A 443,006-nucleotide genomic window follows, 5' to 3' on the forward strand; every position below is an offset into this window, starting at 1 on the left:
ACCTCTCGATCGAGGAGAAAGACGCGCTGGTGGCGGATGTCGAACAGGCGGTGCTAAACACCCCCGGCGTGATGAACGCCTTCGCCTTCGCCGGTGAGGGCGGGCTGAACCAGAACACCGCCGGGGCTTCCGGCCCGCGCGACCAGATCGGCCAGGTCCAGATCGAGTTGGCCACCTGGGAAGACCGGCCGGTGACGGCAACCGAGGGCCGGCTCCTCGGCTTCATCCCCTATGAGAAGCGCGACGTCGACCCGACATGGTCGGGCGGCTACGTGCTCGACGAGATCGAGCGCCGGCTGGAAAATGTCCCCGGCGTGCGCTTCGAGATCCTGCCGGTGGCAATGGGTCCGGCCTCGGCCAAGCCGGTGCACCTGCGCCTGAAAGGCAACGACTGGGATAGTCTGATGGACGCCACCGAGGCGGCACGGGCGCGCTTCGAGAGCACCGAAGGGCTCACCGCGATCGAGGATACCCGCCCGCTGCCCGGGGTCGACTGGCAACTCGATGTCGATGTCGCCGCCGCCGGGCGCTACGGCACCAACGTCGCCACCGTGGGCGGCATGGTGCAACTCGTCACCAACGGCCTCCTGCTCGACACCATGCGCGTCGATACCTCCGACGAGGAAATCGAGATCCGGGTTCGCCTGCCCGAGGAATCCCGCGTGCTCTCGACCCTCGACAGCCTCAAGCTGCGCACCAACGAGGGCCTTGTGCCCCTGTCGAACTTCGTCACCCGCAGCGCCGTGCCGACGCTGGCGCAGATCGACCGGGTCGACCAGCAACGCTACTTCGACGTCAAGGCTGGCGTGGCGAGCGATCTCGTCGTGCTGCGCGAGGGCGAGAACGGCACGGCCCGGGTGATGACCGCCGCCGAGGCCGACGCGCTGGTCGCCGAGGCCGACCCCGACACCTACAGCCGCACACCGCTGACCCCGACCGAACGCATCGACACGATCACCGAATGGCTCGACACCGCCCCCCTGCCCGCCGGGATCACCTGGGAATGGACCGGCGACCAGCAGGAACAGGCCGAGAGCTCGGCCTTCCTCGGGCAAGCCTTTGCCGGGGCGCTGTTCTTGATGTTCATCATCCTGCTGGCGCAGTTCAACAGCTTCTACAACGCTGTGCTGGTGCTGCTCGCGGTTGTGCTCTCCACCACCGGAGTGCTGATCGGCATGCTGGTGATGGGGCAATCCTTCTCGATCGTGATGACCGGCACCGGCATCGTCGCGCTCGCCGGGATCGTGGTGAACAACAACATCGTGCTGATCGACACCTACCAGGAATACGCGAAGTTCATGCCCCGCGCCGAGGCCATCGCGCGCACCGCGCAAGACCGGATCCGCCCGGTGCTGCTGACCACGATCACCACCATGGCCGGCCTCGCGCCGATGATGTTCGGCCTGTCGCTCGATTTCATCGGCGGCGGCTACTCGATCGACGCCCCCGCCGCGCTGTGGTGGAAACAGCTTGCCACCGCCGTGGTCTTCGGCCTCGGCATCGCCACCGTGCTGACCCTGGTGTTCACCCCCTCGATGCTGGCGGTGCGGGTCTGGGCCGCGGCCGGGGCCTATGCCTCGCTGCGCCATCTCGCGGCGCTCACGCTCGGCAAAGACAGCCAGTCCGCGCGCGACATCGCGCTCGGGCGCAGCCTGCGCAAGACCAGCGTCGACGAGCTGGTCTGGGATTTCGACACCGTGGCCGAAGCCGATGAAGGCGAAGCCCCGCCGGATCTGACGGAAATGCGGGCCGTGCTGCGTGAGAGCGGCATCGCGGTCGAGGACGATGCGGCGGAGCGCCCGGCCGAAGGGCTCGATGCCGAAGGCAAGCCGCTCAGGGCGGCGGAGTAACAGCGACACACCGGCTCACGAAGCTTTGGTAACGAGCCCGGAACAAGGATCCGGCGGGCTCTTGCCGAACCCGGTCGAAGCCGCGAGCCTGCCGGCATTCGCTTGGCGCTGGCGGCGCAAGGTTGCGCCCGCGGCCGCACGGATGGCCGCTGCCGGTCATGCCGAGGAACGGCGATGCAGGCCGAGCGCGATGCCCTCATCGAGACCGCCACAAGCGCAACCACCACCGGGGAGATCGACGCGCTGGACGCGGATCACACCGCTGCCACCAGCCGACCGGACCCGCACCGACGTCAGGGCCTGCATCGCGCGGGCAAACCGGGCCGCCGCCGATCCCAGGCCCGGTCCGCCGCCGGAAGGGATCGCAGCTTGAACGGCTGGCCGCCGAACCGGCTCCCGATTCGGTTGCAACGATGTCCACGGCAATGCCTGAACCGGCGGGGCGGTCGCCTCACGCCGCCGCCTCGTCTTCCTCCGCTGCCTGCCGCGCCCACATCGCGGCATATTTGCCACCGCGCGCGAGCAGGTCGTCGTGGCTGCCTTCCTCGGTCACCACGCCGTTCTCCAGCACCACGATCCGGTCGGCGTCGGCAATGGTCGAGAGCCGGTGCGCGATGGTGATCACGGTGCGGCCCCGGCCCATCGCCTTCAGGCTTTCCTGGATGTCGCGCTCGGTTTCGGTGTCGAGCGCGCTGGTGGCCTCGTCGAGCAACAGGATCGGCGGGTCCTTCAGCACCGTGCGGGCAATCCCGACGCGCTGTTTCTCGCCGCCCGACAGCTTCAGCCCGCGCTCGCCCACCGTGGTATCATAGCCGTCGGGCAGGCTGACGATGAAATCGTGGATCTTTGCCGCCCTCGCCGCCGCCTCGATCTCGGCAAAGCTCGCATCCGGCTTGCCGTAGGCGATGTTGTAGCGGATCGTATCGTTGAACAGCACGGTATCCTGCGGCACCACGCCGATGGCATCGTGCACGCTGGCCTGGGTCACGTCGCGCAGGTCCTGCCCGTCGATCCGGATCGCCCCGCCGGTCACGTCGTAGAACCGGAACAGCAGCCGCCCGATGGTCGACTTGCCCGAACCCGACGGGCCGACCAGCGCCACCGTCTGCCCGGCGGCCACATTCACCGAGACCCCATGCAGGATCGGCCGCGCGGATTCGTAGCCGAAGCTCACCGCGTCGAATTCCACGTGGCCCCCGCGCACCTTGAGACCCGGCGCACCCGGCTTGTCGGTCACCTCGGCGGGTTGCTCAAGCAGGAGGAACATCTCGCCCATGTCGACCAGCGCCTGCCGGATCTCGCGATAGACCGAGCCGAGAAAATTGAGCGGCATGGTGATCTGCACCATGTAGGCGTTGACCATGACGAAATCGCCCACCGTCAGCGCGCCTTGCTGCACCCCCCAGGCGGCCAGGATCATCACCGCCACCAGCCCCGCGGTGATGATGAAGCTTTGCCCGGCGTTGAGAAAGGCGAGCGATTGCGAGGTCTTGATCGCCGCGTGCTCGTAACCCTCCATCGAGGCATCGTAGCGCGCCGCCTCCCGCGCCTCGGCACCGAAATACTTCACCGTCTCGAAATTGAGCAGCGAATCCACAGCCTTCTGGTTCGCATCGGTATCTTGATCGTTCATCTGCTTGCGGATCTTCACCCGCCACTCGGTGACCTGGAAGGTGAACCAGACGTAGAGCGCAATGGTGCCGACGACGACGGCCAGGTACCACACGTCAAACAGCACGAAGAAGATCGCCGCCACCATGAACAATTCGAGAAACAGCGGCCCGATGTTGAACAGCAGGAAGCGCAGCAGGAATTCGACCCCCTTGACGCCGCGTTCCATGATCCGGCTGAGGCCGCCGGTCTTGCGGGTGATGTGGTAGCGCATCGACAGCGCGTGGATGTGCTGGAAGGTTTCCAGCGCCAGCGCCCGAAGCGCGCGTTGTGCCACCCGGGCAAAGACCGCATCGCGCAACTGCTGGAAACCGACCGCGAGAAACCGCGCCATGCCGTAGGCCACGGTGAGCCCGATCGCCCCCATGCCCAGCATCCAGGCCACGTCCACCTCGCCCTCGCCGGTCAGCTTGTCGACGGCGGCCTTGTAGACCAGCGGGGTGCCGACAGCGACGAGCTTGGCGGCAAACAGGAAGGCCATTGCGATGACCACCCGCGCCTTGATCGCGGGCTCGCCCTTCGGCCAGAGGTAGGGCACGGCGCGCCGGATCGTGCGCATCCCCTGTCCCCGGCCAGCGCCCGACACCATCGCCTCGGTCACCGTCGTTCTGCCCCCGCCGCGTTGTCGCATGCCTGCCCCTCGTTAGCCTGATCCGTTCCAGATAGGACCGAAGGCACGAAAAGGCCAGAGCCCGCCCGGCCATGCGGCCTCATGCCGGCGTGCCGACGCCCCGGGGCTTCCGGGGGGATGCGCCTCATCGCGGGAGCCTTCGCGAGGGCGCGAGAGCGATTTATTCGGCGTCGGGCAGCGTGAACACCTGGCCGGGATAGATCCAGTCGGGATCGCGGATCAGATCGCGGTTGGCGCGGAAAATCCGGAAATACTGGATGCCCTCGCCGTAGCGGTCCTCGGCGATGGCCCAGAGCGTATGACCGGGCTGGATCGTGACCGCCGAGATCGTGCGGCCCGCGGCCACCGCCTCGGCGGCCCGTTGCTCCGCCGCGGCCAGAACCTCGGGTTCCTCGCGTTTGAACGGGGTCTCGACCCGCGAGGACACCGCGCCATCGGGGGCGATGCTGTCGATTCGCAAGGTATAGATGCCGGTATCCACCCCCGGCAGCGGCACCCGCCATTGCCCGTCCGGGCCGACGCGCGCGCTGCGCACCGGCGCGTTGTCGAGGTAGATCCGCAAGGTCTCCTCGCCCGCCCCGCGCCCGGCGAGCGCGACCTCGCCGCCGGCGTCATAGGAGATCGTGTCGATCGAGAGCGGCGGTTCGGGCCCCGGGTCCTGCAACACGGTGATGCCCTCGGGACCCGCGAGCAACACCCGCGGCGCGCGCGGTTGCTCGGGCGCAGAGTCCGGTGCGGGTTCCGGCGCGGGCGTCGGTGCAGGTGTCGGCGCAGGTGTCGGGGCCTCCGGTGCCGGTGTCGGGGCTACGGGCGCAGGCTCCGGCGTGGCGTCTTGCGTGGAGTCCGGCACCTCGGTCGCAGGCTCCCGCGCCGTCTCGGGCGCAGGCGCGGGCTCTTGCGCGGGCGTCGGCGCAGGCTCGGGCGCAGGCGCCGGCTCTTGCGCGGGCGTCGGCACATCGGGCGCAAGGGGGGGCTCCGCGGTGACCACCGGCGCGGGCGGCAAGGCTGGCCGGGATTCATCGAGATCCTCGTCCGGGGTCGCGGCGGTCGGCGGCGCCACCGCGTCGCCATCGGCGGGCGCGGGCAAGGTGGGCTGCGCAGGAGGCACCTGCACCGCCGGTTCGGCCGGGGCTGCGGCCATCACCTCGGGCAGCACCACGCCCTCGATGATCACGCTGCGCGACGAGACCAGCGTCTTGCCGTCCTCCAGCGTCGATTCCAGAAGCATCACCCGGTCGCTCTCGGACGGCGGCAACGAGAACATGGCGACGAAGCTGGCACCCCTGTCGGCCACCGCCTCGGCCACTGCCTCGCCCTCGACCAAAACGGCGATCCGCGCGCCCGGCTCGCCCCGCCCGGCCACCAGCGCATCGCCGTCGGGACGGATCCGCACGACGTCGAAATCCGGCTCCAGCGGCGCGGGTGCCTCGGCCCCGGGCACCGGGTCGGCAGTCGGCTCCGGCGCAGGCGCTTCGGCCTCGGGGTCCGGCTCGGCCCCTGCTTCGGGCGCGGCCGACACCTCGGGTGCGGGCGCAGGCGGCTCGGCAGGCACCGCCTCGGGCGGGACCTGCGGCTGGGGCGACGGGTCGGGTGCGACGGTCTCCGCCTCGGGGGGCTCGGTCGTCGCAATTTCCGGCTGAGCCGGTGGATTCAACAAGAAAAGCCCCACCAGCACGACCGCGATCGCGGCCAGACCGCCCAGGATCCAGCCCCGCAATCCCGAAAAGAAACCGCCCATGTGATTTTCCCCCTACCCTCCGCTCTGGTGGCGGACGCTTGTGACAGCTTATCAACCGGTCTACATCCGGTCAAAAGCTTCTGTGAAAGGTGCGCCATGGCTGTGTCGAAATTCTCCGTCTGTGTCTACTGTGGCTCTCGTTTCGGCACCGATCCGGCCTTTCGCGCCGAGGCCACGGCGCTCGGCCAGGTGTTGGCGGACGAAGGCTGGCAATTGGTCTACGGGGCGGGCGATGTCGGCCTGATGGGGGCCGTCGCCAACGCGGCGCAGGCCGCAGGCGGCGAAACCTTCGGCGTGATCCCGGTCCACCTGCTCAGCCGCGAGGTCGGCAAGCGCGATCTCACCGCCTTCGTCGTCACCGAGACGATGCACGAACGCAAGAAGGTGATGTTCATGAACGCCCACGCCATCGTGGTTCTGCCCGGCGGCGCGGGCAGCCTCGACGAGCTATTCGAGGCGCTCACCTGGCGTCAGCTCGGCCTGCACGAAAAGCCGGTGTTCCTGCTCAACACCAACGGCTACTGGGACCCGCTGATCGCGCTTCTCGACCACGTCATCGCGCAAGGCTTCGCGGATGCCTCGCTGCGCGACTACGTTTCGGTCGTGGCGGACGTGCCCGAGTTGCGGGCGAGCCTGCGCGATGCCCTGTCCTGACGGAAGGTTTCGGCCGAATAGAGCGCCAGCGCGGTCCAGATCAGCGGCAGCGCGATCCAGTGCCAACGGGTGACCACCTCGCCGAAGGCGATCGCGGCAACGGCGAATTGCAGCGAGGGGTTGATGTATTGCAACACGCCGACGCTGCCCATCGGCAGACTGCGCGAGGCCTTGGCAAAGAGCACCAGCGGCGTGCCGGTGAGCACCCCCGAGAACGCCAGCAGCAGCGAGGTTGACAGATCGTGCCCGAAAGCCCCGAGGTTGCGCCCGACCAGCCCTTCCCAGCCGAGATTGTGCACGCCGAGGAGCCAAACCAGCGCAAGCGGTGCCAACAGCGTCACCTCCGCCGTCACCGAGGCGATCGGCCCGGCGGCAAGCCCTTTCTTGACAAGGCCGTAGAGCCCGAAGGTAAAGGCCAGCGCCAGCGAGATCCAAGGCCCGACGCCAAGCCCCCAGGCCAGCACCACCACGGCCACGGCGGCGAGCGTCACCGCCAGCCACTTCGGCCGCGTGAGCCCTTCACGGTAGAACACCATGCCAAGCAGCACGGCGACCAGCGGGAAGATGTAGTAGCCAAGGCTCGCCTCGACCGCGTGGCCGACCTGGATCGAGTAGATGAACAAGAACCAGTTGGTCGAGATCATCACCGCCGCGAAACCCACCAGCGCAAGGTCGCGCGGGCGGCGCAGGAGCCGGACGATGTCGCCCGCCCGGCGCTGCGCGAGGATGATTCCGCCAAAGAACAGCAGCGACCACAGCGTGCGGTGCGCCAGCACTTCGAGCGGCGGCACATGCGCGAGCAGCTTGTAATACAGCCCCGATAGCCCCCAGATCACGGTGGCCGCGATCATCGCGATCATGCCCTTGCCGGTTTCGCTCATGGTTCTGCCTCGTTCGCGCTGACCCGGCCACAGGACAGAGCCACGCGGCGAGGTCAAGCCGTTTTCCGCCCGGACGGTGTCGCAAACGGCGCGGATTTCGCCCCCGCCCGGCGACACCCTTGGGTGCAACCGCAACCAGCCGAGCGAAAGGGCCGCGCGATGACAGATCCCTATCACCTCGGGGCCGCGCCGGATCTCACCCCCGATCCCGAGCGCCTTGCCGACAGCCCGAGCTGGGGCTACCTGCTGCAGGAATTCGAGCGGCTCTACCGGTTTGGCTCCGACGGCGGCAGCCGGGCGATCCGCGGCCACCGCAAGCGGGTGCGTGAAACGCTGGCGCAGGTGATCGAGGCCAACCCCGCCATCGACCAGCGCCCACCGGCAACTAAGCCGGTCACCGCGCACCTGCCGCGCGCCCTCGATCTCGGCGCGGCGGGGCCGCTTGAAGGCATGGCGCGCACGCTGGAGCGGGTTTCGGACCGGCTGACATGGGAATACGGCTATGCCCGCGTGCCGAAGCCCCTGGAGAAAAAATACGCCTATTGCGAGGTGCTCGGGCCGCAAGGCCCGGTGCGGTCGGAGCGGCTGATCCTCGGCTTCGTGCTGTTTGCGCCCGCCACCACATATCCGCAACACAGCCACAGCGAGATCGAGGAAAGCTATGTTTCGCTGTCCGGCGCATGGTCGGAGAACGAGGCGGCGGTCTTTGCCCCCGGCTCGATGATCCTGAACCGCCCCGGCGAGGAACACCGCATCACCACCGGACGGCACGATCCCTGCCTGCTCGCCTATGCCTGGACCGGCCCCTGGGAGCGGCTTTCAGCGCCGGGGATGAAGTTCTCGCGCAGCCGCCGGGCACGGATGGAGCACGGTATCTGATGGCGGCCGCCGGGCCGGCCGGGCCCGCCGCGCGTCAGCGATTGGCGGGGATATAGGCACCCACGTCGAGCAATCCGCGCTCGAAGGCTTCGATCCGGGCACGCGCGCGCGGGTCGCGGGCGGCCATGAGTTCAAGCAGGATCTCGACGATCATCATCGCGCCGGTAATCGAATACATCACGTTCGGCCCCGCCACCGGGGCGCGCAGAACCCGCCACGCGCCCTCGGCGAGCGGCGAATCGCCCCGGTCCGTGATCGCCACCAGCCGGGCCTTGCGGGCCCGTGCCAGGGCAGCCGCCCGCACGACCTCGCTGGAGTAATGCGCAAAGGAGATCACGACCACCACATCCTCGGGGCCGGCATTCATCAGCGAGTCGAAAATCACCCCCGGCTGGCTCGGTGCCGGAACCACGTTGTCGTGTGCAATGCCGCCACGATAGGTGAAATAATGCGCCAGCGAATAGGCCATGCGAACCCCGACACAATGCACCCGCCGTGCCGATATCAACTGCGGCACAATCTCTTCGATGGTGGCGAGCATCGCCGGGGCGAAGGCTTTGCGCAGGTTCGATTGCGCGGCCTCCGACAGCGCCTGCGGCAGCGTGTCATGGCCGAATTGCTGCAACGCATCGGCCCGCGAGACATAGCCCTGATCCGCCTCGCGCAAAGCCTGCTGCACCGATTTGCGCGCCTCCGAAAAACCGGAAAAACCGGCAGCCTTCACGGTGCGCACGACGATGTTCGGATCGGTGCCCGCGACTTCCGCGATGCCGCGAACGGTGTGGAACGCCAGTTCCTCGGGCTGGTCGGCGAGCCAGGCGGCAAATCGCCTCAAGCCCGGCGATCCGCTGCGCGCCACCCTGTCGAACCGGGCCGCGAAGCCCGTCACGCCGAGATCTGCCGCCCCCTGCTCATCCTGGCTTTTCGCTGGCATAAGACCCTCCGGCGACGGAAACCGTCTGGATAATACATTTGTGAAAACGTTTGACAAATTCAACACAAATGTTTCACTTCGTGGGTCCCGGAAGCTCGGTACAACCGTGCCCGGCCGGGGTCAGGGCCGCCATGGCGACCCCCAAATTGTAGCAACAACCAACAGGAGAAGCCGATGACCAAGCATTGGATGGCCGCCGCGGCCGCAACCCTCGCGATCTGGGGCGGTGCGGCCCAGGCTCAGGATACCTTCATTTCGATCGGCACCGGCGGTGTTACCGGCGTTTACTACCCCGCTGGCGGTGCGATTTGCCGTCTCGTGAACCGCGACCGTGCCGAGCATGGCATCCGTTGCGGCGTCGAGTCGACGGGCGGGTCGATCTTCAACCTCAACGCTCTGCGCTCGGGCGAGCTGGAATTCGGCGTGGCCCAGTCCGACTGGCATTTCCACGCCTACAATGGCTCCTCGCAATTCGAGGAAGCCGGTGCCTTCGAGGGTCTGCGCGCGGTGTTCTCGCTGCACCCCGAACCCTTCACCGTGGTGGCGCGGGCCGACGCCGGGATCACCAACTTCGAAGATCTCCAGGGCAAGCGCGTCAACATCGGCAACCCCGGCTCCGGCCAGCGCGGCACGATGGACGTGGTGATGGAGGCCCTCGGCTGGACGCTCGACGATTTCGCCGTGGCCTCGGAACTGCCGCCGGCAGAACAGGCCGCCGCGCTCTGCGACAACAACATCGACGCGATGGTTTACACCGTCGGCCACCCCTCGGGCGCGATTCAGGAGGCCACCACCGCCTGCGATACCGTGCTGGTGAACGTCACCGGTGACGCGATCGAGGGCCTCATCGCAGAGAACCCCTACTACCGCGTCGCCACCATCCCCGGCGGCATGTATCGCGGCAACGACGAAGACGTCACCACCTTCGGTGTCGGCGCGACCTTCGTCTCCTCCGCCGAGGTCTCGGATGACGTTGTCTACGAAGTGGTCAAGGCGATCTTCGCCGATCTCGACCAGTTCCGCGACCTGCACCCGGCGCTCGCCAATCTCGACCCGCAGCAGATGGTGTCGGACGGCAACTCGGCACCGCTGCATGACGGCGCGGTGCGCTACTACGAAGAAGCGGGCCTGATGGACTGAGCCTGCCTCCGGCCCGCCGGTCATCCAGATCGGCGGGCCGACACGACCGGGCACAAGGTCCGGCGACAACAATGATCAACAGGTCGGGGTGACGTTATGAACGAAGATGAGGAAGGCCGAAAGGCGCGCGAATTCAGCGACGAAGACCTTCAGGATCTGGTCTCCTCGACAGACAGCGGGGCACGCAATCCGCGGAGCCGCGCGGTGGCGCTCCTGATCGCCGGGCTCGCGCTGTTCTGGGCGTTGTTCCAGGTCTGGATCGCGGAGCCGCAATTCTGGTTCGGCGAACTTCCCTTCGTGAAAATCCTCGGCTCCGAGCAAACCCGCCCGATGCACCTCGCATTGGCGCTGGCGCTCGCCTTCCTCGCCTACCCGGCGGCAAAAACCTCCCCGCGCGACCACGTTCCGCTCTACGACTGGGCGCTGGCGATCCTCGGCGCGGGCACCGCGCTCTATGTCTTCTGGTTGTCGGACGAACTGGCCCGCACCGCGCGTTCCGGCCTTCCCACCGACAGCCAGATCTGGGTCGGTGCCCTCGGCATCCTGATCCTGCTCGAAGCCAGCCGCCGCTCGCTCGGCCCGGCGCTCACCGTCGTTGCCGGCGTCTTCATCGCCTACAGCTATTTCGGACAGGGCTGGCTGATCCCCGATCTGATCGCCCACCAGGGGCGCACCTTCGATTCGATCATCAACACCCAGTGGCTCTCGACCGAGGGCGTTTTCGGCATCCCGCTCGGCGTGTCGACCGCCTTCGTCTTCCTTTTCGTGCTGTTCGGCTCGCTGCTCGACAAGGCAGGCGCCGGCAATTATTTCATCCAGATGGCCTTCGCCGGTCTCGGGCATTTGCGCGGCGGACCGGCCAAGGCCGCCGTTGTCGGCTCTGCCGCCACCGGGCTGATCTCGGGTTCCTCGATCGCCAACGTGGTGACGACCGGCACCTTCACCATCCCGCTGATGAAACGCGTGGGCTTTTCCAGCGAAAAGGCCGGCGCGGTCGAGGTGTCTTCCTCGGTCAACGGTCAGATCATGCCGCCGGTGATGGGGGCGGCGGCCTTCCTGATGGTCGAGTTCATCGGGATTTCCTACCTCGAAGTGATCAAGCACGCCTTCATCCCGGCGGTGATCAGCTACATCGCGCTGGTCTACATCGTGCACCTCGAAGCGCTGAAAAAAGACATGCCTGCTCTCGGCGAGGCGCGCAGCCTCACCAGCATGTTGCTCAAGGTTTTCGTCGGCTTCGCCGTGGCGGGCGTTGTGTTCTACGCGGTGATCTGGGCGGTCGGCGCATTGCGCAGCGTTGCCCCCGAAATCGCGCCCTGGGTGCTTTTCGCCGCGATCGCGGCGATCTACCTTGCCGCCCTGGCCGTGGCGTCGAAGCGGCCCGAACTGGAACTGGACGACCCGAAGGCCAAGCAGGTCAAGCTGCCGGTGATGGGCGACGTGGTGCCCACCGGGTTGCACTTCCTGCTGCCGATCCTCGTTCTGGTCTGGTTCTTGATGGTGGAGCGCCAGTCCCCGGCCAAGTCCGCTTTCTATGCCGTGCTGATGATGATCGCGATCCTGATCACGCAAAAACCGATCAAGGCGCTGATGCGCAAGCAAGGCAGCCTTGCCGCGGCCCTGCGCGAAGGCTTCAACGACCTGATCGACGGCATGATCGCGGGCGCGCGCAACATGATCGGCATCGCCGTCGCCACCGGCGCCGCCGGGATCATCGTCGCCACCGTCACCCGCACGCCGATCGGCACCGAGCTTGCCGGGCTGGTCGAGATGCTGTCGGGCGGCAACCTGTTCATCATGCTGGTGCTTGTCGGGCTGTTCTCGCTGATCCTCGGCCTCGGCTTGCCGACCACGGCGAACTACATCGTGGTATCGTCGCTGATGGCCTCGGTGGTGGTGAGTCTCGGCGCGCAGGAAGGGCTGATCGTGCCGCTGATCGCCGCCCACCTCTTCGTGTTCTATTTCGGGATCATGGCGGATGTGACGCCCCCGGTGGGGCTGGCCAGTTTCGCCGCCGCCGCGGTTTCGGGCGGCGACCCGATCCGCACCGGCTTCACCGCCTTCTTCTACAGCCTGCGCACCGTCGCCCTGCCCTTCCTCTTCATCTACAACCCGGCGCTGATCCTCTACGGGATCGACCTCGGCACCGTGGCGGGGCTCTTGATGGCGCTCAAGGTCTTCGTCGTGGCGACCTTCGCGATGCTGCTCTTCGCCGCCGCGACGCAAGGCTATTTCCTCGCCCGCTCGCGGATCTGGGAATCGGCGGCGCTGCTGCTCGTGGCCTTCACCCTCTTCGTGCCGAACTTCTGGCTCGACCGCGTGCAGCCGCCCTACGAGACCTTGCCGGGCACCGACTTCGAGGAGGTGCTGGAGGAGGCCGAACCGGGCAGTTACCTCCGCCTGATCGTCGCCGGGCCCGATTTCACCACCGGCGAGATGAGCCAGACCACCCTCGTGGTCGATATCGACGACACCGCCCCGGCGCAGCGCCTGTCCGATACCGGGCTGTTCCTGATGCCGGAAAGCGACCGGATGCTGATGGATGAACCGATGCCGGCAACCGAGTATTCCGAGAGACTGCGCAGCTTCGATTTCTACGGCGGCGATCCGGTCGAGATTGTCAGCGTCGAGCGCCCGCAGGACCAGATGCCGCGGGAGGTTTTCTATATCCCCGCGCTCCTTCTGCTCGCCGTCGTGGTGATGTTCCAGCGCCGCCGCCAGACCAAACCCGCCTTCTGAGGACCACATCATGCCCCGAACCATCCTCCTGCCGATCGACCTTTCCGAAAAGGGTAGCTGGGAAAAAGCCCTTGCCGAGGCGCTCTCGCTCGCCGGCGACAAGGGCGTGCTGCACGTGGTGAGCGTTCTGCCCGATTTCGGCATGGCGCAGGTCGGCGGCTTTTTCGGCAAGAGCTTCGAGAAGGATGCCCTCGCCGCCTTCGGCAAATCGCTCGCCGAATGGGTCTCCGAACATGTGCCCGACGGTGTCGAGGTGCACCCCCACGTGCTGCACGGCACGATCTACGACGAGATCCTGCGCGCAGCCGGGAAGCTCAAGGTCGACGTGATCGTGATGGGCTCGCATCGCCCCGAGTTCAAGGATTACCTGCTCGGCCCGAACGCCGCGCGGGTGGTGCGGCACGCCGATTGTTCGGTCTACGTGGTGCGGGGCTGACGCGATGCCCGATCATGTTTTCGGCCGTTCGACTCGCGGTCGCCTGCCCGAAGCCGTTGCCGGCGACGGCTGCTACCTCATCGACGCGACCGGCAAGCGTTACCTCGACGGCTCCGGCGGCGCTGCCGTCTCCTGCCTTGGCCATTCCGACCCGGATGTGCGCGCCGCGCTGCATGACCAGCTCGACAGGCTCGCCTTCGCCCACACCGGCTTTTTCACCACCAAACCGGCCGAAGACCTCGCCGATCTCCTGATCGCAGGCGCACCGGCGGGGATCGATCGGGTCTATCTCGTCTCCGGCGGCTCGGAGGCGGTGGAAGCCGCGATCAAGCTGGCGCGGCAGTATTTCATGGAGATCGGCCAGCCGCAGCGTCACCGGGTCATCGCCCGGCGGCAGAGCTACCATGGCAACACCCTTGGCGCGCTGGCTGCAGGCGGCAACGCATGGCGGCGCGCGCAATTCGCCCCGCTGATGGTGGAAACCAGCCATATCGCGCCCTGCTACGAATACCGCGACCGCGCCGAAGGTGAGAGCGTGGAGGCGTACGGGCTGCGCGTGGCCGACGAGCTGGAAGCCGAGATCCAGCGTCTCGGGCCGGAAACCGTGATGGCCTTCGTCGCCGAACCCGTGGTCGGGGCGACCATGGGCGCGGTGCCCGCCGTGCCCGGTTATCTCAAGCGCATCCGCGAGATCTGCGACCGCCACGGCGTGCTGCTGATCCTCGACGAAGTGATGTGCGGCATGGGCCGGACCGGGCAGCTCTACGCCTGCACGGAGGACGGCGTGGCCCCCGACATGATCACCATCGCCAAGGGGCTCGGCGCGGGCTACCAGCCGATCGGCGCGCTGCTCACTTCCGCCACGATTTACGACGCCATCGCCGCGGGAACCGGGTTCTTCCAGCACGGCCACACCTACATGGGCCATGCCATGGCTGCCGCCGGTGCCGGGGCGGTGCTGCGGGCGATCCATGAGCGCGGCCTGCTGGAGCGGGTGCAGGTGGCGGGCGACAGGCTGGACGCCGCCCTGCACGAGCGGTTCGGTCAGCACGCACACGTCGGCGACATCCGCGGGCGCGGGCTGTTTCGCGGCCTCGAACTGGTGGCCGACCGGAGCAGCAAGGCCCCGTTCGACCCCGCCCGCAAGCTCCATGCCAAGGTCAAGGCCGCGGCAATGGAGGCGGGGCTGATCTGCTACCCGATGGGCGGCACCATCGACGGCCAGCGCGGCGACCACATCCTGCTCGCGCCACCCTTCATCATCTCCGACGACCAGATCGGCGAGCTTGTCGACAAGCTTTCCACCGCCATCGAGGCGGCGCTCACGGCATGACCCGGCTCTCCCCGCTGCCCCGGATCATGGTGGCCCCGAACGGCGCGCGGCGCGGCAAAGCTGATCACCCGGCCCTGCCGGTTACTATCCCCGAGATCGTGGCGACCGCCGCCGCCTGCCACGAAGCCGGGGCTGGCGCGATGCACGCCCACGTGCGCGACGCCGAGGGGCGGCACCTGCTCGATGCCGGGGTATACCGCGAGTTGATCGCCGAAATGGACCGCAAGGTGCCCGCCATGCCGGTGCAGATCACCAGCGAGGCGGCCGGGCGCTACAGCCCCGCCGAGCAGCGCGCGCTCTTGAGGGAGATCGCCGCCGATGCCGAGGGCGTGTCCATCGCGCTGTCGGAAATGCTGGCGGACGATGACACCGCCGCCGCCCGCGCCAGCTACCACGCCCTCGCCGAGGCCGGGGTGGCGGTGCAACACATCCTCTACGACGCCGCCGACGTGCACCGGCTGGCCCGCGAGATCGCACGCGGCACCGTGCCGGGCGACGGTCTCACCACGCTCTACGTGCTGGGGCGCTACACCACCGGCCAGCAATCCACGCCTGCGATGCTCACGCCCTTCCTTGATGCCGCGCATGAGACGGGACTGGACGCCGACTGGGCGACCTGCGCCTTCGGCCAAGGCGAACCCGACTGCCTGCGCAGCGCGCTGGAGCACGGCGGCAAGGCGCGCGTCGGTTTCGAGAACAACCTTTTCATGGCAGACGGAACCCTCGCCCCCGACAACGCCGCAAGGGTGCGGGAGATCGCCGGGCTCTGACGATCTCCCCTCGCGGCGATCACCGCCCCTGCGGGCAGCGGCGTGGCAGGACCGCGACCGCCCGCCCCCGGATCAGAAGCTGAAGCCGAGCACCAGGCCGCCGCGCACCTCGGGGCTGGTGCCGTAGACCGCGTGGCCGACACGCAGATCGCCCGAGAGGGTCATGCCGTTGCCGAAATCATGGGCATAGCCGGCGCTGACGTAGCCGCGCGTCTGGTTCGCCACGAAGCTGGAGGGGATGTTGAACGTGGCAAGCCCCGGGATGTCGGAGGTGCCCGACAGCACGGCGGCCTGCCCCGCCACCTCGCGGTCGATCCCCGCGCCAAGCGAAAGCGTGCCCTGTTCGCTCACCTTGAAGGCCGCGGTCAGGCCCAGCGTCAGATCGGTGCGGCTCACCGTCATGTCGTCATAGGTGGCGTTGAAGGGCGCGCCGGTTTCGCTATAGCCCGGCCGGGTCGTCTGGTAGTGGCTCAGCGCCAGGCTGGGGGTGACGAGCCAGCCGCCGCCCGCCTCGAAACCATAGCCGACCGAGGCGAACCCGCCCCAGGTCTGGAGCGAGGAGGTGCCGGTGGCGAGCGCAACGCCCGTGAGCAGGCGTCCGCGTATCAATGCGCCTTCCGCGCGGCTCCAGCCGAACGCGGCCTCGGCTTGCAGCCCGGTGCCCGCAGCGCCGCCCGCGCTGTAGCGCGCCCAGGCGGCGAGGCCGGGACCGGCGCTCATGTCGAAGCCGTTGTTGGCGAGGCTGGTGCCCGCGAAACTGGCGGTGACGCCGACGGTGAAACCGCCGCTGACCCCGTAGCCGAGGCTCACCGCGCCCGAGTTGGTGCTGCGCGCGCCCACGGTGGTGGGGTTGCGGTCGGTGCGCGCAAAGCCTGCATGCATCTGCACCCCGAACTGACCTGACCCGGCGAAAAAGCCCTGCCCCATGGTCTGGCCCAGCCCCTGCTGTGCCTGCGCCGCCGCCACCGCGCTGTCATTGGTCAGCACCGGGAAGGAGGTGAGGAGGTTAGCATAGTCCTCAATTACGCCGCCAACGTTATCCTCTTCATTCGATGGCGCACGCCAGATGAAGGCCCGGGCGGAAGCTCCAATACCACTTTGCCCAACCACAATTGACCCATCGTCGTTGACCGCCCTAGCGAAACTCCATTCGTCGCCTGTGAGCACACCCAAGTTTTCTATCCCACTGTCTTCTGTCCAGCGGAATGCGCGGTTTCCATCAGTCTGATACCAAGAACTTGGCCCACTTTGACCAACAACCACCAAACCATCGTCGCTGACGGAACTGGCGGTACTGTACACGCCACCAGGCAGTGTTCCAAGATTTTGCATTCCATCCTCAGCCGTCCACAGAAACGCGAGCTTATTGGCGCTACTATCAAAGCTCTCACCGACAACCGTTCCTCCGTCAGCACTTACTGAGAAAGCAAGAGAACTCTCCCCCCCCAAATCTCCTAGATAAATCGTTCCGCCGCCGGCATCCCATAGAAACGCCTTTTGTAATCCGTTGTTCGGAAATGTCGTGTCTGGTCGCGACAGAAGCCACCCAACTATAACACTTCCATCTGAACTCACATCTAAAGCGGTGCTATTAGAGCCAAGATTAAGATCTTGTAACCCAGTCGCACTGGTCCAGTACCAAGCGCTATTACTATCAGTAAGCCCAGATAATGCCTGCCCAACGATAGTCGACCCGTCTGCGCTAATAGACAGAGCATTTGCATTGAAGCTGCTTATGGGTTCCACTCCGCCGACTTCAGTCCAGCGATAGGGTTGGCTATTAGCATCTTGCCCGACAACGATGGAACCATCAGGCGTAACTGCGTTCGCTGTATTGGTTCCAGAAATTATTGTGGCTCCCGCTTCCGTCCAAATGTAGCCATCAAAAGAACTTGCCGCTCCCACTACGACTGAGCCATCCGAACTAACGCCCATTGGCGAAAAGGGAACCACGCGCGTCGCCGTAGGCGTACCGTCCAAGTTGAGCAGTTCACACATTTCAGTTTCGTCGCCACCGATCACCGGATCGACGCAATCAAGGGGTTCACCAAGGGCTGGACTGCTCACGCCGAGCACAAAGGTGAACACGGATGTCACTTCTAGGCCGTGGCGGGAAACGCCGGGTTTTTTTGCTGCGGTACCCATCTTGTTTTTGCTTTTCACGTTGTCTCATCCACTTCGCTTCAAGTAAGTCGGATCAGAGGCTTTGGCTGTCCGCCCAAATCCAGCCATTCTTTGCATGCAGGTTTGGCGGCGGGGAATACCCTCAAACGCGCAAGGGGCGTATCGGATGGGGGGGGGTGACACTTCCGATAGTTTCCCGCCCACGCCGAGGGCCCCGCCAGGACAGGCCGGTTGCGGCGGCATCAGCCGATGATTGCATCGGCGCCCGCCGCAACTTGGGAGTTCGCCTTTGCCCGACGACGCCCGATACCGACACCCCTGCCCGCGCTCGATGCCTCTGGCGCAGGCCTTGGCGCGCACTGGCGGGCGGGCTAGCTGCCGAAGGTCGCCACCTGCCGGTACTTCCGGGCCGAAACCTTCTGGGCCGTCGCCCGTTACCTCGAAGATCTGTCTGGGGTCGCGCCCGACTACCTGTCGCATTCCCATGGCGACGGCTTCCTGCTGATTTTCGCCGAACGTTGCACCCGGAAGGGGCTCTACCTGATGGACGAGCCCCCAAACGCGAAACGGCCGCCCCGAAGGACGGCCGCTCGATCTCGGAATGCAGCGCCTTCAGCCAGCCAGCCGTGCCGCCACGTTTTCCCAGTTCACCAGCTTGTCGAGGAAGTTGGTGAGATACGCCGGGCGCTTGTTGCGGAAGTCGATGTAATAGGAATGTTCCCACACGTCGCAGCCCAGGAGCGCGGTCTGGCCGAAGCACAGCGGGTTCACGCCGTTCTCGGTTTTCGTCACCTTCAGCGACCCGTCGCTGTCTTTCACCAGCCAGGCCCAGCCCGAGCCGAACTGGCCCGCACCGGCGGCGGCGAAGTCTTCCTTGAACTTGTCGACCGAGCCGAAAGCCTCGACCAGCGCCTTTTCCAGTTCGCCCGGCATCTTCTTGTCGTCGCCCGGGCCCATCATCTCCCAGAACTGGGCGTGGTTCCAGTGCTGCGAGGCGTTGTTGAAGATGCCGTTCTGCGCCACCGCGCCGGCCTCGTAGGTGCCGCGCACGATATCCTCGAGCGCCTTGCCCTCCCACTCGGTGCCGGCGATCAGCTTGTTGCCGTTATCGACATAGGCCTTGTGGTGCAGGTCGTGGTGGTATTCCAGCGTTTCCTTCGACATGCCGAGCGACGCGAGCGCGTCATGGGCATAGGGAAGGTCGGGAAGTTCGAAAGCCATTGGTCTCTCCCTGATCTGATTGTTTCGCTCAGGCATTACATGGGGCGGGATGGCCCCGAAGGTCAAGCACCCGAGGGTAAAAGTTTCGCAAGATCCGTCGCTCAGGGCGCGGGTGCGAACAGCCCGACCTCGCTGCCCGGCCGGGCGGCATTGGCGATCAGATCGAAGGCATAACGCGCCACCGAGCGGAACACGAAGATCTCGAAACTCGTCTCGTCGGGCATGTAAAACGCGCCCGCCACCTGTGCCAGCCGGGTGCGCCGCATCTCGCCCGGCCCGAAGGCGCCGGGCGCGAGGTTGGCGGGCGAGAGCTTGGCGATCACCTCGCGGCAGCCCGCGCCTTCGAGGCGGAGCATGGCGCGCGCGTCCGACACGTCGAGCGCCAGCGCATGCTGGCCCTTGAGCGCCTCGGCCAGCCCGGCCGCCAACGCCGGTGCCTCGCCGTGCTCGCAGATCAACAGAAGCTCGTCGGGCGACATCCAGGCGAGCCTGCGGCCGCCCGCCGTCACGATGCCGCGAGGGTGCGGCAGGCCGCAGCCGGTGGCGTCTTTCACCGCCTTGGCAAAACCCTTCGCCCCCAGATCGCCCCGGATCGTCACCATCCCCACAGGCCCCGCGTCGCGCAGGGTGCAAAAGCCCTCGAATGTCGCGCCCTCCAGCGCCGATACCGCCTCAGACATCCTGTTTCGCCCCTTCCTTGTCGTAGAAACACGTCTCCACGATCCGCGCCCTGATCTCGGCACCGTCGATCCTTGGAATCGTGACCTCCTCGCCCATCCGCTCCGGCCCGTGCAGCACCAGACCCATGGCAATGCCGCGCTTCAGCGTCGGCGAATAGTAACTCGAGGTCACCCGGCCCTGGGTGTTGCGCTGGCCGTTGGCGTTGGTGCCCTCCGCGACGATATAGGCCCCGTCGGGGATCACCGAACCATCCGTGGTTTCCAGCCCCACCAGCTTCCAGCGCTCCGGGTCGGCCATGTGCGCCCGGGCCTGCGCCCGCTTGCCGATGTAGTCGTCCTTCTTCTTCGAGATCGCCCAGTTCAGCCCGAGATCCTGCGGGATCACCGTGCCGTCGGTCTCGTCGCCGATCATGATGAAGCCCTTCTCGGCGCGCAGCACGTGCAGCGCCTCGGTGCCGTAGGGCATCACGCCATGCGGCTTGCCCGCCTCCATCAGCGCGTCCCACAACGCCTGCCCCCGGCTCGCGGGCACGGCGATCTCGTAGCTGAGTTCGCCCGAGAAGGAGATCCGGAACACCCGCACCGGGAAGCCGCCCAACGCGCCCTCGGCCCAGTGCATGAAGGGCAAAGCCTCCTTCGAGACATCCATCCCCCCCAGCGCCTCCAGCACCTTGCGCGCCTTCGGCCCGACCACGCCGATCTGGGCGTAGTGCTCGGTGAGGTTGGCGGTGTAGACCTTCCAGTCCCACCACTCGGTCTGGAGCCATTCCTCCATGTGGCCGTGAATGCGGTCGGCCCCGCCGGTGGTGGTGTGACACAGCCAGGTGTCGTCATCGAGCCGCGCCACCACGCCGTCGTCGATCAAAAAGCCGTTCTCCGAACACATCAGCCCGTAGCGGCATTTGCCCACCGGCAGGGTCGACATCATGTTGGTATACATCATGTCGAGGAAGCGGCCCGCGTCGGGGCCCTTGACCACGATCTTGCCCAGCGTCGAAGCGTCGAGCAGCCCGAGGTTCTCACGGGTGTTCACCACCTCGCGCCGCACCGCCTGCGCCCGGCTCTCGCCCGCGCTCAGGTAGGCATAGGGCCTGCGCCAGTGCCCCACCGGCTCCCAGTCGGCGCCATGGGCCGCGTGCCAGTCGTGCAGGACCGTGCGCCGGAGCGGCTGGAACAGGTCCCCCCGTGCCTCGCCCGCGATCGCGCCCATGCTGATCGGCGTGTAAGGCGGGCGGAAGGTGGTCGTGCCGGTCTGCGGGATCGCCTGCTGCAACGCCTGAGAAAGCACCGCCAATCCGTTGATATTGCTAAGCTTGCCTTGATCCGTCGCCATCCCCAGCGTGGTATAGCGCTTGGTGTGCTCGACGCTCTCGTAACCCTCGCGCGCGGCAAGCTGCACGTCCGACACCTTCACGTCGTTCTGGTAGTCGAGCCACATCTTCATGCGCTTCTCGGGGCCCGCGCCCTCGGGCATGATCCAGACCGGCTCGATCGCGGCCTCGGCCTCGCACGATGCCTTCGGCCCCGCCTTGCGGCTGGCCTTGCCACCCGCCCCCTTGCCCGCAGCCTTCCCGGCCTCGTGGGCATCGGCAAGGCAGGCATCGAGCGCCAGCGCGCCAGAGGCCGCCCCCGCCGTCAGCACGAAGGGCGCACCGTCGGCCCCCGTGGGCGCGCGCTCCGGGTCGGGGCGGAACAGCGCCGCCGTCTCGTCCCAGGTGAGCTTGCCGCCGCAATGCGACCACAGGTGCACCACCGGCGACCAGCCGCCCGACATCGCCACCGCGTCGCACCGGATCTCCTCGCCGGCCTTGCCGGCCCCTTTCTGCGTTGTCACCAGAACCGATTTCACCCGGGCCCGCCCGCGCACCTCGGCGATCGCCCGGCCTTCCATCACCGGGATGCCAGCGGCCCGCGCCGCCTGCGCCAGCGGGCTGGTCACCACCTCGCGGGCATCGAGCACGGCGGCCACGACCCGGCCCGCCGCCTTCATCGCCAGCGCGGTGCGATAGGCGTCGTCGTTGTTGGTCACCACCACGATCCGCCGGCCCGCCGCCACGCCCCAGTTCACCAGGTAGTCGCGCATCGCGCTGGCCAGCATCACGCCCGGAACATCGTTGCCGGCAAACGCCAGCGGGCGTTCGAGCGCCCCCGTCGCGGTCACGATCCGGCCTGCGCGGATCCGCCAGAGCCGGTGCCGCGGGCGGCCGTCGCCGGGGCTGTGATCGGCCACCCGCTCATAACCGAGGAGATAGCCGTGATCATAGACGCCGGTTCCCTGCATCCGCATCCTGAGGATCACATTCCCCGCATTTTCAAGCTCTTCCAGAACGGCCTTCACCCAGTCGCCCGGGGCCATGCCGTCGATTTCGCCGCCATCGACCGGCGCGCGTCCGCCCCAATGGGCGGCATCCTCCATCACCAGCACCGAAACCCCGGTTGCCGCCGCCGCCCGCGCCGCCTGAAGCCCGGCCACGCCGCCGCCGACCACGACCACGTCGTAATGCGCATAGACGTATTCGTAGCTGTCCGCGTCCGCGTCCACCGGCACCCGGCCCAGCCCCGCCGACTGCCGCACGAAAGGTTCGAAGATCTTCGCCCATGCCCCGCGCGGGGCCATGAAGGTCTTGTAGTAGAACCCCGCGGGCAAAAACCGCGCGACGTAATTGTTGGCCTCGCCGATGTCGAAGGCGAGCGAGGGCCAGTGGTTCTGGCTGATCGCGGCGAGTCCGTCGAACAACTCGGTCGTGGTCGCGCGCTGATCGGGCTCGAAGCGCCTGCCCTCGCCCAGCCCCACAAGCGCGTTCGGCTCCTCGGCCCCCGAGGCCACCAGCCCGCGCGGACGGTGATACTTGAAGCTGCGCCCGAGCATCATCTGCCCCGCGCCCAGCAGCGCCGAGGCCAGCGTGTCGCCGCCGTAGCCGCGAAACCGCTTGCCGTTGAAGCTGAACGACACCCGCTTCGACCGGTCGATCAGCCGCCCGTAACCTTCCAGCCGCGCACTCATGCCCCTGCCCCCTTTTTCTTGGCCCCAATACTCCGGGGGTGCGGGGGCAGCGCCCCCGCATGGGTCGGCCCCGGCAGCAATTCGAAACCGCTCATTGCCAGCCCTCCCAGCCCGGAACCTTCTTCGCGATCGTCGCCAGCAGCGCCTTCGGCGGCTCGGTCACCTGCGCCGGGTAGGTGCCGAAAACCTCCAGCGTCACCGTGCTGCGCGCGGCATGAAACCACTTGCCGCAGCCCGCCGCGTGCCGCCAGCGCTCGAAATGCACGCCCTTGGGGTTCTTGCGGTCGAACAGGTAGCTCTCGAAATCCGCGTCCGACCCCTCGGGGCCGACCCGCGTCAGATGGGCCTCGCCGCCGGGCGCAAGCTCGGTTTCGTCCGCCATCACGCCGCAGCAGGGGCATTCCAGGATCAGCATGTCGTCACCTCCTCGGCCAAGGATTTTCGAAAATCCTTGGCAAAATTCTTCGAAGAATTTTGGCCCGGCCCGCGCATCAATGCGCCACCCCCGCCGCCACGCTTTCGTCGATGAAGCGGCCCTCTCGGAAGCGCTCCAGCCCGAAATCCGCCGCCAGCGGTCCCGGCGCGTCCTTCGCCACCAGCTCGGCCATCGCCCAGCCGCTGCCGGGGATCGCCTTGAAGCCGCCGGTGCCCCAGCCGCAGTTGACGTAGATGCCCCCCACCGGGGTTTTCGACAGGATCGGCGAGCGGTCGCCGGTCATGTCGACGATGCCGCCCCATTGCCGCAGCATCTTCAGTCGCGAGATCATCGGGAAGGTCTCGACCAGCGCGCGCACGGTTTCCTCGATATGGTGGAAACTGCCGCGCTGGGTGTAGTTGTTGAACCCGTCGGTGCCGCCGCCGATCACCATCTCGCCCTTGTCGGACTGGCTCATGTAGCCGTGCACGGTGTTGGCCATCACCACCACGTCCATGCAGGGCTTGATCGGCTCACTCACCAGCGCCTGAAGCGAAACGCTCTCGATCGGCAGGCGGAAGCCGGCCATCTCGGCCAGTTCCGAGGAATGCCCGGCCACCACCAGCGCCAGCTTGCCGGTCTCGATCCGGCCCTTCGAGGTGTTCACCGCCTTGACCTTTCCGCCCTCGGTCTCGATCCCGGTGACGGCGCAGTTCTGGATGATGTCCATTCCCATCGCGCTACAAGCGCGGGCGTAGCCCCAGGCCACCGCGTCGTGCCGGGCGGTGCCGCCGCGCGGCTGCCACAACCCGCCGAGCACCGGGTAGCGCGGGCCGTCGATGTTGATGATCGGCACCAGTTGCCTGACCTTTTCCGGCCCGATGAACTCGGTGTCGACGCCCTGCAGCGCGTTGGCATGGGCGGTGCGCAGGTAGCCGCGCTTCTCGTGTTCGGTCTGGGCCAGCATGATCACGCCCCGGGGGCTGAACATCACGTTCATGTTCAGATCCTGGCTCATCGTCTCGTAGAGGCTGCGCGATTTCTCGTAGATCGCGGCCGACGGGTCCTGCAGGTAGTTCGAGCGGATGATCGTGGTGTTGCGCCCGGTGTTGCCGCCACCGAGCCAGCCCTTCTCGATCACCGCGACGTTGGTGATGCCGTGGTTCTTGCCGAGGTAGAAGGCGGTGGCCAGCCCGTGCCCGCCGGCACCCACGATGATCGCATCATAGCGTTTCTTCGGGTCCGGCGAGGCCCAGGCGCGCTCCCATCCCTGGTGATAGCGCAGCGCCTCGCGGGCGATGGCAAAGGCAGAATAGCGTCTCATCGCGACTCCTTCCGAGGGCTTCGGCATCCCTTGTCTCACGGCTTTCGCAATGCTGCCAAGGCAACATGCGGCCTAACACCCTGCAAATGCGACATCACATCTGCGACATCGCGTCCACCCCACCGGGACGCGGCGTCGCAGGGGGGTTTTGCCCGCCCGCCCTCTCCTATAAGTGGGGGCAAAAGAATTGGAGGGACCATGATCGGGTTCTGGATACTGGCGGGTCTCTTCGCCGTCGTTGCCATCGCCATACTCGGCCGCGCCCTGCTCACCAAAAGCGGCGAGGTTGCGGCAACGGCCGACTTCGACATGCAGGTCTACCGCGACCAGCTCAGGGAGCTTGACCGCGACGTGGCGCGCGGCGTGATCGGCAAGGAAGAAGCCGAACGCGCGCGCACCGAGATCTCGCGCCGCCTGCTCGATGCCGACCGCAAGGCACGCGCCGGAAAGGTCGCCGGCAACGCCCCCCGCGCCGCCACGGTAACGGCCTTCGCGCTCTCGGGCATCGTGGTGCTCGGCGGCGGGTTCTGGCTCTACACCGACATGGGCGCGCCGGGCTACTGGGACATGCCGCTGAAAGCGCGTTTCGAGGCCGCCGAGATCGCCCGGGAGTCCCGCGCGAGTCAGGCCGAGCTCGAAGCCGCGCTGCCGGCCTGGTCCGGGCCGCCCGCGGCGGCGCCGGCCGATTACGTCGAGCTTGTCGAAAAGCTGCGCGAGGCTGCCTCCGAACGCCCCGACGAATTGCAGGGTCAGTTGCTGCTGGCCCAGCACGAGGCGGCGCTCGGCAATTACGTCGCCGCCCGCAAGGCGATGGCACGGGTGATCGAGTTGCGCGGCGAGATGGCGGCGGCGGACGAGTATTCGCAATACGCCGATCTGCTTGCGCTCGCCGCCGGTGGCGAGATCTCGCCCGAGGCCGAGGATGCGGTCGAAGCGGCGCTTGCGCTCAACCCGCGCGATCACGTGGCGCGCTATTATGCCGGGCTTCTGCAGGCGCAGATCGGCCGCCCCGACCTTGCCTTCCCGATCTGGCGCGACCTTCTGGAGGGCTCCGATCCCTCCGAGCCATGGGTGGCGCCGATCATGGCGCAGATCCGCCAGCTCGCCGCTCTCGCGGGCGAGGAATACACCCCGCCAGAGCTCGAATCGCGCGTCCCCGGCCTCAGCGCCGACGACGTCGCGGCGGCCGAGAACCTGACCCCCGAAGAACGCGCACAGATGCTCGACGAGCTGGTGCGGTCGCTGATGCAGCGTCTCGCCTCCGAAGGCGGTTCCGCGGCCGACTGGGCCCGGCTGATCGAGGGGCTGGGCGTGCTTGGCGATCTCGACCGCGCCGCCGCGATCTTCGCGGAAGCGCAGAACGTGTTTGCCAACCGCCCCGACGATCTCGCGCTGATCGAGGCGGCTGCCGGCCGCGCCGGGCTTGGCGGCAGCGCCCCCGCCGAGGACAACGCCCCCGCCCTTGCCGGGCCAACCGCCGAAGACATGGACTCCGCCGCCGAGATGGAGGCGGAAGACCGTGCCGCGATGATCGAGGGCATGGTCGCGCGGCTGTTCGATACGCTCACCGAGGACGGCGGCACGCCGGACCGCTGGGCGCAGTTGTTCAATGCCCTCGCGGTGCAGGGCGACGCCGAACGCGCGCAGATCGCGTGGGAGGCGGCGCAGGCGGATTTCGCGGATGACGCCGCGACGCTCGATGCCCTGCGCCCGGCTGCCCAGGCGGCAGGAGCGACCGAGTGATCCACGACGAGATCGCCGATTTCGCTGCCCAGCTCGCGCCCGGCGCGGCGCTGATCGGGCTCGACTACGGCGAGAAAACCATCGGCGTGGCGGTGTCGGACGGTCTCAGGCAGGTTGCCACCCCGCTGGAAACCCTGCGCCGCACGAAGTTCACCGCCGACGCCGCGCGGCTGGGCGAGATCGCGCGGGCGCGGGCGATTGCCGGCATCGTGCTCGGCCTGCCGCGCAACATGGACGGCTCCGAAGGCCCGCGCTGCCAATCCACCCGCGCCTTCGCCCGCAACCTCGACCGCGCCCTCGGGCTGCCGATCACCTACTGGGACGAGCGCCTGTCCACCGTCGCCGCCGAACGCGCCCTGATCGAGGCCGACACCTCGCGCGCGCGCCGGGCGGAGGTGATCGACCACGTCGCCGCCGGGGTGATCCTGCAAGGCGCATTGGACCGGATGAGGCACCTGTGAGCGACGAAGCCCTGACCCCCTGCGTGCAGATCTGCGTGATCCACAGCGAAACCGGGATCTGCGCCGGCTGTTTCCGCACCCGCGCCGAGATCGCCGCCTGGGGCGGGCTCGACAACGCGGCGCGGCGCGAGATCATGGCCACTCTGCCCGACCGCGCCGGCCTGCTCACCCAGCGCCGCGGCGGGCGCACAGGGAGGCTCGGGCGCGGCCGCGGTTAAGGCAGGTTGCCCCCGCGGCTCCGGCCGCAGCAGCGAAAGGTGGGTGCCACCTCACCTTGGCAGCGGGATCGCTTACGCCAAACAATGGCTTGCCACCCGCCATGCCCAATCCCGGCGCAGCGCCGGGTGCCACCCCGCCGATCCACCGCCCGCAGCCGCGCGCTTCCGGCCCGGCGTCAAGATCCCGGCCAGAGGCCGCCCTGACCTGTCGCAGACCCCGTCCCACTTGCCTTTCGGCCCGGCCCGATGACGCGCGAGCGGGGCCGCTCTCTGGCAAGCTGCGTCGCCTTGTGCTGCGGCTTGAGCAAATCTTGCCGTCGCAGCCCGCGAATGCGCGGCGGGTGATTGACCCCGCGCGCGGGTTCAGGCAGTGAGCCGCCATGCTGCGCATGGATGACATCTCCTATTCGGTCGAAGGCCGCCCGCTGATCGAACACGCCTCCGCCGTGATCCCCGATGGCCACAAGGTGGGCCTCGTCGGGCGCAACGGCACGGGCAAGACCACGCTGTTTCGGCTGATCCGGGGCGAGCTCACGCTGGAAACCGGCGAGATCACCTTGCCCAAGGGCGCCCGAATCGGCGGCGTGGCGCAGGAGGCCCCGGCGACCGACGACAGCCTGCTCGACACCGTGCTTGCCGCCGATATCGAGCGCGCCGCGCTGATGGCCGAGGCCGAGCACGCCACCGATCCGCACCGCATTGCCGAAATCCAGACCCGACTCGGCGATATCGACGCCTGGTCGGCCGAGGCGCGGGCCGCCTCGATCCTGCGCGGGCTTGGCTTCGACAGCGCCGCCCAGGCCCGGCCCTGCGCCGATTTTTCCGGCGGCTGGCGGATGCGCGTGGCGCTCGCGGCGGTGCTGTTCTCGCGGCCCGACGTGCTGCTGCTCGACGAACCCACGAACTACCTCGACCTCGAAGGCGCGCTCTGGCTCGAAAACTACCTCGCGCGCTATCCCCATACCGTGATCATCGTCAGCCACGACCGCGACCTGCTCAACCGCGCGGTGACCGGCATCCTGCACCTCGAAGACCGCAAGCTGACCTATTATTCCGGGCCCTACGACACCTTCGCCAAGACCCGCGCCGCCCGGCTCGCCGCCGCCGAGGCCGAGAACCGCCGGGTCGAGGCCCGGCGCGCGCATCTGCAAAGCTTCGTCGACCGGTTCCGCGCCCAGGCCACCAAGGCCCGGCAGGCGCAATCGCGGCTGAAGATGATCGAGCGGCTGACCTTCACCGCCACCCCGCAGGAGGCGGCGCTCAGGCGCTTCACCTTCCCCGAACCCGAAGAGATCTCGCCGCCGGTGGTCACCATGGAGGGCGCAAGCGTGGGCTACGACGGCACCCCGGTGCTCTCGCATCTCACCCTGCGCATCGACCAGGACGACCGCATCGCTCTGCTCGGCCGCAACGGCGAGGGCAAGTCGACGCTCTCCAAGCTGATCGCCGGGCGGCTGGCCCCGCTCGCGGGCAAGCTGACGACATCGACCAAGTTGCGCGTCGGCTATTTCGCCCAGCACCAGATGGACGATCTGCGCGCCGACGAATCCCCGCTCGCCCATCTGCGCCGGTTGCGCCCCGGTGAAACCCCGGCGCGCCACCGCGCCCGGCTCTCCGGCTTCGGGTTGATGGCCGAACAGGCCGAAACCGTGGTCGGGCGGCTCTCGGGCGGGCAGAAGGCGCGTCTGACCCTTCTCCTGGCCACCCTCGACGCGCCGCACCTGCTCATTCTCGACGAGCCCACCAACCACCTCGACATCGAAAGCCGCGAGGCGCTGGTCGAGGCGCTCACCGCCTATTCCGGCGCGGTGGTGCTGGTGAGCCACGACATGCACCTGCTCAGCCTCGTGGTCGACCGGCTCTGGCTGGTCAAGGATGGCCGCGTCACCCCGTTCGAGGACGATCTCGACGCCTACCGCAAGCTGCTGCTTTCGGGCGATACCGCCGCGAAACCCGACAAGCCGAAGGCCAAACCCGAGAAGCCGGGCCGCGACCAGCTCATCGCGCTGCGCGCCGAACTGCGAAAAAGCGAGGCCCGGATGGAAAAGCTCGAAGAAATGCGCGACCGCCTCGCCCGCAAACTCGCCGACCCGGCGCTCTATGAGAACGCCCGCATCGGCGAGATGGAAGTCTGGCAGAAGAAATACGCCGAGGTCATGGAAGGGCTCGACCGCGCCGAGACGCTCTGGATCGCCGCACAGGAAAAACTCGACGCGGCCGGAGGCTAGGGCCGCGGTCCAAGCGGATATCGGCGGGCGGGCCCGCGCCTTGCCGGATCACCGCATCCCTACCGACAGAAGGCCCCGGCGGTCAGGCAGCGCACCGGTCAAAACGCCCCGGCTGGCGGCCTGCGAAACGCCGTGTCCACCGCTTCCCCACCGGCCAGACATAAGGTCGCGTCGCCGCTCTGGAACATGGCGCGCACCTGTCGGGAATGGTAGAATGGCTGCGGAGGGTAACAGCGATGGGAAGCGTGCCTGCGTTCTGTTCCGCTTGTGGCACCCCGGCAGCGCCCGGCGGACGCTTCTGCACCGAGTGCGGCGCACCGCTGGCCGCGCCAGCGTTCAATCGCCTGAAGACGGTCGATCCGCCCCGCGCCCCCCTGCCCCCTCCGGGACCGCCGGTGCACGTGAAGGCACCCTCGCCCCCTGCCCGCCCGACACCGCCGCACCCGCCGCAGGCTGCGCCGCTTCCGCCGCAGGCTGCGCCGCTTCCGCCACCGCCCGCAGCGCCGGTTTCGGCCGCCGCGCCCGCAACAACAGCCGGTGGCGAAAACCCCGCAGGCCGGCTGGTGGCGAACATCTTTATCATGGCCCTGTTCTGGGCACTGGCCTGGGCGCTGGCCGATTTCGCCGCCTATGTCGCCATTGTCGGCATCGACAACCTGGGCTTCGAGATCTCCGATCCATACGGGATGGGCTACGATCTCAACCTTGCGCGCCAGAACGCCGCAGGGGGCGCGGCGGGCGGCGCGCTGGCGGGCCTGCTGGTGTCGCTGCCCTATTTCGGTGCCCTGGTCTGGGGATGGCTGCGCTTCGGGTTCACCTTGGTTTTCTGGATCATCTGCGAACTGGTAATCGTCCAGAACTGGGACTCGCTCGCGATTGAAACCGTGGAGGAATTCCTCGTTGTCGTCGGGTTTTTCGGCCTCGTCTACGGGGCGATATTCTCGATGCTCCTGATCCCCCAGAAACCGGGCATGGGCAATCTCGCGCGGGTGCCGCTTGCCGCGCTGGCAATCGCGCTGGCCGCCGTCATCGCCCGCTACCTGCAATTCCAGATCGCCGCCTGAAGATCGCCGCCCCCGCCGCCGCGCTCAGAACCGGCGCGAAATCGCGGCCAGCGTGATCCCGAGCACCATGCCCCAGAGCAGTATTCCGATCACCCCGTTGGCGAAGAACTCGTTGTCGACAAGCCCGGCGCGGAACACCGCGGGATACATCGCCCAGCGCCCCAACTGGATGGCCGCGGCAAACAACGCCCCGGCGATCAATCCCCCGCGCGGGCGCAGCGCGGCAAGGACCATGCCCAGCATCGCCCCGATCCAGAGATGATAGCTCCAGCCCGCGACAAGCGCGCCGGCATGGGTCGAGGGCAGCCCGGTAAGGATCTGGCCAAACACCGGCTGCACCCGGAACGGATCGAACGGCATGTCGAAGACGAGGCGAACACCGACGCGATAAAGGTTGTAGACCAGCGTCGCCGCCAGCCCGGCGGCCAGCCCTGCGCCCAGACGCGCCGACCAGGCGGCGAGCCGATCGGCCTGCCCGCGCCACAGCATCACAGCGCCGGCAACAAGCAGGCCGATCGGCAGCGCAACCACCGAAACCGCGAAGTCTGGCGGCATCCCGGCAAGGCCCGCCCCTGCCAGCCCGACGACGACGAGCGTGGCGAACACCGCGACGAGGGCGAGGATGTGCGGGTGGGTCATTCGCCGCTTCCCTGCGTCGACCGCGCCGCGCCGGGACCGGCCAACCGGCTGTGCGCGGCGTCGATCCGGGTCAGCCCCTTGTCGCTGCCGAGCCAGAGGTTGCCGTCGCTGTCTTCCAGCATGGCCTTGAGTTCGTATCCCGAAAGGCCATCGGCCGGGGAGAGCCGCTGGCTTTGCCCGCCGAAAACAACCGCCGCCCCGTCGAACTCGGTGCCGAACCAGAGCTGGCCGTGGCGGTCTTCGAACACCAGCCGAACCATGTCGGACGCGAGCCCGTCGGCGGCACCGATGCACCGCCATCCGCCCAGCGCCTCGGGGTCATCCAGCCGGCACGCGCCGCCGCGCTCCCCGAAGCCGGTGGCAAGCCAGAGCGCGCCGCTGCCGTCCTCGGCAATGTGATTGACGCGCAGGTGGGCAAGGCCGTCCGCGCGCCCGAGGGCCCGCCAGCCGTCGGCGTCTTGCACCATCAGGCCGCCAAGGCTTGCGGAGGTCAGGCCAACCCAGAGCCGCGCACGGCTGTCCTCGAACAATGACAGGACGGCACCTGCCCGCTCCGAGGGGATACCAACCGGCTCGAACCCGGTGCCGGTGACAACCGCCAGCCCGGCCTCGCCCCCGACGAGGATGCGGCCATCCCCGGTTTCCACCAGGGCCGTCACCGGCCCCGGTGCGATGCTGGCGCTGGCTTCGATCTGCAGCCAGCCGGTGCCGTCGAAGCGCGCAAGGCCGGTGCGATGCCCGACCCAGAGCCGCCCGGCACGATCCACCAGCAACGCCTTGACATAACCCATGGCAGGCGTGCCGTCCGGCAGCGCCAAGACCGTGCCGTCCCGGATGTCGAGCACGGCCACACCATCGCGCCCGCCGGCCCAGATCCGGCCACGGTATTGCGCCAGCGCGTTCACGTCATGCGGCGGTTGCACGACAGACCAGCCCGGGCGCGCGGCCCCGCCCGGACCGGGCCAGATCGCCGCCGGACCCCAAAAGGCCAGCGCGCCGAGCAAAGCCAGCGCCAGCGCCGATGCGCCAAGCAATCCGACCTTGCCTTTCATCATCCCAGTGCCCCCAGACCCGGCCGCGATCACCGCCATCGGCATGATGAAACAGCCAAAGCACTTGGTAATTGATCCATATCATGCCGCTTCGGCGGGATTTCCCTTCCAATATCCACCATCGCCGGGGGCGAGTTGCGCCGGTCCCGGCAGGGGAGGCTTAGATGCGCCCCGACGATCTGGTGCATCACTATCGGGAACTGAAGGCATCCTGCGACAGCGGCAGGATATCGCAGGAGCGATTCCTGATCGCCTGCGAAGGCCTGATGGCGCAGGACGACGCCGGCAACTGGTGGGCGGTTGACGCCACCGGGCAGCTCCTGCGCCACGATCCGGGGAGCGCGACATGGCAGCCCGCAACCGCGGCCGGCGATGCCCGGCCGTGGCGGACTGGCGCGGTGCCCGGATCCGCGGCCCCGGCTGCAACCGTGCGCCCCGCCGATCCGCCGCCACCCTTGCTGGACCCGGCATCGCTCACGACGATCGGCATCGTCTTCGGCGCAAGCCTGGTGATCTCGTGGCTCGGCTGGTCGTTTCTGATGGCGCTGCCGATGGCGATCAACGCATTGATCCCGACCGGCAGTTGCTCGAACTTCGTTCCGAAAACCTTTGGCATGTATGTCTGCTCCGCCTTCGTCGGGCTCAGCGTCGTGTTCGGCTCGCTGGTGCTGGCGGTGGCGATGATCCTCCTGCGCAAACCGATCACGGCGGCGATCAACAAGCTCAACGCCGCGGTGCCCGAGAAATACCGCTCGGTGATGCCCGCCATCGTGGCCGCGGTGTTTTTCGCGGTGGTCTGGTCGGGTTCGCATTACGCCACCGGCCATTCTGTCGGGATCGTCTCGCACCGGGCCTTCCCGGCCTTGGTTGGGGTGCTGGTGCACCTGACGATCTACTACGGCCCCCCCTTCATGGCCCGTTTCCCCCGCCTGTTCGAGTCCCGCGACCGGCTGTCGAAATTCTCCCGCTGGATGCTCATGCTGCTGGTGCCCACCGGGCTTTCGCTGCTCCTGACCTTCCAGGAGCGCGTGACGAACGAGGCATTCAAACAGCAATTCGTGGTGATCGTCGGCATGGTGCTGGCCTATGTCATCCTGACGCCCCGCCCCGGCGCGGGCGCTGCAAATCCGGGAGCCGCACGATGAGTTCCCCTGGCGCATCGGCGGGAACCTCGCGCCGCCTCGTCGCGCTGCTCCCGGTGTTGCTGCTCGCCGGGCTGGCCCTGCTGCTGCCGCAAACCGGCCTTGCACATGATTGCTCCGGCCCCGCCGATTGCGAACAGACCGCCGGCTACAACGCCGTGATCTCGGTTGTCGGCGCAGTCTCGGCGGTGGTTGCGGGCGTGCTGGGCTCAAGCGTCGCCGGCGGCACGGTGCCCGGGGTGATTGCCGGTACCACGCCGCCGCCCGCCACCCCCGGCACCCGCGATGAAAGCGCCGAGGGCACCGCCGGCGGGTTCACCGAACTGCCCCCCGGCAGCGAGGGCTGGGTGGTGACCGATACCGATGGCAAGCCGCACGTCTTCGCGACCGAGGAGGAAGCGAACCGCTATTATGAACGCCTGCTGGGCGAGGCCGAGGCAGAAGCCGAACAGGAGCGCATCCGCCACCTCGAAGGCGATTACCGCAGCGCCGCCGAGCAGGTCGAGTTCCTGCGCTCGATCATCCAGGGTCTCAAGAACGCCGGGCGCGACCCGAGCGAGCAGATCCGCGAGATGGAACGCTACATCCGCGAGCGCGACCGGCTGCGCGGCGAGGTCGGGCGCGAAGGCGGCAACACCGACTACACCCCGCGCGAGCGCAGCGCCTGGAGCTTCGGCGAACACGACGACTTCATCAAGCAGCAGAAAGACAGCCAGAACCGGCTCGAAACGATCCACAGGATGTCGGACGCGGTCGACCGGATGCGCGACAGGAACATGGTCGGGGAAAACCCCGAGCTGACCCGCAAGATCCTCGACCGCCTCGACAGGATGAGCGACGACATGGTGCGCGACGGCCGCCGCGAGCCGACCTGGGAGGAGATCGAGGAGATCAAGCGCATCATCGAGCGCGACATCGACGCCACCCGCACACGGCAGGAGTCAGACGAGACCAACTGGGTCAAGGAAGGTGCGCAAGACACCGCGCGCGAGATCTTCACCGGCGTCGATTCCGAGGGCAACACCTCCTACAAGGCGATGGTCCTGCGCGGGCTGACCGCGGCCGCCACCGGCGGGCAATCCGAGATCGCGATGGAAGTCACCGAGAAGATGTATGGCATCCACGACGATGTCATGGCCGGCAAGAGCGGCACCGAGGCTTTCGGCAACGCGGTCAAGCGGGTTCTGGTCGATGAGACGATCGGGCGCGTCGTCGAGGGCGGGATCAAGACCGGCGGCAAGGCTGGCGGCGAACTCTACGAGCGCACGATCAAGGGCACCAACCTCGACGATGCCCTGCGCACCAAGGTCCGCAACGCCGATGAATTTCTCAAGCGCGACGTCAAGGACATCCTGCGCGGCTCTGGCGACGATGTTGCCGATGGCCTCGGTCCGCGCGTGCCGCGGGTCGACGCGCGCGAGGCCGACGTGAGCCACGGCGGGCGCAGCTTCGACCAGCGCAAGGCCGATTTCGAGGCCGGGCGGACGCGCGGCGCGCAGAAGGTCGGCGAGCTTGACGAGGCGCTCGAGTATCGCCGCACCAACCCCGACGCGCCGGACGCCGACGCCCGGGTGCGCGATGCGGTCGACAGGGTGCAGAAAGACAAGCACGCGATGCACGAGTTGAACAAGCGCGGGGCGGAGGGGCCGAGCGAAACCATCGCCGATTTCAACAAGGAACTCAAAACCTCCTACGAAACCGCCCACGACTCTGCCCGTCGCCGGATCGCGGACGAATACGGCGTGCCGATCGAAGACGTGAAGGTGGTCAAACCCACCAACGCACCGGGCGACGTGGCCCCTGCCGATCCGCGCGGTTTTGCCCGCAAGCCCGATCCTGCCATGAAAACCGATGCCGCCGACTACCAGCAGCGCGCGCCCGAAACCGGCGTCGAAGTGCGCGGCGACAAGGCCAGCTTCGATCAGGACGTGACCTACCGCGTGCGCCAGGACGAGGTGATCGACCCGCGCACCGGCAAGGTTCAGGAAGGCTTCGCCGATGTGCCGAAAACCGACAGCCAGAGGATCTACAACGAGGAATTCTACAAGGCCCGACACGGTGGCGATCTGCCCACCAGGGTGAACCCCGAGACCGGCAAGCTCGAAGTCGATACCGACGCGGTGAACAAATACGCCAAGGACATGGACCAGGCCTGCACCGACCGGCTCGACGCCGAGGCCTACGGCACCGGCGACAGGGACCTCAAGACCGCCGTCGATCCGCAACACCGGGGCCGCGATTTCGAGGATGTCGAGGCGGTGGGCAAGACCATGGAACACAAGAACTACGAATGGCAGAACGAGGCGGCCAAGACCCGCGCCGATGCCAATGCGCTCGATGCGAGAGCCGATACGCTCGAAGCCGGCGGCAAGATGCAGGAGGCCGCCGAGGTGCGCGCCGAGGCGAACGACCTGCACGCCAAGGCCGAGGGTCAGATCGAAGAGGGCTACCGCCAGACCACCAAGCAGTTCAAGAACCAGCTCGAAGATCGCGTCGCCAAGCTGAACGAGCAACACGGACGCAAGGTCGCCGAGGTGCCGCCACGGCTCGAAAAGGCGGTCGACATCATGGAGAACCCGAAGCTGACGCCCGCCGAAGTCGAGCTCGAGCTGGCGAAGATGGGCTACACCCCCGACAAGGTGGTGCAGCAGATGTCATCGAACCTCGAGTCCTTGCAAAAATTCAAACCACCCGCGGCGGTGGAGCCGCCCGCCGGTTTCGATCTTGGCAACGCTGCGGTCGAAGGGCTGCGCGGGGCCTCGAAATCCGGTCAGACACCGGGGGTGTGAGGCGATGGGGAACAGGGGAAAGCGAGGCCAGCCATGAAACTCGTCAAGGGCGACCTGATCGCAACCGGCGCCGAACTGGTGGCCGCGCCCGCGGTCCTGGGGCTGAATGTCGGCCCCCTCGCGCGCCTGCCGCAGGTGCGCCCGGCCGCCGCGGCCGAACAGTCGGTGGCGGCATGCCTCGCCGGATTGCGTGCGCCGGTGGCAGCCGATATCCGCGCCTTGCTGGCAACCCTGGCCAACCCGCTGCGGATCGGCACGCTGCATTACGCGCTCGGCGAGGAAAGCCTCACCCGGGCGATCCTCGCCTGGGGGCCGGACAGCGGGGCCAAAGCGGTCTTGATGGTGAGCCGGGCCGAAGACTGGGCGATCCGCGCGGTGAGCGCCACCGACCTTGCCGACACGATCGCCTCGGTGCTGCTCGAAGATCTGCCGCTCGCGCCCGCCCGTCTGCAAAAAGCGCTCTCGCCCGATGCCGCGCTGGTGTTTCTCGCCGCGCTGCACGCGCTGCGGGCCGGGCGGCTCAAGGCGCTTCTGGCGCACGATTTTGCCCCCGTTGCCTTCACGCCCGGCGCGATCGCCGAAGCCCTGGAAGATGTCGGTGCCGAGGATTTCCGCTGGCCGCTCCTGTTTCTCGACAAGGTCCTGCCGTTCTCGCTCGACGGGCTGAACTGGGAGGCCCGGATCGGCCCCGCGCTCGGCTCGCTGGCCGACCGGGGCCTTGTCGAGCGGGTCAAGAAGAGCAAGACCACCTGGATGCTCACGCCGCTCGGCTATCAGCTTGCCGTCGCCGATGCCCAGCATCTCACCAAGGTGGGCCTGCGGGTCACCGCGACCACCGACGAAGACCTCAAGGGCCACGAGGCCTTCCTGTTCCTGCGCTCGGTTCAGGACGTGATGCTGTATGACCTCGGTGGGCGCGAGGCGGTGATCGCCTCGATCCCGTTCGCAGATCTGCGCTCCCTGCTCGCCACCGTGCTCACCCCGCCGGCAAAGGCGGTGGCCGGCGGGGCCGAAAAGATGCCCGATCCGCAGATTTGCCCGACCTGCGGCCATGTGCTGGAGCCGGCGGCGAAATTCTGCCCGGCCTGCGGGGCCAAGGTCGCCGCGGCGCGTGGCGGGGCGCGCAGTTGCGCAAGCTGTGGCGCGCCGCTCGTGAAGGGCGCGAAATTCTGCGCCGACTGCGGCGCGAAAGCTTGAGGAGCGATGAGCATGAAACGCAATGTCATCCTGGCCCTGCTGGCAATCGTCGTCCTCGGGGTTGCCGTCTTCACCAGCCGTCAACCCGGTGAGGCGCTGCACGAGGTGACGATCTACACCTCCGTCGACCAGGTCTATTCCGAGCCGGTCCTGCGCGCATTCGAGGCCGAGACCGGCATCAGGGTCAACGCACTCTACGATGCCGAGGCGGCCAAGACCGTGGGGCTGGTCAACCGGCTCATCGCCGAAAAGTCCGCGCCGTTGGCCGACGTGTTCTGGAACGGCGAGTTCTCGCAAACCCTCGTGCTGAAGGAGGAAGGCGTGCTGGCCGCCTATGCCTCGCCCGCGGCGGAGGGATTGCCGGCATTGTTCCGCGATCCCGAAGGGTTCTGGACGGCCTTCGGCGGGCGCGCCCGGGTGCTCTTCGTCAATACCGCGATGTTGCCCAAGGCGGATTGGCCGCGCTCGATTTTCGATCTGCCCCCGCGGGCCGGGGAAATCGCGCTGGCCAACCCGTTGTTCGGCTCGACCGGAACCCACGCCGCAGCACTTGCCGCCGCACTTGGGCCGCAAGCGGCCCTCGACGTCTTCGAGGCACTCAAATCCGGCGGCGTGCGCGTGGTCGATGGCAATGCCGTGGTGCGCGACATGGTGGCAGCGGGCCGCGTGCCGATGGGGTTGACCGATACCGACGACGCCTGCGTTTCGATCGAGAAAGGCGCGCCGGTCGCGGTCGTCTTCCTCGACCAGCAGGCGGACGGGCTTGGCACGCTGGTGGTGCCGAACACGGTGGCGCTCATCGCCGGGGGGCCACATCCCGACCTTGGACGGATGCTGGCCGACTACCTGCTTTCAACCGAGACCGAGGCGGCGATGATCGAAAGCGGCTGGGTGCAGATCCCGTCGCGGCCCAGCCCGGTGGAGGGCCCTTGCTTTGGCAGGCTCGACGTGCGCGCGATGCAGGTGAGCATGGCAGAGATCCGCGCGGCGGGCGGCGAAATCGACGCGGCGATTCGCCGGATGTTCCAGGATTGAGCCCGGACGGATGACAGCAATACCACCCTGCCGATGGTGCCCGACACCGGGCCGCGTGCTGCTGGCGCTCGGCTGGGCGGTGTTTCTCGGCCTGACGTTCGGGCCGGTGGCGGGGCTGTTCGCCGAAGCGGCGGCCCGGCTCGCGGCGGGAGAACCCGAGGCTTCGGCGGCCCTCGTCCCGAGCGCCCGGCAACGCGCGCTTCTCGGGCGCAGCCTTGCGCTGGCCGGGGGCGTCGCGGTCTTCGCCGGACTTGTGGGCAGCCTCGCCGCGCTGGCGCTTCTGCGCCGTCTGGCGCACGGCAGGGGCTCGCGGCTCCTGCGCGCGGGCCTGCTGGCGGCACTGGTGCTCTGGGTCGTCACGCCGCCCTACCTGCACGCGCTGGCGGGGATGGAGGCGGGCAACTGGATGCGGGCGGCGCTCAGCGGCCTTGGTGCGCCTTCCCGGCTGCTTCCCGATCTGCCTGGCCCGGTCTCGGCGCTGCTGGCGCAGGGCTTCGCGCTGATGCCGATCGCGATGGTCGCCGCCGCGATCGGCTTTCTGTCGGTCGAGCGCGATCTGATCGACGCCGCCATGTTGCTCGGGCCGGGGCACCGGGTGTTCCTTCGCATCGTGCTGCCGCTTGCCGCACCGGCGATCTTCGCCGGCAGCGGGGCGGTTTTCGTCTTCAGCCTGATCGACTACAGCACACCCTCGTTGTTCGGCCTGTCGTCCTACGCGATGGAGATCGTCGCCGAATACAGCGCAAGCCGCGCGCCGTGGCGGGCGGCACTGATCGCGCTGCCCCTGATCGCGATCACCGGGCTGGTGATCGGCGCGGTGCTGGCGATGCTTTCGCGCGGCGCACCGGCCCATGCGCGCATGCCGGGCCGGGCGCTTCGACACTATCGCCCGCTCGACGCGCTGCGCCGCCCGGCGCGCCTGGCCCTCTGGCTCGCGGTCGGCTACGGCGCGATGATCCTCGCGCTGCTGCTCGGCTCGGTGCTGATCTGGCGGCTGTTGCCCGGGCTGGTCTGGGAGGTGCGCCACGATCTCGCGCGCACGCTGGTCAATGCCGCGCTCGCCGCGGGGTTGGCGCTCGGCCCGGCGGCGCTGGTGGCGGGCAGTCTTGCTGCGCGGCCGCGCGCACCCGTGTTGCGGGCGCTGATCTGGCTCGCCGCGCTGTTCCCGCTCGCGATCCCGCCCTCGCTCACCGGGGTGGGCCTAGCCGCGCTGCTGGCCTGCTGCGCGCCCGACGCCCTGCGCAGCGCCGGATGGCTGCCGGCGCTGTCGCACGCCGCCCGGTTCCTGCCGCTCGCCGTGCTGGTGATCCATGCCCAGATGCGCCGGGTCGACCCGCTCCTGATCGACGCGGCCCGGCTCCAGCGCCCACCGGGCCCGGCACGGTGGCTGCGGATCGAGCTGCCGCTCGCCGCCCCCGGGCTCGCCGCCGCGGCGGGGCTGGTGTTCTGCGCCAGCATCGGCGAGCTGGACGCCACGATGATGACCGCCGCGCCCGGTCAGGGGGTGCTGTCGATGCGGGTGTTCAACTACCTGCACTACGGCGTGAGCGAGACGGTCGCGGCACTCGGGCTGCTGCTCGCGGCCATCGTCTGGACCGCGGCGGCGCTCGGGCTTTGGCTCGCCGGCCGGCAAGGATAGGGAGACCCGCCATGCAACAGCCGCCAAACCCGCACGCCCGCCCCGCCGTCGAGGTGCAGGCACTGACCAAGGTTTTTCGCGCCCGCGCCGTGCTCGACGCCGTCGATCTCTCGCTCCTGCCCGGCAGCGTGACCGCGCTCACCGGACGGTCGGGCGAGGGCAAGACCACGCTGTTGCGCCTGATCGCTGGGCTCGACACCCCCGACGCGGGCCGCATTTTCATCGCCGGGCAGCTTGCCTGTGAGGGGCCGCGCGCCCGGCTCGCACCGCATCAGCGCGGCATTGGCATGGTGTTTCAACAAGCCGCGCTCTGGCCGCACATGAACGTGGCCGATCATCTGCGTTTCGGCCTTGGCGACATGCCCGCCGCGCAGGCGCGCGCGCGGGTGCGGGAGGTGCTGGACCTGACCGGGATCGCACATCTTGCCGCCGAACGCCCGGCCCGGCTTTCCGGTGGCGAGGCGGCGCGCGTTGCGATTGCCCGCGCGCTCGCGCCTTCCCCGGACTGCCTGCTGCTTGACGAACCGCTGGCCCATCTGCACGACGATCTGCGCCATGACATCGCGCGCACAATCCGGGCGGTGGCCGATACCGGCAGCGTGGCGGTGCTTTTCGTCACCCACACCCCCGCCGATCTTGATGGCATCGCGGACCGCAGGTTTCACCTCGAAGCGGCCCGCCTCACGCCGATCTGACCGGGCGCGTCATTGATCCACGGGCAGGAACAGGCTTTCCGGAAGGTCGTGATCCTGCATCCAGCCGAACCAGTAGACATCGGTCGGGCCGATGACCCGGTCGAACACGCGCCAGCCGGATCCGTCATCGTGGAACAGCACCATCACGATGTCGCTCATCATGTCGCCGCGCCATGCCTCGGCAAATCGCGTGTGCAGCCAGTCGAGCGGTTGCCCGCCCGGTTGCACCGGCACCGCCGAGAGATAGGCCCAAGGCCCGTCGCGGCGCAGCGTGCCAACCCGGAACGCGATCGGCTGGCCGATCTCGGGCGCAATCACCGCGCGCGCCGCATCGAGCAGGGCCGCGCGCTCCGGTGTTCCCTCCGCCACGTCCTGAACGCCGGCTGGCGCAGGCGAGGCATCGCTTGCCGCGCCAACGGCCTCGGCAAGACGCACCGTCGCCCCCGCCGTCGCATCGAGCCCGGCGATTGCGCGGGGATCGCCAAACCGGCTGGCGGCGGACTGCACGAACCGGCCATCGCCACTTGCCGGACCGGAACGCGCCCCGGACATGCCGGAAGGAGCGCCCGGGCGCAGGCTGGTTTTCGCTGCGGCCAAGTCGGCCATGCCCGGGCTATGGTGTCTTTCGTTGACCGCCTCGATACCGCCCGCCCCCGCCAGTGCAGGTGCCGCGAGCCCTGCGGCAAGAACCAGAACCGGGATGATGTGCCTCGTCATGTCAATGTTCCTTCCCGTCGTCGTCCAGCGCAATTCCCTGCGCGGCCAGAGCCGCCATGATCTTCTTCATCGGCGTCTCGAAGCTGTCGGAAGCGATGGCTATCCGGCCACCGTCCGCGACTTCGATCACGATCCCCCGGCGCGGTCGCGCCAGCATCAGGGCCCCCGCCGCGCCGTACTGCCCGCGGCCAACCAGCAGCGGCGACAGCGCCACCAGCCAGCGCGGCAGGCTCTTGCGATAGGGCGAAACCCGGCGGATATCACGAAACGCCACGCGGCGATCCGTGAAGGCCGCGCGCACCCGCAACCCGTCGGCCTCGATCACGATCCAGTAGGCGGCATAGACCGCCCCGATCAGCCAGAACGCGGTCGACAGGAGCGCCAACGGCCATGTCAGCAGGGCGGAGGGGTGGATCGCGCCGAAAAACGGCTCCGAGCGGGCGGCCCAGACCGGGATCGCGAAGAACAGGCCCGACAAGACGAAGCCGAGCCAGTCCGGCCCGGTCTGCGAAGGGCCGGTGCTGTAGCGCAAGGCACCCGGCGGCGGCTTCGGGCGCGGAACGACGATGTAGATGACCACGGCGAGGACCGCGAGACCAACAACCGCCGTCCATGGCCACGCCCCCGCCATGGCGAAGCCCAACCCAACGATCAGCGCCACGATCGCGCGCCGCGAAAGCTCCGACATGCCCGGCCATCCAACCATCGCCTGGCCTCCCTGATCGAACCATAGCCGCCGAGAACCACGCCCGCCTTGACCGGCGTCAACATGCCGGCCCCGGTCGGCCTCGCGCCTCGGCCCGGTGGCCATTTCCGTGGCCCTCGCGATGGCGCGGGCCGACGAGTCGCGGCAATCGCCAGAGCGGCGCAACCGGCATCCCGGCGGGGCCCGGAGCCGGCGATCCGCCATGGACAGCCACTCCCTGCCCCTCTAACAATCGCTGCGTCATGACACCCGATCTGCTCATTCCCGCCTTCGTCACCCTGTTCGTGGTGATCGACCCGATCGGCCTCGCGCCGCTTTTCGTGGCGCTCACCAAGGGCGCGGGCGCGGCCCATCGCCGCGCGATCGCGCTGCGGGCGGTGGCGATCGCGGCGCTGCTGCTCACGGTGTTCGGTCTGTTCGGCGAGCAGGTGCTTCAGTTCCTCGGCATCTCGATGCCCGCCTTCCGCATCGCCGGCGGGCTCTTGCTGTTTCTCACCGCCCTCGACATGCTGTTCGAGCGTCGAGCCCAACGCCGCCGCGACCAGTCCGAAACCGGCCTTGACCCGGCCGAGGACCCGTCGGTCTTCCCGCTCGCCACGCCGCTGATCGGCGGCCCCGGGGCGATGGCCGCGATGATCCTGCTTGCGGGAAAAACCACTACCCCCGCCGAGCTGGTCGCCATTCACCTCGTCATGCTCGCGGTGCTGGTGGTGGTCTTCGTCCTGTTCCTCGCCTCTGGCCTGCTCGAACGGGCTTTGAAGGAAACCGGGATCAACGTGCTGACCCGGCTCCTCGGCATGCTGCTCGCCGCCCTCGCGGTGCAGTTCGTGCTCGACGGGCTGGCGGATTTCGGCTTTCTCGGCTGAGGCACACATCGCCGCATTTGCGCCGCGCGAAAGCGCCCTTATATGCCCCCCATGGACACATACGACATCGGCCGCATCACCTATCTCATGCTCCTGCTCGTCGCAGTGGGCGGTTATTTCGTGGCCCAGCACCGGGGCAACCTCTCGAAACTCGCCCAGCAAGCGGCGATCTGGGGGCTGATCTTCCTTGGCGTGGTCGCGGGCTACGGGCTTTGGGGCGACATCCAGCGCGATCTCGCGCCGCGTCAGGTCATGCTCGAAGGCGGCCGGATCGAGGTGCCGCGAATGTTCGACGGGCATTTCTATCTGACCGCCCGGCTGAACGGCGCGCCGGTTGAATTCGTGGTCGATACCGGGGCAACCGACGTGGTCCTGACCAAGCAGGACGCCGAACTTGCCGGGATCGACCCGGAACGCCTTGACTTCACCGGCCGGGCGATGACCGCCAACGGCGCGGTGCGCACCGCGCAGGCCACCATCGACGAGATCCGCCTCGGCGAGATTCGCGATTCCGGGCTCAGGGTTTCGATCAACGAGGGAGAAATGCCGCAATCGCTGCTTGGCATGGCCTACCTGCGGCGGTTCTCCAAGATCGAGATCGCCGACGACATGCTGATTCTCACCCGCTGAAGTGGCCGGGCCATCACCCGCTCTCGGCCTTCATCTCCCAGCGACCGCTTTCCTGGCTCCAGTATTGCGCGGCACAGCCCGCGCCGGTGAGGCCGCGCCACTGGCCCCGCGCGCGCTCGACCGCGCCCGGATCATTGCCATCGAACAGGATCATCACCCGCGCCAGCGCGCCAACCTCGTCCGCAGCCACGTCCGCACCGTCGACCGAAACCACGCAATCGGGGCTATTGGCGGCGTCGCGCCCGGTGGTCAGCAGAACCGGCTGGCGAGCGTCATGGAGCCCCCCGGCCAGCCCGTGCGGCAGGAACCCCTCCTCGGCCCCGAGCCAGAGCTTTTCATCGAGCCAGCCGAGCCGGTCCACGTTCGGCCCGCGCACCGCCACCCGCCAGCCTGCGCCCAGCGCCTTGCCCAGCAGCACCGGCAAGGTCGCCTCCAGCGGCGTGCGGGTCATGTGGTAGAACCAGGCCGCGCCCATCACCCCTCCCAGCCGTCCCGCACCAGCCGGTCGAGGCTGCGCACGAACCAGCCGGTGGCGCCCTTGGGCGCAAGCGGGGTATCGTCGGAGCGCAGCGCCACCCCGGCAATGTCGAGATGTGCCCAGGGGGTTTCGCCCTTCACGAAGCGGCGCAGGAACTCCGCCGCCGTCACCGCGCCGCCAGGCCGGCCGCCGACGTTCTTCACGTCCGCCACCCGGCTCTTGAGCTGGTCGGCATAGCCCTTGCCCAGCGGCATCCGCCAGGCCCCCTCACCCTCGTGCTCGGCGGCCTTGAGGAAGGCCTTGCAGAAGGCGTCGTCGTTCGAGAAAACCCCGGCGTTTTCATGGCCCAAGCCGATCACCACGGCGCCGGTGAGGGTGGCGAGATCGACCATCGCGGCGGGCTTGAAGCGCTCCTGCGCATACCACAGCACATCGGCCAGCACGAGCCGGCCCTCGGCGTCGGTGTTGATCACCTCGATCGTGTCGCCCTTCATCGAGCGCACCACGTCGCCGGGGCGCTGGGCACGGCCGTCGGGCATGTTCTCGACAAGGCCCACCAGCCCCACCACGTTGGCCGGCGCATTGCGCAGCGCGAGGGTTTTCATCACCCCCGCCACGGTGCCCGCGCCGCCCATGTCCATCGTCATGTCTTCCATCCCGGCGGCGGGCTTGATCGAGATCCCGCCGGTGTCGAACACCACGCCCTTGCCGACGAGCGCAAGCGGGGCTGCCCCCTTCACGCCGCCGTTCCACTGCATCACCACCACCTTGGACGGGCTTTCCGACCCCTGCCCGACCCCCAGAAGCGCGCCCATGCCGAGCTTTTCCAGTTCCGGCTCATCCAGCACCTCGACCTGAAGCCCGAGCGCCTCCAGCGCCTGAAGCCGGGCGGCGAACTCGGTCGTGGTGAGCACGTTGGCGGGCTCGTTCACAAGGTCGCGGGCAAAGAACACCCCCTCGGCCACCGCCGTGAGACCGGCCTCCTGCGCCTTCATCACCTCGGCATTGGCCACCGCGAAGGTCAGGCTGCCGGTTTTCGCGGCATCATCGCCCGGGGTCTTGTGATCGGTGAAGTCGTAGGCCCGCAGCATCGCGCCAAGCGCGATCTCGGCGGTGTGGCGCAGCGAACCCGCGAGCACCAGAACATCCTTGCCGCGCGCCGCCTTGCCGATCGCGCCGCCCACCTTGCGGGCCTCGTTCAGCCCCATCTTGCGGTCGATCCTGACCACCTGCACCGCTTCGGCCGCCATCCCGGTGGGCCAGGCCACCTCCATCGCGTCGCCCACCTCGGCCTTGGCGAAGGCGTCGCTGGCGATCAGCCGGGCCAGCGCGCCCCGGGTGAGCCGGTTGATCCGGCGCGCGCCCTTGTCCATCCGCTCGCCCCCCTCCGACAGCACCACGACGCGGCCCTCGGCATCGCCCAGAAGCTCGATATCGAGCGGAATGAAGGTCGGGGCGAGAATTTCGGTCATCCTGGTCTCCTGTCGGTCGGGTCGAGATAGAACCTAGCCCCCTGGCCCGGCGGTTTCCAGTGCCGATGCGCGCCCCGGTGCCAGCCAGATACGGTGGCCCCGCTGCCGCCCGCCCCCATATCTCGGCGCGGAAATTCCCGCCGGCCGCGCCACGGAGCGAGATTCCCCCTCGCGCCGATGCCGATCCTCGACTAATGTAGGCCCGAACCGGGCCCTCCCGGGGCTGAACCACAGGCAGACGAACGAAGAGCGCGGTATGATGACGAGCACGACGGCAGAGCGGGGCGGCAGCATGTTTGGTATTGGGCGCGGGGCGGTCTCTCGGCTCTTGATCCTCACGCTGGCGGTTGCAACGAGCCTGACGCTGGCTCTTGCCCCGGCGAGCGCCCAGGGCCAGTTTCGCCCGGTCATCCGGGTCGACGGCATGGTGATCACCGCCTTCGAGCTTGCCGAGCGGCAAAAGTTCCTCACCCTGCTGCGCGCCCCCGGCGACGTGCGCGCGTTGGCGACAGACCAGCTCATCAACGAGAAGATCCAGTTGCGCGAAGCCGCCCTTGCCGGGATCGAGGCCGACGAGGACGAGATCCGGGCCGGGATGGAAGAATTCGCCCAGCGCGGCGAGCTCGATGTGGAGCAGTTCCTCCAGCTTCTCGATCAGGCCGGGATCGACGCCACCACCTTCCGCGAATTCGTCACCGCGGGGATCGTCTGGCGCGACTATGTGCGCACCGAACTTATGCCGCGTGTCTCGATCTCGCAGGCCGCCATCGCGGCGGCCATGGCCGAGGCCGAAGCCGAGCCGGGCATCCGGGTGCTGTTGTCGGAAATCGTGCTTCCGGCCCCCGACCCGGCCAGCCGCAAGGCATCGATGGCGCGCGCGCAACAGCTCACCGGCCTTGACGAAGACGCGTTCGCGAAGGCGGCGATGCGATTCTCCGCAGGCGGTTCGCGCAACAACGGCGGCAAGATGAAATGGGTCGACGTGACCGCGCTCCCGGCCGCCGCCGCGGCGGCGGTGCGCGGGTTGCAGCCCGGCCAGACCAGCCGGATCATCGAAACCGGCGAAGACCTGCGGCTCTACTTCATGCGCGACCGCGAGGAAGTCAGCGGCGGCACGCCCCGCACCATGCTCGACTACGCGGCCCTGATCCTGCCCGGCGGCCGGAGCGACGCCAATATCAACGAGGCCGCCCGGATCCGCGAGCGGGTTACCTCCTGCGACGATCTCTACCCGATCGCGCGCAGTTTGCCGCCGGAACAACTGGTGCGCGAGGAACTGCCTGAAGCCCAGGTGCCCGCCAATTACCGGGCCGAGCTCGACCTTCTCGATCCGGGCGAGCTTTCGTCCCGCCTCACCACCGCCAACGGCGCAATGGTGGTGCTGATGCTGTGTTCGCGTGGCAACGAGGTGCCGCGTTCGCTCACCGAAGATATGGTCGCCGAGCAATTGCGCAACCAGCGGGTCGGCACGATGGCACAGGCCGTGCTCGACAAGCGGCGCGCCAACGCTTTCATCGAGACGCTCGGCAACTGATGGCCGCGCTGCCGATCGCGCTGACCTCCGGCGAGCCCGCCGGGGTCGGCCCCGAGATTGCCGCGCAGGCCTGGGCGGCGTTGCGCGGCGAACTGGATTTCTTCCTGATCGGTGATCCCCGGCATTTGCCCGAGGCGACCCCCGTGGTCGAGATTGCCACCCCCGGCGAGGCGGCCCGTGCAATGCCGCGCGGCTTGCCGGTGCTGGCGCGCGATTTCGGCGCGCCGCGCTTGCCGGGACAGGCGCAAGCCGCCCACGCCCCCCATGTCGTTGACGCGATCCGCGAGGCGGTGGCGCTGGTGCAGGCGGGCGCGGCGGGCGCGGTCTGCACCAACCCGATCCACAAGAAGGCGCTGAAGGATGGCGCGGGCTTTGCCTTTCCCGGCCACACCGAGTTTCTGGCCGATCTCGCGGGCGTGAAACGCGCGGTGATGATGCTCGCCTGTGACGCGTTGAGGGTGGTGCCGGTCACCATCCACATCCCGCTTTCGCAGGTGCCCGAGGCCCTCACCCCGGCCCTTCTGGAAGACACCATCCGCATCACCGAGGCCGCGCTGCGCGCCGCAGGGATCGCCCGCCCCCGCCTCGCGGTGGCCGGGCTGAACCCGCACGCGGGCGAAGGCGGCGCGATGGGGCACGAGGAGATCGAGATGATCGCGCCGCTGATCGCGCGGCTGCGGGACGAAGGGCTGGAGATCACCGGCCCCCTGCCCGCCGACACGATGTTTCACCCCGAGGCCCGCGCCCGCTACGACGTGGCGATCTGCCAGTATCACGACCAGGCCCTGATCCCGATCAAGACGCTCGATTTCGCCCATGGCGTGAACGTCACCCTCGGGCTCGGCTTCGTGCGCACCTCGCCCGACCACGGCACCGCCTTCGATATCGCAGGCCAGGGCCGCGCCGATCCCGCCTCGCTGATCGCGGCGCTCCGGATGGCGCGCGACATGGCCCCGGCATGAGCACGATCGACGGGCTGCCGCCCTTGCGCGAGGTGATCGCCACGCACGGGCTGTCCGCGAAAAAAGCGCTCGGCCAGAACTTCCTGCTCGATCTCAACCTCACCGCCAAGATCGCGCGCCAGGCCGGTGACCTCACCGCCTGCGACGTGCTCGAGGTTGGCCCCGGCCCCGGCGGGCTCACCCGCGGGCTGCTCGCCGAGGGCGCGCGCCACGTGCTCGCGGTCGAGAAAGACGCCCGCGCCATGGCGCCGCTCGCCGAGATCGCCGCCCGCTATCCCGGGCGGCTCGAGGTGCTCAACGCCGACGCGCTGGCGATCGACCCGCTGGCCCATCTCACCCCGCCGATCAAGGTGGTGGCCAACCTGCCCTACAACATCGGCACCGAGCTTCTGGTGCGCTGGCTCACTCCGGTGCAATGGCCGCCGTTCTGGCAAAGCCTTACGCTGATGTTCCAGCGCGAGGTGGCCGAGCGGATCGTGGCGCAGCCCGGCTCCAAGGCCTACGGCCGGCTCGCGATCCTCGCCCAGTGGCGCTGCGACGCGCGCATCGTGATGGGCCTGCCGCCCGAGGCCTTCACCCCGCCGCCCAAGGTGCGCTCGGCGGTGGTGCATCTCACCGCGCTTCCCGAGCCGCGCTTCGCGGCCAGCGCCGCCACGCTCCAGCGCCTCACCGCCACCGCCTTCCAGCAGCGCCGCAAGATGCTGCGCGCCTCGCTGAAGGGGCTGCATCCCGAGATCGGCCCCCTGCTCGAAAGCGTCGGGATCAAGCCCACGTCGCGCGCCGAGGAGATCGACGTTGAGCACTTCTGCGCCCTCGCCCGGGCGCTGGACGCGGAAGGCTGACCGAACCGCGCGGGCAAGCCGTCACCCCGGCGTCGAGATCACCCCGCCGCCCACCGCCGCCGCAACCCCGGTGGTGCCCGGGCAAGAGGTTGGCAACCCGCGCGCCACCCGCACCGCGAGAAAGGCGAAGGCCTGCGCCTCCAGCATGTCGCCATCGAGCCCGATCGCCTCGACCGGCTGCACCGGACAGGCAAGCGCATCCTTGAGCCCCGCCATCAGGCATGCGTTGTGACGCCCGCCGCCGGTGACCAGCACCCGCTCCGGCGGTGTTGGGCAATGCGCCAGCCCTTCGGCCACCGCGGCCACGGCGCAGGCGGCGAGCGTGGCGGCGGCGTCGGCATCGGCAAGCCGGTCGACGGCCGCAACCAGCGCCCCGAAAGCGTCGCGGTCGAGCGACTTCGGCGGCACCCGGTGAAACCACGCATGATCGAGAAACCCCGCGACGAGCCCCGCGTCGGCCTGCCCCGAAGCCGCCAGCGCCCCGCCCTCGTCGCGCGCCCAGCCGCGGCGCGCCGTCACCAGATCGTCGATCGGCGCATTGGCCGGGCCGGTGTCGAAGGCGAGCAGCGCGCCCTCGGCCTCCGGCGCGGACTTCGACGGGTCCACCCAGGTAAGATTGCCGACGCCGCCGAGGTTGAGAAAGGCGAGCGGCGCATTTGCCCCGATCCAGCGCGCGCAGGCGAAGTGGAAAAACGGTGCCAGCGGCGCGCCCTCGCCGCCCATCCCGACATCGGCCGAGCGGAAATCCCAGGCCACCGGCAGCCCCAGCACCTCGGCCAGCACCCGCCCGTCGCCGGCCTGGTGCGTGCCGCGCCCGCGCGGCTCATGCGCCAGCGTCTGGCCATGGAAACCGACCAGATCGACCCCCTCGAAGCCCGAAAGCACCACCGCGTGCGCCGTCTCCACAACCTCCGCCGCCTCGGCCACCCCCGGCTCCCCCGGCCAGCGCCCGAGGGCCGCGCGGATCACCGCGCGGTCGGCCTCGGAATAGGCCCGGTAGGCCGTTTCACCAAAACGAAAAACCGTCTCGCCATCGGTCTCCACCACGGCGGCGTCGACCCCGTCGAGCGAGGTGCCCGACATCGCGCCGAGCGCGCGCACCGGACCCTTGAGCTTCATGGCTTTTCCTCCGCCCCCACCCCCGATATAGAGGGCCTTGACCAGAAGAATGGACGCAAAAGCCATGACCTACCACCCGAAATCCGATTTCATGCGCGTGATGATGGAACGCGGCTTTCTCGCCGACTGCACCGATTACCAGGGGCTCGACGAGGCGCTGAGCGAAGGGGTGGTTCCGGCCTATATCGGCTTCGACGCGACGGCGAAATCGCTCCATGTCGGCAGCCTGATCCAGATCATGATGCTGCGCTGGCTGCAAAAGACCGGCCACCAGCCGATCGTGCTGATGGGCGGCGGCACCACCAAGGTGGGCGACCCGTCGTTCCGCGCCGACGAGCGCCCGCTGCTCACCCCCGAGCAGATCGACGCAAACATCGCCGAAATCCGGCAGGTATTCTCGGCCTACGTGCAGTTTGGCGACGGCCCCAGCGACGCGCTGATGCTCAACAACGCCGAATGGCTCGACGGGCTCAACTACCTCGACTTCCTGCGCGACATCGGCCGGCATTTCTCGGTCAACCGGATGCTCGCCTTCGAGAGCGTGAAATCGCGGCTCGACCGCGAGCAATCGCTCTCGTTCCTCGAATTCAACTACATGATCCTGCAGGCCTACGACTTCATGGAGCTGAACCGCCGCTACGGCTGCCGGCTCCAGATGGGCGGCTCAGACCAATGGGGCAATATCGTCAACGGGATCGACCTCACCCGCCGCATCCTCGACGAGGAGGTGTTCGGCCTGACCTCGCCGCTGCTGACCACCTCCGACGGCCGGAAAATGGGCAAATCGGCCTCCGGCGCGGTCTGGCTCAACGCCGAGATGCTCTCCCCCTACGAGTTCTGGCAATTCTGGCGCAACACCACCGACGCCGACGTCGGCCGCTTCCTCAAGCTCTACACCGAGTTGCCGCTGGAAGACTGCGAGCGGCTGGGCGCGGCCGAGGGCGCGGCGATCAACGACGCCAAGGTGGTCCTGGCGAACGAGGTCACCGCCCTCCTGCATGGCCGTGAGGCGGCTCAAGCGGCAGAAGCCACCGCGCGCGAGGTGTTCGAGAAGGGCGGCGTGGGCGAGGATCTGCCCACCCTCACGCTCACCGCCGCCGAGATCGGCGACGGCATCGCCAACACCACGCTCTTCGTGCGCTCCGGGCTCGCCCCTTCGGGCAAGGAGGCCAAGCGCCTGTTCGCCGAGGGCGGCGCGCGCATCAACGATGAGGTGGTGGCCGAACCCCGGCTGATGACGGCGGCGGACTTCGCCGCACCGCTGAAGCTCTCGGCCGGCCGCAAGCGCCACGCCCTCGTCGTCGTGCAAGGCTGAGACGCCGGACCGGGGCTCTGCCCCGGACCCCGAGGTATTGTTGGACCCAAGAATCCGGGGGCCGGTCTAAGTGCGCCGCGTGGGCGCTCAGTCTGCCCCCGCGCGGGCGGTTTCGATCGCCGGTCGGATGATGTTTTCGAGGATCGAGGCGCTGATCGGGCCGGCAAAGCGTTTTACCACGATGCCGTCACCGTCGATCACATAGGTTTCGGGCACGCCGTAGAGGCCCCAGTCGAGCCCGGTGCGCCCGGAAGGATCGGCGGCGATGCGGGCATAGGGATCGCCCAGATCGTCAAGAAACTTCTGCGCCTTCGCCGGTTCGTCCTTGTAGTTGATACCGTAGATATCGATGCCTTCCCCGGCCAGCGCCACGAGGTGCGGGTGCTCGGCCCGGCAGGGCGCGCACCAACTGGCCCAGAAGTTCACCAGCTTGACCTCGCCATCCGCGAGATCCTCGACCGCGAAGGGCGCGGACTCGCCGAAGGCCGTGAGCGTGAGCGTCGGCACCGGCCCGCCTTCGCGGGTGGAGCGCAGCGCGTTCGGATCCTCGCGCTGCATGCCCCAGAGGAACAGCGCCGCCAGCCCGACGAAGACGAGCGGTGGCAGGACCACCATCGGCTTGAGTTTCATGTCAGCTTTCCTTGCCCTTGCGCCGGGCCTCGATCGCGTCGTGGTCGGCCTTCGCCTTGCGCGATTGCACCCATGTCATCACGATCAGCAGCGCGATCAACCCGAGCGTCGCCGCCCAGGACCACAGCACGGCATCCGCGTATTTTCCAAGCTCAGGCATCGGCCATCCTTTCACGAAGTTCGAGCGCGTGGGTGCGGCGTTTGCGAATCTCGGTCCGGGTGCGGATGAACACCAGCGTCACGAACAGAAGCCCGAACCCCGCCATCGCGAACAAGAGCGGCAACCAGTAGACGTTGGCGATGTTTTCCTCCTGGTCGAGCGAAAGCGTCGCGCCCTGGTGCAGCCCCTGGTTCCAGAAGTTCACCGCGTAGCGGCTGAGGAAGGCAAAGACCGAGCCGACCACGGCCAGAACCGAGGTGAGATCGGCCGCCGTGTCGGGGTCTTCGATCGCGCCCCAGAGCGCCATGTAGCCGAGGTAGAATAGAAACAGGATCAGGAACGAGGTCAGCCGCGGATCCCAGGCCCAGTAGGTGCCCCACATCGGCTCGCCCCAGATCGCCCCGGTGATCAGCGCGATCACCGTCATCACCGTGCCCACCGGCGCTGCCGCCTTGGCGGCCAGCGCCGAGACATGGTGACGGCGGATCAGCCAGATCAGCGAGGCCACCAGCATCATGAACCAGGCCGAGATCGCCATGAAGGCCGAAGGCACGTGAACGTAGATGATCTTGACCGAGGAGCCGAAATTGGCCGCCTCCGGGGTGAAGAAGAAGCCCCAGATCAGCCCGATCGCCATGGTCAACACGGTGGCCGCCACCAGCCACGGCAGCGCGAGGCCGGAAAACCACATGAACTTGACCGGGTTGGCCCATTCCCACAGGAAGTTGTAGCGATCCCGGGCCTGTTTCGTGCGGTGCATCTCTGGCATGGCATGTTCCTATGTGCGAAGCGGCGTGGGGGCAAGATAGCGGGGTTCACGTTCGCGCGGGTTGATCCTTGTCAACGCAGGTTGATCCGAATGGCCGCCGAGGCGGCGAAGGGCAGAAGCGCCACCGCGGCGGCGGTGATCCCGGCGAGCATCAGCAGCGGGGTTGTGTTGTCGAACCCGCCGATGCCCCGGGTCGCCGCCTCGGCACCGAAAATCAGCGTCGGAATATATAGCGGCAGCACCAGCAGGCTCAAGAGCAAGCCGCCGCGCTTCAGCCCCACCGTGAGCGCCGCACCGAAGGCACCGATCATGCTCAGCGCCGGAGTGCCGATCAGCAGGGTGACGAAAATCCACCAGTAGCCACGCTCATCGAGGCTCATCAGCGCGCCGAACACCGGCGCGGCGGCGACCAGCGGCAGCCCGGTGGTGATCCAGTGCGCCAGCGCCTTCACCGCCACCGTGCCCTCCATCGGGATCGGCGCGGTGGCGAGCAGATCGAGGCTGCCATCCTCGAAATCGAGCTGGAAGATGCGGTCGAGCGAGAGCAGGCAGGCGAGCAGCGCCCCGACCCAGAGGATGCCGGGCGCGATCCGGGCAAGCACCTCTGCCTCGGGGCCGACCGCGAAGGGCACCAGCACCGAGACGATCAGGAAAAACGCGAGGCCGAGGCCGAAGCCCCCGCCGGCGCGGATCGCGAGCCTGAGGTCACGGGCGAGCAGCGCGATCATGCGAAGGCCTCGTCGAAGGCGCTGGGGGTGCGCGAGGGGGCCTGCGGGTCGGCCTTGAAGGGGCCAACGTCGAAGATGTCGGCGTCGAGGCCGAGGTCGATATGGGTGGCGATCAGCGCCGCGCCACCGCCCGCGACATGGGCACGCACCGCCGTGGCGAAGAGCGCCACCGAGGCCTGGTCGAGCGAGACGGTCGGTTCGTCGAGCAGCCAGATCGGCCGCCCGGTGACCAGCAACCGCGCGAGCCCGAGGCGGCGTTTCTGCCCCGCCGAGAGGCTGTGCGCGGCGCGGTTGCGCAAGGCCTGAAGGTTGAAATCGGCAAGCGCGGGCTCGATCTCGTGGGTGCCGTGAATGCGCGCCCAGAAGGCGAGGTTTTCGGCCACGGTGAGCGTGCCCTTGAGGCCGTCGGCATGGGCACCATAGGCGATCGCCTCGGGCGGCAGGCTGATCTCGCCCGCCATCGGCGGCTGCAACCCCGCCAGCGTGCGCAGAAGCGTGGTCTTGCCCGACCCGTTCGGCCCGCGCAGCACCAGCACCTGCCCTGCCTTCAGCCGGAAGCCCAGGCCTTCCAGCACGGCCACGCCACCCCGCGCCACGGCCAGATCGGTCACGGTCAATTCCACGGCGCTCATACCGCGAGCGCGGCCAGCGCCACGCGCCGGCCCTCGGAGAGCAGCACGTTGTAAGCGCGGCAGGCCGAAGGGGTCGCCATCGGCTCGACGCCCATCCCGGCGGCTTCCACCGTCGCCACCAGCCCGGCGGGCACAGCCGTCATCACCGTGCCGCTGCCGAACAGGATCACGTCAATCTCGCCGGCAAGCGCGGTGAGCGCCGCGATGTCATCCACCCCGCCCCAGGATCGTGCGGCCTGGGCGGTGACAAGGACCGGCCCCTCGATCACCGCGCCGCCGACACGGAAAAACCCCGGTCCATAGCCGTCGATCGGGCGGGCGGTGTCGAATGTGATCTCGGTCAGTTGCATGGCGCTGTTGGTAACTGGATTTGCAGGGGAAGAAAAGCGTCAGTCGGTCGCGCCCATGCCTGGATCCCGGCCAGCGATCACGCAATATTTCACTTGGACAAGCCCCGGTCCGCTGCCCGATCCCGCTGCCGTGGCGACGGACCATGAAACCTTCTACCGCAACACGCCCGAAGGGCTCGGCCCGCAGGCCGCGGGCATCGCCAAGCTGATCGCGGCCCAGGTTCCTCGTGGCGCCCGCGTGCGCGATATCGGTTGCGGACAGGGGCGCGACGCCTTGCCGCTGGCGCGCGACGGCTGCGACGTGCTCGGCGTCGATATCACCCGCTTCACCCCCGAGGGCCACGTCGGCCTGTTGCTCTGCAACCGCACCCTGCGCATGTTGCCCGCACCCAGCCGCACGGCGGTGCTGGCCGGTCTGCTTGCGGTGATCAGGGCTCACCCGGCCGGGTGGGCGCTGCTGCACAACAGCCGCAACACCCTGCGCGCACGGCGGCCGGCCTAGCCGAACAGCGGCAAGCCGGTCAGGATCGCCCCGGCGATCACGACGTAGGCCAGCCCCCGGAAGGCGCGTTCGCGTTCAGGCCGAAACAGGCCCTGCCCCACCACCATTCCCGCCGCGTAGGGCACGGCGAGGAGCACCGCGAGCCAGATCGCCGTCGCGTTCACCAGCCCGCGGGCGAAGAGGTTGGCGACGATGCCGAGATCGAGCAGGGCAAGGAACAGGATGGTATTGGCGCGCACCCGGGCCGCTTCCAACTGGCCTGCGAGGTAGAACAGGATCACCGGCGGCCCGGTCAGCCCGGTGGTGCCGCCAAGCACCCCCGCAACCGCGCCGATCGCCCCAAGCCCGGCACCGCGCACCTGCCCGCGGTAGCGCCAGCCGGTCACCAGCGCGGCCAGCGTGAGCGTCGTCGCCACGGCCACCAGCCAGCGCAGCACGTCGCGCTCGACCCAGCTCAGGAGCCAGACGCCGAGCGGGGCGGTCAGGATCGCCGCCCCCGAAAGCACCGCCACCTCGCGCCGGTCGGCCTGGCGAAACGCCCGCGGCACGATCAGTGGCCATGTCAGCATGCCCGAAACGGTGACAATCACGATGGCGACCGGCACCGGCAGGAAGATCGCCCCCACCGGCATGAAGATCAGCGCGGTGCCGAAGCCGGTGAAGCCACGCACAAGGCCGGCGAGAATGAAGGTGGCAGCGAGCCAGGCGAGGCCGGGGCTGGAAAGTGCCCCGGCCAGCGCCTCAGGCGTCGACATCAGCGAACTGTGTGCCCGCCTCGCCATCGGGCTTCGACCAGTCGCGCTTCACGCCAAGCTTGAGCAGCACGGCGGAGGCCACGAAGACCGAGGAATAGGTGCCGATCACGATCCCGAAGGTCATCGCGAAAACGAAGCCGCGGATCACGTCGCCGCCCAGCACGATCAGCGCGATCAGCGCCACGAGGGTGGTGCCCGAGGTCATCAGGGTGCGGCTCATGGTCTCGTTGATCGAGACGTTGAGCACGTCCTTGAGGTCCATCACCTTGAAGCGGCGCAGGTTCTCGCGCACCCGGTCGAAGACGACGACGGTATCGTTGAGCGAATAGCCGACGATGGTGAGCAGCGCCGCGATGATCGCGAGATCGAACGGGATCTGGAACACCGCGAAAATGCCGATGGTGATGATCACGTCATGCACCAGCGCCGCCACCGCGCCCACCGCAAACTGCCATTCAAAGCGCAGCCAGATATAGACGAGCACCGCCGCCATCGCCGCGAGCACCGAGTAGATCGCAGTCATGATCAACTCGCCCGACACCTTCGGCCCCACGCTTTCGACCGAGGCGAAGCGGATCTCGGGGGCCACCGCGCGCAGGGCATCCTCGACCGCGCGGATCGTCTCGGGGCTCACCGATTCCTCCGCGCCCTGGGCCTGGATCCGCACCATGGCGACGTGCTGATCCTCGTCGAAGCTCGGATCGAAAACCTCGGAGATGGCAACATCGCCCAGCCCGAGCGGGGTGATCGCGTCGCGGTATGCCCCGACGTCGATCTCCACCTTCGCCTCGGTGCGGATCGTCGTGCCGCCGCGGAAGTCGATCCCGAAGTTCAGCCCGATGAACAGGAAGGCGAGGATCGAGCCCACGAAGAGCACCCCCGAGAACCCCAGCGTGATCGGGAGCCGGCCGAAGAAATCCCAGCTCGTATTGTCGGGAACCAGTTTCAGGCGCATGTCAGACCTCGATCGTCTTGGGGCGGCGGCGTTCGAACCAGAACACGATCATCAGCCGCGTGATGTAGATCGCCGTGAACACGCTGGTGATGATCCCGAGCGCGAGGGTCACCGCAAAGCCCTTCACCGGCCCCGAGCCCATCAGGAACAGGATCGTGGCGGTGATGAAGGTGGTGATATTGGCGTCGATGATCGCCGAGAGCGCCTTCTCGTAGCCCAGCTCGATCGCCCGCGCCGGGCCGCGGCCTGCGCGGATCTCCTCGCGGATGCGCTCGAACACCAGCACGTTGGCGTCCACCGCCATGCCGATGGTCAGCACGATCCCGGCGATACCGGGCAGCGTGAGCGTCGCCCCGATCGCCGAGAGCAACCCGAACACCAGGCCGACGTTGAGAATGAGCGCCACGTTGGCGATCAGCCCGAACCAGCCATAAGACAGCCCCATGAACAGCAGCACGCCGGCGAAGGCCACCATCGAGGCGATCCGCCCGGCCTCGATCGAATCGGCGCCGAGCTCCGGCCCGATCGTGCGCTCCTCGAGAAAGGTCATCTCCGCCGGCAACGCACCCGCGCGCAGCAGCACCGCGAGATTGGTCGATTCCTCCACCGAGAAATTGCCGGTGATGATCCCCGACCCGCCGGGGATAGCCTCGTTGATGCGCGGGGCCGAAACCACCTCGCCGTCAAGCACGATGGCGAAGGGTGCCCCGACGTTGGCGGCGGTGTAGTCGCCGAACTTGCGCGCGCCGGTGACGTTGAACTGGAAGTTCACCGCCGGCTGGCCGTTCTGGTCGAAACTCGGCTGGGCGTTGGTCAGCTCCTCACCGGTCACCACCGGGCTTTGCTCCAGCACGTAGAACACCCCCTCCTCGTCCAGCGACGGCAGAAGTTGCTGGCGCGGACCGGGCCGGGTGGACGGATCGGTGGTGCGGCTGATCACCGGCTGGAAGGTGAGCTGCGCGGTGGTGCCGATCAGGGCCTTGAGTTCGTCGGCCGAGCCAAGCCCCGGCACCTGGATCAGGATGCGCCGCTCGCCCTGGCGCTGGATCGTCGGCTCACGGGTGCCCACCTCGTCGACCCGGCGGCGGATGATCTCGAGCGATTGCTGGATCGTGCGGTCATCGGTCGCCACCTGTTCGGCCTCGGACAACTCCACGGTGATCACGTTGCCTTGCGCACTCACCTCGATGTCGTTCGCGCCCATGCCGGTGATCGTCACCACCGGCGACGCCAGTTCGCGCACCGCCTCCAGCGCCTCGGCGATCCCGGACTCGTTCTCGATCCGCACCTGCAACTGGCCGCCCGGCGCGTCGATCCGCTGGATCCCGCCAACCAGGTCGCGCTGGTCGCGCAGCGCGTCGCGCACCTCGGGCCAGAGCGCATCGATCCGGTGTTCATAGACGTCCTCGACCCGCACCTCGGCGAGCAGATGCGCGCCGCCGCGCAAATCGAGCCCGAGGTTCACCAGGCTCGACGGCATCCACGTCGGCCAGGCCGACAGATCGGCCTCGCGCTCCGGGCTCGGCCCGAATTGCTCGATCGCGGCGGCGGCATCGTTGTGCAGCTCGACGCGGGAATAGAACAGGTTCGGCAGCGCCGCGGACAGCCCCGCCAGCACCAGCAGGATGACAGCAATCCGTCTCCACAGGGGATATTGCAGCATGGGGGGCCTCGCCTCTGGCCGCGCGGGGCCTCAGCCCTCGGCGGGCTCGGTCTTCGACATCACCTGAACGACAGCCGCGCGGGTCATCCGCGCCTTCACGCCGGTGGCGATCTCCACCTCGATCTCGCCATCGTCCTTGACCTTGGTGACCTTGCCGATCAGCCCGCCCTGGGTGAGCACCTGGTCGCCACGGCGCAGCGCGTTGCGCATCGCCTCGTCCTGCTTGAGCTTTTTCTGCTGCGGGCGGATCAGGAAGAACCACATGATCCCGAACACGAGGATCATCGGGATCAGCATGGAGTTGAGCAGCCCGCCACCAGGGGCGGCGGCACCTTGGGCGAAGGCGGGTGAGACGAACATCTGGCATTCCCTTTGTCACACGGGGGGGGAGCTCCCCCCATTCGATTGGCGCGCACCCTATATGGGGGCCTTGGGGTTGGCAAGCAATCGGGCGCGGTGTTTGATGCGCGGGGTGGAGGGGCGATAATGAGTGCCGAAGAAAACAAGAAGACGTTATCCGATTGGCTCGGTCTCCAGTGGAAACCGGACTACGGCCAGAACCGCGTCTGGGGCGGCTTTCTCGGCTTTGCGATCCAACTGATCGCTGCCGCCCTCGTGCTGATCGCCCTCGGCCTGCTCGTTGCCTTTGGCGTCTCGATCTATGCGGCCATATCGGCAGGCACCGAAATCACCGGCGAAGCGATCCGCAACGTGGGCCTCGCCCTTGCCGCTGTCTTTGGTGCCCCCTTCCTTGTCTGGCGCAGCATCGTGGCCCAACGCCAAACCGATATCGCCGAACAAAGCCAGATCACAGACCGGATCAACAAGGCGGTGGAAAACCTCGGGGCGACGCGCACCCTGCGCGACGCGGATGGCAACGAAGCCCACGCCCCCAACCTCGAAGTCCGCATCGGCGCGATCTATGCGCTGGAACGCATCGCGCAGGACAGCTTGCGCGATCACGTCCAGATCATGGAAATCCTCACCGCCTATGTGCGGGAGAATGCCAAGGCCGAGGACGCGGAACAAAGCCCCAGCGCCCGCTGGTCGGCGGCTTATAAGGCAGGCGAAGGCGATGACGCTACGAAGGCGGCCCATGCCGAGGCACAAACCGGCCTTACCAAACAGGCCGCGCTCGACGAAACGAGGCGCTGGGTAAGGGCGCTGCAGGCGCCACGCACCGACATCCAGGCCGCGCTCACCGTGATTGGGCGGCGCAGCGCCGAGCAGAAGACCCGCGAGGGGGATGACACAAGGCAAAGCGCGAGTGGCTACCGGCTCGACCTGCGAAAGACCATTCTTAGGGGCGCGGACCTGTCTAACCTCGATTTCGCCAAGGCCCGGCTCGACGGGGCGCGTCTAGACAGGGCGGGCCTCTGGAACGTGCGCCTCGATGAGGCAGGTCTCACCAAAACGCATTTGGAGTGGACAGCCCTCAATCATGCGCATTTCGAAGGAGCGAATCTCACAGAGGCGCACCTGGAGGGAGCGTTTCTCTTTAGTGCCCAACTGCAAGGCGCGCACTTCTTTGAGACGCACCTCGATGAAGCTACTGAATTTCGTGCAGCCGACACAAACCTTGCGGCGCTGCGACAGGTGGACCTGACAGGAATTAACCTGACCCTCGAGCAGGTCGCCGTGATGTTCGGCGACGGCTCGGTGATCCTGCCCGAGACCATCCCCCGCCCCGTTCATTGGCCGAGCGACAACCTCGACTGGAGCGACTTCCAAGCCGAATGGACCCTCTACAAATCCGACCCCGCCACCTACCTCCCCCCGCAAGACCGCCCCGACCCCGGCACGCCCTGACACCGCAAAACCGCCCCCGCCCCTGCCATACGCCTGCCATACGTTTTGCCGACACTGTGCCGACGCCGATTTCCGGCTTTCCCCGGGCCGGGCTTTTTGCCATACCTCACCGCGCGCGAACCTGAACCAGGGGCCAGACCATGCACGATATCCGCCTGATCCGCGACAACCCGGACGCCTTCGACGCCGCCATGGCGCGGCGCGGTCTATCCGGCGTATCGGCGGAGGTTCTGGCCCTCGACGAGGCCCGCCGGGGCGCGATCACCGAAGCCGAGGCGGCGCAGGCCGAGGCCAACAAGGCGGCCAAGGAAGTCGGTGCGGCCAAGGCCCGCGGCGACGACGCCGAGTTCGAGCGGCTGCGCGCGCTGGTGGGGGACAAAAAGGCGCAAGTTCAATCTCTTAACGACGAAGCCAAGGCGAAGGACGCCGCCCTCGCCGCGCTGCTCATGGGCCTGCCCAACATCCTTGCCGACGACGTGCCCGAGGGTGCGGACGAGACCGAGAACGTCGAGATCCGCCGCTGGGGCACGCCCCGCGCCTTCGATTTCACGCCCGTGGAACACTACCAGCTTGCCGCCACCCGCGCCGGGCTCAACTTCGAGCTTGCCGCCAAGCTTTCGGGCTCCCGTTTCGCCGTGCTTTCGGGCGCCGTCGCCCGCCTCCACCGCGCGCTGGCCCAGTTCATGCTCGACACCCATGTCACCGAGAACGGCCTCACCGAAGCCATCACCCCGGTGCTGGTGCGCGAGGAAATGATGTTTGGAACCGGGCAGTTACCCAAGTTCGGCGAAGACAGTTACCAGACCCGCGAAGGCTGGTGGCTGATCCCCACCGCCGAGGTCACGCTGACCAATTTCGTCAATGGCGAGGTCGTCGAGGCGGGCGATCTGCCGATGCGCTACGTCGCCCATACCCAGTGCTTCCGCTCCGAGGCGGGCAGCGCCGGGAAAGACACCGCCGGCATGCTGCGCCAGCACCAGTTCGAAAAGGTCGAGATGGTCTCGATCACCGCCCCCGACCAGTCCGAGAACGAGCACGAGGCGATGACGCGCCGCGCCGAGGATATCCTCGAACGTCTCGGCCTGCCCTACCGCACGGTCCGGCTCTGCTCGGGCGACACCGGCTTCGGCGCGCGCCGCACCCATGATATCGAGGTCTGGCTGCCGGGGCAGAACAGCTACCGCGAGATCTCGTCGGTCTCCACCACCGGCGATTTCCAGGCCCGCCGGATGAACGCGCGTTTTCGCCCCGAACCCGGCGCGAAACCAGAGTATCTCCACACCCTGAACGGCTCCGGCCTCGCCGTCGGGCGCTGCCTGATCGCGGTGCTGGAGAACGGCCAGGAGGCCGATGGCTCGGTCACCCTGCCCGCCGCCCTCTCGCCCTGGCTCGGCGGCAAGACCCGGCTCACCGCCGAGGGCGGCCTGGCCTGATTTCGCCCCGGGCTGCGCCCGGGCCGACCCGGGGCGGGGGGCCCGCCCCCCGATCCCCCCGGAGTATTTGATCCAGGAAAAGGATGGTCCCGGTCGGCGCGATCTGGCCGGGCACGGCCGGGTTCGGTCACGCGCCGGTCAGGGCATCGAGCACCGGTGCCAGCGTCGGCGGCCGCCAGTCGGTGCGCCTCAGACGTTTGCGCGCGGCGGCGCTCACCGTCGCGGGATCGGGCGCGCCGGTCCCGGGATCTTCCGGCAACACCCGGTCGGCCAGGAACAGCCCCCAAAGGTTGGACATCGCGGGACGCTGCGCCGCGCCTTGGTCGTCGGCGCGCGCGTCGGCGCAATCGGTGAGGGCGGCCAGCCGGTCGGGGCGGAAGGCCAGCCCCTCGGCCCCGGCCCCCGCCGCGATCCATTCGGTGGCGAAGGCCGACAACTCCGGCACCCGGCCAGAGCCGCCGACGATGCCGTGGTTGCCGGGATACCACTCTTGCCGGTAACGCGCCGCCGCCCCCAGCTGCGCGCCGTTCAGCCGGGCGAGGTTCGACCACAGCGCAGGCGGAAAATGCCGCCGCCGCTCATCGACCGCCACAGCGTGGCGCGCCGCGCGAACCGAGCTTGAAAGCTCCATGTCGTGAAAGGCGTAGCGCCGGTTCAGCAGCCGGGGCAGCGCGCCGAGAAATCCCGGCAACCCAAGCGCGCCGACGGTGTCGTAGACCCCGAGATAGGCAATTTGCAGCGCCGGGTGATCGTTCATCCCGCGCGCCTCGCGCCAGTCGCGTTCCTGCCCGCTGGTGGGGGTGTCCGGCGAAAGGCTTGCGCGAAACAGCATCGAGGCTTCGCTGTTGGGGTGGGTCTCGGACCCGCGGGCGCGATACATCTCCATCGCCTCCGGGATCCGGCTGGTGGCGGTTGCCGGCGGGATTCCCGCGCTGCGGATCAGGCCCGCGAGCGAGCGCGCGGTATAGGCCCCGCGCGAAAACCCGAAGATGAATACCTCGTCGCCCGGCTCGAAGGTGAAGATCAGCGACCGGTAGGCCTCGACGATCCGGGTATCGAGGCCCCAGCCGAAGGCCCCGCCCATGATCCGGTCGGACAGCCGGGCGAGCCGCGTCACGCCCTGCCCGATGCCGACACCGGGGATGTAGAGCACCACCTGTGGCGCGCCGTCCGCGGCCACCGGCGCGACCGCCTGCGCCAGCCGCACGACATGGGTGGGCGTTGCGGCGTCAGCCCGGTTCCAGGTGCCGTCACAGAAGATCGCGATGCGTTTCACGCCCTCATGCCGCGTGCGCGGTTGCGGGCTTTCGCGCCGGGTTTTTCGGGAAAGGCACCAGTGCCTCGGCGTCTTCGTCCCAGAGCTTCAGACTGAAGGCGTGCAGCGCCTCGCGAAACCCTATCCGGCGCAGATCGTGGGTCTTTTCCAGTTCCCTATGCGCCGCGCGCAGCCGGTAGGACGGGATCGAGGCGACGAGGTGGTGGATATCGTGCTTGGTGATGTTGGCCACCGCCTCGTCGAACCACCAGCCGAAATCGAGACAGGAGCCGCCCTGGATCGCCGCCCGTGACGGGTCGAGTTCGGGGCGGCGATCCCACCAGGTGCCTTCGAAATTATGCTGGAGGTAGACCAGGAACACGCCGAGCATGCCGCCGATCCAGATTGCCAGCGCCACGGTGAGCACGCCCGCCCAGCCCGCGAAGGCATAGAGTGCGGCAAAATAGACGATCAGGGCGGCGTTATGAGCGAGGATTGCGCCCAGCCCCACCCTGGCGGCGTTCTTCGGCCAGCGGTAGGCGATGAAATAGGTGTAGAACGAGCCCACCGGGATCAGCACCAGCGGATGCCGGTAGAGCCGGTAGTAGAGCCGCTTCCAGAACCCCGACCGGGTCCATTCGCGGAGCGTCATGGTGTTGATCTCGGTGGTCTCGCGCGCATCGAGATCGCCGACATAGGCGTGGTGCAGGTTGTGGTTGTGGCGCATCTGACGGTAGGCGGCCATCGTGAAGGGCGACACCACGTGGCCCCAGACCTCGTTCTGCCGCCGGGTTTCGAACAGCGAAAGGTGGCCGAGGTCGTGCTGGAGCACGTAGAGCCGCACCCCGGCGAAGGCGAGCACGATCACCGCCGGCCCAGCGACCAGCCAAAGGCCCCGGTCGACCGCGATGACCGAGACGACAACGGCGGCGGCATAGACCGCGAGATTTCCCAACAGGCTGGCATAGGCCAGCCGGTTGTCCTTGTTTGCAAAGGCGCGCAGCGCCTTGCGCAGCTCGATACCAGATTCCACAGCACTCTCCATGGCCAAAGCCCGACCGACGGGCCGGGCAAGAGTCTAGCGATGGTTTGCAACAGAATAATGGTAACCGGCCCCGCCGCGCAAGCGGCTGGCGGTGATCAGGCGGCGCGCGGGCGGATCGCGGCCCGAATCGTCTCGCCCAGCGCGTGCCGGGTGCGCTCGATATCGTGCTCGATCTGCAGTTGCAGCCAGAAGTCGGCGGCAGTGGAAAAATAGCGCGCAAGACGCAGCGAAAGTTCCGAATCCACCGCCCGCTCACCGGCCGTCAAACGGGTGAGGGTCGAGACCGCCACCCCGATCTCCGCCGCGAGCGTTTCCGCCGTCAGCCCGGCGGGGGCGAGGTATTCCTCGCGCAGCACCGCGCCCGGGGTCGGGCAGAGAAACAGCGGGGCCACGTTCGGCGCGGTTTCGGGCTCGACGATCGCCTCCTCGACGGCCAATCCCGCCGCCTTCCAGGCGGTCAACCCGCCCTCCATGTGCATCACCCCTTGATGGCCTGCCTTGATCAACATCCGCCCGGCCGCAGCCGAGCGCTTGCCGATGGCACAATGCAGCACCACGGTCTTGTCGGTGAGCACCGGGAACACCTCCGCCTCGAAGCTCGAAAGCGGCAGGAGCAGCGCGCCCGCGATGTGTTCGAGATCGTATTCCTTGGTCTCGCGCACGTCGATGAGCACGATGTCGCCGTCTTCGAGCCAGCGCGATACCGTCTCGGGCGACACGGCGACGGGATCGGTTGCGGGTGTTTGGGCCATGGCTGCCTCCTGTGAACGTGCAGGCGTGATAGCGCGCGGGGCGGGAAAATGTCCGCCCGAAGGCCGGAACCGGGGCACAACGGCGGACCAGCACACTGCGCGAAACCGGAACATCGTTCCAATCCGCCGGATCTGCGTGAGGGAATCAGCCGGTTTCTCCATGAAAAACGGCGCCCCCGAAGGGACGCCGTTCTCAAATCTATCCAACTGGTCCCGTCGGACCAATGCGCCTCAGGCAGCGTCGGAGATGAACTTCACCGCATCGCCGAAGGTCTGGATGCCTTCCGCCGCATCGTCGGGGATCTCGATGCCGAATTCTTCTTCAAATGCCATGACAAGTTCGACGGTGTCGAGGCTGTCGGCGCCGAGGTCGTCGATAAACGAGGCCGATTCCGTCACCTTGTCTTCTTCCACGCCGAGGTGCTCGACAACGATTTTCTTCACGCGATCTGCGACGTCGCTCATATTAGATCCTCACAGTTTTTCAGGCACTTGGCCAAGTTTCCAGGCCCTGGGGCCACTTCGTTGCCCCGGAAAACCCGGGCGGCCCGGCGGAGCCCGGGCGTATTCTGCGCTCCCTTTAGCACAAAGTGCCCCGGGGGCAAATGCTTTGTCCGGGCGCGGCCCGAAGCCCGCCGGAACGCCTCAGAGCATCGCCATCCCGCCGTTGACGTGCAACGTCGCGCCGGTGACATAGGCCGCTTCCGGCGAGGCAAGGTAGAGCACCGCGGCGGCGATTTCCTCGGGGCTGCCCATGCGCGCGGCCGGGATCTGGGCGTTGATCTTGGCCTTCTGGTCGTCGCTGAGCTTGTCGGTCATCGCCGTGGCGATGAAACCGGGGGCGACGCAGTTGGCGGTGATCCCGCGCGAGGCGACCTCGTAGGCGATCGACTTGGTCATCCCCACCATGCCGGCCTTGGAGGCGGCGTAGTTGGCCTGGCCGGGGTTGCCGGTGGCACCGACGATCGAGGAGATATTCACGATCCTCCCCCAGCGCGCCTTCATCATGCCGCGGATCGCGCCCCGGCAGAGCCGCATCGTGGCGGTGAGGTTGACGTCGAGCACCGATTGCCAGTCGTCATCCGACATCCGCATGAACACCTGGTCACGGGTGATCCCGGCGTTGTTGACGAGGATATCGAGCCCGCCCATCGCCTCGGTCGCCACTTTCGGCAGGGCATCGACCTCGGCCGGGTCGGAGAGGTTGCAGGGCAGCACGTAGGCACGGCCGCCAAGCTCGGCGGCCAGGGCTTCCAGCGGCTCGACGCGGGTGCCCGAAAGCCCCACGGTCGCGCCCGCGCCGTGCAGCGCCGTGGCGATCGCCCCGCCGATGCCACCCGAGGCACCGGTAATGAGCGCGGTTTTTCCTGTCAGATCGAACATGTGATCTCCTTTGTCCATTTCGCGAAGCCGCCCGGCGCGGGGCGGCAGTTCGGCGGCGCGGCGCCGTGGCCCCGAAGTCAACCGTTCAGCGCCTCGACGGCCGCCGCAACCTCCTCGGGCGTGCCGATATTGCGCACGCCGATCTCGCGGTCGATCCGCCGGATCATCCCCGAAAGCGCCTTCCCTGCGCCGATTTCCCAGGCTTCGGTGACGCCCTGCGCGCTCATCCACAGCACGCTCTCGCGCCAGCGCACCGAGCCGGTGACCTGGTCGACGAGCAGCGCGCGGATGGTGTCGGGGTCGGTGACCGCTTCCGCCCGCACGTTGGCCACCAGCGGCACCTTGGGCGCGACGATCCGCACCCCGGCCAGCGCCTCGGCCATCGCCTCCGCGGCGGGCTGCATCAGCGCGCAATGAAACGGGGCCGAGACCGGCAGCAGCACGGCGCGCTTGGCCCCGCGCCCCTTGGCCAGATCCACCGCGCGCTCCACCGCCGCCTTGTGACCCGAGACCACCACCTGACCGGGGTCGTTGTCGTTCGCGGCCTGGCAAACCTCGCCTTGAGCGGCCTCCTCGGCGATCTGCCGGGCGGTCTCGAAATCGAGCCCGAGCAGCGCGGCCATCGCGCCGACGCCCACCGGCACCGCCTTCTGCATCGCCAGCCCGCGCGTGCGCAACAGCCGGGCGGTGTCGGAAATCGTGAGCGCCCCGGCGGCGGCAAGGGCGGAGTATTCCCCGAGCGAATGCCCGGCAACAAAGCTGGCCGCCTCGACCGTCACCCCTTCGGCCTCAAGTGCGCGCACCGCCGCCAGCGAGGTGGCCATCAGCGCGGGTTGCGCATTCTCGGTGAGGGTCAGCGCCTCCTGCTCGCCGTCCCAGATCAGCGCGGAAAGCTTCTCGCCCAGCGCTTCGTCGACCTCATCGAACACCGCGCGGGCCTCGGCCCAGTTTTCGGCCAGTGCCCGGCCCATGCCGATCACCTGTGCCCCCTGCCCCGGAAATACGAATGCGCGGCCCATGCCCTCTCCCTCGGTCTGCTTCGGCGACGGGGATAGCGCGGCACGGACAAAAAGGAAAGTATGCCCGCGAACCGCTCAGGCGGCGACGAACCCATGCCGGGAAAGCTGTTGGCCGATGGTCTTGCGCGGGCGGCCGGCAAGATCGCCGGTCAGACGCAGGCGCAGGGGTTCGAGCCCTGCCTCTGTCCCGCGCGCCACCTCGATCGCACCGCTCTCGCCCGGCATCCGCAGAAACAGCCGGGTGGGTTGGCTGCGATCCTTGGCCCGCAACAGGTAGACCGAGGCGACCTTGTCGAACTTCACCAGGCTCGAAAGCCGAAAGCCGCCGCGCAGATCGCGGTGGCCGATCCGCACCTCGCCGCGCAGCGTGTCGATCTGGAATTCGAGGTGGCGCGGTGGCCGCGCGGTCCAGACCAGCGCCCCGCCGATCACGGTGAACATCACCATCGCCGCCAGTTTCATCGTGAACAGATCGGGGCTGTGCACGCTGTCGGGCAGAATCCACAAGCCAAGCGCCACCATCAGCAGGATCGCGCCCAGAAAGCGCCCCATGGCCAGCCACATCAACCGGAGCCCGCCTTCCGCGTCCTGATCGCGGATCGTGTAGCCCCAATGGGTCTCGTCGAGCACCGGGCCGGGTTCGGCCGCGGAATTCGAGGGGCGTCGGTCGTGGCTGAAATCTCCGGTCAAAAAGGTCATGCCGACCCCCTTTCTCTGTCCATCCACCTCAAGTTGTTTCGCCCAAAACGGGCAGCAATGCGGCACTTGCCTGAAATTTTCGCGAATTCCTCCGGTCGGGGTCGCCGCCCTTGCATCGTGGGGCGCAGGGTGTATAAGGCCCCGTCCTTCCGCAAGACGATGAACCGCGACGCCTCTCGTGGGTGGGCGCGGAAGGATCCGCCCGCCCTTTGAAGCGCGCCTGAACAGAACTGGAGAAAGCATGGCGCTCTACGAGCATGTCATGATTGCGCGTCAGGATCTTTCCAACGCGCAGGCCGAGGGCCTTGTCGAACATTTCAGCACCGTGCTCAAGGACAACGGCGGCACCGTCGTCGATGCCGAGTACTGGGGCGTCAAGACGATGGCCTACAAGATCAACAAGAACCGCAAGGGCCACTATGCCTTCCTGAAAACCGACGCGCCCTCCGCCGCGGTGCAGGAAATGGAACGCCTGATGCGGCTGCACGACGACGTCATGCGCGTGCTCACCATCAAGGTCGACGGCCACGAGGAAGGTCCCTCGGTGCAGATGCAGAAACGCGACGAACGTGGTGATCGCGGCGACCGCGGGGATCGCGGTGACCGTGGCGAACGCCGCGAACGTCGCGACCGCTGAGAGAAGGAAAGCAACTCATGGCTACGAAACCGTTTTTCCGCCGTCGCAAGGTCTGCCCGTTCTCCGGCGACAACGCGCCCAAGATCGATTACAAGGACACCCGGCTCCTGCAGCGCTACATTTCCGAGCGCGGCAAGATCGTGCCGTCCCGCATCACCGCCGTATCGGCCAAGAAGCAACGTGAGCTCTCCCGCGCCATCAAGCGCGCGCGTTTCCTCGCGCTTCTGCCCTACGCCGTGAAGTAAGGAGAGACATCATGCAAGTCATCCTGCTCGAACGTGTGGCCAAGCTCGGCCAGATGGGCGACGTCGTCGACGTCAAGTCCGGCTACGCCCGCAACTACCTCTTGCCGCAGGGCAAGGCGCTCACCGCCTCGAAGGCCAACATCGACCAGTTCGAGGTCCAGAAGGCGCAACTCGAGGCCAACAACCTCGAATCCAAGAAGGAAGCCGACGCGCTCGCCGCAAAACTCGGCGGCCAGCAGTTCGTCGTGATTCGCTCGGCGTCGGACGGCGGCAACCTCTACGGCTCGGTCACCACCCGCGACGCCGCGATGGTGGCCACCGAGGAGGGCTTCACGCTCGACCGCAAACAGGTGCTGATCCGCCAGCCGATCAAGAGCCTTGGTCTGCACGAGGTCGAGGTGCACCTGCACCCCGAGGTGATGGTCACCATCGAGCTCAACGTCGCCCGCTCGCCGGAAGAGGCCGAGCTTCAGGCCTCGGGCAAGTCGATCCAGGAACTCGCGGCCGAGGAAGAGGCCGCGGCCGATTTCGAGATCGCCGAGCTGTTCGACGATATCGGCGCGGCCACTTCGGAAGACGAGGATCTCGCCGAAGCGATCGAAGAGGACGAGGCGAAGGACGCGTAATCTTCACTTCAGCCAGTTACCAAGCGCCGCGCGAGCCCCCTCGCGCGGCGTTTTTCGTGGCGACTTGCCCGATCGGGGTTTCACCGCCTACCTTCGGCCCGGGAGGGCGCGCGCATGACCAGCATCACAGAGGATTTCGACCTGAACCGGATCGGCCCGGATTTCATCGCCGATCCCTATCCCACCCTGCACCGGCTGCGCGCGGCGCACCCGGTGCACCGCAACGCCGATGGCTCGGTCTTCCTCACCCGCTTCGCCGACGTGCTCAAGGTCTACCAGTCGCGCGACATGCTGTCGGACAAGACCACCGAGTTCGCCGCCAAGTTCGGCGATTGCCCGCTGCACCGGCACCATACCACCAGCCTCGTGTTCAACGACCCGCCCTATCACAGCACCGTGCGCAAGCTGCTCGCCGCCGCCTTCACCCCGCGCAAGCTCGCCGAGTTCGAGCCGCTGATCGACGACATCGTCGACCGGCTCATCGACCGCGTCGCCGAGATGGGTGATTTCGACATGATCGAGGATTTCGCCAAGGTGCTGCCGACAGAGATCATCGCCTTCATGCTCGGCGTACCGGGCCAGATCCGCCCGAAGCTGCGCGGCTACTCCGTCGCCATTCTCGGCGCGCTCGACCCGGTGGTGCCGCCCGAGAGGCTCGCCGCGGGCAATGCCGCGGTGACCGAGTTCGCCGAGATCCTCGACGACCTGATCACCCATCGCCGCGCCAACCCCGACGGTGCCGCGCAGGGCGAGGTGCTGGAGGCCCTCATCTTCGGCGAACACGAGGGCCGCCGTCTGAGCCAGGAAGAGCTGATCCAGAACTGCATCTTCCTGCTCAACGCCGGGCACGAGACCACCACCAGCCTCGTCGGCAACGCCGTCGGCACGCTGCTCGACCACCCCGACCAGCACCGCCGCCTGCAGGACGATCCCGGCCTCATCACCTCCGCCGTCGAGGAGTTCCTTCGGGTCGAAAGCCCGCTCCAGATCGGCAACCGGCGCGCCGGGGCCGAGATCGAGCTGGAGGACTGCACCCTGCCGAAAGGCACCTACATCCACACCTCGATCGCCGCCGCCAACCGCGATCCGGCGATCTTCCCCGATCCCGACCGGGTCGACATCGCGCGCAAACCCAACCGCCAGATCGCCTTCATCACCGGCCCGCATGTCTGCCTCGGCGCCACGCTGGCCCGGATCGAGGGCCGGATCGCCATCGGCAAGCTGGTCGACCGGTTCCCGAACCTCGCCCCGGCCGGCGCGCGCACCCGTCTCGGCCTCGCGAGGTTCCGCGGTTTCACCGGCTTTCCCGTCACCACCCGATAGGCGGCGGAACGCCGAGCCGAAACCCCCGGGCTGGCCCGCCGCGCGGTTTTCGCGCAGGCTTGGCCGAACAGATCGAAGAGACCGGAGCCGCCCATGCCGCAGATCACGCGTCGCGCCACCCTCGGCCTCGGCCTTGCCTTCAGCCTCGGGGCCTGCGCGCGCGGTCCTTTCACCGCTGCCAGCAAATCCACCGCCGGGGCCGAGCCTGCGCTCTACCCGAACGAAACCCCCGCTCTGCGCCGCCTGATCAACAAGTGGGCCGATCACTACGAAGTGCCGCGCGATCTCGTCCATGCCCAGATCGTGCGCGAAAGCACCCACCGCCCCGGCGCACGCAACGGCCCCTACTGGGGGCTGATGCAGATCCTGCCGCAAACCGCGCGCACCATGGGCCACCGCGGCCCGCCGCAGGAGTTGCTCGACCCCGACGTGAACCTTGAATTCGCGGTCAAATACCTGCGCGGTGCCTGGATCGTGTCCGGTGGCGACAAGGCCGCGGCGATGAAATGGTATGCCCGCGGCTATTACTACGAGGCCAAGCGGCTGGGGCTGCTGGAAGAAACCGGCCTCAGAACCTGATCACCCCGCCGGTCTTCTTGGGTCCAAAAATACCTTGGGGGGATCCGGGGTGGCAAAGCCCCCCGGGGGCCTGCGTGGCCTGAACGCAATCAAAACTGCGCGCCGAAGGCGCTCCGTTCGCAAACACCGCCGCTGACCGCGCAAAAAAGGGCCGCCCCGCAGGACGGCCCCGAATTCTGTCGCGCGATACGCGGCAATCACTCCTCGTCGAGCGCCTCGACGGCCTTTTCGAGGTCTTCCTTCGACACTTCCTTCTCGGTCACCGTCGCCTGTTCGAAGATGTGATCAACCACCTTGTCTTCGAAGATCGGTGCCTGGATCTGCTGGCGCATTTGGGCGTTCTGGTTGACGAAATCAAAGAAGGCACGCTCCTGACCGGGATACTGACGGGCCTGGTTCATCACCGCTTGCGTCATCTCCGCGTCGGTCACCTCGACCTCGGCCTTGCGGCCAATCTCCGCCAGCAACAGGCCCAGCTTCACCCGGCGCTCGGCCAGCTTGGTGTGTTCCTCGGTGACCTCGGCCTCGCCGTGATCGTGGCCCTGCACCTCCGGGTGCTCCTCGTGCCAGAGCTGGTGGGCGATCTGCTTGGCCTCGGCCTCGACCAGCGACGGCGGCAGATCGAAGCTGGCGATCTCGTCGAGCTTGTCGAGCAGCCCACGCTTCATCACCGCGCGCGCAGCCCCGGTGTATTCCGCTTCCAGCCGCTCGGCGACCTGCGCCTTGAGCGCGGCCAGATCGTCGGCACCGTAGCGCTTGGCCAGATCGTCGTCGATCTCGGCAGCTTTCGGGGCTTTCACGGCCTTGATCGTGCAGGAAAACACCGCTTCCCTCCCGGCCAGTTCGGCAGCGCCGTAGTCGGTCGGGAAACTCACCGTCACATCCTTTTCCTCACCCGCCTTCACGCCGACGAGCTGCTCCTCGAAGCCGGGGATGAACTGGCCCGAGCCGAGCACCAGCGGGAAATCTTCCGCAGACCCGCCGTCAAAGGCCTCGCCGTCGATGCGACCGACGAAATCGAACACCACCTGGTCGCCGTCCTTGGCCTTGGTGCCCTTCTTGCGGTCTTCGAAGTTCTGCGCGTTTTCCGCGAGCGAGGTCAGCGCCTCGTCGATCTCGGCGTCACCGGCCTTGACCACCATCCTGTCGAGGGTCACGCCGGAGAGGTCGAGCTCGGGGATCTCGGGCAGCTTCTCGTAGGACAACTCGATGTGAACGTCCTCGCCCTCTTGCCAGTCCTCGTTGGTCATCTTGACCTCGGGCTGCATCGCCGGACGGTCGCCCGACGCCTCGAAATGGGCATTCATCGCGCCGTCGATCGTCTCTTGCAGGGCCTCGCCCAGCAGGCGTTGGCCGAACTGCTTCTTCAGCAGCGGCAGCGGCACCTTGCCCTTGCGAAAGCCCTTCATCTCGATCTCGGGACGGGCCTCCTCAAGCTTCTCGTGCACTTTGCCTTCCAGCTCCTGGGCGGTGATGATGAGCTGGTAGCCGCGCTTCAGGCCATCGTTCAGAGTCTCGGTGACAGACATCGTTTGGTCCTTCATCTCGTCGGGCGCGGCGCCCCTGCGACGCGCGTGAAAATTCACGCCCTTCTATGGGCCACGGTCGCGCGTGGCAAGGGGTGCAAGGGGTGAATCGAGCCGCACGGCCACAAAGCGGGGCGGTTCTTGCCGGGTGTCGGCCGAGTGCCTGCCTCAAGGGCGGCTTTCGATCCCGTCCGGGCCAAGGTCGCAGGCCTCGGCGGCCCCCGTCACCTGCTCGAAGTTCGCCGTCAGATCGAACGAGGCCCATCGGACAAACCGCCCACGGGCTGTCGTCAAGGGAGGGCCGGTCGACCCGGCCATCGCCGTTGCTGTCCCGGCCCAACCCCCATTTGGCAGTCGGCGCTGCCGCTGGAAGGTCGGGGCACCCTCTCGGCGGATTTGCTTTCGCAAATCGCCTGTCGGGGCACAGATTTTGCCCTTGGCAAAACCGGGCTTGGTGCGGGTGAAGGGACTCGAACCCCCACGCCTTGCGGCGCCAGAACCTAAATCTGGTGCGTCTACCAGTTCCGCCACACCCGCACGCGGCGCGGTTTAGCACCCGTCCGGCGCGCGCGCGAGGGGGATTGTGGGGTCCACCGGGCAAAACCCGGCAAAAAACGGATGCGGTTAACGGTTTTTTGGGCTAGCCTGTGAGAAAAAAGAAAACAGGCACATTGAGCAGGTATCCCATGTCCCAGGCTTCTTCCGGGCAGGCGCGGTCATTCCGCGTTGCAATACCGTCTTGCCGTTCGGGCCTCGCCCCCGGCACCGGCGTTCTGACCACCGATGGCGAATTGCCGGTCGAGTTCCTCGAACCCGGCGACAAGGTCGTCACCTATGACCGGGGCGCGATCCCGCTTGCCCGGATCGTCACCCGGATCGTGCCGCGCGCGGAGGTGGTGCGGGTGCGCCCCTCGGTGCTCGATCCGATCGGCGCCGGGCGCGATTTCCTGATCTCGGCGCACACCCGGCTCCTGCTGCGCGATTGGCGCGCCCCGGCGTTGTTCGGCAAGCCCAGCGCGCTGGTGGAATTTGCCCGCCTTGCCGATGGTGCGCATATCGCCCGGCTCGGCGGCGAGGGCACGCTGCGACTGTTCCAGTTGCATTTCGACGATTGCCAGCACCTCGTCCAGATCGCCGGCGGCCGATACCGGGTGGTGAGTGCCCGGATGCCCGCGCGCGCCCGCGCCTGAGCGGCCCGGTCAGAGCGGCAGCGCGGTGCTGAACTTGATCTCCTCCATCGAGAGCAAGGCGGTGACGTTGAAGATCTTCACCTCCGAGATCAGCGCCTGGTAGAAGGCATCATAGGCGCGGGCGTTCTTGACCCGGACTTTCAGGATATAGTCGATCTCGCCCGCCAGCCGGTGCGCTTCCATCACCTCGGGCCGCGCCTTGAGCGCGCGCAGGAAGGCGGCCTGCCACTCCGCCTCGTGCTCGGAGGTGCGTACCAGAACGAAGAAACAGGCATCGAACCCGAGCTTCTCGGCGTCCACGATCACCGTTTGCGGGCCGATCACGCCCGCCTCGCGCATCTTGCGAATCCGGTTCCAGACCGGGGTTTTCGACGAGCCGACTTTCTCGGCAATGGCGTCGAGCGACTGGCTGGCATCGACCTGCAGCTCGGCGAGGATTTTTCGGTCGATCGTGTCGAGGCGCGGTTCCATCCTTCATGTCTCCCTTTCGGTGGAGCATTGGTTCTACCCAACCGCCAATGGCGAAACAACGTCCTTTTTCGCTGCGGATACTGGTGCAATACAGGGACATTGTTCTATTTTTTTGGTCGAAGCAAGATACCAAGCGAACCGGAGACAGACCCATGGCCAAAGGATTTCGCCCCGGCCTCGTCAGCGCCAACGACCTGATCACCGGCGCGGTGATCTACCTCGCGTCCGACGATTCCTGGGTGGCACGGCCCGAAGATGCCGACCTGATCACCGACGAGGCCCGGGCCGCAACCCGGCTGGCGCACATCGAGGCCCAACCCGGCCGCGCCGTCGGGGCCTATATCGCACCGGCCGAGCCGGGCGCATCCGGCCCCCGGCCCGCCCATATCCGCGAACACTTCCGCGCCAGCGGCCCCTCGGCACCGGCGCGGGCAAGCTGGGGGGAAAACCATGCTTGACGGTCACGACTACCTCACCCGCCGGGTCGAGGAATTTCGCACACAGGTGGCGCGCCGGATCGACGGATCGCTGACCGAGGAGGAGTTTCGCCCGCTCAGGCTGATGAACGGGCTCTACCTCCAGCTTCACGCCTACATGCTGCGGGTCGCCCTGCCCTATGGCAGCCTGCGCCCCGACCAGTTACGCGCGCTGGCCGAGATTTCCGAGCGCTGGGACAGGGGCTACGGCCATTTCACCACCCGCCAGAACATCCAGTTCAACTGGCCCCGGCTGGTCGACGTGCCCGACATGCTGGCGCGGCTCGCAGAGGTTGGATTGCACGCGATCCAGACCTCGGGCAACACCATCCGCAACGTCACCGCCGACCCCTTCGCCGGAGCAGGCGCGGGCGAGGTCGCCGATCCGCGCCCGGTGGCCGAGCTGATCCGGCTGTGGTCGACCGATCACCCCGAGTTCCAGTTCCTGCCACGCAAGTTCAAGATCGCGGTCACCGGCGCGCCGGAAGACCGCGCGATCACCGCCGCCAACGATATCGGCGTCCGGATCGTCGAGAAAGACGGCGAACGCGGCTACCGGGTTCTCGCCGGCGGCGGGCTCGGGCGCACCCCTTTTGTCGGGCAAGTGCTGCGCGACTTCCTGCCCGAAGCCGATCTGCTGCCCTATCTCGAAGCCGTGCTCGGCAGCTACAACCTCGCCGGCCGGCGCGACAACAAGTACAAGGCGCGGATCAAGATCACCCTGCAGGAACAAGGCCTCGCGGCATTCACCGCCGAGGTCGAACGCCGGTTCGCGGCGCTGCGGCCGAGCTTTTCCGGAGCCGACCGGCAGGTGCTCGCCGAACTGCGCACCCGCTTCGCGGCACCCGGCTTCGCCGCGCGCAGCACCGCGACCTTCGATGAGGCCCGCACCGCCGATCCGGTGTTTCGGGCCTGGGCCGACATCAACCTGCGCGCCCACCAGCGCGCCGACCACGCGATCGCGATCATCTCGCTGAAACCCGTGGGCGGCGTGCCGGGCGACGCCAGCGCCGCGCAGATGCGCGTGGTGGCCGATCTGGCCGAACGGTTCGGCCATGGCGATATCCGCGCCGGTCTCGATCAGAACCTGATCCTGCCGCATGTCCACCGCGCCGATCTGCCCGCGCTGCACGCCGGCTTGCGCGAAGCCGGGCTGGCCACCGCCAATGCCGGGCTGGGCACCGACATCGTCGCCTGCCCCGGTCTCGATTACTGCTCGCTCGCCACTGCCCGCTCGATCCCGGTTGCGCAGGAGATCGCCCGGCGGATCGAAGACATCGCGGCCGAAACCGGACCGCTCAACATCCGGATTTCCGGCTGCATCAACGCCTGCGGCCACCACCATCTTGGCGATATCGGCATTCTCGGGCTCGAGAAGGCCGGGGCCGAGAGCTACCAGGTCACGCTCGGCGGACGGCCGGGCACCGACATGGCGATTGGCCGCCGCACCGGGCCCGGCTTCGGGGCCGACGAGATCGTGCCCGCGATCGACCGTGCAGTGCGCGCCAGCCTTGCCCTGCGCCTGCCCGGCGAAACCTTTGCCGAGACGCTTGCGCGGACCGGGCCGGACCCCTTCGTTGCCGCGCTCTACGAGGAGACATCAGATGCCGTTTGAAGCCCCTGCCCGCAGCGCCGCCGAGACCACGGCGGACGAGATCAACGCCCGTTTCGGGCCAAAAGACGCCTGCGGCGTGATCGCCCATGCCCTGACCCATCACGGCAGGATCGCGCTGGTCTCGTCCTTCGGGGCGGAATCGGTGGTGCTTCTGCACATGGCCGCCAGCATCGACCGGGCGGTGCCGGTGTTGTTCGTCAACACCGGGATGCTGATGGCTGAAACCCCGGCCTACCAGGCCCGGGTGGCCGAGCGGCTCGGGCTTTCCAACCTGCAGGTCGTCAAACCCGATCCGGTGGCGCTGCTCACCCGCGACACCGACGGGCTCCTGCACCTCGCCGATACCGACGGCTGCTGCGCCCTGCGCAAGACCGAGCCGTTGGCCCGCGCGCTCGCCCCGTTCGACGGCTGGATCACCGGGCGCAAGCGAATCCACGGCGGCCAGCGCGTGGCGCTCGACCTGGCCGAGACCGATGGCGCGCGGCTCAAGCTCAACCCGCTGGCGCACTGGTCGTCGCGCGAGATCGCCACCTACATGGCGGCGCATGACCTGCCCCGGCATCCGCTGGAGGCCAAGGGCTTCACCTCGATCGGCTGTGCGCCCTGCACCTCGCCCGCGCGGCCGGGCGAAAGCCCGCGCGCAGGCCGCTGGCGCGGTGCCGACAAGACCGAATGCGGGATACATTTCATAAACGGAAAGGCAGTGCGGACATGAGCATCATCGTCACCGACCGCGGCTTCGGCCCGGACGACTGGACCGGCGGCTTCCAGACCCTGGAGGGCGCGCTCGCCGGGGCAGGCTGCGCCGGTTGCGCGCTCGACCTCGACCCGGTGCACGAGATCGCCGAACACCGCGAATTGCTGCTGTCCGCCCCGATGATCCGCATCGCCTTTGCCAGCTTCGCCGACGGACGCGGCTTCACCGTGGCCCGCTCGCTCCGGCTGGCCGGCTTTGCCGGTCGGCTGCGGGCCGGGCCGGGCCTGATCAGCGATCAATACGCGATGGCGCGCCGCGCCGGGTTCGACGAGGTCGAGATCACCGACGCCCTCGCCCGGCGGCAGCCCGAAGCGCAGTGGCTGTTTCGCGCGGACTGGCGCAACTATGACCATCAGTCGCGGTTGCGTGGCTAGACCTCAATCCCGCATTTCATATATAGGAAATCCGGAAACGGCGGGGCCATTCGGCCCCGCCACCCTTATGGATGTGAAACCCGTGACCGAGATCAAGACCAAGCCCGTGCCCACCCTGCCCGATGCCCAGACCGTGACGGAGGTCGAACACTACACCGACCGGCTGTTCCGTTTTCGCTGTTCGCGGCCGCAGTCGCTGCGGTTTCGGTCCGGCGAATTCGTGATGATCGGACTGATGGGAGACAACGGCAAACCGCTCCTGCGGGCCTACTCGATCGCCTCGCCGTCATGGGACGAGGAACTGGAATTCTACTCGATCAAGGTGCCGGACGGCCCGCTCACCTCGAAGCTCCAGCACATCAAGGCGGGCGACGAGATCATCCTGCGGCCCAAGCCGGTGGGCACGCTGGTGCTCGACGCGCTCCTGCCCGGCAAGCGGCTGTGGTTCTTCGCCACCGGCACCGGCATTGCCCCCTTCGCCTCGCTGATGCGCGATCCCGACACCTTTGAGCGCTACGAAGAGGTGATCATGATGCACACCTGCCGCGACGTGGCCGAGCTGGAATATGGCCGCCACCTCGTCGAAAGTCTGCCCGACGACCCGCTGATCGGTGAATTCATCGGCGACAAGCTGAAGTATTACCCGACCACCACGCGCGAAGCCTTCCCGCGCCAGGGCCGGATCACCGATAACCTCGCCTCCGGCAAGGTCTTCGCCGATCTCGGCCTCGGCATCGACAAGCTCGATCCGGCCACCGACCGCGGCATGATCTGCGGCTCGCTCGCCTTCAACCTCGACATGAAGGAAATCCTTGAAGGTTGGGGCCTGAACGAGGGCGCGAACTCCGAGCCAGCCGAATACGTGGTCGAGAAGGCTTTCGTCGACTGACCTTGGCGGGCCGGGGCGATCCCCGCCCTGCTCCGCTGCCCAAAAAGACAAACCCCCGCCAAGGCGGGGGTTTTTTCTTGCCGACAGGCTCGAAAGTGATCAGCGCGAGATCGGACCGATCATCATGATCATCTGGCGGCCTTCCATCTTCGGCATGTTCTCGACCTTGCCGAGTTCCTTGATGTCTTCAGCCACGCGCTCAAGCAACTCGCGCCCGAGGTTCTGGTGCGCCATCTCGCGGCCGCGAAACCGCAAGGTGATCTTCACCTTGTCGCCGTTCTCGAGAAACCGCACGACGTTGCGCATCTTGACGTCGTAGTCATGAATGTCGGTGTTCGGACGGAACTTGACCTCCTTGACCTCGATCGTCTTCTGGTTCTTGCGCGCCTCGGCCTCGCGTTTCTGGGTTTCATACTTGAACTTGCCAAAATCCATGATCTTGCAGACTGGCGGCGTCGCGTTCGGTGAAATCTCTACAAGATCAAGCCCTGCCTGATCGGCCAGTTCCCGACCGTGCTCGGGCGTGACGACGCCGAGGTTTTCGCCCTCGGCTCCGATCAACCGGATCTCCGGGCAGCGGATGCGTTCATTGACGCGGGGGCCTGTGTCGCGCGTCGGCGGGGCATTATGGGGTCTGCGGGCTATGGTCGCGTTCCTTCTTCGGTTTCGCAAGGCTTCGGCTGCGGAACGTAAAGCGCCGCCCCGCCCCTTTCAAGCCGATTTCTGCCGGGGAGAAGGGACTTGGCCAACTCCCCTTGTGCTTTGCCCGCAACCGGACCACCTGAATAGGGCAGTAACGCGGGCTTGAGACAAGCCCGGACATGAAAGGACGCCAAGATGAACAAGATGTGGATAACGATCATTCTGCTGATCGCCGTCGGCATCGGCGGTTACGCCTGGTGGTCCACGCAGGACGCCAAGCTGGGCGACGATACGACCACGCTGGAATCGCCTGAGGCTGCCGAACCCGACAACGCACCCGCCACGGATACAATGCCAGAGCCCGAAGCCGAGCCCGCACCCGCCGAAGACAGCGGTCTGCTTGACGGTGCCTCCGACGCGATGGACAGCGCCACCGACGCCGTGACCGACACTGCCGAAGACACGGCCGAGGCCGCGGACGAAGCCATCGACGAGGCTGGCGACGCGGTCGGCGACGCGGCAGATACCGCGGCCGACACCGCCAACGAAGCGGCCGAAGCCGCTGGCGAGGCCGTGGACGACGCCATCGAAGAGGTCGGCGAGGCAGAAGAGACCGCGACCGACACCGCCGACGACGCGGCTGAAACCACTGGCGAGGCCGTGGACGATGCGATGGACACCGCGGACGATACGGCGACCGACACGATGGATGCCGCCGAAGAGGCCGCAGACGAGGCCGCAGACAGTGCCGCGGACGCCACCACCGAGATGGCTTCCGAGGCCGACGATGCGGCAACCCCGATCGAGGATCTGCTGACGGTGGAAAACTTCGATGCCGAGGAACTCGCCGCGAGGATTGACGACAGCGCGTTGAGCGACGAGCAGAAAACTCTTTTGACATCGGCCGTCGAGAACGCGGGCGACAGCCCGGAAGAAATCGAGGCCGTGATCGAACAGGTCCGGCGGGCGATGGGCCTCTGACCGCGAACCGCACGCGCCCCGGCGATCCCGGGGCGCGTTGCACCTGCCATGGCGCAAGGCTAGTCTCGCCCCGACAAGGGGAGTGACGATGCGCCTGTTAACCATGATAGCCCCGGCCGGCAGCTTCCTTGCCGCCACCTTCGCCACCACGCTTCTGGCGCAGGGCGTCGCCTCGGGCGATGACCCGCAAGAGCTGGTCCGCGCCTGCGACAGCGCCACGGGTCGCTCCGGCGGCACCGAACGCGCGGCCAACGACCCAAGCGAGGCGATCGTCATCTGCACCGAGGCCCGCGCGGCCTTTCCCGAAGATGGGCGCATCGCCAATGACCTCGCCCACGCGCTGTGGGCGGGGGGCGAGGTGGTCGCCGCGCGCGAGGCGTTTCTCGCCGCACAGGCTCTCGGCCATCCCCGCGCCGGGCTCGGGCTTGCCCTGCTCTACCGCGAGGACAACGCCCTGCCCTTCGGCCCCGCCGACGCCATTGCACCGCTGGAAGACGCCGCCCGTGCCGGCGTGGCGGATGCGGCTTACGAACTGGGAAGGGCGCATGCGGCCGGGCTTGGCGTCGAAGCCGACGCCGTGCGGGCGCTGCAATGGTATCGCCGCGCCGCGGTGCAGGGCTTGCCGCAAGCGCAATTCGAGCTGGGCTGGGCCGCCGAAACCGGCCTTGGCATGGACGCCGACCCCGCGGTCGCCGCGGGCTGGTATCACGAGGCCGCCGAGGCGGGCAACCTGATGGCGATGAACAACCTCGGCTGGCTCCATGCCCAGGGCGAAGGTGTGGCGCGCGACCCGGCCCGCGCCGTGGCGCTCTACCGCGCCGCCGCCGAGGGCGGCGAACCGGTGGCGATGGGCAACCTCGCCTGGATGCTGGAAAACGGCATCGGCACGGCACAGGACACCGGAGAAGCGGCCCGGTGGTATCTCGACGCGGCGAACGCGGGCGAGGCGCAGGCGATGCTTGCGCTCGGCAACCTGCACCTTTTGGGCCAGGGCGTGGCGCGCGATGCGGTCAGCGCGCTGCGATGGTTCCACAGGGCCCGCATGGCAGGCCGCGCCGAGGCGCTGTCCTACATCGGCGAAGTCTATGAGAAATCGCAGGCAAAACACGACCCGGAGCGTGCCGCGGCCTTCTACCTGCGCGCGCTCAAGGCAGGCGATGGCTGGCCCACGAGCCGGATGGCCGCAAGCTGGGAGGCCGAGACCGCCCGCGCGCTGCAGCGGCTGTTGCAGGCGGCAGGCACCTATGACGGGCCGATCGACGGCGTGATCGGCGGCGGCTCACGCGCCGCGATGCGCGCGGTGATGGCGGCGCAGGACGACTGAGCCCGGCCTATTCGCTCCAGCCGTGCACGTGCACGTCACGGCCCGAGTGGCGCTTCATGATCTCGGTGGCGAGCTTTTCCTTCTGCGCGTCCACCGTGCGCACCCAGATCAGGATGCCGCCGTTCTCGATCTGCTGGCGGTAGTAGTCGCGATGCCCCTTGTCGGCCCGACGCGCCAGCAGCGTGCCGATCACCGCGCCCGGGGCTCCGCCGATCGCGGCGACGCCGACCGAGGCGGCCAGCGTCGAGGCTGGCCCGAGCAGCGCCATCATCGCGATCCAGGAGCCGAGGAACAGGAAGCCCCCCACGATCGCGCCTTCCATCTCGCCCATCGCCTCTTCCGAGACAAAGGCGGCCCGCGGCGCGTCGGGGTTGTCTTCGAGATCCTTCGACTGCCAGAAGGCCGACCCGAGCTTCTCGCGCACGGCCTCTTCGCTGCCCAGAACGGATATGTCATAGCGGCTGAAGCCTGCGATCATCAGGTCATACATCGCCGCCTGCATGGATTTGAAATCGTCGAACACGCCCACGGCCTCGGGAATGTCGATATAGGTTGTGCCACGGTCTGTCATCGTCATTCCTCCACGGATGAAACGCCGCTATCATACACCAAAATGCGACGCTGCGCCTTGACATGACCCAAGTGCAAAGGCCCCGGACCTGCGCCCGGGGCCTGATGTTTGCGCATCGTGCAGGGAATGCGGCTCAGCCGGCGGCCTGCACCGCTCTCTTGGTGAGCACGCCGATCAGGTGCGCGCGGTAGGCGGGCGAGCCGTGGATATCGCCGATCAGGTCATCCGCCGAGGCAGACAGCCCGTCGAGCGCCGCAGCCGAGAAATCCGACGCGAGCGCGGCCTCGGCTTCGGCCCAGCGAAACACGCCCGCTTCCGAGGCCCCGGTGACCGCCACGCGCACCCCGCCTTCGCCCTTCGAGACGAAAACGCCGACGAGCGCGAAGCGCGAGGCCGGTTGCTCGAACTTCACGTAAGCCGCCTTCGCGGGGATCGGAAAACGCACCTCGGTGATGATCTCGCCCTCCTCCAGCGCGGTCTCGAACAAGCCGGTGAAGTAATCGTCGGCGGCGATCTCGCGGGCATTGGTCACGATCGTGGCCCCCGAGCCAAGCGCCGCCGCCGGGTAGCAGGCGGAGGGATCGTTGTTGGCGAGCGAACCGCCGATGGTGCCCCGGTTGCGCACATGCGGATCGCCGATGCCGCGCGCGAGGTGGGCGAGCGCCGGATAGGCGGTTTGCCCGGCAACCTCGGTATGGGTGCTGGCCGCGCCCACGGTGAGCACCCCGCCCTCGGCGGAAATTCCCTTGAGCTCGGCAATCCCGGCCAGGGAAACCAGCGTCTCCGGCATCGCGAGGCGCTGCTTCAGGGTCGGGATCAGGGTTTGCCCGCCGGCGAGCGCCTGCGCGCCTTCCGCGCCCAGTGCTTTGACCGCTTCATCCAGCGTGGAGGGCCGTTCGAATTCGAATGCATACATCTGGTCGTCCTCCTTACTGGTTCATCGCTTCCCAGACCCGGGCGGGGCTGAGCGGCATGTCGATATGGGTCACGGGTTTGCCCGCCCGCTGAAGCGCGTCGACCACGGCGTTGACCACCGACGGCGGCGACCCGATCGCCCCGGCCTCGCCGCAGCCCTTCACGCCGAGCGGGTTGTGGGTGCAGGGCGTGGCGCAGGAATGGTCGATCGCGAAGAACGGCACGTCATCGGCCCGCGGCATGGCGTAATCCATGTAGGAGCCGGTGAGAAGCTGGCCGTTCTCGTCATAGACCGCCTGTTCGAGCAGCGCCTGCCCGATCCCCTGCCCGAGCCCGCCATGCACCTGCCCCGACACGATCATCGGGTTGACGATGTTGCCGAAATCGTCGGCGGCGGCGAAGCGCTCGATGGTCACCTTGCCGGTGTCGGGATCAACCTCGACCTCGCAGGCATAGGCCCCCGCCGGGTAGGTGAAGTTGTTGGGATCGTAGAACGCGGTTTCCTCCAGCCCCGGCTCGATATCTTCGAGCGGGTAGTTGTGCGGCACGTAGGCTGCCAGCGTCACGTCGCCCCAGGCCACCGACTTGTCGGTGCCCGCCACGGTGAACTGGCCGTCCTTGAGCTCGATATCGCCTTCCGAGGCTTCCATCAGGTGGGCCGCGATCTTCTTGGCCTTGTTGATGATCTTCTCGGTGGCGCGCACGATCGCGGAGCCGCCCACCGCCAGCGAGCGCGAGCCGTAGGTGCCCATGCCCATCGGCGTGTTGGCGGTGTCGCCGTGGACGATCTCGATCATGTTCGGGTCGATCCCGATCATCTCGGCCACCACCTGCGGGAAGGCGGTTTCATGCCCCTGGCCGTGGCTGTGCGAGCCGGTCATTACCACGAGGCCGCCGGTGGCGTTGACCCGCACCGTGGCGCTCTCGTAAAGCCCCGCCCGCGCGCCGAGCTGGCCGACGAGATGGCTGGGCGCGATGCCGCAGGCCTCGATGTAGCAGTTCACGCCGAGCCCGCGCAGCTTGCCGCGCGCCTTCGACTCCTCCAGCCGCTTCTCGAAGCCGGCGAGATCGGCGATCTCCTCGAGCTTGTCCATCGTCGCCACGTAGTCGCCGGTGTCGTATTCCACCGCCACCGGGGTGGCATAGGGGAACTCGGTGATGAAGTTCTGCCGCCTGAGCGCAATCGGATCGACGCCCAGTTCGCGCGCGGCCTTGTCGATCACCCGCTCAAGCTGGAACGTCGCCTCCGGCCGCCCGGCCCCGCGATAGGCATCGACCGGCACGGTGTTGGTGAACACCGCCTTCACGTTCACGTAGATCAGCGGCGTGCGGTAATTGCCCGCCATCAGCGTGCCGTGCAGCCAGGTCGGCACCGAGGGCGCGAAAGTGCTGAGGTAGGCCCCCATGTTGGCATAGGTCTCGGTGCGCAGGGCGGCGAAGTTGTTGTCGCCATCCAGCGCCAGCTCGATCTTCGTCACATGATCACGCCCGTGGGCATCGGTCATGAAGGCTTCCGAGCGCGACGAGGTCCATTTGACCGGCCGCTTGATCTGCTTGGCGGCGAAGGTGCAGAAGGCTTCCTCGGCATAGTGGAAGATCTTCGAGCCGAAACCGCCGCCCACGTCGGGTGCCACCACGCGCAGCTTGTGTTCGGGGATGCCGAGCACGAAGGCGCCCATCAGCAGACGGATCACGTGCGGGTTCTGCGAGGTGGTGTAGAGCGTGCTCTCGTCGTTGTGCGCGGCGTAATCACCGATCGCCACGCGCGGCTCCATCGGGTTGGCCACCAGCCGCTGGTTGCGCAGTTCAAGCGTGGTGACGTGGGCCGCCTCCTCGAAGGCCTTGTTCACCGCCTCGCGGTTTTCCTCGACGAACCCCCAGTCGTAGCAGAGGTTCGAGGTGAGATCGTCGTGCACCTTGGGCGCGCCCTCTTCGAGCGCCGCCTTCATATCGACCACCGCCGGCAATTCCTCGATCTCGACCTCGATGGCCTCGACCGCATCGCGCGCCTGCTCGGCCGTCGCGGCCACCACCGCGGCAATCGGGTCGCCGACATGGCGCACCTTGCCCTGGGCCAGCACCGGGTGGGCGGGCTCCTGCATCACCTCCCCGAAACGGTCGGTCACCTGCCAGCCGCAGGGCAGCCCGCCGATACCCTCGAAATCGGCCCCGGTGAACACCCGGATCACCCCGGGCATGTCCGCGGCGGCGCTGGTGTCGATCGAGGTGATGCGGCCATGGGCCACGTTCGAGCGCAGGAACGCGGCATAGACCTGCCCGCGCATGTTGATGTCGTCGGTATACCGGCCCTTGCCGGTAAGAAACCGCACGTCCTCGCGCCGCTTGTTCGGCGCGCCGATGCCTCCGTCTGCTGGCATTCGATCCTCCCTGATGTGTTGCGGGGCCTTCTCCGACCCCTGCCGGTTTTCTGTCCTGTCCAGGCGACGCGTCGCCTAGTTGTTGTTCCAGATCGCGACGAGTTCCTGCGCCGCCCAACTGCGGTCATCGCCGCTGGATTCGCTCTGGATCACCATCATCGCGTTGACCGAGCCGCCGCCGCCGATCGGACACATGACCACGACATCCTGCGCGCCCGGCTCAAGATCGTAGCCATAGAGCGACCAGGTGTCTTCGCCGGTACTGCCGCCGCCGTTGGCGAAGATGTAGCGGTTGATGACCAGCCGCGCCTTGTCCATGCAAAGCTGTTCGGAGGGCATGGTTCCCAGCTTGGTGATCGACCAGCCTTCGGCCAGCACGGGCGTGGCACCGAAGGTGAGACCGCCGAGGGCGAGCGCAAGCCCGGCCGCCCGGATCACGCGGCAAACTCCTTGGCGACGTCCTGGCCCGAGGCTGCGAGAATGGCTTTGACGATGTTGTGATAGCCGGTGCAGCGGCACAGGTTGCCCGAAAGATAGGTCCGGATCTCGGCCTCCGAGGGCTTGGGGTTTTCCTTCAGCAGCGCCGCCGCCGCCATCACCATGCCCGGCGTGCAGAAGCCGCATTGCAGCCCGTGATGATCCTGGAACGCCTGCTGGATCGTCCCGAGCGACCCGTCGGCATTGGCCATGCCCTCGATCGTCGTCACCTCCGCGCCCTCGGCTTCGAGCGCGAACATGTTGCAGCTTTTGACCGAGACGCCATCGACGTGGATCGTGCAGGCACCGCACTGGCCGGTATCGCAGCCGACATGGGTGCCGGTCAGTTCCAGCGTATCGCGCAGAAAGGTCGACAGAAGCGTGCGCCCCTCGACCTCGCCCGACACGCGCATTCCGTTCACGGTCATGCTGACCTGGGCCATAGTCTCCTCCCTGTGTGTTGTGTTTTGCCCGAAGTTAAGCACCAAGGCGCGGATTCGCCCAAATGTTTTTTCGGGAAATTCCATTCAAACCATTGAATGTGAATGCTTTATAGCTTGCGTTCCCGCGGCTGACGCCGCCCCGGGGATTCCTTGAGCAAACCGCCCACCCCCATCGCGGCCACCTCTTGCGGGGCAAGGTCCAGCCCGGCGGCGAGCCGTTCGAGCACATGGTCGGCACCGTTGCGCGCCGGCGACCGGGCACAGCCGGGCAGCCCGATCGCCGGGCGGCCATCGGCGAGGCTACCGTAGAACAACAGGTTGCCGGGATCGACCGGCATGCCGACGCGCACCACCCGGCCGCCCGCGCGCCTCAGCGCCTCGGGGCCGGTATCGCGCGGATCGGAGGTGGCCGAGGCGGTGAGCACCAGAACCATCCCGGCCCGGGCCTCTGCGATGGCGGCGGCCAGCGGACCGATCTCGTGCGGCACCTCGACCACCCGGGCAAGGCGCATCCCGAGGCCCGAAAGCCGCGCCTCGATCGCGGCGGGGCCCTTGCCGGTGTCTTCCGCCGACCCTGCCGCATGCGTCGTGACGATCAGGTCCGCATCGGTCACCGTGATCGGCGCGAGCGTCAGCGCGCCCCGCCCCGCCGCTTCGGCCGCCACCACCAGTCCCGCGTCGATCGCGTAGGGAATAATCTTCACTGTCGCCACCAGCCCGCCCGGCCCCATCGAGGTCCAGGGCGCGACGGTGGCTAGCGAAATCAACTCCGACACCGCGTTGACCGCGTGCAACCGGCTCACGTCAAGCCGAGCGAGGCCGAAGCTCTCGGCGTGGATGTTCACCCTTCCGGTATGCGGCGTGGCCAGCCGCAGCCCCGCGGCACCGGGATCGGGCACCAGCGCGCGCGCGAGCGCCGCCGCCGCCTCGTCCTCGCCGATATCGTCGGGGCCAGAGCGCGCCACCGTCACAACGGCTATTCCGCCAGCGGCCAGCGCCGCCACGTCGTCTCGGGTCAGAACCCGGCCCTTGCGAAATGATCCCCCGGGCAGCGCCACACTGTGCGCGAGCACCGCACCGACCGCCTCGGCGACGGGCACCGGGCCAAACTCCATCAGCCCTGCCTCAGCCGCTGGGTGATCTGCGCCATCACCGATATCGCGATTTCGGGCGGGCTCTTCGCGCCGATGTCGAGCCCGATGGGCGCGTGGATCCGTGCGATCTCAGCCGGGCTGAAGCCGCGTTCGGTGAGCCGCTCCACCCGCTTGGCGTGGGTGCGCGTCGAGCCGAGGCAGCCGAGGTAGAACACATCCGCGCCCAGCGCCGCCTCGATCGCGGGGTCGTCGATCTTGGGATCGTGGCTCAGCGTCACCACCGCGGTGCGGGCATCGAGCCCGAGGGCGGGAAACACCTCGTCGGGGTAGTCCTCGTGGATCGCCTCGCCGGGAAACCTGTGGTCTGCGGCAAAGGCCCCGCGCGGATCGACGATCACCGGGTCATAACCCGCCAGCCGCGCCATCGGCACCAGCGCCTGCGCGATGTGCACCGCGCCGACGATCAGCATCCGCAAGGGCGGGTTGTGCACCGCGACGAAGGTTTCGCCATCTTCCTCGAAGCCCGACCGATCGGCGCGGAACCGCTCGGGGAAGGCCTCCGGTCGGGCCAGCCGCCGCGCCCAGCTTTCGGTCTCGACCACGTAGGCCACTGGCTCGCGCGCCGCGCGCGCCGCCACCATTTCGGCCAGCATCGCCTCGGGGATCTGCGCCCCCACCGGCTCGACCAGGACCCGGATCGTGCCGCCACAGGCCAGCCCGACCGCGAAGGCGCTGTCGTCCGATACGCCATAGCTCAACAGCCGGCTCTCGCCCGCCGCCAATGCCTCGCCGGCCTCGACCACCACCGCCCCCTCGACGCAGCCGCCCGACACCGAGCCTTCGATCTCGCCTGCGCCCGACACCACGAGCTGGCTGCCCACCGGGCGCGGTGCCGAACCCCATGTCTGCACCACCGTGGCCAGCACCGCGCCCCGGCCCGCCCGATGCCAGGCCAGCGCGGTCTCTGGAATGTTGTCGAAGCTTTCCGCCATGCACGGCCTCCCGTCGGCAAGCGTGGCACCGCCCTTGCTTCGGCGCAAGACCCCTGCGCAGCCGTTGCGCCGCGTCAGCCCTCCGCCTTGCGCTCCAGCCTGCGGGCATGCAGCACCGGTTCGGTGTAGCCCGAGGGCTGCATCCGGCCACGGAACACCAGATCGCATGCGGCCTGGAAAGCCACGCCGTCAAACCCTGGTGCGATCGGCCGGTAGACCGGATCGTCGGCATTCTGGCGGTCGACGACCTCGGCCATGCGGTGCATCGCGTCCATCACCTGTTGCTCGCTCACCACGCCGTGCAGCAGCCAGTTGGCCAGCGCCTGCGACGAGATCCGGCAGGTGGCGCGGTCTTCCATCAGGCCGACGTCGTGGATATCGGGCACCGTGGAGCAGCCGATCCCGGCGTCGATCCAGCGCACCACGTAGCCAAGGATTCCTTGCGCGTTGTTCTCGATCTCGGCGCGGATTTCGTCGTCCGACCAGTCCACCTCTTCGGCGAGCGGGATGGTGAGAAGGTCGTCAAGCGAGGCGCGCGCGCCCCCGGCCGCGATCTCGCCCTGCCGGGCCAGCACGTCGACCTTGTGGTAATGCGTGGCGTGCAGCGTGGCGGCGGTTGGCGACGGCACCCAGGCGCAGTTGGCACCGGCCTCGGGGTGGGCGATCTTCTCGCGCAGCATCTCGGCCATCCGGTCGGGTGCCGCCCACATCCCCTTGCCGATCTGGGCGCGGCCCCGAAGCCCGCAGGCGATCCCGATATCGACGTTGCGATCCTCGTAGGCCTTGATCCAGGCCGCGCCCTTCATGTCGCCCTTGCGCAGCATCGGACCGGCTTCGATCGAGGTGTGAATCTCGTCGCCCGTGCGGTCGAGAAAGCCGGTGTTGATGAAGGCCACGCGGTTGCGGGCGGCGCGGATGCATGCCTTGAGATTGGCCGAGGTGCGCCGCTCTTCGTCCATGATCCCGAGCTTCACCGTGTAACGCGGCAGGCCCAGAACCGCTTCGACGCGCGAAAACAGCTCGTCGGCGAAGGCGACTTCCTCGGGCCCGTGCATCTTCGGCTTGACCACGTAGATGCTGCCGGTAGCCGAATTCCGCCGGGCATCGAGATCGTGCATCGCCGCGAGCGTGGTCATCATCGCGTCCATGATCCCCTCGGGCACCTCGCGTCCCTCGCGGTCGCGGATCGCCGGGGTGGTCATCAGGTGGCCGACGTTGCGCACCAGCATCAGTGCGCGGCCCTTGAGCGTAACCTCGCCGCCGCCGGGGGCGTGAAAGGTCATGTCCTCCGCGAGCCTGCGGGTGAAGGTCCGGCCGCCCTTGGTCACCTCCTCGGTCAAACCGCCCTGCATCAGCCCGAGCCAGTTGTCATAGGCCGCGACCTTGTCGGCGGCATCGACGCAGGCAACGCTGTCTTCGCAATCCATGATCGCCGAGAGCGCCGATTCGAGCCGGATGTCGGACACCCCTGCGCGGTCGTCCTGCCCGACCGGGGTGGAGGCGTCGATCTCGATGACGATGTGCAGCCCGTTGTTGACGAGAACCACCGCCTCGGGCGCATCCTGCGTGCCGCGCCAGCCGACAAACCGAGACGGGTCGGCCAGTTCCGGCACCAGTGCGCCGTTCTCCACCCGGTAGGCGCCCACGTCGAAATGGCTGCCGCCCGCGAGCGGCACCGCCTCGTCGAGAAAGCGCCGCCCCCAGGCGATCACCTCGCGGCCCCGGGCGCTGTCATACCCGCCCGCTTGCGGCTTGCTGCCCAGCGCATCGGTGCCGTAGAGCGCATCGTAGAGCGAGCCCCAGCGGGCGTTGGCGGCGTTGAGCGCGTAGCGCGCGTTGGTGATCGGCACCACCAGTTGCGGCCCGGGAATCGTTGCGATCTCGAGGTCGACATCGGCGGTTTCGATGGCAAGATCCGCGCCCTCGGGCAGCAGGTAGCCGATCTCCTCAAGGAAAGCGCGGTAGGTGGCGGGGTCGATCGGCTGGCCGCGCCGGGCGATGTGCCAGGCGTCGATCTTCTGCTGCATCACCTCGCGGACCTCCAGTAGCGCGCGGTTCTTCGGCGCAAGATCGTCCACGATGGCGGCAAATCCCTTCCAGAAATCCTTCGCCTTCACACCGCTGCGCGGCAAGGCCCGCGCCTCGACGAAAAGCGCCAGTTCCGGCGCGATGCTGAGCCCGAATTGCTCGACCCGGCGTTCCATGCGTCTCTCCCCAGTATACCATTGTGTGCCGTTCGCTTGCGCCACGGATAGGAAATAAGTTTCCTATAGGCAACACGGGAAATCGCAGCCGGTCATTTCTGGCGACCGGCCGCTCCTTTCGCGCCCTTCCGGCAGGCATCGGAACAATAGCGCAGCGCCGCCCAGTCGCGCGCCCATTTGCGCCGCCACGTGAAAGGCCGCCCGCATCGGGCACAGGTCTTGACCGGCAGATCGGATTTGCGGCGCATCTTCGGCATGGCCGCAAGGTGGTAGCGCGGGCGCGCCCCGGCAAGCCCCGTTGCAGCCGCCCGCCCGCCCCCCTACCTTGCCCGCAACCGATGCCCGGAAAGGACGCCCGATGAAAGACGCCAGCCCCCAGACGATCCGCCTTGCCGACTACGCCGTGCCGAACTGGCTCGTCGATGACGTGCACCTCACCTTCCGGCTCGCGCCGGGCGCCACGCGGGTGCTCTCGCGCATCCGGTTCCGTCCCAACCCCGAGACCGGCGACCGCGCCTTCTTCCTGCACGGCGAGCATCTCAAGCTGATCCGCGCCGCGATCGACGGGACCGAGATCGCCCCCCGGCTGGTGGAAGGCGGGCTGGAGGCCGAGGTGCCCGATGCGCCCTTCACCTGGGAGGCGGAGGTGGAGATCGACCCCGAGGCCAATACCGCGCTCGAAGGGCTTTACCTGTCGAACGGCATGTATTGCACCCAGTGCGAGGCCGAAGGCTTCCGCCGCATCACCTTCTACCCCGACCGACCCGACGTGATGGCCCCGTTCACCGTGCGCATCGAGGGAAGCGAGCCCGTTCTGCTCTCCAACGGCAACCCCACCGGCGCGGGGACAGGCTGGGCGGAATGGACCGACCCATGGCCCAAGCCCGCCTATCTCTTTGCCCTCGTCGCGGGCGACCTCGTGGCGCTGGAAGACAGCTTCACCACGATGTCGGGCCGTGCGGTGGCGCTGAAGCTCTGGGTTCGGCCCGGCGATCTGCACAAGACCGAATTCGCCATGGCGGCGCTGAAGAAATCCATGCGCTGGGACGAGGAGGTATACGGGCGCGAATACGACCTCGACATCTTCCAGATCGTCGCGGTGTCGGACTTCAACATGGGCGCGATGGAGAACAAGGGCTTGAACATTTTCAACACTTCGGCCGTTCTGGCGAGCCCTGACACTTCCACAGATGCCAACTTCGAGCGCATCGAGGCGATCGTCGCGCATGAGTATTTCCACAACTGGACCGGCAACCGCATCACCTGCCGCGACTGGTTCCAGCTCTCACTGAAAGAGGGCCTCACGGTGTTCCGCGACCAGTCCTTCACCGCCGACATGCGCCCCGGCGGGGTGAGCCGGATCGAGGACGTGATGGCCCTGCGCGGCCGCCAGTTCCGCGAAGACAACGGCCCGCTCGCGCACCAGGTCCAGCCCGACAGTTTCGTGGAGATCAACAACTTCTACACCGCGACGATCTACGAGAAGGGCGCCGAGGTGATCCGGATGCTGAAAACGCTGGTGGGGGATGAGACCTACCGCGCCGCGCTCGATCTCTACTTCTCGCGCCATGACGGCGAGGCCTGCACCATCGACGACTGGCTCAAGGTCTTCGAGGACGCAACCGGGCGCGACCTCTCGCAATTCCGGCTGTGGTACAAGCAGGCGGGCACCCCCCGGCTCGACGTCAGCGAAGACTGGGACGGCGAGACTTACACCCTGACCTTCCGCCAGCACACGCCGCCCACGCCCGGCCAGAGCGAGAAGAAGCCCATGGTCATCCCCATCGCAACCGGCCTTCTCGGCCCCAACGGCGACGAGGTGGTGCCGGCCACGGTGCTGGAAATGACCGGGGCCGAGCAGAGCTTCAGCTTCGAGGGGCTCGCCGCCCGGCCGGTGCCCTCGATCCTGCGCGGCTTCTCGGCCCCGGTGATCCTGAATCGCAACACCAGCCCCGAGGAGCGCGCCTTCCTCTTCGCCCATGACACCGACCCGTTCAACAAGTGGGAGGCGGGCCGCACCCTCGCCAAGGAGGTGCTCACCGCCATGGTCACCGGTGCCGAGCCGCCGCTCGGGGCCTACCTCGGGGCGCTCGCCACGATGCTGCGCGACACAAGCCTCAGCCCGGCGTTCCAGGCCCTCGCACTGCGCCTGCCCGGCGAGGACGACATGGCCCAGACCCTGTTCGACGCTGGGCTGACCCCCGATCCCGACCGCATCCACGATGCCGCCGAAACCCTGCGCCAAGAGATCGCCGAGCACCTGCAGGACACGCTCCCCCGCCTCGCCGCCGAAAGCGTGGTCGCCGAGCCTTTCGCCCCCGATGGCGACCAGGGCGGCAAGCGCGCGCTGGCGCTCGAAGTGCTCAAGCTCACCACCCGGCTCGACGGCGGCAAGGCGGCGGCGGCGATGTTCGGGGGTGCCGACAACATGACGCTGTCGCTCGGCGCGCTCGGCTGCCTGCTCGATGCCGGCAAGGGCACCGACGCGCTCGCCGCATTCGAGGCGAAATGGCAGGAGGACGCGCTGGTAATGGACAAGTGGTTCATGATGCAGGTGGCCCATGCCGAGCCAAACGAGGCCGCGGCCACCGCCGAACGGCTCACCGCGCATCCGGCGTTCAACATGAAGAACCCCAACCGCTTCCGCGCGGTCTTCGGCGCGCTTTCGATGAACGCCGCCGGGTTCCACCATGCGTCCGGCAAGGGGTATGACCTGCTTGCCGACTGGCTGATCCGGCTCGATCCGCTCAACCCGCAGATCGCCGCGCGGATGTCATCGGCCTTCGAGACATGGAAGCGCTACGACGCCGACCGGCAGGACCTGATCCGCGCCGCGCTGGAGCGGATCATGGCCAGCCCCGGCCTCAGCCGCGACACCGGCGAAATGGTCGGCCGCATCCTCGCGGCCTGACCGCGCGAAAAGGTCTGCCGCGCGAACGCGGCAGACCTCGCAGGGCGCGCGTGCGCCGGTATCAGGCGCCGAGCCGCTCGATCCGCGCCGGGATCGCCTGGCGTGCGATGCTACCCACCACCGGATCGGCCAGGACCGTCGGCACCGGGCTGCTCGGGTCGCGATAGCCCAGATCGTTGGAGGCGACCCCGGCGGCAAGGCCGAGGCCCTTCTCGAACACACGGTCGCCCACCCGGTAGGTGCGCGCGCCCAGTTCGCGGTGGCCGAAACCATGTTCGATCGCGGCGGTGCCCCTTGCCACGCCGCGGCGGGCGAGCACGTAGCCCTCCACGCTGCCGCCGGGCGAGGTGAGCCGCACCCTGTCGCCGGTGGCCAGCCCGAAGGCGGCGGCATCCTCGATGTTGAGCCCGATCGCGTTGACGCCGCTCAGGTCGGTGAGGTGCGGCAGCACCGGCGACAGCGAGGCGACGAGCTGCGACTTGGTCGAGACCACCCGCAACGGCCAGTCGGCATGGGGGAAATGCGTGTCGACCGGTGTGCCGTCGGCGAAAGCGGGCGCCACCCAGGTGGGACAGCCGGTGAACCGGTCCCCGGTCATGGCGTTGCGCGCGGTGGCGACGGTTTCGTTCCAGATCTGGAGCGTCGCGCCGTATTTATGCGCCAGCGCATCGCCGTCGTAGCCCGCTTCCAGCGCCTCGAACCGTCCGCCTCGGTTCAGCACATAGGCCACCCGGCGCCATTCGTCGGGCTTGAGCACCTCCTGCATCAGCCCGGCGAACCGGTCGGTGCCGGTGAGCGCCATTTCCTCGGGCGCGGCCTCGGGTACCGGGGTTCCGTCGAAGGCCACGTTGGCCCCGGCGTAGAGCCAGAATTCCTCGCCCCGGTTCAGCGGGTGCAGCTTGCCCTCCGCATCGGGCACGGCACCATCGCCGAAGCCGGGCAGGCCGAGGCGCTTGGCCACGTCGATGAAGAAGGTCTCCATGTCCATGTGGCGGCCGTCCGCGGTGGTGCCGGTGAGGCAGTCGACCACCGGCCAGCGCGCGGTGGCATCCTTCACCGTCACCGCGCCCCAGGGCTTGGTCCAGCCCCAGGCCTCGTAGAACACCCGGTCGGGCACGATGTAGTCGGCATAGGTCGAGGTTTCGTTGATGAACGGGTCGATCGAGACGATCAGCGGCAGGTTCTTCGGATCGCGGATCTTCGCGTCGATCTCCGCGCTCAGCCCGGCCACGCCGTACACCGGGTTCGACGACCAGGTGATCAGCGCCTTGGCCCGGTAGGGATAGCCCTCGAGCAGCGCGGTGAGCCATTGCGCCCCGAGCGGCTGGCTGAAGGCATGCCAGGGCGCGCGGGCGGGATAGGGGTTTTCGCCGGCCGCGACCTTGCGCTTGTACTCGGAGGTTTTCTCATAGGCGAAACCGCCGCGCCCGGCGTCGACGCCGCGCGGCTTGACCTTGCCGGGGAAGCCCACGAGGTCGTAGCGCGGCCCCGGCGCCACCGCCTTGTAGGAGCCCCCGCCCGCGGTGGTGCCGCCGAGCGCGTTGAGGTTGCCCACCAGCGCGTTCAGCATCGCCACCCCATAGGCGGTGTAGAACCCTGCGGCGTGCATCGTGCCGCCATGGCAATCGGCCGCGGCCTGTTTGCCATGCGAGGTGAAAGCCTGCGCGATCTCGACGATGCGCGCCTCGGCGACGCCGCAATCGGCGGCGTACTCGGCCAGCGACTTCTTCTCGGCCTCGCGGCGCAGCAGCGAAAGTGCGGTCGAGACCTCGACGATGCGGCCATCGGCCAGTTCGACGCTGTCGTCGTGGAACAGCCGGGCCGGGCCGTCATGGGCGGCCGCCGGCATAGGGGTGCCGTCGGCGGTGAGGCAGACCGGCTCCTTGGCCAGGTCCTCCCCGGCCTCCGGGTCGAGTTGACCCCAGCGCAGGAAGCGGCCGGCATCGGGCGCATCGGCGCTGTCGATCACCAGGTGGGTGGCGTTGGAATGGCTGAACTCGCCCGCCGCCGCTGCCGCCGCCTTCGAGGGGCGTTCGAGGAAGGTCCGGTCGTAGCGGTCGTTCTCGAGGATCCAGCGGATCATCGCCATCACCAGCGCGCCGTCGGTGCCGGGCCGGATCGGTTGCCAGCGCCCGCGCTCCTGCGACGCCTGGGTGACCGAGTTGGTCAACACCGGGTCGACCACCACGTAATCCGCGCCGTTCTCGGCGCGTGCCCGGGCCATCAACTGGCCCTGAAGCTTGAACGGGTTGCCGGCGTTACCCGGGGCGGTGCCGATGAAGAGCATGAACCGGGCATGGCGGTAATCGGGCTTGAGGTGCGGCTGCGCCGCCAGGTTGTTGAGGAAAGCGGCATAGCCCGCCCGCATCGACAGCCCGCAATAGGACCGGTGGCCGACGAGGTTGCGGGTGCCGAAGGCCTGCTTGGCGAAGCGCGCGGCCAGCAACAGCCGCCCGTTCTTGTAGACCGGCATCACCACAAGCTGGTTGGCCTTCGGGCCGAACTCGGGGTTCTCCGGGTCGATCGGGGTTTCGAGATCGCGGATCGCGCGCAGGCCCTCGACCGCGCCTTCACCGAACAGATCGCCGCCCTCGACCACTTCCTCGATCAGCTGCTCCCAGCTGATCTCGACCCAATGGCCCTCGCCGCGCGGCCCGGCGCGCTTGAGCGGCTTCAGGATCCGCCGGGGATCGCGGTATTTCGCCAGCGCCGCGTTGCCGCGGCCGCAGGCCGTCGCCCGCCCGTCGAGCCCGGCCTCGCCCTGCCCCGAGAGCAACGCGAAGCTTTCGGCCACCGGGGTGTCGTAAGGGATATGGGGATCGGCGGAGAGCGGGCTGTAGGGGTTGCCGGTCACGCGGATGATATCGCCACTGGCCTTGTCTACCCGCACCCGGACACCGCATTTCGTGGTGCAGGCCATGCACATCGTGAAGGCGACGCGCTGATCGGGGTTCGGCGTTACGCTGCCATCGGGGCCGACGCTGTACTCCGGTTGCCAGGAGGCGCCGCTGACCCCGCCGGCCCGGCTCTTGCCGGTCACGCCATCGGCGAAGGCGCGGGCGGTGGGGGCGAAGCCATAGGCCATGGCGGCGCCGGCGGTGGCGGCGGTGCCGCCGAGCAGAAGGGAACGTCTCGAGAACGTCATGTCTTGGCTCCTGTATCAGGTTTTGTCGGCGGTCGCGCGGGGGCCGAAGGCCGGCGCGACATGGGCGACGAGAATGGTGACGATCACGACTGCGAGCGCGATCATGCCGAGGGTGCCGACGAGGCTTTGCAGCACCGCCGCGTCGGTGAAACCGGGCCCGGGGTAATGCGTGGTCTCGACTTTCGAGAGGGTCTGGCCGGCGGTGAACAGCGCCCAGCGGAAGGCGAGCGCGCCCCAGATCGCGGCCAGCCCGGCGACCACCGCCGCGGCCCGTCCCTGGTTCGCGATCGCAAGCCCGGCGGGCAGAGCCAGCCCGAGGATCAGCACGTGGAAGATGACGGTGAGCGGCATGTGATCGCGCGCAAGCGCCGCCATCCGCGGATCGGCGAGGATCCAGACCCCGAGCGACACCGCGGCCAGCGCCGCGCTCACCGCCAGAACCCGGCGCGCGAGGCCCGCGGCACGGCCCGCGGCCTCCGGCACCAGCAGCACCGCCCCGGCCCCGGAGGTGATCGCGGTCAGGGTCAGGACCAGCGGGAAGCCGAGGCTGTGCCACAGCGGCCGGGCCGCGAGGATCCAGAGCTCGCCCGCGGTATAGCCGAGCACGCCGAGGCCGAAGACGGCCATCGCGATGAAGGCGCTGCGTAGCAGTCCGGCGCGCGCGCCGGCGGCGTCGAGCAGGGTGGCGGCGAGGGTGGCAAGCACGAACAGCGGCATCAACCAAGCCCCCCACCACATCACCGAGCCGGTGGCGCCGGAGAGGTAGAAGTTGAGCACGCGGGCGGGTTGGTGCAGGTCGGCAAACAGCGGCAGCGGCGCCGAAAGCGCCAGCACCGCCGCGGCGCGCAGCGCCCCGCGGGCTTGCGAAGCACCGCCGCGCAGGCCCGCCGCAACGGCGATCAATGCCGCCCCGGCGGCCGCGCCGATGACGAGAAAATAGGCCACCGCCCAGGGTTTCCAGGCCAATGCCTGGTCGATGGATACGAGGTCGATCGCGGTCATGTCTCAGGCCTCCTCGGGTTGGGGTTGAGCCGCATTGGCAAGACGCAAGGCACGGGCACCGGCGCCGATCTCGACCTCTTCGAGGAGGCGGTCGTCGAGGCCGATGTAGAAGACCTGCGGTCCGGTTCCGGCCTCGGGCTTGAGGCGGCGGGTGTCATGCGCGGCGATGAGCTTGGCGGCGGCGCTCTGCGGGTCGTCGAGATCGCCGAACACCCGCGCGCCGCCCACGCAGGTCTCGACGCAGGCGGGCAGAAGCCCGGCCTCGAGGCGCTGGACGCAGAAGGTGCACTTGTCGGCGGTGCCGGTTTTCTTGTTGAGAAAGCGCGCCTCGTAGGGGCAGGCCTGCACGCAGTAGCCGCAGCCCACGCAGGCGTCGTAATCGACCAGCACGATCCCGTCCTCGGCCTTGTAGGTCGCCCCGGCGGGGCAGACCGGCACGCAGGGCGGCGTTTCGCAATGGTTGCAGATGCGCGGCAGCATCGCCGGCACCGGCCCGTGCGGGCCGTCGACCTCGTAGACCGGCACATAGGTGCGGTGCTGGCCCTCGGGCAGGTTGTTCTCCATCGCGCAGGCCACGGTGCAGGCCTGGCAGCCGATGCATTTGCGCAGGTCCATCACCATGCCCCAGCGCGGGGTGTGGCCATCGGCGGGCGCGCGCAGCGACGCCGCGCCGGGCGCGGCCCCGGCGGCGGCGGCGGGGCCGGCCGAGGCGGCCCCGGCCAGCCCGAAGCCGCCGGAAAGGAATGAGCGTCTCGATGTCATCAAAGCCTCCTGCCGGGCGGGGTGGACGGGGCCGCCCGGTCATGGAGGAGAATAGTGAGCGGGGGCGCGGCCCGAAATCGGGACGACTACCGCCCCCGATAGGGGAAAACCCCTATCCCTCGCCCGGATCGAAGGCGCAGCCGCAGCCCTGCGCCCGGGCTGCGGCATCGAGCCGGCGGTGGACATCCACGGGATTGTCGGCGACGAGCTTGGCGAGGCCGCGCTGGCGGTGGATTTCCACGGTTTTCGGGCTGATGCCGAGTTCGCGCGCGATGTCCTTGTTGCGCGCGCCGCGGGCCATGATCCGCATGACCTCGTATTCGCGCTCGGTCAACCGGGCGACCTGCCCGGCGGCGATGCGGGCCGCGCAGCAATCGTGCGCCGCATCGCGGGTCTTGCCGATCGCGGCGTTGATGCGGTCGAGCAGGTCCTGGTCGTGGAAGGGTTTCTCGAGGAAATCCACCGCCCCGAGTTGCAGCGCGGCGACCGCGTCGCGCACGTTGGCGAAGGCGGTGACCACGATGATCGGCAGGTGCGAGCCGGCCCCGGCGAGGCGCTCGATCAAGCCGAGGCCGCTGGTGCCGGGCATCCGCATGTCGGTGACCACGCAGCCCACGCAGGGCAGATCCTCCGCCGCGAGGAAGGCATCGGCGCTTGGATAGGCCCGTGTCGCCAGCCCGACCGACTCGATGAGCCAGACCAGCGCATCCCGCATCGCCTCGTCATCGTCGATGACGATCACGACCGGCTCGGCCTCCGGCCCCAGTCCGGGACGGGGCCGCGCCGGGGCGGTGTCGTGCAGGCTCATCCGGCCACCTCGTTTGGCAAATCGACCCGTGCAATTGTACCACCCCCCGGCCGGGGATCAAGGCGAAGACGCCCGCCGCGTTCCTCGACGATCGCCCGCGCGGTGGCGAGTCCGAGTCCCATTCCCGCGCCGCCCTTGGTGGTGAAGAACGGCTCGAAGACCTTCTCGCGCAACTCATCTGCAATGCCGCAGCCCCGGTCCGCCACCATGATCTGCCAGCCGAGATCGCCGGGGCGCAGCGCGATCTCGACCACCGCACCGGGCTTGGACGCCTCGACCGCGTTCTGCACCAGCGTCACCACCACCTGCCGCAGCCGCACCGGATCACCGAGACTGGACGCGGAGAAGCTCGGCTGGGTCCAGTCGAGCGCGATCTCGCGGTGGCGGGCGTGGGCGCTGGTCAGCATCACCGCGTCGTCGACCACCGCGCGCAGATCGACCGGTTCCTCCTCCGCCTCGCCCGCGCTGAAGAACCGGCGCATCGAGCGGATGAAATCGGCTGCCCGGTCGGCCTGTTCGACGATCCGCTCCAGCACCCGGTCGGTGGTGGCCGGATCGTCGGTGCCCGCCCGCCGGCGCTGGCGCAGACCGCCGGCGAAACTGGCGATGGCGGCAAGCGGCTGGTTGAGATCATGGGCGAGGCTGCCGGCCATCATCGCCATCGCCGAATGGCGCTCGGTGCGCGCCATCTCGGTTTCGAGCGCCCGCCGCTCCACCTCGGCGCGTTCCAGCGCCCGGGTGCGGCGCACCACGAGGTACTCGACGCGGGCGACATGCAGCAGGAACGCCCCGATCAGGATCGCCGCCAGCGCCACCCAGTGGGTGTTGTCGCGCAGCCAGGCCCGGACCCCGGCGGCGAGATCGGGCTCGAAGGGAAAGAGCGCGAGTTCGCGGTAGAGTTGTTCGACCGAGGCATAGCCCAGCGGCACCACCCAGCCGTCGAAATGCAGCGGATCGGCGCTCCCGGCGCGCGGCATCGACAAGAGCGCGCGGGTGACCTCGGTGGCGAGTTCGGGCGCGACATGGGGCAGCATCAGAAAAGCCCAGCCGGGATACATCGGCGTCGAGGCGAGGCAGGGCAGTCCGCCGGTTTCGACCAGCCCGATCGGGCGGAAGCGGTCGGGGTCGAGCCGGCCGTCCTCGGCGAGGCTTTCGAACAGGCAGGCGCGCACCACGCCGGCATCCACCGCGCCGCTCTCAACCGCCTCCAGCACGCGCTGGTGGGGAAAGCCCAGCGTGACCGTCTCGATCCGGTCCACCGCGCCCCCGAGCGCGCGCAGGAGCCGCTGGCGGGCAACGAGGTGACCGCCGAAGGCCGCCGGATCGACGATCCCCAGCCGCCGGCCCACGAGATCGTCAAGCGCGGTCACAGGGCCGTCGGCGCGGGTGACGATCAGCGCGCCAAGCACGCCTTCGTGGTTGCCAAGGCCGGGATAGCGCGCCGTGGCGAGGCGGCTCGCGCCGTAACGTCGCGCCATCTGGAAGGAATCGCCCGGATTGGTGAAGGCGAAATCGATCGCCCCGGCCGCCGCCGCCCGGCCCAGTTCCGGCAAGGTGAGGGGCAGCAGCTCGATGTCACGCTCCGGAAGGGCCGCGCGCAAGTGCACCGCCGAGGCTTCGAACCCCGCCAGCGCGCTTTCGCCACCGCTGTAGGAGAGCACCCCGATCCGCACCGGTTCAGCGGCCAGCGCCCCGCCGGTGAGCCCGGCACAGAGGAGGAAGACGAAACGGAGCGTCGGGCGCATGGGCCACCTGTTCGAGCGATCTCTGCGCCGCTCGCGGCGCGCCCCGTTGTTTCGCGTTGCCCCACCGCGGTCAAGGCCCCGCGCGCCATGCGGCGGGGCCAAAACCTCAGCCCGCGCAATAGGGCTGGGCGCGCATCCAGTTGATCATGTCGCCGCGCTTGGTGGCGGAATGGAACGGGCCCCAGTCGGCGGCCACGCCGCGCATGCCCTGGCTGACCACGCCGTCGCGCGGCACGGTCACGTTCATGATCTTCACGGCGCAGGACAGGTTCGCCTCGCCGTTCTTCAGAGCCTCGCCCGAGCGCGCCTCGCAGCCGTAGCCGCGCGCGGTGGCGGGTGCGATCTGCACCAGGCCGAACCACTTGCCGCCGCCGCCCACGGCGGCCGGATTCCAGGTGCTTTCGTGCTTGGCCAGGGTCGACAAGAGCCCGGTCCAGAAAACCTTGCGGCCTTCGGCGTCGGCGCTCTTGTAGGCCGGGCACCAGGTGTCGATATCGGCGGGCATGGTGCTGACCAGGCCCGCGCCATGGGCATCGAGCGCCGCCAGCGTCGTTTCGGTCCAGCGGTCGGCCTCGGGCCGGTGATCCCAGCGCATGGCGAGGTCTTCAGTGGCCGGGCTCTTCGAAGAGAATACGGTATCGAAGTCGGCGCCAGCGCAGCCTGCGAGCGCGAGAAGCGCCGTGGCCATCAGGCCGGTTCGGATGGTCATGTGTCTGTCCGTGGTCGTTTCGGTTGCCGTGGCAGAGCCCCAAACCGCCGTTTCGCGCAAGCCCGCAGGGCGCGCGGCGGCGTTTTCGGCGGGGTTCTGCCCATGGCAGGGCCTTGCCCCGTCCCCGGCCCTGCCCTAGAACGCCTCGGAACGCCAAACTCAAGGGAGCGCGCCATGCTCGACCATCTCGCCTTCGAAGCGCCCAAACCCGCCCGAATCGCCGGCGCGAAGGAAGATTGGGAACTGGTGATCGGCATGGAGGTGCATGCGCAGGTTACGTCCAATGCCAAGCTGTTCTCAGGTGCCTCCACCCGGTTCGGGGCCGAGCCCAATTCCAACGTCGCCTTCGTCGATGCCGCGATGCCGGGAATGCTGCCGGTGATCAACGCATTCTGCGTCGAACAGGCGGTGCGCACCGGGCTGGGCCTGCGCGCCGAGATCAACCTGTGGTCGGCCTTCGACCGCAAGAACTACTTCTACCCCGATCTGCCGCAGGGCTACCAGATCAGCCAGCTCTACCACCCGATCGTTGGCGAGGGCGAAGTGATCGTCGACATGGGGCCGGGCGTGGCCCGCCGGGTGCGCATCGAACGCATCCACCTCGAACAGGACGCAGGCAAAAGCATCCACGACATGGACCCCAACATGTCGTTCGTCGATCTCAACCGCACCGGCGTGGCACTGATGGAGATCGTGAGCCGCCCCGACATTCGCGGCCCGGAAGAAGCCGCGGCCTACGTCCAGAAGCTGCGCCAGATCATGCGCTACCTCGGCACCTGCGACGGCAACATGCAGGAAGGCTCGCTCAGGGCCGACGTCAACGTGAGCGTCTGCCGCCCCGGCGCCTATGAGCGCTACATGGAAACCCAGGATTTCGGCCACCTCGGCACCCGCTGCGAGATCAAGAACATGAACTCGCTCAGGTTCATCCAGGCCGCGATCGACTTCGAGGCCCGCCGCCAGATCGCCATTCTCGAAGACGGCGGCACGGTGGTGCAGGAAACCCGGCTCTACGACCCCGACAAGGGCGAAACCCGCTCGATGCGCTCCAAGGAAGAAGCGCATGATTACCGCTACTTCCCCTGCCCCGACCTCCTGCCGCTGGAGATCGAGCAGGACTGGGTCGACGCGATCAAGGCGGGCCTGCCGGAACTGCCTGACGAGAAGAAGGCCCGCTTCGTGAAGGATTTCGGCCTGTCGGAATACGACGCGGGTGTGCTCACGGCGGATCTGGAGGCTGCGCATTACTTCGAGAAGGTCGCCGAAGGGCGCGACGGCAAGCTCGCCGCCAACTGGGTGATCAACGAGCTGTTCGGCCGGCTCAAGAAGGAAGGCCACGACATCACCGAAAGCCCGGTTGGCCCCGACCAGCTCGGCGGCATCATCGCGCTGATCCAGAACGGCGACATTTCGGGCAAGATCGCCAAGGACCTGTTCGAGATCGTCTATACCGAGGGCGGCGATCCGGCCGAGATCGTCGCGGCGCGGGGCATGAAGCAAGTCACCGACACCGGCGCGATCGAAGCGGCGGTGGACGCGGTGATCGCCGAGAACCCGGCGCAGGTGGAGAAGGCCCGCGCCAACCCCAAGCTCGCCGGCTGGTTTGTCGGCCAGGTGATGAAGGCGACCGGCGGCAAGGCCAACCCGCAGGCCGTCGACGCGCTGGTGAAGCAGAAACTGGGGCTGTAGCGAGCCACGGCGAGGCCGCCTCTTGCCACACCGCATGACCCGGGCCGGGAACGGCAGGCTGCCGCGGGCATCGGAAGGCATCTCCCCGATCCGCCAAATCCATGTCAGGTCAGGCAAAAAGGGGAGGTTCTTCAAGAATTTCGTTCATTTCCGCCATTCTATCGTCAAGGTTTTCGGGTCATCTCGAATAAACGAATGCTTTACCCCGCCATGACAGGATCGGCACCGGGCCGAGGGTGCCGCCACCCGGTTCCGACTCCGAACTGCCGAGACTCACCATGACCAGATCCGCCACGCTACGTACCGTCGAAGGCACAGATGTAGCGGGATCGGTCAATACCACCCTCGACGTCGGCGGCACCACCGCCTCCTATGCCATCGTGGGCGGCGCGGATGCCGACTGCTTCACGATCGAGCCGGACGGAACCTTGCGTTTCATCTCCGCCCCCGACCACGAAAGCCCGGCCGATGCCGATGGCGACAATGCCTATGACGTCCGGGTGATGATCACCGCAGGCGACCGCTCTGAAACCGTGGAGGTGACGGTTCAGGTGCGCGACGTGCCTGAAGACACCTCCTACGACACCGCCACCGCCCTCGGCGACGGCACCGACGGCGGCTGGGACGTTCCCATCATCGGCACCGACGGCAACGACGACATCGCCGCCGGCGATTTCCACGAGGGCGTCCATGCCGGCAAGGGCGACGACCGGATCACCGTGGGCACAGCCGACAACAGCAACTGGTCCAGGATCGACACGTCGAGCGGCAACGACGAGGTCCGCGCCGGCGATGGCTGGGAGATGATCGAGACGGGCGACGGAGCGGACGTGATTGCCACCGGCGACGGCGATGCCGGCTCCTACAACGCGATCTATTCGGGCAAGGACGACGACAGCATCGTGGCGGGCGACGACTGGAACAAGATCGACACCGGCGCGGGCGACGACCTGCTCAACATCGGCAACGACGGGAGCCGGATCGAGACCGGCGACGGTGCCGACACGATCCATGCCGGCGACGGCTGGAGCGAGGTCTACACCGGCAAGGACGACGACAGCCTGTCGATCGGCAATGCCAATGCGGGCGAATCCGCGAAGATCGACACGTCCACGGGTGCCGACACCGTGACTGCAGGCGACGGCTGGAGCCATGTCACCACCGGCGACGGCAACGACCATGTCGAGATCGGCAACGCCGACACGGCGCAATACGGCGAGATCCACACCGGCAATGACAACGACACGCTGACCGCCGGCGATGGCTGGGACAGGATCGACAGCGGCTCGGGGAACGATGTCGTCTCCACCGGCGATGCCGACCCCAACGGTGCGTCCGTGATCGTGACCGGCGACGGTTCCGACACCCTCACCGCCGGCGACAACTGGAGCGAGGTCTACACCGGCAAGGACGACGACTCGGTGAGCCTCGGCGATGCCGACCCGTCAGGATATGGCAAGATCGACACCGGCTCGGGCAATGACACCCTGTCGGCAGGGCACGGCTGGAGCTTTGCCGGGACCGGCGACGACAACGACAAGGTCACGATCGGCGATGCCGATGCCGACGATTTCGCCGAACTGAACACCGGCAAGGGCGACGACACGCTCACGGCCGGGGACAGCTGGGACAAGATCGACGCGGGCGCGTGCGGCGACACGGTGACGGCGGGCGACGGCACCACCTTTGTCGATGGCGGCGACGACAACGACACGGTTTCGGTGGGCGATGCGGGCGACGGCTATGCCGGGGCCTACGGCGGCAAGGGCGACGACACGCTCACGGTCGGGGATGGCTGGGACAAGATCGACGCAGGTGCCGGCGACGACAGCATCTATTCGGGCACCGGCACGGGTGCCCTCTTCGGCGGCGACGGCAACGACACGATCTCGGTCGACCTCTCAGACCCGTCCGGCGGCGGCACGATTCTGGATGGCGGCGCGGGCCAGGACACAATGATTCTGCGCGGCCTGGACGCGGACGATATCACCTATACCGGCACCGAGCCCGGCGAAGTGTCGGGATACGCCACCCTGTCCGACGGAAGCACCTTCACGTTCTCCCACATCGAAAACGTCGTCATCTGTTTTACTGTCGGCACCCGCATCCTGACCCCGCGCGGCCAGCGCCCGATCGAGGACCTGCGCCCCGGTGATGAAGTGGTGACGCTCGACCACGGCGTGCAGGTGCTGCGCTGGACGGGCCGGCACCGCGTGCCGGGGCGGGGCAATCTCGCGCCGGTGCGCATCGCCGCGGGCGCTCTGGAGAATGCCCGCGCGCTGCTGGTCTCTCCTCAGCACCGGATGCTGCACCGCTCGGCCGCGGCCAACCTGTATTTCGACAGCCCCGAGGTGCTGATCCCGGCCAGGCACCTGGTCAATGGCACCACCATCGTGCAGCGCGCCCAGCCTCAGGTCGAGTATGTCCACCTGATGTTCGACAACCACGAGATCGTGTGGGCCGAGGGCCGCCCGTCGGAGAGTTTCCACCCCGGGACCGTCGGGCTGAGCGCGCTGGCGGCCCCCGCGCGCGAGGAGCTTTTCACGCTGTTTCCCGAGCTGCGCAGCGATCCCGGATGCAATCGCCGCACGGCGCGCAGGTGCCTGCGCGCCCACGAAAGCCACATTCTGTCCGCGATCTGAGCACGGCTTCGACCGGATTCGGCGAGCGCGACGCATTGCCGGGATGCGCCTTGCCTTTATTTAAGCATTAGTTTATATAACTAGTGACTGAAATATGGAATCCCGGTATGACCCCCGATCTTGCCTTCGCTGCCCTGGCCGACCCGACTCGTCGCGCAATCATCGCGCGACTGGCCTTGGGCGAAGCCACCGTCGGCGAGATCGCCCGGCCTTTCGCGATGAGCCAACCGGCGATCTCACATCACCTCAAGGTGCTTGAAGAGGCCGGCCTGGTGACACGACGGATCGACGGCCCCCGTCGGCCCTGTCGGCTGGCCGCGGGCGCGCTCGAAGAGATCGAGGCCTGGCTCGGGCTCCTGCGGCGCGGCCTCGAGGCGAATTATGACCGGCTCGATGCGCTGCTCGCCGATACCCCTGATCGCACCCCCCCTGACAAGAAGGAGTGACCCGTGACCAATGCCCCGCTCACGATCGAACTCGACGGCGAAACAGACCTCATCGTTACCCGTCGCTTCAACGCGCCTCCGGCCGAGGTCTACCGGGCGCATACGGACCCCGCATTGGTGCGGCAATGGATGCTCGGCCCGCCGGGCTGGGACATGCCGGTTTGCGAGATGGACGTCCGCCCCGGCGGTGCCTTCCGCCATGAGTACAGCGATGGCGCGGGCACCGGCTTTGCGATTGTTGGCGAATACATCAGCCTCGAACCCGGCGCGCGGATCGTCCATGTGGAACGGATGCTGATGCCGGACCCGACGCCAGACAACCGGATAGACACCCGTTTCAAACCTGATGGGTCGGGCACGCGAATGGTGATGCGCATGTCGTTGCCGGATTCCGAAACCCGCAAATCGATGCTTGAGACCGGCATGGCCGACGGCATGGAAGCAAGCTACGCCAACCTCGAAAACCTCGACGCATCCGCGTTCGCGCCCTGAGACAGGCACCTTCAGGTATCCGGCGCGTTCGCGCCCCTGCCGGGCCTTGGTGCCATTCGCTGCGAACGGAGGTTTCGAGCCCAGTATCCCGGATGCCGCCGCTCGTGCGAAGATCAACTATGCGTATCGAATTGGGCGCACGTCATCCGTGAATTGCACATGCCGGCGGCTGAACGATGTTCCCTCCAGACACTCCGGTGCGCTGATCCGGTCCATTCGAAAATGCCGCAAACCTTCGCGCGTCCGGTCCCAGGCGACCAGGTACCAGAGCGGCGGCAAGATCAGCGTGGCCTGTGGCTCGACGTGTCGCTCGGTCTCAAAGCCTTTCGCGTCACGGTAGCTGAACCGCAGGTGCCGGCGGTCCAAAAAGGCGGGTTCAAACGCAGGTAAAAGCGCGGGGTCCATCTGTCCGAGGTCAGATATGTCGACCCGAGGTGCCAATGGTCCGACCCAAAGGCATTCGAGGAAGCGGCGCAGATCGCGCACCTTGTCTGACGGCAAGGTAGCGTCCACGGACGTGGTGTAATTTCTGCGCCGTCAACGGTGTAATCTGTTCCGCAAGAACGTGCCGCCCGCGCCACCCGAACCCGGCATGATGATGATCAACCTTGCCAAGGCGGAGCGCCCGATGGGTGAGCCGGTGATGACCGAAGACGAACTGGCCGTGTTCACCGCCTCGTTCGAAAAGACCGGGTTCACCGGCGGCATCAACTGGTATCGAAATCTCGACCGTAACTGGCAAATCCTGGCCGAGCAGACGACGCGAGCGGTCCTGAACTGGCTTGCGGATCATGTGCCGGCATGAGCGCGAAAAGAGAAGCACCAAGGCTGAAGCGGCTGAACATCCTGATTGCCGCCTCAGCGGCAGGGCAAAGAATCCCCTTGTTGCAGAACAGGAACGGCTCCTCGCATTTGTCGATGAATTCTTGACAGCAGCCGGTCCGATGTCGCCCGGCGAAGACGGCTTTGCCCCGCATGGAGACCGTGCGTCCTTGAGCGATTGTCCGCAAGCAGCCCGCCCTACCCCGTCCCGCCTTCCGTGTTCGGCAGGGGGTCCGGCTGGGTCACCCGGTTCGGGTCGCGCTTCTCATAGAACGCGTTACCGCCGGCCGAGGTGGTGTAGTGCATGTTGTTGTAATTGGCGTTGTAATGGAGCGCGTGGAAAAACCGCGCGTTGCCGACGTGGGGGTGGCGTTCGCCGTCCAGAACCGACGCGGCGGCGTCGGCAACACGGGCCAGCGAAGCCGGTTCCGTCATCGGCGTCGACATGATCCCCGGCGCGAACTGGCCCTTCTGGCCCACCACGGCGCAGATCGTGTCGGGAAACTGCGGCGAAGCCACCCGGTTCATCACCACCGAGCCGACCGCGACCATCCCGTCGCGGCTCGAGCGGTTGCTCTCGAAATACATCGCGCGGGCCATGCACTCGTGCTGCCGGGAGCCAACCTCCTCGTCGCCGCGCCATTTGCCACAGCCCGCGAGCCCTGCCAGCGCTGCCAGCGCGATCAATGTCGGCAGCTTCGCGTTTCGCATGTCGGTTCTTGCCTTTGTCTGTTCTTGCGGACATCGTACCCGGTCGCCTCGCCCGCGATCAAGCATGTCCGCGCCGTCGCCACGAACTCCATGATTCCAGCGATTTGGCGCGGATCGCGCGGCGCGACCGGCACAACAGCGCCTTTGCATCAGGCCCGCCCTGCCCTAGCATGGCGACCGAAAGGAAACGTCCCGCATGTCCACCCCGCATATCTCCTCGGTGATGACGGTCGAGCCCGGCTGGATCGACTACAACGGCCACATGAACATGGCTTTCTATACCATGCTGTTCGACCGGGCGGGCGACGAGTTCTACGAGATCGTCGGTCTTGGCGCGAGTTATGCCCGGACGCGGGGCTTCACCACCTATACCGCCGAGTTTCACATCCGCTACCTGCGCGAATTGCACCTCGGCGACCGGGTGCGGGTGCATTCCTGGATCCTCGACCATGACGCGAAACGCTTTCACGCCTGGCAGGAGATCCATCACGAGGACGGGTGGATCGCCGCGACCGGCGAAACGCTGGCGCTGCATATCGACACCTCGGGCCCGCGCGTGGCCCCCTTTCCGCCCGACATCGCCGCCGCGATGGACGCCTTCGCCCGCGACCACCGCTTGCCGGACAAGCCGGAGGGGGCCGGGCGTTCGATCGGCATCCCGCGGGCCTAGTATAGATATGGTGTTCGCGCCCGCTGACCGCGCAAGCCCTTGCGCCGCCGGGCGAAAACGCCACAGGCCCGGGCGGATGATCGCTCCCGGCTTGGACAGACCCGGTGCGAATCGGATACCGTCGCGCGGTGACAGGGAGGGATGCGTGATGACATACGAATACAAGGTGGTGCCGGCACCGACCCGGGGCCAGAAAGCCAAGGGGCTCAAAACTCCCGCCGACCGCTTCGCCAACGCCCTTGGCGCGGTGATCAACGAGATGGCGGCGGAAGGCTGGGAATACCAGCGCACCGATACCCTGCCCGCCGAGGAGCGCCACGGGCTGACCGGGCGCAGCACGGTGTTCCAGAACATGCTGATCTTCCGCCGGGTGGCGGAGGCAGAAAGCGCGACGGACGCCGAAACCGCGGCCGTCCTGCCCGCCGGAACCGATGACGCCGGCGCGGCCCCGCAGCCGCCAAGGCTGTCCGCCAGCACCGATACGCCCGTCGCCCGGAACGGCCGTACCTCGCTGTTCGCCGCCGACCGGCGCGGCGACGTCGCCGCCGAATAGGCCAGCGCGCCCCACGATCCCACGCTGCTCGCGGTGATCGACGTCAAGTTCTCCGCGCCGGCCTCGGTCTGAGGCCCCGGTCTAGTCGGTGATCTCCAGCGCCAGCGCGTGGATCCCGTCCACCAGATCCTTGCCCAGCGCCGCGTGCACGGCGCGGTGGCGCGCGAGGCGCGACATGTCCTTGAAAACCTCCGCCGCGATGCGCACCCGGTAGTGGCTTTCGCCGGTTCCGTCATGGCCTGCGTGGCCCGCATGGCGGTGGCTCTCGTTGATCACTTCAAGCGCGCGCGGGGCGAAGGCCGCCTCCAGCGCCACGCGGATTTCCTCCTGCTTCGACATTTTTGTGCTCCTGCCTCTTCAAACCTTCGCCAAATCGTCTAAACTCCCGGGTCCGAGTCGAAAAGAGTGGTTTCATGGACAAGTTCGATCCCTTTGCCTTCGACATCTCCGTTTCCGCGTCGAAGAAGAAAAAGACGCGCGGGAAGAGGGGGATGTCAGGTGCCTTCGAAACGTCGCAGCGCGTCTGCGAACACCCGGGCTGCACCGAGCTTGGCCAATACCGTGCGCCCAAGAGTCCCGACGAACTCGACGAGTACAAGTGGTTCTGCAAGGACCATGTGCGCGAATACAACCTGAAATGGAACTTCTTCCAGGGCGCGACCGAGGAAGAACTCGAAGAACAGGCGCAGAAGGACCGGGTCTGGGAACGCGAGACCAAGGCCTTCAAGCGCAATGCCGAGGAACGGGCATGGTCGCGCCTCGGGGTCGATGATCCGCACCAGGTTCTTGGCGAGAACGCCACCCGAAACCCCGGCAAATCGGTCACCGGAACCCGCAAGCTGCCGCCCACCGAGCGCCGCGCGATCGACATTCTCGAAGCCAAGGACCATTGGTCGAAAGCCGAGGTGCGCAAGGCCTACAAGGCGCTGATCAAGGTGCTGCACCCCGATATGAACGGCGGCGACCGGAGCCAGGAAGAACAGCTCCAGCAGGTGGTCTGGGCATGGGACCAGATCAAGGAAAGCCGGAACTTCAAGTAAGGCGCGCAGCATGGACATCCTGATCACCGGCGCGACCGGCAACGTCGGCTGCGCGGTGCTTGCCGCGCTCGCCGGGTCAGGGCACCGTGTCTTTGCCGGGGTGCGCGATCCGGCATCCGCGCAACTGCCCGACGACGTGATCCCCGTCGCCGTCGATCTGGCCACCGGAACCGGCCCGGACCGCCGCTTCGATGCGATCTTCCTGATGCGCCCGCCGCAGATCGCCGACCCCGCCCCGTTCCGCCGCTTCCTCGACCCGCACGCCCGCGAAACCCGGATCGTGTTTCTTTCGGTGCAAGGAGCCGAGAGCCGGGGCTACCTGCCGCATGCCAAGATCGAGCGCGTGATCCGCGACATGGGTTTTGCCCGGTGCTTCGTGCGCCCGGCCTATTTCATGGAAAACCTCGTCACCACGCTGGCACCGGAGCTGAAACGCACGGGCCGGGTCTACCTGCCCGCGGGCCGGTTGGGGCTCGACTGGGTTTCGGCGCGCGATATCGCGGAAGTGATCGCCGCCGCGCTCACCGGCGCGACCGGCCGCGACGCGGTGACGGTGGCAAGCGGGCACAAGCTGGATTTCGCCGGGGCGCTCGCCACCGTGAACGCCGTTGCCGGCACCGGGTTTCGCTACGTCCCCGCCAGCCTGCCCGGCTACATCCGCCATGCCCGCAAACAGGGCATGGGCTGGGCCATGATCGGGGTGATGCTGCTCCTGCATTTCCTGCCGCGTTTCGGCCGGGCCGAGGCAGGAACGGGCGATGCCGAGACGGTTCTCGGCCGGCCGCTGGAAACGCTGGACGATTGGGCCGCACGCAACAAGGGCGCGCTGAGGGCGCTCGCTGGGCCGGCACGCAGCACGTGATCTCCGCCTGAACGTCACCCGGTCACGCACCGGCCAGATGTTTTGGTCGCCTCCCCTCCCCTTTCATTGCCTGGGGCGATAGACTCGCACCGGAGAGCCCGGCGTCGACACCGCCTTTGCCGCGCTGTCGTCATCACCGCCCCGACAGGGGAAAACCGGAGGCTGTTGCGTCATGCGTGCGTCCCATGTCGCCTTGTTTCTCGCGATCACCTTCGGCTGGAGCTGGGGTTTCTGGGCCTTGCCGGTGCTTGCGCATCACGGCCACGACCTGCCCAAGGTTCTCGCCGATCTCGCTGCCTCCGGCACCCCCGCGCCCTGGGGGCCGCTGATCGGCGCGGTGGCGGTGGCGCTCCTGCGCGGGGGCCCGCGCGGCGTGCTCGACTTGCTGCGGATGGGCCTGCGGTTTCGCATCGGGTGGCGCTGGTGGCTCATCGTGTTGATTCTGTTTCCCGCGCTGATCGGTGGCGCGCTTCTGGCCGGATCGCTCGCCGGATCGCGGATCGCCCCGAGCGAGGCGATGTCGAACCCCGCGATGATCCCGGTCGCCTTCATCGTGATCCTGTTTCTGGGCGGCCCGCTGCAGGAGGAGTTCGGCTGGCGCGGCACCCTGCTCGACCCGATGCAGGACCGGTTCGGAGCCCTCGGGGCAAGCCTCGTGGTGGGCACGGTCTGGGCGCTGTGGCACGTGCCGCTGTTCCATTTTCCCAACGAGGCCGGGCCCTACTACGGCCGCCCGTTCTGGGGGCTCTTCGCTTCGGTGCTGATGATTTCCGTGCTCTTCACCTGGGTCTGGAACCATACCGGGCGATCTGTTCTGGCGGTGCTGGTGTTTCACACCATGTTCAACCTTTCGCACTGGATGTTCCCGGTGATCGGTGCCGACACGCCCGCGCTCATCCTCCTTGCGGCACAAGCCGTCGTCGTCGTCGCCGTGGTGCTGCGCGACGGCGCGGCGCGTCTGAGGCTTTGACTCGGCGCCCTGCATTGGGGATAGTCTGCCAACACGGCCCGGGGGAGGGGCCGAAGGGGAACCCATGGCAAAACGCGTTGTGATCGTCGAAGACGAGCCGAACATCATCGAGGCGATCAATTTCATCCTCAGCCGCGATGGCTGGGACGTGACCGTGCATGCCAATGGCGAAACCGCGGTGGACGCGGTGCGCGCGGTGCGGCCAGACGCCATTCTCCTCGACGTGATGTTGCCCGGCCGTTCGGGCTACGACATCCTCAAGGAACTGCGCGCCGACCCGGATTTCGCGGCCCTGCCGGTGCTCATGCTTACTGCCCGCGGCCAGAAGAAAGACCGCGAGATGGCTGATGCGCTCGGCGTCACAAGGTTCATGACCAAGCCCTTCTCCAATGCCGAGTTGCTCGCCGTTCTGGGCGAGATCACAGCGGGGGCCTGAGCCTTGGTCGGGCCGCGCGAACCGATCTTTCTTGGCCGCGAGACCTATCGCCGGCGCCGCCTGATCGACGCGATGCGGCTGGTGCCGATGGCCGGGGCGCTGCTGTTCCTGCTGCCGCTGCTCGGGAGCGGCACCGCGCCGCGCTCGACCGCGCTGGGCGGGTTCTATCTCTTCGTCGTCTGGTTCGGCCTCATCTTCTTCGCCTTTGTCCTCGTCCGCGCCCTGGCCCGCGCGCCGGGCGGTGTCGGCTCCGACCCCCTGGAACCCGAGACCGGGGCGACAGCGGAGGACGACAAGACCGGCGGTGGCCCGGCACCGGGGCCGCGATGAATTCCAATGTCCTGATCTCGGTCAGCCTCGTCTACGTGGCCTTCCTGTTTCTCGTCGCCTTCGGGGCCGACAAGTGGGCCCGCGCCGGACGCGGCGCCTGGCTGCGCTCGCCGATCGTCTACACGCTCTCGCTGTCGATCTACTGCACCGCCTGGACCTTCTACGGCGCGGTCGGCTACGCCGCGCGCTCGGGGCTCGAATTCGTCACCATCTACCTCGGCCCGACGCTGGTGATGGTGGGCTGGTGGTGGATCCTGCGCAAGCTGGTGCGGATCGGCCGGGCGCAGCGGATAACCTCGGTGGCCGACCTGATCTCGTCGCGCTACGGCAAGTCGAACCTGCTCGGCGTCATCGTCACCACGCTGGCGGTGGTCGGCACCACGCCCTATATCGCGCTCCAGCTCCAGTCGGTCACGCTCTCGCTGGCGGTGTTCTCGGCCGAAGATTCCGGCACCGGCCTGGTGACCTCCGACGCCCCGGCCACCGCACTCTGGGTGGCGGCGGGGCTCGCGGTGTTCACGGTGATGTTCGGCACCCGCAACCTCGACGTCAACGAACGCCACCACGGGGTGGTGACGGCGATCGCGGTGGAAGCGGTGGTGAAGCTGGTGGCGCTGCTCGCGGTGGGCATCTTCGTGGTCTGGGGCCTGTCGGGCGGGGCTGCCAACGTGGCTCGCATGATCGATGCCTCGCCGATCGCCGAATGGCAGCTTGACGGCGGGCGCTGGGCGGCGCTCACCTTCCTTTCCGCCGCCGCCTTCCTCACCCTGCCGCGAATGTTCCAGGTGCTGGTGGTGGAAAACGTCGATGAAAACCAGCTCGCGACCGCCTCCTGGGCGTTTCCGCTCTATCTGTTCCTGATGAGCCTGTTCGTGGTGCCGATCGCCGTGGTCGGTCTGGCGCGTCTGCCGGAGGGCTCGAACCCCGACCTCTTCGTGCTGACACTACCGCTGGCCGAAGGGCATAACGGCTTGGCCATGCTGGCTTTTCTCGGCGGGTTTTCCTCCGCGACCTCGATGGTGATCGTGGCCGCAATCGCGCTCTCGACGATGGTCTCGAACCACATCGTGATGCCGCTCTGGCTTTCGTTTCGGCAAGGCGGTGCCTCGGTTTCGGGCGACGTGCGCAACATCGTGCTGATCGCCCGCCGGGTCTCCATCGGCGTGGTTCTGGCCTTTGGCTACCTTTACTACCGTTTTTCCGGCGGCGGCGAGGCCCTTGCGGCAATCGGGCTGATCTCCTTCGTCGGCATCGTGCAGGTTCTGCCGGCGATGCTGGGCGGGCTGTTCTGGCGCGGCGCGACCCGGGTGGGCGCGGCGGCGGGGCTGATCGCGGGGTTCGCGATCTGGGCCTATGCGCTGTTCCTGCCGTCCTTCGGCACCGCGCTGTTTGCGCCGGAGATGATGGCCACGGGGCCATGGGGGATCGGCTGGCTCCGGCCGCAGGCGTTTTTCGGGATCGAAGGCATGGCGCCGGTGGTGCATGCGCTGGTCTGGTCGCTGGTGATCAATTCCGCGCTGTTCTTCACCTTCTCCCTGGTCTCCTTCCCGACGCCCCTCGAACGGCTGCAAGGCGCGCAGTTCGTCAATGTCTTCGAGCACAGCAAGGCCCGCCGCGGCTGGGCCAGCGGGGTCGCCGAGGCCGAGGACCTGCTGATCATGGCACAGCGGATCATGGGCGGGGCGCAGGCCCAGGCGCTGTTTCGCGCACAGGCAGCGGCGCAGGGCAAATCGGGCTACCTGCCCGACACCACGCCGGAGTTTCTCGAACGCCTCGAACGCGAGCTCTCCGGCTCGGTCGGCGCGGCCACCGCCCATGCCATGGTCGGCCAGATCGCCGGCGGCGCGGCGGTTTCGGTGAAAGACCTGATGGCGGTCGCGGACGAAACCCAGCAGATGCTGGAATACTCCTCCCAGCTCGAGGCAAAATCCGAGGAGTTGAGCCGGACCGCACGCCAGTTGCAGGAGGCCAACGAGAAGCTGACCCAGCTTTCGATCCAGAAAGACGCCTTCCTGAGCCAGATCAGTCACGAGTTGCGCACACCGATGACCTCGATCCGGGCCTTCTCCGAGATCCTGCGCGACGGGGCCGTCGACGGCCCGGCGCAGCACCATTACGCGAGCATCATCGAAGACGAAGCGATCCGCCTGACCCGCCTGCTCGATGACCTGCTCGACCTGGCGGTGCTCGAAGCCGGCCAGGTGACGCTCAACGTCCAGAGTGCCACGCTTGGCGCGGTGCTTGATCGCGCCGTGGCGGCGGCCAGAAGTGCCACCGACGGACGCCCGCTCGATATCCGCCGAGACCGCGCGCGCGAGGATGTCACCCTCGAAACCGACACCGACCGTCTGTCGCAGGTTTTCATCAACATCATCGCCAATGCCCGCAAGTATTGCGACGCCGCCAAACCCAGGCTGACGATCTGGGTGAGCAAGCAGGAGTCCGGGTTGGTGATCGATTTCATCGACAACGGGGCCGGAATCCCGGCCGATGCCGAAGCGATGATCTTCGAGAAATTCTCGCGCCTGACCGATCAGCAGAAGGCGGGAGGTGCCGGGCTCGGGCTCGCAATCAGCCGCGAGATCATGAACAAGCTCGGCGGCACCATCGCCTACCTGCCCGGCCAGGGCGGCGCGGCCTTCCGCGTCACGCTCCCGCTTGCGGCGGGGTGATCTCCGCGTTCCGCGACCATCTCAACGCTTTGTAAACCTTGTGCTGCCACATCTTGCTGTAAGCCAGCCCTGGACTGTGGAGATGCGGGAACAAAACCAGCCAAGCGCGATGCGGCGAAAGGCCGGTGCGGGGCGTCCGCCGCCCGAGATCGGCCAGATCACGCCCGCCAAGGCCCTGCGCACCGCCGTGGCGCAGGCCGCGGAAGATGTCGCGGCCCTGGTGGCCACGTCCGGTGCGGTCGACGAGGCGCGCGTTACCCTCGAGGCGATCGGCGAGGATCTGCCGGAACACCCCCTGCTCGCGCTGGTCGAGGGGCCGGGCGGCGGCTTCGGCCTCGTCGTGCTCGACGCCCAGGCGGTGGCGGCACTGATCGAGATGCAGACGACCGGCCGGGTCGTGCCCCGCCCCGCCGAAGCGCGCGCCCCGACACGGACCGACGCGATCCTGTGCGCCGATTTCATCGACCGCATGCTCGAAGTGTTCGAGCAACGCGTGGGCGAAGCCGGGCTCGGCCTTGCCCCGGCAATCACCGGCTATCGCTATGCCATGGCGCTGGCCGAAGCGCGCGCCGTGGTGCTGACGCTGGAAGACACCCGCTACCGGCGTTTGACCTTCCCGGTCGATTTTGGCCGCGGGGCCAAGACCGGCCTGATCCAGATCATCCTGCCCCACGACGCCCCCGAATCGGGAACCCGGCGCGCAGCCGACGCCGGGGTTTTCACCGAAGCCTTGCAGGCACAGGTGATGGCGGCAAAGGCGGTGCTCTCGGCCACGCTCACGCGCCGCCGGATGACGCTGGCGGAACTGGCGTCGCTGACGGTTGGAAGCGAGATCACGCTGCCGGCCGATGCGCTGGCGGACGTCGGTCTCGAAGACCTGGCGGGGCGGCAGGTGGCGCGCGGTCGGCTCGGGCAGGTTGCGGGCCATCGTGCCCTGCGCCTGACACTGGCATCCGCCCCGGGTGCGCCCCTTCACGACCCCCGGCCGCCAGACAGCCGCTTGCCCGCAGCCGCGGCAGGCCCCGCGCTCTCGCCCCCCGGCGGACTGGCCGCCCTCACCCCCCGGCCTGCCGCCGAGCCGGACGCGCTCGCGCCATTGGGCTCGGATTTTCCTTCCGCCGCCGATTGACGACAGCCGCCGACACATCGGCTTGGGGCTTGACCTGTATCAAGGCGCGTTGTCCCCTTGCACGCGCACGATAGATCGAAGCTGAGGAGGCTATCCATGGTCGATACCGCAAAATTCCGCACGGTTCTCGAAACCCGCCGCGACGAACTCATCGACCGGCTGCGCGAGATCGACGAAACGCTGGAAAGCCACCAGTCGAAAGACTGGGAAGAGCTGGCAACCGAGCGCGAAGGCGACGAAGTGCTGGAAGGCATGGGGGCCTCCGGCAAGGCGGAAATCGAAAAGATCCAGGCCGCGTTGCAGCGGATGGACGAAGGCGAGTTCGGCTATTGCGTGAGCTGTGGCGACGAGATTTCGGAGGAACGGCTCGAGGTCGTGCCGCATACCCCGTTCTGCCGCACCTGTGCCGAAAAACGCGGCTGAACCGACGGCGCTCGGCGCCTTGGTGCCCGCCGCCGTCTGCAAGCAAGCAAGGAGGCAACATGGCTTTCGAGGAAATTCGCGCCGCGATCGATGCCCTGATGGAAGAGATCGTCGCCCGCCCCGAGGATCGGCATGTGCTGCAGGAGCAGATCCGCGCCAAGATCGCGGAACTGCGCGCACTCGGCCTGCCGGTTCCGGCCGACCTCAAGCAATTCGAGGAAGCGCTGTCGGATGACGACGCCGACGATTTTTTCGATAACATGCCGATCTGATCACGCACCCGGAGATTGCGATTTGCACCGCCGCGGACGACGCCCTAAGCTCATCTGACGGCGTAGCGAGTGCACAGAGCCCCGGTCGTGGGGCACGGGTGGGGGCAGATGGACGAACGCGTTCGTTATAGCACGCGCGACGGCGTGGCGTTCGTCACCATCGACAACCCGCCCGTCAACGCAATCAGCCTGGTCGTGCGGACCGGCCTGCAGGAGGCCCTCAGCAAGGCGCTGGCCGATGCCGAGGTCGGGGCCATCGTGATCGCGGCTCAGGGCCCGTCATTCTCGGCCGGAGCCGATCTGCGCGACCTGGATTGCGGGGCCGTGCCACCCCGGCTGACCGATCTGCTGCGCGACATCGAAGATGCGCCGAAACCCGTTCTCGCCGCGATCCAGGGCAGCGCGCTCGGCGGCGGTTTCGAGCTCGCACTCGCCTGCCATTACCGGCTGGTGCATACCGACGCCCAACTTGGCCTCCCCGACATGGCTCTCGGGCTGGTGCCCTCGGGGGGCGGGTCGCAGCGGCTCGTCAGGCTGGCGGGAGCGCGGGTGGCGCTCGACATGCTGATCTCCGGTCGTCCGATCTCCGCCGAACTCGCCGTGCGTCTCGGACTGGCCGACAGGCTGGTGCGCAAGAGCCCCGGGCGGGCGGCCTTCATGGCAGCCCGAAACTTCATCCAGGCCAAGACACCGCCACGCCCGACGCGGACCTGCGAGGCTGGCTTTGCCAACCCGGACGATTTTCTGGCAGCGGTGGAGGAGCGCCGGGCCGCGGCAGAAGACGACAAGCGCGAGGCCGTGCACCGGGCAATCGATCTGGTCGAGGCCGCCCTGCTCTTGCCGTTCGAGGCCGCGCTGGCGATGGAATACGCGCATTTCGCGAGCCTTGCCGGAGGCGCGCAGGCGCACGGCCTGCGCCATGCCATCCTTGCCGAGCGACGCGCGGCCCGCCGATCCGTTCCCGCCGGCCACCCGCCGCGCCCGGTGGCGCGCGTGGCCGTCCTCGGCGGCGGGCGTCTTGGGTCCGGGATCGTGCGGGCCTGCCTCGCGGCGGGTCTGGCGGTCAACCTTGTCGAACAGGACGAGGCCGCGGTGCTGCGCGCACGCCGCCGGATCGCGTCCGGCATCGCACGCGATGTCGCGCAAGGCCATCTTGCCCCCGATCAACGCGCAGCGCAGATCGCCCGGCTCAATGCCGGCCACGACATCGCCGTGCTGTCCGCGGCAGATCTGGTGCTCGAAGCGGTCGGCGAAGACCACGAGACCCGGCGCGCGGTGTTTGCCCGCGCGGGTGCGGCCAGCCGCCCCGGCACGTTGCTGGCAAGTGCGGGCCTTGCCCCCGATCTGGCGGCTCTGGCCCGGGCCTCGAGCCGCCCGGCAGACGTGCTCGGGTTGCGTTTCTTTACCCCCGCGCGCTGGGTCCGGCTGGTCGAGGTGGTGTGCCCGCCCACCGCCGCGCCCGACCTCGCCGCCAGTGGCGGGGCATTCGCCCGCATGCTCGGCAAGCTGCCGGTATCTCCCGACCCGTCCGGCGATGGCGACAGCCTCGCGCTGCCGGTGTTCGGGGCGCTGTTCGCCGTGGCGGCGGGCGCGCTCTGCGCCGGGGCCGATCCACCGGAGATCGACACCGCGCTGCGCGACTATGGCTTCGCGCTCGGCCCGTTCCAACTCGCCGACCTCGCCGGGCTTGACCGGCTCGCGGCGCTCGGCTGGCCCGGCATCGGCGGGATTCTGCTCGCCGAGATCATGGCGGCCGGGTTTGCCGGCAAGGAGCCCGGTGAAGGGTTCTATCGCCATCCCGCCGGTGCCCCGGCCCGCCCCGCGCGGGAGCTTGACGCCCTCACCGACCGGCTGCGCAAACGCGCAGCCCCGGGTGGCGGCTGGGCCGGCAAGCCGACGAAGGCCGAGATCGCCGACCGCGCCGCCCTCGCGATGGCCAACGCCGGCGCGCGGCTTCTGGCGAGCGAGGTTGCGCGGCACCCTTCCGATATCGACGCGGCGATGCTCGCGGGCTTCACCTATCCCCGTTGGCGCGGCGGCCCGATGCAGGCGGCAGACACCTCGGGGCTGTTGGCGGTGCGCACCCGCTTGCGCAGGCTTTCCGAATGCACCGGGGAGGCGTTGTTCGCGCCCTCGCCGTTGTTTGACGTGCTGATCAGGGACGGCCTGAATTTCGAGGGATTGAACCCGGCCAGCGCCGGCCAGCGCCCGGTTTGACCCGGTTTGACCTCAGCCCAGGATCACCCCGACGACGACCATCATCAGCCCGAAGGCCGAGAGCGCGAAGGCCGCCATGTTGAGCGGCAAGGCCCGCGCCACCGCCTTTTTCAAGGCCTCGTCATCGAGCCCTGCGCGCTTCGCCCGCATCACTTGCACCAGCGACACCACCAGCCCGACAAGGCCGATCCCCGCGATGATCGCACCGATGATGATGAGCCATTCCATGTCAGTTTCCCCCGCAGCCGCCGTGCCTGGTCGCGCCCACGCCATAACCTGCGGCGGTCGCGGTGAGAAGCCCTCAATCGTATCGCCCTTGAAGGTGGCGAGCGGCGCGGATAGCAAGGCTCGACCCAAACCCCGAAGGAGCCGATCGACATGCCCGACAATGATCTCACCAAGCCCGACAGTTACCGCGTGACGGCCGACGAACTGCGCCAGTTCATCGAGCGTTTCGAGCGGCTCGAAGCCGAAAAGAAGGACATCGCGGATCAGCAGAAAGAGGTGATGGCCGAGGCCAAGGCGCGCGGCTACGACACCCGGGTGATGCGTAAGGTGATCGCGCTCAGAAAGCGTGACCGCGACGAGATCGCCGAGGAAGAAGCGGTGCTCGAGATGTACAAGGAAGCGCTGGGGATGTGACCCCGCGCGCGCCCCGACGGATCAGGCGGTCAGCACCGTCACGCCGGGGATGCGCGCGATCTCGATCATGTCGTCGTCGTAGTTCGCGGTGAGCTGGTCGATGAGGTCCGGGGGCCAGCCCGGCAGGTCCAGCTCTTCCTCGACCTCGTCGTCGAGCGCATACTTGTCGAGAAAGGCCGCCAGCACGCGGCGGCGCTGGATCTCGGTTGCCGGCGGATGGCTGGCAAGATAGCCGCGCAGCCGCTTGATCCCCTCGTCGGCCATGATCTGGCCGAGGATGTCGAAGCTGCCTTTCAACGCCACGCCCGCGTCGATATCGGTGATCTCCTGCATCACCTCGGGCCAGATCATCGGCGTATCTTCATTGCACCAGACGGTGATCGGCGCGTCCGGATTGTGCTCGCGGATGTCGAGAATCACGTCCGACCAGACCAGCGCATCGGGGTCGATCCCGGCGACATACTCGTCGAACGGGCCGGGCTGCACGATGTGATGCAGGGCCGGAATGAAGGTTGCCGGGTTGCGCACCGAGATGAAGAACGACACCGCACAATCGGGAAACAGCTTTCGCAACGCCGCCGAGTTCACGCCCGCGTTGCGGTAGAGCATCCCCTTCTTGAACGCGTTCGGGTGGTTCGACAGGAAATTCTCGTTCGAGAGCACCAGCCGCTCGGCCCCCTCGGTATCGAGGATCGCGGCGAGGAGCACGTCCTGGGTATCTTCGCTTGGGGCGCCGCCGTTGAGCTTGCCGAGCACCTCGCGCAACAGCGGCCGGTAGCGGTTCGCGCCGGGAACCACCACGCCGTGATCGAACAGCACCTGCTGGTTCTTGAGAAGTGACTTGATCAGTCGGTCTTCGTCGGTGCAATGGGCGCCGAGGTGAATGGAGATGTTCGGTGGCTGCATCGGATACTGGCGCTCGCGGTCTCGCTTGCTGGGTTCGTCGGGCAATATAGCGGCTTTTCCATCCAGTTAAACCGGTTATAAGGGGTCGCGATGACCGAGGAAAAGACTCAAGTTTCCGCCCCCCGCCTCGTGCTGCGCAGTCCCAGCCCGTGGTCGGTCGGGGCGCTGCTGATCGGGCTTGCCGTGGTGGGGCCGATCCTCGCGGTCTTGTGGCTGGCGCTCAACCCCGAAGACAATGTCTGGCCCCACCTGATGGCCACGACGCTGCCGCGCTACATGTCCAACACCGCGCTGATTGCCGGCTCGGTGGCGCTTCTGGCCGCCGTCGTCGGCACCGGTGCGGCCTGGCTGATCGCGATGTACCGCTTCCCCGGATCGCGCTACCTCGAATGGCTCTTGCTGTTTCCGCTGGCGATCCCGGCCTATGTCGGGGCCTATGCGCTGGTCGATTTTCTCGAATACTCCGGCCCGGTCCAGACCGGCCTGCGCGGCCTGTTCGGCTGGGAGAGCGCGCGCGACTACTGGTTTCCCGAGATCCGCTCGCGCTGGGCGGCGGTGATCGTGCTCGCGGCGGCGCTCAATCCTTACGTCTACCTGCTCGCCCGCACCGCCTTCCGCGAGCAATCGGGCGGGATCTACGAGGTGGCCCGGGCGCTCGGCGCCGGTCCTTTCGCGCGGTTCTGGCGGGTCGGCCTGCCGCTCGCCCGCCCGGCGATCGCGGCGGGCACGGCCATCGTGATGATGGAAACCGTGGCCGATTTCGGGGTTGTCGACTATTTCGCGGTGCAGACGCTGACCACCGGGATCTTCACCACCTGGCTGGAGATGCGCAACGCCGGCGGCGCGGCACAGCTTGCCATGGTAATCCTCGCCCTCGTGCTCGCGCTCATGGCGATCGAGAAGGCCAGCCGCTCGCGCTCGCGGTTCTACCAGACCGCGCGCCACCAGCGCCCGGTCGACACCATCCGGCTCACCGGCTGGCAGGCGTGGCTAGCAAGCGCGCTCTGCTTCCTGCCGTTTGCGGTCGGATTCATCCTGCCGGTCGGGGTGATCCTGTGGCATGCCTCGGCGAATGCCGAGGGCTGGGTCGCACCCGGGCTTGGCCAAGCGATGCTGAACACGCTTTTCGTCGGCGGCACGGCGGCGGTTGTTACCGTAATCGCGGCCCTGTTCCTTGTTTACGGGGTGAAACTCAGCGGCTCGAAACTGCCGCGCCGCATCATGCCGATCTCGACAATCGGCTATGCCGCCCCGGGCGCGGTTCTCGGCGTCGGCATCCTGATCCCGCTCGCCGTGATCGACAACAGCATCGCCGACACGATCGAGCGCCTCACCGGCTGGGACCCGGGCCTGATGCTCACCGGCACGGCCTTTGCCCTGATCTACGCCTACTCGGTGCGATTCTTCGCCATCGCCCAGGGCGCGGCGGAATCGGCGATGGACCGGGTTTCGCCCTCCCTGCCGATGGCCGCGCGGTCACTCGGGCGCAGCGCGGGCGGCGCGTTGCGCTCGGTCTACGTGCCGCTGATCCGGGGGTCCGTGGGCACCGCGCTCTTGCTGGTTTTTGTCGATAGCGTGAAGGAATTGCCCGCCACGCTGCTGCTCAGGCCGTTCAACTACAACACCCTGTCGACCCGGGTTTACGAGAAAGCCTCGCTCGAACAACTCGGCCAGGCCGCCCCGGCGGCAACCCTGGTGATCCTCGTCGGGCTTGCGGCGGTGGTGCTGGTCGCGCGGGCGAGCCGGTAAGACAGTGCTTGAACGACACGCGGCGAGTGCTTAAACCCTTCGCTGCGCACCATCCCCGCGGGGGTCCGGGGATCGGGCATCTGCCGGGGGCAGGTCGCAGCACAAGACGATTGACCATTCCGGCGCTTGAGGCCCCTGCCCCAGCGCCGATCAGGAAACCGGCGCAAGATCGCGCCCGAAGGCCGGCATAGCTCAGCTGGTAGAGCACGTGATTTGTAATCACGGGGTCGGGGGTTCGAATCCCTCTGCCGGCACCATTTCATCAAGCGCGCCAATGCGTGGCAGCAACCTCAGACCAAGGCCGCCGATGAATCGCGCGCGCCGAAGATTGAGATCTCGCGCCGGGCCGCGCAGCCTTCGCGCGGACAGACACGGCAGGTGCTGCCGGCCGCGATCACTGGGCCCGGGGTACCTTCCTCCACCGGCTCGATCAACATCGTCGCGGCATGGACCGGCGGCGCGTCGAAGCCCCAACCCGCCAGCGGCAGCGACACCGCACGGCACAGGAACCGGCGCGGCATCCGCCCGGGCATTTCCACCACCGCCGAAACCGGCTGGGCCGGGCGGCTGAGCGCCTGATAGAGCGGCCAGAGCGGGCAGCCGGCACCGAAGCGCGGCAAAGCGAAGCCCTCCACCGGCTTGCGCAGGGTCAGCGTGCCCGCGCCGTCGCAGACAACCAACCCCGCCGCCTCGCCACCAAGGCTTGCGATCCGCCGCAACACGGCATCGAGCGGCACCCCGAAGGCGGCGGCAAGGCGGGCCGGGTCGCCTTTTGCCGCCGCGTGCGAGGCAGCAAAGGCCGCGGCGGGCATCGCGCGGGCGTCTTCGCGGTAGCGGCTGAGCATGGCGCGGGCCAGTTCCGCGGCCCCCGCCGCGTGCGGCGCATCCGGCCCTTCAAGCAGGGCGTCGATCTGTCGCTCGGCCACGCCGGGCCCCTCCAGCGCCGGGAAATGGTAGCCTGCCCGCGCCACCAATCCACCAAGCTCATCGACCGGCGACAGCGGGGCTTCGGCAAGCTCGCCGCCGGTATCGAGCCAGGCCACCAGCCCTTCGGCGCTGTCCGACAACCTGCGGCTTTCCTCCCCGATGGTGCGCAGGAACCGCGCCTGCCAGTCGGGGTCGATATCGCGGGTTTCGGTGAGGATCGACGCGGCCGAACGAACCGCCGTCACCGCCGACAGCACCTCGTGCAGCGAGGCGGCAAGATGCGGGTCGTGCGCGAGACGGTCAGACAGGGTTTCCACCAGCCGCTCCAGCGCCTCGATCCGCCGCCCTTGCTGCGCCACCAGTTTCGCCCAGCCGGGAAAGCGTCCGGCGAAATCCTCGGCCCGGTCGATCTCGGCCCCGACGTCCACGCTCCGCGCCGCGGCATCGCGCAATTCCACCGTGAGCGCATCCTCCGCCCCCTCGGTCAACTGGGTTGGCTCGACGCCCAGTTCGCGGGCGATATCGACGATGAGCTTGCCGCCGATTCTGCGCCGGTTGTGCTCGATCAGGTTGAGGTAGGAGGGCGAAATCCCGACCGCGCGGGCCAGATCGGCCTGCCTCGCACCCCTTGCAAGGCGGCGCTCGCGGATGCGACTGCCGGTCAGGCGGCTCACCGACATTGGCAAATCTCCTTCGATTCCATGTGCTTTCTGCACGTGCAGGATAATTCTTTTACAGCTTTGCTACAATTCTTGTTCATTTGTTTACAAAAAAAATGTTTCTCCAGAGGCAGTTGTTGCGCAGTTTTCTGTCTGCGCACAATAATGTGAGAGCCCTGTAAAGGGCCAATGGCGGTGCGAGGAGGCACCGCTCTCACCTAACGGGAGGATATAGATGTCCACTTCCAACTTTACCCGTCGCGGCCTGATGAAGACCGGCGCCGCCACCGGCGCGGGCCTCGCGCTGCCGACGATCTTCACCTCGGCCGCCTCGGCCTTCACCAACGAGCCCACCGGCGACACCGTCACCTTCGGCTTCAACGTGCCGCAGACCGGCCCCTATGCCGAAGAAGGCCTCGACGAGCTGCGCGCCCAGGAGCTGGCGGTTGAGCACATCAACGGCATGGGCGACGGCGGCATGCTGAACACCTTCTCGTCGAAGGCGCTCGACGGCACCGGCATCCTCGGCAAGAAGGTCGACTTCGTCACCGGCGACACCCAGACCAAGACCGACGCCGCCCGCGCCTCGGCCCGCTCGATGATCGAGAAGGACGGCGTGATCATGATCAACGGCGGCTCGTCCTCGGGCCCGGCCGTTGCGGTTCAGGCGCTCTGCCAGGAAGCCGGCATCATCTCGATGGCCGGTCTCACCCACTCGAACGACACCACCGGCAAGGACCGCAAGCGCAACGGCTTCCGCCACTTCTTCAACGCCTATATGTCGGGCGCCGCGCTCGGCCCGGTGCTGAAGGAAGTCTACGGCACCGACCGTCGCGCCTACCACCTCACCGCCGACTACACCTGGGGCTGGACGCAGCAGGAATCGATCCAGGCCTCGACCGAGGCGATCGGCTGGGAAACCGTCAACAACGTGCTCACCCCGGTGGGTGCGGGCGACTTCTCGTCCTACATCACCCCGGTGCTGAACTCGGGCGCCGACGTGCTGATCCTGAACCACTACGGCGGCGACATGGTCAACTCGCTGACCCAGGCCGTGCAGTTCGGCCTGCGCGACGCCGAGGCCAACGGCAAGAACTTCGAGGTCATCGTGCCGCTCTACTCCGAGCTGATGGCCGCCGGTGCCGGCGAGAACATCCAGGGCGTCTACGGCTCGATGAACTGGAACTGGCAGCTCCAGGACGAGGGCACCAAGGCCTTCGTGAAGTCCTTCGGCGAGAAATACGGCTTTCCGCCGTCGGGTTCGGCGCACACCTGCTACGTGCAGACGCTGCTCTATGCAGACGCCGTGGCGCGCGCTGGCTCGTTCAACCCCTGCGCCGTGGTCGAGGCCCTCGAAGACTTCGAGTTCGACGGCATGGGCAACGGGCCGACGCTCTACCGCGCGGAAGACCACCAGTGCTTCAAGGACGTGCTGGTCATGAAGGGCGCGGAGAACCCGACCAGCGAGTACGACAACCTCGAGATCGTCGAAATCACCCCGGTCGAGCAGGTGACCTACGCCCCCGATCACCCGATGTTCGGCGGCGCCGAGGCCTCGCTCGGCGAGTGCAACGACGGCACCTGATACTCTGAGGCACGACAGATCGTAGGGCGGGGATTCCCCCGCCCTACCCTCGAACCCGGGCAACAGACCCGGTTCTCCCAACACGACCCAGGGTGGGGACCATGGACGCCATCATTCTTCAGATTCTCAACGGGCTCGACAAGGGCTCGGCCTATGCGCTGATCGCGCTCGGGCTCACGCTGATCTTCGGCACGCTCGGCGTGGTCAACTTCGCGCACGGCGCGCTGTTCATGATCGGCGCCTTCGTCGCGGTCACGGTGCAGCGCCTGCTCGGTCTCTCCTTCGAGCAGATCGACCCGGACAAGACCGACTTTCTCGGCAATCCGCTGAAGGTGAAGATGACCTATGTCGAAAGCTGGTTCGGCCCGGAGGTGGGCGGCACCATCGTCGACTGGTCGGTGCCGGTGGCGGTGATCATCGCGATCCCGATCATGCTGCTCGTCGGCTACGTGATGGAACGCGGGCTGATCAAGCATTTCTACAAGCGCCCGCATGCCGACCAGATTTTGGTGACCTTCGGCCTCGCCATCGTGTTGCAGGAACTGATCAAGTATTTCTACGGTGCCAACCCGATCCAGACCCCGGCACCCTCAGTGTTCAAGGGCTCGTTCGATTTCGGCGTGCTCGTCGGCTTCGACCCGAACGCGATCATCTACCCCTATTGGCGGCTGGTCTACTTCGCCTTCGCCGCGGTGGTGCTCGGCGGGGTCTTTGCCTTCCTGCGCTACACCACCTTCGGGATGGTCGTGCGCGCAGGCATGGCCGACCGTGAAACGGTAGGCCTGCTCGGCATCAACATCGACAAGCGGTTCACCATCATGTTCGGCCTCGCGGCCGCCGTGGCCGGGATCGCGGGGGTGATGTATACCCCGATCCTGAGCCCGAACTATCACATGGGGATGGACTTCCTCGTGCTGTCCTTCGTCGTGGTCGTCGTCGGCGGCATGGGCAGCCTGCCCGGCGCCGTCGCCGCGGGCTTTCTGCTCGGCATCCTGCAAAGCTTCGCCTCGATGAACGAGATCAAGTCGCTCATCCCCGGTATCGACCAGGTGATCATCTACCTCGTCGCCATCATCATTCTGCTTACCCGTCCGCGCGGCCTGCTCGGCCGTGCCGGCGTGATGGAGGACTGAGATCATGAAACTCCTCGGCCTTTCCGCCAAAGACACGCGGTTTCTGCTGATCGTCATCTTCCTGACGCTCGCGACGCCGGTCCTGTTGCAACCCTTCCCCGAGAACTCGGGGCTGGCCACCTTCAACGCCGGCTACCCCGACCTGATGCAGCGCTTCGCCATCTTCGGCATCTTCGCCATCGGCTTCAACATCCTGTTCGGCCTCACCGGCTACCTCTCGTTCGGTCACGCGGCCTTCCTCGGGGTCGGCTCCTACACCGTGGTCTGGATGTACAAGCTGCTTGATTACAACGTGGTCTGGGGCCTGCCGCTGGCGGTGGTCACCTCCGGCGTCTTCGCGCTGCTGATCGGCTTCGTCAGCCTGCGGCGCTCGGGGATCTACTTCTCGATCCTCACGCTCGCCTTCGCACAGATGTCGTACAACCTCGCCTACTCGGTGCTCACCCCGATCACCAACGGCGAAACTGGCCTGCAGGTCTACCGCAGCGATGCCCAGGTTCTGCTCGGCGCGAACGAACCCACAAGCCCGCATTTCTTCGGACTGGTGATGAGCAAGAGCACCAAGCTCAACCTCGGCGACTGGCAGTTCACCTTCAACAACGGCTACTATTTCACCGCGATCATCGCCATCATCGTGTTCTACATCAGCCTGCGAATCTTCCGCTCGCCCTTCGGCCTGATGCTGCGCGCGATCAAGACCAACCAGACGCGGCTCAACTACACCGGCATCAACACCCGCCCCTATGCCCTCGCGGCCTTCGTGATCTCGGGCATGTACGCCGGCCTCGCCGGTGGCCTGATGGCGGCGATGGACCCGCTCGCGGGTGCGGAGCGGATGCAGTGGACAGCCAGCGGCGAAGTCGTGCTGATGGTGATCCTCGGCGGCGCGGGCACACTCATGGGCCCGATCCTCGGCGCCGGTTTCATCAAGTATTTCGAGAACATCTTCTCGAAGATCAACGACCAGATCCTGCAAGGCTGGTTCGCCTGGATGCCCGACTGGCTGTCTGGCCTCCTGATCGAGATCAGCCACTTCTTCGTCGGCAAGTCCTGGCACCTCACGCTCGGCCTGCTGTTCATGCTCGTGGTGATCTTCCTGCCCGGCGGCCTCGTCGAAGCCGGCCAGCGCATCGCCCGGCTGTTCAAGAAGAAGCCGCCCGAGGACAAGGACCCCGGTCATCACCCGCAGCCTGCGCCCCACGTGGCCGAGTAAGGAGGAAAGACAATGGGAATCCTCGAAGTCAAAGGCGTGAACAAGCGCTTCGGAGGCCTTCAGGCACTGTCAAACGTGAACCTCTCGGTTGCCGAGAACAGCCTGCACGCCATCATCGGCCCCAACGGCGCGGGCAAGTCGACGCTGCTCAACTGCTTCGTCGGCAAGCTGATCCCCGATACCGGCTCGGTGATGTTCAATGGCGAAAGCCTCCTTGGGCGCAAGCCGCACGAGATCAACCAGATGGGCATTTCGAGGGTGTTCCAGACACCCGAGATATTCACCGATCTCACGGTGATGGAAAACGTGATGATCTCGTGCTTCGCCCACCGCGACGGGGCCTTCCGGCTGCATCCGTTCGAGACGGTCGCGCATGAAACCGACATCATCGAGCAGGCCGAGAAAATGCTGCTCGACGTGAACATGGCCGACAAGCGCAACATGCATTCGGCGTCGCTCAGCCGGGGCGACAAGCGCCGTCTCGAAATGGCGATGTGTCTGGCGCAGGAGCCGCGCCTCTTGCTGCTCGACGAGCCCACCGCCGGCATGGCCCGCGCCGATACCAACAACACGATCGACCTCCTCAAGGAGATCAAGGAAAAGCGCGACATCACCATGGCGATCATCGAGCACGACATGCACGTCGTGTTCTCGCTCGCCGAGCGGATCACCGTTCTCGCGCAAGGTACGCCGCTCGTCGAGGATACGCCCGAGAACATCAAGGGCCACCCGAAGGTGAAGGAAGCCTACCTGGGCGAGACGGTCTGAGGAGACACACGAGATGGACAAGAACGCCAACCACGCGGCAACCGCGCCCGCCTTCTTCTCGGCTTGGGACATCCACGCCTACTACGGCGAGAGCTACATCGTTCAGGGCGTGAGCTTCAACATCCACGAAGGCGAGATCCTCGCCCTCCTGGGCCGCAACGGCGCAGGCAAGACCTCGACCTTGCGCGCCATTGCCCGCACCGGCAGCCCGCTGGTCACGCACGGCGAGATCTGGCTCGACCACCAGCCGTTGCACCGGATGAAGAGCTACGAAGCGGCGCAGGCCGGAATTCAGCTCGTCCCCGAAGACCGCCGCGTCATCCAGGGCCTGACGGTGGAGGAAAACCTCGAACTGGCCCGCATCGCGCCGGGCCATGGCTGGGAGATCAGCCGGGTCTACGACCTGTTCCCGCGCCTTGGCGAGCGCGCCAAGCAGGAAGGCACCACGCTTTCGGGCGGCGAACAGCAGATGCTCGCGATCGCCCGCGCGCTGGTGCGCGACATCAAGCTCCTGCTGCTCGACGAGCCCTACGAGGGCCTCGCCCCGGTGATCGTGGACGAGATCGAAAAGACCCTCGACGTGATCAAGGCACAGGGCATCACCACGGTTCTGGTCGAGCAGAACGCGATCCGCGCGCTCAACCTTGCCGATCGCGCCGTGATCCTCGACACTGGCACCGTCGTCTTCGACGGAACCGCCAAGGAGGTGCTCGACAACGAAGCGCTCAGGCACGAATACCTCGCGATCTGATCCAGATCATCGACGGTTTCGCTCGATGTGCCATCAAGCCGTCATCCCGCGCGATCCGCGCGGCTTGCACGGCCCGGACTACGGCTCGCCCGGGAGGGGCGGGCGAAGGAGGAACGCATGACCGAACTCAAGATTCACCCGCCTTCGGCGGATTTCGTGAAAAACGCCAAGATCGACGCCGCGACATACGACGAGATGTATGCCCGCTCGATCTCCGACCCCGACGGGTTCTGGGGCGAGGCGGCCGAACGGCTCGACTGGATGAAGAAACCCACCAAGATCAAGAACACCGATTTCAGCTATCCGGATGTCTCGATCAAGTGGTTCGAGGACGGTGAGCTGAACGTGGCGGCAAACTGCGTCGACCGCCACCTCGCCACCCGCGGCGACCAGGTCGCGATCATCTGGGAATCGGACGATCCCAACGTCTCCAGGCACATCACCTACAAGAAATTGTCGGCGAACGTGAACAAGTTCGCCAATATCTACAAGAAGCTCGGGGTGAAGAAGGGCGACCGCGTCGTGCTCTACATGCCGATGATCCCCGAAGCGGCCTATGCCATGCTCGCCTCGGCGCGGATCGGCGCGGTGCATTCCATCGTCTTCGCCGGGTTCAGCCCCGAGGCGCTGGCCAGCCGCGTGAACGACAGCGACGCCGCCCTGATCATCACCGCCGACGAGGCCCCGCGCGGCGGGCGCAACACCCCGCTCAAGGCCAATGTCGACAAGGCCCGCGAGATCACCGGCAACGTGCCCACCCTCGTGGTCGACCGCACCGGCGGCGACGTGCACATGGAACCGGGCGTCGATCACGCCTACCGCGCGCTGTTCGAGGAAGCCTCCGATCAGTGCGAGCCGGAAGTGATGAACGCCGAAGACCCGCTGTTCATCCTCTATACCTCCGGCTCCACCGGCACCCCCAAGGGCGTGCTGCACACGACCGGCGGCTACCTGCTCTACGCCGCGATGACGCACGAATACACCTTCGATTACCACGATGGCGACGTGTTCTGGTGCACTGCCGATGTCGGCTGGGTGACCGGGCACAGCTATATCGTCTACGGGCCCCTCGCCAACGGCGCGACCACGCTGATGTTCGAGGGCGTGCCCACCTACCCCGATGTCGGCCGGTTCTGGCAGGTGATCGAGAAGCACAAGGTCAACCAGTTCTACACCGCCCCGACGGCGATCCGCGCGCTGATGCGCCACGGTGCCGAGCCGGTGGAGCGCGCCGATCTGTCGTCGCTCAAGGTGCTGGGTTCGGTCGGCGAGCCGATCAACCCGGAGGCCTGGGAATGGTATAACGAGGTTGTCGGCAAGGGCACCCGTCCGATCGTCGATACCTGGTGGCAGACCGAGACCGGCGGCCACCTGCTGACCCCCCTGCCCGGTGCCCATGCCACCAAGCCGGGCGCGGCGATGAAGCCGTTCTTCGGCGTCCAGCCGGTGGTGCTCGATCCGCAGACCGGCAAGGAGATCGACGAGACCGAGTGCGAAGGCGTGCTCTGCATCAAGGACAGCTGGCCCGGCCAGATGCGCTCGGTATTCCGCAACCACGAGCGCTTCGTGAAGACCTATTTCGCCGACTACAAGGGCTACTACTTCTCCGGCGACGGCTGCCGCCGCGACGCCGACGGCGATTACTGGATCACCGGCCGGGTCGATGACGTGATCAACGTCTCCGGCCACAGGATGGGCACCGCCGAAGTGGAAAGCGCGCTGGTGGCGCATTCCAAGGTGGCCGAGGCCGCCGTGGTCGGCTTCCCGCACGCGCTCAAGGGGCAAGGCATCTACTGCTACGTCACCCTGATGGAAGGCGAGGCCTATACCGACGAGCTGCGCGAGGAACTGGTCGCCTGGGTGCGCAAGGAGATCGGCCCGATCGCCAAGCCCGACCATATCCAGTGGGCACCGGGGCTGCCGAAAACCCGTTCGGGCAAGATCATGCGCCGGATCCTGCGCAAGATCGCCGAGAACGATTTTGACGCGCTCGGCGACACCTCGACGCTCGCCGACCCGGGCGTGGTCGAAGACCTGATCGACAACCGCATGAACAAGTGATCCGGGCAGGATCGCGAGACTGGCGGCCGGGGGCAACCCCGGCCGTTTTCGTTACGGCTGCGCCTGCGCCCAACCCACGATTTCGCCGATCTCGGGGTAGCGCTCCAACTCATGCGGCGAGACCTTGTAGGCCGAGACTTTCGGTGTGCCGCGGATATCCTCCGGCACCAGCTTCTCGACATAGAGCGCCCAGTGGTTGCGCGGCGGCTGGCCGGTCAGTTGTTCGAGCTGTTCATCGACGAATTCAATCTGCCCCGGGCGCACGCCCCCCGACAGGCTGATGAAGGAATAGGGGCCGATCTCTGCACCCAGCGCCCTCAACGCCGCGCGCATCGGGTGGGCGATCCAGCGGTTCCACAGCGGGGCGATCACCAGGAGGTGGTCATGCCCGGGAAGATCGACTGGACGGATTCTCGGGAACCTGCGCAGCATCAGGTCGATCGCGATACTGATCGGCCAGCGTTTCGCGCGGGGCACGACGTCGACCAGCGGGCAGCCGAGCTTGCTGGCAAGTGTTTCGGCCAGCAGCCGGTTGTTGCCGGTAAAGGAATAGGCAAGAATCACGGGGCGCATGATCACCTCCCCTGCTCACACCCGCTATATGGGAGGCGCGGACAGGCGGCGCAACGCGACCGATCCGCGCCCCTTGCCTCACTTCTCGCGCGCCGCAAGCATCAGTTGCACCCGCTTGAGTTCGCGGATCACGCGATCGGTCTGGATCTCGGTCAACAGGTAGAGTTTCAGGACCGCGACGATCAGCATCGCGAGCACCGCTCCCAGCCCCCATTTGAGCGCGACGAGCGCCTCCGCGGCGGCGAAGAACTGCCACGCGGCCCAGATAAACAGCACCACGAACACCGCGATGTAGAGATAGGTCACCCATTTCAGCCAGGCATTGCGCCCGGAAAGCTGGGCCGCAAGCTCGGCGAACACGCCGCGTTCATTGGTTGCCTCCACGATCTCCCGGTCTTCCTGAGCGAGCGCCTCGGCGATCATCGTGTCAAGTTTGTCCATTGTCGTCTCCTTCCAGAACTGCGCGCAGCTTGGCGCGCGCATGCATGAGCCTCGTCTTCACCGTGCCCACCGGCACATCGAGCGCGGTGGCCACTTCCGAAACGGAAAGGTCTTCGAGGTAGAACAGTGCCACCGTGGCCGCCTGTTGCGGCGGCAACCCGGCAATGGCGTCGCGCACCTTGCCCGCATCGACCTCGTCGGGCCCTGCCTCGGGCACCGATGGCTCAACCTCCGCGCGCACCGCCTGCGCAAGGTTGCGCCCGCGCTGGCGCCGCTTGATCTCGCGGGCCACCCGGCGGGTCACGATCCTGAGCGCCCAGGGCAGGAACAGGCTTTCGTCCTGCAACCCCTTGAGCCCGCGCAGAATCTCGATCCAGGCCTCCTGCACCACGTCGCGCGCGGCCTCCTGCTCGCCCAGCAGGCGCGTGGCATGGGCCAGAAGCCGCCCGCCCCGAAACGCGACAAGCCGGGCCATCGCCCGCCGGTCGCCCGCGCGGGCGTTGGTGACCAACCAGGCATCGAGCGCACGCTCCTTGGCGGACATCGCCGTTCGTCCCTTTCCGCTTCCGATACAGGGTTAGTGCCCCGCCGACGCAAAACGGTTCAAAGCCGCAGGCGGCACCGCCGGGTTTTTGCACCTTCCGGCCGCGATACGATCCGATCCGCGCGCGCATCCGTAAACTGGAAAACGGAGCCCGTGATGGCAAGAACCACGATCTACTATGATGGCGCCTGCCCGCTGTGCCGGGCCGAGATCGCCCAATATTCCCGGCTGGATCAAGCCGGGCTGCTGGACCTCGTCGACGTTGCCGACCCGGCATCGGTCTTGCCCGAAGGCACCAGCCGCGCCGAGGCGCTCGCCCGGTTCCACGCGCGGAGCAGCGATGGCCGCCTGCTGTCGGGCGCGCGGGCCTTTGTCGAGGTCTGGCGCGATCTGCCGGGCTGGCGCTGGCTCGCCCGGTTCAGCCGGCTTCCCGGCGCGATCTGGCTGATGGAAGCGGGCTACCGTCTGTTTCTGCCGCTGCGCCCTGCCATCGTGCGCCTGTTTGTCGCGGTCACCCGCCACCGGGCCTGAGCCCCTCGCCTCTTGCGCCCTATTGCGCCGTCCAGCCGCCATCGACAGGAACCGTCGCCCCGGTGACGTTGTGGGCCAGCGGCGACGCGAGCCAGAGCGCAAGGGCCCCGATCTCGGACGGGTTCGACATCCGCAGGCTGGGCTGTTTCTCGGCCAGAAGCTCGGCCACCCCGGCCGCGCGATCTCCGCCATGCGCCTTGGCGCGGGCCTCGATCTGCGGCTCGATCAGCGCGGTTTCGGTCCAGCCCGGCGCGATGCAGTTGACCGTAACGCCGCCCGACTCGCGGCTTCCGGCGCGGGCATATTCCAGCGCGGCGACCTTGGAGAGCCCGATCAGCCCGTGCTTGGCGGCGACGTAGGGTGCCTTGTTCATCGAGGCGACCAGCCCGTGCACGCTGGCGATGTTGATCACCCGCCCGTAGCCGCGCACGGCCATGCCGGGGAGCGCGCCCTGCATGGTGTGGAACGCCGCCGAGAGGTTCACCGCGATGATCTGGTCCCATGTGCCCGGGTCCATGTCTTCGATCGACGCGGTGTGCTGGATACCGGCATTGTTGACGAGAATATCCACCCCGCCCCAGGCCTCGACCGCCGCCATCAGCGCGGCGATCCGCTCGGGGTGGCGCAGATCGCCTTCGAAGAACTCCGCTTGCGGTGCCCCGGCGGCCTTCAGTGCCTCGCAGGCCTCGTGCACCTCGACATCGCCCGCGATCCCGTGCACCGCGATCCGCGCCCCCGCCTCGGCCAGCGATCTGGCCACGGCAAACCCGATTCCGCGCACCGAGCCGGTTACAAGTGCAGTCTTGCCTGTCAGGTCGGTCATCGCCTATCCTTCTCCTGATTTCGTCATCGTCTTTGTGGGGGCGTTTCTGTCGCCCCGCGGCGCGGTGAGGGTAGGCCTTCCATCGGCAACTGGCCAGAGCCGGTTTTTTATACCAAATGGTTGAAAGAGATACGGAACCGGGGCAAGCTGGCTTTCCGAACACAGGAGTGCAGCCGATGGCGGACGACCCGCCCAGAACCCGGATCCAGCAGAAAAACCGTGCTGCAATCCTCGATGCCGCCCTCGACGTGTTCTCGCAGCACGGGTTTCGCGGTGCAACTCTTGATCAGATCGCCGGTGCGGCCGGGCTGTCGAAGCCGAACGTGCTCTACTATTTCCCCTCCAAGGAAGCGATCCACGAAGCCCTCGTCCATGGGCTGATCGACATCTGGGTGCAACCGCTGCACGACCTCGACCCCTCCGGCGACCCGGTCGAGGAAATCCTCGCCTATGTCGGGCGCAAGCTCGACATGAGCCGCCAGATGCCGCGCGAAAGCCGGTTGTTTGCCAACGAGATCGTGCAAGGCGCGCCAAGATTCGGGGCCGAGATCACCGGCCGGTTCAAGGATCTGGTCGACGAGAAGGCGGCGGTGATCCGGGGTTGGGCCGAAGCCGGGCGGATCAACCCGCTCGATCCCTATCACCTGATCTTCTCGATCTGGGCGACAACCCAGCACTACGCCGATTTCGACGTGCAGGTGCGCGGCATTCTCGCGCCCGTAGGCGACGCGCATTTTGACGACGCGGCCCGCTTCCTCGCTGCCCTCTACCGTGCCGCCCTGACCCCGCCCGGGGTGCGTTAACCAGGAAGCGCAATAGGTCTCGCCGCGTCAGGGGCGATCGGGTTAGTCTTTCCGGTGCACCGGTGGGGGCTCCTCAAGGAGCTAAGGGGCATGGAGATTCCCAAGCCGTTTTTTTATGGGCCGCTGCTCGCGGCCGGGTTCGGCCCGGCTCAAAGGAAAGACGTTCAGCTCACCCGGATCGCGCCGGGCACCGCGGCGCAGGGTGCGGGCAACGAAGCCCGGCAATACCCCGGACAGGAGCGCGCCGCCGCCGAGGCGCGCGACGTGGCCGCGCTACGCCGCGAAATGGACCGCCGGGCGCTTCCCCCCGGCCCACCGCCCGCCTTCAAGCTCAGCTTGCTGGAGATGGACCAGGACCTGCAACGCGTGATTGCCCGCGTCGAGGCAAGGCGCGCAGAGGCCAGCGATTCTGCCGCGCGGCAGCCGGTGGGCGCTGGCGCGGCGACCGCGAATGAAGCCACCGCCAGCCCCGAAGGCGGCGCGGGAACGCCGCTACCCGGCCCCGCGTGGCAGGCATGACCCACGCCGCGAAGCGGATCATCTCGGTCGCGCCGCAAACTCGCGCTTTCCTCGCGCCCTCCTCCGGCCTATAACCGGGAAAACCCGCAAATCCCCCAGGGTTCGTCCAAGGGGGCATCAGGCGTCGAGGAAGGCATGACCGATAAAACCCGTGACAGTGACGTGGCATTCATCAAGGCCCTGGCCGAACTTCTCACCGAGAATGACCTCGGTGAGATCAGGGTGAAGCGCGACTACGGCGAAGACGATGGGATCGACGTGCGTGTGAGCCGCGCCAGCGCGATGGTGGCCCCGCAAGCGGTCGCCGCCCCGGCCCCGGCACCCGCCGCAGCCCTGCAGCCCGCCGCTGCACCGGCGCCCGCCGCCCCGGCCGGCGACGGCGATCCCTCGGCCCATCCCGGTGCGGTCACCTCGCCGATGGTCGGCACCGTTTACCTCCAGGCCGAACCCGGCTCGCCCGCCTTCGTCAAGGTCGGCGACAGCGTGTCGGAGGGCGATACGGTCCTCATCATCGAGGCGATGAAGACGATGAACCAGATCCCTGCGCCGCGCGCGGGCATCGTCAAGCGCATCCTCGTGGAAGACGGCGCGCCCGTCGAGTTCGGCGCGCCCTTGATGATCATCGAATAAACCGGGGGCGAGCGCATGTTCGACAAGATCCTGATCGCCAACCGGGGCGAGATCGCGCTACGGGTGATCCGGGCGGCGCGCGAAATGGGGGTGCGCACCGTCGCCGTCCATTCCACCGCCGACGCCGACGCGATGCATGTGCGCATGGCTGACGAGTCGGTCTGCATCGGCCCGCCATCCAGCACCGACAGCTACCTGTCGGTGCCCGCGATCATCGCCGCCTGCGAGATCACCGGCGCGCAGGCGATCCACCCCGGCTACGGCTTCCTTTCGGAAAACGCCAATTTCGTGCAGATCCTCGAAGATCACGGCATCACCTTCATCGGCCCCACGGCGGAACATATCCGTATCATGGGCGACAAGATCACCGCCAAGGAAACCATGAAGAACCTCGGCGTGCCCTGTGTGCCCGGTTCCGACGGCGGCGTGCCCGACGTGGCGACCGCGCGCAAGGTGGCCGGCGAGATCGGCTACCCGGTGATCGTCAAGGCCACCGCCGGCGGCGGCGGGCGCGGCATGAAGCTCGCCAAGACCGAAGCCGAGATCGAGCGCGCGTTCCAGACCGCGCGCAGCGAATCCAAGGCCGCCTTCGGCAACGACGAGGTCTATATCGAGAAATACCTCGGCGCGCCGCGCCACATCGAGATCCAGGTTTTCGGCGACGGCAAGGGCAACGCGGTGCACCTCGGCGAGCGCGATTGCTCGCTGCAGCGCCGCCACCAGAAGGTGTTCGAGGAGGCCCCCGGCCCGGCGATCGACGCCGAAACCCGCGCGCGCATCGGCAAGGTCTGCGCCGACGCGGTCGCCTCGATCAACTACGCCGGGGCCGGCACAATCGAATTTCTCTTCGAGAACGGCGAGTTCTTCTTCATCGAGATGAACACCCGGTTGCAGGTGGAACACCCGGTGACGGAGGCGATCTTCGGCGTCGACCTCGTCCGCGAGCAGATCCGCGTGGCCGAGGGCCTGCCGATGTCGTTCACGCAAGAGGATCTGGTGATCAACGGCCATGCCATCGAAATCCGGATCAACGCCGAGAAGCTGCCGAATTTCTCGCCCTGCCCCGGCAGGATCACCCAGTATCACGTTCCCGGCGGGCTCGGGGTGCGGATGGATTCGGCGCTCTACGACGGCTATTCGATCCCGCCCTATTACGACAGCCTGATCGGCAAGCTCATCGTGCATGGCCGCGACCGGGACGAGGCGCTGTCGCGCCTGCAGCGTGCGCTCGGCGAGTTGATCGTCGACGGTGTCGATACCACGGTGCCGCTGTTCCACGCGCTGTTGCAGGAACCCGATATCCGCGCGGGCACCTACAATATCCACTGGCTCGAACGCTGGCTGGAAGAAAACCTCGGCTGATCCTCGTGGAGGCAACGCGTCTCAGTCCCGAGCTTCTGCTGCGCGCCTATGCCGCCGGGGTGTTCCCGATGTCGGAGGGGCGCGACGATCCGCGCGTGTTCTGGGTCGATCCCGACCGGCGCGGCATACTGCCGCTTGACGGCTTCCATCTCTCGCGCTCGCTCAGGCGCGCGATCCTGCGCCACCCCTTCGAGTTGACCCTCGACCTGGCCTTCGAGGACGTGGTGCGCGGCTGCGCCGACCGCGAGGAAACCTGGATCAACGACAACATCTTCCGCGCCTATTTCGCGCTGCACCGGCTGGGCCACGCCCATTCGATCGAAACCTGGGACGGCGACCGGCTGGTGGGCGGCGTCTACGGCGTGGCCCTGGGCCGGGTGTTTTTCGGCGAAAGCATGTTCTCGGCCGAAACCGACGCCTCCAAGATCGCGCTGGCCACGCTGGTGGCCCATCTGGCGCGCACCGGGTTCACCCTGTTCGACACCCAGTTTCTCACCGAGCATCTTGCCTCGCTCGGCGCAGTCGAGATCAGCCGCGCCGAGTATCGCCGCAGGCTCGCGGAAGGCTTGCAGGACGGGCCGGCCGAGATCCTTTCACGGCCCTTGCCCGATCCTCACTCGGTGGTGCAGGCCGTCACCCAGACGTCGAACCGGGCGTGATCGAGCGCATTGAGCCCGGGTGACGACGCCACCATCCAGCCTTCGAAGATCGGCGCTTCGCCGGCTTCCTCGCGGATCACCAGCCAGGCATAGGCATCGCCCGCCGGGTTTTCGACCGGGTATCGGCATTCGCCAAGGGTGATCTGGAGCCAGCCCAGGCCGACCGTGTCGCCGGTGCCGAGATCGAATTCCTCGACCGTGCTCGCCAGCTTGTCGAGCCCCCGGAGCCGGGCGCCGGTGCCAACCGCGACGATATCTTCCTCGGTGGTGATCACTTCGTCGCCCACGACCGAGCCGGGTGGCAGCGGTTCGAGCGTTTCGAGGTCGAAGGGTTCCAGCTCGATCACCTCGCCCTCGGCGCTCTCGGCGCTGTCCGGCCCCGGTTCAACCTCGGAGGGTTCAACCGGATCGAGCGGCACCACGACAACCTGCGAAACCGCCGGTGCGGCCGCGAAGGCAAGGAGATATGGGAGGAGGCGGAACATTGGTGTGCGCATCGGACGGGTTATTCCGGCTGCCACGCCTCGTAGTCGCGCCGTTCCGCCGGAGCGGGTTTCCGGATCGAGCCTGCGGGCACATAGGCCAGTTCGGTGCCGGTGAGGTTGTCGTGGTGCGGCTTTTCCCATGGCTTGTGGGCAAGCGGGTTCTCGGCCGGGTTCTCGTCGAAGGTATGGTGCAGCCAGCCGTGCCACTCGGCCGGCACCTTCGAGGCTTCCGGCTCACCGGCGTAAAGCACCCAGCGGCGCGAGTCGTCGCGGTTGCGGAAGTAGCGGTTGCCGGCGTCGTCTTCACCGACCTTCTCGCCACGAAACCGGGTCATCAGACGGGTGCCCAGCGTTTCAGAGTGATACCACGTGATCAGCGACAGAATGAACCGCATCAGAGCCTCCGTTTGTCTTGTCCCCATATGGCGCAACCGGCGCGCGGCGTCCAGTGCCAAACCCAGCCGCGGGCGGTGCGTCGCCGCCCGCGGCGAGCTACGGCTGCAACGGGTGCCGGGCGGTGACCTCGATTTCGATCTTCATTTCAGGCCTCATCAGCCCGGCCGCCAGCATCGTCGCGGCGGGACGGGCATTGACGAAAGCGCGCCGCAGCACCGGCCAGCAAGGCTCGAAATCGGCAGGGTCCGGCAGGATGTAGCGCACCTGCACCACGTCGTTGAGACTTGCCCCCGCCTCGGCCAGCGCACGGGCGATGGTGGCAAGCGCATTCTCGGCCTGCGTGACGACGCTTTCGGGCATCGTCATTGTTTCATAGTCGTAGCCGGTGGTGCCGGAGACGAAGATCCAGTCGCCCTCGACCACCGCGCGGCTGTAGCCAACCTGGGCTTCGAAGGGCGAACCAAAGGAGATGCGACGGCGGATCATGGCGTGGCTTTCAGGATACGCGGAACAGGAAAGCGGTTTCACCCCCTCTGCGCAAGGGGTTTTGAATGCACCTGCCCAGAACGAGAGAGGCCGCCCCCGAAGGTGCGGCCCCACGACGACGAACGGTCGGCGGTCAACTCGCGGTTGACTTGCCTTCCTTGGTTTCGGCGTAGATGATCAGCGGCTTGGCCACCGAGGTTACTGCCTCCTCGTTCACCACCACCTCGTCGACATTGTCGAGCGACGGCAGTTCGAACATCGTCTCGAGCAGGATGTCTTCCATGATCGAGCGCAGCCCGCGCGCGCCGGTCTTGCGGGCGATGGCGCGCTTGGCGATGGCTTTCAGCGCATCCTCGGTGAAGGTGAGCCGCGCGTCTTCCAGTTCGAACAACCGCTGGTACTGCTTGACCAGCGCGTTCTTGGGCTGGGTCAGGATCGTGACCAGCGCTTCTTCGTCGAGGTCGGTCAACGTGGCGATCACCGGCAGGCGGCCGACGAATTCGGGGATCAGGCCGAACTTGAGCAGGTCTTCCGGCTCCAGTTCCTGGAACACCTCGCCGACGCCGCGGGTTTCTTCGCCCTTGACCTCGGCGCCAAAGCCGATCGAGGTGCCGCGGCCGCGATGCGAGATGATCTTGTCGAGCCCGGCGAAGGCGCCGCCGCAGACGAAGAGGATGTTGGTGGTGTCGACCTGCAGGAATTCCTGCTGCGGATGCTTGCGCCCGCCCTGCGGAGGCACGCTGGCCACGGTGCCCTCCATGATCTTCAGGAGCGCCTGCTGCACCCCCTCGCCCGAGACATCACGGGTGATCGAGGGGTTGTCGGACTTGCGGGTGATCTTGTCGACCTCGTCGATGTAGACGATGCCGCGCTGCGCCCGCTCGACGTTGTATTCTGATGCCTGAAGCAGCTTCAGGATGATGTTCTCCACGTCCTCGCCAACGTAGCCCGCTTCGGTGAGCGTGGTCGCGTCGGCCATGGTGAAGGGCACATCGAGGATCCGCGCAAGCGTTTGCGCCAGCAAGGTCTTGCCCGAGCCGGTGGGGCCGATCAGCAGGATGTTGGACTTGGAAAGCTCGATATCGTCGGCGTTGGTGGCGGCGTGGTTGAGCCGCTTGTAGTGGTTGTGCACCGCCACCGAGAGCACGCGCTTGGCATGGGCCTGCCCGATCACGTAATCGTCGAGCACGTTGCAGATCTCCTGCGGCGTCGGCACGCCGTCGGTCGATTTGAGGCCGGATCCCTTGGTTTCCTCGCGGATAATGTCCATGCACAGCTCGACGCATTCATCGCAGATGAACACCGTCGGCCCCGCGATCAGCTTGCGCACCTCATGCTGGCTCTTGCCACAGAACGAGCAATAGAGGGTGTTCTTGCTGTCTCCACCGGAGGAGTTGTTCGCCATTTCGTCGTTTCCTCGGGGCCAATGCCCCGTTCCTGTTCGGCCCCTTGAGACCATTTTGCCCTGCCCCGGACCATAAGTCAGGGGGCAAAGCCGCACAATGTCGAATTGCCCCCCTATGTCCGGGGGGCAACAGATCAGTCCTCTTCGGGCCGCGGCCGCGCTTCGAGGATCTCGTCAATCAGGCCCCAATCCCGGGCTTCCTCGGGGTCCATGAAATTGTCGCGCTCCAGGGCCGCCTCGACCTCTTTCAACTTCCGGCCGGTGTGCTTGACGTAGATCGCATTCAGCCGGTCCTTCAGTTTCTGGGTTTCCTTGGCGTGAATCATGATGTCTGTCGCCTGGCCCTGGTAGCCGCCGGAGGGCTGGTGCACCATGATCCGGCTGTTAGGCAGCGAGAAGCGCATGCCCTTTTCACCGGCGGTGAGCAGGAGCGAGCCCATCGACGCGGCCTGGCCGATCACCAGCGTCGAGACCTTGGGCCGGATGTATTGCATCGTGTCGTAGATCGACAGGCCCGAGGTGACAACGCCACCGGGCGAGTTGATATACATCGCGATTTCCTTCGAGGGATTCTCGGCTTCGAGAAACAGAAGCTGGGCACAGATCAGGCTCGACATGCCGTCATGCACCGGACCGTTGAGAAAGATGATCCGCTCCTTGAGCAGGCGCGAGAAGATATCGTAGGCCCGTTCGCCGCGGCTGGTCTGCTCGACCACCATCGGCACGAGGGTGTTCATGTAGGTCTCTAGGGGATCGTGCATCTTGCCTGCCTTTGCTATCGGTCCGCCGGGCAATCCTCCCCGGGCTTCGCAGAATCCTAATGGTGCACACCGGGGGCTTCAAGGGCACAACGACCAACCGACCTCATCCGTCGCACGGGGCAGGTTAACATCTGGTTGAACGCGCGCGGCGCCTGGGAGGGTTTCCCAACCGGAAACCGCCACCGATGCGCGGCAGAACCGGTCGCCCGGCGCGCCTCAATGCGGGGTGATGCCGCGGAGGCGTTCGGAGCGGCGGCGCAGCAGTTCGACCGTTGTGAGCAGAAGAATCGAGACCACCACGAGGATCGTCGCCACCGCGAGGATCGCCGGGCTGATCTGTTCGCGGATCCCGTTCCACATCTGGCGCGGGATGGTCTGCTCATCGAGCCCGCCGACGAAGAGCACCACCACCACCTCGTCGAAAGAGGTGACAAAGGCGAACAGCGCACCCGAGATCACGCCGGGCAGGATCAAGGGCATCTGCACCCGGCGGAAGATCGTCACCGGGTCGGCACCGAGATTGGCGGCGGCGCGGGTCAGCGAATGGTCGAAACCCACCAGCGTCGCGGTCACGGTGATGATGACGAAGGGAATGCCGAGCGTGGCATGGGCGAGGATCAGCCCGAGATAGGGCACGCCCCAGGCGCTGATCTGGATCGAGGAGTAGAAAAAGAACAACCCGGTGGCGACGATGATGATCGGCACGATCATCGGGCTGATCAGGATCGCCATGATCGCGCGACGCCCCGGCATCTCGGGCCGCGACAGGCCAAGTGCCGCCACGGTGCCGAGCACCGCGGCGATGATGGTGGCGAAGAAGCCCACGATGACCGAGTTTTTCGCCGCCGTGATCCAGTTGGCATTGCGCCATGCATCGCTCCACCACGCCGCGTCGCGCGCCGCGTCGGGAGCCTGCATCCCGAAGGTCAGCAGGGTTTCATACCAGCGCGTCGAATAGCCCTCGGGGTCGAACCGGAGCATCTTTTCGGTGAAGGTGAAATAGGGCTCGACGTTGAACGACAGCGGGATCACCACAAGGATCGGCGCGATCAGGAAGACGAAGATCAGCCCCGACAGCACGAGATAGACGTAGTGCCAGACCCGTTCGAGCGGCGATGCGTAGTTGGGAAGCGCCATGGTCGGTTACCCCAGCTTCAGATTGTCGATGCCCACGAGCCGGTCGTAGAGCCAGTAGAGAATGAGCACGCCCGCGAGCAGGATCGCCGCCAGCGCCGCGGCCAGCGACCAGTTGAGCGAACGCTGCATGTGGAACGCGATGAGGTTGGAAATCAGTTGGCCGTCGGCACCGCCGACGAGTGCCGGCGTGATGTAGTAGCCGACCGAGAGGATGAAGACGAGCAAAGCCCCCGCGCCAATGCCCGGCACGGTCTGCGGAAAGTAGATCCGGCGAAACGCCGTCCAGCTCGTCGCCCCGAGCGAGCGCGCGGCGCGCACGTAGGAGGGGTTGATCGGCCGCATCACCGAGTAGAGCGGCAACACCATGAACGGCAGCAGGATATGGGTCATCGCCACCACGGTGCCGACCTGATTATACATCATCTGGAGCCGGTTCTCATCGGCCAGAATCCCGATCCCCACCAGCGCATCGTTGACCACGCCCTGGCCCTGCAGAAGCACCATCCAGGAGGTGGTGCGCACCAGCAGCGAGGTCCAGAACGGCAACAGCACGAAGATCATCAGGAGGTTGGAATAGCGCAGCGGCAGCGTCGCCAGCAGGTGCGCGATCGGATAGGCGAGCACGAAGGTCAGGAAGGTGATCAGCACCGAGAGAAACAGCGTGCGGACGAACAGCTTGACGTAGACCTGCCGGTTCTCGTCGACCGCCGCGACCGCACCCTCGGGGTTGCGTTCGAGATCGACGGCGGCAAGGTAGAAATCGACGGTGTAGCTCGACGTGGCGTTTCGCATCACCGACCAGAGTTCGGGATCGCCCCATTGCTCGTCGAGGTCGAGAAAGGCATCGCGGTAGGGCGGCTCCAACTTGTCGGCCCGGCGCGCGGCCTTGGTGAACATCGAGCGCGACCCGGCGTAGCCGTAATTGATCCGGGTCCCCGCGCTTCCGGCGGCGCGAAGCTCGCCCAGGTGCACGAGCCCGTCGCGCAACGCGGAAAAAGCGGCCTCGTCGGGCTCGACCCCGCGCGGGTTGTCATCGAACCACGCGGCAAGATCGGTCATGATCGGGGTCCGGGTGCCACTGCCGATATCGGTATGAACCGTGAAGCCCTCGTTGTGAAACGAGCGGTGCAGCATCTGCCCGATCGGGACGATGAAGGTCACCACGATGAAAACCAGCAGCGGCGCGACCAGCCCGATCGCGCGCAGCCGTGACCGGCGTTGCGCCCGCGCGAGTGCCTGCTTGAGCGGCCTGCCATCGGCGGTGGTCAGCATCTGTCCTGCGGTTGTATCGGCCATCTCGTCCCTCACCCTTCGGGGGTGGGCGGGCCCGGCAGGGCCCGCCCGTGTCTCGGCTCGCAAACCGGCCGGTTACTGGGCCAGCCAGGCGTTGAAGCGCTCGTTGAGTTCGGCGTCCATGTCGACCCAGAACTCGAAGTCGTTCACGAGCGCGTTTTTCAGCGCCTCGGGCGAGGTCGGCATATGCGGTGCCATCTCGGTCTTTCCGTCCGAGTAGAGCCCGACATGGGCCGCCGACGACTTGCGCGCCGGACCGTAGGAGATCCAGCTCGCCTGATCCGCCAGACGCTTGGTGTCGGTGGAATAGACGATGTATTTCAACGCGTTTTCAGGGTTCTTGGCCCCCTTCGGGATGACGAAAAGATCATAGTCGAGGATCTGGCCGTCCCACATGATCTCGAAGGGCTGCCCCTCGGCCACCTGGGCGTTGAAGATCCGGCCGTTGTAGGCGGTCGTCATCGCAACTTCGCCATCGGCCAGAAGCTGCGCGGGTTGCGCGCCGGCTTCCCACCAGACGATATCGCTCTTGATCTCGTCGAGCTTGGCAAAGGCACGGTCCACGCCCTCGCTGGTGCCGAGCATGTCATACACCTCGCCGGCTGGCACGCCATCGCCGATCAGCGCCATCTCGAGCGTCGCCTTGGCGGATTTGCGCAAGCCCCGCTTGCCGGGGAATTCCTCGGTGTCGAAAAAATCCGCCATCGTGGTCGGGGTGCCTTCGACATTGGCGGTGTTGTAGGCCACGGCCGTCGACCACACGATGCTGGCAACCGCGCAATCCTGGAGCGCACCGTCAATGAAGTCCTCGGTGGCGGGGGTGCCGTCGTCGCCCGGTGGCAGGATCGAATGGTCGATCGGCTCAAGCAGCCCCTCGTCGCAAAGGCGCACGGCATCGGAGAACTCGACATCGGCGACGTCAACCGTGACGTTGCCGGCTTCGACCTGCGCCTTGAGCGGGGTCGCAGGGTTGTCGGCCGCCACCATGGTCACGGTGATCCCGGTTTCAGCCGCGAAGGGCTTGTTGTAGGCCTCAACCTGCGATTTCTCGTAGGCCCCACCCCACGACATCACGACCACTTCGCCCTCGGCCATCGCCGCGCCGGTTACACCGGCAAACACGCTCGCCATGAGCACGGATTTCATCTTCATTCGCAAACTCCCTTGTCGTCGCCCGGTTGAACTTCGGAGGCTGGTCCGGGCAAACCCGGCCTCCATTGAAACATCGCGCACCGCCCTTGCGGGACGAGACGCGATCGCTCACGCCTCACGCATCGAGCGCGCGGCAATCCTGGGGCAACCAGCCAATCTCGATTTGTGCGCCCGGTTCCAGCCGCACCTGGTCGGGCGCGTTGCGGGTCTTGACGATGAACTCGTCGTTGCCTGCCACCCGCAGCCGGGTGCGGAAGATATCGCCCATGTAGATGAATTCGAGCACTTCGGCGTGCAGCGTGTGCGCCCCCTCCGGCAGACGGTCCGGGTTGTATTCCACCCGCTCGGGACGGATCGAAACCCTGGTCTTGTCGCCGACCCTGGTCACGTTCACCGGCTTGGCGTCAAAGATCTCGCCATCGTCGAGGCGCACCACGCATTTGTCGGCATGCATTTCGACCACTTCGCCCACCAGCGTGTTGTTCTCGCCGATGAACTGCGCCACGAAGCTGTTCTTCGGCTCCTCGTAGAGCACCGCGGGCGGATCGAGTTGCTGGATCCGGCCATCGTCGAACACCGCGACCCGGTCCGACATGGTGAGTGCCTCGGTCTGGTCGTGGGTCACGTAAACCGTGGTGATGCCCAGATCATGCGCCAGCCGGGTGATCTCGAACTGCATGTGCTCGCGCAACTGCTTGTCGAGCGCGCCGAGCGGTTCGTCCATCAGCACAAGCTCGGGCTCGAACACCAGCGCGCGGGCGAGCGCGATGCGCTGCTGCTGGCCACCCGAAAGCTGTGCCGGGCGACGATTGACGAAAGCGCCCATCTGCACCATTTCGAGCGCGCGCATGATCTTGGCCTCGCGCTCGGATTTGCCAAGGCCCCGCACTTCGAGCGGAAACGACAGGTTCTCTCCCACCGTCATATGCGGAAACAGCGCGTAATTCTGGAACACCATGCCGATTCCGCGCTTGTGCGGCGGGATATCGTTGATCGGCTTGCCGCCAAGCAGGATTTCGCCGTGGGTGGCGGTTTCGAACCCCGCGAGCATCATCAGGCAGGTGGTCTTGCCCGAGCCCGAGGGCCCCAGCATGGTAAGAAATTCGCCCTTGCCGATGGAAAGGTTCAGATCCTTCACCACGAGCGTTTCGCCGTCATAGCTTTTCTGCACGCGGTCGAAGACGACGAAACCGTCGTTCAAGTCTTCGCTTGTCAAGTGATCCCCTCTTATTCCCTGTCGTTATTATTTTATTGGTCTGAAAAAGAAACCAACACCAACGGGATCGGGATTTCAACTGCGAATACGACACTTTCGGGCAGGTTTGCGCAACAAGCGGGCAAAATTCGCCCGCCATTTGAGCAAGATATCCCGCGACGCCGGGATTCCGACCGGTTTCGAATCGCCGTCGCGCAGCGCGGCGAGGCGGTTGGTCAGGCCACCTTCTGCAAGGCCACCCGCGGGGTCACGCCCAGCGCATGGGCAACGTCGCGGGTGAGATGCGGCTTGTTGAGGGTGTAGAAATGCAGGTTCTCCACGCCACCGTCGATCAGGTCGGAGCACAGTTCGGCCGCGACCGCGACCGAAAGCAAATCCTCGCGGCCGTCGCGCAGGGCCTTGTCGAAGGCATCGTCCAGCCATCCGGGCACCTTCGCGCCGCAGTTCGTTGCGAATTTCTTCACCCCGCCCCAGTTTTCGATCGGCAGGATGCCCGGGATGATCGGCGCGTCGATGCCGGCTTTCTCGCACTTGTCGCGGAACCGAAAGAAGGTGTCGGCCTCGAAGAAGAACTGCGTGATCGCCGAGGCGGCCCCTGCGTCGATCTTGCGTTTGAGCCAGTCCACGTCTGCGGTGTCGCTGCCCGCCTCGGGGTGCGGATCGGGATAGGCCCCGACGCGCAGGTTGAACTTGCCGGTCGCGGCCAGCGCCTCGATCAGCTCGACCGAATTGGCAAAACCCTCCGGATGCGGCGCGAAACCGCCCTGCCCCTTCGGCGGATCGCCCCGGAGCGCCACGATCTCGGTGATGCCGGCCTCGGCATAGCTCTGCGCGATCTCCAGCGTCTCGGCGCGGCTGGCGTCGACGCAGGTCAGATGCGCCGCCACGTTGAGCCCGTAGCGATTGTGGATCGTCGTCACCGCGTCGTGGGTGAGTTCGCGGGTGGTGCCGCCCGCGCCGTAGGTGACCGAGACGAAGGTGGGATCGAGCGGCGCCAGATCGCGCACCGTATCCGACAGGCGGAAGGCGCCGGCAATGTCCTTGGGCGGGAAGAATTCAAACGAGATACGCGGGGTCGGCATGGCGGGCTCCGATTCTGATGTTGAGATCTTGTATCCCCCGGCCCCTTGTGAGACAAATTCATAAATCTCAGAAAGATCATGAAGGTCGCTCATGTATCTCGAATTTCGCCACCTGCGCACCATCCGCGCGATCCACGAGGCGGGCGGGCTCGCCCGCGCCGCCGACATGCTGCACATCACCCAGTCGGCGCTCTCCCACCAGGTCAAGGCGCTGGAGGAGCAGGTCGGGATGGAGCTGTTCCATCGCCGCTCCAAACCGATGAAGCTCAGCCCGGCCGGGCTGAAGCTCTTGCGGCTGGCCGAGCGTATCCTGCCCGAAATCTCTGCCGTCGAGGAAGAGTTCCGCGCGATGCAATCGGGCCGCTCCGGGCGTCTGCACATCGCGATCGAATGCCACGCCTGTTTCGACTGGCTGTTTCCCGTGCTCGACGGGCTGCGGTCGGCCTGGCCGGATGTCGATGTCGATATCCGCATGCGCCTCGCCTTCGACGCGATCGAGGCGCTCCGGCGCGAGGAGGTGGATTTCGTGATCTCTTCCGACCCGGTGTCCCTCCCCGGCATCACCTTCCAGCCGCTGTTCGATTACGAGCCGATGTTCGTATGCCCGCGCGGGCACCGGCTGGCGGAAAAGCCCTTCATCGAGGCGGAGGATTTCGCTGAGGAAACCCTGCTGCACTACCCGGTGGAACGCGCCAAGCTCGACATTTTCACCCAGTTGCTCACCCCGGCCCGCGTCGAGCCCCGGGGCATGCGGCCGGTGGAACTCACCGAGGTGATCCTGATGCTCGTCGCCGCCGGTCGCGGCGTAACGGTGCTGCCCGACTGGGTCTTGCGCGACGTGCGCGCGCGCCCCGACTACGTGGTCAAACACATCACCGAGGGTGGCCTGACCAAACGGATGTATGCCGCGGTGCGCGATGAAGACACCGCCAAGCCCTACATCGCCCACATGATCCGCCTTGCGCGCACCGAGCCGGTCAAGCTGCAACGCGGCTAGGGGGCGAAATCCGCAGCGGATTTCGCCACGGAATCCGCTGCGGATTCCGTGCCGGTTTCTGCAAAGAAACCGCCCCGCCGCCTTGGCAAGCCGCGCGCCCGCGCGTATAGCGCCGACAACAGACAGGAGCCGGACATGAAGCAAGGCAGCGCCAACCTCAACGTGATGATCAAGGCCGCCCGCAAGGCGGGGCGCAGCCTTGTGAAGGACTTCCGCGAGGTCGAGAACCTCCAGGTCTCGATGAAGGGTGCCGGCGACTTCGTCTCGCGCGCCGATATCGCCGCCGAGGAGATCATCAAGAACGAGCTCACCGAGGCGCGTCCGAACTACGGCTGGCTCGGCGAGGAAGGCGGCGGCGAAGACGGCAAGGACCCGACCCGGCGCTGGATCGTCGATCCGCTCGACGGCACCACCAACTTCCTGCACGGCTTGCCGCACTGGGCGGTGTCGATCGCGCTCGAACACAAGGGCGAGATCGTCGCCGGCGTGGTTTTCGACCCGGCCAAGGACGAGATGTTCTACGCCGAGAAGGGCAGCGGCGCCTTCATGAACGAAACCCGGCTGCGGGTCTCGGGCCGGACTCGGATGATCGAGGCGATTTTCGCCACCGGGCTGCCCTTCGGCGGCCGCGCCGATCTGCCCGACACCTTGCAGGACCTCGCCCGCCTGCTGCCGACCTGCGCCGGCGTGCGCCGCTGGGGGGCCGCCGCGCTCGATCTCGCCTATGTCGCCGCGGGCCGCTACGACGGTTTCTGGGAACGCCGCCTCAACGCCTGGGACATCGCCGCGGGGCTTGTCATCCTGCGCGAGGCGGGCGGGCTGGTGGAACCGATCGACAAGCGCGACGACATCCTGTCCGCCGGTGAACTGATCGGTGCCAACGAGGTGATCTTCGACAAGTTCGCAGCGGTGATCCGGGGCGGCTGACGCCCGCCCGCGACTCCACGAAAACCTCCAGAAATAACCTCAATTTCGCCCCGTTTACCATCGATGGTTGTAGGTCTCTTGGCCCAATTCGGGATCGGACTGGATATGGTTGACACAAGCTACAGGCCAGCCTTGGCACGGTTCACCGTCGATGACGACGGGGCCGTGACCGTTGACTGGATCGTCCTTACCGCGTCCATCGTCCTGTTGGGGGTCGGCGCGTCATTCTACGTCACCTCGACCGTTCCCAAGGTCGCGGACTCCATCGTCACCTTCATGGATGATCACGAGATCAGGGACGAAGAATAGGCCGCGACGCGCCGTGTCGCTCCCCGAACCGCGGTTCTTCCTCATTCGCGCCGCCTGACCCTCGGCACCGAGCTTTCGACCAGCCGGTAGCGCGCCTCGGGGTGGTCGGGGTGGCCGTGGGTCTGCGCCCAGAACCGCGTGCCCCCGGCCCGCAACCAGGCCGGCACGATCGCGAGAAAGCCTAGCCCGAAGCCGCCAGCATGCGCCCAATAGGCGACATTGCCATCGACCGGACCGCTCACACCGCTCGCGAACTGGATCGCGAACCAAACCCCCAGCATCAGCCAGGCGGGCACCGGGAACACCCTGATGTAGACGATCAGGATCAACAGGATGTCGACCCGGGCGCGCGGGAACAGCAAGAAATAGCCGCCCATCACCCCCGCGATCGCCCCCGAGGCACCGACCATCGGCACCGCGCTCGTCGGGGCGGCGGCGAATTGCAGCAGAGCCGCGCCGAGGCCGGTGCCAAGGTAGAATACCAGAAAACCCAGATGCCCGAGCCTGTCTTCGAGGTTGTCGCCGAAGATCCACAGAAACAGCATGTTGCCGGCGAGGTGCAGGAAGCCGGCATGCAGGAACATCGAGGTGATCGCGCCATGAAAGCCGGTTCCGCTTGCGAGCTTCGCCGGTACCATGCCCCATTCCCAGTACAGCATCCCGAGCGCCCGCTCGTCACCGTAGAGCGGCAGGCAGGCGAGAAAGATCACGATATTGGCGCCGATCAGTGTCCAGGTCACCACGGGCAGGCGCTCTGAAGGATTATGGTCGCGGATCGGGAACATGGCGTGAGGTCACACCAGCCGCCGCGCGCCGTCAAGCGCCAAGCCTCGCGCTCTGGTGATTTGACCGCACGCCCCGATGCGCGGAAACTTTGACCATGCGCCTGATCCCCGCCGCCGTCCTCGCTCTTTACGCCCTGCCCGCGCAGAGCGAAACCTGCCCGCCTGCCCCCGACATCACCGGTGCCCTCGATACCCTGATCGCCGACGCACAGGCGGCGCAAACCTACATGGCCGGGCGGGATGCGTTCTACGACATGCGGGCGCTGTGGAGCACGGCCCCGGACGACTGGTCGGGCGAGTTGCTCGCCATCGCGCTCGAACGCATCGCGATTGCCGACTATCCGGGCGCGCTGCTCGGCCTCGACGAACTGGTCGTCTATTGCCCGCATTGGGCAGAGGGCTGGAACCAGCGCGCCTACGTGCGCTTCCTGCAGGAGGATTACGATGCCGCGCTGGCCGACCTCGACCGTGCCCTCGCGCTCAACCCGCGCCACGTCGCCGCGCTTTCGGGCAAGGGGCTGACGCTGATGCGGATGGGGCGCGACGACGCGGGCGACGCGGTGCTGCGCAAAGCCGTGGCGCTGCACCCGTGGTTGCCCGAACGCGGGCTGCTCGACCCGCCCGCGGGCGCGCCGCGCTGACCCCGAACCTGTCCGCGCGCCCTTTTCCCCGCGCCCCGCTTGGGCTACCGTCGCCGCGCCCGCCCGCGTGGTGGAACGGTAGACACAGGGGACTTAAAATCCCCAGCCTTCGGGCGTGCGGGTTCGAATCCCGCCGCGGGTACCAGAACGACGGGCGCCGCGATCCGGCCGCGTGTCGCACTTGGCCTGTGCCCGCTTTCTTTCCGTTCGGGGCGGGCCTATCTTCGTGGCCATGAACCCGCTCCCTCCCGCCTTTTCCGACTGGTTCCGTGCCAGGGGCTGGCAGCCCCACCCGCATCAGCGCGCGATGCTGGCGCGCGCCGAGGACGCTGCCACCCTCCTGATCGCGCCCACCGGTGGCGGAAAGACACTTGCAGGATTCCTGCCAACACTCGTCGATCTGGCGAAAAATCCCCGCGCTGGATTGCACACTCTCTACATTTCACCGCTCAAGGCGCTCGCGGCCGACATGCGCCGCAACCTGACCGGCCCGATTGCCGACATCGGTCTCGATATCCGCGTCGATGACCGCTCGGGCGATACCAGCCAGACCCGTCGCAAGGCCCAGCGCGCCGATCCGCCGCATATCCTGCTCACCACGCCCGAGAGCCTCGCGCTGCTTTTGTCCTACGAGGATGCCCCGCGGCTGTTTGCCGGCCTCGCCCGGGTGGTGGTGGACGAAGTGCACGCGCTGGCCGAGAGCAAGCGCGGCGACCAACTCATGCTGCTGCTGACCCGGCTCGAGGCGCTGGCGCCGGGGCTGCGGCGGGTCGGGCTTTCGGCCACGGTGGAAGACCCGCCGGCACTGGCGCGTTACTTCCATGCCCCCGGTGCCGCGGTGCTCCATGCCGACCCCGGCCCCAGCCCCGATATCCGCATGCTTGCAACCGAGGCCCCGCCGCCCTGGTCCGGCGGCGGCGGGCGCTATGCCATCGCGGAAGTGCTTGCAGAGGTCAAGCGCCACAAGACCACGCTGATCTTTCACAACACCCGCGCACAGGCAGAGATCTTCTTTCATCACCTCTGGCTCGCCAACGACGAGACCCTGCCGATCGCCATCCACCACGGCTCGCTCGCGCGCGAGGCCCGCGAGAGGGTGGAAGCGGCGATGCTGCGCGGCGATCTCAAGGCCATCGTCTGCACCGGCACGCTCGATCTGGGCCTCGACTGGGGCGATGTCGATCTGGTGATCCAGATCGGTGCGCCGAAAAACGTCAAGCGCCTCGTCCAGCGCATCGGTCGCGCCAACCACCGCTACAACGCCCCCTCCAAGGCGCTGCTGCTGCCCGCGAACCGCTGGGAGGTGATCGAGTGCCAGGCCGCGATCGAGGCGGCGCTGGCGCATGATCTCGACGGCGAGCCGCGCGGAGCCGGCCCGCGCGACGTATTGTGCCAGCATATCCTGATCCGCGCCTGCTCCGGCCCGTTCGATGCTGCCGATCTTTACGCCGAAGTCAGCCGCGCCGGGCCTTATGCCGCGCTCAGCCGGGCGCAGTTCGACGCCTGCCTCGATTTCGTCGCCACCGGCGGCTATGCGCTGCGCGCCTATGATCGCTGGCAACGACTCAAGCAGCGCCCCGACGGGCTCTGGCAGTTGCGCGATCCACGTAGCACGCAACTCATCCGCATGAACCTCGGCACGATCCAGGACAGCGACACGCTGAAGGTGCGGATGCGCGGCCACCGCGGGCCGCTCGGCGAGGTCGAGGAAGCCTTCGCCGCCGCACTCACCCCCGGCGACACCTTCCTGATCGGCGGCCAGATCGTGCGCTTCGAGAGCCTGCACGAGATGCACGTGGAAGTCAGCCGCGACCGGGGACGCAAGCCGAAGGTCGCCGTTTTCATGGGCACGAAGTTTTCCACCTCGACCCAGCTATCGGCCCGGGTGCTCGATCTCCTGCACCGCGACGACCTCAGCGCCCTGCCCGGCCATACCCGCGACTGGATCGCGCTCCAGGCCGAGGTGTCGCGCCTGCCGCGTGCGGGCCGGGTTCTGGTGGAGAGCTTTCGCTTCGAGGGCCGGGCGCAGACTTGCATCTACGGGTTTGCCGGGCGCGGCGCGCAGCAGACGCTGGGCCTGCTGCTCACCCGGCGGATGGAAGTGGCCGGGCTCGCACCGCTCGGCTTCGTCGCCAGCGACTACGCCACGCTGATCTGGTCGCTCGACCCGATGACCGACCCCGCCGCGCTGCTCGATCCGGAGGGATTGCGCGACGGTCTGGAGGGCTGGCTGGCCGAAAACGCACTGATGAAACGCGCCTTCAAGGCCGCCGCCACCATCGCCGGGCTGACCCCGCGCAACTTCCCCGGCAAGCGCGCCAATGCCCGGCAGGCCACGTTTTCCACCGATATCCTCTACGACACCTTGCGCAAGTATGACCCCGACCACCTGCTCCTCGACATCACCCGCGAAGAAGCCATGCGCGGGCTGATCGGCTTCGGCCGGATCGAGGAAATGCTGGCGCGCACCCGGGCGCGGGTCGATCACGTCGTGCTCGACAGGGTGCCGCCCTTCGCCGCGCCGCTGTTTCTGGAAGTCGGCAAGGTGCCGGTGGAGGGCGCGGGCGCGGAGGCGCTGGTGGCCGCCGAAGCCGCGCGCCTGATGGCCGAGGCGGGGCTGGCCTGAGCCGGTTCAGTCGGCGCAGATCCCTTGCAGGCTGACCCAGTCGGCATCGGCCAGAAGCGGCGCGGAGCGGGCGAGCGGCACCGGATCGGCCTCGATCAGGCCCAGCGTGGCCTCCCCCGTCGGATCGAGCGCGTAGGCATATGGCGTCGAGCGCACCCCCGCCGCCTCGAAGCGCGCGAGCAGGGTCGCATCGGCCAGCGGCGCGGGCGGTGCCAGCAGCACCGCCTCGGCGTAGGCGTCGAGCACATCGTCGTCGATGTCGCCGGTGGTGAGCAACTTGGCGGTGGCGACGATCCCGGCATGGGCGAGAAGCGCGGCCATCGGGTCGCGCGCTCGCGCGCGCTCGGCTTCGGCAAGCACGAACCCGGCCGCCACGTCCGGCTCGGGATAATTCTCCACCAGGGCCCGGTCGATCAGGATGATCCGCCCCGGCAGATGACGCGCCCCGTTCACCCCGGCCGGAACCACGAAGAGCCGGGCCCGTTCACCGTCGAACAGCCGCGCGCCGAGCCGGTCGAGCGCCGCGACCCCGTAGGGTATTGCACAGGGCGCACCGGCAACCCGGCGCACCCGCTCCATCAGCCGGTTGCCCACCGCCTCCCGGGTCACATCGGGCAGAACCGAGAGCGTGTGTTGCCGCAGCGCGCCGGGCAGCCATGTCACCGCCAGAACAGCGGCCAGCCCGAGCGTGGTCAGCGTCAGCCCGAGCCGCAGCCGCCCGGCACGGGGCCGGTTCATCTCGATGGCCCGGCGCACCTTCTCCAGCGCGGCAAGCATCTCGGCGTCGTCGATCTCAAGCTCCTCGATCTCCTCCGTTGCCTCGGACGGTGCATAGCGCGCAGGGGTTTCGCCGGGGTTGAGCCGGTGCAGGGCGGCCAGTGACCAATGCGCGAGCGCCCGGTCGGATGTGTCGGTGATCGTGAGCGTCGCATCGCCGATCGAGATGACGACGTTCAGCCGCTGCGCCTCGGCATCGGGACGCCAGAGGCCGGGAGCCTCGAGCCGTTGATATTGGGTCAGCGCCGTCATGTCGGGCAAGGCTGCTCTTTTGTATTGTTGCGGTGAGAATAGCGCGCGCCATGCCCCCGCGTCCAGCCGGGGTTCGGCCGGGCCGGTTCGACACCGCGGCCGCCGCCTGTCGCGGGCCGCAAAGCCGCGGTGCTCAGAGCTCTTTCACAAGCGCGCGCAACTCGAACTTCTGGATCTTGCCGGTCGAGGTTTTCGGCAGTTCGAGGAAGATCACCCGCTTGGGCGTCTTGAACCCGGCAAGGCGCTCGCGGGCGAAGGCGATCAGCTCCTCTTCGCTCGCCGCCGCGCCCTCCTTCAACTCGACGAAGGCGCAGGGCACCTCGCCCCACTTGTCGTCCGGTTTGGCGACCACGGCGCAAAGCGAGACCGCCGGGTGATGCATGAGCGCCCCCTCGACCTCGACCGACGAGACGTTCTCGCCGCCCGAGATGATGATGTCCTTCGCCCGGTCGGTGATCTTGATGTAGCCGTCGGGGTGCTTGAAGGCGATGTCGCCGGTGTGGAAATAGCCGCCGCGAAAGGCCTCCCTGGTGGCCTCGGGGTTCTTCAGGTAGCCCTTCATCACCACGTTGCCGCGCACCATGATCTCGCCGATGGTCTCGCCGTCGGCGGGCACCTCGGCCATGGTTTCGCCCTCCATCACGGTGACGTGCTCCTCCATCACCTGCGCCACCCCGGTGCGCGCCTTGATCGCGTAGCGCTCGGCGTCGGGCAAGTCGTCCCAGGCGTCCTTCCAGCGGCATTCGACGACATGGCCATAGGTTTCGGTCAGCCCATAGGTCTGCGTGACCGTGAAGCCGAGCGGTTCGATCGCGGCGAGCGTGGCCGCGGGCGGTGGGGCGCCGGCGGTATAGACCTTGACCACGTGATCGAAAGCGCGGCGCTCGGCGTCCTTCGCGTTCACGATCATGTTCAGCACGATTGGTGCGCCGCCGAAATTGGTCACGCCCTCGTCGGCGATGGCGTCGTAGATTGCCTTTGCGGTGATGTCGCGGCAGCAGATTGTGGTGCCGCCCACCGCCGGGATCGACCATGTGTGCACCCAGTTGTTGCAGTGAAACAGCGGCACGATGGTGAGGTAGACGGTATCGCGGTCAAGTCCCCAGTCGAGGCCGAGGCCCAGCGTGTGCAGGTGGGCACCCCGGTGCGAATAGACCACGCCCTTCGGCCGCCCGGTGGTGCCGGAGGTGTAGTTGAGCGCGAGGCTCTCCCACTCGTCCCCGGGCATGTGCCAGGTGAACGCCGGATCGCCCCCGGCGATGAAGTCCTCGTACTCGGTATGCCGCCCCGAGGCCGGGAACCCCGCCGCCGGGTCGGCCACCTCGATGATCCGGGGGCCTTCGCCCTCCATCCGCTCCAGCGCCGCTTCGGCCAGCCCGAGAAAGGCGCTGTCGACCAGCGCCACCTTCGCCTCGCCATGACCGAAGATATAGGCAACGGTTTCGACGTCGAGGCGGATGTTGATGGTGTTGAGCACCGCGCCAGTGGCCGGCACGCCCCAATGCGCCTCGGCCTGCGCCAGCGTGTTGGGAAGGAGCGTCGCCACCACGTCGCCCGGGCCCACCCCGGCGGTGGCGAGCGCGGAGGCCAGCCGCGAGGCGCGGGCGTGGTATTCGCCGTAAGTGAAGCGCCGGTCGCGGTCGACGATGGCGAGCTTTTCGGGGAACAGGGCCGCGGCCCGGCGCAGGTGCGAAAGCGGCGTGAGCGCCACGTGGTTCGCATCCGTCTTCTCCAGCCCGGTTTCGTCCTTCAGCCAGCCCATATGCGCCTCCCTCAGCCATGGTCTGCGCGATTTGGCACTGCAGCACGACGGGCGTCAATGCCGATGCGGCATCGGCTGGGGCAACATGGGGGCGCAGCCTGGACGGTCTCGCAGAGACCGGTAACCCGGCAGGCGCTTTCCCTGAAAGCGCCGAGAGGGCCCCTCGCCCGTTCCGGGCTCACCCCCCGAGGTATTTCCGGACCCAAGAAGGATCGGGAGTGGCGGGGTGCCCGGCGCGCCGGTATCATCGCGCCATGATCCTGTCGCGCGGTCGCCGCTACATCTTCGTTCATGCCCCGAAAACCGGGGGCACCTCGCTCGCGCTGGCGCTGGAGGCCCGCGCGATGGCCGATGACATCATGCTCGGCGACACGCCGAAAGCGCGCAAGCGGCGGCGGCGGGTGCAGGGGATGGCGGCCTCGGGACGGTTGTGGAAACACGCCATGCTCACCGACCTTTACGGGTTGGTGACACAGGACGAGATCGAGGATTTTTTCGTCTTCACCCTGGTGCGCAACCCATGGGACCGGATGGTGAGCTATTACCACTGGCTGCGCGGCCAGAGCTTCGATCACCCCGCTGTCGCGCTGGCGAAAACCGCGGAGTTTTCCGCCTTCCTCAACGCACCGCAAACCATCACGGCGATGCGCGACAATCCTTACGGTCGCTACGTCACCGATGCGCAGGGCATCGAGCGTGCCGATCTGTTCATCCGCCTCGAACACCTGCGCGACGACCTCGCGCCGCTCGAAGCCCACCTCGGCTTCGACCTCGGCGAGATCCCGCACGAGAACCGCTCCGAGCGCGCGGCCGACTGGCGCGGCTATTACGATGCGGCCGATGCGGCGCTCGTCGCGGAGGCCTGCGCGCCCGATATCCGCCGCTTTTCCTACAGCTTCCGTTAAGGATTGCGCCTGCGCCTGGCGACAATATCCGCGGACCAGGCAGTTTGTATCCAGAAATCCCGTCAATGCCGCAAGATTGCCGCAAATACGCCGAATTTTCTCCCCGTGGCGAACGCAGCCTCAGCTTGAAGCAAGCCAAAGGCCACGCGGGGATGCCCCCGACCTCGTGACTGGGGAGACGAAATGTTCGGACTGCTCAAGACATCCTCGCGAGACACCGCATCGTGCCGCGGTGCCGACGAAATCCGGCCCGCCGACAACGATTACCGGCTGTCCGGCTTCACCGCCGGAACCCGGATCGCCACAAGGCGGGGCTGGCGACCTGTCGAGGCGATCGCGGTCGGTGACGAGGTGCTCACCTTCGACAACGGCGCGCAACCCGTGGTGGCGGTGACCCGGGGCGCGCATTTCGCCTGCAGCGATGCCTCGCCGTCATTCGCCACGCCGATCGACGTGCCCGGCGGCACCATCGGCAACGACGATCCCATGGTGCTCCTACCCGAACAGCCGGTTCTGGTCGAAAGCGACGCCGCCGAGGCGATGACCGGCGATCCCTTCGCACTCCTGCCGGCCAAGGCCCTGGTGGGGTATCGCGGCATCGAGCGGTTCTGCAGCCTGCGGCCCGTCGAGGTGGTGACGCTGCATTTCGAAAATGACGAACTCGTTTTTGCCGATGGCGGCGGGCTCCTGCTGGTGCCCTCGTCGGTCCCGGGGATCACCCCGCTGGACCAGCTCGACATCGGCGGTCGGCCCGCGCCCTACGCGATCCTGCGCGGGGAGAAGGCCGAGGCCCTCGTGGCCGCGATGTCGAAGGAAGATACCTCGAGTTTCAGTGCCGCCACCGTGTCGGCCTGAGCGCGGGGTGGGGTCCGGCGGCCAATCCAACAGTCCCCGCGCTCGCCGCGCCTCCCCCGTCGCACCGATTTCGCGCTCGTTATTCCCCCCGATCACGACGCGAAAGAGCCCCGTCCGCCCCCCTTGCCGGACGGGGCTTTGACGTCTTGCGCCCGCACCCGGATCAGTTGCGCAGGAAAGCGTCGGAAAAGCCGCCGCTTCGGGCCGCGGCAAGCGCAGTGCGCAAGGCCGCTGCATTGTCATAGGGGCCCGCCACCACCACGGTGCGCCCCGAGCGCGTCTGCGCCACGCGGCCCGGCAGGCCAAGCGCCTGGAGCCGCGCCGCCGCGCGCTCGGCATTTGCCGCCACGTTGAAGGCACCGACCTGCACATAACGTTTCGTCGCCACGGGCTCCGGCGCCTCGGCCACCGCGGCGGGCACCGCGGAGGGGCTCTTGGTGAAGACCGAGAAACCACCCGCACCCGGCTGCTCGACCAGCCCGCGCGCCGGCGCGGGATTGGCCTTTTGCATCGGCACCTTGGTGACGTCCCATTTCGCCGCCATCTGCTGATCGCCACTGGCGGACAGCGGACCGCGGTTGGGGTTGAGCCGGTCGTCATCCCACGCCTGCCGATAGCCGGACGGGATCACCACGCGTTCGGTGCCGGACTCCGGCGGCGCGCTGGACCCTCCGGACGTGGCCGCGGGCGCGGGTGTCGCCGGTGCACGGCGCACCGCCTGACCGGGGGTGGGCACCGGATCGGTCACGCCGGGCCCGGAGGTGACACCGAAGCCCCGGCCAAAGCTGTGCCCCTGCGGCGCGGGGACCGTGCCCGGGGCCACGCCGCCGATCTTTACCCGGCCGGACGAGGCGGTGGGCATCGGGGTGGACGGCACCCGCGCCACGGTCTTGGGTTCGGGTGCCGCGACCGACGCAGGATTGGCCACCAGCCGGGTGCGTTCGCCGTTGCCGTGCTGGATGATGTAGCTCTTGGCGGTGGTCTGCCCCGGGGCGCACCGCACCGCCAGGGTCCGCGACCCGATGCGAACCCGCGCGGTGGAACCATCGGCCGGACAGGTGACGTTCATCGTGCGCGAGATCGGCGACGGGGCCGCCGGTTTGGAGGCGGCGGGCTCGGGCGGCGCCGAGGGTGACGCGGCCGCTGTCGTCGTCGCTTGGTCAGGGCTGGCGGGTGCCGAAGGCCGCGGCGGCGCGGGCGGCGCGGGGGGCCGCGCCGAGGCTGTGCCGGACCCGCTCGCGCTCGGCGTCAGTCCGCAGATCACCGTCTTGCGGTCAGACGACAGCCGCGGCACCCAGTTCACGCTCGACCCGATATTGGCCCGCACATAGGCGCAGCCGCGGCTGTCGACGTAAACATCGCTCCGGTAGCTTGCGGGCGGAGTCTCGGCCGGCTTGGCGGCCTGTTGCAGGGTGTAGGCACTGGCAGCCGTGCCAGAAACAATGACCGCGAGAGCCAAGGCGCTTGTATGACGAAGTAATTTCATATCCGTGCCCCCACACAAGATGTTGGGGTCACAATGGCGGATCATACCCCGCGAGTCTAGGGGTCCGGCAACAATCTGTCGGTGAAGGCAGGACAATTACCCCCTGTCCGGGGCCGGAAAACAGATTGTCCACAAACTCGAAACAAACGCCTACCGGGTGCCATACATCCGGTCGCCCGCGTCCCCGAGACCGGGCACGATATAGCCGTGGTCGTTGAGCCGCTCGTCGACCGCCGCGGTGACGATCGGCACATCCGGATGCGCCGTGCCCATCCGTTTCACCCCCTCGGGCGCGGCAAGCAGGCAGAGGAAGCGGATGTTCTTCGCGCCGGCCTTCTTCAAAAGGTCGATCGCGGCCACCGAGGAATTCCCGGTCGCCAGCATCGGGTCGACCACGATCACCAGCCGCTCACCGATTTCCTCGGGCACCTTGAAGTAGTATTGCACCGGCTCCAGCGTTTCCTCGTTGCGGTAAAGCCCGATGAACCCGACCCGAGCCGAGGGGATCAGCTCCAGCACCCCGTCGAGCAGCCCGTTGCCGGCCCGAAGGATCGAGACCAGAGCCATCTTCTTGCCGGCGAGCAGCGGCGCTTCCATTTCCTTCAGCGGTGTTTCCACCGTCGTCATCGTCATCGGCAACTCACGGGTGACCTCGTAGGCGAGCAGCAGGGAGATCTCGCGCAAGAGTTGGCGGAACTCGGCGGTGGAGGTGTCCTTGCGCCGCATCAGGGTAAGCTTGTGCTGCACCAGCGGGTGTTGGACGATCTTCAGATGGTCGAGCATCAGGGGGTCTCCAGCCGTTGGGCAATCCGCGCGCGGGTGTCATCATCGCAGAACGCGGCCTCCAGCGCCACCCGGTTGAGCGCGGCAAAATCAGCTTCGTCCCAGCCGAAGGCGCGCGAAAGCTCCTCGTATTCGCGGGTCATGTCGGTGTGGAAGAAGGGCGGGTCGTCGGTCGAAACGGTGACGTTCACCCCTGCGTCGCGCAGCCGCGCGATCGGGTGATCGGCATAGGACGGGTAGAGCCCGAGACCGACGTTGGAGCCGGGGCAGACTTCGAGCACGGTGCCGCGCGCGGCGAGCTCGATCACCAGTGTCGGGTCTTCGATCGCGCGCACGCCGTGGCCGATCCGCTCGACGCGCAGATGGTCCAGCACATCGCGCACCGAGGCTGGCCCGCCCCATTCGCCGGCATGGGCGGTGAGCCGCAGCCCGGCTTCGCGCGCCATGTCGAAGGCATAGGCGAAATCGGCGGCCTCGCCGGCGTTCTCGTCGCCCGCGAGACCGAAGCCGGTGACGAAACCGCCCGCGGTATCGCGCGCGCAGGCGGCCACTTCGCGCGCCGCCTCGGGGCCGAAATGGCGGATCGCGGTGACGATCCCGCGCATCGTGATGCCAAGCTCCTCGGCCGAAAGCGCCGCCTCCCACATCGCGTGGAAGTATTCCCGCCAGGCCCCGGGATCGCGCCCGCCGCAGAAATCGGGCGAAAGGAAGCTTTCGAGGTAGACCACCCCCGCCTCCGCCGCCTCGCCGAGCACGATGGCGGTGAGCAGGGCGTAGTCGTCGGGGGTCTGGAACGGCTTGGTCGCCGCCTCGTAGACATCGAGGAAGCGCAGGAAACTGTCGTATTGATAGGCCCCGTTGGCGTCGAACATGCCCGACACGTCAAGGCCCTTGGCCCCTGCCATGTCACGCACGAAGGCCGGTGGCGCGGCACCTTCGAGGTGGTGGTGCAACTCGATCTTGGGAAGCGACTTGAAACTCACGGGGGATGTTTCCTTTCAACACGGAATTTGCAGGGCGGGGGCATGCGGCGCGCGCCGAAAACCCGGACCGGCGCGTGCCGGGTCACCCTGCCCCGGACGGTTTTTCACAGGAAACTCCGTCCTGCGCCGCGCTCGGGCAGACCGAGATGCGCCGCCACGCTCGCGCCGATATCGGCAAAACCCACCTGGCCGATCCCGCGCGCGCCGACGCCCCAGCCCAGAACCGGCACCCGCTCGCGGGTGTGGTCGGTGCCGGTCCAGGTCGGATCGTTGCCGTGATCGGCGGTGAAGATCGCGAGATCGCCTGCACGCAGGCTGGCGAGAAAGCGCGGAAGCTGGGCATCGAACCATTCGAGATGCGCGGCGTAGCCCGCCACGTCGCGCCGGTGGCCGAATTTCGCGTCGAACTCGACGAGGTTGGCGAAGGTCAGGCTGCCCTCCTCCGCGCCATCGCCCCAGCCGATCAGCGCCTCCATAAGATCGGCGTCGGCACCGTGTATGCCGTTGTCCATCCCGCGATGGGCAAAGATGTCGTCGATCTTGCCCACCGCGTTGACGCTGCGGCCCGCCGCCTGCGCCCAGTCCAGCAGCGTGTCTCCGGGGGGTTCCAGCGCGAAATCGCGGCGGTTGGTGGTGCGGCTGAACCCGGTCTCGGCCCTGCCAACGAAAGGCCGCGCGATCACCCGCCCGACCCGCATCGCGTGCAGCATTGGCGCAACCGCCTCGCAAAGGGCATAGAGCCGGTCCAGCCCGAAGCTTTCCTCGTGGGCCGCGATCTGGAGCACGCTGTCGGCGGAGGTGTAGACGATCGGCCAGCCGGTCGCGACATGCTCGGCCCCAAGCTCGTCGAGGATCACCGTGCCGGAGGCGTGCCTGTTGCCGAGGATGCCGCCGGCGCCCGCGGCCTCGATCAGCCTTTGCGTCACCTCTTCGGGAAAGGTCGGTTCGGTTTTCGGAAAATAGGTCCAGTCCCAAGGCACCGGCAGGCCGGCGATCTCCCAGTGGCCCGAGGGCGTATCCTTGCCCCGGCTCACCTCGGTGGCCGCGCCCCAGAGGCCGGACGGCGTCGCCCCCAGTCCCGGCGCGCGCAGCCCGCTCGCCAGTTCCAGCGCCGCGCCGAGGCCAAGCCCGTCGAGGTTGGGCAACGTGAGCGGGCCCGCGCGCCCGGCCCCGTCTGCCCGGCCCTCGGCGCAAGCCTCGGCGATATGGCCAAGGGTGTTGGCGCCGGTGTCGGGCGTGCCATCGTTGAAATAGGCGTCGGCATCGGGGGCACCGCCGATCCCGACCGAATCGAGCACCACGAGGAAGGCGCGGGTCATCGCTCAGCCCTCCATCTGCGCCTTGGCGAAGGCATGCGGCAGGAGCGCCTCGATCGTCATCACCCGTTCGTCGCCTTGCAGGTTGGCCATGGTCACCTGTGTGCCCGGGGGCGCAAACTCGGCCAGCTTCTGGCGGCAGCCGCCGCAGGGCGTGACGGGTTCGGGCGCATCCCCGACCACGGCCACCTCCGCGATGCGGGTTTCGCCAGCCGCCACCATCGCGGCAATCGCCCCGGCCTCGGCACAGGTGCCCTCCGGGTATGCCGCGTTCTCGACGTTCACCCCGGTGAAGACCGCGCCCGAGGCACTGCGGATCGCCGCGCCCACCTTGAAGCCGGAATAGGGCGCGTGGGCGTGCACGCGCACCGCCTTGGCATCATCGAGCAGGGACATCGCCACCTCCGTTTTGACCAACTGGTTCGAGCCTAGTCCGGCCGCGTCCGGGTGCAAGGCAAAACCGCGGCTCAGAGCCCGGTGTCGGGGTTTTCGCCCGGCGCGGGTTCGGTCGGATCGGCGGTAAGATCGGTCGGCAGCGCCTCGCCTTCCCCGAGCAGGATCACCGCGTCATCGTCGCCAAGCCAGACGCTGCCGGGGACGGGCATCCGGTCCGGCTCAGGCTCGTTGACCGCCTCCGGTGCACGCGCCTCGTCGGCCGGCGGCGGCGGGGCGTCGGGTTCGGTCGGTGCCGCCTGCGGTTCGGACCCGGACCCGCTGCCCATACCCTCCGGCGCGGCCTCGTCCACCGGGGCGGGCGCAGGCTCGTCCGTGCCAGCCTCCGCATCCTGCGCCGCCATCGCGGCTTCCGCCGCCTCGCCGCCCAACTCCTCCAGCAGCGCGAAATTGTCGCCGGTGATGTCGAACACCTTGCGGCAAGCCTCGAAGCCGTAGAGGCCACAGGCGGTGCCGTGCAGATCGAGCGCCAGTCGCCCGCCGGGCAGCGCGGCATAATTCCGGATCACGCCGTCGAACAACCGCTTGTAGGCATCGCCGCGCGCGAGGAAGAAGCCCACCGTGCAGCCGCCCGAGCCACAGTAGAGCGAGGCCATTTCCGAGCAGACCGCGGCGGCATAGTCGATCACCACGTCCTCGACCCCGTCGCCGTCAAGATCCTCGCGCCGCTCGAAGCTCTGTTCCATTGCCACCGTTCCGCCGATCGCGGCGCATTCGGTCACGATCTGGTCGAGCACCACCGACGCCGGATCGTTCAGCGGCACCTCGGGCATCGGGCAGGTTGCAAGCACCGCGCCAAGCGCCCGGCCTGAGCCGCGCAACGACATCTCGACCGTTTGCGCGCCATCGGGATAGTCCAGCGACACTTCGGCCCGGATGCCCTCGCGCAACCGGGTGACGAGGCCGCGATGCAGGCGCGGATCGAACGGCGCGGTGAGCGATATGTGGTCCTCCGCCGGGGCGCGGGAAAACCCGAGCAGCCCCGCCGCCCGCCCATCGACGCTCAACTCCACGTCGAGCGCATCCGGCGCATCGCCTCCGACGATGTTGATCTCGAAGCGCAACGGGGCATCGTCGGTGCAGCCGAGCCGGAAGCAGAACAGGTTGCCGGTTTCGGCATCGTCCAGCGGGCAGACATAGGCCCCCGCGCCGCCGGCACCCTCCTGGTCGGTGTTGCCCCAGTCCTGCGCCGCGAGCGGTGTGGCGAAAGCCACGAGCGCGAAAACAAGGGCAAGGCAATACCTGACGGGCGCGAAAATGTTCATGGCTGTCCTCATACTGGGCGGAAGGTTGCCCGCCCGACCCCCTGCGCGCAAGCCCCCGAGAGCGATTCCCCCGTGGTTTGCAATCTCCCCGGCTGTAGTTTGCAAAATCGGGCAGCTTTGCGAAAGACCTGCATATCGAGGGGCAGTTTGCAAAAATTTGCAAGGCTGGGCCGGGCAGATCCTGCAAATACCTGCGGGAAAATGCCTCGCCCCGCGGCAAGGAACTTGCCCCACGCCGTCCGGCTCCGTAACAAAACCCAACGACCGAGGAGGAGGACGACATGGGCTACAAAGAGGTATACGCGGGCTGGCAGGCCGATCCGGAGAAGTTCTGGATGGACGCCGCCAAGGCCATCGACTGGGACAAGATGCCCTCGAAGGCGCTGTTCGACGAGAACGCCCCGCTTTACGAATGGTACTCCGACGGCCTGGTCAATACCTGCTGGAACGCCGTCGACCGCCATGTCGAGGCCGGGCGCGGCGATCAACCGGCGATCATCCACGACAGCCCGATCACCGGGCGCAAGCAGGTGATCACCTACAGCGAACTGCGCGACCGCGTCGCCCGCTTCGCCGGCGGGCTCGCCGCGCGCGGGATCGTGAAGGGCGACCGGGTGATCATCTACATGCCGATGGTGCCCGAGGCGCTGATCGCGATGCTCGCGGTCACCCGGATCGGCGCGATCCACTCGGTGGTCTTCGGCGGTTTCGCCGCCCACGAACTGGCGGTGCGCATCGACGATGCGGGGCCCAAGGCGATCATCGCCGCCAGCGCCGGGATCGAGCCCAACCGCGTGGTGCCCTACAAGCCCCTGCTCGACAGCGCGATCGACCAGGCGAAGATCAAGCCCGAGGTCTGCGTGATCCTCCAGCGCGCGGAAAGGCCCGCCGACATGGCCGCGGGGCGCGACGTGGACTGGGCCGAGGTCGAGGCATCGGAGCCGGTCGATTGCCTGCCGGTCGAGGGCAACCACCCGGCCTATATCCTCTATACCTCCGGCACCACCGGCCAGCCCAAGGGCGTGATCCGTCACACCGCAGGCCACCTCGTGGCGCTGAACTGGACGATGAAGAACATCTACAACGTCGATCCCGGCGACGTGTTCTGGGCCGCGTCCGACGTCGGCTGGGTCGTCGGCCATTCCTACATCTGCTACGCGCCGCTGATCCACGGCAACACCACCATCGTGTTCGAGGGCAAGCCCGTGGGCACGCCCGATGCGGGCACCTTCTGGCGGGTGATCTCGGAGCACGGGGTAAAAAGTTTTTTCACCGCCCCCACCGCCTTCCGCGCGGTCAAGCGCGAAGACCCGAAGGGCGCGTTCGTGACGAAATACGATCTCTCCTGCCTCAAACAGGTCTACCTCGCCGGCGAGCGCGCCGATCCCGACACCATCACCTGGGCGCAGGATCACCTCAAGGTGCCGGTGATCGACCATTGGTGGCAGACCGAAACCGGCTATGCCATCGCCGCCAACCCGATGGGGATCGAACCCCTGCCGGTCAAGCTCGGCAGCCCCTCGGTGCCGATGCCCGGCTACGATGTGCACATTCTGGACGAAGGCGGGCACGAGGTGGCCGCGGGCGAGCTTGGTGCGATCGCGATCAAGTTGCCGCTGCCGCCGGGCACGCTGCCGAACCTGTGGAACGCCGAAGCGCGCTTCCGCAAATCCTACCTCAACACCTTCCCCGGCTACTACGAGACCGGCGATGCGGGCTACAAGGACGAGGACGGCTATCTCTACATCATGGCGCGCACCGATGACGTGATCAACGTCGCCGGGCACCGGCTGAGCACCGGCGGCATGGAGGAGGTTCTGGCCTCTCACCCGGACGTGGCCGAATGTGCGGTGATCGGCGTGAGCGACGAGCTCAAGGGCCAGTTGCCGCTCGGCTTCCTCTGCCTCAACGCAGGCTGCGACCGCGACCACAAGGAGGTGGTGGCCGAATGCGTCAAGCTGGTGCGCGACCAGATCGGCCCGGTCGCCGCGTTCAAGCTTGCCGTGGTCGTCGATCGGCTGCCGAAAACCCGCTCGGGCAAGATCCTGCGCGGCACCATGGTGTCGATCGCCGACGGCAAGGCGTTCAAGATGCCCGCCACCATCGACGACCCGGCGATTCTCGACGAAATCCGCGACGCGCTCGAAGGCCTGGGCTTCGCCAAAGGCTGAATGTTCGCAGTTGAGAAACAGTGTTTTTTTACCTTCGCCCGTCGGCGGGGTTGATATTGCCTTGTGAATGTCGGAGTTAGGCGCGCCTCAACTTTTACGTGTGAGGCTTGTTGTGAAGGTGTTACAGTAGGGGGTGTGGGTGTGAGTCAAGATATCGGTCACCGGCAAGCGCCGGTCGGCCCGGGCCAGTGGCCCGGTGTGTCTGTCATGGTGGTGTCCGATGTGAGGACTGCTCGCGCGTTGCCAGAAGATCCCTTTCGCCGCGCCGGGCTGGCGGTGCGGCGCTGCACCCGGCTTGACGAGGCCGAGGCCTTGTGCGCCGAATTGCGGCCTCGGCTGGCCTTCCTCCCGCTCACCGTGGACGGCGAACCGGCGTCGCGCCTTCTGCACCAGTGCCTTGCGCTCGCTCCAGCCCCCGTGGTGGTGGTGATCGCCTCGCACGACGAGATCAACGCCGCCGCCGAGGCGATGCGGGCGGGTGCCTTCGATTGCCTGTTTCTGCCGTTCTCACCCGGACGGCTGGAAAAAACCATCGCGTCCGCGATCAAGGCCATGCCGGGCCTCGACCCGACGGAACCGGTGCCCGTAGCGACCGCGAATGCCGCGCCGCCGTACCGCGCCGAAAACGCCGTGCTCGCCGCCTCGCAAGACCTGCGCGCCGTCCTCGCCCGGGCGCGCACGGTTGCCGCGTCGCAGGCCCCGGTGATCGTGACGGGGGAGGTCGGCACCGGCAAGAGCCTGTTTGCGCGCGAGATCCATGCCGCCTCACCGCGTGCCCGCATTCCGCCGGTCACGCTCGATGCGCCAACGCTCACCGCCGACCAGCTCGACGCGGCCACCCGGGGCAAGGCGGTGAACGGAACGCTGGTGATCGAAGAGATCTGCGATCTCCCGACCAAGCTGCAATCGCGCCTGCTCGCGCTGATCGACGAACATATCGGACAACCGGACGCGCCGCGCATCATCGCCACAACCCGCCACGATCCGCTGCGGGCAATACGCGAGGGGCACCTGCGCCCGGAACTCTATTACCGGCTCAACGTTGCCGCGCTCACCCTGCCGCCCCTGCGGGGGCGCGGCGATGATATCACCCTGATTGCCCGCACCCGGCTTGCCGAATTCGCCCGCGCAGAGGGGCGCGCGATCTCCGGCTTCGCCGACGCCGCGCTGGAGTTGATCAAGTCATATGACTGGCCCGGCAACGCGCGCGAGCTGGTCAATCTCGTCTGGTCGCTGGTGCTTACCCAGCATGGCCCGCTGATCACCCCGGATATCCTGCCCGCGATGATCGCCGATCCGGCCCGGCACACCCCCGCCATGGGTCAGGGCGCGGAACCGGCCGGATTGGTCGGGCTTTCGCTGGCCGAGATCGAACGCCGGGTGATCGAGGCGACGATCCGGGCCGAGGGCGGTTCGGTGCCGCGCGCCGCGCGGGTGCTCGACGTCTCGCCGTCCACGATCTATCGCAAACGCGAGGCCTGGGAAACCGGCGCGGGCGGCTGACCCCTGCCCGCCTCAGATGAATTGCTCACGGATCAGCCGTTCCTCAAGCCCGTGGCCCGGGTCGAACAGCACCCGGTGCTCGATATCGGCCGCGGTCTCGATCTCGACCGAGAGCACGTTGCCCGCCGGCCGCCCGTCGGCGTCGGCCATCACCGGGCGTTTGTCGGGTTCCAGCACCTCGATCCGCACCTTGGCACGCTTGGGCAGGAGCGCCCCGCGCCAGCGCCGGGGGCGATAGGCGGCGATCGGGGTCAGGGCGAGCACATCGGAGCCGATCGGCAGGATCGGCCCGTGGGCGGAATAGTTGTAGGCGGTCGAGCCTGCGGGCGTCGCGACCAGGGCACCGTCGCAGGCCAGTTCCGCCATCCGGAGCCGTCCGTCGATGGTGATCGACAGTTTTGCCGCCTGGCTGCCGGCCCTGAGCAGCGCCACCTCGTTGATCGCCAGCGCCTCGCGCGCCTCGCCGTCAACGCAATCGGCGCGCATGCGCAGCGGGTTGATCAACGCGATCTCCGCCGCCTCGACGCGCTCGATGAGCCCGTCACTGGCATATTCATTCATCAGGAAGCCGACGGTGCCGCGATTCATGCCGTAGACCGGCGCAGTCAGGTGTTGGCTGGCGTGCAGCGTATGCAGCATGAACCCGTCGCCGCCCAGCGCCACGATCACGTCGGCCTTTTCGATCGGCACGTCGTCGTAGCGCGCCACGAGCTCGGCGCGGCTGGTCTGCGCAAGCTCGGAGTTTGAGGCGGCGAAATGAAGCCTGGTGGCCATCGGCGTTTCCTCTCGCGGGGTTCAGGTTCCGAAAAGACCACAAGTTTCCCCGCTGCACCAGAGCCGTCGCAGGCTTCCCGCGCTGCGTCGCAAACGGGGCTTCCCGCGGGACGTGAATTCGCCTAGGAAACCGGACAACCCAAGCACCCACAGGAGGGCTTCATGACCGATATCCGCGACGCAGGCTTTTTCTCGGAACCGCTGGAATCCCGCGACCCCGAGCTGTTCGGCGCGATCCGCGGCGAACTCAAACGCCAGCAGGACGAGATCGAACTGATCGCCTCGGAAAACATCGTCTCGGCGGCGGTGATGGAAGCCCAGGGCTCGGTGATGACCAACAAATACGCCGAGGGCTACCCCGGGCGCCGCTACTACGGCGGTTGCGAATGGGTCGATGTGGCCGAGAACCTCGCGATCGAGCGGGCGAAAGAGCTGTTCGGCGTGGGTTTTGCCAATGTCCAGCCCAACTCGGGCAGCCAGGCCAACCAGGGCGTGTTCACCGCGCTCCTGCAACCCGGCGACACGATCCTCGGCATGAACCTCGCTTCCGGCGGCCACCTCACCCACGGTGCCCCGCCGAACCAGTCGGGCAAGTGGTTCAACGCGGTGCAATACGGTGTGCGTCAGCAGGACAGCCTGGTGGATTACGACGAGATTGCCCGGCTTGCCAAGGAGCACAGCCCAAAGCTGATCATCGCCGGCGGCTCGGCGATCCCGCGGCAGCTCGATTTCGGCCGGTTCCGCGAGATCGCCGACTCGGTAGGTGCCTGGCTGCTCGTCGACATGGCGCATTTCGCGGGGCTGGTGGCGGCGGGCGAACACCCCTCGCCCTTCCCCCATGCCGATGTCGCGACCACCACCACCCACAAGACCCTGCGCGGCCCGCGCGGCGGCATGATCCTCACCAACGACGAAGGGCTTGCCAAGAAGATCAATTCGGCGATCTTTCCCGGCATCCAGGGTGGGCCGCTGATGCACGCGATTGCCGCCAAGGCGGTGGCCTTCGGCGAGGCGCTGCGGCCGGAGTTCAAGACCTACCAGAAACAGGTCCGCGCCAATGCCGTGGCCCTTGCCGACCAGCTCATGAAGGGCGGGCTCGACATCGTCACCGGTGGCACCGACACGCACGTGATGCTTGTCGATCTGCGCCCCAAGGGCGTGAAGGGCAACGCCACAGAGAAGGCGCTGGGCCGCGCCCATATCACCTGCAACAAGAACGGCATCCCGTTCGATCCGGAAAAACCCACGGTGACGAGCGGCATCCGTCTCGGCACGCCTGCGGGCACCACGCGGGGCTTTGGCGAGGCCGAGTTCCGCGCGATTGCCGAGATGATCGTGGAGGTCGTCGACGGGCTCGCGGTCAACGGCGAAGACGCCAATGGCGGGGTTGAGGCGGCCGTGCGCGAGAAGGTCGCCGCGCTCTGCGCCCGCTTCCCGATCTACCCGGGGCACTGAGCGGGGCAAACCCGGAGGGGCGGCGGCCGCCGCCCCACTGCCGCTGAGCGGTTCGGGTGTCGCGCGACACTCGCCCTGATCGGGCGTTTTCCGTTGGTAACCACCAGCGAAGCGCCTATATAGGACCATGCTGTCCAGCTCTCTGAAATCCGTTGCCCATCACCTGAGATACCTACCCTTGTGGTCGGCGTTGTCGGTTGTCCGCTGGCGTTCCTTTGATTTGCGGTCGCGCGGATTGGGAACGACATTCGCCGTGGTGATGCGATGGTTCCCGCCCGCGCGACGCCGGTTTGACCGAGAGGCCAAGCGGGTGTTTCCCGACATGACGCGCAGGGATCGCACCAAGCTTGGCCAGGAAATGGGTCGCCATATGGGGCGGACTCTCTTCGAGATTTACCACTGTGCCGAGTTTCATACCCAGCACCAGAAATTCAGGGCCTCGGGCCCCGGGCTTGACGCGCTGAGAGCGGCGCAGGCCGCTGGCAAGGGGGCGATCATCGTCTCGGGGCATTTCGGGCAATGGGAAGCAGTTCGCGCCGCAATCAAGATGTATGGGCTTGAAAGCGGCGCGGTGTATCGCCCGCACAAGAACCGCCATTACGAACGCCGGATCCGGGCAGGCATCGAGGCGGGGGGCAAACCGATCCTCGCAACCGGCCATGTCGGCACCCGGGCGCTGGTGCGCCACCTGCGGGCGGGTGGCATCATCGCCATCCTGCTGGACGAGAAATATGCCGAAGGCGTGCCACTGCCGTTTCTGGGCCACGACGCGCTCACCTCGCTCTCGGCGGCCCAGCTTGCGCTCAAATACGATCTGCCGATGATCCCCGCCTACGGGATCCGCATCGACGACGGCGATGCCTTCCGCGTCGATTTCGAAGCCCCGATCCCGCACAGCGACAGCATCACCATGACCCGCGCCTTCAACGACAGCCTGTCATCGCGGATTATGGCGCACCCGGCGCAATGGTACTGGATGTTGCGACGCTGGGACGGCCAGTAGGCCGCTGTGCCGGGCTTGGGCGGTGCTTGATGCGTCCTTTTCCCCAGCAAGGTGGCCCGCGTGGTCACCCGGACGAGCAAGAGGGTTGCGCGACGGGCTGTCGGGAGCCCGCTCCGGTCTTTCGTCAGGATGCCGCGAACCTCGGTCTTGCCAATCACTCAGGATTTTCCCTCAGTATCTTGATTGCACCGGCCCTTTGCGTTACTAAGGGATATGGCTAAGTATGAATCAGATCTTGATCAATGTTTCTCTGCCCTCGGCGACCCAACGCGACGGATGATTCTCCAGCGTCTCGCGCGTGGCGAGGCCAGCGTGAGCGAATTGGCTGCGCCGCACGATATGGCGTTGCCGTCGTTCATGGAGCATCTGAAGAAGCTGGAAGCGGCGAACCTCATCACGTCGACCAAGCAGGGGCGAACCCGCATATGCGCGCTGTCCCCCGACGCGTTCAGACCCGCCACCGCCTGGCTAAGCGAACAGAGCGCGATCTGGGAAGGGCGGCTCGACCGCTTCGACGATTACATCAAGAACCTCATGCAGGAGAGCAAGACATGAAGCTCGATCCAAGAACCGACCTGACCTTCACCCGTACGATCCATGCACCTAGGGAGCTGCTGTGGGCCTGCTGGACCACACCCGAGCATATCAGGAACTTCTTCGTGCCCAAGCCGCACAGCATTGATGCCTGCGAGATCGACCTGCGCGTTGGTGGAAAATTCAATACCACGATGAATGTCGACGGCAACATCATGGAAAATGAGGGCGTTTTTCTGGAAATTGTCGACGGTGAAAAGCTGGTCTTCACCGATACCTACAGCGAAGGCTGGAAGCCCGCTGCGGACCCGTTCATGACGGCGATCATCGAATTCGCAGATGGAGAAGACGGCACGACGACCTACACCGCGACTGCCAGGCACAGATCGCCCGAAGCCCGTCAGAGCCATGAAGACATGGGGTTCCATGATGGGTGGGGGACAGTTGCGACACAGCTAGAGGCATACGCTCAATCTCTCAAATAATCACCAGGCAGGTGCTGCGCACATAGCCTTTTGGCCCGCATTCCCGCTATCCGCCCCCTCACCCCCGCAACTGCCGCAGCAGCGTCTGCGAGGCGATCCCCGTCACCGGATGCCCGCGGGCCTGTTCGAAGGCGCGGATGGCGGCGGTGGTCTTGTCGCCGATCACCCCGTCGGCGCCCTCGGTGTCGAAGCCCGCAGCGGTGAGGCGGGTCTGGATTTCCTTGCGTTCCTCCAGTGTCAGCCCCTGCGCGTCGGTGCCGAAATCGCCGACCAGCGGGCCGCCTCCGGCCAGCCTGTCGGCGAGGTGGCCGACGCCGAGGGCGTATTTCATCGAGTTGTTGTAGGCGCGAAACACCTTGTAGTTGTGGAACAGGAGGAAGGCCGGGCCGCCCGCACCGCTGGGCAGGATCAGGCTGGCGGAGCCGTGGTCGGGCACCGCGCCGCCGGATGCCCTCGTCACCCCACGCGCGCGCCAGTCAGCCACGCTGCGGGTCACCAGATCGTCGCTGCCCGAAGGCAGGCGCACTTCCACGCCCCAGAGCCGCCCGGCCTGCCAGCCCGATTGGGCGAGGTAATTGGCGGCGGAGGCGAGCGCGTCGGTGGGATCGTCCGACCAGATGTCGCGCCGCCCGTCGCCGGTGAAATCGACGGCGTGGGCCTGGTAGGTGGTGGGGATGAACTGGGTGTGGCCCATTGCGCCGGCCCAGCTTCCGGTCATCTTCGCCGGGCTGATGTCACCGCTTTGCAGGATGGCGAGGGCCGCCACAAGCTGGCCCTCGAAAAACCCCGCCCTGCGGCTCTTGTAGCCGAGCGTCGACAGGGCCGAGATCACCGGGGTGCTGCCGCGCCGGTCGCCGTAGGAGCTTTCCATCCCCCAGATCGCGACGATCACCTCCTTCTGAACGCCGTAGCGGGCCTCGATCCGGTCGAGCATGCGGGCATGGCGGGAGAGCATCTCGCGGCCGGTCCTCAGCCGGGCGTCGGAGGCGGCGATGGCGATGTAATCTTCCAGCGTTCGGCGCGATTGAAACTGGGCGCGGTCGTTCTCGATCACTTTCGGCAGGTAGCCCGCGCCACGGAACGCCGCATCGAGCGTCGCGGTGGAAATCCCTTTCGACGCGGCGCGACCACGAAACGCCCGCACCCAGGCGTCATAGCCGCTGTCGGGCGTGGGTTTCGGCGGCGGCGCGGTCGCCCTGCTCGGCGCACCCTGCGCGGAGGAACTCGCCAGCACCGGGATGCGCTGACCCGACGCACAGCCCGGCAGACCCGCCGCCAGAAGTCCGAGGCTCACCGTTCTGCGTGTTACGTCCATCGCAACCTCCCGTTGCCGGCGAGAGTAGCGCGGTGCACCGCGGCCGGCAAAGCCTTCGCGCGGGTTCGGCGGAAACCGGCGCGGGGGCATGCGAAAACGCGCCCGGCCCGAATGCCGCGCGCGTCCTGCCCCGATGGCCGAAGCTCAGGCGTCGTTCTTGTTCTTGCGGCGCTGTTCAGGATGCAGGCTGGCACCGAGAATATGGTCCGCACCGTGAATCACCTGGCTGGCATGGCCCACGATCAGCGGATCGGGCACATAGGCCAGCGCGTGGTCCTTGTCGGGGTAATCGAGCGTGAACAGGAAGTGGCGCATCGCTTCCAGCCGCGCGCGCTTCTTGTCGTTCGATTTCACGATCGTCCAGGGCGCATCGGCGGTGTCGGTGTAGAAGAACATCGCCTCCTTGGCCTCGGTGTAATCGTCCCACTTGTCGAGGCTGGCCTTGTCGATCGGCGAAAGTTTCCACTGTTTCAGAGGGTCGTGCTCGCGCGACTTGAAGCGGGTGCGCTGCTCCTCCTGGGTGACCGAGAACCAGTATTTGTAAAGCCGGATGCCCGACCGTTTGAGCATCCGCTCATATTCCGGCGTCTGGCGCATGAATTCGAGGTATTCGTTCGGGGTGCAGAACCCCATCACCCGCTCCACACCCGCGCGATTATACCAGGACCGGTCGTAGAACACCATTTCCCCGCGGGTCGGCAGGTGCTCGATGTAGCGCTGGAAGAACCACTGGCCCTTTTCCTTCTCGGTGGGCGTGCCAAGCGCCACAACGCGGGCCTCGCGCGGGTTGAGATGCTCCATGAAACGCTTGATCGTGCCGCCCTTGCCGGCCGCGTCACGCCCCTCGAAGATCAGAACGAACTTCTGCCCGGTTTCCTTCACCCACTTCTGAACCTTCAGCAGTTCGGCCTGAAGCATCGCTTTCTCGCGTTCATAGGTCTTGCGGTCGAGCTTGCCCTCGTAGGGGTATTCACCGTTCTCGAAGGTTTGGCGGATCAGATCGCTGGTGACATGCGGAAACTTGGCGAGTGCCCCTTCGCTTTCGGCCTCGGCAGCAGCCTCCTCGGCTTTCCTGCGGGCAAGCTCGGCCCGGGCCCTCACGCGCAGGGCCTCCTTTCTGGCCGCCTCGGTCGATGCCTTGGCCGGTGGCGTGGCCCCTTCGTTCGTCGGTTTCTGCGAGGGAATCGTCATGTTGTCACACTCTCTTCTTGCCTTCTTACGCTCGTCGTTCGCTTGACAACGATTTTAACCGCGCACGCCATCCTGCGCCTTGATCCGAGTCAAAGCAGCAAGAATGGGCTGCGTTGTGGCGCCGGGCAAAACAGCCGGGCGATCTGTGCGGAATTGTTCTGCGTCACCCGGCCAGACTCCCCGGGTATTCCCGGGTTTTGTCACGTTTTCGCCCGGTTTCGCGGTGAATCTCATGTCAAAGCCATGGGAGATGAAGGATGCCCTTCTTTGCAAACCTGACCGTCGACCAGGTCATCATCGCCTTCCTCGCGGTCGTGGCGCTGCGTGAGGTGATGTTCATGCTGCTGCCCGAAAGAGCCTTCGGGCCGCTCGGCTGGCTGCTGCCCGGCGACGACGACACCTGATACGAAAAACCGCCCCGACCAGGGGCCGAGACGATTTCAACAAAACGCCGGTTGCCGTCAGAGTGGCCGATCCACCCGCGTCGTGACATGCACGGTGCCCTTGCAGGGCTCTGGCCAGACAAGCTGAACGTAATCGTTGTTGGGCCCTTCGTTGACCCGCACGAAAGGCATCGCTTCCACCCGGGCGCCGGTGCTGTTGGTGATCTCGCCCTCGGCCACCACCGCCGTGACCGTGCGCGCATTGCCGCCGAAGGGCAGATAGGCGCTCACGTCGAGGGTCCAGGTGCTCTGGTCGGCGTTCTGCTGGAACTTGAGCGGCATCGGGCTCGATGCCGGTTGGTTCACCCCATGGAAGGTGTTGCGCTCGAACATCAGGTTGCGGCAGCGCCACGGGTCGAGATCGGCGATGCTGGTATCCACCCCTTCAACCCGGTCGATATTGCCGTTGATCGAGCGGAAAACGTTCTGGTTCACGTGCAGGCCGGAAACGAAATGCCCCGCGCCATGGGGCTTGATCACGATGAACCGGAACGACGGCAGGGTGTTGCCGGTAAGGAAGATGTTGCCGGTGATGGTGAGGCCGCCAAACGAGAACTCGTTGTTGTGGTCCGGGGTGGCGTCGTGCTCGTTGGTCCACTCGATATAGCAGTTATCGACGTAGTTGCCGTTGAAAATGCTCGTCACCGGCTCGTAGGTGAACACCCAGCCGGGCGCGAGCGCCCCGCCTGCCAGATCATCGCCCTGGAAAAGGTGGTTGCCGATGATCAGGTGATGCGTGCCGCACATCACGGCGGTGAGGCCGAACCGCTGGAACCGGTTGTTGCGGATCTTGGCGTCATTGGCATTGACGTTGAACACGACCGATGTCCGGTCGATCGCCGGCAGGTTCGAATCCGGCGACGAGAAATGGCATCGGTCGATATGCAGGTCCTGGCAGCCGGTGCCGGCAGAGCTGATCCCGCGCGCGGCGACCTTGTTGAAAAAGCAATCCTTGATCTGGAAATTCATCCCGCTGCGCGGCAGCATGATCCCCGATCCGCGCTTGAGCATCTGGAACTCGACGTTCTGGATCGTCAACCGCGAGAGCGTGGCGAACCCGATGAAATCGAGCGCATACTTGTTGCGGGTGAAACTGTAGGTCTGGGTCGTGTTGGGCCCGTAGAGCGGCTCACTCAGCGTGAGGCTCGCGCTGCTCACGTCGACCTCGCGCACGTAGACCTCGCGCCCCACCCCGGTGCCGGTCACCAGCGCGCCGGGCTGGATCTGCGCGGCGTTGGACAGCGCGGTGATCTTGAACGGATTGGCTGGATTGTAGGTGCCCTGGCTGGTGGTCTGCTCGGGTTCCCAGGCCGGCGATTCCACCGCGTAGAACTGGCCGTTGCGGATCGTGCGCGGAATCTCGAACACGTCCACATCGGCCACCGCCGCCTGCATGTCGATCGGCCCGTCGATCTCGACGCGCCGGCCCTTCATGTCGAAGGCATCGTGGTCGGCGTAGTTCATCAGCGCCTGGAACCCCTTCTTGAAGGCAAGAAGTTCATCGCCGAAGGCGTCGATGTAGCTCAGAAGGTCGAAGTTGCGGATCAGGATCAGCCGGGTGACGGCGTCCATCGTCACCGTGCCGTCGAACCGCATCTTCGCCTGCATCGTGAGGCTCGACCCGATGAAGTAGACGCCATCGGGCACCACCACGGTGCGCCCGCCCGCGGCGTCGTCGGCAGCCACGAAGGCGGCCCGATCGTCGGTCACGCCGTCACCGACTGCGCCGTAGTCGCGCACGTCGACGAGATCGACCATGTCGCGCAGGAAGGCGCTCGTCACATCCTCGATCTCCAGATCGTCGATCCGCACGATGCCGCCCGATCCGCCGGTCAGATCGAGCCCGAAATGGCCGTAGACCGCGCCGAGACCCCACGGCATCTGCACCCCGCCACGCGCGCCGGTGCCGACGATGGCGCTTACCTCGACGATCTCGCCGTATTGCGTGAGGGTGACCGAGGGGCCCACCTGGTCGAGCGCCGCGAGGTTGTTGCCGCCCGCATCGGCGGCAAAACCCGCGATCCTCAGGCTCGGGAAGGCTCCGCTCACCGCCTTCACCCTGGCGCGGATGCGCAGATAGACCCCGGGGATGATCGGGGTCTGCCCCATCCAGCGCAGTTTCTGCACCGATTGCGTCTTGAGCAATTCCAGACAACTGCCGAAATCCTGATCGGCGGGCACGATCGCGGCATTGGCGGCGCCGTCATAGGTTGCCGAGCCGGAGGTGCCGTCCTCGCTCGACCAGACATCGAGGCCATTGACGAAGGGCGGGGGCATCAGGTCCAGCCCCTCGGTAATCGCGATGTTCATTCAATTCCCTTTCAGCTCACAAATCTGCAAGAACCCGGGATCGGCAGCGGACAAGGCAGGGCCTCGCCCGGGCGACCGCGCAAGATGACGCGGTCTGGCCTCGCGGGTACCGGCTGGATCACCGGCAGCGGGACAGGGGTAGCAACGCGCGGTTAACCGGGGTTGAGGCGGGCGTTCGCTGCGGGTGTGGGAACTCAGATAAGCCCGCGAAAGGCGCGGCGCAATTCGGCCGCGCCGTCCCGCTCGAACCAGCGGCCATGGGCGAGGATCACCCGTTCCGGCCCCCAGTCGATCATCCGGCGCAGGTCTTCGCGCAGCGCCGCCCGGTCGCGGAAGGTGGCGCGCATGTCACGCGGCATGCCGCCCTGCGGTGCCTGGATGCCGCCCAACCAGGTGGCGAGCCGCATCCAGAAGCCGATTTTGCGGGGCTCGAAGTTCTCGATCAGGTCGGTCAGGATCAGCGTCGCGCTTGCGCGGTGGAAGAACACCGCCTCGCGGTGCGCCTTCGAGCCGCGCACGATCATCTGGTCGATCTCACCGGCCCATGCAGCGGGGGCACCTTGCGTGAGCCGGTGGTCGAAGCGCAACGCGATGCCGTGCTTCTCCGCCCGCTCAGCCACCCCCGGCGCGGCCCAGGATTCGGCCTCGGGAAAGCGCGCTTGCCATTCGGCAACGTAGGCATAGTGAATCCAGTTCGGCGCAATCAGGTGGCGCACCGGCCCCAGCGCTTCAACCTTTTCCGCCAGCGCCGCGGTCAGCCGCGTCGGCGAATGCACCCAGAGCCCGCCCGAGGCGAGCCGCACGATCGTGGCCCGGGTGGAAAACGGCATGCCGTAGAACCGGATCGCCGGGCCATCGACGATCCAGATATCCTCCGCGACCGGCTTGGGCAGATCGAGCGGTTCGTATCCCGTACTCAAGGTGCCCTCACGATCCCAGTGCCATGCGCACCAGCGCCTCTTGGGTGAAAACCCGGTATTCGACCCCCAGCATCTCGGCCACGGTGCGCACCCGGAACTCGATCGCCCCCTCCCGTCCGTCGGTGTCGATCAGCACGACCATCGGCGCCTTGCCGGTCAGTTGCCCGGCAAACAGAGCCTGCTGGATCGAATCGAGCGAGGAACGCGTATCGCGGCCCGCCTCGATGACATGGGTTTCGGAAACGCAGTCGATCCGGATGCGGTGAATGTCGTAGCCGGCGCTGAAAGCGCGGGTCACCTCTGGCTCGCCGCCGAAGACGAGCCCGCACATGATCGCGATGAAATGGCTCTCGTACACCGATTCCCCCCAACGCCCCACTACAATATATGGTAGGTCAGCCTCATGAGGAAACCCCTGGTTGTGTCTGATTGTCGTCAAATCCGCCGAAACCCGCGGCCGTTAGTGGCACCCGGTTCAAACCCGCCGCCTTGGTTCCCAAGTATTGGGGAGGAATGCCAAGAGGTAAGGAGCAGATGCCAAAGCGCTTCAAACCGACGCGAGGACGGATCGAGAAGCAGTTCCGCCGGATCGCGCGCAAGCGGCTGGATCACGCGCTCGCCGCGCTGGACGGCGACGATCCGACCGGCGCGGCCCTGCACAACGCCCGCACCGACGTGAAGCGCCTGCGCAGCCAGTTCAAGCTCGCGCGCCCCGCCTTCAAGGCCTATCGCCGCGAGAACGTGGCGCTGCGCGATGCCGCCCGCGCCGTCTCCGGGTTGCGCGATGACACCGCGATGGTGGAAACCTTCGATCGGCTCGCGGCCACACTCGCCCCCGACGAGGCCGAGGCGCTCGCCCCGGTGCGCGCAGCCCTTTCGCATGTCGCCCCCGGCCCGGACGATGCCGGCGCACAACTCGCCGCATTCCGCCGCACGCTGGCAGAGGTGCGCGACCGCAGCGAAGCATGGAGGATCTCCGGGCGCGGCTTCAAACCGCTCCGGAAGGGGTTGAAAAAGACCTACAAGAACGCCCGCCAAGCGATGCGCGACGCCGATGACAGCGGCGCACCGACCGCGTTTCACGAATGGCGCAAGCGGGTGAAGGCGCATTGGTACCAGTCCCGGATGCTGGCCAATATCGCGCCGAAGAAAATGAACGCCCACATCAAGCGTGCCGGAAAACTTGGCGAGCTTCTCGGCGAGCACCACGATCTGGTGACCTTCAATGACCGCCTCGACACGCTCGACATCGCCCCCGGCCTGCGCGACAGGATGCGGGCGGTGGTCACGGCCGAGCGCCGCCGGATCGAGCCCCACGCCTTCGCGCAAGGCGACAGACTTCTCCACGACAAACCCGGCACGCTTGTGCGCCGGTGGAAGCGACGCTGGAACCGCCGCGCCGACTAGGCGCCGACCTCGGCCTGACGCAGGTATTGCACGCCGCCGATCCGCCAGTCTGAGCCGACGCGAAGCATCTCGTAGTCAAGCAGGTGCCACGCCCCGGCCTGATCGCGGATCAACACCTTCTGCCACAGCGCCCCGTCGAGATCGCGCAACTCCAGAAACCGCCGCTCTGCCGGCCGCCAGACCATCGGGTAGCCATTCTGGACCATGCTGCCGAAGCCCTCGGGCGTGATGAAGATGCGCTGGATCGCGGGCGCGGCATAGCCGAAGGCGGCCTCGACATCGTCGGCCAGAAACGCCTCGAACTGAGACGAAATCACCGCCCGGATGCCGTCTTCGGGCTCCGCCGCTCGCAGCGGAAACGCCCAGACCACGATCATCGCCAAGACAAGTATGATCTGTTTCATGTCAAATCCCCCTGTGCTCAACCTACGAAGCACAAGGGGGGTTGGTTCATCAATTTTCGGCGAGGAATTCCCCGGCCAGCGCCTTATCGATCAGCACCGCCGTCTCTTTCACGCCGTAGAGCGCGATGAAAGAACCGAAACGCGGGCCCTGATCGGCCCCGAGCAGCACCTGGTAGAGCGCCTTGAACCAGTCGCGCATCGGCTCGAACCGCTCGCGCCCGCAGGCAAAGACCTCGCCTTGCAGCGCCTCGCCATCGGCAGGGCCTTCCCACGCCAACAGCCGATCGCGCAGATCGGTGAGCGCCGCCCGTTCCAGATCGCTGGGCAAGCGGTATTGCCTCATCGGCGCGACGAAATCCTCGTAGTATTTCACCGCGTAGCCCGCCGCCGCGTCGAGATCGGGGTGGGTTTCGGGGCTGGCCTCGGGCGCATAGTTGCGGATGAAGCCCCAGAGCACGGCCTTGTCGTGTGCGCTGGCCACGCTGGCGAGGTTCAGGAGCATCGAATAGGTCACCACCATCCGGCTTTCCGGCACATCGCCGTTGTGGATGTGATGCACCGGGTTGGCGAGTTTCTGCTCTATGCTCTGGCCCGGGTAAGCCGCAAGCTGCTGGTGGTATTCGTCCATCGCCCGCGGGATCACGTCGAAGAACATCCGCTTGGCGGTCTTCGGCTTCTGGTACATGAAATAAGCGAGGCTCTCGGTCGAGGCATAGGTGAGCCATTCGTCGATCGTCAGCCCGTTGCCCTTCGACTTGGAGATTTTCTCGCCCTTGTCGTCGAGAAACAGCTCGTAGACGAAATGCTCGGGCGGCCGCCCGCCCAGCACCTTGCAAATGCCGTCATAGATCGGCGTGTTCGAGGAATGGTCCTTGCCATACATCTCGAAATCCACGTCGAGCGCCGCCCAGCGCGCGCCGAAATCGGGCTTCCACTGGAGCTTCACGTTGCCGCCGGTCACCGGCAGGGTCCATTCGCGGCCGTCCTCATCGTCGAAGGTGATCGTGCCCGCCTTGGCGTTCACCTCCTTGATCGGCACATAGAGCACCCGCCCGGTCTCGGGATGGATCGGCAGGAAGATCGAATAGGTCTGCTGGCGCTCCTCGCGCAGGCTCGCCATCATGATCTTCATGATCTCGTCATAGCGTTCGGCGGCGCGCTTCAGCACCTCGTCGAACTGCCCCGAAGCGTAGAAGTCCGTGGCCGAAAAGAACTCGTACTCGAACCCGAAGGTATCGAGAAACCGCCGCAACATCGCGTTGTTGTGGTGGCCGAAGCTCTCGAACTCGCCAAACGGATCGGGCACGCTGGTCAGCGGGCGCTGCAGGTTCTCATAGAGCATGTCCTGCTGCGGCACGTTGTCGGGCACCTTGCGCATGCCGTCGAGATCGTCGGAAAAGCAGATCAGCCGGGTCGGGATATCGCTGATCGTCTCGAAGGCGTGGCGGATCATCGTCGTGCGCATGACCTCGCCAAAGGTGCCGATATGCGGCAGGCCGCTCGGGCCGTAGCCGGTCTCGAACAGCACGAACCCCTTTTCCGGCGGGGCTTTCTCGTAGCGTTTGAGCAACCGGCGCGCCTCTTCAAAGGGCCAGGCTTTCGACTTCATCGCAAGATCGCGGATTTCAGACATCGGTTGCTCTCTCTCAGGGGCCCCATGCCCCGCAAATGACGCTTCCTATTGAAGCCCGGGGGTTTGGTCAATATTCTGCGCCGCAACATCACCAAACCCCAAGGATGCGCCAGTGCCCGACCTCCCCCACGCCCTCTCGCCAGAGGACAGCCTCGTTGCCGTGATGCTGGCCGTGTCCGTCTCCGACAGCCGGATCGGCACCGCCGAACTCGTGCGCATCGAGGCGACCGTGAATCACCTGCCGGTGTTCGCGACCTACGACATGGACCGCGCCCGCACCGTGGCGCAGGTGGTGTTCGACCTGCTCACCGAGGACGACGGACTCGATGCCCTGTTCGGCCTCGTGCGGGAAAACCTGCCCGAGCCATTGTGGGAAACCGCCTATGCGCTGGCCTGCGACGTGGCCGCAGCCGATGGTGCCCTGCACACGACCGAGTTGCGAATCCTGGAAGAAATCCGCCACGAACTGAACATCGACCGCCTGCACGCCGCGGCAATCGAACGGGGCGCGCGCGCCCGTCACATGACGCTCAAGGTCGATTGACCCTCAAGCGCCCAGCGAAAGACCGCATATCCATGCTCGATTCCTTCGACATCACCCGGCGTTGGCCGGCCAAAGACCCGTCCGTCATCCAGCTCTACTCCTTCGCCACGCCGAACGGCATCAAGGCGTCCACCATGCTGGAGGAATGCGGGGTGCCTTACGAGGCCCACCTGGTGAGCTTTTCCGCAAACGACCAGTTCACGCCCGAGTTCCTCTCGCTCAACCCCAACAACAAGATCCCCGCGATCATCGACCCCGACGGCCCGGGCGGCAAACCGCTGGCGCTGTGGGAATCCGGCGCGATCCTGCTCTATCTTGCCGAAAAAACGGGAAAATTCCTCCCCACCGATCCGGCTAGGCGCTACGAGACCATCCAGTGGCTGATGTGGCAGATGGGCGGCGTCGGCCCGATGTTTGGCCAGTTCGGTCATTTCCACACCGCTGCGGGCAAGGACATCGAGGAAAAATACCCGTGGCGGCGCTACAAGGAAGAAACCGAGCGCCTGCTCGACGTGCTCGATGAGCGCCTCGATGGCCGCGCCTTCATCATGGGCGACGACTACAGCATCGCCGATATCGCGGTCTGGCCATGGGTGCGGGTGCTTTCGGGGCACTACGACGCCTTCGATCTGCTCGACATGGGAGACCTCGACAACGTCAACCGCTGGTTTGAATCCTGCTCGACGCGCCCCGCGAGCCTCAAGGCGATCAATATCCCGCCGCGCGCGACGTGAGGCTGTCCCGAAACGCTTCGAGTTAGAAATTTGGCATGAAACGCCGCCCCGGCCTTCTCACGACCGGGGCGGCGACGATCCTATTGCTGGATCGATTCGATGTATTCGACCAGCGCCATCAGACGCCCGCGCACGATCAGTTCAGACCCGTGGAACCCGGCGTCTTCGAGCGCCGAGGCTACGTAGCGGTCGCCCCAGATCGGCATCGGGCTGCCGTGTCCGCGCACGCCGGTCCGCCCGTCGATCGCCATGAGCGTATCAAGGAACGGAAACTTCCCGTCGTTGGCAGCCGAAAGCCCGGTCAGTCCGGGCACATGGATGTTGAGCAATAAGGTGCCCTGACCTCGCGCAACCAAGGCGCGGACCGGTCATTTTCAGCCTATCCGTAGCGATGGCGAGGCGGGGTCATACCCCGTAAAGCCCGGCCCAACGGTTGATGAGCTGGTGTTGCAGCCAGCGCGACCGCTGTGCCCATGCCCGCGCGCCGGGCGCGTTCTCCATGTCCTCGGGGCGGATGCCCGCACGCCGAACCGTGTCGCCGGTGAAGATCGCGAAGGCCAGCGGCACACCGTCTGTGGCGGTGGCATAGCCTGCCAGAGCCGACACGAAATTGAGCGTGCCGGTTTTGGCCTGAATGCGGTGCAGGAGCCCCGGATCGGCCTCGCCCCGTGTGTTTTGCGGGGTGATCTCGCGCATGTGCCGATGCAACACGCTCCCCGGCCCGAGCTGCACGAGGAAGCGCACCATGTCGGCGGTCGACAGCCGCGAATCTTCGCCAAGCCCCGAATGATCGACAAAACGCGCGCTGCCGATACCGTACGCATCACGCATCCACGCACTCATCGCCGCAGCAGAACCGTGCAGATCATCCGCCCCTACCCCGCGCCGGGCGCTCGTGGTAAGACCGATCACTTCCGCCGTGAGGTTGGTGGAATAGCGCATCATCGCGCGGGTGATCTCCGAAAGGGTCACGCTGGAATGGACCACCAGCGCCTGGCCATCCGGCAGCCCCTCGACCGGCTCCGGGTTTGGCAGCCGAACCCCCTGCGACGCCGCGATCACCTGGCAAACCTCGCCGGCATAACGATCGGGCCTGCGCACCGGCAGCCAGCGCGAACCGGCATTGCCCAGCGCCTTGCTGGCAACCGTCCAGTCGTCCACCCCGCCGGCGTCGGCATAGGTGTAGACCGGCACATCCCGCGTCGCCACCGCCATCCGCGCCACCGTCACCGGCGGACGCAGGGTGGCCGATCGGGCGTCGAGGTTCACGGTCCAGCCACTCTCGGCCCGCTCCCACTGGAAATGCACGCGGTTGAAATTCAGGTTCAGCCCGGAAACCGGCGGGCTGTAGCCAACGTGGTCGGGTTGCGACGGGTCGATCGTGCGCACGTAGGGCAACGCCCCCGCCGCGACCAGAAAGCGCCCGCGCACCCCGCGCACACCTTGCGCCTTCAATGCCGCCACCATCCCGGCGAGCGCATCGGTATCCAACACCGGATCGCCGGACCCCGCGAGCACGAGGTCGCCGTCGACGATTCCGTCCACCACCGCGCCGGTGGCAATGAAGCGGGTGCGGAAACGATGGTCTTCGCCCAGGGTCGACAGCCCGTATTGCGCGGTGATCGCCTTGGTCACCGAAGCCGGTGGCAAGGCCAGTTCGGGTTCGTGGGTTTCCAGAAACACCCCGGTGCGGGCATCCGCCACCACGAAGCCCACCCGACCGCCAAGCCGTGCCTCGGCAAACAGCTCCGCGATGGACGGCGAGGCAAGGCGGGCAACCTTCGGCGCCGCGCCGCCAACAAGGTCGGGCCGCGGCACCGGGCGCAACGAGGCGAGCGGGGCCTCCGCCAAGGCGGCACCCGCGACGGCAGACAATCCCCCCGCCAGAAAACCTCGTCTCGTCGTGCCCCCAAGCATATCGCCGAGTTAACCGACTGCCCCGAGTCGCCTCAAGATCTGTTGTGGAAACAATCCGCCAAATTGTTGCGCTGTCGCGCAAATGTGTTTCGCCCGCACCATGCGTCGGTCAATCACCGGCGCTGCGCCAGCCGCCCCCGGCCCGGATCGCGCTTGACGATGTATCCACCATCGGCACGTTGATCAGGCACCATGCCGGGGCCTCGGTGCGCGCCAGTAACCCGGCCGATGCGCCGGCCACCCGCGCCGCCCGAAATCGCCGCGCCGCTGGAGAGGTGCGCGCCGCCACCCGGTCACCGGGGCGCGCGATCACGCCGACCGGCAGCGCCTGCATGATCTCGTCCCAGCGTTCCCAGCGGTGGAAACCGGCCAGGTTGTCGGCCCCCATCAGCCATGTGAAGCGGACACCCGGGTAAAGCGCAAACAGCCGCGCCAGGGTCTCGGCGGTGAACCGCGTGCCCATCCGGGCCTCGATATCGGTCACCACCACGCGCGGGTCGTCGATCACCGCGCGCGCCCGCGCCATCCGCTCGGCAAGCGGTGCCGGACCATGCGGCTTCAACGGGTTTCCGGGGCTGACCAGCCACCACACCCGGTCGAGCCCGAAGCGTTTCAGCGCTTCGCGGGTGATATGGGCGTGGCCTTCGTGGGCCGGGTCGAACGACCCGCCCAGAAGCCCGATAGCCTGACCGGCCCGCGCATATGGAATGTCATGCCGCATCACGACTGCTTGGCCCGGGGCGGGAACGCTGTCAATCACGCCACCCCGCGCCCTGCCCCGCCCTAACCCTCGATCCGGGTGAGATCAGCCACCCGCAGGCAGATATCGCGGATGCGGGCGAGCAGGTTGAGCCGGTTGCGGCGCAGCACCTGGTTGTCGGTGTTGATCTGGACCGCCTCGAAAAAGGCGTCGATCGGGCCTCGCAGCTCCGCCATCGCTCCCATCGCGGCAGCGAAATCCTCCGAGATCATCGCCGGGCCGATCTTTGCCTCGGCCGCATCCAGCGCGGCAAACAGCGCCTTCTCGGTCTCTTCCTCGGCGAATTTCACGTCCGGCCCGTAGGAATACTCCACCCCGTCCGCTTCCTCGGCCTGGGCGAGAATGTTGTTGGCCCGCTTGAAGCCCTGGATCAGGTTCGCGCCATCGTCGGTTTCCAGCACCGCCTGAAGCGCGCGGGCGCGGGTGACGAGGAGGGTGAGATCGTCGTTGCCGGGCATGTTGAGGCAGGCGTCGATCACGTCATGCCGGATGCCCTCGTCGCGCAGGTGAACCTTGAGGCGGTCGTGGATGAAGGCGAGGAGGTCGTCGGAGAGGTCGGGCACCGTCTTGCCGATCCGCGCCATGTAGGTGCCCTCGGCCACCGCATGGGCCTTGTCGGCCTTGTGGAAGGCGGCCAGCACCGCCTTGAAGGCGGCCCCGAAAACGCCGTGGTGAGCGATCTCGTCGAGCGTGGCTTCGAGCGCCTCGATCTCGCCGTCGTCCACCCCCTTGCGGCGGGCGCGGGCAATGTGGTGTTCGAGGATCTGCGCGTCGATCAGGTGGTCGAGCTTCAACCTGAGGCCATTGTCGAGCAAGATGCGGATCACCCCGAGCGCGGCACGGCGCAGGGCGTAGGGGTCTTTCGAGCCGGTGGGTTTTTCGTCGATCACCCAGAACCCGGTGAGCGTGTCGAGCTTCTCGGCCAGCGCCACCGTGACCGCGACCGGCGCGGTCGGCACCTCGTCGCTCTGGCCGAGCGGCTTCCAGTGATCGCGGCAGGCATCGGCAATGGCCTCGGACAAGCCAGCGCTCTTCGCGTAGTAGCGCCCCATGACCCCCTGCAACTCGGGAAACTCGTAGACCATTTCCGAGGCAAGATCGGCCTTGGCCACCTGCGCGGCCTTGCGCGCGTCGCCCGCCCCGGCCCCGGCATCGGGCGCAATCCGCGCGGCGAGCCGGGCGATCCGGTTCATCCGCGCCTTCTGCGAGCCGAGCCGGGCATGGAAGGTGACGTGTTCGAGCTTGTCGAGCCAGGCTTCGAGCCCGTCGCGCGCCACGGTGCGCAGATCGTTTTCCCAGAAGAACTTGGCATCCGAGAGCCGGGCGGCGAGCACCTTCTGGTTGCCCGCGAGGATGGTGACGCCGTGATCGGCGGTGTCGCGGTTGGCGACGGTGACGAATTTCTCGATCCGCCCGGTGCCGGGGTTGCGCACCGAAAAGAACTTCTGGTGCTCCTTCATCGAGGTTTGCAGAACCTCCGGCGGCAGTTCGATGAAGTCGTCGGCAATGTCGCCCAGCAGCACCACCGGCCATTCCACCAGCCCGGCGACCTCGGCCAGAAGCCCGGCGTCCTCCACCACCTCGAAGCCCAGCGCGAAGGCCTTCTGCGCGGCGTCGTGGCGAATGGCTTCGGCCCGCTCGACCGGGTCGAGCACCACTTTCGCCGCCTTCAGCTTCGCCACGTAGTCCTCGAAGGACGACACCTTGATCTCGCCCGGGGCCATGAACCGATGCCCGCGCGTGGTATCGCCCGCGCGGATACCGTCGATCTCCAGCGGCACCACCTCCGTCCCGTGCTCATCGGAGAGGATGCACAGGATCGAGTGCAAGGGCCGCACCCAGCGCAAGCTCCCCGCGCCCCAGCGCATCGACTTCGGCCAAGGGAAATTGCGCACCGTGGCCTCCAGCACCTCCGCCACGATCTCGGCCGCCGGGCGGCCCTTGCGCTCGATGGTCGCGAACCAGACCGCGCCCTTCGGCGTCTCACGCGCCTCGAGCTGGTCGCGGGAAAGCCCCGCGCCGCGCAGGAAGCCTTCGATTGCCTTGTCGGGCGCGCCCACCTTGGGGCCCTTGCGCTCCTCGCGCGTGTCCGGGCTCATCGCGGGCAGCCCCTCCAGCGTGAGCGCGAGGCGGCGCGGCGTGGCAAAGGCGGCGGCACCGGCGTAGGTCAGCCCCGCCTCCACCAGCCCGTCGGTGACGAGCTTTTTCAGGTCTTCCGCCGCCCGGGCCTGCATCCGCGCCGGGATTTCTTCCGAGAAGAGTTCGATCAAGAGATCCATGCGGTCAGTCCTGATATTTTTCGTTGAGTTGACGCCAGGCATAGGCCCGGCCATCGGGGAAGACGGCGACGACCAGATCAACCCCGTCAGAGATGTTTCGCTGCCCGAGGAAGGCCAGCGCCTCGCCGCGTTCCAGCGCCTCACCGATCGCCACGGCATCGTAGCAGTCGAACCAGCCCGGCCCGGTATACGGTGCCGCCTCGGGGTAGTCGGCATAGGTTTCGGTGAGGGTTGCGAGGCTCTGCCCGGTCTCGAAACAGGCACGGTAGCGCAGCGGCGACGAGGTCGCGTCGATCCCCTCGAAGCCCGAGATCATGATCGGCTCGGGCTGGCCGGTGGCAATGTTGACGAGCGTGATCCGCGCATCGTCGGCCGATACCTCGTCGTAGAAGGCATATAGCTGGAGCCAGTAGATCGCCACCCCGGCGATGAGCGCGATGATCACGACGAAACTCCCGACGATCTTGCCACTCACGCCACTGCCCCCGCCCCGCCCGCTTCGGTCATCACGAAAGCGTCGGCGCACATCTTGGCCAGCGTGCGCACCCGGCCGATGTAGGCCTGCCGCTCAGTCACCGAGATCACGCCGCGGGCGTCGAGCAGGTTGAAGATATGGCTGGCCTTGATGCACTGGTCATAGGCCGGATGGGCCATGACGATCTCGCTCCCGGTCTTCGGGTCGGTCGCCGGGTGGGCGAGGATCGCCTTGCACTCGGCCTCGGCATCCTCGAAGTGGCGAAACAGGATCTCGGTTTCGGCCACGTCGAAGTTGAAGCGGGAATACTCGCGCTCGGTCTGGCGGAAGATGTCGCCGTAGCTCAGCGGGATCGGCGCGGTGGGCGCGTTGAACGGCATGTCCATCACGTGGTCGATGCCAAGCACATACATCGCCAGCCGTTCCAGCCCGTAGGTCAACTCACCCGAGACCGGGCGGCAATCGTGCCCGCCGACCTGCTGGAAATAGGTGAACTGGCTCACCTCCATGCCGTCGCACCACACCTCCCAGCCCAGCCCCCAGGCACCAAGCGTGGGGCTTTCCCAGTCGTCCTCGACGAAGCGGATGTCGTGCAGGCCCATGTCGATCCCGATCGCCTCCAGCGAGCCGAGGTAGAGTTCCTGCAGATCGGGCGGGCTCGGTTTGATCAGCACCTGGTACTGGTAGTAGTGCTGGAGCCGGTTCGGGTTTTCGCCGTAACGCCCGTCGGTGGGGCGGCGCGAGGGCTGCACATAGGCTGCGGCCCAGGGCTGGCTGCCGAGCGCGCGCAGGGTGGTGGCGGGGTGAAAGGTGCCCGCGCCCACTTCCATGTCATAGGGTTGCAGCACGGCGCAGCCCTTCCCGGCCCAGTAGGTCTGAAGCCTCAGGATGATCTCCTGGAAACTCGTGGGTTGGGTGGGCGTGGTATCGGCCATGGCATGCGTCCTCGCGCGGGGAAGTGCGCGCTCTCAATAGGCACTGCGCCGGGGCGGGTCAATCGGCCCGACCCGCTGAAAACCCAGTTCACAACCGCGCGGGGAAGCCGCCGGGCCTGCTTGACCTCGGGCCCCGCCTTGGTGTTACTGACCCGAACGGTTTAATTGAAAACCCGAGGGGTTACAGGGATATGTCACGCGCGGTTGCCGCACTGGTATTTTTTGTCAGCATTTTCTCAGCAAGCCTTGCCCAGGCGCAGCAAAGCTTCTGGGTCCAGATCGAGGCCAATGCCACCTTGCGCGAGGCCGAGGGTGCCGCCCGGAGCTATGCCCGGAACATCGCCGATGTAAACGGTTTCCGGCTGGGCCAAAATGGCTGGTATGCCATCGCGCTCGGGCCATACAGCGAGGCGGTTGCAACCGAAACCTTGCTCGAATTGCGCCAGCGCGGCCTGCTTCCGGGTGACGCCTATGTTTCCGACGGCGCCCCCTATGGATCACAATTCTGGCCGGTGGGGGCCAATGCGCTCGCCGCTGAGCCCGGTGCAGCGCCGTCGCCTGCCGCTGCGGAAACGCCCGTGGCCGAGGCCCAGCTCGAACCTGAGCCCGAGCCCGAGCCCGAACTCGAGCCGCAGCAAGCCCCGGAAGAAAGCCGCGCCGAGGCGTTGCGCTCGGAACAGGCGCTCGATTTCGACCAGCGCAAGGAACTCCAGGTCGCGCTGCAATGGGAGGGCTTCTACACCTCCCTGATCGACGGCGCCTTTGGCCCCGGCACCCGCAGCGCAATGTCGGCCTGGCAGGACGACAACGGCTTCGAGGTGACGGGCGTTCTCACCACCCGGCAGCGTGCCTTGTTGCTCGAGGGCTATTACGAGGTGCTCGACTCGATGGGGCTGGCCAACATCACCGACGTCGAGGCCGGGATCGAGATCACCCTGCCCGCCGCGATGGTGAGCTTCACGCGTTACGAAGCCCCCTTCGCGCATTACGAAGGCAACGAGGGTGTGCGCGTGGTCCTGATCAGCCAGCGCGGCGACCGGGCCACGCTCTGGGGCCTTTACGACATTCTCCAGACCCTCGAAGTGGTGCCCCCCGAAGGCGAGCGCAGCCGCCGCGACAGTGACTTCACGATCGAGGGCGCGAACGACGAGCTGATCTCCTACACCCATGCCACGCTCGTCGATGGCGCGGTGAAGGGCTTCATGCTGATTTGGCCGCAGGGCGACACCGTGACCGACCCGGACACCGGCGAGATCACCCGCGAGACCGACCGCCGCCGCGCCATGGTGCTCGACGCGATGCGCTCAAGTTTTGCCTCGACCGGCGATGACGTACTCGACGACAACGCCGGGCTCGACAGCGCCACCCAGTCGATCGACCTGATCTCGGGGCTGGAGATCCGCCGCGCCGAGAAGGCCCGTTCGGGGGTTTATGTCTCGGCCGAGGGTGCGGTGCTGACCACGACCGAGGCCGTCGCCGGCTGCAGCCGGATCACGCTCGACGAAAGCTATGACGCGACCGTGGCGGCCACCGACGAGGCGCTTGGCATCGCCCTGCTGCAGCCCGCGCGCCAGTTGGCCCCGATGCGGGTGGCCGAACTGCTCGGCTTCGAGCCGCGGCTGCAATCGGAACTTGCGGTGGCCGGCTATTCCTACGGCGGGCGGCTGTCGTCGCCGACGCTGACCTATGGCACCCTCGCCGATCTGCGCGGGCTCTCGGGCGAAGATGATATCGCGCGCCTCGACATTCGCGCGCAGGACGGCGACACCGGCGGCCCGGTGCTCGACCAGGGCGGTGCGATGGTCGGGATGCTGCTTGCCGCGCCCTCGGACAGCGGTCAGGTTCTGCCCGCCGACGTGGGTTTCATCGCCAAGTCCGCCACCCTCTCGGCCTTTCTCGCCGCCAACGGGGTGAGCGCCACCGCGACCGAGATCCAGGGCGCGCTCACGCCTTACGATCTCTCGGCGCTGGCGGCCGATATCACCGTGCTGGTGAGTTGCTGGGAATAGCGCGCGCCCGACAGTTCCTGCCTCGAAACGCCCGCCCTCCCGGCGGGCGTTTTCGGTTGTCCCAAGCACAAATCGCCACGCGCAGGGCCCGCGGAATCGCGGCTCAAAGCCCGCGCCAGGCAACCACCGCGGCGGTCAGCGCCACCACGATCAGGAGGTTGAAGGCATTGCCCGCAAGCCAGTTCACGGCGATCCCGCGGCGCCGCTCCCAGGGATCGACACCGCGCAGATAGCGCTCGGCCTCGGCGCAGGCCCTGTCGATCCTCGCCCAGTCGATCTGGCGCGCAAGCCGCGGGCTCGCCTTCATTCTCATCGCCTCGACGACATAGCCAAGCTCGCGCCGCAAATGCCCCGGCAAACGCCGTCCGGCGCGGGCGAGCTTGCCCTCCAGCCCCGCGCCGCGCACGTCGAGCCGGGCTTCGATCAGCTCCGCCACCTTGTCCGCGCGCGCCTGAAGATCCATCGCAGCTCTCCTTCGCCACGAGACTAGATCGTTTTGCCAGCCGGTTGAAGCACGACGAGCGGTCCGGCACCGCGCCTTCACGGGGTATCACGCAACGGGGGCTTGCGATGTGGCGCCGTGCCGTTATCTAGGCGTCATGCTTGCGATGCAAACCCACGGCACCGATACGGACCACCCGCCCATCCTTATCGTCCACGGCCTGTTCGGCTCGGGCCGCAACTGGGGCGTGATCGCACGGCGGCTGGCCGAAGCGCGCCGGGTTGTCACCGTCGATCTGCGCAACCACGGCGACAGTTTCCACGCCGAGAGCCAGAGCTACGACGAGATGGCCGAGGATCTCGCCGCGACGATTGACCGGATCGGCGGCACCGCCGACGTGATCGGGCATTCGATGGGCGGCAAGGCGGCAATGACCCTCGCGCTCGCCACCCCTGCCCGTCTGCGCCGCCTGATGGTCGCCGATATCGCCCCGGTCGCCTACCACCACGGCGACGGACACGGCGCGCTGATCGCGGCAATGCAGGCGCTCGATCCTGCCTCGGTGAAATCCCGCACCGAGGCCGACGAAGCCCTGCAAGCCGAAATCCCCAACCCCGCGGTGCGCTCTTTCCTGCTGCAATCGCTCGACGTGAAGGAAGGGCGCTGGAAACTCAATCTGCCGGTGCTGGCCCGCGAACTCGACCGGGTGATGAGCTTTCCCACGCCGGACGCGACCTTCGAGGGACCGACGCTGTTTCTCGCCGGCGCGGCCTCGGACTACATCCGCCCCGAGCACCGACCAACGATCAAGGCGCTGTTTCCGAACGCCCGGCAGGCCAAGATCCCCGAAGCCGGGCACTGGCTCCACGCCGAACGCCCGCGGGCCTTCGAAGCCGCCGCGCGTGCCTTTCTCGATGCCTGAAAAGGGCCGACCGCCTCAGTGCGTCCAGGTTGTCCGGCGGTTCGGGGCGAAGTTCTCGGCGTAGCCACCGGGACGGATATTCGGCTTGCGCTTGTGCGTGGTGAGCACGGTCGCCTCGATCCCGTGTTCGCTGGCATAGTCGAGCGCCGCCTGCTTCGATGAAAACCGCAACCGCACCTGCGCCTGGGTATCGGACGAGCTGGTCCATCCCATCAGCGGGTCGATCTCCTTGCCGCCCTCGGGGGCGAATTCCAGGACCCAGGATTTCGTCCGGGCCTGGCCAGAGGTCATCGCGTTGCGGGCGGGCTGGTAGATACGGGCGCGCATGGGCTTCTCCTTCTGCGTGCCCGGTTTATCGGAAAACTACTGCGCTTTCGCAAGGCAAAAACGGGGCGAGGAGGAAGAGAGGGAAGTTGGCTGCCGATCCGCGGCGAGGGAGCGAGGGGTGGGGTGGGTGTTCGCCGGGACCGGCAGCCGTGTTTGCTGCTTGCCCCTGAAGCATAGCTGCGCCGGGGCTTCTCGCGCAACCGGAAAATACACCTTTAAGTGTATTATTCTGAAAAATACGCGCTTAAGTGGTGACGATTTGTTAAGCTGTCAAGGCATTGCCGCGCCTTCAGGCCGCGCGCCCTGTTCGCGCCGCAAGGCTGTCCGCGCCGGGGGAATGGCGCGCCATCGCCGACCCGAGCAGCACCGCCTCGTGACGTCGCAGCACCGCGCGCGCCGTCGGACCATAGGCCCCCGACAGGCTGCGCAGTTCGGGAAACAGCCCCAGCACCTCCTCGCGCGCGCCGACGTCAAAGCCGCAAAGCCCGACATCGCCGGGATAAAAGCTCTCGCTCGTCAGGCCGGCGCTGCGCACAAGCTGGTGGCGGTCAAACAACAGGTGAACATAGTCCACCACGCCCAGCGTCTGAATCGCGATGCTGGCACCGTTCGCCAACTGCCCCGCCGCCGCCAGAACCTGTTCTCGCCCAAACAGAAGCTCGGTCGCGGCGTTGCCCACCAACAGCCGGTGCATTGGCGATACCAGCACGTCGCGCACAGGCACGCCAGGGCCGAGGGCGTCCTTGCGGATACGCACCGGGGCGAGCCGCGCCGCAACTTCCGGCTCAAGGCCGGCAAGGTCGATCCGCCGCCGCCCGACCCAGCGCACAAGCTGCAGCCCGTGATCGGCGGTCAGCACGGCGTCACCCGGGCGCAGACTCTCCACCGGTCGCGGCCCCTGCGGCGTGTCGATCAGCGTTCCGCTGGTGAAACAGGGGGGCTCGTCCTGGCCGTTGATCGTGATCGTGACGGTGGTGCTGCCCCCGTCGGAGGTGACGGTGAACACATCGGTGAGCGTATCGCCGGTGTCGAGCGCCTGGATCGACGGATTGGCATTGTCGGCGCTGTAGCTCCAGACGCCATCCTCGTCGATCACCAGCGTGCCATGGCTTCCGGTAATCGTCTCCGCCGTCCATTGCCCGGTGTCATCGCCCAACCGGTAATCGACATCGCCCGACGCGGTCAGAAAGCCGCCGACGACATCCACATCCTCGGTTACGCTGCCGCTGCCGGGAGCCGGGAACCCCATTACGCCACCTCCGCCTGCAGGATCATCGCCTGCACCAGCCCGCGCCGCCCGCGCGTCGCATCGCCCTCCACGACCTTGCGCACCGCACCGTCAGGGCCGATCCGGGCGAAGAAAAAGCGTTCGGCCGGCGGGTTGCGGGCGATGTGGCGGGCGACCTCGGCACCGTGGCCGAAAGGGGCGATGAGATCGAGAAACCAAAGGTTGTTGCCTGCCGCCCAGTCGTCGCTACCCGGCGGGGTTTTCTCATGCACCATGCGGTGCACCGCCGCATCGGTCAGCCGCGCCCAGATCAGCGCGGCTACCGGCGCGCCGCTTTCGTTCTCGAAAAACCGCACGCAGTCGGCGTTGATCGCCGGAAAGAACAGCCGGGCCAGCCCCTCGGCGGGGTACTTGCGGTGGCGCGGGCAGAAGGCAGCCAGATAGGACAACTTGCCCATGGCGAGCATGTGCGCATCCGTGGGACGCCCAGCATTGGGTTTCGCGGACCCCGCGATCTTCGTGGCCTGACTGCTCGACATCTTTTTGATGCCTCGTTTTTCTTTGCCGAAACGTCCTTGATTGTTGCTGATCTGTCAATATTTCCCGAAAGTTACCTTCGTGCAGCGTGGCGCTTGCGCCACCGCGCCCCCTTGCATCCAAGGGGAAACGGGGTGAACATAGCGCGAACAGGAGTGCCGCCATGTCCCTAGTCCAGCCCATCCCCGCCCGCCCCAAGCTCGAAGGCGGCAAGCGCTTTGTGATGCACAGCACGTTTCAGCCCGCGGGCGACCAGCCCACCGCCATCGCCGAGTTGTCACAAGGCGTGACCGCGGGCGAGCGCGACCAGGTTCTGCTCGGCGCCACCGGCACCGGCAAGACCTACACCATGGCCAAGGTGATCGAGGAAACCCAGCGCCCGGCGATCATCCTTGCCCCCAACAAGACGTTGGCGGCCCAGCTCTACGGCGAGTTCAAGAGCTTCTTTCCCGAGAACGCGGTGGAATACTTCGTCAGCTACTACGATTACTACCAGCCCGAGGCCTACGTGCCGCGCACCGATACCTTCATCGAGAAGGAAAGCCAGATCAACGAGCAGATCGACCGGATGCGCCACTCCGCCACCCGGGCGCTGCTGGAGCGTGACGACGTGATCATCGTCGCCTCGGTGAGCTGCATCTACGGCATCGGCTCGCCCGAAACCTACACCGCGATGAGCCAGGATCTGGAGGTTGGCCAGGATTACGACCAGCGCGAGGTGATGAAGGATCTGATCGCGCAGCAATACAAGCGCAACGACAATGCCTTCGCGCGCGGCACCTTCCGGGTGCGCGGCGACAGCCTCGAAGTCTGGCCCTCTCACCTTGAGGATCGCGGCTGGCGTCTGAGCTTCTTCGGCGAGGAGCTTGAGGCGATCACCGAGTTCGACACCCTCACCGGCGCGAAAACCGACGCGCTCGACAAGGTGCGTGTCTACGCCAATTCGCACTACGTCACCCCCACCCCCACGCTCAAACAGGCGATGAAGGGGATCAAGGAGGAATTGACCCTGCGGCTCGCCGAGTTCGAGCGCGAGGGAAAACTGCTGGAAGCGCAACGGCTTGAGCAGCGCACCCGCTTCGATCTGGAGATGATGGAGGCCACCGGGCATTGCAACGGCATCGAGAACTATTCGCGCTACCTCACCGGCCGCGCGCCCGGCGAGCCGCCGCCCACGCTGTTTGAATACATCCCCGACCACGCGCTGGTGTTTGCCGATGAATCCCACGTCTCCGTGCCGCAGATCGGCGGCATGTACAAAGGCGACTTCCGGCGCAAGATGACGCTGGCCGAACACGGATTCCGGCTGCCGTCCTGCATGGACAACCGCCCGCTCAAGTTCGAAGAATGGGACGCGATGCGGCCGCAATCGGTGTTCGTTTCCGCCACGCCCTCGGCCTGGGAACTGGAGCGCACCGGCGGGGTGTTCACCGAGCAGGTCATCCGCCCGACCGGGCTGCTCGACCCCGAGGTGGAAATCCGCCCGGTCGAAATGCAGGTCGACGACCTGCTCGACGAGGTCCGAAAAGTGTCGGCAAAAGGTATGCGCACGCTGGTGACGACGCTGACCAAGCGCATGGCCGAAGACCTCACCGAATACATGCACGAACAGGGCATCCGCGTGCGCTACATGCACTCGGATATCGACACCATCGAGCGCATCGAGATCCTGCGCGATCTCCGCCTCGGCGCCTTCGACGTTCTGATCGGCATCAACCTCCTGCGCGAAGGGCTCGACATCCCCGAATGCGGGCTGGTGGCTATTCTCGACGCCGACAAGGAAGGCTTCCTGCGTTCCGAGACCTCGCTGATCCAGACCATCGGCCGCGCCGCGCGCAACGCCGAAGGCCGGGTGATCATGTATGCCGACCGGATCACCGGCTCGATGGAACGCGCGCTGGCCGAAACCGACCGGCGGCGCGCCCGCCAGATCGCCTATAACGAGGAACACGGCATCACCCCGGAGACGATCCGCAAGAACGTCGATGACGTGCTGGCGGGCCTCTACCAGGGCGACACGGATATGAGCCGCGTCACCGTCAAGGTCGACAAGGCGATGGTCGGGGCCAACTTGGCGGCGCACCTCGATGCGCTGCGGACGGATATGCGCAAGGCGGCGGAGAACCTGGAGTTCGAGGAGGCGGCACGGCTGAGGGACGAGATCCACCGGCTGGAAGCGGTGGAACTGGCCGTGGCGGACGACCCGCTGGCGCGGCAGTCGGCGGTGGAAGCGGCGGGAGAGGCTGCCGTGAAGGGTGCGGTCAAGGGACGGTCAACGGCGGGGCGGCCGGGGCAGAGGGGCGGGAAGGCGCGGCGAAAATAACGCAAGACACCAGAAATAAGCGACAATCTGGTGTCACTCTTCTGACTTGAGTATGTCTATGATCTCTTTGTAAAATTTAGCCGCGTTCGTTATTGATCCAACGGTAATCCGAAATGTGGCCTTCAATTCGACCTTAAATATCTTTTTTATTTGCCTTCTGTCATTTTCTAAATACCTGTTGGTCCCCGCACCATGAACAATAGAATTTCTACGCGAATATAACCAGTCGGCATATCCCACAATCGAATGAGGAACTTGTTTGTCTTGTATTTTGAACTTTTCTACGATTGCACCAGTTGAGATGTTTACGCGTGGAATCGGAGTGTCCGCACCAGAATTGGGCGCTAGGACACCAACCAACCTCCGGAATTTTTGGGAATGCCTTTCTCGCAAAACCGAGTTTCTCAGGCCTTCCTGAAGCCGAATTGTCAGCGCATCTTGAATTTCATCACCCTGCATTAGCAGTGTTATCAATTCAGCCTCGGTCACCGGAGAGGTGGCGCTTTTCAATGCGTCATCAGAAAACGACTGCTCGCGGCAATTCGAAAGCACGCTAGAATCGACCATCGTATCGAAGCGATCCACCAAATTTGTGTATACAAGCTTCTGGATGTGTTTTCGGTTCTTATCCTCGAGTTTTTCGATGTCTTTCGCGGCTGGTTGAATTTCTTTCTTCAAGAACTGCTCAAATTCGTCAATATGTGAATAGTCCATCTGCCAACAACCTCGCGCTGGTATGTTAAAAAACGTGAAAGCTACACTCTGATCGTATTGAACATAAAATAACAGCCGCTCGATAGATTACAACCGGGGAGTGAAAGGCCACCCTCCCGTTCACGCCTATGTCCTACCTCCGGCGTGACAGGGCGGGGTCACCGCTCAGCGATTGCAAGCAATCGCCTGCCGGTCAACGGGGCGCGAACCGGATCGCTTTGCGATCCGGTGGGTGTGGGATTTTCGGCGAGGTGCGAAAACCCGTAGGGCGGGGTTCACCCCGCCACGCCGCGCCGGTTTGCCGGGCTGAAGCCCGGCCTACAGCCCCCCTACTCGTCCGTCACGCTCAACCCCATCATCCGCCACACCTGCATGCCGCCGCGGTAATACGAAATCTTCTCCGCCGGGAACCCCGCCTCGATGATCCGGCGGATCGCGGTGGGCGACTGGCCGCACCACGGGCCGTTGCAGAACAGCGCGATCTCGGGCACGTCCTCGCAGATGAAGCCGTCGAAATCGAGTTCGCAGCCGATCTCGTCGAGCCGATCGGGCATTTCCGTGTAGGGCATGCTCACCGCGCCGGGGATCGAGCCGCCGTCGAACCAGTCGGGCGTGCGGCTGTCGAACACCACCGCGTCGGGGTCGGCCAGCATCTCCAGAAGCTCCAGCTCGCCGATCGTGCGCACCCCCGGCGCGGGCTCCATCGGCTGCACGCAGAACGGCGGGCAGGCGCGCGAGGTGAGCGCCCAGTCGCCCTCCAGCTTCGCCGCCGGGTCTTGCTCGCGGGCGATCACGGCGGGGCCATCGGGCGTCTCCACCGTGACCGAAGGCAGATCGGGGCGGATGTTTACCGGGTCGGCGGCCAGCGCCGGGGTGGCAAGGCAGGCGATGGCAAGGGCGAGATAACGCATGGATTCGGTTCCTGTGAAATGGCGGCAAATGCCGGCACCCTAGCAAGCCCGACGCGATGTTGCACCCTGCTTGTCCGCGCTCTGCCCGGCCCGGATGCACGCAAGCGTGACTTGCCTTCCCGCGCTGGAATGTTGGTTCCTGAGCCGATCAGTCCTTCAAACCGGAGATTGCCATGCGCCCAGTCATGCGCCCAGTCCTGCGCCCTGCCCTCGTTGCCTTCCTTCTCGCCGCGCCTGCTGCGGCACAGGATCATTCCGGCCACGAGGGCCACGCCATGCCCACCGACGCCGCCGCCTCCACCCGCGCCTACATCGCCGCCAACGACGCGATGCATCAAGGCATGGCGATCGAGTTCACCGGCGACGCCGATATCGACTTCATCAAGGGCATGATCCCGCACCACGAGGGCGCCGTCGACATGGCGCGGATCGTGCTGGAGCACGGTGCCGACGCCGAGGTGCGCGCGCTCGCCGAGGCGATCATCGAAGCGCAGGAAGAAGAGATCGCCTGGATGCGCGCCTGGCTCGCCGCCAAAGGGCAATAGCCTACTGCCCGAGGCCCAGCTTTTCGAGATGCGCCGCCGCCTCGGGCACCCGGCTGAACTCGTTGATCTCGATGATCAGCCGCGGGTTCGACTTCAGCGCACCGAGTTCCGCGAAGATCGGGGCGAAGGGGATCGTGCCCTCGCCCAGAACCCAGTGCCGGTCGGCGTAGCCATCGGCATCTTGCAGGTGCACATGGGTGAGCCGGTCGCCCGCGAAAGACACATAGCGGTCCACCGGCGGCCCGCCCGCCATCCTGTGCGCCCAGTAGGCGTGGCCCACGTCGACCGAGACCTTGAGGGCGGGGCTGTCGGCGGCATCGACCACCGCCGCGCGGTCACGCGGATCGACGTCCTGGATGTTCTCCAGCACCATCTCAACCCCCAGATCCTCGGCCCGTTTCAGCGCAGGTTCCAGCGTGTCGAGCACGGCCGATATCCGCTTGCCCCGGGCGCGGGAATTGTTGTCGAGGTTGGAAAAATCCCAGTGATTGTAGGGCGAATGCAACACCATCTGGGTCGCGCCAAGCTTCTCGCAGACATCGAGTGCCTGCCCGAGCCGCTTTTGCACCACGGCGCGGATATCCTTGTCCTTCACGTCGAGTTCGAAGCCTGCAAAGGGGCCGTGGATACCGAGCCGCCCGCGCCAGCCGTCGAGCGCCTTCTTTGCCATGTCGATGAAGGAATCGGGAGCGGCGAGAATGTCGGCCATGCAAAATTCCGGCAACTCCAGATCGCGGTTCTTCTCGAACAGCCAGTCGCGGTGCCGCGGCAGATCGAGCACGGTGAGTTGCGCGCCGATGATGGGCAGGTCTTTCATGAATCGGGTCCTCCGCGCGCGAGTCTGCCATGAAAGAAGGTGCTTGTCCCGCCCCGTCCGGTGTGGGGCGGGACAAGCTACGGCGGGCGAGGTGGTCAGGGAGGACCTAGGACGCCACCCGCACGTATTCTTCCGGCAGCGGGCTCGGCAGCGACGCCGCCCGCTCCCCGGATCTCACAAAGGCCGACACCACCGCGCCATGCGCCCGGATCAGCGTTGCGACGTTGGGATCGTCGCTGGTTTCCTCGATCACCACGCCCTTGCGCGTGTCGGTCACGACCATGCGCAGCTTGTGGCGCTGGGCGAAAATCTCGACGAACGCCGGGTCCCAGTGCCGCAGGCCGAAGCCTTCCCCGAGGCGGCGGTGCATCTCGTGGGCATGGGCCCGGATCAGCCCGGCAAGCTCGGGATCGTCGGTCTCGGTGATCGCGCGGATGCCGTCGGGAAGGTCGGTCACCTGCCGGCGGATCGCCTCGTGGCTGCGCAGAAGCGCGTGAAACACCGCTTGGTCACGCTTGTGGCGCGCGGCCATATCGGGGCCGAGATGGTCATGCCCGCCGTGTTTGCCCTGCCCTCGCATGGTGCGTCTTTCCGGTGAATCAAAGTTGTATCTTCAATACAGGTTAAATTCCCGCCGGCCACTGGGCCAAAACGCCGCAACCTTTCGGCCCGGATTAACCAGATGGCAACCACGGCGGCGCAAAACTCCGCGCCAGGATGCCCCGAGTTCATTTGCTCTTCGCGCTCTGCACGGCCCTCGCCGCAGGCTGCGCACCGCCCCCGCTCCCGCCCGAGGCGCAGTGCTTCGCGGCGGCAACAGCGCAGTATCGCGGGCCGTGGCGCGAGGCCCGCAGGATCGAGGCCGAGCTTGCGCGGGGATATGCGATCGAGCGCACCAGGGCGACGCGACTGGCTCCCATCTCCTGCCACGAGGCCGGGCGGCGCGGCACCTGTTTCGCCGAGCATCGGGAAACCAGCCTTCGGAAAGTTCCGATCAACCTCGAGTGGCACCGCGCCCGCCTCGCGGCGCTCGAAGCGCGGATGGCGGCGCTGCGCCCCGCAGCGATGGCCGCCGCGGCACCCTGCGGCTACGGCGCCCGGGCCGCGCTGCCACCGCCCCGGTAGGCAACCGGCTCTGGTGCCCGCGCGATCGCGGCGATAGCCTTTCGTGATGAGCAGACCCTTCGCCATTGTCCTCGGGGCCGCTGTCTGGACCGGGGGCGTCGCCTCTCCCACGCTCAGGCGGCGGGCCGAGACGGCGGCGGCGCTCTATCTTGCGGGCAAAGTCGATGGCATTGTCGCCACCGGCGGGATCGGCGTGTATCCACCAAGCGAGGCCGAAGTGCTTCGCGATCTCCTCACCGCGCGCGGCGTGCCGGAAGGCGCGGTGATTCTCGAAACCCGCTCGCGCAGCACGATGGAAAACATCGCCTTCGCGGCCGCCCTTCTGCCCGAGGGCAGCAGGCTGGTCCTGGTGAGCGACGCCTGGCACCTGCCACGAGCACGGCTCATCGCGCGCCGCCTCAAGCTTCGGGCCGAGGGCGCGGCTCCACCGCTCAGAGGTGCACGCCCGCTGTTCACCGCACGCGCGATCCTGCGCGAGATCGCGGCGGTCGTTGCGCTGGCCCTGCGCCTCGGGGGCTGATCGCGCTCAGCGCGACACCGTCACCCGGATCGAGTTGCCGACATTGCCCTGGCCATAGATTCGCACGAACACCGTCGCCCCGCCCTGCAACAGGATCTGTGCCGCGGAGGGTTCTATCGTGCCGTTCATGATCATCCGCTCCATCGCGGCACGGTTTTCGATGCTGGCAAAGAACGGGTCCCAATCGTCGCCCGCCTGCCGGATGCCGAAACGGTGGTAGTTGGCGCGGTCCTGCCGCAAGACCTGCCACGCCGCGCCGAGCCGCACACCGTTGGAATTGTGCAGATCGTCCCAGCCGATAAAGGCGCTGTAGCTGCCGATCTGGTCTTGCGCCGCGGCGGCACCTGCAAGGCCAAATGCCGTGACCGCCCCGATCAGGGCCGCGCGCGCGAAATTGGATAGACGTCTCATGGCAGATCCTCCATTGGCTGTCGCGGGTCGCCGCGCAAACAATGCGAAGTATCGCCTGCGCCGCGTCAATCGGTTGCTGTCACGACCTCATAAAGCACTGGCTCGAAACTCTTCGCCAGATCGTTGAATTTCATATGATATTGCCGCATTGCCTTGGACCTGAGCATGGTCTGGAAATCTTCGCGGCTTTCCCATTGGGTATAGTTCGCAACCCGCGTGCGCGCATCGTTCACATGCATCGCCGCACCGATGAAGCCGGGCTGCTTCGAGACAAACTCGTTGCAGGCGAGCCGCAGTTCCTCAAGCAGGTCATCGCAGGTGCCGGGTGTGACCTCGAAGGTGGTGATGACGGTCTGGATAGTCGGATCGGCGGTGATCTTGGGCATGTCGTTCTCCCGTTATGATGGCCAAGCCTACCACTGCCCCGCCAAAGCACCAAACCACTCAACGCCGACGCTGCAACTCCGCGCTCAGCGCACCACGTGCACCGAACAGGGCGCGTGACGCACCACCCGGGCCGCGGTCGAGCCGAGGAACAGATCCTGAAGACCGGGCCGGTGCGAGGCGATCACGATGCAATCGCAATTGTGCTCGCTGGCGTAGTCGACTATCGAATGGCCGGCGTGCCCCTCGATCACCTTCACGGCGATGCGATCATGGCCGCCGAGGCGCTCGGCAAGGATATCCTCGATCTCCTTTATATTCGCCGCCATCTGCCCTTCCGGCAGGTATTGTGCGACGTAGGTCGGCACTTCTTCGACGACATGCAGCGCGGTGACGCGGCCGTCAGCACCCGCAATCGCCTCGGCGATCTCGATGGATTTCATCGTGTCGCGGCCCGTTTCGAAGGCCACGGGGACGAGAATGTTCTTGTACATGGCGCGCTCCCTGTTTCTCGGCGTCAAGTGTGGGGCGCAAAGTACGCGGCGGCCTTGACCTAGGTCAACCGCCGCGCGCCTTTCGCTCAGAACGGCAGGCCGACGTAGTTTTCGGCCAGCGAAGCCATCGCCGCGTCGGAACTGAGCAGGTAGCTCAGTTCCACTTCCTGCAACTTCTGGTCGTAATCCGGATGGTTGGGGAAGTTGTGCAACATGGTGGTCATCCACCACGAGAAACGCTGCGCCTTCCAGACCCGCGCCAGCGCCTTGGCCGAGTAGGTCTCGAGCCCGCTGCTGTCGCCGTCGAGGTAATGCGCGATCATCCCGTGGTAGAGGTAGTAGATATCGGAGGCCGCCGAGTTCAGCCCGCGCGCGCCGGTGGGCGGCACGATGTGGGCGGCATCGCCGGCAAGAAACAGGTTGCCCCAGCGCATCGGCTCGGCGACGAAGGAGCGCAACGGCGCGATCGACTTCTCGATCGACGGCCCGGTTTCGAGCCCGGCCGCCACGTCGTCCGGCAGGCGGCGCTTGAGCTCATCCCAGAACGCCTCGTCCGACCAGTCTTCCACGCTGTCGGTGAGCGGCACCTGGATGTAGTAACGGCTGAGCACCTGGCTGCGCAGCGAACACAGCGAGAAGCCGCGTTCCGTGCGCGAATAGATCAGCTCGGGGCTCACCGGCTTCGTGCGGCTGAGCACCCCGAGCCAGCCGAAGGGATAGATCTTCTCGTATTCCTTCAGCACATCGCGCGGGATCGACTTGCGGCTCACGCCGTGGAACCCGTCGGCCCCGATGATGAAGTCGCACTCCACCCGGAAGGTCTCGTCGCCCTGCCGGTAGGTAAGCGCCGGGCTGTCGCTGTCGGCACCGTGGATCGCCACGTCGAGCGCCTCGTGGATCACATTGCCACCCATCTTCTCGCGCGCGTCGTAAAGATCGCGTGTGAGCTCGGTCTGGCCGTAGACCACCACCGAGTTCCCGCCGGTATGCCCGGCCAAGTCGACCCGATGCATTTTGCCGTTATCGTTGATGAAAAACCCTTCGTGGATCTCGCCCTCGGCATCCATCCGCGCGCCGCACTGCGCCTCGCGCATCAACTCGGCGAAGCCGTGCTCCAGAACGCCGGCGCGGATCCGGCTCAGCACGTAGTCTCGGGTGTGCTTTTCCAGCACCACGTTGTCGATGCCCTTGAGGTCGAGCAACTGGCTCAGCATCAGCCCCGAGGGGCCTCCGCCGATGATACCCACCTTGGTCTTGATCGTATTGGTCATGGCGTTTCCTCCTGTCCTGTCCCGATCATCGCAAGATTGGCACCGATTTGAATGGATCTACCCGGCCAAAACATGTATGGATCGAACATGAAAGCGATCGAGAGCTTCAATCTGTTCGGCGAAAGCGACGACCTGCCCGACGTGGTCCATTGCGAGACCATCGCGGCGCGCTCGGTGCGGCACGACTGGGAATTCACCCCGCACCGCCATGCCCGGCTGCACCAGGTTCTGCTGGTGGCGCGCGGCGGCGGGCGCGGCACCTTCGACGGCGAGACCCGCCCGCTCGAAGGTGGAAGCCTCGCCAATGTCCCCACCGGCTGCGTCCATGCCTACAGCTTCACCCCGGGCACCGAAGGCTGGGTGGTCACGATCCCGGCCGAGGTGCTCGACGAGGGACTGGCCGAGGGCGAGGGCCTGCGCCCGCTGCTTGCGCGGCCTTGTGTCATAGGTGGAACGGAAGAAATCGAGACCACGATCAAGGCGATCTTCACCGCTTTCGAGGCCCGCAAATTTGCCCGCGCCCACGAGTTGCGCGCCCGCGTCGCCCTGCTGGCGGGGCTGGTCGCGCGCGCCATCGCGCGCGCCGCCCCGGGTGACACCCCGGCCGAATCCACGCTCCAGCGACGCTTCGAAGCACTGGTCGAAACCCACTATGCAGAGCATTTGCCGGTCGCGGCCTATGCCGCGCGCCTCGGCGTCACGCCGACCCACCTGAGCCGGGTCATGCGCGCCGCCACCGGCGCGCCCGCTTCGGCCGCGATCCAGCAGCGGATCATCCGCGAAGCCCGGCGCAACTTGGTCTATTCGAACCTTTCAGTCTCGCAGATCGCCTATGCGCTCGGCTACGACGATCCGGCGCATTTCTCCCGCGTCTATCGCCGCGCCACCGGGCTGTCGCCGCGCCAGTTCCGCCAAAAGACCGAGGCCGCGGGATAACCCTTCAGCCCCTTTTCTCTTGGCCCAAATACTCCGGGACCCTCTCGGCGTTTCCACGCGTGGAAACGCCTGCCGGGTTCGCGGTTGCGCCCGCGCAACCACTCAGGATCCGGGGGCTGAGCCCCCGGCCGGTCGCCCCGGGCGCAGCCCGGGGCGAAACTTCAGGCCGCGCACTCCAGCAACAGCGTGCCCGATGCCGTGTTCGAGATCGGGATATGATAGTTGCGGGTGATCTCGGTCACGTCGTCGCCCAGCGCGCCGCGCATCATCATCCACATCAGGAACTCGGTGCCCTGCGCGCCCGCCTTCTCGACCAGTTCCATCCGGGTGATCTTGGTCAGTTCATCGGGGTTGTGCACGATGTTCTCGAGGCAATACTGGTCGAACTCCTTGTTGATGAAGCCCGCGCGCTCGCCGTCGAGCTGGTGCGAAAGCCCACCGGTGCCGAGCACCACGATCTTGGCATCCTCCTCGGGGAAGCTCAGCAGCGCCTTGCGCAGCGCCCGGCCAAAGGCAAGTGCCCGCTTCAGCGTCGGGATCGGATGCTGCACGGTGTTGGCGCTGATCGGCACCGTCTTCGGCATGTCGGGGTGATGCGGCGCGCCCGGCCAGAACAACTGCATCGGCACCACGAAGCCGTGATCGACCGGCAGTTCCTGGCAGGAGGTGATGTCGAACTCGTCGGCGACCATGCTCTCGATGATGTGCCAGCTCAGCTCAGGCGCACCGGGGAACGGATCGAGGCTCGGCAGACCCCAGCCCTCGTCTTCGTTCTTGTATTCATGCGCCGCGCCAATCGCGAAGGTCGGCATCTTGTCGAGGAAAAACCCGAGCCCGTGATCGTTGTAGATGTTGATCACGTAGTCCGGCTTGTTGTCCTTGATCCACTGGTGCACCTTCGGATAGCCGTCGAAGAAGGGCTTCCAATAGGGATCGTCGTAAAGCTCCTTCTGGATCGCGTTGCCCACCGCGGGAATGTGGGAGGTGGTGATACCGCCAAGAATTTTCGCCATGATCGTTCCTCCTCAGGCCTGCGATTTCAGGTAGTCTTTGAATTCATCGGTGCTCATGCCGGTCTGCAGTCCGCCCACGTCCTGCACCGAAAGGCCGAAGATCCCGGCGAACTTGGCGAGGTAGTAGATGTTCCCCCCCGCCGCGATCAGCCCGAGCACGTCGCGCTTGCGGATCGCCTCCTTCTGCGCATCGTTGAGGCCGTATTTCTCCATGAAGGCCTCTTCATCGGCCTTGAACGCCTCGCGGTTCTCGGCCTTGTTGAACGCGTAGCACATCTTGTTGAGCGCATAGCCCTTCATCGCCTGCGTGCCGTCGAAGATCGTCGTTCCGGGAATGTCGATATGGTAATCGAACGCTGGCATATCCGCCATCGTCTCTCCTCCTGTGTTTGACGCGCAATCGGTTCCGAAAACCGGGTTAAGCTTTTCGGATTGCGCTCCTATTTCGCCCAATACAGACGCATCGGGTTGTCCACGAGCAGTAGCCGCTGCTCCTCGGGTGTTCGCGCGATCTTCGGGATGAAGTCGACAAGCTTGCCGTCGTCGGGCATGTGCGACGTCATGTTCGGGTGTGGCCAGTCGGTGCCCCAGAGCACCCGGGTCGGGAAAAGCTCCACGATCCGGCGCGCGAAGGGCACGACATCGTCGTATTCCGGCGGACCTTCGAGACTGAGGCGTTCGGGGCAGGTCACCTTCGACCAGATGTTGTCGTTGCGCGCCATCAGCTCGATGAAGCGCTGGAAATCGGGGTGATCCACCCCTTTGGCCACGTCGGGCCGGCCCATGTGGTCGACCACGATGATCCCCGGCAGGGTTTCGAGAAACGGCGCCAGATCCTCGAGATCGGCGGCCTCGAAATAGACCACGGTCGACCAGCCGAATTCCTGGATACGCTCGGCGACGGCCGTGAAATGCTCGCGCGGCGTGGCATCGACCAGGCGCTTGACGAAGTTGAACCGCACGCCACGAATACCGGCCGCGTCCATCTCGGCGAGCTCGTCGCGGCTGATGTCATGGCGCACGCTGGCGATGCCGCGAGCCCGTTCGCCCGCCGCCCGGCAGGCATCCATGGTGGCGGCATTGTCCTTGCCGTGGCAGGTCGCCTGAACGATCACGTTGCGCGAGAACCCGAGATGGTCGCGCAAGGCAAAGAGCCTGTCCTTGCCGGCGTCGCAGGGGGTGTACTTGCGCTCCGGCGCGAAGGGAAACGCCGCGCGCGGGCCGAAGACGTGGCAATGCGCGTCGACCGCGCCCTCGGGCAGCACGAATGCCGGCTTCGAGGGGCTGGGGTGAAAATCCAGCCAGTCGGCGTCGGTGATCTGTGTCTCGGCCATCGTCAGTCTCCGAAAACCACGCCGTCCATCAGCTTGCGCGCGGTGCGCAGGATGGCGGCGGAAGTGGGGGTTCCATTGTCGTCCAGCCGGGCGATGATGGTCATCTCCCCGGTCGGGTGTTCGATACTGAGCCGGCGCTCGGTGCCTTCGCCGGTCACCGCAAGCGCGGCGGCCGGGCTGCCGTCGAGCAGGCAGGCCGTGGCGACCGACACCGCGCCGAGCACGCCGATCGTCTTGTGGCAGCGGTGCGGAATGAAGGTCCGCGTCGAAATCGCGCCACCGCCGGAAGGCGCGCTCACCATCGTCATCTTCGGCACGCTCTTGCCGGCCACGTCGCCAAGGTTCATCAGCGGCCCGGCCTTCAGGCGGATCGCCTCCAGCCTCGCGCGCAGCGCCTCGTCCGCCTCCAGTTCCTCCGGCGTCTCCGCCCCGGTGATCCCGAGATCCCCCGCCCGCATCACAACGCAAGGCATGCCGTTGTCGATCAGCGTCGCCTCGATGCCCTCGATCACGTCCACCACGTTGCCGGTCGGCAGCAGCGCCCCGCAGGACGATCCCGCGGTGTCGCGAAACTCCAGCGGCACCGGCGCGGCGCAGCCCGGCACCCCGTCGATCCGCGCCTCGCCTGCATAGCGTACCCGTCCGCCCGGCGTCTGCACCCGCGCCACCGCCACCTGCCCGGTGTTCTCCATGAAAATCGCCACCGGCGTCTCGCCGTCCCCAGCCGCCACCAGCCCGCGCTCGATGGCGAAGGGACCGACGCCCGCGAGCATGTTGCCGCAGTTCTGTGCATCGGTGACGATGGGCTGGTCAACGAACACCTGCAGGAACAGGTAATCCACGTCCACCCCGGGGCGCTCAGACCGTTTCACCACCGCCACCTTCGAGGTCAGCGGATCGGCCCCGCCCATGCCGTCGATCTGGCGGATGTCGGGCGAGCCCATGACGCGCAGCAGGAAGGCGTCGCGCGCCGCGGGGTCGGCGGGCAGGTCTTCGGCAAGGAAGTAGCCCCCTTTCGAGGTGCCTCCCCGCATCCACATGCAGCGCAGGCCGTCAGCCACGGGCTTGTTCCTTTTTCTTGGCCAAAATACTCCGGGGGTGCGGGGGCAGCGCCCCCGTGTGGGTCGGCGCGCGCAAGCGCGGCGAACCTTGGCCCCGATCAGACATACTTCAGCCCCTTCTCGGCCAGGCGTTCGCGCATGCCGTAGATGTCGAGCCCAAGCTCGCCCGCCTCGAAGCGGGCGCGCTTCTCGGTCTCGTTCGCCTCGCGGGCACGGGCCTTGTCGAGCACCTCCGCCGCCTCCTCGCGGCGCACCACCACCACGCCGTCGTCATCGGCCACGATCACGTCGCCCGGGTTGACAAGGGCATCGGCACAGACCACCGGCACGTTCACCGAGCCCAGCGTCTCCTTGATCGTGCCCTGCGCCCCGATCGCCTTCGACCAGACCGCAAAGCCCATCGCCTCGAGGTCAGCCACGTCGCGCACGCCGGCGTCGATCACCAGCCCGCGGCAGCCGCGTGCCATCGCGGAGGTCGCCAGCAGGTCGCCGAAATAGCCCGCATCCGACGGCGAGGTGGTGCCGAGCACCATGATGTCACCCGCCTGCAACTGCTCGATGGCGACGTGGATCATCCAGTTGTCCATCGGGGGCGCGAGGATCGTCACCGCCGACCCGGCCACCCGCGCGCCGCGGTAGATCGGCCGCATGTAGCTCGCGAGCAACCCCTTGCGGCCCTGCGCCTCGTGCACCGTGGCCACGCCGCATTTTGCGAGCCCGTCGATCACCTCCGCGGCCGCGCGCTCGATGTTCTGGACGACGACGCCCGTGGTTCCCGCCTGATACGACATCAATCCAGCTCGTCCACGGTGCGCGGGAAGATCGCCTCGAAGCCTTCGGCGTATTTTGCCGCCCGTCCGCCGGCCTGCCCGCCCGAATTGCGCCGGAAATGGTTGCCCCGGTTCTCCGCCACGTTCTCGTAGAAGTGCCACAGGTGCTCCTGGCCCTGCATGCACTGGATCGCGGCCCATTTCTTGTCCCAGACCTCGGTGATGTCGAGAAAGACGTTCGGTTTCCAGCCCATCTGCTCGGTCTGGTGCGGCTCGAACAGGTAAAGCTGCGGCGCGCCGAGCACCTTCTGGCCGGGGTTGTGGCCCCAGGCCTGCGCCACCATGCGGGCCTCCAGCGCGAAGTCGGTGGTGCGCATGTGGTCGGTGTTGTACGGGTCCCACTTCGAGTGCGACATCATCCACTTCGGCTGCACCTCGCGGATGATGTCCACCATCATGTCGAGGGTTTCGCGGCCGAGATCGAGCGGGTAGTCGCCACGGTCGAGGAAGCGGATATCGGAAACCCCGAGCGCGGCGGCGGCGGCCTCCGCCTCCTTGCGCCGTTCGGTCTTCACGGTCTCCAGCGTCATGCCGTCCTGCTTCCACAGCTTGGCGCTTTCGCCACGCTCGCCGAAGCTCAGGCACACGACGGTCACGTCGTAGCCGCGCGCCTGGTGCAGCGCGATGGCACCGCCGGCGCGCCAGACGAAATCGGCCGAGTGGGCCGAGATCACGAGAGCGGTTTTCTTGTCCGACATGAGGGTCTCCCTGATTTTCCGCGCTGGGCATTCGCCCGTTTGACCACCGGATTAGTCTCACGCAACCCGCATGACCATTTGAATCCCGCGCCAGTATCATAAATAATTGCTATAGCTATCCGAAACGAGTCTCGGTTCAAGCAAGGTCGGATCACTGTCATGGAATTGGATTTTCCAAATCTCAGGCACCTCAGGGCTTTCATGGAAGTGTCGGATGCAGGTGGAATCAGCGCCGCGTCCCACCGTGTGCACCTGTCGCAACCGGCGGTGACACAGGCCATTGCCGGGCTCGAGGCGCGCTTCGGCGTCAAGCTGCTCGACCGTCGCCCGGAGGGCATGTTTCCCACCCCCGAAGGTGAGGTCCTGCTGCTTCGGGTGCGGCGCATGTTCGGCATTCTCGCCCAGGGCGCGGGTCGCGCGTTGCGTCTTGCCGGACGGCGCGACGGCAAACCGGTCGCGGATTTTCATGCCCGCGCCACGGCGGCGCAGTTGCGCGCGCTGGTCGCCATCGGCGAGGCGGGCAGCTTCAGCCTCGCCGCGCGCAACCTGGCGATCTCGCAGCCCTCGATTCACCGCGCGGGGCGCGATCTGGAACGGCTCTCGGGCCTCAAGCTGTTCTTGCCCGGGCGCCGTGGTATCGAGCTGACGCCGCAGGCCGAGGCGTTTTCGCGCGCCGTGAAACTTGCTGGCGCAGAACTCGCCCAGGGTCTTGACGAACTCACCCGTCTGCGCGGGCAGGACGCCACCCGGATCAGGGTCGGCTCGATGCCGCTGTCGCGCACCGAGATCCTGCCCGGTGCCTGCGACGCACTTCTGCGCGAAGCGGCGGGGGTGCAGATCCGCCTCGTCGATGCCCCCTACAGCGAGCTCCTGCGCGAGTTGCGCCACGGCGATCTCGACGTGTTGATCGGCGCGCTGCGCGACCCCCTGCCCGCCGAAGACGTGGTGCAGGAACGTCTGTTCGACGATTCCCTTGCCGTGGTGGTGCGCCCCGACCACCCGCTGGCGGGCCGGGCCGGGCTCAGCCTCGCCGATACCCTTGCCTATCCATGGATCGCGCCGCCGAAGGAAACCCCGGCGGGGGCCTATCTGTTTCGGGCGCTCGGGATCGGCAGGTTGGAAAAAACGCCGGTGCGGGTGGTGACCTCGTCGATGGTGCTGGTGCGCGGCATGCTTTCGCGCGGCGACTATCTCACCATCCTGTCGCCCCGGCAGGCGGCGGTGGAGATCGCGCAAGGGCTGATGGTGCCGCTCGATCTGCCGCTGCCCGGATCGGAACGGCCGATCGGGATCACCACACGGGCCGACTGGATGCCGACGCCAACCCAGGCGCGGTTTCTCGAACACGTGCGCGCGGCGGTCTGACCATGGGGGACGCGCGCGATTTCGAAGCCGCGTGCCGGACCACCGCCTATAGGCAGAACGAATAGGCGGGTGGGGGTTTTTATTTCCCTTCCGCGGCCCCACCTCATAAGCAGCAGGCACCCGCGAACAGGAGTATCCCATGACGCAGAAGCCATACGACGATATTCCCGGCACCTTCGTTTTCGACGCCGACCGCTCGCGCGAGGGCTACTGGCTGAACCAGTTCTGCATCTCGCTGCGGCAGGAGAAGAACCGACAGGCATTCCGGGACGACCCCGAGGCGCACATGTCGCGTTTCGCCATGACCGAGGACCAGAAACAGGCGGTGCGTGACCGCGACTGGAACCGGCTGCTCGAGCTGGGCGGCAATATCTACTACACCTCCAAGCTCGCAGCTTTCGACGGCATCGTGTTTCAGGATCTCGCCGCGATGATGAGCCACATGAGCCGCGACGATTATCGCAAGATGATGGTCGAGGGTGGCCGCAAGATCGAGGGCAACCGCTACAAATCCGAATGGGAGAAAGAATAATGGCCCGTATCACCGCAGGGATCGCCTGCAGCCACGTGCCCGCCATCGGCGTGGCGATGGACCAGGGGATCACCGACCAGCCCTATTGGCAGCCCGTGTTCAAGGGCTTCGAGTTTTCGCGCAAGTGGAACGAGGAAAACAAGCCCGACGTGGTGTTTCTCGTCTACAACGATCACTGCACCGCCTTCGACGCAAGCGTGATCCCGACCTTCGCGATCGGCTGTGCCGCCGACTTCACCCCCGCCGACGAGGGCTTCGGCCCGCGCCCGGTGCCGGTGGTGAAGGGCCACCAGAAGCTCGCCAGCCACATCGCCCAAAGCGTGATCCTCGACGAGTTCGACCTCACCATCATGAACGAGATGGAAGTGGATCACGGCCTCACCGTGCCGCTCTCGGTGATGTTCGGCGACCGCAAGCCCGGCGACGACTGGGGCACCTTGGTGATCCCGCTCGCCGTCAACGTGGTGCAATACCCCGCGCCGACGGCAAACCGCTGCTACAATCTCGGCAAGGCGATCCGTCGCGCCATCGACAGCTACCCCGAGGATCTGAACGTGCACATCTACGGCACCGGCGGCATGAGCCACCAGCTTCAGGCCGAACGCGCCGGGCTGATCAACGCCGAGTGGGACCAGAACTTCATGGACATGCTGGTGAACGAGCCCGACAAGGCCCGCAAGATCGACCATGTCGAGTTTCTGCGCGAGACCGGCTCGGAAGGCATCGAGATGGTGATGTGGCTGGTGATGCGCGGCGCGCTCGACGAGAAGGTGACGGAAGTGCACCGCCATTACCACGTGCCCGCCTCGAACACGGCGGTGGGGCACCTGATCCTTGAGAACCACGGATAGGGAGGAACCCATGCGGATCTGCGTTGCCGGCGCCTATGGCGCCTTCGGCCTCAAGCATCTCGACGCGCTCGCCAATATCGAGGGCGTCGAGGTCACCTCGGTGATGGGGCCGACGAAGGAGAAGATCGAGGCGCTGGCCGCCGAGCGTGGCATCGGCCACGCCGGCACGACGCTGGAGGAATGCGTCGCGCGCGACGATGTCGACGCGGTGATCCTGTCGACGCCGACGCAGATGCACGCCGATCAGGCCGTTACCTGCTTAGAAGCGGGCAAGCACGTGCTCGTCGAGATTCCGATGGCCGACACGCTCGCGGATTCGATCCGTGTGGTCGAGGCCCAGAAGAAGACCGGGCTGGTGGCGATGGCCGGCCAGGTGCGCCGCTTCAACCCCTCGCACCAGTGGATTCACAACAAGATCGCGGCGGGAGAGTTGAAAGTCCAGCAGATGGACGTTCAGACCTATTTCTTCCGCCGCTCCAACAAGAACGCCAAGGGCGAGCCGCGGTCATGGACCGATCACCTGCTCTGGCACCACGCCTGCCACACCGTTGATCTGTTCCAGTACCAGACCGGCGAGACAGCGAGCGAGGTGTTCGGCCTCGAAGGCCCGCATCACCCCGATCTCGGCATCGCGATGGACATGACCATCGGCATGAAGGTGCCCTCGGGCGCGCTCTGCACGCTCAGCCTGTCGTTCAACAACGACGGCCCCTTCGGCACTTTCTTCCGCTACATCTGCGACAACGGCACCTATATCGCCCGCTATGACGATCTGTTCGACGGCAACGAGAACCCGATCGACCTGTCGGGCGTGGCGGTGTCGAACAACGGCATCGAGTTGATCGACCGCGAGTTCGTCGCGGCGATCCGCGAAGGCCGCGAGCCGAATGCCTCGGTGGCGCAGGTGCTGCCCGCGATGGAAACCCTCGACCGGATCGAGCGCGGCTTCAAATAGGGTATAGGGGGGGGCATGTTGCTCCCCCGTCCGTCGCCCGGCCTTACCCGGTCTGCCCATCCTCAGAGCAGCGCCATCAGCCGCGCCTTCTCGCCCGCGTCGTCGGGCCGCGAGATCGCCTCTGCCAGCGCCTCGAGCGAAGCGATGTTGTGCCCCGCCCGAAAGGCGTCGACATGAGGCAACATCGCGCGGATACCGGCCGCGCGCGGCGCGAATCCCTCCCAGCGCAACAGCGGGTTGAGCCAGATCAGCCGCCGCGACGAAAGCTGCAACCGTTCGATTTCGCGGGCCAGGTTTTCCGGGTCGTCGCGGTCGAGCCCGTCGGTGATCAGAAGCACCACCGCGCCCTGCCCCAGCACCCGGCGCGACCAGTCGCGGTTGAAGGCGTGCAGGCATTCGCCGATCCGCGTGCCGCCTTCCCAGTCCTGCGCCTCGGCCCCCGCCGCGGCCAGCGCGGCATCGACGTCGCGCGTGGCGAGGTGTCGGGTAATGTTGGTCAGCCGTGTGCCGAAGGTGAAGCCATGCACCTTGGCCCAGCCCTGCCCCTTGCGGTTGGCCACCGCGTGGAGGAAGTGCAGCACCACCCGGGAATAGGCGCTCATCGAGCCGGAAATATCGCACAGCACAACGAGGTTCGGCCAGCGGGTCCGCCGCGCCTTGGTGGCAAGGGCGCTGAACTCGCCGCCCTGCCGCGCCGCGTCGCGCATGCTGCGCCGCCAGTCGGGCAAGCGACCATGACGGGCCGGGGCGGTGCGGCGCGAGGCGAGCGGTTTCACCGGCAACTCAAGCCGCGCCAGCATCCGGCGCGCCTCGGCCATCTCTGCATTCGACATCTGCTCGAAGTCGAGGCGGCGCAACCGTTCTTCGGGAGACATCGTGAGGGTGGCGTCAACCTCGATCTCGGTGCCCTGCTCCTCGCCTTCGATCTGCGGGGCCTCGCGCTCCAGCCCGTCGAGCAGTGCCTCGGCCGCGCGCTTCTCGCCCGGTTTGGCCGCGCGCTCCTCCTGCACCCCGCGCACCGAGGGCAGCATCAGCGCCATCATGTGCTCCATGTAACGCGGATCGCGCCAGAACAGCCGGAACACCTGCGCAAACACCCGCCGTTCCTCGGGCCGCGAGACGAAGACCGCGTGCAGCGTCCAGTAGAAATCCACCTTCTCGCTGAACCCCGCCGCCGCCACCGCCCGCGCCGCCTCGATCACCTTGCCCGGCCCCGCCTTGAGCCCCGCCGCCCTGAGCGCCCGGGCAAAATGCACGAGGTTGGCCACCAGTTGCGGGTTATCGGGCAGATCGAGCGGGGGGAGCGCCATGGTCAGCGTCGCCGGCGGGGCGGCGTGTGTGCCGCCAGCAAGTCCGTGCCGGAATGAACGGGCATCATGCCTCCTCCAGCGCCTTGCGGCTGTCGTCGAGCAGGCGGATCGCCTCGCTGCCTGCGAGGCGCTGGATATCGTCCTGGTATTTCAGGATCGCGCCGATGGTGTCGGCGATCACCTCCGGCGACAGCGTGATCACGTCGAGGGCGAGCAGGCATTTCGCCCAGTCGATGGTTTCGGCCACGCCCGGGCGCTTGAACAGGTCTTCGGTGCGCAGCCGCTGGACGAAGGCCACGATCTCGCGGCTGAGGTGCTCCGAGGCCTCGGGGCAGCGTGCGGCGAGGATCGCCATTTCGCGCTCGAAGGCAGGATAGTCGACCCAGTGGTAAAGGCAGCGGCGCTTGAGCGCGTCGTGCACCTCGCGGGTGCGGTTGGAGGTGAGGATCACGATCGGCGGCTCGGGGGCCTTCACGGTGCCAAGCTCGGGGATCGTCACCTGGAAATCGCTCAGTGCCTCCAGCAGGAAGGCCTCGAAGGGCTCATCCGTGCGGTCGATCTCGTCGATCAGCAGAACCGGCGCGCCGCCGGGCTGGGGCGACATCGCCTCCAGCAGCGGGCGGCGGATCAGGAACCGGTCGGAAAACAGCTCGTCGGTGAGCGCCTCCCGGTCGGTGCCCTCGGTGACCTCGGCGGTGCGGATCGCAACCATCTGTGCGGGGAAGTTCCACTCGTAGACGGCCGACGCCGCATCGAGCCCTTCGTAGCATTGCAGCCGGATCAACCGGCGGCCGAGACCTGCGGCGAGCGCCTTGGCGATCTCGGTCTTGCCCACGCCCGCCTCGCCTTCGAGAAACAGCGGACGCCCGAGCCGGAGCGCGAGGAAGACCACGGTGGCGAGCGCACGGCCCGCGACGTAATCCTGCCGCGCGAGCATCTCCTGCACGCCCTCTATGCTGTCGGGTATCGCGGTCATCGTTCTGCCTCCCTGCCAACCCGCGCATGGGACATGGGCGAAGCGCCGGGGTCAAGACCCGCACGCGGCCGGATGCCGCGAGCCGATACAACAATCCTCCCCGCAGCCGCGCCGCCGCCGCACAGCGCGCTTGGCAAGACCGCGGCCGACGCCCTATGGTCCGCATGGGTGCAAGCGGCAACGCGCCGCGGAACGACAAGGCCCTTGCCCGGGCCGGAAGAGGACAGAGCATGGGGCGGGAACGCGAAGTCGGAACCCTCTGGATCGGCGGTCCGCTAAGCTGGCTTGAACAGCTCAGCCTGAGATCCTTTGTCGACAAGGGCCAGAAGATCACGCTGTTCAGCTACGACGATATACCCAATGTGCCCGAGGGGGTGATCCACCGGGACGGGCGCGAGATCATCGACACCGAGGATTTCATCAAGTACGAGCTGAAGAACAGTTTCGCCCTGTTTGCCGATCTGTTCCGTCTGCACATGATCCACAAATGCCCCGGCATGATCTGGGTCGATACCGATGTCTATTGCCATCGCCCGATGGACTACGAAACCGATTACGTGCTCGGCTTCGAACTGCCCGGCGAAAAGCGTGTGAACAACGCCGTGCTCGGCCTGCCGAGCGACAGCGAGATGCTGGCGCAGATGCTGGCGTTCACCGAAGATCGCCATTCGATCGCGCCATTCCTGCCGAAAGCGAAGCAGCGCGACTACCGACAGAAGGCCGAGGCGGGCGCGCCCGTGCATGTCAGCCAGCAGCCGTGGGGGATCTGGGGCCCGTCGATGGTCACCCATTACGTGCACCTGCTCGGGCTTGCCGACAAGGTTCTGCCGCTCGAAGCCTTCTACCCGGTCACCTTCCCCGACCGGGCGAAGTTCCTGCGCCCTGCAAAGGTGGTGGAAGCCATCGTCACCGATGAAACCACGGCGCTGCACCTTTGGGCCTCGAACAAGAAGCAGCTCGGCAAGTTGCACCACGGCTTGCCGCCGAAAGGCTCCTACCTCGACAAGCTGGTCCGACTGCACGACATCCAGCCCGCCCTCGCCCCGATCCGCGAACGCGGGACGGCGGTGTTCGATAGCGGACTGATCGACCACATCGACCTTGGCGACATCACGTCGGTGGCCGACATGACCGGTGCGGCGCGCGGCCTGGTTCTGGCGCTGGCCCATCAGCATGAGTGCGAGGTTCGGCTGCTCAACCTCGACAACAGATGCAGGTTCGCGGCCGAACCCCAGCCCTGGATCGCGGAATACACCGAGTTTCTGGCCCACAACGGCATTTCCTCCGAGCGGGTCCGGATCATCGAAACCGAGAACGACCTCAAGCCGGTGGATGTGCTCTGCAATCTCGACGGCTTTGGCAGCAACCTCCGGATCCGCAATCTTGGCCCGGTCTACGACCGGCTCCTGCATGCCGACAGCCGCGTGATCATGGATATCAGGAAAGGCTCCGGGGCGTTTCCGTTCCTCAAGCGTTACGGCACCAACACCGTGATCGCGACCCGCGAGGTCGACGGTGCGCCCGTCACCCGGGTTCTGGTAACGCCGATGCCTGCGGAGACAACCGAGAACGACGAAGGCTGGAACCGGATCGCCACCCGGCTGGCGGGCAAGGACGGGTTCTATCGCCCCGGCCCCGAGGGGCATTCCTTCCTGTTCGTCCCGCGCGACAAAGACACGCTCGTGGTGACCTTCGACAACCTCGACATCACGATGAACAAGCGCGACGACCGCCGGCCCTGGGGCTATGCCTTCATCGAGCAGCAGGGCTGGTCGATGCTGGGGGTGCTGGCGGGCGGCTGGACATGGTATCGCAATCCGTGGGTCTCCGAGCAGTTCGACGAGCTGCGCGACGCTGGATTTTTCAAGCAATTCAAGCGCGTGGTCTTCTACGGCGCCTCGATGGGGGGCTATGCCGCCTGCGCCTTCTCACCCGCCGCGCCGGGGGCGGACGTGGTGGCGATCAGCCCGCAGACCACGCTCAACAAGTCCATCGTGCCTTGGGAAACCCGCTACAAGGTCGCCTGGGAGCGCGACTTTTCCGGTCCCTACGGCGATGCGGCACAGGTTTCAGACGCCGCGCGCAAGGTCTACATTCTCTATGATCCCTACGAGCCGCTCGATTCCGGCCACGTCAACCGCTTCACCCACGACAACGTCGAGTACCTGCGCGCGCCGCTGCTCGGCCATCGGCTCGGCTCGTCTCTGAGCCAGATGGGCATCCTCACGCCGATCATCCTCGGCGCACTCGCGGGCACGCTGACATCGCAGGACTATTACCAGATGCTGCGCACCCGAAAGACCTTCCCGCGCTACCAGCGCGAATTGTTCACCCGCGCCGTCGACAAGGGCCACCGCAAGCTGGCGAAACGCCTCGGCGAATACATCCTCGCACGCGATGACAACCGCAAGGTCCGGCAGGGGATGAAGGGGCTGTGAGTGCGCGGATCCATTTAATGGTTGCGCGTCAGCCCACCGCCTTCAGATGGTCGGCGAGTCGTCGTTGGGTCTTCCAGACTCGTTTTTCAGTCACCTCCCGATAGTGATCTTTGTCCCCGACAAGTCCCAGATTTGGGTGCAACTCGAAATCGTATGGAATCCTGGACAATTTGGGGCAATACCTCTCGACGATATCGAATACCGGAAGAGACAAACGCCTCGCCTCCTCCGAGAACGACAACGAGAGGCCGATCAGGCGTCGGCTATTGAAGGGCGAAAGATAAAAATTGCGCCAAAGTGCCGGGAACGTGGCTCCCACAGTAGAATTGTAGTAGACTTCTAGAAACATGAAATCAGCGGCCTTTTCCATCGCGTTGTCTGGCAGAGACCGTTGCCAAGTAAAGAAATCATCCGAAAAACGGTCAACGGTATCTCGGCCGAATAACTCCCTAGGAACAATCAGCAGACGCTTTATTTGCCAATCCGCTTCCTGCCAGTGTTCTTTACCCTTGGAAACATAAACAGCCCTGAGAATATCAGTTTGATGCCCACGCAAGATGATATTTTTTTCCGGAACCTGCAAGATCACACCGTTCTCATACTCCGCTGGCATCGGCACCTCAGCGCCGAACGCCATGTTCCAGGATACCCGAAATTCGTTGCGCTGCCTTTTCGGAATAGAGGCATTGCGCCGATCATGGACTTCGTGGCGAAAGCACAGCGCCTTGCACAATTCCCCTCCAATTGCAGCATCGCGGCGCGTAGCGTAGTTATTCACATGGGTATAGAATTGTGAAACATGGGAGCCATGGTCCTTCGCGAAAGCAAGGAGCAAGCGACTGTCTTGCCCGCCCGAGATCGGGAATGATACGGGATAGGCACGAGAGATTTCAGCAAGGTTGTACGAAGCCCGATCAAATATCTCGTCGTAGACCCCTAGTACCTGGTCATTCGAAATCAAAAATTTTTCATTCTTCGGCCAATGCCGGTGCTCAGAGAACTCTTCCAATTCCAGGTAGTAGTTTGGATTGAGACGCCGCACCCTTTCGTCGGCTGTATGAAACAGCGAGAACTTACCTCTATGCTCACGAATCACCTCGAAATCGAATTTGGGATTCGGCATCAGCTCGTCGAAGATTGCAAGCAATGGCGACGCCGAGATAAGGCGATCTGCCTTGTTGTAGACCGCGCCAATCATCCCGACCGGGTCGCAATAGAAACGGGTCTCTCCGCCGGCTTCGATCAGGAATGCATAGCGCCCCGCTACGTCAATGAGCCACTTTTCAAAAGCTTTCCAAAAATCCCTATCTTCCAGCGAAAACGGCAGCACATTGGCACTTTCGTTGATCAGGCCCACCGGACCGACGGCCACCCCAAGAAGGTATCCAATAAAACCTCCATTCCGATCAGATAATTGACAAACCGGCAAACCATTGCCGGCATGAATCTTCCACGATGCTCGCGAAAAGGTTCGGAATTGCGGGATATCGAGCTCAGCTTTCGATACCACGTATTGGTATCGAAAGGCCGAGCCGAATTTCCGAGCCGCAAGTGGCCATTTTTTCTGAGCCTCTAGCAACATGTCACATCCTTCCGCCCGGTCAGGAGTCTTGTGAAATGAAAAACAGTATTGTGTGCCTTATCGGCGGGAAGGCTGACCGTCTGGCCCATGGCTAAGGCTCCCCCGTTCTTGCTCAATGCGCCCCCTCAATGCTCCGCTTCCCCGCTGTGCTCGACGGTGAAGAAGAAATCCGGCGGCAGCGCGCGCAGATGGAGATCCTCCGGGATCACCCCTGGCCCGGCGTTGAACACGTTGGCACCGAAGTGGTGCAGCATCCGCGAAAGCTGCTCGAACCGTTCGCTGGTGAGCTCGCGATAGAAATCCTCGTAGTTTTCTGTGGCCCGAAGCTCGGCGATCCTGGTCCGGTGCGCGGCCACCGAATGCTCGTGCGCGGCGCGGATTTCCGGGTCGGCCATGAGCCGGTCGTACTCGGCCCGGAGCTTCGGCACCATCCGCAGGATCGAGCCTTCCTCCTCGGCGTTGTGGTTCATCCGGAACCAGTAGTTCAGCCCCTGGTCGCGGTCGACGTGGTTGACCCGGCCGCGGTCGCGTTTCACCAGGAAGCTCTCGGCGGACCGCACCGCGTAGTGGTTGAGCTGCACCCAGTCATAGCCATAGGTCTCCAGCGTCGAGCGCCAGCCGTTGCGGAACATCTCGCGCGGCATCGGCTGGCCCGAGCCGTTGAGCCATTTCACCTGGTCCCACAAATCGGGGATCAGGCCCTTGGGCCGGTGCACGCCGATCTTCTTGTAGAGGTCGATGTTGCGAAACAGCGTCTTGAAGCCCCAGGCCTGGTGCGGCTTGCGCGCGATCTCGGGAGCGGCCCGGGTGAACTGCTCGACGATGAAGCGATCCTCGAAACGGTGCACGTCATCGTTGCCGAACAGCCGCCACGTCAGCGAGATCATGTTCGCCTCGCCCATCGCGGCATAGAGCGCATCCAGCGTGCCGTCGCCGATCTTGACGTTGATGTATTCGTCCACGTCCATGCAGATCGCCCAGCCGCAATCGCGGATCACCGGCTCGCTTTCGGCGGCCTGCAACGCGGCATGCTGGGGCTTCAACTCGCCGCCCGGCCGCCACGGGTTGGCGCGGTGCTGCACGATGCCTTTCTGCATCAGCAGATCCAGCATCGTGTCGGTGCCATCGGTGCAATCGTTGGTGTAGATCAGGAAATCATCGACGCCGATCGCGCGGTGATAGGCGATCCACTCCATGATGAAGGGGCCTTCGTTCTTCATCGTGGTGATGATCGCGGTGCGCCCGGCCTTGGTGGCATGGCGTGGCGCGGGCTTGGGCTTCGACACCGGCGGGCGGATCGGCTTGTGGCCCCAGTGGCTCTGCGCGAGGTCCAGCAGGACCGGGTCTTCGACCAGCGAGGTCTTGGGGGCAAGCTCGGCCGCGTTGCGCCCCGGCACCCGGATCGCCATCGCGCGCCAGAACCCGAACACCCTGTCGGGGTCTGGCTTGGCATAGGCCACGCGGACCATCCGCCAGGTCGCGTCGAGCCCCGCCTTCGCCGGTGCGCAGCCCCATTTCGCAATCCCCCGCCGCGCGTCGAACTGGCGGCAGATGTGATCTGCGAAGCGTTCGCGCTGGCCTTTTCGCACCCGCCACGGGTAGATCCGCCGCCCAACCAGAAGGACAACACCCGACCGCGCCTGTTGGCAGGCGTCGAACACGTTGCCCTGCGCGCCCGTCGGGGCGAGAAAATCGGTCACGTCCAGCACCACGAGCGCGCGCGCCCGGACGAGAAAGCGCCATTTCACGATCTCGAAGAGAATGCCCTGCCCGAGCGGCGCCCGCCACGGATCGGGGGCGGGCACCGCCATCCGGTCCTTTCCCGGCGCATCGGGGGCAAGGTAGGGGTGGTTCTCGGGGCCAAGGCCCGGCTTGCCGAGCGGCACCGGGCTTTCGAGCGTGGCAACAACCATGTCGAGGCCGCGCGTCGCGAGACCGTCGCGCAGCGCTTCGTCGAACCCCGCGCCGGAAACCGCCGCGCTGTCGGGCGGGCAGCGATCGAGGATCACCGCCGCCTGTGCGCCGTGCTCATCGTGATGCCATTGCAGCCAGTCGAGCACCGTTTCGGGCGGCTCTTCGAGGCGCTGGCCGAACAGGCAGTTCAGCCCGTCGAAACGGTCGTGGTCGGGCCGGGCCGGGCGAAAGGTGCAAGCCCGTTTCGCGGGCGTCGGGGCCTCATGCGTGGGGGCGTGCTCGAACAGGTCGATGGAAACCTCGCCCGGCCGCGCCGCGCGGGCATAGACGAGGGCGCAGCCCGAAACGTCGCGCCGCTCGACGATCTCGACACCCGCCGCCTCGGGCGCAATCTGCGCCGCCGCCGCCGGGTTGGCGAAGAACGCCCGGATTTCCTCGTGCCCGGTGCCGTCGCGGTCCTCGGTCCACGACACCGCGTCGAGCAGGTGCGGTCCGTCCTGCGGCCCCGTCGCGCTCACCAGTTGTCGCCGGAATACCTCGGCCATACGCCCGTTACCTGCCAAAACCTGTTTTCGGTGACCTTACACAGCGCGCCGACACAGGGGAAGGGCTGCGCAAGGGGCCGGACCCACAGCCCATTGCGCTCGCGGCGCACATCGCTCAGGGTTTTCCCAGTTCATCCGCCGCGCCGCCGCGCGCCCTGTCCGAACCCGGAGATTTGCCCATTGCGCGCAACCGCCGTTTTCACCGTTCGCAACGAAGGTGCCTTCCTGCTCGAATGGCTGGCCCACCACAAGGGGCTGGGCTTCACAGATTTTCTCGCGTTTTCAAACGATTGCGACGATGGCACCGACGCCATGCTCGACCGGCTCGAGGAGATCGGCGAGATCGTGCACCTGCCCAACCCCGGACCGCACGAGGGCGGGGTGCAGTTCTCGGCGCTGAAACAGGCCGACAGGCACCCGCTGGTGCGCGAGGCCGATTGGCTGGTAACGCTCGACATCGACGAGTTCATCAATATCCACGCGGGCGACCACACGCTCGACGCGCTCCTGGACGCCCTGCCCGATGCCGACGCGATCACCCTCACCTGGCGTCTGTTCGGCAATTGCGGGCTGCGCGATTTTGCCGATGCGCCGGTGACCCGGCAATTCACCCGCGCCGCGCCGGAGGTCATGGTCTGGCCATGGCGCGCGTTCATGTTCAAGACGCTCTACCGCAATTCGGGTGCCTACGCCAAACTCGGCGTGCACCGCCCGCGCAGCCCCACCGAAGCGGCCGACAGCGCACGCTGGTTCGATGGCGAAGGGCGCGAACTGGAGCCGGTCTTCCGGCGCGGCCGGATCTTCTCGCCCCCCGGGCGCAAGCACTACCGGCTTGCCCAGCTCAACCATTACCCGCTCGGTGCGATGGAGAGCTACATCGTCAAGCGCGACCGCGGCCGGCCGAACCGCCAGGCCGATGCGCACGGGCTGGATTACTGGACCGAGCGCAACTGGTGCCAGGTCGAGGATACCACGATCGACGCCGCCGAGAGCCTGAGCGCGCCGCACCTTGCCCGCCTGCGCACCGACCCGGTGCTGGCGCGGCTGCACGACGCAGCGGTGGCCTGGCGCAAGGCGCGGTTCGCCGCGCTGATGGCGGAGGAGCCCAACCGCGCGCTCTATGGCCGCCTGCTGCTCGCCCCGCCCGCCCGCGTCGTTCAGCCCGACGAGGCGCGCCGATTGTTCCAATTCGCACGCCCGCCGAAATCCGTGTAAACAGCGTAAACAGAGGGGCAAAAACGCACCACGCGGCGCGCCGGTCGCGGAATCCTTGACACGAGTCAAAGCCCCGGCGCGCAAAACCCGCTAGGCACGGAGCGACTTTCACAGAAAGGAACGCGATCATGGACACTGCGACCCGAAACATCCGCCAGCTCATCTGGTTTGAAGAGCTCCGGCGTGAAGATGTCGCTCTCGTGGGCGGCAAGAACTCCTCGCTTGGCGAGATGGTGTCGCAACTCGAACCGCTCGGCATCAAGGTGCCGCCGGGCTATGCCACCACCTCCGACGCCTTCCGCGCCTTCATCAAGGCCAACGATCTGCACCACGTGATCGAAGAAACCATGGCCGATCTCGATGAAGGCAAGATCACGCTGGCCGAGGCCGGCAAGAAGGTGCGCGCCGCGGTGATCGCGGGCGAATTCCCCGAAGACAGCCGCAAGGCCATCGTCGCGGCCTATCACGAGCTTGGCCGCCGGGTCGGCGGCGATAACCCCTCGGTCGCCGTGCGTTCCTCGGCCACCGCCGAAGACCTGCCCGACGCTTCCTTTGCCGGCCAGCAGGAAACCTATCTCAACGTGGTGGGCGAGAAGGCCCTCCTGGAAACCTGCCGCAAGTGCTTCGCCTCGCTGTTCACCGACCGGGCGATTTCCTACCGCAACGTGCAGGGCTTCGGCCACCTCGACGTGGCGCTCTCGATCGGCGTGCAGCTCATGGTGCGCTCCGATATCGGCGGTTCGGGCGTGATGTTCTCGATCGACACCGAAACCGGCTGGCCCCACGCCGTGCTGATCAACGCCGCCTGGGGGCTTGGCGAAAACGTCGTTCAGGGCGCGGTGACGCCGGATGAATACCAGGTCTACAAGCCCTTCCTCGACCGCAAGGACGTGACGCCGATCATCGAGAAGAAGCTCGGCGCGAAAGAGAAGAAGATGATCTACGCCGGGCTTGAAGGCGGCGACATCAAGAACGTGCCCACCTCGAAAGCCGAGAAGGAAGCCTTCGTGCTGTCGGACGAGGAGATCGTCGAACTGGCGCGCTACGCCAAGACGATCGAGGACCATTACGGCCAGCCGATGGACATGGAATGGGCCCGCGACGGCGTGAACGGCGGCATCTACATCGTTCAGGCCCGGCCCGAGACGGTGCAGAGCCGAGTGCAGGCGGGGGCGATGAAACGCTTCAGCGTCTCTAGCCACGGCGACATCCTGCTCAAGGGCCTCTCGGTCGGCGCGGCGGTGGCCACCGGCACGATCTGCCTGATCGAAGACGTCAAGGACATCGACAAGTTCACCGACGGTGCGATCCTCGTCACCACCCAGACCGACCCGGACTGGGTGCCGATCATGAAACGCGCCAAGGCGATCATCACCGACAGCGGCGGGCGCACCAGCCACGCCGCCATCGTCAGCCGCGAACTGGGCGTGCCCGCCATCGTCGGCACCGGCACCGCCACCCATGTTCTGCACGACATGCAGGACGTGACGGTGGATTGCTCCGAGGGCGACGAAGGGCTGATCTACGAAGGCTTCGCCAAATACGAAGTGGAAGAGCTCGATCTCACCCATGTTCCCGAGACGAAAACCAAGATCATGCTCAACCTCGCCAACCCCTCGACCTCGGCGCGCTGGTGGCGCCTGCCGATCGACGGCGTGGGGCTCGCGCGGATGGAATTCGTGATCAACAACGCGATCATCGCCCACCCGCTCGCGCTGATCCACTTCGACAAGGTGAAAAAGGAGAGCGACCGCGACTTCATCGAGGAATTGACCAAGGGCTACGAGGACAAGTCGCAATTCTTCATCGACACGCTCGCGCGCGGGCTCAGCCGGATCGCGGCGCTGGCCTATCCCAACAAGGTCATCGTGCGCATGTCGGACTTCAAGACGAACGAATACGCCGAGCTTGTCGGCGGCCGCCAGTTCGAACCGAAGGAAGAAAACCCGATGATCGGCTTCCGCGGTGCCTCGCGCTACTACTCGGAAAGCTACGAGCCGGGCTATGCGCTCGAATGCAAGGCGATCAAGAAGCTGCGCGAGGAAATGGGTTTCGACAACGTGGTGATCATGATCCCGTTCTGCCGTTCGCTCGACGAGGCCGACAAGGTGCTCGAGGTTTCGGCCCGCCACGGCCTTGTGCGCGGCGAGAACGGGCTGGAGATCTACGTGATGTGCGAGATCCCCGCCAACGTGATCCTCGCCGAGCAGTTCGCCGACCGCTTCGACGGCTTCTCGATCGGCTCGAACGACCTCACCCAGCTCACCATGGGGGTGGACCGCGATTCGGGCACGCTGGCCGATCTGTTCGACGAATCGAACGAGGCGGTGAAGTGGATGATCTCGACGGTGATCGACAAGGCGCACCAGACCGGCAGCTATGTCGGCCTCTGCGGACAGGCCCCGTCGAACAACCCGACCTTCGCGAAGTTCCTCGTCGAAGCCGGGATCGACACCATCTCGGTGACGCCCGACAGTTTCATCGCGGTGAAGGAAAACGTGGCCGAGGCCGAGAAGGCCAAAGGCTGAGGCACCGCGGGTACGCGTGAGGCCGGGGCCTGCGCCCCGGCCCGCCGGCCTTTACCGGTGCCACGGCGCAAAACGGCGTCAATCCTGCCTTGATCCGGCCAGTCCGGCCACTTCCTCACGGATGATCCGCGCGATCAGCGCGCAATCCCCGAGGCTGAAGGCGAGCGGTAGCCGCATGTCGATCAGCCCCGCGAGCACCCGGTCGCTCTGCGGCAAGGGGCCGGGCGCGGCGTAGTGCCAATGGTCATAGCGCGAGGTGAAGCCGTGCGGTTCCTCCGCGCCGAACCATTTCAGCGCCACCCCGCGTGCACCGCAGCGGTCCACCACCGCCCGCACGTCGTCTTCCGCCCAGTCAAGCAGCAGGAACTGGAACGACGACATCACGTAATCCTCCGCCGCGGGGCGCTCGATCAGCGTGAGCCCCGGCGTGCCCCGAAGCCCTGCCTCGACCGCACGGTAGCGCGCGTTCCAGCCCGCACAGCGGGTGTCGAGGGCGGCCAGTTGCGGGCGCAGCACCGCCGCGCGCAGGTTGTCCATCCGCCCCGAGATATTGGGCATGTCATATCTCACCGCCGCGAAGGCCTCGGGCGGCGGCACGCTGCCGTGGCGCTCGTAGAACATGTAACTGCCGGACAGCAGAACCATCTTCGCCGCAAGCCCGGCGTCGTCGGTGACCAGAAGCCCGCCCTCGCCCGAGTTCATGTGCTTGTAGCTCTGGGTCGAATAGGCCCCGATCACGCCATGACGCCCCGAGAGCACGCCGTTCCAGCGCGCGCCCAGGGTATGGGCGCAATCCTCCACCACCGCGATCCCCGCCGCATCGCAGATCGCCATCAGCCGGTCCATGTCGGCGATATGGCCGCGCATGTGGCTGAGCAGGAGCACCCGCGCCTCGCCCGCCTTGGCGGCGAGATCGTCAAGGTCGATCACCAGCGCCTCGGTGACGCCGACGAAGACCGGCACCGCGCCGAGGCTGGCGATCGCGCCCGGCACCGGGGCGAGGGTGAAGGCGTTGGTCAGAACCTTGTCGCCCGGCCCCACCCCGAGCGCGCGCAACGCGGTGGCGAGCGCGTAGCCGCCAGAGGCCACGGCGAGGGCGTAAGCCGCGCCCGCCCAGTCGGCAAACTCGCGCTCCAGCAGCGACACCTCGCTTGCCTCGCCCGGCACCTCGCCGTAGCGGTGCAATCGCCCCGAGCGCATCACCGCCAGCGCCGCCGCCTCGGCCTCGGGCGGCAACGGATCGGTCTGGGTGAAATTCCCGGTGAAGCTCTCTTGCGTCATGGCGTGAGACTGCGGGCGGGCGCGGGCGGCGTCAACCGATCAGGCGGCGGGTGAGCGCCGCGAGATCGTCGTAATGGTCAAGCAGGCCCTCGGGTGCCAGCGCCTCGACGCCGCGCCCCGTTGGCCCGAAGGTGACCAGCGCCGAGGGCACTCCGGCGGCGCGGGCGGTTTCGCGGTCGGTCTCGGTGTCGCCGAGCAGGTAGGACTGCGCGAGAATGCCGCCAGCGCGCGTCACCGCCGCGCGGTAGGGCGCGGCATCGGGCTTTCGGGTGGGCAAGGTATCGGCCCCGATCAGCGCGCCGAAAAGATCGCGCACCCCGAGCCGGGTGAGCAGGGTCTCGGCCAGCCCCTCGGGCTTGTTGGTGCAGACCCCGAGCGCGTAGCCCGCCTGCCTGAGTACCTCCAGCGCCTCCAGGGCACCGGGATAAACCTGGGTGTGCACGTCGATATGCGCGCCGTAATGGTCGAGGAACCGCGGAAAGGCACGCTCCACCTCCGCCTCGTCGCCCTGCCCGGCCCGGGAAAAGCCGAGCCGCAGCATCGCCCGCCCGCCGCGAAAGGCGGTGGCCGCGTCGGTGGCGGGATCGAGCAGATCACCGAGGCCGAGATCGCAAAAACAGACGTTGGCCGCGGCGATGAGATCGCCCGAGGTATCGGCCAGCGTGCCGTCGAGGTCGAAGATCACCGTGCGCATGCGCCTTCCCGCTTATCCCGATGGGTCCGCGCCTTTTCCTTGCAGCGCGGTGCCGCTGGGTTAAAACGGGCGCGACCATTTGAAAAGAGCAGATCATGCCGACAAGCCTCATTATTCTCGCTGCCGGACAGGGCACAAGGATGCAATCCGACCTGCCCAAGGTGCTCCACGAGCTTGGCAGCGCGCCGCTGTTTGCCCATGCGCTCGCCTCCGGCCGGGCGCTGGAGCCCGAGCGCGTGGTGCTGGTGGCGGGGCACGGGTTTGACGATGTGCAACGCGCGGCCCTCGCCATCGACAACGAGATCGCGGTGGTCGAGCAGGCCGATCAGAAGGGCACCGCCCACGCCGTGGCGCAGGCAAAGGCTGCGCTCGAAGGTTTCGACGGCGATGCCATGGTGCTCTACGGCGACACCCCCTTCATACGGCCCGAGACGCTCGACGCGATGCTGGCGGCGCGCGCCGCCGGGGCCGACGTGGTGGTGCTGGGATTCGAGGCCGCCGATCCGGGGCGCTACGGCCGCCTCGTTGTGGAAGGCGGCGCGCTTCTCCGGATCGTCGAGTTCAAGGACGCCACCGAGGCCGAGCGCGCGATCAGCCTGTGCAACTCCGGCGTCGTTGCCGCCGATGCCTCTACGCTGTTTTCGCTGATCGAAGAGGTCGGCAACGCGAACGCCTCGGGCGAGTATTACCTTACCGATATCGTTGAAATCGCGCGGGCGCGGGGCCTGTCGGCGGCAACGGTGAGCTGCGATGAGGCGGAAACGCTGGGGATCAACACCCGCGCCGAACTGGCCCGCGCGGAGGCCTTGTTCCAGGCCCACAAGCGCGCCGAGGCGCTGGAGAACGGTGTCACGCTGGTGGCCCCCGAAACGGTGTATTTCGCGCAGGACACATGGGTCGGCCGTGACGCGGTGATCGAGCCGAACGTGGTCTTCGGCCCCGGCGTGACGGTTGAGACCGGCGCGCGCATCCGCGCTTTCAGCCACCTCGAGGGCTGCCACGTGAGCCGGGACGCGCAAGTTGGCCCCTTCGCCCGGCTGCGCCCCGGCGCGGAACTCGCCGAGGGCGCGAAGGTGGGCAATTTCGTCGAGATCAAGAACGCCGAGATCGCCGAGGGCGCCAAGGTCAACCACCTCACCTATATCGGCGATGCCTTCGTCGGCGCAGGTGCCAATATCGGCGCAGGCACGATCACCTGCAACTACGACGGTGTGTTCAAGCATCACACCCACATCGGCGCGCGCGCCTTCATCGGCTCCGATACGATGCTGGTGGCGCCGGTGCAGATTGGCGACGACGCGATGACGGCGACCGGCTCGGTGGTGACCCGAGACGTGCCCGACGGGGCCATGGCGATCGGCCGTGCACGGTTGGAGATCAAGGAAGGCCTGTGGCGTCGTATGTATGAAAAGATGAAGGCTGCAAAGAAATCCGGGAAAAACCGGGCCTGAAATGTTCGATTTCTGAAACTTGTATCACGGATCGAACCTGCTGGAAGGACCAAGGGACATGTGCGGAATAGTCGGAATTCTCGGAACCCATGAAGTCGCCCCGACAATCGTCGAGGGGCTGAAGCGGCTCGAATACCGTGGCTATGACAGCGCCGGGATCGCCACCGTCAACGCGGCTGGCGAACTGCACCGTCGCCGCGCCATCGGCAAGCTCGTCAACCTCTCCGACCGGCTGGTGCATGAGCCCCTGGCAGGCTTCTCGGGCATCGGGCACACCCGCTGGGCCACCCATGGTGCCCCGAACGAGGCCAATGCCCATCCCCACCGCGCCGGCGGCGTGGCCGTGGTGCACAACGGGATCATCGAGAATTTCAACGCTCTGCGCGACGAAATGGCGGCGCGCGGCATGGCGCACGAAACCGATACCGATACCGAAACCGTCGCCATGCTGGCGCAATCCTACATCGCGGACGGCCTCGGCCCGGTCGAGGCGGTGCGCGCCACGCTGGCCCGGCTGGAGGGGGCCTTCGCACTCCTGTTCCTGTTCGAAGGCGAGGGCGACCTGATGATCGCCGCGCGCAAGGGCAGCCCGCTCGCCATCGGCCACGGCGAGGGCGAGATGTTCGTCGGCTCCGACGCCATCGCACTGGCCCCGATGACCGACCGGATCACCTATCTCGAAGAGGGCGACTGGGCGGTGATCACGCGCGCAGGGGCCACGATCTACAACGCCGCGGGCGAACTGGCCAACCGCGCCGAGCGCCGCATCCTGATGGATGCCGCGCGGATCGAGAAAGGCGGCCACAGGCACTTCATGATGAAGGAGATTGCCGAGCAACCCACCGTGGTCGGCAAGGTGCTCGACGCCTATCTGTCGCCCGAGGGCGACGCCGTGGCGCTCGATCTCGACGGCATCGACTTCGCCAAGGTCGAACGGCTCTCCATCGTCGCCTGCGGAACCGCCTATTATGCCGGGCTGGTGGCGAAATACTGGTTCGAACGCTACGCCCGCATGCCCGTCGATATCGACGTCGCGAGTGAGTTCCGCTACCGCGAACCGCCATTCCCGGCCGGCACGCTCGGGGTTTTCGTCAGCCAGTCGGGCGAGACCGCCGACACGCTTGCCGCCCTGCGCTTCGCCACCGGCGAGGGGATCCGCACGCTCGCGCTGGTCAACGTGCCTGAAAGCTCGATCGCCCGCGAGGCCGACGTGGCGGTGCAGATCCACGCCGGACCCGAGATCGCCGTGGCCTCGACCAAGGCCTTCACCTGCCAGCTCACCACCTTCGCGGTGCTGGTGGTCAAGGCCGCCGAAGCACGCGGCACGCTCGATGCGAACGAGGTCGCCGAGATGCTTGCCGCGTTGCGCAAACTGCCGGGCCTGCTCAGCCACGCGCTGGCCATCGACGATGCGATCCGCACCGCCGCCGAGGCGATCGCCGAAACCCATGACGTGCTCTTCCTCGGCCGCGGCCAGATGTTTCCTCTCGCCCTGGAAGGTGCGCTTAAACTTAAGGAAATCAGTTACCTGCATGCCGAAGGTTATCCTTCGGGCGAACTCAAGCATGGCCCCATCGCGCTTGTCGACAAGGCCACGCCGGTGGTTGTTCTCGCCCCCCATGACGCGTTGTTCGAAAAGACCGTGTCGAACATGCAGGAGGTCATGGCGCGCGGCGGACGGGTCTTGTTGATCTCCGACGCCCGCGCAATCGCCCAGGCCGGCGACGGAGTCTGGCAGGCGATCACCATGCCCGATGCGCCGGAATTCATCCAGCCCGTGCTCTACGCGGTGCCGGCGCAACTGCTCGCCTACCACGGCGCGGTCGCGAAGGGCACCGACGTCGACCAGCCGCGCAACCTCGCCAAGTCGGTCACCGTCGAATGACCCCCGAAGCCGCGCTGGCAGCCCTCGAAGCGCTGGCCGACCCCGGCCGCGCAGAAGGTGCGGCGGCCTATCACAAGGCCCCGCGCCGCTATCTCGGGGTGCCCAACCCGGCGATCAACGATCTCACCACCGAATGGCGGCGCGCGCTCGATGTGCCCGCCCGGGTAGCGCTGGCCGGGGCGCTGTGGCAAACCGATATCCACGAGGCGCGGATCGCGGCGGCCAAGCTGCTCACCCAGGCGCGGCTGCGTCCCGACGAAGCCGCCTGGGCGTTGATCGCCTCGTGGGTGCCAGATTTCGATGCTTGGGCGATCGCCGATCACGCCTGTATTGCCGGGCAGAAACGGCTGGTGGCCGATCCCGCCCGGATCGACGAGGTGGCGGCATGGACGCAGTCCGACCACATGTGGACCCGTCGCGCCGCGCTTGTCATCACCCTGCCCTGGACCCGGCAGAACCATCCCAAACCCGCCGAACTGGCGATCCGTGACCGGGTGCTGGGCTGGGCCGCCGCGTATGTAGACGATCCTGCGTGGTTCATCCAGAAAGCGGTGGCCTGGTGGCTGCGCGATCTCTCCCGGCATGATCCGGAGCGCACCCGCGCCTTCCTGGCCGAGCACGGCGCGAGGATGAAGCCCTTCGCGCGCAAGGAAGCGGCGAAACACCTCGCCGCCACGTAACACGCAGGACCGCGCCGCCGGGCGATGTTGACTTGCCGCCGCCGCCGTTGAACCGTGACCCGGGAGGAGGAAAACCTTGATGAGCTTGGCGCGATCGACACCGGGTTGGGCCGCGATGCTCTTGGCCGTCGCGTGCCTTGCCGGGTTCGCGACCGGTGCCCCTGCGCAAGGCGAAGGCCCTCTGGCAGAGGCCCGCGCTGCCGAGGCCCGGCTTGATTTTGCCGCTGCCTACGCCCTGCTTGAAACCGCGATGTCTGCCGCGCCCGGCAGCGCGGCCCCCTACCTTGCGCGCGCCGGGCTGCACCGCAAGCTCGCCCGGCCCGCGCTAGCCCTCGCCGATCTCGACCGCGCCCGCACCCTTGCCCCCGACGATCCCTCGCCGCTCGTGGAGATCGGTGAAATCTGGCTCGAAAACAACGCGCTGCGCCAATCCATCGGGGCCTTCGACGCGGCGCTGGAACGCGCCCCCGAGCACCTGCCGGCGCTGGCGGGGCGCGCGCGCGCCCATGCCAAGGCCGGCCTCACCGGCAACGCCCTCGCGGATTTCGATCGCGCGCTGAGCCTCGCCCCCGACGACACCACGCTCATAGACGCCCGCAGCGCGCTGATCGAGGCCCGGGCCGCCCAACGGGTCACCGCGATTTCCTATGATCCCTCGGCGCTGATGGAGCCGGAGTTTCGCATCGACGAAGGCAGGCCCGAAGCCGCCGACCGGCTCGTGATCGTCGAAGCGGGCAACGAGCTTGCCACCGACGCGGACGGCGTCGACCCGGCCGCGTTGGCCCAGGCCGTTGCTGCCGGCGCGCTGCATCTCACCCGGCTCTTCACCTACACCGGGCAGGACAGCGCGATCTGGGCCAATCTCGCGCTGATCTGCGGCGGACCCGAGGCCCAGGCCGCGATGCGCGCGGCTTTGACCGCCGAGGAAGGCCGTGCGGCGCTCGCCAGCATCGACGCGGGCGGCGATCTCGCCCCGCTCAAGGCCCTGGTGCGCGCGGCCTATGCCCGCTCGGGGGTCGATGTCGACCGGGTTGAAACCTGCGCCTTCAACCGCGGGCAAGCCTTGCGCTACCTTGCCGAATGGACCGGGAAGCAAGAAGGCCAGGCCTGGAAAGGCGTGAACTTCTACGATTTCTGGCCGGTCTATATCTGGAACGACACAGTTATTACGCGCGCTGAGGCGAATGCCCGCCTTGCGGGCCTGTTGCCCGCCGAGCCCGGAGCGCCAGAGGAACCGCGGGCCGCAGGCGCGCAAGGCGCAATCGACGACACCGGCGACGGCGCGACAGGCGCCGCACCGGAGGCCGAAATGCCGCTGGCGCAAGATTCGCAGGCGGATGGCTCCAGCCTTGCCGACGCACCAGACATGGGCGCGCCGCCCGCCTCCGGCACCGCGTCCGAGGCACAGGTGCCTGCCCCTGAAGACCCCGCACCCGATCCGACCTTGCCGCCCGAAACCACCGCGCACCTGCCGGCCCCGGTTACGGCCGAGGGCCGCGTGCCGGTGGAGCTTCGCGGGATCTATGCCCCCGGTCTGGTCGACTGCCTTGCCTACGGCGCACGGCGTGACGCCGCCACCACGCTCGACGAGATCCTGCCTGCCCTGAACCCGCTCGACGGCCCGCCGATCGGGACCGTGCTGCTCGCCAGCCAACGCCTTCACCTCTTCAACGCGACCGGCACCGAATGCGGGCTCGCGGCCTTGCCCGAAACCGGCTCCAACGCGGCATGGCGCGGCGACTTCGCCTGTGTCAACGCGCTCGCGGCCGGTGTCGTCACACCGCTGGAGCTTGTCCGCATTGAAAGCGACGGTCCGGCCCCGCAACTCGAAGCCCGGCTGGGCACGGCCGAACCGGTAACCTTGGTCCAGTGCCGTCCCTTCGGCCTGCTCGGGCGCGACGCCGCACCGATCTGGGACTTCGACGAGCCCGGCTGCCGGTCACGCGCGCCGGTCGGCGGCGCGGCGTTCGAGTTCCGCGCGACCGCGGGCGGTCAACTCGCGCTCCACATCACGCCCGATGGCGCGCTGACAGAGGCCACCGCGCCCCGGCTCAGACTAGACGGCCTGGCCTGGGACACCGGCACCCCAACCCGGGAGGCGGGCGCTTGGCGCTTCGATTTGGGGGCGTTTTCCGCGGCAAGCGAACGCCTCGAACTCGGACTGTTTCTCGACCTGATCGGGCCGGGCGGCGGCGTTGATCTGCGCCTGCCGCTCCTCGGCAGCAGTGCCGCCATGGCTCGACTTGCCGCTTGCGCCGCGAGCCAGGCGGGTGACGACAACGGATGACCCCCGCGCGGCAGTGTCTCGGCCGTCAGCCAGGCCCGGAGCGCTCACGCTGCGGCGCCGTTTGCGCGACCGGCGGCGCTTCGGGCGCATCCCGGTGCGCTTCGAGAGTCGCGTCGAAGAAGGTGCATTGCGCCCGCCCGCGCGATTTGGATGCATAGAGCGCCGCGTCGGCATCGCGCATCATCCGCGCGGCCTCGGGCAGGGCATATTGCGACGAGCGCACAAGCCCGATCGAGGCAGAAATCTGCGCATGCTGCGTGCCGAAGGGCACCGGCTCCTCAAGTTTCCCGATCATCCGCTCGGCGATGCACAACATCTGCGCTTCGTCGGTTATCCCCTTGAAAACGATGACGAACTCATCCCCGCCAACGCGCACGACCTCATCCTCGGCCCGGGATTCCTCGCGCAGGATCCGGGCCACCTCGGTGAGCACGAGATCGCCCGCAGCGTGACCGAGCGTATCGTTGACCTGTTTGAAGAAGTCGAGATCGAGGTGCATGAGGGTGAACGGGGTCTGCCGCGCGATCAGGCGTTCGAGCACGTGATCGAGCGCGCGCCGGTTGCTCAGCCCGGTGAGCGTATCGCTGCGCGCTTCGGCCTCGGCCATGGTCTTGGCGCCGTGCAATCGCTCGTTGAGCTTGCGGCTCTCGGCCATCGCGGCCGACTTGGCCTCGACCAGGTAGAGCATTTCCAGCGTCAGATCTGTGGCGGCGAAATCGGACCCGGCAAGGCCAAACCGCGCCACCGCGTCGATCACGGCGATGCCGAAGGAAAGGTTGACGAGCACGCCCTGCCCCGCCTGCAACCGCACCGCCGTGCCGATCAACGGCGTGCGCGCCGGATCGCGCAGGCGCAGGTGCAGTTTTTTTCCGGCCCGCTCGGTGATCGCGTCGAGGCTCTCGACCCGACGTGGGCGGCGGGCTTCGAACAGGTCGAAGAAGGCCGCACCGACAACCGGTGCCGCCGGATGGATCTTGTGCACGACCGGCCCGGCATGGGTGACGATGCCGCCCCGGTCGGTGACGACATGCATCGGCATCAGGATATCGAAGGCATTGGCATCGAGGCATACGTGCGTTTCGCTCTGCATCTTGCCCTCCGCCGCCGCGCCTAGCCCGCGCGCTGCGCCAGCGCGAAGCCACGACCTTCGGTAAAATCTGCCTCCAGAAGACGGATCGCGAGCCGGGCATCGCCCATACCGGCACCGCCCTGCGTGAGTCGCCTCTCCTGCTCGATCACAACGAGCGCACCGTAATCATCGGCCATCGCCTGCAAAAGCCCGGTCAGGACCGGCGCAAACTCCGGCGGCGCATCATCGCACCGAAGCAGGTAGTCGCCCGGGCCACGCTCTTCCAGCACGATGTCAGGCAGCAGCAGGTCGGGCACGGCAAGCCGCACCCGCCCGCTCAGATCTTCCAGCGAGGCCAGGAAACCCTCATAGTCCACCCCGCCGAACCGCAAGAGCCGGCGCACGCGTTCCGAGGCCGGATGGGTGGCGAGAAAGATGCCGAAGTCTTCCAGCAGGGCCTCGGCGGGCTTGTCGAGGCGAACCGCCGTATCCGCCAGAAGCTGGGCGGCGAGCCCGTCGTCATAGTGAAACATCGGTTCGAAATGCTCGAGTCCGGCATCGAGGCGCTCGACAAGCCCTGCCCAATGCCCCTCTCCGTAGGTGTTGCGCACGAAGCTTTCGAACGCGCAGATGATCAAGCCGTGCATGGGTTGCCGTCCTTTCCGTGCGCGACCTTGGCCCGGAGACGTTAACGAAGACCGAAGCCGCTTTCGCGTTTTCGTTCGATTTTTTTCTATCCCCGGCGCTTCAGCCGGCGTCGAGCCAGCCCGGCAGGTGGCCGATATCGGGCAGCACCACGTCGGCCAGCGGGGCCAGGTCTGCCGCGCCCGCGGGGCCGCTGAGCACCGCCACAACCTGCATCCCCGCGGCGCGCCCGGCGATGAGGTCGTGGGTGCTGTCGCCCACCATCACCACGCGGGCGGGCACCAGCCCGGCGGCCTCGGCGAAGGCGAGGCACATGCCGGGCGCGGGCTTGCCGCCGTGACCACTGTCGTAGCCCGCGATGAAATCGAACATCTGCTCCACCCCCGCCGCCGCAAGATGCGCGCGCGCCGGGGCTTCGGCGTCGTTGGTCGCCACCCCGAGGCGCAAACCCCGGGCCTTCAGCGCGCCGAGCAAGGCGGTGAGCGGCACCGCCTCGGCCATCGGCGCCCGGGCGGCCTCGGCGTTCAACCGGGCCACCACGTCGGAGACCGGCAAGCCGAGCACCGGCACGAGCGCCTGCGCGGTTTGCTCCGGGGTGCCGGCAATCGCCACGGACTCGGGGCGGAACGCCCGCGCGGCGAGGTCGAATCCCACCGCATCGGCGAGCGCGGCCCGCAGCGCCATGTCGCCCCCGCCCCAATGGCCGATCAGGGCCTCGACCCAGGCCACCCAGGTTGCGTTGAAATCGAACAGGGTGCCGTCCTTGTCGAACAGCACGCCATCGGCACGGCGCTCAGGTCCAGTGGACATCGCCACCCCCGGGAAGTGCCGCGCGTGCCGTCATCGGCGCGTGGTAGTCGAGCCCGGCGCTGTCGCAGAACGCCGTGACCCAGGCGTCGTCCATGGTGATGAAATCGAGCAGTGCGCCGAGGAAGGCCGGATCGCGCGCGCCATCGCGCAAGTCGACCTCGCTGGCACCGGAAGCGCCCAGAAACACCGGCAAAAGCTCTTCGTTGGCGGCAATCCAGGCCAATGCGCGCAGGGCGATTGTTTCGGCGAAATCCGGCGTCATTGGTATGGGGCTCGCTGTTGGAAACTCTTTGTTAACGATTCTGAGGCATCTCTTACCAAACAACCCGCAATTGGACACGCCCGGATCGCAGAACATGGCAGGTCGCATTCTCATAGCCGATTCGACAGCGACCAACAGGATCGTCCTGAAGGTCAAGCTCGCCGCGGCGCGTTACCAGACGGTGCAAGCGGTCAGCGGCTCCGAGGCGCTGGCGATCGCCAGGGCCACCCGGCCCGACCTCGTGATCATCGATGCCCACCTCGCGGAATGCGGCGGTGCCTGCCTCTGCGCGCGGCTCAAGGCCGATCCCGAGACCCGCGCGATCCCGGTTCTGGTGATCGACGGTGCCCCGAGCCAGAAGGCGCGCCTCGCGGCCCTGCGCGCGGGTGCCGACGACTACCTCGCCAAGCCGCTCGACGAACCGAGCCTGCTGGCCCTCGTGCGCGCGTTGATGCGCACCCGCGCAACCCACGACGAGCTTGCCCGGAGGCAGAACACCGCCGAGGCGCTCGGTTTTGCCGAGCCGGTCGCCACCTTCACCCGTCAGGCGCAGGTCACCCTGATCGCGCCGGCCGCCGAAACCGCGCTTGGCTGGCGTCGCGCGCTCGGTGCGCGTCACCCGGCGCAGTTTGCCACCTCGACCCGTACCCAGGCCCTCGACGCGATCGGCGCAAGCGATGCCTCCGACGCCTTTGTCATCGCCGCCGATCTCGCGCGGCACGGCGACGGGATCGGCCTTGTCAGCGAATTGCGCTCGCGCGGTGCCACCCGTCATGCCGTGATCATCATCCTGGACGAGGCCAACGCCCCCGGCACCGTGGCCATGGCGCTCGACATCGGCGCCAGCGCGGTCGTTTCCGGATCGTTCGACGCCGAGGAGATCGCGATTCGCCTTGAAACCCTGCTGGCCCGCAAAAACGAGGCCGACATGCTGCGCAACCGCCTCGATGAACGCCTCGGCCTCGCCCTGCGAGACCCGCTCACCGGGCTCTACAATCGCCGCTATGGCAATGCCTACCTTGACCGGATGATCACGGGAGCGGCCAAGACCGGCCAGCCTTTCGCACTGATGCTGCTCGATCTCGACCGGTTCAAGACGGTCAACGACAGCTTTGGCCACGTCGTCGGCGACGAGGTTCTGATCGAGGCCGGCAAACGGCTGGGCGAAAACCTGCGCGAAATCGACCTGCTGGCGCGGTACGGCGGCGAGGAATTCGTCATCGCCCTGCCCGAAACCGGGCTCGAAGGTGCCCAGATCGCCGCCGAACGGTTGCGCCGGGTGATCGGCGAAACCCCGATCTGCCTCGCGACGCAGGGCGTCGAGGTGCCCGTCACCGTGTCGATCGGTGTCGCGGTCTACGCAGGCGGCGCACAGGGCGACACCCTGCCCACGCCGCAAAACCTCATCGAACAGGCCGACGCCGCGCTCTATGCCTCCAAGAGCGACGGGCGCAACCTCGTGACCTTCGCCGGCGGGCGCGCCGCCTGAACGCCACCGCCCCGGCGCATGGTTCGTGTCAAACGCGAACAAACCCGGCAACGGACACCGAGATCGCCTCAGCGCTTGCGGTCGCCGCGCGCCATGCGGTCTTCCATCCGCTCGGCGAAGGCAGACCGCTCTGCCGGGCTCATGCCCGCGAGCACGTCGAGCAGGGCCGCGCGCCCGGCCTCCACGCGCGCCGACACCCGCGCCTGCTGCGCCGCCATCACCGTCTCCAGCGCCGCACGCTCGAAGGGCTCCGCCTTCAGCGCGGCGATGATCCGGGCAAACTCGGCTTCCAGCGCGGCCCGGTCGGGCCGGGCGGCCTCGCCCCGCCGCCGCAAGGCCTCGCCGATCTCGCCCCGCGCCTCGTGCGGCAGGGCGGCAAAGAACGGCGCGAACCCGGTCGAATGCAGCGCGGTGCGGTCGAAACCGGGGCCCCCCGGTGCCCGCCCGTCGCGCAGATGAGCCCCGGTGATCGCCCCCAGCACCAGAAGGTTCATGACCAGCGAAACCGCCAGCAGCACCTTCGGCCAGCGCCGGGGTCGCTTCGCCGCGTCCTGGGTCGGGAAATCGTCGCTCATTGTCCGCCCTCCTCGTAGAACGCCGCCAATCCGTCATCGGCGGGCAGGATGTCTTCCAGCGCATAGCTCGCGGCACCGTCGGCCAGGAGCAACCCGCCCGACAAGGTGTCGAGACGCTCGGGCGAGACGAAACCGAACCAGACCCCGGCGAGCGTGGCCGTTACCAGCCCGGCCAGCGTGGTCCAGCCCCCCAGGCCATCGACGAACCGCGCCCAGGGTCCGGGCCGTGCCATCGGCCGCGGTGGCCGGTCACGCGCCGCCTGCAGGTTTTCCGCGTCGGCAAGAATGCGCGCCATCAACCCCGCGGAAGGCTCCGGTGTCTCGGCCCGCGCCGCAGCAAACATCGCGTCGAGCGCGGTGTCATCCAGCTTGTCCGGTTCAGTCTTCGACATATCCCAACTCCTCGCGCCTCTGGCCAAGGCTGGCCGCCAGCGCCCGTTTGCCCCGGGCGATCAGACTCTCGACCGCCTCGACGCTGATTTGCAGAACCTCCGCGATCTCGGGGTTCGTCCGCCCCTCGATATGGCGCAGCACCACCGCCACGCGCTGGCGCTCCGGCAGGGCCGCGAGCGCCTCGTCGAGCGCGCGCGCCCGCGCCGCCTGCATCATTTCCGCCAGAGCCCCCGGGCGCTCGTCTTCCGGCTCCGGGATCGTGTCGAGCCCGACGCCCCGGCGGCGGCGCAGCCGATCGGTGCACAGGTTGGACGTCACCCGGTAGAGCCAGGTGCTGACCTTGGCCTCACCCGGCCGCCACTCCGGCGCGACCCGCCAGAGCCGCAGCATGGCTTCCTGCGTGACATCCTCGGCCTCGTGCCGGTCGCCGCCCAACATGCGCGCGGCAAAGCCCATCACCCGGGGAGCAAGCCGCACCGTGAGCGCCCGCGCGGCAGTGCGGTCGCCGTTGCCGAAGGCAACCAGCAGAGCCTCGTCAGATTGCTCGCTCCGGGCGTCGAATGCCATTTTCATCACGTCTCCGGCCTAGACCTTCCGCATCGACGCGGCAACAGCCAGGCATCCCGGGCGGAGGTGCGTCGCCCGGGCCATATTCGCGGGCCTACCAGCGCGACTTGCGGTCTCCACGCGGGCCATCGCCGCGCTTGCCGAAGCCGCGCTTGCCGCGCCGGTCGCTGATCTCGGCTTTCGCCTCGTCGAATTCGGCAGCGCTGATCGCGTTGTCGTCGTCGGTGTCGAAGCGGTCGATCATCCGCCCAAAGCCCTTTTCGGGCGCAAGCTCTTCGGGCGAGAGCGCGCCGTCACCATCGCTGTCGCGCGCCTCGATCATCCGCCCGGCCATTGCCTCGGCCCGCGCGGCGGGATCGCCCCGCATCCGGTCGGAGCGGCCTTCGAAGCGGGCGACGATCTGCGCCGCGATCTCGGCCGCGTCGAGCTTGCCGTCGCCATCGCCATCGGCATCGGCCAGCCGCGCCGCCGCCCGGGCGGCGAGATCGTCCTCGGTTATGAGGCCGTCGCCGTTTGCATCGAGCGTGGCGAAGTCAACCGCGAATATCCCTCGCGCGCCGTGCTGGTCAGCCATGCCGCGGGCCAAGACCGGCGTGACCGCCAAGCCCACCGCGGCACTTGCGAGAAGGCCCAGCCCGGTAATCCTGAGTGCCTGTTTCATCTGCATATCTCCCGTTTCTGTATCGCTTGCCCGCTGTTCGGGCGACCGGAAATGCCCCCGATCATGCAAGTGATACGCAGCGCCGCGCTGTTTCCGTCGCTGGGCAAAATCTGCGACATCTGGACGCACCGGCGATCTGAGCCATATTACCGGGGCCTTTCAATACCTATGATCATGGGCACGCGAACAGGACATCGAACGAAAGGTTGGCCCTCATCATGGACGCCTCCACCACCCAACATGCCGGGCAGATCGCGCAAGGCGCGCCGCACGCCTTTCACGATCACGGCGACGAGCGCGATCTCGGTCAGGCGTCCTGGCGCGGTTTTCTGCGCCGCTGCCCGGCTTGCGGCACCGGACCGATGATGAAGGGCTATTTACAGGTGCGCGACACCTGCACGGTCTGCGGCGAGGAGATGCATCACCACCGCGCCGACGATGGCCCGGCCTGGCTCACGATCATCCTCGTCGGCCACCTGATGGCACCGATCCTCGGTTGGGCCTTCATCGAGTTCCGCCCCGACCCGATGGTGCTGACCGCCGTTTTCGGCATCGGAACGGTTGCGCTGTCGCTCTGGCTTCTGCCAAGGTTCAAAGGGCTCATGGTCGGTTTCCAATGGGCCAAGCGGATGCACGGTTTCGCCCCCGACGTGCCCGATCCCGCGCGCAAGGGGGCGTGACCGGGAAAGGCTCAGCCGCGTGGATGACAACGACAAGGCAACAATGGTGCGCGATGCCGCCACGGTGGTGTTGATCCGCGACCCCGGCGGCAATGACCCCTGCGTGCTCATCGGCCAGCGCGGCGCGCAAGCGGCCTTCATGCCCAACAAGTTCGTCTTTCCCGGCGGGGCCGTCGATCCGACCGACGCCGAGGTGCCGGTGATCGATGCCGAGGCAGAGCCCGACTACGGGCGGCTTGGGCAGGACAACGATACCGTCAGCCCAACGGCGCTTCTCGCCGCCGCGATCCGCGAATTGTGGGAAGAGACCGGACAGATCCTCGGAGTGCCCGGCGTATGGGCTGGGCCGGTGCCGACCGATTGGCGCGGCTTTGCCGAGACCGGCCACCTGCCCTCCTCGGAAGGGCTTTCGTTCATTTTTCGCGCTGTCACCCCGCTGGGTCGCCCGCGCCGGTTCGATGCACGCTTCTTCCTCGCCGACGCCAGCCGCCTCGCCTCCGATCCCGACGACTTTTCGCGCGCCTGCGAGGAACTGGCCCATCTGCACTGGGTGTCGCTCGCCGACCTGCGGCGCTACGATCTGCCGTTCATCACCCAGGTGGTGCTGGCCGAGATCGCCCACCGCCTGCCCAGCCTCGCCCCGCCCGAGACCGTGCCCTATTTCAAGAACGACGCCGAAGCATTGCATTTCCATCGGCTGGGTGGAAAAGGGCCTTTCGAGGGTTAAGCAGGCTTGCAGAATACGAACCTTTTTAGGGTCGCTTTGTCTGAATTATAGCCGTATGCTTTCACAAATCGAACATCAGCGCCGAAGTGCCGCGAGATCGTACCCGTTCCAGTCCAACACCTCCCGTGCCGCCGCCAGCCGGTCGGGCGCGGCGCGCGCGGCGCGGTCGAGCACGATCGCTATGCGGCCATCGGGGGTGCCCATCACCAGCGTGCGCATGTCGGCATCGGCCCATAGCACCCAGAGCGGCGATGCGAACTGGCTCAGGCGCAAACGCCCCGGCCCCACCATCTCGGCTTGCCCTGCACCGTCGCGGCTGGTGCTGATCGCGAGCGCGCCGCCCGGCCCCGGGTCCACCTGCCACGAGGCCCCCGGCGGGCGACCGATCGCCGCGACCTCGTGCCAGGTGCCGACAAGACCGGCAGGCTCGAAGCCCACGAGCGAAGTCATCCGCGCGGCGTCGGGCGGGGCAGAGCCCTCGCCGCAGGCCGCGAGCGCGAGGGTGGCGGCAAGGATCAGTCGGCGCAAATCGTCACCTCCCGGCCGTCCTCGTCGAGAAAGGCGTAGCAGCCGAAAATCGGCTGGACGGGCGCGCAGGTGCGGCTTTCGGCAAGGCAGGTGCCAACGCAATCGCTGGCCTTCGCGCAGCTCTTGCCTGCGTCGGGGTTGGGCAGGAAGCACAAGGGGTCGGGAAACAGCCCGCCCGGCCCCCAGCGACCGCCCGCGGCAAGGCAGGCGGCCTCGGTTTGCGGTGCCATGCCTCCGGTCTCTGGCGGGGGATTGCCCTCCGCCCCGGCGGTGCAGCCCGACAGCGCGATCAGCGCCGCGCCGAAAAGAAACCTCATGCGCGGCCCTCCGAGACTCGCGCCTAATGCGCGACGCGCTTCAACTGCGCCGGATCGTAGCCCATGCCCTGCATCACCGATATGGCCTTGTCGTATTTCGCCTGCGATAGCTCTGGGGAGCGGGCGAGAATCCAGCCGGTCTTGCCGGAAGGCTCGCCCACCACCGCCACCGAATAGGCCGGATCGACCCAGAGCACCCAGTAATCGCCCTTGGCGAAGGGCAGCCAGGGCACGAAGTTGACGGTGAGCTTGCCGGGGCCGACCACCTTTGCCGTGGCCTCGGCGACTTCCACGGGGCCGGCCGGGCTGCCCTTGCGGCAGGTGTTGCGCACCGAGATCGTGCCGTCGGGGTTGCGACCATATTCAGCCGTCACCCCTTCGCACCCTTTCTCCCAGCGGTTCGGGAAGCGGGCGATCTCGAACCATTTGCCGGCGTAGCGGTCGAGGTCGAGGTTGGTGACCACGCCCATCGGTTTCGATGTATCGCGGTAGCTGTTGGCCTGGGCGGATTGCGCGGTGAAAAGCGCCGCGACGAAGGCGGCGAAGGCGGCGAGTCGCATGGGAGAACTCCTTTGGTTTTCCCTGATACGCCCCCCGCCCCCGGCGCGGATCAGAACGGCATCGGATGCGCCTTGTGCGCCGCCTCGATCTCGCGGCGCACTTCGTCCGACAGGTTCACATGGGCCGCGCCCAGCGCGCGCCCGAGATGGTCGAGCGAGGTCGCCCCGAAGATCACCGAGCCCATGAACGGCTTGTCGGCGGCCCAGCTCAGCGCCATCTGGACCGGATCGAGCCCGTGGCGCGCGGCGATGTCGAGATAGGCTTGCGCCGCCGGCCAGACCCGGGGCGTCACCCGCCCGCCGAGATCCTTGTTGAGGTCAAGCCGCGAGCCGTGTGGCACGGTTGTGCCGCCGTGATACTTGCCGGTGAGGATGCCCGCCCCGAGCGGCGAATAGGCCAGCAACCTGACGTCCTCGTTGGCCGACAGCTCGGCGAGGTCGGTGTCGTAGAGGCGGCACAGCAGGGAATATTCGTTCTGGATCGTCACCATCTCGGGCGCGCCGATCTCGCGCGCCACCTGGAGCCACATCATCGTGCCCCAGGCGCTCTCGTTCGACAGGCCAACATGGCGAACCTTGCCCGCCGTCACCGCATCCTTGAGCGCGGTGAGCACGCCGCGCATGTGGTCGAGATTGGCCTCGCGCGATTGCGTCGAGGGGTCGAACTTCCAGTTCTGGCGGAAGTGGTAGGAGCCGCGCATCGGCCAGTGCAACTGGTAGATGTCGATCACCTCGGTCTGCAGCCGCTTGAGCGAGGCCTCGATCGTGCGCGGGATGATCTCGCCGGAATAGCCCTCGCCGCCGCGCACCGAGCGGCTGTCGCCCGACACCTTGGAGGCAAGCACGATCTCGTCGCGCCGCCCGGACTTCGCAAGCCAGGTGCCGATGATCTCCTCGGTGCGCCCCACCGTCTCGGTCGAGACCGGGTTGACCGGATACATCTCGGCGGTGTCGATGAAGTTGATGCCGTGATCGAGCGCCATGTCGATCTGGGCATGGCCCTCGGCCTCGGTGTTCTGCGTGCCCCAGGTCATCGAGCCGAGGCAAAGCTCGCTCACTTCGAGCGCGCCGCCGGCCAGTTTGTTCTTGCGCATGGTCTCTCCCCGTTCGCGGTTCTCGCGACAGAGATACCCGAGCCACGCCGGGCTGCAACCCCGGACATGCCCCCTTTCGGAACAAAAAGAGAACATGTATCCTGACCCCATGCAGCATGCCCGCCTCGCCCGCCAGCCCCACCGCCCCGATCCCGGCCAGCCCCTGCTCGGGCCGATCCGGCTGGCGCGCGCGCGGGTGCACGAGGCGCATGGCCCGGCGCGCCACCTTTTCGCGGTGCTGCTGGCGCGGGCGATGACCGGATCGGTGTTCTGGATCATGCCCGGCTGGGAGGCAGCGCGGCTGCACGGGCCGGGGCTTGCGGGGCTGGGGCTCGACCCGGGGCGGATCACCTTCGTGCAGGCCGATCACGCCCGCGACCTGTTGTGGACGATCGAAGAGGTGCTGCGCTCGGGCGCGGTGCCGCTGGTGGTGGGCGAATTGCCGGGGCCGCCGGGGCTGACCCCGATGCGGCGGATGCATCTTGCGGCGGAAGCGGGCTCAGGCAAGGGCACGCCCCCCCTTGGCCTCGTGCTCACCCCCGAAGGCGGCAGCGCAGGCGCGGAGAGCCGCTGGCACATGGCGCCCGATCACGGGCAGGGCCGCACCGCCTGGGCACTCACCCGCGAACGCGCCCGCAGCGAGGTGCCGAAAAGCTGGAAGATACGGCGCGACGGCGAGGGTTTCGCCCTCGCGCCATGAGGCCCCGCCGCCACGCCGGTTTCAGCTCGTTTCCGGCACGCTCTGGATAAAGCCCGTGGGGCATTCCTCGGTGCACAGCCCGCAACCCTTGCAATAATCGTAATCGAAAACGTAGTGCGAGCCATCCGAAGCCATTTCAACCGTCTTGATCACGGCGTTGTCGGGGCACATCGTCCAGCAATTGTCGCAAGCCAGGCAGTTGCCGCAGGAGAGGCAACGCTGCGCCTCCGCCAGCGCTTCCGCCCGGCTGATGCCGCCCTCGATCTCGGCGTCGAACGTGCGCTCGGGCACCGGGAGCTTGGCGACGGGAACCCGCGCCGACCCGGCGTAATAGGCGGTGTTCAGACCGTCGAAACCCATCTCCGGGCGGGCATCCGTCACCGGGTCCGCTTCGCCCGCCAGCTCCGCCGCGACGGCCTCCGCCGCGATCCGCCCATCGCCGATCGCCGCCGCCACCGTGCCGCGGCTGCCGCGTGCATCGCCGATGGCGAAGACCCGCTCGCCGATCCGGCCATGGGGATTGTCCGGCCAGAAATAGGCACCGTCGAGCAACCCCTCGAAGGCCTCGGGCGAAACCTGTTCGCCGACGCAAGGCACCACCATGTCGACCGAGATCACCCGCTCGGTGCCCTCGAACTCGACCCGGCGCTTGCGCCCGTCCTTGCCCTTCTCCTTCTTCAGCGCCACGATCTCGACCCCGGTCACCCGGCTGCCCTTCATGATCAGCCGGCTCACGGTGGCGTGGTCGATGATCTCGATCCCTTCCTCCAGCGCCTCTTCCAGCTCGCGCGGCACCACGTTGATCAGGTCGTCGGGCGCGGTGTTCGGCCCGGGCAGGCCGGACGCGGTGATCAGCGTCACCGATTTCGCCCCGGCGCGTTTCATGATCCGGCAGATGTCCATCGCGGTGTTGCCGCCGCCATGCACGATCACGTCGCCTTTCGCCGCCTCCGGCAGCGCGCCGTGGTCCATGAAGTCGCGCAGGAGCGCGAGCCCTTCGTGCAGATCGGCGGGCACCGCCCCCTTCACGCTCCAGTGTTTGGGCATCTCGCATCCCGGCGAAAGCAGAACCGCGGAAAAGCGCTCGCGCAGATCGTCAACGCTGATGTCGCGGCCCAGCCGTTGGCGCAGGTTGAGGGTGATCCCCGGCAGATCGAGCAGCCGGTTCAACTCGGCATCGAGCGCGGCGCGCGGCAGCCGGGTGGGTGGAATCGCGGAGCGCAGCAATCCGCCCGCCTCGGGCAGCGCCTCGAAGATCTCGGCACGCATCCCCAGCCGAACGCAGTGATAGGCGGCCGAAAGCCCCCCCGGCCCGGCACCGACGATCGCCACCACCGGCGCATTGTCGGCGGGTGCCGCAACGGGATAATCCCAGCCTTGCGCCACCGCCTCGTCACCGAGCCAGCGCTCGACGTTGTGGATCGCGAGTGCGCCGTCGAGCTGCACCCGGTTGCAGGCGCTCTCGCAGGGATGCGGGCAGACCCGCCCGGTCACACCCGGCAGCGGGTTGGCCGCCACGAGGCTGCGCCACGCGTCTTCCGCGTGGCCCAGTTGCAACTCGGCAAACCAGGCTTGCTGGTCCTCCCCCGCCGGGCAGGCGGCGTGGCAGGGTGCCTTGGCGTGGATGTGAACGGGCCGCTGCGTCGAGCGCCAGTTGCCGGTCTTGAAGTCGAGCGAGGTTCCGGCCTCGGCCCATGTGCCGCGTGTGATCTGGGTCATCTCAGCGCCCCTCCATGAGCGGGCCGCCGCGGCGCACGTGGCTCATCCCGGTCGAGTCCACCGGGTCCAGCCCGTCGCCGCGCAGCCCGTAGATATCCATGTTGTGATCCGCGAGCGCCTGAAGGTGGTCGAGTTCCTCCTGCGCGCGGTAGTCCTTCTCGTTGAACAGGTGCGCGAAACGGCCCTGAAGTTCGAGGTAATCGCGCACCGGGCGCGGTTCGCGGATCGGCATGATGTTGGTGAGCGCGCCGCGCTCAAGTTCCACCAGCGGGAACAACCCGCATTGCACCGCACGGCGCGCCACCTCGATGGTGAGCGCGCTGTCGTGGCGCCAGCCGAGCGGACAGGGCGAGTGGATCACGAGGAAGGTCGGTCCCTCCACCCCCATCGCGTAGCGGACCTTGCGTTGCAGATCCTGCGGATAGGCGACGCTCGCGCTCGCCGCATAGGGGATGTGATGCGCGGCGATGATCGAAAGAAGGTCTTTCTTCAGATGCCGCTTGCCCATGCGCTCCTTGCCGGCCGGGCTCGTGGTGGTGGTGGCCGCGTGCGGCGTCGACGACGAGCGCTGGATGCCGGTGTTCATGTAGGCTTCGTTGTCATAGGTGACGTAGAGCACGTTGTGGTGGCGCTCAAGCATCCCCGAGAGCGACTGGAATCCGATATCGTAGGTCGCCCCGTCGCCGCCGAAGCTGAGGATCTTGGTGTTTTTCCCCTTGGCCTTCATCGCCGCTTCCATGCCGCTGGCCACGGCTGCCGAGTTCTCGAACAGCGAGTGGATCCACGGCACGCGCCAGGCCGATTGCGGCCACGGCGTGGTGAAGACCTCGAGGCAGCCGGTGGCGTTGGCCACCATCACGTCGGGCCCCGCGCTTTCCATCACCAGTCGGGCGGCGAGCGCTTCGCCGCAGCCCTGGCAGGCACGGTGGCCCGATTCCAGCCCGCGAAAGCGCGGCTGTGCCTCGCGCAGCGTATCGGGTTTTTCCGCCTTCGGCTCGCTCGGCGACGCCGGCGGTCGGCCGTGCTTCATCCTGAGCTCGTTGAGGCGCTTCGATGTGTCGGTTTTGGCCATCACCTGTCCTCCGGGGGCAGTTTTTCGAGATCGGCGTCGAACACCGCGAAACGCGGTGCGTCCTTTGCCTCGATCGTGGTGAGCAGATCGCGATACATGGTTTCGGGAATGTCGCGCCCGCCGAGGCCGAGGGCGTAGTTGAAAACCTTCGGGGCCTTGTCGAGCGTCGAGAGCACGGCGGACACCTCGGTGCCGAGCACGCCGCCCATCCCCGGGCTGATCGCGCGATCGATCACGATCACCTTGTCGAGCCCCTTGACCGCCGCCCGCAGGGCCTTGGCCGGGAACGGGCGGTAGCTGCGCAGCTTGACGATGCGCGCCTCGCCGACCTCGCCGCCGTAGTGTTCACGCCCCGCCATCATCGTGCCGACGACCGAGCCCATGGCGATGATGCCGACCTTGGCCTTTTTCGGCCCGTCCACGGTGAGCAGCCCGCCCGAGGCGCGGCCGATGACCTCGGCGAAGGCTTCGTCGATCTCCTCGATCTTGGCCAGCGCCTTGCCCATCGCCGCGTGGTGGCTGTGGCGCACCTCGGGGAAGTAGTTCGGATCGACCAGAGTGCCCATCGAGCGCGGATTGGCGGTGTCGAGCGCGCCCGCGAACTCGAACGGCGGCAGGAAGGCATCGACCTCGTCCTGGCTCGGGATGTCGATCACCTCCATCGTATGGGTGAGCACGAAACCATCCATGCAGACCGCCACCGGCAGATCGGTTTCCTGCGCGATGCGGAAAGCCTGGATCGTGGTGTCGACCGCCTCCTGGTTCGAGATGCAATGGAGCTGGATCCAGCCCGCGTCGCGCACCGCCATGCTGTCGGACTGGTCGTTCCAGATCGACAACGGCCCGCCCACGGCACGGTTTGCGATGGTCATCACCAGCGGCACCCGCAAACCGGCGATGTTGAACATCACCTCGCTCATCAAGAGGATGCCCTGGCTCGCGGAGGCGGTATAGGCCCGCGCCCCGGCGGCGGCCGCACCGAGCACCACCGAAGCGGCCGAGAACTCGCTCTCGACACTGACGAACTCGGTGTGCATGTCGCCGTCGGCCACCAGCTTGGAGATGTTCTCCACGATATGGGTCTGCGGCGTGATCGGGTAGGCCGCGACCACGTCGGGCTTGGTCAGCGCCACCGCGCGCGCGATGGCAAGCGATCCTTCAAGGGCTTCACGCATCGGCTGTCTCCTTCCATGCCCCGGCCTCGACGGCGCCCGCCGCCTCGGCGATGAGGGCGAGGTTTTTCTCCAGCATCGCGCCGTGGAACCGGCCCTTGAGCGCGGCGGCCAAAGCCGCCTGCGGCACGTGTTCGGTCAGCGCGAGGAAAGCGGCGAGCAGGGCCGTGTTCGGGATCGGCTTGCCGATCACCTTCACCGCGAGATCGGTCGCCGGGAAAGCCACCACGCGGGTGTCGAACTTGGCGGCGATCTCGGCCGAGGCCTTGCGGCTGTTGACCAGCATCGCCCCGCCCGGCTTGAGCCCGTTGGTGAGCGTCGGGTCGAGCAGCAGGGTTTCGTCCTGGACGATGAGAAAATCGGGGTTGCGCACCTGGCTTCTGAGCGTGATCGGCTTCTCGTCGATCCGCACGAAGGCCATCACCGGCGCGCCGCGCCGTTCCGCGCCGAACGCCGGGAAGGCCTGGCAGGTGAACCCCGCCTCGAAGGCGGCAGCGGCGAGGAGGTAAGCGGCAGCGACGCTGCCCTGCCCCCCGCGCCCGTGGATGCGATACTCGATCATTGTCTGTCTCTCCGGCTTCTTTCGCTCCACGTGGGAACGCGCCCGCCGCGCCTGGTGACTCGCCGGGTTCGCGGGCATTTACCGACCCAAGAACCGGCCAAACCATGATCTGGAACAAGGAATTTCCCGTTGCGGGGGTTTTTTCGGTGCGTTTGCGCTCGGCTCGCAACGATGCACCCCCGGCCGCGGATCACCGGCAACAATCTTGCAAGGCCGAAGAAACGCGCGCGTTCAGAAAGTATCAATCCCTCTGCGGCATACCACGGGGGAACCTTGTGCTTTCCCGGGAGGCTGCACCCTTGTTTCGCTTTCGCTCATCCACGCCCCGGCCCGTTGCCGATGACAGCGCGCTCGCCGGGGCGGTCAACGCCGGCATGGCGGTGGCCTGGTTTGCCCCCGATGGCCGCGTGTTCGAAGCCAACGAGAGGTTCTGCGCGCTGCTCGGGCTCGGCGCGGGCGAGATGGCCGGGATGTCGCACGCCGATCTCCTTGCGGGCGACAAGGGCGATGACGATCCCGCTTGGTGGCAGCAGCTCACCGCGGGCAAAGCCGTGCGGCAGACCGGCGCGCACCGCTGCCGGAATGGGCAGCAGGTCTGGCTCGAAACGGCCTATCTTCCGCTGCCCGGCCCTGATGGCACGGTCGACCGGATTGCCGCGATCGCCACCGATGTTACCGAGGCGATGCGCCAGGCCGCCTCGGGCCGGGACTGGATCGCCGCCGCCAACCGCGCCCAGGCCGTGATCGAATTCGCGCCCGATGGCACCATTCTCACGGCCAACGAAAACTATCTTGCAACCACCGGCTACGGCCTCGACGAGATCAGGGGCCAGCACCATCGCCTCCTCGTCGATCCCGCCGAGGCGTCAAACCGCGCTTACGGCGAATTCTGGGCCGATCTCACCAAAGGCGAGGCGCAAACCGGCGTGGTGCGCCGGCTTGCCAAGGGCGGGCGCGAGATCTGGCTGCAAGCCTGCTACAACCCGCTGCGCGACGCGGAGGGCCGGGTCACCCGGATCGTCCAGCTGGCGTCCGATATCACCGCCGCAAAACGGCAAGCCCTCGATGCCGCGGCCCAGCTCGCCGCGCTCGACCGCTCGCAGGCGGTGATCGCCTTCAGCCCCGACGGCACGATCCTCGAGGTCAACGACAATTTCCTCGCCGCCCTGGGCTACGACAGGGCCGAGATCCTGGGTCGGCACCACAGCATTTTCCTGCCGCCCGGCGAGGCCGAAAGCAAGGCCTACACCCGGTTCTGGAGCGATCTGCGCGAGGGCCGGTTTCAGGCCGACGAGTTCCTCCGGATCGGCAAGGACGGCCGGGAAATCTGGATCCAGGCAACCTACAACCCGATCGCCGGCGCGACCGGCAAGATCGACAAGGTGGTGAAATACGCCACCGACATCACCGCCACCAAGGCGGCCATCGGGGCCTTCCAGCAGGCGGTGTCGCGTCTCGCCGAAAGCGATCTCTCCGCCCGCATCACCGTCCCCGTGCCGCGCCAGTTCGACAACTTGAAGACCGGATTCAACCGGGCAACCGAGTCGCTGGCCGGGCTGATCGCGTCTATTTCCGACAAGTCCGGACTCATGCTGGGCGAGGTCAGCCAGCTTGCCGGGGCGGCCCAGGATCTTGGACAGAGAACCGAGCGTCAGGCCGCCGCGCTGGAAGAAACCGCAGCGGCCCTTGAACAGATGACCGCCTCGGTGCGCAGCGCCGCCGAAGGCGCCGGGATCGCCGAAAACCGGGCGGAAGCCGCCCGCGAGAGCACCGAAAGCGGCCTTGGCACCGTGCGCGAGGCGGTCGGGGCCATGGAGCGAATCTCCGAAAGCTCGAAGCAGATCACCAGGATTACCGGCTTGATCGACGATATCGCCTTCCAGACCAACCTGCTCGCGCTCAATGCCGGGGTCGAGGCCGCCCGGGCGGGCGAAAGCGGGCGCGGCTTCGCGGTGGTTGCCTCCGAAGTGCGCCAACTCGCGCAGCGCTCGGCCGACGCCGCCCGCGAGATCGCCGGTTTGATCCAGACGACCACCAGCCAGGTCGACACCGGGGTGCAACTCGTTGGCGACTCGGGGCATGCCCTCGAACAGATCGCCACCTTGGTGACGGAGATCCGCGGCGAGGTGGCCACGCTGGCAACGGCGTCGCGCGAATTGTCGTCCGGGCTCGACGAAATCAACGCCGCGATGACCCAGCTCGACCAGACCACCCAGCAGAATGCCGCGATGTTCGAGCAGACCTCCGCAGCGCACCACGAACTGGAACGCGAAGCCAAGGCGCTGGCCGACAGCGCCGGCCGGTTCCGGTTTGGCGAGGGTGACCCGATGGGCGACGCCGCGTGGCAAACGCCGGCCGAGCAATCGCACGCGCACCGGGCATGACCTGGGCGATGGCGCGGCTCAAATCCGCGCGCGCCGCGCGCAGGATCAAGATCACCCTGCCGACGAAACTTCGGGCGGTCTGCGCTTGGCAGTGGCGCATTCCGCGGCAGCGTACAAACAGCGCGTGGCACCGTCAGATGATCCGGCGGGCCAGGTATTCGTCGTGGTTCGAAAGCGCAGCCGTCACCGCCATTGCAAAGGGAACACGCTTGCCGGCATCAGCGATGCTTGCATCGGCGATCATCCGGCGCTCGCCAGTAAGATCGTTCCGTGCGAAATGCCGGGACACCAGCACGATCGCCACATCGGGGAAGCCTGCGCAGAACTCGATCAACCAGGCCGCCGGATCTTGCAGGCCGTCGATCTGGATTACGAGAAGTTTGCGCACCACGGAATCGTCCCTGACCCACCGATGGGTCGCGACGTGGGGTCTGTGACCCTGACGGTTGATAAGAGGAAAAAGTGGTGGGCGACCCTGGAATCGAACCAGGCATGGGTCTCCCCGGCGGAGTTACAGTCCGCTGCCGCACCTTGCAGCTCGTCGCCCGCGCCGGCGCCGCTGGCACCGGAACGAGGGCGGGAATACTCGCGCGCCCCTCCCCCGTCAAGCCGAAAATCCCTTGCACCCCCCGCCCGCCCGGACCATTGTCCGGCCGACGTGAAAAGGGGGCGAAAGTGACCAGAAAACCCGATTGGGTGGTACAGAAGGAGCGCGCGCGGCGGGCCTCGGCGGATGAGACTTTCTGGCTCTTCGGCCTGCATGCGGTGCGGGACGCGCTGATGAACCCGGCGCGCGAGAAGCGCCGTTTGATCGTCACGCGCAACGCCGCCGATCGCCTCGGCCCAGCGCTCGCCGCTGGCGGTCTCGAGACCGAGATCGCCGATGCGCGCAAGTTCCCCGCGCCGCTCGATCCCGGCAGCGTCCACCAGGGCGCGGCTCTCGAGGTGCGGCCGCTCGACTGGGGCAGTCTCGACGAGGTTTGCGCCGCCCCACCCGGCACCGCGCCGGTCGTGGTGCTGCTCGACAGGGTGTCCGATCCGCACAACGCCGGGGCGATCCTGCGCTCGGCCGAGGTTTTCGGCGCGGCGGCGGTGATCGCCACCACCCGCCACGCCGCGCCCGAAACCGGGGCACTGGCCAAGACCGCCTCGGGGGCGCTCGAACGGCAACCCTATCTGAGGGTGACCAACCTCGCCGACACCATGCTGCGCCTCAAGGACATGGGCTATGTCGTGATCGGCCTCGACGGCGAGGCAGAAGACGAGGTCGGCCCGGTTCTCGCCACCCTGGTGCAGGCACCGGTGGCCCTGGTGCTCGGTGCCGAGGGGCCTGGCCTGCGCGAGCGCAGCCGCACCACCTGCGACCGTCTCGTGCGCATCCCCTACGCCCGCGCCTTCGGCTCGCTCAACGTCTCGAACGCCGCCGCGGTCGCGCTCTACGCCGCCGCGCTCGGGCGGCAATGACGCGGCGCGATCGGCAAGTTATTGCCGTTTTACCAAACCAGCTTCACGGAATCTTTATCCCCCCTTCCGCAAGATCAAGGGCACCCTACCTAAAGCTGTGAGAGCGGGCCGTGGAACGTCCGTAATCTCAATTCACTGTCCCTCGTTCCACAAACTGCGCCCGGGCCCCCTTCCCCGGGCGCTTTTCTTTGATCCCCCGCGCGCGAGCGCTTCCCCTTCCCCGCAGCCGGGATTATGACGACGGCATGAGCACAGCATCCGACACCCACCTCACCGAAATCCTGTCGCGCACCCGCACGATCGCGCTGGTGGGATTTTCCAACAACCCCGACCGTGCGAGCCACAAGGTGGCACGCTACCTCGCAGAACGCGGCTACCGGGTGATCCCGGTTAATCCCGGGCTCGCCGGCCAGAGCTTCATGGGTGAGGAAATCGTCGCCGATCTCGGCCAGATCCCGCCCGAGGCGAAGGTTGACATGCTCGACGTTTTCCGCCGCTCCGAACTTGCCGCCGCGGTTGTTGAAGAGGCGCTCGCGACCCTGCCGGACCTCGAGACGATATGGCTCCAGATCGGCGTGACCTCCGAGGACGCGCGGGCGATGGCCGACGCCAAGGGGCTCGGTTTTGTCGAGAACCACTGCCCGAAGATCGAGCACGCGCGGCTGTTCGGCGAGAGCTAACCTTCGGGGCGGGCGGCCTTCTCGGCAATGCCCGACGTGCCCTCGCGACGCTCCAGTTCGGCCAGCACCTCGGCAAAACCCACGTCGCGCGCAGCAAGCATCACCAGCAAGTGATAGAGCACGTCGGCGGCCTCGGTCACGAGCTTGTCGCGGTCGCCCTTGACCGCCTCGATGATCGCCTCCACTGCCTCCTCACCGAATTTCTCGGCGCATTTCTCGGGGCCACGGGCGAGCAGCGCCGCCGTCCAGCTGTCGCGCGGGTTCACGCCGCGGCGTTTCTCGATGGTCTCGGCCAGCCGGTCGAGCGCAGTCCTCTCGGCGGTCATGTCAACCTCACGGGGATGCCCGCGGCGGCCATGTGGTCCTTGGCCTCGCGGATGGTGTATTCGCCGAAATGGAAGATCGAGGCGGCGAGCACGGCGCTGGCATGGCCCTCGCGCACCCCTTCGACGAAGTGATCGAGCGTGCCGACGCCGCCCGAGGCGATGACGGGGATGTTCACCGCGTCGGCGATGGCGCGGGTGAGCGGCAGGTTGAACCCCGCCCTCGTGCCGTCACGGTCCATCGAGGTGAGCAGGATCTCCCCCGCCCCCTTCGCCGCCACCGTGCGGGCGAAATCCAGCGCATCGACGCCGGTCGCACGCCGCCCGCCGTGGGTGAAGATCTCCCAGCGCACGCCCTGGCCGTTCTCGTCGATCTCCACGGTCTTGGCGTCGATCGCGACCACGATGCATTGCGAGCCGAACCGGTCGGCGGCCCCCGCCACCACGTCGGGATCGGCCACGGCGGCGGAGTTGAAGCTCACCTTGTCGGCGCCCGCGAGCAGGAGCTGGCGCACGTCTTCATGGCTGCGCACCCCGCCGCCCACGGTGAGCGGCATGAAACACTGCTCGGCGGTGCGGGTGACGAGATCATACATCGTGCCCCGGTTCTCATGGGTGGCGTGGATGTCGAGAAAGCAAAGCTCGTCTGCCCCCGCCGCGTCATAGGCCTTGGCCGCCTCCACCGGGTCACCGGCATCGACGAGATCAACGAAGTTGACGCCCTTCACCACGCGGCCGTCGGCCACGTCGAGGCAGGGGATGATGCGGGTCTTCAGCATGCCCGACACATACGGTGCCGCCGCGCGGGCGGCAAGGGCGGCGTGGGGGTTTCGCACCCCCACACCCCCGCGGAGTATTGCCACCAAGAAAAAGGGGATCAGGCCCTGAGCGTGGCAAGGGCTTGTTTGAGGTCGATCGCGCCGTCGTAGAGGGCCCGGCCCGAGATCGCGCCGTCGAGCGGCGCGCCGCAGGCCTTCAGCGCGCGCAGGTCGTCGAGCGACGACACCCCGCCGGACGCGATCACCGGGATCGACACCGCCCGCGCCAGCGCCGCCGTGGCCTCGATGTTCGGCCCCTGCATCGCGCCATCGCGGTTGATATCGGTGTAGATGATCGCCGCCACGCCGGCATCCTCGAAGCTTTTCGCAAGCTCGGTGGCGTCAACGTCGGTTTCCTCCGCCCAGCCCTTGGTGGCCACCTTGCCGCCGCGCGCGTCGATCCCCACCGCGACCTGCCCGGGGAAGGCCCGCGCCGCCTCGCGCACGAGATCGGGGGTCTCCACCGCCACGGTGCCGAGGATCACCCGGGCGAGCCCCTTGTCGAGCCAGCGCGCGATCGTGGCCATGTCGCGGATGCCGCCGCCGAGTTGGGCAGGAACCGAGATCGTGGCGAGGATCGCCTCGACGGCGGCGGCATTGACCGGCTCGCCCGCGAAGGCCCCGTTGAGATCGACAAGGTGGATCCAGTCGCAACCCGCCGCCTCGAAGGCGCGCGCCTGCGCCGCCGGGTCGTCGTTGAACACCGTCGCCGCCGCCATTTCGCCGCGCAACAGGCGCACGCACTGGCCATCCTTGAGATCGATCGCGGGGTAGAGGATCATGCGGCGCGCTCCTTGTGCATTCGCGCGGGCTTTTCGCATGAGCCCGCCCCGGCGGCAAGCACGATGGCTTGCGCCGCAGCCCAGCGCCCGGCAGGATGATGAAAAACACCGGAGGAAAAAGATGAAACGACCCTTGATCGCCGCGCTCCTCGCGCTCGCCCCCACCGCCCTCGCCGCCGACCCGGTGCACGGCATGTGGAAGACGGAAGTGGACGACGGTGCCTATGCCCTTGTCGAGATGTCGGGCTGCAACGACGGCAAGACCTGCGGTTGGATCCGCCGCACCTTCGATGACACCGGCGAATACCAGTCGGAGAACATCGGCAAGGTCATGGTGATCAACATGGAGAACCAGGGCGACGGCACCTACAAGGGCTCGGTCTGGCGCCCCTCCAACGACAAGACCTACATCGGCCGGATGGCGCTGTCGGGCGACGCGCTCGAACTCAAGGGCTGCGTCGCGGGCGGGCTGTTCTGCGCCGCGCAGAACTGGACGCGGGCGCGCTGAAGCCGCCCTTCAGGGCACCCAGCGCAGGAAATTGGCGATGATCGCAAGGCCGGGGCCTTGCGATTTCTCCGGGTGAAACTGCGTGCCGAAGATATTGTCGCGCCCGACGATCGCGGTGATCGCGCCGCCGTAGTCGCAATGCGCCAGCCGCTCCGCCTCATCGGCCACGCGGAAATGGTAGGAATGGACGAAATAGGCATGGGTGCCGGTCTTGATCCCGTCGAGCACCGGGTGGGCATGGTCGATCACGAGGTCGTTCCAGCCCATGTGCGGCACCTTGAGCGCCGGGTCGGCGGGCGAAATCGCCGTGACCTCGCCGCCGATCCAGCCGAAGCCCGGGGTTTCCTGGTATTCATGGCCGGTGTCGGCGAGCATCTGCATGCCGATGCAGATCCCGAAAAAGGGCCGTCCGCGCGCGTTCACCGCCTCGTCGATCGCCTCGAACAGCCCCGAATGCTCAAACAGCGCCCGGCGGCAGGCCGGGAAGGCACCGTCGCCCGGCAGCACGATCCGGTCGGCCCGGGAAACGATCTCGGGGTCGTCGGTCACCACCACCTCGCCCGCCCCGGTCTCACGCGCCATGCGCTGGAACGCCTTCTCGGCGGAGTGCAGGTTGCCCGATTCGTAGTCGATCAGCGCGGTGATCATGCTCACAGCGCGCCCTTGGTCGACGGGATCGCGTCGGCCTTGCGCGGATCCACCTCCAGCGCGTCGCGCAGGGCCCGCGCCACCGCCTTGAAGGCGGCCTCGGCAATGTGGTGGCTGTTGAACCCGTGCAGCCGGTCGACATGCAGGGTGATGCCGCCATTGCCCGCGAGGGCGGTGAAGAATTCGCGCACCAGTTCGGTATCGAATGTGCCGATCTTCGGCGTGGGAAACTCCACGTTCCAGACGAGAAAGGCCCGCCCCGAGAGATCGAGGGCACAGCGCACCTGCGCCTCGTCCATCGGCAGATGGCATTCGCCGTAGCGCCGGATGCCGCGCTTGTCGCCCATCGCCTCGCGCAGGGCTTGCCCCAGCGCAATACCGGTATCTTCCACGGTGTGGTGATCGTCGATGTGCAGATCGCCCGCGGCGCGCACCTTCATGTCGATCAACGCGTGGCGGGCGAGCTGGTCGAGCATGTGATCGAAGAACCCCACGCCGGTCTGGTTGTCGTAAGCGCCGCTGCCGTCGAGGTCGATCTCGACGCTGATCTCGGTTTCCGCCGTCTTGCGGCTGATCCTGGCCTTGCGCATGGGGCCCTCCCGCTGGTTTCCCCCGCGCTTATAGGCGGGGGGCGGCTGGCTGAAAAGGCGGCAATTGGGCTTGCCGCCGCCCGGTGCCCCGTGTCACCTTGCGCAGCGAACCACCGCGAGGCCGAACATGAGCACCCCCGTCTTCATCCAGTTGCGCTGCAAACCGGGCACCACCTACAAGGTTGCCGAGGAGATCATCCAGCGCGAAATTCACTCCGAGCTCTATTCCACCTCGGGCGAGTATGACCTGCTGATGAAGCTCTACATCCCCGAGGGCGAGGATATCGGCAAGTTCGTCAACGGCCACCTGCTCGACATCCCGAACATCGACCGCTCGCTGACGACGCTCACCTTCAAGGCGTTCTAGCCCCCCGATCGTCGCACGTCCGGGTTTTTCGCAACCGCGCACCCGCCCCCTCTTCTTGGGTCGAAAAATACCTCGGGGGGTCTGGGGGGCAGCGCCCCCCAGCCGGTCGGCCGGGCGCAAGCCCGGGCGAAAGCCTCAGCTCCGCCCGGCGCGGAACCACGCCACGATCGCGGCGCGGTCTTCCGGCAGCATGAAGCTCGCCGCGGGCGGCGGCATGGCGTTGGTCAGCCCCGCCTGGGTGTAGATCGTCCTCGCGTGGCGGGCGATGTCGGCCTCGGTTTCCAGCAGCACGCCCTTGGGCGCGGTGCCGATCCCCTCCCAGGCCGGCTCACGGGCGTGGCACATCGAGCAATTGCCCATGACCAGCCCCGCCACCTCCTCGAAGCCCTCGGCCTCGGCGAAACGGGTCTCGTAGGGGGTAAGCGGGCGCGCCTCGGCCTCTTCCCAGCTCTGGTATTCCTGCCCTTGCGTCGAAAGCCATACGGCGGCCAGAAACAGCGCCGCGGTGATCGGCCATGTCCACCACTTCCAGCCCTTGTGGGCGTGGTGGCTGTTGAAGAAGTGCCGGATCGTCACGCCCATCAGGAACACGAGCCCGGCGATCACCCAGTTCCAGGCGCTCGCGAAGGCCAGCGGGTAATGGTTGGCCAGCATCAGGAAGATCACCGGGAGCGTGAGGTAGTTGTTATGGGTCGAGCGCAGCTTGGCGATCTTGCCATACTTCGCATCCGGCGTGCGGCCCGCGATCAGGTCCGCCACCACGATCTTCTGGTTCGGGATGATGATGAAGAAGACATTCGCCGTCATGATCGTGGCGGTGAAGGCACCGAGATGGAGCATCACCGCGCGGCCGGTGAACACCTCGTTGTAGCCCCAGCCCATCGCCAGAAGCAGAAAGAAGAGGAGCAGCATAAGCAGCGTCGGCTTCTCGGCAAGGCCGGATTTGCACAGCCGGTCATAGGCCAGCCAGCCCACGGTGAGCGACGCCGCGGAAATCGCGATCGCCTGCCACGCCACGAGATCGAGCTTGGCGGGATCGATCAGGAAAAGCTCCGATCCGGCGTAATAGACCACCATCATCAGCGCCGCGCCCGAAAGCCACGTGGCGTAGCTTTCCCACTTGAACCAGGTCAGCTCGGCCGGCATCCGGGCCGGGCTCACCATGTATTTCTGGATGAAGTAGAAGCCGCCGCCATGCACCTGCCAGGCTTCGCCGGAAACGCCCGTGCGCCGGTCGGTCGAGGGCCGCAGGCCGAGATCGAGCGCGATGAAATAGAACGACGAGCCGATCCAGGCGATGGCGGTGATCACGTGCAGCCAGCGCAGGGCAAATTCCAGCCATTCCATCAGCACGGTGGGGTCGAGCATGGGGGTCTCCTTGCGGCGCGGGCCAGTCAGCTGCCGCGATAGGTCGAATAGCCGTAGGGCGAAAGCAGGAGCGGCACATGGTAATGTGCGGGCTCCGACATGGTGAAACGGATCGGCACGTCGCCGAGGAAGCGCGGGGCATCCGGGGTGGCGCTGTTCGCGTCGATATAGGCGGCAGCGTGGAACACCAGCTCGTAGTCGCCGATCTCGAACTCGGCCTCCGGCAGGATCGGCCCATCGGTGCGCCCGTCGGCGTTGGTTTCCATCCGCCGCAGATGCGCGCGTGCCTCGCCCTCGATGCGGAAAAGGTCTATCGCGAGCCCGGCTGCGGGCCGTCCGCGGGCGGTGTCGAGCACGTGGGTGGTGAGGTATCCGCTCATCGTTCTGGTCTCCCGGTTGCGCCGGTGGGGCGCAGTTCGGCCCCGAGTGAAAACAGTTTCCTTGCGCTTCACAAGCCCCTATCCCTTTGGGAAGCGAAACTTTTCGAGGGAGAGAGATGATACGCTACCCCCGCAACCTGCGCGGCTACGGCCCCACCCCGCCCGATCCGCAATGGCCCGGACAGGCCCGGATCGCGGTGCAATTCGTGGTGAATTACGAGGAAGGCGGCGAAAACTGCCTGCTGCACGGCGATGCCGCTTCCGAGGCCTTCCTGAGCGAGATCGTCGGCGCACAAGCCTGGCCGGGGCAGCGCCACTGGAACATGGAATCGATCTACGACTACGGTGCCCGCGCCGGGTTCTGGCGGGTATTTCGGGTGTTCGAGGAGTTCGGGATCAAGCCCACCGTCTACGGCGTGGCCTCGGCGCTGGCCCGCAGCCCCGAGCAGGTGGCGGCGATGACCGAGGCGGGTTGGGAGATCGCCAGCCACGGGCTGAAATGGGTCGAGCACAAGGACATGGACGAGTCCGAGGAGCGCGCGGCGATTGCCGAGGCGATCCGGCTGCATACCGAGGTGGTCGGCGCAGCCCCGGCGGGCTGGTATACCGGGCGCTGTTCGGAAAACACCGTTCGCCTCGCCGCCGAAACCGGTCAATTTGATTATATCTCAGATACTTACGACGACGATCTGCCCTACTGGTCCCGCATCGGCGAACGTGATCAACTGATCATCCCCTACACGCTGGATGCCAACGACATGCGCTTTGCCACGCCGCAGGGGTTCAACACCGCCGGACACTTCTTCGACTACCTGCGCGATGCCTTCGACGCGCTTCATGCCGAGGGGATGGCGGGCCGTCCGAAGATGATGAGCATCGGCCTGCACAACCGGCTGATCGGGCGGCCCGGGCGGATCCTGGCGCTCAGGCGTTTCATCGACCACGCCATCGGCCACGAGGGCGTGTGGTTCCCGCGCCGGATCGAGATCGCGCGGCATTGGGCGAAAGTGCATCCGCCAACGACACAAATACAACCTTCCACGCTGGAAAAAGCGGCGTTCGTGGCGCGTTTCGGTGGCGTTTTCGAACATTCACCCTGGATTGCCGAACGTGCGCACGGGCTTGAACTCGGCCCTGCGCATGACAGCGCCGCGGGCCTGCACAACGCGCTCGCGCGGGTGTTTCGCAGCGCAAGCCACGCGGAACGGCTCGGCGTGCTCAAGGCCCACCCCGATCTTGCGGGCAAGCTCGCGGCGGCCGAACGCCTCACCGCCGAAAGCACCTCCGAGCAGGCCAGCGCCGGGCTCGACGCGCTCACCGACGCAGAACGCGACGCCTTCACCCGGCTCAACACGGCCTACGTGGACAAGCACGGCTTTCCCTTCATCATCGCGGTGCGCGACCACGACAAGGCGGGCATCCTCGGGGCTTTCCAGCGCCGGCTCGACAACGACAGCGCCACGGAATTCGGCGAAGCCTGCCGTCAGGTCGAGCGCATCGCCTTCCTGCGGTTGAAGGACATGCTGCCATGAGCCACGAGATCACCACCGAACCGCTGACCGCCGCCGCCTTTGCCCCCTTCGGCGACGTGCTGGAGGCCGAGGGCGCACCCGACAAGATCATCAACCAGGGGTTTTGTGGCCGCTTCCACGACCGCGCCGCGCTCGATTTCGGCCCCGATGGCCGGGCCGGGATCAGCCTGTTCAAGGCTCAGGCCCGCGCCTTGCCCTACCGGCTCGAGATGCTCGAACGCCACCCCGAGGGCAGCCAGGCCTTCATCCCGATGAGCCGCGACCCATTCCTCGTGATCGTCGCCCCCGACAAAGGCGGCACGCCGGGAGCCCCGCGCGCCTTTCTCACCGCGCCGGGCCAGGGCATCAACCTGCATCGCGGCACATGGCACGGCGTGCTCACCCCGCTCACCCCGCCCGGCCTCTTCGCCGTGATCGACCGGATCGGCGACACTGCGAACCTCGAAGAATATTGGTTGAAAACCGCTTGCATGGTAAAAGCGCCCGCCGACGAGGCATAAGCCCGAAAAACGGGCGTAGACGGCCAAATGGCCGCTCAGGGAGGGACAGCCATGACCGACAGCTCGATCGGGACGCCAGAACAACTGCGCGATCCTGACTTCACCCCACCAATCGCCAAGGCCGTTCCGCTCGGCATCCAGCACGTGCTGGCGATGTTCGTCTCGAACGTCACGCCGGCAATTCTGGTGGCCGGGGCCGCCGGGATCGGGTTTGGCTCCGATCAGGGCGCGCTCGGCTTTCCCGACATGACCTACATGATCCAGATGTCGATGCTGTTTGCCGGGATCGCCACGCTGATCCAGACCGTGGGTATCGGCCCGGTGGGCGCGCGGTTGCCGGTGGTGCAGGGCACCTCGTTTGCCTTCGTGCCGGTGATGATCCCGGCGGTGGCGGGCGCGGGCACGGCGGGTCTTGCCGGGCTGATGACCGGGGTGCTCCTCGGCGGCATCTTCCATGTGCTGCTCGGTTTCGTCGTGACCCCGCTCAGGAAGGCGCTGCCGCCGCTGGTGACCGGGCTGATCGTGCTGATGATCGGCCTCGCGCTGCTGCGCGTCGGCATCCAGTATGCCGCGGGCGGCGTGCCGAAAATGGGCACGCCGGCCTTCGGCACGCTGCAGATGTGGACGCCGGCGCTGGTGGTGATCGTGGTCACGCTGGCGGTCAAGTTCTTCCTGCGCGGCTTCCTGTCGGTGGCCGCCGTCTTGATCGGTATCCTCGCGGGTTACGCCGTGGCGCTGGTCATGGGCCAGGTCAGTTTCGGCAATGTCGGTTCGGCCGCCTATTTCGCCGCACCGGTGCCGTTCAAATACGGCTTCGAGCTGAACTGGGCGATCGTCATCGGCATGTGCTTCATGGCCGTGGTCTCGGCGATCGAGACGGTGGGCGACACCTCGGCGATCTGCAAGGGCGGTGCCGGGCGCGAGGCGACCGACAGGGAAGTGACCGGCGCGACCTTCGCCGATGGCCTTGGCACCGCGCTCGCCGGGGCCTTTGGGGGCTTGCCCAACACCTCGTTCAGCCAGAATGTCGGCCTTGTGGCGATGACCGGGGTGATGAGCCGCCATGTCGTGAGCTTCGGCGCGCTGTTCCTGATCCTCGCGGGCTTCGTGCCGAAGGTCGGCGCGGTGATCAACACGGTGCCGATCAACGTGCTTGGCGGAGGCGTGGTGGTGATGTTCGGCATGGTCGCGGCCAGCGGCATCAACATGCTGTCGGATGTCCGGTGGAACCGGCGCAACATGGTGATCTTCGCGATCAGCCTGAGCGTCGGTTTCGGCCTCCAGCTTGAACCCTCGGCGCTCCAGCACACCGGCGAAACCGCGCAGATCCTGCTGTCCTCGGGCTTGCTGCCGGCCGCCTTCCTCTCGATCGTGCTCAACCTCGTGCTGCCCGAGCATCTCGCCGGCGACGATCTCGACGACAGATCGGGCGCGGGCGCGGACTGAGCCTAGAACCGGCGCGCCGCCCGACCGATGCCAAGGCGCATCAACAGGGTGGCGCCCAGGAAATAGCCCGCGATCCCGAGAAACTGGCGCTCGAGCCCGATCCCGAGGTCGATCAGCAGGCCGGTCAGACCCGGCCCGATGGCCGAGCCCAGCACCATCGCCGCCGCCGCCAGCGCCTTGATCGCGCCGATATGGGCGGTGCCGTAGAACTCGGCCCAAAAGGCGTTGGGCAGCGTCGCGTTCGCACCGCTGGTCATCGCAAGGAAGACGAGGCCCAGAAACATGCCTCCCTGCCCTGCGGCGAGCGAAAAGATCACGAAGGCCAACGCGACGGGCAGTTGCGACAGCGGCATCAGCCGCGCGGTGCCGAGCCGGTCGAGCGCCCAGCCCGCCAGCAACATCGTCGTGATCGCAAGCGCGGTGTAGAGCGGGAACAGCGCCACCAGCTCGACATGCGCCAACCCTTTCACCTCGGCAAGATGAACCTGGTGGAAGAAGAACGCGGTGTTGAAGGCGGGCGGCCCCATGACCGCGGGCAGCATCAGCCAGAACAGAGGCCCGCGCAGCGCCTCGCGCCGGGTCCAGTGGCGCGCGCCCATGCCGACGCTCACGTCGCTCTCGGCATGTGATTGCGGCGTGCGCTCCTTGCCGAGCAGCCGCCCGACCACCACCGCACCAACTAGCGGCACCAGCGCGGCGCCGAGCCAGAGCAGCCGCCAGTCTGCCACCGTGAGCAGCGCGGCGAACAGCAGCGGCAGGCTTGCCTCGCCAAGCGCCACCCCGAGCGAGGCGATCGACAATGCACGCCCGCGGGTCTTCACGAACCAGCGCGCCATCGCGACAACGGCGACATGGCCGAGCATGCCCTGCCCGAAAAACCTGAGCGCGAAGATCACCACGACAAGCGACCAGGCCCAGGGCGCGAAGGCAAGAGCGATCATCGCGGCCGCAAGGCCAAGCAGCATGAGCGGCCCGAGGACGCGCACCCTGAAGATGTCGGTCAGCCCGCCGGCCCAGACCATCGCCACCGCCGAGGCCATCGTGCCGATCATGTAGATCCCGCCCCACTGGCCGTGGCTGAGGCCGAAGGTGGCACGGATCTCGCCGGAGAACACCGCGATCACGAAGGTCTGGCCGAAGCTCGACAGGAAGGTGAGCAGCGTGCCCGCGGCGAGGAAGGGAGCGTTCTGGCGAAGGAAGGCGAGCATGGTTTCGCCCTTGGCCGGAATTTTGTGGGGGTGCAAGCGGAAACGCCTCTACCGGCTCAGCGTGCGGGCCACCGCGTCCTTCCAGCGCCCGTAGCGGGCCTCGCAGGTGGCGGCGTCCATCCTCGGGGTGAAGCGGGTCTCCACCGCCCATGTCGCGGCAAAGCCTTCGGCACCGGCGTAGAAGCCCACCGCCTGCCCGGCGAGCCAGGCCGCGCCCAGCGCGGTGGTTTCCACCACCTTCGGCCGGTCGACCGGCGCGCCGGTGATATCGGCGACGAACTGCATGGTGTAATCCGAGGCCGACATGCCGCCGTCTACCCGGAGCACCCCTTCGCCGCGTCCGGCATCGGCCCACATTGCCTCCATCAGGTCGCGGGTCTGAAAGCCGACGCTTTCGAGCGCCGCGCGCGCAAACTCGTAGGGACCGGAATTGCGGGTGATCCCGAACACCGCGCCGCGCGCCTCGGCATCCCAGTAGGGCGCACCGAGCCCGGTGAAGGCGGGGACAAGGATCAACTCCTGCCCCGGATCGGCCTTGCGCGCCATGCCGCCGGACTCGCTTGCCTTGCCGATGATCCCGAGCCCGTCGCGCAGCCATTGCACCACCGCTCCCGCCACGAAGATCGAGCCTTCGAGGGCATAGGTGGTCTGCCCGTCCATCTGGTAGGCGATGGTGGTGAGCAGGCGGTTTTGCGAGGTCACCGCCTCTGCCCCGGTGTTGAGCAGGGCGAAACAGCCGGTGCCGTAGGTCGATTTCATCATCCCCGGCGCAAAACAGGCCTGACCGATGGTGGCGGCCTGCTGGTCACCCGCCACGCCGCGGATCGCGATCTCGCCGCCGAGCAGCGTCGTGGTGCCGAAATCGCCGTCGCAATCGCGCACCTCCGGCAGCAGGCTCATCGGAACCCCGAGCCGGTCGCAGATCTCGGCGTCCCATTCGCCCCGGTGGATATCATAAAGCATGGTGCGGGCCGCGTTGGTCGCGTCGGTTGCATGCACCCGGCCCTCGGTGAGCCGCCAGATCAGGTAGGTATCGACGGTGCCGAAGGCGAGCCGCCCGGCCTCGGCGGCCGCGCGCGCACCCTCGACGTGATCGAGCAGCCATTTAACCTTGGTGCCGGAAAAATACGGATCGAGCAGAAGCCCGCTGCGACCGCGCACCACGTCTTCAAACCCCTCGGCGCGCAAGGACGCACAGATGTCGGAGGTGCGGCGGTCCTGCCAGACGATGGCGTTGTGGATCGGCGTGCCGGTCTCGCGGTCCCAGATCAGCGTGGTTTCGCGCTGGTTGGTGATCCCGATGGCGGCGATACTCCCGGTGCCAACCTCTTTGGCCACCTTGCGGGCGGTGGCGAGAGTGGTTTCCCAGATCGCCTCCGGGTCGTGCTCGACCCAGCCGCTCTGCGGGTAGATCTGATCAAATTCCCGCTGGGCCTGCGCCACCGGGGTCATCCGGGCGTCGAAGGCGATGGCGCGCGACGAGGTGGTGCCCTGGTCGATTGCAAGAATATGGCTCATGACCTGTCCTTCCCGGCGAGCCAGGCCGCAAGCCCGGCGATCTCGTCCTCACTCAACTTCAGCCCCAGTTTCGAGCGCCGCCAGACGATATCCTCCGCCGTCCTGGCAAATTCGTGGACCATCATGTGGTGCACCTCCGCCGCCGTGAGCGTGGCACCGAAATCCCCGCCGAGGTCCTGCGTCGATTTCGCCGCACCGAGAATCCGCCGGGCGTCGGTACCGTAGGCCGTCACCAGCCGTCGCGCCCATGTCTCGGTCAGGAAAGGATAGTCGGCAACCAGCGCCTTGACCATCGCAGGCTTCTCGGCCCGGTCGAAATCGCCACCGGGCAGCGCTGCCCCCGCCGTCCATGCCCCCGGCACGCCGAGCTTGTCGAGCGCCTGTTCGGCGAGGATGCGGTAGGCGGTGATCTTGCCGCCAAGCACGGTGAGCAGCGGCGCGCCGCCCTTGTCGTCGCGCACCAGTTGGTAATCGCGGCTGGCCGAGGTGGCATCGCCGCCGCTCTCGATCAGCGGGCGCACCCCGGAGAAGCTCCAGACGATATCGGACTTCGTGACCGGCTTGGCGAGATAATCGTTCACGAAGGCGATCAGGTACTCGGTTTCGGCCTCGGAACATTCGGCACTGGCAGGGTCGGCACCGTGCTCGGCCTCGGTGGTGCCGATCAGGGTGAAATCCTCCTCGAAGGGAATGAGGAAGACGATCCGCCCGTCGTGTCCCTGAAGGATATAGGGCTGGTCGTGGCCCTCCAACCGGGGCACCACGATATGGCTGCCGCGCACCAGCCTGAGCCCGTGGCGCGGCCCGATGTGCTCCGACAGGAGCCCGGCCCAGGGCCCGGCGGCGTTGACCAGCATCCGCGCGCGCCGGATTTCCAGAACGCCCCCCCTGTCGATCTCGATCTCCCAGTGATCGGCGTGGCGGCGCGCGGAAGTGACCTTGGCCCGGGTGAGAATTTCGGCCCCGCGTTCGCGGGCATCGCGGGCGTTTAGCACAACGAGGCGGGAATCGTCCACCCAGCCGTCAGAATACTCGAAGCCGCTGGTGAAACTGCTTTTCAGGAGCCGCCCGGCGGGGTGGGTGGTGAGGTTCACCGCCCGGCTCGCAGGCAGCCCGCCGCGGCTGGCGAGGTGATCGTAGAGAAACAGCCCCGCCCGCAGCATCCAGCGCGGGCGCAGCCCGGTGTGGTGCGGCAGCACGAAGCGCATCGGCCAGGCGATGTGCGGCAGCGCGGCAAGCAGCACCGCACGCTCGCGCAGCGCCTCGCGCACCAGCTTGAACTCATAGGTTTCAAGGTAGCGCAGGCCGCCATGGATGAGCTTGGAGGAGGCCGAAGACGTGGCCGAGGCGAGATCGCCCTGCTCGGCGAGCACCACCGATTGCCCGCGCCCCGCCGCATCACGCGCGATGGCGCAGCCGTTCACCCCGCCGCCCGCCACGAAAAGGTCCACCATTTCCCGCTCTTCGGTCTCGCCCATGATCACTCCCACCTCTGCGAATCGCGGCCATAGTTACCGCTACCATCCGGCTTCGCAACCATGCCCTTGGCGGGCCGTGCCCCAAAGCCTATACGGGTTTCAGGCAAGGAGACATGACCGATGACCGACCGCAGCTATGCCACGCCGCCCGGCGGCCTGCCGCCGCAGAGCGACCTTCTGACCGGGCGGGCGGTGTTCACCGAGGCCTACGCGGTAATCCCGCGCGCGACGATGCGCGACATCGTGGTGAGCGCGCTGCCGCATTGGCGCGACACCCGGGTCTGGGTGATTGCCCGGCCGATGACGGGCTTTGCCGAAACCTTCTCGCATTATATCTGCGAAGTTGCCCCCGGCGGCGGGTCGGACCAGCCCGAGCCGAACCCGGGTGCCGAGGCGGTGCTCTTTGTCACCAGCGGCGAACTGGCGCTCGTCATCGACGGTGCCGGGCCCGAGATCATGGGGCCCGGGGGCTATGCCTACCTGCCCGCCGGTTGCGGCTGGACGCTGCACAACGCCGGCAAGGCCGCCGCCAGCTTCCACTGGATCCGCAAGCGCTACATCCCTGCCAAGGGGATCGACGCGCCGCTGCCCTTCGTCACCAACGAGGCCAGGGTCGCGCCCACGCCGATGCCCGACACCGAGGGCCGCTGGGCCACCACCCGTTTCGTCGCGCCCGACGATCTGCGCCACGACATGCACGTGACCATCGTCACCCTCCAGCCCGGCGCGGTGATCCCGTTTCTTGAAACCCACGTCATGGAACACGGGCTTTTCGTGCTCCAGGGCAAGGGCGTCTACCGGCTCAATCGCGACTGGGTCGAGGTCGAGGCCGGCGATTACATGTGGCTCAGAGCGTTTTGCCCGCAGGCCTGCTACGCCGGCGGGCCAGAGCCGTTCCGCTACCTGCTCTACAAGGACGTGAACCGGCACGCGGGCCTCGATCTCTGAGCCGCGTCGCGATCACCCGGTCTGAAATGCGCCCACCGCCCCGCGGCCAGGGCCGAGGCTGCGCATCGCCACGGTGCATACCGCCCATCTGCCCCGGGGTTGAGATTTCGATGTTCAGGGAGAACGGCTCAGTCGGGGTCACCGGGGTCTCCGCCCCGAAGACGGCGTGACCGCACCGCCGCCGTGATCGCGACATGCGTGATTGAAAAGGCGACCGCGAACGCGCCCAGAGCCAACCATGCCAGCGTGACGTTGTCTTTCAGGTAAACCCCCGCGATCACCGGCATGGCCGTCATGGGAACCAGCAACAGCGTCGTGACCGGATTGGATCGCTCCCGCTTTCCGACCCCGATCACGGCGATCTCCAGCCCGCGCCGGATCTTCTGGTGCAGGTGCATCCGATCGGGTTTCAGGACCGACTGCCCGGCAAAAAGGCGTCGGAAAATGGTATGCAAAGTGTCGGCCAGCGGCCAGAACAGGATCAGCAGGATCGACGCCGTCGACGTGTCCGGGGCGAGTTCACCCAGCCCGATTGCCAGCCAGACCAGAACATGGCCGACGCCGTAAGCCCCGGCGTCGCCCAGAAACAGGAAGGATCTGGGCCAGTTCAGCAACAGGAATCCGGCCATGGCAGCGGCCAGAAGCAGGGACAGCGCGGAAATCTGCCCAAGGTCCGCGTCCGCCGCCACGACGGCGATGCCGAGGGCCGACGAAATCACGACCACGGAGGACAAACCGTTCATCCCGTCAATCAGGTTGACCGAATGGCAATAGAACCCGGCAAACAGGACTGTGATCGCGATCGCGACCAGCGGGGTCGAGAACACCGCGCCGAGCCCCGGCAGATCGGGTTCCTGGATCCAGATGCCGAGCAGCGCGATCGCCAATGCCGCCGAAAACAGTGACGCGATGAAGCGTCCCACCGGCGAGACGAAATACCCCAGGTCCTCCGCCAGACCGGCAAGGAACACAGGGGTCGTTGCCAAGAGAAGACGGATGGTGAATTCCCCGCTCGAATGATCGCTCAGAAGAACCGACCCGATCAGGAGCCCGGCGAACACCGCGACCCCCCCGAGACGCAGCGGCTCCCCGACATGCGACGCCTGGATCGCGGACGCGTCCTTGCGGTCGCGTCCGATCCCCTCGATCGGCGCCCGCATCCGCATCAGAACAATCCCGACCACGAAGGCGATGATGAATGCCGTTGCTGCGGATGGGATCACGACGTCAAACATTCACATATCTCGGCCACATTAAACCAACGTGACGCATACTGACCTTTGCCCCTTTGCGAAACCCCAAAACGGCGCAGCGGCGGGCGCGCGCACCCTGCGGCGCAACCCCGCGTGGTCGCCGCCCGAGCGCGCGGAAGGGCCCCTTGCGCGGAGGCCAGGTCCCGGGCCGCGCCCCGGCCGAATTGCTCAGGCCGGGCGGCGGAAGGCGAGGCGCATCTGCTTTTCGGTCTCGATCAGGGCGAAGAACACCGCGCCGATGCCGACGATCATCACCCCGTCGAGGAACGGCACCGGGTGAGTGCCAAACACCGCCTGCAGCGGCGGCAGGTAGGTGATCGCGAATTGCGCCGCCACCACGATCAGCACGCAGGCCCAGACGAAGCGCGTGGCGCGCACGGCGGCCCAGGTCAGCGAGGTGGCATAGATGTTGCGGATGAAGAACAAATGGAACATCTCCAGCACCACCAGCATGTTCATCGCCATGGTCTGCGCCAGTGCCTGATCGTAGCCCTTGTCGATCGCGAAGGCGTAGACGCCAAATACCGCGCCGAGGAACAGCGTCGAGACCATCACGATATGCCAGACCAGTTCGCCGGTGAGCAGCGGCTCGTTGCGCGGGCGCGGCGGGCGGCGCATCGTGCCTTTCTCCGAAGGCTCGAAGGCGAGCGCGATGCCCAGCGTGATCGCGGTGATCAGGTTGACCCAGAGGATCTGCACCGCGGTGATCGGCAGCGCCATGCCGAGGAACAGCGCCACGACGATCGTCATCGCCTCGCCCGCGTTGGTGGGCAGGGTCCAGCTGATCACCTTCTTGATGTTGTCGTAGACCGTCCGGCCCTCGCGCACGGCGGCGGCGATCGAGGCGAAGTTGTCGTCGGCCAGAACCAGTTCGGCGGCCTCCTTGGCGGCCTCGCTGCCCTTCCGGCCCATGGCGATGCCTGCGTCGGCGCGCTTGAGCGCAGGGGCGTCGTTCACCCCGTCGCCGGTCATCGCCACGGTCAGGCCGCGCGCCTGCAGCGCCTCGACGAGCCGCAGCTTGTGCTCGGGCGAGGTGCGCGCGAAGACATCCGTGGTGAGCACCGCCTCGGCCAGATCGCCCGCGTCCATCGCCTCGATATCGGCACCGGTGAGCACGTCGTCGCTGTTCTGCAGGCCGATGCGCGCGGCAATGGCGCGCGCGGTGGCGGCATGGTCGCCGGTGATCATCTTCACCCGGATGCCCGCGGCAAGGCACTCGGCCACCGCCTTGATCGCCTCCTCGCGCGGCGGGTCGATCAACCCGACGAGGCCGATCAGCGTCAGCGTGCCCTCGAGATCGGCGGCATTGAGCACGGTCTTTTCCTGCGCAACCTCGCAGACCGCCACGGCGATCACCCGCTGGCCCTCGCCCGCGAGGTCTTCGACCCGCTCGGCCCAGGCGTCGCGGTCGAGCGGCGCGGTGCCGCCGTCCGACGCACGCTGGCCCCCGCACAGGCCCAGAACCACCTCGGGGGCACCCTTGACATGGATGCAGGCGGTGCCGTCGTGGTCATGGTGCAGCGTTGCCATGTAGCGGTGCGCGGCATCGAAGGGGATGGCATCGGTGCGCGCCCAGTCGGCGAAGGGTTCAGACCCGTCGCCGGTGATCTTGCCCGCGAGCGCCATCAGCGCGCCCTCCATCGGGTCGCCCTCGACACGCCAGCCGCTCTCGTGACCGTGCAGCGAGGCATCGTTGCACAAGGCCGCGGCCCGGGCAAACTCGGTCAGCACCGCGTGGTCGGCGGGGTTCACATCCGCATCGCGCCAGCGCACCGCGCCTTCGGGGGCATAGCCGTTGCCGCCCACCGAATAGATGTGTTCGGCGGCGGCAAGCGAGGCCACCATCATCTCGTTGCGGGTGAGGGTGCCGGTCTTGTCGGAGCAGATCACCGAGACCGAGCCCAGCGTTTCGATCGCGGGCAGGCGGCGGACGATGGCATTGCGCCGGGCCATCGCCTGTACCCCCACCGCCAGCGTGATCGTGAGCACGGCCGGCAGCCCTTCGGGAATCGCCGCGACCGAAAGCCCGACAACCGCCATGAACAATTCGCCGAATTCCATGTGGGTGACAAAGTAGCCCCAGGCCATCAGGCTGGCCGCGATGATCAGGATGAACACGGTGAGCCACCTGGCAAAGATGTCCATCTGGTGCACGAGCGGGGTGGTGAGGGTTTCCACCTGCGAAAGCAGGCCGCTGATCCGGCCGATCTCGGTTTCGCCAGCGGTGGCGACCACCACGCCCCGCCCTGCCCCGGCGGCAACGAGGGTGCCGGAAAACATCATCGGCGCGCGATCACCGAGCGGGGCATCTTCCGCCACCGCGCCGAGGGTCTTGTCGACCGGCACCGATTCGCCGGTGAGGATTGCCTCCTCGACCTTCAGCCCGCGCGCCTCGATCAGCCGCAGATCGGCCGGCACCCGGTCGCCGGCCTCGACCAGCACGACATCGCCGGGCACGAGATCGACGGCATCGACGCTCACCCGCCGGCCGTCGCGCAGCACCGCCGAGCGCGGCGCGAGCATGCCGCGGATCGCCGCCATGGCTTCCTCGGCCTTGCCTTCCTGGATGAAGCCGATGATCGCGTTGACGATCACCACGGCGAGGATCACGCCGGTGTCGATCCAGTGCGCCAGCGCCGCGGTGACGGCGGCGGCGAAGAGCAGGACGTAGATCAGCACGTTGTGGAACTGCAAAAGGAAGCGGACGATGGCGCTGCGTTTCGGCGGCTCGGGCAGCGCGTTCGGACCATAGCGCTCACGGCGCGCAGCAACCTCTACCCCGGTCAAACCCTTCGCCGTCGTCTCCAGCGCCGCGAGCGTCTCCTCGGGGGTCGCGGCGTGATAGACGGTTTGCGCCCGTGACGTGGTCATGTCAGTGCTTCCCTTCGTCTGCCTTGGCCTCGCACAAGATCGGGCAAACGCGGGTCAAGCCGTTGATGAAAGGGGATTAACCCCGCACAACAACAGCACCTGAGCGCCCGCGCCCGGCCTCGTCTTTGCGCATGGATGGTAGCGATTCCACGCATCCGGGGCCAGCGAATCCGGACCCGTCGCAACCGATTTCATCCTCGGCCCGGCGGCACCCCGGCACCCTTCGCAGGTTTCAGCGTTGGGCGGCAATCTCGGGCCCGGAACAGGGCTCGCCCGCACCCAGCCTGTCGGCGGCGCGGAAGATGTCGTCGAGCATGCAGTTGCCCTTGGTCAGGTCTTCGAGGGTAACGAGGTCCATCTCGTGGTAGAAGGCTTCGAGCGCGCGCCGGATCGCGCTGCGCAACCGGCAGGCAGTGACCAGCGGGCAGGTGTTGGTTTCGGGCGCGAAACATTCGGTGAAGGGCACGTCCGCCTCGAACAGCCGGAACACCGCGCCGATGTTGATCGACCTCGGCGGGCGCGCCAGCCGCACCCCGCCGAGCCGCCCGCGCGTGGCGTGAACGAAGCCCTTCGCGTGCAGCGCGTTGATCACCTGTGCAAGGTGGTTGGCGGAGGAATTGCAGGCCCGCGCGATATCGGCGGAGCGCACGGTTTCGCCATGATGAACGCCGCAATACATCAGCGCGCGGATCGCGAGGTTGGTTCGGGTTGTCAGGCGCAAAGGGCATTTCCTGCTGGTCGGTTTGCGACAAAGAAGCACGGCACGCACCTCTTGTAACTGATCTAGATCAGGCCACATGGGCAAGTCGATCCCTATATTCTGTATTAGGGATGCAGATTAAAACGCCGGTGAGGAGGGAAATCGCGTGGCGCGCCGCACAGCAGACCAGATCACCCGCCTCACCCTGCCCGTGCGCCGGAGCCTTCAACTTGCCGCTGCCCTCGCGGTTGCGGCGAACCTGTTGTGGCTGGTGCAGGCAGGCGCGGTGGCCTTGGCGATCGGCGGCGTGCTGGTGCCGCCGGCGTTGCTTACGCCCGCGGAGGCGGCGCTGATCTTTCTTGCCACTGGGGCACTGCGGGCCGTTTTGGGCTACATCGGCGGCGGCATCGCCTTTCGTGCCAGCGACCGGGTGATCGCGGGCCTGCGCGCCCGCCTGCTTGCCCGGGAAACCCGCGAGGGACCCGCAACGGCGGGGGACACCGGCGGCGCGGGCGCGGTGGCGGCGCTGGCGGGCGAAAAGCTCGAATTGCTCGCCCCCTATCTCACCCGCTACACCCCGGCGCGCGCCCGCGTTGCGGTGGTGCCGCTGGTGATCCTGGCCGTGGCCTTTGCCGCAAGCTGGGCGGTGGGCGTGGTGTTCCTGATCTCCGGACCGCTGATCCCGGTGTTCATGGCGCTGGTCGGCATGGCCGCGCAGGATGCCAGCGAACGGCAGATGCGCGAGGTCGGCTCGCTGAACGACCTGCTTGCCGACCGGCTCGCGGCGCTCGCAGATTTTCGCCTGCTCGGCGCGCGCCCGGCGCTGATCGCGGGCTTTGCCGACCAGGCCGAGGGGTTGCGCGCCCGCACCATGGCAGTGCTGCGGATCGCCTTCCTGTCATCGACCGTGCTGGAGCTGTTCGCCGCCATCGGGGTGGCGATGGTGGCGGTGTTCCTCGGCTTCTCGCTGCTCGGCGCGATCTCGTTCGGGACATGGGGCGCGCCGCTCTCGCCGGTGGTGGTGATCTTCCTGTTGATGCTCGCGCCCGAGTTCTACCAGCCGCTGCGCGACCTTGCCGCCGCATGGCACGACCGCGCCGCGGCGGCGGCGGTGGCCGAGGAAATCGCCGCCTGGGAGGATGCGCCGCGTGCGCCCGGCTTCGGCACCGGCGGGGCAGCCCCTGCCCTGCCCGGCCCCTTCTCGCTCACCACCCGGGGGCTGCGGATCCGGCGGGGCGATGCCCTGCTGACCCTGCCCGACATCACGCTCCACGCAGGCGAAACCCTTGCCCTCACCGGCCCCTCCGGCGCGGGCAAGACAACCGCGCTGATGGCGCTGGCCGGGCTTTTGCGCCCCGAGGCGGGCGAGATCCGGGTGAACGGGCGATTTCTCGATGACGGCACCGCCGACGGCTGGCGCACGCATCTCGGCTGGATGCCGCAGGCCCCGCATTTCCTCGACGCCAGCTTGCACGACAACGTCGCGATGGCTTCCGGAGACGATGTCGGCGCGGCACTGGACCAGGCCGGGGTGGCGCATGTCGTCGCGGCTTTGCCCGCAGGCGCGCAAACCCGGTTGGGTGAAACCGGGGCGGGGCTTTCGGGCGGCGAGGCGCGGCGGGTGACGCTGGCACGCGCGCTCCACGCCAACCCCGCCCTGCTGCTCGCCGACGAGCCCACCGCCGACCTTGACGCCGAAACCGCAAGCATCGTCGCCAAGGCGCTGATGGCGCGCGCTGCAGCGGGGATGGCCCTGATCGTCGCCACCCATGACGAGGGCCTTGCCGCCCGGCTGGACAGGACGATCGAGATCGGGGGCGCGGCATGAGACCTCTCCTTCGGATCTTCCGCCTGATGGTGCAGAGCCAGCGCAAGGCGCTGCTGCAAGGCGCGGCGCTGGCACTCGTGGTGCTGCTGATGGGGGCTGCACTGCTCGGGCTTTCGGGCTGGTTCATCACCGCCGCCGCCGCCGCCGGGCTGGCCGGCGTGGGCGCGACCTTCGACGTGTTCCGCCCGTCCGCCATGGTGCGGTTCCTCGCACTCGGGCGCACCGCGGCGCGCTACGGCGAACGGCTGACCACGCACGACGCCACGCTCCGGGTGCTGGCCGCGCTCCGGGTCCGGTTGCTCGCGCGCGCCGCCGCCCTGCCCTTCGACGCGATGGTCCGGGCAAGGCGCAGCGCGGAACTCAACCGCATCACCGCCGATGTCGACGCGCTTGACGGCATCCCGCTGCGGCTGATCCTGCCGATCGGCGCGGGACTGGCCGCGCATGGGCTGGTGTTCGGGGTGCTGTGGTGGCTGGGCGATCTGCGGGTGGCGGCGGCGATCCTCGCGATCTACCTTGCGGGCGCGACCGCGATCATGGCCTGGGCCGGGGCGCGGGCGGCGCGGCCCTCGGCCAGGGCCGAACGCGCAGCCCAGACCTTCCGCGCCCGGCTGCTCGACCTGCTGCGCGCCCGCGCCGACCTCGTGGTGCATGGCCGCCTTCCCGCCGAGACGGAGGCCGCGCGCGCCGCCGATAGCAAGCGGCGCGCGCTTCAGGCCGGGCTCGATCGCACCGGGCGGCAAGCGGGCGCGGCATTGGCACTGGTGGCGAGCACGGCGACGGCGGTGGCGCTCTGGATCGGGCTCGAGTTGGTCGACTCCGGCGCACTCACCCCGGCCCTCGCCGCCATGGGCGTGTTCACCGCGATGGCGCTGGCCGAAACTCTCGCGCCGATGCACCGGGCGGCAACCGAACTGGGCCGGATGCGCCTCGCCGCGGTGCGCATGGACCCGGTGCTCGACGCCGCGCCCGCCCCGGTCGCGCCACCCGCCCCGGCACCGATCCGATCCGCGCCGGTGCTCGTGCTCGACCGGATCGCGCTGCACCGCCCGGGCGCCGCGGCGCCGGTGTTCTCGGGGCTGTCGCTCAGGCTGGCACCCGGCGAGGTGATGGCGCTCACCGGCCCTTCAGGCTCGGGCAAGAGCACGGTCTTGCAGATTGCCGCAGGCGTGAGTGCCGCGAGCCACGGGCAGGCGCTTCTGTGCGGTCAGCCGCTCGCCGACTGGCCCGAAGCGGCGCTGCGCGAGGTCGTCACCCTGGTGCCGCAGCGCACCAGCCTCGTTGCCGGAACCCTGCGCGAGAACCTCGCGCTGGCCGCCCCCGACGTCGACGACGCCGCGCTGCTTGCCGCGCTCGACACCTGCGCGCTCAAGGCCACCTTCGCCGCGCGTGGCGGGCTCGACGCCCCGATCGGGCCCGGCGGGGCGGGGCTTTCGGGCGGCGAGGCCCGGCGGGTGGCGCTGGCGCGCGCACTCCTGCGGCGCCCGGCCCTGCTCTTGCTCGACGAACCCACCGAGGGGCTCGACCGGGCCACCGCCGAGGCCGTGCTGGCGGGCATCCGCGCGGCGCTGCCCGAAGCCGCGATCCTGATCGCCGCGCATCGCGCGGTCGAAATCGCAGCGGCGGATGGCTATCAAGCTATGACATAAAGTCACATCCACGATTCATGTTTTGAAATTTGCCCCTATCTCCATATGATCCGATCAAAAGTTGCATCCAGCATGTCACTTTGATCTTGAAACTCCGTGGCCCGGAAGGCCCCGACACAGGAGAGAGAAATGGAGTTCGGAATCGTCGAGCTGTCACGGCTGCAATTCGCCATGACAGCGATGTATCACTTCCTCTTCGTGCCGCTCACGCTTGGTCTGTCGATCATCGTGGCGATCATGGAGACGGTCTATGTCATGACCAACCGGCCGATCTGGCGGCAGATGACGAAGTTCTGGGCCACGCTGTTCGGCATCAACTTCGTGCTCGGCGTCGCCACCGGCATCACCATGGAATTCCAGTTCGGGATGAACTGGGCCTATTACTCGCACTATGTCGGCGACATCTTCGGCGCGCCGCTGGCGATCGAGGGGCTGATGGCCTTCTTCCTCGAAGCCACCTTCGTCGGGCTGATGTTCTTCGGCTGGGACAAGATGTCGAAGGTCGCCCACGCGATCGTCACCTGGCTCGTCGCCATCGGCTCGAACTTCTCGGCGCTGTGGATTCTCATCGCCAACGGCTGGATGCAGAACCCGGTGGGCGCGGAGTTCAACCCGATGACGATGCGGATGGAGATGACCTCGTTCTTCGAGGTGCTGTTCAACGAGGTGGCGCAGGCGAAGTTCGTGCACACCGTTTCGGCCGGGTACGTCACCGCGGCGGTCTTCGTGATCGGCGTGTCGGCCTGGTACCTGCTGCGTGACCGCCACATCGACCTTGCCCGCCGCTCGATCACCGTCGCCGCCGCCTTCGGCCTCGCCTCGGCGCTCTCGGTGGTGGTGCTGGGCGACGAGTCGGGCTACTCGGCCACCGACCACCAGAAGATGAAACTCGCCGCGATGGAGGGGATGTGGGACACCCACGACGCCCCGGCGGATTTCACCCTGATCGGCATCCCCGACCAGGAGGCGCGGGAGACCAAGTTCGCGATCCATATCCCCTGGGTGATGGGCATCATCGGCACCCGGTCGCTGACCGAGGAAATCCCCGGCATCAACGATCTCGAGCAGCAGGCCGAGGAACGCATCCGTTCCGGCATGATCGCCTACGAGGCGCTGATGCAGATCCGCGAAGAGCGCGAGGCGGTCGATCCGGCGGTGACGGCGACCTTCGAGGAGCATTCCGACGATCTTGGTCATGCATTCCTCTTGCGCAAATACACCGATGATCCGGCGACCGCGACGGAAGACCAGATCCTAATGGCGGCGGAAGACACCATCCCGACGGTCTGGCCGCTGTTCTGGGCCTTCCGGATCATGGTGGGGCTCGGCTTCGGCTTCATCGCCACGATGGGCTTTTTCTTCATCCGCGCCTCGTTCAAGCGGATGCAGTTCCCGCGCTGGTCGCTGCACCTCGCGGTGTGGATGATCCCGGCACCCTGGATCGCCGCCGAGATGGGCTGGTTCGTGGCCGAGTTCGGCCGTCAGCCCTGGACCGTGGACGGTGTTCTGCCGACCGCGATGAGCGTGAGCGCGCTCTCGGTCACCGAGGTGGCGATGACGCTGGCGGGCTTCGTGGCGTTCTACACCGTGCTCTTCGTCATCGAGATGGGCCTGATGCTGAAATACATCCGCAAGGGCCCGTTCCAGGATGTGAAGGAAACCGAGCAATGGATGGACGACCACGCCCGACGGCTGCGCGGCTCGACCGGTGCATCCCCGATCGCAACCCCTGCGGAGTAATGACCCATGATCCTGCATGACCTGATTTCACTCGACGTTCTGCGCGTCATCTGGTGGGGGCTGCTCGGCGTGCTGCTGATCGGCTTCGCCCTCACCGACGGATTCGACATGGGGGTGGGCGCGCTCCTGCCCTTTGTCGGCAAGACCGACACCGAGCGCCGCGTGGTGATCAACACCGTCGGCCCGGTCTGGGAAGGCAACCAGGTGTGGTTCATCCTCGGCGGCGGCGCGATCTTCGCGGCCTGGCCACCGCTCTACGCGATGAGCTTCTCGGGCTTCTACCTCGCGATGTTCCTCGTGCTTGCGGCGCTGATCCTGCGCCCGGTTGGCTTCAAGTATCGCTCCAAGCGCGAAAGTGCGCGGTGGCGCAACGGCTGGGACTGGGCGCTGTTCATCGGCGGCTTCGTCCCCGCGCTGCTCTTCGGCGTGGCGGTGGGCAACGTGCTGCAAGGCGCGCCCTTCCACCTGACCGACGACCTGTTGCCGGTCTATGAAGGCTCGGCCTTCGGCAAGCTCTTCGGGTTGCTCAACCCCTTCGCCCTGCTCGCCGGCGTGGTTTCGGCCGCGATGATCGTGATGCACGGCGCGGCCTGGCTCGGGCTGAAGGCGGAAGACCCGATCGCGGGCCGGGCGCGGCGGATCGGCCTCTGGGCCGCCGGGGTGGCGTTCATCGGCTACGCGCTTGCCGGTGTCTGGCTCGCCTTCGGCATCGACGGCTATGCCTTCGCCAGCGAGATCGTTGCCAACGGCCCCTCCAACCCGCTGTTCTCGGAGGTGGATAAAGGCGGCTCCTGGCTCGCGGCCTACGGCGAACGGCCGTGGATCGCGATCGCCCCGGCGTTCGGCTTCATCGGCATGGCGATGGCCGCCCTGGGGCTGAAGGCGCGGCGCGACATCGGCACGCTGCTGTGGTCGAAACTCGCCATTTTCGGGGTGATTTCGAGCGTCGGGCTGACGATGTTCCCGTTCATCCTGCCCTCGTCGACCGATCCGCGCTCGTCGCTCACCGTGTGGGACGCCTCTTCGTCGCACCTGACGCTCTTCGTGATGCTCGTCGTCACGGTGATCTTCATGCCGCTCATCCTTCTCTACACCGCCTGGGTCTACAAGGTGCTGTGGGGCAAGGTGACGGAAGATGACGTAACCACCGACACCGGCGCGATGTACTGAGAAAGGAAACGACATGTGGTATTTCGCCTGGCTCCTCGGCCTGCCCCTTGCCGCCGGCTTTGCCGTGGTCAACGCGATGTGGCTTGAGTTGCAGGAAGACGAGAAGCTGATGAACAAACGCCGCACACGCGACGATTGACCGCAGCGCAAGACGCCCCGCGCGCGCCTTTCACGTCCCTTTCGGCGCCCCGGGGAAAGAGGTGGCCCGGCCGCATCCACGCGGTCGGGCCATTTTCATTGAAAACAGATCACCCCTCGCGGGCGAGGGTATCGGCGATTTCCTGAAACAGCGCGTGGCTTTCCAGTGCTTCCGCTTCCGGCACCGTGCGTTGCACGAAGCCGAGATGGATCACCACGTAGTCGCCGGGCTTGGGCGGATCGCCCGCCACCAGCATCAGATCGGCCCAGCGCTCCTGCCCCATCGCGGCGCAACGGGCGCGGTGGCCGTCGATCTCCTCGATCCGCATCGGGATGGTCAGGCACATGGGGCGTGTCTCCGCTTGCCGGGGGCTGTGAACCAAGTATGCTCGCCGCCATGACAATGGACAAGACCACAATCCTGGTGCTGGGGCTGGGCAACGTGTTGCTGACCGACGAGGCGGCGGGGGTGCGGCTGGCCGAGCATGTCGGCGCGCTGCCCGAGGCCGCCGATCTCGGGCTTGAGGCGATGGATGGCGGCACCATGGGGCTCACATTGATGGTTGCCATGGAGGACGCGGACGCGATGATCGTTTGCGATTCGGCATGGCTCGGCGAGGCGCCGGGTGCCTTCAAGCTGTTTGAAGGGGCCGAAATGGACCACTTTTTACGTACCCGGGGCCGCAACCCGCACGACATCGGCCTCGACGACGTGATGGACGGTCTGCGGCTGCGCGGCGCGGTGCCCGAAAAACGGGCACTGATAGGAATTCAGCCGGAAATTCTGACGGTTGGCGAGCATATGACCGCCGCCGTGGCGGCCGCGATCCCGCAAGCGGGCGAGGCTGTTCTGGGCCTCGCGCGGCGCTGGCGAGGCTGATCGGCGCAGGCCAGACGGCACGCTTAACAAATTCATAAAATTAGATACGTGCATCTTGTTGATGCAGATCAAGTCGCCATGATCGAACGCGCGGCAATCTGCCACAAACTTACCGCCAGTCCGGTTATTCACGGCGGGGAGTGTGGGAGGGCAACCGCGTGAACACCAACGCCGAGAATCCGCACGGCCGCGAAGCGGTCGAAGTGCTGAAGTCGCATATTTCGACCGGCAATGCCCGGCCCGTGCTGCAAGAGATTCACGCCGCCCTCGACACCCTCCTTGCCACCGGCACCACCACCACCATCGACCTTGGCGCGATCCCCTTCGCCCCCGGCGACGAGCGTCTGCTCGACGAGGTGCTCGGCAAGGGCGAACTCAGCGCGACGCTGGAGGTGCTTGGCACCAGCCACGTCGAGGAAACCGGGATTCCCGGGGTTTGGCGCATAGATCATTTCGACCAGAACGGCGAGACGCTGTCGCGCTTCGTCGAGGTCACATTTCTACCCGATATTTTGAAAACGCAGCGCGCGGACGCAGAAGCAGGTCTGACGCGGCTGGCAATCCGGCTTGAAGAGCACGACAGCCGGACACATTGAAAGGAGGCACGCGATGGCGGTCAAACCCCTGCTCCCGGACCTTATGAAGGCACACGGGATCAGCCGACGAGGCTTTTTGAAGTATTGCGCCACGCTGACCTCGGCCATGGCCCTGCCTCCGATCCTCGCACCGAAAGTGGCCCACGCGCTGGAAACCACCACGCGCCCCTCGGTGATCTGGCTCAGCTTCCAGGAATGCACCGGCTGCACCGAGGCGATCACCCGCAGTCACGCGCCGACGATCGAAGACCTGATCTTCAACGTGATTTCGCTCGACTATCATCACACCCTGCAAGCCGCCTCCGGAGACGCCGCCGAACATGCGCGCGAACAGGCGATGAAGGACAACTGGGGCAATTATCTCGTGGTGGTCGATGGCTCGATCCCGATTGGCGACCCCGGCTATTCCTGCATCGCGGGCATGTCGAACCTCGACATGCTGAAGGAAACCGCCGAGGGCGCCGCCGCGATCGTGGCGGTGGGCACCTGCGCGGCCTACGGCGGCATCCCGCACGCCGATCCGAACCCCACCGGCGCGGTTTCGGTGAGCGACATCATCACCGACAAGCCGATCATCAACGTGCCCGGCTGCCCACCGATCCCGATCGTGATGACCAGCGTTCTGGCGCAGTTCCTGACCTTCGGTCTCGACAGCATCGAGGTCGACAAGCTCGGCCGCCCGAAGGCCTTCTTCGGCGAAACCATCCATGACCGCTGCTATCGGCGGCCGTTCTACGACAAGGGGATGTTCGCGGAAGGCTTCGACGACGAAGGCGCGCGCGAGGGCTGGTGCCTCTACAAGCTCGGCTGCAAGGGTCCGACCACGCGCTCGGTCTGCGCGACCGTGAAGTGGAACGGCGGCACCTCCTTCCCGATCCAGGCGGGGCATGGCTGCCTCGGCTGCACCGAACCCGATTTCTGGGACAACGGCGGGTTCTACAAGCCGCTCTCGGTGCCCGCAGGCGAGTATCGCAAGCTTGGCATCGCCGCGGTTGCGGGCGGGGCGGCGCTTGGCGTTGCCGGTGGCGCGCTGGGACGGGCCAGCAAGGCGCGCGCGGGAAAGGCGCACGAGACCGTGGATGCGCATGATCTGGAGAAGAAGTCATGAACAACCCATATTTTGACCTGTTGATGTGGGCCCGTGGCCCCGGCTTCGACATCGCGCTCACGATCATGATCGGCGGCATCCTGCTGCGGGTGGTGGAAATCGTCGTGCTCGGCCGCAAGAAGGATTTCGCCAAACCCAAGGGCAGCCCGGTGGGCCAGGGGCTGAAGACGATCTTCACCCGCTCGGTCCCGCGCAAGGGCGCGATGATGGAAGCCCCCGTCACCTACATCGGCGGCTATGTCTTCCACATCGGCTTTGCCATCGCCTTCCTGTTCCTCGGCGCGCATATCGCTCTGGTCGATGACTTGATCGGGCTGAGCTGGCCCGCCGCCAACAAGGCGCTGATCGAAACCGCGACCGCGGCGAGCGTGCTCGCGCTGATCGCATTGGCATGGACCCGGGTGAAAGACCCGGTGCGCCGCGCGCTCACCCGCTTCGACGACTGGCTGGTGCTGGTGCTTTCGGGCCTGCCGCTGGTCACCGGCTACATCGCCGTGAACCAGATCTTCGGTGACCCGACGCTGATGATGGCGGTGCACATCCTCTCGGCGGAACTGCTGATGATCGCCTTCCCCTTCACCAAGCTGATGCACGCCGTCACCTTCGCGATGGCGCGCTACTACAACGGCTCGATCCAGGGCCGGAAAGGAGCCGAATCATGACCGCGACCCTCGAACGCGGCCTCAATGCGCTGCGCGAACAGATCGACGCACCGGTGGCGAGCTTCTTCACCTCCTGCGTGAGCTGCGGCATCTGCGCGGAAGCCTGCCTGTTCTACAAGGAAACGGGCGATCCGAAATACACGCCGATCCACAAGCTCGACCTGATGCGGCGCATGTGGTCGAACGAATACACCCTGCTCGGACGGGCGAAAGCCATGCTCGGGCTGGGCAAGAAGATCACCGACGAAGATCTCACCGAATGGGAAGAGCTGGTTTATGACAGCTGCACCATGTGCGGACGCTGCACCATGGTTTGCCCGGTGGGCAACGACATCACCATGATGATCCGCAAGATGCGCGAGGGCATGTCGGCCTCGGGCCACGGGCCGCACGATCTCGTCGGTGCCGCCGAGCGCCACACCGACGGCACCTCGCCGATGGGCGATCTGACCAAGGCGCTCCTTGCCCGGGTCAAGCAGGCCAGCGCCGAGACCGGGCTGGAAATCGAGCTCGACAAGCCCGGCGTCGACTACATGCTGATCCTGTCGTCGCACGAAATCGCCTCCGGTGAAGAGATGATCGCGGCGGTGGCGCGGATCCTGCACCAGGCCGGCGTAACCTGGACGATCTCGACCGAAGGCTTCGAGGCGACCAATGTCGGCATCCAGCTCGGCAACCGTGACGTGGCGCGCAACCTCGTGTCGCGCGTGGTCAACGCCGCCGAGAAACTCGGCGTGAAGGGCGTGATCAGCCCCGAATGCGGCCACGCCTTCCAGGCGATCCGCTGGGAAGGGCCCAACCTGATCGGCCGCGAATATCCCTTCGAGGTGGTGCACATCATCGAGTTGCTCGACAAGCTTCGGGCCGAGGGCAAGCTCAAGACCAAGGGAATGGATCACGATCGCATCACCTTCCACGACCCCTGCCAGCTCAACCGCCGCGGCGGCATCAACCGCGAGCCGCGCAACCTGCTGAACATGGTCGCCGACAATTTCATCGAAACCGAGAATGCCGGCACGATGAACTGGTGCTGCTCGGGTGGTGGCGGGGTTGGGGCCAACGAACGGGCAAACGATCTTCAGGCCACCGCGTTCAACATCAAGAAGCGGCAGTTCGAAGCCGTGGCACCCGAGAAGATCGTTACCATGTGCGCCTTCTGCCATACGACGCTGGAAAACCAGCTCGAAGCGCGTGGCATGGACGATATCGAGGTTCTGGGTCTCACCGAAATGATCGGTGAATACCTGGACGACGAGGATTGAGAGGGGAGACGAGAGCATGAACAAGAGACTGGTCGTTGACCCGATCACACGGATCGAGGGGCATTTGCGCATCGAGGCGCAGATGAACGGAGGCACCATCGCCGAGGCTTATTCCTCGGGCACGATGGTGCGCGGCATCGAGATCATCCTTCAGGGCCGCGACCCGCGCGATGCCTGGGCCTTCGCCCAGCGCATCTGCGGCGTTTGCACCCTGGTGCACGGCGTTGCATCGGTGCGCGCGGTGGAGGATGCGCTCAAGATCGAGATCCCGAAGAACGCGCAGCTTATCCGCAACTTGATGATCGCGGCGCAATACGTGCATGACCACGTGATGCACTTCTACCACCTGCACGCGCTCGACTGGGTCGACGTGGTCTCGGCGCTCGACGCCGATCCGAAGGCCACCGCCGATCTGGCGTCGTCGCTGTCGAGCTATCCGAAGTCGAGCCCCGGCTACTTTGCCGACGTCAAGACCAAGCTCAAGACCTTCGTGGAACAGGGCCAGCTCGGCATCTTCGCCAATGGCTACTGGGGCCATTCGGCCTACAAGCTGCCGCCCGAAGCCAACCTGATGGCGGTGGCGCATTACCTCGACGCGCTGGAATGGCAGCGCGACGTGGTCAAGCTGCACACGATCTTCGGCGGCAAGAACCCGCACCCGAACTTCCTCGTCGGCGGTGTGCCGTCGCCGATCTCGCCCAATTCCGACGGCGGGATCAACATGGAAGACCTCGCCATCGTCTCCAGCGTGATCACCAAGATGGAGGATTTCGTCAACCAGGCCTACCTGCCTGACACGCTCGCCATCGCCTCGTTCTACAAGGACTGGGGCGCGATCGGTGAGGGCGTGGGCAACTTCCTGACCTACGGCGATTTTCCCACCGGCGCGTCGAACGATTTCTCGTCGTTCCTGGTACCGCGCGGGGTGATCCTCGATCGCGACCTTTCCACCGTGCACGAGGTCGATCTGCACGAGGAGGAGGAGATCCAGGAGTTCGTCGATCACGCATGGTACAACTACCAGGGCGGACCGGGCACGGGCCTGCACCCCTACAAGGGCGAGACCGAGTTCAACTTCACCGGGCCGAACCCGCCCTATGACCAGCTCGACATCGACAAGGGCTACTCCTGGCTGAAGTCGCCGCGCTGGAAGGGCAAGGCGATGGAGGTGGGGCCGCTCAGCCGGATGCTGATGCTCTACGCCACCGGCAACGCGCACGCCAAGGAACTGGTCGACATGACGCTCTCGACCCTCGACGTGCCGGTGACGGCTCTGTTCTCGACGCTCGGGCGCACCGCCGCGCGCACGCTGGAAACCAAGATCTACCTCGACTGGATGCGCGGCTGGTATGACGACCTCATCGCCAATATCCGCGCCGGTGATCTCAAGACCCACAACACGGAGAAGTGGGATCCGTCGACCTGGCCGAAGAAGGCCCAAGGTGCGGGCTACATGGAAGCCCCGCGCGGTGCCCTCGGCCACTGGATCGTGATCGAGGACCAGAAGATCGCCAACTACCAGGCGGTCGTGCCGACGACGTGGAACGCAGGGCCCCGCGACGCCAACGGGCTCGCCGGCCCCTACGAGGCGGCGCTCAAGGGCCACGAACTGGCCAACCCCGAGCAGCCGCTGGAGATCCTGCGCACGATCCACAGCTTCGATCCCTGCATCGCCTGCGCAGTGCACATGGTCGGTGAGGACGGCAAGGAAACGATGCAGATCAAGGTAAGCTGAAGACGGCCCGGGTTATCTGGAGGGGCGGCCTCGCGGTCGCCCCTTTTCACGCCCGGAGCGGAGGACGACATGCACGAGATGGCACTTGCCGAAAGCGTGGTGAGAATCGTCGAAGACCATGCCCGCAAGGCGGGCGCGGCGCGGGTGGTGCAGGTGCGCCTCGAAATCGGCGCGCTCAGCCACGTAGAACCCGCGGCGCTGTCGTTTTCCTTCGAGGCGGTCTCGCAAGGCTCGATGGCCGAGGGGGCGGAGCTGGTGATCGAGCGCACACCCGGCCGGGCCTGGTGCCACGACTGCATGAAACCGATCGAGATCGACCGCCTCGCCACCCCCTGCCCGACATGCGGCGGCTACAAGGTGCAGGTGACCGAGGGCGAGGAGATGCGGGTCAAGGACATGGAAGTGGCCTGAAGCCCGCCCCGCTTCAGAGCTTGCCACTCGCCGAGAGCATGATCGCGAAGGGCCGCGTGGCCCTGATCTCGGCCAGCACGAGCACGAGGCTGGTGGTGAGTGGCACCGCGAGAATCGCGCCGGGCAGGCCCCAGAGCGCCGTCCAGAACGCCAGCGCGAGCAGCACCACCAGAGGCGAGAGGTTGAAGGTGCGCCCCATCAGCCGCGGTTCGAGGAAAGACGCGACATAGGTTTGCAGGAAGGTGAGCACCACCAGCGTGATCGCCGCCATGCCCAGCGTGCCGAACTGCGCGAGGCTGAGCAGCACCGGAAAGATCACCGCGATCAGCGAGCCTACGTAGGGAATATAGTTCAGCACCGCGATCAGGATCGCCCAGAAGAACGCGAACTCGATGCCGATGGCCCAGAGCGCAACGTAGGAAAGCCCACCGAGGATGATGTTGATCATCGTCTTGACCAGCAGGTAGGTGCCCACCCGGTCGTTGATGCGGTCAACCAGCGCCAGCGCCTGGTCGCGCTGCTTGGTGTCGCGGGTGGCCAGATCGAACTTCTTGGCGAACTGGATGCGTTCGGCGAACAGGAACGAGGCGTAGAGCACGATGAAGAAGAAGGTCGTGCCGAAGCCGCGAAGGTTGTTCAGGATCGTCGGGATCCATTCGGCTGTATTGATCTGGCCGATGGTGGCGTTCTGAAAGGCAACCCACGTCGGTTCGCCCTCGATCCCGAAAGTGGTGGCATAGCGCGCCACGAGCGCGTCGAGGTTGTTTTCGTAGCGCGGGATCTCGTCCAGCACCCGAGCGAGGCTGGTGGTAATGAACATCCCCAAAATGAACAAGGCGACGGAAAACCCCACCAGTAGGATGAGCCGCAACAGCCAGGCCGGTGCATACCGCAGCACCGGACGTTGTGCGAGCCAGTTGGTGGCCTCTGAAAGCACGTAGATCGCGATGATCGCGGCAAGCACCGGAAGCAGCACCGGCTTGCCGATCCAGAGAAGCCAGCCGAACATGATCGCCAGCGCCGTGCCGTATGTGAGCGTCGAAAGGTTCATGGACGCAAAAAAGCAGATCGACGCGGCGAGTGCGAGGCAAATCCGCAACTGGGTGGCAAGCCTGGTGCCGCCGACCGAAAAGATGGCGCGGGCACCATCTTCCGGCACGAGAGAGCCGATGTCCCGGGCAGATCGGGTAACCTCTGGCATCCGACCGTCCTGGCAGGCTGGCAAGCCGCGGGCGGGCCCGATTGTCAGCCGAACAGGATCAGCCGCGAGCTGGCGATCGACCAGATGACGACGACCCCGAAGATCGCGAAGCCGACGAGCGCCTGCATCACCTGGCGGCGCAGCACGGCTGGCAGCACTGCCTTGAGGCTCTCGACCTGCGCGAAGGGGCGCAGGCTGCCCGCCCCGACCGCAAGCGCGGTGGCAACAAACAGCGGCAGGTAGAGCGCATAACCCACATAGCCGTAATCCGGCTTGAGAATACAGAACGGGCAATGGTGGTTGGGGTGGTCGTAGATATAGAGCGAGATCACAGAGACGATGGCCACCAGCGCGACGAGAAAGAAAGCCGCACCCGCCAGCGCGAAGACGCCGTGGCCGCGCCCGCGCCACAGGCTCACGGTGCCGGCAAGCGCCACCGCAAGCCCCGCGCCCGCGAGCAGCCAGAGCGCGCGGGCCGGGTCCATCCCTGTCATCTCCGACGCGATCCCGTCGTTCGCCGCGGTGAAGACCTTCGAGCAGCAGGAGGTGATCACGTCGGTTTCGAGGTTGAGAAAATAGGTCAATTGCACCGCCGCACTTGCCACCACCAGTGGCGCGATGGCGAGGATTGCGCCGTATTTCAGCCGGGTGAGCGGATAGTCGTGCCCAAGCCGGTCGGCGCGGTCGAGCATCAGCCAAACCGAGGCGGCGAAAAACACGGCGATCTTGAGATAGAGCGCGGGGAACCCCCAGTCGTTGGCGCTGAGCGTGCCCACCGCGCACATCGCGCCGACGAAGAGCGGTGCCATGCGGTCGGCGTTGAAGACGAAGAGCACCAAGGCGGCGAGTTCGGCCAGCATCACGAAGCGGAACAGGGTGGAGACAAGCTCGGTCGCGCGTTCGAGCTGCAACTGTTCGCGGCTGCCGCTGGCGAGGTTCCAGTGCCGGAGCACGCGCAGGGCGAACCAGCCGCTCCACAGCGCCACCGCGCTGGCCAGCGCCGAGACGAGCAGGAGCGCGAGGATCGGGGTTTGAAAGATCATGCGTATTCTCCCACGATCCGCCCGTCCTGCATCGAGATCACCGCGTTGACGTGATCCGCCTGCCAGATCCGGGGGTCATGGCTCGTCATGATCACGGTGCGGCCCTCGTCGCGCAGCGCGCCTACGATATCGAGAAAGCGGTGGGTGAGGTCGGTGTCGAGGTTGGCGGTGGGCTCGTCGGCGATCAGGATCGGCGCATCGTTGATCAGCGCGCGGGCGATGGCGGCGCGCTGGGTTTCGCCGCCCGAGAGGTATTCCACCGGCATGGCGGCCTTGCCGGCGAGATCGAGCGCCTCGAGCCGCGCCAGCGCCCGCGCCTCGACCTCGCGCGGGTCCTGCCCCAGCGGGGCCGCGGGCAGGGTGACGTTTTCGAGCACGCTCAACCCCCGGATCAGGTTGAAGCGCTGGAACACGAAGCCGAAGGTGCTGCGCCGCTCCTCGGTGAGAAAGCGTTCGGGCAAGCCCGAGACGAGCCGGTCGTCGATCAGCACCCGGCCCGATGTGGGCCGCGCCATGCAGCCGATGATCGAGAGCAGCGTGGTCTTGCCGCTGCCGGAGGGCCCCTTGAGCACGGTCACCGCATCGCGGACGATCTCGAGGCTCACCTCGTCAACGGCGCGCACCTCGCCGGGGCGTCCTTCGTTGTAGAGCTTGGTAACGGTTTGAAGCGATATCATCGGGAGGCCTTTCAGCGCATGACCTGGTCGGGATCGGCGGCGGCGACGCGCCAGACCGGCACGAGGGTGGCGGCGGTATAGGGCAGCACGGTGATCAGGAAGAGCGCGGCGATCTGCACCCCGTCGAAGCGCGGTGTAAGCGCGAAATCGGGGTAGATCACCGACCAGCCCTTGAGGATCGGTGCGAACAGCCCGGCCTGGAAGGTGAAGACGTGCAGATAGCCCGCCAGCGTGCCGATCAGGAAAGCGCCCGCCGAGATCAGCGCGCCCTCCCACAGCTTCATCGCGATCACGTCGGTCATGTTCCAGCCCACCGCCTTCAGAATGCCGATCTCGCGGGCCTCTTCCGCCGACAGGCCCGAAGCCTTCTCGGCGGCGAAGATGGCGAAGGCGAGCAGCGCCGCCGCGGCGAGCGCGACCATGATGCCCTCGCGCCACGAAAACAGCTTCTGGTAGGTGCGCGAGATGTCGTCGCGGGTGATGAACCGTGCCTCGGGCAGCAGGGCACTGGCCTTGGACATGATGGTTTCGATCTCGCGACTGTTGCGGACCGTCACTGCGATATCGGTATAGACACCGCCCGGAAGGCCGAAGAAATCACGAAAATCCGCCTCGTTCAGCAAGATCAGGTCGGTCGACACGAGCGCGCTTTCGGAACTGATCCGCTCGACCACGTCGAAGCGCACGAGGTCGCCGGAATAGCGGCTGAGAAACAGCGGCGCGGTCTCCCAGAACATCCCGCGCACCCGTGGCACGCCTTCGCCGATCATCGCCTCGCCGGGGGCCAGCACGCGGTCGGGGTCGAGCGGCACCATCAGCGTGTAGTTGGCACCGTTCACGCTGTCGTAGAAGTAGCCCCAGAGCCGCCCCTCGACGCGGGTGACACCGCGGATCGCCGCGAGATCGTCGATCACGTCGCCCTTGATCATGTCGTGCCGCCCCATCGCGAGGTTCTGCACGATCAGTTCGGGCGCCTCCGCGAGCACCGTGTCGGCCTCGTGGCGCAGCGCTGAGGAAAACAGCAGCGCCGAGGCGACGACGAAGACCACGAGCGCATAGATCACCACCAGCCCGATGTTCTTGCCCCGCCTGCGGGCGAGGGCGGCAAGGGTATAGTCGGCCAGCGCGCGCTGGCGGCGGAAGGCTGGGGTCATCGGATCACCTGCGCTTCATCGAAGCCGAGCGTGCCCCGGCCGAAATTGCGGTTGAGGGGCGCGAAGGTGCCCGAGGGGAAATGCTCGAATGACATCGGATTGTCCTGAAACGGCGCATGGAGGTCGGCCATCGCCGGGTGACGGGTGTAGCGCGCCTCGGTGAACAGCGCGAGATCGGTCAGCCCGACCGTTCGCACCAGCGCGGCGGAGGCTTCCATCCGGGCCTGCCCGGGGGCCTTCGAAAGCGCCGCGTGCAGGGCCGCGAGCGCGAGCCCCGCCGCCCCCGCGCCGAGGAGCGCGAAGGCGACGCTGGAACGCCGCAAGCGGGGGCGGGTGCTCATTCGAAACGGCCCGCGTCGAGGCCGACGAGCATGTCGCCGGTGACATCGCCGAAGGCGACGAGCCGTTTGCCGCGATGGTCGCGCATGTAGTCGGTGGCGTCGGCCTCGGTCATCAACGGCACCAGCTCGTGCCCCATCGGGCCGAGCACGTCCGAACCGATGGCATAGAGCGCGTCTTCGGCTGCCACCAGTTTGAGGCCGTAATACTCCGTCACCCCCATCCCGGCGATCTGGTCGCGGCTGCGGCCGGGCGCGTATTTCTCGAGGTCGTCGAGGTATTTGAAGAAGTCCTTGGCACCGTCGAAATGCACCGCCTCGCCGTCATCCCAGAGCACGGTGGCCACCCATTCGGGATACTTGGCGACGAACATGCCGCAGACCGGGCAGGTATCGCGCGGGCCGGGCGCGGGCAGATCCACCGGTGCGGCAGCGGCACGGGCGGAGCGGGGGGCAAGGCCGATCCCCGCCAGCATCGCGGCGGAGGAGAGCGTGGCAAGCAGACGCCGACGGTCGGCGCGGTGATCGTGCGATTGGCACATGTTCAATCCTCGCGTTCAGGGAAGCGGCCGCCCCGGGGTGAACCGGGGCGGCCTGAGTGGCTCAGTTGCCGGAGGCCGCGCGCGCCTTGCGCTCGGCGCGGCGGGCCCGGATCTTGATGGTGCCTTCCGCCATGTCGGCATAGGCCGCGCGCAGGGCGTCATCGAAGCCGACGATGCGCGTGCCCTCGGCTTCGGCGGCGGCGGCCTCGGCCTTGGAGGCATCGCCGTAGGCCCATTTCGAATGCGCCGTCATCGTGCCCGCCTTGGCGGGGTTGAGGACATAGGCCATGTCCGCCGTATCGACGAGCGGCTTGATCTCGGCCTCCGCGCCGGCATCGCCGGCGTAGATCGTCTTCGGCCCGCGATCCATGTTGATCGACAGGCTGATCGCCGCGCAATGCAGCGAACAGGTGCCATCGACGGTGTCGTCGTCATAGACGATGAGGTGGCGGGTGTGACTCCATTGCTGGCGCACCATGCCGCAATAGGGGCAGCGCGGGTATTTCTCGAACTCGTTTTCCAGCGGCGCGGTGTCGACCTTGAGGAAGCTGGCGGGGCCGTTCTCGGCCGTCCAGTCCCACGGGGCCTGCATCTGGGCCTGGGCATTGGCTGCGCCGGCGGCGGCGGCGAGCGCACCGGTGGAGGTGGTAAGAATGAATTGGCGACGGTTCATGATGATCGTCTTTCCTGTCTGGGTATGCCGTGATCAGACGTCCACACAGGCCACGCCTGGATCAGGCGCGGGCGGGACGTCGCAAGATACGCGGATTACGCGGTGACCCGAGCCGTCGTCGAAGGGACGTACAACAACGGCTCAGGCGCGCGCCATGACAGGCGGGCCCCGGATCGGCCTCGGGCCGGGAAAGCGGGCCTCGGTCAGCGAGGCCGTCTCGAATTGCAGCCGGATCACTTCGACCGGGACGACATCGAAGATCGGGGAGTCGAGGGAGACCGGCTCTCCGAAGGCCATGACAGAGGCGTTTTCGCAGATCGGGCAATCATGCGAGGGATCGACCGGCCCTTCGCCCAAGGCGATCACCTCGATGCCGTTGCCGGTGCAGATCTCCATGAACCCGAACCGGGCGTCGGGCGCAGCCTTGCCAAGAGCTTTCACAGCCACCGCGCCGATATGGTCGGCGTAGAAAGCGAATTGCACCAGCATCGCCAATAACGCCAGCGCGCGGGCCACCGGGCCAGCGACAGCGTGAAGCGATATCAGGCGGCGCACCTGCATCGGGTGTCGTACTCCCGCGACGGTTTCCGGTTTCAGATCTAGGCGGTGGCAACTGGCCGCTCAATTCGCCAATTGGTCGCAACGGCTGCACCTTTCGGGATTGTCGATCTCGACGGCAGAGCTGCCCGGCGGACACCCGCTGGGGGTTTTGGCGATCCCTCCGGCCACCGCCTCCCCTATCGCATTGCCCCGAGCGGTCTGGTTTGCGATAACCGCGTTGGACAGTCCGGGGGGAATCATGGACGGAACCGACGAACAGCATTGGGGCCCGTTCGGCCGGCCCCTGTTCGAAGATCCCTCGGCGCGGGCGCTCTCGCGCGTTGGTGTGCTGGATGTCGGATCGAACTCGGTGCGGCTCGTGGTGTTCGACGGCGCGGCACGCTCACCGGCCTATTTCTTCAACGAAAAGATCCTATGCGGCCTCGGTGCGGGGCTCTCGGAAACCGGCAAGCTCAACCCCGAGGGCCGGGTGCGCGCGATGGCGGCGATCAAGCGGTTCAAGCTGCTGGCCGAGGCCATGGACCTGCCGCCGCTGTCGGCCGTTGCCACCGCGGCACTGCGCGATGCCGAGGACGGGCCGGGATTTCGCGCCGAGATCGAGCGCGAAACCGGGATCCGGCTCTATGTCATCGACGGCGCGGAGGAGGCCCGGCTTTCGGCGCAGGGCGTTCTGCTGGGTTGGCCCGAAGCGGAGGGGCTGATGTGCGACATCGGCGGCTCCTCGATGGAACTGGCGGAGATTTCCGGCGGGCAGGTCGGGCGGCGGCTGACCTCCGAACTCGGGCCGCTCAAGCTGACCTCGGTGAAGGGCGGCAAGAAAGGCCTGAAAGCCTACGTGAAAACCGTCATGGAGCGGCTCGCCGGCGAGATCGGCACCCGGCCCAAGCGGCTCTACCTCGTCGGCGGATCGTGGCGCGCGATTGCCAAGCTCGACATGCTGCGGCGCAACTACCCGCTCTGGGTGCTGCACGAATACCGGATGACGCCGAAGGAACTGGGCAAGACGCTTGACTGGATCGCGGCCTCCGACCTCGACGAATTGCGCGTCAGAACGGGCACATCCGGCGCGCGGATGGCGCTGGTGCCGGTGGCGGCGGTGGTGCTCAAGCGGCTGGTGCGGACCTTCCAGCCGCGCGAGATCGCGGTTTCGGCCTATGGTATCCGCGAGGGGCTTCTCTACGAACAGATGCCCGACCAGCTCCGGATGCGCGACCCGCTGATCGAAGCCTGTCGTTTCGCCGAGCAGAAAGACGCGCGGATTCCCGGCTTCGGCAAGGGGCTCTACGAATTTCTTTCCCCGCTCTACAAGGGCGCGAGCCCGGCGCGGCTGCGGATCGTGCGTGCCGCCTGCTACCTGCACGATGTAAGCTGGCGCGCCCACCCCGACTACCGTCACGAGGTGACCTTCGAGGCGGCAACCCGTGCCAACCTCGGCGGGTTGACCCACGAGGAGCGGGTGTTTCTCGGCGTCGCGTTGTTGCACCGCTACAAGTCGAGCCGGGCGGATTGCCATTTTGCCGATGTCTTCACCATCCTGCCCGAACGCGAACTGGCGAAAGCCGAGGTGCTGGGCAAGGCGATGCGGTTCGGCGCGATGTTGGCGGTGGACAAGCCGCACGAGAAGGCGGCCCTGCAGTGGCGGCCTAAGAAGCGCGAGTTGCACATCGAGATTGACCGCGACGCCGCCGATCTGCTTGGCGAGGTGGCGCGGGCGCGGCTCGATGGGCTGGCGCAGGCGCTCGGGGCAGAGGCTGTGGTGAAGATCCGGGGCTGAAGCCTCAGATATCGGTTTCGCCCGTTTCCGGCTCCGCCATCGGCTTGCGGCGGATGATGATATCGCCGTTCGGCAAACGCTCGGGCGGCTGGAACTGGCTGAGATCGCCGAGCCAATCGGTCAGCTTGCTCCAACCTTCTTCGCTTTCATCCATCAAGCCGCGCAGGAGCAGCCTCATCCCCTCCGAGAGCATCTGGGCACCCTCGGAAACCTGCGGGTTGGGCTGAGGCGCATCGTCGTCGGCCAGCGCAAAGGCCGGCGCGAAGGCGAGCGCGGCGACAAGGGCGTAAACAGGCATGCGATGTGTCATGACGCCTATGTGGGGGCGCGTGCGCGCGCTGTCAAACCGGCTCAAAGCGAAAGATCGAGGGTGACCGGAAAATGGTCGGAGGCCATCAGCAGCGCCTCGCGCAGTTCCGGCGTGTTGTAGCAGTCGGGGTCGTCGAACGGGTGCCAGATCCGCCAGCGCTGACCGGCCCCGGCGCGCAGATCCAACGACACCATGATGTAGTCAAGCAGGGCTTCGAGGTAGCGCTCTTCCTGGTGAATGTAGAACCGCGCGGTAACCGGGATTGCCCCGGCGCGGCGGGTGAAGGCCAGCCGGGCGTTGGGATCGTAGAGCCTCGGGCCGCCGTCTTCGCCCATCACGATCTCGACCCCGGAGCGGCCGAAGAGCTTTTCGTATTCATCGAGGCCGGGGCCATCGTTGAAATCGCCCAGCACGATCAGCGACTCGCCCGCCGCAAGGTGCTGCACCACGCGCTGGCGCAGCCAGACGCATTGCGCAAGCTGCTTGCGCCGGTTCTCGATGCCGAGCCGCATCGCCTCGTCGGGGCTTTCCGCCCCGATCGGGGCCTTCGATTTCATGTGCACCCCGATCATCCGGAACCGCCGCCCGGTTTCCTTCACCGTCACCAGCGCCTCGAGCGGCGGCTTGGAAAAACGGATCAGTTCCGGCTGGGCGTCGGCGTCGATATCGAAGCGGAACACCCCGTCGAAGCGCGGCGCGTCGCGCGCCCCTTTCTTGCCGGTTTCATCGCCTTGCGGATCGTGCACCGCGTCGAACACATCGGGGTTGTAGAGCAGCGCGATTTCCTGCTGGGTGTCATTGCGAAACCCGAGCAGCGCCTTGCGCGCGCGCAGCCCGTAGGCGTGGGCGAAAGTTTCCAGCGCGCGCACGGTCGAACGGCGGCGGTTGTCGTCCGGGGCCTCGATGACCATGATCGCGTCGGCGTCCATCGCGGTGAAGACGATGCCGAGCGAGGCAAGTTGATCGCCGCGCTTGACGTCCTGCCGGGCCGACCAGTCGTGATCTTCCAGAAGCCCGCCTTCATCATCGAACAGGGAATTGAACCACTCGATGTTGTAGGTCGCAATGCGTAACACGGGCCTTGGCCTCCTCGCGTGGCACAGCCCGAGCATAAGGTGTTTCCATGGTGTTTTGAAGCGCGGCGCGTCGGGTGCGCCGCAACCCCGGGCCAGCGGTTCAGAACAGCGAGCCCTGTTCGGGGGGCGGTTTCGGCGCGGCCTTTTTCGCCGCATGTTTCACCCCACCGCCATCCGGCGCAAACCTGCCATCGGAAAACTCGATTTCGAGGCTGGCGGCGGCCTTGGCCGCCTTTGCGCTGGTCACCACCGCGCCGTCGCCCCGCACCACGGCATAGCCGCGTTTGAGCGTTTCGGTGTAGCCGAGGGTCTGGCGGGTGCGGTCGAGGCTTTCGAGCCGGTCGCGCCAGAGGCGGGTTTGGGCCGAGGCGGCGCGGGCGAGGCGCGCGGAGAGCGCCTCGAACTCGCGGGCACGCCGGGCGCGGGCTTCTTCGACACGGGCGGGATCGAGACGGCGGGCGCGATCCTGCAATTCGCGCGCCTTCAGCCCGGCGGCCCGCGTCAACGCCGGGGCCAAACGGCCGGCGGCGCTGGCGAGCCGGTCGCGGCGCCGGTCGATCCGGCCGGTGAGCAGGCTCGGCCGCAATCCGCCCGCGGCGCGGGTAAGCCGGACATGGCCGAGATTGGTAAGCGCCCTGAGCGCGGCGGGAAGCCGTTCGCCCGCGCGATCAAACCGCTGGCGGGGGCCGTCGAGCAGCGCATCCGGGCGCGGCAGCAGGCGGGACAGGTCGGCAAGCCGCTGGCCGCGGCGGGTGAGCCATTGGGTGAGCGCGGCGGTGAGACGGGCCTCCTGTTCCGCCGTCCAGGCCAGCAGGTCTCGGCGCACCGGCACCGCCATCTCCGCGGCCGCCGTCGGCGTCGGCGCGCGCCGGTCGGCCGCGAAATCTATCAGCGTGGTGTCGGTTTCGTGCCCCACCGCCGAGATCAGCGGGATCTTCGAGGCGGCGGCGGCGCGAACGACGATTTCCTCGTTGAAACCCCACAAATCCTCGATCGACCCGCCCCCGCGCGCGACGATGATGAGGTCAGGCCGGGGCAGCGCACCGCCGGGGGCGAGCGCGTTGAACCCCTCGATCGCGCGCGCCACCTCCGGCGCGCATCCGGCGCCCTGCACCGCCACCGGCCAGATCAGCACCTTGCGCGGGAACCGATCACGCAGCCGGTGCAGGATATCGCGGATCACCGCGCCCGAGGGTGACGTGACCACGCCGATCACCTCCGGCAGATAGGGAATCGCCGCCTTGCGCTCGGGGGCAAACAACCCTTCGGCGGCGAGCTGGGCCTTGCGTTTCTCCAGCATCGCCATCAGAGCGCCAACGCCCGCGGGCGCAATCTCCTCGATCACGATCTGGTATTTCGACTGCCCCGGGAAGGTGGTGAGCCGCCCTGTCGCGACCACTTCCATACCTTCCTCGGGCTGGGTGGCGAGGCGACCGGCAACACCCTTCCAGATCACCCCCGACAGCACCGCGCGATCGTCCTTGAGATCGAGGTAGACATGGCCCGAGCGCGGCCGCGAGACGCGGCCCACCTCGGCGCGCACGCGAACATGGGCGAACTCGCCCTCGATCATGCGTTTGACCGCGCCGGAGAGCTCGGAGACGGTGAATTCCGGCGCGTTGCCGGCCTGGGAAGGGTCGTCGATCAGGTCCATGGCCGCGAGACTAGCGCCGGGCGCGGCGCGGGGCCAGTGCCGATCTCCTGTCTCAGTGGCCCTGGGACTGGTTCAGGAAATGGCTGAGATCGTCGCTCAACCGATCGCCGAAAGCGCTGCGCTTGCGGCTGACATGGGCGAAGTAGAGATCAAGCCCGTAAAGACCCAGCGCAAGGCCGATGCCGCCAGCAAGGATCAGCGGTTGGCCCTGTGCATAGGCAACCATGCCGGACAGACCGAGGATGACCGCGTGGGCGACAAGCCAGCGCGGCACCCGCGGGCGGACCCCCTCTGGCCAATAGAACCGGGGCGGGTTCTGGCCGAACTCGGCGCGATAGGCGGCGCGGGTTTCGTGGTAGGCCCGTGCCGCGCCGAGCATGCGGGTGGCGTCGTCGAGCGGCAAGGCCTTGCCGACAACACCGTTGCAGAACAATGCGTATTCAGGGCTTTGGGCGTGCATCTGCCAGGCCCGACGAATTTGCGGCGGAACCACGCGGGGCGCGTCGGTGATCGCGGCCAGATACAGAAAGCGGCGGTATTCCATCTCGATCTCGCGCGCCTCGGAAAGCGGCAGATCGCTCGCCAGTGCCAGCGCGCAGTGGAATTCGCGCCCGTCGCGCGTGGCCGGCAGCGGGGCCATGCGGATGCGGCTCCAAAGGAGCGAATCTGTCATCTCGCCGTTTCGGGGCGCGGATTTCTTGGCGCTGAACATCTGGGTTGCCACTCGACTCGGGTTGTCTCGGAACCGTCTTGGGCATAGACCCTGCCACAAAAATGCGACCACAAAAGGGCGGGCGATGAACATTCTTATCCTCGGTGGCGGCGGGCGCGAACACAGCCTTGCCTGGGCGGCGAAGCAGAACCCGAAATGCGACCGCCTGATCGTCGCCCCGGGCAATGCCGGGATCGCCGAGATCGCCGAATGCGCCGAACTCGACATCGAGGATGGCGGCGCGGTGGCGGAGTTCTGCGTCGAGAACGCCATCAACTTCGTTATCATCGGCCCCGAGGCCCCTCTGGCGGCGGGGGTGGCCGACCGGCTGGCCGAGGCGGGTGTGCTCGCCTTCGGTCCAAGTGCGGCGGCGGCCCGGCTGGAGGCCTCGAAAGCCTTCACCAAGGAGATCTGCGACGTCGCGGGGGCGCCCACGGCGGCTTGGGCACGGTTTACCGATGCAGAGGCGGCGAAGACCTACATCCGCGCGCAGGGCGCACCGATCGTGGTCAAGGCCGACGGGCTCGCCGCCGGCAAGGGCGTGATCGTCGCCGAGGACGAGGCCGGCGCACTGGCCGCCATCGACGAGATGTTCTCCGGGGCGTTCGGCGATGCCGGGGCGGAAGTGGTCGTCGAAGAGTTCATGACCGGTGAGGAGGCGAGCTTTTTCGTGCTCTGCGATGGCGAGAACCTGCTGCCGATCGGCACCGCGCAGGATCACAAGCGCGTCGGCGAAGGCGACACCGGGCCCAATACAGGCGGCATGGGGGCCTATTCCCCTGCCCCGGTGCTGACCGAGGCCGTTGCCGCGCGCGCGATGGACGAGATCATCCGCCCGACGATGAAGGTGATGGCCGAGCGCGGGATGCCCTACCGGGGGGTGCTCTATGCCGGCCTGATGATCGAGAACGGCCAGCCGCGCCTGGTGGAATACAACGTCCGCTTCGGCGATCCGGAGTGCCAGGTGCTGATGATGCGGCTCGGCGCGCAGGCGCTCGACCTGATGCTGGCGGCCGCCGAGGGGCGGCTGGGCGCGGCGCAGGCGATCTGGGCCGACGATCACGCGATGACGGTGGTGATGGCGGCGCGGGGGTACCCCGGCGCCTACGAGAAGGGCAGCGAGATCCGCGGGTTGGAGCGGGTCGCGGAGGACTCGCGCCACATGGTGTTTCACGCTGGAACCGCCGAGGTGGCGGGCCGCGTCACCGCCACCGGCGGCCGGGTGCTCAACGTGACCGCGCGCGGGGCCAGCCTTGCCGAAGCGCAACGCGAGGTCTACGCGATGGTCGACCGGATCGACTGGCCAGAGGGGTTCTGCCGCCGCGATATCGGCTGGCGGGCGTTGTGAACTGCGGTTTCAGGAATGCGATCCTGTGGCCGCCAAAACAGCAGACTCCCTGCTTTGAAATTGCACGATTCCGATCTTTCTCTCCTGGCACCCCGTGGCAGGGGCGGCGACGCGCCAACGCCTCCAAGGTTTTTTCGGCGGTTCTGAAGGCAGGTGTCAATGCGTGACCGCGACACGGTATGGACCGATTTTTTCCTCGCGGCCTTGAGCTTCGGGCTGGTCATCGCCCTGCCCGCGATCAACGGGGTGCCGGGGCTCTACGCGCTGTTGTTCGCCGCGCTCGGACTGGCCGCCCTGCTGGGCGGCATCTGGCACGGCTGGTTTTCCGGGGCGCAGGTCGGCCTCGGCGGGGCCATTTGGCTAGGCGTGCTGACCGCCATTGGCGGGGCAAATCTCGCGCTCTGGCTGATAGCGGCAGACCTTCTCGGGGCACGAGGGTTGGTCCTGGTCGGCTGGGGCCAGTTGGCGGTGTTCCTCCTGCTCGCGCTCCTCGTCAGCCGCGGTTTCCTGCTTGCATCCGGCTTCAGCCTGCCGCCGGTGCTGCTGCTGCTCGCCGCACATGGCTGGAAGCTGGTCGAGGGCGGTGGCAGCGTTCATGCCTTCGGGCTGGCCGGGTTCGCCACCGCGCTCGCAGGTGCCGCGTTGCAGGCGGCCCGCATTGGCCTGCCGGCGCTCGGGCTCGGCCACAACGCGCTCTATCACCTGATGCAGGCACTCGCCCTCACGCTGGTGTTCTTCTCGGTTTGAGGGCCTGCACGGGGAATTGCCGGACCAGCTTTCCCGGCAGGCAGCCTCGGTATTCGCGGCTCCGGAGGAAACTGCGTCAATGCGCCGGCACGGGGCCATGGATGCTGAACCCACCGGGATCGAATGATATGTGCGGGGAAGAAGTGGCAGCCCGTAGGGGAATCGAACCCCTCTTTCCAGGTTGAAAACCTGGCGTCCTAACCGATAGACGAACGGGCCACTCTGTCGGTGCGGCGGTTTCTAGGCAAAGGCCAAGGTGAGGGCAAGAGGATTCTTTTCGCCGCCGGAGAAAAAAACGGCCCGGCGGGACGGCCCGCGCCTGTGCCGCGATGGGAGCCGGTGTCACCAGGGAACGCCAGAAGGCCTTTTGGCGCGTTTTCGCACGCCCGAACGCATCGTCCGGGCCGCGACCAGGGCGGTTGGTGCAGGGCCATCCAACCCGAACTTGCGCCCCCATATCCACCCGGGCGCAGGGCGGGCGGGCGTGTCAGGCTGGCGAGACCGGAGCGGCGTCTTCAAGCCGCAGCTGCGGCATCGTGCGACCGTTCCAGTGGTTGAGGTCAAGTCGCCCCGCGAGGTGGAAGCGCGCGCCGCCATGGCCGGAAAGCGCGGGGCCGAGGGGGGTATCGAAGGCGCCGAAGGCAATCGCTTCGAGGCGCGCCCCCAGACCGTCGGAAAACGCGATCTTGAGGTGGTTCTGGCCCACCGGCTTGGCGAAGTCGATCGCCACGTCGGGGAAGGCGAAGCGCGGCGCGGGTGCGCCCGCGCCGAAGGGCCCGGCGGCCTCGATCTGCTCGATGAGGTCGACCGTCGCGGCGCCCGGCATCAAAAGCCCGTCGAGATCGAGCGCGCGCGGCCCCATCGCGCCGGCACCCTGCCGCGCCAGAAGGTCCGAGAGCCGCGCCATTGCCGGTTCGAGCTGGGCCCGCGTCAGGCTGAGCCCCGCCGCCATCTTGTGCCCGCCCCCGCGCGTGATCAGGCCTTCGGCGGCGAGTTTCTGAACCGCCGCGCCAAGGTCGATTCCGGTCACCGAGCGGCCCGACCCCTTGCCTTCGTCGGCCTCGAAGCCGATCACCACGGCGGGGCGGTGGGCGGCTTCCTTGAGCCGCGAGGCGACGATGCCGACGACACCGGGGTGCCAGCCATCCGCCGCCGCCCAGACCAGCGGCGCATCGAAGCCGCGCGCCTCGGCCTGCGCCAGCGCGCCCGCAAGCACGCCGGCTTCGATCTCGCGCCGCTCGCTGTTGAGTGCGTCGAGCCGTTCGGCCAAGGCCCGCGCCTCGTGCGGATCTGTGCTGGCGAGCAGGCGTGCACCGAGATCGGCCGCGCCGATCCGGCCGCCGGCATTGACCCTTGGCCCGAGCAGAAAGCCGAGGTGATAGGTGCTGGGCGCGGTGTTCATCCGCGCCACGTCGGCCAGCGCCACAAGGCCGGGGCGGGCGCGCCGCGCCATGATCTTGAGCCCCTGCACCACCAGCGCGCGGTTGGCCCCGACCAGCGGGGCCACGTCCGATACCGTCGCCAGTGCCACGAGATCGAGCAGCGCGATCAGGTCGGGCCCGGACCGCGCGGCTTCCCGCAGCCGCCGCCCGGCCTCGACCAGCAGCAGGAACACCACCCCCGCCGCGCAGAGATAACCGGGCGCATCCGCCTCGTCCTGCCGGTTCGGGTTCACCACCGCGAGCGCGGGCGGCAGGGTTTCGCCGCCGAGGTGGTGATCGAGCACCAGCACATCGGCACCCTTGGCCACGGCGGCGGCAATCGGCTCGTGCGAAAGTGTGCCGCAATCGACGCAGACGATCAGTCCGTGATCATCCGCGAGCATCTCCATCGCCGGCACGTTGGGGCCGTAGCCTTCCTCGATCCGGTCGGGGATATAGAGCGTGGGTGCCTGACCGAAGCCCCGCATCCAGTCGATCAGGAGCGCCGCGGAGGCGCCGCCGTCAACGTCGTAATCGGCGAAGATCGCAACCCGTTCGCCCTTGTTCATGGCACCGAGAAGCCGTTCGGCGGCGGCTTCCATGTCCTTCAATCCGCGCGGGTCTGGCAGGCTGTCGCGCAGCGTGGGGGCAAGGAAGGCCGCCGCCTCGGCCGCCTCGACGCCGCGCCGCGCCAGCACGGCACAGACGGCGCGCGGCAGGCCGGTGGCCTGTTCAAGCGCCTCGGCGTGGCGGGCGAGCTCGATCGAGGGGCCGAGCCAGCGCCGCCCGGTGAGGCTGGAGTCAACGTCGAGAAAGGCAGACATAGCCAGACGTCTAGTGGATCCGGCCGGCCCTGACCAGCCTGCTCCCGGTTCAACCGGCGGGGGTCTGATCGCCTGCGGCTACCCCTCGTCCGGCGCAAAGATCGACTTGCGCCCGCGGATCTCCAGCATCCGGCGCGAGCGGGTGGTTTTTCCGTCCTTCGACACCAGCAGCACCGGCGCTTCCTTGAGCTTCTTCTCGATGACGATGACGGAATCGTGGAACTGCACCGATCCGACCTGCGACGCGGCGGGATGAAGCGGGAAGCGGTCGTCCTCGTCGGTATACCAGGAGTGCATCCGGTCGACGAGATCCTTGGCGGATTCGATCATGCTGGCGGGGTTGCGGAAGCCGCCGCCAAAACCCGGCCAGTAGCTGGTGTGGCTGTCTTCGACCACGTAAAGGCCGCCGTCCTTCAGGTGCGGCCAGAGGTGCGAAAAACTTGCCTTCTGCTGGTGCATCATGTGGCCGCCATCGTCGATGATCAAATCGAACGGCCCGTGCGCCTCGGCCAGCGCCTTGAGAAAACCCGGATCGGCCTGGTCGCCGATCTCGATCTCGATACCGGGCTCGTCGAAACGCCGGCACCCCGGGTCGATATCGGCGAAGACGAGCTTCGCACCCGACCCGAAAAAGCCCTTCCACATCCCGATCGAGCCGCCTTCGAAGATCCCGATTTCGAGGAAGGCGATATCCGGACGCCCCTGCCATGGGCCAAGCAGGCGGTCGTAGAGATCGAGGTAATGCGCCATCTTGTAGATCGCGCGGGCATCGGTCCGGTCGAAGTAGTCGCGGAAATAATTCGGCATCAGGTCTTTCGCGTTTGCGCAAGGATTGCGGCCCATAATGGAGACCCAAACCCCCGAGGCAAGCGATTTGCCCCGGTATCTGTTGTCAGCCGGAGCGCGGCTCGGCTACGAAGGATCAAGGGTTTGTGAGGTGCAAACGCGTGATGCCGACCGGGACGTGATGACGGAAACCAAGCAAACAGCGCTCGAACTTGCGCTCGCATCGGCGGACGAGGCGTTTCGCGCGGGCCGGATGGAAGCGGCGCTGGTGGCGCTCGGAGAGGCCCGCGCGCTTGGTGCCTCGGTGCGCCAGACCGCGCGCCAGGAGGCGCTTGCGCTCACCGCGCTCGGACGCCACGGCCAGGCGGTGTCGGCCCTTCGCCCCTTGCTGAAGGCGGCTCCGAAGAATTACGACTATCTCAACCTCCATGGCGTAATGCTGAAACGGGCGGGCCGGCTTGCCGAGGCCCGGGAGGTTCTGCAACAGGCGGTGCGGCTGAAGCCCGGCGCGGTCGCGGCATGGCAGAACCTTGGCAACGTTCTGGAGGCGCTCGGCGAGATCGCGGGCGCGGCGAAAGCGTTTCGCAAGGGGATCGGCGTGGCCCCCACGTCAGCGGAGCTGTGGCGCCTGCATGGCCGGGCGCTTGCCGCGCTCGGCCAGATCCCCGAAGCGCTCGAAAGTGCGCGCAAGGCCCATGCGCTGGCACCGGACGATGCCGAGATTGCAGCCCTGCTGATCGACCTTCTGCAACGCGCAGGGTTTGACGACGAAGCCCGCACACTGGCCGAAGGTCTGCGCACCAAGGCCCCCGAAACGCCCGGTTTCACGGTGATCGAGGCGCGCCGGGCATTCCGCGCCGGGGACAGTGCCCGCGCGCTGGAACTGCTCGAAGCGCTGATCGCGCGCGACCCGGGCCACCTCGAAGGCAACCTGTTGCTCGCCCATGTGCTCGGCGATGGCGACCGCGCCGGGGCCAATGCCGCCTACGCGCGCGCCGTGGCGGCGCACCCGGACTCGCTCGTCGCGCTCAACCGCTGGATCGACAGCCTCGCGCGCAGCCGCTACGGCAGCGAGGTGGAGCACCTCGAAAACGCCTATGCCCAGGCGAAGCGGCTGATGGGCCGTTTTCCCGACAGGTTGCACGAGGCGGCGCGCGCGCTGCGCACCGTGCTGATGCGGGTGCTCGACGAAGAGCGTTTCGCCATGACCGGCACGCTCGACAGGCTCCTGCCGCGATGGCTGGCGGAGGGCACCCATTCGGCGGTGCATTACGAGCTTGGGCAGGTGCAGACGCTGGACGACCGGCTGAAACTGGTCGAGTGGCACCGTGACTGGGGGCGCAAGGCCAGCGCCGGCATCCGCCCGGTTTGGGAAACATCGCTGCACGCGGCCTTTCCGGCCCCGCCGCTCGCCACCGGGCGCAAGCTCAGGATCGGCTTCATGTCGTCGGATCTGCGCAACCACCCGGTGAGCTATTTCGCATTGCCGCTGCTTGAAGGCTATGACCGCGCGCGCGTGGAGGTGTTTTGCTACTCGTTCTACGAGCGCCCGCCCGACCGGGTGCAACAGCACATCGCGAAGCGGGTCACCGCCTTCCGGCACTGGCCGAAACGTCCCAACCAGCAGGTGGCCGAGGGCATCGCCGCCGACAACCTCGACATGCTGTTCGAACTGGGTGGCTCTACGGCGATGAACAAGCTGATGGTCATGGCCCATCGCCCGGCGCGGATCGGGGCAAGCTGGCTCGGCTATCCGCATTCGGCGGGGCTCGAACAGATCGACATGATCCTGACCGATCCCTACCTCCGCCCCGACGATCCGCGCCTGCTGATCGAACGGCCCTTCGAGATGCCCGAAAGCTGGGTGGCGATGTCGCGGATGTTCGGCGCGCATGAGATCGCCGAAGGCACGCCCGAGGCGCGCAAGGGCCACCTCACCTTCGGCACGGCGAACAACCCCTACAAGTTCACCCCTGCCTGCCTCGATGCCTGGGCCGCGGTGCTGCGCGCGGTGCCCGGATCGCGCTTTGTGTTCCTTCGGCCAGAGGCCGGGGCGGTGAGCTTCATTGCCAACAGCCGAGCGGCCTTCGCGAAACGCGATGTCGATCCCGCGAGGCTCGACTTCATCGGCGTGCGCGGCGACCACATGCGCCATTACAACGAGATCGACATCGCGCTCGACAGCCTGCCCCATGTCGGCGGCACCACCACCTGCGAAGCACTCTGGATGGGGGTGCCCACGGTGAGCCTCGTCGGCCCCGGCTTTCCCGAGCGGCTGAGCTATTCCAACCTGTCGAACGCAGGGCTGGGCGATCTGGCGGTGTTCTCGGTGGCCGATTACGTCGCCACCGCCGCCGCCCTGGCCGAAGACCGCGCCCGGCGCGAAGCTCTCCGACAGGGCCTGCGCGGGCAGATCCGCGCCAATCCTCTGGGCCAGCCGGAGCGGTTCACGACAGCGTTCTACGATCTTGCACGAAAGGTGGCATCGGAATGAAGGCAGTGATCCTCGCAGGCGGGCGCGGCACGCGGCTCGCGGAAGAAACCGGGCTGAGGCCCAAGCCGATGGTGGAAATCGGCGGGCGGCCGATCCTGTGGCACATCATGAAGATCTACGCTGCCCACGGGATCACCGATTTCATCATCTGCCTCGGCTATCGCGGCTGGCAGATCAAGGACTACTTCCTGAACTATGCCCGGCGCGCCTCCGATCTCACCGTCGATCTCGCCACCGGTGCGGTGGATGTGCTGCGCCCCGGGGTGGAGCCATGGCGGGTGACGCTGATCGACACCGGCGAGGCCACCCAGACCGGCGGGCGGCTGAAGCGCGTGGGCCACCTGCTGGAGGGGGAAAGCGCCTTCTGCATGACCTATGGCGATGGCTTGGGCGATGTCGATATCACTGCCGCGATCGCCTTTCACGCGGCCCACGGGCGGGCGGCGACCGTCACCGCCGTGACCCCGCCGGGGCGCTTCGGCGCATTGGCGCGCGAGGATGAGCTTGTGCGGGCCTTCACCGAGAAGCCGGCGGGCGACGGCGGCACGATCAACGGCGGGTTCTTCGTGCTCTCGCCCGCCGTGCTCACCCGGATCGCGGGCGATGCGACGCATTGGGAGGATGCCCCGCTCAAGGGGCTGGCGGCGGATGGCGAGTTGATGGCCTTCGAGCATCGCGGCTTCTGGCAGCCGATGGACACGCTGCGCGACCGCGACCAGCTCGAGGCGCTCTGGGCCGGGGGGCAGGCGCCTTGGAAGACGTGGTAGCCCAGCCTTCACGCCGGTTCTGGGCCGGCAGGCGCGTGCTCCTGACCGGGCACACCGGCTTCAAGGGGGCCTGGGCCGCGCGGATGCTGGCCGGGCTCGGGGCGGAAGTGACCGGCTTTGCGCTCGATCCGGTGCCGGGGTCCTCGGCCTTTGCGGCGCTGGAGGCTGGCGAGGTCCTGCACGATGACCGGCGCGGCGATCTGCGCGATGCCGACGCGGTGCGAGAGGCCACGGCGGGGGCCGATATCGTGCTTCACATGGCGGCGCAGGCGATCGTTTCCGAGGGCTTTCGCGATCCGGCGGGCACCTGGGCCAGCAACGTCACCGGCACGCTCAACCTGCTCACTGCCCTGCGCGGCGCGGGCGCGGCGGCGGTTGTGGTGGTGACCTCCGACAAGGTCTATCGCAACGACGCCCGGCGCGCCTTCATCGAAACCGACGCGCTTGGCGGGGGCGACCCCTATTCCGCCTCGAAAGCCGCCTGTGAGATCCTCGTGGAAAGCCACCGCGCGGCGTTCTCCGATCTGCCGCCACTGGCCACGGCGCGGGCGGGCAACGTGATCGGCGGCGGCGATTTCGGGCGCGACCGGCTGATCCCCGACCTCGTGCGCGCGCGGCTCGCAGGCGCGCCATTGGCGTTGCGCAGCCCTAACGCCACGCGCCCGTTCCAGCATGTGCTCGACGTGGTTTCGGGCTATCTTCTGCTCGCCGAGGCGATGGCTGAGGGGACCGCGCCTGAGGCGGTCAACTTCGGGCCGGACGAAGCGGAGCTTTCGGTCACCGATATGCTGGCGCATTGGGAAGCGGCTTCCGGCGAGGTGGTCGATTGGCGGCCCGCCGATGGCCCGGCGATGGCCGAGAAGCCGCGGCTCGCGCTCGACAGTTCGCGCGCCCGCGCCCGGCTTGGCTGGGCACCGCGGCTCACGACCGCCGAGGCGGTGGCCGACACCGCCACATGGTATCGCGACTGGGCGGGAGGCGCGGCGATGGCGCCCGCCGCCGATGCCGCGATCGGCCGCTGGACCGGGGCGTGACGATGGAAGGGGCGATCAGCCATTGCCGGGCCTGCGGCGCGCCTCTGGGCGAGGTGTTCTGCGATCTGGGCATCATGGCGGTGGCCAATTCCTACCTGCCGCCCGAGGCCGACCCCGCCAGGGAACCGCGCTTTCCGCTCCGCGCGGTCGTCTGCCCCGCCTGCCGGATGGTGCAGCTCGATCACGTGGTGGACGCAAGCGGCATCTTCCGCGATTACGCCTATTTCTCCTCCGCCTCCGCCTCGTGGCAGGACCACGCGCGGCGCTACTGCGAAGCGATGACCGACCGGCTCGGGCTCGGGCCGGGTTCGCTGGTGGTCGAGGTCGCCTCGAACGATGGCTACCTGTTGAAGAACTTCGTGGCCGCTGGCGTGCCCTGTCTTGGTGTGGAGCCTGCCGCTAACGTCGCAGAGGTCGCCATCGCCGCCGGGGTGCCGACCGAGATCGCGTTTCTCACCCCCGAAACGGCGGCTCGCATCGTGGCGGCGCAGGGGCGCGGGGCTGATCTCGTGATCGCCAACAACGTGCTCGCCCATGTGCCCGACATCAACGGCTTCGCCGAAGGGCTGGCCACGCTTCTTGCCCCGGAGGGCGTGCTCACGGTGGAAACGCCGCACCTCCTTGAGCTGGTCGAGGGCGTGCAGTTCGACACGATCTATCACGAGCATTTCGCATATTGGTCGCTGCTCGCGGTGGAGCACCTGTTCGCCCGACACGGGCTGACGGTGTTCGACCTCGAACACCTGCCCACCCATGGCGGCAGCCTGCGGCTTTTCGCCAGCCGATCGGCACGGCCCGCGTCGCAGGCGCTGCTGGCCCAGCGCCGCGCCGAGGCGGAGCGCGGGCTGGAGGGGGATGACTTCTACCGGGGGTTCAACGCAGCGGTCGCGGAGGTTCTGGCCGGATTCCGAGATTGGCTCGCCGAGCGTCAGGCCGAAGGCAAGCGGCTCGCGGGCTACGGTGCGGCGGCGAAGGGCAATACCTTTCTGAACGCCGCCGGGGTCATCGCGACCGACTTCATGGCGGTCGCTGATGTTTCCCCCGCCAAACAGGGCCGTTTGCTGCCGGGAAGCCACGTTCCGGTGGTGTCGCCCGAGGCGCTTCTGGCGCTGGCACCCGACGAGATCCTGATCCTGCCATGGAACATCGCGCCGGAACTCACGGCGCAACTGCGCGGCGCGGGCTTCACCGGCGGGCTGTGGACGGCGGTGCCCGAGATGCGGAGGCTGTGATGCGGTTCGATCCCACCCCCCTGCCGGGCGTATTCGAGGTTTCCAGCCCGGCGCAGGAGGATGCGCGCGGCGGCTTTCGCCGAACCTGGTGCGCCGAGAGCTTCGCGCGGGCGGGCGTCGAATTCATGCCCTTTCAGGCCAGCCTGTCGACCAATCCCCACGCCTACACCCTGCGCGGCATGCATTGGCAGGACGCGCCGCACGGCGAACAGAAGCTGGTGCGCTGCGTGGCGGGCGCGGTCTGGGACGTGGCGCTCGATCTGCGGCCCGGCTCGCCCGGCTTCCGGCGCTGGCACGGGGTGCGGCTTTCGGCCGAAGCGGGCAACGCGCTGTTCCTGCCGCGCGGTGTGGCGCACGGGTTTCTGACCCTCACGCCCGGCGCGGTGGTAGACTACCTGATCGACGCAGCCTACGCACCGCAGGCCGCGCGCGGGCTGCGCTGGAACGATCCCGCCTTCGCGGTTCACTGGCCCGCGACGCCCGAGGTGATCTCGGAGCGCGATCGCTCATGGCCGGATTTCAGCGATGGCTGAGCCGGTGCTGCTGACCGGCGCGCGCGGCTTCGTCGGGCGGGCAGTGCTGGCCGAACTGGTGGCGCGCGGCGTGCCGGTGCAGGCCGTGAGCCGGAGCGCGGGCGCGCCTCAACTTGGCGTCACATGGCACCGCGCCGATCTGCTCGACCCCGCCGCGCGCGCGCGCCTGCTTGCGGAGGCGCGCGCCCCGCGGCTCATCCACTGTGCCTGGGAGATCGAACACGGTGCGTTCTGGACATCGCCCGCCAATGACCTCTGGCGCGCGGCCTCGCGCGACCTCGTGGCGGGGTTTCTCGCCGGTGGCGGCCAGCGCGTGATCGCCCTTGGCAGTTGCGCCGAATACGACGCGGCCGCGCCGGGGCCATGGAATGAAGCCCGCCCGCTCGCCCCGGCCACGCGCTATGGCCGCGAAAAGGCCGGGCTGTTTTCTGACCTTGAGCGGATTGCCGGCGAAAAGCTGCTCTGGGCACGGCTGTTTCACCTCTACGGCCCGGGCGAAGACCCGCAACGGCTGATCCCGTCGCTGATCGCCGCCTTGCGCGATGGTCACCCGGCCGAGGTGCGCGCGGCCCGGCTGGTGCGCGACTACGCCTCCACCGCCCATGTCGCGCGAAGCCTTGTTCGCCTGCTCGACAGCCCCGCATCAGGCGCGATGGATATCGGCTCCGGCGAGGCAAGAACCTTGGGCCAACTCGCCGCTATCCTTGCAGAACTCGCCGGGCGGCGCGACCTTCTGCGCCTCTCCCACACCCCGTCACCGACCGATCCGCCGTCGATGGCCCCAACCCTCGAACGGATGCGGGAAAACCTCGGGATGGCCTGCGAGCGCCCCGAAACCGGCCTCGCCCGGCTCTGGCAGGCGACGACGGCATTTTGACTCCCCACCGACCGCCCGGCGAAAAACTCATGGTGAGTGGCCAGCCGGGGTGGTTTGTCTCGCGCGGTCGTGATCCGGGCAAGACTTGAACAAAAGGAGAACATGTGCGATCATGAGGTAAGAATTCGTGGAGGTTTGCCATGTATGACACCGTCCAACTGCCGCCAACGCCCAAGCAGCTCGACTATGCCCGCGCCATCGCCCGCAGGCTCGATACCGCAATCCCCCGTGCGGGTCTGGAAGATCGGCGCGCGCTTTCGGCCTGGATCGACGCGCACAAGCCCGGTGCCGGCCATGCGCCCGGGGCAACCTCGCGGCAGGTGGCCTTTGCCGAGAAGATCGCGCGGATCAAGCGCCGGGCAATCCCGGATGAATGCTTTCGCGATGCCGGGCTGATGTCGCGCTGGATCGACGCGAACCGCTGAACGGCTCAGAACCGGCGCAGCTTCGCCACCAGCGCCAACTCGCCCACGGTGAGGAAGATGCGCACGAGGTGGTGCAGTGTCACGATAGCCGGGTTGGCCGCGATCGACAGCGCGATCAGGCCCATTTCCACCACGCCGCCTGGCGCGAAGCTCACCACCAGCATGTCGACGGGCAGATCGCTCAGCCGGGCCACGACGAGCGAAAGCGCGATGCCGAGGCCCATCATCCCGGCCACCGAGACGAGCGAAAGCCCGGTTCCCTTCACCAGCATCGACCGGGTCATGCCGGTGAAGCGCATCCCGAGCCCGGTGCCGAGAACCACCTGTGCCACCGCCAGCAACCAGGGCGGCGCGCTGATATCGACAATTCCGGTAAGCACCAGCGCCCCGGCGAGCACCAGCGGCCCGAGCAACTGGCCCGCCGGCAGACGCAGCCAGATCCCGAGCGCCACCCCGGCCAGTGCCAGTGCCAGCGCCAGCGCCACGCTGAGCAGATCGCCAGCGGCCCCGGGGGCGAAATTCTGGCCCGCCGCCGAGCCGACCGGGTAGCCCTCCCAGATCGACATCCCAACCGGCACCAGCGCCACCACCGCGATGATCCGAAGAAATTGCATCAGCGTCAGCAGGCGCACATCGGCACCCGCCGCCTCGCCAATGGTGATCGATTCGATCAGCCCCCCCGGGCTGCCTGCGAAATAGGCGGTGGCGCGGTCGTAGCCACCGAGCCGGCGGAAAATGGCGTAGTTCATCGCGTGCGCCCCGAGCACGAAAACCGCCATGGCCGGGATCGAAACCAGCATCAAGGGCAGGAGCGCCGCCACCGCCGGCGTGAGTTGCGCGCCGATCAGAACCCCGATCACGCCGACGAAAAGCATCCGGAAACGCTGCGAGAAAACGTAGCCTTGCGGGAAACGGTGTTGAAACAGGGCCACCGCCAGCGCCGAGGTGATCAGGCTGCCCAGCATGTAGGGCAGCGGGGCACCGAGCCGCGACAGCAGCCAGCCGCCGGCCGCCCCGCACAGCAGCAGGAGCACGGTGAGCGTGATGTGGGAGGCGGGCGGGCGGCTCATGGCGGCATCTAGCCTTGGTATGCGACGGGCTACAAGGCCCTCATATGTTACGGCATCTCCGCCGACCACCCGATCTCGTAACGTTTTGCTTGCGCCGAATCGCGGTCGAATGTATCCCTGACCGTGCGGTCGGCTTTTCCAGCAGCCTGGTCAGGGCCGACAGGATCAGGGAGGACAGGCCAGATATGGCAGACGCGTATATCTGTGACGCGCAGCGCACACCCATCGGTCGCCATGGCGGCGCGCTCGCCCCGGTGCGCACCGACGATCTCGCGGCGATCCCGATCGCCGCGCTGATGCTGCGCAACCCGGATGTGGACTGGGCGAAGGTCGACGACGTGATCTTCGGCGACGCCAACCAGGCCGGCGAAGACAATCGCAACGTTGCGCGCATGGCGGCCCTGCTCGCGGGCCTGCCCGTCGACGTGCCGGGCACCACGATGAACCGGCTCTGCGCCTCGGGGATGGATGCCGTCGGCACCGCCGCGCGCGGGATCAGGGCGGGCGATTACGATCTGGTCATCGCCGGCGGGGTGGAGAGCATGAGCCGCGCCCCCTTCGTGATGCCGAAAGCCGAGGCCGCCTATTCCCGGTCCAGCGCGGTCTACGACACCTCGATCGGCTGGCGCTTCGTCAATCCGAAGATGCACGAGATGCACGGCACCGACTCGATGCCGGAAACGGCCGACAACGTGGCTGCGGATTACAACGTCAGCCGCGAAGACCAGGATGCATTTGCCGCCCGCAGCCAGGCCCGCTGGGCCGCGGCGCAGGCCGCCGGGCGCTTTGCCGAGGAGATCTGCCCGGTGAGCGTGCCGCAGCGCAAGGGCGAGCCGTTGGTGGTGGACACCGACGAGCACCCCCGCCCCGGCACTACCGTTGAAATGCTGGCGAAACTGCGCGGCGTCAACGGCCCCGACAAGAGTGTGACCGCGGGCAACGCCTCGGGCGTCAACGATGGCGCGGCGGCCCTGCTGATCGCCTCCGAGGCGGGGCTTCACGCCCATGGCCTCACCCCGATGGCCCGGATCGTGACGATGCAGGCGGCGGGCGTGCCGCCCCGGATCATGGGGATCGGTCCGGTGCCGGCCAGCCGCAAGGCGCTGGCCAGGGCCGGGCTGACGATCGAGCAGATGGATGTGATCGAACTCAACGAGGCCTTCGCGAGCCAGGGCCTTGCCACCCTGCGCGAGCTTGGCCTGCCCGACGACGCACCCCATGTAAATCCCAATGGCGGTGCCATCGCCATGGGCCACCCGCTCGGCATGTCGGGTGCGCGACTGGTGCTCACCGCGGCCTACGAACTGCAACGAACCGGCGGACGCTACGCCCTGTGCACGATGTGCGTGGGCGTGGGCCAAGGTGCCGCCATCATCCTCGAAAGGGTCTGACCATGTATGCACAAATGGTGAAATCCACCGGCCAGGGCGTGAAACCGCGCGAGGAAATGTCCGAGGAAGAACGGCATTTCCAGGACCGCGTGGACGCGGGCGAGAAGATCGAGCCGAAGGACTGGATGCCCGAGGGCTACCGCAAGACGCTCATTCGCCAGATCGCGCAGCACGCGCACTCGGAGGTCGTCGGCCAGCTTCCCGAGGGCAACTGGATCACCCGCGCGCCGACGCTGGAACGCAAGGCGATCCTGCTCGCCAAGGTGCAGGACGAGGCCGGCCACGGGCTTTATCTCTACTGCGCGGCGGAAACCCTGGGCGTGAGCCGCGACGACCTGACCGAAGCGCTGCTTTCGGGCAAGATGAAATATTCCTCGATATTCAACTATCCCACCCTGAACTGGGCCGATATCGGCGCCGTGGGCTGGCTGGTCGACGGCGCCGCGATCATGAACCAGGTGCCGCTGCAACGCACCTCCTTCGGCCCCTACAGCCGCGCGATGATCCGGATCTGCAAGGAAGAGAGCTTCCACCAGCGCCAGGGCTACGACATCATGATGAAGATGGCGCAAGGCACGCCGGAGCAGAAGCGCATGGCGCAGGAAGCGATCAACCGCTTCTGGTATCCCTCGCTGATGATGTTCGGACCGTCGGACAAGGACAGCGTGCACTCGGCGCAGTCGATGGCCTGGAAGATCAAGATCAACACCAACGACGAGCTGCGCCAGAAGTTCGTCGACCAGACCGTGCCGCAGGCCGAATACCTCGGCCTCACCGTGCCCGACCCCGATCTGAAGTGGAACGAGGAAACCGGGCACTACGATTTCTCCGAGCCCGACTGGGCGGAGTTCTACGAGGTGCTCAAGGGCAACGGCCCCTGCAACACCGAACGCCTCGAAGCCCGCCGCAAGGCCTGGGAAGACGGCGCATGGGTGCGCGACGGGCTGATGGCCCATGCCGAGAAACGCGCCGCCCGCACCGCCGCTCAATAAGGGAGAACGCAATGTCGAAAGAATGGCCCCTCTGGGAAGTTTTCATCCGCGGTCAGCACGGGATGAGCCACCGCCACGTCGGGTCGCTGCACGCGCCGGATGCCGAAATGGCGATCAAGAACGCGCGTGACGTCTACACCCGGCGCAACGAAGGCGTGAGCATCTGGGTCGTCGAGGCCCGGCACATTGCCGCCTCCTCGCCCTCCGAGAAAGGCCCGCTCTACGAGCCGAGCGAGTCGAAGGTCTATCGCCACCCGACCTTCTTCGACATTCCTGATGAAGCGGGGCACATGTGATGGACGAAGCCCTGTTCGAATTCTGCCTGCGGATGGGCGACAACACCCTCGTGCTCGGCCACCGCGTGTCGGAATGGTGCGGCCATGCGCCGGTGCTTGAGGAAGACATCGCGCTGGCCAACACCGCGCTCGACCTGATCGGCCAGACCCAGTTCTGGCTCGGGCTTGCTGGCGAGGTCGAGGGCAAGGGCCGCGACGCCGACGCGCTCGCCTTCCGCCGCGACGCCTGGGATTTCCGCTCGGTTCTGCTGGTCGAGCAGCCCAACGGCGATTTCGGCCAGACGATCATGCGCCAGTTCCTGTTCGACGCCTGGCAGTCGATCATCCTCGACCGGCTGAAAGGCTCGTCCGATGACCGCGTGAAGGCGATTGCCGAAAAAGCGTCGAAAGAGGTGGCCTATCACTTCGAGCGCTCGCGCGACACCGTGGTCGGCCTTGGTGACGGCACCGCCGAGAGCCACGCCCGGATGCAGGCGGCGCTCGACAAGCTCTATCCTTACGTCGGCGAGCTCTTCGGTGCCGACGCGACCGACCGCGAGATCGCCGAGCGCGGCATCGCCCCCCTGCCCGCGGATCTGCGCGAGGCTTACGACGCGCTGATCGCAGAGGCGATGGTCGAGGCCACGCTCACCCTTCCCGACAGCCGCTGGACCCATACCGGCGGGCGCGACGGCTCGCGCCATTCCGAACATCTCGGCCACCTGCTGACCGAGATGCAATGGCTCCAGCGCGCCTACCCGGACGCGAGATGGTGATGACGCCGACGACGGAGGAGGTCTGGGCCTGGCTGGGCGAGGTGCCCGACCCGGAGATCCCGGTGATCTCGCTCACCGATCTTGGCATCATCCGGGCGGTGGCCTGGGAGGGCGACACCCTCGCGGTGACCGTCACGCCGACCTATTCCGGCTGCCCGGCCACCTCGCTCATCAACTTCGAGATCGAGCGGGCGCTGCGCGCGCACGGGGTGGAGAAGATCGCGCTCAAGCGCCAGATCTCGCCGCCCTGGACAACCGACTGGCTCACCGAAGAAGGCCGCGCGAAGCTCGAAGCCTACGGGATCGCACCGCCGCAGCCTGCGGGCGGCCCGGACAAGTGCCCGCACTGCGGCAGCACCGAGTTGGAACGCATCAGCCAGTTCGGCTCGACCCCCTGCAAGGCGCAATGGCGCTGCAAGGACTGCCTTGAGCCGTTCGACTATTTCAAATGTATCTGAGGGACACATGGCACGATTTCACAAGCTGACGGTGACGGAGGTTCACAATACCATCCGCGACGCCGTGGTGGTCACCTTCGCCCCCGAGGCGGGTAATGCAGCGGCCTTCGATTTCATCCCCGGCCAGTATCTCACTTTTCGCCGCGACTTCGACGGCGAGGAGCTGCGGCGCAGCTACTCGATCTGTGCAGGACGCGACGAGGGCAAGCTTCAGGTCGGGATCAAGCGGGTCGAGGGCGGCGCGTTTTCGAACTGGGCCAATGACGCGCTGAAGCCCGGCGATGTGATCGAAGCGATGTCCCCGATGGGCAGCTTCCACACCCCGCTCGATCCCTCCGCGCGCAAGAGCTACCTCGGCTTTGCCGGTGGCTCGGGGATCACGCCGGTGCTCTCGATCCTGAAATCGGTGCTGGAGGCGGAACCCGGCAGCGAGTTCACGCTGGTCTATGCCAATCGGGCGGTGAACACGATCATGTTCCGCGAGGAGCTGGAAGACCTCAAGAACCGCTACATGGGTCGGCTCACGGTGATCCACGTGCTCGAAAACGACGCGCAGGAGATCGAGCTGTTCACCGGCCGGGTCGATGAGGAAAAATGCGCCCGCCTCTTCGAGCACTGGATCGACGTGGGCAGCGTCGACACGGCCTTCATCTGCGGCCCCGAACCGATGATGCTGGGGATCGCCAAGAGCTTGCGCGATCACGGGCTGACCGACGCCCAGATCAAGTTCGAGCTGTTCGCCTCGGCCCAGCCGGGACGGCTGAAGCAGAAAACCTCCGCCAAGGGCGCCAGCACCGGCCCCGGCACGCAAGCCGTCATCACCCTCGACGGCGCCAGCCGCACGATCACGATGGACCGCGACACCTCGATCCTCCAGGCCGCGCTCGCGCATGACCTCGACGCGCCCTTTGCCTGCACGGCGGGGGTGTGTTCGACCTGCCGGGCCAAGGTGACCGAGGGTGAAGTGGAGATGCGCGCCAACCACGCGCTGGAGGATTACGAGGTGGAACGCGGCTACGTGCTCACCTGCCAATGCTACCCGCTCACCGACCGTGTGGCGGTGGACTACGACCAGTGAGGAGGCCGATATGAAGATCGAGGAGTATCTCGCACAAGGCGGCGTGCTGACCTCGCCCGAGAACGCCCCCCCGCGTTACCGCGCCGAGTTGCTGAGGCTCATGGCCACTTTCGTCGACAGCGAATTGGCGGCGGCGGCGGGCTTTGCCGAGATGATAAACGCCGGCCCCGGCATCCCCGAGCGGATCGCCGCGGCGCGCATCGTGATGGAAAAAACCGCGCACGCAGGAAGGGTCTTGCGGGTGATGGGCGATTTCGGTGCCAATACCGACCGTTACGTCGGTGCCCACCCCTGGGCCGACCGGTTGGAGCGTGACGCCGATATCGGCACCACCCGCCGCGCGGGCGACATGCGGCTCTCGGTGTTCAACTACCCGTTCTCTGGCTGGTCGGACTCGGTGGCGATGCACCTCTTGATGGGGCTCGCCGCGGAAGAGCAGATCGGCGAGTTCTCGCGCGTGTCCTACGGCCCGCTCGCGGAGGTGTTTCGCGAGATCGCGCCGGTGGAAGCGGCCCATACCGCCTCCGCCCGCAAGGGGATGGAGCACCTCGCGGCCGCCGGGCTGCAGGCCAGCGTCGATTACTGGTGGCCGCGCGTTGCCGCCAGCTTCGGCCACGACATCTCGAGCCGCGCAGCACTTCTGGCCGCCCTTGGTCTGCGCCACCAGACCAACGCCGAGTTGCGCGGCTGCTGGGAACGCCGCGCGGCGACCGCGCTGGAAACCCTCGGACTCACCGCCCCGCAAGGATAAGACATGACCCTACTCAAAGTGCACAGCTACGCCGCCGGAGACTGGATTGCCCCGGGCAGCGGTGCCCGGCCCATCCACAGCGCGGTGAACGGGAAATTGATCGCGGAATCCGGTGGCGCGACGCTCGACTTTGCCCGGATGCTGGATTTCGCCAGATCGAAAGGCGGCACCAGCCTGCGTGCCATGGGTTTTCACGAGCGCGCCGCGATGCTCAAGCAACTCGCGCTCTATCTCAACGAACGCCGCGAGGCGCTTTACGAGATTTCCTACGAGACCGGTGCCACGCTCGGCGACCACAAGTTCGATATCGACGGCGGCATCGGCACGCTCTTCGTGTTTTCCTCGAAGGGCCGCCGCGAGATGCCCGACGGCAATGTCTACCTCGACGGCGATCTTGAACGCTTCGGCAAGACCGGCAGCTTCATGGGTCAGCACGTGGCGGTGCCGCTGCAGGGCGTCGCGCTGCATATCAACGCCTTCAACTTCCCGGTCTGGGGGATGTTGGAAAAGCTCGCCCCGGCCCTGCTGGCCGGCGTGCCCGCCATCGTCAAGCCCGCCACCGCCACGGCTTACGTCACGGAACTTGCGGTGCGAATGATGCTGGAGAGCGGCATTCTGCCCGAGGGCGCACTGCAATTCATCGCCGGCGGCACCGGCGATTTGCTCGACCGGCTCGGCGGACAGGACGTGGTGAGTTTCACCGGCTCGGCGGCCACCGGCACCATGCTGCGCGCGACGCCCAACATCCTCGCGAACGCCGTGCGTTTCGTCGCCGAGCAGGACAGCCTGAATGCCTCGATCCTTGGCCCCGACGTGGCCCCCGGCACCCCCGCCTTCGATATCTTCATCAAGGAAGCCCACCGCGAGATGACGACAAAAGCGGGGCAGAAATGCACCGCCATCCGCCGCATCATCGTACCCGAGGCGCACCAGGAGGCGGTGATCGAGGCGCTTTCGGCCCGCCTCGCCAAGACCGTGATCGGCGACCCGCGCGAGAAAGACACCCGCATGGGCGCGCTCGTCTCGGCCGACCAGAAGGCCGACGTGCTCGCCAAGGCCGCGATCATCGGCGAGGAAGCGGAGCGGGTGTTCGGCAATCCCGATGATTTCGCCCTCAACGGCAATGTCGACCGCGGCGCCTTCCTGCCGCCGATGCTGTTTCACTGTGCCAACCCCGACACCGCCACCAAGGTGCATGAAACCGAAGCCTTCGGCCCGGTCTCGACGGTGATGCCCTACCGCGACCTCGCCCACGCCATCGCGCTCGCCAACCGCGGCGAGGGCTCGCTGGTGGCCTCGGTGGTGACCGAATCGGGCGACGTGGCCCGCGCGGTGGTGATGGATGCCGGGCCGACCCACGGCCGGCTCTACTTCAACAACCCCGCCTCGGCGGCCGAAGCCACCGGCCACGGCGCACCGATGCCGCACATGATCCACGGCGGACCGGGGCGCGCCGGCGGCGGCGAGGAACTGGGCGGCGTGCGCGGCGTTCTGCACTACATGCAACGCACCGCCGTGCAGGGCTCGCCCGACCTCATCACCGCGATCGGCAACCGCTGGGTGCCGGGGGCGGCCGAGATCGAAGGCCCGGCGCATCCTTTCACCCGCGGCTTTCACGAGTTGGAGATCGGCGAGACGATCCGAACGCCCGCGCGCGAGATCACGCTCGACGATATCGAGCACTTCGCGCATTTCACCGGCGACACCTTCTATGCCCACATGAACGAGGAAGCTGCCGCCGCCAACCCGTTCTTCCCCGGCCGGGTGGCGCATGGCTACCTGCTGCTCGCCTTCGCCGCCGGGCTCTTCGTGCAGCCCGATCCGGGGCCGGTGCTGGCCAATACCGGGCTCGACGCCTTGCGCTTCCTCAAGCCCGTGGTGCCGGGCGACAGCCTGCGTGTGCGCCTCACGGTGAAGCAGAAAACCCGCCGCACCGCCGAGTATGGCGAGGTGCGCTGGCACGTCACGCTGATGAACCAGGACGACGACATGGTGGCGGAATACGAGTTGCTCACCATGAACGCCTATTGATGAGCGCCGAAGCCGCGATATCGGCGCTGGCACAGGATGCCGAACTGCGCACGTGGTCGCTGATCGTGACGATCTTCGGCGATCTTGCCCGCGCGCCGGGGGCCGAAATACCCGGCCCCGTGCTCTCGGCGATCACCGCCCGGATCGGGATCAAGCCCGAGGCGATGCGGGTCGCGCTGCACCGGCTGCGCAAGGACGACTGGCTCGCTTCCCGCCGCGAGGGCCGGGTTTCGCACTACGGGCTGACCGACGCCGGGCGCGCCGAGTCGGAGCGGGCCACCGCGCGGATCTATGCCGCCGGGCCGCCCAACCCTTCGCGCTGGCACCTGCTCCTGGCCGGGCCGATGGACCCCGCGGCACGGCTCGAACGCGAGGGTGTGCAGGCCGCGGCGGGATACCTTTGCCTTGCGCCCGGTGCCTGGCTTGGCCCCGGCCCCGCGCCCGCCGATGCGGATGGGATGTTTGCCTTCGAGGGGGAACCCGTGCACCTGCCCGAATGGCTGCGCGACGAGATCATGCCACCCGAGCTTGCCGCCGCTTACCGCGATTTTGCCGAAACCCTCGCGGGTGCCGCCAAGGCCCTGCCTTGCGGCGAGATCGCGGCGCTCGATCGCGCCGCGCTTCGGGTTCTGGTGGTGCACGGCTGGCGTCGACTGGTGCTGCGCCACCCGGACCTGCCCGATGTCTTCTTTCCCGAAAACTGGGCCGGGCCGCGCGCCCGGGCTCAGGTGTTGCGCCTGCTCGATCGCCTCGGTCAACCCGCGATCGAAAGCATTGGCGCGGAGATCCGGTCGGCCCGGCTCGACGAGGCACCTTCGCGCTCCTGAGCCGCGGGCACCGGCATGGAGGCCCGCGCCCGAACCGGCGCGGCCTTGCGTCTTGAGCCGCCCACCCACGGAAACAGGCACAAACTTTCGCCTAAAATTCGTCAACAACTGTTCATATCGCCGCCGCGGTCCGCCTCTACCTTGGGGCGACCGAACAAGGACGGAAAGTGGATCGCGGCATGCTCAGGAATTTCATCGACGACGAAAGTGGCGCGGTTACCGTGGATTACGTAGTCTTCCTGGGCGGCGTTGCCACCATGGCCCTGACCATTGTCAGCGACATCGCACAGGCCACGATGACCATCACCGACCGCATCAACGAGCGGACGTCCTACGAAAGCATCATCGCCGAGATCGAGCAAAGCTACAGCACCGCCGGATCGGTTGAGGCCGCCGATGGTGGCGGCGGGTCGAGCGGAAATTCCGGGAGCGACGATGCCGGTTCGCAAGACAGCGACCCGGGGTCCGGCGACAGCAACGGCAACGGCAACGGCTCGGGGTCGGATGGCAAGGGCTACGGCAACCCCGGCAACGACAAGAACGTCGGCAAGGCCGGAGAAAACCCGAACGGCAAGGGGGGTTGGGGCAACGGCAAGAAGGGGCGCTCGGAGTAGTCCGTCGCCCCCGCCTCGGGCCGGTTATCGCGCCGATCCCATTGTCTGGGGAGGGCAAGATGGTGCGGTCGAGAAGACTCGAACTTCCACGGGAGTTACCCCACAGCGACCTCAACGCTGCGCGTCTACCAATTCCGCCACGACCGCACTGTCTTGGCTTGGTGGAGGGGTGTTTAGCGCCCCTCCAGCGGGAAGCCAAGAGGGAATTTGCCGAATTGACCGGGGATTTGACACCGGCCGCGGGCGGTGCAATCTGGCACCATGACCGATGCCCCGACCCTCTCCCGGCCCGAGTGGCGCATTGCCCCGGGCCTGACCGATTACGACGATGCCGTGGCCTTCATGGAGGCGCGCGCCGAAGCGATCGCGCGCGGCGAGGCGGGTGAGCTGATCTGGCTGGTCGAGCACCCGCCGCTCTACACCGCGGGCACATCGGCCAACCCCGACGACCTGATCGCCCCCGACCGATTCCCGGTCTACGCCAGCAAGCGCGGCGGGCAATACACCTACCACGGACCCGGCCAGCGCGTGGTCTACGTCATGCTCGATGTCGGCAAACGCGGCCGCGACGTGCGCGCCTTCGTGAAGACGCTTGAGGATTGGGTGATCGCCGCCCTGGCCGAATTCAACGTCAAGGGCGAGATCCGGCCCGGTCGCGTTGGCGTCTGGGTCAGCCGCCCCGAGCGCCCGCCCGGCCCCGACGGCATGCCTGCCGAGGACAAGATCGCCGCGATCGGCGTGCGGCTCAGGCGCTGGGTGAGCTTTCACGGGCTTTCGATCAACGTCGACCCGGAGTTGGAGCATTTCAGCGGAATCGTGCCCTGCGGCATCCGTCAACATGGCGTGACCTCGCTTGTCGATCTTGGCCTGCCGGTCACCATGGCCGACCTCGATCTTGCGTTGGAGCGCTGTTTTGGCGAGGTTTTCGCCCCTGCCGAGATGCAAGGCGGCTGAGCGGCGCGCAGCTTGATCACGACGATGCGACAGGACGCCGCTTGAGAATCATTCCAAAAACACCCAAGTATCGGGCAACGTCACGCAATCCTGCGCCAAGAAGATGATTAACGCCGCCGCGCGCCCAGAAACCTGCGACCAAACCCGTAGCAACTCGATGAGGACCAACATGAAGACCATTCTCTCCACCGCCGCCACCCTGCTCGCGCTGTCGGGCACCGCTGCTTTCGCCGAGGGCGACGTCGAGCAGGGCGAAAAGGATTTCGGCAAGTGCAAGGCATGTCATGCCATCGTTGCCCCCGACGGCGAGACGATCGTCAAGGGCGGCAAGACCGGCCCCAACCTCTGGGGCGTCGTCGGACGCACCGCCGGCACGCAAGAAGACTTCAAGCGTTACTCGGATGAAATCCAGCAGCTTGGCGAAGAAGGCTTCGCATGGACCGTCGAGGAGGTCGCTGCCTACACGCCCAATGCATCGGAGTTCCTCGAAGAAAAACTCGGGCTCGACAAGGTGCGCACCGCGATGACCCCGCAGCGCCTGAAAGAGCCGGCCGACGTGGCCGCCTACCTCGCCCAGTTCGGCGCCGAATAGGCAGACGCCGAAGAAAAAGCCCGGCTCCCGCCGGAACGAGCCCCGCCCGCGGTTTCCCCGGGCGGGGTTTTTTTGTGCAGATTGTCGCTGTGACAACTTGCCCCAGCCCGATTCCCCCTTTAAACAAATTCCAAAACCTGCTTGCGACCTCGGGCCGCAGGCAGCCTTAAGCAAAGGGAGACGTCCATGGCCGATGCAGCCATCCACGGGCAGGAGCACCACGACAATCGCGGGTTCTTCACCCGCTGGTTCATGTCCACCAACCACAAGGACATCGGTATCCTCTACCTGTTCACCTCGGGCTTCGTGGGCCTGATCTCGGTGGCCTTCACCGTGTTCATGCGCCTCGAGCTGATGGACCCGGGCGTGCAATACATGTGCCTCGAAGGGCTCATGGCCGATCCCTGCACCCCGAACGGGCACCTGTGGAACGTGATGATCACCTACCACGGCGTCCTGATGATGTTCTTCGTGGTCATCCCGGCGCTGTTCGGCGGTTTCGGCAACTACTTCATGCCGCTCCAGATCGGCGCGCCCGACATGGCCTTCCCGCGGATGAACAACCTGTCGTTCTGGCTCTACGTTGCCGGCACCTCGCTCGGTGTCGCCTCGCTGCTCGCGCCAGGTGGTAACGGGCAGGCCGGGTCAGGCGTAGGCTGGGTGCTCTACCCGCCGCTTTCGACCACCGAGCAGGGCTATTCGATGGACCTTGCGATCTTCGCCGTCCACGTCTCCGGCGCAAGCTCGATCCTCGGCGCGATCAACATGATCACCACCTTCCTCAACATGCGCGCACCGGGCATGACCCTGTTCAAGGTGCCGCTCTTTGCCTGGTCGATCTTCGTCACCGCCTGGCTCATCCTTCTGGCGCTGCCGGTGCTCGCCGGGGCCATCACCATGCTGCTGATGGATCGCAACTTCGGCACCACCTTCTTCGATCCTTCCGGCGGCGGCGACCCGGTGCTCTACCAGCACATCCTGTGGTTCTTCGGCCACCCGGAAGTCTATATCGTGATCCTGCCCGGCTTCGGCCTGATCAGCCACGTGTTCGCCACCTTCGCGCGCAAACCGATCTTCGGCTACCTGCCGATGGTCTGGGCGCTGATCGCCATTGGCGCGATCGGCTTCGTGGTCTGGGCGCACCACATGTACACGGTCGGCATGAGCCTCACCCAGCAGAGCTATTTCATGCTGGCCACGATGGTGATCGCGGTGCCGACCGGCATCAAGATCTTCTCGTGGATCGCGACGATGTGGGGCGGCTCGATCGAGTTCAAGACCCCGATGCTCTTCGGCTTCGGCTTCCTGATCCTGTTCACCGTCGGCGGCGTCACCGGCGTGGTGCTCAGCCAGGCGGGCGTCGACCGGCTCTATCACGATACCTACTACGTGGTCGCCCACTTCCACTACACGATGTCGATGGGGGCCGCCTTCACCATCTTCGCCGGGATCTACTTCTGGATCGGCAAGATGTCGGGCCGGCAATACCCGGAATGGGCTGGCAAGCTGCACTTCTGGATGTTCTTCATCGGCGTCAACCTGACCTTCTTCCCGCAGCACTTCCTCGGGCGTCAGGGCATGCCGCGCCGCTACATCGACTACCCGGAGGCCTTCGCCTACTGGAACAAGGTCTCGTCCTACGGCGCGCTCCTGTCGTTCGCCTCGTTCATCCTGTTCATCGGCATCGTGTTCTACACGCTTTTTGCCGGCCGTCGGGTGACCGAGAACAACTACTGGAACGAATACGCCGACACGCTGGAATGGACCCTGCCCTCCCCGCCGCCGGAGCACACCTTCGAGACGCTCCCCAAGCAGGAAGACTGGGACAAGTCGCAAGCCCACTGAGGGCTGACGGCTGAACACACCGAGAGGCCCGGGGTTTTCCCCCCGGGCCTTTTTTATGGAGCCCGCCATGCCCTATGAATGGGATAAAGCCCTGACCACCCCGCCCGCGCCCGATGCCCCCGGCCACGCCGAGGGCGCAGCCCCGATCGCGGTGCTGCATGCCTGGCCGTTCCGGTCCCTGCCCAAGCGCGGTTTCGCCTTTGTCGTCGGCATGGCTTACGTGCTTTTCCTGATCCCGATCTCGGCCTTTGTCGGCACATTGGCGGTCTGGTGGCTGCTCGTTCCGGGTCTGATCGCCATCGGTGGGCTGTGGTGGTTCATCGGCAAGAGCTACCGCGACGGAGAGATTCTCGAAGAACTGGAAATCTGGCCCGACCACCTGCACCTCACCCGCCACGGCCCGCATGGCCGTCACGCGGAATGGGAGGCCAACCCGTTCTGGGTGACGGCGCAGTTGCACAAGTCGGGTGGACCGGTGCCCGACTACATCACCCTCAAGGGCGGCGGGCGCGAGGTCGAGATCGGGTCGTTCCTGTCGGAAGACGAACGCCCGGCGCTTTTCGCAGAGATCGAACGCGCGCTGGTGCTGACAAAGTCGCGCCGCGAGGGCTAGGCGCGGCGTCAGGGCCGCGCGGCAAGTCGCGCGGCCCCGCGTTGGCCCGGTCTCAGCTCAGGCGCGCCTTGATCGCCGGGCCGACCTTGCCAAAATCCATCCGCCCGGTGAACTTGCCCTTGAGCACGGCCATGACCTTGCCCATGTCGCGAATCGAGCTGGCATCGACTTCGGCGATCGCCGCCGTGATCGCGGCCTCGGTCTCGTCCGCACTGAGCGGTTTCGGCAGGAACTCCTCGATCACCTTGATCTCGGCCAGTTCCTTCTCGGCCAATTCCAGCCGCCCGCCTTCCTCGTAGGCGCGCGCACTTTCCTGTCGCTGCTTCACCATCTTGCCGAGGATGGCAAGGATGTCGTCGTCGGAAACCTCGGTCTCTTCGCCCTCGCCCCGGAGAGCGATATCGCGATCCTTGATCGCGGCATTGATCAGCCTGAGCGTGGAGAGGCGCGCGGCGTCCTTCTCCTTCATCGCGGTCTTGAGAGCCTCGTTGAGGCGGCTGCGCATGTCCATCGGTCTCTGGCCCCGGGTGTTGCGGTTGCAAAGCCCTGCTCTTACCTGCTCAGAACAGGCAAGACAAGCCGCGCCGATTGCACCCCCGGTGCTTGACCCCGCTCGCGCCCGCCCGTAGGAAAGCAACGATTTGGCCAGAGGGGAACCGCCATGCCTGCTGCCGCGCCCACATCCCGGACCCGCAAACCCACCGCCTGCCTCGCGCTTGCCGATGGCACGATCTTCTACGGCGCAGGCTTCGGTGCCACCGGCGACACCACCGCCGAGCTGTGTTTCAACACCGCGATGACCGGCTACCAGGAAATCATGACCGATCCGTCCTATGCCGGCCAGGTCGTCACCTTCACCTTCCCCCATATCGGCAACGTCGGGGTGAACCCGGAGGACGACGAGGCGGCCGATCCCGTGGCCTCGGGCATGGTTGTGAAGTGGGACCCGACCGAACCCTCGAACTGGCGCGCCGCCGAGCGGCTCACCGACTGGCTTGGCAAACGCGGCCGGATCGGCATCGGCGGCGTCGACACCCGCCGCCTCACCCGGGCGATCCGCCAGCAGGGCAGCCCGCATGTCGCGCTGGCGCATGACCCGGAGGGCAATTTCGATATCGAGGCCCTGGTCGCCAAGGCGCGCGCCTTTCCCGGCCTCGTCGGGCTCGATCTCGCGAAGGACGTCACCTGCCGCCAGTCCTACCGCTGGGACGAGATGCGCTGGGCTTGGCCGGATGGCTTTACGAAGCAGCAAAACCCCATCCACAAGGTCGTCGCGATCGACTACGGCGCCAAGCGCAACATCCTGCGCTCGCTGGCCTCGTCGGGCTGCGACGTAACGGTTCTGCCCGCCACCGCAACCGCCGAAGAGGTCAAGGCACTCGGGCCCGACGGGATCTTCCTGTCCAACGGCCCCGGCGATCCCGCGGCCACGGGCGAATACGCGGTGCCGATGATCCGCGAGATCCTCGACAGCACCGATCTGCCAGTGTTCGGCATCTGCCTTGGCCACCAGATGCTGGCGCTGGCGCTGGGTGCCAAGACCGTGAAGATGAACCACGGCCACCATGGGGCCAACCACCCGGTGAAGGACAAAACCACCGGCAAGGTCGAGATCACCTCGATGAACCACGGCTTCACCGTCGACAGCCAATCTCTGCCCGACGGTGTGACGGAAACCCACGTCTCGCTGTTCGACGGCTCCAACTGTGGCATCGCGATGAAAGACCGCCCGGTGTTCTCGGTGCAATACCACCCCGAGGCCAGCCCGGGGCCAATGGACAGCTATTACCTGTTCGAGCGTTTCGCCGAAGCGATGGCGGCGCGCAAGTAGCGCCATTTCGCCGGGCTTTGGTAAGTATCCGTTAACCTGCCGTTAACCCGGCGCGCGCATCCTGCCGGCAGCATCAGCTCAGGCAGGGCCATGACCGTCGCGCTCAAACAGGTTTCGCTTCCCCGCTTCCTCACCGTGTCAGGTGCGGGGGGTGCCGCGCGCGGGGTGCGCCCGGCATCGGCGCAGGGCGATGGCGTGATCGCTTTCCCCGCCCCGGCGCGCGCGACCTACAGCATCTTTCGCGCCCCCCCGCCCCGTCTCGTTGCCCCGCGCGGGAACCTGCACCTGCTCCCCGGCCACGCCAGCGTGCCGGACCAAGCCCTTCCCCGGCGGCGTCTTCTCGGGCAAGTGCTGCTCGAACGCGGTGCGCTCAGCCCTGAAGACCTCGCCCGCGCGCTCGCCCTGCAGGCGCGCGAGGACGCCCGATTCGGCGATATCCTTCTGGCTCAGGGCATGGTCTCTCCCGGGGCGCTGTTTGACGCCCTGGCCGAGCAATACGGAACCGTCGTCGCCGATCTGCGCCGCGAACCGCCCGACCCACGGCTGATTGACGCGCTGGGTGCCGATTTCTGCATCCGCAACGGAATCGTTCCGTGGAAACGCGCCGGCGGGGCCACCGTGATCATCTGTTCGCGCCCCGATGAATTCGCCCGCCTCGCCCCGACCCTGCCCGGAACCTTCGGCCGGGTGCGGCTTGCGGTGGCACCCGAGGAGGACATCCAGACCGCCCTCGTGGCCGCACGCCACCGCGCCCTCACCGGGCGCGCCGAAACCCGCGTGGCAGAACACGAAAGCTGCCGCACCTGGAGGAGCGGCCCGATCTGGCGCTATGCCGCCGCCCTGCTCGCAACTCTCACCGCGGTGTTCCTCGTCTCGCCACTCTCGGGCTTTGCCCTGCTGGTGGCCTGGGCGGTATCGACGCTCGTCGCCAACACCGGGCTCAAGCTCGCCGCCGCGATCCACCATCTGCGGCACCGCGGCCGGGTGGACCGCGCCCCGTCGCAGATCCCCGGCGGCCCCGGATTCCTGCGCCTGCCGATCGTCTCGATCATGGTGCCGCTGTTCAAGGAGCGCGAGATCGCCGGGCGGCTGGTGAAGCGCCTCGCCGCGATCGACTATCCGCGCGAGCTGCTCGATATCTGCCTCGTGGTCGAGGAGGACGATACCACCACGCAAGACACCCTGGCGCAGTCCGATCTGCCGCGCTGGATGCGCCAGATCACCGTGCCGCGCGGTGCCGTGCGCACCAAGCCGCGCGCCCTCAACTTCGCGCTCGATTTCTGCCGCGGCTCGGTCATCGGGGTCTACGACGCAGAGGATGCGCCGGAGCCGGGACAGATCCACAAGGTCGTCCGCCGCTTCGCCGAGCGCGGCCCGTCGGTGGCCTGCCTGCAAGGCGTGCTGGATTTCTACAACCCTCGTGCCAACTGGCTCGCCCGCGCTTTCACGGTGGAATATGCCACCTGGTTCCGCATCGTTCTGCCGGGGCTGGAGCGGATGGGCTTTGCCGTGCCGCTCGGCGGCACCACCCTGTTCTTTCGCCGCACAGCGCTGGAAGAGCTTGGCGGCTGGGATGCGCACAACGTCACCGAAGATGCCGATCTCGGCATCCGCCTCGCCCGCCACGGCTACAGCACCGAGTTGATCGACACGGTGACGCGCGAGGAGGCCAACTGCCGGCCCTGGCCCTGGATCAAGCAACGATCGCGCTGGATCAAGGGTTACGCGATGACATGGGCGGTCCACATGCGCCGCCCGCGCAAACTGCTGGCGGAGGTGGGGCTGCGCAAGTTCATCGGTGTGCAGCTTCTGTTTCTGGGCTCGCTCAGCCAATTCCTGCTCGCCCCGGTGCTGTGGAGCTTCTGGGCCTTGCCGCTGGGCTTGCCGCATCCGCTGGTCGACGTGATGCCCGCCCCGATGTTCTGGGTGCTGGCCGGGGTCTTCGCCTTTTCCGAGATCCTCACCATCGCCGTCGGCGTGCTCGCGGTCTCCGGACCCGACCATCGCTACCTGATGAAATGGGTCCCGACGCTGCACGTCTACTGGCCGCTCGCCTCGCTGGCGGCGATGAAGGCGATGATCGAACTGGTCACCAAGCCATTTTACTGGGACAAGACCCAGCATGGCCAGTACCACGGCGAGGGCGAGGTCTGGCGTGTCAGGCGCGGGTTTCCGTTCCGGTCGAATCGAGCCTGAGCCGGGTTTCAAAGGCGCGGCTGATATGGATGCGCAGCGCCTCGTCAGCACCATCGCCGTCGCGGGTTTCGATCGCGCGCACGATCGCGTCGTGCTCATCGATCGCGGTTTGCGAGCGCCCTTCCACCGCGAGCGAGGTGGTGGCGAGCAAGGCCATCGTGCGGTGCACGAGATCGAGCTGCTGGACGAGGTAGCGGTTGTGGCTGGCGAGGTGGATCTGCTTGTGAAACCGCCGGTTGGCGCGGGCAAGCGCGCCGGGATCGTTCACCAGCGCGCGGTCGTCCTCGACCATCTCGCGCAGTACACGCACCTCCTCGGGCGCGGCATGTTGTGCCGCCAGCCGCGCCGCCAGCCCTTCCAACTCGGCGCGCACGGCATAAAGCTCGGCAAGCTGGTTGTGATCGAGCGATGCGACCACCAGCGAGCGCCCGTCGCGGCTGAGCAGGCTTTGCGTCTCAAGCCGTTGCAATGCCTCGCGGATCGGAGTGCGCGACACGCCAAACCTGTCCGCCAGGTCGCTTTCCACCATCCGGTCGCCGGGCTTGTAGAGGCCCGCGTCAATCGCATCGAGGATCAGGGAATAAGCGTCCTTGTGGGCGGATTTCGCGTCGGTCACGTATGCCTCCGTATACAATTGCACCGAATATGCACGCCCCGGCACAATGTTCAAGTGGCGGCCATTTTCGGTATGCAATCTTTCCAGGCCCGGTCACGAAACATTGCCCCAACCGCCACCGCCGGGGGTGCGGATCTCGAACGCCCCGCCCGCAGGCAAGCTCACCTCGGCATTGCCAGCGAGCACCACGCGCTGTCCATCCGGCCATTCGGCGATGTTCTCGCCCAGCGCCCCCGGCGCGCCTCCTGCCCCGCCGAACGGTGGCACCACGCGCGACAGCGAAAGCGTGGTGACGGTGACGGGTTCGAGAAAGCGCAGCCGGCGCACCATGCCGTCGCCACCGCGAAACCGCCCCGCCCCACCCGAGCCGCGGCGGATCGACATCTCTTCCAGCCGCACCGGGAAGCGCTTCTCAAGCACTTCCGGGTCGGTCATCCGGGTGTTGGTCATATGGCTCTGCACCGCGTCGGCCCCCGCAAAGCCCGGCCCCGCGCCACTGCCGCCGCCGATGGTTTCGTAATTCTGGAAGGCATCGTTGCCCCAGATGAAGTTGTTCATTGTGCCCTGGCTCGCGGCCATCGCCCCGAGCGCGCCCATCAGCGCGTTGCACAGGGCCTGGCTCACCTCGGTATTGCCCGCGATCACCGCGGCGGGCGGTGCCGGGTTGAGCATCGAGCCGTCCGGCACGATGATCTCGATAGGTTTCAGGCAGCCCTCGTTGAGCGGGATCTCCTTTCCCACCAATGTTCGAAAAACATAAAGAACGACCGCTCTTGAGATCGAAAGCGGCGCATTATAGTTGCCTTCGTGCTGTTCTGACGTTCCGGTGAAATCGACTGTCGCCCGCCGCGCGGCCCGATCCACCCGCACCGAAACGCGGATTTCCGCGCCATGGTCGAGCGGCAGGTGGAACGCGCCGTCCGACAGCCGGTCGATCACCCGGCGCACGCTTTCCTCGGCATTGTCCTGCACATGGCCCATGTAGGCGCGCACCACGTCGCGCCCGTAGCGCGCCACCACGCCCAGCAATTCGCGCCGCCCGGTCTCGTTCGCCGCCACCTGTGCCTTCAGATCGGCGATGTTCTGGTCGGGCTGGCGCGCGGGCCAGCGCCCCGAGGCAAGCACCGCGCGCGCCTCATCTTCAAGGAAGCGGCCCTGATCGACAAGCTGGACGTTGTCGATCAGCACGCCCTCCTCCTCGATCCGCTTCGAGTCCGGCGGACCGGACCCCGGCGTGCGCCCGCCGATATCGGCGTGATGCCCGCGCGAGCCGAGCCAGAAGGCGATCTCGTCCTCAACAAAAACCGGCGTCACCACGGTCACATCCGGCAGGTGCGTGCCGCCGTTGTAGGGCGAGTTGAGCATATAGGCGTCGCCCGGTTTCACCTTGCCCTCGGTCTCGCGCATCACCGTGCGGATGCTCTCGGCCATCGAGCCCAGATGCACCGGCACATGCGGCGCATTGGCCACGAGATCGCCCCGTGCATCGAAAATCGCGCAGGAAAAATCGAGCCTTTCCTTGATGTTGACGCTCCACGACGTGTTGGCCAGAGTCGCGCCCATCTGGTCGGCCACCGACATGAAGAGGTTGTTGAACACCTCGAGCAAGACCGGGTCGGCCTCGGTGCCCGCCGCCTGCGCGCGGTCGATCGGTGCCGCGCGTTCCATCACGAGATTGCCGCGTGCATCCACCCGCGCGCGCCAGCCCGGGTCCACCACGTTGGTGCCGGTGGCCTCCGAGACGATCGCCGGGCCCGTCACCTGCGCGCCCGCGCCCAACCGCGCCCGGTCGTAGAGCGGCACCTCGCACCAGCCGCCGAACCAGGCGCGCACATGCGCCACCGCTGCGCCATCGCCCTCGGGGGCCTGTCCTTCGGCGTCGGCACCGGTCGCGCCCACGGCCTCCACCGCCAGCATCTCGAACACCACGCGCCGCTCGGGCGAGGCGAAGCCGAAGCGCGCCCGGTGCGCGTCCTCGAAGTCTTGCCGCATCGCCTCGACAGATCCGAATTCCACGTCGAGCGGCTGGTGCGAGCCCTCGTAGCGCAGGAAGACCCGTCGCACGAGCCGCACCGAACTCACCCCCTGCGCGCGCACCTCCGCCTCGGCCTCTGCCGCCAGCGCGTCGAGCCGCGCACCTGCGGCAGGTGCATCGGACAGCGGCGCGTCGAACTGCGCCTCGCGCAAGGCGCGGATATCGGCAAGTCCCATGCCATAGGCCGAGAGCACGCCCGCATGCGGGTGCAGAAACACCCGCTCCATCCCCAGCGCATCGGCCACCCGGGCCGCATGCTGCCCGCCGGCGCCACCGAAACATTGCAGGGTGTAGCCGGTCACGTCATGGCCGCGCTCGACGCTGATCTTCTTGATCGCGGCAGCCATGTTGTCGACGGCGATGCGCAGGAACCCTTCCGCCACCGCCTCGGGCGCCATCTCGGGCTGTCCCGTGGCCGTGGCGATCTCGCGTGCCATTGCCGCGAAACCGGCACGCACCGCCTCCGCGTCGAGCGGCGCATCTGCCCCGGGGCCGAAAACCGCCGGGAAGTGCTCCGGCTGGAGCCGCCCCAACATCACGTTGCAATCGGTCACCGTGAGCGGGCCACCATTGCGGTAGGACGCAGGCCCCGGATCGGCCCCGGCGCTCTCGGGGCCGACCTGGAAACGGCCATCGCGGAAGCTCAGGATCGACCCGCCCCCGGCGGCGATGGTGTGAATATCCATCATCGGCGCGCGCATCCGCACGCCCGCCACCTCGGTCTCGAAACTGCGCTCAAAGGCCCCGGCGTAATGGCTCACATCCGTCGAGGTGCCGCCCATGTCGAAACCGATCAGCCGGTCGAACCCGGCCGCCTCGGCGGTGCGCACCATGCCGACGATCCCGCCCGCAGGCCCCGACAGGATCGCGTCCTTGCCCTGAAAACGATGCGCATCGGTCAGCCCGCCGTTCGACTGCATGAAATAGAGCCCCTGCGTGGCCCGCCCGAGATCGAGCGCCGCCTCCACCCGGGCAACGTAGCGGCGCAGGATCGGCGAGAGATAGGCATCGACCACCGTGGTATCGCCCCGGCTCACCAGCTTGGCCAGCCGGGAAACCTCGTGGCTGGTGCTCACCTGCGAGAACCCCGCCGCCCGCGCAAGCTCCGCCGCGCGGATCTCGTGGGCCGGGTTCACATGGCCGTGCAGAAAGGCGATCGCCACCGCGTCGATGCCCTCCGCCCGGGCCGCCTCCAGCGCACGCCCGAGCGCCGCCTCGTCGAGCCGGGCAAGCAAGCCGCCCTCGGCGTCGAGCCGCTCATCCGCCTCCACCGCCGCTTCATAAAGCAGGTCAGGGCGCCGGATCGCGAGATCGAACAGCCGCGGCCGGGCCTGGTAGCCGATGCGCAGGAGATCACCGAAGCCCTTTGTGATCACAAGAAGCGTGCGCTCGCCCTTGCGTTCGAGGAGCGCGTTGGTGGCCACCGTGGTGCCCATCTTCACCGCCCGGATCGCACCATCGGGGATCGGCACACCGGGCGCCAGCCGCAGGCAGCGGCGAATGCCCTCGACGGCGGCATCGGCATAATGCGCGGGGTTCTCCGACAGAAGCTTCAGTGTCTCGATCGCCCCGTCGGGCCGCCGCGCCACCACGTCGGTGAAGGTGCCGCCCCGGTCGATCCAGAATTCCCACTGCCCGGCCATGCCTGCCTCCGCTCCCGTGAACCGCCTAGCTTCGACAGCGCACAGGCGGTGTCAAGCCGGCGCCTGCCCCGCGGCGGGCGCTCAAAGCCGGTCGCGCAAGGAGAACCAGACCATCGCCAGCACCAGCAGCGGCGTGCGCAGCGCCACGCCGCCGGGGAACTTGTGCGTGGGCACCCGCGCCATCAGGTCAAACCGCCCGGCCTGGCCGATGATCGCCTCCGCCGCGAGCTTGCCACCCAGCGTCGCCATCGCCACGCCATGGCCGGAATAGCCCCCGGCGGTGAGGATATTGCCGGCGATGCGCTCGAAATGCGGCATCCGGTTCACCGTGATCCCCAGCGTGCCACCCCAGGCATGGTCGATCCGCGCGGCGGCGAGCTGCGGGAAGATCTCCAGCATCGGCTTTCGTGCCTTGGCGGCGATATCGGCGGGAAAGCGGTAGCCATAACTCTCGCCGCCGCCGAACAGCATCCGGCGATCCTGCGACAGGCGGAAATAGTTGATCACGAACTTCGAATCCGCAACCGCCTCGTTGCCGGGGATCAGGCTTTGCACCATGGTATCGTCGAGCGGTTCGGTCGCGAGGATGAAATTGTTGATCGGCATCACCTTCGCGGCGATCCGCCGGTCGATGTGGCCAAGATAACCGTTGGCGGCCCAGAGCAGGTGGCGCGCGGTGATCTTCGCGCCGTTCGCCCCAAGGCGCACCGGATCGGTCTCCGCCACCCAGTCTACCCGGGAATTCTCGAAAATTCGCGCGCCCGCGTCGCGCGCCGCGCGCGCCAGCCCAAGCGCGTAGTTGAGCGGGTGCAGGTGCCCGCCGCCGCTGTCGATCACCCCGCCGAAATAGGTCTCCGAGCCCACCTTCTCGCGGATCTCGTCCCGGTCCAGCGGGCGAATGAGATCATAGCCATAATCGCGCGCGAGCTTTTCGGCATAATCGTGCGAGTGGCGCACGAAGCGGGCCTTGTGATCGGCATGGATCAGCCCCGGCACATAGCCCGCCTCGGGGGCGTGCTTTTCGGCCAGTCCGACGGTGAGATCGACGCTCTCGACCGCCAGATCCCACAGATCACGCGCCATCTCGCGCCCCACCATCCGCTCCAGCCCGTCCTGGTCGACGCGCTGGCCCGGATGCACCTGCCCGCCGTTGCGGCCCGAGGCGCCAAAGCCGACCCGGTGCGCCTCAAGCACCACCACGTCGAGCCCGGCCTCGGCCAGATGCAGCGCCGCCGAAAGCCCCGTGTAGCCGCCCCCGATCACCGCCACGTCGCAGGTGATCTCGCCCTCGGCACGCGGGAAAGGCTCAAGCGCCTTCGCCGTCGCCGCATAATAGGACGACGGGTATTCGCCCGGTCGATCATTGGCGGTGAGAATGTCGAGCCGCGCCATCTTGCCCCTTTTTCTTGGCAAAAATACTCCGGGGGGTGTGGGGGGCAGCGCCCCCCACCCTTGTCTCTTGGCCCGATCCTCAAGCGGATCGGGCGCGGGGGCAGCGCCCCCCACCCTTGTCTCTTTGCCCGATCCGCCAGCGGACCGGGCGCGCCCCGGGCGTTACCCGGCGGTCTTCAGCAGACCCGCCGCCTTGACGTTGGCATAACCCTCGTCGAGCGATTTCACCGCGCGTTCAAACAGATCGTCGATGTCGGATTTCGTCATCACCAGCGGCGGCGACACCACCATCCGGTCGCCGACGTGGCGCATGATCAGGTTGTTGGCGAAGCAGCGCTCGCGCACCATGTAGCCCACCGTGCCCGGCGACGCCTCGAAGGGCTTGCGCACCGACTTGTCGGCGGTCAGCGCCAGCGAGGCCATCATCCCGACGATCTTGGTCTCACCCACGAAGGGGTGATCGGCGAGTTGATGCCATTTCTCGGCGAGGTAGGGCGCGGCCTCGTCGCGGACGTGATCGACAATGTTTTCCTCCTCCATGATGCGCAGGTTCTCGAGCGCCACGGCCGCGGCCACAGGGTGGCCGGAATAGGTGTAGCCGTGGGTGAATTCCTCGCGCCCGATCACGTCGGCCACCTTGTCCGACACCAGCGACCCACCGATCGGCGCGTAGCCCGACGAGAGCCCCTTGGCGATGGTCATGATGTCGGGCTTGAGATCGTAGGTCTGGCTGCCGAACCAGTTCGCCGTGCGGCCAAACCCGGTGATCACCTCGTCGACAATGAGCAGGATATCGCGTTCGGCGCAGATCCGGCTGACTTCGGGCCAGTAGCTGTCGGGCGGCACGATCACCCCGCCCGCGCCCTGGATCGGTTCGGCGATGAAGGCGGCAACGCGGTCTTCGCCCAACTCGTCGATCTTCGCTTCCAGCTCGCGGGCGCGGGCGATGCCGAAGTCCTCGGGGCTCATCTCGCCGCCTTCGAGGTACCAGTTCGGCTGGTTGATGTGCACCACGTCGGGGATCGGCAAGCCGCCTTGGGCGTGCATCCCCTGCATGCCGCCAAGCGAGGCCGAGCCCACCGAGGTGCCGTGATAGGCGTTCTTGCGGCTGATGATGACCTTCTTCCCGGGCTTGCCCAGCAAGTCCCAGTAGCGCCGCACGAGGCGGATGTTGGTGTCGTTCGCCTCGGAGCCGCCGGAGGCGAAGAAGACGTGGTTGAGATCGCCCGGTGCCAGTTCGGCGAGCTTGTCGGCCAGCGCGATCGCGGGCACATGCGTCGACATGAAGAAAGTGTTGTAATAGGGCAGCTCCTTCATCTGCCGGTAGGCCGCCTCGGCCAGTTCGTCCCGCCCGTAGCCGATGTTCACACACCACAGCCCCGCCATCGCGTCGAGGATCTCGTTGCCCTCGCTGTCGGTCAGCCGCACGCCGGTGGCGCGGGTGATCACCCGAACCCCTTTTTCGGCAAGCTCGTGGTTGGCGGTGAAAGGGTGCATGTGGTGGGCCGCGTCGAGCGCCTGAAGCTCGGCGGTCGGCATGTGATTCGTGATCTTGTTCATCGGGGACTCCTTGGGGCGCAATCGCGCTTCACAATATGATCAAAAGTTGGGCTGTCAACGCAAGGACCGGGCATTTGATCAATCTCCGTTCGGGCCGAGGCCGCGCTCGACCTGGGCGATTCCCTGCTCGATATCTTCCCGGATCGCCTGCGCCACGCCCTCGGCATCCCGCGCGCGCATCGCGGCCAGCGCCTCCTGGTGCTTGTCGGGGAGGTTGGCGGTGCCGTGACGGCCGAGCATGATCCGAAGTGACGGCCCCGAGCGCAGCCAGAGCATCTCGGAAATCGCCAGCAAAACCTCCGCGCCCGAGAGCACATAAAGCTCGGCGTGAAAGCGGTGGTTGTTTTCAAGGTAGCCGCGCACATCGCCGCGCTCGATCGCGCGATCAACCGCGTGATCCAGCGCCGCGAGCTGCAAGACATGCTCATCGCTCATGTTTTCAACGGCCCGGCGCGCGAGTTCCGGCTCCACCGCGAGCCGGGCAAAGGCAAGCTCGCCGTATTCCTGCAGGCTCATCTGCGGCACCTGAACGCGCCGGTTGTCCTTGAACACCAGCGCGCCTTGGCTGGTGAGGCGGCGGATCGCCTCGCGCACCGGCGTCATCCCGAGGCCGAGCGCCTCCACCAGCCCCTGGATCGTGACCGGCTGGCCCGGCGCGAGTTCGCCGTAGAGCACCATCCGGCGCAGGCCCCGGTGGGCGCGTTCGTGGTCGGGCAGTTTCGCAGTTGTTTCCCGCACTGGTCCCGCCTTTCCTGTGAAGTTCATTGCGCTCGCCTCGCAAGCGGATAATCTTGATACGTAGAGTAGCCCGGCACGGAAGATTTGACCATATCCGCCGGGCAGGTTAGTTTTGATCAAAACTCAAGATGGGCCATGCGCCCGACCAACGGGAGAAAGACATGATGATCAACCGCAAGACAACCGCGACCCTGCTTGCCTCCGCGCTCGCTCTCACCGCCGGCAGCGCGCTGGCCCAGGAGGTGCGGGTCTACAACTGGTCCGACTACATCGACGAAGATCTGCTCACCGAGTTCGAGGAAGAAACCGGGATCACCCTCATCTACGACGTGTTCGATTCCAACGAGGTGCTGGAAACCAAGATGCTCGCCGGCGGCTCCGGCTATGACGTGGTGGTGCCGTCGGGCACCTTCCTGCAACGCCAGATCGCCGCGGGCGCGTTCCAGAAACTCGACCCGTCGAAGCTGCCCAACCTCGACAACATGTGGGACGTGGTCGCGTCGCGCACCGAACAATACGACCCGGGCAACGAATACTCGATCAACTACATGTGGGGCACCACCGGGATCGGCGCGAACGTCGGCAAGGTGACCGAGATCCTCGGTGACGACGCACCGATCAACTCGCTCGAACTGGTGTTGAACCCGGACAACATGGAAAAGCTCGCCGCCTGCGGCGTGATGTTCCTTGACGCGCCGGCCGAGATGATCCCGATGGCGCTGAAATACATCGGCGAAGACCCCAACAGCCACGACCCCGACGTGATCGCCAAGGCCGAAGATGTCTTTGCCGCAGTGCGCCCCTACATCTCGAAGTTCCATTCTTCGGAATACATCGAGGCGCTGGCCAACGGCGACGTCTGCGTGGCAGTGGGCTGGTCAGGCGACATCCTGCAGGCGCGCGATCGTGCGGCAGAGGCCGACAACGGCAACGAGATCGTCTACAACGCGCCGGTCGAGGGTGCGCAGATGTGGTTCGACCAGATGGCGATCCCGGTCGATGCGCCAAACCCCGACGCGGCACACACCTTCCTGAACTTCATCATGGACGCCGAGAACATGGCGGCAGCCTCGAACTACGTCTACTACGCCAACGGCAACCTCGCGAGCCAGGAGTTCCTCGTGGAAGACGTGATCGGCGATCCGGCGATCTACCCCGACGAGGACACGCTGGAGAACCTGTTCACCACCACGCCTTACGACGCGCAGGTGCAGCGGGTGGTCACCCGTCTCTGGACCAAGATCAAGTCGGGCACCTGACGCCCGATCCGGCCCCCGCGCATCCCGCGCGGGGGCCCGTTTTCTTTCATGTCGGACAGTGTCGAGGCGCGCATGGCGGAGAAACCCCGCAAACCCTCCCAGGTTATCTATGCCCCGTGGGAAGACCCGCAGGCGGTGCCGCTGATCAAGTTTCGCGGCGTCACCAAGAAATTCGGGGATTTCGTTGCGATCGACGACCTCACCCTCGACATCTACGAGCGTGAGTTCTTTGCCCTGCTCGGCCCCTCGGGCTGCGGCAAGACCACGTTGATGCGCATGCTCGCGGGCTTCGAGCGCCCCAGCACGGGCGAGATCCTGCTCGGCGGACAGGACCTTGGCGGCGTGCCGCCAAACGAGCGGCCGGTGAACATGATGTTCCAGAGCTACGCGCTGTTTCCGCACCTTTCGGTCTGGGACAACATCGCCTTCGGCCTCAAGCGCGACAAGCTGTCGAAGGATCGCATCGCGGCGCGGGTGGAGGAAATGCTGCGCCTCACCCGGCTCGAAAAATTCGCCCGCCGCAAGCCGCACCAGATTTCGGGCGGCCAGCGCCAGCGCGTGGCCCTTGCCCGCTCGCTGGCCAAGGCCCCCAAACTGCTCCTGCTCGATGAACCGCTCGGCGCGCTCGACCGCAAGCTGCGCGAGGAAACCCAGTTCGAGCTGATGGACATCCAGGAGAAGACCGGCACCACTTTCGTGATCGTCACCCATGACCAGGAAGAGGCAATGACAGTCGCCTCCCGCATCGCGGTGATGGACCACGGCAAGGTGATCCAGGTCGACACCCCCGCACGGGTCTACGAAGCACCGAACTCGGTTTACGTGGCCGACTTCATCGGCGATGTGAACCTGCTCGAAGGGCAGTTTCATCGCACCGGGCCGGACCGCGGCGAGATCCGCTATTCCGAAAGCGAGCCGCCAATCAGCGCAGAGGTTCTGCAGGATATCGCCGACGGTACGAAGGTCAGCTACGCGATCCGCCCGGAAAAGATCCGTGTCAGCCCCGACCGGCCCGACGACCGCGCCAATGCCGCCCATGGCACGATCATCGACATCGGCTATCTCGGCAATGTCTCGACCTACCATGTCGAGCTTGCCGGCGGGCAGATGGTGAAGGCGGCGATGACCAATTCGACCCGTCTCGACCGGCGCGATTTCACCTGGGAAGACGAGGTCTGGCTCTCGTGGCGCGAGACCGCGGGCGTGGTGCTGACGAAATGAGGCGCGTGGCGCTCATAGCCCTGCCCTACCTGTGGCTGCTGCTGCTGTTCTTCGTGCCTTTCCTGATCGTGCTCAAGATCAGCCTGTCCGATACCGCGCTGGCGATCCCGCCCTATACCCCGACGCTCGACCTTGCGCGCGGCTGGGAAGGCTTCACGGAATGGTGGTCGGCTCTGGATGTCGACAATTTCATCTTCCTCACCACCGACAGCCTCTACTGGAAGGCCTATCTCTCGTCGCTCCAGATCGCGGTGATCTCGACGCTCCTCACCCTCGCCGTCGGCTACCCGATCGCCTACGCGATGAGCCGCGCGCCCGACGAATGGCGTCCGACGCTGCTGATGTTGGTGATCCTGCCGTTCTGGACCTCGTTCCTGATCCGGGTCTACGCTTGGAAGGCGATCCTTTCGCAGGAGGGGTTTCTCAACCAGTTCCTGTCCGTGTTCGGCGTCGATCCACTCACCATTCTCAACACCAACACCGCCGTCTATATCGGCATCGTCTATACCTACCTGCCGTTCATGGTCCTGCCGCTCTATGCCGCGCTCGAAAAGCTCGACGACAGCCTGCTTGAAGCGGCCGAAGACCTCGGCTGTTCGCGGATGAAGGCGTTCTGGCTGATCACGATCCCGCTTTCCAAGCAGGGTATCATCGCCGGCAGCTTTCTCGTGTTCATCCCGGTGATGGGCGAGTTTGTCATCCCCACCCTGCTCGGCGGCTCCGACACGCTGATGATCGGCAAGGTGCTCTGGGAGGAATTCTTCTCCAACCGCGACTGGCCGGTGGCGAGCGCCGTGGCGATCATCCTGCTCCTGATCCTGATCATCCCGATCGTGCTCTTCATCAAGAACGAAGAAAAGCAGTGGGAGAGCGACGTATGACGACCGCGCGCTTCGCGATCCGGAAAGCGGCCCGGGAAACCCACGTTTCCCGGCAGGGTGGCACGACCGAACCGGGCACGGTGGCGCAATCCACCCCGGCGGAGGCGCGCCGATGAGACGGATCTCCTGGTTCAACGCCACATCGCTCACCCTCGGGTTTGCCTTTCTCTACATCCCGATGCTGGTGCTGGTGATCTATTCGTTCAACGCCAACAAGCTGGTTACCGTCTGGGCCGGGTTCTCGGTGCGCTGGTATGGCGAGTTGTTCCGCAACGAGGCCTTTCTCGATGCCGCCTGGGTCACCCTGCGGGTCGCGCTGGTCTCGTCTCTCCTGGCGACGGTGCTCGGCACGGCGGCGGCCTACGTGTTGGTGCGCGGCGGAAGATTTTTCGGGCGCACGCTGTTTTCCGGCATGCTCTACGCACCGCTGGTGATGCCCGAGGTGATCCTCGGGCTCTCGCTCCTGCTCCTGTTCATCTCGATCGGGCTCGACCGCGGCATGCTGACGATCATCCTCGCCCATACCACCTTCTCGATGGCTTTCGTCGCGGTGGTCGTCACCTCGCGGCTGGTCGCCTTCGACCGCTCGCTGGAGGAGGCCGCCCGCGATCTCGGCTGTACCCGGTGGGACGCCTTTCGCTCCGTCACCCTGCCGATCATCGCGCCGGCGGTGATCTCCGGCTGGCTCCTCGGCTTCACGCTGTCGCTCGACGACCTCGTGATCGCCTCCTTCACCTCCGGCCCTTCGGCAACGACCCTGCCGATCAAGATTTTCTCGGCGGTGCGCCTCGGCGTCTCACCCGAGATCAACGCGCTCTCGGCGATCCTGATCGGGATTGTGACCGTGGGCGTCATCACCACCTCGCTGATTTCCAAGCGCTCGATCATGAAGCGCATCGCCGAGGAAAACCGGGCAGACCAATGAACGACTTTCTTGACGAATACGCGGCCTATTGCAAAACGCAGGGCCGCCCCGACCGCGTGGAGCTGATGCTCTGCGATATCAACGCCGTCCTGCGTGGCAAGTGGTTGCCCGGCGACGACGAGATCAAGCTGTCGGAAGGCGGCGTGCGGCTGCCGCTCTCGACCTATGCCCCCAACATCCTCGGCGAAGAGGTGGAGGCGACTGGCCTTGGCATCATCGTCGGCGATCCCGACGGCCGGCTTTACCCGGTGCCCGGCACGCTGCGGCCGGTGCCCTGGGCCGCGAACGGGCAGAAAGTGGCCCAGGTTCTGGTCGAGATGGACGATGAAACCGGCGAGGTCGCCCAGTTCTCGCCCCGCTTCCAACTCGAAAAGATGCTGGGCCGCTTCCGCGAGCGCGGTCTCACCCCGGTCGTGGCCACAGAGCTTGAGTTCTACCTCTACAAGCCGCGTGACGCCCGTGAAGACGCCCCCGAGCCGCCCGAGCGCTCGCCGCTCGCGCAGAACTACGATCTCGAAGTGCTCGACCGGACCCAGGCCATTCTCGACGATATTCTCGACGGTGCCTATGCGCAGGGCATGGCGCCCGACACGCTGATCGCCGAATACGGGCCGGGCCAGTTCGAGATCAACTTCCACCATACCGACAACGCGCTCGCCGCCGCCGACGATGCGCTGTTCTTCCGCCGGCTGGTGCGCGGCACCGCGCGCCGCCACGGCATGAGCGCCACCTTCATGGCCAAACCCTATGCCGATCATCCGGGCAACGGGATGCATGCCCATATCTCGCTGATCGACGAGGCCGGCCACAATGTTTTCGACGATGGCACCGAGGGCCCTTCGCCGCTGCTCCGGCAGGCGGTCGCCGGAACCCTTGTCACCATGGCGGATCTGCAGGCGATCTTCGCGCCGCACATGAACTCCTACCGCCGCTTCCAGCCTGCCTCCTTCGCCCCGCACGCGCCCGACTGGGGGATCGACAACCGCGCCGCCGCCATCCGCCTGCCGGAAGTCAGCGGCCCCGGGGCCCGGCTCGAACACCGCATCGCCGGGGCCGATACCAACCCCTATCTCGTGCTCGCGGCGATCCTCGGCGGCATGCTGCACGGGCTGGAAAACCCCGATCTGCCGCTGCCGCTGCCGCTCGACGACGAGAACGGCACCCACGGCGAACCGCTCACTGCCGACTGGGCCACCGCGGTCGAGACCTTCTCCGATTCCGAGATCGCCGCGCAGGTGTTCGGCGCGCAGTACCGCGATATCTACACCGCCGTGCGCCGCGACGAGATCTCCCAGCTCACCACCGCGATCAGCCAGATCGAGTATCGTACCTACCTCGGGCGGCTGTGAACCGGATCTGGGAACCCCGCGCCTACGCCGATGCCCCCCGGGCGCAGTGCGCCTGGGCGTTGGACGCGGGTTGGCCCGCGCTGGAAGGCGACGCCGAAACCGAGGTCGCGGTGATCGGAGGCGGCTATACCGGCCTGTCGGCCGCGCTGCATCTCGCAAGCGCGGGTGTTTCCGTCACCGTGCTGGAAGCGAATGCGCCAGGCTGGGGTGCCTCGGGGCGCAACGGCGGCTTTTGCTGCCTTGGCGGCGCGAAAGCGCCCGATGCCGTGCTCGCCCGCCGCTTCGGACGCGCCGAGGCCGATCTGTGGTTCGAGGCCCAGAAACGGGCCATCGCCCTCGTCGCCGGGCTGATCGAGGCGCACGGCATCGAGGCGCATGTCCATTCCGACGGCGAGGTGGTGCTGGCCCACCGCCCGCGCGTGTACCGGGGCTTCGGCGCGGAGGCCACCTGGCTGGAGGCGCGCGGCGTACGGGCCGAGGTGCTGCCGCCCGAGGCCCTGGCCGAGCGCGGGCTGACCGCGCGCGGTATCCACGGCGGACTGCATGTCAAGGCGGGGTTCGGCCTCGATCCGGGCGCCTATGCCGCGGGTCTCGCCCGCGCGGCGGCAACCGCAGGTGCCGATATCCGCGCCCGTTCCCCCGTCACCGCGATCCGGACCGAGGCCGGCAGCTACCGCCTCGCCACGCCCGGCGGCACGCTCCGCGCCCGCTGCCTGCTCATCGCCACCAACGGCTATTCTTCGGAAGACCTGCCGCCCTGGCTTGCCGGCCGCACACTGCCTTTGCAATCGAGCGTGATCGTCACCCGCCCGCTCAGCGCCGCCGAACGCGCCGCCCAGGGCTGGACATCTGACCTGATGGCCTACGACAGCCGCGAGCTTCTGCATTATTTCCGGCTGATGCCCGATGGCCGCTTTCTCTTCGGCATGCGCGGCGGCTACCGCGCCACCGCCGGTGCCGAGGCCCGCATCGCGCGGAAAATCCGCGCCGATTTCGCCGCGATGTTCCCGGCCTGGGCCGGCGTGGAAATCGCGCATGAATGGTCCGGTCTCGTCAACCTGTCGCGTGGGCTGACGCCTTTCGTCGGCCCGGTGCCGGGGATGGACAACGCCTGGATCGCCATGGCCTACCACGGCAACGGCGTGGCGATGGCGAGCTATTCCGGCGCGCTCATCGCCAGCCTGATCCGGGGAGAAACGCCCGCCCTGCCCTACCCTTCGGTGATGCAAGCCCCGCTCGGCCGCTTCCCGCTCGGCCGCCACCGCCGCGCGCTCTTCTTCGCGGCCACCCCGCTCCTTTGGCTGCGCGACCGGCTCTAATCCGCCACCGGCTCGATCAGTTCCGGTCCCTCGGCGCGGTTGGAATTCACCCGCGTCGAGACCCGGTGAAACGCCAGCACATCCTCACCCGGCGGATGCATCAGACGCGCAGCCCCCTTGCCTTCCTCGCCCAGCCACAACCCCCAGTCACCCTGTTCGATCACCACCGGGATGCGGTGATGGATCGGTGCCATCGCCGCGTTGGCCTCGGTGGTGACGATGGCGAAGGTCGGCGCGTGGTCCGCGCCCCACTCCTGCCAGATCCCCGCCAGCACCAGCGGCACCCCGTCGGCGCGCTGCACGAACCATGGCAGCTTCGCCCCTCCGCTGCGGTGCCATTCGTAGAACCCCGTCACTGGCACAAGGCAGCGCCGCTCGCGGCAGGCAGCCCGGAACGCGGGTTTCTCGGCAACGGTCTCGGCGCGGGCGTTGATCAGCAAGGGCCCGTCGGTCGGGCTGTCATACCAATGCGGGATGAATCCCCAGCGCATCGGCCTCAGCCTGCGCCCCGGATCAGCGGTCACCACCGCCACCGCTTGCGTCGGGCAGACGTTATAGTCGGGCACCGGCGGCAGCGCATTCGCGGGCGCCGCGTCGAACAGCTTCGCCACGGAATCGGGGGGCAGCGTATTGGCCATGCGTCCGCACATCGCCCCAGTCTGGCAGCAACGCGGGCGAGATCAACCCGCCGTGCGCGCCCGCTCGGCCTTGAACCGCGCATAGGCTTCGGGCCGCCACACCTCGCTTGGGCGGTAGAACCCCTCGAACGATGGCATGCCTTCGGGGATTTGCACCCAGTCCTGTTTCGTCGAGGTATAGATATGCACGTCCGGGCGCACCGCGCCGGTCGCCTCAAGCGTGCCCATCTTGACATAGGAAAACGCCGGCCCCGTGCCGTGGTAGCTGGCCCAGAGCGCCACGCCGCAATCGGGGCAACGCATCACCCTCTGGCCCCGGCCCGAGGCGCTGGGAAGTTCCATCGCCTCCGGTGCCCCGCGCGTCACTTCGATAAGGCGGCTCTCGATCATCCCGTTCAGCCCGAAAGCCGAGCCGCTCTCGCGCTGGCACCAGGTGCAATGGCAGGCATGCACCACCAGCGGTGCCTCCCGCAACCGATAGCCCACCGCCCCGCAACTGCACCGCCCCTCCATCGCACGCCTCCCCTTGTCCTGTCTTGTCCTTTACCTTGGCACAAATACTCCGGGGAGCGCGAGGGGTAGACCCCCTCGCCCCGGTCGGATTGCGTCAGCGATCCGACCAGAACAAGCGCGGGCCCCGAAGGGCCCGCACAATCTGGATCCGCGCCCGCGCTTACTTCGCGCTGATCCGCCCGTCGATGAAGGGCGTGTAGGGCGAGCGCTCGGCGAGGTATTCAGCCAGCACGTCGGCAAGGTCGGGGCCGAAATCATAGACCTCGTCGGCATCGACGAACATCCGGTAGCCGTCGCCGCCGTTGCGCACGTAGTTGTTCGACACGAGGCCATAGCTTGCTTCCGGGTCGATCGGCTTCCAGTCCATCCCGTCGGCCACCATCACGTCCGAAATCCGCGCGCCCGGCTCGGCGGCGGCATCGAAGGCGAACTTCAGCCCCGCCACCTGCGGGAAGCGGCCCGCGCCTTCCTCGAGCTGGCTCACGCCGTTCTCCAGCGCGTCGATCACGGTCTGGCCCGAGACGTAGAAGGTCGAGAGCGTGTTCTGGAACGGCAGCACCGTGAGCACCTCGCCCATCGTCACCGGCCCGGCGTCGATCGAGGCGCGCAGACCGCCGCCGTTCTGGATCGCGATCTGGATGCCCTGGTCGGCCACGCGTTCGAGCATGGCATCGGCCACGAGGGTGCCCATCTGGCATTCCATCGCCCGGCAGGAGTCGCGCTCGCCGTCGATCGGCTCGGCGGTCTCGGCCACCACCTCCTTGCGCATCTCGTCGATCGGCGCGACCAGTTCGGCCACGCGGGCCTTGATCTCGGCGTCTTCCGCCACCGCGGCGTCGAGCAGGAGCGGCTCGCCCTCGGCCGCGATCACCTCGCCCGCGTCGTCAAAGGTGACGGTGAGCTGGCCGAGATACTTCGAGTAGGCATAGGCCTGCACCACCGGCACGTCGCCCACCATCGTCGGATAGGGCTCGGCGCCTTCCACGCTGTTCGACATCAGCGTATGCGAATGGCCGCCCACCACCACGTCGATCCCGGGCACCTGTTCGGCGATCTCGAGATCATGCACGAAGCCGATATGGGTGAGCGCGATGATCTTGTTCACGCCCTCGCGCTCCAGCGCGGCCACGTCGGCCTTGAGGCTGTCGATCACGTCCTGGAAAATAACGTTCGGCCCCGGGCTCGAGGTCTCGGCGGTGTCGGTGGCCAGCGCCGAGATCACCCCGATCCGCTCGCCGCCAATCTCCATAACGGCGTGGTTTTGCACCTTGTCGGCAAGGATATTGGACTGGCTCACATCGACGTTGCCCGAGATCACCGGGAAATCGACCCCGTCGATCAGCTTGAGCAGCCCCTCGGGGCCGTCATCGAATTCGTGGTTGCCGACCGCCATCACCTCGTAGCCGACACGGCCCATCATCTCGGCCTCGACCGCGCCCTTGTGCGTGGTGTACATCAGCGAGCCCTGGTACTGGTCGCCCGCGTCCATCAGCACCACGTTGCTTCCTTCCAGCGCGGCGCGGGCCGCGTCCACGGCGGTTTTCACCCGGGCATAGCCGCCGAAGCATTCCCCCGCTTCGTTGTCCTCCTCCGGGCAGGTCGAATCGTATTTCGAGATCGGCTCGATCCGGCTGTGCAGGTCGTTGGTGTGCAGGATGGTGAGGGTATAATCCGCCCATGCGGTGCCGGTGGTCAGCGCCAGCACGGCGACGGATGCGAGAAGACGAGTGGTCATGGGTGCCCCCTGTGATTGAACCGGTGCAAGCTTGGCGCGAGTCGGCCGCACCTGTCAAAGCTGAACATGCGGTTCAGATCGCATGGTCGCGTGACGCCTGCGTGACAGCGCCGCCTTGACGTGGGCGCGCGGCGCGGGCAAATGAGCCTTCATGCTGATCTACAAGATTTTCCGGAGCCCCGAGTGGGCGGCCTTCGAAGCAGCGGGCAGCACGCCGGGCGCAGCCGTCGACCTGGCCGACGGGTTCATCCATTTCTCCACCGCCGAACAGGCGGCGGAGACGGCGGCGAAACACTTCGCAGGCGAAGACGGGCTGGTGCTGGTGGCGGTCGATGCAGGCCGGCTCGGCACCGACCTGCGCTGGGAACCCTCGCGCGGCGGCGCGCTGTTTCCTCACCTCTACCGCGAGCTTGACGCCACCGACGTGGTCTGGACCCATCCCCTGCCACTGGGCCGCAACGGCGCGCACAGCTTTCCCGGAGCGATGACATGACCCCCTTCGAGCGCCTTGGCATGGCGGTTCTGCACCGGTTCGGTCCCGAGACCGCCCATGGCCTTTCGCTGATGGCGCTGAAGGCGGGCGTGGCCCCGGTGCCGGGGTTGCACAGCAGCCCGGCGCTCGAAACCACCGTCGCCGGGCTCAAGCTGCCCAACCCGGTCGGGCTGGCGGCGGGCTACGACAAGAACGCCGAGGTGGTCGATGCGCTGGCGCGGTCGGGCTTTGGTTTTGTCGAGGTCGGCGCGGTGACACCGCGGCCGCAACCGGGCAACCCGAAACCACGCCTGTTCCGGCTCTACGAGGACGACGCGATCATCAACCGCATGGGGTTCAACAACGAAGGCATGGAGGCCGCCGCCGCCCGGCTGACCCGGCGCTGCCGGACCCACCCGGTGCCGATCGGGCTCAATCTCGGGGCCAACAAGGACAGCGATGACCGCGCCGGCGATTTCGTCAAGGTGCTCGCAACCTGCGGCGCGCATGTCGATTTTGTCACCGTCAACGTCTCGTCGCCCAACACCGAGCGGCTGCGCGATCTGCAAGGCCCGGTGGCGCTGCGCGCGCTGCTCACCCGGGTGCTGGAAGAGCGCCAGTCGCAGCCGAAGTTCCTGCCCGTCTTCCTCAAGATCGCCCCCGATCTGGACGGCGAAGAGATCGAGGCCATTGCCGAGGTGGCCCGCGAGGTCCGGCTCGACGGGATCATCGCGACCAACACCACGCTCGACCGCGAAGGTTTGAAAAGTGCAAACAAGAGCGAGCAAGGCGGGCTTTCCGGCACTCCATTGTTCGAAAAATCCACTCGAGTTCTGGCGCGCCTTTCGGCGCTCACGCAGGGACACCTGCCGCTCATCGGCGTAGGCGGCATTTCCAGCGCCGAAGACGCCTATGCCAAGATCCGCGCCGGTGCCGCTGCCGTGCAGGTCTATTCCGCGCTTGTCTACCACGGGCTCAGCCTCGTGGACGACATCGTCAAAGGGCTGGAAGCCTTGCTCGCGCGCGACGGATTCGCTCATGTCTCGGAGGCCGTGGGCACACAGAGAGGAGATTGGCTTTGATGGCCGAGGTGACAATCTGGCACAATCCGCGCTGTTCCAAGAGCCGCCAGACGCTGGCGTTGATCGAGGAGAAGGGCATCAGCCCCCAGGTGCGGCGCTATCTCGACGAGGCCCCGAGCGAAGACGAGATCCGCGCCGTGCTCGCCGATCTGGGGTTGAAGCCGATCGAGGCGATGCGCACCAGGGAGCCCGAGTTCAACGCCATGGGGCTTTCGCGCGACAGTGACGACGCGGTGCTGATCCGCGCCATGGCCGAGGTGCCAAAGCTCATCGAGCGGCCGATCGTGCTGTCGGGAGGCAAGGCGCGGCTCGGCCGCCCGCCCGAAGCCGTGCTCGACATCCTCTGAGCCACTCGACGCTTCGGCGGCAGGCGCTGTCAACGGTCGGCCCCGGCCTCCAGCGCCGGGTATCGCAGCCCGAGCCCCACGCCGCGCGCGACGTAGGAGACCAGGTAGGCGATCCAGAGCCCGTGGTTGGCAAAAGGCGGCATCAGCAACGCAAGCGCGCCGAGGTAGATGACAACCGAAAGCGCGGTTGTGTTGCGCATCTCTCGCGTTGCCGTGGCACCGATGAAGATTCCGTCGAGCATCCACGGGGCCCAGCCGAGCAACGGCGCGGCCACCATCCACGGCAGGTAGGCGCGCGCCGCCGCCTGCACGTCCGGGTCTTTCGCCATCGCGTCAATGATCGGCCCGCCGAGCAGCAGGAACCCCGCCGCCATCGCCAGCGCCATCACCCCGCCCCAGACCGAGGTGACGATGGCCGAGCGCCGCAGCGCCGCGCGATTTTTCGCGCCCAGCGCCTGGCCAACGAGGCTCTCGGCCCCGAAAGCGAAACCGTCGAGCGCGAAGGCGGAGATGTGCAGGAACTGCACCAGCACCTGGTTGGCCGCCAGCGTCACGTTGCCAAAGCCCGCCCCGAAGAACATGAAGCTGACGACGATGGCTTCCAGCAGCAGGCTGCGGATCAGGATATCGGTGTTGACCCGGGTCATCCGGGCCAGCCGGACCCGGTCGAACACCCGCGGCCAGTCGCGCCAGGCCGGTTGGCGGAAGGCGGCGCGGCAGAACCACAGGCCGAGCCCGAGCCCGAGCCATTCGGCGAGGAAGGTGGCGAAGGCCACGCCTTCAACCCCCCAATCGAGGCCGAGCACGAACACCAGGTCGAGCACGATGTTGACGAGGTTCATCGTAACCTGCACCACCAGCAATTCGCGGGTGCGCTCCTGCGCGATCAGCCAGCCCATGATGCCAAAGAGCGCGATCGCGGCGGGGGCCGACCAGACCCGGATTTCCATGTAGCGCGCCGCCAGCACCTCGACTTCCGCGGTGGCGGGCGAGACCAGGAAAGCGCTGAAAAACAATGGACCCTGCAAGACGATCAACGCCACCCCGGCGACCAATCCGATCATCAGCACCCGGGTCAGCAGCGCGGCCACTTCCGCCCTGTCGCCGGCGCCATGCGCCTGCGCCGTAAGCCCCGCCGTGCCCATGCGCAGAAAGCCGAACATCCAGTAGATCGCCGTGAGGATCACCGCGCCGATGCCCACCGCGCCGATCGGCACCGCCTCGCCCAACTGCCCCACAACCCCGGTATCGACCGCGCCGAGGATCGGCACCGAGATATTGGCCAACACCACCGGCACGGCGATCCTGAGCACGCGGGAATGGGTGACGGGGCGAGACGGGACGGCCTCAGCCATCACGCGACGGCATCAGGAAATGCCCGGTTGCAGCGGCGAACAGCTTGCCGCGGTTGTCCTGCCAGGCCTCGACCTGAACGCTGGCGTACCGGCGCCCCGAACGCACCACGCGGGCGCGGGCATAGGCATCGCGCGGCAAGCCGGGCCGCAGGTAGTCGACGGTGAAATCAATCGTCTTGGGCAGGCGTGGCATGGTTTCGGCGGTGATTTCCTCGGGGTCGAGCTGCTTGCTCTCGACCACGTCCCACAACATCTGCCAAGCCAGCTCCATGGTCGCAGTGGATTCGAGAAAGGCCGCCGTCACCCCGCCGTGGATCGCCGGCAACATCGGGTTGCCGATCAGCTTCTCGGCAAACGGCAGCGTGGCGGTCAACTCGTCGCCCTTGCGTTCGAACGCGATCCCGAGCCAGCTTATATAGGGCACGCCGCCCACCAGCCGCGCCAGTGCCGCGTCGCGCCGTTGCTTGATCACCCCCACCGGTTCCGGCCGCTTCACGAGATCGCCTCCGTGCTCGGGCGACGGTCTTCACCAGACCCGGCGGTAAAGGCGCCCGCCGCACTCGCCACCGGGACCTCGGCATCATCGTCATGGGCCACGGCGCGCACGAAGGCCACCGAGCGGGTCACGTGGTAGCAGGTCGCCCGCGCCACGATCCGCTGACCTGGCGTGGCGGGGCGCATGTAGTCGATCCGCAGATCGAGCGTCGCGGTCTGGCCCGGGGTCTTTTCCGCAGAGATCACCGCCGCACCGCAGCAGGTATCCATCAGCGCCGAGACCGCGCCGCCGTGGATCACCCCGGTTTTCGGGTCGCCGACGAAGCGCGCATCCCACGGCATCGAGATCACGGCCACGCCGCCACCGATCTCCTCGAGCCGCATCCCCAGTTCGCGCGAATGCGGGATTGCCTCGATGAACTGGCGCGCGATTTCGGCCTTGCGGTCAGGTCCTTGCTCCGGCACGGCGGTCTCCCCGGTTTCCTTCGCCCGTTTATTCGCCCTCGCGGCAGGCGGGGCAACCCCCAACTACAGGGCGGCACTGGCCCTGTTGCCAGCCGCCTCGACCATCCCTAGGTTCGGAGCGAATGGCGGATACGAGGCAATGACCGAGGAAAAGCTCAGCTTCAAGGAGATGTGCGCGCGGTTCGACGTGACCCCGCGCACCTTGCGCTATTACGAATACATCGAGTTGCTCCGGCCCGAAAAACAGGGCCGAAGCCGCTTTTTCGGCGCGCGCGAGGTGGCGCGCATGACGCTGATCATGCGCGGGCGGCGCTTCGGGTTCTCGCTCGAACAGGTCCGCCAGTGGCTCGAAATCTACGACCACCAGGGCACCGAGGCGCAGATGCGCGCCTGGGTCGAGGCGGCGACCGACCAGCTTGGCAAGCTCGACGCGCAGATCACCGATCTGCGTGCCGCCCGCGACGAGCTTGAAGCCTTGCGCGACGAGGTCGCGCGCGACCTCGACTGACCGGCCGGTTCCGTTTCACATCCGCGCGAGACGCAACGTCACGACCCGCGATCGCCGTCTCATGACGTTGACGTAAACGTAAAGCCGTGCATCATGGCCACATCGAGCCGCCAGGCGGCAAGCGAGAGGGCATGCGATGAGCCGTGACGAAATGACGATCCGCGAGATGTGCGACAGCTTCGGGGTAACCGCCCGAACCCTGCGGTTCTACGAATCCAAGGAGCTGCTTGCGCCCCGGCGCGAGGGTCAGAAACGGCTGTTCTCGCGCCGCGATCAGGCCCGCCTGAAACTCATCCTGCGCGGCAAACGCTTCGGCTTCCCGCTGGAAGAGATCCGCCAGTTGCTCGATCTCTACGACATCGGCGACCAGCAGCAGACGCAATATCGCGCCACGATGGACCGGGCACGCAAGCACCTGTCCGACCTCAAGGCCCAGCGCGCCGAACTTGACGAGGCCATCCGTGACCTCTCCGAACAGATCGACTGGGGCGCGCGCATGCTCGCCTCGATGGACCACGACGACGCCGCCGAATAGCCCCGACACCCCGGGCCGAAACGAGGAGTTCCCCCCATGCCGAGCTATACCCCCCCCACCCGCGACATGGCCTTCGTGCTGCACGAGGTGCTCAGCGCCCAGACCGCCGACATCCCCGGCTACGATGCGCTCGACCCCGAAACCACCGCCGCGATCCTCGAGGAAGGCGGCAAGCTCGCTTCGGAAGTGTTCCAGCCACTCAACCAGTCGGGCGACCGCGAAGGCTGCCGGCTGGAAAACGGCGTGGTCCGCACGCCCGCTGGCTTCAAGGAGGCCTTCGACCAGTTGCGCGAGGGCGGCTGGACCACGCTGGATTGTGACGAGCAATATGGCGGCCAGGGCATGCCGCACCTGATGGGCACCGCGATGGGCGAGATCTTCGCCGCCGCCAACATGGCGCTCAACATGTATCACGGCCTCACCCACGGTGCCTATTCCGCGATCCGCGCCCATGGCACCGAGGACCAGAAACGCACGTGGCTGCCGAAGATGGTCAGTTGCGAGTGGACCGGCACGATGAACCTGACCGAACCGCACGCCGGCACCGATCTCGGCCTGATGCGCACCAAGGCCGAGCCGCAGGACGATGGCAGCTACAGGATCACCGGCACCAAGATCTTCATTTCCGCCGGCGAACATGACCTTGCCGAGAACATCGTCCACCTCGTGCTTGCCAAGATCCCCGGCGGCCCCGACGGCGTGAAAGGCATCTCGCTGTTCATCGTGCCCAAGGTGCTGGTCAACGACGATGGCAGCCTCGGTGCGCGCAACGCGGTGACCGTGGGCAACATCGAGGAAAAGATGGGCATCCACGGCAACGCCACCTGCGTGATGAACTACGATGGGGCCACCGGCTATTTGCTGGGCGAGCCGCACAAGGGGCTGCGGGCGATGTTCACGATGATGAACGAAGCCCGCCTTGCGGTCGGCGTGCAAGGGCTGGCGCAGGCCGAGGCGGCCTATCAGAACGCCGCGGCCTATACCCGCGAACGTCTGCAGGGCCGCGCAGTGACAGGTCCGGAAAACCCCGAAGGCCCGGCCGACCCGATCATCGTCCACCCCGACGTGCGCCGGGTGCTGATGGAGAGCAAGAGCTTCATCGAGGGCGCGCGCGCCCTCACCTTCTGGGCCGCCGAGCTGATCGACCGGTCCCAGCGGATGGACGACGCCGAGGCGGAAGCGCTGGTGAGCCTGCTGATCCCGGTGATCAAGGGCGTGCAGACCGACCGCGGCTTCGAAACCGCGGTGCAGTCGCAGCAGCTCTACGGCGGGCATGGCTACATCGAGGAACACGGCATGAGCCAGTTCGCTCGCGACGCGAGGATCGCGATGATCTACGAGGGCGCCAACGGCATCCAGGCGCTCGATCTCGTCGGCCGCAAGCTCGCCGCCGGTGGTGGCAAGCCAATGATGGCCTTCTTCGAGATGGTGAAAGGCTTCATCAAGGACAACGAAGGCGACGCGACGCTCAAGGCGGAGTTCCTCGATCCGCTCAAGGCCGCCTCGAAAGACCTCCAGACCGCGACGAGCTACTTCCTGCAATCGAGCATGAAGGCCCCCAACAACGCCCTCGCCGGTGCCTATGATTTCATGCACCTCTTCGGCCACGTCGCGATCGGGCTGATGTGGGCGAAGATGGCGAAGGCCGCGCGGGCGGCGCTCGACGAAGGCCGGGGCGACGCCGCCTTCTACGAGGCCAAGCTCGCCACCGGCCGGTTCTACATGGCCCGCCGCCTGCCCGAGACGCGCACCCAGCTTGCGCGTATCGAGAGCGGCGCAGAGCCGGTCATGGCGCTGGAAGCGGAGGCGTTCTGATGCCCAAACGCTTCCGCCTGACCCGCCGTTTCCAGGTCGGCATGACCGAAGACGGCTACCGCCGCCTGAAGCGCTTCGCCGGGGAGGCGGGCCTCGACGAGGGCGAGGCCCTGTCCTTCCTGTTCGAGCATTTCGACAGCGTAACGGACGAGGAAAAACTCACCCACCGGCTGCGGATCTTCAACACCGAGCTTGAGGCGCGCAAACGGTGACCACCTGCGCGCGATCCATAGGCCGGCATGAGTATTTGTGCCAAGAAAAAGGGCGGCCGCGCGCGCTTGCCGGAGCGCATGCCCGCGCACCTGCCATGAGCAACCGGCCCGAGGGCTGGCCCCGGACCGGAAGCTGCGTGAGCGCTTCACGCCTGTATCGGCCCCGCCTCCACCGGGCCAGTGCAATCGGCAGCAGGGGGCGGGCCTTTTCCTTGGGCGGTCATCGGCTCTCCAGCCTGTACCGCACCGCCATCCTGCGCCCGTTAACCTTAACAATCCGTGAACACGCCCCCTTTTTCTTGGAAAAAATACTCCACGGGGGTGTGGGGGTGTGAAACCCCCACCGCCGCCCGCGCCGTCGGGCGCCGACATTCGAAAGGGAGAGACATGACCGACGCCTATATCTACGACGCGATCCGAACCCCGCGTGGCAAGGGCAAGCCCGACGGCACGCTGCACCAGGTGCCCGCCGTGCGGCTGTCCGCGCTGGTGCTCAACGAGTTGGCCCGCCGCAACCGGCTTGAAGGCCACGCCGTCGAAGACGTGATCTGGGGCAACGTCACGCAAATCGGCGAACAGGGTGCCTGCCTTGCCCGCGCCGCCGTGCTCTATTCCGATCTCGACGAGCGCATCCCCGGTGTTTCCATCAACCGGTTCTGCGCCTCAGGCCTCGAAGCGGTGAACATGGCCGCCAACCAGGTCAAGGGCGGCGCGGGCGACGCCTTCATCGCCGGCGGGGTGGAGAGCATGAGCCGGGTGCCGATGGGCTCCGACGGTGGCGCGATCGCCGCCGACCCTTACCTCGCGATGAAATCCTATTTCGTGCCCCAGGGTATCTCCGCCGACATCATCGCCACCACCTTCGGCTTCTCGCGCGACGACGCCGACGCGCTCGCCGTCGAGAGCCAGCGTCGCGCGATGCGTGCCACAAGCGAAGGCCGGTTCACGTCGCAGGTCGCGGTGACCGACATCAACGGGCTGCCGATTCTCGAACACGACGAGATGATCCGCGAAACAACGGCCGAAACCCTGGCCACGCTCAACCCCAGCTTCAAGCAGATGGGCGAGGTGATGCCGGGGTTCGATCAGATCGCGCTGATGAAATACCCCGAGCTTGAGCGCATCGAACACATCCACCACGCGGGCAATTCCTCCGGCATCGCCGATGGCGCGGCGGCCGTGCTGGTGGGCTCGAAGGATTTCGGCGAGCGCCACGGGCTGAAGCCGCGCGCCCGCGTTGTCGCCACCAGCCGCGTCGGCACCGATCCCACGATCATGCTCACCGGCCCGGTGCCCGCCACCGAGCGGGTGCTGGCCGCCGCTGGCATGCAGTTCTCCGATATCGACCTGTTCGAGGTCAACGAGGCCTTCGCCTCGGTGGTCTTGCGCTTCCTGACCTATTTCAACGCCGACACCGCGAAGGTGAACGTCAACGGCGGCGCCATCGCGATGGGCCACCCGCTCGGGGCCACCGGCGCGATCATCCTGTCGACCCTGCTCGACGAGATGGAACGCACCGACCGCGCCACCGGCCTTGCCACGCTCTGCATCGGCTCGGGCATGGGCGCGGCCACGATCATTGAACGCGTGTGAGGAGGACGAGACATGACTGATTTCACACTGAAAACCGACGCAAGCGGCGTTGCCGTCATCACCTGGGATTGCCCCGGCAAATCCATGAACGTGATGTCCTTCGAGGGCCTCGCCGAGCTTGACGCGTGCATCGACGAGGTGCTGGCCGACGACGCCATCAAGGGTGCCGTGATTACCTCCGGGAAAGACAGTTTCGCGGGCGGCATGGACCTCAATATCCTCGCCTCCTTGCGCGATGCCGTCGCGGACGATCCGGCCAAGGGCGTGTTCGACGGCGTGATGCGGATGCACGCAATCTTGCGCAAGGTCGAGCGCGCCGGAATGGATGCGAAAACTCACAAGGGCGGCAAGCCGATCGCCGCCGCGCTCACCGGCACCGCCATGGGCATCGGCTACGAGCTTCCGCTCGCCTGCCACCGCATCTTCGCCGCCGACACCAAGGGCAAGATCGGTCTGCCCGAGATCATGGTCGGCCTCTTCCCCGGTGCGGGCGGCACCACGCGGCTGGTGCGCAAGCTCGGTGCCATGGCGGCAGCACCTTACCTGCTCGAAGGCAAGACGCTGGCCCCCGCCAAGGCGAAGGCGGCGGGACTGGTCGACGAGGTGGTCGCCCCCGGGGAGCTTCTCGCCAAGGCGAAAGATTGGGTGCTGAACGCCAGTGACGCCGACCTGCTCAAGCCTTGGGACGCCAAGGGCTACAAGATGCCCGGCGGCACGCCCTACACGCCCGCCGGGTTCCCCACCTTCATGGGGGCCGCGGTGATGGTGCATGGCAAGACCAAGGGGGTCTATCCGGCGGCGAAGGCGCTGCTCTCGGCGGTTTACGAGGGCGCGCTCGTGAGTTTCGACGAGGCGCTCAAGATCGAGGCACGCTGGTTCACCAAGGTGGTGCTCGATCCCACCTCCGGCGCGATGATCCGCTCGCTCTTTCTCAACAAGGGCGCGCTCGAGAAGGGCGCGGTGCGGCCCGCGGGGGTCGACGACCAGCGGGTGCAGAAGCTCGGCGTGCTCGGCGCGGGCATGATGGGCGCGGGCATCGCGCTGGTTTCGGCCATGGCGGGCATCGAGGTGGTGCTGATCGACGCCAAACAGGAGGCCGCCGACAAGGGCAAGGCCTATACCGCATCCTACATGGACAAGGGCATTTCGCGCGGCAAGGCGACGGCCGAGAAGAAAGAGGCCACCCTCGCCCGCATCACCGCCACCACCGATTACGCCGCACTCGAAGGCTGCGACCTGGTGATCGAGGCGGTGTTCGAGGATCCGGGCGTGAAAGCCGAGGTCACCGCGAAGGCCGAGGCGGTGCTGGGCGAGAATGCGATCTTCGCCACCAATACCTCGACCCTGCCGATCAGCGATCTGGCCCGCGCCAGCGCGCGGCCCGACCGGTTCATCGGCATCCACTTCTTCTCGCCGGTCGAGAAGATGAACCTTGTCGAGATCATCCGCGGCAAAGAGACCGGCGACCGCGCGGTGGCCAGGGCGCTCGACTTTGTCCGCCAGATCCGCAAGACACCGATCGTGGTGAACGACGCGCGCTTCTTCTACGCCAACCGCTGCATCCTGCCCTACATCAACGAGGGCATCCGCATGGTGGGCGAAGGCGTGGCACCTTGGATGGTGGAGCACGCCGCCGAGTTGCTCGGCTTCCCGGTGGGGCCGCTGCAACTCACCGACGAGGTCTCGATCGACCTCGGGGTGAAGATCGCCAAGGCCACCAAGGCGGCGATGGGCGACGCTTATCCCGATGGCGACGTCGACGAGGTGGTGTTCTGGCTCGCAGGCGAGGGCCGGATGGGCCGCAAGGCGGGCGCGGGCTTCTATTCCTATAACGACAAGGGCAAGCGGCAGGGGATCTGGCCGGGGCTGGTGGAGAGGTTCCCGCTGGCCGAAAACCAGCCCGAACTCACCGCCGTGCAGCACCGGCTGATGATGGCGCAGGTGCTCGAAGCGGTGCGCGCGCTCGAAGACGGCGTGCTCACCGACATCCGCGAGGGCGACGTGGGCGCGATCCTCGGCTGGGGCTTCGCGCCGTGGTCGGGCGGGCCGTTCTCCTGGCTCGACATGATCGGGGCAGGCAAGGCGGTGGAGATTGCCGAGGCGCTGGAAGCCGAGCATGGCCCCCGATTTGCCGCGCCCGGGTTGTTGCGCGAAATGGCCGAGGCCGGCGAGCGGTTCTACACGCGGTTCGCTCCGGCCCGCGCGGCCTGACCCGGCGTGACGCAGAAAACCGGCGCGCGGCCTTCGCGCGCCGGGTCCAGCGCTTGCCTTTTCCGGCGAGATGGGTTCAGAACGAAGCATGAACTCCTACGGTTTCACCCTCTCGGGCGCGTCGCTCGTCTTCCTGCCCTCCGGTGCGCTGTTCTGGGCCGAGGCGGGGCTGCTCTGCGTCTCGGATCTGCACCTTGGCCGCTCCGAACGCTACGCCCGCAACGCCGGCGCGCTGTTACCGCCCTACGAGACCCGCGACACGCTTGCCCGACTGGAAGCCGACGTTTTGCAGACGAAAGCGCAGACCGTCGTTTGCCTTGGCGATTCCTTCGACGATACCGCCGCTGCGAAGGGGCTGGATGAGGAGGCGCGCGACTGGCTCACCCGGCTGATGGCGGGGCGTGACTGGGTCTGGATCGAGGGCAACCACGATCCCGGCCCACTCGACCTCGGCGGCACCCACCGCGCCGCGTTGCACCTCGGGCCGCTCACCTTCCGGCACATCGCCGAGCCGGGGGCATCGGGCGAGATCTCGGGGCACTACCACCCCAAGGCCCGGCTCTCCGCGGGCGGGCGCGGCGGGGCGCGCCCTTGCCTCTTGTTTGACCGCGCCCGCGCGATCCTGCCCGCCTACGGCACCTATACCGGCGGGTTGCGCAGCGACGCCGCCGCGCTCGCCGGGCTGATGGGTCCGGGCGCGCTCGCGGTGCTCATTGGCCCGGTCCCGCGCGCTATCCCGATGCCGCGCTGAGCCTTGCACCAAGGCCGCGCCCCGGCCATCCTTCGCCAAAGGGAGAAACCCATGACTGATCGCATCACCATCACCCGCGATGGCCCCGTCGCCACCGTGGCCTTGAACCGGCCCGACAAGCTCAACGCGCTTGATATTCCGCTGATCGAGGCGCTGGTGGAGGCGGGCGAAAGCCTCGCGCGCGAACACGCCATCCGCGTCGTGGTGCTCACCGGGGCGGGTACAAGCTTCTGCGCCGGGCTCGATACCGCAACGATGCCCGAGATCGCCCGCCTTGCGCGCGAGCTCGGGTTCATGACCCGCAGCCATGGCGCCTCGAACCTTTTTCAGGCCGCCGCGATGGTCTGGGCAGACCTGCCCCAGCCGGTGATCGCGGCGGTGCGCGGCCATGCTTTCGGCGGCGGTTTCCAGGTGATGCTCGGGGCCGATATCCGGGTGGCCGCGCCAGAAGCGCGGTTCTCGGTCATGGAGACGCGCTGGGGGCTGGTGCCCGACATGGGCGGCATGGTCTTGATGCCACGCCTTGCCCGGTCCGACGTGATCCGGCGGCTGACCTACACGGCGGAAGTGTTCGGGGCCGAGGCCGCGCTCGGCTGGGGCTTCGTCACCGAGATCGCCGACGACCCCCTCGCCCGTGCCACGGACCTGGCCGGGGAGATCGCCGCCCGCTCGCCCGACGCGGTGCGCGCCGCCAAACGGTTGATCGGGGAGACGGCACTGATGCCCGCCGCCGAGGCGCTGCTTGCCGAGAGCGCCGCGCAAGAGGCGCTGGTGGGCCGGCCCAACCAGATCGAAGCGGTGATGGCGGGGTTCGAGAAGCGCCCGCCCCGGTTCACTGATTGACGCCCTGGCTTTCAGTTTTCCCACATTTCAAAGCGGAAGGGCGGCCATCCCAGCCACCCTTCTTTACCTTTTCCTGCAATCGAGGTCAGGCGGTCAGCCCTTCCGGCTCTGCCAGCCCATTGGCCCGGCAGGTCGCGGTGAGGGTATTGGCGAGCAGGCAGGCGATGGTCATCGGGCCGACCCCGCCGGGCACCGGGGTGATTGCACCCGCCACTTCGGCGGCACTCGCGAAATCCACGTCGCCTACCAGACGCCCCTTGCCGCCCTCTTCCACCGGCGGCAGGCGATTGATGCCGACGTCGATCACCGTGGCACCGGGCTTCAACCAGTCGCCTTTGACCATCTCCGGCCGCCCCACCGCCGCCACGACGATATCGGCGCGGCGCACGGTGCCGGGCAGATCCTGGGTGCGCGAATGCGCCACCGTGACCGTGCAGCTATCGCGCAGCAGAAGCTGGGCCATCGGCTTGCCGACGATGTTGGACCGGCCGATCACCACCGCGTTCTTGCCCGAGAGATCGCCAAGCTCGTCGCGCAACAGCATCAGACACCCCAGCGGGGTGCAGGGCACCATCGCCTTCTGGCCGGTCGCCAGCAGGCCGACATTGGAGATGTGAAAGCCATCCACGTCCTTGGCGGGATCGACCGCGGCAAGCACCTTCTCTTCGTCGATGTGTCCGGGAAGCGGAAGCTGGACGAGGATGCCGTTGACGGCAGGATCGGCGTTCAGGCTGTCGATCAGGGCCAGAAGCTCGGCTTCGGGCGTATCGACCGAGAGCTTGTGCTCGAACGAGTTCATTCCCGCCTCGACGGTCTGCTTGCCCTTGGAGCGCACGTAGACCTGACTGGCGGGGTCTTCACCCACCAGCACCACCGCGAGGCCCGGCGTGATGCCGTGCGCGGCTTTCATCCCGGCCACCTGTTCGGCCACCCTGCCCCGCACATTTGCTGCAAAGGCCTTTCCGTCGATGATCTTCGCGGTCATGTCCGCTCCCCCCTCAGATATCGGTTTTCGCGTATGCGTCGCGGTAGTGCTCCATTTGCAGCCGCGTCGCCAGCACGGCGTTCTTCATCAGCGTCGCCACCGTCACCGGGCCGACGCCTCCGGGCACCGGGGTGAGCCAGCCGGCCACCTCCGCCACGCTGTCGAAATCCACGTCGCCCACCGTCTTGCCGTCCACCCGGTTGATGCCGATGTCGATCACCGCAGCCCCCGGCTTGATCATGTCGCCGGTGACCAGACCGGCCTTGCCGACAGCCACGAACACGGCATCCGACGCCCGGCTGTGCATCGCCACCGAGCGGGTCATGTGGTGGCACACCGTCACCGTCGCCCCCAGACCCATCATCAGGAAGGCGATCGGCTTGCCGACGATCTCGCTGTGCCCGATCACCGTCACGTCGAGCCCTTCCACCTTGAGCGGCAGGGTTTTCAATATCTCCACCGCCGCCACCGCGGTGCAGGGGCCGAGTGCGAGATCGTTGTAGACGATGTTGCCGATCGAGGCGGGGTGCATCCCCTCGACGTCTTTCAGCGGATGCACCGCCTTTTGCAGCGCCTTGACCGGGATATGCTCGGGCAAGGGCCGCTGGATGATGATGCCGTTCACGCGCGGATCGTGGTTCAGCCCCTGCAGGATGCCAATGAGCTGTTCCAGCGAGGTTTCGGCCGGGTAGCCGCGCGCCTCGAAGGCAACGCCGGCGTCTTCCGCGTGTTTTTTCTGGTTGCGCACGTAGAGTTCGGACGCGGCCGTATCGCCCACCGAAACCGACACGAGCCGGGGCGTCCATCCCTGTTCGGCGAGTCTTGCGGCTTCGGCGGCCACGTCGGCGCGAATACCGGCCGCGATCGCCTTGCCATCAATGATCGCAGCGCGGGGCAAACGGTTGGTCATCAATCTGTCCTTGCACTTCTGCCCGGCGGGAGCGCCGGGCAGGTGCGGTATACATCCGCATACCGTTTAGAACAACCCCTCGACCTCGCCTGCCGCGTTGATCCCGATCGACATCGCCGCCGGTTTCGACGGCAGGCCCGGCATCGTCATGATCTCGCCGCAGATCACCACGATGAAGCCCGCCCCGGCCGAAAGTCGCACCTCGCGCACCGGCACCGAATGGCCGGTCGGCGCGCCGCGCAGGTTGGGATCGGTTGAGAAGGAATACTGCGTTTTTGCCATGCAGACCGGCAGATCGCCGAAGCCGGCCTCCTCCCAGGTGCGCAGCTGGTCGCGGATCTTCTTGTCGGCGAGCACCGCGTCGGCACGGTAGACGCGCTTGGCGATGGTTTCGATCTTGGCGAAAAGCCCCATCTCATCGTCGTAGAGCGGTGCGAAGTTGGCCGTGTCGGCATCGGCGATCTCGGCCACGCGGGTGGCCAGCTCGGTGACCCCGGCAGAGCCTTCGGCCCAGTGCCGCGCAAGGATCGCCTCGGAACCGTGATCGGCGACAAAGGCCTTGATCGCGTCGATCTCGGCCTCGGTGTCGGTCACGAAATGGTTGATCGCGACCACCACCGGAACGCCGAAGCTCTTCATGTTCTCGATGTGGCGGCCAAGGTTGGCGCAGCCCGCAACCACGGCATCCACGTTCTCGGTGCCAAGGTTTTCCTTGGCCACGCCACCGTTCATCTTCATCGCGCGCACCGTCGCCACGATCACCACCACCGAAGGCGCGATACCGCCCTTGCGGCACTTGATGTTCATGAACTTCTCGGCCCCGAGATCGGCCCCGAACCCGGCTTCCGTCACCACGTAATCGGCGAGCTTCAGCGCGGTGCGGGTGGCGATCAGGCTGTTGCAGCCATGCGCAATGTTGGCAAAGGGGCCGCCATGAACGAAGGCAGGGTTGTTCTCCAGCGTCTGCACCAGATTGGGCTGCATCGCGTCGCGCAGGAGCACGGTCATGGCCCCGTCGGCACCGATCTGGCGGCAGGTGATCGGGGTGCGCTCGCGGGTATAGGCCACGATGATGTCACCGAGCCGCTTCTGCAGATCGTCAAGATCCCTCGCAAGGCAGAGGATCGCCATCACTTCGGAGGCCACGGTGATGTCGAACCCGGTCTGGCGGGCGAAGCCGTTCGACACGCCGCCAAGTCCCACCACCATGTCGCGCAGCGCGCGGTCGTTCATGTCCATCACCCGGCGCCAGGTGATCCGGCGCTCGTCGATCTCCAGCGTGTTGCCCCAGTAGATGTGGTTGTCGATCATCGCCGAAAGCAGGTTGTGGGCGCTGGTGATGGCGTGAAAATCGCCGGTGAAATGAAGGTTCATGTCCTCCATCGGCACCACCTGGGCATAGCCGCCGCCCGCCGCGCCGCCCTTCATCCCGAAGTTCGGACCAAGGCTGGCCTCACGGATCGCGATCGCGGCCTTCTTGCCGATCGCGTTGAGCCCGTCGCCGAGGCCGACGGTGGTGGTGGTCTTGCCCTCGCCCGCAGGCGTGGGGTTGATCGCGGTGACGAGGATCAGCTTGCCGTCGGGCCGGTCTTCGAGCCCGTTGATGAACGCCTGACCCACCTTGGCCTTGTCATGACCGTAGGGCAGCAGGTGATCGGTCGGGATGCCGAGTTTCTGGCCAATCTCCTGGATCGGTTTCTTGTTGGCGGCTCGGGCGATCTCGATATCGGTCTTGTGGGTCATGACTGATCCTTGTTCAGGCAGATTGGCAATGTTGCCACGTCTATACATGTATACAACAACAAACGCATGCGGGATTCCGACATCTTTTGCAGCGCGAGCGGCCTCGACTGGAAACTTCCGTTTCCTAAGCGAAACCCGCTCTAATTATCAGAGCCTTAGAAAGCACGCTCGGGTGGATCTATTGCATTCACATGGTGGGAATGGCGACATTCAGCACCGTTTTTCGCGGTTTGCCGCAAGTTCCGCCCCAAGAATGTATGCATAATGCGGGCCGCGCGGGGCAAATGGCGGGCATCAAGCGCGTTCCAGCGTGAAGAAGACACGCCGGAAGGCAAACAGCACCGAACCGTCGTCTTCCCGCGGATAGGCGCGCGCCAGCTCGGCCTCGTAGGCGGCGATGAATTGATCGGCCTCGCCTTCGGAAAGCGGGCCGAGAAAGGGGCGCATCGCGGTGGATTCGGTGAAGCGGCGCACCGGGTGTGCGTCTGACCCGGCGTCGAGCCGCTGGCTATAGGTTGTCTCCCAGGCCTGCACTTGCCCGAACGGGGCGAGCAGGCGGGCATAGTCGTCGGGCCCGGAGACCGGCGATCCGGTTGCGATCGCGCCGAACCTGTCGGGAAAGAGCGTTGCCGCGATCTCGCGCAGGAGCCGGTGGCTTGGCGCGTGGAACTGGCCGGGCATCTGCACCGCGAGAACGCCGCCGGGCGGCAGCAACCGCGCAAGACGAGGCAGCAGGCTTTCGTGATCGTCGAGCCAGTGCAGCACCGCGTTGGAGAAGATCAACGCCGGGCGCGCGGCGCGGCCCTCCGGCGTCCATCCGGCGATATCAGCGCGCGTGAGGTGGTCGTATATGCCGACCTTCGCGGCCTCTGCGAGCATCGCCGGCGAGGTGTCGACGCCGATCAGCGAGCGATCGCCAAACCGCGCGGCCAGCACCGGCCCGACCGTCCCGGCTCCGCAGCCCAGATCGACCACCGGACCGGCCGGTATCGTGTCGATGGCATGGATCAGGTCGCGCGCCGGGCGCAAACGCAAACCCCGGAACCTTGCATAGGTTCCGGGGTTCCAGTCGTTATTTGCGGTCGTGGTCACGCTTAGGCCGAAGGTTCCGGCTCCAGCCCGCCGCCCTTGGGCTTCTTGCGCGGCTTGGTCTTCGGAATCGCCGCCAGCGAGGAGTCCGGCTCGGCCTTTTCGGCGCTGCCATCATTGTCCTCGTCGATATGCGGCGGCTCGCCCGCGATCACGCGCTTGATCTCGTCGCCGGTCAGGGTTTCGTATTCGAGAAGCCCCTGCGCCAGCCGCTCCCACTCGTCCTTGTGATCTTCGAGGATCTGCTTGGCACGCGCGTAGCCGTCCTGAACGAAACGGCGCACCTCTTCCTCGATCAACTCCTTGGTGTTTGCCGATACCGAGAACCCGGCCGTGTTGCCCGAATAGCCCTCGGCCGCTTCGGCGTAGTCGATGTTGCCGACCTTGTCCGACATCCCCCAGCGCATCACCATGGCGCGGGCCAGCGCGGAGGCCTGCATGATATCGCCGGCCGGGCCGTTCGACACCTCGTCCTCGCCCCACTTGATGATCTCGGCGGCCTTGCCTGCCATGGTCATCGCAAGCTGCTGCTCGCACTGGTCCTTGTGCCAGTTCAGCCGGTCCATCTCGGGCAGGCTCACCACCATGCCGAGCGCACCACCGCGCGGGATGATCGTGGCCTTGTAGACCGGATCGCATTTCGGCAGCGTGAGCCCGACGATGGCGTGCCCCGCCTCGTGATAGGCGGTATGTTCCTTCTGCTCGTCGGTGAGCACCATCGAGCGGCGCTCGGCACCCATCATCACCTTGTCCTTGGCATGTTCGAAATCGGCCATCGTCACGAAGCGCCGGCCAACGCGCGCCGCCGTCAGCGCCGCCTCGTTCACGAGGTTGGCAAGGTCGGCCCCGGAAAAGCCCGGTGTGCCGCGCGCGATGATCCGCAAATCCACATCGGGGCCGAGCGGAACCTTGCGGGCATGGACGTTGAGGATCTTCTCGCGGCCCTTGATGTCGGGGTTGGGCACCGTCACCTGCCGGTCGAAGCGGCCGGGGCGCAGGAGGGCCGGATCGAGCACATCCTTGCGGTTGGTCGCCGCGATGATGATCACGCCCTCATTCGATTCGAAGCCGTCCATCTCGACGAGAAGCTGGTTGAGCGTCTGTTCGCGCTCGTCGTTGCCGCCGCCATAGCCGGCACCACGGCTCCGGCCCACCGCGTCGATCTCGTCGATGAAGACGATGCAGGGCGCGTTCTTCTTGGCCTGTTCGAACATGTCGCGCACCCGGCTGGCACCGACGCCGACAAACATCTCCACGAAATCCGACCCTGAAATGGTGAAGAACGGAACGCCCGCCTCGCCCGCGATCGCGCGCGCAAGCAGCGTCTTACCGGTGCCCGGAGGGCCGACAAGCAGCGCGCCCTTGGGGATCTTGCCACCGAGGCGCGAGAATTTCTGCGGGTTGCGCAGGAATTCGACGATTTCCTGGAGCTCGTCCTTTGCCTCGTCGATCCCGGCCACGTCGTCGAAGGTCACCCGGCCTTCGCGCTCGGTCAGCATCTTGGCCTTGGATTTGCCAAACCCCATCGCCCCGCCTTTTCCGCCGCCCTGCATCCGGTTCATCATGAAGAACCAGAAGCCGATCAACAGCAGCACCGGCAGCAAGAGCGACAGCAACGACAGGAAGCCCGATTGCGCCTGGCGCTCGGCCTGCACGTTCACGCCTCTCTCGATCAGTCGATCGGTGATTGCCGCGTCGCTGGGCAGGATGGTCGAGTAGATTTTGCCCTCTGCACCGACATATCGCACGTTTTCGCCGTCGATCGTGGCCTTGGTCACCTCTCCCGCATCCACGGCGGCGACAAATTCGGAATAGTTCACCTGCTGCGAGGCGGCGCCGGTCTGGCCGTTCGAAAAAAGGTTGAACAAGGCCAGGATCAGTACGAACAGCACGATCCAGAAGGCGAGATTTTTCGCGTTGCCCAAGTCGGTCTCCCTTGAAGTCTGCCCACACTACGCCCGAGCGCAGGGGTTGGCTCTAAAATAGGGAGGATACGCCCATGTTCAATGCGATAAAATCGAAGTGAGGAAATCGCCCTTCGGATGGTCGATTGTTGCCGAGTAGCCATTTGCATGCCCCGCGACAGGGGCCGCGACAAGGCGATCGCCGTCCCAAAGGCTGGGGCTCGCCATCAGGGAAGCCCGCGGCAAGCCGATGTTTCGCCAGTCGGGGCAGTCCTTTACCGCCTCGCCAAGTGCGCGGATCGTCAGACCAGCCCCCGGCCCCTCGATCCGCCAGCGCGCATCCCAGAGGTGATCCTGCTCGGCGACGAGGTCTTTCACGGCGTTGAATTCCCGCGCGATACGCAAGTTTGCCTTGTCGACGACCAGCAGGCAGCCCGCGAGCGTGTGGGTCCGGCCGCGCAGGATCGCCGCATCAAGCGCGCCAAGCGCGTCGCGGCGCGGGGCATAGTCCGCGCCCGACACCCAGACAAGCGCCGACGCCAGCAGGCGGCGCTGGATCTCCCATGGCGCGGCAAGATAGCCGTCGCGGTCGATCACCACGTCCCCGGCCTGCTCCCGGGCGATCCGGCGCGCCGTCTCAAAGGTGGTTTGCTCAAGCGCGGCGCGGGCCGCGGCCATGTTCACCGCCACCCCGGTCAGCTGGTGCACGTCGAGCCCCAGGGGAGCGAGCGCGGCCAGCGCGCGACGGGCCTTGACCCGGTCGAAGGCGGCATCGTCGTTCGTGGGGTCTTCGCGCCACGCGAGCCCGTGCCGGGTAAGAAACCCCCGCAGCTCGGCCCGCTCCAGCATCAGCGCGGGGCGCCAGAAAGTGGCACCGTCGCGCCGGAAGCGGCGATCCATCGCGGCAAGGCCATCGACCCCGGCCTCGCGCACCAGGCGCATGAGGAAGGTCTCGGCCTGATCGTCCATCGTGTGGCCAAGGGCCACCGCGTCGAGGTTACGACGCATTGCCCAGCGCGCCAGCAACCGGTAGCGCGCACCACGGGCTTCGGCCTGAAGGTTGCCCTGCCCGCGCCAATCCTGCCACTGGAGGGTTTCGTGGCGGATGCCGAGCCCGGCGCAGGTTTCGGCCACGAAGGCCGCTTCCGCCGCCGCCTCGGGCCTGAGCCCGTGATCCACCGTCGCCGCTTCGAGGGTCACGCCATGATCGGCGGCGCACGCACCCAGCAGGTGCAGCAGTGCCATCGAATCGCCGCCGCCGGAAACCGCGACGCCGAGGCGCGCGACATCGTCCCAATCGGGGCCGTTGCAGATGTGGAACCGAACCCAGGCGTCGGCGTCGGTCAGTTGCATCCCAGGTCGGCCCGCGCCGCCTGCGCATCCGACTCGGCGGCAGACCCGGGGAAACGGTTGGCGACTTCGCCGAGCGTGGCACAGGCCTCGTTGAGCTGGCCAAGCTCGCCCAGCGCGGTGCCCAGCTTGAACAGCGCGTCGGCGGCGTTTTCGCCTTCCGGATCGCCGGAATAGGAGGCCAGCCAGGCCCGCGCGGCATCGGCCAGCATGCCCTGCGCTTCAAGCGCCTCGCCGCGCAGATAGTGCGCCCGGCCGGTCAGCGGCCCACCGGGATAGGTCTCGACAAAACGGCCGAACAGCTCGGCGGCTTCTTCGGTGTCGCCGTTTTCAAACGCCGCCAGCGCCGCGTCGAAATCGGCGCGCTCGGCCACCGCGAGTTGCTCGCCCCCGCTTTCCGGCGCGGGGTCGAGCGTGGACGCGATCGAGGGTGAGGCCGGGTCGGTCACACCGGGCAGGCTTTCGCCGCCCAGCGTCGGGGTTTCGCCAAGCGTCGAGATATCGCAATCGGCCTCAAGTTCGCAGAGCCTGAATTCGAGATCGCCGACAACATTGGTGCCGTCGCTCACAACCTGGTTGATGCGGAACTCAAGCTCTTCGGTTTTCGCCGTGAGCCGGGTCACTTGCGCCTCGATGGCGTTGACCCGGTCGAGCGTCGAGCCTGCGCCCGAGGGGGCCGAGGCTCCGCCGGTGGTGTTCAACTCGCTCTTGAGGCGTTGGATCTCGACGAACAGCACCGTGAGTTCCTGGCGGATGTCGGCCAGGGTCTGGGACTGGTCCTGTGCCTTCAGCGGCATCGCGAGCAACACCAGCGCCAGCGTTGCCGCGATCATCCGAGCCAGAACACCCATGCTTTCGCCTCCTGCGCCGCTTGCCTCAGCTCGTTCCCGCACCCGCGGTGAGCACCGTCACCGCCCGGCGATTCTGCGCGTAGCAGGTCTCGTCGGAGCAGATCTCGAGCGGGCGTTCCTTGCCGTAGGACACGGTGCGCAACCGGTTCGGGGCCACGCCCCGGTCGATCAGGTAGGATTGCACCGCGCTGGCCCGGCGAGCGCCCAGCGCGAGGTTGTATTCACGGGTGCCCTGCTCGTCGGCATGGCCCTCGACAATCGCCGAGTATTCCGGGTTTTCCATCAGCCAGGACGCCTGCTTGGCAAGCACGTCCTGCGCTTCGCCACTGAGCGTCGACTGGTCGACGGCGAAGAGCACCCGGTCGCCGATGGTTTGCTCGAAATAGGCCGGCGAGGCCGGATCGGAGGGCGAGCCCGGCACGATGCCGCCCGCCCCGGCGGTCGCGGCGTCATCGCCGAAGCGGCTGTTCCTGTCGCAGGCCGAGAGCGCAAGCGCGCCAATCAGCATCGCGGGGATGGTGAGATGTTTCATCGGAAATGTCCTGTTTCAGAAGTGTTCTTGTTGCTCGTTGCGGTCAGTCTAGCAGATTGCGGGCCGGTTGGGAATCGGCCGGTTCAGTTCTGCAGCGGCCCCCAGGCCGGGTCGGAGGCGGCTGAAGGCGTGGCCACCCGGCGCAGGTTACGGCCCGAGATATCGACGGAGTAGAGCGCGGGCGCACCGCTTTCGCCCTGCGATTCACGGGTGAACATGATCACCCGGCCGTTTGGCGACCATGTCGGCCCCTCGTCGAGGAAAGAGGCCGTCAACAGCCGCTCCTCCGAACCGTCGGTCCGCATCACGCCGATGTGAAAGCGCCCGGCGTTCTGCTTGGTGAAGGCGATGAGATCGCCGCGCGGGCTCCAGACCGGGGTGCCGTAGCGCCCCGGGCCGAAGCTGATGCGCGTGGCCTCGCCGCCCGAGGCGGGCATGACATAGAGTTGCTGGGTGCCGGACCGGTCGCTCTCGAAGACGATGCGGCTGCCGTCCGGCGAGAAGCTGGGCGCGGTCTCGATCGAAGGCGAGTCGGTGAGCCGTCGCATGTTGCTGCCGTCCAGCCCGACCGTGTAGACATCGGTATTGCCGCCCTGTTCGAGCGAAAACACCACCGATTCCCCGTCGGGCGAGAACCGCGGCGCGAAGCTCATGTTGCCGCCCGAAGTGTCGAGTGCGACCCGGTTCACCGAAGCCACGTCAAGCACGTAGATCTGCGGCCGCCCGGACTCGTAGGAGGTATAGAGCACGCTGTCGCCGGAAGGCGAGAAGCGCGGCGCGAGCACCAGCGAATTGGAATCCGTCAGGTACTGCACGTTCGCGCCGTCGTAATCCATGATCGCCAGGCGTTTCTGGCGGGCGTTCTTCGGGCCCTGTTCGCTGACGAACACCACCCGGCTGTCGAAATAACCGCCTTCGCCGGTGATCCGCGAATAGACCACGTCGGCCACCTTGTGCGCGATCCGCCGCCAGCCCGAAACGGTGCCGGAGAATTGCAGCCCCTCGCCCAGTGCCGCGCCGGAGAACACGTCGAACAGGCGGAACTTGATCACGAGATCGCCCTCGCCGCCCATTTCCACCGCGCCGACCACCAGCGCCTCAGCATTGATCGCTTTCCAGTCGGAATAGGCCACGGGCGCGTCGAAACTGGTCACCGAGGAGATGTGCGCCGAGGCCGGAATTTCGCGAAACAGCCCGGTGCCGGTGAGATCGGCGGCGATCAGCCGGGTGATCTCTTCCGCGTATTGCGCCGCCTCCCCGCCCGAGGCCACGAAAGTGGGCAGGGCGACCGGCAGCGGCTCGATCACGCCCTCGTCGATCACGATCCGCAGCGGCTGCGCGTGGGTTGCGGTCTGGGCCAGACCGATCAGGGCCAAAGCCATGGTCAGAATGCGAATGAGTTTCATCATGTTTCCTCGGTCTTCCGATTACCCCGGTTCGCGCCGTCACGCCACCTCTCAAGGCCCTGTCTCGGCGAGAATCGGCCAGATTCCGGCTTCACCTTACATACAATCATAACCTCACCTGATCCTCATGTTGCCGGGATCGAAGGTCATCTCGATCTCGCGCCATTGGTCGTACTTTTCTGCCGGCAACCCATAGCCCGAGGTGCCGCAGCGGATCACCGCGCGCCGAGCCGCCTCGTAAGCGATCCGCGTCGCCTCCTGGGTCGGCCCGTCCGACGAGACCATCTCAACCCCTTCCGGCCGGCCGTCGCGCGACATCTGCACCAGCACCACAACCGTGGTGTTGAGCGCATCGGTCGAGGCCGAGCCAAGGTTCCAGCAGCGTGACACCGCCACGCGCAGCCCGTCGCGCTCGCCGCTGGTCAGCGGTGGGCCGGTTGGGCCGGGCGGGCTTTCCGCCTCGCCCAGAACATCGGCCAGGGCGTCGCTCACGGCGCTGTCGATCGCGTCGCTGTCCGCCGGGGCGGGTTCGGGGTCGGGCGCGGGCTCCGGTTCCGGCGCGGCGGCGGTTTCGGCCGGCGTGGGAGGTTCGGGGCGGCGCGGCGGGCGCGGCGAGGCTGTCGGCGCGGTCTCCGGGCGGTCGGCCTCGGTGACGATCTGCGTGGTCGTGCCGACCGGCGCCTGCTCGGGCAGTTCCTCGACCGGCTGATCGGGTTCGGCCTCCTCGGGCGTGCTTTCCTCAACCAGGTCCGGCCCCTCGGGAAGCGGCTCGTCGGGCGCTTCGATCACCTCGTTCGCCACCCGGTCGGCGGGCGGCGGCGTAACCTCGGGTGCAGGCGGCTCGGGTTCCGGCTCGGGTTCAGGTTCGGGTTCAGGTTCGGGCGCGGGTTCCGGTTCCGGTTCAGGCTCCGGTTCCGGACGCGGCGGCGGTGCGGGCGAGGTTTCCGGCGGCGCGGGCTCTGGCTCGGGCGTCGGGGGCGCAGGTGCCTGCGCCGCCTCGGTCAGCGCGGCGAATTCGGCGCCGGACATGAGCGACACCTCCGACACCCTGAGCGGCGGCTCTTCCGGCCCGCGCAGGAACAGCCCGCCGAACAGGATCCAAAGCATCAAAAGCCCGTGCCCGATGCCGGATATGATGTAGCCCGTTCTCATCGCAGCGATCTATCGCCCGTCCATCGACGGCCCGTCGGTTTCGGTCACGAGGCCGATGTTGTTGAACCCGCCCGCGTTGAGCGCGCCCATCACCTGCGCCACCGCCTCGTAGGGCACCCGCCCGTCGGCGCGCAGAAATACCTTGTTGTCCTGCCGCTCGGCGGCAACCGCGCGCAATTTCTCGATCAACTCATCCGGCGCGATTTCGGTTTCCATCAGCGAGATCGTGCCCTCGGCGGTGATCGACACCGTGAGCGGCTCCTCCTCCACCGAGGGCAGCGGCGTGGCCGCGGTTCTCGGCAGTTCCACCGGCACGCCCACCGTCATCAGCGGCGCGGCGACCATGAAGATGATCAGGAGCACCAGCATCACGTCGACGAACGGCGTGACGTTGATCTCGGCCATCAACCCGCGGTGGCGGCCACGGCGACGGCCGCGCCGGGCGCGGGGTTTCTCCTGTGCAACGCTCCCGCCCATCTCAACTGTCCAGTTGGCGGCTGAGGATGGTGGCGAACTCGTCGGCGAAGGCTTCCCAGCCCGCGACGATGCCATCGCTCTGGGCGGTGAGGTTGTTGTAGAAGATCAGCGCCGGGATCGCCGCGAGCAGGCCGAGGCCGGTGGCAAAAAGCGCCTCGGCGAGGCCCGGCGCCACGACGGCAAGGTTGGTGTTCTGCTGCTGGGCGATCTCGATGAAGCTGTTCATGATCCCCCAGACGGTGCCGAACAGCCCGACGAAGGGCGCCGCCGAAGCCACGGTGGCGAGGAACGACAGCCCCCGGTTCAACCCTTCGGCCTCCTTGGCGATCGCCACGTCCATCGAGCGGTCGATCCGGGCCTGCGCGCCCGCGATCAGCCCGCCATCGGCGCGGTGCGAGCGGTGCCATTCGGTCATCCCCGCGGCAAAAACCCGTTCCGGTGCGGCGGCGGGATTGGGGCCGAGCGTGTCATACAGCTCGTCGAGCGGTTCGCCCGACCAGAAGGCGCGGTCAAAGCCCGCCGCTTGCGCCCGGGTCCGGCGATACTGGATGAACTTGGTGACGATGATCGCCCAGGAATAGAACGATGCCGCCACCAGCAGCAGCATGACGAGCTTGACGACCAGCGTTGCGCGAAGGAACAGCGAGAAGAAGGAGAAATCCATCTCCTGCGCCAAAGCGAGAGTTTCCGTTTCCATGATCTCGATCTGCCTGCCTCTTTGGGTCCGCCTCTTACGGGCGGCAATTGTGGCAAGAAATAGCCCAGATCAACGGGGAAATCCAACGAAACCGCCTCATCGGCGGGATTTGCGGCGCTTCAGTGCAACAACAGGCGGATATTCGCCGGAAGACGCGCCGCCTGCCCGGCCTCGTTGATCGCCACCAGAACGACACGGGCGGAGAACAGCTTCTGACCATCGCGGAAGATCTCCTGGAGCATGGTCAGCCGCGCGCCGCCGACGCTTTCGACCGAGGTTTCTACTTCGATCTCGTCGTCGAGCCGGGCCGGCGCGAGATAATCCGCCTCGACATGACGCACGGCAAAGACGATCCCTTCTGCCTCGCGCAGCGCGCGCTGATCCACCCCGCGCGCCCGCACCAACTCGGTGCGCCCGCGCTCGATGAAGCGCAGGTAATTGGCGTAATAGACGATCCCGGCGGCGTCGGTGTCTTCGTAGTAAACGCGCAAGCGCAGGCGGTGGGTCATGGTGTCTCCTGGTTGCCAAGCGGAAACTCCGCCAGCGGCTCGTGAATCGCGCCCTCCGCACGCAGGTGGGAGCGGAAAAGGGTGAGGCTTTCGGCGAGGGCCGGCGGCAACTTCACCGCGCCGTTGAGGGCGAGGAATTCGCCGAGCCGGGCGCGGTCGCGCGCGGGCATGTCGCGCGGCAGGCGCGCAAGCGTGACGTGCGGGCGAAAGCGGCGGCGTCCGAGCGTCACCCCGGCGTCGCGCACCGCATGGGCCACCTTGTCGTGCAGGGGCGCGAGCCCCTCCCCCCGCGCCGCGATCACCAGCGCGCCGGGGCGACGCCCGCCAAACAGGTCGAGCCCGCCGAGTTCGATGCGCACCGGCGCCAACCGCAGCGATGCCAGCAGCTCGGCCACGTCACGCGCCTGCGGCTCGCTGATCTCGCCAAGGAAGGCGAGGGTCAGGTGCAGGTTCTCCTCCGGAAGCACACGGCCCACGGTCAAACCCGCCTGAAGCCGCGTCAGCGCGTCGGCCAGCACGTCTGGCAGGTCGAGGGCGATGAAGGCCCTCATGCCTGCATCCGCGCCCAGAGCCTCAGCGCATGGGCCGGGTCGGTACTGGCCGGGGGCATCACCGGATCATAGGCGGCGCGGATCACCCCGGCGATCTCGGGCCGCAGCATCGCGGCGGCTGTTTCCGGGTGGCGGGCGAGCGGCGAGGCCTCCGCAAAGGCCGCCTCGCTCCAGGTCAGCATCACCCGCACCGCTTCGCCCAGGGCCAGCGTTTCGGCCGGTAGCTTCTCCATCCCGCCCGACATCCGAAGGAAGGCAAAACAGGCGCGGATCGCCCCGGCCTCGTCGAAGCGGAAGGTGCGGTATTGGCTGGCCCCGGCGCGTTCGAGGCGGCCCACGGTATCGGGCAGGCCGGGAAGCATCGCGTCGAGGTTCGGCACGTCGAGAAGCTCACCCCAGTCGCGCAGGAAGAACAGCATCAGGTTGGCACCCAGTTCCGGATCGGTTTCGGCAACCTCGGTGCCCGCGAGCCGTGCCACCGCCTCGAAGGCCCCCTTGATCACCGGCAGGCTTTCGTCTTCGACGCCGAAGACCACGGGCACGATCTGCCGCCCCCAGCGTGCGAAGGCGTAGCCGCCATCGCCCTCGAACAGGGCCTGAACCTCTTCGGGCGTCATCGCTTTCCCCCATCGTGGCGAAATCTGTCGCGCGCAGGCATAGAACCTCGCTTGCGTGCGCGCAACCGGCCCCGGGTGCGCCTATTGCCCCGCGAGAAGCGCGGTGATCGTCTCCGGCAGCGGACCACCCGGATTGCCGTAGAGCCGCGCGCCCTGCTCCGGGCTGGTCAGAGCCACGATCACGCGCCCGTCGGCGCGCGAAACTGCCACCGCGCCGCGCGCGCTCTGGCAGGCGAATTTCACACATCCCGTGCCGACGATCCAATCGCCCTCCACCCGGAAGGGCGAGGAAAGGTCGATCAGCCGATCGGCCTCGACGAGCGCCTCGGGGGCCATCATAGCGGCGAGACGGTCCTGATAATCGGCCGCCTCGATCAACTCGAACGGGTAGCGGCCGATCCAGAACTCGGGGCCATCCCCGGGCGTCATGCCCGAAGCGCGGCGCGGCGCGTCTTCTTGCGTGAGCCGCGCGCCGTCCCACAGGTAGGTGACAGGCGGGCGGCCCGGATCGATGCGCGCCATGGTCACGGCCAGCACGCCATCGCCCTCGCGCACGTCATAGGCCTCGGCGCAGGTGCCGAATTCGGGCGAGAAGCGCAGATCGCCCGGCCGGGCGTGAAACCAGACATAGCTGCCGTTGCAGGCATTGCCGCCTTGCGACACGAGGATCAGCACCCAGTCGCCGAACCGCTCTTCGAGAAAGGCAAGCTCGGGTTCGCCGGGCAAGGGCAGTATCTGGCCGCCCACGGCAAGCCGCTTGCCGGGGAACTCCCAGTCGCCGTCGAGGATTTCGAGCCGCCCGGCCTGTGTGTCGAATGCCGCCGCAGGCGCGGCGAGGATCAGGGCGAGAAAAACGATCAACCGGCGCATGGGGCCTCCGCATCGGGCACGTCACCGGAATGCTAGGGAGCCGGCGCGGCGAGGGCAAGCGGCACCGCCCGGCGTCACGCAGGCCGGGTCTCCAGATGATGTCCCCATTTGCGCAACAGGGCATCGCCGAGACCAATCCCCGCGCGCTCGGCAAGGAAGAGCACCTGTGGAAAAAGATCGGCCAGTTCCTCGGCCACCGCCGCGCGCAAGGTTTCGGGCGTCTTGCCCCGGTCACGCCCGCGCCCGGACGCCGAAATCCATGCGGCCGCCCGCGCGCTTGGTTCCTCTTGATGCGTGACGATGTGCCAAGGCGCGCATCGGTCGGACAGCGCCACGGCAAGCGCCTGCCCTTCGGCAATCCTCATCCCTCGAACAGTTCCGCCTGCCCCGGCGGGCGCGGCGGCGGCAGGCCGAGGTGGGTCCAGGCCCGCTGCCCGAGCATCCGGCCGCGCGGGGTGCGCTGGATCAGGCCCTGTTGCAACAGGTAAGGCTCTATCACCTCCTCCAGCGCGTCGCGGCTTTCCGAAAGCGCGGCGGCGAGGGTTTCGATCCCCACCGGGCCACCGGCGTAATGCTCCGCCATCAGCCCGAGATAGCGCCGGTCGGCCCCGTCGAGCCCGAGATGATCCACCCCGAGCCGGGTCAGCGCGTTGTCGGCGATCGCGCGGGTGATGTGGCCTTCGCCCTCGACCACGGCGAAATCGAGCACCCGGCGCAGCAGCCGCCCGGCGATCCGCGGCGTGCCCCGCGCGCGCCGCGCGATCTCGCGCGCACCCTCGGTATCGGCGGGCGCCCCCAGCTTCACCGCGTTGCGGGTGACGATCTCGTGCAACTCGTCCTCGGTGTAGAACTCGAGCCGGGTGGGAATGCCGAAACGGTCGCGCAGGGGCGTGGTGAGAAGGCCGAGCCGGGTGGTCGCGCCGACCAGCGTGAAGGGCTGCAACTCGATCCGCACGGTGCGCGCGGCGGGGCCCTCGCCGATCACCAGATCGAGCTCGAAATCCTCGAGCGCCGGGTAGAGCACTTCCTCGACCACCGGGTTCAGCCGGTGGATCTCGTCGATGAACAGCACGTCATTGCGCTCGAGATTGGTCAGGATCGCGGCAAGGTCGCCCGCCCTGGCCAGCACCGGCCCCGAGGTCATGCGGAAGTTCACGCCAAGCTCGCGTGCCATGATCTGCGCGAGCGTGGTCTTGCCCAGCCCGGGCGGGCCGTGAAACAGCGCGTGGTCCATCGCTTCGCCGCGCTGGCGGGCGCTCTCGATGAACACCGCGAGGTTGGCCCGCGCCTCGGCCTGGCCGATGAAATCCACCAGCCGCTGCGGCCTGAGCGCCCGGTCGACGTCCTCGGGGCGCGGTTCGGGGCGCAGAGTGGGGTCGGGTTCGTGCATCTGCTTTCCCTACCCCTTCGGCGCCAGCAGCCGCAAGGCGGCGCGGATCAGGGCGGGGGTGTCGGTGTCCGGGCTTTCGCCCATTACGGTCGCGACAGCAGAGGCGGCCTCGCCCGGGGCATAGCCGAGGTTGCGCAGGGCCGAGAGTGCCTCGGACTGGGCGGCGGCATCGGCGCGGGGCGGGGCCGCCGAAGCCGGGCCGGGCGCAGGCATGGCGTCCGCACCATCGGCCTCGACCAGCGCGGCCTCGGGCATGGCCGCCGCGGCACCGGCCATCGCCATCACCCCGTGCGCCTTGTCCTTCAACTCGTTGACCACGCGCTGCGCCGTTTTCGGCCCGATGCCGCGCGCGGCCTTGATCGCGTTCCAATCGCCCAGCGCGATTGCGCGGCTCACCCCGTCTGCCCCGAGTGCCCCAAGGATGGCGAGCGACGCCTTCGCCCCCACGCCTTGCACGCTCATCAGGAGCCGGTGCCATTCCTTTTCCATCAGCGTGGTGAAGCCGAACAGCTGCAGCAGGTCCTCGCGCACCATGAGGTCGGTCCAGAGCGCCACCGCCTCGCCGGTGCCGGGAAGGGCCGCCAGGGTGCGCTCGCTCACATGGACGATATAGCCAACCCCCCGCACGTCGATCAAAACGTGATCTTCGCCCCGGTAGTCGAGCCGCCCGGCGATCCGCCCGATCATGCCGAAGCCCGCCGCAGCGCCTCTTCGAGCTTGCCGCCAGCGCGGGAAAAATGGGCATGAGTGAGCGCGATCGCCAGCGCATCGGCGGCGTCGGGCCCGGCGATCTCGACGCCGGGAAGCTGGAGCCGCACCATGTGGGCGATCTGGCGCTTGTCGGCGTGGCCGACGCCGACGACCGTTTTCTTGACCTGGTTCGGGGCGTATTCGCCCACCGGGATGCCGGCCCGGGCCGGCACCAGCATCGCCACCCCGCGTGCCTGCCCGAGCTTCAGCGTGCCTGCACCGTCGCGGTTGACGAAGGTCTGTTCCACCGCCGCCGCGTCCGGCGCGTGGCAGGTTACGATCTCGGTCAATCCCTCGAACAGTGCGAGCAGGCGCTCGGCAAGCCCCGGGCCTTCGCCGTGCAGGACGCCGTTGGCGACATGCGATATACGCGCGCCGTTGATATCGATCACGCCCCAGCCGAGGTTGCGAAGCCCCGGGTCGATCCCGATCACGCGCATGTGCCGCCCTGCCCTCATGGTTTTCCCCCGGTTAGCACGAAAGGCGAACATTCGCCAAGTGAAATCCCGTGACGCCACGCCTGAGCGCCATTGGCACCCATGCGGAAAGCGCATGAGGGCAATGCGAATCCGTCAATTGTGCAAGTGCAGAAAGAGCATCATATCCACGCGGCTGCAGCAATCAGCAGCCAACCCGGATTTCCGCCTTTCGAGAAGACCAGAAACATGAGCGTGATCGACACCACCACCCTGCGCAGCCACGGCTTCGCCTTTGCCCCGCGCCTCACCCGCGCGATCGAAACCATCGCCGCCCGCATCGCCGAAGCCCAGGAGCGCCGCGCCACGCGCCGCGCGCTGGAAAGGCTCAGCGACCACGAGCTTGAAGATATCGGCCTCACCCGGGGCGACGTCTACCACCGGTTCTGACCGCCCGAGGCAGGACCGCAGGCGAAGAAAAAGCCGCCCCGAGGGGGCGGCGTTTCAAGCAAGGCCCCCGCCGTTGCGGGGGCCCTGATTTTTTTCTACTCGGCGACCGAGAGCGCCACGAAGCGCGGATCGCCTGCCCGGCGCACGAGCAGCAGCACCGATTGCCGACCGCCGTCGCGGGCCTCCGCGATCTTGTCTTCGAAGTCACCGATCGAGGTCACCCGGCTCTGCGCCGCTTCCTCGATCACGTCGCCCGCGCGCAGACCTTTTTCCCAGGCCTCGCTGGCTTCGTCGATGGTCAGGATCACCAGCCCGTTGGCATTGGCGTCGAGGCCAAGCTCTTCGCGCAGGGTATCCGTCATCTCCGCGATCTCCATTCCGAGCACGGTTTTCTCTTCCGGCGCAGGCGGAGCCGGGGGCTGGCCGCCGTCGTCAGAGGCCACCGCGTCTTCACGACGCCCGAGGGTCACCCGCAGGGTCTGGGTTTCGCCATCGCGCAGCACCACCACGCGCACCGTCTTGCCGACCGGCGCATCGCCGACGATGCGCACGAGGCCACGGGTATCGGGCACGTCCTGACCATCGAAGCTCAGGATCAGATCGCCCGGCTCGATCCCGGCATCCTTGGCCGGGCCGTCGGGCACATCGGTCACCAGAGCGCCGGCGGTGCTGTCGAGCTCCATCGCGTCGGCGAGATCCTCGGTCATGTCCTGGATCCGCACGCCGAGCCAGCCGCGGCGGGTTTCGCCGAATTCCTTGAGCTGGTCCACCACCTTTGTGACCACGTTCGAGGCCATCGAGAAGCCGATGCCGATCGAGCCGCCGGTGGGCGACAGGATCGCGGTGTTCACCCCGATCACCTCGCCGCCCATGTTGAACAACGGCCCGCCCGAGTTGCCCCGGTTGATCGCGGCGTCGGTCTGGATGAAATCGTCATAGGTGCCGCTGAGCTCGCGCCCGCGCGCCGAGATGATCCCGGCCGATACCGAGAAGCCCTGGCCAAGCGGGTTGCCCACCGCCATCACCCAGTCGCCCACCCGCATCACGTCGGAATCACCGAAACTGACGAAGGGCAGAGCCTCTTCGGGTTCGACCTTGAGCAGGGCGATATCGGTGTTGGGATCGGTGCCGATCACTTCGGCGGTGAGCGTGCCGCGACCGTTGTAGAACTCGACGAGGATTTCGTCGGCGCCGTCGATCACGTGGTTGTTGGTGACGATGAAGCCGTCTTCAGAGATCACGAAACCCGAGCCGAGCGCGCTCGAACGGCGGCTGCGCGGCTGGTCACCGCGCTCATTGTCGAAGAAATCGCGAAAGAAGTCCTCGAACGGCGAGCCCTCGGGCACCATCGGGTGCGGCTGGGTTTCCTGGGCGATCAGCGTCGAGGTGGTGATGTTCACCACCGCCGGGCTGACCTGCTCGGCGAGATCGGCGAAACTCTCGGGCACGCCGCGTGCCTCCGCGCGCATCGCCGGCACCAGCGCGAGCGCCACCGCCAGCACCAGCGCAAAAAACGCCTGTGGCCAGAGGGCGCGATTGAAAACGGGGATGGGTCGAACCTCAGCGGTCACTTGGGCCTCCTTCGTGAATTCCTCGGGGAGCACGCGGTGTGCACCCCCTGCCATAGACTTTGGAGATAGTGCGGCATTGGCGCAACACAAAGAAACGCAACGCTTTTCACGGACAAGTGAAATGGCGAGGTTCCGCCGGTTGGGCGCAGGCCGCGCTCAAACGCCCAGGCTGCGCCCGAGCCAGACCAGGCCGACGCCGAGCGCCACGGCGACCAGACCGATCAGCCGGCGTTGTTCCGGCGAAAGCGCGGCCATGATCGCCACGATCTCGTCAAGACGCGAAGGGGCCAGTGCGAACACCAGCCCCTCGATCACCAGCACGAGGCCGAGGCCAAGTGCGATCCAGCCCATCACTCGCGTCCGGTATCAGACTTGAGATAATCGAAGAACTCGCTGTCGGGCGAAATCACCAGCGTGGTATTCTCGCCCTTCATGCTTTCTTCGTAGGCGCTGAGCGAGCGGTAGAAGGCGAAGAACTCCTGATCGCGCCCGAAGGCATCGGCGAAGATCGCGTTTCGCTGCGCGTCGGCCTCGCCTCGGGTGATGTCGGCCAGACGCTGGGCCTCAGACGTGGTCTCGATCACCGTCCGGTCGGCTTGCGCCCGCACCCTTTGCGCCGCTTCCTGACCACGGGCGATCTCGTCGGCCGCCTCGCGCTCGCGCTCTGCGCGCATCCGCTCGAAGGTGGCCTCGAGGTTCTGCTCGGGCAGATCGGCGCGCTTGATCCGCACGTCGATGACCTCGATGCCGAGGCCCTCCGACTCACGGCGCGCGTTGTCACGGATCCGGTTCATCAGGTTGGAACGGTCAACCGACAACACGGTGCCGGAATCGACCTGGCCGAGCACCTGGCGCACCTGGGAGTTCAGGATCCGCTCCAGACGCTGGCGCGCGCCTTCGACACCCGAGGCGCCCACCGCGCGGCGGAACTGCGTGGAATCGACGATGCGCCAGCGCGCGAAAGCGTCGACCACGAGACGTCGATCGTCGGCCGGCGTGACTTCCAGTGCCGCGGTTTCGATCGGCAGGATCCGGTCGTCGTATTTCGCGATCTCGTGCAGGACCGGCACCTTGAAATAGAGCCCGGGTTCGCGGATCTCGGCGGTCACTTCGCCAAACCAGAGCCGGAGCGCGCTTTCGCGTTCATCGACGATGTAGAAGGAATTGAGCCCGAGCACGGCGAGAATGACGGCGAGCCCGATCGCGATTTGAGAGCGACGCATCAGTTCGACCCCTCTGAATTGGTGGTTGACGACGGCGCGCTGCGACGCAGTTCGTTCAGCGGCAGGTAGGGCACGACACCCTGTTCACCCTGCGCACCCTCGTCGATGATGATCTTCTCGACCCCGCCAAGAACGCGTTCGAGCGTTTCCAGGTAGAGACGTTTGCGGGTCACATCCGACGCCTTCGCATATTCTTCGTAGATCGAGATGAAGCGCGCGGCCTCACCCTCGGCCTCGTTGACCACCTGGGCGCGGTAGCCTTCGGCCTCTTCGAGCAGCTGCGCGGCTTCACCGCGCGCTCCGGCGACGACCTGGTTGGCGTAGGCGTCGGCCTGCTTTTCCAGCGTGTCACGGGTCTGCTTGGCGGCCTGCACCTCGCGGAAGGAGTCGATTACGTCCGGCGGCGGGTCGGCCTTGTCGAAGTTCACACGCACGATGTTCACGCCGCTTTCATAGCTGGTCAGGGTGCTCTGGATCAGTTCTTCCAGTTCCTGCGCGATCGCTTCACGGTCGCGGTTGAGGATCGGTGCGAGGTTGGAGCGCGCCACGATCTCGCGCATCGCCGATTCCGAAACCGCGGTGATCGTGTTTACCGGTTCGGCAAGGTTGAAGATGAAATCCTCGATGTTGCCGATGTTCCAGACCACCTGGAAGTCGATGTCGACGATGTTCTCGTCGCCGGTCAGCATCAGGCCATTTTCGAGCACCGAACCGACGTTGATGATGTTTTCGCGGGTGACCGGGTAGATTTCCTTGGTCACGACCGGCCAGGGCGCGAAGTTGAGGCCCTCGGTGCCGACCCGGTAGCGCTCACCGAACAGAAGCTCGACCGATTGCTCCGAGGTATCGACCCGGTAGAACGAGGCGAACATCCATGCCGCGACAAGAGCAAGCGCAACAAGGCCGAGGCCGCCGCGCCCGATCTTGGGCCCGCCGCCGCCACCGTCACCGCCGCCGCGACGGGCATCGCCGCCGCCGCCCATCAGAACGCGAAGTCGCTCCTGGCCCCGCTTCATCAACTCGTCGATCTCGGGGATCTGCGGCGGCTCGTTGCCGTCGCCCGGGCGCCGACCGCCCCCCCCGCTGCCGTTCGAGCCGCCCGGGCCGCCGCGGTGTCCGCCGCCGCCCCAGGGGCCGCCATTGTCGCTCGCCATTTGGTTTGCTTCCTCTCTTCTGATCACAAGGAGTTTGGCCTTGAAGTGTGGCCCCGAACCCCGGTTTTCAACCCGCGTGCCGGTTCAATGGCTGCGGATCGGTTGTTTCATCAGCACGATTTCCTCAGCCATCGTCGGATGCACCGCCACGGTGCGGTCAAAGTCTTCCTTGGTCGCGCCCATCTTGATCGCCACCGCCGCAAGCTGGATCATCTCGCCCGCGCCATCGGCCACGATATGGCAGCCCAGCACCTTCCGGGTGGCCCTGGATACAACGAGCTTGAACAGCACCCGCTCGCTGCGACCGATGAAACTTGTCTGCATCGGCCGGAAAGCCGCGCAATAAACGTCGACCGGCTCCTGCTCGCGCGCCTGTTCCTCAGAGAGGCCAACCGCGCCGTATTCCGGCGTCGTGAACACCGCCGAGGGCACGAGATCGTGATCGGGTTTGGTCGGGTTGCCGTTGAACACCGTCTCGACGAAGGCCATGCCCTCGCGGATCGCCACCGGGGTGAGCTGGATCCGGTTGGTCACATCGCCTACCGCGTAGATCGAGGGCACGCTGGTCTGGCCGTAATCATCCACCTCGACCTCGCCCCAGCGCCCGAGCCGCACCCCGGCTTCGGCCAGCCCCATGCCATCGGTGTTGGGGTGACGGCCGGTGGCGTAGAGCACGTGGTCGAACTGGTCTTCGCGCCCGTCGGTGCCCTTGACCCAGATCCGCCCCGCGCGCCGCTCCATCCGCTCGACTTCGAGCCCGACATGCAGATCGACGCCGTGTCCCCGGATGATCTCGGCGAGGTGCCCGCGCACCTCGTCATCGAAGCCGCGCAGGATCTGCGCGCCGCGATACCATTGCGCCACATGCGCCCCGAGACCCTTGAAGATGGTGGCGAACTCGCAGGCGATGTAGCCGCCGCCGACGATCAGGATGCGCTCGGGGAAGGCGTCGAGCGAGAAGATCTCGTTCGAGGTGATCGCAAGCTCCGCGCCCGGCGTGTTCGGCACGTAAGGCGCGCCGCCGGTGGCGATCAGGACATGCTTGGTGGTGAAGCTTTCGCCGGTCGAAAGCTCGATGGTATGCGGATCGGTCAGCGTGGCGCGGGCGTCGTGGATCTTGACGCCGGCGCGCTCGAGGTTGGCCCGGTAGATGCCTTCGAGCCGGGTAAGCTCTTCATGCAGCTTCGGGCGGAACCGGCTCCAGTTGAAGTGGCCACCCTCGTAGTCCCAGCCGTATTCGCGCGCATCTTCCGCCGCGGGGCCGTAGTGCGAGGCAAAGACCATCAGCTTTTTCGGCACGCAGCCCCGGATCACGCAGGTGCCGCCCATGCGGTGTTCCTCCGCAAGTCCCACCTTCGCGCCGGTCTCCGACGCCACCCGTGCCGCGCGCACCCCGCCGGAGCCGCCGCCGATCACGAAAAGATCATAGTCGAATGTGGTCATGCCCGGACCCCTTGCTGGTTCGCAGACTGACTACCGCAACCTTGGCTGGTTGGAAAGCGCGCCCGGCTAACGTTTGCGCGCGCCGAGGCTGGGCACCCGGTATTCGAGCTTCGGCAGCCTTTCCTTCAGCGCCGCGATCAGCCGTTCCGCCGCTTCCGGCCCCATGTCACGGGTCGCCACCGGCAAGATCCGCACCCGGCCACCGCCGCCGGCCCGCAATACCAGCCCGCCAAGCCCGCGCGCGGGATCGATCGTGTGCGCCTCGATCTCGCCCCAGCCGCCCCGCATCTCGCGCCCGGTCGGCAGGCAGACCGAAACCCCCGAGGCATCGACCCTGGCGACGTAGCGCATCCGCGCGAGCGATATGATCTTGCCCACCGCCATTCCGAGCAGGAGCCCCGCGAGCAGCCAGAACCCCCAACCCTGCCCGCTCACCGCGAACCAGGCCGCACCGGCCCCGGTCACGCCAAACCCCAGCGCCTGGATCGCCTTCAACCGCTTGCGCGCGGGCAGAACCTCGAACACGATCTCGCTCATCGCCGCCTCAGATGTCCTTGAAGATATTGTCGGTCTCGGCAAACTCGATGCGGCTTTCGTGGTGGGTGCCCTCGTTGATGTCGATCACCTCGACGCGCCCGTCCTGATGGCCGATCACCACCTTGTCGCAGATGTCGATGAACAGCCCGTTCTCGACCACGCCGGGGATCTGGTTCAGCACCAGGCCCAGCTTGCGCGCGTCCTCGATCCTTTGCAGGTGCAGATCGACGATGTGATTGCCCTCGTCGGTAACGAAGGGGGCCTCGCCGTTCATCCTCAGCGTGCCGCTGCGCCCGAGCACGTCCATCGCATCGAGGCTTTCCTCGATCAGCGCCTTGGTGGTCTGCCAGCCGAACGGCACCACCTCCACCGGCAGCGGGAAGGCGCCGAGATGCTCGACATGTTTGGAAGGGTCGGTGATCACCACCATCGTGTCGGAGGCGGTGGCGACGATCTTCTCCTGCAACAGCGCGCCACCGCCGCCCTTGATCAGGTTGAGATCGTCATCGAACTCGTCGGCCCCGTCGATGGTGAGATCGAGCCAGCGCGCCTCGTCGAGGCTCACCACCCTTATCCCCACCTGCGCGGCCAGTTCGGCCGTGCGCGTCGAGGTCGGCACGCCGATGATGCTCAGCCCCTCCTCGCGCACCCGTTCACCCAGCGCGCGCACCATCCAGGCCGCCGTCGAGCCGGTGCCGAGGCCCACCCGCATCCGGTCTTCGACGAAATCCACCGCCCGCTTTGCGGCAACGAATTTCGCGGTATCTATCGGTGAAAGGTTGGATGACATCCCCGGCTCCTTCAATCCCGTTTGCACCGCTTATAGAAAAGTTGCGGGAGAGAGGCGAGCAGCAAATGTCGGCGTGGTTGCCGCGCCCTTCCCTGTGATCGCGTGCGACCCTATATCTGCGCCATGCCGATGCCATGGGCCTACCGACACGCCAGCAAGGACTGGAAAGCCTTCCTCGCCGACGCGAAGGATGGCCTCGGGCTTGAGAGCGACAACATGGCCTATACCGCCGTGCAAGGCGTGCTCGTCGCCTTCCGCCGTCGGCTCACGCCGCGCGAGGTAATGGCCTTCGCCGATGTGCTTCCGGCAGTGCTGCGCGCGCTTTTCGTCGCGGGCTGGAACCCGGACGAGGCACCGGCGCCTTGGGCCGCGCGCCCCGCGCTCGAAGCCGAAGCGCGCGCGTTCAGGCTGCACCACAACCTCACCCCCGACGCCCCGATCGCCGCCGTCGCCCGCTCCCTGCGCCGCGCCCTGCGCCAGCCAGACCTCGACCGCGTGCTTGCCCGGATCGGGCCGGAGGCGCAGGCGTTCTGGCAGGTCGACGCCCCGGCGGCCGACCTCGCCCGGCGGATCGTCTGAGGCGCGCCGATGGTTCGTATCGCCTTCCTCGCACTTGGCTGGAGCGCGCTTGCGCTAGGGCTTGTCGGCGTGGCCTTGCCCGGCCTGCCCACCACCCCGTTCCTGCTCGTCGCCGCATTCGGGTTCAGCAAGTCCTCGCCGCGGCTGCGGGCCTGGCTGGCGGAGCATCCCCGCCTCGGTCCGCCGATCCGCGACTGGTCCGAGCGCGGCGCGATCTCGCGGCGCAACAAGACCCGGGCGGTTCTCGCGATCGGACTGGTGGTCGTGCTCAGCCTCGCTCTCGGCGCCCCCGCCTGGGTTCTGGCCCTGCAGGCAGCGGGCATCGCCATCGGTCTCGGATTCGTGCTCACGCGCCCGAGTTGAGGCCGCATCCGCGCCAAACCGGGCGCGATATGTCGCTTTCGGGATTGCCCGTCGGCCCGCCTGCGCCATCCTGACCCGGCAACCTTGGGAGCGCGCGTATGTTTCTGTCTGTTTTCGACATGTTCAAGATCGGCATCGGCCCCTCGTCGTCACACACGATGGGGCCGATGGTGGCGGCCGGGCGCTTTCTCGACAAGCTGCGCGAAAGCCACCTCGTGGCGCATGGCCTGCGCGCCACCCTGCACGGCTCGCTGGCCCATACCGGCATCGGCCACGCCACCGACCGGGCGGTGATCCTCGGTCTCGCGGGCTTCCTGCCCGACACCTACGACGCCGCTGCCGCCGAGACGACGCTTTCGCAGATTTCCGCCACCGGCCGGGTCTCACCCCCGGGCCTGCCGGAGCTTGCCTTCGCCCCGCCCCGCGATCTGGAGTTCGACAAGGGCGCGCCGCTCCCTGGCCACCCCAACGGGTTGGTGCTGATGGCCACCGACGCGCAGGCCGACGTGATCGTGCAGGAAACCTATTATTCCATCGGTGGCGGCTTCGTGGTCACCGAGGCCGAACAATCCGCCGAAGCCGCGCGCGACAGATCAGACGCCAAGGTCCACCCCTATCCATTTGAAACCGCCGCCGAAATGCTTGCCATGGCGCGCGAAAGCGGCAAGACCATCGCCGAGATGAAACGCGCCAACGAGCGGGTGCACCGGCGCGAGGCGGAGATATCCGACGGGATCGCCCGGATCTGGCAGGTGATGAAGGATTGCATCGACCGGGGGCTGGACGAGGGCGGCGTGCTGCCCGGCGGGCTCGGGGTGAAGCGGCGCGCAGCGGCGATCCACGCCCGGCTGAAGGAGGAGGCCGGGCTCAACATCGCCCAGCCGCACATCGCCAACGAGTGGATGTCGGTCTACGCGATGGCGGTGAACGAGGAAAACGCCGCCGGCGGCCAGGTGGTGACCGCCCCCACCAACGGCGCGGCGGGCGTGGTGCCAGCGGTGATCCGCTACTGGCTCGATCACATGCCCGGTGCCAGCCGCGCGCGCCTGCCTGATTTTCTGCTCACCGCCGCCGCGATTGGCGGCGTGATCAAGCACAACGCCTCGATCTCGGGGGCGGAGGCAGGCTGCCAGGCCGAGGTCGGATCGGCCGCCGCGATGGCCGCCGCGGGGCTCGCGGCGGTGATGGGCGGCAGCCCCGGGCAGATCGAGAACGCCGCCGAGATCGCGCTGGAACACCACCTCGGGATGACCTGCGACCCGGTGCGCGGCCTCGTGCAGGTGCCCTGCATCGAGCGCAACGGGCTCGGCGCGATCAAGGCGGTCTCGGCCGCGGCACTGGCGATGCGCGGCGACGGGACGCATTTCATGCCGCTCGACAACTGCATCCGCGCGATGTTCGAGACCGGCCGCGACATGAGCGAGAAATACAAGGAGACCGCGCTCGGCGGTCTTGCCGTCAACGTGCCGAACTGCTGAGCCCGGCGATCGCTGCCGAAAGCCCGGCGCGCGGCAGGATCACCAGGAGCCCCGCGCCGTCCGGTGTGATCTCGACCGGCCCGTCAAGCGCCAGGTTCGATGTGCCGACCCGCCCCCAGGGCGCAAGCTCCAGCCGCTCCAGCTCCCACACGAGGCCACGCGTGCTCACCACCACCTCGGCCATCGGAAACAGCGACACCCGGCTCTCGGGCGCAAGATCGAGCCGCAGGGGGCCGGGCGCGTGGAAACAGATGTCGTGCTCGCCGACGAGGATACAGGGCTTGTCGGCGTAGCGCACCAGCGCGTTGTAGCAGGCGAGTTCATGATCGAGCCTTCGGCCCATGAACCCGGCCCCCAGCACCAGCGGTGCCGCGATCGTGCGCAGCGCCTTGTCGAAATCGGTGCTGTCCTGCTCGGCGATCTCGTGCAGCGTGTCCGGATCGAGCCGGGCGCGGGTGGCCGCATCGAGGCTGTCGAGGTCTCCAATCACCCGCTCGGGGGTGAGCCCCATCTCCAGCGCGCGCGCCGCCGCGCCATCGCAAACCACGAGATTCGGGGCGCGCGTCAAGAGTTCGGAAACGGTTCGCGCGGTAAGCTCACCTCCGCCGAGAAGTGTGACCATTTCCAAAAAGGGTGATAAACTGCTTGCCATGTGCCTAAATGTTTCCGTCTGCGAAACTAACCATAATCCCGCCGCGAAAAAATACCTCGATTTTCGCGGAATTGTGCAATTCTCGCAGGGGAGACATGGTAAACCTATTGTTGCTGGATCGGGGGAGAAAGCGACGAGTACATGGTGAGCACAAGCAGGATCCTCACTGTTTCCTATGGCACTTTCAGCTGCACGCTGGAAGGATTCGATGATCCGTTCTCGACGATGAAGTCGATTGCCGAGTACTTCCGCGATCTTGCCGCGGATGACAGGTATTTCGGCGCGGAGCCGCCGACGCCGGATGCCGAAATGCTGCACCGGATCGCTGAGCGCGAGGTCAGGAAACGCGTTGAGGCGCGAATCAGTGAAAACGGCGTGGTGCTGCGCCAATCCGAAGAAAATTTCGATGAGCCCGGCCACGCCCTCCTCGCGGATGACGGCGAAGCCGAAGCCCTGCGCCGCGAAGCCGAGGAACACGCTGCCCGCGAAGCCGAAGCGAAAGCCGAACGCGAGGCGGCGGAACTTGACGCCAAACGCGCAGCCGAGGCCGAAGCAGCCCGCAAGGCCGAGGCAGAAGCAGAAGAGGCCCGCAAGGCCGAAGCCGAAGCCGAAGCGGCACGCAAAGCTGAGGCCGAAGCAGAAGAGGCCCGCAAGGCCGAAGCCGAAGCCGAAGCGGCACGCAAAGCTGAGGCCGAAGCCGAAGCGGCACGCAAAGCTGAGGCAGAAAGAGCCAGCGAAGCGGCCCGGGCGGAAGCGAAACGCCGCGCCGACGAAGAGGCAAAAGCCCAGGCCGAACGGCAAGCCCAGGCCGAGCGGGAAGCGGAAGCCAGGCGGGAGGCGGAAGCCAGGCGGGAGGCGGAAGCCGCGCGGGCTCGACGCGATGAACAGGAACGCGCCCGCCAGCATGCCGCCGCAGCGCCTGCAGCCGAAGCCGCCGGCGACATCTCGGCCGCGGCCAAACTCGCGCGCATCCGCGCCGTTGTCGAAGGGGCCCGTGGCCTCTCGGACGACGACGTGGAAGACGACGGCACCGATGCCTTCTTCGCCGGTAATCCGGTTGAGCCAAGCTACACCGAAGTGCTGGAAGACGCGCTTTCGCAAGCTGGCGACGCCGCCGGGATCGGCTTGGAACCGGACGAGGGCCGCACCGAACCCGAGGTGGCATCACAGCCGGTTGCCGCAAGTTTCGAGAATGACGACGCCGCGATCAGTGCGGTCATCGGCTCGCTCGGCCATCCGCCGGTGATGGAAGAAACCGACGACCCGGCCGCACAGCAAGCGCCGCAATCTCAAACCCCGCCTGCGGAACAGGACGATTTGGCCGCCGAGGCAGAAACGCCGGACGATGAAGACGAAACCGCCCGCGTCCTTGCTGCGCTGAAACAGGACAAGAGCCCTGATCGTGCCGATGAGACCGCGGACACCGAAGAAGCTGCCGTCGAACGCCGTCAGCCTGCGGCCCGCGTCATCAAGGTGCGGCGCAGCCCGGTGTGGCAGGAACCGGCCGCCGAGGTGCCGGCCGCGCCATCCGACGAGCCGGATACCGAGGACACCGCAAGCGTCGATTTCGACTCCGACGAGTTCGCCGAGGTCGATGTGCCCGGTACAAGCTCGCTCTCGAAAGAGGAGGAGGCCGAACTGGCGGCGGAGCTGGCCGAGGTCGAGCGCGAATCGCGCGATATGGCAAGGCTGCAGCAGCCCGAAGCGCCCGAACCCGCGGATCGGGGAGAGGCCCTCCCCGTCGAGCACGAGGAAGCCCCGGCGGATCGTATCCGCGCCCGCAAAGCCACCCCGCGCACCGCTTTCGACGACCACGACATCAGCGAGACCGACGGCGCGATCGACCGGATCCTGGCCAAGACCAACACCGAGCTCGAGAGTGGCGAAGCGTCGCGTCGGCACTCGGCGATCCGTCACCTCAAGGCGGCGGTTCAGGCCACCCGCGCCGACCGCGAAGCCGAGGAAGGTCCGGTTGAGGAAGAAGATCCGCGCGACGCCTACCGTGCCGATCTTGAGCGTGTCGTTCGTCCGCGCCGCCCGACCGGCACCGGGGAAGCTGCTTCGGGCCGCCCGCCCCGCCGCCTTGCGCCGCTGGTGCTGGTGTCCGAACAGCGCATCGACGCGCCCAGGAACGAGGGCAACGCGCCCTCCGCCTTGCACACCGCCGCGCCAATACGCCCGCGCCGCGTGACCAAGGGCAACGTCGCCGTGGCGCGCGCCCTTCACGCGGTCGCAGAAGACGACGCCGAGGAAGGGAACGAAGACCACGCACCCAAGCCAAGGCTCGCCGAAGTCGATCCGCACGGCGAAACCGCGCCCGAAACGGTCACGTCCGAGGACAGCAGCGCCGAACCCCGGGAACAATCCGATCGTGAAGCGCTGTCGATGGGGTTTGCAGCCTTTCTCGAACAGCAAGGTGCGGCCGGTGCCGAGGAAACCGTCGAGGCCGCGGTTGCCTACATGACCCAGGAGGTCGGCAAGGCGAACGTAACCCGGCCGGAAGTGGTCTCCCTGGTGACCGGCACCCGTCCGGAGCTGTCGCGCCACGACGTGTTGAGCACGTTGAGCCCGTTGATCGACAGCGGAAAGATCATCCGGCCGCGTCGCGCAACCTTCGTTCTCGGCGAGGCCAGCCGGTTCTACGACGCCGACGATTGAGCCGCGCAATCGCAGCTTGCCTGCAAGGCGGAGTGGCCCCGGTCACTCCGCCTTGTCGTTTTCGTCCGGGTCGGGCCGGGCGACGCCGAGGAACAGCTTGCGCAGCGGCAGCATCCAGGCAACCCCGAGGCCGATGTAGATCACCAGTTCCACGAGGATCGGCGGACGGGTTTCGAACAGATCCACGAGATTGACCGCGACCACGATATAGAGCGGCAGGCCGATTACCAGCACGGCGATGGCAAGGCGTTTGCGGGCTTTGAAGGTCATCTGCTCAATCCGCAAACGGGTCGGTGACGAGGATGGTATCCTCGCGCTCGGGGCTGGTCGACAACAGCGCCACCGGGCAGCCGATCAGTTCCTCGACCCGGCGCACGTACTTGATCGCCTCGGCGGGCAGTTCGGCCCAGCTCCGTGCGCCCTCGGTGGAGTCCGACCAGCCCGGCATGCTCTCATAGATCGGTGTTGCCCGGGCCTGCTGGTCGGCCGCGGTGGGCAGGTAGTCGAGCACCTCGCCGTCAAGCTCGTAGCCGGTGCAGATTTTCAGCGTCTCGAACCCGTCAAGCACGTCGAGCTTGGTGAGGGCGATGCCGTTCACGCCGGAGGTGAGGCAGGTCTGGCGCACCAGCACCGCGTCGAACCAGCCGCAGCGCCGCTGGCGCCCGGTCACGGTGCCGAACTCGTGGCCGCGCTCGCCGAGGCGCTGCCCGTCTTCGTCGAACAACTCGGTCGGGAACGGCCCCTCGCCGACCCGGGTGGTATAGGCCTTCACGATCCCGAGCACGAAGTCGATCGCGCCAGGGCCGATGCCGGTGCCGGTGGCGGCCTGCCCGGCGATCACGTTGGAGGAGGTGACGAAGGGATAGGTGCCGAAGTCGATATCGAGCAGGGCCCCTTGCGCGCCCTCGAACAGGATGCGTTTGCCGGCGCGGCGCTGTTCGTTCAGCACTTTCCAGACCGGCTGGGCATATTGCAGGATCTCGGGCGCGATCTCGTTCAGGGCGGCAATCAGCGCGTGCTTGTCGATGGCGTCGAGGCCGAGGCCCGCGCGCAGGGCATTGTGGTGCACCAGCGCCCGGTCGACCCGCAATTCCAGCGTTGCCGGATCGGCGAGGTCGGCAACGCGGATCACCCGGCGGCCGACCTTGTCTTCGTAGGCCGGGCCGATGCCGCGCCCGGTGGTGCCGATCTTGGCCACGCTGGCCTGCGCCTCGCGGGCCCGGTCGAGTTCACCGTGATAGGGCAGGATCAGCGGTGTGTTCTCCGCGATCATCAGGGTTTCGGGGCTGATCTCGACGCCCTGCTTGCGGATCGCCGCGATCTCCGACACCAGGTGCCACGGATCGAGCACCACGCCGTTGCCGATCACCGAGAGCTTGCCGCCGCGCACCACGCCCGAGGGCAGCGCGTTGAGCTTGAACACCTCGCCGTCGATCACCAGCGTGTGTCCGGCGTTATGGCCGCCCTGAAACCGGCAGACCACGTCGGCGCGTTCGCTGAGCCAGTCCACCAGCTTGCCTTTTCCCTCGTCGCCCCACTGGGCGCCCACGACGACAACGTTGGCCATGAAATCCTCCGGCTGTGTAACCGCGCAGAGCTATACCGAAGCCGCCGGTCGGGTGAAACCGAAATCTCCGGGCCGGGCCTTTGCCCGGTTTTGGGTTGCGACGGCGGGGCGAACCTCCTAGATACGCGCAGCAAGTCCGAAACCCGGGGCCCCAATGGAAAACGTTCTTCTCGTCATCCTCCTGATCCTCGCGCTCGCGTTGATCGCGGTCGTGCTCATGCAACGCTCCGAGGGCGGCGGCCTGGGCATCGGCGGTGGCGGCGGCGGTGGCGTGATGAGCGCGCGCAGTGCGGCCACGGCGCTGGGCAAGATGACCTGGGTGCTCGGCATCGCCTTTCTCGCCATCTCGCTGACCATGACGATCGTCTCGGCGCGCAAATCCGCCGATTCCTCGGTGATCGACCGGGTCGGCGGAGAAGCGACCGAAACCGCGCCCGTGCCCGCCCCGGCCGCACCGGACGTGACCGACATGATGCCGCCCGCCACCGACGATGCGCCGGTGACGCCGCCGCGCGCGGACTGAGGCCCCGGGAGGGCACGAAAACCGGGCGGCGCCCCGCCCGGGCGGGGCAGGCACCCCCTGAACCAACCACAAAACATTGATGGTGCGAGGAATTTCACATCATCATCTAGCGTCTCGGTTGCGCGGGAGCCGGGAATCGTCTATCCATTGACTCCCGTGATGCAGTGATTTGCGCGGCCGCTTGCCCGGCGCTCGATCACTGCCAGATCAAAACATAATCACGGGGGCAGCCGCGCACATGGCACGTTACATCTTCATCACCGGCGGCGTGGTTTCCTCGCTCGGCAAGGGCCTGACATCGGCCGCGCTCGGCGCGCTGTTGCAGGCGCGCGGGTTTTCGGTTCGGCTGCGCAAGCTCGACCCCTATCTCAACGTCGACCCCGGCACGATGAGCCCGTTCGAGCACGGCGAGGTGTTCGTGACCGACGATGGCGCCGAGACCGACCTCGATTTGGGACATTACGAACGCTTCACCGGTGTCGCGGCGCGGGCGACGGATTCGGTTTCCTCGGGCCGGATCTACACCAACGTGCTCGAAAAGGAGCGCCGCGGCGATTACCTCGGCAAGACCATCCAGGTGATTCCGCATGTCACCAACGAGATCAAGGACTGGATCGGCACCGGCGACGACGAAGTGGATTTCATGCTGTGCGAGATCGGCGGCACGGTGGGCGACATCGAGGCCCTGCCGTTCTTCGAGGCGATCCGGCAGTTCGCACAGGAGCGCGAGCGCGATCAATGCATCTTCATGCACCTGACGCTTGTTCCCTACGTCAGCGCGGCAGGCGAGTTGAAGACCAAGCCGACCCAGCACTCGGTCAAGGAATTGCGCTCTATCGGTATCGCACCCGATGTGCTGGTGACCCGCGCCGAACACCCGATCCCCGACAAGGAGCGCGAAAAGATCGCGCTGTTCTGCAACGTGCGCAAGGAAGCGGTGATCCCGGGATATGACCTCAAGTCGATCTACGAGGCACCGATGGCCTATCATGGTGTCGGCCTCGACCAGGCGGTGCTCGACGCTTTCCGGATCAGCCCCGCCCCGAAGCCCGACCTCAGCCGGTGGCAGGACGTCGAAGACCGCATCAACCACGCCGAGGGCGAGGTGAAAGTCGCGATCGTCGGCAAATACGTCCAACTCGAAGACGCCTACAAGTCGATCAAGGAAGCCCTCACCCACGGCGGCATGGCCAACCGGACGAAAGTCAGCGCGGAGTGGATCGACGCCGAGATCTTCGAGAAGGAAGATCCGGGGCCATGGCTCGAAGGCTATCACGCCATTCTCGTGCCCGGCGGCTTCGGCGAACGCGGCACCGAGGGCAAGATCCGCGCCGCGCAGTTCGCGCGCGAGCGCAAGATCCCCTATCTCGGCATTTGTCTCGGGATGCAGATGGCGGTGATCGAAGCGGCCCGCAACACCTTGGGCATCGCCAATGCCGGGAGCGAGGAATTTGACCACGAGTCCGGAAAAAAACGTTTTACCCCAGTGGTTTATCACCTCAAGGAATGGGTGCAGGGCAATTACACCGTGACTCGCAAGGCCACCGACGACAAGGGCGGCACGATGCGGCTCGGCGCCTATACCGCGGCCCTGACGCCGGGCTCGAAGGTGGCCGAGGTTTACGGCACCACCGAGATCGAGGAGCGCCACCGCCACCGTTACGAGGTCGATATCAAGTATCGCGCCGAGCTTGAGGCCAAGGGGCTGAAGTTCTCCGGCCTGTCGCCCGACGGGCGGCTGCCCGAGATCGTCGAATGGGCCGATCATCCGTGGTTCATCGGTGTGCAGTTCCATCCCGAGTTGAAGTCGAAACCCTTCGCCCCCGCACCGCTGTTTGCCGATTTCATCCGCGCGGCGATGGAGGTGGAGCGGCTGGTGTGATCCGCGCACTGGCCGTGGCGTTTGCCTTTACGCAGGCCGCGGCGGCCGGGCCGGTCGAGCAGGTTGACCCCGAAAGCCTCGCGCTGGCGGGGCGGATGGATTTCGAGACCCTCCCCGTCCTGCCCGAGCCGGGACAGGCGCACGGCGCACCGCTCACGGCTCCGGGGCTGGCGATTGGCGAGGCCTTCGCGGGCCAGACCGTGACCGGCGCGCCGCATGACCGGCTGGCGGACGCGCCGCGCGCGCCGCTCACGCTTGCGCCCTTTGACGCCGGGCAGGGCCTTGCAACCGCCTACCACGCCGGATTCGGCTCCAACGCGCTCTTTCCCCTTGGCCCGGCAGGCTTTCCCGCCATCGAGGCGCGCGGTGAGGGTGCGGTGGCGCTGCTGTTCGAGGCCGATGCGCGCGCGCTGGCGCTGAAGATCCACGCCGACTACCATGATCCGCTTGGTGCCCGCCCGCCCCCGGGCACCGCCACGCTCCGTTTCTACAGCCGGGCAGGTGATTTGATCGACCGGCACGAAATCGCCCTCAGCCAAGGCGTTGCTGGCCTTGGTTTCGTCAGCGCCGGGCCGGGCTTCGCGGGCGTGACGATCACCAACGACGACCCCGGCGGCATCGCCATCGACGATATCCGCTACCCGCTGCCTGATCTCAGCGGCTGAACGCTGGACGCAACGCGCCCGCACCGCTAGCCTTGGCGCGGAGTGACGAGGGATAGACGACACCATGTTCACCGAGTTCCTGAACCGGCTGCGCGGCATCAGGCCCGAAACGCCGCTGCCGCCGCTCGACGCCCGCTTGGCCTCGGGTGCCCTGTTGGTGCGGATCGCCAAGGCCGATTCGCAATACGTGTTCGAGGAGATCGCCATGATCGACCGGATCCTCGCCCGCGCGCATGGGCTGAACCCGGTGGAGGCGGCCAAACTGCGCGCCACCTGCGAGAAGCTGGAGGCGCAGGCACCGGACACCGGAACGTTTACCGGGATGGTTCAGAACGGGGTGGCCCAAGCGGCGCGGGCGGAACTGGTGGAGGCCATGCGCCAGGTCGCGCTTGCCGACCGGGCATTGAATCCGGAGGAGGAGGCGCTGCTCGCCGAAATCGACGCGGCCTTCGGCATCGCGCCCGAGGCCGGGTCCTTGCCAGACCAGGAGGGCGGAAGATGACCGCGAAAGGCTACTGGATCGGCCGGATCGACGTGCAGGACGAAATCGCCTACCGGGCCTATATCGACGCCAACGCCAAGCCCTTCGCCCGGTTCGGCGCGCGCTTTCTCGTCCGCGGTGGAGCATTCGAAGCGGTCGAGGGCGCGGCGCGGTCGCGCAACGTGGTGATCGAGTTTCCCAGCATCGACGCCGCGCGCGCTTGCTACCACAGCCCCGAATACCAGGCCGCCAAGGCGCTGCGCGATCCGGTGTCGATCGGCGATCTGGTCATCATCGAAGGCTACGCCGGACCGCAACCGGGCGACTGACCGGCGGCAAAGATTGTCGTGCCGCCGCGATTGCCCTATATCGTCCAGCATGATCGACCGTCTCATCAAATCCCTCTTCGCGCCCGAGCCGGCACCGCTCGACGACGAAGACGCCCGCCTCGCCCTCACTGCCCTGCTGGTGCGGATTGCCCGTTCGGATCACGATTACGACCGCGCGGAGATCAACCAGATCGAAGCGATCATTGCCGCGCGCTATCATCTCGGCCAGGCCGAGGCGACCGAGTTGCGCCATCAGGCCGAGGCGCTGGAAGCCGAAGCGCCCGACACGGTGCGCTTCACCCAGGCGATCAAGCAGGCCGTGCCCTACGAAGACCGCCGCCGCGTTGTGGAAAACGCCTGGGCCGTCGTGCTGGCCGATGGCGTGCGCGCCGACGAGGAAGCCGCGCTGATGCGAATGGTGGCCAGTTTTCTGGGCGTGAGCGACCGCGATTCCAACATCGCCAGGCAACAAGCGGCGAAATCGTGAGCACAGGATCCAAAGCCTGCCCGCATATCGGGTGAAAACGTCCCGCATGCCCTGACGCAACGGAAACCAAACGGGAAAAACCGTTGCATCGCCGGACATTTTGCACCTTACTCGGACCCCGGAACAACCAGCTGCCAGGACGCCGTGCAAGACACCGACCCGCCCGTTATCGAGATCCGCGGCCTGCACAAGGCCTATGGTGACCTTGAGGTGCTCAAGGGGGTCGATCTGCTGGCACCGCGCGGCCATGTGGTGGCGCTGATCGGCTCGTCGGGCTCCGGCAAATCAACCCTCCTGCGCTGTGCAAACCTGCTCGAAGACAGCCAGCAGGGCGAAATCCTGTTCGAGGGCGAACCGATCCAGTGGCGCGGCGAGGGCCCGGCCCGTTACCCCGCCGACCGGGCGCAGGTGACGCGCATCCGCACCAATCTTTCGATGGTGTTCCAGCAGTTCAATCTCTGGTCGCACATGACGATACTCGAAAACGTCATGGAAGCGCCGCTGCACGTGCTCAAGCGCGACCGCGCCGAGGTGGAAACGGCGGCGCGGGGCTATCTCGACAAGGTCGGCATTGGCGACAAGGCCGATGTCTGGCCGGCACAGCTCTCGGGCGGCCAGCAGCAGCGCGCCGCCATCGCCCGCGCGCTGTGCATGGAGCCACGCGCGCTCCTCTTCGACGAGCCCACCTCCGCGCTCGATCCCGAGCTGGAACAGGAGGTGATCCGGGTGATCAAGGACCTCGCCAACGAGGGCCGCACCATGATTATCGTGACCCACGACATGCGCCTCGCGGCGGATGTGGCGGATCACGTGATCTTCCTTCACTTGGGGAAGATCGAAGAAGAAGGCCCCCCCGAGGCGGTCTTCAACAACCCGCAAACCGAGCGGCTGCGGCAGTTCCTGTCGCATTCCGCATCGGATTGAATCACTGGAAACAGGGAGAGAATCGATGAACAAACTGATCCTTTCAGCCGCCGCGCTGGCACTCGCGTCGAGCGCGGCCATGGCCCAGGACGTGGTGCGCATGGGCACCGAGGGCGCCTACCCGCCGTGGAACTACCTCGACGACAGCGGCGAAGTGGCCGGCTTCGAGCGTGAACTCGGCGACGAGCTTTGCGCGCGTGCCGAGCTGAACTGCGAATGGGTGGTGAACGACTGGGATTCGATCATCCCCAACCTCGTGTCGGGCAACTACGACACCATCATCGCCGGCATGTCGATCACGCCCGAGCGCGCCGAGGTGATCGCCTTCACGCAGGAATACACCCCGCCAGATCCCTCCGCCTACCTCGCGCTGTCGGCGGATGCCGATCTGGAAGGCGGCGTGGTCGCGGCCCAGACCGGCACGATCCAGGCCGCATTCGTCGCCCAGCAGGGCTGGTCGCTGGTCGAGTTCGCCACCCCCGAGGAAACCGTCGCGGCAGTGCGTAACGGCGAGGCCGACGCGGTTCTGGCCGACAAGTCCTACCTCGCGGCGATCGTCGCGGAGGATGACAGCGTCGTGCTGCTGGAGCGCGAAGAGCAGATCGGCGGCGGCGTCGGCATGGGCCTGCGCCAAAGCGACACCGAGTTGAAAGACAAGTTCGACGCGGTGATCGGCGAGATGAAGTGCGATGGCTCGCTCAACGAGCTGATCGAGAAATGGGAAGTCGCCAGCACTTTCGACGATTGCTGACGAAGTCCGGGCGGGGCGCAAGCGCGCCCTGCCCGACACGCGACGATGTTTGAATCCTGCGCCGATCCTTCCTCGCTCGAGGGCCTGAGTTGGTTTGCCTGTTACCTCACCACCGGCAAGCACATGGCCTTCTACGCCTCCTTCGGGACGGTGCTACTTCTGCTGGCCATTATCCTGCCCGCGGCACTGCTGTTCGGCTTTGCCGGGGCCACGGCGGCGCGCTCGCGGTTCTTGCCGCTTTCTATCCTCGGCAAGACCTATTCGGCGATCGTCCGCGGCGTGCCCGACATCGCCTTCTTCCTGTTCTTCGTGATCGCGCTGGATCAGGCCTTCGAGTACATCCGTCACAAGATCAAATGCCCCGACTGGAGCGAGCCGATCCGGCAGGGCAACGATTTCGTCGTCTGCACCGCGGCCAAGATGCCGCTCTCCAACAGCCCGGCCTGGGTGCATGACACCTACGCCTTCCTTGTCGCCGTTCTCACCTTCGCCATCGTCTACGGTGCCTTCGCCGCACAGGTACTCTACGGCGCGATGCAGGCGGTACCGCGGGCCCAGATCGAAACCGCCGAAGCCTACGGCATGAGCCACGCGCAGGCGTTCCGGCGTATCCTCGTGCCGCAGATGTGGATCTACGCGCTGCCGGGGCTTGGCAACTTGTGGATGATCATGGTCAAGGCCACGCCGCTGCTGTTCCTGCTCGGGATACAGGATGTCGTCTACTGGGCGCGCGACCTCGGCGGCACCAAGCAGGCGCGCTTCACCGACTACCCCCATGGCGACTGGCGGATGTTCTACTTCGGCGCGCTGCTGGTGTTCTATCTCCTGCTGACCTGGGTCTCCGAGAAGGTGCTTGACCGGCTGACCCGCCGCTTCTCGCTCGGACAGGCCACCGCCGCGGGCGAAGCGATGCGAAAGGCGGGCGCATGAGCTGCCTTCAAACCATAGCGGACTACGGCTTGCGCGCCATCGGGATCGGCGAGCGGCTGTTGCCGCGGTCGGATTTCACCCTCTGCCAGCAATTCACCCTGATCGGTTCGGGGATGATCTGGAACATCTATTTCGGCGTGATGGCGCTGGCCGCGGGCTTTTTCCTCGCCACCCTGCTCGCGCTCGGCAAGGGCTCGCGGCTCTGGATCACCCGCAAGCCGGCGGAATGGTTCATCTTCATCTTCCGCGGCTCGCCGCTCTTCATCCAGTTTTTCTTTGCCTATTTCTCCTTTCTCTCGCTGAAGAACTCAGAGGGCTTGTTCTTGATCCAGATTCTCTTTTGGGTGCTACCGGACGCGTTTGTTACTGTCGGTCTTCAGGACGCGATCATGGGTTTTTTCCGTAACGTAGTTCAACCGGCCGCCCAACCGTTTACGGCGGCATGGCTCGGGGCTGGCTTTGTGCTGTTTCTTAACACCTCCGCCTATACCGGGGAAATCTTTCACGGCGCGCTGAAGTCGATCCCCAAGGGCGATCTCGAAGCCGCCGATGCCTACGGGCTTTCGGGCTGGTCACGGTTCCGGCGGATCACCTTTCCCACCATGCTGCGGCTGGCCTGGCCGGCCTATACCAACGAGGCGATCTTTCTGTTCCACGCCACGACGCTGGTCTATTTCTCGGGCTTCCCGGCCTGGCAGCAGCGCGGCGACGCGCTGTATTACGCGCAGTTCTTCGCTGACAAGACGTTCAACCCCTTCATCCCCTACCCGATCCTCGCCTTCTATTTCATCCTGCTCACGCTGGCGGTGATCGGGCTCTACGGCATTGCCAACCGCTATCTCAACCGGCACCTGCCGCAGGAAGCCCGCCGCCGGTTGCGCATCCGGCCCAACCTGATCCGCTGAGGTTCGCCCGGGCTGCGCCCGGGCGAACCGCCGGGGGGCTCCGCCCCCCGGACCCCCCGGAGTATTTCCACCAGGAAAAAGCGCGCAGAGCCCCCCTTGCCGGTCTTTCGGGGCTCGGATAGGCTGCAGGCGAAATTTGATCAAATCGGTGCACCATGCGGATCGGCATTCTTCAGCCCGGCCACGCCCCCGACGAGGTTCGGGGCGAGTTGGGCGACTATGCAGACATGTTCGAGCGATTGCTCGCGGGCCAGGATTTCACCTTCAACCGGTGGGACGTGGTCGACAACATCTTCCCCGACGGACCGGATGAGGCCGACGGCTGGCTCATCACCGGATCGCGCCACGGGGTTTACGAACCCCATCCGTGGCTGCCCCGCCTCGAAGGGCTGGTGCGCGAGATCGTGGCCTCGGGCAAGCCGCTGGTGGGCGTCTGCTTCGGCCACCAGGTGATCGCCCAGGCGCTCGGTGGCAAGGTGGAAAAGTTCGCCGGCGGCTGGGCCGTCGGGCGTCAGCAATACGATTTCGGCGATGCGACGCTGGCGCTCAACGCATGGCACCAGGACCAGGTGACCGAGCTTCCGCCGGGCGCGCAGGTGATCGCATCGAACGCCTTCTGCGCCAACGCCGCGCTGTTGATCGGGCAGAACGTGCTCACGATCCAGCCGCACCCCGAGTTCACCTCCGAGATGATCGCAGGGCTGATCGACCATCGCGCCGCCAAGGTGCCGGACGACCTCGTTGCCAAGGCGCGCGCAGAGCTCGGCAGCGAAACCGAAAACGCGGAGATTGGCCAGAGGATGGCCGATTTCCTGCGCAAAGGAGCCAAGTGATGGCCACGACCGACTGGACCAATGCCCTGCCTGAAGCGGCGCGGGCCTATCTCGAAGGCAAGCGGCTTGACGAAGTGGAATGCGTGATCTCGGACTTTCCGGGTATCGCGCGGGGCAAGGCGGTACCTGCCGCCAAGTTCGCCCGGCAATCCACGTTCCACCTGCCCGAGTCGATCTTCTTCCAGACCATCACCGGCGACTGGTCGGACGACGCCGCCGAGGAAGGATTTGTCGAGCGCGACATGATCCTCAAACCCGACATGGAAACCGCCACCGCCGCGCCGTGGACGGCGGACTGGACGCTGCAGGTGATCCATGACGCCTACGACCGAACCGGCGAACCGATCTCGCTCGCCCCGCGCAACGTGCTCAAGCGGGTGGTGGCGCTCTACCGCGCCGAGGGTTGGGAGCCGGTCATCGCGCCGGAAATGGAATTCTATCTCGTCGCGCGCAACATCGACCCGGCCAAGCAGATCGAACCGATGATGGGCCGTTCGGGCCGTCCCGCCGCCGCGCGACAGGCCTATTCGCTTACCGCGGTCGACGAGTTCGGCCCGGTGATCGACGACATCTACGATTTTGCCGAGGCCCAGGGCTTCGAGATCGACGGCATCACCCAGGAGGGCGGCGCGGGGCAACTGGAAATCAACCTGCGCCACGGCGACCCGGTCAAGCTCGCCGACGAGGTGTTCTATTTCAAGCGCCTGATCCGCGAAGCCGCACTGCGCCACGATTGCTTCGCCACCTTCATGGCCAAGCCGATCGGCGACGAACCGGGCTCGGCGATGCACATCCACCATTCCATCGTCGATGCGCAAACCGGGCACAACATCTTTGCCGGCCCCCAGGGCGGCGATACCGACGCCTTCTTCCACTTCATCGGCGGTCTGCAACACCACCTGCCCTCGGTGATCGCGCTGCTGGCTCCTTACGTGAACTCCTACCGGCGCTACGTGCGCGACCACGCCGCCCCGATCAACCTCGAATGGGGCCGCGACAACCGCACCACCGGCATTCGCATCCCGCTGTCCGGCCCCGAAAGCCGCCGGGTCGAGAACCGCCTCGCCGGGATGGACGCCAACCCCTACCTCGCGATCGCGGCGAGCCTTGCCGCAGGCTATCTCGGGCTTGTCGAGGAGCGCCGGCCCGAACCGCAGTTCCGCGGCGATGCCTATGACAGCGACGAGGGCATTCCGCGCGATCTGGCCGCGGCGCTCGACCTGCTGCAAGGCGCGGATGCGATGAAGGAGCTTCTCGGCCCTGAATTCGTTCACGTCTACAGCGCGATCAAGCGGGCCGAACATGCCGAGTTTCTCGGGGTGATCAGCCCCTGGGAGCGCGAACACCTGCTGCTGAACGTCTGAGCGTTACAAAACACTGTCACACGGGTCATGATCCTGTTACGATTTTTCCGAAAAAGGATTTCGGAAAAGCCGAAAAGGGAGAGACCCATGGCGCTGACCCCGAACGTTTACGACGCAGAACCCATTCCCGAGGCCGCGCGTGTCGAAATCGACCGCCTGCTCGCTTCGGGTGACCTGTTTCGCTACACCGCGCCGGAAGACGCGCCCGTGGCACTGCTTGAGCAGGAATTCGCCGCAGCCCTTGGGGTGAAATACGCGCTGGCGGTCGCGTCCTGTTCGGCGGCGCTGTTCCTCGCGCTGAAGGCGCTCGATCTGCCGCGCGATGCGCGCGTGCTGGTGCCGGCCTTCACCTTCGCGGCCGTGCCCTCGGCGGTGGTCCACGCCGATTGCGTGCCGGTGCTGGTCGAGGTCGGCGACAACTACCGGATCGACATGGCCGATTTCGCGGCCAAGCTCACCGACGATATCGACGCCGTCATCATCAGCCACATGCGCGGCCACACCTCCGACATGGACGCGATCATGGCGCTCTGCGATGCGCGCGGCGTGCCGGTGATCGAAGATGCCGCCCACAGCCTCGGCACGCTCTGGCATGGCCGCAAGATCGGCACCATCGGCAAGATCGGCGCGTTTTCGTTCCAGTCCTACAAGATGCTCAACGCCGGCGAAGGCGGCATCCTGGTGAGCGACGACGCCGAGGTGATCGCCCGCGCGGTGATCATGTCGGGTGCCTACGAGCACAACTGGAAAAAGCACAAGGGCCCGCGCGGGCAGAACTCGGCGGAACTGGCCGAGGCCTTCGCCCGCTGGCAGAACCGGCTGCCGCTCTACAACACCCGGATGTCGAACCTGTCGGCCGCGGTGGTGCGCCCGCAGATCGGCGAGCTTGCGCGCCGGGTGCGTGACGGGCTGGCCAACCACGACCACGTCGCCGCGCGGCTGAACACCAGCGACTGGATCGAGGTGCCGCCGCCGCTCGGCCCCGAAACCCGGGCACCCGACTCGATCCAGTTCAACCTCGTCGGCATGACCGACGACGAGGTGACGCTGTTTCAGGCGATCGCGCGCGAACGCGGCGTGAGCGTGCAGGTGTTCGGCCTGTCGCAGGACAACGCCCGCGCCTTCTGGAACTGGCAGTTCCTGCCGGAAAACCCCGGCCCGCTGCCGCAGACCCGCGCCATGCTGATGCGCGCCTGCGACACCCGCTTGCCGGTGCGGCTGAAGCGCGCGGAACTGGATTTCATCGCCGAGGCGTTGCTTGCGGCGGCGGACGACGTGAAGGGGGCGGTGCGCGCCTACGGCACCTGAAGGACGTGTAACGCACGGGGCAAGGCGTATCCAAACGCCTTGCCGCCCGCCTCAGACCGCCTTCAGCGCTGGTTTTCCAGCCTTGCCTGCCCTCTTCCTGCGCGCCTGCGCCGCGTGGGCGCCGGCGTGTTGATCTATGAACTCCAGCACGAGCGGGCGGATGTGGTTGCGCCACGACTTGCCGGCGAAGATCCCGTAATGGCCCGCGCCGATCTCGATGTAACCCGCCTTCATCTCCTCGGGCACGCCGGTGCAGAGGGTCAGGGCGGCGGCGCATTGGCCGGGCGCAGAGATATCGTCTTTCGATCCTTCCACCGTCTTGATCGCCACGTCGGTGATCTTGCCGATGTCGACCCGGTGGCCCTTCACGGTGAAGGCATTCTTCGCGATCTCGCGTTTCTTGAAGATGCGCTCGACGGTGGAGAGGTAGAACTCCGCCGTCATGTCCATCACCGCAAGGTATTCATCGTAGAACTTGTTGTGCTTGTCGTGGTCGGCGGCGTCGCCCTTCATGACCTTTTGAATCTGGTTGGCGAAAGCACCCGAATGGGTTTCCGCGTTCATCGACACGAAGCCGGCAAGCTGCATCAACCCCGGGTAGACCATCCGCCCGGCGCCCTTGTATTTGAAGCCGACGCGCTGGATCGCCAGTTCTTCGAGCTGGCCCATCGTGACCCGGCGGCCGAAATCGGTCACATCGGTTGCCGCCACGTCGGGGTCGATCGGGCCGCCGATCAGGGTGAGGGTCTGCGGCTGCGCCTCGGGATCGAGCTCGGCGAGGTAAGCGGTGGCGGCCAGCGTGAGCGGCGCGGGCTGGCAGACGGCAATGACGTTGATGTCGGGCCCGAGCGCGCGCATGAACTCGACGAGGTAGAGCGTGTAATCCTCGATGTCGAACTTGCCTTCGGAAACCGGGATGTCGCGCGCGTTGTGCCAGTCGGTGATATAGACTTCCGCATCGGGCAGCAGCGAGTTCACCGTCGAGCGCAGCAACGTGGCGTAATGGCCCGACATCGGCGCGACGAGCAGCACCCGGCGCGCTTTCTCCGGTCGGCCCTGCACCTTGAAATGCACAAGATCGCCGAACGGCCGCTCGACCAGCTTCTCGATGCTGACCACGTGATCGCGCCCGTCATCGCCGACCACCGAGTAGATCCCCCAATCGGGCTTGGCCACCATCCGCGCAAAGCTGCGTTCGGTGACTTCGCCCCAGGCCGCGAGCCACTGCAAGTAGGGGTTCGGCAGCGCCGCAACCGCCGGGTAGGAGCCGAAGGCAGACGCCGTCGCACCAAGCCACTGTTGCGTGGTGCGCATCGTTTCCATCAGGTCGTAGGTCGCCATGAAGCGCATCATGCGCCCTCCCTGTTGCCTTGCCACGCTCGTGTCAGATAGCCTGTCGCAAGGGAGAACCTTGCGGCAAATGCTGCGGGTGCGAAAACAATAGGGCGGAATCAGATTTATGACAACTGAAGACAGCGCACCGCCGCAGATGAGCGAGACGCTCCGCACCAACATGGAAAAGATCGAGGCGCTCACCGCCCGGCTTGTCGCCGCGATGGCGCACAAGAAGGCAATCCGCCCCTCTCTGCAAGGGCCGGGGCCAGAGTTCGTCGGCAAGGCGATGGGTGCCTACTGGGCCGAGATGATGGCAAATCCCGCCAAGGTCTGGGAACAGCAGCTCGAATACTGGGGCAAGACTCTGGGCCACGCGATCGAGGCGCAACAGGCCCTGCTCGACGGCAAGGGCGCGCTGGTGCCTGAAGACGAAACCCCCCACGACCCGCGGTTTGCCAATCCGTTGTGGCAGACGCACCCGTGGTTCAACTACCTCAAGCAGCAATATTTCATCTCCGCCGAGGCGATGGAAAAGGCCGTCGACGAGATCGAGGGGGTGGACGAGCACGACAAGAACCGGATGCGCTATTTCACCCGCCAGATCGTCGACATGATGGCACCCACCAACTTTCTTGCCAGCAACCCCGATGCACTGGAAAAGGCGATCGAGACCGAGGGGCAATCGCTTGTCGACGGGCTGGAGAACATGATCCGCGACCTCGAGAAGCACGACGGCGAACTGATCGTCACCCTGTCCGATCCCGATGCCTTCAAGGTGGGCGAAAATCTCGGCACCAGCGAAGGCGCCGTGGTCTATCGCAACCGGATGTTCGAGCTGATCCAGTATGCGCCCCGCACCAAGCAGGTGCACGAGATCCCGCTGGTGATCTTCCCGCCCTGGATCAACAAGTTCTACATTCTCGATCTCAGGCCAGACAACAGCCTGATCCGCTGGATCACCGAGCAAGGCTTCACGCTGTTTGTGGTCTCCTGGGTCAACCCCGATGCCGCCTATGCCGATGTCGGGCTAGCCGACTACGTCGAGGAGGGCTATCTTGCCGCCATCTCCGAAGTGAAGAAGATCACCGCGCAGGACAGGATCAACGTCGTCGGGTACTGCATTGCCGGCACCACCCTTGCGCTGACACTCTCGCTGCTCAAGCAGCGCGGTGACGAAAGCATCAATTCGGCCACCTTTTTCACCGCGCTCACCGATTTTTCCGATCAGGGCGAGGTGGGGGTGTTTCTCGATGACGATTTCGTCGATGGCATCGAGGCAGAGGCCCGCGAAACCGGGCTGATGTCGTCGCTCTACATGAGCCGCACCTTTTCCTTCCTGCGGGCGAACGACCTTATCTACAAGCCGGCGATCCGCGCCTACATGATGGGAGAAGCGCCGCCCGCCTTCGATCTGCTCTACTGGAACGGCGACGGCACCAACCTGCCCGGCAAGATGGCGGTCGAATACCTGCGCGGGCTGTGCCAGCAGGACGAGTTCGCCGGGTCTGGCGCGGGCTTTCCTCTGCTCGGCCACCGGCTCAAGATCACCGACGTGACCGTGCCGCTTTGCGCGGTGGCCTGCGAGGCCGACCACATCGCGGCCTGGCGGTCGAGCTATCGCGGCATTCGCGCGATGGGGGCGGACGACAAGACCTTCATCCTCTCCGAATCCGGCCATATCGCCGGCATCGTCAATCCGCCGTCGAAAAAGAAATACGGCCATTACACCAACGAGGACTGGCCCGAAGATCCGGAAACCTGGCGCGCGGATGCGACCTTCCATGCCGGCACCTGGTGGTTTCGCTGGGGAGACTGGCTCGCGGCGCGTTCGGGCGAGAAAATTCCCGCGCGAAATCCCGGCGATTCGGAGCACCCGGTGCTCGCCCCGGCCCCCGGCACCTACGTGGTCGCCCAGCCAAATACCTGATTTTCCCGGCATTTGACGCAAGGTAAACCCGGTCAATGCTGCAGTGCAGAAAAACCTTGATTTTCTGCACTGCAGCATCCATATTCTTTGCAGTTGCAGAATGAACCGGGCGCGGCCCGGCAAACGACCGGAGATTACCATGACCAAGACCAACGATTACACCAAGATGTTTCAAGACATGATGGGCGCATTCCCGATGGACATGTCGGCGATGGAAGGTGCCTTCAAGTCGCAGGCCGCGATGGGCGAGAAGTTCTCGAAGATGGCGATCGACGCCGCCAACCAGTCGGTCGAGATCTCCACGAAGTGGACGAAAGACACCCTCGGCAAGATCGGCGAAGTGACCACCGTCAAGGACGAGGCCACCGATTACACCAAGGCAATGACCGATTTCGCCTCGGCCCAGGCCGAGATGGCCGCCGAAAACATGGCCGCCTTCGCCGAAGTGGCCAAGAAGGTCCAGATGGAGACCGTCGAGATGATGCTCGCCTCCGGCAAGGACATGGGCGCGGAAGCCTCCGCGGCGATGAAAAAGGCCACCGACGAGGTGACCAAGGCGGCCAAGAAAGCCTCCGCGAAGTAATCCTTCTCCCGAAGCTGGTCGCCTCCCGGCCAGCCGACTTCGAGGGCGAGCCGCCGGCTCGCCCTTTTTCGTCGCCGCCCCCCGGAAGCTGCAAGCAATGGGATGCTTGCTTTTCGTTTCAACGGTAACGTAGGGTTGTTTCTGCAACGGCAAACTGCCGGAACCAGCGAGGGAGGATGCCCGATTGGCAAAGGACAGCGACACGCTTCTGATCAAGCGCTATGCCAGCCGCAGGCTCTACAACACCGAAACTTCGGACTATGTCACGCTCGACGATATCGCGGGGTTCATTCGCGACGGCCGCGAAGTGCAGATCATCGACCTCAAGTCGGGTGACGATCTTACCCGGCAATACCTGCTCCAGATCATCGCCGAACATGAGAGCCGGGGCGAAAGCGTGCTGCCTGTCGATGTGCTGAACGACCTCGTGCGATCCTACACCACGCAGGCGCAAAGCGTGGTGCCCCAGTTCCTCGCCGCGTCCTTCGAGATGCTGCGCGAAGGCCAGTCGAAGGTTCTGGAAAACTTCGGCCAGATGCCCAACCCGATGGCGACCATGCCCGGTTTCGAGGCCATGCAGGCGCAGCAACAGGCCTTCCTCAAGGCGATGATGAAGGGATGGGGCACCGCGGACGACGCGGGTGAAGGCAACGCGAACGAGTCCGCCAAGTCCTCGGCGAAAGACGAGAAATCCGACAAGGACGCCGAGATCGACGCGATCAAGAAGCAGCTCGCCGAGCTTCAGTCGAAGCTTTCGGGGCTGTAACCACCGGGGCGGCATCGCCTCGGGGTGCGAAGGGCCGATAGCATGGTTGAAGCCACGGGGCGGATCACGCTTTGGGGAATCGAGGTGTTTCTCGCCATCGCCGAGGAACGGTCGATCTCGGTCGCCGCGCGCCGCCTCGGTGCGAGCGCTTCGGCCGTCAGCCAGCAGCTCAGCAACCTCGAAGCGGGCCTCGGCGCGGGTCTGGTCGACCGGTCTGCCCGCCCGCTCAGCCTCACCCCGGCGGGCGATTTGTTCCGCCGACGGGCGCAGGCCATCGTCGGCGAGGCCGAGCAGGCGCGCGCCGAACTGGCCCGCGCCGATCTCGCCCGCCTGACCCGGTTCCGCCTCGGCATGATCGAGGATTTCGACGCCGACGTGACCCCGCGGTTGCTCGCGCAAATGGCCACCAGCCTCACCGAAACCCGCTTTCTGCTGGAGACCGGCGCCTCCCACCGGCTGACCGATCAGCTCGACGCCCGCGCCCTCGACGTGATCGTGGCCGCCGAGATCGGCGCCGCCGCCGACTGGATGGAGGTGCACCCGCTGCTCGAAGAGCCCTTCGTCGCCGCCGTGCCGCGGGGCACCGGCACCGGGCTCGACAGCCTCGCGAACCTGCCCCTGATCCTCTACACCCCGCGCCACTACATGGGCCGCCAGATCGCCGAACACCTCGCCCGGCAGAACCTCACCCTGGCGCATCGCTTCGAGATCGACAGTTACCACGCGATCATGGCGATGGTGGCATCAGGCGCGGGCTGGACGATCCTCACCCCCCTCGGCGTGCTGCGCGCCCTGCGCTTCGTCGATGCCGTCGACATCGCGCCACTGCCCTTCGCCCCGCTCTCGCGGCGGATCACGCTCTCGGCACGAAAAGGCGTTCTGGCCGATATGCCGGGCGATCTCGCCGCCCGGTTGAAGCCGCTGCTGGCGGAGCTGATCGTCACCCCCGCCGTCGCGCGGTACCCGTTTCTCGAAGCCAGCCTGCGCCTGCTCTGATCGTCAGCGCAGCATCATCGGCAGATCCATCCAGGCGCGCAGCGCCAGGTTGACCTTCTCGGGGCTCTCAAGCGTCGGCAGATGCCCGGCCTCGTCGATGATCGCCAACTCGGCATAGGGGATCAGTTCGGCCATGAAGCTGTGGCGCTTGACCGGCGTGATCTTGTCATGCGCGCCGCAGAGCACCAGCGCGGGGGCGCGTGTCGTCCGCAACGCCTTCTGAGCGTCCGGCCTGCGTTGCAGGGCGCGCGATTGGCGGATGAAGGCGGCCACGCCGATGTCGGCCGCCATTTCGTCAAGCACCGCCAGCACCTTTGCCCGTCCCGGCCCCGGAGCGAGATTGTCAACCGGCAGCGCGCCGCGCAGCGCCTCGCCCAGGTTGCCCGATTGCGCCTTGACGATCTGCGGCTCACGCCACGTCGCCTGTTCGGGCGTTTCCGCCAGCGGCGTGGTCGACATCAGCGCGATCCGGGTCACCCGCTCCGGCACCCGGCGCAGGATTTCCATCGCCACGATCCCGCCCATCGAATGACCGGCCAGGGCAAAGCGCGGCGGTGCGTGATGCACGGCCTCCGCCGCCATCTCGCGAATGCTCTCGCCCCTCGTGACCTGAGCCACCTGAAGCGTGAAATCGCGGCTGAGATCGTCGATCTGCGGACCGAACACACGCGCGTCACACATCATGCCGGGCACCAGAAGGATCGGCTCGGTCACCCGAGCACCTCTTCGACGGTGCGCGTCATCAACGCGAGGCAGTCCGGCGAGGAAAACCGGTGGTCGGCGCCCTTCACGAAGATCAGCCGCACATCGTCGCCCTCGATATGGTCCAGGAGCCGCAGGGCCACGTCGCGCTCCACGTCTTCGTCTGCCGTACCCTGCAAAAGCCGCACCGGGAAGGGCATGTGCAGCGGCGCGCGCAACACGAGGTGGCGGCGCCCGTCCTCGATCAGCCGCCGCGTAATCGGGTAGGGATCGCCATAGTCGGAAGGCAGAAGCACCTGCCCCTCAGCCATCAACCGGGCCCTGTCCGCATCGGAGAAATCGCGCCACATGCTGTCTTCGGTGAAGTCCGGTGCCGCTGCGATTCCAACAAACCCGGCCACTTTTTCCGGCATCTCCCGGATCAGGATTGCAGAAATCCAACCTCCCATGGAGGAGCCGACAAACACCTGCGGCCCCTCGGTCACCGCGCCGATCACGCTTTGCGCATCTGCCGCCCAGTCGCCGATGCAGCCTTCGGTGAAGCGCCCGGAGCTTTGTCCGTGCCCGGAATAATCGAACCGCAGGAAGGCCTGGCCATTTACCTTCGCCCATTCCTCCAGCGCCAGCGCCTTGGTGCCGTCCATGTCGGACATGAAGCCGCCGAGAAACACCACGCCGGGGGTCTGGCCCTCGGTCTTGTGGAAGGCGATGCGCCGCCCTTCGGCGGTTACGTGGGTGCTAGGGGTGGTCATGCCGGCTCTCTGTGCTGTGGTCATGCTGCCCGATGGCACCGGGAAATGAAAGCGTCATTCAGCCTCCTTCAAGCCCAGCGCAACGAGTGCGCCGATAACCGCCAACGCCGCGAAACCGAGAAGTGCGGCGACGGGGCCGAGCATCGAGAGCGCGCCGCCGAACAGGCCCGAAACCAGCAGCAGCACACCGATCGCGGTGTTGGACGCCGCCGCATATCCGCCGCGGGCGTCGTCCGGGGCGATATCGACAAGGTAGGTCGAGCGACCGTTGCGCACCCCGTGATGCGCAACCATCAGCACGAAGAGCGCGCCGGGAAGCGCCCATGCGGCGGCATAGGTGCCAAGAGCGACGGCAAGGCCCATCGCCCCGGCCCCGATCAGCCCCGCCGCGATCAGCACCTTGCGCGACGACCGGTCGGCGAAGCGGCCCCAGATCCACGACGACAAGAACGAGGCCAGCGCCGAGGCGATCACCAGCGCGCCAAGCTGCCCGAGCGCGCCCTCTGCATCGCCGCCGAGGAGCACGATGTAGGGCGGCGACAGCGCCGTGGCGGTCAGAAAACCGCGCGCCACGACAAAGCGGGTGAAGTTTCGATCCTCGCGGAAATAGCGGAACAGGACGAGGTCGCCGGCGCGGTCGCCGGTCTCCGAGGGCATTTCGCGCAGAGTTGCGAACACGACGGCGGCGGCAACAAACAACAACGCCGCCAGCGCCACCGCACCGGCCAACGCGGCGGTGCCTTCGAGAACGTCGAGAATGAGCAGCGCCGCGAAAATCACCACCCCGGCGGAGGACAGCGACCCGGCGGCCCCGGTCACCGCCCCCCGGCGCGACCGGCCCACCGTCTTGCCGAGCACGTCCTTGTAAGACACGCTCGCCGCCGCCCGCGCAATGGCCAGCACCCCGAGGGCGACGACAAAGGCCCAGCCCGCCGCCGCGCCGGTGAGGGTGAGGGCGGTCAGGGCGATGAACGCCGCCGCCGCCCCTTCGGCCAGGGTGCCCGCCGCCCACATCCAGCGGCGCTGGCGCATCCGCGCGAGCACGGCGGCGAGAAACACCTGTGGCAGCAGCGCCCCCGCCTCACGAATCGGCACCAACGCCGAGATGAATGCCGCGGGCACCCCGAGAGCATTGAGAAGCCAAGCCAGCACCAGCTTGGGGTCGATCAACCCGTCGGCCAGCTTGGTCATCGACAGCGCCGCGACGTGGCGAAGCCCGTTGCCCGCTTCGTGGTCAAGCTCGGGCCTGCCCGCGATCCTGGTGAACAATTGCTCGATCATGGCACCACAGTAGCGGCCAGTCGGTGACGGGTCAGCGCCAAAACGCCACAAATGCCCGCAGCCGCGTTGACTTCGCTGGAATCCGGGGGCAAATGGGGGCCACACATAACCCGCAGCCGGGCGTTCCGTGGGCGCCAAACCGACGAGGAGAGAGCCGTATGGCCCAGATTTCCCTGACATTCCCCGATGGCAATGCAAAGCAGTTCGAGGCCGGCGTGACGCCCGCCGAGGTCGCCGCCGGGATTTCCAATTCGCTGGCCAAGAAGGCGATCTCGGCCACCGTGAACGGCAAGCACCACGATCTGCAATGGCCGATCGAAGAGGATGCCGCGATCGCCATCCACACCATGAAGGACGAGGCGCAGGCGCTGGAGCTGGTCCGCCACGACGCTGCCCACATCATGGCGCGGGCGGTGCAGGAAATCTGGCCGGATGTGAAGGTGACCATCGGCCCGGTGATCGAGAACGGCTGGTATTACGATTTCGACCGCGAGGAGCCGTTCACGCCCGAAGATCTCGGCCAGATCGAGGCCCGGATGAAAGAGATCATCAACCGCCGCGACCCGGTGACCACCGAGGTCTGGGACCGCGAGCGCGCGATCAGGTATTACGAGGCCAACAACGAGCCCTACAAGGTCGAACTGGTCAACGCGATCCCGGATGACGGCCAGCCGATCCGGATGTATTGGCATGGCCATTGGCAGGATCTCTGCCGTGGCCCGCACCTGCAACACACCGGGCAAGTGCCGGCGGATGCCTTCAAGCTGATGAAGGTGGCCGGGGCCTATTGGCGCGGCGACAGCAACCGCCCGATGCTGCAGCGGATCTACGGCGTGGGCTTTCTCAACCGCGACGGGCTGAAGCGGTATCTGACCATGCTCGAGGAGGCCGAAAAGCGCGACCACCGGCGCCTCGGGCGCGAGATGGCCCTGTTCCACCTGCAGGAGGAAGCGCCCGGCCAGGTATTCTGGCACCCCAACGGCTGGACCATCTACACCACGCTGCAAGACTACATGCGCCGCCAACAAGCGCGGTGGGGCTATGTCGAGGTCAACACGCCGCAGGTTGTCGACCGCAAGCTGTGGGAGGCGTCGGGCCACTGGGACAAGTACCAAGAGAACATGTTCATCGTCGAGGTTGACGAGGAGCACGCGCGCGAAAAGACGATCAACGCACTGAAGCCGATGAACTGCCCTTGTCACGTGCAGATCTTCAATGTCGGGCTGAAGTCATACCGCGACCTGCCGCTGCGCATGGCCGAATTCGGCTCCTGCAACCGCTACGAGCCCTCGGGCGCGCTGCACGGGCTGATGCGGGTGCGCGGCTTCACGCAGGACGACGCGCACATCTTCTGCACCGAAGACCAGATCGAGGCTGAGTGCAAAAGCTTCATCGACATGTTGAGCGAGGTCTACGCCCATCTCGGGTTCGACGACTTCAAGATCAAGTTCTCGACCAGGCCCGAAAAGCGGATCGGCTCCGACGAGAGCTGGGACTACGTCGAAGGCGCGCTGGAAACCGCGATCCGGGCAACCGGTGCCGATTTCGAGATCGACCCCGGCGAGGGCGCGTTCTATGGCCCCAAGCTCGATTTCAAGCTCACCGACGCGATCGGCCGCGAATGGCAGCTCGGGACCTTTCAGGTCGACCCGAATCTGCCCGAGCGGCTTGGCGCGAGCTACATCGGCGAGGACGGTGCCAAGCACCGGCCCACGATGCTGCACCGGGCCGTGCTTGGCTCGTTCGAGCGCTTCCTCGGAATCATGATCGAGCACCACGAGGGCAAGTTGCCGTTCTGGCTCGCCCCGCGCCAGGTGGTGGTGGCCTCGATCGTATCGGACGCCGACGACTTCGTGCACGAGGTGGTCGACAAGCTGAAGGCGGCAGGCGTGCGCGCCGAGGCCGACACCCGCAACGAGAAGATCAACTACAAGGTCCGCGAACACTCGGTAGGCAAGGTGCCGGTGATCCTCGCGATCGGCATGAAGGAAGTCGAGGAGCGCAATGTCTCGTTGCGCCGTCTGGGCGAGAAACAAACCCGGGTTGTTGCACTCGACGAGGTGGTGACCGATCTGGCAGCAGAGGCCACACCCCCCGACCTGCGCTGAAGCCTCAGCCCAAAACGTTGAAATAAAACATCAAGGCGGGCTTCGGGTCGCCTTTTTTTCAGGTCAAATCAAACTTTCGTTTGTTTCAAGCGGTCACGCCACGGTGCCGCACGTCCCTGTGTATGGCGCGTGACGAACCGCAGCCGGTAGCTTTTTCCTATCGCCGATACGGGCGATCTACTGGAATGGTTCAATTGAGGAGGACCCCATGAACAAGCCGATGAAGTCTCTGTCCATTGCCGCCGCCGTCGCCACCGCGCTTGCCGCTCACACCTTGCCGGCACAGGCACAGGAGAACGAGAAGTGCTTCGGTATCTCGAAGGCGGGCGAGAACGATTGCGCCGCCGGACCCGGCACCACCTGCGCCGGCACCTCGACGGTCGACTACCAGGGCAACGCCTGGACCCTCGTGCCCGCCGGCACCTGCGAAGACACCGTGATCGAGGCGTCCGCAACCGATGACGGCGTCGAGCGCATGGGGTCGCTGGAGGAGCTTGATCGCGATATTCCCGACGCCTGATTGCCAATCCCCGGGCCGTTCTGGCCCGGGGATAGACCCCGGAGGCCGCCATGTTCGACACCCGCCCCCCGAAGCTCCCGGCCATTCCCGGCGTCGGCTACAAGCCACAGCACTACAGCGACATCCTCGCGGGTCCCGGCGCTGTCGGCTGGCTGGAAGTGCACGCCGAGAACTACATGGGCGACGGCGGCCGCCCGCTGGCGCAACTGCGCGCGCTGGCCGCGCTTTTCCCGATCTCCGTTCACGGCGTCGGGCTGTCGATCGGCGGCGAAGACCCGCTTGATCGCACCCATCTCGACAGGCTCAAGCGCCTCGTCGACTGGTTGAACCCCGCCAGCTTTTCCGAGCATCTCGCCTGGTCGAGCCATGGCGGCACCTTCTTCAACGATCTCCTGCCGCTGCCTTATACCGATGCCACCCTCGCCCGTGTCGCCGATCACATCTGCGAGGTGCAGGATACGCTCGGGCGGCGGATGCTGCTGGAGAATCCGGCGACCTACCTGGCCTTCGACGAAACCACGATGGCCGAAACCGATTTTCTCACCGAACTGGTGCGGCGCACCGGCTGCGGGCTGCTGCTCGATGTCAACAACGTCTTTGTTGCCTGCACCAACCGGGGCGAGAACCCCGAAGCCTATATTGATGCCTTCCCGGTCGAGGCGGTGGGGGAAATTCACCTCGGCGGCCACGATGCGCAGGAAGACGATCGCGGCGCGCCGCTGCTGATCGACAACCACGGCGCCGAGGTGGTCGATCCGGTCTGGGCGCTCTATGCCCACACCCTCGGCCGCACCGGGCCGATGCCCACGCTCATCGAATGGGACAACGACGTGCCTGGCTGGCCGGTGCTCGAAGCCGAAGCGGCGCGGGCGCACGCCATGCTGGCCGAGACGCAGGCATGAGTGCCTTCGCGCCCGCCCTGCTCGACCCGACCGCGGCCATCCCGCCGGGACTGAGCGATGCCCGTGGCGGCCCCGCCGACCGGCGTTTCGCGGTGTATCGCAACAACGTGGTGGTGAGCCTCACCGAAGCCATGGCCACCGGCTTTCCGGTGATCCTCAAACTCGTGGGCGATGAGTTCTTCCGCGCCATGGCCGGGGTTTTCGTGCGGTCGCATCCGCCGGAGTCGCCGGTGCTGGCACGATACGGCGCCGCCTTTCCCGAATTTCTGGAAACCTTCGCGCCGGTCGCCCACCTGCCCTATCTTGCCGACGTGGGCCGGCTGGAATTTGCGCTGCGCGAAGCCTACCACGCGGCCGATGCCGCGCCCGTGGCACCGGATGCCCTTGCCGACCCCCGGGTGATGGACGCGCACCTGCGCTTTGCCCCGGCCACCCGACTTGTGGCCTCACCCTACCCGATCCACGCGATCTGGCGCGCCAACTCCGAGGCCGGGGCACCGCCGGCAAAAGGCGGGGCCGAGACCGTGCTCGTCAGCCGCCCGGACTGGGACCCCTGGCCGCGCGCCATCGCGCCGGCGTCGGCCCGCTTCATCCAGGCTCTGCTGGCCGGCCGTCCGTTCGGCGCTGCGCTGGAGTCTGCCGGCGACGAGATCGACCTCGCGGCCACGCTCACGCTCCTTCTTGACACCAAGTCCATCATCGCCATCGAGGTACCCGGATGATCAAAGCCCTGCTCACCCGTCTGGATGCCACCGGCGACTGGCTGCTGCCCCTGCTGGCGCGGTTCACCTTCGCCGCGACGCTCGCAGGGTATTTCTGGACCTCGGCGCTGACCAAGCTGGGCGACGGTCTGTTCGGCTTCCTCTCGCCCTCCCTCGGGGCCTATGCGCAGATCTTTCCCCGCGCGATGGAAGCCGCGGGCTACGATGCTTCGCAACTCGGGTTGTTCCACTGGGCCGTGGTCACCGCCGGAACGCTGGCGGAATTCATCCTGCCCGCGCTCATTATCCTCGGCCTCGCCACAAGGCTGGCGGGCTTGGGGATGATCGGTTTCGTCGTGGTGCAATCGCTGACCGACATCATCGGCCACGGCACCGACGCCAGCGCCATCGGCGCATGGTTCGACCGGGTGCCCGACAGCCATATCCTCGACCAGCGGCTGTTCTGGATCGTGCTCTTCGTCACCCTGATCGTGAAAGGGGCAGGCCCGCTCTCGCTCGACCGGCTGATCGCGCGGCGCCTAGAAATGTGATTTCGGCTCGTCCGGCTTGCCCGCGGCAAGGGCGAGAATGCCACCCAGCCCAGCCATCACGATGGGAAACATCGTCGCGGTGTTGAAGCTGAAGGCTTGCTGCATCAGCACCGCCGAGACAAGCAGCAGGATGCCACCCCAGAGCGCGCGCACCTTCGCCATCGCGCCCCCTGCAATCGCCAGCACCGGCGCGGCGATCGAGGTGAAGCGCACGAGAGCCGGGTTGTCGAAATTGCCGAAGATCGTCTCGACGTCGGGTTCACGTTCTACAAGCGATGTCCAGCCATAGCCGAACAACCCCACGATCATGCCGATCGCCCCGCCGATGATGCCAAGAACCAGTGCCGCGTTGCGCATGTCTTCCCTCCGCCTTGTCCTTCCCAGATAGGCACGTCACGCCGCGCTGCCAAGCCACCGCTCCTGAACGGTTTTATCCCATCCGAGCGTCAAATCGCCTTCTGCCTCGATCACCGGGCGCTTCATCAGGGCAGGATGGGCGGAAATCAGCCGCTCAGGGGCCTGTTCGCGCGCCGCCTGCGAAAGCCCACGCCAGGTTGTTGACCGCCGGTTCACCAGTGCCTCACCAAACGCGTTGAAAAACCGGTCAATTTCAGCATCTTCCAGCGGCGACTTGCGGATATCGACCAACTCGGGCGAAAACCCCGCCGCCGCCAGTGCCCTGAGCGCCTTTTTCACCGTGTCGCAGTTTGCGATCCCGTAGACCTTCACATCCGCCTCCGTTTCATGAAAACTTTGCTTGCCTTTTTTTACCGGTTTGCCACCCTATTCCAGTGACAACAGAACTTCCAGACGACCGCTCCCTTCCGGGGCAGCCGAAGGCTGAAGACTGGCTGCACCACCCCGTCGCAATTCCGCGGGCGGGCAACATGAAGGAGAGATCGGATGGCCACTGGCACCGTAAAATGGTTCAACTCCACCAAGGGTTTTGGCTTCATCGCGCCCGATGACGGCGGCAAGGACGTTTTCGTCCACATCTCGGCCGTCGAGCGCGCGGGCCTCACCGGCCTGAAGGACGACCAGAAGATCGAGTATGAACTGATCGCAGGTCGCGACGGCCGCGAGTCGGCAGGCGAACTCAAGCTGCTCTGAACCACCTGCCTTGCAGGATCGCCCCGCGCCCCCCGGCGCGGGGTTTTTCATGTCAGCCGAACGCGCGCGCCACCATCACCCCCGCCCAGGCCGAGACCCCGGTAAGCGCCGCCCCCCAAGCCACGTCGATGGCCACCATTTGCGGTGCCCATCGGGCCAGCGTGGCATAATTGGTGAACTCGTAGGTGCCATAGGCCAGGGCCCCGAGGATCGCCCCGCCAATCAGCGCATGAACCGGCGCACCCTCCTTCAACGCCGGAAGCGAGACGAACCACAACACCCCGGCGACGTAGAACAGGTAGAAGACCACCGCCGGTCCGATGCGGATATCGTCGAGCATCCAGTCGCCGAGGCGCGTCTCGAACAACGGGCGAAGAACGGTTTTCAGCATCACGGCGTCGATGCCGAGAAAGACAATTGCAGTTACGAAATAAAGCACGAGGGTTTGCATCACAGGGTCCGATCCTTGGGTCTGACTAGGTTACGCCCCGACACCTGATCCGGATGAATCACGCCTCCACGTCGATTTTCCTTGCAAAATGGGCCACGAAGCCCCATTTGGGGACTGTACCACAGATCTATCTTCCCGCCTTCTATCACTAGACAGTCGGACTGAGACACGACTGCGCTACCGAGCCGCTGCATGTTGCGGGCGGCACATGATAGGAGAAAACGGAATGGCCACTGGCACCGTGAAATGGTTCAACGCCACCAAAGGCTTCGGCTTCATCGCGCCCGATAACGGCGGCAAGGACGTGTTCGTTCACATCTCGGCCGTCGAGCGCGCCGGCCTCACCGGCCTGGCGGACGACCAGAAAGTTGAATTCGAACTCGAGTCCGGCCGTGACGGCCGCGAATCGGCTGGTTCGATCAAACTCGCCTGAGCCTGAGCTTTCAGGAAAAGATCACCCCCGTCGGGCGAAAGCTCGGCGGGGGTTTTGCGTTCTGCGCAGGTATCGCGCCGGTCGCGGCCGGACCTGCCGGAGCAATGCTTGCGACCGCGCACGGCAGCGCCGCCGGGTTGCGTCCCGGTGAAACCGGGCACTGCCCGCAGACAGCCCGTTAGCTCAGCCGTTCGGCCTTCTTGCGCACGAGCACGCTGCGCAGATCGTGCATCGCGAGCAGGAGCGCGTCGGTCACCGCCTCGAGGTCTTCCTCCGAGGCACGCGATTGCGCCCAGTGGGCGGTCAGGTTGAGGTGGTCGACGGCGCGCAGGATGTCGTCGATATCGCGCGCGGCAAGCGTTGCCTTGCGATCCTCGATCCATGCGTCGATCGCGGCCCGGTCTTCGGCGCTCAACTCGCGGTCGCCATGGGCCTTTACTTCACCATTCTTGATGTTGATGACCGCGATCTGGTCCATCTCGATCCGGCGATGGCGGTTTTCGGTATCGACGCGAAAAACGAAGGCGCCGTTTTCACGGACCCGGAAGTAATAGTCGGGCAACTCGGTTGTCATGGTTCTGCTCGTTTCTCGCCGCCTGAAGGGAGGCCCCCGGCGCGGACCGCGGACAGTTAACGCCAGCGGGCCTTTCGGTTCAAGGGCTTCCGCCCGATTACTTCAACCCCGCGCAAAACCGTTGAATCCGGGTGCAGGCTTCCGTGAGCTGCGCGTCGGAGGTGGCATAGCTGACCCGGAACGCCGGGCTGAGGCCGAAGGCCGCGCCGAACACCACCGCGACGCCGGTTTCCTCCAGCAGCGCGCGGGAGAAATCCTCGTCGGTCTCGATCTTCGCGCCGCCCGCGCTGGTCTTGCCGATACAACCGGCAATCGACGGGTAGACATAGAAGGCCCCCTCCGGCGTGGGACAATCGACCCCTTCCGCCGCGTTGAGCATTCGCACCACGAGGTCACGCCGGCGCTGGAAGGTCGCCCGGTTTTCGGCAAGAAAGTCCTGCGGCCCGTTCAGCGCCTCGACGGCGGCCCATTGGCTGATCGTGCAGGGGTTCGAGGTGCTCTGGCTCTGGATCTTGCCCATCGCCTTGATCAGCGCCTCCGGCCCGCCCGCATAGCCGATCCGCCAGCCTGTCATCGCATAGGCTTTTGACACGCCGTTGCAGGTGAGCGTGCGGTCGTAAAGACCGGGTTCGACCTGGGCGGGCGTGGTGAAGGTGAAATCGTCGAACACGAGGTGCTCATACATGTCGTCCGACATCACCCAGACCTGCGGGTGGCGCATCAGCACATCGGTGAGCCCCTTGAGCTCGTCGCGGGTATAGCCCGCGCCGGTTGGATTGGAGGGCGAGTTGAAGATGAGCCACTTGGTGCGCGGGGTGATCGCGGCCTCAAGCTGGTCGGGTGTCATCTTGAAGCCGGTCTCGATCCCGCATTCCACCGCCACCGGCTCGCCGCCCGCCAGCAGCACCATGTCGGGATAGCTCACCCAGTAGGGCGCGGGAATGATCACCTCGTCGCCCGGGTTCAGCGTAGCCATCAGCGCGTTGTAGAGGATCTGTTTGCCGCCGGTGCCAACGCTGATCTGGCCGGTGCTGTAGCTCAGCCCGTTCTCGCGGGCGAACTTGGTCACGATCGCCTGCTTGAGTTCCGGCATCCCGTCGGGCGCGGTGTATTTCGTCTTGCCCGCCTCGATCGCGGCCACTGCGGCGGCCTTGATGTTGTCGGGCGTATCGAAATCGGGCTCGCCCGCGCCAAGGCCGATCACGTCACGCCCCGCCGCCTTCAACTCTTGCGCAAGGGTGGTCACGGCGATGGTCGGCGACGGTTTGACGCGGTCGAGCGTCGCGGAAAGGAAAGGCATGGTCGGTCCCGGATTTGTGCTTTTCTCCTGCATCTCTTAGATTGGGGCCTTAGCGCGATCAAGCGCGTAGGGAGATCTTGCATGACCGACATCGTGACCGACGACTGGTTTTCCGACGAGCACGCCACCTTTGGCGATCGCCTCGCCGCGGCCCGCGAAGCAGCCAGTCTCAGCCAGAAGGACCTCGCCAAGCGTCTCGGGGTAAAGTCAAAGACCGTGGCCGCCTGGGAGAACGACCTCTCCGAGCCGCGCGCAAACCGCCTCCAGATGCTCGCCGGTCTGCTCAACGTCTCGTTGATGTGGCTGCTCAACGGCAACGGCGAAGGCGTGGACCCGCCCGGCGTCGAGCCCGCGCTTACCCATGATGCCCGCCGGGTTCTGCTCGAAATGCGCGAGCTGCGCGGCGATATCGACGAGGCCGCCAACCGCCTCGCCCGGCTGGAAAAGAACCTCAAAAAACTGATGGAAGCGTCGCTGGTATGACCGAAACACCGGCAAACCGCCTCAAGCGGCTGGCGATGCGCTCGGCAAGGCGCGGCACCAAGGAGATGGACATCATCCTCGGGCGGTTCTGCGATGCGCGTCTCGGCGCGATGTCCGCCGACGCGCTCGACCGCTACGAGGCGTTGCTGGAGGAAAACGACCAGGACCTCTACCAATGGGTCACCGGGCAGGTTTTGCCGCCCGCGCGCTTCGCCGCGCTGATCGACGAGATCGCGGGGCACGCCGGCACCGCCGCGCGCGGTTAACCATATAGTCCGAAGGCCGCGCGAAATTTCCTTTTTTCCGCGTCGCTTAACCGAATGTTCGATGTTTCCGCCGATGGTCCGAGATCAATCGGAATTGGTGGAGAGTTGAATGAGCATGCATTCATCCATCGGGCAGGCCCTGAAGCCGGGCTACCTTGGCGACTATCTCGAGTCGCTGGCCCTTGTCGAGCGGCTGCACCGGCTGGTGCTCGACGTGATCAAGGATGAGTTCGAGCGCCTCGGCGTGCTCGAGATCAACCCTGTGCAGGCGCTCCTGCTGTTCAACATCGGGGAAAACGAGGTGACGGCGGGCGAACTCAAGTCGCGCGGCTATTACCAGGGTTCGAACGTGTCCTACAACCTCAAGAAGCTGGTCGAGATGGGCTACATGCACCACCAGCGCTCCGAGATCGACCGTCGCTCGGTCCGGGTCCGGCTCACCGCCAAGGGCCGCGAGGTGCGCGAAACCGTGGCCACGCTCTTCGTCCGCCACGCCGAGGGGCTGGAGGCGCGCGCGATCCTCGCCCCCGGCCAGCTCGACGAGGTGAACGCCGCGCTCAAGCGGATCGAACGCTTCTGGACCGACCAGATCCGCTACATCTACTAGGCTCTCCCCGGCCCGGCCCCGCGCTCACGCCATGCTCCGTCATGTCGCGGGTGCGTATGCGCATCGCGCAAGATATAGTGGGGCGGATCAACGAGGGAGAGATTCGCCATGGCCCTGAGCCCGGAACAACAGGCCGAGATCGACGCATTGCGCTCGGCACCCAGCGAGACCCTGCGCGCCACCGCCCCCGGCATGGAGCGCCACCTCTACAACGCCCACGACGTGCTCGATCACGGCTTCGTCCGGGTGATCGACTACATGGGCGACGATGCCGCGATCTGCCAGGCCGCCCGCGTCTCTTACGGCAAGGGCACCAAGAGCGTGCAGAACGACGAGGGGCTGATCCGCTACCTCATGCGCCACTGGCATTCCACCCCCTTCGAGATGTGCGAAATCAAGCTGCACGTCAAACTGCCGGTGTTTGTCGCCCGGCAATGGATCCGCCACCGCACCGCCAACGTCAACGAATACTCCGCCCGCTACTCGATCCTTGATCGCGAATTCTACATCCCCGCCCGCGAGCACCTCGCCGCGCAATCGACGGTCAACAACCAGGGCCGCGGCGAATTGCTTGCCGACGAGGAAGCCGCCCGCGTGCTCGAAATCCTCAAGGCCGACAGCGCCCGCGCCTACGACAATTACCAGGCGATGATCGGCCAGGACGGCCAGCAGGGCCTCGCCCGCGAACTGGCCCGGATGAACCTGCCCGCCAATATCTACACGCAGTGGTATTGGAAGGTGGACCTGCACAACCTCTTCCACTTCCTCCGCCTGCGCGCCGACCCCCACGCCCAATACGAGATTCGCGTCTACGCCGAAGCCATCGCGGCGGTTGTCGCCGACTGGGTGCCCTTCGCCTACGGGGCGTTCGAGGACTACCGCATGGGTGGCGCGACGCTTTCGGCCACTGCGCTGGACTGCGTGCGGCGGATGGTGAAGGGTGAGACGGTCACGCAGGAGACCTCCGGCATGTCCAAGGGGGAATGGCGGGAGTTCGAGGGGGTTTTGAGGGGATGAAGTGCGTACGATGGATATAGGTCTATGAATGCTTAGTGGCCTTGACGTATCGGAGATAGTCCTAGGTTTAATCACTGCGGGAGGGGGCGGCGCCGTGGTTGCGTTTGCCTTGTTCCGGTTTTTGGGCCAAACGTGGTTAGAGAATATATTCTCACGAAAAATTGAGGTGTTTCGCCATGACAATGCAAAGGAGCTCGCCGGGCTTCAAGCCAGAATAGATGGCTCTTTGAGTGCTACCGTCAGAAGTCAAGAAAAAGAGTTCGCAGCATTGTCCGAGTGTTGGCGTCTTTTGAATATTGCCCAAGGTGAACTCCAAGATTATGTATCGGCCATACAGCAGTATCAAGATATTGGGAAGATGCCAGAGGATATGCGCCGTGAATTTTTGGACAGCCTCGATCTATTGAAATCGCAGAAACGTATTATTCTTGAGTCGGCTAAGCCTTCTGAGGAGTATTTCGCAATTCAAGATCGCGCAAAATCCAATAAAGCTTGGAGTGCTGTGCAAGAATTTGGGAACGCTGTTTTCCTCAATGATATATTCGTGGAGGAAGAACTCTCGGAGGAATTCAAACGTATTCTTCAACTTATGCGGAATACTTTGGTTGAGAAGGATGTCGGTCGAGAAAGCGGCGACCACAAAATTTCAATCAAAGCTTCAAGAGCCGCAGCGAACGAAATCAAGCCTGCAATTGAAGCGATCGCGCCTAAACTCCGAAAAAAGTTCTTCGAAAGGGTTTGACGAGCACAAACGCCGCGTGAGTAGGGTGGGTGCCAACCCACAGCCCCACATCCGACCCGAGAAATGACCTATCCCACGAGTCCCCCCACCGGATCGCCTGCGATCCGGTTCGCGCCCGACCCGCCCCCAGGGCGGGCGCGAAGTGCGCCCACCCTCGGGTCCGGGCGCGAACCTCTGTTGTGCTTGAATCGACCGACATCGGACCCCTCGGGCCGGGCGCAAGCCTACCGATGCATACGGAACAACGGGCGGCACCGTAGGCCCGGATTCATCCCGGCACCAACACCGCCCCTTCACACCCCCCGCGCGTGGCGCCAGAACCTCGTGCCGAGCAGCACCGCCGCCGCAGCCAGCCCGGCCAGCAGGCCGAGCCAGACCCCGGCCGCGCCGAGCCCCAGCACAAAGCCGAAGACCCAGGCCGCCGACATGCCAACCAGCCAGTAGCTCCCCGCCGCGATCAGCATCGGCACCCGGGTGTCTTGCATCCCCCTCAGCAGCGAAACGGCGATCACCTGCGTCGCGTCGGCGAACTGGAACAGCGCCGCGACCAGCAGGAGCACCCGGCCGATGGCGAGGATTTCGGCGCGCAGGGGTTCGTTCGGCTCGATGTAGAGCCCCACCAGCACCTCGGGGAGCGCCACGAAGGCCAGCATCGCGAGCCCGGCCCAGCCCAGCCCGAGCGTGAGCGCCGCCGCGGCGCCCTGCCGGAGCGCCACCCCGTCGCGCGCACCGAAGGCGCGGCCCGCGCGCACGGTGGCGGCGTTCGACAGCCCCAGCGGCACCATGAAGGCGAGCGAGGTGATCTGCAGCACGATGCCATGCGCAGCGAGCGGCACGGTGCCGAGCAGGCCCACCAGCAGCCCCGCCGCCGAGAACATCCCGACCTCGGCCAGCACCGTGAGGCCGACGTGCGAGCCCATCGCGGTAACCTCGCGCAGCGCCTCCGGGTCGGGCCGCCAGAGCCGGGCAAAAAGGTCGTGCCCTGGGAAGCTGCGGATGGCGTAGAGGACGAGCGCGCCCACCGAGATGATCTGCACCCCGAGCGAGGCGATGGCAGCGCCCTTGATGCCCAGTTCCGGCGCGCCCCAGTTGCCGAAGATGAAGGCATGGTTGAAGGCGACGTTGGCCAGCGCCGCCGCGACCGTCACCAGAAGCTGCACCCGGGCGCGTTCGAGCGCGGAGAGGTAGCTTTTGAGCACCATCACGGCGAGCGCGGGGATAATCCCCCAGCCCATGATCCGCAGGTAATCCTGCGCGCCCTCGGCCAGCGCCGGTTCCTGCCCGAGCAGCCGCAGGAGCGGTGCCGAGAACCACAACAGCGGCATCACCGCCAGCGCAAAGCCGGTGGAAATCCACAGCCCCATCCGGGTGACACGGCGAATGCGCACCTCGTCGCCCGCCTCCGCCGCCGCCGCCACCAGCGGCATCACCGCGAAGGCGAAGCCCGAGCCGAACAGGAAGACGACCATGTAGAGCGTGGTGGCCAGCACCAGCCCGGCCAGCGCCTCGACGTCATACCAGCCGAGCATCACCATGTCGGTGGTGCCAATCGCCATCTGCGCAAGGTGGCTGCCGATCAACGGCAGGCCAAGGGCCAGATGGGCGCGGATCTGGGCGCGGAACGGGCTTGCTGCGGTCATGCTTTTCTGTGGCATGCCCCGTCAGGCCCCGCAAGCCTCAGAGCGGTTTGCGCGCCACGAGATCAATCAGCGCCGACAGGCCACTATGCCCCACGCCTTCGCGGATCTCGCGCTCGTAGGCCCTGAGCTCGACAATCTCCAGCCCGGCGAAGCTCTCGCGCAACAGCGCCTCGGTGTAGAGGTTTTCCGGCACGCCCGGACCGCCGGTGCCATGCGCGATCTGCTCGGGCGTATAGCCGTGCAGCAAAAGCACGCCGCCGGGCTTCAGGGTTTGCACCATGCCGGCGAAAATCGCGCTGCGCGCGGCCGGCGCGAGAAACTGGATGAACACCGCGACGACCAGATCGAACGCCTCGGGCGTCCAGTCCCAGTCGAAGATGTCGGCACGGTGGAAAGCAACCTCCACGCCGCGTTCCTGCGCCAGCGCCCGGGCCTTGGAAATGGCGTTCTCGCTCGCGTCCATCGCCACGGTCTCGACCCCGCGCTCGGCCATGAACACCGCGTTGCGCCCCTCGCCATCGGCCACCGAAAGCCCGCGCGCGCCGGGCGTGAGCCAGGACGCGTGGTCAACGAGAAACGCGGCCGGTTCTTTTCCGAACACGTAATCGGCGGTGGCGAAACGGTCATTCCACATGCAGTCAAACCTCCTTGCGACGGACCATGGCGGTCACACGGGACCACCTCCGCCACCGCGCAAGCCGACATCACGCACGCTTGCCCGACCGCGGATTTTCATCCCCGTACCTGTAGACACACCCGCCGGGCTTGGCCACCGCCGGGCATCACCGGCACCGATAACATGCGCGAGAGAATTGTGTCGGCCCGATAGTTGGCGCGGGCCTTGCCCCGGTCAGTCCAGCCGCATCGGGCGCGCTTTGGCCAAGCGGTCGAAGGCCGCGAGATCGCCGATCAACCCGCTCATGTCGTCGAGCCGGATCATGTTTGGCCCGTCCGACGGGGCGTTGTCCGGGTCGGGGTGGGTTTCGATGAAAACACCGCCAATCCCCAGCGCAACAGCGGCGCGGGCGAGCACCGGGGCCATGCGCCGGTCTCCGCCCGAAACCTCGCCCTGCCCGCCCGGCATCTGCACCGCGTGGGTGGCATCCATGATCACCGGGTAGCCGGTTGCCCCCATGATCGGCAGCGCGCGCATATCGGCCACCAGCGTATTGTAGCCAAAACTCGTGCCGCGCTCGGTGAGCAGGATCGCCGCGTTGCCGGTGGCGGCAACCTTTTCTGCCGCGCGGGCCATGTCCCACGGGGCAAGGAACTGGCCCTTCTTGATATTGACCGCGCGCCCGGTTCGCCCGGCGGCCTGCAACAGGTCGGTCTGGCGGCTGAGAAAGGCGGGGATCTGCAACACATCGGCCACCTCGGCCACCACCGCGGCCTGCGCGGGCAGGTGGATATCGGTCAGCACCGGCACGCCGAGCCGCGCCTTGACACCGGCGAGAACCGCGAGTCCGGCGTCCATCCCGGGCCCGCGTGGCGTGCCCGCGGCTGTGCGATTGGCCTTGTCGAATGACCCCTTGAAGATGAAGCCGAGCCCGTTTGCGGCACACGCCGCCTTGAGGGGTTCGGCGATGGCGAGCGCGTGGTCGAGCCCCTCAAGCTGGCATGGCCCGGCGATCAGCACCAGCGGCATATCGTTGCCGATGGTGACGCCGCCGATGTCCAGCCGGCGGTGTCGCGTCATCCCGAGACCTGCTCACGCAGGATCGAGGCGGTGAGCGAGAGCATCAGGTAGATCCCCGAGAACACCAGGAAGGCGAGGATCGTGTTCTCGAAGGCGCGCGGATAGGTCGGCTGGTCGGGGGCCACCGGGTGCACGCCCATTTCGAGATAGCGGGTCTGCTTGTTGGCCTCGATCCGCGCGGATTCGAGCTGCTGGAGCGCCTGCTGCAACAGCGCGGTCCGGGTTTCGAGATCGGATTGAGCGATCGCCAACTGGCCCGAAATCTGGGCGAGGCTGCCGCCGGACGCGGTGGTGCCGCCTGCCTCGGTAAGTTTGCCGCGCAACTCGACGATCAGCGACTCGAGTCTGCGAATATCACCGCGAACCCCTTCCACCCGCGCCTGGTTGGGCCGGGCATTGTCCAGAAGCTGTTGCAGTTGAAGCTGTTTCTCGGCCAACTGGGTTTCGAAATTGGTGACCTGTGTCATCACGGCGCTGGCGTCCGATGTTGCGTCGAACACGCCAAGATCCTGTTGCAGGCGCAGCACTTCACTCTGCGCTTCCACCCGCCGCTCCTCGGCCGTGAGGTAACTTTCCATCGCGCCGGCCATCTGGTCATCGCGCAACCGCGCGGTGAGATTGTCGACCCTTTCCTCGGAATAGCGGATCAGCGCTTCCGAGAAAGCCGCCGAAAGCTCGGGGTTTGCCGCGACGACTTCCATCTTCACGATGCCCTCGGTCGGATCAAAGCCGATCTTCACGTTGCGCTTGTAGAGCTTGTAGGCCTGTTCGTTGCTCGCGTTCGCGTCAAGGCGCTGGATCGGGTCGATCTCGGGGTCCGAGAAATGCGACTTGAACCCGAGTTCCGCATCGAGCCGAAGCATCGCGTCGCGCGAGGTCAGATAGCTTTGGACGGTGACCGAATCCTGGCTGGTCGCCAACCCGGAGCCGGCAAAGAGGCTGCCGAGGCCCGATTGACTGGATTCGGCCTTCTGGATCACGAACTCCGACTTGGTGGCATACATCGGCGTGGCGATAGCATAGTAATAATACCCCGCCAGCAGGGTTGGCAGGAAAACGAAAAACGCCAGCCGGGTGAAGAGCAGAACGAGTTTGCGCCGGCGTCGGCGGGCGATGTCCTTCTGGATCTCGATCACCGAACGCGCCCGCTCGGCAGCATTCATCACGTTGGTCGACGGCAGTTGCGCCTTCTGGCTCTGGATCGTCTGCGGCAATCCGGCACCGCCGCCGGGCACGGTTTGCGGCAGGTTGCCACCACCCGGACCCTTCAGCGGCCCGCCGTCGGCAGAAACCAGTTCGAGCATGTTGGCCCGGTGAAACGGATCGATCCCGGCACGGCGCAGGAGCCGTACCGCATCGTAATCGGAGGTGGCGGGCAAACCGTGCTTCTGCGCAAGCCTGCGGGCCATGCGCAATTGCCGCCCGGTCAGACCCTCCTTGCGGATCGCCGCCAGTTCGTCTTCGCCATGGGCATCGCCGGTGTCGTCCGGGTTGTCGTTGGCCGGCTTGGCCGACCCGCGACCGGCGGTCGAGAAACCCTCATCGGGGAAACCGTCTTCGGTGCCATCGACAACCGATTCTTCGAGCGGGTTGAGTGAGCGCGGCGCATTCTCTGCCGGATCGGGCCGCGCCTCTTCCGTCGCCTGCCCGCCATCGAACACCGACGAGCGGCGGATGCGGAACTTCTTAGCCTTGGGTTTGGTAGTCATACAGCTGTTTCGCTTCTTCCAAGGTGTCAAACATATGCAATTGCCCGTCGCGGAGAACAGCCGCGGAGCTGGCGAATTTTTCCAGCGTTTTAGCCTGGTGACTGACGATGACAACGGTTGCGTTGTTCAGCCGCTCCTTGAGCACGTCACCCGCCTTGCGATTGAATTCCGCGTCGGTCGTCTGCGGCATGCCTTCATCGATCAGGTAGATATCGAACTCGAGCGCCAACAGCAGCGAGAATGAAAACCGGGCGCGCATGCCCGACGAATAGGTGCCAACCGGGAAATCATAATACTCCTCCAACCCGCACAACCAGCGCGTATAGGCCTCGATGTAGTCCGGGTCCAGACCATACAGCTTGGCCACGTAGCGGGCGTTTTCCTTCGCCGAGAGCCGCGAAATCACGCCGCCCATGAAGCCCAGCGGGAACGAGACGCGCGAGGTTTTCACAATCTCGCCCTCGTCGGGCTTTTCCAGCCCCGCCATCATGTTGATGACGGTGGTCTTGCCCGATCCGTTCGGGGCCAGAATCCCGAGGCTTTGACCGGGTTCAACCCGGAACGACGCATGGTCGAGGATGACCTTGCGCTGCTTGCCCGTCCAGTAGGACTTGCTGACGTTCCTGAACTCGATCATGTTTGCGTGCCTCGGCCCCGCATTGTGCCTCTTTGCGCCCTTGTAGTCGAGCATTGTTAATGAAGGGGTATAAGGGCCTAATCTGGCACCATTATGTCGCGCGTCGCGCCCATAAAACAAAGGCTCGGGGCCGATTTCGGCGAGACTATGGCACGGCTCCCCCCTATCTGTGTACGATTTGAGGATATTCAAGCCAAGCCGAAGCCGCCCCACCCGGGGTGGGACGGATCGACGCTGGTGCCGGGTGGCTCGGGGTCTGACAAGCCCGCCGTTCAGGCGACGAGGCCCCAGACCAAACCGGCGATGATCGCCCCGGTCACGGCGAGTCCGAGATATGCGGCAAACACCCGCGGTTTCACCAGCGCCCAGACCGCGATGGCGGCGGGGATCGAGCTGACCCCGCCCGCGATCATGAACGACATCGCCGCGCCCGCACTCATACCCTGTTCGAGCAGGCCGGCCACCAGCGGCACCGCGGCGTAGCCGTTGAGATAGGCGGGGGCACCCACGAAGGCCCCGAGCACAACCGGGCCCACGCCATTCCCGCCAAGCATCTGCGCGACCAGATCGGCAGGCACGTAGCGCACCATCAGGGCTTCAATCATGTAGGCCAGCAGCAGCCATTTGCCGAGAAACAGGATGTTTTCGAGCGCGGTCTTGCGGAAGGTTTCGCGTCGGTCGGCATCGGGCCAGAACTTCCAGACCACGGCCCCCGAGAACGGCTTGTCGGTCCCGCACGACGTATTGCAGCCGCAGCTTTGCACCGGCGCATTCTTCAGCGGATCGGCAAACAATGCGCTTCTCGTCAGGCCGCGCACCGCGAAACCGCCGAACACGCCAAGCCCGACCGCCGCCACCGTCTTGCCCAGCGCGAATGGCAGGCCAAGCTCACCGAGGGTAATCAGGAACATCGCCGGGTCCATCAGCGGTGACGAAAGCCAGAACGCCATCACCGCCGAGAGCGGCGCGCCAACCGCCAAGAGCGCGGCGATGAACGGGATCACCTCGCAGGAGCAGAACGGCGACAGCCCGCCCATGAGGGCCGCGAGAAAGATCATCCGAACCTCGCGCCCCTCGAAGGCGCGCGCCAGGAGGTTCTCCGCCCCGGTCGCCTTCATGTAGGCCACCGCCGAGACCGCGAAGAGGATGAAAACCCCGGTCTGCGCGAAGGCACGCCCGGCAAATTCGAGCGTCGGGCGCAACGCCTCGGGCGCGACGACCGCAAGCACAGCCGGGATTGACAGGATCACCACCCAGGCCCAGTCGGGCCTGAAACGGGATACAAAAGTGCTTTGCGTGGTATCGGCCATGTTATTGCCCCTCCCCGGGCGCGCAATCGGCACAGCATTCCGACAACAGGTAGTCGGCCAGGGCCTGCATCTTGTCGTAGTCGGCGGCACCGCAGATGATCGACCGGCCGCGCTTTTCCTGGCTCACGAGCCCGGCGCTCGCGAGTATCTTGAGATGGTGGGTCAGGGTCGAGCCGGTCACGCCCGTGCGCACGCCCAGTTCGCCCATGCTGAGCCCCTCCGGCCCGGCCCGCACAAGCTGGCGCAGCACCTGGAGACGTTGTTCGGAGCCGAGCGCGGCGAAGGCCGAGGCGGCAACCTCGACAGGCAGGGCGGTGATGGAGCAGGATTCGTTTTTCATACTTCTACAAATATCGAAATATTGGCATCATGCAAGAACATTTTCATGAATGTCGAAATATCCAGAGCGCCGTTGCCCCCTGCCCGGCCCCGGCCTATCTCTGGGCCATGCCCGCGCTTGCCGACAAGATTGCCGCCTGCCGCCTCTGTACCGAGGCCTTCGCCGCCACCGCCACCGGCCATGCGCCGCGCCCGGTCGCATGGTTCGCCCCTTCCGCCCATGTCCGGGTGATCGGGCAGGCACCGGGGCTGCGCGTGCACGAATCCGGCCTGCCCTTCAACGACGCCTCCGGCAACCGGTTGCGCCTATGGATGGGGGTGGACCGCGAAACCTTTTACGATCGCGCCCGCGTGGCGATCACGCCGATGGCCTTCTGCTTTCCCGGCTATGACGCGCGCGGCGCCGATCTGCCGCCGCCCCGGATCTGCGCCGAAACCTGGCACGATGCCGTCGACGCGGCTTTGCCCGAAGTCCGCCTGACGCTGCTCGTGGGCGCTCATGCCCAGCGCCGCTATCTTGGTGCAAAGAGCCGAATGACCGAAACCGTGCGGGGCTGGCGCGACCATGCGCCCGCGGTCTTTCCCTTGCCACATCCGTCGTGGCGCAATACGGGATGGCTCAAGCAAAACCCGTGGTTCGAGACCGAGCTTCTGCCGGTGCTCCGCAATCGCGTGGCCGAAGAACTCGGAGGAGAAACCTGATGGCCCTGACCCCGCTCGACCATGTCCACGCCGACATGATGGAAGACCCCGAGAACGATGCCGCCCGGCTGAAGTTCTACCAGCGTCTCGCCGACACCACGCTGTTCGTGCTGCTCTCCAAGGAGCCCGAGGGCGAGGTGCTCGATCCCGAGGTGCTCGAGATCGACAACAAGGAAACCGCCAATATCGAGCGCTATGCCCTTGTGTTCGACACCGAAGAGCGGCTCGGGGCCTTCGCCGCCGACTACGGCAACAAACCCCTGCCCTATGCCGCCCTGCCGGGACGGGTGATCGCGCAGGCGATCGCCGGTCAGGGTGTCGGGCTGGCGCTGAACCTCGACGTGGCGGTTTCTTCGATCATGCTGCCGTCAACGGCGATGGACTGGCTGTCCGAAACGCTGGCGAACAAGCCCGCCGAAGGCGAAGCCTCGCTGATCGCCATCGCCCCGCCCTTCGGCCTGCCTGACGGGCTGATCGAGGGGCTGGAGGAAAAACTGGTGAGCGCCGCCGGGCTCGCGAGCCATGCGGTCTTCGTCAAAGGCACCTATTCCGACGATCGCGAGGGCTGGCTTCTGGCTTTCATCGACGCCCAGCCCGGTGCAGAGGAGGCGCTGGCGCGTGCCACCCACGAGGCATTGATCTTCTCGGGCACCGATCTGGCCAGCGTCGACGTGGCCTTCTTCGCGGCGAACGATCCGATCTGCGAACACCTCGACCACATGGGCCTGCGTTACGAATTCCCCAACCCCGACGCGGGCGAGCGCGATGACGACGGTTATGAAGAGATCCACCCCGCGCCGGGCAGCGATCCGACCAAGCCGCCGATCCTGAGATGATCTGAACTTGACGGATTCAGATATTTCCAACGCGAAACGCCGCCCTTTCCGGGGCGGCGTTTTCACATTTCACGCAAACGCGGCTGCTTATTTGTCGGCGTAGACCATTACCCAGACCGGCCGCCCCTGCATCAGCGCCACGCCGACGCCATACTCGACAACGCCTCGGCGCAGGATGTTTTCGCGGTGCCCGGACGACTCCATCCATTCCGCGATCACCCGCGCGCCGGAGCTCTGGCCGAAAGCGATGTTCTCGGCGGTCAGCATCGGGCGATAGCCGGTGGCGGTGATCCGCCGCTTGGGCAGGCTGCCGCCCGCGCCCTTGTGCGAAAAGGTGTCGGTTTCGGCCATCCAGCAGGCATGTGATTGCGCGGCCTTGTCGAGCCGGGCATCGCGGATCAGCGCCTTGCGCCCTGCCGCCTTGCGCTCGGCGTTCATCGTTGCGCCCGCATCGGCCATCAGGCGCGCGGCATTGTCCGGTAGCTCACAAGCCGCAGCCGGGGCACCAACCGCGAGCAAGGCCGCAAGCGCGAGGGCTTTCACTTCTTGGCCTTGACCTTGCCGGCCGATTCCAGCGCCTCGATCCGCGCCTTCAGCGCCTCGTTCTCCTCGCGCGCCTTTTGCGCCATCGCGCGCACTGCGTCGAATTCCTCGCGGGTCACCAACTGGCGGTCGGCCAGCCAGCGGTCCATCCAGCTTTTCATCGCAGTTTCCGCCTCGGACCGCGCGCCTTGTGCAACGCCCATGGCGTTGGTCATCAGTTGCGATATGTCGTCGAGAACCTTGTTTCGGGTTTGCATTGCCGCCTCCATGCGCTTTGTCTCAATATGGCGCAGGCAGGCGTGATCCACAAGGTTGACACCCCGCGCGCGCCGCCGCAACAAGGCGGCATGTTTGCCGCGATCCCCTTCCCCGACCTCTCGCCCGAGATCTTCTCGATCGACCTCGGCGGCTTCCACTTCGCGCTGCGCTGGTATGCCATGGGCTATATCGCCGGTATCGTGATCGCGTGGTGGATCATGTCGCGCGCCATTGCCAACGCTACCCTGTGGCAAAGCGGCGCGCCGATGACCCGGGCGCAACTCGAAGAGATGGTCACCTGGATGGTGGTGGGCATCATCGCGGGCGGACGGCTTGGCTTCGTGCTGTTCTACCAGCCCGGCTACTACCTCGCCAATCCGCTCGAAATCCTGAAGGTTTGGCAGGGTGGCATGTCGTTTCACGGCGGCTTTCTCGGCGTGGTGCTGGGGGCCTGGCTGTTCTCGCGACGCAACGGCTTGCCCACCGCCTCGGTTGCCGACCTGATCGCGCTGGCCACGCCGCCGGGGCTGGGCCTCGTGCGGGTGACGAACTTCATCAATGCCGAGCTATGGGGCCGGCCGACAGATGCGCCCTGGGGGGTGATCTTCCCCGGTGCGCGGGCGCAGGATTGCCCCGGCGTCGAGGGGCCATGCGCGCGCCACCCCTCGCAGCTTTACGAGGCGGCGCTGGAGGGGCTGGTGCTGATGGCGGTGCTCGCCTTCCTCGCCTACGGGCGCGGCTGGCTGAAAACACCGGGGCGGATCGCCGGCACCTTCTTCCTCGGCTACGGGCTGGCGCGCTTCACGGTGGAGTTCTTCCGCGAGGCCGATGCGCAATACATCACCCACGACAATCCAGCGGGCCACGTTTTTCTCGGCATGACGATGGGCCAGGTGCTCACCCTGCCGATGATCGTCGCCGGTGTGCTCACATTGATCTGGGCCACCCGGCGCGCGCGGGCATGAGCCTCGAAGCGGCGCTCCGGGCCCGGATCGCCGAGGCCGGACCGATCACGGTGGCCGAGTTCATGGCCGAAAGCCTGCTGCACCCGCAATGGGGCTACTACACCAACCGCGATCCGCTCGGGACGGCGGGCGACTTCACCACCGCGCCGGAGATCAGCCAGATGTTCGGGGAGCTTGTCGGGCTGGCGCTGGCGCAGGCCTGGATCGATCAGGGCGCGCCCGGGCGCATCACACTGGCCGAGCTTGGCCCCGGGCGCGGCACGCTGATGGCCGATATCCTGCGCGCCACCAAGCAGGTGCCGGGCTTTCACGACGCACTCCGGGTGCATCTCGTCGAAGCCTCGCCCACCTTGCGCGAAAAGCAGCGCGTGGCCCTGGCGGGCCATGCGATCACCCATCACGACCGCACCGACACCCTCCCCGAGGCCCCGCTTTTCCTGATCGCCAACGAGTTTTTCGATGCGCTTCCGATCCGGCAATTCATCCGCGCGGGCGATAACTGGCGCGAGCGGTTGGTCGGGCTCGACGGGGCGGCCCTCGCCTTCGGCATCGGTGCGCCCGATCAGCCGCCCGAGCTTGCCCACCGCAGCGACGTGGCCGAGGGCGGGCTGGTCGAGATCTGCCCCGCCGCCATGCCGATCATGACGGAGATCTCCCGGCGCATTGCAGCCCACGGCGGCGCGGCGCTGATCGTCGATTACGGCGATTGGCGGTCACTCGGCGATACCCTGCAGGCCGTCCAGGGCCATGCCCCGGTCGATCCGCTCGCCACCCCCGGCGCGGCCGACCTCACCGCGCATGTCGATTTCGAAGCACTGGCGCGTGCCGCACAGGAGCTTGCCACGTCGCGCCTCACGCCACAGGGGGTGTTTCTCGAACGCCTCGGGATTACGCCGCGCGCCGAGACCCTTGCCCAGCGGCTGAGCGGCCCCGCTCGAGAGGCGCATGTCGCCGCGCATCGACGGTTGACGCACCCCGACGAAATGGGAACGCTGTTCAAGGTGCTCGCCCTCGTGCCACCGGGCGCGCCCATGCTGGCCGGACTGGAAAAATGACTCTCGATGCCATCACATCCGCCGCGCTCGACGGCATCGCCCACGGGTTCTACACCCGCAGCGGCGGCGTATCGTCCGGGATCTATGCCGGGCTGAACTGCGGCGGCGGTTCCGGCGATCAGAACGAAGCCGTGGCGCTCAACCGGGCGCGGGTGGCCGCAACGATGGCAGTGGAGCCGGATCGGCTCGTCACCGTCCACCAGACCCACAGCGCCAACGTGGTCAGCGTCACCGGACCGCTGGGGCAGCCCCGCCCCGAAGCCGATGCGATGGTCACCGCCACCCCCGGCATCGCCCTCGCGATCCTCACCGCCGATTGCGAACCGGTGCTGTTTGCAGACCCGGCGGCCGGAGTGATCGGGGCCGCACATGCAGGGTGGAAAGGGGCGCTCGACGGTGTGCTCGAAGCCACGCTCGACGAGATGGAGGCGCTCGGCGCGCGGCGGGACCGGATAGCCGCAGTGATCGGCCCGACGATCAGCCAGCCGAATTACGAAGTCGGCCCCGAGTTCGTCGCCCGGTTCATCATTGCAAGCCCCGACCATGCCCGCTTTTTCAAGCGCGGCACCGGCGATCGCGCCCTCTTCGACCTGCCGGCCTTCGGTCTCGACCGTTTGCGGCGGGCCGGCGTGGGCCATGCCGAATGGACCGGCGATTGCACCTATGCCGACGCGGAGCGCTTTTTTTCCTATCGCCGCTCGGTGCATCGCAAAGAACCCGACTATGGCCGGCTGATTTCGGCGATCCGCCTGTAGCGCCGCAAATTGTCGACGGTCGGGAAACACCCCCAAGGGGATGGCGCTCATTGTTGACCGCAAAGCGCCGCCGACTTTCCCCCCGCGCGCCCAAAACCTGCCCCAATCCAAGGCGATAACGTCTTCATGCCGGCTGGAGAGCACTGGCCACGGAAAAGCCGAACGAAGGGACAGAAAGATGAGAAAACGCTGGATGAAATCGGTCATCAAGGCCGCCGAAACCGAAACGATCGCCCTGCCGTGGGCCCGCGGCAGCCGTCGCGCCGGCTGGAAGGCCGCTGCCCGCGCCCGTGCGCTCGCCGCCTGATCCGCCGCCCTCGTATCTCGATCAAGACCTGAAAGGCCGCTCCTGGGGGGAGCGGCTTTTTTCCCGGCAGCGCCTCAGGGCGCGGTGTTGACCCGCGCCTCGAGCACGTCGAAGGGCACGCCCGGCTCGTCCTTGGCATCCCGGATCACCAGCGAGGTTTTCACGCTCGCCACGTTCTCCGCAGCGGTCAGTTGCTCGGTGAGAAAGTTCTGGAACGTCGAAAGATCCGGCGCGACGCATTTGAGCAGAAAATCCACCTCGCCGTTCAGCATATGGCACTCGCGCACCAACGGCCACGCCCGGCAACGTTCCTCGAAGGCCACGAGATCGGCCTCGGCCTGGCTGACCAGCCCGACCATGGCGAAGACCTGCACCTCGAAGCCAAGCCTGCGCGCATCGACCTTGGCGTGATAGCCGCGGATGTACCCGGCTTCCTCCAGCGTACGCACCCGGCGAAGACAGGGCGGCGCGGAAATGCCCACCCGCTTGGCCAGTTCCACGTTGGTCATACGCCCGTCGGCCTGCAATTCGGCGAGAATCATGCGGTCGATCGCGTCGAGCTTGTGAGGTGACATCGGGAATTCCTTGGCAAAGTTGCGCGGAATCTACCCGCGCGCGCAGCGATGCGCAATAAAGTTTCGCCACCGCGCAAGATCATTTCCGGCACATGTGGTCGCACCCCGGCCCGTTGACAGCATGTCGCAAGGGGTTTCGGGGCCGTGCCGACCGGACTATATCGGAGGCAACCATGAATTCCGAGGGATAAAACCATGTCCGAGACACATCACACCAAGGTTCTCATCATCGGCTCCGGGCCGGCGGGCTACACTGCCGGGGTCTATGCCGCCCGCGCCATGCTCTCGCCGATCCTCGTGCAGGGGATGGAGCCGGGTGGCCAGCTCACCACCACCACCGAGGTGGAAAACTATCCCGGCTTCACCGAGGTTCAGGGGCCTGAACTGATGGTCAAGATGCAGGACCACGCCGCGGCGATGGGCACAACCATCATCCAGGATATCATCACCGATCTCGATCTCACCAAGCGCCCCTTCACCGCCCGGGGCGACTCCGGCGACATCTACACCGCCGATTCGGTCATCCTCGCCACCGGCGCTCGCGCGAAGTGGCTTGGCCTGCCCAGCGAAGACAAGTTCAAGGGCTTCGGCGTGTCGGCCTGCGCCACCTGCGACGGCTTCTTCTACCGCGAGAAGAACATCGTCGTGGTCGGCGGCGGCAATACCGCCGTGGAGGAGGCGCTGTTCCTCACCAACTTCGGCCAGAAGGTCACGCTGATCCACCGGCGCGACGAGTTGCGCGCCGAGAAGATCCTGCAAAACCGCCTGTTCAAGCACCCGAAGGTCGAGGTGCTCTGGGATCACACCATCGACGAGATCGTCGGCACCGACATGCCGATGGGCGTCACCGGGGTGCGCGCAAGGCACGTCAAGACCGGCGCGATCACCGAGGTGCCCGCCGATGGCGTCTTCATCGCGATCGGCCACGCCCCAGCGTCGGAACTGGTGAAAGACGTGCTGGAGTTGCACAACGGCGGCTATGTGAAGGTCGAGCCTGGCACCACCCGCACCTCGATCCCCGGCGTTTTCGCCGCAGGTGACCTCACCGATCACGTCTACCGCCAGGCCGTGACCTCGGCGGGCATGGGCTGCATGGCGGCGCTGGATGCCGAAAAGTTCATTGCCGAAATGGACGACGTGACCGAGACGGTCGTGACCGAGATCGCCTGAGCGAAAAACGATTTCCCGAAAACCCGACCGCCCCCGAAACCGGGGGCGGTTTTTTTCGTCAAGCAGAGCCATTTTCGCCGCAATTTCCGGTTATCGCCCCGGTTGAACTTGAAACCGCAGCCCTCTGGCGCGTAGATGCGCGCGCCAGCCGTCCCTTGCACGGCATCCTGAGCAATGAACAACAAGGCCGAGTACATGATGTTGCCCAACCTAGCCCCGATTTCCGAACTCTACGTGTCCTACGACAGCGCGCAGAAGCTGAAGCATGAGGCGGCCAATCTGGTAAGCTGGGATCTGACGCCGCGCCAGGTCTGCGATCTGGAATTGTTGATGAACGGCGGCTTCAGCCCGCTCAAGGGCTTCCTCAGCGAAGCGGATTACGACGGCGTGGTGGAAAACATGCGTCTGGCCGATGGCACGCTCTGGCCGATGCCGATCACCCTCGACGTGTCGGAAGATTTCGCCGCCGGGCTCGAAGAGGGGCAGGACATCGCGCTGCGCGACCAGGAAGGCGTGATCCTCGCCACCATGACGATCAGCGATTCCTGGGTGCCGAACAAGGCGCGCGAGGCCCAGATGGTGTTCGGGGCCGACGACGTGGCGCACCCGGCCGTCAACTACCTGCACAATACCGCCGGCAAGGTGTATCTCGGCGGACCGGTCACCGGCATCCAGCAGCCGGTGCATTACGATTTCCGCGGGCGGCGCGACACGCCCAACGAGCTGCGCGCCTATTTCCGCAAGCTGGGCTGGCGCCGGATCGTGGCGTTCCAGACCCGCAACCCGCTGCATCGCGCGCATCAGGAACTCACCTTCCGCGCCGCCAAGGAAGCCCAGGCCAACCTCTTGATCCACCCGGTCGTGGGGATGACCAAGCCCGGCGACGTCGATCACTTCACCCGCGTGCGCTGCTACGAGGCGGTGCTCGACAAATATCCGCAATCGACCACGTCGATGAGCCTGCTGAACCTTGCCATGCGCATGGCCGGCCCGCGCGAGGCGGTCTGGCACGGGTTGATCCGCGCCAACCACGGCGTGACCCATTTCATCGTCGGGCGCGATCACGCCGGTCCCGGCAAGAACTCGGCGGGCGAGGATTTTTACGGTCCCTACGAGGCGCAGGAGCTGTTCAAGCAATACCAGGACGAGATCGGCGTCGAGATGGTCGATTTCAAACACATGGTCTATGTGCAGGAAAAGGCTCAATACTTCCCCGTCACCGAAGTGCCCGAAGGCGACACCGTGCTCGACATTTCGGGCACCGAGTTGCGCCGCCGCCTGCGCGAAGGGCTCGAGATCCCCGATTGGTTTTCGTTCCCCGAGGTGGTGAAGGAGTTGCGCCGCACCTCGCCGCCGCGCTCGCAGCAGGGCTTCACGGTGTTCTTCACCGGGCTTTCGGGCTCCGGCAAATCGACCATCGCCAATGCCCTGATGGTCAAACTGATGGAGATGGGCGGCCGCCCGGTCACGTTGCTTGACGGCGACGTGGTGCGCAAGAACCTGTCGTCGGAACTCGGCTTCTCCAAGGCGCACCGCGATCTCAACATCCGCCGCATCGGCTACGTGGCGAGCGAGATCACCAAGAACGGCGGCATCGCGATCTGTGCCCCGATCGCGCCCTACACCGCCACCCGTCGCGCCGTGCGCGAAGAAATCGAGCAATACGGCGCTTTCGTCGAGGTGCACGTCGCCACCTCGCTGGAGGAATGCGAGCGACGCGACCGCAAGGGGCTCTACAAACTGGCGCGCGAAGGCAAGATCAAGGAATTCACCGGCATTTCCGATCCCTACGAGGAACCGGCAACCCCCGAACTGCGGGTCGATACCGAGGGTGTCGAGGTCGACAACTGCGCCCACCAGGTGGTCCTGAAGCTGGAATCGATGGGTCTGATCGCCGCGCAGTAGCGGTCGGGCCGGGCATCGCGCGGAATTTTTCACCCAGCGCCCATCTCGCGGCGACCTATCGGCAATCGCCCCCCTTGTCAGGGCTGGTTTCAGCCCGAAATACATTCCACGCGACCAAGGCATGACGTCTTGGCGAAGGCTTGGTGAGGAGTCGGAGAAGAATGGACAAGAGCAACGTGGAACCGCAATCCGCAGACGGCGATCTGCGGCAGATTCCACCGCGTCAACCCGGCCCGCTCGGAAAGGTTCAGGCGGTTCTGGAATCGTCTTGGTTCCAGACCGCGATCATCGTGCTGATCATGGTCAATGCAATCACGCTCGGGCTGGAAACAAGCCCGCGCGTCATGGCCTTGATCGGCCCGCAACTGCTTGCCTTCGACAAGATCGTGCTTGGGATTTTTGCGGCCGAGGTTCTCACCAAACTTGTTGTCTACCGCACCCGGTTTCACCGCGATCCATGGAACCTGTTCGACTTCATCATCGTCGGCGTGGCGCTGATGCCGTCAACCGGCCCGCTCTCGGTCTTGCGTGCCCTGCGCATCCTGCGGGTGTTGCGGCTGGTCTCGGCGGTGCCCTCGATGCGCCGCGTCGTGGTGGCCCTGCTGACCTCAATCCCTGGTATCAGTTCGATCGTCGGATTGTTGATGCTGGTGTTCTATGTTTTCGCGGTCATGGCCACCAAGCTCTTCGGGGCGTCGTTCCCCGAATTCTTCGGCAGCATCGGCGCGTCGTTCTACTCGTTGTTCCAGATCATGACGCTGGAAAGCTGGTCGATGGGGATCGTGCGGCCGGTGATGGAGATCTACCCCTTCGCCTGGCTCTACTTCGTGCCCTTCATCCTCGTCACATCCTTCACCGT

General features: G+C 66.8%; 446 protein-coding genes, 6 tRNA genes and 1 pseudogene (2 of these 453 cut by a window edge). 222 read left to right on the plus strand and 231 right to left on the minus strand.

Annotation, left to right across the window (positions count from 1 at the left end; all coding sequences use genetic code 11):
* Positions 1–1,850: the final stretch of an efflux RND transporter permease subunit gene (locus tag B9Y97_RS00860; protein WP_085524983.1), read on the plus strand. The gene continues 1,939 nt to the left of window position 1, outside the view; the window shows 1,850 of its 3,789 coding nt (coding positions 1,940–3,789); its start codon lies beyond the left edge, outside the window; the stop codon is at positions 1,848–1,850.
* A 451-nt stretch (positions 1,851–2,301) separates the two neighbouring features.
* Here B9Y97_RS00860 and B9Y97_RS00865 read toward each other — a convergent pair whose 3' ends face one another.
* Together B9Y97_RS00865 and B9Y97_RS18410 are read right to left on the minus strand one after the other, a co-directional pair.
* Entirely contained in the window at positions 2,302–4,110 is a 1,809-nt protein-coding gene (locus B9Y97_RS00865) for an ABCB family ABC transporter ATP-binding protein/permease (protein WP_139828372.1), read from the minus strand.
* Positions 4,111–4,312: 202 nt separating this feature from the next.
* Positions 4,313–5,890 carry a LysM peptidoglycan-binding domain-containing protein gene (locus B9Y97_RS18410; protein ID WP_085524985.1) on the minus strand — a complete coding sequence of 526 codons (1,578 nt, stop codon included), beginning with the start codon at positions 5,888–5,890 and terminating at the stop codon, positions 4,313–4,315.
* Positions 5,891–5,992: 102 nt separating this feature from the next.
* Between B9Y97_RS18410 and B9Y97_RS00875 the strand changes: the two genes are divergently transcribed.
* Positions 5,993–6,544, plus strand: coding sequence for an LOG family protein (locus B9Y97_RS00875; RefSeq protein WP_139828373.1), 552 nt, complete (start codon positions 5,993–5,995; stop codon positions 6,542–6,544).
* Here B9Y97_RS00875 and rarD read toward each other — a convergent pair.
* Complete coding sequence (gene rarD / locus B9Y97_RS00880; protein WP_085524987.1) at positions 6,481–7,425, minus strand: EamA family transporter RarD; 945 nt, start codon at positions 7,423–7,425, stop codon at positions 6,481–6,483. The genes B9Y97_RS00875 and rarD overlap by 64 nt on opposite strands.
* Positions 7,426–7,584: 159 nt before the next feature.
* On the opposite strand from rarD, the gene B9Y97_RS00885 reads away from it, so the two are divergent.
* Positions 7,585–8,304, plus strand: coding sequence for a dimethylsulfonioproprionate lyase family protein (locus tag B9Y97_RS00885; protein ID WP_085528030.1), 720 nt, complete (start codon positions 7,585–7,587; stop codon positions 8,302–8,304).
* Between the two features lie 34 nt (positions 8,305–8,338).
* On the opposite strand, the gene B9Y97_RS00890 is transcribed toward B9Y97_RS00885, so the two are convergent.
* On the minus strand, positions 8,339–9,238 hold the full coding sequence (locus B9Y97_RS00890; RefSeq protein ID WP_085524988.1) for a MurR/RpiR family transcriptional regulator: 900 nt from the start codon (positions 9,236–9,238) through the stop codon (positions 8,339–8,341).
* A gap of 174 nt (positions 9,239–9,412) precedes the next feature.
* Between B9Y97_RS00890 and B9Y97_RS00895 the strand changes: the two genes are divergently transcribed.
* From B9Y97_RS00895 to B9Y97_RS00915, 5 genes are all read left to right on the plus strand, one after another.
* Entirely contained in the window at positions 9,413–10,378 is a 966-nt protein-coding gene (locus B9Y97_RS00895) for a TAXI family TRAP transporter solute-binding subunit (RefSeq protein ID WP_085524989.1), read from the plus strand.
* 96 nt (positions 10,379–10,474) lie between these two features.
* The gene (locus B9Y97_RS00900; RefSeq protein WP_085524990.1) at positions 10,475–13,117 is read left to right on the plus strand and encodes a TRAP transporter permease; all 2,643 of its coding nucleotides are present in this window, start codon (positions 10,475–10,477) and stop codon (positions 13,115–13,117) included.
* Between the two features lie 10 nt (positions 13,118–13,127).
* Positions 13,128–13,553, plus strand: a complete 426-nt coding sequence (locus B9Y97_RS00905) for a universal stress protein (protein ID WP_085524991.1) — start codon at positions 13,128–13,130, stop codon at positions 13,551–13,553.
* A gap of 4 nt (positions 13,554–13,557) precedes the next feature.
* Positions 13,558–14,886 (plus strand): aspartate aminotransferase family protein, encoded by a 1,329-nt coding sequence (locus B9Y97_RS00910; protein ID WP_085524992.1) that lies wholly within the window; start codon positions 13,558–13,560, stop codon positions 14,884–14,886.
* Positions 14,883–15,656, plus strand: coding sequence for a beta-keto acid cleavage family enzyme (locus tag B9Y97_RS00915; RefSeq protein WP_085524993.1), 774 nt, complete (start codon positions 14,883–14,885; stop codon positions 15,654–15,656). Before B9Y97_RS00910 ends, B9Y97_RS00915 begins: the two co-directional genes overlap by 4 nt.
* Before the next feature lie 72 nt (positions 15,657–15,728).
* Here the strand turns inward: B9Y97_RS00915 and B9Y97_RS18290 are convergent, their stop codons facing one another.
* The 7 genes and pseudogenes from B9Y97_RS18290 to B9Y97_RS00945 all read right to left on the minus strand — a co-directional run bounded on the left by B9Y97_RS18290 (position 15,729) and on the right by B9Y97_RS00945 (position 24,424).
* Positions 15,729–16,643 carry an autotransporter outer membrane beta-barrel domain-containing protein gene (locus B9Y97_RS18290; protein WP_254900819.1) on the minus strand — a complete coding sequence of 305 codons (915 nt, stop codon included), beginning with the start codon at positions 16,641–16,643 and terminating at the stop codon, positions 15,729–15,731.
* 330 nt (positions 16,644–16,973) lie between these two features.
* Positions 16,974–17,801, minus strand: a pseudogene (locus B9Y97_RS18420) (hypothetical protein); the annotation flags it as partial.
* A 591-nt stretch (positions 17,802–18,392) separates the two neighbouring features.
* A complete protein-coding gene (locus B9Y97_RS00925) occupies positions 18,393–19,001 on the minus strand; it encodes a superoxide dismutase (protein ID WP_085524995.1) in 609 nt (202 codons plus the stop codon).
* 101 nt (positions 19,002–19,102) lie between these two features.
* On the minus strand, positions 19,103–19,681 hold the full coding sequence (locus tag B9Y97_RS00930; RefSeq protein ID WP_085524996.1) for a sarcosine oxidase subunit gamma: 579 nt from the start codon (positions 19,679–19,681) through the stop codon (positions 19,103–19,105).
* A complete protein-coding gene (locus B9Y97_RS00935) occupies positions 19,674–22,685 on the minus strand; it encodes a sarcosine oxidase subunit alpha family protein (RefSeq protein ID WP_085524997.1) in 3,012 nt (1,003 codons plus the stop codon). The genes B9Y97_RS00930 and B9Y97_RS00935 overlap by 8 nt, the downstream gene beginning before the upstream one ends.
* A 91-nt stretch (positions 22,686–22,776) precedes the next feature.
* The gene (locus tag B9Y97_RS00940) at positions 22,777–23,100 is read right to left on the minus strand and encodes a sarcosine oxidase subunit delta (protein ID WP_085524998.1); all 324 of its coding nucleotides are present in this window, start codon (positions 23,098–23,100) and stop codon (positions 22,777–22,779) included.
* Between the two features lie 76 nt (positions 23,101–23,176).
* Positions 23,177–24,424: a sarcosine oxidase subunit beta family protein gene (locus B9Y97_RS00945; RefSeq protein ID WP_085528031.1), complete on the minus strand. Its 1,248-nt coding sequence runs from the start codon at positions 24,422–24,424 to the stop codon at positions 23,177–23,179.
* A 198-nt stretch (positions 24,425–24,622) separates the two neighbouring features.
* On the opposite strand from B9Y97_RS00945, the gene ccmI reads away from it, so the two are divergent.
* The 5 genes from ccmI (at position 24,623) to B9Y97_RS00970 (ending at position 30,138) form a co-directional block, all read left to right on the plus strand.
* On the plus strand, positions 24,623–26,167 hold the full coding sequence (gene ccmI, locus B9Y97_RS00950) for a c-type cytochrome biogenesis protein CcmI (RefSeq protein ID WP_085524999.1): 1,545 nt from the start codon (positions 24,623–24,625) through the stop codon (positions 26,165–26,167).
* Complete coding sequence (gene ruvX, locus B9Y97_RS00955) at positions 26,164–26,628, plus strand: Holliday junction resolvase RuvX (protein ID WP_085525000.1); 465 nt, start codon at positions 26,164–26,166, stop codon at positions 26,626–26,628. The genes ccmI and ruvX overlap by 4 nt, the downstream gene beginning before the upstream one ends.
* Entirely contained in the window at positions 26,625–26,846 is a 222-nt protein-coding gene (locus tag B9Y97_RS00960; RefSeq protein WP_085525001.1) for a DUF1289 domain-containing protein, read from the plus strand. Before ruvX ends, B9Y97_RS00960 begins: the two co-directional genes overlap by 4 nt.
* 380 nt (positions 26,847–27,226) lie before the next feature.
* Positions 27,227–29,074 carry an ABC-F family ATP-binding cassette domain-containing protein gene (locus tag B9Y97_RS00965; protein WP_085525002.1) on the plus strand — a complete coding sequence of 616 codons (1,848 nt, stop codon included), beginning with the start codon at positions 27,227–27,229 and terminating at the stop codon, positions 29,072–29,074.
* 563 nt (positions 29,075–29,637) lie between these two features.
* A complete protein-coding gene (locus B9Y97_RS00970) occupies positions 29,638–30,138 on the plus strand; it encodes a hypothetical protein (protein ID WP_139828184.1) in 501 nt (166 codons plus the stop codon).
* A 24-nt stretch (positions 30,139–30,162) separates the two neighbouring features.
* Here the strand turns inward: B9Y97_RS00970 and B9Y97_RS00975 are convergent, their stop codons facing one another.
* Entirely contained in the window at positions 30,163–30,777 is a 615-nt protein-coding gene (locus tag B9Y97_RS00975) for a hypothetical protein (RefSeq protein ID WP_085525004.1), read from the minus strand.
* Positions 30,774–31,832, minus strand: a complete 1,059-nt coding sequence (locus B9Y97_RS00980) for a ligand-binding sensor domain-containing protein (protein WP_176224261.1) — start codon at positions 31,830–31,832, stop codon at positions 30,774–30,776. Before B9Y97_RS00980 ends, B9Y97_RS00975 begins: the two co-directional genes overlap by 4 nt.
* Before the next feature lie 161 nt (positions 31,833–31,993).
* Here B9Y97_RS00980 and B9Y97_RS00985 point away from each other — a divergent pair, with 161 nt between their 5' ends.
* From B9Y97_RS00985 to B9Y97_RS01010, 6 genes are read left to right on the plus strand one after another with little or no spacing between them, the layout of a single operon-like run.
* On the plus strand, positions 31,994–32,974 hold the full coding sequence (locus tag B9Y97_RS00985) for a hypothetical protein (protein WP_085525006.1): 981 nt from the start codon (positions 31,994–31,996) through the stop codon (positions 32,972–32,974).
* The gene (locus B9Y97_RS00990) at positions 32,971–35,760 is read left to right on the plus strand and encodes a hypothetical protein (RefSeq protein ID WP_085525007.1); all 2,790 of its coding nucleotides are present in this window, start codon (positions 32,971–32,973) and stop codon (positions 35,758–35,760) included. The genes B9Y97_RS00985 and B9Y97_RS00990 overlap by 4 nt, the downstream gene beginning before the upstream one ends.
* A gap of 33 nt (positions 35,761–35,793) precedes the next feature.
* Positions 35,794–36,957 carry a zinc ribbon domain-containing protein gene (locus B9Y97_RS18240; RefSeq protein WP_217809427.1) on the plus strand — a complete coding sequence of 388 codons (1,164 nt, stop codon included), beginning with the start codon at positions 35,794–35,796 and terminating at the stop codon, positions 36,955–36,957.
* A gap of 12 nt (positions 36,958–36,969) precedes the next feature.
* Positions 36,970–37,992 (plus strand): extracellular solute-binding protein, encoded by a 1,023-nt coding sequence (locus B9Y97_RS01000; protein WP_085528033.1) that lies wholly within the window; start codon positions 36,970–36,972, stop codon positions 37,990–37,992.
* A gap of 55 nt (positions 37,993–38,047) precedes the next feature.
* On the plus strand, positions 38,048–39,631 hold the full coding sequence (locus tag B9Y97_RS01005) for an ABC transporter permease (RefSeq protein ID WP_176224262.1): 1,584 nt from the start codon (positions 38,048–38,050) through the stop codon (positions 39,629–39,631).
* Positions 39,632–39,642: 11 nt separating this feature from the next.
* Positions 39,643–40,326: an ABC transporter ATP-binding protein gene (locus tag B9Y97_RS01010; protein ID WP_085525009.1), complete on the plus strand. Its 684-nt coding sequence runs from the start codon at positions 39,643–39,645 to the stop codon at positions 40,324–40,326.
* 9 nt (positions 40,327–40,335) lie between these two features.
* Here the strand turns inward: B9Y97_RS01010 and B9Y97_RS01015 are convergent, their stop codons facing one another.
* A complete protein-coding gene (locus B9Y97_RS01015) occupies positions 40,336–41,043 on the minus strand; it encodes a hypothetical protein (protein ID WP_085525010.1) in 708 nt (235 codons plus the stop codon).
* Position 41,044: 1 nt separating this feature from the next.
* Positions 41,045–41,749, minus strand: a complete 705-nt coding sequence (locus tag B9Y97_RS01020; protein ID WP_085525011.1) for a hypothetical protein — start codon at positions 41,747–41,749, stop codon at positions 41,045–41,047.
* 242 nt (positions 41,750–41,991) lie between these two features.
* Here B9Y97_RS01020 and B9Y97_RS01025 point away from each other — a divergent pair, with 242 nt between their 5' ends.
* A complete protein-coding gene (locus tag B9Y97_RS01025) occupies positions 41,992–42,615 on the plus strand; it encodes a MarC family protein (protein ID WP_085525012.1) in 624 nt (207 codons plus the stop codon).
* A gap of 51 nt (positions 42,616–42,666) precedes the next feature.
* Positions 42,667–43,245, plus strand: coding sequence for a retropepsin-like aspartic protease family protein (locus B9Y97_RS01030; protein WP_085525013.1), 579 nt, complete (start codon positions 42,667–42,669; stop codon positions 43,243–43,245).
* Between the two features lie 13 nt (positions 43,246–43,258).
* On the opposite strand, the gene B9Y97_RS01035 is transcribed toward B9Y97_RS01030, so the two are convergent.
* Both B9Y97_RS01035 and B9Y97_RS01040 read right to left on the minus strand, forming a co-directional pair.
* On the minus strand, positions 43,259–43,720 hold the full coding sequence (locus B9Y97_RS01035) for a DNA polymerase III subunit chi (RefSeq protein ID WP_085525014.1): 462 nt from the start codon (positions 43,718–43,720) through the stop codon (positions 43,259–43,261).
* Positions 43,720–45,195 (minus strand): leucyl aminopeptidase, encoded by a 1,476-nt coding sequence (locus B9Y97_RS01040; RefSeq protein WP_085525015.1) that lies wholly within the window; start codon positions 45,193–45,195, stop codon positions 43,720–43,722. Before B9Y97_RS01040 ends, B9Y97_RS01035 begins: the two co-directional genes overlap by 1 nt.
* A gap of 292 nt (positions 45,196–45,487) precedes the next feature.
* Here B9Y97_RS01040 and B9Y97_RS01045 point away from each other — a divergent pair, with 292 nt between their 5' ends.
* From B9Y97_RS01045 to rsmA, 3 genes are read left to right on the plus strand one after another with little or no spacing between them, the layout of a single operon-like run.
* Positions 45,488–46,729: a peptidylprolyl isomerase gene (locus B9Y97_RS01045; protein ID WP_176224263.1), complete on the plus strand. Its 1,242-nt coding sequence runs from the start codon at positions 45,488–45,490 to the stop codon at positions 46,727–46,729.
* The gene (pdxA, locus tag B9Y97_RS01050; RefSeq protein WP_085525017.1) at positions 46,729–47,691 is read left to right on the plus strand and encodes a 4-hydroxythreonine-4-phosphate dehydrogenase PdxA; all 963 of its coding nucleotides are present in this window, start codon (positions 46,729–46,731) and stop codon (positions 47,689–47,691) included. The genes B9Y97_RS01045 and pdxA overlap by 1 nt, the downstream gene beginning before the upstream one ends.
* Entirely contained in the window at positions 47,688–48,533 is an 846-nt protein-coding gene (rsmA, locus tag B9Y97_RS01055) for a 16S rRNA (adenine(1518)-N(6)/adenine(1519)-N(6))-dimethyltransferase RsmA (RefSeq protein WP_085525018.1), read from the plus strand. The genes pdxA and rsmA overlap by 4 nt, the downstream gene beginning before the upstream one ends.
* Positions 48,534–48,554: 21 nt before the next feature.
* Here rsmA and B9Y97_RS01060 read toward each other — a convergent pair whose 3' ends face one another.
* Positions 48,555–49,652, minus strand: coding sequence for an anhydro-N-acetylmuramic acid kinase (locus B9Y97_RS01060; protein ID WP_085528034.1), 1,098 nt, complete (start codon positions 49,650–49,652; stop codon positions 48,555–48,557).
* Positions 49,653–49,716: 64 nt separating this feature from the next.
* Between B9Y97_RS01060 and tyrS the strand changes: the two genes are divergently transcribed.
* Positions 49,717–50,967 carry a tyrosine--tRNA ligase gene (gene tyrS, locus B9Y97_RS01065; RefSeq protein WP_085525019.1) on the plus strand — a complete coding sequence of 417 codons (1,251 nt, stop codon included), beginning with the start codon at positions 49,717–49,719 and terminating at the stop codon, positions 50,965–50,967.
* Between the two features lie 87 nt (positions 50,968–51,054).
* On the opposite strand, the gene B9Y97_RS01070 is transcribed toward tyrS, so the two are convergent.
* From B9Y97_RS01070 to B9Y97_RS01095, 6 genes are all read right to left on the minus strand, one after another.
* Positions 51,055–51,597, minus strand: coding sequence for a DsbE family thiol:disulfide interchange protein (locus B9Y97_RS01070; protein WP_085525020.1), 543 nt, complete (start codon positions 51,595–51,597; stop codon positions 51,055–51,057).
* A gap of 1 nt (position 51,598) precedes the next feature.
* Positions 51,599–51,757 (minus strand): heme exporter protein CcmD, encoded by a 159-nt coding sequence (gene ccmD, locus B9Y97_RS01075; RefSeq protein WP_085525021.1) that lies wholly within the window; start codon positions 51,755–51,757, stop codon positions 51,599–51,601.
* The gene (locus B9Y97_RS01080; RefSeq protein WP_254900820.1) at positions 51,750–52,526 is read right to left on the minus strand and encodes a heme ABC transporter permease; all 777 of its coding nucleotides are present in this window, start codon (positions 52,524–52,526) and stop codon (positions 51,750–51,752) included. The genes ccmD and B9Y97_RS01080 overlap by 8 nt, the downstream gene beginning before the upstream one ends.
* A gap of 71 nt (positions 52,527–52,597) precedes the next feature.
* Positions 52,598–53,254 (minus strand): heme exporter protein CcmB, encoded by a 657-nt coding sequence (gene ccmB / locus B9Y97_RS01085; RefSeq protein WP_085525022.1) that lies wholly within the window; start codon positions 53,252–53,254, stop codon positions 52,598–52,600.
* Positions 53,251–53,877, minus strand: a complete 627-nt coding sequence (gene ccmA, locus B9Y97_RS01090) for a heme ABC exporter ATP-binding protein CcmA (RefSeq protein WP_085525023.1) — start codon at positions 53,875–53,877, stop codon at positions 53,251–53,253. Before ccmA ends, ccmB begins: the two co-directional genes overlap by 4 nt.
* Positions 53,878–53,882: 5 nt before the next feature.
* Positions 53,883–54,236, minus strand: a complete 354-nt coding sequence (locus tag B9Y97_RS01095; RefSeq protein ID WP_085525024.1) for an Mth938-like domain-containing protein — start codon at positions 54,234–54,236, stop codon at positions 53,883–53,885.
* 55 nt (positions 54,237–54,291) lie between these two features.
* On the opposite strand from B9Y97_RS01095, the gene B9Y97_RS01100 reads away from it, so the two are divergent.
* A complete protein-coding gene (locus B9Y97_RS01100; RefSeq protein WP_085525025.1) occupies positions 54,292–54,738 on the plus strand; it encodes a class I SAM-dependent methyltransferase in 447 nt (148 codons plus the stop codon).
* On the opposite strand, the gene B9Y97_RS01105 is transcribed toward B9Y97_RS01100, so the two are convergent.
* From B9Y97_RS01105 to yajC, 4 genes are read right to left on the minus strand one after another with little or no spacing between them, the layout of a single operon-like run.
* The gene (locus B9Y97_RS01105; protein ID WP_085525026.1) at positions 54,735–55,493 is read right to left on the minus strand and encodes a sulfite exporter TauE/SafE family protein; all 759 of its coding nucleotides are present in this window, start codon (positions 55,491–55,493) and stop codon (positions 54,735–54,737) included. The two genes, B9Y97_RS01100 and B9Y97_RS01105, sit on opposite strands and share 4 nt — an antisense overlap.
* Positions 55,480–56,448: a protein translocase subunit SecF gene (secF, locus tag B9Y97_RS01110; protein WP_085525027.1), complete on the minus strand. Its 969-nt coding sequence runs from the start codon at positions 56,446–56,448 to the stop codon at positions 55,480–55,482. The genes B9Y97_RS01105 and secF overlap by 14 nt, the downstream gene beginning before the upstream one ends.
* A 1-nt stretch (position 56,449) precedes the next feature.
* The gene (secD, locus tag B9Y97_RS01115; protein ID WP_085525028.1) at positions 56,450–58,111 is read right to left on the minus strand and encodes a protein translocase subunit SecD; all 1,662 of its coding nucleotides are present in this window, start codon (positions 58,109–58,111) and stop codon (positions 56,450–56,452) included.
* 30 nt (positions 58,112–58,141) lie between these two features.
* Positions 58,142–58,471, minus strand: coding sequence for a preprotein translocase subunit YajC (gene yajC / locus B9Y97_RS01120; protein WP_085525029.1), 330 nt, complete (start codon positions 58,469–58,471; stop codon positions 58,142–58,144).
* 126 nt (positions 58,472–58,597) lie between these two features.
* Here yajC and B9Y97_RS01125 point away from each other — a divergent pair, with 126 nt between their 5' ends.
* Both B9Y97_RS01125 and serS read left to right on the plus strand, forming a co-directional pair.
* Positions 58,598–59,920 (plus strand): pentapeptide repeat-containing protein, encoded by a 1,323-nt coding sequence (locus B9Y97_RS01125; protein ID WP_085525030.1) that lies wholly within the window; start codon positions 58,598–58,600, stop codon positions 59,918–59,920.
* A 140-nt stretch (positions 59,921–60,060) separates the two neighbouring features.
* Complete coding sequence (serS, locus tag B9Y97_RS01130; RefSeq protein WP_085525031.1) at positions 60,061–61,353, plus strand: serine--tRNA ligase; 1,293 nt, start codon at positions 60,061–60,063, stop codon at positions 61,351–61,353.
* A 127-nt stretch (positions 61,354–61,480) separates the two neighbouring features.
* On the opposite strand, the gene B9Y97_RS01135 is transcribed toward serS, so the two are convergent.
* The 7 genes from B9Y97_RS01135 to B9Y97_RS01165 all read right to left on the minus strand — a co-directional run bounded on the left by B9Y97_RS01135 (position 61,481) and on the right by B9Y97_RS01165 (position 67,506).
* The gene (locus B9Y97_RS01135) at positions 61,481–62,629 is read right to left on the minus strand and encodes a DUF2235 domain-containing protein (protein ID WP_085525032.1); all 1,149 of its coding nucleotides are present in this window, start codon (positions 62,627–62,629) and stop codon (positions 61,481–61,483) included.
* Between the two features lie 4 nt (positions 62,630–62,633).
* A complete protein-coding gene (locus B9Y97_RS01140; RefSeq protein WP_369596646.1) occupies positions 62,634–63,653 on the minus strand; it encodes a fatty acid desaturase in 1,020 nt (339 codons plus the stop codon).
* A 95-nt stretch (positions 63,654–63,748) separates the two neighbouring features.
* Complete coding sequence (locus B9Y97_RS01145; RefSeq protein WP_085525033.1) at positions 63,749–64,405, minus strand: HigA family addiction module antitoxin; 657 nt, start codon at positions 64,403–64,405, stop codon at positions 63,749–63,751.
* A 231-nt stretch (positions 64,406–64,636) separates the two neighbouring features.
* Entirely contained in the window at positions 64,637–64,870 is a 234-nt protein-coding gene (locus B9Y97_RS01150) for an acyl carrier protein (protein WP_085525034.1), read from the minus strand.
* 180 nt (positions 64,871–65,050) lie between these two features.
* Positions 65,051–65,788, minus strand: a complete 738-nt coding sequence (fabG, locus tag B9Y97_RS01155; protein WP_085525035.1) for a 3-oxoacyl-[acyl-carrier-protein] reductase — start codon at positions 65,786–65,788, stop codon at positions 65,051–65,053.
* 77 nt (positions 65,789–65,865) lie between these two features.
* Positions 65,866–66,807, minus strand: a complete 942-nt coding sequence (fabD, locus tag B9Y97_RS01160; protein WP_085525036.1) for an ACP S-malonyltransferase — start codon at positions 66,805–66,807, stop codon at positions 65,866–65,868.
* Positions 66,808–66,882: 75 nt separating this feature from the next.
* A complete protein-coding gene (locus B9Y97_RS01165) occupies positions 66,883–67,506 on the minus strand; it encodes a hypothetical protein (RefSeq protein WP_085525037.1) in 624 nt (207 codons plus the stop codon).
* A 241-nt stretch (positions 67,507–67,747) separates the two neighbouring features.
* Here B9Y97_RS01165 and rpsF point away from each other — a divergent pair, with 241 nt between their 5' ends.
* From rpsF to B9Y97_RS01190, 5 genes are all read left to right on the plus strand, one after another.
* Positions 67,748–68,143: a 30S ribosomal protein S6 gene (gene rpsF / locus B9Y97_RS01170; RefSeq protein ID WP_085525038.1), complete on the plus strand. Its 396-nt coding sequence runs from the start codon at positions 67,748–67,750 to the stop codon at positions 68,141–68,143.
* A 17-nt stretch (positions 68,144–68,160) separates the two neighbouring features.
* A complete protein-coding gene (gene rpsR, locus B9Y97_RS01175) occupies positions 68,161–68,388 on the plus strand; it encodes a 30S ribosomal protein S18 (protein ID WP_085525039.1) in 228 nt (75 codons plus the stop codon).
* A gap of 11 nt (positions 68,389–68,399) precedes the next feature.
* Positions 68,400–69,014 (plus strand): 50S ribosomal protein L9, encoded by a 615-nt coding sequence (gene rplI / locus B9Y97_RS01180; RefSeq protein ID WP_085525040.1) that lies wholly within the window; start codon positions 68,400–68,402, stop codon positions 69,012–69,014.
* Positions 69,015–69,128: 114 nt separating this feature from the next.
* Positions 69,129–70,337 (plus strand): cytochrome P450, encoded by a 1,209-nt coding sequence (locus B9Y97_RS01185; protein ID WP_085525041.1) that lies wholly within the window; start codon positions 69,129–69,131, stop codon positions 70,335–70,337.
* Between the two features lie 93 nt (positions 70,338–70,430).
* Positions 70,431–70,916 (plus strand): lytic transglycosylase domain-containing protein, encoded by a 486-nt coding sequence (locus B9Y97_RS01190; RefSeq protein WP_085525042.1) that lies wholly within the window; start codon positions 70,431–70,433, stop codon positions 70,914–70,916.
* A gap of 197 nt (positions 70,917–71,113) precedes the next feature.
* Here B9Y97_RS01190 and tig read toward each other — a convergent pair whose 3' ends face one another.
* Both tig and B9Y97_RS01200 read right to left on the minus strand, forming a co-directional pair.
* Entirely contained in the window at positions 71,114–72,445 is a 1,332-nt protein-coding gene (gene tig / locus B9Y97_RS01195; RefSeq protein ID WP_085528037.1) for a trigger factor, read from the minus strand.
* A 449-nt stretch (positions 72,446–72,894) separates the two neighbouring features.
* Positions 72,895–72,979 (minus strand) — tRNA-Leu (locus B9Y97_RS01200).
* A 149-nt stretch (positions 72,980–73,128) separates the two neighbouring features.
* Here B9Y97_RS01200 and B9Y97_RS01205 point away from each other — a divergent pair.
* Positions 73,129–73,632, plus strand: a complete 504-nt coding sequence (locus tag B9Y97_RS01205) for a Hint domain-containing protein (RefSeq protein ID WP_085525043.1) — start codon at positions 73,129–73,131, stop codon at positions 73,630–73,632.
* Between the two features lie 9 nt (positions 73,633–73,641).
* On the opposite strand, the gene B9Y97_RS01210 is transcribed toward B9Y97_RS01205, so the two are convergent.
* On the minus strand, positions 73,642–74,103 hold the full coding sequence (locus tag B9Y97_RS01210; protein ID WP_085525044.1) for an Lrp/AsnC family transcriptional regulator: 462 nt from the start codon (positions 74,101–74,103) through the stop codon (positions 73,642–73,644).
* A 152-nt stretch (positions 74,104–74,255) separates the two neighbouring features.
* On the opposite strand from B9Y97_RS01210, the gene B9Y97_RS01215 reads away from it, so the two are divergent.
* The 5 genes from B9Y97_RS01215 to B9Y97_RS01235 all read left to right on the plus strand — a co-directional run bounded on the left by B9Y97_RS01215 (position 74,256) and on the right by B9Y97_RS01235 (position 78,214).
* Entirely contained in the window at positions 74,256–74,561 is a 306-nt protein-coding gene (locus tag B9Y97_RS01215) for a DUF2849 domain-containing protein (RefSeq protein WP_085525045.1), read from the plus strand.
* On the plus strand, positions 74,554–76,194 hold the full coding sequence (locus B9Y97_RS01220; protein WP_085525046.1) for a nitrite/sulfite reductase: 1,641 nt from the start codon (positions 74,554–74,556) through the stop codon (positions 76,192–76,194). Before B9Y97_RS01215 ends, B9Y97_RS01220 begins: the two co-directional genes overlap by 8 nt.
* Positions 76,184–76,909, plus strand: a complete 726-nt coding sequence (locus B9Y97_RS01225; protein WP_085525047.1) for a phosphoadenylyl-sulfate reductase — start codon at positions 76,184–76,186, stop codon at positions 76,907–76,909. The genes B9Y97_RS01220 and B9Y97_RS01225 overlap by 11 nt, the downstream gene beginning before the upstream one ends.
* On the plus strand, positions 76,906–77,325 hold the full coding sequence (locus tag B9Y97_RS01230) for a DUF934 domain-containing protein (protein WP_085525048.1): 420 nt from the start codon (positions 76,906–76,908) through the stop codon (positions 77,323–77,325). Before B9Y97_RS01225 ends, B9Y97_RS01230 begins: the two co-directional genes overlap by 4 nt.
* A gap of 67 nt (positions 77,326–77,392) precedes the next feature.
* Positions 77,393–78,214: a ferredoxin--NADP reductase gene (locus tag B9Y97_RS01235; protein ID WP_085525049.1), complete on the plus strand. Its 822-nt coding sequence runs from the start codon at positions 77,393–77,395 to the stop codon at positions 78,212–78,214.
* A gap of 99 nt (positions 78,215–78,313) precedes the next feature.
* On the opposite strand, the gene infC is transcribed toward B9Y97_RS01235, so the two are convergent.
* Positions 78,314–78,859: a translation initiation factor IF-3 gene (gene infC, locus B9Y97_RS01240; protein ID WP_217809469.1), complete on the minus strand. Its 546-nt coding sequence runs from the start codon at positions 78,857–78,859 to the stop codon at positions 78,314–78,316.
* A gap of 192 nt (positions 78,860–79,051) precedes the next feature.
* On the opposite strand from infC, the gene B9Y97_RS01245 reads away from it, so the two are divergent.
* Positions 79,052–79,837, plus strand: a complete 786-nt coding sequence (locus B9Y97_RS01245; RefSeq protein WP_085525051.1) for a hypothetical protein — start codon at positions 79,052–79,054, stop codon at positions 79,835–79,837.
* A gap of 88 nt (positions 79,838–79,925) precedes the next feature.
* A complete protein-coding gene (locus B9Y97_RS01250; protein ID WP_139828185.1) occupies positions 79,926–81,161 on the plus strand; it encodes a tetratricopeptide repeat protein in 1,236 nt (411 codons plus the stop codon).
* A gap of 7 nt (positions 81,162–81,168) precedes the next feature.
* Here the strand turns inward: B9Y97_RS01250 and B9Y97_RS01255 are convergent, their stop codons facing one another.
* The 9 genes from B9Y97_RS01255 to B9Y97_RS01295 form a co-directional block, all read right to left on the minus strand.
* Entirely contained in the window at positions 81,169–81,738 is a 570-nt protein-coding gene (locus tag B9Y97_RS01255; protein WP_085525053.1) for a hypothetical protein, read from the minus strand.
* 127 nt (positions 81,739–81,865) lie between these two features.
* Positions 81,866–82,648, minus strand: coding sequence for an FAD binding domain-containing protein (locus B9Y97_RS01260; protein ID WP_085525054.1), 783 nt, complete (start codon positions 82,646–82,648; stop codon positions 81,866–81,868).
* 13 nt (positions 82,649–82,661) lie between these two features.
* Complete coding sequence (locus B9Y97_RS01265; RefSeq protein WP_085525055.1) at positions 82,662–85,025, minus strand: xanthine dehydrogenase family protein molybdopterin-binding subunit; 2,364 nt, start codon at positions 85,023–85,025, stop codon at positions 82,662–82,664.
* A gap of 75 nt (positions 85,026–85,100) precedes the next feature.
* Positions 85,101–85,463 carry a hypothetical protein gene (locus tag B9Y97_RS01270; RefSeq protein ID WP_085525056.1) on the minus strand — a complete coding sequence of 121 codons (363 nt, stop codon included), beginning with the start codon at positions 85,461–85,463 and terminating at the stop codon, positions 85,101–85,103.
* The gene (locus tag B9Y97_RS01275; protein WP_085525057.1) at positions 85,460–85,945 is read right to left on the minus strand and encodes a (2Fe-2S)-binding protein; all 486 of its coding nucleotides are present in this window, start codon (positions 85,943–85,945) and stop codon (positions 85,460–85,462) included. Before B9Y97_RS01275 ends, B9Y97_RS01270 begins: the two co-directional genes overlap by 4 nt.
* A 107-nt stretch (positions 85,946–86,052) precedes the next feature.
* A complete protein-coding gene (locus B9Y97_RS01280) occupies positions 86,053–87,060 on the minus strand; it encodes a molybdopterin-binding protein (protein ID WP_085525058.1) in 1,008 nt (335 codons plus the stop codon).
* Positions 87,060–88,031: an XdhC family protein gene (locus B9Y97_RS01285; protein WP_085525059.1), complete on the minus strand. Its 972-nt coding sequence runs from the start codon at positions 88,029–88,031 to the stop codon at positions 87,060–87,062. Before B9Y97_RS01285 ends, B9Y97_RS01280 begins: the two co-directional genes overlap by 1 nt.
* Before the next feature lie 74 nt (positions 88,032–88,105).
* Positions 88,106–90,235 (minus strand): malate synthase G, encoded by a 2,130-nt coding sequence (locus B9Y97_RS01290; protein WP_085525060.1) that lies wholly within the window; start codon positions 90,233–90,235, stop codon positions 88,106–88,108.
* A 92-nt stretch (positions 90,236–90,327) separates the two neighbouring features.
* Complete coding sequence (locus tag B9Y97_RS01295) at positions 90,328–90,492, minus strand: DUF2256 domain-containing protein (RefSeq protein WP_085525061.1); 165 nt, start codon at positions 90,490–90,492, stop codon at positions 90,328–90,330.
* Positions 90,493–90,593: 101 nt separating this feature from the next.
* On the opposite strand from B9Y97_RS01295, the gene pepN reads away from it, so the two are divergent.
* Positions 90,594–93,146, plus strand: coding sequence for an aminopeptidase N (pepN, locus tag B9Y97_RS01300; RefSeq protein WP_085525062.1), 2,553 nt, complete (start codon positions 90,594–90,596; stop codon positions 93,144–93,146).
* A gap of 61 nt (positions 93,147–93,207) precedes the next feature.
* On the opposite strand, the gene B9Y97_RS01305 is transcribed toward pepN, so the two are convergent.
* From B9Y97_RS01305 to B9Y97_RS01330, 6 genes are all read right to left on the minus strand, one after another.
* Positions 93,208–96,291, minus strand: coding sequence for a molybdopterin-dependent oxidoreductase (locus B9Y97_RS01305; RefSeq protein ID WP_085525063.1), 3,084 nt, complete (start codon positions 96,289–96,291; stop codon positions 93,208–93,210).
* A 15-nt stretch (positions 96,292–96,306) separates the two neighbouring features.
* Positions 96,307–97,293 (minus strand): NrfD/PsrC family molybdoenzyme membrane anchor subunit, encoded by a 987-nt coding sequence (gene nrfD, locus B9Y97_RS01310; protein WP_085525064.1) that lies wholly within the window; start codon positions 97,291–97,293, stop codon positions 96,307–96,309.
* Between the two features lie 3 nt (positions 97,294–97,296).
* Positions 97,297–98,055 (minus strand): sulfate reduction electron transfer complex DsrMKJOP subunit DsrO, encoded by a 759-nt coding sequence (gene dsrO / locus B9Y97_RS01315; protein ID WP_085525065.1) that lies wholly within the window; start codon positions 98,053–98,055, stop codon positions 97,297–97,299.
* 112 nt (positions 98,056–98,167) lie between these two features.
* Positions 98,168–98,863, minus strand: coding sequence for a response regulator transcription factor (locus tag B9Y97_RS01320; RefSeq protein WP_085525066.1), 696 nt, complete (start codon positions 98,861–98,863; stop codon positions 98,168–98,170).
* On the minus strand, positions 98,860–100,608 hold the full coding sequence (locus B9Y97_RS01325; RefSeq protein WP_085525067.1) for a sensor histidine kinase: 1,749 nt from the start codon (positions 100,606–100,608) through the stop codon (positions 98,860–98,862). Before B9Y97_RS01325 ends, B9Y97_RS01320 begins: the two co-directional genes overlap by 4 nt.
* 106 nt (positions 100,609–100,714) lie before the next feature.
* Positions 100,715–101,311 (minus strand): transglycosylase SLT domain-containing protein, encoded by a 597-nt coding sequence (locus tag B9Y97_RS01330; RefSeq protein WP_254900961.1) that lies wholly within the window; start codon positions 101,309–101,311, stop codon positions 100,715–100,717.
* Between the two features lie 180 nt (positions 101,312–101,491).
* On the opposite strand from B9Y97_RS01330, the gene gatB reads away from it, so the two are divergent.
* The 4 genes from gatB (at position 101,492) to B9Y97_RS01350 (ending at position 106,586) form a co-directional block, all read left to right on the plus strand.
* Positions 101,492–103,006 (plus strand): Asp-tRNA(Asn)/Glu-tRNA(Gln) amidotransferase subunit GatB, encoded by a 1,515-nt coding sequence (gene gatB / locus B9Y97_RS01335; RefSeq protein WP_085525069.1) that lies wholly within the window; start codon positions 101,492–101,494, stop codon positions 103,004–103,006.
* 278 nt (positions 103,007–103,284) lie between these two features.
* Entirely contained in the window at positions 103,285–105,648 is a 2,364-nt protein-coding gene (locus B9Y97_RS01340; RefSeq protein WP_085525070.1) for a Hint domain-containing protein, read from the plus strand.
* A 107-nt stretch (positions 105,649–105,755) separates the two neighbouring features.
* Positions 105,756–106,094 (plus strand): ArsR/SmtB family transcription factor, encoded by a 339-nt coding sequence (locus B9Y97_RS01345; RefSeq protein ID WP_085525071.1) that lies wholly within the window; start codon positions 105,756–105,758, stop codon positions 106,092–106,094.
* A 3-nt stretch (positions 106,095–106,097) separates the two neighbouring features.
* Positions 106,098–106,586 carry an SRPBCC domain-containing protein gene (locus tag B9Y97_RS01350; protein ID WP_085525072.1) on the plus strand — a complete coding sequence of 163 codons (489 nt, stop codon included), beginning with the start codon at positions 106,098–106,100 and terminating at the stop codon, positions 106,584–106,586.
* Between the two features lie 117 nt (positions 106,587–106,703).
* Here the strand turns inward: B9Y97_RS01350 and B9Y97_RS01355 are convergent, their stop codons facing one another.
* Entirely contained in the window at positions 106,704–107,099 is a 396-nt protein-coding gene (locus tag B9Y97_RS01355; RefSeq protein ID WP_085525073.1) for a helix-turn-helix transcriptional regulator, read from the minus strand.
* Positions 107,100–107,178: 79 nt separating this feature from the next.
* On the opposite strand from B9Y97_RS01355, the gene B9Y97_RS01360 reads away from it, so the two are divergent.
* Positions 107,179–107,391, plus strand: coding sequence for a hypothetical protein (locus tag B9Y97_RS01360; protein WP_254900821.1), 213 nt, complete (start codon positions 107,179–107,181; stop codon positions 107,389–107,391).
* 215 nt (positions 107,392–107,606) lie between these two features.
* Here the strand turns inward: B9Y97_RS01360 and B9Y97_RS01365 are convergent, their stop codons facing one another.
* Positions 107,607–108,119, minus strand: a complete 513-nt coding sequence (locus B9Y97_RS01365) for a cell wall hydrolase (protein ID WP_085525074.1) — start codon at positions 108,117–108,119, stop codon at positions 107,607–107,609.
* Positions 108,120–108,315: 196 nt separating this feature from the next.
* On the opposite strand from B9Y97_RS01365, the gene B9Y97_RS01370 reads away from it, so the two are divergent.
* Together B9Y97_RS01370 and B9Y97_RS01375 are read left to right on the plus strand one after the other, a co-directional pair.
* On the plus strand, positions 108,316–108,789 hold the full coding sequence (locus B9Y97_RS01370) for a thioesterase family protein (protein WP_085525075.1): 474 nt from the start codon (positions 108,316–108,318) through the stop codon (positions 108,787–108,789).
* A 148-nt stretch (positions 108,790–108,937) separates the two neighbouring features.
* On the plus strand, positions 108,938–109,342 hold the full coding sequence (locus B9Y97_RS01375) for a DUF4177 domain-containing protein (protein WP_085525076.1): 405 nt from the start codon (positions 108,938–108,940) through the stop codon (positions 109,340–109,342).
* An 81-nt stretch (positions 109,343–109,423) separates the two neighbouring features.
* Here the strand turns inward: B9Y97_RS01375 and B9Y97_RS01380 are convergent, their stop codons facing one another.
* On the minus strand, positions 109,424–109,681 hold the full coding sequence (locus B9Y97_RS01380; protein WP_085525077.1) for a BolA family protein: 258 nt from the start codon (positions 109,679–109,681) through the stop codon (positions 109,424–109,426).
* A gap of 74 nt (positions 109,682–109,755) precedes the next feature.
* On the opposite strand from B9Y97_RS01380, the gene B9Y97_RS01385 reads away from it, so the two are divergent.
* From B9Y97_RS01385 to B9Y97_RS01430, 10 genes are all read left to right on the plus strand, one after another.
* The gene (locus B9Y97_RS01385) at positions 109,756–110,382 is read left to right on the plus strand and encodes a DnaJ domain-containing protein (RefSeq protein WP_085525078.1); all 627 of its coding nucleotides are present in this window, start codon (positions 109,756–109,758) and stop codon (positions 110,380–110,382) included.
* 10 nt (positions 110,383–110,392) lie between these two features.
* The gene (locus B9Y97_RS01390; protein WP_085525079.1) at positions 110,393–111,244 is read left to right on the plus strand and encodes a Rossmann-fold NAD(P)-binding domain-containing protein; all 852 of its coding nucleotides are present in this window, start codon (positions 110,393–110,395) and stop codon (positions 111,242–111,244) included.
* 172 nt (positions 111,245–111,416) lie between these two features.
* Positions 111,417–112,214, plus strand: coding sequence for a CPBP family intramembrane glutamic endopeptidase (locus B9Y97_RS01395; RefSeq protein WP_085525080.1), 798 nt, complete (start codon positions 111,417–111,419; stop codon positions 112,212–112,214).
* Positions 112,215–112,278: 64 nt separating this feature from the next.
* Positions 112,279–112,650, plus strand: coding sequence for a response regulator transcription factor (locus B9Y97_RS01400; protein WP_085525081.1), 372 nt, complete (start codon positions 112,279–112,281; stop codon positions 112,648–112,650).
* Positions 112,651–112,653: 3 nt separating this feature from the next.
* Entirely contained in the window at positions 112,654–112,980 is a 327-nt protein-coding gene (locus B9Y97_RS01405; RefSeq protein WP_176224264.1) for a hypothetical protein, read from the plus strand.
* Positions 112,977–115,652 (plus strand): ATP-binding protein, encoded by a 2,676-nt coding sequence (locus B9Y97_RS01410; RefSeq protein WP_085525082.1) that lies wholly within the window; start codon positions 112,977–112,979, stop codon positions 115,650–115,652. The genes B9Y97_RS01405 and B9Y97_RS01410 overlap by 4 nt, the downstream gene beginning before the upstream one ends.
* Positions 115,653–115,734: 82 nt before the next feature.
* Positions 115,735–116,781 carry a flagellar motor switch protein FliM gene (locus B9Y97_RS01415; protein ID WP_085525083.1) on the plus strand — a complete coding sequence of 349 codons (1,047 nt, stop codon included), beginning with the start codon at positions 115,735–115,737 and terminating at the stop codon, positions 116,779–116,781.
* 96 nt (positions 116,782–116,877) lie between these two features.
* Complete coding sequence (locus B9Y97_RS01420; protein ID WP_085525084.1) at positions 116,878–117,204, plus strand: TraR/DksA family transcriptional regulator; 327 nt, start codon at positions 116,878–116,880, stop codon at positions 117,202–117,204.
* Positions 117,205–117,263: 59 nt separating this feature from the next.
* Positions 117,264–117,476, plus strand: a complete 213-nt coding sequence (locus tag B9Y97_RS01425; protein WP_085525085.1) for a hypothetical protein — start codon at positions 117,264–117,266, stop codon at positions 117,474–117,476.
* Between the two features lie 108 nt (positions 117,477–117,584).
* Positions 117,585–119,693 (plus strand): enoyl-CoA hydratase-related protein, encoded by a 2,109-nt coding sequence (locus tag B9Y97_RS01430; protein WP_085525086.1) that lies wholly within the window; start codon positions 117,585–117,587, stop codon positions 119,691–119,693.
* A gap of 12 nt (positions 119,694–119,705) precedes the next feature.
* On the opposite strand, the gene B9Y97_RS01435 is transcribed toward B9Y97_RS01430, so the two are convergent.
* The gene (locus B9Y97_RS01435) at positions 119,706–119,921 is read right to left on the minus strand and encodes a hypothetical protein (protein WP_085525087.1); all 216 of its coding nucleotides are present in this window, start codon (positions 119,919–119,921) and stop codon (positions 119,706–119,708) included.
* A gap of 150 nt (positions 119,922–120,071) precedes the next feature.
* On the opposite strand from B9Y97_RS01435, the gene B9Y97_RS01440 reads away from it, so the two are divergent.
* Complete coding sequence (locus tag B9Y97_RS01440; RefSeq protein WP_085525088.1) at positions 120,072–120,335, plus strand: DUF2312 domain-containing protein; 264 nt, start codon at positions 120,072–120,074, stop codon at positions 120,333–120,335.
* A 21-nt stretch (positions 120,336–120,356) separates the two neighbouring features.
* On the opposite strand, the gene B9Y97_RS01445 is transcribed toward B9Y97_RS01440, so the two are convergent.
* Complete coding sequence (locus tag B9Y97_RS01445) at positions 120,357–121,286, minus strand: hypothetical protein (protein WP_139828188.1); 930 nt, start codon at positions 121,284–121,286, stop codon at positions 120,357–120,359.
* A gap of 45 nt (positions 121,287–121,331) precedes the next feature.
* Here B9Y97_RS01445 and B9Y97_RS01450 point away from each other — a divergent pair, with 45 nt between their 5' ends.
* The gene (locus B9Y97_RS01450; RefSeq protein WP_085525090.1) at positions 121,332–122,990 is read left to right on the plus strand and encodes an ABC transporter permease; all 1,659 of its coding nucleotides are present in this window, start codon (positions 121,332–121,334) and stop codon (positions 122,988–122,990) included.
* Between the two features lie 181 nt (positions 122,991–123,171).
* Positions 123,172–123,247 (plus strand) — tRNA-Thr (locus tag B9Y97_RS01455).
* Positions 123,248–123,280: 33 nt separating this feature from the next.
* On the opposite strand, the gene B9Y97_RS01460 is transcribed toward B9Y97_RS01455, so the two are convergent.
* A complete protein-coding gene (locus B9Y97_RS01460; protein WP_085525091.1) occupies positions 123,281–124,597 on the minus strand; it encodes an XRE family transcriptional regulator in 1,317 nt (438 codons plus the stop codon).
* Between the two features lie 214 nt (positions 124,598–124,811).
* Between B9Y97_RS01460 and B9Y97_RS01465 the strand changes: the two genes are divergently transcribed.
* The 6 genes from B9Y97_RS01465 to acs all read left to right on the plus strand — a co-directional run bounded on the left by B9Y97_RS01465 (position 124,812) and on the right by acs (position 132,087).
* Positions 124,812–126,161 (plus strand): substrate-binding protein, encoded by a 1,350-nt coding sequence (locus B9Y97_RS01465; RefSeq protein WP_085525092.1) that lies wholly within the window; start codon positions 124,812–124,814, stop codon positions 126,159–126,161.
* 101 nt (positions 126,162–126,262) lie between these two features.
* Positions 126,263–127,294, plus strand: coding sequence for a branched-chain amino acid ABC transporter permease (locus B9Y97_RS01470; RefSeq protein WP_085525093.1), 1,032 nt, complete (start codon positions 126,263–126,265; stop codon positions 127,292–127,294).
* A 4-nt stretch (positions 127,295–127,298) separates the two neighbouring features.
* Entirely contained in the window at positions 127,299–128,507 is a 1,209-nt protein-coding gene (locus B9Y97_RS01475) for a branched-chain amino acid ABC transporter permease (RefSeq protein WP_085525094.1), read from the plus strand.
* A gap of 12 nt (positions 128,508–128,519) precedes the next feature.
* Positions 128,520–129,275, plus strand: a complete 756-nt coding sequence (locus tag B9Y97_RS01480; RefSeq protein ID WP_085525095.1) for an ABC transporter ATP-binding protein — start codon at positions 128,520–128,522, stop codon at positions 129,273–129,275.
* 13 nt (positions 129,276–129,288) lie between these two features.
* Positions 129,289–130,026, plus strand: coding sequence for an ABC transporter ATP-binding protein (locus B9Y97_RS01485; RefSeq protein WP_085525096.1), 738 nt, complete (start codon positions 129,289–129,291; stop codon positions 130,024–130,026).
* Between the two features lie 117 nt (positions 130,027–130,143).
* A complete protein-coding gene (gene acs, locus B9Y97_RS01490; protein ID WP_085525097.1) occupies positions 130,144–132,087 on the plus strand; it encodes an acetate--CoA ligase in 1,944 nt (647 codons plus the stop codon).
* 51 nt (positions 132,088–132,138) lie between these two features.
* Here acs and B9Y97_RS01495 read toward each other — a convergent pair whose 3' ends face one another.
* From B9Y97_RS01495 to B9Y97_RS01505, 3 genes are all read right to left on the minus strand, one after another.
* Positions 132,139–132,660 (minus strand): hypothetical protein, encoded by a 522-nt coding sequence (locus B9Y97_RS01495; protein WP_085525098.1) that lies wholly within the window; start codon positions 132,658–132,660, stop codon positions 132,139–132,141.
* A 78-nt stretch (positions 132,661–132,738) separates the two neighbouring features.
* Positions 132,739–133,101, minus strand: a complete 363-nt coding sequence (locus B9Y97_RS01500; protein WP_085525099.1) for a DUF6768 family protein — start codon at positions 133,099–133,101, stop codon at positions 132,739–132,741.
* Positions 133,088–133,645 carry an RNA polymerase sigma factor gene (locus tag B9Y97_RS01505; protein WP_085525100.1) on the minus strand — a complete coding sequence of 186 codons (558 nt, stop codon included), beginning with the start codon at positions 133,643–133,645 and terminating at the stop codon, positions 133,088–133,090. Before B9Y97_RS01505 ends, B9Y97_RS01500 begins: the two co-directional genes overlap by 14 nt.
* Before the next feature lie 156 nt (positions 133,646–133,801).
* On the opposite strand from B9Y97_RS01505, the gene B9Y97_RS01510 reads away from it, so the two are divergent.
* Positions 133,802–134,176 carry a thiol-disulfide oxidoreductase DCC family protein gene (locus B9Y97_RS01510; RefSeq protein ID WP_085525101.1) on the plus strand — a complete coding sequence of 125 codons (375 nt, stop codon included), beginning with the start codon at positions 133,802–133,804 and terminating at the stop codon, positions 134,174–134,176.
* Positions 134,177–134,195: 19 nt separating this feature from the next.
* On the opposite strand, the gene B9Y97_RS01515 is transcribed toward B9Y97_RS01510, so the two are convergent.
* On the minus strand, positions 134,196–134,999 hold the full coding sequence (locus tag B9Y97_RS01515) for a 3-hydroxybutyrate dehydrogenase (RefSeq protein ID WP_085525102.1): 804 nt from the start codon (positions 134,997–134,999) through the stop codon (positions 134,196–134,198).
* 176 nt (positions 135,000–135,175) lie between these two features.
* Between B9Y97_RS01515 and B9Y97_RS01520 the strand changes: the two genes are divergently transcribed.
* The 5 genes from B9Y97_RS01520 to aat all read left to right on the plus strand — a co-directional run bounded on the left by B9Y97_RS01520 (position 135,176) and on the right by aat (position 138,972).
* A complete protein-coding gene (locus B9Y97_RS01520; RefSeq protein ID WP_085525103.1) occupies positions 135,176–135,802 on the plus strand; it encodes a TetR family transcriptional regulator C-terminal domain-containing protein in 627 nt (208 codons plus the stop codon).
* A gap of 90 nt (positions 135,803–135,892) precedes the next feature.
* Positions 135,893–136,321: a hypothetical protein gene (locus B9Y97_RS01525; protein WP_085525104.1), complete on the plus strand. Its 429-nt coding sequence runs from the start codon at positions 135,893–135,895 to the stop codon at positions 136,319–136,321.
* 135 nt (positions 136,322–136,456) lie between these two features.
* Entirely contained in the window at positions 136,457–136,951 is a 495-nt protein-coding gene (gene accB / locus B9Y97_RS01530; protein ID WP_085525105.1) for an acetyl-CoA carboxylase biotin carboxyl carrier protein, read from the plus strand.
* A gap of 15 nt (positions 136,952–136,966) precedes the next feature.
* The gene (accC, locus tag B9Y97_RS01535; protein ID WP_085525106.1) at positions 136,967–138,313 is read left to right on the plus strand and encodes an acetyl-CoA carboxylase biotin carboxylase subunit; all 1,347 of its coding nucleotides are present in this window, start codon (positions 136,967–136,969) and stop codon (positions 138,311–138,313) included.
* Positions 138,314–138,318: 5 nt separating this feature from the next.
* Positions 138,319–138,972 (plus strand): leucyl/phenylalanyl-tRNA--protein transferase, encoded by a 654-nt coding sequence (aat, locus tag B9Y97_RS01540; RefSeq protein WP_254900822.1) that lies wholly within the window; start codon positions 138,319–138,321, stop codon positions 138,970–138,972.
* On the opposite strand, the gene B9Y97_RS01545 is transcribed toward aat, so the two are convergent.
* From B9Y97_RS01545 to metF, 10 genes are all read right to left on the minus strand, one after another.
* A complete protein-coding gene (locus tag B9Y97_RS01545) occupies positions 138,927–139,457 on the minus strand; it encodes a DUF2155 domain-containing protein (RefSeq protein WP_085525107.1) in 531 nt (176 codons plus the stop codon). The genes aat and B9Y97_RS01545 overlap by 46 nt on opposite strands.
* Positions 139,458–139,477: 20 nt before the next feature.
* On the minus strand, positions 139,478–139,852 hold the full coding sequence (locus B9Y97_RS01550) for an NADH:ubiquinone oxidoreductase subunit NDUFA12 (RefSeq protein WP_085525108.1): 375 nt from the start codon (positions 139,850–139,852) through the stop codon (positions 139,478–139,480).
* Between the two features lie 97 nt (positions 139,853–139,949).
* Complete coding sequence (locus B9Y97_RS01555; RefSeq protein ID WP_085525109.1) at positions 139,950–140,339, minus strand: RidA family protein; 390 nt, start codon at positions 140,337–140,339, stop codon at positions 139,950–139,952.
* Between the two features lie 133 nt (positions 140,340–140,472).
* Complete coding sequence (gene clpX / locus B9Y97_RS01560) at positions 140,473–141,744, minus strand: ATP-dependent Clp protease ATP-binding subunit ClpX (protein ID WP_085525110.1); 1,272 nt, start codon at positions 141,742–141,744, stop codon at positions 140,473–140,475.
* Between the two features lie 134 nt (positions 141,745–141,878).
* Entirely contained in the window at positions 141,879–142,505 is a 627-nt protein-coding gene (locus B9Y97_RS01565; protein WP_085525111.1) for an ATP-dependent Clp protease proteolytic subunit, read from the minus strand.
* 216 nt (positions 142,506–142,721) lie between these two features.
* A complete protein-coding gene (locus tag B9Y97_RS01570; protein WP_085525112.1) occupies positions 142,722–143,642 on the minus strand; it encodes an ABC transporter permease in 921 nt (306 codons plus the stop codon).
* A gap of 6 nt (positions 143,643–143,648) precedes the next feature.
* A complete protein-coding gene (locus B9Y97_RS01575) occupies positions 143,649–144,938 on the minus strand; it encodes an ABC transporter permease (protein ID WP_085525113.1) in 1,290 nt (429 codons plus the stop codon).
* A gap of 72 nt (positions 144,939–145,010) precedes the next feature.
* On the minus strand, positions 145,011–146,087 hold the full coding sequence (locus tag B9Y97_RS01580) for an ABC transporter substrate-binding protein (RefSeq protein WP_085525114.1): 1,077 nt from the start codon (positions 146,085–146,087) through the stop codon (positions 145,011–145,013).
* Between the two features lie 115 nt (positions 146,088–146,202).
* Positions 146,203–147,303 (minus strand): ABC transporter ATP-binding protein, encoded by a 1,101-nt coding sequence (locus B9Y97_RS01585; RefSeq protein ID WP_085525115.1) that lies wholly within the window; start codon positions 147,301–147,303, stop codon positions 146,203–146,205.
* A 215-nt stretch (positions 147,304–147,518) separates the two neighbouring features.
* On the minus strand, positions 147,519–148,385 hold the full coding sequence (gene metF, locus B9Y97_RS01590) for a methylenetetrahydrofolate reductase [NAD(P)H] (protein WP_085528039.1): 867 nt from the start codon (positions 148,383–148,385) through the stop codon (positions 147,519–147,521).
* A 91-nt stretch (positions 148,386–148,476) separates the two neighbouring features.
* On the opposite strand from metF, the gene B9Y97_RS01595 reads away from it, so the two are divergent.
* From B9Y97_RS01595 to B9Y97_RS01605, 3 genes are all read left to right on the plus strand, one after another.
* A complete protein-coding gene (locus tag B9Y97_RS01595) occupies positions 148,477–149,382 on the plus strand; it encodes a LysR family transcriptional regulator (RefSeq protein ID WP_085525116.1) in 906 nt (301 codons plus the stop codon).
* A 135-nt stretch (positions 149,383–149,517) separates the two neighbouring features.
* Positions 149,518–150,309 (plus strand): inositol monophosphatase family protein, encoded by a 792-nt coding sequence (locus tag B9Y97_RS01600; protein ID WP_254900823.1) that lies wholly within the window; start codon positions 149,518–149,520, stop codon positions 150,307–150,309.
* Between the two features lie 105 nt (positions 150,310–150,414).
* Positions 150,415–150,618, plus strand: coding sequence for a hypothetical protein (locus B9Y97_RS01605; RefSeq protein WP_139828189.1), 204 nt, complete (start codon positions 150,415–150,417; stop codon positions 150,616–150,618).
* A gap of 41 nt (positions 150,619–150,659) precedes the next feature.
* Here B9Y97_RS01605 and B9Y97_RS01610 read toward each other — a convergent pair whose 3' ends face one another.
* Positions 150,660–151,403, minus strand: a complete 744-nt coding sequence (locus tag B9Y97_RS01610; RefSeq protein ID WP_085525118.1) for a rhomboid family intramembrane serine protease — start codon at positions 151,401–151,403, stop codon at positions 150,660–150,662.
* 95 nt (positions 151,404–151,498) lie between these two features.
* Here B9Y97_RS01610 and B9Y97_RS01615 point away from each other — a divergent pair, with 95 nt between their 5' ends.
* The 3 genes from B9Y97_RS01615 (at position 151,499) to B9Y97_RS01625 (ending at position 154,670) form a co-directional block, all read left to right on the plus strand.
* Positions 151,499–152,044 carry a tetratricopeptide repeat protein gene (locus tag B9Y97_RS01615; RefSeq protein WP_085525119.1) on the plus strand — a complete coding sequence of 182 codons (546 nt, stop codon included), beginning with the start codon at positions 151,499–151,501 and terminating at the stop codon, positions 152,042–152,044.
* A 61-nt stretch (positions 152,045–152,105) separates the two neighbouring features.
* Positions 152,106–152,189, plus strand: a tRNA-Leu gene (locus tag B9Y97_RS01620).
* 87 nt (positions 152,190–152,276) lie between these two features.
* Entirely contained in the window at positions 152,277–154,670 is a 2,394-nt protein-coding gene (locus tag B9Y97_RS01625; protein WP_085525120.1) for a ligase-associated DNA damage response DEXH box helicase, read from the plus strand.
* A gap of 6 nt (positions 154,671–154,676) precedes the next feature.
* Here B9Y97_RS01625 and B9Y97_RS01630 read toward each other — a convergent pair whose 3' ends face one another.
* Together B9Y97_RS01630 and B9Y97_RS01635 are read right to left on the minus strand one after the other, a co-directional pair.
* Positions 154,677–155,699, minus strand: a complete 1,023-nt coding sequence (locus B9Y97_RS01630; RefSeq protein ID WP_085525121.1) for a hypothetical protein — start codon at positions 155,697–155,699, stop codon at positions 154,677–154,679.
* A 133-nt stretch (positions 155,700–155,832) separates the two neighbouring features.
* On the minus strand, positions 155,833–157,461 hold the full coding sequence (locus tag B9Y97_RS01635; RefSeq protein ID WP_085525122.1) for an AMP-binding protein: 1,629 nt from the start codon (positions 157,459–157,461) through the stop codon (positions 155,833–155,835).
* A 254-nt stretch (positions 157,462–157,715) separates the two neighbouring features.
* Between B9Y97_RS01635 and B9Y97_RS01640 the strand changes: the two genes are divergently transcribed.
* Entirely contained in the window at positions 157,716–158,366 is a 651-nt protein-coding gene (locus B9Y97_RS01640) for a sulfotransferase family 2 domain-containing protein (protein WP_085525123.1), read from the plus strand.
* 183 nt (positions 158,367–158,549) lie between these two features.
* The gene (locus B9Y97_RS01645; protein WP_085525124.1) at positions 158,550–159,221 is read left to right on the plus strand and encodes a Hint domain-containing protein; all 672 of its coding nucleotides are present in this window, start codon (positions 158,550–158,552) and stop codon (positions 159,219–159,221) included.
* 163 nt (positions 159,222–159,384) lie between these two features.
* Here B9Y97_RS01645 and B9Y97_RS01650 read toward each other — a convergent pair whose 3' ends face one another.
* The gene (locus B9Y97_RS01650) at positions 159,385–160,290 is read right to left on the minus strand and encodes an SPOR domain-containing protein (RefSeq protein ID WP_139828190.1); all 906 of its coding nucleotides are present in this window, start codon (positions 160,288–160,290) and stop codon (positions 159,385–159,387) included.
* On the opposite strand from B9Y97_RS01650, the gene B9Y97_RS17860 reads away from it, so the two are divergent.
* On the plus strand, positions 160,280–160,552 hold the full coding sequence (locus B9Y97_RS17860; RefSeq protein ID WP_139828191.1) for a hypothetical protein: 273 nt from the start codon (positions 160,280–160,282) through the stop codon (positions 160,550–160,552). The two genes, B9Y97_RS01650 and B9Y97_RS17860, sit on opposite strands and share 11 nt — an antisense overlap.
* A gap of 305 nt (positions 160,553–160,857) precedes the next feature.
* On the opposite strand, the gene upp is transcribed toward B9Y97_RS17860, so the two are convergent.
* From upp to B9Y97_RS01675, 5 genes are all read right to left on the minus strand, one after another.
* Positions 160,858–161,490, minus strand: coding sequence for a uracil phosphoribosyltransferase (gene upp, locus B9Y97_RS01655; protein WP_085525126.1), 633 nt, complete (start codon positions 161,488–161,490; stop codon positions 160,858–160,860).
* Complete coding sequence (locus B9Y97_RS01660; RefSeq protein ID WP_085525127.1) at positions 161,490–162,473, minus strand: adenosine deaminase; 984 nt, start codon at positions 162,471–162,473, stop codon at positions 161,490–161,492. The genes upp and B9Y97_RS01660 overlap by 1 nt, the downstream gene beginning before the upstream one ends.
* 104 nt (positions 162,474–162,577) lie before the next feature.
* Complete coding sequence (locus tag B9Y97_RS01665) at positions 162,578–163,792, minus strand: phosphopentomutase (RefSeq protein ID WP_085525128.1); 1,215 nt, start codon at positions 163,790–163,792, stop codon at positions 162,578–162,580.
* A gap of 3 nt (positions 163,793–163,795) precedes the next feature.
* Positions 163,796–164,185, minus strand: a complete 390-nt coding sequence (cdd, locus tag B9Y97_RS01670) for a cytidine deaminase (protein WP_085528041.1) — start codon at positions 164,183–164,185, stop codon at positions 163,796–163,798.
* Between the two features lie 71 nt (positions 164,186–164,256).
* Complete coding sequence (locus tag B9Y97_RS01675) at positions 164,257–165,507, minus strand: hypothetical protein (RefSeq protein WP_085525129.1); 1,251 nt, start codon at positions 165,505–165,507, stop codon at positions 164,257–164,259.
* A 281-nt stretch (positions 165,508–165,788) separates the two neighbouring features.
* Between B9Y97_RS01675 and B9Y97_RS01680 the strand changes: the two genes are divergently transcribed.
* The gene (locus B9Y97_RS01680) at positions 165,789–167,678 is read left to right on the plus strand and encodes a propionyl-CoA synthetase (protein ID WP_085525130.1); all 1,890 of its coding nucleotides are present in this window, start codon (positions 165,789–165,791) and stop codon (positions 167,676–167,678) included.
* 207 nt (positions 167,679–167,885) lie between these two features.
* Positions 167,886–169,181, plus strand: coding sequence for a sigma-54-dependent transcriptional regulator (locus B9Y97_RS01685; protein ID WP_085525131.1), 1,296 nt, complete (start codon positions 167,886–167,888; stop codon positions 169,179–169,181).
* Positions 169,182–169,193: 12 nt separating this feature from the next.
* On the opposite strand, the gene B9Y97_RS01690 is transcribed toward B9Y97_RS01685, so the two are convergent.
* Entirely contained in the window at positions 169,194–169,955 is a 762-nt protein-coding gene (locus B9Y97_RS01690; protein WP_085525132.1) for an NAD kinase, read from the minus strand.
* Between the two features lie 162 nt (positions 169,956–170,117).
* Here B9Y97_RS01690 and glyA point away from each other — a divergent pair, with 162 nt between their 5' ends.
* The 4 genes from glyA (at position 170,118) to B9Y97_RS01710 (ending at position 173,432) form a co-directional block, all read left to right on the plus strand.
* The gene (gene glyA, locus B9Y97_RS01695; RefSeq protein ID WP_085525133.1) at positions 170,118–171,410 is read left to right on the plus strand and encodes a serine hydroxymethyltransferase; all 1,293 of its coding nucleotides are present in this window, start codon (positions 170,118–170,120) and stop codon (positions 171,408–171,410) included.
* Positions 171,411–171,537: 127 nt separating this feature from the next.
* A complete protein-coding gene (locus B9Y97_RS01700) occupies positions 171,538–172,413 on the plus strand; it encodes a lysophospholipid acyltransferase family protein (protein WP_085525134.1) in 876 nt (291 codons plus the stop codon).
* 213 nt (positions 172,414–172,626) lie between these two features.
* Entirely contained in the window at positions 172,627–172,968 is a 342-nt protein-coding gene (locus tag B9Y97_RS01705) for an ArsR/SmtB family transcription factor (protein ID WP_085525135.1), read from the plus strand.
* A complete protein-coding gene (locus B9Y97_RS01710; protein ID WP_085525136.1) occupies positions 172,965–173,432 on the plus strand; it encodes an SRPBCC family protein in 468 nt (155 codons plus the stop codon). The genes B9Y97_RS01705 and B9Y97_RS01710 overlap by 4 nt, the downstream gene beginning before the upstream one ends.
* Positions 173,433–173,490: 58 nt before the next feature.
* Here the strand turns inward: B9Y97_RS01710 and B9Y97_RS01715 are convergent, their stop codons facing one another.
* Positions 173,491–174,747 carry a lytic murein transglycosylase gene (locus B9Y97_RS01715; protein ID WP_085528042.1) on the minus strand — a complete coding sequence of 419 codons (1,257 nt, stop codon included), beginning with the start codon at positions 174,745–174,747 and terminating at the stop codon, positions 173,491–173,493.
* A 144-nt stretch (positions 174,748–174,891) separates the two neighbouring features.
* A complete protein-coding gene (ppk2, locus tag B9Y97_RS01720) occupies positions 174,892–175,938 on the minus strand; it encodes a polyphosphate kinase 2 (RefSeq protein ID WP_085525137.1) in 1,047 nt (348 codons plus the stop codon).
* Positions 175,939–176,195: 257 nt separating this feature from the next.
* Here ppk2 and B9Y97_RS18065 point away from each other — a divergent pair, with 257 nt between their 5' ends.
* Positions 176,196–176,342, plus strand: a complete 147-nt coding sequence (locus B9Y97_RS18065; protein ID WP_176224266.1) for a hypothetical protein — start codon at positions 176,196–176,198, stop codon at positions 176,340–176,342.
* Positions 176,343–176,399: 57 nt separating this feature from the next.
* On the opposite strand, the gene B9Y97_RS01725 is transcribed toward B9Y97_RS18065, so the two are convergent.
* The 3 genes from B9Y97_RS01725 to B9Y97_RS01735 form a co-directional block, all read right to left on the minus strand.
* Entirely contained in the window at positions 176,400–178,691 is a 2,292-nt protein-coding gene (locus B9Y97_RS01725) for a glycosyl hydrolase family 28-related protein (RefSeq protein WP_085525138.1), read from the minus strand.
* A 194-nt stretch (positions 178,692–178,885) separates the two neighbouring features.
* The gene (locus tag B9Y97_RS01730; protein WP_254900825.1) at positions 178,886–179,611 is read right to left on the minus strand and encodes a DUF4336 domain-containing protein; all 726 of its coding nucleotides are present in this window, start codon (positions 179,609–179,611) and stop codon (positions 178,886–178,888) included.
* A 7-nt stretch (positions 179,612–179,618) separates the two neighbouring features.
* Entirely contained in the window at positions 179,619–179,969 is a 351-nt protein-coding gene (locus tag B9Y97_RS01735; RefSeq protein ID WP_085525139.1) for a hypothetical protein, read from the minus strand.
* 176 nt (positions 179,970–180,145) lie between these two features.
* Here B9Y97_RS01735 and B9Y97_RS01740 point away from each other — a divergent pair, with 176 nt between their 5' ends.
* Positions 180,146–181,018, plus strand: coding sequence for a CHAD domain-containing protein (locus tag B9Y97_RS01740; RefSeq protein ID WP_176224267.1), 873 nt, complete (start codon positions 180,146–180,148; stop codon positions 181,016–181,018).
* On the opposite strand, the gene B9Y97_RS01745 is transcribed toward B9Y97_RS01740, so the two are convergent.
* Both B9Y97_RS01745 and B9Y97_RS01750 read right to left on the minus strand, forming a co-directional pair.
* Complete coding sequence (locus B9Y97_RS01745) at positions 181,015–181,422, minus strand: DUF4864 domain-containing protein (protein WP_085525141.1); 408 nt, start codon at positions 181,420–181,422, stop codon at positions 181,015–181,017. The two genes, B9Y97_RS01740 and B9Y97_RS01745, sit on opposite strands and share 4 nt — an antisense overlap.
* A 49-nt stretch (positions 181,423–181,471) precedes the next feature.
* On the minus strand, positions 181,472–183,055 hold the full coding sequence (locus B9Y97_RS01750) for a lysine--tRNA ligase (protein ID WP_085525142.1): 1,584 nt from the start codon (positions 183,053–183,055) through the stop codon (positions 181,472–181,474).
* A gap of 112 nt (positions 183,056–183,167) precedes the next feature.
* On the opposite strand from B9Y97_RS01750, the gene B9Y97_RS01755 reads away from it, so the two are divergent.
* A complete protein-coding gene (locus tag B9Y97_RS01755; RefSeq protein WP_085525143.1) occupies positions 183,168–183,599 on the plus strand; it encodes a tellurite resistance TerB family protein in 432 nt (143 codons plus the stop codon).
* Between the two features lie 26 nt (positions 183,600–183,625).
* On the plus strand, positions 183,626–184,333 hold the full coding sequence (locus B9Y97_RS01760) for a glutathione S-transferase C-terminal domain-containing protein (RefSeq protein WP_085528044.1): 708 nt from the start codon (positions 183,626–183,628) through the stop codon (positions 184,331–184,333).
* A gap of 80 nt (positions 184,334–184,413) precedes the next feature.
* On the opposite strand, the gene B9Y97_RS01765 is transcribed toward B9Y97_RS01760, so the two are convergent.
* The 6 genes from B9Y97_RS01765 to B9Y97_RS01790 form a co-directional block, all read right to left on the minus strand.
* Positions 184,414–184,662, minus strand: coding sequence for a hypothetical protein (locus B9Y97_RS01765; RefSeq protein WP_085525144.1), 249 nt, complete (start codon positions 184,660–184,662; stop codon positions 184,414–184,416).
* A gap of 76 nt (positions 184,663–184,738) precedes the next feature.
* Positions 184,739–186,208 carry a D-alanyl-D-alanine carboxypeptidase/D-alanyl-D-alanine endopeptidase gene (gene dacB, locus B9Y97_RS01770; RefSeq protein WP_369596647.1) on the minus strand — a complete coding sequence of 490 codons (1,470 nt, stop codon included), beginning with the start codon at positions 186,206–186,208 and terminating at the stop codon, positions 184,739–184,741.
* A 151-nt stretch (positions 186,209–186,359) separates the two neighbouring features.
* Positions 186,360–186,971: a nicotinate-nucleotide adenylyltransferase gene (locus tag B9Y97_RS01775; protein WP_085525146.1), complete on the minus strand. Its 612-nt coding sequence runs from the start codon at positions 186,969–186,971 to the stop codon at positions 186,360–186,362.
* Positions 186,972–187,033: 62 nt separating this feature from the next.
* A complete protein-coding gene (gene glyS / locus B9Y97_RS01780; protein WP_085525147.1) occupies positions 187,034–189,289 on the minus strand; it encodes a glycine--tRNA ligase subunit beta in 2,256 nt (751 codons plus the stop codon).
* A gap of 4 nt (positions 189,290–189,293) precedes the next feature.
* Entirely contained in the window at positions 189,294–189,764 is a 471-nt protein-coding gene (locus B9Y97_RS01785) for a DUF6446 family protein (protein ID WP_085525148.1), read from the minus strand.
* Positions 189,761–190,699 (minus strand): glycine--tRNA ligase subunit alpha, encoded by a 939-nt coding sequence (locus tag B9Y97_RS01790; protein ID WP_085525149.1) that lies wholly within the window; start codon positions 190,697–190,699, stop codon positions 189,761–189,763. The genes B9Y97_RS01785 and B9Y97_RS01790 overlap by 4 nt, the downstream gene beginning before the upstream one ends.
* 191 nt (positions 190,700–190,890) lie before the next feature.
* Between B9Y97_RS01790 and B9Y97_RS01795 the strand changes: the two genes are divergently transcribed.
* The gene (locus B9Y97_RS01795; protein WP_085525150.1) at positions 190,891–192,708 is read left to right on the plus strand and encodes a serine protease; all 1,818 of its coding nucleotides are present in this window, start codon (positions 190,891–190,893) and stop codon (positions 192,706–192,708) included.
* A 103-nt stretch (positions 192,709–192,811) separates the two neighbouring features.
* On the opposite strand, the gene B9Y97_RS01800 is transcribed toward B9Y97_RS01795, so the two are convergent.
* Complete coding sequence (locus B9Y97_RS01800) at positions 192,812–193,171, minus strand: hypothetical protein (protein ID WP_085525151.1); 360 nt, start codon at positions 193,169–193,171, stop codon at positions 192,812–192,814.
* Positions 193,172–193,307: 136 nt separating this feature from the next.
* On the opposite strand from B9Y97_RS01800, the gene B9Y97_RS01805 reads away from it, so the two are divergent.
* A complete protein-coding gene (locus tag B9Y97_RS01805; protein WP_085525152.1) occupies positions 193,308–194,072 on the plus strand; it encodes an alpha/beta fold hydrolase in 765 nt (254 codons plus the stop codon).
* Positions 194,073–194,087: 15 nt separating this feature from the next.
* On the opposite strand, the gene B9Y97_RS01810 is transcribed toward B9Y97_RS01805, so the two are convergent.
* From B9Y97_RS01810 to B9Y97_RS01820, 3 genes are all read right to left on the minus strand, one after another.
* On the minus strand, positions 194,088–194,399 hold the full coding sequence (locus B9Y97_RS01810) for an ETC complex I subunit (protein ID WP_085525153.1): 312 nt from the start codon (positions 194,397–194,399) through the stop codon (positions 194,088–194,090).
* A gap of 289 nt (positions 194,400–194,688) precedes the next feature.
* Positions 194,689–195,648, minus strand: coding sequence for a Hint domain-containing protein (locus tag B9Y97_RS01815; protein ID WP_085525154.1), 960 nt, complete (start codon positions 195,646–195,648; stop codon positions 194,689–194,691).
* A complete protein-coding gene (locus B9Y97_RS01820; RefSeq protein ID WP_176224269.1) occupies positions 195,648–196,094 on the minus strand; it encodes a toxin-activating lysine-acyltransferase in 447 nt (148 codons plus the stop codon). Before B9Y97_RS01820 ends, B9Y97_RS01815 begins: the two co-directional genes overlap by 1 nt.
* A gap of 233 nt (positions 196,095–196,327) precedes the next feature.
* Here B9Y97_RS01820 and uvrB point away from each other — a divergent pair, with 233 nt between their 5' ends.
* Positions 196,328–198,487 carry an excinuclease ABC subunit UvrB gene (gene uvrB, locus B9Y97_RS01825; RefSeq protein ID WP_085525156.1) on the plus strand — a complete coding sequence of 720 codons (2,160 nt, stop codon included), beginning with the start codon at positions 196,328–196,330 and terminating at the stop codon, positions 198,485–198,487.
* A gap of 33 nt (positions 198,488–198,520) precedes the next feature.
* Here uvrB and B9Y97_RS17865 read toward each other — a convergent pair whose 3' ends face one another.
* The gene (locus tag B9Y97_RS17865; protein WP_139828193.1) at positions 198,521–199,201 is read right to left on the minus strand and encodes a hypothetical protein; all 681 of its coding nucleotides are present in this window, start codon (positions 199,199–199,201) and stop codon (positions 198,521–198,523) included.
* Positions 199,202–199,530: 329 nt separating this feature from the next.
* Complete coding sequence (locus B9Y97_RS01830; protein ID WP_085525157.1) at positions 199,531–200,112, minus strand: rhodanese-like domain-containing protein; 582 nt, start codon at positions 200,110–200,112, stop codon at positions 199,531–199,533.
* Positions 200,113–200,285: 173 nt separating this feature from the next.
* Between B9Y97_RS01830 and B9Y97_RS01835 the strand changes: the two genes are divergently transcribed.
* Entirely contained in the window at positions 200,286–200,657 is a 372-nt protein-coding gene (locus B9Y97_RS01835) for a CopM family metallochaperone (RefSeq protein WP_254900826.1), read from the plus strand.
* 1 nt (position 200,658) lies between these two features.
* On the opposite strand, the gene B9Y97_RS01840 is transcribed toward B9Y97_RS01835, so the two are convergent.
* Entirely contained in the window at positions 200,659–201,474 is an 816-nt protein-coding gene (locus B9Y97_RS01840; RefSeq protein ID WP_085525159.1) for a sugar phosphate isomerase/epimerase family protein, read from the minus strand.
* Between the two features lie 106 nt (positions 201,475–201,580).
* Positions 201,581–202,054 carry a hypothetical protein gene (locus B9Y97_RS01845; RefSeq protein WP_085525160.1) on the minus strand — a complete coding sequence of 158 codons (474 nt, stop codon included), beginning with the start codon at positions 202,052–202,054 and terminating at the stop codon, positions 201,581–201,583.
* Between the two features lie 137 nt (positions 202,055–202,191).
* Here B9Y97_RS01845 and B9Y97_RS01850 point away from each other — a divergent pair, with 137 nt between their 5' ends.
* Together B9Y97_RS01850 and B9Y97_RS01855 are read left to right on the plus strand one after the other, a co-directional pair.
* The gene (locus B9Y97_RS01850; protein ID WP_139828194.1) at positions 202,192–202,599 is read left to right on the plus strand and encodes a hypothetical protein; all 408 of its coding nucleotides are present in this window, start codon (positions 202,192–202,194) and stop codon (positions 202,597–202,599) included.
* Positions 202,600–202,645: 46 nt separating this feature from the next.
* Complete coding sequence (locus B9Y97_RS01855; protein ID WP_085525162.1) at positions 202,646–203,119, plus strand: YdcF family protein; 474 nt, start codon at positions 202,646–202,648, stop codon at positions 203,117–203,119.
* 6 nt (positions 203,120–203,125) lie between these two features.
* Here the strand turns inward: B9Y97_RS01855 and B9Y97_RS01860 are convergent, their stop codons facing one another.
* The 4 genes from B9Y97_RS01860 to pobA all read right to left on the minus strand — a co-directional run bounded on the left by B9Y97_RS01860 (position 203,126) and on the right by pobA (position 205,679).
* Positions 203,126–203,530 (minus strand): hypothetical protein, encoded by a 405-nt coding sequence (locus B9Y97_RS01860; protein WP_085525163.1) that lies wholly within the window; start codon positions 203,528–203,530, stop codon positions 203,126–203,128.
* 65 nt (positions 203,531–203,595) lie between these two features.
* Positions 203,596–203,916, minus strand: a complete 321-nt coding sequence (locus tag B9Y97_RS01865; RefSeq protein WP_085525164.1) for an antibiotic biosynthesis monooxygenase family protein — start codon at positions 203,914–203,916, stop codon at positions 203,596–203,598.
* Between the two features lie 84 nt (positions 203,917–204,000).
* Entirely contained in the window at positions 204,001–204,408 is a 408-nt protein-coding gene (locus tag B9Y97_RS01870) for a universal stress protein (RefSeq protein WP_085525165.1), read from the minus strand.
* A gap of 86 nt (positions 204,409–204,494) precedes the next feature.
* Positions 204,495–205,679, minus strand: coding sequence for a 4-hydroxybenzoate 3-monooxygenase (gene pobA, locus B9Y97_RS01875; protein WP_217809428.1), 1,185 nt, complete (start codon positions 205,677–205,679; stop codon positions 204,495–204,497).
* Positions 205,680–205,751: 72 nt separating this feature from the next.
* Between pobA and B9Y97_RS01880 the strand changes: the two genes are divergently transcribed.
* The gene (locus B9Y97_RS01880; RefSeq protein WP_254900827.1) at positions 205,752–206,615 is read left to right on the plus strand and encodes a helix-turn-helix domain-containing protein; all 864 of its coding nucleotides are present in this window, start codon (positions 205,752–205,754) and stop codon (positions 206,613–206,615) included.
* A gap of 161 nt (positions 206,616–206,776) precedes the next feature.
* Here B9Y97_RS01880 and B9Y97_RS01885 read toward each other — a convergent pair whose 3' ends face one another.
* From B9Y97_RS01885 to B9Y97_RS01910, 6 genes are all read right to left on the minus strand, one after another.
* The gene (locus B9Y97_RS01885) at positions 206,777–207,628 is read right to left on the minus strand and encodes a class III extradiol dioxygenase family protein (protein WP_085525167.1); all 852 of its coding nucleotides are present in this window, start codon (positions 207,626–207,628) and stop codon (positions 206,777–206,779) included.
* A gap of 12 nt (positions 207,629–207,640) precedes the next feature.
* The gene (locus B9Y97_RS01890) at positions 207,641–208,000 is read right to left on the minus strand and encodes a protocatechuate 4,5-dioxygenase subunit alpha (RefSeq protein ID WP_139828195.1); all 360 of its coding nucleotides are present in this window, start codon (positions 207,998–208,000) and stop codon (positions 207,641–207,643) included.
* Between the two features lie 68 nt (positions 208,001–208,068).
* Entirely contained in the window at positions 208,069–208,962 is an 894-nt protein-coding gene (locus B9Y97_RS01895) for an amidohydrolase family protein (RefSeq protein WP_085525168.1), read from the minus strand.
* Positions 208,963–208,964: 2 nt separating this feature from the next.
* Complete coding sequence (locus tag B9Y97_RS01900) at positions 208,965–210,023, minus strand: 4-oxalomesaconate tautomerase (protein ID WP_085525169.1); 1,059 nt, start codon at positions 210,021–210,023, stop codon at positions 208,965–208,967.
* Positions 210,024–210,121: 98 nt separating this feature from the next.
* Positions 210,122–210,814, minus strand: a complete 693-nt coding sequence (locus B9Y97_RS01905) for a 4-carboxy-4-hydroxy-2-oxoadipate aldolase/oxaloacetate decarboxylase (protein ID WP_085525170.1) — start codon at positions 210,812–210,814, stop codon at positions 210,122–210,124.
* Positions 210,814–211,551 (minus strand): PIG-L deacetylase family protein, encoded by a 738-nt coding sequence (locus B9Y97_RS01910; protein ID WP_085525171.1) that lies wholly within the window; start codon positions 211,549–211,551, stop codon positions 210,814–210,816. Before B9Y97_RS01910 ends, B9Y97_RS01905 begins: the two co-directional genes overlap by 1 nt.
* A 159-nt stretch (positions 211,552–211,710) precedes the next feature.
* Between B9Y97_RS01910 and B9Y97_RS01915 the strand changes: the two genes are divergently transcribed.
* The 4 genes from B9Y97_RS01915 to B9Y97_RS01930 all read left to right on the plus strand — a co-directional run bounded on the left by B9Y97_RS01915 (position 211,711) and on the right by B9Y97_RS01930 (position 215,254).
* A complete protein-coding gene (locus B9Y97_RS01915; protein ID WP_085525172.1) occupies positions 211,711–212,916 on the plus strand; it encodes a LysR family transcriptional regulator in 1,206 nt (401 codons plus the stop codon).
* Between the two features lie 139 nt (positions 212,917–213,055).
* Entirely contained in the window at positions 213,056–213,448 is a 393-nt protein-coding gene (gene ligA, locus B9Y97_RS01920; protein ID WP_085525173.1) for a protocatechuate 4,5-dioxygenase subunit alpha, read from the plus strand.
* Positions 213,448–214,299 carry a class III extradiol dioxygenase subunit beta gene (locus tag B9Y97_RS01925; protein ID WP_085525174.1) on the plus strand — a complete coding sequence of 284 codons (852 nt, stop codon included), beginning with the start codon at positions 213,448–213,450 and terminating at the stop codon, positions 214,297–214,299. The genes ligA and B9Y97_RS01925 overlap by 1 nt, the downstream gene beginning before the upstream one ends.
* 10 nt (positions 214,300–214,309) lie before the next feature.
* Positions 214,310–215,254, plus strand: coding sequence for a Gfo/Idh/MocA family oxidoreductase (locus tag B9Y97_RS01930; RefSeq protein ID WP_085525175.1), 945 nt, complete (start codon positions 214,310–214,312; stop codon positions 215,252–215,254).
* A 62-nt stretch (positions 215,255–215,316) separates the two neighbouring features.
* Here the strand turns inward: B9Y97_RS01930 and B9Y97_RS01935 are convergent, their stop codons facing one another.
* Together B9Y97_RS01935 and B9Y97_RS01940 are read right to left on the minus strand one after the other, a co-directional pair.
* Positions 215,317–216,564 carry a vWA domain-containing protein gene (locus tag B9Y97_RS01935; RefSeq protein ID WP_085525176.1) on the minus strand — a complete coding sequence of 416 codons (1,248 nt, stop codon included), beginning with the start codon at positions 216,562–216,564 and terminating at the stop codon, positions 215,317–215,319.
* 64 nt (positions 216,565–216,628) lie between these two features.
* The gene (locus tag B9Y97_RS01940; RefSeq protein ID WP_085525177.1) at positions 216,629–217,540 is read right to left on the minus strand and encodes an AAA family ATPase; all 912 of its coding nucleotides are present in this window, start codon (positions 217,538–217,540) and stop codon (positions 216,629–216,631) included.
* 230 nt (positions 217,541–217,770) lie between these two features.
* On the opposite strand from B9Y97_RS01940, the gene B9Y97_RS01945 reads away from it, so the two are divergent.
* Positions 217,771–219,978: a hypothetical protein gene (locus B9Y97_RS01945; RefSeq protein ID WP_085528047.1), complete on the plus strand. Its 2,208-nt coding sequence runs from the start codon at positions 217,771–217,773 to the stop codon at positions 219,976–219,978.
* Positions 219,979–220,006: 28 nt separating this feature from the next.
* Here B9Y97_RS01945 and B9Y97_RS01950 read toward each other — a convergent pair whose 3' ends face one another.
* Both B9Y97_RS01950 and B9Y97_RS01955 read right to left on the minus strand, forming a co-directional pair.
* Complete coding sequence (locus B9Y97_RS01950) at positions 220,007–221,560, minus strand: hypothetical protein (protein ID WP_139828196.1); 1,554 nt, start codon at positions 221,558–221,560, stop codon at positions 220,007–220,009.
* A 125-nt stretch (positions 221,561–221,685) separates the two neighbouring features.
* The gene (locus B9Y97_RS01955) at positions 221,686–224,019 is read right to left on the minus strand and encodes a glycosyltransferase family 2 protein (protein ID WP_085525179.1); all 2,334 of its coding nucleotides are present in this window, start codon (positions 224,017–224,019) and stop codon (positions 221,686–221,688) included.
* Between the two features lie 180 nt (positions 224,020–224,199).
* Here B9Y97_RS01955 and B9Y97_RS01960 point away from each other — a divergent pair, with 180 nt between their 5' ends.
* Positions 224,200–225,234, plus strand: a complete 1,035-nt coding sequence (locus B9Y97_RS01960) for a glycosyltransferase family 2 protein (RefSeq protein WP_085525180.1) — start codon at positions 224,200–224,202, stop codon at positions 225,232–225,234.
* Between the two features lie 128 nt (positions 225,235–225,362).
* On the plus strand, positions 225,363–227,762 hold the full coding sequence (gene ppsA / locus B9Y97_RS01965; RefSeq protein WP_085525181.1) for a phosphoenolpyruvate synthase: 2,400 nt from the start codon (positions 225,363–225,365) through the stop codon (positions 227,760–227,762).
* 78 nt (positions 227,763–227,840) lie between these two features.
* On the opposite strand, the gene B9Y97_RS01970 is transcribed toward ppsA, so the two are convergent.
* Complete coding sequence (locus tag B9Y97_RS01970; protein ID WP_085525182.1) at positions 227,841–229,043, minus strand: DegT/DnrJ/EryC1/StrS family aminotransferase; 1,203 nt, start codon at positions 229,041–229,043, stop codon at positions 227,841–227,843.
* Between the two features lie 31 nt (positions 229,044–229,074).
* A complete protein-coding gene (locus tag B9Y97_RS01975) occupies positions 229,075–229,737 on the minus strand; it encodes an HAD-IA family hydrolase (RefSeq protein WP_085525183.1) in 663 nt (220 codons plus the stop codon).
* Between the two features lie 95 nt (positions 229,738–229,832).
* Here B9Y97_RS01975 and glmU point away from each other — a divergent pair, with 95 nt between their 5' ends.
* From glmU to B9Y97_RS01995, 4 genes are all read left to right on the plus strand, one after another.
* Positions 229,833–231,188: a bifunctional UDP-N-acetylglucosamine diphosphorylase/glucosamine-1-phosphate N-acetyltransferase GlmU gene (gene glmU, locus B9Y97_RS01980; RefSeq protein ID WP_085525184.1), complete on the plus strand. Its 1,356-nt coding sequence runs from the start codon at positions 229,833–229,835 to the stop codon at positions 231,186–231,188.
* A gap of 58 nt (positions 231,189–231,246) precedes the next feature.
* Positions 231,247–233,073 carry a glutamine--fructose-6-phosphate transaminase (isomerizing) gene (gene glmS / locus B9Y97_RS01985; protein WP_085525185.1) on the plus strand — a complete coding sequence of 609 codons (1,827 nt, stop codon included), beginning with the start codon at positions 231,247–231,249 and terminating at the stop codon, positions 233,071–233,073.
* The gene (locus tag B9Y97_RS01990; RefSeq protein ID WP_085525186.1) at positions 233,070–233,753 is read left to right on the plus strand and encodes a DNA alkylation repair protein; all 684 of its coding nucleotides are present in this window, start codon (positions 233,070–233,072) and stop codon (positions 233,751–233,753) included. The genes glmS and B9Y97_RS01990 overlap by 4 nt, the downstream gene beginning before the upstream one ends.
* A gap of 79 nt (positions 233,754–233,832) precedes the next feature.
* Complete coding sequence (locus B9Y97_RS01995; RefSeq protein WP_139828197.1) at positions 233,833–236,040, plus strand: tetratricopeptide repeat protein; 2,208 nt, start codon at positions 233,833–233,835, stop codon at positions 236,038–236,040.
* A 25-nt stretch (positions 236,041–236,065) separates the two neighbouring features.
* On the opposite strand, the gene B9Y97_RS02000 is transcribed toward B9Y97_RS01995, so the two are convergent.
* The 4 genes from B9Y97_RS02000 to B9Y97_RS02015 all read right to left on the minus strand — a co-directional run bounded on the left by B9Y97_RS02000 (position 236,066) and on the right by B9Y97_RS02015 (position 238,832).
* Positions 236,066–237,130: a GGDEF domain-containing protein gene (locus tag B9Y97_RS02000; RefSeq protein ID WP_085525188.1), complete on the minus strand. Its 1,065-nt coding sequence runs from the start codon at positions 237,128–237,130 to the stop codon at positions 236,066–236,068.
* A gap of 20 nt (positions 237,131–237,150) precedes the next feature.
* Positions 237,151–237,756, minus strand: coding sequence for a heme NO-binding domain-containing protein (locus B9Y97_RS02005; protein WP_085525189.1), 606 nt, complete (start codon positions 237,754–237,756; stop codon positions 237,151–237,153).
* Positions 237,757–237,856: 100 nt separating this feature from the next.
* Positions 237,857–238,564, minus strand: coding sequence for an HAD family hydrolase (locus B9Y97_RS02010; protein ID WP_085525190.1), 708 nt, complete (start codon positions 238,562–238,564; stop codon positions 237,857–237,859).
* Positions 238,548–238,832, minus strand: a complete 285-nt coding sequence (locus tag B9Y97_RS02015; RefSeq protein ID WP_085528048.1) for a DUF3572 domain-containing protein — start codon at positions 238,830–238,832, stop codon at positions 238,548–238,550. Before B9Y97_RS02015 ends, B9Y97_RS02010 begins: the two co-directional genes overlap by 17 nt.
* Positions 238,833–238,920: 88 nt before the next feature.
* Here B9Y97_RS02015 and B9Y97_RS02020 point away from each other — a divergent pair, with 88 nt between their 5' ends.
* Positions 238,921–240,315 (plus strand): diguanylate cyclase, encoded by a 1,395-nt coding sequence (locus B9Y97_RS02020; RefSeq protein ID WP_176224270.1) that lies wholly within the window; start codon positions 238,921–238,923, stop codon positions 240,313–240,315.
* Between the two features lie 68 nt (positions 240,316–240,383).
* On the opposite strand, the gene B9Y97_RS02025 is transcribed toward B9Y97_RS02020, so the two are convergent.
* The 4 genes from B9Y97_RS02025 to B9Y97_RS02040 all read right to left on the minus strand — a co-directional run bounded on the left by B9Y97_RS02025 (position 240,384) and on the right by B9Y97_RS02040 (position 242,511).
* Positions 240,384–240,890: a periplasmic heavy metal sensor gene (locus B9Y97_RS02025; protein ID WP_085525192.1), complete on the minus strand. Its 507-nt coding sequence runs from the start codon at positions 240,888–240,890 to the stop codon at positions 240,384–240,386.
* Positions 240,887–241,282, minus strand: coding sequence for a dihydroorotate dehydrogenase (locus B9Y97_RS02030; RefSeq protein WP_139828198.1), 396 nt, complete (start codon positions 241,280–241,282; stop codon positions 240,887–240,889). Before B9Y97_RS02030 ends, B9Y97_RS02025 begins: the two co-directional genes overlap by 4 nt.
* A complete protein-coding gene (locus tag B9Y97_RS02035) occupies positions 241,269–241,856 on the minus strand; it encodes an RNA polymerase sigma factor (RefSeq protein WP_085525193.1) in 588 nt (195 codons plus the stop codon). The genes B9Y97_RS02030 and B9Y97_RS02035 overlap by 14 nt, the downstream gene beginning before the upstream one ends.
* 88 nt (positions 241,857–241,944) lie before the next feature.
* Positions 241,945–242,511 carry an EF-hand domain-containing protein gene (locus tag B9Y97_RS02040; protein WP_085525194.1) on the minus strand — a complete coding sequence of 189 codons (567 nt, stop codon included), beginning with the start codon at positions 242,509–242,511 and terminating at the stop codon, positions 241,945–241,947.
* 218 nt (positions 242,512–242,729) lie between these two features.
* On the opposite strand from B9Y97_RS02040, the gene B9Y97_RS02045 reads away from it, so the two are divergent.
* Together B9Y97_RS02045 and B9Y97_RS02050 are read left to right on the plus strand one after the other, a co-directional pair.
* Positions 242,730–243,191, plus strand: coding sequence for a DUF983 domain-containing protein (locus B9Y97_RS02045; RefSeq protein ID WP_085525195.1), 462 nt, complete (start codon positions 242,730–242,732; stop codon positions 243,189–243,191).
* A 19-nt stretch (positions 243,192–243,210) separates the two neighbouring features.
* On the plus strand, positions 243,211–243,918 hold the full coding sequence (locus B9Y97_RS02050) for an NUDIX hydrolase (protein ID WP_254900828.1): 708 nt from the start codon (positions 243,211–243,213) through the stop codon (positions 243,916–243,918).
* A 75-nt stretch (positions 243,919–243,993) separates the two neighbouring features.
* Here the strand turns inward: B9Y97_RS02050 and B9Y97_RS02055 are convergent, their stop codons facing one another.
* The 4 genes from B9Y97_RS02055 to B9Y97_RS02070 are packed head-to-tail and all read right to left on the minus strand — an operon-like array spanning position 243,994 to position 246,417.
* Positions 243,994–244,446: a lipocalin/fatty acid-binding family protein gene (locus tag B9Y97_RS02055; protein ID WP_139828200.1), complete on the minus strand. Its 453-nt coding sequence runs from the start codon at positions 244,444–244,446 to the stop codon at positions 243,994–243,996.
* Positions 244,434–244,763 (minus strand): hypothetical protein, encoded by a 330-nt coding sequence (locus B9Y97_RS02060; protein WP_085525196.1) that lies wholly within the window; start codon positions 244,761–244,763, stop codon positions 244,434–244,436. The genes B9Y97_RS02055 and B9Y97_RS02060 overlap by 13 nt, the downstream gene beginning before the upstream one ends.
* Positions 244,764–244,786: 23 nt before the next feature.
* Entirely contained in the window at positions 244,787–245,323 is a 537-nt protein-coding gene (locus B9Y97_RS02065; protein ID WP_085525197.1) for a lipocalin family protein, read from the minus strand.
* A 50-nt stretch (positions 245,324–245,373) separates the two neighbouring features.
* Positions 245,374–246,417: an aldo/keto reductase gene (locus B9Y97_RS02070; RefSeq protein ID WP_085525198.1), complete on the minus strand. Its 1,044-nt coding sequence runs from the start codon at positions 246,415–246,417 to the stop codon at positions 245,374–245,376.
* 109 nt (positions 246,418–246,526) lie between these two features.
* On the opposite strand from B9Y97_RS02070, the gene B9Y97_RS02075 reads away from it, so the two are divergent.
* The gene (locus tag B9Y97_RS02075) at positions 246,527–247,117 is read left to right on the plus strand and encodes an ImuA family protein (protein ID WP_085525199.1); all 591 of its coding nucleotides are present in this window, start codon (positions 246,527–246,529) and stop codon (positions 247,115–247,117) included.
* Between the two features lie 21 nt (positions 247,118–247,138).
* On the opposite strand, the gene B9Y97_RS02080 is transcribed toward B9Y97_RS02075, so the two are convergent.
* Genes B9Y97_RS02080 through B9Y97_RS02095 form a run of 4 tightly spaced genes read right to left on the minus strand, consistent with a single transcriptional unit; the run spans position 247,139 to position 251,642 of the window.
* Positions 247,139–248,836 carry an FAD-dependent oxidoreductase gene (locus B9Y97_RS02080; protein WP_085525200.1) on the minus strand — a complete coding sequence of 566 codons (1,698 nt, stop codon included), beginning with the start codon at positions 248,834–248,836 and terminating at the stop codon, positions 247,139–247,141.
* 1 nt (position 248,837) lies between these two features.
* Complete coding sequence (locus tag B9Y97_RS02085; protein WP_217809429.1) at positions 248,838–249,908, minus strand: thiamine pyrophosphate-dependent enzyme; 1,071 nt, start codon at positions 249,906–249,908, stop codon at positions 248,838–248,840.
* Entirely contained in the window at positions 249,908–251,083 is a 1,176-nt protein-coding gene (porA, locus tag B9Y97_RS02090; protein WP_085525201.1) for a pyruvate ferredoxin oxidoreductase, read from the minus strand. Before porA ends, B9Y97_RS02085 begins: the two co-directional genes overlap by 1 nt.
* Positions 251,076–251,642, minus strand: coding sequence for a 2-oxoacid:acceptor oxidoreductase family protein (locus B9Y97_RS02095; protein ID WP_085525202.1), 567 nt, complete (start codon positions 251,640–251,642; stop codon positions 251,076–251,078). Before B9Y97_RS02095 ends, porA begins: the two co-directional genes overlap by 8 nt.
* Positions 251,643–251,941: 299 nt before the next feature.
* Between B9Y97_RS02095 and B9Y97_RS18415 the strand changes: the two genes are divergently transcribed.
* A complete protein-coding gene (locus B9Y97_RS18415) occupies positions 251,942–254,026 on the plus strand; it encodes a methyl-accepting chemotaxis protein (RefSeq protein WP_176224271.1) in 2,085 nt (694 codons plus the stop codon).
* Positions 254,027–254,159: 133 nt separating this feature from the next.
* Here the strand turns inward: B9Y97_RS18415 and B9Y97_RS02105 are convergent, their stop codons facing one another.
* Positions 254,160–254,414, minus strand: coding sequence for a hypothetical protein (locus tag B9Y97_RS02105; RefSeq protein ID WP_139828201.1), 255 nt, complete (start codon positions 254,412–254,414; stop codon positions 254,160–254,162).
* Between the two features lie 75 nt (positions 254,415–254,489).
* Positions 254,490–254,573: transfer RNA gene (locus B9Y97_RS18070), tRNA-Tyr, on the minus strand.
* 128 nt (positions 254,574–254,701) lie between these two features.
* Here B9Y97_RS18070 and rlmB point away from each other — a divergent pair.
* Positions 254,702–255,490 carry a 23S rRNA (guanosine(2251)-2'-O)-methyltransferase RlmB gene (gene rlmB / locus B9Y97_RS02110; RefSeq protein WP_176224272.1) on the plus strand — a complete coding sequence of 263 codons (789 nt, stop codon included), beginning with the start codon at positions 254,702–254,704 and terminating at the stop codon, positions 255,488–255,490.
* Positions 255,491–255,735: 245 nt separating this feature from the next.
* Entirely contained in the window at positions 255,736–256,170 is a 435-nt protein-coding gene (locus tag B9Y97_RS02115) for a CoA-binding protein (protein WP_085525206.1), read from the plus strand.
* Here the strand turns inward: B9Y97_RS02115 and B9Y97_RS02120 are convergent.
* The 3 genes from B9Y97_RS02120 to hisA form a co-directional block, all read right to left on the minus strand.
* On the minus strand, positions 256,167–256,496 hold the full coding sequence (locus B9Y97_RS02120) for a phosphoribosyl-ATP diphosphatase (RefSeq protein ID WP_085525207.1): 330 nt from the start codon (positions 256,494–256,496) through the stop codon (positions 256,167–256,169). The two genes, B9Y97_RS02115 and B9Y97_RS02120, sit on opposite strands and share 4 nt — an antisense overlap.
* Positions 256,493–257,272, minus strand: a complete 780-nt coding sequence (hisF, locus tag B9Y97_RS02125; protein ID WP_085525208.1) for an imidazole glycerol phosphate synthase subunit HisF — start codon at positions 257,270–257,272, stop codon at positions 256,493–256,495. The genes B9Y97_RS02120 and hisF overlap by 4 nt, the downstream gene beginning before the upstream one ends.
* Before the next feature lie 98 nt (positions 257,273–257,370).
* On the minus strand, positions 257,371–258,093 hold the full coding sequence (gene hisA, locus B9Y97_RS02130; RefSeq protein WP_085525209.1) for a 1-(5-phosphoribosyl)-5-[(5-phosphoribosylamino)methylideneamino]imidazole-4-carboxamide isomerase: 723 nt from the start codon (positions 258,091–258,093) through the stop codon (positions 257,371–257,373).
* A 121-nt stretch (positions 258,094–258,214) separates the two neighbouring features.
* Here hisA and B9Y97_RS02135 point away from each other — a divergent pair, with 121 nt between their 5' ends.
* The gene (locus B9Y97_RS02135) at positions 258,215–258,601 is read left to right on the plus strand and encodes a DUF2147 domain-containing protein (protein WP_085528053.1); all 387 of its coding nucleotides are present in this window, start codon (positions 258,215–258,217) and stop codon (positions 258,599–258,601) included.
* Positions 258,602–258,610: 9 nt separating this feature from the next.
* Here B9Y97_RS02135 and hisH read toward each other — a convergent pair whose 3' ends face one another.
* Together hisH and hisB are read right to left on the minus strand one after the other, a co-directional pair.
* A complete protein-coding gene (hisH, locus tag B9Y97_RS02140; protein WP_085525210.1) occupies positions 258,611–259,249 on the minus strand; it encodes an imidazole glycerol phosphate synthase subunit HisH in 639 nt (212 codons plus the stop codon).
* A 2-nt stretch (positions 259,250–259,251) separates the two neighbouring features.
* Entirely contained in the window at positions 259,252–259,839 is a 588-nt protein-coding gene (gene hisB, locus B9Y97_RS02145; protein WP_085525211.1) for an imidazoleglycerol-phosphate dehydratase HisB, read from the minus strand.
* Positions 259,840–259,966: 127 nt separating this feature from the next.
* On the opposite strand from hisB, the gene B9Y97_RS02150 reads away from it, so the two are divergent.
* Complete coding sequence (locus tag B9Y97_RS02150; protein ID WP_085525212.1) at positions 259,967–260,206, plus strand: Lrp/AsnC ligand binding domain-containing protein; 240 nt, start codon at positions 259,967–259,969, stop codon at positions 260,204–260,206.
* 135 nt (positions 260,207–260,341) lie between these two features.
* Here the strand turns inward: B9Y97_RS02150 and B9Y97_RS02155 are convergent, their stop codons facing one another.
* Complete coding sequence (locus B9Y97_RS02155) at positions 260,342–261,574, minus strand: urate hydroxylase PuuD (RefSeq protein ID WP_085525213.1); 1,233 nt, start codon at positions 261,572–261,574, stop codon at positions 260,342–260,344.
* 26 nt (positions 261,575–261,600) lie between these two features.
* The gene (gene uraH, locus B9Y97_RS02160; RefSeq protein ID WP_085525214.1) at positions 261,601–261,954 is read right to left on the minus strand and encodes a hydroxyisourate hydrolase; all 354 of its coding nucleotides are present in this window, start codon (positions 261,952–261,954) and stop codon (positions 261,601–261,603) included.
* Between the two features lie 116 nt (positions 261,955–262,070).
* Here uraH and puuE point away from each other — a divergent pair, with 116 nt between their 5' ends.
* Genes puuE through B9Y97_RS02175 form a run of 3 tightly spaced genes read left to right on the plus strand, consistent with a single transcriptional unit; the run spans position 262,071 to position 265,432 of the window.
* Entirely contained in the window at positions 262,071–263,486 is a 1,416-nt protein-coding gene (gene puuE, locus B9Y97_RS02165; protein ID WP_085525215.1) for an allantoinase PuuE, read from the plus strand.
* Positions 263,483–263,986, plus strand: coding sequence for an ureidoglycolate lyase (locus B9Y97_RS02170; protein WP_085525216.1), 504 nt, complete (start codon positions 263,483–263,485; stop codon positions 263,984–263,986). Before puuE ends, B9Y97_RS02170 begins: the two co-directional genes overlap by 4 nt.
* Positions 263,987–264,037: 51 nt before the next feature.
* Positions 264,038–265,432: a uracil-xanthine permease family protein gene (locus tag B9Y97_RS02175; protein WP_085525217.1), complete on the plus strand. Its 1,395-nt coding sequence runs from the start codon at positions 264,038–264,040 to the stop codon at positions 265,430–265,432.
* Positions 265,433–265,434: 2 nt separating this feature from the next.
* Here the strand turns inward: B9Y97_RS02175 and B9Y97_RS02180 are convergent, their stop codons facing one another.
* The 3 genes from B9Y97_RS02180 to glpD are packed head-to-tail and all read right to left on the minus strand — an operon-like array spanning position 265,435 to position 269,636.
* Positions 265,435–266,640: an MFS transporter gene (locus B9Y97_RS02180; protein ID WP_085525218.1), complete on the minus strand. Its 1,206-nt coding sequence runs from the start codon at positions 266,638–266,640 to the stop codon at positions 265,435–265,437.
* A 48-nt stretch (positions 266,641–266,688) separates the two neighbouring features.
* Positions 266,689–268,158, minus strand: coding sequence for a glycerol kinase GlpK (gene glpK, locus B9Y97_RS02185; protein WP_085525219.1), 1,470 nt, complete (start codon positions 268,156–268,158; stop codon positions 266,689–266,691).
* Complete coding sequence (gene glpD / locus B9Y97_RS02190; protein ID WP_085525220.1) at positions 268,155–269,636, minus strand: glycerol-3-phosphate dehydrogenase; 1,482 nt, start codon at positions 269,634–269,636, stop codon at positions 268,155–268,157. Before glpD ends, glpK begins: the two co-directional genes overlap by 4 nt.
* A 120-nt stretch (positions 269,637–269,756) precedes the next feature.
* Between glpD and B9Y97_RS02195 the strand changes: the two genes are divergently transcribed.
* Positions 269,757–270,584 carry a bifunctional allantoicase/(S)-ureidoglycine aminohydrolase gene (locus tag B9Y97_RS02195; RefSeq protein WP_085525221.1) on the plus strand — a complete coding sequence of 276 codons (828 nt, stop codon included), beginning with the start codon at positions 269,757–269,759 and terminating at the stop codon, positions 270,582–270,584.
* 128 nt (positions 270,585–270,712) lie between these two features.
* On the opposite strand, the gene B9Y97_RS02200 is transcribed toward B9Y97_RS02195, so the two are convergent.
* From B9Y97_RS02200 to B9Y97_RS02210, 3 genes are all read right to left on the minus strand, one after another.
* Positions 270,713–271,819 carry an MraY family glycosyltransferase gene (locus B9Y97_RS02200; RefSeq protein ID WP_085525222.1) on the minus strand — a complete coding sequence of 369 codons (1,107 nt, stop codon included), beginning with the start codon at positions 271,817–271,819 and terminating at the stop codon, positions 270,713–270,715.
* A gap of 186 nt (positions 271,820–272,005) precedes the next feature.
* Entirely contained in the window at positions 272,006–274,708 is a 2,703-nt protein-coding gene (locus B9Y97_RS02205) for a cation-transporting P-type ATPase (protein ID WP_085525223.1), read from the minus strand.
* Between the two features lie 232 nt (positions 274,709–274,940).
* Entirely contained in the window at positions 274,941–275,429 is a 489-nt protein-coding gene (locus B9Y97_RS02210) for an RrF2 family transcriptional regulator (RefSeq protein ID WP_085525224.1), read from the minus strand.
* A gap of 145 nt (positions 275,430–275,574) precedes the next feature.
* On the opposite strand from B9Y97_RS02210, the gene cydD reads away from it, so the two are divergent.
* The 5 genes from cydD to cydX all read left to right on the plus strand — a co-directional run bounded on the left by cydD (position 275,575) and on the right by cydX (position 281,934).
* Complete coding sequence (gene cydD, locus B9Y97_RS02215) at positions 275,575–277,236, plus strand: thiol reductant ABC exporter subunit CydD (protein WP_085525225.1); 1,662 nt, start codon at positions 275,575–275,577, stop codon at positions 277,234–277,236.
* Positions 277,233–278,885, plus strand: a complete 1,653-nt coding sequence (gene cydC / locus B9Y97_RS02220) for a thiol reductant ABC exporter subunit CydC (RefSeq protein ID WP_085525226.1) — start codon at positions 277,233–277,235, stop codon at positions 278,883–278,885. Before cydD ends, cydC begins: the two co-directional genes overlap by 4 nt.
* Before the next feature lie 129 nt (positions 278,886–279,014).
* Positions 279,015–280,625 (plus strand): cytochrome ubiquinol oxidase subunit I, encoded by a 1,611-nt coding sequence (locus tag B9Y97_RS02225; RefSeq protein WP_085525227.1) that lies wholly within the window; start codon positions 279,015–279,017, stop codon positions 280,623–280,625.
* A 6-nt stretch (positions 280,626–280,631) separates the two neighbouring features.
* Positions 280,632–281,795, plus strand: coding sequence for a cytochrome d ubiquinol oxidase subunit II (cydB, locus tag B9Y97_RS02230; protein ID WP_085525228.1), 1,164 nt, complete (start codon positions 280,632–280,634; stop codon positions 281,793–281,795).
* A gap of 13 nt (positions 281,796–281,808) precedes the next feature.
* On the plus strand, positions 281,809–281,934 hold the full coding sequence (gene cydX, locus B9Y97_RS02235) for a cytochrome bd-I oxidase subunit CydX (protein WP_085525229.1): 126 nt from the start codon (positions 281,809–281,811) through the stop codon (positions 281,932–281,934).
* Between the two features lie 109 nt (positions 281,935–282,043).
* Here the strand turns inward: cydX and B9Y97_RS02240 are convergent, their stop codons facing one another.
* A complete protein-coding gene (locus B9Y97_RS02240) occupies positions 282,044–282,280 on the minus strand; it encodes a HypC/HybG/HupF family hydrogenase formation chaperone (RefSeq protein WP_085525230.1) in 237 nt (78 codons plus the stop codon).
* 50 nt (positions 282,281–282,330) lie between these two features.
* Between B9Y97_RS02240 and B9Y97_RS02245 the strand changes: the two genes are divergently transcribed.
* The 7 genes from B9Y97_RS02245 (at position 282,331) to hypA (ending at position 288,587) form a co-directional block, all read left to right on the plus strand.
* A complete protein-coding gene (locus tag B9Y97_RS02245) occupies positions 282,331–282,813 on the plus strand; it encodes a hydrogenase maturation protease (RefSeq protein WP_176224273.1) in 483 nt (160 codons plus the stop codon).
* Positions 282,814–282,971: 158 nt separating this feature from the next.
* Entirely contained in the window at positions 282,972–283,409 is a 438-nt protein-coding gene (locus B9Y97_RS02250; RefSeq protein WP_176224274.1) for a hydrogenase expression/formation C-terminal domain-containing protein, read from the plus strand.
* Between the two features lie 13 nt (positions 283,410–283,422).
* Positions 283,423–284,517, plus strand: coding sequence for a hydrogenase small subunit (locus B9Y97_RS02255; protein WP_085525233.1), 1,095 nt, complete (start codon positions 283,423–283,425; stop codon positions 284,515–284,517).
* Positions 284,514–285,179 carry a hypothetical protein gene (locus tag B9Y97_RS02260; protein ID WP_085525234.1) on the plus strand — a complete coding sequence of 222 codons (666 nt, stop codon included), beginning with the start codon at positions 284,514–284,516 and terminating at the stop codon, positions 285,177–285,179. Before B9Y97_RS02255 ends, B9Y97_RS02260 begins: the two co-directional genes overlap by 4 nt.
* A complete protein-coding gene (locus tag B9Y97_RS02265) occupies positions 285,176–286,441 on the plus strand; it encodes a (Fe-S)-binding protein (protein WP_085525235.1) in 1,266 nt (421 codons plus the stop codon). Before B9Y97_RS02260 ends, B9Y97_RS02265 begins: the two co-directional genes overlap by 4 nt.
* A gap of 16 nt (positions 286,442–286,457) precedes the next feature.
* The gene (locus tag B9Y97_RS02270; RefSeq protein ID WP_085525236.1) at positions 286,458–288,176 is read left to right on the plus strand and encodes a nickel-dependent hydrogenase large subunit; all 1,719 of its coding nucleotides are present in this window, start codon (positions 286,458–286,460) and stop codon (positions 288,174–288,176) included.
* Positions 288,177–288,245: 69 nt separating this feature from the next.
* On the plus strand, positions 288,246–288,587 hold the full coding sequence (gene hypA, locus B9Y97_RS02275) for a hydrogenase maturation nickel metallochaperone HypA (protein ID WP_085525237.1): 342 nt from the start codon (positions 288,246–288,248) through the stop codon (positions 288,585–288,587).
* A 13-nt stretch (positions 288,588–288,600) separates the two neighbouring features.
* Here the strand turns inward: hypA and B9Y97_RS02280 are convergent, their stop codons facing one another.
* The 8 genes from B9Y97_RS02280 to B9Y97_RS02315 all read right to left on the minus strand — a co-directional run bounded on the left by B9Y97_RS02280 (position 288,601) and on the right by B9Y97_RS02315 (position 294,776).
* Positions 288,601–289,788 (minus strand): AI-2E family transporter, encoded by a 1,188-nt coding sequence (locus tag B9Y97_RS02280; RefSeq protein ID WP_254900829.1) that lies wholly within the window; start codon positions 289,786–289,788, stop codon positions 288,601–288,603.
* Between the two features lie 44 nt (positions 289,789–289,832).
* A complete protein-coding gene (locus B9Y97_RS02285) occupies positions 289,833–290,831 on the minus strand; it encodes a hypothetical protein (protein WP_085525238.1) in 999 nt (332 codons plus the stop codon).
* A complete protein-coding gene (locus B9Y97_RS02290; RefSeq protein WP_085525239.1) occupies positions 290,828–291,508 on the minus strand; it encodes an ABC transporter ATP-binding protein in 681 nt (226 codons plus the stop codon). Before B9Y97_RS02290 ends, B9Y97_RS02285 begins: the two co-directional genes overlap by 4 nt.
* A gap of 11 nt (positions 291,509–291,519) precedes the next feature.
* Positions 291,520–292,662, minus strand: coding sequence for an ABC transporter permease (locus B9Y97_RS02295; RefSeq protein WP_085525240.1), 1,143 nt, complete (start codon positions 292,660–292,662; stop codon positions 291,520–291,522).
* Positions 292,659–293,003 (minus strand): hypothetical protein, encoded by a 345-nt coding sequence (locus B9Y97_RS02300; RefSeq protein ID WP_085525241.1) that lies wholly within the window; start codon positions 293,001–293,003, stop codon positions 292,659–292,661. Before B9Y97_RS02300 ends, B9Y97_RS02295 begins: the two co-directional genes overlap by 4 nt.
* Positions 293,000–293,542: a nitrous oxide reductase accessory protein NosL gene (locus tag B9Y97_RS02305; RefSeq protein WP_254900830.1), complete on the minus strand. Its 543-nt coding sequence runs from the start codon at positions 293,540–293,542 to the stop codon at positions 293,000–293,002. The genes B9Y97_RS02300 and B9Y97_RS02305 overlap by 4 nt, the downstream gene beginning before the upstream one ends.
* Before the next feature lie 61 nt (positions 293,543–293,603).
* Positions 293,604–294,215, minus strand: a complete 612-nt coding sequence (locus B9Y97_RS02310) for a nitrous oxide reductase accessory protein NosL (protein WP_085525242.1) — start codon at positions 294,213–294,215, stop codon at positions 293,604–293,606.
* A 141-nt stretch (positions 294,216–294,356) separates the two neighbouring features.
* Positions 294,357–294,776, minus strand: a complete 420-nt coding sequence (locus B9Y97_RS02315; RefSeq protein ID WP_139828203.1) for a hypothetical protein — start codon at positions 294,774–294,776, stop codon at positions 294,357–294,359.
* A 238-nt stretch (positions 294,777–295,014) separates the two neighbouring features.
* Here B9Y97_RS02315 and B9Y97_RS02320 point away from each other — a divergent pair, with 238 nt between their 5' ends.
* Positions 295,015–296,550, plus strand: coding sequence for a Ppx/GppA family phosphatase (locus tag B9Y97_RS02320; RefSeq protein ID WP_085525244.1), 1,536 nt, complete (start codon positions 295,015–295,017; stop codon positions 296,548–296,550).
* Positions 296,551–296,554: 4 nt separating this feature from the next.
* On the opposite strand, the gene B9Y97_RS18305 is transcribed toward B9Y97_RS02320, so the two are convergent.
* The 4 genes from B9Y97_RS18305 to B9Y97_RS02340 all read right to left on the minus strand — a co-directional run bounded on the left by B9Y97_RS18305 (position 296,555) and on the right by B9Y97_RS02340 (position 300,263).
* On the minus strand, positions 296,555–296,860 hold the full coding sequence (locus tag B9Y97_RS18305; protein WP_085525245.1) for a hypothetical protein: 306 nt from the start codon (positions 296,858–296,860) through the stop codon (positions 296,555–296,557).
* Between the two features lie 41 nt (positions 296,861–296,901).
* The gene (locus B9Y97_RS02330; RefSeq protein ID WP_085525246.1) at positions 296,902–297,972 is read right to left on the minus strand and encodes an endonuclease/exonuclease/phosphatase family protein; all 1,071 of its coding nucleotides are present in this window, start codon (positions 297,970–297,972) and stop codon (positions 296,902–296,904) included.
* 64 nt (positions 297,973–298,036) lie between these two features.
* The gene (gene xseA, locus B9Y97_RS02335; RefSeq protein WP_085525247.1) at positions 298,037–299,590 is read right to left on the minus strand and encodes an exodeoxyribonuclease VII large subunit; all 1,554 of its coding nucleotides are present in this window, start codon (positions 299,588–299,590) and stop codon (positions 298,037–298,039) included.
* 52 nt (positions 299,591–299,642) lie between these two features.
* Entirely contained in the window at positions 299,643–300,263 is a 621-nt protein-coding gene (locus B9Y97_RS02340; RefSeq protein ID WP_139828204.1) for a glycine-rich domain-containing protein, read from the minus strand.
* A gap of 124 nt (positions 300,264–300,387) precedes the next feature.
* On the opposite strand from B9Y97_RS02340, the gene purD reads away from it, so the two are divergent.
* Both purD and B9Y97_RS02350 read left to right on the plus strand, forming a co-directional pair.
* A complete protein-coding gene (gene purD / locus B9Y97_RS02345) occupies positions 300,388–301,650 on the plus strand; it encodes a phosphoribosylamine--glycine ligase (RefSeq protein ID WP_085525249.1) in 1,263 nt (420 codons plus the stop codon).
* Positions 301,651–301,809: 159 nt separating this feature from the next.
* Positions 301,810–302,397 carry a DUF6962 family protein gene (locus B9Y97_RS02350; RefSeq protein WP_085525250.1) on the plus strand — a complete coding sequence of 196 codons (588 nt, stop codon included), beginning with the start codon at positions 301,810–301,812 and terminating at the stop codon, positions 302,395–302,397.
* Between the two features lie 144 nt (positions 302,398–302,541).
* Here the strand turns inward: B9Y97_RS02350 and B9Y97_RS02355 are convergent.
* The 3 genes from B9Y97_RS02355 to B9Y97_RS02365 all read right to left on the minus strand — a co-directional run bounded on the left by B9Y97_RS02355 (position 302,542) and on the right by B9Y97_RS02365 (position 305,449).
* Positions 302,542–302,616 (minus strand) — tRNA-Glu (locus B9Y97_RS02355).
* Positions 302,617–302,884: 268 nt separating this feature from the next.
* Positions 302,885–304,642 carry a single-stranded-DNA-specific exonuclease RecJ gene (gene recJ, locus B9Y97_RS02360; RefSeq protein ID WP_085525251.1) on the minus strand — a complete coding sequence of 586 codons (1,758 nt, stop codon included), beginning with the start codon at positions 304,640–304,642 and terminating at the stop codon, positions 302,885–302,887.
* A gap of 78 nt (positions 304,643–304,720) precedes the next feature.
* On the minus strand, positions 304,721–305,449 hold the full coding sequence (locus B9Y97_RS02365) for a class I SAM-dependent methyltransferase (RefSeq protein WP_085528056.1): 729 nt from the start codon (positions 305,447–305,449) through the stop codon (positions 304,721–304,723).
* A 130-nt stretch (positions 305,450–305,579) separates the two neighbouring features.
* Between B9Y97_RS02365 and B9Y97_RS02370 the strand changes: the two genes are divergently transcribed.
* The 7 genes from B9Y97_RS02370 (at position 305,580) to B9Y97_RS02400 (ending at position 312,790) form a co-directional block, all read left to right on the plus strand.
* A complete protein-coding gene (locus B9Y97_RS02370) occupies positions 305,580–307,922 on the plus strand; it encodes an O-linked N-acetylglucosamine transferase, SPINDLY family protein (protein ID WP_176224275.1) in 2,343 nt (780 codons plus the stop codon).
* The gene (rfbF, locus tag B9Y97_RS02375; protein ID WP_085525253.1) at positions 307,919–308,689 is read left to right on the plus strand and encodes a glucose-1-phosphate cytidylyltransferase; all 771 of its coding nucleotides are present in this window, start codon (positions 307,919–307,921) and stop codon (positions 308,687–308,689) included. Before B9Y97_RS02370 ends, rfbF begins: the two co-directional genes overlap by 4 nt.
* Positions 308,683–309,723 (plus strand): CDP-glucose 4,6-dehydratase, encoded by a 1,041-nt coding sequence (gene rfbG / locus B9Y97_RS02380; RefSeq protein ID WP_085525254.1) that lies wholly within the window; start codon positions 308,683–308,685, stop codon positions 309,721–309,723. Before rfbF ends, rfbG begins: the two co-directional genes overlap by 7 nt.
* A 2-nt stretch (positions 309,724–309,725) precedes the next feature.
* Positions 309,726–310,955, plus strand: a complete 1,230-nt coding sequence (locus B9Y97_RS02385; RefSeq protein WP_085525255.1) for a class I SAM-dependent methyltransferase — start codon at positions 309,726–309,728, stop codon at positions 310,953–310,955.
* Positions 310,955–311,488 carry a dTDP-4-dehydrorhamnose 3,5-epimerase family protein gene (locus tag B9Y97_RS02390; RefSeq protein ID WP_085525256.1) on the plus strand — a complete coding sequence of 178 codons (534 nt, stop codon included), beginning with the start codon at positions 310,955–310,957 and terminating at the stop codon, positions 311,486–311,488. Before B9Y97_RS02385 ends, B9Y97_RS02390 begins: the two co-directional genes overlap by 1 nt.
* A complete protein-coding gene (locus tag B9Y97_RS02395) occupies positions 311,481–312,365 on the plus strand; it encodes an NAD-dependent epimerase/dehydratase family protein (protein WP_085525257.1) in 885 nt (294 codons plus the stop codon). The genes B9Y97_RS02390 and B9Y97_RS02395 overlap by 8 nt, the downstream gene beginning before the upstream one ends.
* A gap of 140 nt (positions 312,366–312,505) precedes the next feature.
* On the plus strand, positions 312,506–312,790 hold the full coding sequence (locus B9Y97_RS02400; protein WP_085525258.1) for a hypothetical protein: 285 nt from the start codon (positions 312,506–312,508) through the stop codon (positions 312,788–312,790).
* Between the two features lie 5 nt (positions 312,791–312,795).
* Here B9Y97_RS02400 and B9Y97_RS02405 read toward each other — a convergent pair whose 3' ends face one another.
* Positions 312,796–313,860 carry an AbrB family transcriptional regulator gene (locus B9Y97_RS02405; RefSeq protein ID WP_085525259.1) on the minus strand — a complete coding sequence of 355 codons (1,065 nt, stop codon included), beginning with the start codon at positions 313,858–313,860 and terminating at the stop codon, positions 312,796–312,798.
* A gap of 185 nt (positions 313,861–314,045) precedes the next feature.
* Here B9Y97_RS02405 and pcaF point away from each other — a divergent pair, with 185 nt between their 5' ends.
* The 10 genes from pcaF to B9Y97_RS02455 all read left to right on the plus strand — a co-directional run bounded on the left by pcaF (position 314,046) and on the right by B9Y97_RS02455 (position 323,053).
* A complete protein-coding gene (gene pcaF, locus B9Y97_RS02410; RefSeq protein WP_085525260.1) occupies positions 314,046–315,251 on the plus strand; it encodes a 3-oxoadipyl-CoA thiolase in 1,206 nt (401 codons plus the stop codon).
* A gap of 2 nt (positions 315,252–315,253) precedes the next feature.
* Positions 315,254–316,243: a 1,2-phenylacetyl-CoA epoxidase subunit PaaA gene (paaA, locus tag B9Y97_RS02415; protein ID WP_085525261.1), complete on the plus strand. Its 990-nt coding sequence runs from the start codon at positions 315,254–315,256 to the stop codon at positions 316,241–316,243.
* An 11-nt stretch (positions 316,244–316,254) separates the two neighbouring features.
* Positions 316,255–316,539 (plus strand): 1,2-phenylacetyl-CoA epoxidase subunit PaaB, encoded by a 285-nt coding sequence (gene paaB, locus B9Y97_RS02420; protein WP_085525262.1) that lies wholly within the window; start codon positions 316,255–316,257, stop codon positions 316,537–316,539.
* Positions 316,539–317,294: a 1,2-phenylacetyl-CoA epoxidase subunit PaaC gene (gene paaC, locus B9Y97_RS02425; protein ID WP_085525263.1), complete on the plus strand. Its 756-nt coding sequence runs from the start codon at positions 316,539–316,541 to the stop codon at positions 317,292–317,294. The genes paaB and paaC overlap by 1 nt, the downstream gene beginning before the upstream one ends.
* Entirely contained in the window at positions 317,294–317,752 is a 459-nt protein-coding gene (gene paaD, locus B9Y97_RS02430; RefSeq protein WP_085528057.1) for a 1,2-phenylacetyl-CoA epoxidase subunit PaaD, read from the plus strand. The genes paaC and paaD overlap by 1 nt, the downstream gene beginning before the upstream one ends.
* Positions 317,753–317,759: 7 nt before the next feature.
* Complete coding sequence (gene paaE / locus B9Y97_RS02435; RefSeq protein ID WP_085525264.1) at positions 317,760–318,830, plus strand: 1,2-phenylacetyl-CoA epoxidase subunit PaaE; 1,071 nt, start codon at positions 317,760–317,762, stop codon at positions 318,828–318,830.
* A 10-nt stretch (positions 318,831–318,840) separates the two neighbouring features.
* Positions 318,841–319,581 (plus strand): Phenylacetic acid catabolic protein, encoded by a 741-nt coding sequence (locus tag B9Y97_RS02440; protein WP_085525265.1) that lies wholly within the window; start codon positions 318,841–318,843, stop codon positions 319,579–319,581.
* A gap of 3 nt (positions 319,582–319,584) precedes the next feature.
* Positions 319,585–321,612 (plus strand): phenylacetic acid degradation bifunctional protein PaaZ, encoded by a 2,028-nt coding sequence (gene paaZ / locus B9Y97_RS02445; RefSeq protein WP_085525266.1) that lies wholly within the window; start codon positions 319,585–319,587, stop codon positions 321,610–321,612.
* A complete protein-coding gene (locus B9Y97_RS02450) occupies positions 321,612–322,439 on the plus strand; it encodes a PaaX family transcriptional regulator C-terminal domain-containing protein (RefSeq protein WP_085525267.1) in 828 nt (275 codons plus the stop codon). The genes paaZ and B9Y97_RS02450 overlap by 1 nt, the downstream gene beginning before the upstream one ends.
* Positions 322,440–322,618: 179 nt before the next feature.
* Positions 322,619–323,053: a Flp family type IVb pilin gene (locus tag B9Y97_RS02455; RefSeq protein WP_139828206.1), complete on the plus strand. Its 435-nt coding sequence runs from the start codon at positions 322,619–322,621 to the stop codon at positions 323,051–323,053.
* 60 nt (positions 323,054–323,113) lie between these two features.
* On the opposite strand, the gene B9Y97_RS02460 is transcribed toward B9Y97_RS02455, so the two are convergent.
* Positions 323,114–323,200, minus strand: a tRNA-Leu gene (locus B9Y97_RS02460).
* A gap of 114 nt (positions 323,201–323,314) precedes the next feature.
* Between B9Y97_RS02460 and lipB the strand changes: the two genes are divergently transcribed.
* The 4 genes from lipB to B9Y97_RS02480 all read left to right on the plus strand — a co-directional run bounded on the left by lipB (position 323,315) and on the right by B9Y97_RS02480 (position 327,057).
* Positions 323,315–324,007 (plus strand): lipoyl(octanoyl) transferase LipB, encoded by a 693-nt coding sequence (lipB, locus tag B9Y97_RS02465; RefSeq protein WP_085525269.1) that lies wholly within the window; start codon positions 323,315–323,317, stop codon positions 324,005–324,007.
* Between the two features lie 169 nt (positions 324,008–324,176).
* On the plus strand, positions 324,177–324,599 hold the full coding sequence (locus tag B9Y97_RS02470) for a c-type cytochrome (protein WP_085525270.1): 423 nt from the start codon (positions 324,177–324,179) through the stop codon (positions 324,597–324,599).
* 186 nt (positions 324,600–324,785) lie between these two features.
* The gene (locus tag B9Y97_RS02475; protein ID WP_085525271.1) at positions 324,786–326,444 is read left to right on the plus strand and encodes a cytochrome c oxidase subunit I; all 1,659 of its coding nucleotides are present in this window, start codon (positions 324,786–324,788) and stop codon (positions 326,442–326,444) included.
* 67 nt (positions 326,445–326,511) lie between these two features.
* Entirely contained in the window at positions 326,512–327,057 is a 546-nt protein-coding gene (locus B9Y97_RS02480) for a DUF2244 domain-containing protein (protein WP_085528058.1), read from the plus strand.
* A gap of 52 nt (positions 327,058–327,109) precedes the next feature.
* On the opposite strand, the gene B9Y97_RS02485 is transcribed toward B9Y97_RS02480, so the two are convergent.
* A complete protein-coding gene (locus tag B9Y97_RS02485) occupies positions 327,110–327,568 on the minus strand; it encodes a GatB/YqeY domain-containing protein (protein WP_085525272.1) in 459 nt (152 codons plus the stop codon).
* A 150-nt stretch (positions 327,569–327,718) separates the two neighbouring features.
* On the opposite strand from B9Y97_RS02485, the gene carA reads away from it, so the two are divergent.
* Both carA and B9Y97_RS02495 read left to right on the plus strand, forming a co-directional pair.
* Positions 327,719–328,888 (plus strand): glutamine-hydrolyzing carbamoyl-phosphate synthase small subunit, encoded by a 1,170-nt coding sequence (carA, locus tag B9Y97_RS02490; RefSeq protein WP_085525273.1) that lies wholly within the window; start codon positions 327,719–327,721, stop codon positions 328,886–328,888.
* 90 nt (positions 328,889–328,978) lie between these two features.
* Positions 328,979–331,084, plus strand: coding sequence for a glycosyltransferase (locus B9Y97_RS02495; RefSeq protein ID WP_085525274.1), 2,106 nt, complete (start codon positions 328,979–328,981; stop codon positions 331,082–331,084).
* On the opposite strand, the gene B9Y97_RS02500 is transcribed toward B9Y97_RS02495, so the two are convergent.
* From B9Y97_RS02500 to B9Y97_RS02520, 5 genes are all read right to left on the minus strand, one after another.
* Positions 331,047–331,700, minus strand: a complete 654-nt coding sequence (locus tag B9Y97_RS02500) for a GntR family transcriptional regulator (protein ID WP_085528059.1) — start codon at positions 331,698–331,700, stop codon at positions 331,047–331,049. The genes B9Y97_RS02495 and B9Y97_RS02500 overlap by 38 nt on opposite strands.
* Before the next feature lie 93 nt (positions 331,701–331,793).
* Positions 331,794–335,378 carry a hydantoinase B/oxoprolinase family protein gene (locus B9Y97_RS02505; protein WP_085525275.1) on the minus strand — a complete coding sequence of 1,195 codons (3,585 nt, stop codon included), beginning with the start codon at positions 335,376–335,378 and terminating at the stop codon, positions 331,794–331,796.
* A gap of 81 nt (positions 335,379–335,459) precedes the next feature.
* Positions 335,460–336,770: an NAD(P)/FAD-dependent oxidoreductase gene (locus B9Y97_RS02510; RefSeq protein WP_085525276.1), complete on the minus strand. Its 1,311-nt coding sequence runs from the start codon at positions 336,768–336,770 to the stop codon at positions 335,460–335,462.
* Between the two features lie 162 nt (positions 336,771–336,932).
* Positions 336,933–338,330, minus strand: coding sequence for an aspartate aminotransferase family protein (locus tag B9Y97_RS02515; RefSeq protein ID WP_085525277.1), 1,398 nt, complete (start codon positions 338,328–338,330; stop codon positions 336,933–336,935).
* A 78-nt stretch (positions 338,331–338,408) separates the two neighbouring features.
* Complete coding sequence (locus B9Y97_RS02520) at positions 338,409–339,068, minus strand: GntR family transcriptional regulator (RefSeq protein ID WP_139828207.1); 660 nt, start codon at positions 339,066–339,068, stop codon at positions 338,409–338,411.
* Positions 339,069–339,232: 164 nt separating this feature from the next.
* On the opposite strand from B9Y97_RS02520, the gene B9Y97_RS02525 reads away from it, so the two are divergent.
* The 6 genes from B9Y97_RS02525 to B9Y97_RS02550 all read left to right on the plus strand — a co-directional run bounded on the left by B9Y97_RS02525 (position 339,233) and on the right by B9Y97_RS02550 (position 346,022).
* On the plus strand, positions 339,233–340,327 hold the full coding sequence (locus tag B9Y97_RS02525; RefSeq protein ID WP_139828381.1) for a polyamine ABC transporter substrate-binding protein: 1,095 nt from the start codon (positions 339,233–339,235) through the stop codon (positions 340,325–340,327).
* 48 nt (positions 340,328–340,375) lie between these two features.
* Positions 340,376–341,548, plus strand: coding sequence for an ABC transporter ATP-binding protein (locus B9Y97_RS02530; RefSeq protein WP_254900831.1), 1,173 nt, complete (start codon positions 340,376–340,378; stop codon positions 341,546–341,548).
* On the plus strand, positions 341,545–342,429 hold the full coding sequence (locus B9Y97_RS02535) for an ABC transporter permease subunit (RefSeq protein WP_085528062.1): 885 nt from the start codon (positions 341,545–341,547) through the stop codon (positions 342,427–342,429). Before B9Y97_RS02530 ends, B9Y97_RS02535 begins: the two co-directional genes overlap by 4 nt.
* 112 nt (positions 342,430–342,541) lie before the next feature.
* Positions 342,542–343,354 (plus strand): ABC transporter permease, encoded by an 813-nt coding sequence (locus tag B9Y97_RS02540; RefSeq protein WP_085525279.1) that lies wholly within the window; start codon positions 342,542–342,544, stop codon positions 343,352–343,354.
* Positions 343,351–344,703, plus strand: a complete 1,353-nt coding sequence (locus tag B9Y97_RS02545) for a glutamine synthetase family protein (RefSeq protein ID WP_085525280.1) — start codon at positions 343,351–343,353, stop codon at positions 344,701–344,703. Before B9Y97_RS02540 ends, B9Y97_RS02545 begins: the two co-directional genes overlap by 4 nt.
* A complete protein-coding gene (locus tag B9Y97_RS02550) occupies positions 344,700–346,022 on the plus strand; it encodes an NAD(P)/FAD-dependent oxidoreductase (RefSeq protein WP_085525281.1) in 1,323 nt (440 codons plus the stop codon). Before B9Y97_RS02545 ends, B9Y97_RS02550 begins: the two co-directional genes overlap by 4 nt.
* On the opposite strand, the gene B9Y97_RS02555 is transcribed toward B9Y97_RS02550, so the two are convergent.
* The 3 genes from B9Y97_RS02555 to B9Y97_RS02565 form a co-directional block, all read right to left on the minus strand.
* Positions 346,019–346,672, minus strand: coding sequence for an SOS response-associated peptidase (locus tag B9Y97_RS02555; RefSeq protein WP_085525282.1), 654 nt, complete (start codon positions 346,670–346,672; stop codon positions 346,019–346,021). The two genes, B9Y97_RS02550 and B9Y97_RS02555, sit on opposite strands and share 4 nt — an antisense overlap.
* Before the next feature lie 30 nt (positions 346,673–346,702).
* Complete coding sequence (locus B9Y97_RS02560; protein WP_085525283.1) at positions 346,703–347,173, minus strand: GFA family protein; 471 nt, start codon at positions 347,171–347,173, stop codon at positions 346,703–346,705.
* 160 nt (positions 347,174–347,333) lie between these two features.
* Entirely contained in the window at positions 347,334–348,908 is a 1,575-nt protein-coding gene (locus B9Y97_RS02565) for a bifunctional metallophosphatase/5'-nucleotidase (RefSeq protein ID WP_085525284.1), read from the minus strand.
* Positions 348,909–349,059: 151 nt separating this feature from the next.
* On the opposite strand from B9Y97_RS02565, the gene B9Y97_RS02570 reads away from it, so the two are divergent.
* Genes B9Y97_RS02570 through arsC form a run of 3 tightly spaced genes read left to right on the plus strand, consistent with a single transcriptional unit; the run spans position 349,060 to position 350,809 of the window.
* A complete protein-coding gene (locus B9Y97_RS02570; RefSeq protein WP_085525285.1) occupies positions 349,060–349,401 on the plus strand; it encodes a DUF952 domain-containing protein in 342 nt (113 codons plus the stop codon).
* Positions 349,398–350,462, plus strand: a complete 1,065-nt coding sequence (locus B9Y97_RS02575; RefSeq protein WP_085525286.1) for a quinone-dependent dihydroorotate dehydrogenase — start codon at positions 349,398–349,400, stop codon at positions 350,460–350,462. Before B9Y97_RS02570 ends, B9Y97_RS02575 begins: the two co-directional genes overlap by 4 nt.
* Complete coding sequence (gene arsC / locus B9Y97_RS02580; RefSeq protein ID WP_085525287.1) at positions 350,462–350,809, plus strand: arsenate reductase (glutaredoxin); 348 nt, start codon at positions 350,462–350,464, stop codon at positions 350,807–350,809. Before B9Y97_RS02575 ends, arsC begins: the two co-directional genes overlap by 1 nt.
* A 29-nt stretch (positions 350,810–350,838) precedes the next feature.
* On the opposite strand, the gene B9Y97_RS02585 is transcribed toward arsC, so the two are convergent.
* The 3 genes from B9Y97_RS02585 to B9Y97_RS02595 are packed head-to-tail and all read right to left on the minus strand — an operon-like array spanning position 350,839 to position 353,124.
* Entirely contained in the window at positions 350,839–352,164 is a 1,326-nt protein-coding gene (locus B9Y97_RS02585) for an MATE family efflux transporter (RefSeq protein ID WP_085525288.1), read from the minus strand.
* On the minus strand, positions 352,157–352,660 hold the full coding sequence (locus B9Y97_RS02590) for a PaaI family thioesterase (RefSeq protein WP_085525289.1): 504 nt from the start codon (positions 352,658–352,660) through the stop codon (positions 352,157–352,159). Before B9Y97_RS02590 ends, B9Y97_RS02585 begins: the two co-directional genes overlap by 8 nt.
* Positions 352,657–353,124 (minus strand): PaaI family thioesterase, encoded by a 468-nt coding sequence (locus B9Y97_RS02595; RefSeq protein ID WP_254900832.1) that lies wholly within the window; start codon positions 353,122–353,124, stop codon positions 352,657–352,659. Before B9Y97_RS02595 ends, B9Y97_RS02590 begins: the two co-directional genes overlap by 4 nt.
* Positions 353,125–353,263: 139 nt before the next feature.
* Between B9Y97_RS02595 and B9Y97_RS02600 the strand changes: the two genes are divergently transcribed.
* The 8 genes from B9Y97_RS02600 to B9Y97_RS02635 all read left to right on the plus strand — a co-directional run bounded on the left by B9Y97_RS02600 (position 353,264) and on the right by B9Y97_RS02635 (position 361,592).
* Positions 353,264–353,632: a MerR family transcriptional regulator gene (locus B9Y97_RS02600; RefSeq protein WP_085525290.1), complete on the plus strand. Its 369-nt coding sequence runs from the start codon at positions 353,264–353,266 to the stop codon at positions 353,630–353,632.
* Positions 353,633–353,768: 136 nt separating this feature from the next.
* A complete protein-coding gene (locus B9Y97_RS02605; RefSeq protein ID WP_176224277.1) occupies positions 353,769–354,167 on the plus strand; it encodes a MerR family transcriptional regulator in 399 nt (132 codons plus the stop codon).
* 36 nt (positions 354,168–354,203) lie between these two features.
* The gene (locus tag B9Y97_RS02610; RefSeq protein ID WP_085525291.1) at positions 354,204–355,982 is read left to right on the plus strand and encodes an acyl-CoA dehydrogenase C-terminal domain-containing protein; all 1,779 of its coding nucleotides are present in this window, start codon (positions 354,204–354,206) and stop codon (positions 355,980–355,982) included.
* Positions 355,982–356,194 (plus strand): hypothetical protein, encoded by a 213-nt coding sequence (locus B9Y97_RS02615; protein ID WP_085525292.1) that lies wholly within the window; start codon positions 355,982–355,984, stop codon positions 356,192–356,194. The genes B9Y97_RS02610 and B9Y97_RS02615 overlap by 1 nt, the downstream gene beginning before the upstream one ends.
* A 387-nt stretch (positions 356,195–356,581) precedes the next feature.
* Positions 356,582–357,787 carry an acetyl-CoA C-acetyltransferase gene (locus tag B9Y97_RS02620; RefSeq protein WP_085525293.1) on the plus strand — a complete coding sequence of 402 codons (1,206 nt, stop codon included), beginning with the start codon at positions 356,582–356,584 and terminating at the stop codon, positions 357,785–357,787.
* A gap of 12 nt (positions 357,788–357,799) precedes the next feature.
* Positions 357,800–359,998, plus strand: a complete 2,199-nt coding sequence (locus B9Y97_RS02625) for a 3-hydroxyacyl-CoA dehydrogenase NAD-binding domain-containing protein (protein ID WP_085525294.1) — start codon at positions 357,800–357,802, stop codon at positions 359,996–359,998.
* 88 nt (positions 359,999–360,086) lie between these two features.
* Positions 360,087–360,749, plus strand: a complete 663-nt coding sequence (gene pdeM, locus B9Y97_RS02630; RefSeq protein WP_085525295.1) for a ligase-associated DNA damage response endonuclease PdeM — start codon at positions 360,087–360,089, stop codon at positions 360,747–360,749.
* Positions 360,750–360,800: 51 nt separating this feature from the next.
* A complete protein-coding gene (locus B9Y97_RS02635; RefSeq protein ID WP_085525296.1) occupies positions 360,801–361,592 on the plus strand; it encodes a crotonase/enoyl-CoA hydratase family protein in 792 nt (263 codons plus the stop codon).
* Between the two features lie 85 nt (positions 361,593–361,677).
* Here the strand turns inward: B9Y97_RS02635 and folD are convergent, their stop codons facing one another.
* The 20 genes from folD to ruvC all read right to left on the minus strand — a co-directional run bounded on the left by folD (position 361,678) and on the right by ruvC (position 379,833).
* Complete coding sequence (gene folD, locus B9Y97_RS02640) at positions 361,678–362,577, minus strand: bifunctional methylenetetrahydrofolate dehydrogenase/methenyltetrahydrofolate cyclohydrolase FolD (RefSeq protein WP_085525297.1); 900 nt, start codon at positions 362,575–362,577, stop codon at positions 361,678–361,680.
* Positions 362,578–362,590: 13 nt separating this feature from the next.
* Complete coding sequence (locus tag B9Y97_RS02645; protein ID WP_085525298.1) at positions 362,591–363,487, minus strand: bifunctional 5,10-methylenetetrahydrofolate dehydrogenase/5,10-methenyltetrahydrofolate cyclohydrolase; 897 nt, start codon at positions 363,485–363,487, stop codon at positions 362,591–362,593.
* A 66-nt stretch (positions 363,488–363,553) separates the two neighbouring features.
* Entirely contained in the window at positions 363,554–365,230 is a 1,677-nt protein-coding gene (locus tag B9Y97_RS02650; protein ID WP_085525299.1) for a formate--tetrahydrofolate ligase, read from the minus strand.
* Positions 365,231–365,524: 294 nt separating this feature from the next.
* Positions 365,525–366,322, minus strand: a complete 798-nt coding sequence (locus B9Y97_RS02655; protein ID WP_085525300.1) for a methyltransferase domain-containing protein — start codon at positions 366,320–366,322, stop codon at positions 365,525–365,527.
* Between the two features lie 2 nt (positions 366,323–366,324).
* Positions 366,325–368,244, minus strand: a complete 1,920-nt coding sequence (gene ftsH / locus B9Y97_RS02660; protein WP_085525301.1) for an ATP-dependent zinc metalloprotease FtsH — start codon at positions 368,242–368,244, stop codon at positions 366,325–366,327.
* A gap of 78 nt (positions 368,245–368,322) precedes the next feature.
* A complete protein-coding gene (tilS, locus tag B9Y97_RS02665; protein ID WP_085525302.1) occupies positions 368,323–369,576 on the minus strand; it encodes a tRNA lysidine(34) synthetase TilS in 1,254 nt (417 codons plus the stop codon).
* Positions 369,567–370,424 carry a tol-pal system protein YbgF gene (gene ybgF, locus B9Y97_RS02670; RefSeq protein WP_085525303.1) on the minus strand — a complete coding sequence of 286 codons (858 nt, stop codon included), beginning with the start codon at positions 370,422–370,424 and terminating at the stop codon, positions 369,567–369,569. The genes tilS and ybgF overlap by 10 nt, the downstream gene beginning before the upstream one ends.
* A gap of 25 nt (positions 370,425–370,449) precedes the next feature.
* Positions 370,450–370,956 (minus strand): peptidoglycan-associated lipoprotein Pal, encoded by a 507-nt coding sequence (gene pal / locus B9Y97_RS02675; protein WP_085525304.1) that lies wholly within the window; start codon positions 370,954–370,956, stop codon positions 370,450–370,452.
* An 83-nt stretch (positions 370,957–371,039) separates the two neighbouring features.
* On the minus strand, positions 371,040–372,365 hold the full coding sequence (gene tolB, locus B9Y97_RS02680; protein ID WP_085525305.1) for a Tol-Pal system beta propeller repeat protein TolB: 1,326 nt from the start codon (positions 372,363–372,365) through the stop codon (positions 371,040–371,042).
* A gap of 111 nt (positions 372,366–372,476) precedes the next feature.
* The gene (locus tag B9Y97_RS02685; protein ID WP_085525306.1) at positions 372,477–373,514 is read right to left on the minus strand and encodes an energy transducer TonB; all 1,038 of its coding nucleotides are present in this window, start codon (positions 373,512–373,514) and stop codon (positions 372,477–372,479) included.
* A 9-nt stretch (positions 373,515–373,523) separates the two neighbouring features.
* Complete coding sequence (tolR, locus tag B9Y97_RS02690; RefSeq protein WP_085525307.1) at positions 373,524–373,991, minus strand: protein TolR; 468 nt, start codon at positions 373,989–373,991, stop codon at positions 373,524–373,526.
* A gap of 1 nt (position 373,992) precedes the next feature.
* A complete protein-coding gene (tolQ, locus tag B9Y97_RS02695) occupies positions 373,993–374,688 on the minus strand; it encodes a protein TolQ (RefSeq protein ID WP_085525308.1) in 696 nt (231 codons plus the stop codon).
* A 119-nt stretch (positions 374,689–374,807) separates the two neighbouring features.
* Positions 374,808–375,197 carry a tol-pal system-associated acyl-CoA thioesterase gene (gene ybgC, locus B9Y97_RS02700; protein ID WP_085525309.1) on the minus strand — a complete coding sequence of 130 codons (390 nt, stop codon included), beginning with the start codon at positions 375,195–375,197 and terminating at the stop codon, positions 374,808–374,810.
* Positions 375,194–375,748, minus strand: a complete 555-nt coding sequence (thpR, locus tag B9Y97_RS02705) for an RNA 2',3'-cyclic phosphodiesterase (RefSeq protein ID WP_085525310.1) — start codon at positions 375,746–375,748, stop codon at positions 375,194–375,196. Before thpR ends, ybgC begins: the two co-directional genes overlap by 4 nt.
* Entirely contained in the window at positions 375,745–376,365 is a 621-nt protein-coding gene (locus B9Y97_RS02710) for a hypothetical protein (RefSeq protein ID WP_085525311.1), read from the minus strand. The genes thpR and B9Y97_RS02710 overlap by 4 nt, the downstream gene beginning before the upstream one ends.
* A gap of 81 nt (positions 376,366–376,446) precedes the next feature.
* The gene (locus B9Y97_RS02715) at positions 376,447–377,235 is read right to left on the minus strand and encodes a hypothetical protein (protein WP_085525312.1); all 789 of its coding nucleotides are present in this window, start codon (positions 377,233–377,235) and stop codon (positions 376,447–376,449) included.
* Positions 377,236–377,309: 74 nt separating this feature from the next.
* Positions 377,310–377,600 (minus strand): nucleoside triphosphate pyrophosphohydrolase family protein, encoded by a 291-nt coding sequence (locus B9Y97_RS02720; RefSeq protein ID WP_085525313.1) that lies wholly within the window; start codon positions 377,598–377,600, stop codon positions 377,310–377,312.
* Positions 377,597–378,625 (minus strand): Holliday junction branch migration DNA helicase RuvB, encoded by a 1,029-nt coding sequence (ruvB, locus tag B9Y97_RS02725; protein WP_085525314.1) that lies wholly within the window; start codon positions 378,623–378,625, stop codon positions 377,597–377,599. The genes B9Y97_RS02720 and ruvB overlap by 4 nt, the downstream gene beginning before the upstream one ends.
* 9 nt (positions 378,626–378,634) lie before the next feature.
* Complete coding sequence (gene ruvA, locus B9Y97_RS02730; RefSeq protein ID WP_085525315.1) at positions 378,635–379,312, minus strand: Holliday junction branch migration protein RuvA; 678 nt, start codon at positions 379,310–379,312, stop codon at positions 378,635–378,637.
* Positions 379,309–379,833, minus strand: coding sequence for a crossover junction endodeoxyribonuclease RuvC (ruvC, locus tag B9Y97_RS02735; RefSeq protein WP_254900833.1), 525 nt, complete (start codon positions 379,831–379,833; stop codon positions 379,309–379,311). The genes ruvA and ruvC overlap by 4 nt, the downstream gene beginning before the upstream one ends.
* 207 nt (positions 379,834–380,040) lie before the next feature.
* Here ruvC and B9Y97_RS02740 point away from each other — a divergent pair, with 207 nt between their 5' ends.
* The gene (locus B9Y97_RS02740) at positions 380,041–380,241 is read left to right on the plus strand and encodes a DUF1127 domain-containing protein (RefSeq protein ID WP_085525317.1); all 201 of its coding nucleotides are present in this window, start codon (positions 380,041–380,043) and stop codon (positions 380,239–380,241) included.
* Positions 380,242–380,336: 95 nt separating this feature from the next.
* Here the strand turns inward: B9Y97_RS02740 and B9Y97_RS02745 are convergent, their stop codons facing one another.
* The 7 genes from B9Y97_RS02745 to rpiA all read right to left on the minus strand — a co-directional run bounded on the left by B9Y97_RS02745 (position 380,337) and on the right by rpiA (position 386,959).
* Entirely contained in the window at positions 380,337–381,710 is a 1,374-nt protein-coding gene (locus tag B9Y97_RS02745) for a Do family serine endopeptidase (protein WP_254900962.1), read from the minus strand.
* Between the two features lie 258 nt (positions 381,711–381,968).
* Positions 381,969–382,163, minus strand: coding sequence for a DUF2065 domain-containing protein (locus B9Y97_RS02750; RefSeq protein WP_085525319.1), 195 nt, complete (start codon positions 382,161–382,163; stop codon positions 381,969–381,971).
* Positions 382,163–383,035 (minus strand): protease modulator HflC, encoded by an 873-nt coding sequence (gene hflC / locus B9Y97_RS02755; RefSeq protein ID WP_085525320.1) that lies wholly within the window; start codon positions 383,033–383,035, stop codon positions 382,163–382,165. The genes B9Y97_RS02750 and hflC overlap by 1 nt, the downstream gene beginning before the upstream one ends.
* Positions 383,035–384,189 (minus strand): FtsH protease activity modulator HflK, encoded by a 1,155-nt coding sequence (gene hflK, locus B9Y97_RS02760; RefSeq protein ID WP_085525321.1) that lies wholly within the window; start codon positions 384,187–384,189, stop codon positions 383,035–383,037. Before hflK ends, hflC begins: the two co-directional genes overlap by 1 nt.
* Before the next feature lie 84 nt (positions 384,190–384,273).
* Entirely contained in the window at positions 384,274–385,632 is a 1,359-nt protein-coding gene (gene gor, locus B9Y97_RS02765; protein WP_085525322.1) for a glutathione-disulfide reductase, read from the minus strand.
* 66 nt (positions 385,633–385,698) lie between these two features.
* The gene (locus tag B9Y97_RS02770; protein ID WP_085525323.1) at positions 385,699–386,169 is read right to left on the minus strand and encodes a hypothetical protein; all 471 of its coding nucleotides are present in this window, start codon (positions 386,167–386,169) and stop codon (positions 385,699–385,701) included.
* A gap of 7 nt (positions 386,170–386,176) precedes the next feature.
* Positions 386,177–386,959: a ribose-5-phosphate isomerase RpiA gene (gene rpiA, locus B9Y97_RS02775; protein ID WP_085525324.1), complete on the minus strand. Its 783-nt coding sequence runs from the start codon at positions 386,957–386,959 to the stop codon at positions 386,177–386,179.
* Between the two features lie 123 nt (positions 386,960–387,082).
* On the opposite strand from rpiA, the gene B9Y97_RS02780 reads away from it, so the two are divergent.
* The 3 genes from B9Y97_RS02780 to B9Y97_RS02790 all read left to right on the plus strand — a co-directional run bounded on the left by B9Y97_RS02780 (position 387,083) and on the right by B9Y97_RS02790 (position 389,379).
* Positions 387,083–387,538 (plus strand): DUF2267 domain-containing protein, encoded by a 456-nt coding sequence (locus tag B9Y97_RS02780; protein ID WP_085525325.1) that lies wholly within the window; start codon positions 387,083–387,085, stop codon positions 387,536–387,538.
* Between the two features lie 9 nt (positions 387,539–387,547).
* On the plus strand, positions 387,548–387,901 hold the full coding sequence (locus B9Y97_RS02785) for a YbaN family protein (RefSeq protein ID WP_085525326.1): 354 nt from the start codon (positions 387,548–387,550) through the stop codon (positions 387,899–387,901).
* A gap of 98 nt (positions 387,902–387,999) precedes the next feature.
* Positions 388,000–389,379 carry an L-serine ammonia-lyase gene (locus B9Y97_RS02790; protein ID WP_085525327.1) on the plus strand — a complete coding sequence of 460 codons (1,380 nt, stop codon included), beginning with the start codon at positions 388,000–388,002 and terminating at the stop codon, positions 389,377–389,379.
* On the opposite strand, the gene B9Y97_RS02795 is transcribed toward B9Y97_RS02790, so the two are convergent.
* Complete coding sequence (locus B9Y97_RS02795; protein ID WP_254900834.1) at positions 389,360–390,001, minus strand: thiamine diphosphokinase; 642 nt, start codon at positions 389,999–390,001, stop codon at positions 389,360–389,362. The two genes, B9Y97_RS02790 and B9Y97_RS02795, sit on opposite strands and share 20 nt — an antisense overlap.
* Positions 390,002–390,175: 174 nt before the next feature.
* On the opposite strand from B9Y97_RS02795, the gene B9Y97_RS02800 reads away from it, so the two are divergent.
* A complete protein-coding gene (locus tag B9Y97_RS02800) occupies positions 390,176–392,689 on the plus strand; it encodes a hypothetical protein (protein ID WP_139828208.1) in 2,514 nt (837 codons plus the stop codon).
* A gap of 42 nt (positions 392,690–392,731) precedes the next feature.
* On the opposite strand, the gene B9Y97_RS02805 is transcribed toward B9Y97_RS02800, so the two are convergent.
* Together B9Y97_RS02805 and B9Y97_RS02810 are read right to left on the minus strand one after the other, a co-directional pair.
* Positions 392,732–392,959 (minus strand): DUF2842 domain-containing protein, encoded by a 228-nt coding sequence (locus B9Y97_RS02805; RefSeq protein WP_085525330.1) that lies wholly within the window; start codon positions 392,957–392,959, stop codon positions 392,732–392,734.
* A gap of 4 nt (positions 392,960–392,963) precedes the next feature.
* Positions 392,964–394,256, minus strand: a complete 1,293-nt coding sequence (locus B9Y97_RS02810) for an adenylosuccinate synthase (RefSeq protein WP_085525331.1) — start codon at positions 394,254–394,256, stop codon at positions 392,964–392,966.
* 154 nt (positions 394,257–394,410) lie between these two features.
* Here B9Y97_RS02810 and secG point away from each other — a divergent pair, with 154 nt between their 5' ends.
* The 13 genes from secG (at position 394,411) to B9Y97_RS02875 (ending at position 405,638) form a co-directional block, all read left to right on the plus strand.
* A complete protein-coding gene (secG, locus tag B9Y97_RS02815) occupies positions 394,411–394,779 on the plus strand; it encodes a preprotein translocase subunit SecG (protein WP_085525332.1) in 369 nt (122 codons plus the stop codon).
* Positions 394,780–395,017: 238 nt separating this feature from the next.
* Entirely contained in the window at positions 395,018–396,661 is a 1,644-nt protein-coding gene (locus B9Y97_RS02820; protein ID WP_085525333.1) for a CTP synthase, read from the plus strand.
* Positions 396,658–397,326 carry a hypothetical protein gene (locus B9Y97_RS02825; protein WP_085525334.1) on the plus strand — a complete coding sequence of 223 codons (669 nt, stop codon included), beginning with the start codon at positions 396,658–396,660 and terminating at the stop codon, positions 397,324–397,326. Before B9Y97_RS02820 ends, B9Y97_RS02825 begins: the two co-directional genes overlap by 4 nt.
* 64 nt (positions 397,327–397,390) lie before the next feature.
* Positions 397,391–397,828 carry a tellurite resistance TerB family protein gene (locus B9Y97_RS02830; RefSeq protein ID WP_085525335.1) on the plus strand — a complete coding sequence of 146 codons (438 nt, stop codon included), beginning with the start codon at positions 397,391–397,393 and terminating at the stop codon, positions 397,826–397,828.
* Positions 397,825–398,136 (plus strand): DUF1330 domain-containing protein, encoded by a 312-nt coding sequence (locus tag B9Y97_RS02835; RefSeq protein ID WP_085525336.1) that lies wholly within the window; start codon positions 397,825–397,827, stop codon positions 398,134–398,136. The genes B9Y97_RS02830 and B9Y97_RS02835 overlap by 4 nt, the downstream gene beginning before the upstream one ends.
* A 49-nt stretch (positions 398,137–398,185) precedes the next feature.
* Positions 398,186–398,623, plus strand: coding sequence for a tellurite resistance TerB family protein (locus tag B9Y97_RS02840; protein ID WP_085525337.1), 438 nt, complete (start codon positions 398,186–398,188; stop codon positions 398,621–398,623).
* Positions 398,624–398,767: 144 nt separating this feature from the next.
* Positions 398,768–399,547: an ABC transporter ATP-binding protein gene (locus B9Y97_RS02845; RefSeq protein WP_085525338.1), complete on the plus strand. Its 780-nt coding sequence runs from the start codon at positions 398,768–398,770 to the stop codon at positions 399,545–399,547.
* A 25-nt stretch (positions 399,548–399,572) separates the two neighbouring features.
* Positions 399,573–400,298, plus strand: a complete 726-nt coding sequence (locus B9Y97_RS02850) for a transporter substrate-binding domain-containing protein (protein ID WP_085525339.1) — start codon at positions 399,573–399,575, stop codon at positions 400,296–400,298.
* Positions 400,299–400,343: 45 nt separating this feature from the next.
* Positions 400,344–401,228, plus strand: coding sequence for an ABC transporter permease (locus B9Y97_RS02855; RefSeq protein WP_085525340.1), 885 nt, complete (start codon positions 400,344–400,346; stop codon positions 401,226–401,228).
* Positions 401,225–402,133, plus strand: a complete 909-nt coding sequence (locus tag B9Y97_RS02860) for an ABC transporter permease (RefSeq protein WP_085525341.1) — start codon at positions 401,225–401,227, stop codon at positions 402,131–402,133. The genes B9Y97_RS02855 and B9Y97_RS02860 overlap by 4 nt, the downstream gene beginning before the upstream one ends.
* A gap of 155 nt (positions 402,134–402,288) precedes the next feature.
* The gene (locus B9Y97_RS02865; RefSeq protein ID WP_085525342.1) at positions 402,289–402,966 is read left to right on the plus strand and encodes a type 1 glutamine amidotransferase; all 678 of its coding nucleotides are present in this window, start codon (positions 402,289–402,291) and stop codon (positions 402,964–402,966) included.
* Positions 402,966–404,330, plus strand: a complete 1,365-nt coding sequence (locus tag B9Y97_RS02870; protein WP_085525343.1) for a glutamine synthetase family protein — start codon at positions 402,966–402,968, stop codon at positions 404,328–404,330. The genes B9Y97_RS02865 and B9Y97_RS02870 overlap by 1 nt, the downstream gene beginning before the upstream one ends.
* A gap of 87 nt (positions 404,331–404,417) precedes the next feature.
* Entirely contained in the window at positions 404,418–405,638 is a 1,221-nt protein-coding gene (locus B9Y97_RS02875; protein WP_085525344.1) for a DegT/DnrJ/EryC1/StrS family aminotransferase, read from the plus strand.
* Positions 405,639–405,689: 51 nt separating this feature from the next.
* Here B9Y97_RS02875 and phaZ read toward each other — a convergent pair whose 3' ends face one another.
* On the minus strand, positions 405,690–406,988 hold the full coding sequence (phaZ, locus tag B9Y97_RS02880) for a polyhydroxyalkanoate depolymerase (RefSeq protein ID WP_085528065.1): 1,299 nt from the start codon (positions 406,986–406,988) through the stop codon (positions 405,690–405,692).
* Between the two features lie 139 nt (positions 406,989–407,127).
* On the opposite strand from phaZ, the gene phaC reads away from it, so the two are divergent.
* The 4 genes from phaC to B9Y97_RS02900 all read left to right on the plus strand — a co-directional run bounded on the left by phaC (position 407,128) and on the right by B9Y97_RS02900 (position 411,245).
* Positions 407,128–408,900 carry a class I poly(R)-hydroxyalkanoic acid synthase gene (phaC, locus tag B9Y97_RS02885; protein WP_254900835.1) on the plus strand — a complete coding sequence of 591 codons (1,773 nt, stop codon included), beginning with the start codon at positions 407,128–407,130 and terminating at the stop codon, positions 408,898–408,900.
* 139 nt (positions 408,901–409,039) lie between these two features.
* A complete protein-coding gene (locus B9Y97_RS02890; RefSeq protein ID WP_085528066.1) occupies positions 409,040–409,483 on the plus strand; it encodes a Phasin in 444 nt (147 codons plus the stop codon).
* A gap of 184 nt (positions 409,484–409,667) precedes the next feature.
* The gene (gene phaR / locus B9Y97_RS02895; protein ID WP_085525346.1) at positions 409,668–410,249 is read left to right on the plus strand and encodes a polyhydroxyalkanoate synthesis repressor PhaR; all 582 of its coding nucleotides are present in this window, start codon (positions 409,668–409,670) and stop codon (positions 410,247–410,249) included.
* Between the two features lie 42 nt (positions 410,250–410,291).
* Positions 410,292–411,245 (plus strand): LysR family transcriptional regulator, encoded by a 954-nt coding sequence (locus B9Y97_RS02900; protein WP_085525347.1) that lies wholly within the window; start codon positions 410,292–410,294, stop codon positions 411,243–411,245.
* A gap of 3 nt (positions 411,246–411,248) precedes the next feature.
* On the opposite strand, the gene B9Y97_RS02905 is transcribed toward B9Y97_RS02900, so the two are convergent.
* The 3 genes from B9Y97_RS02905 to B9Y97_RS02915 are packed head-to-tail and all read right to left on the minus strand — an operon-like array spanning position 411,249 to position 413,980.
* Entirely contained in the window at positions 411,249–411,959 is a 711-nt protein-coding gene (locus B9Y97_RS02905) for an alpha/beta fold hydrolase (protein WP_085525348.1), read from the minus strand.
* On the minus strand, positions 411,956–412,699 hold the full coding sequence (locus B9Y97_RS02910) for an alpha/beta hydrolase (protein ID WP_085525349.1): 744 nt from the start codon (positions 412,697–412,699) through the stop codon (positions 411,956–411,958). Before B9Y97_RS02910 ends, B9Y97_RS02905 begins: the two co-directional genes overlap by 4 nt.
* A 54-nt stretch (positions 412,700–412,753) precedes the next feature.
* Positions 412,754–413,980: an MFS transporter gene (locus B9Y97_RS02915; RefSeq protein WP_085525350.1), complete on the minus strand. Its 1,227-nt coding sequence runs from the start codon at positions 413,978–413,980 to the stop codon at positions 412,754–412,756.
* A gap of 158 nt (positions 413,981–414,138) precedes the next feature.
* Here B9Y97_RS02915 and thrS point away from each other — a divergent pair, with 158 nt between their 5' ends.
* The 5 genes from thrS to B9Y97_RS02940 all read left to right on the plus strand — a co-directional run bounded on the left by thrS (position 414,139) and on the right by B9Y97_RS02940 (position 418,762).
* Positions 414,139–416,088 carry a threonine--tRNA ligase gene (gene thrS / locus B9Y97_RS02920; protein WP_085525351.1) on the plus strand — a complete coding sequence of 650 codons (1,950 nt, stop codon included), beginning with the start codon at positions 414,139–414,141 and terminating at the stop codon, positions 416,086–416,088.
* A gap of 208 nt (positions 416,089–416,296) precedes the next feature.
* Complete coding sequence (locus tag B9Y97_RS02925; RefSeq protein ID WP_085525352.1) at positions 416,297–416,608, plus strand: BufA1 family periplasmic bufferin-type metallophore; 312 nt, start codon at positions 416,297–416,299, stop codon at positions 416,606–416,608.
* Positions 416,609–416,658: 50 nt separating this feature from the next.
* Complete coding sequence (locus B9Y97_RS02930) at positions 416,659–417,510, plus strand: MNIO family bufferin maturase (RefSeq protein WP_085525353.1); 852 nt, start codon at positions 416,659–416,661, stop codon at positions 417,508–417,510.
* Entirely contained in the window at positions 417,507–418,232 is a 726-nt protein-coding gene (locus B9Y97_RS02935; protein WP_085525354.1) for an HvfC/BufC N-terminal domain-containing protein, read from the plus strand. The genes B9Y97_RS02930 and B9Y97_RS02935 overlap by 4 nt, the downstream gene beginning before the upstream one ends.
* Positions 418,229–418,762 (plus strand): DoxX family protein, encoded by a 534-nt coding sequence (locus B9Y97_RS02940; protein WP_085525355.1) that lies wholly within the window; start codon positions 418,229–418,231, stop codon positions 418,760–418,762. The genes B9Y97_RS02935 and B9Y97_RS02940 overlap by 4 nt, the downstream gene beginning before the upstream one ends.
* Here the strand turns inward: B9Y97_RS02940 and B9Y97_RS02945 are convergent.
* Both B9Y97_RS02945 and B9Y97_RS02950 read right to left on the minus strand, forming a co-directional pair.
* Complete coding sequence (locus tag B9Y97_RS02945) at positions 418,751–419,119, minus strand: hypothetical protein (RefSeq protein ID WP_085525356.1); 369 nt, start codon at positions 419,117–419,119, stop codon at positions 418,751–418,753. The genes B9Y97_RS02940 and B9Y97_RS02945 overlap by 12 nt on opposite strands.
* 36 nt (positions 419,120–419,155) lie before the next feature.
* Positions 419,156–419,491 carry an ArsC/Spx/MgsR family protein gene (locus B9Y97_RS02950; protein WP_085525357.1) on the minus strand — a complete coding sequence of 112 codons (336 nt, stop codon included), beginning with the start codon at positions 419,489–419,491 and terminating at the stop codon, positions 419,156–419,158.
* A 174-nt stretch (positions 419,492–419,665) separates the two neighbouring features.
* Between B9Y97_RS02950 and B9Y97_RS02955 the strand changes: the two genes are divergently transcribed.
* On the plus strand, positions 419,666–419,872 hold the full coding sequence (locus B9Y97_RS02955; protein ID WP_085525358.1) for a cold-shock protein: 207 nt from the start codon (positions 419,666–419,668) through the stop codon (positions 419,870–419,872).
* A gap of 52 nt (positions 419,873–419,924) precedes the next feature.
* On the opposite strand, the gene B9Y97_RS02960 is transcribed toward B9Y97_RS02955, so the two are convergent.
* Complete coding sequence (locus tag B9Y97_RS02960; RefSeq protein WP_085525359.1) at positions 419,925–420,323, minus strand: DUF2177 family protein; 399 nt, start codon at positions 420,321–420,323, stop codon at positions 419,925–419,927.
* Between the two features lie 226 nt (positions 420,324–420,549).
* Here B9Y97_RS02960 and B9Y97_RS02965 point away from each other — a divergent pair, with 226 nt between their 5' ends.
* Positions 420,550–420,756: a cold-shock protein gene (locus B9Y97_RS02965; RefSeq protein ID WP_085525360.1), complete on the plus strand. Its 207-nt coding sequence runs from the start codon at positions 420,550–420,552 to the stop codon at positions 420,754–420,756.
* A gap of 178 nt (positions 420,757–420,934) precedes the next feature.
* Here B9Y97_RS02965 and B9Y97_RS02970 read toward each other — a convergent pair whose 3' ends face one another.
* Positions 420,935–421,330 (minus strand): hypothetical protein, encoded by a 396-nt coding sequence (locus tag B9Y97_RS02970; RefSeq protein WP_085525361.1) that lies wholly within the window; start codon positions 421,328–421,330, stop codon positions 420,935–420,937.
* A 97-nt stretch (positions 421,331–421,427) separates the two neighbouring features.
* On the minus strand, positions 421,428–422,630 hold the full coding sequence (locus tag B9Y97_RS02975) for a pyridoxal phosphate-dependent aminotransferase (RefSeq protein WP_085525362.1): 1,203 nt from the start codon (positions 422,628–422,630) through the stop codon (positions 421,428–421,430).
* A gap of 81 nt (positions 422,631–422,711) precedes the next feature.
* Here B9Y97_RS02975 and B9Y97_RS02980 point away from each other — a divergent pair, with 81 nt between their 5' ends.
* The 5 genes from B9Y97_RS02980 (at position 422,712) to B9Y97_RS03000 (ending at position 425,745) form a co-directional block, all read left to right on the plus strand.
* The gene (locus B9Y97_RS02980; protein ID WP_085525363.1) at positions 422,712–423,113 is read left to right on the plus strand and encodes a helix-turn-helix domain-containing protein; all 402 of its coding nucleotides are present in this window, start codon (positions 422,712–422,714) and stop codon (positions 423,111–423,113) included.
* A complete protein-coding gene (locus B9Y97_RS02985; protein WP_085525364.1) occupies positions 423,110–423,379 on the plus strand; it encodes an FAD assembly factor SdhE in 270 nt (89 codons plus the stop codon). The genes B9Y97_RS02980 and B9Y97_RS02985 overlap by 4 nt, the downstream gene beginning before the upstream one ends.
* A 109-nt stretch (positions 423,380–423,488) precedes the next feature.
* Positions 423,489–423,986 (plus strand): MarR family winged helix-turn-helix transcriptional regulator, encoded by a 498-nt coding sequence (locus B9Y97_RS02990; RefSeq protein WP_085525365.1) that lies wholly within the window; start codon positions 423,489–423,491, stop codon positions 423,984–423,986.
* A gap of 108 nt (positions 423,987–424,094) precedes the next feature.
* Positions 424,095–425,003, plus strand: a complete 909-nt coding sequence (gene thyX, locus B9Y97_RS02995) for an FAD-dependent thymidylate synthase (RefSeq protein ID WP_085525366.1) — start codon at positions 424,095–424,097, stop codon at positions 425,001–425,003.
* 94 nt (positions 425,004–425,097) lie between these two features.
* Positions 425,098–425,745: a hypothetical protein gene (locus B9Y97_RS03000; protein WP_139828209.1), complete on the plus strand. Its 648-nt coding sequence runs from the start codon at positions 425,098–425,100 to the stop codon at positions 425,743–425,745.
* 293 nt (positions 425,746–426,038) lie between these two features.
* On the opposite strand, the gene B9Y97_RS03005 is transcribed toward B9Y97_RS03000, so the two are convergent.
* The 7 genes from B9Y97_RS03005 to B9Y97_RS03035 all read right to left on the minus strand — a co-directional run bounded on the left by B9Y97_RS03005 (position 426,039) and on the right by B9Y97_RS03035 (position 433,077).
* Positions 426,039–427,385: an MATE family efflux transporter gene (locus B9Y97_RS03005; protein ID WP_085525368.1), complete on the minus strand. Its 1,347-nt coding sequence runs from the start codon at positions 427,383–427,385 to the stop codon at positions 426,039–426,041.
* Positions 427,386–427,422: 37 nt separating this feature from the next.
* Positions 427,423–428,019 (minus strand): SAM-dependent methyltransferase, encoded by a 597-nt coding sequence (locus B9Y97_RS03010; protein ID WP_085525369.1) that lies wholly within the window; start codon positions 428,017–428,019, stop codon positions 427,423–427,425.
* A 216-nt stretch (positions 428,020–428,235) separates the two neighbouring features.
* The gene (gene kdsA / locus B9Y97_RS03015; protein WP_085525370.1) at positions 428,236–429,081 is read right to left on the minus strand and encodes a 3-deoxy-8-phosphooctulonate synthase; all 846 of its coding nucleotides are present in this window, start codon (positions 429,079–429,081) and stop codon (positions 428,236–428,238) included.
* Positions 429,078–430,790, minus strand: coding sequence for a KpsE/RkpR family capsule polysaccharide export protein (locus B9Y97_RS03020; protein WP_085525371.1), 1,713 nt, complete (start codon positions 430,788–430,790; stop codon positions 429,078–429,080). Before B9Y97_RS03020 ends, kdsA begins: the two co-directional genes overlap by 4 nt.
* On the minus strand, positions 430,768–431,427 hold the full coding sequence (locus B9Y97_RS03025) for an ABC transporter ATP-binding protein (RefSeq protein WP_085528067.1): 660 nt from the start codon (positions 431,425–431,427) through the stop codon (positions 430,768–430,770). Before B9Y97_RS03025 ends, B9Y97_RS03020 begins: the two co-directional genes overlap by 23 nt.
* A 272-nt stretch (positions 431,428–431,699) precedes the next feature.
* Entirely contained in the window at positions 431,700–432,737 is a 1,038-nt protein-coding gene (locus tag B9Y97_RS03030; protein ID WP_085525372.1) for a permease, read from the minus strand.
* A 1-nt stretch (position 432,738) separates the two neighbouring features.
* Positions 432,739–433,077, minus strand: a complete 339-nt coding sequence (locus B9Y97_RS03035) for an ArsR/SmtB family transcription factor (protein WP_085525373.1) — start codon at positions 433,075–433,077, stop codon at positions 432,739–432,741.
* Between the two features lie 107 nt (positions 433,078–433,184).
* Here B9Y97_RS03035 and B9Y97_RS03040 point away from each other — a divergent pair, with 107 nt between their 5' ends.
* Both B9Y97_RS03040 and B9Y97_RS03045 read left to right on the plus strand, forming a co-directional pair.
* Positions 433,185–433,778 carry a uracil-DNA glycosylase family protein gene (locus B9Y97_RS03040; RefSeq protein ID WP_085528068.1) on the plus strand — a complete coding sequence of 198 codons (594 nt, stop codon included), beginning with the start codon at positions 433,185–433,187 and terminating at the stop codon, positions 433,776–433,778.
* On the plus strand, positions 433,778–434,614 hold the full coding sequence (locus B9Y97_RS03045) for an SseB family protein (protein ID WP_085525374.1): 837 nt from the start codon (positions 433,778–433,780) through the stop codon (positions 434,612–434,614). The genes B9Y97_RS03040 and B9Y97_RS03045 overlap by 1 nt, the downstream gene beginning before the upstream one ends.
* A gap of 87 nt (positions 434,615–434,701) precedes the next feature.
* On the opposite strand, the gene B9Y97_RS03050 is transcribed toward B9Y97_RS03045, so the two are convergent.
* Positions 434,702–435,073: a CAP domain-containing protein gene (locus tag B9Y97_RS03050; protein WP_139828210.1), complete on the minus strand. Its 372-nt coding sequence runs from the start codon at positions 435,071–435,073 to the stop codon at positions 434,702–434,704.
* 80 nt (positions 435,074–435,153) lie between these two features.
* The gene (locus tag B9Y97_RS03055; protein ID WP_085528069.1) at positions 435,154–435,414 is read right to left on the minus strand and encodes an accessory factor UbiK family protein; all 261 of its coding nucleotides are present in this window, start codon (positions 435,412–435,414) and stop codon (positions 435,154–435,156) included.
* A gap of 90 nt (positions 435,415–435,504) precedes the next feature.
* On the opposite strand from B9Y97_RS03055, the gene lgt reads away from it, so the two are divergent.
* The 4 genes from lgt to B9Y97_RS18310 all read left to right on the plus strand — a co-directional run bounded on the left by lgt (position 435,505) and on the right by B9Y97_RS18310 (position 438,497).
* Entirely contained in the window at positions 435,505–436,380 is an 876-nt protein-coding gene (gene lgt, locus B9Y97_RS03060) for a prolipoprotein diacylglyceryl transferase (RefSeq protein ID WP_085528070.1), read from the plus strand.
* Positions 436,377–437,435 (plus strand): class I SAM-dependent methyltransferase, encoded by a 1,059-nt coding sequence (locus tag B9Y97_RS03065; protein ID WP_085525376.1) that lies wholly within the window; start codon positions 436,377–436,379, stop codon positions 437,433–437,435. Before lgt ends, B9Y97_RS03065 begins: the two co-directional genes overlap by 4 nt.
* Complete coding sequence (pgeF, locus tag B9Y97_RS03070) at positions 437,432–438,190, plus strand: peptidoglycan editing factor PgeF (protein ID WP_085525377.1); 759 nt, start codon at positions 437,432–437,434, stop codon at positions 438,188–438,190. The genes B9Y97_RS03065 and pgeF overlap by 4 nt, the downstream gene beginning before the upstream one ends.
* 178 nt (positions 438,191–438,368) lie before the next feature.
* Positions 438,369–438,497 (plus strand): hypothetical protein, encoded by a 129-nt coding sequence (locus B9Y97_RS18310; protein ID WP_254900836.1) that lies wholly within the window; start codon positions 438,369–438,371, stop codon positions 438,495–438,497.
* 74 nt (positions 438,498–438,571) lie between these two features.
* On the opposite strand, the gene B9Y97_RS03075 is transcribed toward B9Y97_RS18310, so the two are convergent.
* On the minus strand, positions 438,572–439,072 hold the full coding sequence (locus tag B9Y97_RS03075) for an Lrp/AsnC family transcriptional regulator (protein ID WP_085525378.1): 501 nt from the start codon (positions 439,070–439,072) through the stop codon (positions 438,572–438,574).
* A gap of 195 nt (positions 439,073–439,267) precedes the next feature.
* On the opposite strand from B9Y97_RS03075, the gene trxB reads away from it, so the two are divergent.
* The 3 genes from trxB to B9Y97_RS03090 form a co-directional block, all read left to right on the plus strand.
* Entirely contained in the window at positions 439,268–440,242 is a 975-nt protein-coding gene (gene trxB / locus B9Y97_RS03080) for a thioredoxin-disulfide reductase (RefSeq protein WP_085525379.1), read from the plus strand.
* 195 nt (positions 440,243–440,437) lie between these two features.
* Positions 440,438–442,147 carry a bifunctional sulfate adenylyltransferase/adenylylsulfate kinase gene (locus B9Y97_RS03085; protein WP_085528071.1) on the plus strand — a complete coding sequence of 570 codons (1,710 nt, stop codon included), beginning with the start codon at positions 440,438–440,440 and terminating at the stop codon, positions 442,145–442,147.
* 161 nt (positions 442,148–442,308) lie between these two features.
* Positions 442,309–443,006, plus strand: the 5' portion of a protein-coding gene (locus B9Y97_RS03090) for an ion transporter (protein WP_085525380.1). The gene runs 172 nt beyond the window's last position; 698 of the gene's 870 nt are visible here — the first part of the coding sequence; the start codon lies at positions 442,309–442,311; the stop codon falls past the right edge of the window.

This window comes from Maritimibacter sp. HL-12 (genome assembly GCF_900177545.1).
In the GTDB taxonomy this organism is placed as follows: domain Bacteria; phylum Pseudomonadota; class Alphaproteobacteria; order Rhodobacterales; family Rhodobacteraceae; genus Sinisalibacter.

Excerpts from the sequence above, each read along its gene's own strand:
- B9Y97_RS18240 (WP_217809427.1), top strand. The coding sequence starts at position 35,794 with ATGAAACTCGTCAAGGGCGACCTGATCGCAACCGGCGCCGAACTGGTG.
- B9Y97_RS02910 (WP_085525349.1), bottom strand. The coding sequence starts at position 412,699 with ATGACCACCCCTAGCACCCACGTAACCGCCGAAGGGCGGCGCATCGCC.
- B9Y97_RS02075 (WP_085525199.1), top strand. The coding sequence starts at position 246,527 with ATGCAGCATGCCCGCCTCGCCCGCCAGCCCCACCGCCCCGATCCCGGC.
- B9Y97_RS02085 (WP_217809429.1), bottom strand. The coding sequence starts at position 249,908 with ATGGCCAAAACCGACACATCGAAGCGCCTCAACGAGCTCAGGATGAAG.
- paaA (WP_085525261.1), top strand. The coding sequence starts at position 315,254 with ATGTATGCACAAATGGTGAAATCCACCGGCCAGGGCGTGAAACCGCGC.
- B9Y97_RS01860 (WP_085525163.1), bottom strand. The coding sequence starts at position 203,530 with ATGAGACGTCTATCCAATTTCGCGCGCGCGGCCCTGATCGGGGCGGTC.
- ccmB (WP_085525022.1), bottom strand. The coding sequence starts at position 53,254 with ATGATCGCGCTGCTCGCCCGTGACCTCAGGCTCGCGATCCGCGCCGGC.
- B9Y97_RS01515 (WP_085525102.1), bottom strand. The coding sequence starts at position 134,999 with ATGACCGACCTGACAGGCAAGACTGCACTTGTAACCGGCTCGGTGCGC.
- B9Y97_RS01520 (WP_085525103.1), top strand. The coding sequence starts at position 135,176 with ATGGCGGACGACCCGCCCAGAACCCGGATCCAGCAGAAAAACCGTGCT.
- B9Y97_RS01935 (WP_085525176.1), bottom strand. The coding sequence starts at position 216,564 with ATGGCGCTCCCCCCGCTCGATCTGCCCGATAACCCGCAACTGGTGGCC.
- B9Y97_RS01430 (WP_085525086.1), top strand. The coding sequence starts at position 117,585 with ATGGACGAACGCGTTCGTTATAGCACGCGCGACGGCGTGGCGTTCGTC.
- B9Y97_RS01940 (WP_085525177.1), bottom strand. The coding sequence starts at position 217,540 with ATGACCGCGATACCCGACAGCATAGAGGGCGTGCAGGAGATGCTCGCG.
- B9Y97_RS02045 (WP_085525195.1), top strand. The coding sequence starts at position 242,730 with ATGGACGCCTCCACCACCCAACATGCCGGGCAGATCGCGCAAGGCGCG.
- B9Y97_RS02715 (WP_085525312.1), bottom strand. The coding sequence starts at position 377,235 with ATGCGCCGGTTGATCGTTTTTCTCGCCCTGATCCTCGCCGCGCCTGCG.
- B9Y97_RS02985 (WP_085525364.1), top strand. The coding sequence starts at position 423,110 with ATGACCGAAACACCGGCAAACCGCCTCAAGCGGCTGGCGATGCGCTCG.
- B9Y97_RS02515 (WP_085525277.1), bottom strand. The coding sequence starts at position 338,330 with ATGAACAAGATCACGAATCACATGCCGACCGCCGAGCTTCAGGCGCTC.
- B9Y97_RS02890 (WP_085528066.1), top strand. The coding sequence starts at position 409,040 with ATGACCAAGACCAACGATTACACCAAGATGTTTCAAGACATGATGGGC.
- acs (WP_085525097.1), top strand. The coding sequence starts at position 130,144 with ATGACCGAACTCAAGATTCACCCGCCTTCGGCGGATTTCGTGAAAAAC.
- B9Y97_RS01950 (WP_139828196.1), bottom strand. The coding sequence starts at position 221,560 with ATGTTGCTAGAGGCTCAGAAAAAATGGCCACTTGCGGCTCGGAAATTC.
- B9Y97_RS00975 (WP_085525004.1), bottom strand. The coding sequence starts at position 30,777 with ATGACCCACCCGCACATCCTCGCCCTCGTCGCGGTGTTCGCCACGCTC.
- B9Y97_RS18065 (WP_176224266.1), top strand. The coding sequence starts at position 176,196 with ATGCCCTTCTTTGCAAACCTGACCGTCGACCAGGTCATCATCGCCTTC.
- B9Y97_RS03045 (WP_085525374.1), top strand. The coding sequence starts at position 433,778 with ATGGCCCTGACCCCGCTCGACCATGTCCACGCCGACATGATGGAAGAC.
- B9Y97_RS02320 (WP_085525244.1), top strand. The coding sequence starts at position 295,015 with ATGGACGGAACCGACGAACAGCATTGGGGCCCGTTCGGCCGGCCCCTG.
- glyA (WP_085525133.1), top strand. The coding sequence starts at position 170,118 with ATGACCGATATCCGCGACGCAGGCTTTTTCTCGGAACCGCTGGAATCC.
- B9Y97_RS18305 (WP_085525245.1), bottom strand. The coding sequence starts at position 296,860 with ATGACACATCGCATGCCTGTTTACGCCCTTGTCGCCGCGCTCGCCTTC.
- B9Y97_RS01225 (WP_085525047.1), top strand. The coding sequence starts at position 76,184 with ATGCCGTTTGAAGCCCCTGCCCGCAGCGCCGCCGAGACCACGGCGGAC.
- B9Y97_RS01665 (WP_085525128.1), bottom strand. The coding sequence starts at position 163,792 with ATGACCCGCGCCTTCCTCGTGGTGCTCGATTCGGTCGGGATCGGCGGT.
- B9Y97_RS02940 (WP_085525355.1), top strand. The coding sequence starts at position 418,229 with ATGATCAAAGCCCTGCTCACCCGTCTGGATGCCACCGGCGACTGGCTG.
- B9Y97_RS01440 (WP_085525088.1), top strand. The coding sequence starts at position 120,072 with ATGCCCGACAATGATCTCACCAAGCCCGACAGTTACCGCGTGACGGCC.
- B9Y97_RS03065 (WP_085525376.1), top strand. The coding sequence starts at position 436,377 with ATGAGCCTCGAAGCGGCGCTCCGGGCCCGGATCGCCGAGGCCGGACCG.
- glpK (WP_085525219.1), bottom strand. The coding sequence starts at position 268,158 with ATGAGCCATATTCTTGCAATCGACCAGGGCACCACCTCGTCGCGCGCC.
- metF (WP_085528039.1), bottom strand. The coding sequence starts at position 148,385 with ATGCCGACCCCGCGTATCTCGTTTGAATTCTTCCCGCCCAAGGACATT.
- B9Y97_RS00910 (WP_085524992.1), top strand. The coding sequence starts at position 13,558 with ATGCCCGATCATGTTTTCGGCCGTTCGACTCGCGGTCGCCTGCCCGAA.
- B9Y97_RS02530 (WP_254900831.1), top strand. The coding sequence starts at position 340,376 with ATGTCGGACAGTGTCGAGGCGCGCATGGCGGAGAAACCCCGCAAACCC.
- B9Y97_RS01460 (WP_085525091.1), bottom strand. The coding sequence starts at position 124,597 with ATGTCGGTGAGCCGCCTGACCGGCAGTCGCATCCGCGAGCGCCGCCTT.
- B9Y97_RS01395 (WP_085525080.1), top strand. The coding sequence starts at position 111,417 with ATGCGTGCGTCCCATGTCGCCTTGTTTCTCGCGATCACCTTCGGCTGG.
- rpsR (WP_085525039.1), top strand. The coding sequence starts at position 68,161 with ATGGCTACGAAACCGTTTTTCCGCCGTCGCAAGGTCTGCCCGTTCTCC.
- gor (WP_085525322.1), bottom strand. The coding sequence starts at position 385,632 with ATGACCACATTCGACTATGATCTTTTCGTGATCGGCGGCGGCTCCGGC.
- hisH (WP_085525210.1), bottom strand. The coding sequence starts at position 259,249 with ATGATCACCGCGCTGATCGACTACGAATCGGGCAACCTGCACTCCGCC.
- B9Y97_RS01260 (WP_085525054.1), bottom strand. The coding sequence starts at position 82,648 with ATGTATGCATTCGAATTCGAACGGCCCTCCACGCTGGATGAAGCGGTC.
- B9Y97_RS02605 (WP_176224277.1), top strand. The coding sequence starts at position 353,769 with ATGAGCCGTGACGAAATGACGATCCGCGAGATGTGCGACAGCTTCGGG.
- B9Y97_RS01025 (WP_085525012.1), top strand. The coding sequence starts at position 41,992 with ATGACACCCGATCTGCTCATTCCCGCCTTCGTCACCCTGTTCGTGGTG.
- B9Y97_RS01205 (WP_085525043.1), top strand. The coding sequence starts at position 73,129 with ATGTCCCAGGCTTCTTCCGGGCAGGCGCGGTCATTCCGCGTTGCAATA.
- B9Y97_RS02150 (WP_085525212.1), top strand. The coding sequence starts at position 259,967 with ATGAGCACCCCCGTCTTCATCCAGTTGCGCTGCAAACCGGGCACCACC.
- rplI (WP_085525040.1), top strand. The coding sequence starts at position 68,400 with ATGCAAGTCATCCTGCTCGAACGTGTGGCCAAGCTCGGCCAGATGGGC.
- B9Y97_RS00890 (WP_085524988.1), bottom strand. The coding sequence starts at position 9,238 with ATGCCAGCGAAAAGCCAGGATGAGCAGGGGGCGGCAGATCTCGGCGTG.
- trxB (WP_085525379.1), top strand. The coding sequence starts at position 439,268 with ATGTCCGAGACACATCACACCAAGGTTCTCATCATCGGCTCCGGGCCG.
- B9Y97_RS01750 (WP_085525142.1), bottom strand. The coding sequence starts at position 183,055 with ATGTCTGAAATCCGCGATCTTGCGATGAAGTCGAAAGCCTGGCCCTTT.
- B9Y97_RS01465 (WP_085525092.1), top strand. The coding sequence starts at position 124,812 with ATGTCCACTTCCAACTTTACCCGTCGCGGCCTGATGAAGACCGGCGCC.
- B9Y97_RS03030 (WP_085525372.1), bottom strand. The coding sequence starts at position 432,737 with ATGGCCGATACCACGCAAAGCACTTTTGTATCCCGTTTCAGGCCCGAC.
- phaC (WP_254900835.1), top strand. The coding sequence starts at position 407,128 with ATGAGCGAGACGCTCCGCACCAACATGGAAAAGATCGAGGCGCTCACC.
- B9Y97_RS01820 (WP_176224269.1), bottom strand. The coding sequence starts at position 196,094 with ATGCTCGCCATGGGCAAGTTGTCCTATCTGGCTGCCTTCTGCCCGCGC.
- B9Y97_RS02525 (WP_139828381.1), top strand. The coding sequence starts at position 339,233 with ATGATCAACCGCAAGACAACCGCGACCCTGCTTGCCTCCGCGCTCGCT.
- B9Y97_RS00980 (WP_176224261.1), bottom strand. The coding sequence starts at position 31,832 with ATGATGAAAGGCAAGGTCGGATTGCTTGGCGCATCGGCGCTGGCGCTG.
- B9Y97_RS02600 (WP_085525290.1), top strand. The coding sequence starts at position 353,264 with ATGACCGAGGAAAAGCTCAGCTTCAAGGAGATGTGCGCGCGGTTCGAC.
- B9Y97_RS02740 (WP_085525317.1), top strand. The coding sequence starts at position 380,041 with ATGAGCGTGATCGACACCACCACCCTGCGCAGCCACGGCTTCGCCTTT.
- glmU (WP_085525184.1), top strand. The coding sequence starts at position 229,833 with ATGCCGACAAGCCTCATTATTCTCGCTGCCGGACAGGGCACAAGGATG.
- B9Y97_RS01595 (WP_085525116.1), top strand. The coding sequence starts at position 148,477 with ATGTATCTCGAATTTCGCCACCTGCGCACCATCCGCGCGATCCACGAG.
- B9Y97_RS00885 (WP_085528030.1), top strand. The coding sequence starts at position 7,585 with ATGACAGATCCCTATCACCTCGGGGCCGCGCCGGATCTCACCCCCGAT.
- B9Y97_RS01095 (WP_085525024.1), bottom strand. The coding sequence starts at position 54,236 with ATGCAACTGACCGAGATCACATTCGACACCGCCCGCCCGATCGACGGC.
- B9Y97_RS02610 (WP_085525291.1), top strand. The coding sequence starts at position 354,204 with ATGCCGAGCTATACCCCCCCCACCCGCGACATGGCCTTCGTGCTGCAC.
- B9Y97_RS02540 (WP_085525279.1), top strand. The coding sequence starts at position 342,542 with ATGAGACGGATCTCCTGGTTCAACGCCACATCGCTCACCCTCGGGTTT.
- B9Y97_RS02990 (WP_085525365.1), top strand. The coding sequence starts at position 423,489 with ATGAGCATGCATTCATCCATCGGGCAGGCCCTGAAGCCGGGCTACCTT.
- pepN (WP_085525062.1), top strand. The coding sequence starts at position 90,594 with ATGAAAGACGCCAGCCCCCAGACGATCCGCCTTGCCGACTACGCCGTG.
- hisB (WP_085525211.1), bottom strand. The coding sequence starts at position 259,839 with ATGCGCAAGGCCAGGATCAGCCGCAAGACGGCGGAAACCGAGATCAGC.
- cydX (WP_085525229.1), top strand. The coding sequence starts at position 281,809 with ATGTGGTATTTCGCCTGGCTCCTCGGCCTGCCCCTTGCCGCCGGCTTT.
- B9Y97_RS02270 (WP_085525236.1), top strand. The coding sequence starts at position 286,458 with ATGAACAAGAGACTGGTCGTTGACCCGATCACACGGATCGAGGGGCAT.
- B9Y97_RS01165 (WP_085525037.1), bottom strand. The coding sequence starts at position 67,506 with ATGACCTTTTTGACCGGAGATTTCAGCCACGACCGACGCCCCTCGAAT.
- rpsF (WP_085525038.1), top strand. The coding sequence starts at position 67,748 with ATGGCGCTCTACGAGCATGTCATGATTGCGCGTCAGGATCTTTCCAAC.
- B9Y97_RS02440 (WP_085525265.1), top strand. The coding sequence starts at position 318,841 with ATGAAGATCGAGGAGTATCTCGCACAAGGCGGCGTGCTGACCTCGCCC.
- B9Y97_RS02710 (WP_085525311.1), bottom strand. The coding sequence starts at position 376,365 with ATGACGCCCGAAGAGGTTCAGGCCCTGTTCGAGGGCGATGGCGGCTAC.
- paaE (WP_085525264.1), top strand. The coding sequence starts at position 317,760 with ATGGCACGATTTCACAAGCTGACGGTGACGGAGGTTCACAATACCATC.
- B9Y97_RS02830 (WP_085525335.1), top strand. The coding sequence starts at position 397,391 with ATGTTCACCGAGTTCCTGAACCGGCTGCGCGGCATCAGGCCCGAAACG.
- B9Y97_RS00985 (WP_085525006.1), top strand. The coding sequence starts at position 31,994 with ATGCGCCCCGACGATCTGGTGCATCACTATCGGGAACTGAAGGCATCC.
- B9Y97_RS17865 (WP_139828193.1), bottom strand. The coding sequence starts at position 199,201 with ATGGACTATTCACATATTGACGAATTTGAGCAGTTCTTGAAGAAAGAA.
- B9Y97_RS02720 (WP_085525313.1), bottom strand. The coding sequence starts at position 377,600 with ATGAGGATTGCCGAAGGGCAGGCGCTTGCCGTGGCGCTGTCCGACCGA.
- B9Y97_RS02310 (WP_085525242.1), bottom strand. The coding sequence starts at position 294,215 with ATGAACCGTCGCCAATTCATTCTTACCACCTCCACCGGTGCGCTCGCC.
- B9Y97_RS01800 (WP_085525151.1), bottom strand. The coding sequence starts at position 193,171 with ATGGATCTTCAGGCGCGCGCGGACAAGGTGGCGGAGCTGATCGAAGCC.
- B9Y97_RS01625 (WP_085525120.1), top strand. The coding sequence starts at position 152,277 with ATGAACCCGCTCCCTCCCGCCTTTTCCGACTGGTTCCGTGCCAGGGGC.
- B9Y97_RS02975 (WP_085525362.1), bottom strand. The coding sequence starts at position 422,630 with ATGCCTTTCCTTTCCGCGACGCTCGACCGCGTCAAACCGTCGCCGACC.
- hisF (WP_085525208.1), bottom strand. The coding sequence starts at position 257,272 with ATGCTGAAGACCCGCATCATCCCCTGCCTCGACGTGGCCGACGGCCGC.
- tyrS (WP_085525019.1), top strand. The coding sequence starts at position 49,717 with ATGACCTACCACCCGAAATCCGATTTCATGCGCGTGATGATGGAACGC.
- ruvA (WP_085525315.1), bottom strand. The coding sequence starts at position 379,312 with ATGATCGGGCGGATCGCCGGGCGGCTCGACTACCGGGGCGAAGATCAC.
- B9Y97_RS01365 (WP_085525074.1), bottom strand. The coding sequence starts at position 108,119 with ATGCGAAACGCGAAGCTGCCGACATTGATCGCGCTGGCAGCGCTGGCA.
- B9Y97_RS01615 (WP_085525119.1), top strand. The coding sequence starts at position 151,499 with ATGCGCCTGATCCCCGCCGCCGTCCTCGCTCTTTACGCCCTGCCCGCG.
- B9Y97_RS01790 (WP_085525149.1), bottom strand. The coding sequence starts at position 190,699 with ATGGCCGATACCACGCCCACCCAACCCACGAGTTTCCAGGAGATCATC.
- rfbF (WP_085525253.1), top strand. The coding sequence starts at position 307,919 with ATGAAGGCAGTGATCCTCGCAGGCGGGCGCGGCACGCGGCTCGCGGAA.
- B9Y97_RS02750 (WP_085525319.1), bottom strand. The coding sequence starts at position 382,163 with ATGGGCTGGATCGCACTTGGCCTCGGCCTCGTGCTGGTGATCGAGGGG.
- B9Y97_RS02365 (WP_085528056.1), bottom strand. The coding sequence starts at position 305,449 with ATGCCGAATTATTTCCGCGACTACTTCGACCGGACCGATGCCCGCGCG.
- secD (WP_085525028.1), bottom strand. The coding sequence starts at position 58,111 with ATGCTGCAATATCCCCTGTGGAGACGGATTGCTGTCATCCTGCTGGTG.
- B9Y97_RS03040 (WP_085528068.1), top strand. The coding sequence starts at position 433,185 with ATGCCCGCGCTTGCCGACAAGATTGCCGCCTGCCGCCTCTGTACCGAG.
- pgeF (WP_085525377.1), top strand. The coding sequence starts at position 437,432 with ATGACTCTCGATGCCATCACATCCGCCGCGCTCGACGGCATCGCCCAC.
- pcaF (WP_085525260.1), top strand. The coding sequence starts at position 314,046 with ATGGCAGACGCGTATATCTGTGACGCGCAGCGCACACCCATCGGTCGC.
- B9Y97_RS01340 (WP_085525070.1), top strand. The coding sequence starts at position 103,285 with ATGACCAGATCCGCCACGCTACGTACCGTCGAAGGCACAGATGTAGCG.
- B9Y97_RS01650 (WP_139828190.1), bottom strand. The coding sequence starts at position 160,290 with ATGAACGTCACCTGTCCGGCCGATGGTTCCACCGCGCGGGTTCGCATC.
- B9Y97_RS01070 (WP_085525020.1), bottom strand. The coding sequence starts at position 51,597 with ATGAAACTCAAGCCGATGGTGGTCCTGCCACCGCTCGTCTTCGTCGGG.
- B9Y97_RS02070 (WP_085525198.1), bottom strand. The coding sequence starts at position 246,417 with ATGCGCAAGAACAAACTGGCCGGCGGCGCGCTCGAAGTGAGCGAGCTT.
- B9Y97_RS01235 (WP_085525049.1), top strand. The coding sequence starts at position 77,393 with ATGGATGTGAAACCCGTGACCGAGATCAAGACCAAGCCCGTGCCCACC.
- B9Y97_RS00940 (WP_085524998.1), bottom strand. The coding sequence starts at position 23,100 with ATGCTGATCCTGGAATGCCCCTGCTGCGGCGTGATGGCGGACGAAACC.
- B9Y97_RS02900 (WP_085525347.1), top strand. The coding sequence starts at position 410,292 with ATGGTTGAAGCCACGGGGCGGATCACGCTTTGGGGAATCGAGGTGTTT.
- B9Y97_RS01020 (WP_085525011.1), bottom strand. The coding sequence starts at position 41,749 with ATGGTTGGATGGCCGGGCATGTCGGAGCTTTCGCGGCGCGCGATCGTG.
- B9Y97_RS00900 (WP_085524990.1), top strand. The coding sequence starts at position 10,475 with ATGAACGAAGATGAGGAAGGCCGAAAGGCGCGCGAATTCAGCGACGAA.
- pal (WP_085525304.1), bottom strand. The coding sequence starts at position 370,956 with ATGAAACATCTCACCATCCCCGCGATGCTGATTGGCGCGCTTGCGCTC.
- B9Y97_RS01215 (WP_085525045.1), top strand. The coding sequence starts at position 74,256 with ATGGCCAAAGGATTTCGCCCCGGCCTCGTCAGCGCCAACGACCTGATC.
- tig (WP_085528037.1), bottom strand. The coding sequence starts at position 72,445 with ATGTCTGTCACCGAGACTCTGAACGATGGCCTGAAGCGCGGCTACCAG.
- ybgC (WP_085525309.1), bottom strand. The coding sequence starts at position 375,197 with ATGACCCACCGCCTGCGCTTGCGCGTTTACTACGAAGACACCGACGCC.
- B9Y97_RS02065 (WP_085525197.1), bottom strand. The coding sequence starts at position 245,323 with ATGCGACTCGCCGCCTTCGCCGCCTTCGTCGCGGCGCTTTTCACCGCG.
- B9Y97_RS03050 (WP_139828210.1), bottom strand. The coding sequence starts at position 435,073 with ATGGCCGATGCGGGCGCAACGATGAACGCCGAGCGCAAGGCGGCAGGG.
- nrfD (WP_085525064.1), bottom strand. The coding sequence starts at position 97,293 with ATGACCGCGATCGACCTCGTATCCATCGACCAGGCATTGGCCTGGAAA.
- kdsA (WP_085525370.1), bottom strand. The coding sequence starts at position 429,081 with ATGACGCGACACCGCCGGCTGGACATCGGCGGCGTCACCATCGGCAAC.
- B9Y97_RS02340 (WP_139828204.1), bottom strand. The coding sequence starts at position 300,263 with ATGACAGATTCGCTCCTTTGGAGCCGCATCCGCATGGCCCCGCTGCCG.
- B9Y97_RS01545 (WP_085525107.1), bottom strand. The coding sequence starts at position 139,457 with ATGTTCCGCCTCCTCCCATATCTCCTTGCCTTCGCGGCCGCACCGGCG.
- B9Y97_RS01360 (WP_254900821.1), top strand. The coding sequence starts at position 107,179 with ATGATGATGATCAACCTTGCCAAGGCGGAGCGCCCGATGGGTGAGCCG.
- ppsA (WP_085525181.1), top strand. The coding sequence starts at position 225,363 with ATGGACACTGCGACCCGAAACATCCGCCAGCTCATCTGGTTTGAAGAG.
- B9Y97_RS01630 (WP_085525121.1), bottom strand. The coding sequence starts at position 155,699 with ATGACGGCGCTGACCCAATATCAACGGCTCGAGGCTCCCGGCCTCTGG.
- B9Y97_RS00945 (WP_085528031.1), bottom strand. The coding sequence starts at position 24,424 with ATGAGACGCTATTCTGCCTTTGCCATCGCCCGCGAGGCGCTGCGCTAT.
- B9Y97_RS01370 (WP_085525075.1), top strand. The coding sequence starts at position 108,316 with ATGTCCACCCCGCATATCTCCTCGGTGATGACGGTCGAGCCCGGCTGG.
- B9Y97_RS01475 (WP_085525094.1), top strand. The coding sequence starts at position 127,299 with ATGAAACTCCTCGGCCTTTCCGCCAAAGACACGCGGTTTCTGCTGATC.
- B9Y97_RS00990 (WP_085525007.1), top strand. The coding sequence starts at position 32,971 with ATGAGTTCCCCTGGCGCATCGGCGGGAACCTCGCGCCGCCTCGTCGCG.
- B9Y97_RS02970 (WP_085525361.1), bottom strand. The coding sequence starts at position 421,330 with ATGACAACCGAGTTGCCCGACTATTACTTCCGGGTCCGTGAAAACGGC.
- B9Y97_RS02280 (WP_254900829.1), bottom strand. The coding sequence starts at position 289,788 with ATGCCAGAGGTTACCCGATCTGCCCGGGACATCGGCTCTCTCGTGCCG.
- B9Y97_RS01725 (WP_085525138.1), bottom strand. The coding sequence starts at position 178,691 with ATGAACATCGCGATTACCGAGGGGCTGGACCTGATGCCCCCGCCCTTC.
- B9Y97_RS01060 (WP_085528034.1), bottom strand. The coding sequence starts at position 49,652 with ATGAAGCTCAAGGGTCCGGTGCGCGCGCTCGGCGCGATGTCGGGCACC.
- B9Y97_RS01470 (WP_085525093.1), top strand. The coding sequence starts at position 126,263 with ATGGACGCCATCATTCTTCAGATTCTCAACGGGCTCGACAAGGGCTCG.
- dsrO (WP_085525065.1), bottom strand. The coding sequence starts at position 98,055 with ATGACATCGAGACGCTCATTCCTTTCCGGCGGCTTCGGGCTGGCCGGG.
- B9Y97_RS02385 (WP_085525255.1), top strand. The coding sequence starts at position 309,726 with ATGGAAGGGGCGATCAGCCATTGCCGGGCCTGCGGCGCGCCTCTGGGC.
- xseA (WP_085525247.1), bottom strand. The coding sequence starts at position 299,590 with ATGGACCTGATCGACGACCCTTCCCAGGCCGGCAACGCGCCGGAATTC.
- B9Y97_RS02010 (WP_085525190.1), bottom strand. The coding sequence starts at position 238,564 with ATGTCCACTGGACCTGAGCGCCGTGCCGATGGCGTGCTGTTCGACAAG.
- B9Y97_RS02400 (WP_085525258.1), top strand. The coding sequence starts at position 312,506 with ATGTATGACACCGTCCAACTGCCGCCAACGCCCAAGCAGCTCGACTAT.
- B9Y97_RS01125 (WP_085525030.1), top strand. The coding sequence starts at position 58,598 with ATGAGTGCCGAAGAAAACAAGAAGACGTTATCCGATTGGCTCGGTCTC.
- B9Y97_RS02535 (WP_085528062.1), top strand. The coding sequence starts at position 341,545 with ATGAGGCGCGTGGCGCTCATAGCCCTGCCCTACCTGTGGCTGCTGCTG.
- B9Y97_RS02615 (WP_085525292.1), top strand. The coding sequence starts at position 355,982 with ATGCCCAAACGCTTCCGCCTGACCCGCCGTTTCCAGGTCGGCATGACC.
- B9Y97_RS02170 (WP_085525216.1), top strand. The coding sequence starts at position 263,483 with ATGAGCCACGAGATCACCACCGAACCGCTGACCGCCGCCGCCTTTGCC.
- B9Y97_RS01675 (WP_085525129.1), bottom strand. The coding sequence starts at position 165,507 with ATGAACATTTTCGCGCCCGTCAGGTATTGCCTTGCCCTTGTTTTCGCG.
- secF (WP_085525027.1), bottom strand. The coding sequence starts at position 56,448 with ATGCGCCTGAAACTGGTTCCCGACAATACGAGCTGGGATTTCTTCGGC.
- B9Y97_RS01805 (WP_085525152.1), top strand. The coding sequence starts at position 193,308 with ATGCTTGCGATGCAAACCCACGGCACCGATACGGACCACCCGCCCATC.
- B9Y97_RS01905 (WP_085525170.1), bottom strand. The coding sequence starts at position 210,814 with ATGTCGTATCAGGCGGGAACCACGGGCGTCGTCGTCCAGAACATCGAG.
- B9Y97_RS01480 (WP_085525095.1), top strand. The coding sequence starts at position 128,520 with ATGGGAATCCTCGAAGTCAAAGGCGTGAACAAGCGCTTCGGAGGCCTT.
- pdxA (WP_085525017.1), top strand. The coding sequence starts at position 46,729 with ATGGCCGCGCTGCCGATCGCGCTGACCTCCGGCGAGCCCGCCGGGGTC.
- glpD (WP_085525220.1), bottom strand. The coding sequence starts at position 269,636 with ATGGGCGAGACCGAAGAGCGGGAAATGGTGGACCTTTTCGTGGCGGGC.
- B9Y97_RS01305 (WP_085525063.1), bottom strand. The coding sequence starts at position 96,291 with ATGACGTTCTCGAGACGTTCCCTTCTGCTCGGCGGCACCGCCGCCACC.
- rpiA (WP_085525324.1), bottom strand. The coding sequence starts at position 386,959 with ATGTCATCCAACCTTTCACCGATAGATACCGCGAAATTCGTTGCCGCA.
- B9Y97_RS01680 (WP_085525130.1), top strand. The coding sequence starts at position 165,789 with ATGGGCTACAAAGAGGTATACGCGGGCTGGCAGGCCGATCCGGAGAAG.
- B9Y97_RS01910 (WP_085525171.1), bottom strand. The coding sequence starts at position 211,551 with ATGTCGGACAAGAAAACCGCTCTCGTGATCTCGGCCCACTCGGCCGAT.
- B9Y97_RS02555 (WP_085525282.1), bottom strand. The coding sequence starts at position 346,672 with ATGTGCGGACGCATGGCCAATACGCTGCCCCCCGATTCCGTGGCGAAG.
- tilS (WP_085525302.1), bottom strand. The coding sequence starts at position 369,576 with ATGCAACTGACCGACGCCGACGCCTGGGTTCGGTTCCACATCTGCAAC.
- B9Y97_RS01925 (WP_085525174.1), top strand. The coding sequence starts at position 213,448 with ATGGCCCGTATCACCGCAGGGATCGCCTGCAGCCACGTGCCCGCCATC.
- B9Y97_RS02575 (WP_085525286.1), top strand. The coding sequence starts at position 349,398 with ATGACCCCCTTCGAGCGCCTTGGCATGGCGGTTCTGCACCGGTTCGGT.
- serS (WP_085525031.1), top strand. The coding sequence starts at position 60,061 with ATGCACGATATCCGCCTGATCCGCGACAACCCGGACGCCTTCGACGCC.
- B9Y97_RS03025 (WP_085528067.1), bottom strand. The coding sequence starts at position 431,427 with ATGATCGAGTTCAGGAACGTCAGCAAGTCCTACTGGACGGGCAAGCAG.
- gatB (WP_085525069.1), top strand. The coding sequence starts at position 101,492 with ATGCTCGACCATCTCGCCTTCGAAGCGCCCAAACCCGCCCGAATCGCC.
- paaZ (WP_085525266.1), top strand. The coding sequence starts at position 319,585 with ATGACCCTACTCAAAGTGCACAGCTACGCCGCCGGAGACTGGATTGCC.
- B9Y97_RS00965 (WP_085525002.1), top strand. The coding sequence starts at position 27,227 with ATGCTGCGCATGGATGACATCTCCTATTCGGTCGAAGGCCGCCCGCTG.
- ccmI (WP_085524999.1), top strand. The coding sequence starts at position 24,623 with ATGATCGGGTTCTGGATACTGGCGGGTCTCTTCGCCGTCGTTGCCATC.
- B9Y97_RS02865 (WP_085525342.1), top strand. The coding sequence starts at position 402,289 with ATGCGGATCGGCATTCTTCAGCCCGGCCACGCCCCCGACGAGGTTCGG.
- B9Y97_RS01895 (WP_085525168.1), bottom strand. The coding sequence starts at position 208,962 with ATGGCCGAGACACAGATCACCGACGCCGACTGGCTGGATTTTCACCCC.
- ccmD (WP_085525021.1), bottom strand. The coding sequence starts at position 51,757 with ATGCCTGAGCTTGGAAAATACGCGGATGCCGTGCTGTGGTCCTGGGCG.
- B9Y97_RS01555 (WP_085525109.1), bottom strand. The coding sequence starts at position 140,339 with ATGATCCGCCGTCGCATCTCCTTTGGTTCGCCCTTCGAAGCCCAGGTT.
- B9Y97_RS00925 (WP_085524995.1), bottom strand. The coding sequence starts at position 19,001 with ATGGCTTTCGAACTTCCCGACCTTCCCTATGCCCATGACGCGCTCGCG.
- B9Y97_RS01885 (WP_085525167.1), bottom strand. The coding sequence starts at position 207,628 with ATGGCGAAAATTCTTGGCGGTATCACCACCTCCCACATTCCCGCGGTG.
- fabG (WP_085525035.1), bottom strand. The coding sequence starts at position 65,788 with ATGTTCGATCTGACAGGAAAAACCGCGCTCATTACCGGTGCCTCGGGT.
- B9Y97_RS02965 (WP_085525360.1), top strand. The coding sequence starts at position 420,550 with ATGGCCACTGGCACCGTGAAATGGTTCAACGCCACCAAAGGCTTCGGC.
- B9Y97_RS01975 (WP_085525183.1), bottom strand. The coding sequence starts at position 229,737 with ATGCGCACGGTGATCTTCGACCTCGACGGCACGCTGGCCGATACCTCG.
- B9Y97_RS01605 (WP_139828189.1), top strand. The coding sequence starts at position 150,415 with ATGGTTGACACAAGCTACAGGCCAGCCTTGGCACGGTTCACCGTCGAT.
- B9Y97_RS01415 (WP_085525083.1), top strand. The coding sequence starts at position 115,735 with ATGCGGGAACAAAACCAGCCAAGCGCGATGCGGCGAAAGGCCGGTGCG.
- B9Y97_RS01295 (WP_085525061.1), bottom strand. The coding sequence starts at position 90,492 with ATGCCGAAGATGCGCCGCAAATCCGATCTGCCGGTCAAGACCTGTGCC.
- B9Y97_RS02925 (WP_085525352.1), top strand. The coding sequence starts at position 416,297 with ATGAACAAGCCGATGAAGTCTCTGTCCATTGCCGCCGCCGTCGCCACC.
- puuE (WP_085525215.1), top strand. The coding sequence starts at position 262,071 with ATGATACGCTACCCCCGCAACCTGCGCGGCTACGGCCCCACCCCGCCC.
- B9Y97_RS01435 (WP_085525087.1), bottom strand. The coding sequence starts at position 119,921 with ATGGAATGGCTCATCATCATCGGTGCGATCATCGCGGGGATCGGCCTT.
- cdd (WP_085528041.1), bottom strand. The coding sequence starts at position 164,185 with ATGTCCCTGCTCGATGATGCCAAGGCGGTGCGCGTGCACGCCCACGCG.
- B9Y97_RS01080 (WP_254900820.1), bottom strand. The coding sequence starts at position 52,526 with ATGCCAGAGATGCACCGCACGAAACAGGCCCGGGATCGCTACAACTTC.
- B9Y97_RS01865 (WP_085525164.1), bottom strand. The coding sequence starts at position 203,916 with ATGCCCAAGATCACCGCCGATCCGACTATCCAGACCGTCATCACCACC.
- B9Y97_RS01830 (WP_085525157.1), bottom strand. The coding sequence starts at position 200,112 with ATGCGTTATCTCGCCCTTGCCATCGCCTGCCTTGCCACCCCGGCGCTG.
- accC (WP_085525106.1), top strand. The coding sequence starts at position 136,967 with ATGTTCGACAAGATCCTGATCGCCAACCGGGGCGAGATCGCGCTACGG.
- secG (WP_085525332.1), top strand. The coding sequence starts at position 394,411 with ATGGAAAACGTTCTTCTCGTCATCCTCCTGATCCTCGCGCTCGCGTTG.
- accB (WP_085525105.1), top strand. The coding sequence starts at position 136,457 with ATGACCGATAAAACCCGTGACAGTGACGTGGCATTCATCAAGGCCCTG.
- B9Y97_RS02005 (WP_085525189.1), bottom strand. The coding sequence starts at position 237,756 with ATGCACGGCTTGATCATCTGCGCGTTCGAAAGCTTCGTGCGCAACACC.
- folD (WP_085525297.1), bottom strand. The coding sequence starts at position 362,577 with ATGACCGCGAAGATCATCGACGGAAAGGCCTTTGCAGCAAATGTGCGG.
- B9Y97_RS02860 (WP_085525341.1), top strand. The coding sequence starts at position 401,225 with ATGAGCTGCCTTCAAACCATAGCGGACTACGGCTTGCGCGCCATCGGG.
- B9Y97_RS01290 (WP_085525060.1), bottom strand. The coding sequence starts at position 90,235 with ATGGAACGCCGGGTCGAGCAATTCGGGCTCAGCATCGCGCCGGAACTG.
- B9Y97_RS02805 (WP_085525330.1), bottom strand. The coding sequence starts at position 392,959 with ATGACCTTCAAAGCCCGCAAACGCCTTGCCATCGCCGTGCTGGTAATC.
- B9Y97_RS02025 (WP_085525192.1), bottom strand. The coding sequence starts at position 240,890 with ATGAGCGACGATTTCCCGACCCAGGACGCGGCGAAGCGACCCCGGCGC.
- B9Y97_RS03010 (WP_085525369.1), bottom strand. The coding sequence starts at position 428,019 with ATGTGGAATGACCGTTTCGCCACCGCCGATTACGTGTTCGGAAAAGAA.
- B9Y97_RS02315 (WP_139828203.1), bottom strand. The coding sequence starts at position 294,776 with ATGCAGGTGCGCCGCCTGATATCGCTTCACGCTGTCGCTGGCCCGGTG.
- B9Y97_RS01565 (WP_085525111.1), bottom strand. The coding sequence starts at position 142,505 with ATGCACGATCCCCTAGAGACCTACATGAACACCCTCGTGCCGATGGTG.
- B9Y97_RS02350 (WP_085525250.1), top strand. The coding sequence starts at position 301,810 with ATGCGTGACCGCGACACGGTATGGACCGATTTTTTCCTCGCGGCCTTG.
- B9Y97_RS01105 (WP_085525026.1), bottom strand. The coding sequence starts at position 55,493 with ATGTCGACGCCTGAGGCGCTGGCCGGGGCACTTTCCAGCCCCGGCCTC.
- B9Y97_RS02020 (WP_176224270.1), top strand. The coding sequence starts at position 238,921 with ATGGCAGGTCGCATTCTCATAGCCGATTCGACAGCGACCAACAGGATC.
- carA (WP_085525273.1), top strand. The coding sequence starts at position 327,719 with ATGCCTGCTGCCGCGCCCACATCCCGGACCCGCAAACCCACCGCCTGC.
- B9Y97_RS01000 (WP_085528033.1), top strand. The coding sequence starts at position 36,970 with ATGAAACGCAATGTCATCCTGGCCCTGCTGGCAATCGTCGTCCTCGGG.
- B9Y97_RS02635 (WP_085525296.1), top strand. The coding sequence starts at position 360,801 with ATGACTGATCGCATCACCATCACCCGCGATGGCCCCGTCGCCACCGTG.
- B9Y97_RS01855 (WP_085525162.1), top strand. The coding sequence starts at position 202,646 with ATGAGCAGACCCTTCGCCATTGTCCTCGGGGCCGCTGTCTGGACCGGG.
- B9Y97_RS02810 (WP_085525331.1), bottom strand. The coding sequence starts at position 394,256 with ATGGCCAACGTTGTCGTCGTGGGCGCCCAGTGGGGCGACGAGGGAAAA.
- B9Y97_RS01400 (WP_085525081.1), top strand. The coding sequence starts at position 112,279 with ATGGCAAAACGCGTTGTGATCGTCGAAGACGAGCCGAACATCATCGAG.
- recJ (WP_085525251.1), bottom strand. The coding sequence starts at position 304,642 with ATGTCTGCCTTTCTCGACGTTGACTCCAGCCTCACCGGGCGGCGCTGG.
- B9Y97_RS01320 (WP_085525066.1), bottom strand. The coding sequence starts at position 98,863 with ATGAGCCTGCACGACACCGCCCCGGCGCGGCCCCGTCCCGGACTGGGG.
- B9Y97_RS01570 (WP_085525112.1), bottom strand. The coding sequence starts at position 143,642 with ATGGCGCTTCCCAACTACGCATCGCCGCTCGAACGGGTCTGGCACTAC.
- B9Y97_RS02395 (WP_085525257.1), top strand. The coding sequence starts at position 311,481 with ATGGCTGAGCCGGTGCTGCTGACCGGCGCGCGCGGCTTCGTCGGGCGG.
- fabD (WP_085525036.1), bottom strand. The coding sequence starts at position 66,807 with ATGGGCCGCGCATTCGTATTTCCGGGGCAGGGGGCACAGGTGATCGGC.
- B9Y97_RS02850 (WP_085525339.1), top strand. The coding sequence starts at position 399,573 with ATGAACAAACTGATCCTTTCAGCCGCCGCGCTGGCACTCGCGTCGAGC.
- ruvC (WP_254900833.1), bottom strand. The coding sequence starts at position 379,833 with ATGAGGGCAGGGCGGCACATGCGCGTGATCGGGATCGACCCGGGGCTT.
- B9Y97_RS01550 (WP_085525108.1), bottom strand. The coding sequence starts at position 139,852 with ATGCGGTTCATTCTGTCGCTGATCACGTGGTATCACTCTGAAACGCTG.
- B9Y97_RS01210 (WP_085525044.1), bottom strand. The coding sequence starts at position 74,103 with ATGGAACCGCGCCTCGACACGATCGACCGAAAAATCCTCGCCGAGCTG.
- B9Y97_RS02510 (WP_085525276.1), bottom strand. The coding sequence starts at position 336,770 with ATGGCGCGGCTCGACATTCTCACCGCCAATGATCGACCGGGCGAATAC.
- B9Y97_RS02505 (WP_085525275.1), bottom strand. The coding sequence starts at position 335,378 with ATGGCCGGGCAGTGGGAATTCTGGATCGACCGGGGCGGCACCTTCACC.
- B9Y97_RS02290 (WP_085525239.1), bottom strand. The coding sequence starts at position 291,508 with ATGATATCGCTTCAAACCGTTACCAAGCTCTACAACGAAGGACGCCCC.
- B9Y97_RS02455 (WP_139828206.1), top strand. The coding sequence starts at position 322,619 with ATGCTCAGGAATTTCATCGACGACGAAAGTGGCGCGGTTACCGTGGAT.
- B9Y97_RS01740 (WP_176224267.1), top strand. The coding sequence starts at position 180,146 with ATGCCAAAGCGCTTCAAACCGACGCGAGGACGGATCGAGAAGCAGTTC.
- B9Y97_RS02855 (WP_085525340.1), top strand. The coding sequence starts at position 400,344 with ATGTTTGAATCCTGCGCCGATCCTTCCTCGCTCGAGGGCCTGAGTTGG.
- B9Y97_RS03085 (WP_085528071.1), top strand. The coding sequence starts at position 440,438 with ATGATGTTGCCCAACCTAGCCCCGATTTCCGAACTCTACGTGTCCTAC.
- B9Y97_RS02095 (WP_085525202.1), bottom strand. The coding sequence starts at position 251,642 with ATGATCGAGTATCGCATCCACGGGCGCGGGGGGCAGGGCAGCGTCGCT.
- B9Y97_RS02980 (WP_085525363.1), top strand. The coding sequence starts at position 422,712 with ATGACCGACATCGTGACCGACGACTGGTTTTCCGACGAGCACGCCACC.
- B9Y97_RS02450 (WP_085525267.1), top strand. The coding sequence starts at position 321,612 with ATGAGCGCCGAAGCCGCGATATCGGCGCTGGCACAGGATGCCGAACTG.
- B9Y97_RS01145 (WP_085525033.1), bottom strand. The coding sequence starts at position 64,405 with ATGGCCCAAACACCCGCAACCGATCCCGTCGCCGTGTCGCCCGAGACG.
- B9Y97_RS02935 (WP_085525354.1), top strand. The coding sequence starts at position 417,507 with ATGAGTGCCTTCGCGCCCGCCCTGCTCGACCCGACCGCGGCCATCCCG.
- B9Y97_RS01500 (WP_085525099.1), bottom strand. The coding sequence starts at position 133,101 with ATGGACAAACTTGACACGATGATCGCCGAGGCGCTCGCTCAGGAAGAC.
- B9Y97_RS02475 (WP_085525271.1), top strand. The coding sequence starts at position 324,786 with ATGGCCGATGCAGCCATCCACGGGCAGGAGCACCACGACAATCGCGGG.
- ybgF (WP_085525303.1), bottom strand. The coding sequence starts at position 370,424 with ATGGGTGTTCTGGCTCGGATGATCGCGGCAACGCTGGCGCTGGTGTTG.
- pobA (WP_217809428.1), bottom strand. The coding sequence starts at position 205,679 with ATGACCAATACGATCAAGACCAAGGTGGGTATCATCGGCGGAGGCCCC.
- B9Y97_RS01700 (WP_085525134.1), top strand. The coding sequence starts at position 171,538 with ATGCTGTCCAGCTCTCTGAAATCCGTTGCCCATCACCTGAGATACCTA.
- B9Y97_RS01880 (WP_254900827.1), top strand. The coding sequence starts at position 205,752 with ATGTATGGATCGAACATGAAAGCGATCGAGAGCTTCAATCTGTTCGGC.
- B9Y97_RS02000 (WP_085525188.1), bottom strand. The coding sequence starts at position 237,130 with ATGCAGAGCGAAACGCACGTATGCCTCGATGCCAATGCCTTCGATATC.
- B9Y97_RS01255 (WP_085525053.1), bottom strand. The coding sequence starts at position 81,738 with ATGACGATGACAGACCGTGGCACAACCTATATCGACATTCCCGAGGCC.
- B9Y97_RS02560 (WP_085525283.1), bottom strand. The coding sequence starts at position 347,173 with ATGGAGGGGCGGTGCAGTTGCGGGGCGGTGGGCTATCGGTTGCGGGAG.
- arsC (WP_085525287.1), top strand. The coding sequence starts at position 350,462 with ATGGCCGAGGTGACAATCTGGCACAATCCGCGCTGTTCCAAGAGCCGC.
- B9Y97_RS02300 (WP_085525241.1), bottom strand. The coding sequence starts at position 293,003 with ATGAGCACCCGCCCCCGCTTGCGGCGTTCCAGCGTCGCCTTCGCGCTC.
- thyX (WP_085525366.1), top strand. The coding sequence starts at position 424,095 with ATGGCCCTGAGCCCGGAACAACAGGCCGAGATCGACGCATTGCGCTCG.
- B9Y97_RS01580 (WP_085525114.1), bottom strand. The coding sequence starts at position 146,087 with ATGAAGATGAAATCCGTGCTCATGGCGAGCGTGTTTGCCGGTGTAACC.
- B9Y97_RS02570 (WP_085525285.1), top strand. The coding sequence starts at position 349,060 with ATGCTGATCTACAAGATTTTCCGGAGCCCCGAGTGGGCGGCCTTCGAA.
- cydC (WP_085525226.1), top strand. The coding sequence starts at position 277,233 with ATGAGACCTCTCCTTCGGATCTTCCGCCTGATGGTGCAGAGCCAGCGC.
- B9Y97_RS01015 (WP_085525010.1), bottom strand. The coding sequence starts at position 41,043 with ATGACGAGGCACATCATCCCGGTTCTGGTTCTTGCCGCAGGGCTCGCG.
- B9Y97_RS02195 (WP_085525221.1), top strand. The coding sequence starts at position 269,757 with ATGACCGACCGCAGCTATGCCACGCCGCCCGGCGGCCTGCCGCCGCAG.
- B9Y97_RS00935 (WP_085524997.1), bottom strand. The coding sequence starts at position 22,685 with ATGAGTGCGCGGCTGGAAGGTTACGGGCGGCTGATCGACCGGTCGAAG.
- B9Y97_RS02780 (WP_085525325.1), top strand. The coding sequence starts at position 387,083 with ATGCCGATGCCATGGGCCTACCGACACGCCAGCAAGGACTGGAAAGCC.
- B9Y97_RS01640 (WP_085525123.1), top strand. The coding sequence starts at position 157,716 with ATGATCCTGTCGCGCGGTCGCCGCTACATCTTCGTTCATGCCCCGAAA.
- B9Y97_RS02875 (WP_085525344.1), top strand. The coding sequence starts at position 404,418 with ATGGCGCTGACCCCGAACGTTTACGACGCAGAACCCATTCCCGAGGCC.
- B9Y97_RS01325 (WP_085525067.1), bottom strand. The coding sequence starts at position 100,608 with ATGCGCCCGACGCTCCGTTTCGTCTTCCTCCTCTGTGCCGGGCTCACC.
- B9Y97_RS02155 (WP_085525213.1), bottom strand. The coding sequence starts at position 261,574 with ATGCTCGACCCCACCGTGCTGATGGAATGGCTGGAATTTGCCCTGCGC.
- B9Y97_RS01140 (WP_369596646.1), bottom strand. The coding sequence starts at position 63,653 with ATGGAGAGTGCTGTGGAATCTGGTATCGAGCTGCGCAAGGCGCTGCGC.
- B9Y97_RS01990 (WP_085525186.1), top strand. The coding sequence starts at position 233,070 with ATGACCCCCGAAGCCGCGCTGGCAGCCCTCGAAGCGCTGGCCGACCCC.
- B9Y97_RS02485 (WP_085525272.1), bottom strand. The coding sequence starts at position 327,568 with ATGGACATGCGCAGCCGCCTCAACGAGGCTCTCAAGACCGCGATGAAG.
- tolB (WP_085525305.1), bottom strand. The coding sequence starts at position 372,365 with ATGATGAAACTCATTCGCATTCTGACCATGGCTTTGGCCCTGATCGGT.
- B9Y97_RS00930 (WP_085524996.1), bottom strand. The coding sequence starts at position 19,681 with ATGTCTGAGGCGGTATCGGCGCTGGAGGGCGCGACATTCGAGGGCTTT.
- B9Y97_RS02955 (WP_085525358.1), top strand. The coding sequence starts at position 419,666 with ATGGCCACTGGCACCGTAAAATGGTTCAACTCCACCAAGGGTTTTGGC.
- B9Y97_RS02620 (WP_085525293.1), top strand. The coding sequence starts at position 356,582 with ATGACCGACGCCTATATCTACGACGCGATCCGAACCCCGCGTGGCAAG.
- B9Y97_RS01150 (WP_085525034.1), bottom strand. The coding sequence starts at position 64,870 with ATGAGCGACGTCGCAGATCGCGTGAAGAAAATCGTTGTCGAGCACCTC.
- B9Y97_RS02960 (WP_085525359.1), bottom strand. The coding sequence starts at position 420,323 with ATGCAAACCCTCGTGCTTTATTTCGTAACTGCAATTGTCTTTCTCGGC.
- B9Y97_RS02405 (WP_085525259.1), bottom strand. The coding sequence starts at position 313,860 with ATGAGCCGCCCGCCCGCCTCCCACATCACGCTCACCGTGCTCCTGCTG.
- B9Y97_RS02545 (WP_085525280.1), top strand. The coding sequence starts at position 343,351 with ATGAACGACTTTCTTGACGAATACGCGGCCTATTGCAAAACGCAGGGC.
- B9Y97_RS01040 (WP_085525015.1), bottom strand. The coding sequence starts at position 45,195 with ATGACCGAAATTCTCGCCCCGACCTTCATTCCGCTCGATATCGAGCTT.
- B9Y97_RS01385 (WP_085525078.1), top strand. The coding sequence starts at position 109,756 with ATGGACAAGTTCGATCCCTTTGCCTTCGACATCTCCGTTTCCGCGTCG.
- B9Y97_RS01265 (WP_085525055.1), bottom strand. The coding sequence starts at position 85,025 with ATGCCAGCAGACGGAGGCATCGGCGCGCCGAACAAGCGGCGCGAGGAC.
- B9Y97_RS03020 (WP_085525371.1), bottom strand. The coding sequence starts at position 430,790 with ATGACTACCAAACCCAAGGCTAAGAAGTTCCGCATCCGCCGCTCGTCG.
- B9Y97_RS02035 (WP_085525193.1), bottom strand. The coding sequence starts at position 241,856 with ATGAAAATGGCATTCGACGCCCGGAGCGAGCAATCTGACGAGGCTCTG.
- pdeM (WP_085525295.1), top strand. The coding sequence starts at position 360,087 with ATGAACTCCTACGGTTTCACCCTCTCGGGCGCGTCGCTCGTCTTCCTG.
- B9Y97_RS02745 (WP_254900962.1), bottom strand. The coding sequence starts at position 381,710 with ATGCGCGCGGAGGCACGCGGCGTGCCCGAGAGTTTCGCCGATCTCGCC.
- B9Y97_RS02115 (WP_085525206.1), top strand. The coding sequence starts at position 255,736 with ATGAGCACAGCATCCGACACCCACCTCACCGAAATCCTGTCGCGCACC.
- B9Y97_RS02945 (WP_085525356.1), bottom strand. The coding sequence starts at position 419,119 with ATGCGCAACGCGGCACTGGTTCTTGGCATCATCGGCGGGGCGATCGGC.
- glyS (WP_085525147.1), bottom strand. The coding sequence starts at position 189,289 with ATGGATCTCTTGATCGAACTCTTCTCGGAAGAAATCCCGGCGCGGATG.
- rsmA (WP_085525018.1), top strand. The coding sequence starts at position 47,688 with ATGAGCACGATCGACGGGCTGCCGCCCTTGCGCGAGGTGATCGCCACG.
- B9Y97_RS01425 (WP_085525085.1), top strand. The coding sequence starts at position 117,264 with ATGGCTTTCGAGGAAATTCGCGCCGCGATCGATGCCCTGATGGAAGAG.
- B9Y97_RS01705 (WP_085525135.1), top strand. The coding sequence starts at position 172,627 with ATGGCTAAGTATGAATCAGATCTTGATCAATGTTTCTCTGCCCTCGGC.
- B9Y97_RS02030 (WP_139828198.1), bottom strand. The coding sequence starts at position 241,282 with ATGTCGAAGACTGAACCGGACAAGCTGGATGACACCGCGCTCGACGCG.
- B9Y97_RS01505 (WP_085525100.1), bottom strand. The coding sequence starts at position 133,645 with ATGTCCGCCAAGGAGCGTGCGCTCGATGCCTGGTTGGTCACCAACGCC.
- B9Y97_RS00895 (WP_085524989.1), top strand. The coding sequence starts at position 9,413 with ATGACCAAGCATTGGATGGCCGCCGCGGCCGCAACCCTCGCGATCTGG.
- B9Y97_RS01840 (WP_085525159.1), bottom strand. The coding sequence starts at position 201,474 with ATGAAAGACCTGCCCATCATCGGCGCGCAACTCACCGTGCTCGATCTG.
- B9Y97_RS03055 (WP_085528069.1), bottom strand. The coding sequence starts at position 435,414 with ATGCAAACCCGAAACAAGGTTCTCGACGACATATCGCAACTGATGACC.
- B9Y97_RS02585 (WP_085525288.1), bottom strand. The coding sequence starts at position 352,164 with ATGGCTGAGGCCGTCCCGTCTCGCCCCGTCACCCATTCCCGCGTGCTC.
- B9Y97_RS01250 (WP_139828185.1), top strand. The coding sequence starts at position 79,926 with ATGCGCCTGTTAACCATGATAGCCCCGGCCGGCAGCTTCCTTGCCGCC.
- B9Y97_RS01510 (WP_085525101.1), top strand. The coding sequence starts at position 133,802 with ATGGCAAGAACCACGATCTACTATGATGGCGCCTGCCCGCTGTGCCGG.
- B9Y97_RS02330 (WP_085525246.1), bottom strand. The coding sequence starts at position 297,972 with ATGCTCGGGCTGTGCCACGCGAGGAGGCCAAGGCCCGTGTTACGCATT.
- glmS (WP_085525185.1), top strand. The coding sequence starts at position 231,247 with ATGTGCGGAATAGTCGGAATTCTCGGAACCCATGAAGTCGCCCCGACA.
- B9Y97_RS02835 (WP_085525336.1), top strand. The coding sequence starts at position 397,825 with ATGACCGCGAAAGGCTACTGGATCGGCCGGATCGACGTGCAGGACGAA.
- B9Y97_RS02205 (WP_085525223.1), bottom strand. The coding sequence starts at position 274,708 with ATGACCACGTCACGGGCGCAAACCGTCTATCACGCCGCGACCCCCGAG.
- B9Y97_RS01710 (WP_085525136.1), top strand. The coding sequence starts at position 172,965 with ATGAAGCTCGATCCAAGAACCGACCTGACCTTCACCCGTACGATCCAT.
- B9Y97_RS01645 (WP_085525124.1), top strand. The coding sequence starts at position 158,550 with ATGTTCGGACTGCTCAAGACATCCTCGCGAGACACCGCATCGTGCCGC.
- B9Y97_RS01100 (WP_085525025.1), top strand. The coding sequence starts at position 54,292 with ATGCCTGGATCCCGGCCAGCGATCACGCAATATTTCACTTGGACAAGC.
- B9Y97_RS02565 (WP_085525284.1), bottom strand. The coding sequence starts at position 348,908 with ATGACCACTCGTCTTCTCGCATCCGTCGCCGTGCTGGCGCTGACCACC.
- porA (WP_085525201.1), bottom strand. The coding sequence starts at position 251,083 with ATGCGTGAAGCCCTTGAAGGATCGCTTGCCATCGCGCGCGCGGTGGCG.
- B9Y97_RS02785 (WP_085525326.1), top strand. The coding sequence starts at position 387,548 with ATGGTTCGTATCGCCTTCCTCGCACTTGGCTGGAGCGCGCTTGCGCTA.
- thrS (WP_085525351.1), top strand. The coding sequence starts at position 414,139 with ATGGCCCAGATTTCCCTGACATTCCCCGATGGCAATGCAAAGCAGTTC.
- B9Y97_RS02770 (WP_085525323.1), bottom strand. The coding sequence starts at position 386,169 with ATGAGCGAGATCGTGTTCGAGGTTCTGCCCGCGCGCAAGCGGTTGAAG.
- B9Y97_RS02175 (WP_085525217.1), top strand. The coding sequence starts at position 264,038 with ATGACCGACAGCTCGATCGGGACGCCAGAACAACTGCGCGATCCTGAC.
- B9Y97_RS01870 (WP_085525165.1), bottom strand. The coding sequence starts at position 204,408 with ATGTACAAGAACATTCTCGTCCCCGTGGCCTTCGAAACGGGCCGCGAC.
- clpX (WP_085525110.1), bottom strand. The coding sequence starts at position 141,744 with ATGGCGAACAACTCCTCCGGTGGAGACAGCAAGAACACCCTCTATTGC.
- B9Y97_RS01190 (WP_085525042.1), top strand. The coding sequence starts at position 70,431 with ATGCCGCAGATCACGCGTCGCGCCACCCTCGGCCTCGGCCTTGCCTTC.
- B9Y97_RS18410 (WP_085524985.1), bottom strand. The coding sequence starts at position 5,890 with ATGGGCGGTTTCTTTTCGGGATTGCGGGGCTGGATCCTGGGCGGTCTG.
- B9Y97_RS01685 (WP_085525131.1), top strand. The coding sequence starts at position 167,886 with ATGGTGGTGTCCGATGTGAGGACTGCTCGCGCGTTGCCAGAAGATCCC.
- B9Y97_RS02625 (WP_085525294.1), top strand. The coding sequence starts at position 357,800 with ATGACTGATTTCACACTGAAAACCGACGCAAGCGGCGTTGCCGTCATC.
- B9Y97_RS01810 (WP_085525153.1), bottom strand. The coding sequence starts at position 194,399 with ATGCGCGCCCGTATCTACCAGCCCGCCCGCAACGCGATGACCTCTGGC.
- tolR (WP_085525307.1), bottom strand. The coding sequence starts at position 373,991 with ATGGGCGGGAGCGTTGCACAGGAGAAACCCCGCGCCCGGCGCGGCCGT.
- B9Y97_RS01635 (WP_085525122.1), bottom strand. The coding sequence starts at position 157,461 with ATGGGCTGGCTGAAGGACGAAACCGGGCTGGAGAAGACGGATGCGAAC.
- B9Y97_RS01345 (WP_085525071.1), top strand. The coding sequence starts at position 105,756 with ATGACCCCCGATCTTGCCTTCGCTGCCCTGGCCGACCCGACTCGTCGC.
- B9Y97_RS02870 (WP_085525343.1), top strand. The coding sequence starts at position 402,966 with ATGGCCACGACCGACTGGACCAATGCCCTGCCTGAAGCGGCGCGGGCC.
- B9Y97_RS02390 (WP_085525256.1), top strand. The coding sequence starts at position 310,955 with ATGCGGTTCGATCCCACCCCCCTGCCGGGCGTATTCGAGGTTTCCAGC.
- B9Y97_RS01010 (WP_085525009.1), top strand. The coding sequence starts at position 39,643 with ATGCAACAGCCGCCAAACCCGCACGCCCGCCCCGCCGTCGAGGTGCAG.
- B9Y97_RS01450 (WP_085525090.1), top strand. The coding sequence starts at position 121,332 with ATGACCGAGGAAAAGACTCAAGTTTCCGCCCCCCGCCTCGTGCTGCGC.
- B9Y97_RS01280 (WP_085525058.1), bottom strand. The coding sequence starts at position 87,060 with ATGGAGTTTGGCCCGGTGCCCGTCGCCGAGGCGGTCGGTGCGGTGCTC.
- B9Y97_RS02260 (WP_085525234.1), top strand. The coding sequence starts at position 284,514 with ATGAACAACCCATATTTTGACCTGTTGATGTGGGCCCGTGGCCCCGGC.
- B9Y97_RS02245 (WP_176224273.1), top strand. The coding sequence starts at position 282,331 with ATGACAATGGACAAGACCACAATCCTGGTGCTGGGGCTGGGCAACGTG.
- B9Y97_RS01715 (WP_085528042.1), bottom strand. The coding sequence starts at position 174,747 with ATGGACGTAACACGCAGAACGGTGAGCCTCGGACTTCTGGCGGCGGGT.
- hflK (WP_085525321.1), bottom strand. The coding sequence starts at position 384,189 with ATGGCGAGCGACAATGGCGGCCCCTGGGGCGGCGGCGGACACCGCGGC.
- B9Y97_RS01845 (WP_085525160.1), bottom strand. The coding sequence starts at position 202,054 with ATGCGAGGGCAGGGCAAACACGGCGGGCATGACCATCTCGGCCCCGAT.
- B9Y97_RS02930 (WP_085525353.1), top strand. The coding sequence starts at position 416,659 with ATGTTCGACACCCGCCCCCCGAAGCTCCCGGCCATTCCCGGCGTCGGC.
- ppk2 (WP_085525137.1), bottom strand. The coding sequence starts at position 175,938 with ATGACGATTCCCTCGCAGAAACCGACGAACGAAGGGGCCACGCCACCG.
- B9Y97_RS00865 (WP_139828372.1), bottom strand. The coding sequence starts at position 4,110 with ATGGTGTCGGGCGCTGGCCGGGGACAGGGGATGCGCACGATCCGGCGC.
- hflC (WP_085525320.1), bottom strand. The coding sequence starts at position 383,035 with ATGCGTCGCTCTCAAATCGCGATCGGGCTCGCCGTCATTCTCGCCGTG.
- B9Y97_RS02080 (WP_085525200.1), bottom strand. The coding sequence starts at position 248,836 with ATGACCCAGATCACACGCGGCACATGGGCCGAGGCCGGAACCTCGCTC.
- B9Y97_RS01930 (WP_085525175.1), top strand. The coding sequence starts at position 214,310 with ATGCGGATCTGCGTTGCCGGCGCCTATGGCGCCTTCGGCCTCAAGCAT.
- B9Y97_RS01380 (WP_085525077.1), bottom strand. The coding sequence starts at position 109,681 with ATGTCGAAGCAGGAGGAAATCCGCGTGGCGCTGGAGGCGGCCTTCGCC.
- B9Y97_RS01890 (WP_139828195.1), bottom strand. The coding sequence starts at position 208,000 with ATGGCGGATATGCCAGCGTTCGATTACCATATCGACATTCCCGGAACG.
- ruvB (WP_085525314.1), bottom strand. The coding sequence starts at position 378,625 with ATGCACGAACCCGACCCCACTCTGCGCCCCGAACCGCGCCCCGAGGAC.
- B9Y97_RS01835 (WP_254900826.1), top strand. The coding sequence starts at position 200,286 with ATGCGCCCAGTCATGCGCCCAGTCCTGCGCCCTGCCCTCGTTGCCTTC.
- B9Y97_RS01485 (WP_085525096.1), top strand. The coding sequence starts at position 129,289 with ATGGACAAGAACGCCAACCACGCGGCAACCGCGCCCGCCTTCTTCTCG.
- B9Y97_RS00905 (WP_085524991.1), top strand. The coding sequence starts at position 13,128 with ATGCCCCGAACCATCCTCCTGCCGATCGACCTTTCCGAAAAGGGTAGC.
- B9Y97_RS01285 (WP_085525059.1), bottom strand. The coding sequence starts at position 88,031 with ATGGCGGAAAGCTTCGACAACATTCCAGAGACCGCGCTGGCCTGGCAT.
- B9Y97_RS03075 (WP_085525378.1), bottom strand. The coding sequence starts at position 439,072 with ATGTCACCTCACAAGCTCGACGCGATCGACCGCATGATTCTCGCCGAA.
- lgt (WP_085528070.1), top strand. The coding sequence starts at position 435,505 with ATGTTTGCCGCGATCCCCTTCCCCGACCTCTCGCCCGAGATCTTCTCG.
- B9Y97_RS01815 (WP_085525154.1), bottom strand. The coding sequence starts at position 195,648 with ATGGGGTTCCCGGCTCCCGGCAGCGGCAGCGTAACCGAGGATGTGGAT.
- cydB (WP_085525228.1), top strand. The coding sequence starts at position 280,632 with ATGATCCTGCATGACCTGATTTCACTCGACGTTCTGCGCGTCATCTGG.
- B9Y97_RS01970 (WP_085525182.1), bottom strand. The coding sequence starts at position 229,043 with ATGACGCAAGAGAGCTTCACCGGGAATTTCACCCAGACCGATCCGTTG.
- B9Y97_RS02650 (WP_085525299.1), bottom strand. The coding sequence starts at position 365,230 with ATGACCCACAAGACCGATATCGAGATCGCCCGAGCCGCCAACAAGAAA.
- B9Y97_RS02685 (WP_085525306.1), bottom strand. The coding sequence starts at position 373,514 with ATGAGAACGGGCTACATCATATCCGGCATCGGGCACGGGCTTTTGATG.
- B9Y97_RS02285 (WP_085525238.1), bottom strand. The coding sequence starts at position 290,831 with ATGATCTTTCAAACCCCGATCCTCGCGCTCCTGCTCGTCTCGGCGCTG.
- B9Y97_RS01795 (WP_085525150.1), top strand. The coding sequence starts at position 190,891 with ATGTCACGCGCGGTTGCCGCACTGGTATTTTTTGTCAGCATTTTCTCA.
- paaD (WP_085528057.1), top strand. The coding sequence starts at position 317,294 with ATGACGCCGACGACGGAGGAGGTCTGGGCCTGGCTGGGCGAGGTGCCC.
- B9Y97_RS01035 (WP_085525014.1), bottom strand. The coding sequence starts at position 43,720 with ATGGGCGCGGCCTGGTTCTACCACATGACCCGCACGCCGCTGGAGGCG.
- hisA (WP_085525209.1), bottom strand. The coding sequence starts at position 258,093 with ATGATCCTCTACCCCGCGATCGATCTCAAGGATGGCCAGTGCGTGCGC.
- B9Y97_RS02305 (WP_254900830.1), bottom strand. The coding sequence starts at position 293,542 with ATGTGCCAATCGCACGATCACCGCGCCGACCGTCGGCGTCTGCTTGCC.
- B9Y97_RS02840 (WP_085525337.1), top strand. The coding sequence starts at position 398,186 with ATGATCGACCGTCTCATCAAATCCCTCTTCGCGCCCGAGCCGGCACCG.
- B9Y97_RS01275 (WP_085525057.1), bottom strand. The coding sequence starts at position 85,945 with ATGGCCCAGGTCAGCATGACCGTGAACGGAATGCGCGTGTCGGGCGAG.
- B9Y97_RS01850 (WP_139828194.1), top strand. The coding sequence starts at position 202,192 with ATGCCCCGAGTTCATTTGCTCTTCGCGCTCTGCACGGCCCTCGCCGCA.
- B9Y97_RS02060 (WP_085525196.1), bottom strand. The coding sequence starts at position 244,763 with ATGAGGTTTCTTTTCGGCGCGGCGCTGATCGCGCTGTCGGGCTGCACC.
- B9Y97_RS01045 (WP_176224263.1), top strand. The coding sequence starts at position 45,488 with ATGTTTGGTATTGGGCGCGGGGCGGTCTCTCGGCTCTTGATCCTCACG.
- B9Y97_RS01945 (WP_085528047.1), top strand. The coding sequence starts at position 217,771 with ATGGGGCGGGAACGCGAAGTCGGAACCCTCTGGATCGGCGGTCCGCTA.
- lipB (WP_085525269.1), top strand. The coding sequence starts at position 323,315 with ATGACCGATGCCCCGACCCTCTCCCGGCCCGAGTGGCGCATTGCCCCG.
- B9Y97_RS00915 (WP_085524993.1), top strand. The coding sequence starts at position 14,883 with ATGACCCGGCTCTCCCCGCTGCCCCGGATCATGGTGGCCCCGAACGGC.
- B9Y97_RS01220 (WP_085525046.1), top strand. The coding sequence starts at position 74,554 with ATGCTTGACGGTCACGACTACCTCACCCGCCGGGTCGAGGAATTTCGC.
- B9Y97_RS01610 (WP_085525118.1), bottom strand. The coding sequence starts at position 151,403 with ATGTTCCCGATCCGCGACCATAATCCTTCAGAGCGCCTGCCCGTGGTG.
- B9Y97_RS01495 (WP_085525098.1), bottom strand. The coding sequence starts at position 132,660 with ATGCGCCCCGTGATTCTTGCCTATTCCTTTACCGGCAACAACCGGCTG.
- B9Y97_RS01600 (WP_254900823.1), top strand. The coding sequence starts at position 149,518 with ATGAAGCAAGGCAGCGCCAACCTCAACGTGATGATCAAGGCCGCCCGC.
- B9Y97_RS01390 (WP_085525079.1), top strand. The coding sequence starts at position 110,393 with ATGGACATCCTGATCACCGGCGCGACCGGCAACGTCGGCTGCGCGGTG.
- B9Y97_RS01775 (WP_085525146.1), bottom strand. The coding sequence starts at position 186,971 with ATGCGGCATGACATTCCATATGCGCGGGCCGGTCAGGCTATCGGGCTT.
- B9Y97_RS02255 (WP_085525233.1), top strand. The coding sequence starts at position 283,423 with ATGGCGGTCAAACCCCTGCTCCCGGACCTTATGAAGGCACACGGGATC.
- B9Y97_RS02265 (WP_085525235.1), top strand. The coding sequence starts at position 285,176 with ATGACCGCGACCCTCGAACGCGGCCTCAATGCGCTGCGCGAACAGATC.
- B9Y97_RS03005 (WP_085525368.1), bottom strand. The coding sequence starts at position 427,385 with ATGACCGCAGCAAGCCCGTTCCGCGCCCAGATCCGCGCCCATCTGGCC.
- ligA (WP_085525173.1), top strand. The coding sequence starts at position 213,056 with ATGACGCAGAAGCCATACGACGATATTCCCGGCACCTTCGTTTTCGAC.
- rarD (WP_085524987.1), bottom strand. The coding sequence starts at position 7,425 with ATGAGCGAAACCGGCAAGGGCATGATCGCGATGATCGCGGCCACCGTG.
- phaZ (WP_085528065.1), bottom strand. The coding sequence starts at position 406,988 with ATGCGCTTCATGGCGACCTACGACCTGATGGAAACGATGCGCACCACG.
- B9Y97_RS01410 (WP_085525082.1), top strand. The coding sequence starts at position 112,977 with ATGAATTCCAATGTCCTGATCTCGGTCAGCCTCGTCTACGTGGCCTTC.
- uraH (WP_085525214.1), bottom strand. The coding sequence starts at position 261,954 with ATGAGCGGATACCTCACCACCCACGTGCTCGACACCGCCCGCGGACGG.
- upp (WP_085525126.1), bottom strand. The coding sequence starts at position 161,490 with ATGCTCGACCATCTGAAGATCGTCCAACACCCGCTGGTGCAGCACAAG.
- yajC (WP_085525029.1), bottom strand. The coding sequence starts at position 58,471 with ATGTTCGTCTCACCCGCCTTCGCCCAAGGTGCCGCCGCCCCTGGTGGC.
- B9Y97_RS01525 (WP_085525104.1), top strand. The coding sequence starts at position 135,893 with ATGGAGATTCCCAAGCCGTTTTTTTATGGGCCGCTGCTCGCGGCCGGG.
- B9Y97_RS02495 (WP_085525274.1), top strand. The coding sequence starts at position 328,979 with ATGACCGTCGCGCTCAAACAGGTTTCGCTTCCCCGCTTCCTCACCGTG.
- purD (WP_085525249.1), top strand. The coding sequence starts at position 300,388 with ATGAACATTCTTATCCTCGGTGGCGGCGGGCGCGAACACAGCCTTGCC.
- B9Y97_RS01245 (WP_085525051.1), top strand. The coding sequence starts at position 79,052 with ATGAACAAGATGTGGATAACGATCATTCTGCTGATCGCCGTCGGCATC.
- B9Y97_RS01995 (WP_139828197.1), top strand. The coding sequence starts at position 233,833 with ATGAGCTTGGCGCGATCGACACCGGGTTGGGCCGCGATGCTCTTGGCC.
- B9Y97_RS01575 (WP_085525113.1), bottom strand. The coding sequence starts at position 144,938 with ATGGCCGATACAACCGCAGGACAGATGCTGACCACCGCCGATGGCAGG.
- B9Y97_RS02040 (WP_085525194.1), bottom strand. The coding sequence starts at position 242,511 with ATGAAACAGGCACTCAGGATTACCGGGCTGGGCCTTCTCGCAAGTGCC.
- B9Y97_RS01420 (WP_085525084.1), top strand. The coding sequence starts at position 116,878 with ATGGTCGATACCGCAAAATTCCGCACGGTTCTCGAAACCCGCCGCGAC.
- B9Y97_RS02295 (WP_085525240.1), bottom strand. The coding sequence starts at position 292,662 with ATGACCCCAGCCTTCCGCCGCCAGCGCGCGCTGGCCGACTATACCCTT.
- B9Y97_RS02795 (WP_254900834.1), bottom strand. The coding sequence starts at position 390,001 with ATGGTCACACTTCTCGGCGGAGGTGAGCTTACCGCGCGAACCGTTTCC.
- B9Y97_RS02480 (WP_085528058.1), top strand. The coding sequence starts at position 326,512 with ATGCCCTATGAATGGGATAAAGCCCTGACCACCCCGCCCGCGCCCGAT.
- B9Y97_RS02200 (WP_085525222.1), bottom strand. The coding sequence starts at position 271,819 with ATGTTTGACGTCGTGATCCCATCCGCAGCAACGGCATTCATCATCGCC.
- B9Y97_RS18310 (WP_254900836.1), top strand. The coding sequence starts at position 438,369 with ATGAGAAAACGCTGGATGAAATCGGTCATCAAGGCCGCCGAAACCGAA.
- B9Y97_RS02790 (WP_085525327.1), top strand. The coding sequence starts at position 388,000 with ATGTTTCTGTCTGTTTTCGACATGTTCAAGATCGGCATCGGCCCCTCG.
- B9Y97_RS02240 (WP_085525230.1), bottom strand. The coding sequence starts at position 282,280 with ATGTGCCTGACCATCCCGATGCGGATCGAGGAGATCGACGGCCACCGC.
- B9Y97_RS01375 (WP_085525076.1), top strand. The coding sequence starts at position 108,938 with ATGACATACGAATACAAGGTGGTGCCGGCACCGACCCGGGGCCAGAAA.
- B9Y97_RS02180 (WP_085525218.1), bottom strand. The coding sequence starts at position 266,640 with ATGCTCGCCTTCCTTCGCCAGAACGCTCCCTTCCTCGCCGCGGGCACG.
- B9Y97_RS01690 (WP_085525132.1), bottom strand. The coding sequence starts at position 169,955 with ATGGCCACCAGGCTTCATTTCGCCGCCTCAAACTCCGAGCTTGCGCAG.
- B9Y97_RS01185 (WP_085525041.1), top strand. The coding sequence starts at position 69,129 with ATGACCAGCATCACAGAGGATTTCGACCTGAACCGGATCGGCCCGGAT.
- B9Y97_RS02470 (WP_085525270.1), top strand. The coding sequence starts at position 324,177 with ATGAAGACCATTCTCTCCACCGCCGCCACCCTGCTCGCGCTGTCGGGC.
- B9Y97_RS01230 (WP_085525048.1), top strand. The coding sequence starts at position 76,906 with ATGAGCATCATCGTCACCGACCGCGGCTTCGGCCCGGACGACTGGACC.
- paaB (WP_085525262.1), top strand. The coding sequence starts at position 316,255 with ATGTCGAAAGAATGGCCCCTCTGGGAAGTTTTCATCCGCGGTCAGCAC.
- paaC (WP_085525263.1), top strand. The coding sequence starts at position 316,539 with ATGGACGAAGCCCTGTTCGAATTCTGCCTGCGGATGGGCGACAACACC.
- B9Y97_RS02820 (WP_085525333.1), top strand. The coding sequence starts at position 395,018 with ATGGCACGTTACATCTTCATCACCGGCGGCGTGGTTTCCTCGCTCGGC.
- B9Y97_RS01955 (WP_085525179.1), bottom strand. The coding sequence starts at position 224,019 with ATGGCCGAGGTATTCCGGCGACAACTGGTGAGCGCGACGGGGCCGCAG.
- tolQ (WP_085525308.1), bottom strand. The coding sequence starts at position 374,688 with ATGGAAACGGAAACTCTCGCTTTGGCGCAGGAGATGGATTTCTCCTTC.
- B9Y97_RS02915 (WP_085525350.1), bottom strand. The coding sequence starts at position 413,980 with ATGATCGAGCAATTGTTCACCAGGATCGCGGGCAGGCCCGAGCTTGAC.
- hypA (WP_085525237.1), top strand. The coding sequence starts at position 288,246 with ATGCACGAGATGGCACTTGCCGAAAGCGTGGTGAGAATCGTCGAAGAC.
- B9Y97_RS03035 (WP_085525373.1), bottom strand. The coding sequence starts at position 433,077 with ATGAAAAACGAATCCTGCTCCATCACCGCCCTGCCTGTCGAGGTTGCC.
- thpR (WP_085525310.1), bottom strand. The coding sequence starts at position 375,748 with ATGAGGGCCTTCATCGCCCTCGACCTGCCAGACGTGCTGGCCGACGCG.
- uvrB (WP_085525156.1), top strand. The coding sequence starts at position 196,328 with ATGTCCCTAGTCCAGCCCATCCCCGCCCGCCCCAAGCTCGAAGGCGGC.
- B9Y97_RS02135 (WP_085528053.1), top strand. The coding sequence starts at position 258,215 with ATGAAACGACCCTTGATCGCCGCGCTCCTCGCGCTCGCCCCCACCGCC.
- B9Y97_RS01915 (WP_085525172.1), top strand. The coding sequence starts at position 211,711 with ATGGAATTGGATTTTCCAAATCTCAGGCACCTCAGGGCTTTCATGGAA.
- B9Y97_RS01745 (WP_085525141.1), bottom strand. The coding sequence starts at position 181,422 with ATGAAACAGATCATACTTGTCTTGGCGATGATCGTGGTCTGGGCGTTT.
- B9Y97_RS02225 (WP_085525227.1), top strand. The coding sequence starts at position 279,015 with ATGGAGTTCGGAATCGTCGAGCTGTCACGGCTGCAATTCGCCATGACA.
- B9Y97_RS02120 (WP_085525207.1), bottom strand. The coding sequence starts at position 256,496 with ATGACCGCCGAGAGGACTGCGCTCGACCGGCTGGCCGAGACCATCGAG.
- B9Y97_RS02645 (WP_085525298.1), bottom strand. The coding sequence starts at position 363,487 with ATGACCAACCGTTTGCCCCGCGCTGCGATCATTGATGGCAAGGCGATC.
- B9Y97_RS01030 (WP_085525013.1), top strand. The coding sequence starts at position 42,667 with ATGGACACATACGACATCGGCCGCATCACCTATCTCATGCTCCTGCTC.